Annotated in this window: 438 protein-coding genes, 3 tRNA genes, 2 pseudogenes and 2 riboswitches (2 of these 445 only partly in view); of the genes and pseudogenes, 208 read left to right on the top strand and 235 right to left on the bottom strand. The window is 71.2% G+C overall.

Annotated features, from left to right (window positions below; all coding sequences use genetic code 11):
• Positions 1–330 carry the 3' portion of a glycoside hydrolase family 25 protein gene (locus ACLJQM_RS09395; protein ID WP_410630773.1) on the top strand. 285 nt of this gene lie to the left of the window's left edge, so 330 of the gene's 615 nt are visible here — the last part of the coding sequence; its start codon lies beyond the left edge, outside the window; its stop codon occupies positions 328–330.
• Between the two features lie 19 nt (positions 331–349).
• The gene (locus ACLJQM_RS09390) at positions 350–1,594 is read left to right on the top strand and encodes an aminodeoxychorismate synthase component I (RefSeq protein WP_410630772.1); all 1,245 of its coding nucleotides are present in this window, start codon (positions 350–352) and stop codon (positions 1,592–1,594) included.
• Between the two features lie 38 nt (positions 1,595–1,632).
• Here ACLJQM_RS09390 and ACLJQM_RS09385 read toward each other — a convergent pair whose 3' ends face one another.
• Positions 1,633–2,589, bottom strand: a complete 957-nt coding sequence (locus ACLJQM_RS09385; protein WP_247018269.1) for a zinc-binding alcohol dehydrogenase family protein — start codon at positions 2,587–2,589, stop codon at positions 1,633–1,635.
• 42 nt (positions 2,590–2,631) lie between these two features.
• Here ACLJQM_RS09385 and ACLJQM_RS09380 point away from each other — a divergent pair, with 42 nt between their 5' ends.
• A complete protein-coding gene (locus tag ACLJQM_RS09380; protein WP_410630771.1) occupies positions 2,632–3,165 on the top strand; it encodes a QsdR family transcriptional regulator in 534 nt (177 codons plus the stop codon).
• Here the strand turns inward: ACLJQM_RS09380 and ACLJQM_RS09375 are convergent.
• Positions 3,158–3,322: a hypothetical protein gene (locus ACLJQM_RS09375; RefSeq protein WP_410630770.1), complete on the bottom strand. Its 165-nt coding sequence runs from the start codon at positions 3,320–3,322 to the stop codon at positions 3,158–3,160. The two genes, ACLJQM_RS09380 and ACLJQM_RS09375, sit on opposite strands and share 8 nt — an antisense overlap.
• 38 nt (positions 3,323–3,360) lie before the next feature.
• Entirely contained in the window at positions 3,361–4,200 is an 840-nt protein-coding gene (gene rsmI, locus ACLJQM_RS09370) for a 16S rRNA (cytidine(1402)-2'-O)-methyltransferase (protein WP_410630822.1), read from the bottom strand.
• An 80-nt stretch (positions 4,201–4,280) separates the two neighbouring features.
• On the opposite strand from rsmI, the gene ACLJQM_RS09365 reads away from it, so the two are divergent.
• Entirely contained in the window at positions 4,281–5,849 is a 1,569-nt protein-coding gene (locus tag ACLJQM_RS09365) for a dolichyl-phosphate-mannose--protein mannosyltransferase (RefSeq protein ID WP_247018264.1), read from the top strand.
• On the opposite strand, the gene ACLJQM_RS09360 is transcribed toward ACLJQM_RS09365, so the two are convergent.
• Positions 5,850–6,563, bottom strand: a complete 714-nt coding sequence (locus tag ACLJQM_RS09360) for an AraC family transcriptional regulator (protein ID WP_410630821.1) — start codon at positions 6,561–6,563, stop codon at positions 5,850–5,852.
• A gap of 76 nt (positions 6,564–6,639) precedes the next feature.
• On the opposite strand from ACLJQM_RS09360, the gene ACLJQM_RS09355 reads away from it, so the two are divergent.
• Complete coding sequence (locus ACLJQM_RS09355; RefSeq protein ID WP_410630768.1) at positions 6,640–7,209, top strand: class I SAM-dependent methyltransferase; 570 nt, start codon at positions 6,640–6,642, stop codon at positions 7,207–7,209.
• On the opposite strand, the gene ACLJQM_RS09350 is transcribed toward ACLJQM_RS09355, so the two are convergent.
• Positions 7,206–8,969: a serine/threonine-protein kinase gene (locus ACLJQM_RS09350; protein ID WP_410630767.1), complete on the bottom strand. Its 1,764-nt coding sequence runs from the start codon at positions 8,967–8,969 to the stop codon at positions 7,206–7,208. The two genes, ACLJQM_RS09355 and ACLJQM_RS09350, sit on opposite strands and share 4 nt — an antisense overlap.
• A gap of 183 nt (positions 8,970–9,152) precedes the next feature.
• Here ACLJQM_RS09350 and ACLJQM_RS09345 point away from each other — a divergent pair, with 183 nt between their 5' ends.
• Together ACLJQM_RS09345 and ACLJQM_RS09340 are read left to right on the top strand one after the other, a co-directional pair.
• Complete coding sequence (locus ACLJQM_RS09345) at positions 9,153–11,024, top strand: propionyl-CoA synthetase (protein ID WP_410630765.1); 1,872 nt, start codon at positions 9,153–9,155, stop codon at positions 11,022–11,024.
• 65 nt (positions 11,025–11,089) lie between these two features.
• Positions 11,090–12,658 (top strand): beta-N-acetylhexosaminidase, encoded by a 1,569-nt coding sequence (locus tag ACLJQM_RS09340; protein WP_410630764.1) that lies wholly within the window; start codon positions 11,090–11,092, stop codon positions 12,656–12,658.
• Here the strand turns inward: ACLJQM_RS09340 and ACLJQM_RS09335 are convergent, their stop codons facing one another.
• Positions 12,659–13,255, bottom strand: a complete 597-nt coding sequence (locus ACLJQM_RS09335) for a TetR/AcrR family transcriptional regulator (protein ID WP_410630763.1) — start codon at positions 13,253–13,255, stop codon at positions 12,659–12,661.
• On the bottom strand, positions 13,245–13,928 hold the full coding sequence (locus ACLJQM_RS09330; RefSeq protein WP_360777201.1) for an MOSC domain-containing protein: 684 nt from the start codon (positions 13,926–13,928) through the stop codon (positions 13,245–13,247). The genes ACLJQM_RS09335 and ACLJQM_RS09330 overlap by 11 nt, the downstream gene beginning before the upstream one ends.
• Before the next feature lie 55 nt (positions 13,929–13,983).
• On the opposite strand from ACLJQM_RS09330, the gene ACLJQM_RS09325 reads away from it, so the two are divergent.
• Positions 13,984–15,342, top strand: a complete 1,359-nt coding sequence (locus ACLJQM_RS09325; protein ID WP_410630762.1) for a M20 family metallopeptidase — start codon at positions 13,984–13,986, stop codon at positions 15,340–15,342.
• Here the strand turns inward: ACLJQM_RS09325 and ACLJQM_RS09320 are convergent.
• Entirely contained in the window at positions 15,311–15,679 is a 369-nt protein-coding gene (locus ACLJQM_RS09320) for a DUF779 domain-containing protein (protein ID WP_410630760.1), read from the bottom strand. The two genes, ACLJQM_RS09325 and ACLJQM_RS09320, sit on opposite strands and share 32 nt — an antisense overlap.
• On the bottom strand, positions 15,679–17,202 hold the full coding sequence (locus ACLJQM_RS09315) for an aldehyde dehydrogenase family protein (protein ID WP_360777207.1): 1,524 nt from the start codon (positions 17,200–17,202) through the stop codon (positions 15,679–15,681). The genes ACLJQM_RS09320 and ACLJQM_RS09315 overlap by 1 nt, the downstream gene beginning before the upstream one ends.
• Before the next feature lie 113 nt (positions 17,203–17,315).
• On the opposite strand from ACLJQM_RS09315, the gene ACLJQM_RS09310 reads away from it, so the two are divergent.
• Positions 17,316–18,794 (top strand): GAF domain-containing protein, encoded by a 1,479-nt coding sequence (locus ACLJQM_RS09310; protein WP_410630759.1) that lies wholly within the window; start codon positions 17,316–17,318, stop codon positions 18,792–18,794.
• A 4-nt stretch (positions 18,795–18,798) separates the two neighbouring features.
• Here ACLJQM_RS09310 and ACLJQM_RS09305 read toward each other — a convergent pair whose 3' ends face one another.
• Positions 18,799–19,776: an NAD(P)H-dependent oxidoreductase gene (locus ACLJQM_RS09305; RefSeq protein WP_410630758.1), complete on the bottom strand. Its 978-nt coding sequence runs from the start codon at positions 19,774–19,776 to the stop codon at positions 18,799–18,801.
• 97 nt (positions 19,777–19,873) lie between these two features.
• On the opposite strand from ACLJQM_RS09305, the gene sigJ reads away from it, so the two are divergent.
• From sigJ to ACLJQM_RS09275, 6 genes are all read left to right on the top strand, one after another.
• Positions 19,874–20,728 (top strand): RNA polymerase sigma factor SigJ, encoded by an 855-nt coding sequence (sigJ, locus tag ACLJQM_RS09300; protein WP_410630757.1) that lies wholly within the window; start codon positions 19,874–19,876, stop codon positions 20,726–20,728.
• Positions 20,729–20,838: 110 nt separating this feature from the next.
• Positions 20,839–21,636 carry an SGNH/GDSL hydrolase family protein gene (locus ACLJQM_RS09295; protein ID WP_410630756.1) on the top strand — a complete coding sequence of 266 codons (798 nt, stop codon included), beginning with the start codon at positions 20,839–20,841 and terminating at the stop codon, positions 21,634–21,636.
• Complete coding sequence (locus ACLJQM_RS09290) at positions 21,615–22,172, top strand: TetR/AcrR family transcriptional regulator (RefSeq protein ID WP_247018236.1); 558 nt, start codon at positions 21,615–21,617, stop codon at positions 22,170–22,172. The genes ACLJQM_RS09295 and ACLJQM_RS09290 overlap by 22 nt, the downstream gene beginning before the upstream one ends.
• Before the next feature lie 182 nt (positions 22,173–22,354).
• Positions 22,355–23,074 carry a DUF2786 domain-containing protein gene (locus tag ACLJQM_RS09285; RefSeq protein ID WP_247018234.1) on the top strand — a complete coding sequence of 240 codons (720 nt, stop codon included), beginning with the start codon at positions 22,355–22,357 and terminating at the stop codon, positions 23,072–23,074.
• Positions 23,075–23,127: 53 nt separating this feature from the next.
• Complete coding sequence (locus ACLJQM_RS09280) at positions 23,128–23,865, top strand: Long-chain-fatty-acid--CoA ligase (RefSeq protein ID WP_410630755.1); 738 nt, start codon at positions 23,128–23,130, stop codon at positions 23,863–23,865.
• 80 nt (positions 23,866–23,945) lie between these two features.
• A complete protein-coding gene (locus tag ACLJQM_RS09275) occupies positions 23,946–24,842 on the top strand; it encodes a DMT family transporter (protein WP_410630820.1) in 897 nt (298 codons plus the stop codon).
• Here ACLJQM_RS09275 and ACLJQM_RS09270 read toward each other — a convergent pair.
• Together ACLJQM_RS09270 and ACLJQM_RS09265 are read right to left on the bottom strand one after the other, a co-directional pair.
• Entirely contained in the window at positions 24,785–26,908 is a 2,124-nt protein-coding gene (locus ACLJQM_RS09270) for a putative bifunctional diguanylate cyclase/phosphodiesterase (RefSeq protein WP_360777223.1), read from the bottom strand. The genes ACLJQM_RS09275 and ACLJQM_RS09270 overlap by 58 nt on opposite strands.
• Positions 26,909–26,921: 13 nt before the next feature.
• Positions 26,922–27,740 carry an SAM-dependent methyltransferase gene (locus ACLJQM_RS09265; RefSeq protein WP_410630819.1) on the bottom strand — a complete coding sequence of 273 codons (819 nt, stop codon included), beginning with the start codon at positions 27,738–27,740 and terminating at the stop codon, positions 26,922–26,924.
• Positions 27,741–27,918: 178 nt separating this feature from the next.
• Between ACLJQM_RS09265 and ACLJQM_RS09260 the strand changes: the two genes are divergently transcribed.
• A complete protein-coding gene (locus ACLJQM_RS09260; protein ID WP_410630754.1) occupies positions 27,919–29,220 on the top strand; it encodes a cytochrome P450 in 1,302 nt (433 codons plus the stop codon).
• A gap of 54 nt (positions 29,221–29,274) precedes the next feature.
• Entirely contained in the window at positions 29,275–30,216 is a 942-nt protein-coding gene (locus tag ACLJQM_RS09255) for an alpha/beta hydrolase (protein WP_410630753.1), read from the top strand.
• A gap of 56 nt (positions 30,217–30,272) precedes the next feature.
• Here ACLJQM_RS09255 and ACLJQM_RS09250 read toward each other — a convergent pair whose 3' ends face one another.
• Positions 30,273–30,602, bottom strand: coding sequence for a hypothetical protein (locus ACLJQM_RS09250; protein WP_410630752.1), 330 nt, complete (start codon positions 30,600–30,602; stop codon positions 30,273–30,275).
• 123 nt (positions 30,603–30,725) lie between these two features.
• On the opposite strand from ACLJQM_RS09250, the gene ACLJQM_RS09245 reads away from it, so the two are divergent.
• From ACLJQM_RS09245 to ACLJQM_RS09230, 4 genes are all read left to right on the top strand, one after another.
• Positions 30,726–31,697 carry a LuxR C-terminal-related transcriptional regulator gene (locus ACLJQM_RS09245; protein WP_410630750.1) on the top strand — a complete coding sequence of 324 codons (972 nt, stop codon included), beginning with the start codon at positions 30,726–30,728 and terminating at the stop codon, positions 31,695–31,697.
• A gap of 108 nt (positions 31,698–31,805) precedes the next feature.
• Positions 31,806–32,750, top strand: coding sequence for a ParA family protein (locus ACLJQM_RS09240; protein ID WP_410630749.1), 945 nt, complete (start codon positions 31,806–31,808; stop codon positions 32,748–32,750).
• Positions 32,747–33,301: a hypothetical protein gene (locus ACLJQM_RS09235; protein WP_410630748.1), complete on the top strand. Its 555-nt coding sequence runs from the start codon at positions 32,747–32,749 to the stop codon at positions 33,299–33,301. The genes ACLJQM_RS09240 and ACLJQM_RS09235 overlap by 4 nt, the downstream gene beginning before the upstream one ends.
• On the top strand, positions 33,295–34,632 hold the full coding sequence (locus ACLJQM_RS09230) for a hypothetical protein (RefSeq protein ID WP_410630747.1): 1,338 nt from the start codon (positions 33,295–33,297) through the stop codon (positions 34,630–34,632). The genes ACLJQM_RS09235 and ACLJQM_RS09230 overlap by 7 nt, the downstream gene beginning before the upstream one ends.
• 50 nt (positions 34,633–34,682) lie before the next feature.
• On the opposite strand, the gene ACLJQM_RS09225 is transcribed toward ACLJQM_RS09230, so the two are convergent.
• The 5 genes from ACLJQM_RS09225 to ACLJQM_RS09205 all read right to left on the bottom strand — a co-directional run bounded on the left by ACLJQM_RS09225 (position 34,683) and on the right by ACLJQM_RS09205 (position 38,662).
• Positions 34,683–34,755, bottom strand: a tRNA-Ala gene (locus ACLJQM_RS09225).
• 54 nt (positions 34,756–34,809) lie between these two features.
• A complete protein-coding gene (gene glpR / locus ACLJQM_RS09220) occupies positions 34,810–35,652 on the bottom strand; it encodes a gephyrin-like molybdotransferase receptor GlpR (RefSeq protein WP_410630746.1) in 843 nt (280 codons plus the stop codon).
• 162 nt (positions 35,653–35,814) lie between these two features.
• Positions 35,815–36,483, bottom strand: coding sequence for a GNAT family N-acetyltransferase (locus ACLJQM_RS09215; RefSeq protein WP_360777231.1), 669 nt, complete (start codon positions 36,481–36,483; stop codon positions 35,815–35,817).
• Positions 36,483–37,760, bottom strand: a complete 1,278-nt coding sequence (gene glp, locus ACLJQM_RS09210) for a gephyrin-like molybdotransferase Glp (protein WP_247018206.1) — start codon at positions 37,758–37,760, stop codon at positions 36,483–36,485. The genes ACLJQM_RS09215 and glp (ACLJQM_RS09210) overlap by 1 nt, the downstream gene beginning before the upstream one ends.
• Complete coding sequence (locus ACLJQM_RS09205) at positions 37,757–38,662, bottom strand: UTP--glucose-1-phosphate uridylyltransferase (RefSeq protein ID WP_247018204.1); 906 nt, start codon at positions 38,660–38,662, stop codon at positions 37,757–37,759. The genes glp (ACLJQM_RS09210) and ACLJQM_RS09205 overlap by 4 nt, the downstream gene beginning before the upstream one ends.
• Before the next feature lie 24 nt (positions 38,663–38,686).
• On the opposite strand from ACLJQM_RS09205, the gene ACLJQM_RS09200 reads away from it, so the two are divergent.
• From ACLJQM_RS09200 to mscL, 4 genes are all read left to right on the top strand, one after another.
• Positions 38,687–39,277, top strand: coding sequence for a 5-formyltetrahydrofolate cyclo-ligase (locus ACLJQM_RS09200; RefSeq protein WP_410630745.1), 591 nt, complete (start codon positions 38,687–38,689; stop codon positions 39,275–39,277).
• Between the two features lie 86 nt (positions 39,278–39,363).
• On the top strand, positions 39,364–39,675 hold the full coding sequence (locus tag ACLJQM_RS09195; RefSeq protein ID WP_247018200.1) for an FmdB family zinc ribbon protein: 312 nt from the start codon (positions 39,364–39,366) through the stop codon (positions 39,673–39,675).
• Positions 39,676–39,806: 131 nt separating this feature from the next.
• Positions 39,807–40,433 carry an SAF domain-containing protein gene (locus ACLJQM_RS09190; RefSeq protein ID WP_410630744.1) on the top strand — a complete coding sequence of 209 codons (627 nt, stop codon included), beginning with the start codon at positions 39,807–39,809 and terminating at the stop codon, positions 40,431–40,433.
• Positions 40,434–40,464: 31 nt separating this feature from the next.
• Entirely contained in the window at positions 40,465–40,878 is a 414-nt protein-coding gene (mscL, locus tag ACLJQM_RS09185; protein ID WP_086678717.1) for a large-conductance mechanosensitive channel protein MscL, read from the top strand.
• A 6-nt stretch (positions 40,879–40,884) separates the two neighbouring features.
• Here the strand turns inward: mscL and ACLJQM_RS09180 are convergent, their stop codons facing one another.
• On the bottom strand, positions 40,885–41,058 hold the full coding sequence (locus tag ACLJQM_RS09180; RefSeq protein WP_247018196.1) for a hypothetical protein: 174 nt from the start codon (positions 41,056–41,058) through the stop codon (positions 40,885–40,887).
• 75 nt (positions 41,059–41,133) lie between these two features.
• Entirely contained in the window at positions 41,134–41,634 is a 501-nt protein-coding gene (locus ACLJQM_RS09175; RefSeq protein ID WP_086861534.1) for a molybdenum cofactor biosynthesis protein B, read from the bottom strand.
• A gap of 123 nt (positions 41,635–41,757) precedes the next feature.
• On the opposite strand from ACLJQM_RS09175, the gene ACLJQM_RS09170 reads away from it, so the two are divergent.
• The 3 genes from ACLJQM_RS09170 to ACLJQM_RS09160 all read left to right on the top strand — a co-directional run bounded on the left by ACLJQM_RS09170 (position 41,758) and on the right by ACLJQM_RS09160 (position 43,432).
• The gene (locus ACLJQM_RS09170; RefSeq protein ID WP_360777238.1) at positions 41,758–42,819 is read left to right on the top strand and encodes an NAD-dependent epimerase/dehydratase family protein; all 1,062 of its coding nucleotides are present in this window, start codon (positions 41,758–41,760) and stop codon (positions 42,817–42,819) included.
• A 113-nt stretch (positions 42,820–42,932) separates the two neighbouring features.
• A complete protein-coding gene (locus ACLJQM_RS09165; protein ID WP_229907886.1) occupies positions 42,933–43,175 on the top strand; it encodes a type II toxin-antitoxin system Phd/YefM family antitoxin in 243 nt (80 codons plus the stop codon).
• Positions 43,172–43,432, top strand: a complete 261-nt coding sequence (locus tag ACLJQM_RS09160; RefSeq protein ID WP_247018192.1) for a Txe/YoeB family addiction module toxin — start codon at positions 43,172–43,174, stop codon at positions 43,430–43,432. Before ACLJQM_RS09165 ends, ACLJQM_RS09160 begins: the two co-directional genes overlap by 4 nt.
• Before the next feature lies 1 nt (position 43,433).
• Here ACLJQM_RS09160 and ACLJQM_RS09155 read toward each other — a convergent pair whose 3' ends face one another.
• The 3 genes from ACLJQM_RS09155 to ACLJQM_RS09145 are packed head-to-tail and all read right to left on the bottom strand — an operon-like array spanning position 43,434 to position 46,592.
• Positions 43,434–44,483, bottom strand: a complete 1,050-nt coding sequence (locus tag ACLJQM_RS09155; RefSeq protein ID WP_247018190.1) for a sensor histidine kinase — start codon at positions 44,481–44,483, stop codon at positions 43,434–43,436.
• Entirely contained in the window at positions 44,480–45,181 is a 702-nt protein-coding gene (locus ACLJQM_RS09150) for a response regulator transcription factor (RefSeq protein WP_360777243.1), read from the bottom strand. The genes ACLJQM_RS09155 and ACLJQM_RS09150 overlap by 4 nt, the downstream gene beginning before the upstream one ends.
• A 10-nt stretch (positions 45,182–45,191) precedes the next feature.
• Positions 45,192–46,592 carry a hypothetical protein gene (locus ACLJQM_RS09145; protein WP_410630743.1) on the bottom strand — a complete coding sequence of 467 codons (1,401 nt, stop codon included), beginning with the start codon at positions 46,590–46,592 and terminating at the stop codon, positions 45,192–45,194.
• A gap of 159 nt (positions 46,593–46,751) precedes the next feature.
• Here ACLJQM_RS09145 and ACLJQM_RS09140 point away from each other — a divergent pair, with 159 nt between their 5' ends.
• The 5 genes from ACLJQM_RS09140 to ACLJQM_RS09120 are packed head-to-tail and all read left to right on the top strand — an operon-like array spanning position 46,752 to position 50,488.
• A complete protein-coding gene (locus ACLJQM_RS09140; protein WP_247025501.1) occupies positions 46,752–47,396 on the top strand; it encodes a glycosyltransferase family 2 protein in 645 nt (214 codons plus the stop codon).
• Positions 47,393–48,073: a DUF2064 domain-containing protein gene (locus tag ACLJQM_RS09135; RefSeq protein ID WP_360777247.1), complete on the top strand. Its 681-nt coding sequence runs from the start codon at positions 47,393–47,395 to the stop codon at positions 48,071–48,073. The genes ACLJQM_RS09140 and ACLJQM_RS09135 overlap by 4 nt, the downstream gene beginning before the upstream one ends.
• The gene (locus tag ACLJQM_RS09130; protein WP_410630741.1) at positions 48,073–48,699 is read left to right on the top strand and encodes a methyltransferase domain-containing protein; all 627 of its coding nucleotides are present in this window, start codon (positions 48,073–48,075) and stop codon (positions 48,697–48,699) included. Before ACLJQM_RS09135 ends, ACLJQM_RS09130 begins: the two co-directional genes overlap by 1 nt.
• Positions 48,696–49,817: a molybdopterin-dependent oxidoreductase gene (locus ACLJQM_RS09125; RefSeq protein ID WP_410630740.1), complete on the top strand. Its 1,122-nt coding sequence runs from the start codon at positions 48,696–48,698 to the stop codon at positions 49,815–49,817. Before ACLJQM_RS09130 ends, ACLJQM_RS09125 begins: the two co-directional genes overlap by 4 nt.
• Complete coding sequence (locus tag ACLJQM_RS09120; protein ID WP_410630739.1) at positions 49,814–50,488, top strand: hypothetical protein; 675 nt, start codon at positions 49,814–49,816, stop codon at positions 50,486–50,488. The genes ACLJQM_RS09125 and ACLJQM_RS09120 overlap by 4 nt, the downstream gene beginning before the upstream one ends.
• A 489-nt stretch (positions 50,489–50,977) precedes the next feature.
• Here ACLJQM_RS09120 and ACLJQM_RS09115 read toward each other — a convergent pair whose 3' ends face one another.
• From ACLJQM_RS09115 to ACLJQM_RS09085, 7 genes are all read right to left on the bottom strand, one after another.
• The gene (locus ACLJQM_RS09115) at positions 50,978–52,396 is read right to left on the bottom strand and encodes a S1C family serine protease (protein ID WP_247018177.1); all 1,419 of its coding nucleotides are present in this window, start codon (positions 52,394–52,396) and stop codon (positions 50,978–50,980) included.
• Positions 52,397–52,469: 73 nt separating this feature from the next.
• Positions 52,470–53,552: a galactose-1-phosphate uridylyltransferase gene (galT, locus tag ACLJQM_RS09110; protein ID WP_410630738.1), complete on the bottom strand. Its 1,083-nt coding sequence runs from the start codon at positions 53,550–53,552 to the stop codon at positions 52,470–52,472.
• On the bottom strand, positions 53,549–54,349 hold the full coding sequence (locus tag ACLJQM_RS09105; RefSeq protein WP_247018173.1) for a DeoR/GlpR family DNA-binding transcription regulator: 801 nt from the start codon (positions 54,347–54,349) through the stop codon (positions 53,549–53,551). Before ACLJQM_RS09105 ends, galT begins: the two co-directional genes overlap by 4 nt.
• A 107-nt stretch (positions 54,350–54,456) precedes the next feature.
• Positions 54,457–55,866: a sensor histidine kinase gene (locus ACLJQM_RS09100; RefSeq protein WP_247018171.1), complete on the bottom strand. Its 1,410-nt coding sequence runs from the start codon at positions 55,864–55,866 to the stop codon at positions 54,457–54,459.
• Entirely contained in the window at positions 55,863–56,555 is a 693-nt protein-coding gene (locus ACLJQM_RS09095) for a response regulator transcription factor (RefSeq protein WP_247018169.1), read from the bottom strand. The genes ACLJQM_RS09100 and ACLJQM_RS09095 overlap by 4 nt, the downstream gene beginning before the upstream one ends.
• A 67-nt stretch (positions 56,556–56,622) precedes the next feature.
• Entirely contained in the window at positions 56,623–57,231 is a 609-nt protein-coding gene (locus ACLJQM_RS09090) for a trimeric intracellular cation channel family protein (RefSeq protein ID WP_247018167.1), read from the bottom strand.
• Positions 57,232–57,234: 3 nt separating this feature from the next.
• Positions 57,235–57,888, bottom strand: a complete 654-nt coding sequence (locus ACLJQM_RS09085) for a response regulator (protein ID WP_003087851.1) — start codon at positions 57,886–57,888, stop codon at positions 57,235–57,237.
• 274 nt (positions 57,889–58,162) lie between these two features.
• Here ACLJQM_RS09085 and ACLJQM_RS09080 point away from each other — a divergent pair.
• A tRNA-Arg gene (locus ACLJQM_RS09080) sits at positions 58,163–58,235 on the top strand.
• Between the two features lie 115 nt (positions 58,236–58,350).
• Here ACLJQM_RS09080 and ACLJQM_RS09075 read toward each other — a convergent pair.
• Entirely contained in the window at positions 58,351–58,734 is a 384-nt protein-coding gene (locus ACLJQM_RS09075) for a hypothetical protein (RefSeq protein WP_410630735.1), read from the bottom strand.
• Complete coding sequence (locus ACLJQM_RS09070) at positions 58,731–61,157, bottom strand: AAA family ATPase (RefSeq protein WP_410630734.1); 2,427 nt, start codon at positions 61,155–61,157, stop codon at positions 58,731–58,733. The genes ACLJQM_RS09075 and ACLJQM_RS09070 overlap by 4 nt, the downstream gene beginning before the upstream one ends.
• 162 nt (positions 61,158–61,319) lie before the next feature.
• Between ACLJQM_RS09070 and ACLJQM_RS09065 the strand changes: the two genes are divergently transcribed.
• The 7 genes from ACLJQM_RS09065 (at position 61,320) to ACLJQM_RS09035 (ending at position 71,921) form a co-directional block, all read left to right on the top strand.
• Positions 61,320–63,353, top strand: a complete 2,034-nt coding sequence (locus tag ACLJQM_RS09065) for a hypothetical protein (protein WP_410630733.1) — start codon at positions 61,320–61,322, stop codon at positions 63,351–63,353.
• A complete protein-coding gene (locus ACLJQM_RS09060) occupies positions 63,350–64,960 on the top strand; it encodes a type I restriction-modification system subunit M (RefSeq protein ID WP_410630732.1) in 1,611 nt (536 codons plus the stop codon). The genes ACLJQM_RS09065 and ACLJQM_RS09060 overlap by 4 nt, the downstream gene beginning before the upstream one ends.
• Positions 64,953–66,056: a restriction endonuclease subunit S gene (locus ACLJQM_RS09055; RefSeq protein ID WP_410630731.1), complete on the top strand. Its 1,104-nt coding sequence runs from the start codon at positions 64,953–64,955 to the stop codon at positions 66,054–66,056. Before ACLJQM_RS09060 ends, ACLJQM_RS09055 begins: the two co-directional genes overlap by 8 nt.
• Positions 66,053–69,232, top strand: a complete 3,180-nt coding sequence (locus tag ACLJQM_RS09050) for a type I restriction endonuclease subunit R (protein ID WP_410630730.1) — start codon at positions 66,053–66,055, stop codon at positions 69,230–69,232. The genes ACLJQM_RS09055 and ACLJQM_RS09050 overlap by 4 nt, the downstream gene beginning before the upstream one ends.
• 101 nt (positions 69,233–69,333) lie before the next feature.
• Complete coding sequence (locus ACLJQM_RS09045) at positions 69,334–69,750, top strand: hypothetical protein (RefSeq protein ID WP_410630729.1); 417 nt, start codon at positions 69,334–69,336, stop codon at positions 69,748–69,750.
• A gap of 343 nt (positions 69,751–70,093) precedes the next feature.
• Positions 70,094–71,167, top strand: a complete 1,074-nt coding sequence (locus tag ACLJQM_RS09040) for a hypothetical protein (RefSeq protein ID WP_410630728.1) — start codon at positions 70,094–70,096, stop codon at positions 71,165–71,167.
• Positions 71,168–71,180: 13 nt separating this feature from the next.
• On the top strand, positions 71,181–71,921 hold the full coding sequence (locus tag ACLJQM_RS09035; protein WP_410630727.1) for a hypothetical protein: 741 nt from the start codon (positions 71,181–71,183) through the stop codon (positions 71,919–71,921).
• Here ACLJQM_RS09035 and ACLJQM_RS09030 read toward each other — a convergent pair.
• Positions 71,836–72,354 carry a DUF6907 domain-containing protein gene (locus ACLJQM_RS09030; RefSeq protein WP_410630818.1) on the bottom strand — a complete coding sequence of 173 codons (519 nt, stop codon included), beginning with the start codon at positions 72,352–72,354 and terminating at the stop codon, positions 71,836–71,838. The two genes, ACLJQM_RS09035 and ACLJQM_RS09030, sit on opposite strands and share 86 nt — an antisense overlap.
• A gap of 315 nt (positions 72,355–72,669) precedes the next feature.
• On the opposite strand from ACLJQM_RS09030, the gene ACLJQM_RS09025 reads away from it, so the two are divergent.
• Together ACLJQM_RS09025 and ACLJQM_RS09020 are read left to right on the top strand one after the other, a co-directional pair.
• Positions 72,670–73,440, top strand: a complete 771-nt coding sequence (locus tag ACLJQM_RS09025; RefSeq protein WP_410630726.1) for a hypothetical protein — start codon at positions 72,670–72,672, stop codon at positions 73,438–73,440.
• Positions 73,437–73,790 carry a helix-turn-helix domain-containing protein gene (locus ACLJQM_RS09020; protein WP_410630725.1) on the top strand — a complete coding sequence of 118 codons (354 nt, stop codon included), beginning with the start codon at positions 73,437–73,439 and terminating at the stop codon, positions 73,788–73,790. Before ACLJQM_RS09025 ends, ACLJQM_RS09020 begins: the two co-directional genes overlap by 4 nt.
• A gap of 259 nt (positions 73,791–74,049) precedes the next feature.
• Here the strand turns inward: ACLJQM_RS09020 and ACLJQM_RS09015 are convergent, their stop codons facing one another.
• The 4 genes from ACLJQM_RS09015 to ACLJQM_RS09000 form a co-directional block, all read right to left on the bottom strand.
• Entirely contained in the window at positions 74,050–76,308 is a 2,259-nt protein-coding gene (locus ACLJQM_RS09015; RefSeq protein WP_410630817.1) for a DUF1524 domain-containing protein, read from the bottom strand.
• 143 nt (positions 76,309–76,451) lie between these two features.
• A complete protein-coding gene (locus ACLJQM_RS09010; RefSeq protein WP_410630724.1) occupies positions 76,452–78,701 on the bottom strand; it encodes a DEAD/DEAH box helicase in 2,250 nt (749 codons plus the stop codon).
• 13 nt (positions 78,702–78,714) lie between these two features.
• A complete protein-coding gene (locus ACLJQM_RS09005) occupies positions 78,715–79,341 on the bottom strand; it encodes a hypothetical protein (RefSeq protein WP_410630723.1) in 627 nt (208 codons plus the stop codon).
• Between the two features lie 357 nt (positions 79,342–79,698).
• On the bottom strand, positions 79,699–80,292 hold the full coding sequence (locus ACLJQM_RS09000) for a vWA domain-containing protein (protein ID WP_247018160.1): 594 nt from the start codon (positions 80,290–80,292) through the stop codon (positions 79,699–79,701).
• Between the two features lie 148 nt (positions 80,293–80,440).
• On the opposite strand from ACLJQM_RS09000, the gene ACLJQM_RS08995 reads away from it, so the two are divergent.
• Positions 80,441–83,332 carry a tetratricopeptide repeat protein gene (locus ACLJQM_RS08995; protein ID WP_410630722.1) on the top strand — a complete coding sequence of 964 codons (2,892 nt, stop codon included), beginning with the start codon at positions 80,441–80,443 and terminating at the stop codon, positions 83,330–83,332.
• 46 nt (positions 83,333–83,378) lie between these two features.
• Here ACLJQM_RS08995 and ACLJQM_RS08990 read toward each other — a convergent pair whose 3' ends face one another.
• Together ACLJQM_RS08990 and ACLJQM_RS08985 are read right to left on the bottom strand one after the other, a co-directional pair.
• On the bottom strand, positions 83,379–83,561 hold the full coding sequence (locus ACLJQM_RS08990; RefSeq protein ID WP_360777273.1) for a hypothetical protein: 183 nt from the start codon (positions 83,559–83,561) through the stop codon (positions 83,379–83,381).
• Positions 83,562–83,651: 90 nt separating this feature from the next.
• Positions 83,652–84,902: an MFS transporter gene (locus ACLJQM_RS08985; RefSeq protein WP_410630721.1), complete on the bottom strand. Its 1,251-nt coding sequence runs from the start codon at positions 84,900–84,902 to the stop codon at positions 83,652–83,654.
• A gap of 83 nt (positions 84,903–84,985) precedes the next feature.
• On the opposite strand from ACLJQM_RS08985, the gene ACLJQM_RS08980 reads away from it, so the two are divergent.
• A complete protein-coding gene (locus tag ACLJQM_RS08980) occupies positions 84,986–85,834 on the top strand; it encodes a LysR family transcriptional regulator (protein ID WP_410630720.1) in 849 nt (282 codons plus the stop codon).
• Here the strand turns inward: ACLJQM_RS08980 and ACLJQM_RS08975 are convergent.
• On the bottom strand, positions 85,824–87,029 hold the full coding sequence (locus tag ACLJQM_RS08975; RefSeq protein ID WP_410630719.1) for an amidohydrolase family protein: 1,206 nt from the start codon (positions 87,027–87,029) through the stop codon (positions 85,824–85,826). The two genes, ACLJQM_RS08980 and ACLJQM_RS08975, sit on opposite strands and share 11 nt — an antisense overlap.
• Before the next feature lie 14 nt (positions 87,030–87,043).
• Complete coding sequence (locus ACLJQM_RS08970) at positions 87,044–87,565, bottom strand: GlcG/HbpS family heme-binding protein (RefSeq protein WP_410630718.1); 522 nt, start codon at positions 87,563–87,565, stop codon at positions 87,044–87,046.
• A 155-nt stretch (positions 87,566–87,720) separates the two neighbouring features.
• Between ACLJQM_RS08970 and ACLJQM_RS08965 the strand changes: the two genes are divergently transcribed.
• Entirely contained in the window at positions 87,721–88,821 is a 1,101-nt protein-coding gene (locus ACLJQM_RS08965; protein ID WP_410630717.1) for a sensor histidine kinase, read from the top strand.
• Positions 88,818–89,441 carry a response regulator gene (locus tag ACLJQM_RS08960; protein ID WP_410630716.1) on the top strand — a complete coding sequence of 208 codons (624 nt, stop codon included), beginning with the start codon at positions 88,818–88,820 and terminating at the stop codon, positions 89,439–89,441. Before ACLJQM_RS08965 ends, ACLJQM_RS08960 begins: the two co-directional genes overlap by 4 nt.
• Here ACLJQM_RS08960 and ACLJQM_RS08955 read toward each other — a convergent pair whose 3' ends face one another.
• The gene (locus tag ACLJQM_RS08955; RefSeq protein WP_410630715.1) at positions 89,442–90,437 is read right to left on the bottom strand and encodes an aldo/keto reductase; all 996 of its coding nucleotides are present in this window, start codon (positions 90,435–90,437) and stop codon (positions 89,442–89,444) included. It lies immediately after the preceding gene.
• A 47-nt stretch (positions 90,438–90,484) separates the two neighbouring features.
• Between ACLJQM_RS08955 and ACLJQM_RS08950 the strand changes: the two genes are divergently transcribed.
• The gene (locus ACLJQM_RS08950) at positions 90,485–91,801 is read left to right on the top strand and encodes a PLP-dependent aminotransferase family protein (RefSeq protein ID WP_410630714.1); all 1,317 of its coding nucleotides are present in this window, start codon (positions 90,485–90,487) and stop codon (positions 91,799–91,801) included.
• A gap of 103 nt (positions 91,802–91,904) precedes the next feature.
• On the top strand, positions 91,905–95,150 hold the full coding sequence (locus ACLJQM_RS08945; protein WP_410630713.1) for a GH92 family glycosyl hydrolase: 3,246 nt from the start codon (positions 91,905–91,907) through the stop codon (positions 95,148–95,150).
• On the opposite strand, the gene ACLJQM_RS08940 is transcribed toward ACLJQM_RS08945, so the two are convergent.
• The 5 genes from ACLJQM_RS08940 to ACLJQM_RS08920 all read right to left on the bottom strand — a co-directional run bounded on the left by ACLJQM_RS08940 (position 95,137) and on the right by ACLJQM_RS08920 (position 100,087).
• Complete coding sequence (locus tag ACLJQM_RS08940) at positions 95,137–96,066, bottom strand: RNA polymerase subunit sigma-70 (RefSeq protein WP_410630712.1); 930 nt, start codon at positions 96,064–96,066, stop codon at positions 95,137–95,139. The genes ACLJQM_RS08945 and ACLJQM_RS08940 overlap by 14 nt on opposite strands.
• 2 nt (positions 96,067–96,068) lie before the next feature.
• A complete protein-coding gene (locus tag ACLJQM_RS08935; RefSeq protein WP_410630711.1) occupies positions 96,069–96,314 on the bottom strand; it encodes a hypothetical protein in 246 nt (81 codons plus the stop codon).
• A 207-nt stretch (positions 96,315–96,521) separates the two neighbouring features.
• Positions 96,522–97,580 carry a glycosyltransferase gene (locus ACLJQM_RS08930; RefSeq protein WP_410630816.1) on the bottom strand — a complete coding sequence of 353 codons (1,059 nt, stop codon included), beginning with the start codon at positions 97,578–97,580 and terminating at the stop codon, positions 96,522–96,524.
• Positions 97,581–97,667: 87 nt separating this feature from the next.
• Complete coding sequence (locus tag ACLJQM_RS08925) at positions 97,668–99,149, bottom strand: serine/threonine-protein kinase (protein ID WP_360777297.1); 1,482 nt, start codon at positions 99,147–99,149, stop codon at positions 97,668–97,670.
• Between the two features lie 137 nt (positions 99,150–99,286).
• The gene (locus tag ACLJQM_RS08920) at positions 99,287–100,087 is read right to left on the bottom strand and encodes an inositol monophosphatase family protein (protein ID WP_410630709.1); all 801 of its coding nucleotides are present in this window, start codon (positions 100,085–100,087) and stop codon (positions 99,287–99,289) included.
• 29 nt (positions 100,088–100,116) lie between these two features.
• Between ACLJQM_RS08920 and ACLJQM_RS08915 the strand changes: the two genes are divergently transcribed.
• Entirely contained in the window at positions 100,117–100,815 is a 699-nt protein-coding gene (locus ACLJQM_RS08915; RefSeq protein WP_410630708.1) for a creatininase family protein, read from the top strand.
• Here ACLJQM_RS08915 and ribA read toward each other — a convergent pair.
• From ribA to ACLJQM_RS08885, 6 genes are read right to left on the bottom strand one after another with little or no spacing between them, the layout of a single operon-like run.
• Positions 100,804–101,454, bottom strand: a complete 651-nt coding sequence (gene ribA / locus ACLJQM_RS08910; RefSeq protein WP_360777303.1) for a GTP cyclohydrolase II — start codon at positions 101,452–101,454, stop codon at positions 100,804–100,806. The two genes, ACLJQM_RS08915 and ribA, sit on opposite strands and share 12 nt — an antisense overlap.
• Positions 101,451–102,470, bottom strand: a complete 1,020-nt coding sequence (locus ACLJQM_RS08905) for a lysylphosphatidylglycerol synthase transmembrane domain-containing protein (protein WP_410630707.1) — start codon at positions 102,468–102,470, stop codon at positions 101,451–101,453. Before ACLJQM_RS08905 ends, ribA begins: the two co-directional genes overlap by 4 nt.
• Entirely contained in the window at positions 102,467–103,294 is an 828-nt protein-coding gene (locus tag ACLJQM_RS08900) for a class I SAM-dependent methyltransferase (protein WP_360777307.1), read from the bottom strand. The genes ACLJQM_RS08905 and ACLJQM_RS08900 overlap by 4 nt, the downstream gene beginning before the upstream one ends.
• Positions 103,291–104,358: a glycosyltransferase family 4 protein gene (locus ACLJQM_RS08895; protein ID WP_247018126.1), complete on the bottom strand. Its 1,068-nt coding sequence runs from the start codon at positions 104,356–104,358 to the stop codon at positions 103,291–103,293. Before ACLJQM_RS08895 ends, ACLJQM_RS08900 begins: the two co-directional genes overlap by 4 nt.
• Positions 104,355–104,753, bottom strand: coding sequence for a 6-pyruvoyl trahydropterin synthase family protein (locus ACLJQM_RS08890; protein ID WP_086857063.1), 399 nt, complete (start codon positions 104,751–104,753; stop codon positions 104,355–104,357). Before ACLJQM_RS08890 ends, ACLJQM_RS08895 begins: the two co-directional genes overlap by 4 nt.
• Positions 104,754–104,784: 31 nt before the next feature.
• The gene (locus ACLJQM_RS08885; protein WP_410630705.1) at positions 104,785–105,747 is read right to left on the bottom strand and encodes a zinc-dependent alcohol dehydrogenase; all 963 of its coding nucleotides are present in this window, start codon (positions 105,745–105,747) and stop codon (positions 104,785–104,787) included.
• A 67-nt stretch (positions 105,748–105,814) separates the two neighbouring features.
• Between ACLJQM_RS08885 and ACLJQM_RS08880 the strand changes: the two genes are divergently transcribed.
• Positions 105,815–106,558 (top strand): CDP-alcohol phosphatidyltransferase family protein, encoded by a 744-nt coding sequence (locus ACLJQM_RS08880; RefSeq protein WP_410630704.1) that lies wholly within the window; start codon positions 105,815–105,817, stop codon positions 106,556–106,558.
• On the opposite strand, the gene ACLJQM_RS08875 is transcribed toward ACLJQM_RS08880, so the two are convergent.
• The 4 genes and pseudogenes from ACLJQM_RS08875 to ACLJQM_RS08860 all read right to left on the bottom strand — a co-directional run bounded on the left by ACLJQM_RS08875 (position 106,555) and on the right by ACLJQM_RS08860 (position 110,907).
• Positions 106,555–107,511 carry a DNA polymerase domain-containing protein gene (locus ACLJQM_RS08875; RefSeq protein WP_410630702.1) on the bottom strand — a complete coding sequence of 319 codons (957 nt, stop codon included), beginning with the start codon at positions 107,509–107,511 and terminating at the stop codon, positions 106,555–106,557. The genes ACLJQM_RS08880 and ACLJQM_RS08875 overlap by 4 nt on opposite strands.
• Positions 107,512–107,549: 38 nt before the next feature.
• The gene (locus ACLJQM_RS08870; RefSeq protein ID WP_410630701.1) at positions 107,550–109,127 is read right to left on the bottom strand and encodes a hypothetical protein; all 1,578 of its coding nucleotides are present in this window, start codon (positions 109,125–109,127) and stop codon (positions 107,550–107,552) included.
• Positions 109,128–109,176: 49 nt separating this feature from the next.
• Positions 109,177–109,973, bottom strand: a pseudogene (locus ACLJQM_RS08865) (oxygenase MpaB family protein).
• Positions 109,974–110,025: 52 nt separating this feature from the next.
• Positions 110,026–110,907 carry a LysR family transcriptional regulator gene (locus ACLJQM_RS08860; protein ID WP_360777318.1) on the bottom strand — a complete coding sequence of 294 codons (882 nt, stop codon included), beginning with the start codon at positions 110,905–110,907 and terminating at the stop codon, positions 110,026–110,028.
• Between the two features lie 90 nt (positions 110,908–110,997).
• Here ACLJQM_RS08860 and ACLJQM_RS08855 point away from each other — a divergent pair, with 90 nt between their 5' ends.
• Positions 110,998–112,302 carry an FAD-binding oxidoreductase gene (locus ACLJQM_RS08855; protein WP_410630700.1) on the top strand — a complete coding sequence of 435 codons (1,305 nt, stop codon included), beginning with the start codon at positions 110,998–111,000 and terminating at the stop codon, positions 112,300–112,302.
• Positions 112,303–112,360: 58 nt separating this feature from the next.
• On the top strand, positions 112,361–113,539 hold the full coding sequence (locus tag ACLJQM_RS08850; RefSeq protein WP_410630815.1) for an acyltransferase family protein: 1,179 nt from the start codon (positions 112,361–112,363) through the stop codon (positions 113,537–113,539).
• 442 nt (positions 113,540–113,981) lie between these two features.
• Here ACLJQM_RS08850 and ACLJQM_RS08845 read toward each other — a convergent pair whose 3' ends face one another.
• On the bottom strand, positions 113,982–114,404 hold the full coding sequence (locus ACLJQM_RS08845; protein ID WP_247018113.1) for a nitroreductase family deazaflavin-dependent oxidoreductase: 423 nt from the start codon (positions 114,402–114,404) through the stop codon (positions 113,982–113,984).
• 101 nt (positions 114,405–114,505) lie between these two features.
• On the opposite strand from ACLJQM_RS08845, the gene ACLJQM_RS08840 reads away from it, so the two are divergent.
• The gene (locus ACLJQM_RS08840; protein WP_247018112.1) at positions 114,506–114,970 is read left to right on the top strand and encodes a MarR family winged helix-turn-helix transcriptional regulator; all 465 of its coding nucleotides are present in this window, start codon (positions 114,506–114,508) and stop codon (positions 114,968–114,970) included.
• A gap of 6 nt (positions 114,971–114,976) precedes the next feature.
• Here the strand turns inward: ACLJQM_RS08840 and ACLJQM_RS08835 are convergent, their stop codons facing one another.
• The 3 genes from ACLJQM_RS08835 to ACLJQM_RS08825 all read right to left on the bottom strand — a co-directional run bounded on the left by ACLJQM_RS08835 (position 114,977) and on the right by ACLJQM_RS08825 (position 116,907).
• Entirely contained in the window at positions 114,977–115,336 is a 360-nt protein-coding gene (locus ACLJQM_RS08835; RefSeq protein WP_410630699.1) for a PLDc N-terminal domain-containing protein, read from the bottom strand.
• 39 nt (positions 115,337–115,375) lie between these two features.
• Positions 115,376–116,128 (bottom strand): hypothetical protein, encoded by a 753-nt coding sequence (locus ACLJQM_RS08830; RefSeq protein ID WP_410630698.1) that lies wholly within the window; start codon positions 116,126–116,128, stop codon positions 115,376–115,378.
• Between the two features lie 104 nt (positions 116,129–116,232).
• Entirely contained in the window at positions 116,233–116,907 is a 675-nt protein-coding gene (locus ACLJQM_RS08825; protein WP_360777326.1) for a GNAT family N-acetyltransferase, read from the bottom strand.
• A gap of 51 nt (positions 116,908–116,958) precedes the next feature.
• Between ACLJQM_RS08825 and ACLJQM_RS08820 the strand changes: the two genes are divergently transcribed.
• Positions 116,959–117,813: a PaaX family transcriptional regulator C-terminal domain-containing protein gene (locus ACLJQM_RS08820; RefSeq protein WP_360777328.1), complete on the top strand. Its 855-nt coding sequence runs from the start codon at positions 116,959–116,961 to the stop codon at positions 117,811–117,813.
• Here ACLJQM_RS08820 and ACLJQM_RS08815 read toward each other — a convergent pair.
• Positions 117,800–118,195, bottom strand: a complete 396-nt coding sequence (locus ACLJQM_RS08815; RefSeq protein WP_360777330.1) for a RidA family protein — start codon at positions 118,193–118,195, stop codon at positions 117,800–117,802. The genes ACLJQM_RS08820 and ACLJQM_RS08815 overlap by 14 nt on opposite strands.
• Positions 118,196–118,261: 66 nt before the next feature.
• On the opposite strand from ACLJQM_RS08815, the gene ACLJQM_RS08810 reads away from it, so the two are divergent.
• Both ACLJQM_RS08810 and ACLJQM_RS08805 read left to right on the top strand, forming a co-directional pair.
• Positions 118,262–120,604, top strand: coding sequence for a bifunctional salicylyl-CoA 5-hydroxylase/oxidoreductase (locus ACLJQM_RS08810; RefSeq protein ID WP_410630697.1), 2,343 nt, complete (start codon positions 118,262–118,264; stop codon positions 120,602–120,604).
• Entirely contained in the window at positions 120,601–121,764 is a 1,164-nt protein-coding gene (locus ACLJQM_RS08805; protein WP_360777334.1) for an acyl-CoA dehydrogenase family protein, read from the top strand. The genes ACLJQM_RS08810 and ACLJQM_RS08805 overlap by 4 nt, the downstream gene beginning before the upstream one ends.
• Here ACLJQM_RS08805 and ACLJQM_RS08800 read toward each other — a convergent pair.
• From ACLJQM_RS08800 to ACLJQM_RS08765, 8 genes are all read right to left on the bottom strand, one after another.
• Complete coding sequence (locus ACLJQM_RS08800) at positions 121,715–122,335, bottom strand: DUF2306 domain-containing protein (RefSeq protein ID WP_410630813.1); 621 nt, start codon at positions 122,333–122,335, stop codon at positions 121,715–121,717. The two genes, ACLJQM_RS08805 and ACLJQM_RS08800, sit on opposite strands and share 50 nt — an antisense overlap.
• A gap of 172 nt (positions 122,336–122,507) precedes the next feature.
• Positions 122,508–123,911 (bottom strand): GH1 family beta-glucosidase, encoded by a 1,404-nt coding sequence (locus ACLJQM_RS08795; protein ID WP_360777336.1) that lies wholly within the window; start codon positions 123,909–123,911, stop codon positions 122,508–122,510.
• Positions 123,912–123,952: 41 nt separating this feature from the next.
• Positions 123,953–124,945, bottom strand: coding sequence for an ABC transporter ATP-binding protein (locus ACLJQM_RS08790; protein WP_360777338.1), 993 nt, complete (start codon positions 124,943–124,945; stop codon positions 123,953–123,955).
• The gene (locus tag ACLJQM_RS08785; protein ID WP_360777340.1) at positions 124,942–125,925 is read right to left on the bottom strand and encodes an ABC transporter permease; all 984 of its coding nucleotides are present in this window, start codon (positions 125,923–125,925) and stop codon (positions 124,942–124,944) included. Before ACLJQM_RS08785 ends, ACLJQM_RS08790 begins: the two co-directional genes overlap by 4 nt.
• A gap of 1 nt (position 125,926) precedes the next feature.
• Entirely contained in the window at positions 125,927–126,907 is a 981-nt protein-coding gene (locus tag ACLJQM_RS08780; RefSeq protein WP_247018096.1) for an ABC transporter permease, read from the bottom strand.
• Entirely contained in the window at positions 126,904–128,010 is a 1,107-nt protein-coding gene (locus ACLJQM_RS08775) for an ABC transporter ATP-binding protein (protein ID WP_410630696.1), read from the bottom strand. The genes ACLJQM_RS08780 and ACLJQM_RS08775 overlap by 4 nt, the downstream gene beginning before the upstream one ends.
• Positions 128,011–128,028: 18 nt before the next feature.
• Positions 128,029–129,699, bottom strand: coding sequence for an ABC transporter substrate-binding protein (locus tag ACLJQM_RS08770; protein WP_410630695.1), 1,671 nt, complete (start codon positions 129,697–129,699; stop codon positions 128,029–128,031).
• 204 nt (positions 129,700–129,903) lie between these two features.
• A complete protein-coding gene (locus ACLJQM_RS08765) occupies positions 129,904–131,091 on the bottom strand; it encodes an ROK family protein (RefSeq protein WP_410630694.1) in 1,188 nt (395 codons plus the stop codon).
• A 131-nt stretch (positions 131,092–131,222) separates the two neighbouring features.
• Between ACLJQM_RS08765 and ACLJQM_RS08760 the strand changes: the two genes are divergently transcribed.
• The 6 genes from ACLJQM_RS08760 to ACLJQM_RS08735 all read left to right on the top strand — a co-directional run bounded on the left by ACLJQM_RS08760 (position 131,223) and on the right by ACLJQM_RS08735 (position 139,688).
• Positions 131,223–132,467, top strand: coding sequence for an ROK family transcriptional regulator (locus tag ACLJQM_RS08760; RefSeq protein WP_360777348.1), 1,245 nt, complete (start codon positions 131,223–131,225; stop codon positions 132,465–132,467).
• 848 nt (positions 132,468–133,315) lie between these two features.
• Complete coding sequence (locus ACLJQM_RS08755) at positions 133,316–134,539, top strand: family 16 glycosylhydrolase (protein ID WP_410630693.1); 1,224 nt, start codon at positions 133,316–133,318, stop codon at positions 134,537–134,539.
• Positions 134,540–134,565: 26 nt separating this feature from the next.
• On the top strand, positions 134,566–135,633 hold the full coding sequence (locus ACLJQM_RS08750) for a ricin-type beta-trefoil lectin domain protein (protein WP_410630692.1): 1,068 nt from the start codon (positions 134,566–134,568) through the stop codon (positions 135,631–135,633).
• Complete coding sequence (locus tag ACLJQM_RS08745; protein WP_410630691.1) at positions 135,630–137,483, top strand: ricin-type beta-trefoil lectin domain protein; 1,854 nt, start codon at positions 135,630–135,632, stop codon at positions 137,481–137,483. The genes ACLJQM_RS08750 and ACLJQM_RS08745 overlap by 4 nt, the downstream gene beginning before the upstream one ends.
• On the top strand, positions 137,480–138,841 hold the full coding sequence (locus ACLJQM_RS08740; RefSeq protein WP_410630690.1) for a ricin-type beta-trefoil lectin domain protein: 1,362 nt from the start codon (positions 137,480–137,482) through the stop codon (positions 138,839–138,841). The genes ACLJQM_RS08745 and ACLJQM_RS08740 overlap by 4 nt, the downstream gene beginning before the upstream one ends.
• A gap of 190 nt (positions 138,842–139,031) precedes the next feature.
• Positions 139,032–139,688, top strand: a complete 657-nt coding sequence (locus tag ACLJQM_RS08735) for a DNA alkylation repair protein (RefSeq protein WP_410630689.1) — start codon at positions 139,032–139,034, stop codon at positions 139,686–139,688.
• On the opposite strand, the gene ACLJQM_RS08730 is transcribed toward ACLJQM_RS08735, so the two are convergent.
• On the bottom strand, positions 139,689–140,411 hold the full coding sequence (locus tag ACLJQM_RS08730; protein ID WP_360784598.1) for a GntR family transcriptional regulator: 723 nt from the start codon (positions 140,409–140,411) through the stop codon (positions 139,689–139,691).
• 115 nt (positions 140,412–140,526) lie between these two features.
• Here ACLJQM_RS08730 and ACLJQM_RS08725 point away from each other — a divergent pair, with 115 nt between their 5' ends.
• From ACLJQM_RS08725 to ACLJQM_RS08705, 5 genes are read left to right on the top strand one after another with little or no spacing between them, the layout of a single operon-like run.
• Complete coding sequence (locus ACLJQM_RS08725; protein ID WP_360784595.1) at positions 140,527–141,771, top strand: MFS transporter; 1,245 nt, start codon at positions 140,527–140,529, stop codon at positions 141,769–141,771.
• Between the two features lie 10 nt (positions 141,772–141,781).
• Positions 141,782–142,576 carry a putative hydro-lyase gene (locus ACLJQM_RS08720; protein WP_410630688.1) on the top strand — a complete coding sequence of 265 codons (795 nt, stop codon included), beginning with the start codon at positions 141,782–141,784 and terminating at the stop codon, positions 142,574–142,576.
• A 1-nt stretch (position 142,577) separates the two neighbouring features.
• Positions 142,578–143,327 carry a LamB/YcsF family protein gene (locus tag ACLJQM_RS08715; protein WP_410630687.1) on the top strand — a complete coding sequence of 250 codons (750 nt, stop codon included), beginning with the start codon at positions 142,578–142,580 and terminating at the stop codon, positions 143,325–143,327.
• Entirely contained in the window at positions 143,324–143,935 is a 612-nt protein-coding gene (locus tag ACLJQM_RS08710; RefSeq protein ID WP_410630686.1) for a 5-oxoprolinase subunit B family protein, read from the top strand. The genes ACLJQM_RS08715 and ACLJQM_RS08710 overlap by 4 nt, the downstream gene beginning before the upstream one ends.
• Positions 143,932–144,768: a biotin-dependent carboxyltransferase family protein gene (locus tag ACLJQM_RS08705; RefSeq protein ID WP_410630685.1), complete on the top strand. Its 837-nt coding sequence runs from the start codon at positions 143,932–143,934 to the stop codon at positions 144,766–144,768. Before ACLJQM_RS08710 ends, ACLJQM_RS08705 begins: the two co-directional genes overlap by 4 nt.
• Before the next feature lie 24 nt (positions 144,769–144,792).
• Here the strand turns inward: ACLJQM_RS08705 and ACLJQM_RS08700 are convergent, their stop codons facing one another.
• Complete coding sequence (locus ACLJQM_RS08700; protein WP_410630684.1) at positions 144,793–144,963, bottom strand: hypothetical protein; 171 nt, start codon at positions 144,961–144,963, stop codon at positions 144,793–144,795.
• 234 nt (positions 144,964–145,197) lie between these two features.
• On the opposite strand from ACLJQM_RS08700, the gene ACLJQM_RS08695 reads away from it, so the two are divergent.
• Positions 145,198–145,779, top strand: a complete 582-nt coding sequence (locus tag ACLJQM_RS08695) for an ArsR/SmtB family transcription factor (protein ID WP_410630682.1) — start codon at positions 145,198–145,200, stop codon at positions 145,777–145,779.
• Between the two features lie 26 nt (positions 145,780–145,805).
• Here ACLJQM_RS08695 and ACLJQM_RS08690 read toward each other — a convergent pair whose 3' ends face one another.
• From ACLJQM_RS08690 to ACLJQM_RS08660, 7 genes are all read right to left on the bottom strand, one after another.
• Positions 145,806–146,786: a hypothetical protein gene (locus ACLJQM_RS08690; RefSeq protein ID WP_410630680.1), complete on the bottom strand. Its 981-nt coding sequence runs from the start codon at positions 146,784–146,786 to the stop codon at positions 145,806–145,808.
• Positions 146,787–147,582: 796 nt separating this feature from the next.
• Positions 147,583–148,203, bottom strand: coding sequence for an alpha-ketoglutarate-dependent dioxygenase AlkB family protein (locus tag ACLJQM_RS08685; RefSeq protein ID WP_360779772.1), 621 nt, complete (start codon positions 148,201–148,203; stop codon positions 147,583–147,585).
• Positions 148,204–148,452: 249 nt separating this feature from the next.
• The gene (locus tag ACLJQM_RS08680; RefSeq protein ID WP_410630679.1) at positions 148,453–149,511 is read right to left on the bottom strand and encodes an alcohol dehydrogenase catalytic domain-containing protein; all 1,059 of its coding nucleotides are present in this window, start codon (positions 149,509–149,511) and stop codon (positions 148,453–148,455) included.
• 33 nt (positions 149,512–149,544) lie between these two features.
• Complete coding sequence (locus ACLJQM_RS08675) at positions 149,545–149,889, bottom strand: transcriptional regulator (RefSeq protein WP_247018059.1); 345 nt, start codon at positions 149,887–149,889, stop codon at positions 149,545–149,547.
• A gap of 72 nt (positions 149,890–149,961) precedes the next feature.
• On the bottom strand, positions 149,962–150,780 hold the full coding sequence (locus tag ACLJQM_RS08670) for an LLM class flavin-dependent oxidoreductase (RefSeq protein ID WP_360779778.1): 819 nt from the start codon (positions 150,778–150,780) through the stop codon (positions 149,962–149,964).
• Positions 150,781–151,105: 325 nt separating this feature from the next.
• Positions 151,106–151,789: a metal-dependent transcriptional regulator gene (locus tag ACLJQM_RS08665; protein ID WP_247018054.1), complete on the bottom strand. Its 684-nt coding sequence runs from the start codon at positions 151,787–151,789 to the stop codon at positions 151,106–151,108.
• A gap of 40 nt (positions 151,790–151,829) precedes the next feature.
• On the bottom strand, positions 151,830–152,270 hold the full coding sequence (locus tag ACLJQM_RS08660; protein ID WP_247018052.1) for a GNAT family N-acetyltransferase: 441 nt from the start codon (positions 152,268–152,270) through the stop codon (positions 151,830–151,832).
• A 55-nt stretch (positions 152,271–152,325) separates the two neighbouring features.
• Between ACLJQM_RS08660 and ACLJQM_RS08655 the strand changes: the two genes are divergently transcribed.
• The gene (locus ACLJQM_RS08655; protein WP_360779783.1) at positions 152,326–152,646 is read left to right on the top strand and encodes a hypothetical protein; all 321 of its coding nucleotides are present in this window, start codon (positions 152,326–152,328) and stop codon (positions 152,644–152,646) included.
• Positions 152,647–152,650: 4 nt separating this feature from the next.
• On the opposite strand, the gene ACLJQM_RS08650 is transcribed toward ACLJQM_RS08655, so the two are convergent.
• Positions 152,651–154,234, bottom strand: a complete 1,584-nt coding sequence (locus ACLJQM_RS08650) for an amidohydrolase (RefSeq protein WP_410630678.1) — start codon at positions 154,232–154,234, stop codon at positions 152,651–152,653.
• Between the two features lie 101 nt (positions 154,235–154,335).
• Here ACLJQM_RS08650 and ACLJQM_RS08645 point away from each other — a divergent pair, with 101 nt between their 5' ends.
• Genes ACLJQM_RS08645 through ACLJQM_RS08630 form a run of 4 tightly spaced genes read left to right on the top strand, consistent with a single transcriptional unit; the run spans position 154,336 to position 157,631 of the window.
• On the top strand, positions 154,336–155,073 hold the full coding sequence (locus ACLJQM_RS08645) for an enoyl-CoA hydratase/isomerase family protein (protein WP_360779789.1): 738 nt from the start codon (positions 154,336–154,338) through the stop codon (positions 155,071–155,073).
• Positions 155,070–156,620, top strand: a complete 1,551-nt coding sequence (locus ACLJQM_RS08640; RefSeq protein WP_360779792.1) for an ATP-dependent acyl-CoA ligase — start codon at positions 155,070–155,072, stop codon at positions 156,618–156,620. Before ACLJQM_RS08645 ends, ACLJQM_RS08640 begins: the two co-directional genes overlap by 4 nt.
• On the top strand, positions 156,617–157,252 hold the full coding sequence (locus ACLJQM_RS08635) for a TetR/AcrR family transcriptional regulator (protein WP_410630812.1): 636 nt from the start codon (positions 156,617–156,619) through the stop codon (positions 157,250–157,252). Before ACLJQM_RS08640 ends, ACLJQM_RS08635 begins: the two co-directional genes overlap by 4 nt.
• Before the next feature lie 58 nt (positions 157,253–157,310).
• Positions 157,311–157,631 (top strand): hypothetical protein, encoded by a 321-nt coding sequence (locus tag ACLJQM_RS08630; RefSeq protein ID WP_247018046.1) that lies wholly within the window; start codon positions 157,311–157,313, stop codon positions 157,629–157,631.
• A gap of 73 nt (positions 157,632–157,704) precedes the next feature.
• Here ACLJQM_RS08630 and ACLJQM_RS08625 read toward each other — a convergent pair whose 3' ends face one another.
• Entirely contained in the window at positions 157,705–158,874 is a 1,170-nt protein-coding gene (locus ACLJQM_RS08625; RefSeq protein ID WP_247018045.1) for an acyl-CoA dehydrogenase family protein, read from the bottom strand.
• A 130-nt stretch (positions 158,875–159,004) separates the two neighbouring features.
• Here ACLJQM_RS08625 and ACLJQM_RS08620 point away from each other — a divergent pair, with 130 nt between their 5' ends.
• The gene (locus ACLJQM_RS08620; protein WP_360779796.1) at positions 159,005–159,691 is read left to right on the top strand and encodes a 4'-phosphopantetheinyl transferase family protein; all 687 of its coding nucleotides are present in this window, start codon (positions 159,005–159,007) and stop codon (positions 159,689–159,691) included.
• A 191-nt stretch (positions 159,692–159,882) separates the two neighbouring features.
• On the opposite strand, the gene ACLJQM_RS08615 is transcribed toward ACLJQM_RS08620, so the two are convergent.
• Positions 159,883–161,037 carry an isochorismate synthase MenF gene (locus tag ACLJQM_RS08615; RefSeq protein ID WP_410630677.1) on the bottom strand — a complete coding sequence of 385 codons (1,155 nt, stop codon included), beginning with the start codon at positions 161,035–161,037 and terminating at the stop codon, positions 159,883–159,885.
• 79 nt (positions 161,038–161,116) lie between these two features.
• Positions 161,117–161,428: an integration host factor, actinobacterial type gene (gene mihF, locus ACLJQM_RS08610; RefSeq protein ID WP_026468624.1), complete on the bottom strand. Its 312-nt coding sequence runs from the start codon at positions 161,426–161,428 to the stop codon at positions 161,117–161,119.
• Positions 161,429–161,862: 434 nt separating this feature from the next.
• Between mihF and ACLJQM_RS08605 the strand changes: the two genes are divergently transcribed.
• The 7 genes from ACLJQM_RS08605 (at position 161,863) to ACLJQM_RS08575 (ending at position 170,398) form a co-directional block, all read left to right on the top strand.
• On the top strand, positions 161,863–163,491 hold the full coding sequence (locus ACLJQM_RS08605) for a long-chain fatty acid--CoA ligase (RefSeq protein ID WP_410630676.1): 1,629 nt from the start codon (positions 161,863–161,865) through the stop codon (positions 163,489–163,491).
• 122 nt (positions 163,492–163,613) lie between these two features.
• On the top strand, positions 163,614–164,879 hold the full coding sequence (locus ACLJQM_RS08600; RefSeq protein ID WP_410630675.1) for an ABC transporter substrate-binding protein: 1,266 nt from the start codon (positions 163,614–163,616) through the stop codon (positions 164,877–164,879).
• The gene (locus ACLJQM_RS08595) at positions 164,876–165,772 is read left to right on the top strand and encodes a carbohydrate ABC transporter permease (protein ID WP_410630674.1); all 897 of its coding nucleotides are present in this window, start codon (positions 164,876–164,878) and stop codon (positions 165,770–165,772) included. The genes ACLJQM_RS08600 and ACLJQM_RS08595 overlap by 4 nt, the downstream gene beginning before the upstream one ends.
• Complete coding sequence (locus ACLJQM_RS08590; RefSeq protein ID WP_410630673.1) at positions 165,769–166,584, top strand: carbohydrate ABC transporter permease; 816 nt, start codon at positions 165,769–165,771, stop codon at positions 166,582–166,584. Before ACLJQM_RS08595 ends, ACLJQM_RS08590 begins: the two co-directional genes overlap by 4 nt.
• Before the next feature lie 79 nt (positions 166,585–166,663).
• On the top strand, positions 166,664–166,807 hold the full coding sequence (locus tag ACLJQM_RS08585) for a hypothetical protein (protein WP_410630672.1): 144 nt from the start codon (positions 166,664–166,666) through the stop codon (positions 166,805–166,807).
• Positions 166,808–166,939: 132 nt separating this feature from the next.
• Positions 166,940–168,664, top strand: coding sequence for a TIGR03767 family metallophosphoesterase (locus tag ACLJQM_RS08580; RefSeq protein ID WP_410630671.1), 1,725 nt, complete (start codon positions 166,940–166,942; stop codon positions 168,662–168,664).
• A 174-nt stretch (positions 168,665–168,838) separates the two neighbouring features.
• A complete protein-coding gene (locus ACLJQM_RS08575; protein WP_410630669.1) occupies positions 168,839–170,398 on the top strand; it encodes an SIR2 family protein in 1,560 nt (519 codons plus the stop codon).
• Here ACLJQM_RS08575 and ACLJQM_RS08570 read toward each other — a convergent pair.
• Positions 170,385–170,576: a hypothetical protein gene (locus tag ACLJQM_RS08570; RefSeq protein ID WP_410630668.1), complete on the bottom strand. Its 192-nt coding sequence runs from the start codon at positions 170,574–170,576 to the stop codon at positions 170,385–170,387. The two genes, ACLJQM_RS08575 and ACLJQM_RS08570, sit on opposite strands and share 14 nt — an antisense overlap.
• 176 nt (positions 170,577–170,752) lie before the next feature.
• On the opposite strand from ACLJQM_RS08570, the gene ACLJQM_RS08565 reads away from it, so the two are divergent.
• Entirely contained in the window at positions 170,753–171,154 is a 402-nt protein-coding gene (locus tag ACLJQM_RS08565) for a PaaI family thioesterase (protein ID WP_360779814.1), read from the top strand.
• A 71-nt stretch (positions 171,155–171,225) separates the two neighbouring features.
• A complete protein-coding gene (locus tag ACLJQM_RS08560) occupies positions 171,226–172,479 on the top strand; it encodes a peptidase C39 family protein (protein ID WP_360779817.1) in 1,254 nt (417 codons plus the stop codon).
• 41 nt (positions 172,480–172,520) lie between these two features.
• Here ACLJQM_RS08560 and ACLJQM_RS08555 read toward each other — a convergent pair whose 3' ends face one another.
• Positions 172,521–172,970 carry a carboxymuconolactone decarboxylase family protein gene (locus ACLJQM_RS08555; protein ID WP_410630667.1) on the bottom strand — a complete coding sequence of 150 codons (450 nt, stop codon included), beginning with the start codon at positions 172,968–172,970 and terminating at the stop codon, positions 172,521–172,523.
• A 9-nt stretch (positions 172,971–172,979) separates the two neighbouring features.
• Between ACLJQM_RS08555 and ACLJQM_RS08550 the strand changes: the two genes are divergently transcribed.
• The 3 genes from ACLJQM_RS08550 (at position 172,980) to ACLJQM_RS08540 (ending at position 175,985) form a co-directional block, all read left to right on the top strand.
• Positions 172,980–173,819 (top strand): sigma-70 family RNA polymerase sigma factor, encoded by an 840-nt coding sequence (locus tag ACLJQM_RS08550; RefSeq protein WP_410630666.1) that lies wholly within the window; start codon positions 172,980–172,982, stop codon positions 173,817–173,819.
• 439 nt (positions 173,820–174,258) lie between these two features.
• Positions 174,259–175,356 (top strand): S-(hydroxymethyl)mycothiol dehydrogenase, encoded by a 1,098-nt coding sequence (locus ACLJQM_RS08545; RefSeq protein ID WP_247018020.1) that lies wholly within the window; start codon positions 174,259–174,261, stop codon positions 175,354–175,356.
• Between the two features lie 92 nt (positions 175,357–175,448).
• On the top strand, positions 175,449–175,985 hold the full coding sequence (locus tag ACLJQM_RS08540) for a gamma-glutamylcyclotransferase family protein (protein WP_247025497.1): 537 nt from the start codon (positions 175,449–175,451) through the stop codon (positions 175,983–175,985).
• Here ACLJQM_RS08540 and ACLJQM_RS08535 read toward each other — a convergent pair.
• Complete coding sequence (locus tag ACLJQM_RS08535; RefSeq protein WP_410630665.1) at positions 175,982–177,601, bottom strand: FAD-binding oxidoreductase; 1,620 nt, start codon at positions 177,599–177,601, stop codon at positions 175,982–175,984. The two genes, ACLJQM_RS08540 and ACLJQM_RS08535, sit on opposite strands and share 4 nt — an antisense overlap.
• Positions 177,602–177,698: 97 nt before the next feature.
• Here ACLJQM_RS08535 and ACLJQM_RS08530 point away from each other — a divergent pair, with 97 nt between their 5' ends.
• The 5 genes from ACLJQM_RS08530 to ACLJQM_RS08510 are packed head-to-tail and all read left to right on the top strand — an operon-like array spanning position 177,699 to position 182,211.
• A complete protein-coding gene (locus ACLJQM_RS08530; RefSeq protein WP_247025495.1) occupies positions 177,699–178,262 on the top strand; it encodes a TetR/AcrR family transcriptional regulator in 564 nt (187 codons plus the stop codon).
• On the top strand, positions 178,259–179,800 hold the full coding sequence (locus ACLJQM_RS08525; protein WP_410630664.1) for a glycerol-3-phosphate dehydrogenase/oxidase: 1,542 nt from the start codon (positions 178,259–178,261) through the stop codon (positions 179,798–179,800). The genes ACLJQM_RS08530 and ACLJQM_RS08525 overlap by 4 nt, the downstream gene beginning before the upstream one ends.
• 46 nt (positions 179,801–179,846) lie before the next feature.
• Positions 179,847–180,116: a helix-turn-helix transcriptional regulator gene (locus ACLJQM_RS08520; protein WP_247018016.1), complete on the top strand. Its 270-nt coding sequence runs from the start codon at positions 179,847–179,849 to the stop codon at positions 180,114–180,116.
• Positions 180,113–181,024, top strand: coding sequence for an ABC transporter ATP-binding protein (locus ACLJQM_RS08515; RefSeq protein ID WP_360779836.1), 912 nt, complete (start codon positions 180,113–180,115; stop codon positions 181,022–181,024). The genes ACLJQM_RS08520 and ACLJQM_RS08515 overlap by 4 nt, the downstream gene beginning before the upstream one ends.
• Positions 181,021–182,211, top strand: coding sequence for an ABC transporter permease (locus ACLJQM_RS08510; protein ID WP_410630662.1), 1,191 nt, complete (start codon positions 181,021–181,023; stop codon positions 182,209–182,211). Before ACLJQM_RS08515 ends, ACLJQM_RS08510 begins: the two co-directional genes overlap by 4 nt.
• 3 nt (positions 182,212–182,214) lie before the next feature.
• Here the strand turns inward: ACLJQM_RS08510 and ACLJQM_RS08505 are convergent, their stop codons facing one another.
• The 4 genes from ACLJQM_RS08505 to ACLJQM_RS08490 form a co-directional block, all read right to left on the bottom strand.
• Positions 182,215–183,561, bottom strand: coding sequence for a cryptochrome/photolyase family protein (locus ACLJQM_RS08505; RefSeq protein WP_410630661.1), 1,347 nt, complete (start codon positions 183,559–183,561; stop codon positions 182,215–182,217).
• Positions 183,562–183,627: 66 nt separating this feature from the next.
• On the bottom strand, positions 183,628–184,944 hold the full coding sequence (locus tag ACLJQM_RS08500; protein WP_360779845.1) for a citrate synthase: 1,317 nt from the start codon (positions 184,942–184,944) through the stop codon (positions 183,628–183,630).
• Positions 184,945–185,141: 197 nt separating this feature from the next.
• Entirely contained in the window at positions 185,142–186,083 is a 942-nt protein-coding gene (locus ACLJQM_RS08495) for a carbohydrate kinase family protein (RefSeq protein WP_360779849.1), read from the bottom strand.
• 41 nt (positions 186,084–186,124) lie between these two features.
• The gene (locus ACLJQM_RS08490; RefSeq protein ID WP_247018010.1) at positions 186,125–186,706 is read right to left on the bottom strand and encodes a TetR/AcrR family transcriptional regulator; all 582 of its coding nucleotides are present in this window, start codon (positions 186,704–186,706) and stop codon (positions 186,125–186,127) included.
• 164 nt (positions 186,707–186,870) lie between these two features.
• On the opposite strand from ACLJQM_RS08490, the gene ACLJQM_RS08485 reads away from it, so the two are divergent.
• The 3 genes and pseudogenes from ACLJQM_RS08485 (at position 186,871) to ACLJQM_RS08475 (ending at position 189,106) form a co-directional block, all read left to right on the top strand.
• The gene (locus ACLJQM_RS08485) at positions 186,871–188,007 is read left to right on the top strand and encodes an acyl-CoA dehydrogenase family protein (protein WP_410630658.1); all 1,137 of its coding nucleotides are present in this window, start codon (positions 186,871–186,873) and stop codon (positions 188,005–188,007) included.
• A gap of 44 nt (positions 188,008–188,051) precedes the next feature.
• Positions 188,052–188,503, top strand: a pseudogene (locus ACLJQM_RS08480) (Uma2 family endonuclease).
• Positions 188,504–188,557: 54 nt separating this feature from the next.
• Complete coding sequence (locus ACLJQM_RS08475; RefSeq protein ID WP_360779857.1) at positions 188,558–189,106, top strand: Uma2 family endonuclease; 549 nt, start codon at positions 188,558–188,560, stop codon at positions 189,104–189,106.
• Positions 189,107–189,125: 19 nt separating this feature from the next.
• Here ACLJQM_RS08475 and ACLJQM_RS08470 read toward each other — a convergent pair whose 3' ends face one another.
• The 3 genes from ACLJQM_RS08470 to ACLJQM_RS08460 are packed head-to-tail and all read right to left on the bottom strand — an operon-like array spanning position 189,126 to position 191,724.
• Positions 189,126–190,343, bottom strand: a complete 1,218-nt coding sequence (locus ACLJQM_RS08470; RefSeq protein ID WP_360779860.1) for an amidohydrolase — start codon at positions 190,341–190,343, stop codon at positions 189,126–189,128.
• Positions 190,344–190,354: 11 nt separating this feature from the next.
• Positions 190,355–190,852 carry a GNAT family N-acetyltransferase gene (locus tag ACLJQM_RS08465; protein WP_247018005.1) on the bottom strand — a complete coding sequence of 166 codons (498 nt, stop codon included), beginning with the start codon at positions 190,850–190,852 and terminating at the stop codon, positions 190,355–190,357.
• Positions 190,819–191,724 (bottom strand): aldose 1-epimerase family protein, encoded by a 906-nt coding sequence (locus ACLJQM_RS08460; protein WP_410630655.1) that lies wholly within the window; start codon positions 191,722–191,724, stop codon positions 190,819–190,821. The genes ACLJQM_RS08465 and ACLJQM_RS08460 overlap by 34 nt, the downstream gene beginning before the upstream one ends.
• Before the next feature lie 65 nt (positions 191,725–191,789).
• On the opposite strand from ACLJQM_RS08460, the gene ACLJQM_RS08455 reads away from it, so the two are divergent.
• Genes ACLJQM_RS08455 through ACLJQM_RS08445 form a run of 3 tightly spaced genes read left to right on the top strand, consistent with a single transcriptional unit; the run spans position 191,790 to position 194,025 of the window.
• Positions 191,790–192,368 (top strand): TetR/AcrR family transcriptional regulator, encoded by a 579-nt coding sequence (locus tag ACLJQM_RS08455; protein WP_410630654.1) that lies wholly within the window; start codon positions 191,790–191,792, stop codon positions 192,366–192,368.
• Positions 192,368–193,204: an MBL fold metallo-hydrolase gene (locus tag ACLJQM_RS08450; protein ID WP_410630652.1), complete on the top strand. Its 837-nt coding sequence runs from the start codon at positions 192,368–192,370 to the stop codon at positions 193,202–193,204. Before ACLJQM_RS08455 ends, ACLJQM_RS08450 begins: the two co-directional genes overlap by 1 nt.
• Positions 193,201–194,025, top strand: a complete 825-nt coding sequence (locus ACLJQM_RS08445; RefSeq protein ID WP_410630651.1) for an MBL fold metallo-hydrolase — start codon at positions 193,201–193,203, stop codon at positions 194,023–194,025. Before ACLJQM_RS08450 ends, ACLJQM_RS08445 begins: the two co-directional genes overlap by 4 nt.
• Positions 194,026–194,028: 3 nt before the next feature.
• Here the strand turns inward: ACLJQM_RS08445 and ACLJQM_RS08440 are convergent, their stop codons facing one another.
• From ACLJQM_RS08440 to pdxH, 3 genes are all read right to left on the bottom strand, one after another.
• Complete coding sequence (locus ACLJQM_RS08440) at positions 194,029–194,580, bottom strand: DUF3558 family protein (protein ID WP_247017998.1); 552 nt, start codon at positions 194,578–194,580, stop codon at positions 194,029–194,031.
• Between the two features lie 23 nt (positions 194,581–194,603).
• Positions 194,604–195,869: an MFS transporter gene (locus ACLJQM_RS08435; protein ID WP_410630811.1), complete on the bottom strand. Its 1,266-nt coding sequence runs from the start codon at positions 195,867–195,869 to the stop codon at positions 194,604–194,606.
• A 106-nt stretch (positions 195,870–195,975) separates the two neighbouring features.
• Complete coding sequence (pdxH, locus tag ACLJQM_RS08430; protein WP_247017995.1) at positions 195,976–196,653, bottom strand: pyridoxamine 5'-phosphate oxidase; 678 nt, start codon at positions 196,651–196,653, stop codon at positions 195,976–195,978.
• 229 nt (positions 196,654–196,882) lie between these two features.
• On the opposite strand from pdxH, the gene ACLJQM_RS08425 reads away from it, so the two are divergent.
• Complete coding sequence (locus tag ACLJQM_RS08425; RefSeq protein ID WP_410630650.1) at positions 196,883–198,550, top strand: purine-cytosine permease family protein; 1,668 nt, start codon at positions 196,883–196,885, stop codon at positions 198,548–198,550.
• 46 nt (positions 198,551–198,596) lie between these two features.
• Here the strand turns inward: ACLJQM_RS08425 and ACLJQM_RS08420 are convergent, their stop codons facing one another.
• The 7 genes from ACLJQM_RS08420 to ACLJQM_RS08390 form a co-directional block, all read right to left on the bottom strand.
• Complete coding sequence (locus ACLJQM_RS08420; protein ID WP_410630649.1) at positions 198,597–199,307, bottom strand: TetR/AcrR family transcriptional regulator; 711 nt, start codon at positions 199,305–199,307, stop codon at positions 198,597–198,599.
• A 111-nt stretch (positions 199,308–199,418) separates the two neighbouring features.
• Positions 199,419–200,120: an urease accessory protein UreD gene (locus tag ACLJQM_RS08415; protein ID WP_410630648.1), complete on the bottom strand. Its 702-nt coding sequence runs from the start codon at positions 200,118–200,120 to the stop codon at positions 199,419–199,421.
• Positions 200,117–200,806, bottom strand: a complete 690-nt coding sequence (gene ureG, locus ACLJQM_RS08410; RefSeq protein ID WP_360779892.1) for an urease accessory protein UreG — start codon at positions 200,804–200,806, stop codon at positions 200,117–200,119. The genes ACLJQM_RS08415 and ureG overlap by 4 nt, the downstream gene beginning before the upstream one ends.
• A complete protein-coding gene (locus tag ACLJQM_RS08405) occupies positions 200,796–201,467 on the bottom strand; it encodes an urease accessory protein UreF (RefSeq protein WP_410630646.1) in 672 nt (223 codons plus the stop codon). The genes ureG and ACLJQM_RS08405 overlap by 11 nt, the downstream gene beginning before the upstream one ends.
• On the bottom strand, positions 201,467–203,182 hold the full coding sequence (locus tag ACLJQM_RS08400; protein ID WP_410630644.1) for an urease subunit alpha: 1,716 nt from the start codon (positions 203,180–203,182) through the stop codon (positions 201,467–201,469). The genes ACLJQM_RS08405 and ACLJQM_RS08400 overlap by 1 nt, the downstream gene beginning before the upstream one ends.
• A gap of 1 nt (position 203,183) precedes the next feature.
• Positions 203,184–203,489, bottom strand: coding sequence for an urease subunit beta (locus ACLJQM_RS08395; protein ID WP_247017986.1), 306 nt, complete (start codon positions 203,487–203,489; stop codon positions 203,184–203,186).
• A 12-nt stretch (positions 203,490–203,501) separates the two neighbouring features.
• Positions 203,502–203,804, bottom strand: a complete 303-nt coding sequence (locus ACLJQM_RS08390) for an urease subunit gamma (RefSeq protein WP_155540714.1) — start codon at positions 203,802–203,804, stop codon at positions 203,502–203,504.
• Between the two features lie 289 nt (positions 203,805–204,093).
• Between ACLJQM_RS08390 and ACLJQM_RS08385 the strand changes: the two genes are divergently transcribed.
• Positions 204,094–205,242 (top strand): citrate synthase 2, encoded by a 1,149-nt coding sequence (locus ACLJQM_RS08385; protein ID WP_247017984.1) that lies wholly within the window; start codon positions 204,094–204,096, stop codon positions 205,240–205,242.
• Positions 205,243–205,300: 58 nt separating this feature from the next.
• Here ACLJQM_RS08385 and ACLJQM_RS08380 read toward each other — a convergent pair whose 3' ends face one another.
• On the bottom strand, positions 205,301–205,888 hold the full coding sequence (locus ACLJQM_RS08380) for a TetR/AcrR family transcriptional regulator (protein ID WP_410630809.1): 588 nt from the start codon (positions 205,886–205,888) through the stop codon (positions 205,301–205,303).
• 14 nt (positions 205,889–205,902) lie between these two features.
• Positions 205,903–207,597, bottom strand: a complete 1,695-nt coding sequence (locus tag ACLJQM_RS08375; protein ID WP_410630808.1) for an SDR family oxidoreductase — start codon at positions 207,595–207,597, stop codon at positions 205,903–205,905.
• Positions 207,598–207,825: 228 nt separating this feature from the next.
• Here ACLJQM_RS08375 and ACLJQM_RS08370 point away from each other — a divergent pair, with 228 nt between their 5' ends.
• The 5 genes from ACLJQM_RS08370 (at position 207,826) to ACLJQM_RS08350 (ending at position 212,889) form a co-directional block, all read left to right on the top strand.
• On the top strand, positions 207,826–208,665 hold the full coding sequence (locus ACLJQM_RS08370) for an ABC transporter ATP-binding protein (RefSeq protein ID WP_360779903.1): 840 nt from the start codon (positions 207,826–207,828) through the stop codon (positions 208,663–208,665).
• Positions 208,662–209,471, top strand: a complete 810-nt coding sequence (locus tag ACLJQM_RS08365) for an ABC transporter permease (RefSeq protein WP_410630642.1) — start codon at positions 208,662–208,664, stop codon at positions 209,469–209,471. Before ACLJQM_RS08370 ends, ACLJQM_RS08365 begins: the two co-directional genes overlap by 4 nt.
• Positions 209,468–210,625: a sensor histidine kinase gene (locus tag ACLJQM_RS08360; protein WP_410630807.1), complete on the top strand. Its 1,158-nt coding sequence runs from the start codon at positions 209,468–209,470 to the stop codon at positions 210,623–210,625. Before ACLJQM_RS08365 ends, ACLJQM_RS08360 begins: the two co-directional genes overlap by 4 nt.
• On the top strand, positions 210,622–211,242 hold the full coding sequence (locus ACLJQM_RS08355; RefSeq protein ID WP_247017979.1) for a response regulator transcription factor: 621 nt from the start codon (positions 210,622–210,624) through the stop codon (positions 211,240–211,242). Before ACLJQM_RS08360 ends, ACLJQM_RS08355 begins: the two co-directional genes overlap by 4 nt.
• A gap of 306 nt (positions 211,243–211,548) precedes the next feature.
• Entirely contained in the window at positions 211,549–212,889 is a 1,341-nt protein-coding gene (locus tag ACLJQM_RS08350) for a serine hydrolase domain-containing protein (protein ID WP_410630639.1), read from the top strand.
• A 47-nt stretch (positions 212,890–212,936) separates the two neighbouring features.
• Here the strand turns inward: ACLJQM_RS08350 and ACLJQM_RS08345 are convergent, their stop codons facing one another.
• Complete coding sequence (locus ACLJQM_RS08345; protein ID WP_247017975.1) at positions 212,937–213,254, bottom strand: hypothetical protein; 318 nt, start codon at positions 213,252–213,254, stop codon at positions 212,937–212,939.
• 11 nt (positions 213,255–213,265) lie between these two features.
• Positions 213,266–213,952 (bottom strand): hypothetical protein, encoded by a 687-nt coding sequence (locus ACLJQM_RS08340; RefSeq protein WP_410630637.1) that lies wholly within the window; start codon positions 213,950–213,952, stop codon positions 213,266–213,268.
• 68 nt (positions 213,953–214,020) lie between these two features.
• Here ACLJQM_RS08340 and serC point away from each other — a divergent pair, with 68 nt between their 5' ends.
• Positions 214,021–215,145 carry a phosphoserine transaminase gene (gene serC / locus ACLJQM_RS08335; RefSeq protein WP_410630635.1) on the top strand — a complete coding sequence of 375 codons (1,125 nt, stop codon included), beginning with the start codon at positions 214,021–214,023 and terminating at the stop codon, positions 215,143–215,145.
• Here serC and ACLJQM_RS08330 read toward each other — a convergent pair.
• From ACLJQM_RS08330 to ACLJQM_RS08305, 6 genes are all read right to left on the bottom strand, one after another.
• Positions 215,138–216,358 carry a glycosyltransferase 87 family protein gene (locus tag ACLJQM_RS08330; RefSeq protein ID WP_410630634.1) on the bottom strand — a complete coding sequence of 407 codons (1,221 nt, stop codon included), beginning with the start codon at positions 216,356–216,358 and terminating at the stop codon, positions 215,138–215,140. The genes serC and ACLJQM_RS08330 overlap by 8 nt on opposite strands.
• A gap of 48 nt (positions 216,359–216,406) precedes the next feature.
• Positions 216,407–217,936 carry an amidohydrolase family protein gene (locus ACLJQM_RS08325; protein WP_410630633.1) on the bottom strand — a complete coding sequence of 510 codons (1,530 nt, stop codon included), beginning with the start codon at positions 217,934–217,936 and terminating at the stop codon, positions 216,407–216,409.
• A 213-nt stretch (positions 217,937–218,149) separates the two neighbouring features.
• Positions 218,150–219,355, bottom strand: a complete 1,206-nt coding sequence (locus tag ACLJQM_RS08320) for an ABC transporter permease (RefSeq protein WP_410630631.1) — start codon at positions 219,353–219,355, stop codon at positions 218,150–218,152.
• Positions 219,352–220,038, bottom strand: coding sequence for an ABC transporter ATP-binding protein (locus tag ACLJQM_RS08315; RefSeq protein ID WP_247017966.1), 687 nt, complete (start codon positions 220,036–220,038; stop codon positions 219,352–219,354). The genes ACLJQM_RS08320 and ACLJQM_RS08315 overlap by 4 nt, the downstream gene beginning before the upstream one ends.
• Positions 220,035–221,129: a peptidoglycan-binding protein gene (locus tag ACLJQM_RS08310; RefSeq protein ID WP_410630630.1), complete on the bottom strand. Its 1,095-nt coding sequence runs from the start codon at positions 221,127–221,129 to the stop codon at positions 220,035–220,037. Before ACLJQM_RS08310 ends, ACLJQM_RS08315 begins: the two co-directional genes overlap by 4 nt.
• On the bottom strand, positions 221,126–221,665 hold the full coding sequence (locus ACLJQM_RS08305) for a hypothetical protein (protein ID WP_410630629.1): 540 nt from the start codon (positions 221,663–221,665) through the stop codon (positions 221,126–221,128). The genes ACLJQM_RS08310 and ACLJQM_RS08305 overlap by 4 nt, the downstream gene beginning before the upstream one ends.
• Positions 221,666–221,778: 113 nt before the next feature.
• On the opposite strand from ACLJQM_RS08305, the gene ACLJQM_RS08300 reads away from it, so the two are divergent.
• From ACLJQM_RS08300 to sepH, 3 genes are all read left to right on the top strand, one after another.
• Positions 221,779–222,441: a response regulator transcription factor gene (locus ACLJQM_RS08300; protein ID WP_247017961.1), complete on the top strand. Its 663-nt coding sequence runs from the start codon at positions 221,779–221,781 to the stop codon at positions 222,439–222,441.
• Positions 222,438–223,586 (top strand): sensor histidine kinase, encoded by a 1,149-nt coding sequence (locus ACLJQM_RS08295; RefSeq protein ID WP_410630627.1) that lies wholly within the window; start codon positions 222,438–222,440, stop codon positions 223,584–223,586. Before ACLJQM_RS08300 ends, ACLJQM_RS08295 begins: the two co-directional genes overlap by 4 nt.
• 477 nt (positions 223,587–224,063) lie before the next feature.
• Entirely contained in the window at positions 224,064–224,906 is an 843-nt protein-coding gene (gene sepH, locus ACLJQM_RS08290; protein WP_247017958.1) for a septation protein SepH, read from the top strand.
• Here the strand turns inward: sepH and ACLJQM_RS08285 are convergent.
• Genes ACLJQM_RS08285 through ACLJQM_RS08275 form a run of 3 tightly spaced genes read right to left on the bottom strand, consistent with a single transcriptional unit; the run spans position 224,903 to position 226,716 of the window.
• Complete coding sequence (locus ACLJQM_RS08285) at positions 224,903–225,259, bottom strand: MmcQ/YjbR family DNA-binding protein (RefSeq protein ID WP_410630626.1); 357 nt, start codon at positions 225,257–225,259, stop codon at positions 224,903–224,905. The two genes, sepH and ACLJQM_RS08285, sit on opposite strands and share 4 nt — an antisense overlap.
• The gene (locus tag ACLJQM_RS08280; protein ID WP_360779938.1) at positions 225,259–225,879 is read right to left on the bottom strand and encodes a DUF2537 domain-containing protein; all 621 of its coding nucleotides are present in this window, start codon (positions 225,877–225,879) and stop codon (positions 225,259–225,261) included. Before ACLJQM_RS08280 ends, ACLJQM_RS08285 begins: the two co-directional genes overlap by 1 nt.
• A gap of 30 nt (positions 225,880–225,909) precedes the next feature.
• Positions 225,910–226,716: a TrmH family RNA methyltransferase gene (locus ACLJQM_RS08275; protein ID WP_247017955.1), complete on the bottom strand. Its 807-nt coding sequence runs from the start codon at positions 226,714–226,716 to the stop codon at positions 225,910–225,912.
• Between the two features lie 211 nt (positions 226,717–226,927).
• On the opposite strand from ACLJQM_RS08275, the gene ACLJQM_RS08270 reads away from it, so the two are divergent.
• The 6 genes from ACLJQM_RS08270 to ACLJQM_RS08245 all read left to right on the top strand — a co-directional run bounded on the left by ACLJQM_RS08270 (position 226,928) and on the right by ACLJQM_RS08245 (position 232,811).
• Positions 226,928–228,427, top strand: a complete 1,500-nt coding sequence (locus ACLJQM_RS08270; protein ID WP_247017954.1) for a glutamate-cysteine ligase family protein — start codon at positions 226,928–226,930, stop codon at positions 228,425–228,427.
• A 16-nt stretch (positions 228,428–228,443) separates the two neighbouring features.
• Complete coding sequence (locus tag ACLJQM_RS08265) at positions 228,444–229,040, top strand: TetR/AcrR family transcriptional regulator (protein ID WP_410630625.1); 597 nt, start codon at positions 228,444–228,446, stop codon at positions 229,038–229,040.
• A 73-nt stretch (positions 229,041–229,113) separates the two neighbouring features.
• On the top strand, positions 229,114–229,776 hold the full coding sequence (locus ACLJQM_RS08260; RefSeq protein ID WP_410630623.1) for a heme oxygenase (biliverdin-producing): 663 nt from the start codon (positions 229,114–229,116) through the stop codon (positions 229,774–229,776).
• A gap of 238 nt (positions 229,777–230,014) precedes the next feature.
• A complete protein-coding gene (locus tag ACLJQM_RS08255; RefSeq protein WP_247017949.1) occupies positions 230,015–230,638 on the top strand; it encodes a superoxide dismutase in 624 nt (207 codons plus the stop codon).
• Positions 230,639–230,741: 103 nt separating this feature from the next.
• On the top strand, positions 230,742–231,545 hold the full coding sequence (locus tag ACLJQM_RS08250; protein WP_410630622.1) for an arylamine N-acetyltransferase family protein: 804 nt from the start codon (positions 230,742–230,744) through the stop codon (positions 231,543–231,545).
• Positions 231,546–231,761: 216 nt separating this feature from the next.
• Positions 231,762–232,811, top strand: a complete 1,050-nt coding sequence (locus ACLJQM_RS08245) for a hypothetical protein (RefSeq protein ID WP_410630620.1) — start codon at positions 231,762–231,764, stop codon at positions 232,809–232,811.
• Here ACLJQM_RS08245 and ACLJQM_RS08240 read toward each other — a convergent pair.
• Both ACLJQM_RS08240 and ACLJQM_RS08235 read right to left on the bottom strand, forming a co-directional pair.
• Positions 232,808–234,064, bottom strand: coding sequence for an MFS transporter (locus tag ACLJQM_RS08240; protein ID WP_247017946.1), 1,257 nt, complete (start codon positions 234,062–234,064; stop codon positions 232,808–232,810). The two genes, ACLJQM_RS08245 and ACLJQM_RS08240, sit on opposite strands and share 4 nt — an antisense overlap.
• A 113-nt stretch (positions 234,065–234,177) precedes the next feature.
• Positions 234,178–234,609 carry a MarR family winged helix-turn-helix transcriptional regulator gene (locus ACLJQM_RS08235; protein WP_247017945.1) on the bottom strand — a complete coding sequence of 144 codons (432 nt, stop codon included), beginning with the start codon at positions 234,607–234,609 and terminating at the stop codon, positions 234,178–234,180.
• 105 nt (positions 234,610–234,714) lie between these two features.
• On the opposite strand from ACLJQM_RS08235, the gene ACLJQM_RS08230 reads away from it, so the two are divergent.
• Complete coding sequence (locus ACLJQM_RS08230) at positions 234,715–235,257, top strand: hypothetical protein (RefSeq protein ID WP_360779961.1); 543 nt, start codon at positions 234,715–234,717, stop codon at positions 235,255–235,257.
• On the opposite strand, the gene ACLJQM_RS08225 is transcribed toward ACLJQM_RS08230, so the two are convergent.
• Positions 235,247–236,719: an NCS2 family permease gene (locus tag ACLJQM_RS08225; protein ID WP_247025489.1), complete on the bottom strand. Its 1,473-nt coding sequence runs from the start codon at positions 236,717–236,719 to the stop codon at positions 235,247–235,249. The two genes, ACLJQM_RS08230 and ACLJQM_RS08225, sit on opposite strands and share 11 nt — an antisense overlap.
• A gap of 82 nt (positions 236,720–236,801) precedes the next feature.
• On the opposite strand from ACLJQM_RS08225, the gene ACLJQM_RS08220 reads away from it, so the two are divergent.
• Positions 236,802–237,029 carry a DUF2530 domain-containing protein gene (locus ACLJQM_RS08220; RefSeq protein ID WP_247025488.1) on the top strand — a complete coding sequence of 76 codons (228 nt, stop codon included), beginning with the start codon at positions 236,802–236,804 and terminating at the stop codon, positions 237,027–237,029.
• Between the two features lie 2 nt (positions 237,030–237,031).
• Here the strand turns inward: ACLJQM_RS08220 and ACLJQM_RS08215 are convergent, their stop codons facing one another.
• Together ACLJQM_RS08215 and ACLJQM_RS08210 are read right to left on the bottom strand one after the other, a co-directional pair.
• Complete coding sequence (locus ACLJQM_RS08215; RefSeq protein WP_410630618.1) at positions 237,032–239,863, bottom strand: sacsin N-terminal ATP-binding-like domain-containing protein; 2,832 nt, start codon at positions 239,861–239,863, stop codon at positions 237,032–237,034.
• Positions 239,835–241,424 (bottom strand): DUF3027 domain-containing protein, encoded by a 1,590-nt coding sequence (locus tag ACLJQM_RS08210; protein ID WP_410630617.1) that lies wholly within the window; start codon positions 241,422–241,424, stop codon positions 239,835–239,837. The genes ACLJQM_RS08215 and ACLJQM_RS08210 overlap by 29 nt, the downstream gene beginning before the upstream one ends.
• 51 nt (positions 241,425–241,475) lie before the next feature.
• Between ACLJQM_RS08210 and ACLJQM_RS08205 the strand changes: the two genes are divergently transcribed.
• From ACLJQM_RS08205 to ACLJQM_RS08195, 3 genes are read left to right on the top strand one after another with little or no spacing between them, the layout of a single operon-like run.
• Complete coding sequence (locus ACLJQM_RS08205; RefSeq protein ID WP_410630616.1) at positions 241,476–242,243, top strand: glutaminyl-peptide cyclotransferase; 768 nt, start codon at positions 241,476–241,478, stop codon at positions 242,241–242,243.
• 50 nt (positions 242,244–242,293) lie between these two features.
• Positions 242,294–244,237, top strand: a complete 1,944-nt coding sequence (locus ACLJQM_RS08200) for an MFS transporter (RefSeq protein ID WP_410630615.1) — start codon at positions 242,294–242,296, stop codon at positions 244,235–244,237.
• A gap of 11 nt (positions 244,238–244,248) precedes the next feature.
• A complete protein-coding gene (locus ACLJQM_RS08195) occupies positions 244,249–244,725 on the top strand; it encodes a DUF2771 family protein (protein WP_247017934.1) in 477 nt (158 codons plus the stop codon).
• Here ACLJQM_RS08195 and ACLJQM_RS08190 read toward each other — a convergent pair.
• Complete coding sequence (locus ACLJQM_RS08190) at positions 244,722–245,108, bottom strand: cold-shock protein (protein ID WP_247025487.1); 387 nt, start codon at positions 245,106–245,108, stop codon at positions 244,722–244,724. The two genes, ACLJQM_RS08195 and ACLJQM_RS08190, sit on opposite strands and share 4 nt — an antisense overlap.
• Before the next feature lie 132 nt (positions 245,109–245,240).
• Between ACLJQM_RS08190 and ACLJQM_RS08185 the strand changes: the two genes are divergently transcribed.
• A complete protein-coding gene (locus ACLJQM_RS08185) occupies positions 245,241–245,477 on the top strand; it encodes a hypothetical protein (protein WP_360779972.1) in 237 nt (78 codons plus the stop codon).
• Here ACLJQM_RS08185 and ACLJQM_RS08180 read toward each other — a convergent pair.
• Positions 245,474–246,091 carry an HAD family hydrolase gene (locus tag ACLJQM_RS08180; RefSeq protein ID WP_360779975.1) on the bottom strand — a complete coding sequence of 206 codons (618 nt, stop codon included), beginning with the start codon at positions 246,089–246,091 and terminating at the stop codon, positions 245,474–245,476. The two genes, ACLJQM_RS08185 and ACLJQM_RS08180, sit on opposite strands and share 4 nt — an antisense overlap.
• 94 nt (positions 246,092–246,185) lie before the next feature.
• Here ACLJQM_RS08180 and ACLJQM_RS08175 point away from each other — a divergent pair, with 94 nt between their 5' ends.
• Both ACLJQM_RS08175 and ACLJQM_RS08170 read left to right on the top strand, forming a co-directional pair.
• A complete protein-coding gene (locus ACLJQM_RS08175; RefSeq protein ID WP_360779978.1) occupies positions 246,186–246,785 on the top strand; it encodes a TetR family transcriptional regulator in 600 nt (199 codons plus the stop codon).
• Positions 246,782–247,750 carry a R2-like ligand-binding oxidase gene (locus tag ACLJQM_RS08170; protein WP_410630614.1) on the top strand — a complete coding sequence of 323 codons (969 nt, stop codon included), beginning with the start codon at positions 246,782–246,784 and terminating at the stop codon, positions 247,748–247,750. Before ACLJQM_RS08175 ends, ACLJQM_RS08170 begins: the two co-directional genes overlap by 4 nt.
• A gap of 60 nt (positions 247,751–247,810) precedes the next feature.
• Here ACLJQM_RS08170 and ACLJQM_RS08165 read toward each other — a convergent pair whose 3' ends face one another.
• Together ACLJQM_RS08165 and ACLJQM_RS08160 are read right to left on the bottom strand one after the other, a co-directional pair.
• Complete coding sequence (locus tag ACLJQM_RS08165) at positions 247,811–248,950, bottom strand: hypothetical protein (protein WP_410630613.1); 1,140 nt, start codon at positions 248,948–248,950, stop codon at positions 247,811–247,813.
• An 89-nt stretch (positions 248,951–249,039) separates the two neighbouring features.
• Entirely contained in the window at positions 249,040–250,698 is a 1,659-nt protein-coding gene (locus ACLJQM_RS08160; RefSeq protein ID WP_410630612.1) for an AMP-binding protein, read from the bottom strand.
• Positions 250,699–250,831: 133 nt separating this feature from the next.
• On the opposite strand from ACLJQM_RS08160, the gene ACLJQM_RS08155 reads away from it, so the two are divergent.
• The 12 genes from ACLJQM_RS08155 to ACLJQM_RS08100 all read left to right on the top strand — a co-directional run bounded on the left by ACLJQM_RS08155 (position 250,832) and on the right by ACLJQM_RS08100 (position 260,284).
• Positions 250,832–251,731, top strand: coding sequence for a hypothetical protein (locus ACLJQM_RS08155; RefSeq protein ID WP_410630611.1), 900 nt, complete (start codon positions 250,832–250,834; stop codon positions 251,729–251,731).
• 36 nt (positions 251,732–251,767) lie between these two features.
• Positions 251,768–253,390, top strand: a complete 1,623-nt coding sequence (locus ACLJQM_RS08150) for an AAA family ATPase (RefSeq protein ID WP_360779994.1) — start codon at positions 251,768–251,770, stop codon at positions 253,388–253,390.
• On the top strand, positions 253,387–253,596 hold the full coding sequence (locus tag ACLJQM_RS08145; RefSeq protein WP_125308001.1) for a DUF2997 domain-containing protein: 210 nt from the start codon (positions 253,387–253,389) through the stop codon (positions 253,594–253,596). Before ACLJQM_RS08150 ends, ACLJQM_RS08145 begins: the two co-directional genes overlap by 4 nt.
• On the top strand, positions 253,584–254,159 hold the full coding sequence (locus ACLJQM_RS08140; RefSeq protein WP_410630610.1) for a 4Fe-4S single cluster domain-containing protein: 576 nt from the start codon (positions 253,584–253,586) through the stop codon (positions 254,157–254,159). The genes ACLJQM_RS08145 and ACLJQM_RS08140 overlap by 13 nt, the downstream gene beginning before the upstream one ends.
• A complete protein-coding gene (locus ACLJQM_RS08135) occupies positions 254,156–254,599 on the top strand; it encodes a hypothetical protein (protein WP_247017913.1) in 444 nt (147 codons plus the stop codon). Before ACLJQM_RS08140 ends, ACLJQM_RS08135 begins: the two co-directional genes overlap by 4 nt.
• Positions 254,596–255,828, top strand: coding sequence for a ComEA family DNA-binding protein (locus tag ACLJQM_RS08130; protein ID WP_410630609.1), 1,233 nt, complete (start codon positions 254,596–254,598; stop codon positions 255,826–255,828). The genes ACLJQM_RS08135 and ACLJQM_RS08130 overlap by 4 nt, the downstream gene beginning before the upstream one ends.
• A gap of 34 nt (positions 255,829–255,862) precedes the next feature.
• Positions 255,863–256,552 (top strand): ESX secretion-associated protein EspG, encoded by a 690-nt coding sequence (locus ACLJQM_RS08125; RefSeq protein ID WP_410630608.1) that lies wholly within the window; start codon positions 255,863–255,865, stop codon positions 256,550–256,552.
• Positions 256,553–256,623: 71 nt separating this feature from the next.
• Complete coding sequence (locus tag ACLJQM_RS08120) at positions 256,624–257,121, top strand: hypothetical protein (protein WP_247017906.1); 498 nt, start codon at positions 256,624–256,626, stop codon at positions 257,119–257,121.
• Entirely contained in the window at positions 257,121–257,672 is a 552-nt protein-coding gene (locus ACLJQM_RS08115) for a hypothetical protein (protein WP_410630607.1), read from the top strand. Before ACLJQM_RS08120 ends, ACLJQM_RS08115 begins: the two co-directional genes overlap by 1 nt.
• Positions 257,673–257,686: 14 nt before the next feature.
• Positions 257,687–259,096, top strand: coding sequence for a hypothetical protein (locus tag ACLJQM_RS08110; RefSeq protein WP_410630606.1), 1,410 nt, complete (start codon positions 257,687–257,689; stop codon positions 259,094–259,096).
• A 61-nt stretch (positions 259,097–259,157) separates the two neighbouring features.
• Positions 259,158–259,910, top strand: a complete 753-nt coding sequence (locus ACLJQM_RS08105) for a PhzF family phenazine biosynthesis protein (RefSeq protein WP_410630605.1) — start codon at positions 259,158–259,160, stop codon at positions 259,908–259,910.
• Positions 259,910–260,284 carry a YccF domain-containing protein gene (locus ACLJQM_RS08100; RefSeq protein ID WP_360780014.1) on the top strand — a complete coding sequence of 125 codons (375 nt, stop codon included), beginning with the start codon at positions 259,910–259,912 and terminating at the stop codon, positions 260,282–260,284. The genes ACLJQM_RS08105 and ACLJQM_RS08100 overlap by 1 nt, the downstream gene beginning before the upstream one ends.
• Here the strand turns inward: ACLJQM_RS08100 and ACLJQM_RS08095 are convergent, their stop codons facing one another.
• Positions 260,285–261,085: a metallophosphoesterase gene (locus tag ACLJQM_RS08095; RefSeq protein WP_247017897.1), complete on the bottom strand. Its 801-nt coding sequence runs from the start codon at positions 261,083–261,085 to the stop codon at positions 260,285–260,287.
• A 37-nt stretch (positions 261,086–261,122) separates the two neighbouring features.
• Positions 261,123–261,917 (bottom strand): HAD-IIA family hydrolase, encoded by a 795-nt coding sequence (locus tag ACLJQM_RS08090; protein WP_410630604.1) that lies wholly within the window; start codon positions 261,915–261,917, stop codon positions 261,123–261,125.
• 194 nt (positions 261,918–262,111) lie between these two features.
• On the opposite strand from ACLJQM_RS08090, the gene ACLJQM_RS08085 reads away from it, so the two are divergent.
• Complete coding sequence (locus ACLJQM_RS08085; protein ID WP_410630603.1) at positions 262,112–263,896, top strand: multicopper oxidase family protein; 1,785 nt, start codon at positions 262,112–262,114, stop codon at positions 263,894–263,896.
• 47 nt (positions 263,897–263,943) lie between these two features.
• Here ACLJQM_RS08085 and ACLJQM_RS08080 read toward each other — a convergent pair whose 3' ends face one another.
• Genes ACLJQM_RS08080 through ACLJQM_RS08060 form a run of 5 tightly spaced genes read right to left on the bottom strand, consistent with a single transcriptional unit; the run spans position 263,944 to position 267,575 of the window.
• Positions 263,944–265,029 carry a sulfate/molybdate ABC transporter ATP-binding protein gene (locus ACLJQM_RS08080; protein ID WP_410630602.1) on the bottom strand — a complete coding sequence of 362 codons (1,086 nt, stop codon included), beginning with the start codon at positions 265,027–265,029 and terminating at the stop codon, positions 263,944–263,946.
• On the bottom strand, positions 265,026–265,793 hold the full coding sequence (locus ACLJQM_RS08075) for an ABC transporter permease (RefSeq protein WP_360780027.1): 768 nt from the start codon (positions 265,791–265,793) through the stop codon (positions 265,026–265,028). The genes ACLJQM_RS08080 and ACLJQM_RS08075 overlap by 4 nt, the downstream gene beginning before the upstream one ends.
• A 58-nt stretch (positions 265,794–265,851) precedes the next feature.
• Positions 265,852–266,661 (bottom strand): molybdate ABC transporter substrate-binding protein, encoded by an 810-nt coding sequence (gene modA / locus ACLJQM_RS08070; protein ID WP_360780030.1) that lies wholly within the window; start codon positions 266,659–266,661, stop codon positions 265,852–265,854.
• Positions 266,658–267,062, bottom strand: coding sequence for a molybdopterin-binding protein (locus tag ACLJQM_RS08065; protein ID WP_285476866.1), 405 nt, complete (start codon positions 267,060–267,062; stop codon positions 266,658–266,660). Before ACLJQM_RS08065 ends, modA begins: the two co-directional genes overlap by 4 nt.
• Before the next feature lie 33 nt (positions 267,063–267,095).
• Complete coding sequence (locus tag ACLJQM_RS08060; RefSeq protein ID WP_247025486.1) at positions 267,096–267,575, bottom strand: MarR family winged helix-turn-helix transcriptional regulator; 480 nt, start codon at positions 267,573–267,575, stop codon at positions 267,096–267,098.
• A 149-nt stretch (positions 267,576–267,724) separates the two neighbouring features.
• On the opposite strand from ACLJQM_RS08060, the gene moaA reads away from it, so the two are divergent.
• From moaA to ACLJQM_RS08045, 3 genes are all read left to right on the top strand, one after another.
• On the top strand, positions 267,725–268,732 hold the full coding sequence (gene moaA / locus ACLJQM_RS08055; protein WP_360780034.1) for a GTP 3',8-cyclase MoaA: 1,008 nt from the start codon (positions 267,725–267,727) through the stop codon (positions 268,730–268,732).
• A gap of 1 nt (position 268,733) precedes the next feature.
• Positions 268,734–268,994, top strand: coding sequence for a MoaD/ThiS family protein (locus ACLJQM_RS08050; RefSeq protein ID WP_360780037.1), 261 nt, complete (start codon positions 268,734–268,736; stop codon positions 268,992–268,994).
• Between the two features lie 1,408 nt (positions 268,995–270,402).
• The gene (locus ACLJQM_RS08045; RefSeq protein ID WP_281506219.1) at positions 270,403–271,041 is read left to right on the top strand and encodes a transglycosylase family protein; all 639 of its coding nucleotides are present in this window, start codon (positions 270,403–270,405) and stop codon (positions 271,039–271,041) included.
• Between the two features lie 375 nt (positions 271,042–271,416).
• Here the strand turns inward: ACLJQM_RS08045 and ACLJQM_RS08040 are convergent, their stop codons facing one another.
• Both ACLJQM_RS08040 and moaC read right to left on the bottom strand, forming a co-directional pair.
• Entirely contained in the window at positions 271,417–272,337 is a 921-nt protein-coding gene (locus ACLJQM_RS08040) for a molybdenum cofactor biosynthesis protein MoaE (protein ID WP_410630600.1), read from the bottom strand.
• On the bottom strand, positions 272,334–272,804 hold the full coding sequence (moaC, locus tag ACLJQM_RS08035; protein WP_247017887.1) for a cyclic pyranopterin monophosphate synthase MoaC: 471 nt from the start codon (positions 272,802–272,804) through the stop codon (positions 272,334–272,336). Before moaC ends, ACLJQM_RS08040 begins: the two co-directional genes overlap by 4 nt.
• Positions 272,805–272,878: 74 nt before the next feature.
• On the opposite strand from moaC, the gene ACLJQM_RS08030 reads away from it, so the two are divergent.
• Together ACLJQM_RS08030 and ACLJQM_RS08025 are read left to right on the top strand one after the other, a co-directional pair.
• Positions 272,879–273,031, top strand: coding sequence for a hypothetical protein (locus ACLJQM_RS08030; RefSeq protein WP_410630599.1), 153 nt, complete (start codon positions 272,879–272,881; stop codon positions 273,029–273,031).
• A complete protein-coding gene (locus ACLJQM_RS08025) occupies positions 273,019–273,528 on the top strand; it encodes a PIN domain-containing protein (RefSeq protein WP_410630598.1) in 510 nt (169 codons plus the stop codon). Before ACLJQM_RS08030 ends, ACLJQM_RS08025 begins: the two co-directional genes overlap by 13 nt.
• Positions 273,529–273,669: 141 nt before the next feature.
• On the opposite strand, the gene ACLJQM_RS08020 is transcribed toward ACLJQM_RS08025, so the two are convergent.
• Together ACLJQM_RS08020 and ACLJQM_RS08015 are read right to left on the bottom strand one after the other, a co-directional pair.
• Entirely contained in the window at positions 273,670–275,058 is a 1,389-nt protein-coding gene (locus tag ACLJQM_RS08020) for an NAD-dependent malic enzyme (RefSeq protein ID WP_410630597.1), read from the bottom strand.
• A 98-nt stretch (positions 275,059–275,156) separates the two neighbouring features.
• Entirely contained in the window at positions 275,157–275,342 is a 186-nt protein-coding gene (locus ACLJQM_RS08015; protein WP_247017882.1) for a hypothetical protein, read from the bottom strand.
• 89 nt (positions 275,343–275,431) lie between these two features.
• On the opposite strand from ACLJQM_RS08015, the gene ACLJQM_RS08010 reads away from it, so the two are divergent.
• On the top strand, positions 275,432–277,669 hold the full coding sequence (locus tag ACLJQM_RS08010; RefSeq protein ID WP_410630596.1) for a helicase-associated domain-containing protein: 2,238 nt from the start codon (positions 275,432–275,434) through the stop codon (positions 277,667–277,669).
• Positions 277,670–277,718: 49 nt separating this feature from the next.
• Complete coding sequence (locus ACLJQM_RS08005) at positions 277,719–278,306, top strand: hypothetical protein (RefSeq protein WP_410630595.1); 588 nt, start codon at positions 277,719–277,721, stop codon at positions 278,304–278,306.
• Here ACLJQM_RS08005 and ACLJQM_RS08000 read toward each other — a convergent pair.
• From ACLJQM_RS08000 to ACLJQM_RS07975, 6 genes are all read right to left on the bottom strand, one after another.
• The gene (locus tag ACLJQM_RS08000) at positions 278,303–279,526 is read right to left on the bottom strand and encodes a DUF742 domain-containing protein (RefSeq protein ID WP_410630594.1); all 1,224 of its coding nucleotides are present in this window, start codon (positions 279,524–279,526) and stop codon (positions 278,303–278,305) included. The genes ACLJQM_RS08005 and ACLJQM_RS08000 overlap by 4 nt on opposite strands.
• Positions 279,527–279,532: 6 nt before the next feature.
• Entirely contained in the window at positions 279,533–279,949 is a 417-nt protein-coding gene (locus ACLJQM_RS07995) for a roadblock/LC7 domain-containing protein (protein WP_247017874.1), read from the bottom strand.
• A gap of 402 nt (positions 279,950–280,351) precedes the next feature.
• Complete coding sequence (locus ACLJQM_RS07990) at positions 280,352–280,960, bottom strand: GTP-binding protein (protein ID WP_247017872.1); 609 nt, start codon at positions 280,958–280,960, stop codon at positions 280,352–280,354.
• Positions 280,941–281,720 carry a DUF742 domain-containing protein gene (locus ACLJQM_RS07985; RefSeq protein ID WP_247017869.1) on the bottom strand — a complete coding sequence of 260 codons (780 nt, stop codon included), beginning with the start codon at positions 281,718–281,720 and terminating at the stop codon, positions 280,941–280,943. The genes ACLJQM_RS07990 and ACLJQM_RS07985 overlap by 20 nt, the downstream gene beginning before the upstream one ends.
• A 25-nt stretch (positions 281,721–281,745) precedes the next feature.
• Complete coding sequence (locus ACLJQM_RS07980) at positions 281,746–282,207, bottom strand: roadblock/LC7 domain-containing protein (protein ID WP_103355284.1); 462 nt, start codon at positions 282,205–282,207, stop codon at positions 281,746–281,748.
• Between the two features lie 20 nt (positions 282,208–282,227).
• On the bottom strand, positions 282,228–285,395 hold the full coding sequence (locus ACLJQM_RS07975) for a nitrate- and nitrite sensing domain-containing protein (protein ID WP_360780242.1): 3,168 nt from the start codon (positions 285,393–285,395) through the stop codon (positions 282,228–282,230).
• A 717-nt stretch (positions 285,396–286,112) separates the two neighbouring features.
• On the opposite strand from ACLJQM_RS07975, the gene ACLJQM_RS07970 reads away from it, so the two are divergent.
• Genes ACLJQM_RS07970 through ACLJQM_RS07955 form a run of 4 tightly spaced genes read left to right on the top strand, consistent with a single transcriptional unit; the run spans position 286,113 to position 289,603 of the window.
• Entirely contained in the window at positions 286,113–287,120 is a 1,008-nt protein-coding gene (locus ACLJQM_RS07970; protein ID WP_360780064.1) for an ABC transporter substrate-binding protein, read from the top strand.
• Between the two features lies 1 nt (position 287,121).
• Entirely contained in the window at positions 287,122–287,892 is a 771-nt protein-coding gene (locus tag ACLJQM_RS07965) for an ABC transporter permease (RefSeq protein WP_247017866.1), read from the top strand.
• Positions 287,889–288,722, top strand: coding sequence for an ABC transporter permease (locus ACLJQM_RS07960; RefSeq protein ID WP_247017864.1), 834 nt, complete (start codon positions 287,889–287,891; stop codon positions 288,720–288,722). Before ACLJQM_RS07965 ends, ACLJQM_RS07960 begins: the two co-directional genes overlap by 4 nt.
• 20 nt (positions 288,723–288,742) lie before the next feature.
• The gene (locus ACLJQM_RS07955) at positions 288,743–289,603 is read left to right on the top strand and encodes an ABC transporter ATP-binding protein (protein WP_410630593.1); all 861 of its coding nucleotides are present in this window, start codon (positions 288,743–288,745) and stop codon (positions 289,601–289,603) included.
• A 78-nt stretch (positions 289,604–289,681) separates the two neighbouring features.
• Here the strand turns inward: ACLJQM_RS07955 and mdlC are convergent, their stop codons facing one another.
• The 6 genes from mdlC to ACLJQM_RS07925 form a co-directional block, all read right to left on the bottom strand.
• Positions 289,682–291,268 carry a benzoylformate decarboxylase gene (gene mdlC, locus ACLJQM_RS07950; protein ID WP_410630592.1) on the bottom strand — a complete coding sequence of 529 codons (1,587 nt, stop codon included), beginning with the start codon at positions 291,266–291,268 and terminating at the stop codon, positions 289,682–289,684.
• 71 nt (positions 291,269–291,339) lie between these two features.
• A complete protein-coding gene (locus ACLJQM_RS07945; protein WP_410630591.1) occupies positions 291,340–292,986 on the bottom strand; it encodes a protease pro-enzyme activation domain-containing protein in 1,647 nt (548 codons plus the stop codon).
• Between the two features lie 166 nt (positions 292,987–293,152).
• Entirely contained in the window at positions 293,153–294,115 is a 963-nt protein-coding gene (locus tag ACLJQM_RS07940) for a hypothetical protein (RefSeq protein ID WP_410630590.1), read from the bottom strand.
• Positions 294,116–294,162: 47 nt separating this feature from the next.
• Positions 294,163–294,708 carry a hypothetical protein gene (locus ACLJQM_RS07935; RefSeq protein ID WP_410630589.1) on the bottom strand — a complete coding sequence of 182 codons (546 nt, stop codon included), beginning with the start codon at positions 294,706–294,708 and terminating at the stop codon, positions 294,163–294,165.
• 88 nt (positions 294,709–294,796) lie between these two features.
• Positions 294,797–295,474, bottom strand: coding sequence for a copper homeostasis protein CutC (locus ACLJQM_RS07930; RefSeq protein WP_410630588.1), 678 nt, complete (start codon positions 295,472–295,474; stop codon positions 294,797–294,799).
• Between the two features lie 13 nt (positions 295,475–295,487).
• Positions 295,488–298,226 (bottom strand): nitrate- and nitrite sensing domain-containing protein, encoded by a 2,739-nt coding sequence (locus ACLJQM_RS07925; RefSeq protein WP_410630587.1) that lies wholly within the window; start codon positions 298,224–298,226, stop codon positions 295,488–295,490.
• 185 nt (positions 298,227–298,411) lie between these two features.
• Here ACLJQM_RS07925 and ACLJQM_RS07920 point away from each other — a divergent pair, with 185 nt between their 5' ends.
• Complete coding sequence (locus tag ACLJQM_RS07920) at positions 298,412–299,377, top strand: ABC transporter substrate-binding protein (protein ID WP_247017849.1); 966 nt, start codon at positions 298,412–298,414, stop codon at positions 299,375–299,377.
• Between the two features lie 3 nt (positions 299,378–299,380).
• Here the strand turns inward: ACLJQM_RS07920 and ACLJQM_RS07915 are convergent, their stop codons facing one another.
• Entirely contained in the window at positions 299,381–299,998 is a 618-nt protein-coding gene (locus ACLJQM_RS07915) for a hypothetical protein (RefSeq protein ID WP_247017847.1), read from the bottom strand.
• A gap of 75 nt (positions 299,999–300,073) precedes the next feature.
• On the opposite strand from ACLJQM_RS07915, the gene ACLJQM_RS07910 reads away from it, so the two are divergent.
• The 3 genes from ACLJQM_RS07910 (at position 300,074) to ACLJQM_RS07900 (ending at position 303,972) form a co-directional block, all read left to right on the top strand.
• A complete protein-coding gene (locus ACLJQM_RS07910; protein ID WP_247017845.1) occupies positions 300,074–301,720 on the top strand; it encodes a DNA repair helicase XPB in 1,647 nt (548 codons plus the stop codon).
• 353 nt (positions 301,721–302,073) lie between these two features.
• Positions 302,074–302,835 carry a DUF4253 domain-containing protein gene (locus ACLJQM_RS07905; RefSeq protein ID WP_247017837.1) on the top strand — a complete coding sequence of 254 codons (762 nt, stop codon included), beginning with the start codon at positions 302,074–302,076 and terminating at the stop codon, positions 302,833–302,835.
• A 300-nt stretch (positions 302,836–303,135) separates the two neighbouring features.
• Positions 303,136–303,972 carry a DUF72 domain-containing protein gene (locus tag ACLJQM_RS07900; protein ID WP_410630585.1) on the top strand — a complete coding sequence of 279 codons (837 nt, stop codon included), beginning with the start codon at positions 303,136–303,138 and terminating at the stop codon, positions 303,970–303,972.
• A gap of 98 nt (positions 303,973–304,070) precedes the next feature.
• On the opposite strand, the gene ACLJQM_RS07895 is transcribed toward ACLJQM_RS07900, so the two are convergent.
• Positions 304,071–306,860 carry a BTAD domain-containing putative transcriptional regulator gene (locus ACLJQM_RS07895; protein ID WP_410630584.1) on the bottom strand — a complete coding sequence of 930 codons (2,790 nt, stop codon included), beginning with the start codon at positions 306,858–306,860 and terminating at the stop codon, positions 304,071–304,073.
• Between the two features lie 75 nt (positions 306,861–306,935).
• On the opposite strand from ACLJQM_RS07895, the gene ACLJQM_RS07890 reads away from it, so the two are divergent.
• Positions 306,936–307,865 (top strand): o-succinylbenzoate synthase, encoded by a 930-nt coding sequence (locus tag ACLJQM_RS07890; protein WP_410630583.1) that lies wholly within the window; start codon positions 306,936–306,938, stop codon positions 307,863–307,865.
• On the opposite strand, the gene ACLJQM_RS07885 is transcribed toward ACLJQM_RS07890, so the two are convergent.
• Positions 307,796–308,539, bottom strand: a complete 744-nt coding sequence (locus ACLJQM_RS07885; protein WP_410630582.1) for a DNA polymerase beta superfamily protein — start codon at positions 308,537–308,539, stop codon at positions 307,796–307,798. The two genes, ACLJQM_RS07890 and ACLJQM_RS07885, sit on opposite strands and share 70 nt — an antisense overlap.
• Positions 308,540–308,651: 112 nt before the next feature.
• On the opposite strand from ACLJQM_RS07885, the gene ACLJQM_RS07880 reads away from it, so the two are divergent.
• Both ACLJQM_RS07880 and ACLJQM_RS07875 read left to right on the top strand, forming a co-directional pair.
• Positions 308,652–308,864, top strand: a complete 213-nt coding sequence (locus ACLJQM_RS07880; protein ID WP_247017827.1) for a PspC domain-containing protein — start codon at positions 308,652–308,654, stop codon at positions 308,862–308,864.
• A gap of 128 nt (positions 308,865–308,992) precedes the next feature.
• On the top strand, positions 308,993–309,316 hold the full coding sequence (locus ACLJQM_RS07875) for a hypothetical protein (RefSeq protein WP_247017825.1): 324 nt from the start codon (positions 308,993–308,995) through the stop codon (positions 309,314–309,316).
• Positions 309,317–309,369: 53 nt separating this feature from the next.
• Here the strand turns inward: ACLJQM_RS07875 and groL are convergent, their stop codons facing one another.
• From groL to ACLJQM_RS07850, 5 genes are all read right to left on the bottom strand, one after another.
• Positions 309,370–310,998, bottom strand: coding sequence for a chaperonin GroEL (gene groL, locus ACLJQM_RS07870; protein ID WP_043776303.1), 1,629 nt, complete (start codon positions 310,996–310,998; stop codon positions 309,370–309,372).
• Positions 310,999–311,279: 281 nt separating this feature from the next.
• Positions 311,280–312,785 (bottom strand): serine/threonine-protein kinase, encoded by a 1,506-nt coding sequence (locus ACLJQM_RS07865; protein ID WP_247017823.1) that lies wholly within the window; start codon positions 312,783–312,785, stop codon positions 311,280–311,282.
• A gap of 64 nt (positions 312,786–312,849) precedes the next feature.
• Positions 312,850–313,056 (bottom strand): cold-shock protein, encoded by a 207-nt coding sequence (locus ACLJQM_RS07860; RefSeq protein ID WP_003085446.1) that lies wholly within the window; start codon positions 313,054–313,056, stop codon positions 312,850–312,852.
• Between the two features lie 112 nt (positions 313,057–313,168).
• Positions 313,169–313,792, bottom strand: coding sequence for an AIM24 family protein (locus ACLJQM_RS07855; RefSeq protein WP_247017821.1), 624 nt, complete (start codon positions 313,790–313,792; stop codon positions 313,169–313,171).
• Positions 313,792–314,469: a TIGR00266 family protein gene (locus ACLJQM_RS07850; protein WP_160700589.1), complete on the bottom strand. Its 678-nt coding sequence runs from the start codon at positions 314,467–314,469 to the stop codon at positions 313,792–313,794. Before ACLJQM_RS07850 ends, ACLJQM_RS07855 begins: the two co-directional genes overlap by 1 nt.
• A 73-nt stretch (positions 314,470–314,542) precedes the next feature.
• On the opposite strand from ACLJQM_RS07850, the gene glp (ACLJQM_RS07845) reads away from it, so the two are divergent.
• A complete protein-coding gene (glp, locus tag ACLJQM_RS07845; protein WP_247017819.1) occupies positions 314,543–315,736 on the top strand; it encodes a gephyrin-like molybdotransferase Glp in 1,194 nt (397 codons plus the stop codon).
• Here glp (ACLJQM_RS07845) and ACLJQM_RS07840 read toward each other — a convergent pair.
• Positions 315,690–316,943: an MFS transporter gene (locus ACLJQM_RS07840; RefSeq protein WP_410630581.1), complete on the bottom strand. Its 1,254-nt coding sequence runs from the start codon at positions 316,941–316,943 to the stop codon at positions 315,690–315,692. The genes glp (ACLJQM_RS07845) and ACLJQM_RS07840 overlap by 47 nt on opposite strands.
• Complete coding sequence (locus ACLJQM_RS07835) at positions 316,940–317,500, bottom strand: helix-turn-helix domain-containing protein (protein WP_247017817.1); 561 nt, start codon at positions 317,498–317,500, stop codon at positions 316,940–316,942. The genes ACLJQM_RS07840 and ACLJQM_RS07835 overlap by 4 nt, the downstream gene beginning before the upstream one ends.
• Before the next feature lie 72 nt (positions 317,501–317,572).
• Here ACLJQM_RS07835 and ACLJQM_RS07830 point away from each other — a divergent pair, with 72 nt between their 5' ends.
• Positions 317,573–317,857: a GlsB/YeaQ/YmgE family stress response membrane protein gene (locus tag ACLJQM_RS07830; protein ID WP_360780115.1), complete on the top strand. Its 285-nt coding sequence runs from the start codon at positions 317,573–317,575 to the stop codon at positions 317,855–317,857.
• A gap of 39 nt (positions 317,858–317,896) precedes the next feature.
• On the opposite strand, the gene ACLJQM_RS07825 is transcribed toward ACLJQM_RS07830, so the two are convergent.
• A complete protein-coding gene (locus ACLJQM_RS07825; RefSeq protein ID WP_410630580.1) occupies positions 317,897–318,112 on the bottom strand; it encodes a hypothetical protein in 216 nt (71 codons plus the stop codon).
• A 260-nt stretch (positions 318,113–318,372) separates the two neighbouring features.
• On the opposite strand from ACLJQM_RS07825, the gene ACLJQM_RS07820 reads away from it, so the two are divergent.
• Both ACLJQM_RS07820 and pssA read left to right on the top strand, forming a co-directional pair.
• Complete coding sequence (locus tag ACLJQM_RS07820; protein WP_360780121.1) at positions 318,373–319,098, top strand: phosphatidylserine decarboxylase; 726 nt, start codon at positions 318,373–318,375, stop codon at positions 319,096–319,098.
• A 3-nt stretch (positions 319,099–319,101) separates the two neighbouring features.
• Positions 319,102–320,058, top strand: coding sequence for a CDP-diacylglycerol--serine O-phosphatidyltransferase (pssA, locus tag ACLJQM_RS07815; RefSeq protein ID WP_360780124.1), 957 nt, complete (start codon positions 319,102–319,104; stop codon positions 320,056–320,058).
• 9 nt (positions 320,059–320,067) lie between these two features.
• Here pssA and ACLJQM_RS07810 read toward each other — a convergent pair whose 3' ends face one another.
• On the bottom strand, positions 320,068–320,541 hold the full coding sequence (locus ACLJQM_RS07810; protein ID WP_410630579.1) for a hypothetical protein: 474 nt from the start codon (positions 320,539–320,541) through the stop codon (positions 320,068–320,070).
• On the opposite strand from ACLJQM_RS07810, the gene ACLJQM_RS07805 reads away from it, so the two are divergent.
• The gene (locus ACLJQM_RS07805) at positions 320,540–320,941 is read left to right on the top strand and encodes a nitroreductase family protein (protein ID WP_410630578.1); all 402 of its coding nucleotides are present in this window, start codon (positions 320,540–320,542) and stop codon (positions 320,939–320,941) included. The genes ACLJQM_RS07810 and ACLJQM_RS07805 overlap by 2 nt on opposite strands.
• A 5-nt stretch (positions 320,942–320,946) precedes the next feature.
• Positions 320,947–323,214, top strand: coding sequence for an AAA family ATPase (locus ACLJQM_RS07800; RefSeq protein ID WP_410630577.1), 2,268 nt, complete (start codon positions 320,947–320,949; stop codon positions 323,212–323,214).
• A 70-nt stretch (positions 323,215–323,284) separates the two neighbouring features.
• On the opposite strand, the gene ACLJQM_RS07795 is transcribed toward ACLJQM_RS07800, so the two are convergent.
• A complete protein-coding gene (locus tag ACLJQM_RS07795; RefSeq protein WP_247017802.1) occupies positions 323,285–323,926 on the bottom strand; it encodes a LytR C-terminal domain-containing protein in 642 nt (213 codons plus the stop codon).
• Positions 323,923–324,231 carry a DUF3263 domain-containing protein gene (locus tag ACLJQM_RS07790; protein WP_003101701.1) on the bottom strand — a complete coding sequence of 103 codons (309 nt, stop codon included), beginning with the start codon at positions 324,229–324,231 and terminating at the stop codon, positions 323,923–323,925. Before ACLJQM_RS07790 ends, ACLJQM_RS07795 begins: the two co-directional genes overlap by 4 nt.
• Positions 324,232–324,385: 154 nt before the next feature.
• Between ACLJQM_RS07790 and ACLJQM_RS07785 the strand changes: the two genes are divergently transcribed.
• On the top strand, positions 324,386–324,964 hold the full coding sequence (locus ACLJQM_RS07785) for a peptide deformylase (RefSeq protein ID WP_247017800.1): 579 nt from the start codon (positions 324,386–324,388) through the stop codon (positions 324,962–324,964).
• Positions 324,965–325,006: 42 nt separating this feature from the next.
• Here ACLJQM_RS07785 and ACLJQM_RS07780 read toward each other — a convergent pair whose 3' ends face one another.
• Positions 325,007–327,172: a glycoside hydrolase family 15 protein gene (locus tag ACLJQM_RS07780; protein WP_410630576.1), complete on the bottom strand. Its 2,166-nt coding sequence runs from the start codon at positions 327,170–327,172 to the stop codon at positions 325,007–325,009.
• A gap of 203 nt (positions 327,173–327,375) precedes the next feature.
• Here ACLJQM_RS07780 and ACLJQM_RS07775 point away from each other — a divergent pair, with 203 nt between their 5' ends.
• From ACLJQM_RS07775 to thiD (ACLJQM_RS07765), 3 genes are all read left to right on the top strand, one after another.
• On the top strand, positions 327,376–328,287 hold the full coding sequence (locus tag ACLJQM_RS07775) for a S1C family serine protease (RefSeq protein ID WP_360780142.1): 912 nt from the start codon (positions 327,376–327,378) through the stop codon (positions 328,285–328,287).
• Positions 328,288–328,325: 38 nt separating this feature from the next.
• A riboswitch (TPP riboswitch) is annotated at positions 328,326–328,447 on the top strand.
• Positions 328,441–330,075: a phosphomethylpyrimidine synthase ThiC gene (thiC, locus tag ACLJQM_RS07770; protein ID WP_410630575.1), complete on the top strand. Its 1,635-nt coding sequence runs from the start codon at positions 328,441–328,443 to the stop codon at positions 330,073–330,075. (Overlaps the previous riboswitch by 7 nt.)
• Positions 330,072–330,872: a bifunctional hydroxymethylpyrimidine kinase/phosphomethylpyrimidine kinase gene (thiD, locus tag ACLJQM_RS07765; protein WP_410630573.1), complete on the top strand. Its 801-nt coding sequence runs from the start codon at positions 330,072–330,074 to the stop codon at positions 330,870–330,872. Before thiC ends, thiD (ACLJQM_RS07765) begins: the two co-directional genes overlap by 4 nt.
• On the opposite strand, the gene ACLJQM_RS07760 is transcribed toward thiD (ACLJQM_RS07765), so the two are convergent.
• From ACLJQM_RS07760 to ACLJQM_RS07750, 3 genes are all read right to left on the bottom strand, one after another.
• Complete coding sequence (locus ACLJQM_RS07760) at positions 330,815–331,546, bottom strand: DUF6338 family protein (RefSeq protein ID WP_410630572.1); 732 nt, start codon at positions 331,544–331,546, stop codon at positions 330,815–330,817. The two genes, thiD (ACLJQM_RS07765) and ACLJQM_RS07760, sit on opposite strands and share 58 nt — an antisense overlap.
• Entirely contained in the window at positions 331,543–331,707 is a 165-nt protein-coding gene (locus tag ACLJQM_RS07755) for a hypothetical protein (protein ID WP_410630571.1), read from the bottom strand. The genes ACLJQM_RS07760 and ACLJQM_RS07755 overlap by 4 nt, the downstream gene beginning before the upstream one ends.
• Before the next feature lie 91 nt (positions 331,708–331,798).
• Positions 331,799–332,194 carry a winged helix-turn-helix transcriptional regulator gene (locus tag ACLJQM_RS07750; protein ID WP_360780153.1) on the bottom strand — a complete coding sequence of 132 codons (396 nt, stop codon included), beginning with the start codon at positions 332,192–332,194 and terminating at the stop codon, positions 331,799–331,801.
• A 91-nt stretch (positions 332,195–332,285) separates the two neighbouring features.
• On the opposite strand from ACLJQM_RS07750, the gene ACLJQM_RS07745 reads away from it, so the two are divergent.
• Positions 332,286–333,209, top strand: a complete 924-nt coding sequence (locus ACLJQM_RS07745) for an NADP-dependent oxidoreductase (protein ID WP_410630570.1) — start codon at positions 332,286–332,288, stop codon at positions 333,207–333,209.
• On the opposite strand, the gene ACLJQM_RS07740 is transcribed toward ACLJQM_RS07745, so the two are convergent.
• Positions 333,206–334,216 carry a phosphatidylinositol-specific phospholipase C domain-containing protein gene (locus ACLJQM_RS07740; RefSeq protein ID WP_360780156.1) on the bottom strand — a complete coding sequence of 337 codons (1,011 nt, stop codon included), beginning with the start codon at positions 334,214–334,216 and terminating at the stop codon, positions 333,206–333,208. The genes ACLJQM_RS07745 and ACLJQM_RS07740 overlap by 4 nt on opposite strands.
• A gap of 114 nt (positions 334,217–334,330) precedes the next feature.
• Here ACLJQM_RS07740 and thiD (ACLJQM_RS07735) point away from each other — a divergent pair, with 114 nt between their 5' ends.
• Both thiD (ACLJQM_RS07735) and ACLJQM_RS07730 read left to right on the top strand, forming a co-directional pair.
• Positions 334,331–335,158: a bifunctional hydroxymethylpyrimidine kinase/phosphomethylpyrimidine kinase gene (gene thiD / locus ACLJQM_RS07735; protein WP_247017784.1), complete on the top strand. Its 828-nt coding sequence runs from the start codon at positions 334,331–334,333 to the stop codon at positions 335,156–335,158.
• A gap of 86 nt (positions 335,159–335,244) precedes the next feature.
• Positions 335,245–336,048: an ion transporter gene (locus tag ACLJQM_RS07730; protein WP_247017782.1), complete on the top strand. Its 804-nt coding sequence runs from the start codon at positions 335,245–335,247 to the stop codon at positions 336,046–336,048.
• Here ACLJQM_RS07730 and ACLJQM_RS07725 read toward each other — a convergent pair.
• Positions 336,045–336,884 (bottom strand): SDR family oxidoreductase, encoded by an 840-nt coding sequence (locus ACLJQM_RS07725; protein WP_410630569.1) that lies wholly within the window; start codon positions 336,882–336,884, stop codon positions 336,045–336,047. The genes ACLJQM_RS07730 and ACLJQM_RS07725 overlap by 4 nt on opposite strands.
• Before the next feature lie 94 nt (positions 336,885–336,978).
• Here ACLJQM_RS07725 and ACLJQM_RS07720 point away from each other — a divergent pair, with 94 nt between their 5' ends.
• Complete coding sequence (locus ACLJQM_RS07720) at positions 336,979–337,338, top strand: winged helix-turn-helix transcriptional regulator (RefSeq protein WP_360780166.1); 360 nt, start codon at positions 336,979–336,981, stop codon at positions 337,336–337,338.
• A 1-nt stretch (position 337,339) separates the two neighbouring features.
• On the opposite strand, the gene ACLJQM_RS07715 is transcribed toward ACLJQM_RS07720, so the two are convergent.
• From ACLJQM_RS07715 to thiO, 4 genes are all read right to left on the bottom strand, one after another.
• Positions 337,340–337,768: a MarR family winged helix-turn-helix transcriptional regulator gene (locus tag ACLJQM_RS07715; protein WP_247017776.1), complete on the bottom strand. Its 429-nt coding sequence runs from the start codon at positions 337,766–337,768 to the stop codon at positions 337,340–337,342.
• 161 nt (positions 337,769–337,929) lie between these two features.
• Positions 337,930–338,688 (bottom strand): thiazole synthase, encoded by a 759-nt coding sequence (locus ACLJQM_RS07710; RefSeq protein WP_247017774.1) that lies wholly within the window; start codon positions 338,686–338,688, stop codon positions 337,930–337,932.
• A 1-nt stretch (position 338,689) separates the two neighbouring features.
• Positions 338,690–338,890 carry a sulfur carrier protein ThiS gene (gene thiS / locus ACLJQM_RS07705; RefSeq protein WP_247017772.1) on the bottom strand — a complete coding sequence of 67 codons (201 nt, stop codon included), beginning with the start codon at positions 338,888–338,890 and terminating at the stop codon, positions 338,690–338,692.
• The gene (gene thiO, locus ACLJQM_RS07700) at positions 338,890–339,963 is read right to left on the bottom strand and encodes a glycine oxidase ThiO (RefSeq protein ID WP_360780171.1); all 1,074 of its coding nucleotides are present in this window, start codon (positions 339,961–339,963) and stop codon (positions 338,890–338,892) included. The genes thiS and thiO overlap by 1 nt, the downstream gene beginning before the upstream one ends.
• Positions 339,957–340,062, bottom strand: a riboswitch (TPP riboswitch). It overlaps the preceding gene by 7 nt.
• 31 nt (positions 340,063–340,093) lie before the next feature.
• Between thiO and thiE the strand changes: the two genes are divergently transcribed.
• The gene (gene thiE / locus ACLJQM_RS07695) at positions 340,094–340,759 is read left to right on the top strand and encodes a thiamine phosphate synthase (protein WP_360780175.1); all 666 of its coding nucleotides are present in this window, start codon (positions 340,094–340,096) and stop codon (positions 340,757–340,759) included.
• A 386-nt stretch (positions 340,760–341,145) separates the two neighbouring features.
• Here the strand turns inward: thiE and ACLJQM_RS07690 are convergent, their stop codons facing one another.
• Positions 341,146–341,892, bottom strand: coding sequence for a hypothetical protein (locus tag ACLJQM_RS07690; protein ID WP_247017765.1), 747 nt, complete (start codon positions 341,890–341,892; stop codon positions 341,146–341,148).
• A gap of 148 nt (positions 341,893–342,040) precedes the next feature.
• Between ACLJQM_RS07690 and ACLJQM_RS07685 the strand changes: the two genes are divergently transcribed.
• A complete protein-coding gene (locus ACLJQM_RS07685) occupies positions 342,041–342,991 on the top strand; it encodes a threonine/serine dehydratase (protein ID WP_410630568.1) in 951 nt (316 codons plus the stop codon).
• Here the strand turns inward: ACLJQM_RS07685 and ACLJQM_RS07680 are convergent.
• Both ACLJQM_RS07680 and ACLJQM_RS07675 read right to left on the bottom strand, forming a co-directional pair.
• Positions 342,988–344,520, bottom strand: a complete 1,533-nt coding sequence (locus ACLJQM_RS07680; RefSeq protein WP_410630567.1) for an MFS transporter — start codon at positions 344,518–344,520, stop codon at positions 342,988–342,990. The genes ACLJQM_RS07685 and ACLJQM_RS07680 overlap by 4 nt on opposite strands.
• Positions 344,521–344,562: 42 nt before the next feature.
• Complete coding sequence (locus tag ACLJQM_RS07675) at positions 344,563–345,318, bottom strand: GntR family transcriptional regulator (RefSeq protein WP_247017758.1); 756 nt, start codon at positions 345,316–345,318, stop codon at positions 344,563–344,565.
• Between the two features lie 148 nt (positions 345,319–345,466).
• Here ACLJQM_RS07675 and ACLJQM_RS07670 point away from each other — a divergent pair, with 148 nt between their 5' ends.
• Positions 345,467–346,513 (top strand): SIS domain-containing protein, encoded by a 1,047-nt coding sequence (locus tag ACLJQM_RS07670; protein ID WP_247017756.1) that lies wholly within the window; start codon positions 345,467–345,469, stop codon positions 346,511–346,513.
• Positions 346,510–347,475: an N-acetylglucosamine kinase gene (locus tag ACLJQM_RS07665; protein ID WP_410630566.1), complete on the top strand. Its 966-nt coding sequence runs from the start codon at positions 346,510–346,512 to the stop codon at positions 347,473–347,475. Before ACLJQM_RS07670 ends, ACLJQM_RS07665 begins: the two co-directional genes overlap by 4 nt.
• Positions 347,476–347,576: 101 nt before the next feature.
• Here the strand turns inward: ACLJQM_RS07665 and ACLJQM_RS07660 are convergent, their stop codons facing one another.
• A complete protein-coding gene (locus tag ACLJQM_RS07660; RefSeq protein WP_247017751.1) occupies positions 347,577–348,236 on the bottom strand; it encodes a DUF3159 domain-containing protein in 660 nt (219 codons plus the stop codon).
• Positions 348,237–348,506: 270 nt separating this feature from the next.
• Between ACLJQM_RS07660 and ACLJQM_RS07655 the strand changes: the two genes are divergently transcribed.
• The 6 genes from ACLJQM_RS07655 to ACLJQM_RS07630 all read left to right on the top strand — a co-directional run bounded on the left by ACLJQM_RS07655 (position 348,507) and on the right by ACLJQM_RS07630 (position 353,269).
• Positions 348,507–349,334, top strand: coding sequence for an SGNH/GDSL hydrolase family protein (locus tag ACLJQM_RS07655; protein ID WP_410630565.1), 828 nt, complete (start codon positions 348,507–348,509; stop codon positions 349,332–349,334).
• Positions 349,335–349,792: 458 nt separating this feature from the next.
• The gene (locus ACLJQM_RS07650; protein ID WP_360780197.1) at positions 349,793–350,533 is read left to right on the top strand and encodes an OmpA family protein; all 741 of its coding nucleotides are present in this window, start codon (positions 349,793–349,795) and stop codon (positions 350,531–350,533) included.
• 13 nt (positions 350,534–350,546) lie between these two features.
• Positions 350,547–350,942, top strand: coding sequence for a hypothetical protein (locus tag ACLJQM_RS07645; RefSeq protein ID WP_360780199.1), 396 nt, complete (start codon positions 350,547–350,549; stop codon positions 350,940–350,942).
• Positions 350,943–350,998: 56 nt separating this feature from the next.
• A complete protein-coding gene (locus ACLJQM_RS07640; RefSeq protein ID WP_247017743.1) occupies positions 350,999–351,475 on the top strand; it encodes a DUF6932 family protein in 477 nt (158 codons plus the stop codon).
• Positions 351,472–352,353, top strand: coding sequence for a hypothetical protein (locus ACLJQM_RS07635; RefSeq protein WP_247017741.1), 882 nt, complete (start codon positions 351,472–351,474; stop codon positions 352,351–352,353). The genes ACLJQM_RS07640 and ACLJQM_RS07635 overlap by 4 nt, the downstream gene beginning before the upstream one ends.
• 250 nt (positions 352,354–352,603) lie before the next feature.
• Positions 352,604–353,269: a DUF4190 domain-containing protein gene (locus ACLJQM_RS07630; protein ID WP_410630564.1), complete on the top strand. Its 666-nt coding sequence runs from the start codon at positions 352,604–352,606 to the stop codon at positions 353,267–353,269.
• 304 nt (positions 353,270–353,573) lie between these two features.
• Here the strand turns inward: ACLJQM_RS07630 and ACLJQM_RS07625 are convergent, their stop codons facing one another.
• The 8 genes from ACLJQM_RS07625 to ACLJQM_RS07590 form a co-directional block, all read right to left on the bottom strand.
• Positions 353,574–356,342, bottom strand: coding sequence for a BTAD domain-containing putative transcriptional regulator (locus ACLJQM_RS07625; protein ID WP_410630563.1), 2,769 nt, complete (start codon positions 356,340–356,342; stop codon positions 353,574–353,576).
• Positions 356,343–356,730: 388 nt separating this feature from the next.
• The gene (thpD, locus tag ACLJQM_RS07620; protein WP_410630562.1) at positions 356,731–357,633 is read right to left on the bottom strand and encodes an ectoine hydroxylase; all 903 of its coding nucleotides are present in this window, start codon (positions 357,631–357,633) and stop codon (positions 356,731–356,733) included.
• Between the two features lie 31 nt (positions 357,634–357,664).
• Entirely contained in the window at positions 357,665–358,057 is a 393-nt protein-coding gene (locus tag ACLJQM_RS07615) for an ectoine synthase (protein ID WP_003071625.1), read from the bottom strand.
• A 13-nt stretch (positions 358,058–358,070) separates the two neighbouring features.
• Positions 358,071–359,324, bottom strand: a complete 1,254-nt coding sequence (gene ectB / locus ACLJQM_RS07610) for a diaminobutyrate--2-oxoglutarate transaminase (protein ID WP_360780210.1) — start codon at positions 359,322–359,324, stop codon at positions 358,071–358,073.
• Between the two features lie 15 nt (positions 359,325–359,339).
• The gene (gene ectA / locus ACLJQM_RS07605) at positions 359,340–359,849 is read right to left on the bottom strand and encodes a diaminobutyrate acetyltransferase (RefSeq protein WP_410630561.1); all 510 of its coding nucleotides are present in this window, start codon (positions 359,847–359,849) and stop codon (positions 359,340–359,342) included.
• A 255-nt stretch (positions 359,850–360,104) separates the two neighbouring features.
• Complete coding sequence (locus ACLJQM_RS07600) at positions 360,105–363,077, bottom strand: patatin-like protein (protein ID WP_410630560.1); 2,973 nt, start codon at positions 363,075–363,077, stop codon at positions 360,105–360,107.
• 91 nt (positions 363,078–363,168) lie between these two features.
• The gene (locus ACLJQM_RS07595) at positions 363,169–364,404 is read right to left on the bottom strand and encodes a DUF445 domain-containing protein (RefSeq protein ID WP_247017727.1); all 1,236 of its coding nucleotides are present in this window, start codon (positions 364,402–364,404) and stop codon (positions 363,169–363,171) included.
• 3 nt (positions 364,405–364,407) lie between these two features.
• Entirely contained in the window at positions 364,408–365,199 is a 792-nt protein-coding gene (locus ACLJQM_RS07590; RefSeq protein WP_410630559.1) for an Abi-alpha family protein, read from the bottom strand.
• A gap of 81 nt (positions 365,200–365,280) precedes the next feature.
• Here ACLJQM_RS07590 and ACLJQM_RS07585 point away from each other — a divergent pair, with 81 nt between their 5' ends.
• The gene (locus ACLJQM_RS07585; protein ID WP_410630558.1) at positions 365,281–366,102 is read left to right on the top strand and encodes a maleylpyruvate isomerase family mycothiol-dependent enzyme; all 822 of its coding nucleotides are present in this window, start codon (positions 365,281–365,283) and stop codon (positions 366,100–366,102) included.
• 60 nt (positions 366,103–366,162) lie between these two features.
• Here the strand turns inward: ACLJQM_RS07585 and ACLJQM_RS07580 are convergent, their stop codons facing one another.
• Genes ACLJQM_RS07580 through ACLJQM_RS07565 form a run of 4 tightly spaced genes read right to left on the bottom strand, consistent with a single transcriptional unit; the run spans position 366,163 to position 369,382 of the window.
• Positions 366,163–366,588: a lipopolysaccharide assembly LapA domain-containing protein gene (locus ACLJQM_RS07580; protein ID WP_410630557.1), complete on the bottom strand. Its 426-nt coding sequence runs from the start codon at positions 366,586–366,588 to the stop codon at positions 366,163–366,165.
• 46 nt (positions 366,589–366,634) lie between these two features.
• Complete coding sequence (locus ACLJQM_RS07575; protein WP_360783538.1) at positions 366,635–367,774, bottom strand: dipeptidase; 1,140 nt, start codon at positions 367,772–367,774, stop codon at positions 366,635–366,637.
• A 43-nt stretch (positions 367,775–367,817) separates the two neighbouring features.
• Positions 367,818–368,420, bottom strand: coding sequence for an alpha/beta hydrolase (locus tag ACLJQM_RS07570; protein WP_410630556.1), 603 nt, complete (start codon positions 368,418–368,420; stop codon positions 367,818–367,820).
• Positions 368,420–369,382 carry a ring-cleaving dioxygenase gene (locus ACLJQM_RS07565; protein ID WP_410630555.1) on the bottom strand — a complete coding sequence of 321 codons (963 nt, stop codon included), beginning with the start codon at positions 369,380–369,382 and terminating at the stop codon, positions 368,420–368,422. Before ACLJQM_RS07565 ends, ACLJQM_RS07570 begins: the two co-directional genes overlap by 1 nt.
• 76 nt (positions 369,383–369,458) lie before the next feature.
• Between ACLJQM_RS07565 and ACLJQM_RS07560 the strand changes: the two genes are divergently transcribed.
• Positions 369,459–369,908 carry a MarR family winged helix-turn-helix transcriptional regulator gene (locus ACLJQM_RS07560; protein WP_370969072.1) on the top strand — a complete coding sequence of 150 codons (450 nt, stop codon included), beginning with the start codon at positions 369,459–369,461 and terminating at the stop codon, positions 369,906–369,908.
• A gap of 240 nt (positions 369,909–370,148) precedes the next feature.
• On the opposite strand, the gene ACLJQM_RS07555 is transcribed toward ACLJQM_RS07560, so the two are convergent.
• The 7 genes from ACLJQM_RS07555 to ACLJQM_RS07525 all read right to left on the bottom strand — a co-directional run bounded on the left by ACLJQM_RS07555 (position 370,149) and on the right by ACLJQM_RS07525 (position 379,669).
• Positions 370,149–371,015: an amidohydrolase family protein gene (locus ACLJQM_RS07555; protein ID WP_410630554.1), complete on the bottom strand. Its 867-nt coding sequence runs from the start codon at positions 371,013–371,015 to the stop codon at positions 370,149–370,151.
• Positions 371,012–372,556 carry a benzoate-CoA ligase family protein gene (locus ACLJQM_RS07550; protein ID WP_410630553.1) on the bottom strand — a complete coding sequence of 515 codons (1,545 nt, stop codon included), beginning with the start codon at positions 372,554–372,556 and terminating at the stop codon, positions 371,012–371,014. The genes ACLJQM_RS07555 and ACLJQM_RS07550 overlap by 4 nt, the downstream gene beginning before the upstream one ends.
• Before the next feature lie 8 nt (positions 372,557–372,564).
• Positions 372,565–373,986 carry a benzoyl-CoA 2,3-epoxidase subunit BoxB gene (boxB, locus tag ACLJQM_RS07545; protein WP_410630552.1) on the bottom strand — a complete coding sequence of 474 codons (1,422 nt, stop codon included), beginning with the start codon at positions 373,984–373,986 and terminating at the stop codon, positions 372,565–372,567.
• Positions 373,987–373,991: 5 nt separating this feature from the next.
• Positions 373,992–375,611 (bottom strand): 2,3-epoxybenzoyl-CoA dihydrolase, encoded by a 1,620-nt coding sequence (gene boxC, locus ACLJQM_RS07540; RefSeq protein ID WP_410630551.1) that lies wholly within the window; start codon positions 375,609–375,611, stop codon positions 373,992–373,994.
• A 32-nt stretch (positions 375,612–375,643) separates the two neighbouring features.
• Positions 375,644–376,081, bottom strand: coding sequence for a hypothetical protein (locus tag ACLJQM_RS07535; protein ID WP_410630550.1), 438 nt, complete (start codon positions 376,079–376,081; stop codon positions 375,644–375,646).
• Between the two features lie 105 nt (positions 376,082–376,186).
• Positions 376,187–377,089, bottom strand: a complete 903-nt coding sequence (locus ACLJQM_RS07530) for a GNAT family N-acetyltransferase (RefSeq protein WP_360783512.1) — start codon at positions 377,087–377,089, stop codon at positions 376,187–376,189.
• Between the two features lie 153 nt (positions 377,090–377,242).
• Entirely contained in the window at positions 377,243–379,669 is a 2,427-nt protein-coding gene (locus ACLJQM_RS07525) for a glycoside hydrolase family 3 C-terminal domain-containing protein (protein WP_410630549.1), read from the bottom strand.
• 72 nt (positions 379,670–379,741) lie between these two features.
• On the opposite strand from ACLJQM_RS07525, the gene ACLJQM_RS07520 reads away from it, so the two are divergent.
• On the top strand, positions 379,742–380,323 hold the full coding sequence (locus ACLJQM_RS07520) for a TetR/AcrR family transcriptional regulator (protein ID WP_247017696.1): 582 nt from the start codon (positions 379,742–379,744) through the stop codon (positions 380,321–380,323).
• A 65-nt stretch (positions 380,324–380,388) separates the two neighbouring features.
• Here ACLJQM_RS07520 and ACLJQM_RS07515 read toward each other — a convergent pair whose 3' ends face one another.
• A complete protein-coding gene (locus tag ACLJQM_RS07515; protein ID WP_410630548.1) occupies positions 380,389–380,835 on the bottom strand; it encodes a MarR family winged helix-turn-helix transcriptional regulator in 447 nt (148 codons plus the stop codon).
• Between the two features lie 49 nt (positions 380,836–380,884).
• On the opposite strand from ACLJQM_RS07515, the gene ACLJQM_RS07510 reads away from it, so the two are divergent.
• From ACLJQM_RS07510 to ACLJQM_RS07495, 4 genes are all read left to right on the top strand, one after another.
• Positions 380,885–381,352: a DUF1579 family protein gene (locus ACLJQM_RS07510; RefSeq protein ID WP_410630547.1), complete on the top strand. Its 468-nt coding sequence runs from the start codon at positions 380,885–380,887 to the stop codon at positions 381,350–381,352.
• Between the two features lie 369 nt (positions 381,353–381,721).
• Positions 381,722–383,599 (top strand): ABC transporter ATP-binding protein, encoded by a 1,878-nt coding sequence (locus tag ACLJQM_RS07505; RefSeq protein WP_315863303.1) that lies wholly within the window; start codon positions 381,722–381,724, stop codon positions 383,597–383,599.
• Positions 383,596–384,465, top strand: coding sequence for an alpha/beta fold hydrolase (locus ACLJQM_RS07500; protein WP_410630546.1), 870 nt, complete (start codon positions 383,596–383,598; stop codon positions 384,463–384,465). Before ACLJQM_RS07505 ends, ACLJQM_RS07500 begins: the two co-directional genes overlap by 4 nt.
• 110 nt (positions 384,466–384,575) lie before the next feature.
• Complete coding sequence (locus ACLJQM_RS07495) at positions 384,576–385,361, top strand: hypothetical protein (protein WP_410630545.1); 786 nt, start codon at positions 384,576–384,578, stop codon at positions 385,359–385,361.
• A 2-nt stretch (positions 385,362–385,363) separates the two neighbouring features.
• Here ACLJQM_RS07495 and ACLJQM_RS07490 read toward each other — a convergent pair whose 3' ends face one another.
• On the bottom strand, positions 385,364–386,119 hold the full coding sequence (locus ACLJQM_RS07490) for a 2-keto-4-pentenoate hydratase (protein ID WP_247017684.1): 756 nt from the start codon (positions 386,117–386,119) through the stop codon (positions 385,364–385,366).
• Positions 386,116–386,907: a 2-keto-4-pentenoate hydratase gene (locus ACLJQM_RS07485; RefSeq protein WP_360783493.1), complete on the bottom strand. Its 792-nt coding sequence runs from the start codon at positions 386,905–386,907 to the stop codon at positions 386,116–386,118. The genes ACLJQM_RS07490 and ACLJQM_RS07485 overlap by 4 nt, the downstream gene beginning before the upstream one ends.
• Before the next feature lie 139 nt (positions 386,908–387,046).
• Between ACLJQM_RS07485 and ACLJQM_RS07480 the strand changes: the two genes are divergently transcribed.
• Genes ACLJQM_RS07480 through ACLJQM_RS07470 form a run of 3 tightly spaced genes read left to right on the top strand, consistent with a single transcriptional unit; the run spans position 387,047 to position 388,604 of the window.
• Positions 387,047–387,550, top strand: coding sequence for a VOC family protein (locus ACLJQM_RS07480; RefSeq protein WP_410630544.1), 504 nt, complete (start codon positions 387,047–387,049; stop codon positions 387,548–387,550).
• 56 nt (positions 387,551–387,606) lie between these two features.
• Positions 387,607–388,179: a hypothetical protein gene (locus ACLJQM_RS07475; RefSeq protein WP_247017678.1), complete on the top strand. Its 573-nt coding sequence runs from the start codon at positions 387,607–387,609 to the stop codon at positions 388,177–388,179.
• 23 nt (positions 388,180–388,202) lie between these two features.
• Positions 388,203–388,604 carry a CoA-binding protein gene (locus tag ACLJQM_RS07470; RefSeq protein ID WP_410630543.1) on the top strand — a complete coding sequence of 134 codons (402 nt, stop codon included), beginning with the start codon at positions 388,203–388,205 and terminating at the stop codon, positions 388,602–388,604.
• On the opposite strand, the gene ACLJQM_RS07465 is transcribed toward ACLJQM_RS07470, so the two are convergent.
• The 13 genes from ACLJQM_RS07465 to ACLJQM_RS07405 form a co-directional block, all read right to left on the bottom strand.
• Positions 388,601–389,116 (bottom strand): NHL repeat-containing protein, encoded by a 516-nt coding sequence (locus tag ACLJQM_RS07465; RefSeq protein WP_247017674.1) that lies wholly within the window; start codon positions 389,114–389,116, stop codon positions 388,601–388,603. The genes ACLJQM_RS07470 and ACLJQM_RS07465 overlap by 4 nt on opposite strands.
• A gap of 74 nt (positions 389,117–389,190) precedes the next feature.
• Positions 389,191–389,751, bottom strand: coding sequence for a GvpL/GvpF family gas vesicle protein (locus tag ACLJQM_RS07460; RefSeq protein ID WP_410630541.1), 561 nt, complete (start codon positions 389,749–389,751; stop codon positions 389,191–389,193).
• On the bottom strand, positions 389,748–390,065 hold the full coding sequence (gvpJ, locus tag ACLJQM_RS07455; protein ID WP_410630540.1) for a gas vesicle protein GvpJ: 318 nt from the start codon (positions 390,063–390,065) through the stop codon (positions 389,748–389,750). The genes ACLJQM_RS07460 and gvpJ (ACLJQM_RS07455) overlap by 4 nt, the downstream gene beginning before the upstream one ends.
• 56 nt (positions 390,066–390,121) lie before the next feature.
• The gene (gvpK, locus tag ACLJQM_RS07450) at positions 390,122–390,280 is read right to left on the bottom strand and encodes a gas vesicle protein GvpK (RefSeq protein WP_410630539.1); all 159 of its coding nucleotides are present in this window, start codon (positions 390,278–390,280) and stop codon (positions 390,122–390,124) included.
• Positions 390,277–390,465, bottom strand: coding sequence for a gas vesicle protein GvpJ (gene gvpJ, locus ACLJQM_RS07445; RefSeq protein ID WP_410630538.1), 189 nt, complete (start codon positions 390,463–390,465; stop codon positions 390,277–390,279). Before gvpJ (ACLJQM_RS07445) ends, gvpK begins: the two co-directional genes overlap by 4 nt.
• Positions 390,458–391,186 carry a GvpL/GvpF family gas vesicle protein gene (locus ACLJQM_RS07440; protein ID WP_410630537.1) on the bottom strand — a complete coding sequence of 243 codons (729 nt, stop codon included), beginning with the start codon at positions 391,184–391,186 and terminating at the stop codon, positions 390,458–390,460. The genes gvpJ (ACLJQM_RS07445) and ACLJQM_RS07440 overlap by 8 nt, the downstream gene beginning before the upstream one ends.
• The gene (locus tag ACLJQM_RS07435) at positions 391,183–391,401 is read right to left on the bottom strand and encodes a gas vesicle protein (RefSeq protein ID WP_410630536.1); all 219 of its coding nucleotides are present in this window, start codon (positions 391,399–391,401) and stop codon (positions 391,183–391,185) included. Before ACLJQM_RS07435 ends, ACLJQM_RS07440 begins: the two co-directional genes overlap by 4 nt.
• Before the next feature lie 62 nt (positions 391,402–391,463).
• A complete protein-coding gene (gene gvpO / locus ACLJQM_RS07430; RefSeq protein WP_410630535.1) occupies positions 391,464–391,553 on the bottom strand; it encodes a gas vesicle protein GvpO in 90 nt (29 codons plus the stop codon).
• A 295-nt stretch (positions 391,554–391,848) separates the two neighbouring features.
• Positions 391,849–392,529, bottom strand: a complete 681-nt coding sequence (locus tag ACLJQM_RS07425) for a response regulator transcription factor (RefSeq protein WP_410630534.1) — start codon at positions 392,527–392,529, stop codon at positions 391,849–391,851.
• Positions 392,529–393,917 (bottom strand): sensor histidine kinase, encoded by a 1,389-nt coding sequence (locus ACLJQM_RS07420; protein WP_410630533.1) that lies wholly within the window; start codon positions 393,915–393,917, stop codon positions 392,529–392,531. Before ACLJQM_RS07420 ends, ACLJQM_RS07425 begins: the two co-directional genes overlap by 1 nt.
• 101 nt (positions 393,918–394,018) lie before the next feature.
• Positions 394,019–394,723 (bottom strand): type 1 glutamine amidotransferase, encoded by a 705-nt coding sequence (locus ACLJQM_RS07415; protein ID WP_247017654.1) that lies wholly within the window; start codon positions 394,721–394,723, stop codon positions 394,019–394,021.
• Positions 394,716–395,945: a MurT ligase domain-containing protein gene (locus ACLJQM_RS07410; protein ID WP_247017652.1), complete on the bottom strand. Its 1,230-nt coding sequence runs from the start codon at positions 395,943–395,945 to the stop codon at positions 394,716–394,718. Before ACLJQM_RS07410 ends, ACLJQM_RS07415 begins: the two co-directional genes overlap by 8 nt.
• Before the next feature lie 61 nt (positions 395,946–396,006).
• Positions 396,007–396,915, bottom strand: coding sequence for an NADP-dependent oxidoreductase (locus ACLJQM_RS07405; RefSeq protein WP_410630532.1), 909 nt, complete (start codon positions 396,913–396,915; stop codon positions 396,007–396,009).
• Between the two features lie 80 nt (positions 396,916–396,995).
• Between ACLJQM_RS07405 and ACLJQM_RS07400 the strand changes: the two genes are divergently transcribed.
• The 4 genes from ACLJQM_RS07400 to ACLJQM_RS07385 all read left to right on the top strand — a co-directional run bounded on the left by ACLJQM_RS07400 (position 396,996) and on the right by ACLJQM_RS07385 (position 401,411).
• Positions 396,996–397,565 carry a TetR/AcrR family transcriptional regulator gene (locus ACLJQM_RS07400; RefSeq protein WP_360783455.1) on the top strand — a complete coding sequence of 190 codons (570 nt, stop codon included), beginning with the start codon at positions 396,996–396,998 and terminating at the stop codon, positions 397,563–397,565.
• A 288-nt stretch (positions 397,566–397,853) separates the two neighbouring features.
• Positions 397,854–398,636: an IclR family transcriptional regulator gene (locus ACLJQM_RS07395; protein WP_086860412.1), complete on the top strand. Its 783-nt coding sequence runs from the start codon at positions 397,854–397,856 to the stop codon at positions 398,634–398,636.
• A 530-nt stretch (positions 398,637–399,166) separates the two neighbouring features.
• Positions 399,167–400,846 carry an L-lactate permease gene (locus tag ACLJQM_RS07390; protein WP_360783451.1) on the top strand — a complete coding sequence of 560 codons (1,680 nt, stop codon included), beginning with the start codon at positions 399,167–399,169 and terminating at the stop codon, positions 400,844–400,846.
• Positions 400,847–400,856: 10 nt separating this feature from the next.
• A complete protein-coding gene (locus ACLJQM_RS07385; protein ID WP_247017644.1) occupies positions 400,857–401,411 on the top strand; it encodes an HD domain-containing protein in 555 nt (184 codons plus the stop codon).
• Positions 401,412–401,517: 106 nt separating this feature from the next.
• Here the strand turns inward: ACLJQM_RS07385 and ACLJQM_RS07380 are convergent, their stop codons facing one another.
• From ACLJQM_RS07380 to ACLJQM_RS07365, 4 genes are all read right to left on the bottom strand, one after another.
• The gene (locus ACLJQM_RS07380) at positions 401,518–401,796 is read right to left on the bottom strand and encodes a hypothetical protein (RefSeq protein ID WP_247017642.1); all 279 of its coding nucleotides are present in this window, start codon (positions 401,794–401,796) and stop codon (positions 401,518–401,520) included.
• Positions 401,797–402,075: 279 nt separating this feature from the next.
• A complete protein-coding gene (locus tag ACLJQM_RS07375) occupies positions 402,076–403,341 on the bottom strand; it encodes an RNA polymerase sigma factor (RefSeq protein ID WP_360783447.1) in 1,266 nt (421 codons plus the stop codon).
• Positions 403,342–403,380: 39 nt separating this feature from the next.
• A complete protein-coding gene (locus ACLJQM_RS07370) occupies positions 403,381–403,737 on the bottom strand; it encodes a YciI family protein (protein ID WP_360783444.1) in 357 nt (118 codons plus the stop codon).
• Positions 403,737–404,162 carry a YciI family protein gene (locus ACLJQM_RS07365; protein WP_360783441.1) on the bottom strand — a complete coding sequence of 142 codons (426 nt, stop codon included), beginning with the start codon at positions 404,160–404,162 and terminating at the stop codon, positions 403,737–403,739. The genes ACLJQM_RS07370 and ACLJQM_RS07365 overlap by 1 nt, the downstream gene beginning before the upstream one ends.
• A 158-nt stretch (positions 404,163–404,320) precedes the next feature.
• Here ACLJQM_RS07365 and ACLJQM_RS07360 point away from each other — a divergent pair, with 158 nt between their 5' ends.
• Together ACLJQM_RS07360 and ACLJQM_RS07355 are read left to right on the top strand one after the other, a co-directional pair.
• Positions 404,321–404,578 carry a hypothetical protein gene (locus ACLJQM_RS07360; RefSeq protein WP_410630531.1) on the top strand — a complete coding sequence of 86 codons (258 nt, stop codon included), beginning with the start codon at positions 404,321–404,323 and terminating at the stop codon, positions 404,576–404,578.
• Positions 404,579–404,599: 21 nt separating this feature from the next.
• Positions 404,600–405,580, top strand: a complete 981-nt coding sequence (locus tag ACLJQM_RS07355) for a small ribosomal subunit Rsm22 family protein (RefSeq protein WP_360783436.1) — start codon at positions 404,600–404,602, stop codon at positions 405,578–405,580.
• 270 nt (positions 405,581–405,850) lie between these two features.
• Here ACLJQM_RS07355 and ACLJQM_RS07350 read toward each other — a convergent pair whose 3' ends face one another.
• From ACLJQM_RS07350 to ACLJQM_RS07320, 7 genes are all read right to left on the bottom strand, one after another.
• Positions 405,851–406,687, bottom strand: a complete 837-nt coding sequence (locus ACLJQM_RS07350) for a maleylpyruvate isomerase N-terminal domain-containing protein (protein ID WP_360783434.1) — start codon at positions 406,685–406,687, stop codon at positions 405,851–405,853.
• Positions 406,688–406,885: 198 nt separating this feature from the next.
• Positions 406,886–407,497, bottom strand: coding sequence for a DUF4232 domain-containing protein (locus tag ACLJQM_RS07345; RefSeq protein WP_410630530.1), 612 nt, complete (start codon positions 407,495–407,497; stop codon positions 406,886–406,888).
• 20 nt (positions 407,498–407,517) lie between these two features.
• Positions 407,518–408,006, bottom strand: coding sequence for a DUF4232 domain-containing protein (locus tag ACLJQM_RS07340; RefSeq protein ID WP_410630529.1), 489 nt, complete (start codon positions 408,004–408,006; stop codon positions 407,518–407,520).
• A gap of 131 nt (positions 408,007–408,137) precedes the next feature.
• The gene (locus ACLJQM_RS07335; RefSeq protein ID WP_410630528.1) at positions 408,138–410,684 is read right to left on the bottom strand and encodes a CHAT domain-containing protein; all 2,547 of its coding nucleotides are present in this window, start codon (positions 410,682–410,684) and stop codon (positions 408,138–408,140) included.
• 370 nt (positions 410,685–411,054) lie between these two features.
• The gene (locus ACLJQM_RS07330; RefSeq protein WP_247017621.1) at positions 411,055–411,540 is read right to left on the bottom strand and encodes a hypothetical protein; all 486 of its coding nucleotides are present in this window, start codon (positions 411,538–411,540) and stop codon (positions 411,055–411,057) included.
• Positions 411,537–412,112, bottom strand: coding sequence for an RNA polymerase sigma factor (locus tag ACLJQM_RS07325; RefSeq protein WP_410630527.1), 576 nt, complete (start codon positions 412,110–412,112; stop codon positions 411,537–411,539). Before ACLJQM_RS07325 ends, ACLJQM_RS07330 begins: the two co-directional genes overlap by 4 nt.
• Positions 412,109–413,743 carry a S8/S53 family peptidase gene (locus tag ACLJQM_RS07320; protein ID WP_360783425.1) on the bottom strand — a complete coding sequence of 545 codons (1,635 nt, stop codon included), beginning with the start codon at positions 413,741–413,743 and terminating at the stop codon, positions 412,109–412,111. Before ACLJQM_RS07320 ends, ACLJQM_RS07325 begins: the two co-directional genes overlap by 4 nt.
• 183 nt (positions 413,744–413,926) lie before the next feature.
• Here ACLJQM_RS07320 and ACLJQM_RS07315 point away from each other — a divergent pair, with 183 nt between their 5' ends.
• Positions 413,927–417,058 (top strand): SpvB/TcaC N-terminal domain-containing protein, encoded by a 3,132-nt coding sequence (locus ACLJQM_RS07315; RefSeq protein ID WP_410630526.1) that lies wholly within the window; start codon positions 413,927–413,929, stop codon positions 417,056–417,058.
• Here the strand turns inward: ACLJQM_RS07315 and ACLJQM_RS07310 are convergent.
• The 3 genes from ACLJQM_RS07310 to ACLJQM_RS07300 form a co-directional block, all read right to left on the bottom strand.
• Positions 416,983–417,651 carry a hypothetical protein gene (locus ACLJQM_RS07310; RefSeq protein WP_410630524.1) on the bottom strand — a complete coding sequence of 223 codons (669 nt, stop codon included), beginning with the start codon at positions 417,649–417,651 and terminating at the stop codon, positions 416,983–416,985. The two genes, ACLJQM_RS07315 and ACLJQM_RS07310, sit on opposite strands and share 76 nt — an antisense overlap.
• A 273-nt stretch (positions 417,652–417,924) precedes the next feature.
• Entirely contained in the window at positions 417,925–418,791 is an 867-nt protein-coding gene (locus tag ACLJQM_RS07305) for a sigma-70 family RNA polymerase sigma factor (protein ID WP_410630806.1), read from the bottom strand.
• A gap of 270 nt (positions 418,792–419,061) precedes the next feature.
• The gene (locus tag ACLJQM_RS07300) at positions 419,062–419,685 is read right to left on the bottom strand and encodes a hypothetical protein (protein ID WP_410630523.1); all 624 of its coding nucleotides are present in this window, start codon (positions 419,683–419,685) and stop codon (positions 419,062–419,064) included.
• 67 nt (positions 419,686–419,752) lie between these two features.
• On the opposite strand from ACLJQM_RS07300, the gene ACLJQM_RS07295 reads away from it, so the two are divergent.
• A complete protein-coding gene (locus ACLJQM_RS07295) occupies positions 419,753–420,925 on the top strand; it encodes a DUF2716 domain-containing protein (RefSeq protein WP_410630522.1) in 1,173 nt (390 codons plus the stop codon).
• Here the strand turns inward: ACLJQM_RS07295 and ACLJQM_RS07290 are convergent.
• A complete protein-coding gene (locus tag ACLJQM_RS07290; RefSeq protein WP_410630521.1) occupies positions 420,914–422,143 on the bottom strand; it encodes a peptidase S8 in 1,230 nt (409 codons plus the stop codon). The two genes, ACLJQM_RS07295 and ACLJQM_RS07290, sit on opposite strands and share 12 nt — an antisense overlap.
• A 268-nt stretch (positions 422,144–422,411) precedes the next feature.
• Here ACLJQM_RS07290 and ACLJQM_RS07285 point away from each other — a divergent pair, with 268 nt between their 5' ends.
• Positions 422,412–424,736, top strand: coding sequence for a chitobiase/beta-hexosaminidase C-terminal domain-containing protein (locus ACLJQM_RS07285; RefSeq protein WP_410630519.1), 2,325 nt, complete (start codon positions 422,412–422,414; stop codon positions 424,734–424,736).
• A gap of 54 nt (positions 424,737–424,790) precedes the next feature.
• Here ACLJQM_RS07285 and ACLJQM_RS07280 read toward each other — a convergent pair whose 3' ends face one another.
• Positions 424,791–425,756, bottom strand: coding sequence for an erythromycin esterase family protein (locus tag ACLJQM_RS07280; protein WP_410630518.1), 966 nt, complete (start codon positions 425,754–425,756; stop codon positions 424,791–424,793).
• A gap of 17 nt (positions 425,757–425,773) precedes the next feature.
• On the opposite strand from ACLJQM_RS07280, the gene ACLJQM_RS07275 reads away from it, so the two are divergent.
• A complete protein-coding gene (locus ACLJQM_RS07275; RefSeq protein WP_410630517.1) occupies positions 425,774–426,481 on the top strand; it encodes a TioE family transcriptional regulator in 708 nt (235 codons plus the stop codon).
• Here ACLJQM_RS07275 and ACLJQM_RS07270 read toward each other — a convergent pair.
• Positions 426,470–427,324 carry an ion transporter gene (locus tag ACLJQM_RS07270; RefSeq protein WP_360783405.1) on the bottom strand — a complete coding sequence of 285 codons (855 nt, stop codon included), beginning with the start codon at positions 427,322–427,324 and terminating at the stop codon, positions 426,470–426,472. The two genes, ACLJQM_RS07275 and ACLJQM_RS07270, sit on opposite strands and share 12 nt — an antisense overlap.
• Positions 427,325–427,449: 125 nt before the next feature.
• Between ACLJQM_RS07270 and ACLJQM_RS07265 the strand changes: the two genes are divergently transcribed.
• A complete protein-coding gene (locus tag ACLJQM_RS07265) occupies positions 427,450–428,826 on the top strand; it encodes an MFS transporter (protein WP_410630516.1) in 1,377 nt (458 codons plus the stop codon).
• 8 nt (positions 428,827–428,834) lie between these two features.
• A complete protein-coding gene (locus ACLJQM_RS07260) occupies positions 428,835–429,458 on the top strand; it encodes a TetR/AcrR family transcriptional regulator (protein WP_410630515.1) in 624 nt (207 codons plus the stop codon).
• On the opposite strand, the gene ACLJQM_RS07255 is transcribed toward ACLJQM_RS07260, so the two are convergent.
• The 6 genes from ACLJQM_RS07255 to ACLJQM_RS07230 form a co-directional block, all read right to left on the bottom strand.
• Positions 429,455–430,306 (bottom strand): alpha/beta fold hydrolase, encoded by an 852-nt coding sequence (locus tag ACLJQM_RS07255; RefSeq protein WP_410630514.1) that lies wholly within the window; start codon positions 430,304–430,306, stop codon positions 429,455–429,457. The genes ACLJQM_RS07260 and ACLJQM_RS07255 overlap by 4 nt on opposite strands.
• A gap of 4 nt (positions 430,307–430,310) precedes the next feature.
• The gene (locus ACLJQM_RS07250) at positions 430,311–432,581 is read right to left on the bottom strand and encodes an RCC1 domain-containing protein (protein ID WP_410630513.1); all 2,271 of its coding nucleotides are present in this window, start codon (positions 432,579–432,581) and stop codon (positions 430,311–430,313) included.
• A 95-nt stretch (positions 432,582–432,676) separates the two neighbouring features.
• On the bottom strand, positions 432,677–437,542 hold the full coding sequence (locus ACLJQM_RS07245; RefSeq protein WP_410630512.1) for a DNA repair ATPase: 4,866 nt from the start codon (positions 437,540–437,542) through the stop codon (positions 432,677–432,679).
• The gene (locus ACLJQM_RS07240) at positions 437,539–439,548 is read right to left on the bottom strand and encodes a flotillin family protein (RefSeq protein ID WP_410630510.1); all 2,010 of its coding nucleotides are present in this window, start codon (positions 439,546–439,548) and stop codon (positions 437,539–437,541) included. Before ACLJQM_RS07240 ends, ACLJQM_RS07245 begins: the two co-directional genes overlap by 4 nt.
• A 6-nt stretch (positions 439,549–439,554) precedes the next feature.
• Positions 439,555–440,130: a hypothetical protein gene (locus ACLJQM_RS07235; RefSeq protein WP_410630509.1), complete on the bottom strand. Its 576-nt coding sequence runs from the start codon at positions 440,128–440,130 to the stop codon at positions 439,555–439,557.
• 159 nt (positions 440,131–440,289) lie between these two features.
• Positions 440,290–440,362, bottom strand: a tRNA-Thr gene (locus ACLJQM_RS07230).
• 169 nt (positions 440,363–440,531) lie between these two features.
• Between ACLJQM_RS07230 and ACLJQM_RS07225 the strand changes: the two genes are divergently transcribed.
• From ACLJQM_RS07225 to ACLJQM_RS07200, 6 genes are all read left to right on the top strand, one after another.
• On the top strand, positions 440,532–442,043 hold the full coding sequence (locus tag ACLJQM_RS07225; protein WP_247017585.1) for a threonine/serine exporter ThrE family protein: 1,512 nt from the start codon (positions 440,532–440,534) through the stop codon (positions 442,041–442,043).
• 82 nt (positions 442,044–442,125) lie between these two features.
• Complete coding sequence (locus tag ACLJQM_RS07220; RefSeq protein ID WP_410630508.1) at positions 442,126–443,568, top strand: trehalose-6-phosphate synthase; 1,443 nt, start codon at positions 442,126–442,128, stop codon at positions 443,566–443,568.
• 36 nt (positions 443,569–443,604) lie between these two features.
• The gene (gene otsB, locus ACLJQM_RS07215) at positions 443,605–446,136 is read left to right on the top strand and encodes a trehalose-phosphatase (protein WP_247017581.1); all 2,532 of its coding nucleotides are present in this window, start codon (positions 443,605–443,607) and stop codon (positions 446,134–446,136) included.
• A gap of 87 nt (positions 446,137–446,223) precedes the next feature.
• Positions 446,224–446,751 carry a hypothetical protein gene (locus ACLJQM_RS07210; RefSeq protein ID WP_247017579.1) on the top strand — a complete coding sequence of 176 codons (528 nt, stop codon included), beginning with the start codon at positions 446,224–446,226 and terminating at the stop codon, positions 446,749–446,751.
• Between the two features lie 90 nt (positions 446,752–446,841).
• Positions 446,842–447,408, top strand: a complete 567-nt coding sequence (locus ACLJQM_RS07205; protein WP_410630506.1) for an ArsR/SmtB family transcription factor — start codon at positions 446,842–446,844, stop codon at positions 447,406–447,408.
• 49 nt (positions 447,409–447,457) lie between these two features.
• Positions 447,458–448,726: an alpha/beta hydrolase family protein gene (locus tag ACLJQM_RS07200; RefSeq protein ID WP_410630805.1), complete on the top strand. Its 1,269-nt coding sequence runs from the start codon at positions 447,458–447,460 to the stop codon at positions 448,724–448,726.
• On the opposite strand, the gene ACLJQM_RS07195 is transcribed toward ACLJQM_RS07200, so the two are convergent.
• Entirely contained in the window at positions 448,723–449,316 is a 594-nt protein-coding gene (locus ACLJQM_RS07195; protein ID WP_410630505.1) for a C39 family peptidase, read from the bottom strand. The two genes, ACLJQM_RS07200 and ACLJQM_RS07195, sit on opposite strands and share 4 nt — an antisense overlap.
• Positions 449,317–449,471: 155 nt before the next feature.
• On the opposite strand from ACLJQM_RS07195, the gene ACLJQM_RS07190 reads away from it, so the two are divergent.
• Together ACLJQM_RS07190 and ACLJQM_RS07185 are read left to right on the top strand one after the other, a co-directional pair.
• Complete coding sequence (locus ACLJQM_RS07190; protein ID WP_410630504.1) at positions 449,472–450,065, top strand: RNA polymerase sigma factor; 594 nt, start codon at positions 449,472–449,474, stop codon at positions 450,063–450,065.
• A protein-coding gene (locus tag ACLJQM_RS07185) for a hypothetical protein (RefSeq protein ID WP_410630503.1) crosses the window boundary here: on the top strand, positions 450,058–451,057 show its 5' portion. The gene runs 155 nt beyond the window's last position; the window shows 1,000 of its 1,155 coding nt (coding positions 1–1,000); it begins with the start codon at positions 450,058–450,060; its stop codon lies beyond the right edge, outside the window. The genes ACLJQM_RS07190 and ACLJQM_RS07185 overlap by 8 nt, the downstream gene beginning before the upstream one ends.

Genomic DNA, 451,057 nt, shown 5'->3' with positions numbered 1-451,057 from the left:
CCGGCACTGGAGGTGGCGGCGCCGAGCGTCGACGACCGGTTCATCAAGGCGTGGATCAAGCACGTCCGGCACGCGGCGCGCATCGAGCGGGTGCTGGTCTACGCCGACCACGACTGCTGGGCGCACCGGCTGCACCCGGACCGCTGGGCCGACAGCGAGGTCATCCTCTGGCTGACCCGCCACAACGGCATCCCCGGCCGGCCGGGCTGGTTCCACTCGCGGCTCGGCCTGCACCAGCACGCGTGCGCGCCGGACGTCCCCGGCATCGCCGGGCCGGTCGAGCAGAACGCCGTCGTGTACCCGTTCACATTGGGCGACTTGCTGCTCTGACCTGTGGTGGTATGGCGCCATGCGCGTGACGAGCACCCCACTCCGGACGGACGTCACGCCCGCGCGCGCGTTCGCGGTCCTCGCCCACCACGCCGCGGCCCGCGGGCTGCCGCCGCCCGCGATGCTGTCCGGCGAGTGGTTCGGCGCGCAGGCGGTGATCGCGCCTTCGCCCGCGGTGTCCCCCGGTCCGCTGCCGACCGTTTCACCGGTGCCCGCGCCGCCGGGGGTGATCGGCGGCGGCTGGTTCGGCTACCTGGGGTACGACCTCGCGGATCCGTCGGGCCGCACCGGTTTCCTGCCGCCGTCGGCGTGGGGCTGGGCGGACCACGTGCTGCGCTGGTCCGCCGCCGGCACCTGCCACCTGGAGTCGCTGGACGGCGGCGGCCCGCCGGTGTCCACGATGGAATCCCGGCTGGCTTCCGACGTCCCCGGACTCACCTGGACGGCCGGGCCGCTGCGGCGTCCGCTGCCGTCGGAGCACCGGGACGCGGTGAAGGCGTGCGTGCACGCGATCGAAGCCGGGGAACTGTTCCAGGCCAACATCTGCTCGCGGTTCACGGGCACGTTCTCGGGCTCGCCCGAGGCGTTGTTCGCGGCCGGGGTTTCGTCGTTGTCCCCGCGCCGCGCGGCTTTCCTGGCCGGCCCGTGGGGGTCGGTGGTCTCGTTTTCGCCGGAGCTGTTCCTCGCGCGCCACGGGCGGGCGGTGCGCTCGACGCCGATCAAGGGGACGCTCCCCCGGCGCGGCCCCGCCGACGACGGGAACGCCGCGCTGCTGCGCCGGTCCGCGAAGGACGTCGCGGAGAACGTGATGATCACGGACCTGGTGCGCAACGACCTCGGCCGGGTGTGCGAGGTCGGCTCGGTGACCGTGCCGTCGCTGCTGCGCGTCCGCCCGGCGCCGGGCGTGTGGCACCTGGACTCGACGGTGACGGGCACGCTCCGCCCGCCGGTTTCGGACGCCGAGCTGCTGGCCGCGACGTTCCCGCCGGGCTCGGTGACGGGTGCGCCGAAGATCCGCGCGCTGGACCTGATCGCCGCGTTGGAGCCGGTCGGACGCGGCGTCTACACGGGCGCGATCGGCCTGCTGTCCCCGGCGGCCGGGCTGGAGCTGAACGTCGCGATCCGCACGTTCGAGATCACCGGCGGCGCCATCGCGCTCGGCGTCGGCGGCGGCATCACGGCGGACTCGGACCCGGAGGCGGAGTGGCAGGAGTGCCTCCACAAGTCAGCACCCCTGGAACGCCTGCTCGCCACCGGCTCGTGAGTGTTCAGGGCGGTGGGAACCGCCCTGAACACTCACGACTACTTGCCGGGGTCGAGCAGGAGCTTGCCGACGGTCTTGCGGGAGCGCAGGGCCTCGTGCGCGGCGCGGGCGTCCGCCAGCGCGTACTCGCCGCCCGGGATGGCCTTGAGCCGGCCCGCAAGCACCAGGTCGAAGAGGTCGTTCAGCGCGGTGCCGAAGACGTTGCCGGGCAGCCGGAAGACGTGCGGCAGCCACATGCCGCTGATGGTCGTGCTGTGGCCGAGGACGTTGCGCAGCTCGACCGGCTTCGGGCTTTCGCGCCCGGCCATGCCGTAGAACGCGAGCCTGCCGAACGGCGCCAGCGCGGCGATGCTCTGGTCGGTGGTGGTCCCGCCGACCATGTCGAGCACGACGTCGACGCGGCGGCCGCCGTTCGCCTCGATCAGCGCGGCGGTCATGTCCCCGGCGCGCGAGTCGATCGCGACGTCGGCGCCCAGCTCCAGCGCGAGCGCGCGCTTCTCCTCGCTGCTGGCGGTGGCGATCACGCGGCCCGCGCCCCACGCCTTGGCGAGCTGCACGGCGATGGTCCCGACCCCGCCGGCGGCGGCGTGCACGACGACCGACTCGCCCTTCTCGAGGTGGGCGTTGCGGCGCAGCAGGACCCACGCGGTGGTGCCCTGGACCAGCATGGACAGCGCGGTGAGGTCGTCGACGCCGTCGGGCACCGGGAAGGTCGTGCCCTCGGGCGCGACGGCCCGTTCGGCGTACCCGCCCCCGCCGTTCAGCAGGGCGACGACGCGCTTGCCGTCGTGGGTCCCGACCACTTCACCGCCGGGGACGAGGGGCAGCTTCGACGGCGCGAGGTAGCTGTTTTCGGCCTGGTGGGTGTCGGCGTAGTTGACGCCGACGCGATCGACGGCGATCAGCACCTCGCCGGGCCCGGCGACCGGGTCGGGCAGCTCGACCGGCGTGAGCACCTCGGGTCCGCCGAACTCGGTCACCTGCACTGCGCGCATGTCGTGTTCCCTCTCCGTCGTGGCTGTGAGACATTCTGGCATATGTCTCAGGAGTTCGAGCGGGCACGCGAGTGGTTCCTGGCCGGCCGCCGGGTCGACATGGGCGAGCTGGCCGAGGACCGGTCCATCAGCCGCGCCACCCTGCACCGCCGGGTGGGCTCCCGCGACCGGCTGCTCGGCGAGATCCTGTGGTCGCTGTCGGCGGCCTCGATCGCCCGGCTGTGGCCGTCCTGCGTGGGCCGCGGCGCGGCGGGGGTGGCGGACTTCGTGAGCGGCTACGTCGGGTTCGCGAACGACTCCCCGCCGTTCCGCGACTTCCTGCGCCGCGAGCCGGAACGCGCACTGCGGCTGCTGACCACCCGCGCGAGCGTCTGCCAGCAGCGGACGACGGCGAAACTGGTGGAGCTGCTGTCGGGCGAGGTCTCGGCGGGGCGGCTCCTCCCGCCGCTGCCGGTCCCGGACCTGGCCTACCTGCTGGTGCGGATCGGCGAGTCGTTCGTGTACACGGACGTGATCACCGGCGACGCCCCCGACGCGGCGAAGGCGCACGCCGCGGTGACGGCGCTCCTCACCTGAGCCCGGCCGCCTCGGCCCGCGAAGCGCGCGCTTCCGCCGCGGCCCGCTCCCGGTCTTCGGCGAAGAGCAGGAGAGGGGCCAGCGCTTCGAGCGCTTCCGCGATCGCCACCCGCCAGGCCGCGGTGCCGAGTTCTTCACCGGGCTTCGCGGCCCGCACCCGCCGAAGCTCCCTCAGCGCGGCGCGCAACTCCGGCGTCACTCGGCCTTCCGCGCCGCCAGCACGGCGTCGTAAAGCTCCTTTTTGGACACGCCTGTCGCTTCGGCGACCTCGGCCGCCGCGGTCTTCAAGCGCTCGCCCGCCGCGACGCGGGACTGGACCTCTGACACCAGGTCCGCCACCGAAAACTCCCGCGGCGCGGCACCCGCGAGCACCACCGTGATCTCCCCGCGCACCCCATCGGCCGCCCAGGCGGCCAGCTCGGGGAGCGTCCCCCGCTTCACCTCTTCGTACGTCTTCGTCAGCTCCCGGCACACCGCGGCCCGCCGCGTGCCGCCCAGCACCGAAGCCGCGTCCGCCAGCAAGGACGCCAGCCGGTGCGGGGACTCGAAGAACACGGCCGTCCGCGGCTCGTCGCGCAACGACGTCAGCCACCGGGTCCGCTCGCCGGGCTTGCGCGGCGCGAACCCCTCGAAGCAGAACCGGTCGCACGGCAAACCGGACAAAGCGAGCGCCGTGGTCACCGCGGACGGCCCGGGCAGGCACGTCACCGGCAGGTCCTCCGCGACGCACGCCGCCACCAGCCGGAAGCCCGGATCGGACACACTGGGCATACCGGCGTCGGTCACGAGCACGACCGTCTCGCCCGCGCGTAACGATTCGATCAGCTTCGGCAGCCGCGCCGTCTCGACGTCTTCGTAGAAGCTCACCACCCGGCCGCGCGGGGAGACCTCCAGCGCGGACGCCAGCGACTTCAGCCGCCGGGTGTCCTCCGCCGCGATGACGTCGGCTTCCGCCAGTGCTTCCGCCAGTCGGGGCGACGCGTCGCCGACGTCGCCGAGCGGGGTCGCGGCGAGCACGAGACGACCGGGAAGCAGCGAAGGACTCACCCGGCCAGCCTAGGCTGATCAGCGGATCCGGACGACGGACGCCCTGTCCCGCCCGTAGGATCGCCCCCGTGACCGCCGTGCTGACCCGTCCCGACGACGAAAGCGTCCGGCCGGACCCGGTCGAGGCGCTCCGGCCGCCGACCGACCGCGAAGTGACCCTGCTCGGCCGCGGCATGCCGACCGACCGGCTGCGCGGCTGGATCGTCACCCTCGTGCTGACCGTGATCGGCGGCATCGTCCGGCTGCAGAACCTCGGCGTGCCGACCGACAAGGGCAGCCCGGTCTTCGACGAGAAGCACTACGTGCCGCAGGCGTGGCAGGTGCTGCGCAACGGCGGTTACGAGGACAACTACGGCTACGAGCTGGTCGTCCACCCGCCGCTGGCGAAGCAGCTGATCGCGATCGGCGAATGGCTGTTCGGCTACAACGGGTGGGGCTGGCGGATCATGCCCGCGCTGGCCGGGACGCTGATCATCCTGCTCACCATCCGCATCGCGCGCCGGCTCACGCGCTCGACGCTGCTCGGCGCCATCGCCGGCATCCTCGTGATCAGCGACGGCGTGCTCCACCTGCAGTCGCGCATGGGCATGCTGGACATCTTCATCGCGCTGTTCGTGCTCGCCGCGTTCGCCTGTGTGCTCGCCGACCGCGACCAGGTGCGCGAGCGGCTCGCGACGGCCGTGCGCGAAGGCTGGGTCAACGAGTCCGTGTGGGGGCCGAAGCTCGGCTTCCGCTGGTGGCGGTTCGCGGCCGGCCTGATGATCGGGCTCACCTTCGGCGTCAAGTGGTCGGCGCTGTACTACATCGTCGCGTTCGGGCTGCTCACCGTGTTCTTCGACGTCGCGGCGCGACGGGCGGCCGGCGTCGAACGGCCGTGGCTGGGCACGATCCGCCGGGACGTGCTGCCCGCGCTGTGGGCGATCCTGGTCATCCCGTTCCTCATGTACTTCGCCGCGTTCTGGGCGTGGTTCGCCAGCGAGACCGCCACCGACCGGCACTACACGGAGATCAAGGACATCGCGCCGGGCGCCTTCGCGTGGGTGCCGCCGGCGCTGCGCTCGCTCGGCGACTACACGGCGAACGTCCTGCACTTCCACGAAACGCTGGTCACGCCCAAGGACAACCCGCACCCGTGGGAGTCGAAGCCGTGGACGTGGCCGATGGGCCTGCGCCCGATGCTCTACAGCTACAACGGCGAAGCCACCGGCTGCGGCGAGTCCCGCTGCATCAGCGCGACGATGCTGATCGGCACGCCCGCCATGTGGTGGGCGGCGATCCCGATGCTCGGCTGGGCGGCCTGGCGCTCGATCTTCCGCGCGGACTGGCGCTACGCGGCCGTGCTCGTCGGCTACCTCGGCGGCTACGTCTTCTGGTACACCAACATCGACCGCCAGATGTACTTCTTCTACGCGACGCCGCTGGCCGCGTTCCTGGTGCTGGGCCTGACGTTGTGCCTCGGCCAGATCCTGGGCAGCGCCCGGCGCGGCTTCGAGAGACGCGGGACCGGTCTGCTCGTGGTGTCGCTGTACGTCGGTCTGGTGGTGGCGAACTTCGCCTGGCTGTGGCCGATCCTGAACGGCATCGCGATCACGAACGGCCAGTGGGAAGCCGAACGCTGGCTGCCCTCCTGGCGGTAGCTAGCCCGCGAAGTAGGCCACCGGCGTGACCCCGACGGCGCGCCGGAACGCCGCCACGAACGCGCTCGCCGAGCTGTAGCCCACGCGGTGGGCCACCGCCGCCAGCGGCGTGCCCGCGGCCAGCAGCGGCAGCGACGCCCGCAGCCGCACCTGCGTGCGCCACGTCCCGAACGGCATCCGGCCTTCGCGGGCGAACGCCCGCGCCAGCGTCCGCTCCGACGCGCCGACCGCCCGGCCGAACTCGGCGAGCGTGCGGGGATCGGCCGGGTTCGCGAGCAGGACCCGCTCGACGTCTCGGGCGCGCGGGTCGGTCAGCGGCGGTACCGCGATCGGCACCACGTCGAGCGGCTCCAGCAGGTCGAACGCCACCGCTTCGGCACGCACCCGGGCGGCCGGCGCGACACCGGCGCCGGTCAGGTACTCCAGGAGCTCGCGCAGCAGGGGCCGGACGACGACCACCCGCGGCTCCGGCCACGACACCGGCGACAGCGCGGGGTCGGCGTAGATGCCCCGCAGCGCCGCCCGGCCGAGCGCGCCGGTGCGGTGCCGGACGCCCGCAGGCATCCACAGCGCGCGCGTCGGCGGCAGCACCCAGCCCGCGTCCCCGGACTTGACCGCGACGACCCCGCGCGCCGACCAGACCAGCTGGTGCGCGGGGTGTTCGTGCCAGGGGAACCAGGTGCCGGCGGGTAGGTCGAACTCGCCGAGCAGCATCGCTTGACCGGTTGACGACATCACCTGGCACGCTATCGGCTTCCGGCCACGCCCGCGCCGAAATAGCGTCGGACGCATGCCGATGAACCTGATCCACCGGAAGATCTGCAGCTCGGAGAAGTGGGCCGCGACCGTCGAGGAGCGCCTGACGCCCTGGCTGGCGGACCGCGATCTCGGCGACGACGTGCTCGAGATCGGTCCCGGCTTCGGCGCCACGACAAGGGTGCTGCTCGAGGCCGTCCCGAAGCTGACCGTGCTGGAGATCGACCCCGCGTCGACCGAGCTGCTGCGCGCGAAGTTCGGCGACCGCGCCGAGGTCGTCGAGGGCAGCGGCGCCGAAATGCCGTTCGAGGACGGCCGCTTTTCGGCGGTGGTGTGCTTCACGATGCTGCACCACGTGCCGACCGCCGAGCTGCAGGACGCGATCTTCGCCGAAGCGGCCCGGGTCCTGCGCCCGGGCGGCACCTACTGCGGCAGCGACGGCCAGCTCAACCTCAGGTTCCGCCTGCTGCACGTCGGCGACACGATGAACGTCGTCGACGCGGCGACGTTCCCGGCCCGCCTCGAGAAGGCGGGCTTCGAACAGGTCGACGTCCGGCTGGAGCCGAAGCAGCTCGTGATCTTCGAAGCGGTGAAGCCTGGCTAGCGGCGGGGCACCTGGCCACCCGGCTGCCGCGGCACCACGCGGGTCACCGGGCCGTCCGCGGACTTGCCCGCGCGGGACAGCCAGCCCTCGACCTCGCGGCGCACCGAGTTCAACGTCGGACGACGGCGCGGCTCGGGGTCCAGCGAAGCCGCCAGCAGACGCGCGTGCGCGCTCCGCTGAGGCAGCCGCGACACCGGCTCCGCACGGGCCGCCGCCATCAACGCCGCCATCGGGGTCTCGCGCGTGCCGCGCGGAGGCTGGCCGGAGAGCGCGTAGCTGATCGTCGCCGCCAGCTGCCACGCGTCGGACGCCGGGGACGCCGCCGAGCCCATGGCCTGCTCCGGGGCGACGAAGTCGGGCGTGCCGATCATCATCCCAGTGGCCGTCATCTTCGAATCGCCCTGGCTGCGCGCGATGCCGAAGTCGATCAGGTGGGCCAGGCCGCTCGGGTCCAGCACGATGTTCGACGGCTTGATGTCGCGGTGCAGGACGCCCTTCTCGTGCGCCGCGGCGAGCGCGCCCGCCATCGTCGCCCACAGGCGGCCGGCGGCGACGTCGTCCAGCGGGCCTTGGCCGTCGACCAGCTCGGCCAGCGGACGGCCTTCGAGGTACTCCATGACCAGCGCGAGGCCGTCCGGCTCCTCGGCCAGGTCGTACACCTTGACGCAGTTCGGGTGGCTGACCACGGCCAGCGCGCGGGCCTCGCGCTGCATGCGCTCGGCGGTGTCGCGGTCCGGCGCGTGCGCGATCTTCAGCGCGACCGTGCGGTTCAGCTGCGTGTCGACGGCCTGCCAGACCGTGCCGAAGCCACCCGCGCCGAGCTGCTTGACGCGCCGGTAGCGGCTGCCGCCGGCGTTGCGGGAGCCGGGCGGCGGCGGGATCGGCCCGGGGGCCGCGGCCAGCGCGCCCGCCATCGGCGGCGGTTCCGGTGCCGACGCCAGCGCCGTCTTCGGGTACGGCTTGTTGACCGGCGGCGGCGGTGGCGGCGGCGGGGTCGGCCGGGGCTGCATCTGGGACGGCGACGGGGGCGGCGGCCGGTACGGCTCGGGTTCACGGCGCGGCGGCGCGTCCGAGCGGTTGATCACCGACCACGGCGGTGGCCCGACCATCGCGACCGGGATCAGGCCCAGCACGCTGAACGGCAGGAAGCCGAGCCAGAAGTGCAGCGCGGTGTTCGCCTCCATGCCGACGCTGAACGCGAGCATCGCGGCGAACGGGATCCAGAAGAACCGGGACGGCCACTTCGGGCCGCGGCGGAAAGCGGTGCGGCCCTGCAGCATCACGAACAGCAGCGAGCCGGCGGGCAGCAGGATGAACGCGGCCACGTACACGAAGGTCGGCAAGGCCGCGTTGTTCTTGTAGAACAGCACCTCGTAGACGTTCGGGCCGCCGCCCAGGTACTCCTTCTGCGTGTCCACCCAGCAGGAGCCGCTCGCCAGCGTCGCGGCCTCCGCGCGCGGCAGCCCGGACTTCGTGCCCGCCCGCTCGGCGCGGAAGACACCCGAGATGCCGTTGGACAGCAGCCACGGCAGGATCAGCGCGCTGACCAGGCCGATCGCCCCGAACACCGACAACGTCGTGGCGTCGTAGCGGTTGCCGGTGCCCTTGCGGATGATCGACACCGCCAGCGCGCCGATCGGCGGGAGCAGCGCGACGAGCGCGCCGGCCGCACTCGTGGCCCAGACCCAGTCGCCGGGGCAGAAGCCCGGGCCGAACAAGGAATGGGCTAGCGAGAGCAACGCGCTCGCGAGTCCGTTCACCGCCGGATCCCCTCACTGTCCGTGTTCACTTCTTACCGTCTCGCGGCATTTCCCCGCGGTCCAGCTTAGGACGCAGCCGGCGGCCGTGGGGTTGCCGGGTCTTCAGCGTGCCTGGAATCCGGCGGGCTCGCCGCTCGCGCGCCATGATGGGGTCCGGCGGACGTTCGACGCGAAGGAGCGGCAATGGGCGCGTACTCCGAGGCCTACCGGCACAGCCTGCGGGACCCGGAAGCGTTCTGGCTGGCCGCGGCCGGTGCGATCAGCTGGACGAAGCCCCCGGCCCGGGCCCTCGACGAGTCGGACCCGCCCTTCTTCCGGTGGTTCCCGGACGCCGAGCTGAACACCTCGTACAACGCGCTGGACCGGCACGTCGAGGCCGGGCGCGGGGGCCAGGCCGCACTGATCTGGGACTCTCCCGTGACCGGACGGCAACGCACCTACACCTACGAAGAGCTCCGCGACACGGTCGCGCGGTTCGCCGGCGCGCTCAGCTCCCTGGGGGTCACCAAGGGTGACCGCGTCATCGTCTACCTGCCGATGGTGCCGGAGGCGGCGATCGCGATGCTGGCCTGCGCGCGGATCGGCGCGGTGCACTCGGTGGTCTTCGGCGGGTTCGCGCCCAAGGAGCTGGCCGCGCGGATCGAGGACGCGAAGCCGAAGGTGATCCTGGCGGCGTCCTGCGGCATCGAGCCGACGCGGGTGGTCGAGTACCAGCCGATCATCCGGGCCGCGCTCGAGCTGACCGAGCACCAGCCGGACCATGTCGTCGTGCTGCAGCGCGAGCAGGCCCCGGCGACGCTCGAAGGGCGCGAGCGGGACTGGCGCGAGCTGGCCGCGGGCGCGGACCCGGTCGATCCGGTGCCGGTCGCGGCCACCGATCCGCTGTACATCCTCTACACGTCCGGCACGACCGGGAAGCCGAAGGGCGTCGTGCGCGACACCGGCGGCCACGCGGTCGCGCTCGCCTACTCGATGGACGCGGTCTACGACGTCCACGCCGGCGACGTCTGGTGGACGGCGTCCGACGTCGGCTGGGTCGTCGGGCACTCCTACATCGTCTACGCGCCGCTGCTCGTCGGCGCCACGACGGTGATGTACGAGGGCAAGCCGGTCGGCACGCCGGACGCGGGGGCGTTCTGGCGGGTCATCGCCGAACACGGCGTCCAGGCGCTGTTCACCGCGCCGACCGCGTTGCGGGCCGTCAAGAAGGTCGACCCGGACGCGCGCGAGCTGGAGAAGTACGACCTGAAGGCGTTCAAGACGCTGTTCATGGCCGGCGAGCGGCTCGACCCGGAGACCCTCCACTGGGCGCACGAGAAGCTCGGCGTGCCGGTGATCGACCACTGGTGGCAGACCGAGACCGGCTGGCCGATCGCCGCGAACCCGCGCGGCCTCGAGCCGATGGCCGTCAAGCCGGGGTCGGCGACCAAGCCGGTGCCCGGCTGGAACGTCCGGATCCTCGACCAGGCGGGCGAGGAGCTGCCGCCCGGCCGCGAAGGCGCCATCACGGTGCGGCTGCCGCTGCCGCCCGGCTCGCTGCCGACGCTGTGGGGCGACGACGAGCGCTACCGCGAGGCCTACCTCTCCCGCTACGAGGGCCACTACCTGACCGGCGACTCCGGCTACGTCGACGAAGACGGCTACCTGTTCGTCATGGGCCGCACCGACGACGTCATCAACGTCGCCGGCCACCGGCTGTCGACCGGGTCGATGGAGGCGGTGCTCGCCGCGCACCCCGCGGTCGCCGAGTGCGCCGTGATCGGCGTCGCCGACCAGCTCAAGGGCCAGCTGCCCCGCGGGTTCGTCGTGTTGAAGGCGGGCGCGGACATCCCCGAGGAGCAGCTGCGCGACGAGCTCGTGGCCATGGTCCGCCGGGACATCGGGCCGGTCGCCGCGTTCCGCGATGTGTCCATTGTGGACGCGTTGCCGAAGACGCGGTCGGGCAAGATCCTGCGCAAGACCATGCGCGCGATCGCCGACGGCCGCGACGAAGCCGTGCCGTCGACGATCGAGGACCCGAGCGTGCTGGACGCCATCCGGCAGGCCCTTCGTTAAGGATAGTTCCAAATGCTCCGGCTGGTCTGTACCTTTGGGAGCAGTCCCCGACCGGAGGTGCACTGATGCGCTTGTCCAGAGCCGTCTTGACCGCGGCGATCGTGAGTCTCACGGCGGCCGGCCTGCCCGCCTCCGCGGCGGCGGCTTCCCCCGCCGCACCGGAACGCAGCGTGACCGACGTCGTCCCGGCGCCCGTGTCCGCGAAAGCCGACCCGCGCGGCGACTTCCGGCTCACACCGTTCACCGTGATCACGGCCGACCGCGGCGCCGGCCAGGTCGCGGACTACCTGCGCGGCCTGCTCCGCCCGGCCACCGGCTACCCGCTGCCGGTCGTACCGCACAGCGTGGGCCTGCCCGCGATCTCGCTGAAGCTGGGCCGCGACGCGCGCATCGGCACCGAGGGTTACGAACTGAAGGTCGCGCGCGACGGCGTCACCCTGAAGGCGAACACCGCCGACGGGCTCTTCGACGGCGTCCAGTCGCTGCGGCAGCTGCTGCCCTCGGCGATCGACGCGAAACGCGTGCAGCACCGGACGTGGACCGTCGCCGGCGGCACGATCCTCGACTACCCGCGCTTCGCCGAGCGCGGCGCGATGCTCGACGTCGCCCGGCACTTCTTCAAACCGGACCAGGTCAAGCGGTACGTCGACCAGATCGCCCAGTACAAGGTCAACACCCTGCACCTGCACCTCGCGGACGACCAGGGCTGGCGCATCGAGATCAAGAGCTGGCCGAAGCTGGCGACGGTCGGCGGCAAGACGGCCGTCGACGGCGACCCGGGCGGCTACTACACCCAGGCGCAGTACCAGGACATCGTCGCGTACGCGGCTTCGCGGCACATCACGGTGATCCCGGAGATCGACATGCCGGGCCACACCAACGCGGCGCAGTCGACGTACGCCGAGCTGAACTGCGACGGCAAGGCCGTGCCGGTGCGCACGGACACCGAGGTCGGCTACAGCTCGCTGTGCATCTCCTCGCCGATCACGTACAAGTTCGTCGAAGACGTCGTGCGCGAGCTGGCGGCCATCACCCCTGGGCCGTACCTGCACATCGGCGGCGACGAGGCGCACTCCACGCCGCCCGCGGACTACATCGCGTTCGAGAAGAAGGTGCAGCCGATCGTCGCCAAGTACGGCAAGAAGGTCACCGGCTGGCACGAGATCGCGAAGTCGGACCCGCCCGCGTCGGCCGTCCCGCAGTACTGGGACTTCGGCGGCGACAACCCGAGCGTCGCGGCGGCCGCGGCGCGCGGCAGCAAGATCCTGATGTCGCCGGCGAACTACGCGTACCTGGACATGAAGTACGACGCTTCGACACCGCTCGGCCAGGACTGGGCCGCGCTGATCGAGGTTCGCGATGGGTACAACTGGGACCCGGCGTCGCTGGTGACCGGCGTCGGCGAGCACCAGATCGCGGGTGTCGAGGCGCCGCTGTGGACCGAGACGCTCCGCACCAGCGCCGACATCGAGTACATGGCGTTCCCGCGCCTGCCGGGCATCGCGGAGATCGGCTGGTCCCCGAAGTCGACGCACGACTGGGACGCCTACCGCGCGCGGCTGGCGAAGCAGTCCCCGCGCTGGGTCGCCCAGGGCATCAACTTCTACCGCTCCCCGCAGGTCGACTGGAAGTAGTTACGCGCCGGCCAGGCGGGCGCGGATCGCTCGCCTGGCCAGCTCGTACGCCTGCGTTCCACCGTTCAGCACCGCGTCGGCGTTGGCCGCCCGGCCGAGTGCGTGCAGCTCGAACGCCAGGACTTCCGCGTCCGCGTCCAAGTGACCGAGGGCGACTGCTTCGCGAGCTGACTCGCGGATGAACGCGGCGAACGAGCCGCTCGCCGCGGCCACCGCGTCGTGGACCCGGCCGGGCCGCGCGTCGAACTCCGCGCCGACGTTGAAGAAGAAGCACCCGCCCGGGAACACGCGCTTTTCCGAGTACTCCAGCCAGTTCTCGCAGATCGCCCGCAGCCGCGGCAACCCCGGCGAGACCGCCGAAGCCGGCGTCACGACGTGAGAACGGAAGATCTCCAGCGCCGCTTCGATCGTCGCGAGCTGCAGGTCCTCCTTCGAGCCGAACAGCGCGAACACGCCGCTCTTGCTCAGCTCCAGCTCGGTGGCGAGCCGGCCGAGGGAAAGCCCCTCGAGGCCGTCGACCGACGCGACGTCCACCGCCCGGCGCAGCACCAGGCGGCGGGTCGCGTCGCCGCGGGCGATCCGGCCGTCAACCGGCACGCCGCGCCCGCCAGCGGTCCACAGTGGACTGGATGCCCGCGCTCCACGACACGGCCAGCTCGGGCGTCGCCAGCACGCGGTCGGCGAAGTCCAGCGCCGCCTCGACGCGCTCCGGCGGCAGCTGCCCGTAGTTCGCGAAGGAGATGACGTAGACCTCGGCGATCGTCGGCCCGGCCGCGCGCTCGACCAGCTCGACCGCCCCCGACGTCGGCACCGTGCCCGGCCGCAGCACGCGCAGGTACCAGCCGCTGCGCCCGGAGTCGATCATCGCCGGCGTGATGTCCTTGCGGCCGGTCTTCATGGCGAGCTTGTAGCACGGCGACCGCGGCTGCGAGACCTGCACGAGCGCGTCGCCCCAGGCCCAGACGTCCCCGATCCGCACGTCGTCCTCGGTGATCCCGGACAACGAAATGTTCTCGCCGAAGTCGGCCGTCTCGACCTCGAAGCCGTCTTCTCGCCAGGCCGCGTAGTGCTCGGCCGGGTAGACGTAGACGGCTTTGTCGGGGCCACCGTGCACGGTGAGGTCGGCCTGCCGGTCACCGTCGAGGTTCAGCTCGGTCAAGGTCAGCTCCGGCGCCGCGACCCGCGCCTTCGTGATCCCGCTCAGCACCGGCTGCTCCCGCCGGTGGCCCAGGACGCTCGGTTCCCCCACATACACGCCGTCGACGTTCATGCCCCCGAATATAGCACGACCGTTCGTATAGTTTACCCCCTTTAGGCTGGCGGGCATGGATCTGCCCGGCAAGGCCCGCGCCCACGTCGACTCCGGTGCGCTCTTCACCGAACTGGCCCGGCTGGTCGCCTACCCCACGGTGAGCGACGCCCCCGAGGGCCGCGCCGCCGTCCAGGCGTACCTCGACGAGGTCCTGACCCCGGCGCTGACCGGCCTCGGCTGCGACGTCACCCAGCACGCCAACCCGGACCCGGCGGGCGGCCCGTTCCTCGTCGGGGTCCGCACGGAAGGAGAAGACCTGCCGACGCTGCTGTGCTATGGCCACGCCGACGTCGTCGGGGAAGCCGGGCAGTGGCGCGACGGGCTCGACCCGTGGACGCTCACCGCGGACGGCGACCGCTGGTACGGCCGCGGCACCGCGGACAACAAGGGCCAGCACCTGATCACCCTGACGGCGTTGCGGCTGGTGCTGGCCGAACGCGGGAAGCTCGGCTTCAACCTGAAGTTCCTCTTCGAGACCGGCGAAGAGATCGGCTCGCCCGGCCTCACGGAGTTCGCGGCCCAGGAGAAGGACCTGCTGAGCGCCGACGTCCTGATCGCCTCCGACGGCCCGCGTCTCGACGCGGCCACACCGACGCTGTTCCTCGGCGCCCGCGGCGGCATCCGGCTCACCCTCGACGCCGACCTGCGCCCGGACGCCCGCCACTCCGGCAACTGGGGCGGGATCCTGCGCAACCCGGCGACGACGCTCGCCGCCGCGATCGCGACCCTCGTCGACGGCCACGGCCGCATCCGGGTGCCCGGACTGCTGCCGCCGGAACTGCCGGACACCGTGCGCGCCGCACTGGCCGACGTGGTCGTCGACGCACCGGACGAGGACTGGGGCGACCAACGGCTCACGCCCGCCGAGCGGCTCTACGGCTGGAACACCCTGGAGGTGCTGGCGCTCGACGCCGGGAACGCCGACCGCCCGGTCAACGCCATCCCCGGCAGCGCCCGCGCGGTGCTGCAGCTGCGGTACGTCGCGGGCACCGACGTCGACGGCGTCGCACCCGCCATCCGGAAACACTTCGCCGCGCACGGCTTTCCGATGCTCGACGTCCGAGCCGACGCGAGCTTCCTGGCCAGCCGCACGCCGGTGGACGACCCGTGGGTGGGCTGGGCCAAGTCCACTTTGGACGCGGTCGCGGAGAAGCCCGTCGCGCTCCTGCCCAACTTCGGCGGCGGCCTGCCCAACCACGTCTTCACCGACGTGCTCGGGCTGGCCACGCTGTGGCTGCCGCACTCCTACCCGGGCTGCCTGCAGCACGCGCCGGACGAGCACCTGCTCGCCCCGGTCGCCCGGGAAGGGCTGGTGCTCGCCACGGCGTTGTTCGACGCCTTCAGTTCAGCGCCGCGGACTCCTCGTCGGTGAGCAGCCGGGAGCGGATCAGGAAGCGCACGCCTTCGGGCGCCTCCAAGGAAAACCCGCTCCCGCGCCCGGGCACGACGTCGATCGTCAGGTGCGTGTGCTTCCAGTACTCGAACTGCGGCCCGGACATCCAGACCGGCACGTCCTCGATGCCTTCCACTTCCAGTGCACCGAGGTTGACGTCGGACTGCCCGGTCTTGAACTCACCCGCCGGGTAGCACATCGGGGCGCTGCCGTCGCAGCACCCGCCGGACTGGTGGAACATCACCGGCCCGTGAGTAGACACCAGCTGCCGCAGGAGGTCCGCGGCAGCCGGTGTCAGGTCGACGCGCTCGGTCATCAGAAGAACCCGAGCGCCTGGTCGGAGTAGGAGACGAGCATGTTCTTCGTCTGCTGGTAGTGGTCGAGCATCATCTTGTGGTTCTCGCGGCCGATGCCGGACGCCTTGTAGCCGCCGAAGGCCGCGTGCGCCGGGTAGGCGTGGTAGTTGTTCACCCAGACGCGGCCCGCCTGGATGTCGCGGCCGGCGCGGTAGGCGGTGTTGCCGTCGCGCGACCAGACACCGGCGCCGAGGCCGTACAGCGTGTCGTTGGCGATCTTGATGGCGTCGGCGTAGTCGTCGAACTTCGCCACGGACACGACCGGGCCGAAGATCTCCTCCTGGAAGATCCGCATCTTGTTGTCGCCGGCGAACACGGTCGGCTCGACGTAGAAGCCGCCGGAGAGCTCGCCGCCGAGGTCGCTGCGGGTGCCGCCGGTGAGGATCTCGGCGCCCTCCTGCTTGCCGATGTCGATGTAGGACAGGATCTTCTCGAGCTGGTCGTTGGACGCTTGGGCGCCGATCATCGTCTCGGTGTCGAGCGGGTGGCCCTGCTTGATCTTGCGGACGCGCTCGACGCCGTCCCCGAGGAACCGGTCGTAGATGCCCGACTGGATCAGCGCCCGCGACGGGCAGGTGCAGACCTCGCCCTGGTTCAGCGCGAAGAGCGCGAAGCCCTCCTGCGCCTTGTTGTAGAAGTCGTCGTTCCGCGAAGCGACGTCGTCGAAGAAGATGTTCGGGCTCTTGCCGCCGAGCTCGACGGTCACCGGGATGATGTTTTCGCTGGCGTACTGCAGGATCAGCCGTCCGGTGGTGGTCTCGCCGGTGAAGGCGACCTTGCGCACGCGGTTGCTGGAGGCCAGCGGCTTGCCCGCCTCGACGCCGAAGCCGTTGACGATGTTGACCACGCCCGGCGGGATCAGGTCGCCGATGATCGAGAACAGCAGGTGGATCGACGCCGGGGTCTGCTCGGCCGGCTTGAGCACGATCGCGTTGCCCGCGGCCAGCGCCGGGGCGAGCTTCCAGACCGCCATCAGGATCGGGAAGTTCCACGGGATGATCTGCGCGACCACGCCCAGGGGCTCGTGGAAGTGGTAGGCGACGGTGTTCTCGTCGACCTGCGAGATGCCGCCCTCCTGGGCGCGCAGCGCGCCGGCGAAGTAGCGGAAGTGGTCGATGGCCAGCGGGATGTCGGCGGCGAGGGTCTCGCGGACCGCCTTGCCGTTCTCCCACGCCTCGGCGACGGCGATCGCCTCGAGGTTGCGCTCCATCCGGTCGGCGATCCTGAGCAGGACGTTCGCGCGTTCCTCCGGCGAGGTCCGGCCCCACGCCGGTGCGGCGCCGTGGGCGGCGTCGAGCGCCTTCTCGACGTCCTCGGCGTTACCGCGGGCGATCTCGCAGAACACCTTGCCGGTGACGGGCGTCGGGTTCTCGAAGTACTGGCCGCTCGCGGGCGGGACGTACTCGCCGCCGATGTAGTGGTCGTAGCGCGATTCGTAGCTGACGACGCTGCCTTCGGTGTTCGGTGCGGCGTACTGGACCATCTTCCCTGCCTCGTTGCTCGGAGTGACGGGTGACCTGGTGGCCGCCGAAGGTAGGTGCGGCAACGTTGCACGCGCGTTGCACCGCTGTGAGCTGGCTCTCTACGCTGGAGGACGTGGCAGAGGCGCCCGAACCGGAGCTGCTGCGCGACCCCGAGTCCTACGCGCGGCTACTGGAGCACGTCCGCGAGGCGGTGCTCCAGGGCGTTCCCGGGCCCCGGCCGCCGCGGTCGGTCGTCTCCGACTCCTGGAACCGCTCGCTCGCCGCCCGCGTCGACCCGGACGAGGGCGAGGCGCCGTTCGTCTACGACACCGGCGACCTCGCGGCCCTGCGGGAAGCCCACCCGCTGGCGCCGGTGCTGCCGGTGCTGCGGCAGATGCTGGTGAGCATCGCCGACGACGCCGAGCACGTGATGATCGTGACCGACGCCGACGGCCTGATCCTGTGGCGCGAGGGCGCGGCGGGCCAGCTGCTGCGCGGTGACCGCGTCGGCCTCACCGAGGGCACGCGGTGGAGCGAAGCCGCGATCGGCACGAACGCGATGGGCACCGCGCTGGCGACCGGCGACCCGGTGCAGATCTACTCCGCCGAGCACCTGGTCCGCCGCTACCACGCGTGGACGTGCGCGGCGGCGCCGGTGCGCGACCCCGAAACCGGCGTGCTGCTCGGCTCGATCGACGTCAGCGGGCCGTTGCGCACGGTGCACCCGGCCATGCTTTCGCTGGTCACGGCGACGGCGCAGCTCGCGGAAGGCCAGCTGCGCGCCCAGCTCGCGATCCGTGACGAGCAGCTGCGGCGGGTCAACATGCCGCACCTGGACGCGTTGCGCGGCCGCCCCGGCGCACTGCTTTCGGCCGGCGGCCGGGTGCTCGCCGCGCAGGCGTGCCTGCTGCCGTCCACTGTGGACGTCCGGCGCGGCGGCGGCACGGTGACCCTGCCCGACGGCCGCATCGCGACGGTGGAACCCTTGGCCGAGGGCTACCTGCTGCGGCTGTCGTCGCCGTCCACCGGTGGCGGGCCGCGGTCCCGGCTGTCGCTGGAGTACCTCGCGGACGGCGCGTTCTCGACCACTGTGGACGGTCGCGAGGTGCCACTGACGTTGCGGCACGCGGAAATCCTGACCCTGTTGAGCCTGCACCCGAACGGCCTCTCGGCGGAACGGCTGGCGCTGCAGCTCTACGGCGAGTCGGGCAACCCGGTCACGGTCCGCGCGGAGATCCACCGGCTGCGCTCCCAGCTGGGCGCGTCGGTGGTGCAGACGCGCCCGTACCGGCTGGCGGCGGACGTCGACGCCGACTTCACCCGCGCCCGCACGGCGTTGCGCACCGGCTCGCCCGCCGACGTCCTGCGTGCCTTCCGCGGCCCGCTGCTGCCGGACTCGGAAGCGCCGGCGATCCGCGAGGAGCGCGAATCCCTTACTGCGCAGGTGCGTCAGGTGGCGCTCAACAGCGGCGACGCGAGCGTGCTGTGGTCGTTCTGGGAAACCGCCTGCGGCGCCGACGACTTCGCGGTGCTCGACGCGCTGCTCAAGACGCTCCCCGCGGCCGATCCGCGGCGGGCCGCCGTGACGGCCCACCGCGCCCGGCTCGCTTGAGCCGTCAGGGTTCCAGGTCGGTCAGGCCGCGCCCGGTCGCCACGTCAAACGGCACGGACGCCTGGTCGTGGCCGATCACCCAGCCGTCGCCGGTGTCCCGGAAGACGAACGTGGCCCGGACCCACATGCCCTCGGTGGTGACGCCGTTCTTCAGCGTCCCGCTGACCCGGCCGAAGCCGTGCCCGACGGCGAGGTCTCCGCTCACCGCGACGGTCAGGTCGCGCAGTTCGTAGTCCACCTCCTCGAAGATCGTGAACACCTTCGCCCAGTTCTTCAGCTTCGCGTCGACGCCCACGTGCTGCAGCGGCGGCTCGACGTCGAACGACACGACGTCCGCGGCGTAGCTCCGCCGCAGCGCTTCGAGGTCCTTGCTCCGGAGGCCGTCGATCATCGCGTCGATGCGGCCACGGATCGCGGCCTCGGCGTCCCCGCGCCGCAGCGGGGCGAGCGCGGTGCTCCAGGCGACGACGTGGTCGAGCACCGTGTCCAGCGCGGTGAGCTGGTGCTCGCCCGGCGCGAAGGTGGCGCGGTCCGCGAACTCGGTCGCCAGCGGCAGCGTGACCTGCGGGGCCACGTCCGCCAGCTGCAGGGCCCCGCAGACCAGCCGCAGCTGCTCGACCGACCGGGCCCCGCCGACGCCGCCGTAGGAGACGAACCCGGCGGCCTTGGTGTTCCACTCGAGGTGCACGACGTCCATGGCGTTCTTGAGCACGCCGGGAACGGAGTGGTTGTACTCCGGCGTGACCAGCACGAACCCGTCGCACGCGGCGACGGTCGCGGCCCAGGCCCGGGTGCGTTCGTCGGAGTACTGCCCCGAGAATCCGGGCGGCTGCTCGAGGTGGGGCAGCGGGTGGTCGCGCAGGTCGATCAGCGTGAACCGGGCGTCGGTGCGCCGGCTCGCCCGCTCGTGGACCCACCGGGCCACCTGGTCCCCCACGCGGCCGGGCCGGGTGCTGCCCAGCACGATTCCGATCTCGATCATCGTTTTCCCCTGTTCGGTTCGGCTTCGAGGGGTACGACGAAGCAGGGCGGCGGGATGTCAGGCTGACGTTCGAAGGAGCTGCGTCGTCGGAGGGGACATGACGACACCCGTCGACGGCGAACGCCGTCACCTGCTCAACCTCGCCTACCGGCTGCTCGGCTCCCTGGCCGAAGCCGAGGACGCGGTGCAGGAGACCTACGTCCGCTGGTACGCGCTCTCGCCGGCCCGGCGCGACGCGATCTCCTCGCCCGGCGCGTGGCTGACGACGGTCGCCGGCCGGATCTGCCTGGACGTGCTGGGTTCCGCGCGTGCCCGGCGCGAACGGTACGTGGGCGAGTGGCTGCCTGAGCCCGTGCCGGACCAGGCCGACTCGGTCGCCGACCGGATCACCCTCGACGAGTCGGTCACCATGGCCTTCCTCGTGACGCTCGAAGCGATGACCCCGGCCCAGCGGGTCGCGCTCGTCCTCCACGACGTCTTCGGGTACGCGTTCACCGAGGTCGCGGCGATCACCGGCCGCACACCGGCGGCGTGCCGCGAACTGGCCTCGTCGGCCCGCCGCCGCGTCCGCGCGGCTCGCCCCGCGACCACCGCCACCGGGCACGCCGAGGTGATCAGGGACTTCAAGCAGGCGTGGGAAGCGGGCGACATCGACGCCTTGGTCGCCCTCCTCGACCCGGCCGCGACCTTGACGGCGGACGGCGGCGGCGTGGTCCGCGCCGCGCTGACCCCGATCGAAGGCGGCGAGCCGGTCGCGCGGTACGTGGCGGCGCTCGCCGCGGGCGGCCTGACGCTCGTGGAGCGCGCGGTCAACGGCCTCCCGGGCCTGCTCCTCCAGCGCGGCGACGACCTCGCGGCCGTGTACGCGTTCGACGTCGCCGACGGCCGGATCACGCGCATCTGGGCGATGCGCAACCCGGAGAAGCTCCGGCCCTGGACCACGTCTCGCTGACACGCTCCCCGCGCCGGTGTTGCGGGCGCGTCCGGACCCGAAGTAGACACCGTCTACAGAAGTTTGATAGACAGTGTCCACAAGGTGAACCACGGGTTACGGAGATCGGGATGAGCCACCACCGTTTCGTCGTCCTCGGCGACAGCTGCGCCGAAGGTCTCGACGACCCGTACCCCGGGCGGGACCACTACCGCGGCTGGGCCGACTTCGTCGCCGCCCGGCTGGCGGCGGGCGAGCCGGACTTCCGCTACGCCAACCTCGCCGTGCGCGGACGGCGGCTCGACCAGATCGTGCCCGAGCAGGTCCCGGCCGCGACGCGGCTCGAGCCGGACCTGATCGCGCTCTTCGGCGGCGGCAACGACGTGATGAGCCGGGGCTGGGACGCGCGCACGGTCGCCCGCCGCGTCGACGCCGCGATCCGCGCGTGCACCGAAATCTCGCCCACCGTCGTCACGTTCACCCTCAGCGACATCTCCACCCGGATGCCGCTCGGGCAGCGGATGCGGCCGCGGATCGTCGCGCTCAACGAGGCCATCCGCGAAGCCGCCGTCAGTTACGGCGCGCTGCTCATCGACCTGTGGCCGGACCAGGCCGTCACCGACTCCCGCTACTTCGGCGCCGACCGGCTGCACCTGTCCGAGCTCGGGCACCGCCGGCTCGCCGCGTACGTCCTCGGCCGGCTCGGGCTCGAGTACGACCCCGGCTGGCTGGCGCCGCTGCCGGGCACCGCGGCCGCGGGAAACTGGCGTGCCGACCTGCATTGGCTGTTACGCGAGGTGCTGCCGGTCGCCGTGACGCGCACGCGCAACCGGCTGATCGGCCGCCAGCCGGGCGACGGCTTCCTGCCGAAGCGCCCGGACCTGCTCCCCATGACGAGGGACGAAGCGTGGGCACCCGGCAACGCCTGATCGACACCGCGTCCGAGCTGCTGGCCGGCGAAGGCGTCGACGCGGTGACGCTGCGCGGGATCGCGAAGGCCGCCGGCGTTTCGCACGGCGCGCCGCTGCGGCACTTCTCCGGCCGCGCCGAGCTGCTGTCCGCCGTCGCGACCCGCGGGTACGCCGACCTGCTCGCCCGCCGGGCGACGCTGCCGGAGAACTCCCCGCGCGAGCGGCTCACCGCGGCCTGCCACAGCTACCTCGACTTCGCGCTGACCAACCCGGCGATGTTCGAGCTGATGTTCCGCCGCGACCTGGTCGACGCGGACGACCCGGCGCTCTCGGCGGCGGCGAGCGCGGTGTTCGACACGTTCGCCGTGCTGGTGGCGGCGGTCCCGACACCGGTCGCGCGCTCGGGCGCCGACCTGCGGCTGGTGGCGGCGTCGCTGTGGGCGGCACTGCACGGCCTCGCCCAGCTGTGGCTGTGGGGCGGCCTGGCGGGGGCGAGTTTCGCACCCTCCCCGGAGGCGGCGCTGGCCGTCACGCTCGACGCCTACCTGGGCTGAGGAGCGCGCCGAGGTCCTGCCGAACGGCGAGCACGGCCGGCAGCGAGCGGAGGCCGAGTTCGCGGTCGACCCGGCGCCCCTCGACCGTGCGCGGTGCTGCGCCGCCTCCCCATCCCGGGCGGTCCGCGACACGCTGTGACCCGGTGCACGCGCCCGAACACCTGATCGAATACCCTCCCACCATGACCGAGTCAGACCCGCAGCTCGAGCGCATCCGCAAGCTGCTGGCGAAGGCCGAGGACCCGGCGGTCACCGAGGCGGAAGCCGAGGCGTACAACCGGAAGGCCGCCGAGCTGGTCGCGCGGTACGGGATCGACCAGGCGATGCTCGCCGCGTCCGGTGCCACCGCCGACGAGATCGGCACGCTCAAGATCCCGATGAACGACCCGTACAGCCGGGACAAGGCGAGCCTGCTCACCTCGGTCGCGTACCCGCTGCGCTGCCGGACGCTGCTGCACCGCTACGGCCAGAAGGTCGAGAGCGTCACGGTGTTCGGCTACCACTCCGACCTCGGCCGCGTGGAGCTGCTGTTCACCAGCCTCCTGCTGCAGGCGAGCACCCAGCTCACCCGCGTCCGGCCGGACGGCTTCTTCCCCGGCGAGTCGCTGGCCGCCTACCGCCGCACGTGGCTGCACGGCTTCGCGCGCGCGGTCCACGAGCGGCTCACCCACGCCGAATCGGAAGCCGTCCGCACGGCGGTCCCCGGCGAGCGGTCGGCGGAGCTGGTCGTCCGCGACCGCGCGCAGATGGTGCAGCACGCGTTCGACTCCCAGTACGGCGACCTGCGCTCGGCCGCGCCCCGGCGGCTGTCCGGCAGCGGCTACCTCGACGGCCACGACGCCGGCACGAAGGCGAACCTCGACCCGTCGGCGTTGACCCGGCGGCAGAAGGCGTTGCGCTGACCGTCGCCCGGATGCCGCTATCCCGGCGGTGATCTTTCCGTTTCACTGGGCCCATGCGCGTTGTCGATCTTGCCGAGCACCCCGACCTGCTCGACGCCGCCCTGAACCTCGGCGACGTCGGCGGCCAGTTCATCTACCAGGGCGCGAGCGGCCGGATGATCACCGGCGAGCGGTTCCTGCGCCTGTGGCCGCGGTACTTCCTGATCGCGTTGGACGACGACGGCACGCCGATGGCCCGCGCCCTTTCGGTCCCCTTGGCCTACCCGGCCCCGGACCGCACGGAGCTGCCGGACCACGGCTGGGACCAGGCGATCGAGTGGGCCGCCCAGGACGTGCTGGACGGCCGCGAGCCGAACGCGTTGTGCGCGCTGGAAGTCGTGATCGCCCCGCACCTGCGCGGCACCGGCCTGTCGGCGCCGATGCTCAAGGCGTTGAAGGTGAGGGCCGCGGAAACGGGGCTGCGCAAGCTGATCGTGTCGGTGCGCCCGATCGGCAAGGAGGCCGAACCCGGCGTCCCGATGCCGGAGTACGCGGCGCGGCGCCGTCCCGACGGCCTGCTCGCCGACCGCTGGCTGCGCACCCACGAACGCCTCGGCGCGCGCGTGGTGAAGGTCTGCCCGTTCGCGGTCACCCTGGCCGGCTCGCTGGCCGACTGGCGCGCCTGGACGGGCGTGAAACTCCAGGAGGGCGAGAACTTCATCCCGGGCGGCATCGCCCCGGTGTTCGCATCGATCGCCCACGACACGGCGACGTACGTCGAGCCGAACGTGTGGCTGGAACACCCGATGTAGCATTGCTTAACGGTTGGTCCAGGACTTTTCACTTGTCCTGACGGTTCCGCTTCGGCACCGTGGAGCACGTGACTGGTTGGATGCGCATCGCGGTACTGGCTCTGCTGTGGGGCTCGGGGTTCCTCTGGATCAAGCTGGCGTTGACCGGGTTGAGCCCCGTCCACCTCACGTTGATCCGCTGCGCGCTCGGCGCGCTGACGCTGCTGGTGCTGGCTTTCGCGGCCCGCCAGCGGCTTCCGCGCGACCGCGGCACGTGGGGACGGCTGATCGTCGCCGCCTTCTTCTGCAACGCGCTGCCGTTCGCGCTGTTCGGCATCGGGGAACGCACGGTGGACTCCGGCGTCGCCGGGGTCATGAACGCCACGACCCCGTTGTGGTCGCTCCTGATCGGCGTCGCGCTGGGCACGGAACGACGGCTCGGCCCGGCGCGCCTGCTCGGGCTGGCCCTGGGTTTCGCCGGCGTCGTGGTGATCTTCGCGCCGTGGGACCAGGAGGGCCTGCTGAGCACGGGCGCCCTCGCCCTGCTCGCGGCCGGCCTCAGCTACGCGATCGCGTTCGCTTACATGGCACGGAAACTCCCGCCGAACGGCGCCCCGCTCGCGCTCTCGGCCGCCCAGCTGACGACGGCCACCGCGTTGACGGCGCTCGCCCTGCCGGTCGCCGGGACCGCGCCGGAGGTGAACCTCACGGCGCTCGCCGCGGTCACGATCCTCGGCGTCTTCGGCACCGGGATCACGTTCTACCTCAACTACCGCGTGATCGCGGACGAAGGCCCGACCGCCGCCGCCACGGTCGGCTACCTGCTCCCGGTCGTGTCGATCGGCCTCGGCACGCTCTTCCTCGGCGAACCGCTGACCCCACGGGTGGTCGGTGGCATGGTGATCGTCCTCTTCGCCGTCGGCCTCACCCGGTGGCGGGCTCAGGTGCCGGCGAACTGCCCGGCGAGCTCGGCGGCCGGTTCGGCGACCCCGAAGTAGTCGCCCGTCGCCAGCTCGGCGCCGGCCGAGTGCCACCAGCTCGCCTGGTCCTCGGTGTGGATGCCGTCGACGACGAGCGTCGCGCCGACCTGGCGGACCAGCGGCACCAGCGCGCCGAGGAACGTCGAGTCCGACCACGCCTGCCATTCGGCGAGCCGCCGGTCGACGCGCACGATGTCGACCGGCAGGTCCTGCACGGCCCGCAGGTCGTCGGGCCCGAGCCCGAAGTCGTCGAGCATCACGTGCACGCCGAGGTCGGCGAGCGCGGTGACGTTCTCGATCACCCCCGACACCGGCAGCGCGCCCACCGGCACGCCGAGCATCAGCTGCTCCGGCGGCAGGCCGGTGTCGGCCAGCAGCCGCGTCACGCGCGTGCCGAGCGCGTCGTCCGACACCTGGTGCCCGGTCAGGCCGGCGACCATCGGCAGCCCGAACCCCGCGCGCTGCCGCCACCACTCGCCCTGGCGGCCCGCCGCGTGCAGCATCCAGTCGCCGAGCGGCAGCACCAGCCCGGTCGACTCGGCGAGCTCCGCGCACTGTTCGTGCGCCGGCACCGGTTCCGCCGGCCGGTCCCAGTGCAGGCGGGCCTCGACGCCGGCCACCCCGCCGTCGGCCAGCCGCGCCATCGGCCGGTACCGGACGCTGATCTCGCCGTGCTCCCAGGCCCCGGCCATGCCGACGGCCAGCTTCTGCGTCCGCCGGTCTTCGGCGTCGGCCTCCCGGTCGAACATCTTCCACTGGCCGCGCCGCCGCGCCTTGGCCCGCCGGAGCGTCTGGTCCGCCGCTCGCAGCAGCTCCACCGGGTCGATGCCCTTCGACGGCCGGTGCACCACGCCCGCGCTGGCCGACAGCGCGAGCCCGTGCCCGTCGACGAAGAACGGCTCGGCGAGCTCGTCGTTGATGGCGCGCACGATCGTGCCGATGTCCGGTGTCGTCGCCGTGTTCTCGACCAGGATGCCGAACTCGTCGCTGTGGAACCGCGCGATCATCGCGTTCTCCCCGGCCATCACCGCCTTCAGCCGCTGCGCGAAGTGCATCAGCAGCTGCTCGCCGATCCGGCGGCCGAGGCTGTTGCAGACCATCCCGAACGCGTCGAGGTCGACGTGGAACAGCGTCACGCCGTACACCGGGTCGGCGCGCCGAAGCGCCGTCTCCAGGTGGGTGCCGAAGTACTGCCGGTTCGGCAGCCCGGTGAGGACGTCGTGGAGGGCCTGGCGGCTCAGTTCCCCTTGCAGCAGCATCAGTTCGGTGCCGTCCTCGACCACGACGACGAAGTGCCCCGGCCGGTCCTCGGCGTCGCGCAGCAGGGACGCGGTGAGCGAGATGCGGGCGACGTCGCCGTCCTTGCGCAGCAGCCGTTGCGACTGCCGGACCCGCTCCTTGCCGCTCTCGAGCAGCGCCACCATCGCCTCGCGCAGGACGCCGACGGTTTCGGGGTGGACGACGTCGTACAGCACGGACCCGGTCAGCTCGCCGGGCTGGTGCCCGAGCATCTCGGCCAGCGCCGCGTTCGCACGCACGATCCGGCCGTCCAGGGCGACCAGCGCGATGCCGCTCGCCGACGACGTCACCACCTCTTCGAAGCGCCTTTCGCTTTCCTTGAGGTGCCACTGGGCGTCCCGCACCGCCTTGAGCAGCGAGAGGTGCATGATCTCCTGCTGGTCGAGGACGCTGCGCTCGTGCGCGAGCAGGAACCCGCACGAGAGCGCGCCCAGCGTCAGCGCGATCCGTTCGGCCAAGCGGTCCACCGCCTGGAGTTCGGGCAGGCCGGGCAGGCCCTTCGCGAGGACGTCGAGCGTGCACCGCAGCCCGGGCTCGCCGACGTAGCCGAGGCCGACCAGCCGCCCGCCGATCCGCTCGGCGGGCGCGGTGTCCGCGGTCGTGGCGCGCAGGCAGTCGCACAACGTGCCGAGCACGCCGCGCAGCTCGGCGTCGAGTTCTTCGCGGCTCAGCGAAACGACGGTGACGCCGCTGAGCAGGTACGCCCATTTCCGGGCGAGCAGGGACCGCCCGCGGTCCGGGTCGGGAACCGCGGGCCGGTCCGGCTGGGAGTCGAGCATCGGCATGGAACGCGTCCGATCAGTTCTTCCGGCCGATTCCGGCGTAGACCAGCATGTTCATCTCGGCGGCGGCGGAGATGTCCGCCGGCCCGGCCGGCCGCCATTCCCCGCAGCCGACCAATCCGGGTTCGACGATTTCGAAACCCGCGAAGAGCTCGGAGACTTCGGCGTGCGTCCGCAGGTTCACTTGATCGGGACTCTGGCTTTCCTTGATCGCCTCCGTCGCCTCTCCGAGGTTTTCGCCCTGGTGATCACCGGTGACGTGGGTGATGGCGAGAAAACTGCCGGGCGCGAGCACCGCGCCGTAGCGCGCGAGGAGTTCGAGCGGGCCGGATTCGTCGGGAACCCAGTGCAGCATCAAGAGCATCAGCAGCCCGATCGGTTTTTCGAAATCGAGCAGAGCACGCACCTGTGGCGCATCGAAAATTTTCTCCAGATCTCGCATGTCTGCGTGTACTATCGCTGCACGATCGTTGCCGACGAGCATCAATTCGCTGTGCGCGACCGCCACCGGGTCGCGGTCGACGTACACCACGCGGCAGTCCGGGTCCTGCGCCTGCGCGACTTCGTGCACGTTCGCCACGGTCGGGATCCCCGAGCCGATGTCGAGGAACTGCCGGATCCCTTGCGCCGTCATGAACCGCACCGCGCGCCCGAGGAACGCGCGGTTCACGCGCGCGGCGTCCCGCAGGCCGGGCATCGCGCGTTCGATCTGCTCGCCCACCGCGCGATCGACGGCGAAGTGGTGCCCGCCGCCCAACATGAAGTCGTACGTGCGCGCCATGCTCGGCACGGAGATATCGACACCCGGCGGTACCCATTCCGGTGATCGGGTCACGAAGAACACCTTCTCAGTCTGTCGGCCGGAAAGAGCTTAGCGATTTCTGCGGATTCGTCCACTGCGCCATATGCGTGAGCCCGCGCCACCCGATCGGGCACTGTACCGTTCGACCGGACGCGCCTACCGTAGGCCGTCTCCTTGGGAAATCCACACAATGGCGCAACGAGGAGTCCACATGACCGTCCCGGTCGCCCCGGGCCGGTGGCCTTTTCTCGGGCACACCCCGGCACTGCTGAGGCAACGCTTCGCATTCACCAGTTCATTGCACGAGCACGGCGAGATCGTGAAACTCTACCTCGGTCCGGCCCCCACCTACTTCGTCACAAGCCCGCGGCTGGCACACGAAGTGCTGGTCACGGCCGGTCCGAAGTTCCGCAAGGGCGCCATGTTCGACAAGTTCCGGCCGTTCGTCGGAAATGGCTTGGTGCTTTCGAACGGTGACTTCCACCGGCACCAGCGACGGCTGATGCAGCCGGCGTTCCACCGCAACCGCTTGATCGCCTACACGGAGATCATGCGGCGCGCGGCGGCCGATCTCGCCGATTCCTGGCGGGCCGGCGAAGTCCGGAAGATCGACGAGGACATGCAGCGCGTCGCGGTGACGATCGTCGGCGAGGCGCTGTTCTCCACGGAACTGGGAAAAGAGGCGATCGCCGAGGCGCGGAGATCCATTTACCTGATCATCCAGCAGGGAATGATTCGCGCGTTGTCGCCGAAGTTCGTCGAAAAGCTGCCGGTTCCCGGGAACCGCCGGTTCGACGAAGCGATCACGCGGATGCAGGCGATCGTGCTGGCGGTGATCCGCGAGTGGCGGACCGAGGGCACCGACCACGGCGACCTGCTGTCGACGTTGCTGCTGGCCGGCATGACCGACGAGCAGGCGCGGGACGAGGTGCTCACGCTGCTCACCGCGGGCATCGAGACGAGTGCGCTGGCGCTGGCCTGGACGTTCCACGAGCTCGGCAGGCACCCCGAAGTGGAGGCGCGGGTGCACGCGGAGCTCGACGAGGTGCTGGGCGGCCGACCGGTGACCGCCGAGAACCTCGGGCAGCTGACCTACCTCCGCCAGGTGGTCGACGAGGTGCTGCGCCTGTACCCGCTGTGGATGCTGATGCGCCGCACCCTCGAGGAGGTCGACCTCGGCGACGTCCGGCTCCCGGAAGGCGCCGAGGTGATCGTCAGCCCCCACGCCCTGCACCACGACCCGGCGTCGTTCCCCGACCCGGCCCGCTTCGACCCCGGCCGCTGGGCCCCGGAACGCACCGCCGAACTGCCGAAGGGCGCGTTCATCCCGTTCGGCGCGGGCAATCGCCAGTGCATCGGAAACCGCTTCGCCCAGAACGAAATCGTCATCACGGTGGCCACGGTGGCCGCGCACTGGCGGCTGGTCCCGCTCCCGAACCACCCCGTGCGCGTCAAGTTCACCTCGGCCGCCTACCCGGACAGCCTGCCGATGACGGCTGTCCCCCGTCACTAGCTGGAGGTCGTACCCCCCGTGCTCCGCTTACGTGTTTGTGCTGCGGTTTTCCTGATGATGACTCTTCTCCCGGCCCCCGCCCGAGCGGCCACGACGACGTGCGAGGACCTGAACGTCCCGGTGACGGTGGCCCTCCTCCCCCAGACGATGCACGGCCGCCTGTGCACCCCACCGGGCGCGACGACGGTGGTGGTCCTGATCCCGGGCGGTACGTACAACGCGTCCTATTGGGACATCGGCTACACCCCGCAGACCCGTTCGTTCCGCCTGGCGATGAACAACGCGAGCGTCGCGACCCTGGCTCTGGACCGCCTGGGCACGGGAGCGAGTTCGAAGCCCCTGAGCGCCCTCCTGAGCGCGACGGTCCAGGCAACGGCGGCCCACCAGGTGATCCAGTCGGTGCGCCCCCGCTTCCCGAAGGTGATCATCGGCGGCCACTCGATCGGCTCGGCGATGGCCATGATCGAGGCCGGCCGCTACCACGACGTGGACGGCGTCCTGGTGACGGGAATGACCCACCGGATGAACCTGATCACGGTGGTCCCGGTGCTGGCCAACATGATCCCGGCCCCATTGGACCCGGCGGTCCCGGGCCGCGACGCGGCCTACCTGACGACGAGCCCCGGCACCCGCTACACGGCCTTCCACACCCCAGGCCCCCTCGACCCGGCGGCGATCGCGTACGACGAGTCCACAAAGGACGTGTTCGCGACGACGGAGGCGGTGGACAGCCTGACGCTGACGACGGTGGTGACACCGGCTTCACAGCAGATCACGGTCCCGGTGCTGCTGGTGGTGGGCAACGACCCCCACTTCTGCGGAACCCTGGGCAGCGACTGCACATCCCCGGAAGCGCTGAGAGCATCGGAAGCCCCCTACTTCGGCGGCCCCCTGCAGACGTACATCCTGAACGGCTACGGCCACGCGATCAACTACGCCCCCAACGCCCCGACGTACTTCGGTGTGGTGACGAGCTGGCTGAAGACGCTGTCATGACGACGTCGGCGGGCGGGTTGGGCGACTCCGAAGTCGCCCAACCCGCCCGCGGCCGCTCAGCGGTTGCACCGCCACGAGTACGGATCGGCGGCGTTCAGCACCGTCGCGTAGGCACCGCCGCCGTACTGGTCGGTGCAAGCGGCGTTGACGTTGATGCCGACCTGGTAGCCCCAGGGCGCCCGGCAGCGCCAGCTGTAGGCGTTGTGCGCGTCGGCGACCACCGCGGCCAGGCCCATCCCCGGGTTCTGGACGGTGCAGGCCCGCTGCATGTCGACACCGCCGATGACCGCCGCGTCGGCCGGCCCCGCGGTCACCACGGCCATAGCCGCCAGACCGATCGTCGCGACGACCACCCGCGACAGCAAGCTGGGCCAATGGGTTTCCATCGGAACTCCTCTCTCTTCGCGGCTCCCCGCCGCAAACCGAGCGTCCCAAGACGGCGACCCCCGGCTCCATCGCTCGCGGAGTGACGAATCGCGCCCACCACCTCATCGCGGGAGGACACCCGAATGCCGGCGAGACTGAGGGTCGACGCCGAGACGACCCTCATCCTGCGGGAGGCGTTCCACAAGATCGACGCCAACTACCGCACCGACCACTACGGCCTCTACGACTACGCGCGCGCGGTGATGAGCAAGATCGTGCCCTTGGACCACTTCTACATCGGCTTCTTCCACGGCGCGAACCGCGTCCGCTACCCGTACGGCTACGACGGCGGCATGTACACCGACCCGCAGTCCCACATCTACGGCCCGCACGGGCAAGCCGCGTGGCTCCTGCGGCACCGCCAGACGTACCGCATGCAGTACGACAACGGCGCCGCCCTCAACGCCGGCGTGGCTTCGGGCGACACCAGCCGCGCGTCGGCCGACGCGGTCACCACCCCGCTGTTCCGTCGCGGCCGCGACGGCGAGCCGACGGTGTTCGGCATCATGTCCATGCAGAGCTACCAGCCGGACACCTTCGACGACAACTCCGTGCGCGCCTTCGAATGGCTCGCCGACCTGGTCGCCCGCGTGCTGACCAAGGAAGCCGAAGACCTCGACGCGCTCCGCCGCCTCCCCGCTGACGCCGGCGACGCACCCCAGCTGGTCACGGCCGACCACATCGTCGAGTTCCTGTCCTCCCGCGTGGCGGACGTGCGCCAGCGGGCCCAGGACGCGTTGCCGGCCCAGGACATCGGCTCGCTGCGCGAAGCCCTGCAGCGCATCGTCACGGATTGCCAGCAGCTCCAGTCCGACCTGGTCGAGCTGACGCTCGACATCGACAACGGCCCCGAAGAACGTTTCAGATCGCTGACCGCGGCCGAGCAAGGTGTGGCGGTGCTGCTGAGCAGCAACATGCCGAACGACGAAATCGCCCGCGAACTGGGCATCAGCCTCCACACGGCGAAGACCCACGTCCGCAACATCCTGGCCAAGTACGCGATGCCGGGCCGCGCGGCGGTGGCGGACGACGTCCGCAAGCACCTGGCCCGCTGACTGTTGCCACATCCTGGACAGTTCAGGGACAGTTCGTCGCCTTCCCCGTCGGTACGGCCGTGCCTGTACTACAAACGGCCCTCAGGACGAGACCACCGGGGAGTGCGCATGCGGGTCGTGGCGGTCATGAACTACAAAGGCGGAGTCGGGAAGACGACGCTGACCGCGAACCTCGGCGCGGTGGCCGCCAGTCGCGGGCTGCGTGTCCTCCTCCTCGACCTCGACCCGCAGACCAACCTCACGTTCTCGTTCTACTCGATCGACGACTGGCACCACCAGCTCAAGGACAACAACCGCACGATCAAGCAGTGGTACGAGGACGAGTTGCCGGGCCGGGACACACCGCTCGCCGGTCTCGTCGTCACCCCGGAGCGGGTCAACAAGGTCCTCGACGGCACCGGCGGGCGCCTCGACCTGATCTCGTCGCACCTCGGCCTCATCGACATCGACCTGGAACTCGCGGCCCGGCTGGGCGGGGCGACCACCATCGAGACGTCGAAGCGCAAGTTCCTCGACCTGCACGGCTGCCTGCGGCGCGCGTTGCGCGACGAGCACTTCGCCGACTACGACCTGGTCCTGATCGACTGCGCCCCGAACTTCGGCATCGTCACCAAGACCGCGATCGTCGCCAGCGAACAGGTTCTCGTGCCCGCCAAGGCGGACTACCTGTCCACGCTGGGCCTGGACTACCTGGTGGGCAACTGCGCCGAACTGGTGACGCAGTTCAACGACTTCGTCAACCACCGCGGCGGCACGCAGGGCCACCGCCCGATCGACCCCGGCATCCTGGGCGTGGTGTTCACCATGGTGCAGATCTACTCGCAGCAGGTGACGCTGGCCCAGCACGCGTACATCGAGGAAGTGCGCTTGAACTCCCGGGTTCCGGTGCTGAACAGCAGGATCCGCAACAGCCCCCGCCACTTCGGCGACGCCGGCGAGAGCGGCGTACCGGCGATGCTGCGCACGGCAGGCCGGGACGAAGTCGTACGCGAATTCGACCAGCTGGCCGACGAAGTCCTCGGCGCGCTCTCCCTGCCCGGCGGCCGCCAGTGAACGACCTGAAGCAGCTGGCCGCCTTGCAGGCACGGGTGTTCGAGTTTCTGGCCCAGCAGGACGAATCGACGTTGGCGGCGATCGCCGACGGCGAAGTGCAGCTGGCCATCGCCGGCTCACAGCCGCCGCCGGAACAGGCCCAGCGGCCCCCACTGGAAAGCCTGACGGTGGCGGAACTCAAGGCGATGGCCAAGAAACGCCGCTTGCGCGGGTACAGCAAGCTCACGCGCGACGGACTCGTGGCGCTCCTCGGCGGCCCCGTCGCGAACGAACCGGCGGAAGAAGTCCGTTCCGAGGCACCACCTGTCGTCACGACGAGCCCGGACCCAGCGGCGGCAGCCATCGCGTCGCACCTGCGGGACACCGAGACCGAGGAAGAAGGCGCCGCCTACCTGCAGGCGCAGCGCCTCGACCGCGAGGGTCTGCTGGCCGTCGCGGCCGAGCTGCAGCTGACGCGCGTAGACCGCCTGAACCCGAAGGAGCTCGAGAAGAGAGTGCTCAAGCAGGCCATCGGCGCCCGGCGCAAGTTCGCCGGCCTGCGGAAGTGGTGACGGCCGACGGCCGCTCGATGCACTTGATCGGCGGCCGGCGCGTGATGGTCTCGGACCTGCTGGACGCGGGCCTGGTCCAAGCCGGCGCGAAGCTCAGGTTCAGCCGCAAGCGCATCGGCGCCACGTTCGAGGCCACGGTGACGGACCAGGGCCGCATCCGCCTGGAGCCCTCCGGCGAGGAGTTCCGATCACCCTCCCGAGCCGCCATGGTGGCGGCCGGCATGCGCGCGGTCGACGGCTGGCGCGCGTGGGTCCTGGTCGACCAGGACCGCCTGCTGGACTCGGTACGCCAGGAGTTCCTCGACAGGGCGATCTCCGCGGCCCACCGCCAACCCGAAGACACGCCCCGCCAGCGCGTCCACGAACGCCTCCGCCAGGCGCGCGCCCGCGCCGACGAACAGGACCCCGAACGCATCTCCGTCCGCGACCTCCTGGCCCTCTGGGGCGCGACGGACCGCGGCGACCAGGTCAGCCGGATCGAAGCGGACCTGGCCAACCACGGCTTGGTGACATCCCCGAGCTTCCGCGCGGTCACGCTCGACACGGTGGTCTCGCTGACCACCCCACCCGACGAGGTCGAGGACGTCCCGATCACCGAGGACGACGAAGGCGGCGACGACCTCAACGTCCGTCTGACGGTCGGAAACCTGACCCCGCTCGACGGCGTCGCCTCGGTCGGCCCGAACAGCGGGCTGGACGAAGCGATCACGAAGATGCTCCTCAACGACTATTCCCAACTGGCGGTCCTCAGCGGCCCCCGCAACGCCCGCGGCGCGGTCACCTGGCGTTCGATCACCCAAGCCCTGCACCAGAAACCGGCCGCCACGGTCGCCGACGCGATCGTCTCCGCCGAACAGGTCGCCTACGACCGCGACCTGTTCGAAGTCCTCCCGACGTTGCAGCAGCACGAGTTCGTGTTCGTCCTGAACGAGACCAAAGAGGTCAAGGGCATCGTCACGACCGCGGACGTGGCCCACCGCTACGGCGAAATGGCCACGCCGTACTTCCTGCTGGGCGAACTGGACCAGACACTGCGCTGGATCCTGAGCCGCGGCCTCGACCTCCCAGCGGTCCAACCCCACTGCAGCAGACCGGTGAAGAGCTTCGACGACCTGGCGTTCGGCGACTACCAGCGAATCCTGGAGAACAAGGAGATCTGGCAGAAACTGGGCTGGCCCTTGGACCGCCAGACCTTCACGTCCCGTTTGGAGAAGATCCGCCTGATCCGCAACAAGGTGATGCACTTCCACCCGGACCCGGTCTCCGAAGACGCGATCAAGAAGCTCAGAAACTTCGCGAAGCTGCTGCACCAGTACCGCGACCCGACCTGAAGTCGCACACAAAAAGGCCCGCACCTATGAGGTGCGGGCCTTTCAGATTGTGGAGCTGAGGGGAATCGAACCCCTGACCTTCTCGATGCGAACGAGACGCGCTACCAACTGCGCTACAGCCCCTTGGTTGTGCTCGTAGAGCTTAGCAGTGCCCCACGAGCACCCCACGCAGGGGGGTCACTCTCCCACCGCACGCCGATAAGGCCCGGTCCCAGGCTCATCGAGCTCCTCGAACGCCGGGTCCTCATCATCGAGATCGACCACCACGGCACTGCGCCGGATCCGCGACGTAGTAGGCGAAGGACGACGCTCGACGACCTCCCGGCGAACCGGCTCGACCACCTCGACGTCCTCGGCGTGGTCCTCCTCCTCGACCGGAGCGGACTCCTCCACCGAAGCACGCCGAGGTGCACGAGTGCTGTTGAAGCGAGCGAGCCGACGCTGCCGGATCTCCTCCTCGATGCGCACCTGCCGGCGCAGGTACACGAGGTACCCGACGAGCACGACGTCGACGATCGCGTGGCCCCACCAGACCAGCGGCACGAGGAAGCCGGCGACCGCGGCCGTCGCGACCGCGATCACGAGCAGGATGACGACGACCCGCTGCCGGAAGCCGTACTTCGCCCGCGCCGCGATCTCGGCCGCTTCGGGGTCGAAGCCGCCCCGGCCCGGGCGGTAGCCCGGCCGGTCGCGTTCAGCGCGAGAGGCGCGCGACTCGCGCTTCGGCTGCGGAAGCGGCTCGGGGTCGGGCTCCGGATCCTCGAAGTCGTCCTCGAGTTCGAGGTCCGCTTCCAGCTCCGCGAGGTCGTCCTCGACCGACGGCCGGGTCTTCTCGGGACTGTCGGACATGGCGAATTCCTCCCGGTCTTCGTTGCGTCCACCACCACCACTGCGCACGACCCTGGCCGCCATCGCGGAGTCGGTCGTCCTCGCGACCTGCTGCCGCTTGCGCGCGACCATGGGCACGAGAACGACGAGCCATGCCGCGGCGAGCGCGACGATGATCACCGAGCTGGGCATCTCCCGTCACCTCCCCCGATCCTTCACCTGAAATCACGCTAGTCACAGGAGTAACAGATCGGACGGAGGCTCGCCGGGTTGGATCACGGAAATGCCTCACCGGATTAGGTGAATCTCACAGCATGTGGTAACGCGGCTACCGACCCAGGTGGGTAATCACGGTCAGGCGTAGTCGGCTCGACCCGCCGCGACCAGCCGGGACACCAGCCCGGGCCCGGTCTCTTCCCGCGTCACGGCGAAGCAGTAGTGGTCCCGCCAGGCCCCGGCGACGTCGAGGTAGCGCTCGAACAGCCCCTCCTGCCGGTACCCGGCTTTGGTAAGAACTCGCAGGCTGGCGGCGTTTTCCGGCCGCACGGTGGCCTCCAGCCGGTGCAGGCCGGCCGGGCCGAAGGCGTGGTCGGTGACGAGGGCGACGGCGGCCGTCGCGACCCCGCCGCGGACCACGTCGGACGACACCCAGTAGCCGATCCAGGCGGACCGCAGCGACGCCCGGATGACGTTACCCACAGTGATCTGTCCCGCGAGTCGCCCGTCCAGGGTGATCGTGAACGGCAGGCACTGACCACGCCGAGCGAGCGAACGCAGCGCCGCCCACTGCGATGGCCATGACCAGAAGGCGTTGCGTTCCGGCCACGGGCCGACGCCGGTCGGCTCCCACATCTCGAGGTGTGCCCGGTCCCGGAGCCGGATCCGGCTCCACTCGCCCGCGTCGCGCAGCCGGACCGGCCGGATCGCGACCACGCCGGCGGGCACCCGCAGCGGGCCGAGCCGCGCCGGCCAGCCCGGGTGCCTGCTCTCGACCGGGTAGGACACGCCGGACACGGAGTTCATCAGGCCCGTTGCGCCAGGAAGGTGACCTGGACCTGCTCGCCGGCGGCGACTTCCGTCAGCTCTTCCGGCACGTTGATCAGGCAGTTCGCCTCGGCCAGCGACGCGAGCAGGTGCGCCCCGGACTGTCCGAGCGGCTGGACCAGGTACTCGCCGTTGGCCTCGTCGCGCAGCAGCTGGCCGCGCAGGAAGCCGCGCCGGTCCTCGGTCGACGTGATCGGCGACAGCAGCCGCGCGCCGACGATCCGCCGGTGCGGGTTGCGGGTCCCGCGCGCCGCCCGGATCAGCGGTCGCACCAGCACCTCGAACACCACCAGCGCGCTCATCGGGTTGCCCGGCAGCAGGAACGTCGGCACCGAATCGGGGCCGAGCCTGCCGAACCCCTGCACCGAGCCGGGGTGCATCGCGACGCGGGTCAGGTCGATCCGGCCGAGGTCGGACAGCGCGGCGTGGACCTCGTCACCCGTCGTGCCCCCGGCGCCGCCGGCGACCACCACGATCTCCGACATCAGGAGCCGTCCCTCGACGATCTCCCGCAGCCGCTTCGGCTCGCTGGGCACGATGCCGACCCGGCTGACCTCGGCGCCCGCGTCCCGGGCGGCCGCGGCCAGCGCGTAGGAGTTGACGTCGTAGACCTGCCCGACCGACGGCGTCCGGTCGATGTCGACCAGCTCGTCGCCGACCGACACGATCGAGACTCGCGGCCGTGGGTAGACCAGCACCTTCGCGCGGCCGACCGCGGCGAGCAGGCCGACCTGCGCCGAGCCGATGGTGTCGCCGTTGCGCACCGCGACGTCGCCGATCTGGACGTCCTCACCGGCCCGCCGCACGTACCCGGCCGAGGGCACCGAGCGGTGCACGGTGACCTTGGCCTGGTGCCCGTCGGTGTAGGCGAGCGGGACGACGGCGTCGGCGAGCGTCGGCAGCGGCGCGCCGGTGTCGACGCGCACGGCCTGGCCGGGCTGCAGGCGCCGCGGCTGGCGCGAGCCCGCCGCGATCTCCCCGACCACCGGCAGTTGCACCGGCTCCTGCCCGGCCGTGCGCACGTCGACGCTGCGCACCGCGTACCCGTCGATCGCGGCCTGGTCGAACCCGGGCAGCGCGTGCTCGGCGACGACCTCCTCGGCGCAGAGCAGGCCCTGGGCCTCGGAGATCGCCACCCGCACCGGCCGGGGCCGGACGGCGGCGTCCAGCGTCATGGAGATCTGCGCGTCGACCGAGCGGAACTCGGCCTCCTCCTCGGCCACTTCGGGCCGTGCCGCGTCGAGGGATTCCGTCATGGGCGATCTGTCCCGATCCGTTCCGTCAGCCACGCCCGTAAAGATGGACCGTACTCGGGCGTTTCAAGCGCGAAATCGACCGCGGCGCGCAGGAAACCACCCGGATTCCCCAGGTCGTGGCGTCCGCCGCGGTGGACGACGACGTGCACCGGGTGTCCTTCGGCGATCAGCAGCGCCACGGCGTCGGTCAGCTGCAGCTCGCCGCCGCTGCCCGGCGTGATCCGCTTCAGCGCGTCGAAGATCGCCCGGTCGAGCAGGTAGCGACCGGCCGCGGCGTACGTCGACGGCGCGTCCTCCGGCTTCGGCTTCTCGACCATCCCGTGCACGCGCTTGACGTCTTCGTCGTCGGTGTCGCTGACGTCGAACACGCCGTACGGGGAGATCTCGGCCTTCGGGATGTCGAACGCGCAGAGCACGCTGCCGCCGTGTTCGGCGCGGACCGCGCTCATCCGCTCGAGCACGCCGGTCGGCAGCACGAGGTCGTCCGGGAGCAGCACGGCGACGGCCTCGTCGTCGGGCGTCAGGTTCGGCTCGGCCTGCGCGACGGCGTGGCCGAGGCCGAGGGCCTGCTCCTGGATGGCGGTCTCGACGGCGAGCAGCGCGGGCCCGCGGCGGACCTTCTCGAGCAGCTCGTCCTTGCCCTTGGCTTTGAGGTTCTCCTCCAGTTCGGGCTGCGTCTCGAAGTACTTGACGACGGCTTCCTTGCCCGGCGAAGTGACGATGACCAGGCGTTCCGCTCCGGCGGCGGCGGCCTCGGCCGCGACCAGCTCGATGCCCGGTGTGTCGACCACGGGCAGCAGTTCCTTGGGCACGGCCTTCGTCGCCGGGAGGAACCGTGTCCCGAGCCCGGCGGCAGGCACGATGGCGGTTCTGAACGTCTGGGTGGTTGCGGCGCCCGTCATGGGCGCAAAGCCTAACGTGAGGTCATGCACGCGCTGGGCAATGAGCACCTGAGCAAAGCGGAGTGGCGCGACCGGCTGAAGCGCGCACGGGCGGACCAGACCGCCGAATCGCACGCCACCGAGGCGTCGGCCCTGGTCAACGCGGTGTCGAAGGTCACATCCGGCACGGTGTGCGCGTACCTCCCGTTCGGGACCGAACCGGGCACGGCGGCGCTCGCCGACGCGCTGGCCGCCGGGGGCGCGCGCGTGCTGCTGCCGGTCATCCAGCCGGAACCCGGCCCGCTCGAGTGGGCCGAGTACACCGGCGAAGCCGATCTCGTGCCCAGCCGGTTCCGCGGGATCCGCGAACCGGGCGGAAAATGCCTGGGTGTCGAGGCCGTGCGGGCGGCGGAGCTGATCTTGGTGCCCGCGCTGGCCGTGGATCGCCGGGGCGTCCGGCTCGGCCGCGGCGCCGGTCACTACGATCGTTCGCTGGTGTTCGCCGAGGCCGGCGCGACGCTGCTGGCGGTCGTCCGGGACGCGGAACTGGTCGACCGGCTGCCCGGGGAGCCCCACGACGTGCGGATGACCGGGGCCTTGACCCCGGGTCGAGGCGTGGTCGAGCTGCCGATGTGAGCAACCTGGAATTGCTTTAGGGGAATGTCTTCAAGCACAATCGGGTTGGCACTCTGGTCGGATGAGTGCCAGCAAAGGAGCCGTCAGTGCCTACGTACCAGTACGCCTGCAAAGAATGCGACCATCGGTTCGAAGCCGTGCAGTCGTTCTCGGACCCGAGCCTGACCGTCTGCCCGCAGTGCTCCGGCACGCTGCGCAAGGTCTTCAGCTCGGTCGGCGTCGTCTTCAAGGGGAGCGGGTTCTACCGCACGGACTCGCGCGACTCGGCGAAGTCGAGCACCGCCGCGACGCCGGCGAAGTCCGAGACCAAGACGGAGTCGAAGTCCGAGTCGAAGTCGGACACGAGCTCGACATCCTCCTCCTCGGGTACGACGAAAACCGCTGCCGCGGCTTCCTGAGCCACGGAGTTGTCCACAGCACCCCGGTTGTCCACAGGTGCCGGACGAGGCCCTTCCGGCGGCCCGTCCGGCTTCCCTAACGTCGATCCGGTGCGGCAAGCCGTCGCACCCGATCCGACCGAGGGGGCACCGTGGACGCACTGGCGAGGTTCCACCCACCCGACTTGTCCCGGCTGCGAGGCCGGCGGACGCGGCTGATCCGCCGCTGGCTCGCCGCCTGCCTGCTGCTGGCCGGTGCGCTGCTCTTCCTCCACCCCGGTTCCGCGCGGGGTGCGCCGACGAACCCGACCGTCGTCGCGGCGCACGACCTGCCCGCCGGCGCGGCCCTGCGTGCCGCCGACGTCCGGCTGGCCTTCCTCCCCGACGACGCCCGTCCCTCGGGCGCGCTGAGCTCCCTCGACCTCGTCGACGGGCGCTCGTCGGCCGGTGCCGTCCGCGCCGGCGAGCCGCTGACCGACGTCCGGCTGGCCCCCATCCCCGCACCGGGTGATCCGGGCACCGCGACCGTGCCGGTCCGGCTGGCCGATGCCGCCGTCGCCGAGCTGCTGACACCGGGAAGCCGCGTGGACGTCGTCGCGGCGCCGGAGCCCGGCGTACCTGCTTCCGTGCTGGCCGAGGGGGCCACGATCGTGACGATCGGGCACCAGGACCCGTCCGCGGCGAAGGGGCCCTTGGTCTTGCTGAGGCTGCCGGAGGCGAGCGCGACGAGGGTGGCGGCGATTTCACTGGAGCGTCCGGTAACGGTTACTCTCCGCTAGCCCCCCACCAGCCCGTTCTCGAGGAGAGCAAGTGTTCAAGGGTTTCAAAGACTTCCTGATGCGCGGCAACGTCGTCGACCTCGCCGTCGCGGTGGTCATCGGCTCGGCGTTCACGGCGATCGTCACGGCGTTCACCAACGGCCTCATCAAGCCGCTGATCAGCACGATCGGCGGCACGGACGCCGCGAAGGGCCTCGGCTACCAGATCTTCGACAACAACGAGGCCACGTTCCTGGACTTCGGCGGCGTGATCAACGCGGCGATCAACTTCGTGCTGGTCGCGGCGGTGGTTTACTTCGTGATCGTGCTGCCGGTGAAGCACGTCCAGGAGCGGCGCAAGCGCGGCCAGGAGCCGGGCCCGTCCGAGCCCACCGACGTCGAGCTGCTCATCGAGATCCGCGACCTGCTGCGTGCCCAGGCCCAGCGCGACAACGGCCGCGACTGAGCCCGCTCAGCGATCGTGGTGCGGTGGCCGGTTCTCCCGGTACCAGTCGTCCGGGAGACCGGTGCGCCGCTCGGGATCGCGCTCGTCGGAAGTCGTCTCGGGCAGGACGTCCCCGAAGATCTCGTCGACCCGGCGGCGCCGCTCGCTGCTGGTCTGGGGTTCCCGCTGTTCTCCCGGCATGGCCCCAGTGTCCCACGAAGCGTTGATTGACAACTCCAGAGCGAACCCCGAGCGGCAGGCCCGCTCACCTGTGGATCAGACCTCTTCGAGGCCCGAAAGCTCGTCGATCACGTGCGGAACGAGCGAGGTCAGCGTCGCCATCCCGTCGCGCACCGCGGACCGCGACCCGGCCAGGTTGACCACGAGGGTGCTCCCCGAAACTCCGGCGAGCCCCCGCGAGATCCCGGCGTCGACCGCGCCGGCGGCGAGGCCGGACGCGCGGATCGCCTCGCTGATCCCCGGGATCGGGCGGTCGAGCACACCGGCGGTGGCGTCGGGCGTCCGGTCGCGCGGCAGCACCCCGGTGCCGCCGACGGTGATCACCAGGTCGGCGCCGCCGATCACGGCCGTGTTGAGCGCGTTGCGGATACCAGTGGTCTCGGCGTCGACGACCACCACACCGTCGACGATGAAGCCCGCTTCTTCGAGCAGCTCCGTGACGAGCGGGCCGCTGGTGTCCTCGTGCTCGCCGTGCGCCACGCGATCGTCCACGATGACCACGAGGGCCCGGCCCAGCCGTTGTGCACTCCGTTCCATGGCGCCCACCGTAGTCGGTTTCGGCCGTCCGGCGGCGGGAGGTGCCGGGTGAGTTCTGACGATCCGGTGACGTGGCCGCGCAGCCCTCGGCAAGGCCCCGTGCGGCCGCCTAGCGTGACCGGTGTGCGCGTACTGGTCACCGGCGGAGCCGGGTTCATCGGGTCACACATCGCCGACTTGCTCGCCGACGGCGGTGACGACGTCGTGGTGCTCGACAACCTGCTCCCGACGGCGCACGGCTCCCGCACGCCACCGGCGTACACCGGCAGGCACCGGTTCCTGCGCGGCGACGTCACCGACATCGAGATCGTCGCGGAACTGCTCGACGGCGCCGACGCGGTGTGCCACCAGGCGGCGGTGGTCGGGCACGGCATCGACCCGTCGGACGCGCCTTCGTACGCCCTGCACAACGACTACGGCACGGCGGTGCTGCTGGCCGCGATGCACGCGGCGGACGTGCGGAAGCTGGTGCTGGCGTCGTCGATGGTCGTCTACGGCGAAGGCCGCTACGCCTGCCCGGACCACGGCGTGGTGCCGCCGTCGCCGCGCCGCGCGTCCGATGTGGACGCCGGCCGCTTCGAGCCGCGGTGCCCGTCCTGCGACACCGAGCTGGCGTGGCAGCTGGTGCCCGAGGACGCCCCGCTGAACCCCCGCAGCACGTACGCGGCGACGAAGCTCGCACAGGAGCACCTGGCCGGCGCCTGGGCCCGGCAAACGGGCGGCAGCGTCTGGGCGATGCGCTACCACAACGTCTACGGCCCACGGATGCCGCAGAACACCCCGTACGCGGGGGTGGCGTCACTGTTCCGGTCGTCACTGGTGCGCGGCGAGGCCCCGCGGGTCCTCGAGGACGGCGGTCAGCAGCGCGACTTCGTCCACGTCCACGACGTCGCCAGGGCGAACGTCCTGGCACTCAGGACACCCGGCCCGGAAGCCGACCTCACCCCGCTGAACATCTGCTCCGGCACCCCGCACACGGTCGGCGAACTGGCGGTGGAACTGGCCCGCGCATGCGACGGCCCGGCCCCCCAGGTGGTCGGCGGCGCCCGCGCGGCCGACGTCCGCCACGTGGTGGCCGACCCCGCCCGCGCCCGCGAACTGCTGGGCTTCACCGCGGAAATCGGCTTCGAGAAGGGCATGACGGACTTCGCCACGGCGGAGCTGCGCGACCCGGTGTCTCCCTAGAGCCGGGCCAGGCGGGCCTTCGCGCCCCGCATGGCCCAGATCACCCTTGCCAGCCCTCCCCCCTTCGACGTACAGTATTCTGTACGTCGAAGGGAGGAGTGTCTGTGAAGACCATGAGCTACTCCGAGTCTCGCGCGAAGTACGCCGAGACGCTCGACTCCGTGGTCAACGACCGCGAAGAGGTCGTGATCACTCGCGCCGGGCACGAACCGGTCGTGATTGTTTCCCTTGACGACTACCAGTCGCTCAAGGAAACCGCCTATCTGCTTCGCAGCCCTGAGAACGCGCGACGTTTGATCACGGCAATCGAGCGGCTGGAGTCCGGCGGCGGGACACAGCACGAACTTGTGGAATGAAGCTGGTTTGGGACGAGCTCGCTTGGCATGACTACCTCTGGTGGCAGACCGAAGACCGGAAGGTTCTCAAGCGCATCAACGCACTGCTCGAGGATGTCCGGCGGAACGGCAACGAGGGTCTCGGCAAACCTGAACCCCTGAAGCACGGCTTCCAGGGTTACTGGTCACGCCGGATCACAGACGAGCACCGGCTCGTCTACAAGATCGCCGAAGACGAGATTCGCATCGCGGCCTGTCGCTACCACTACGGGAAGTAGTTCAGGACATCGCCAGCGGCAGCCGCACCTCGAACCGGCACCCCGGGCCGTGGTTGTGGACGCCGATCTTCCCGCGGTGCGCCTCGACCAGGCCCTTGGTGATGGCCAGCCCGAGCCCGCCGCCGCTGGTCGTCCCGCCGCGTTCCGGTGTCCGCGCCTGCGTCCCGCGGAAAGCGACGTCGAAGACGCGGGTGATCTCGTCGTCCGGGATGCCACCGCACGAGTCGTCGACGGCGAGCAGGGCTTCGTCGCCGTCGACGCCGATCTGCACCGCGACCGTGCCGTCGGGCGGGGTGTGCCGGATCGCGTTGGAGACCAGGTTCCGCACGATCCGGGCCAGTTCCGGGTCGCTGCCGGTCACGACCGGCCAGGTCGAGGCGTTGGCGAGCACCCGCACGCGCTTCTGCTCGGCGACCGGGGACTGGGCGGCGACGGCGTCGCTGACGACGTCCCGCAGCGGCACCGCGGACATGGTGAGTTCGAGCGCGCCCGCCGTGATCCGGGAGAGTTCGAACAGGTCGCCGACCATCGCGGACAGCCGGGTGGTCTCGCCGGTGATCCGCTGGGCGTAGTCGGCGACCTCGTCGCGTTCGGACACCACACCGTCGGCCAGCGCCTCGGCCATCGCCTGGATGCCGGCCAGCGGGCTGCGCAGGTCGTGGCTGATCCAGGCGACGAGCTCGCGGCGGGACGCCTCGGCCGCGCGTTCGCGATCGCGCGCTTCCCGCTCCCACACGCTGCGGCGTGCGACGGCCCGGCCGAAGGCGATCGCCGCGGGCACCGTGACCAGCGCGACGAGCAGGCAGACCAGCAGCATCGTGGTCAGCGCCGGGGTGAACATGAACCCGCTGATGCCGAGCACGCCGACCAGCGTGGCGACCACCGGGATCAGCACCAGCACGGTGAGCGTGGTGGCGAGCGAGCCGCGGCGCAGCACGTAGAGCACCACTCCGCCCAGCACGGCCACCGGGAGCGCGAAGAGCAACGCGACCGGCAGGATGTGCCAGATGTGAGCGACGATCTCGTCGAAGGACTCACCGGGTTCGATCACGGTTGCTCCCGGTCGTAGCGGTAGCCGACACCCCACACGGTCGCCACCCGGGCCGGCTTGGCCGGGTCGCGCTCGATCTTTTCGCGCAACCGTCGCACGTGGACGGTCACCGTGGACTGGTCGCCGAAGTCCCAGCCCCACACCTTCTCGAGCAGGTCCGCGCGCGAGTAGGCGACGCCGGGGTGGGCGAGGAAGAACGCCAGCAGGTCGAACTCCCGGGTGGTGAGCGGCAGTTCGCGGCCGGCGAGCGTCGCGGTGCGCGCGCTCATCTGCAGGCGCAGATCGCCGTCCGCCAGTTCCGCGGCGGCCGGTTGCGGGCGCGGCATCCGCGCGCGGCGCAGCACGGAGGCGACGCGGAGGGCGAGTTCCTTGGGGCTGAACGGTTTCGTCACGTAGTCGTCGGCGCCGAGCTGGAGCCCGGCGATCCGGTTCTCCTCCTCGCCGAGCGCGGTGAGCATGACGATCGGCACCTGGCTGACCTGGCGCAGCCGCTTGCACACCTCGAGGCCGTTGATCCCCGGCATCATGACGTCGAGGACGACGAGGTCGGGCTCGTGGGCGGCGAACTTGGCCAGCCCTTCGGCGCCGTCGCCGGCCTGGTCGACGGTGAACCCGGCCACCTCCAGGTAGCGGCGGACGACGTCGCGGACCGTCTCGTCGTCGTCGACCACGAGCACCCGCCCGGCCTGATCGTTCATCACGTCTCCCTCACCAGCCGGTCAGCAGCAGGTGGTTGACCGCCAGGGCCGTCGCCGCCTGCGCGGCCAGCCACCACCGGCGTCCGGGCCGCGGCAGCAACGCCGTCAAGGGCAGCAACCACACCCCGAACGGTAGCCAGATCCGTTCCGTCTCCGCTTTCGACAGGCCCGAAACGTCGGCGAAGACGATGGTGAGCAGGGCGGCGAGCCCGAGGAGCAGCACCGGATCGGTGAGCAGGGCGCGACTGGGCCGCGCCCCCGCCAAGCCCCGCCGCAGCGCGGCGATCACCGCGGGGCCGAGGGCGACGGACACCGCGGCCAGGTCCGCCCACACCCAGTACGAATAGGGCCGGACCAGCGCGACGCCCTGGTAGTAGCGCTCGACGACCAGGTGGTAGCCGTCGAGCCACCAGAAGCCCGCCCAGGCGAAGACGCCGACGACCGCCAGCGCGCCCGCGATCGCCAGGGCCGCCGCCCGCCACTGCCTGCCGAGGATGGCAACGGCCACCGCGAGCACGCCGAGCAGCACCAGGCCGTAGGAAAGGAAGATGCCGAAGCCGAGCAGGAGTCCCGCGGCCACGCCGACCGGAGCGGCGTACCGGCGGCCGCCGGTGAACCCGCGTGCGGACAACGCGAGCAGCGCCAGCCCGGTGGCGGTCACCCCGGCGAACATGCCGTCCGCGGACACGCCGATCCACACCGCGCCGGGCGTGAGGACGGCGAACGGCAGCATCGCGCGGGCGGCGTCGGCCCGGCCGAGCAGGGCGACCGTCGCGGGCACGGCGACCGCGACGAGGCTGCCGACGAGCACGACGGCCGTGGCCGCCCACGCGCCGCCGTGCAAGCCGATCCGGTCCAGCCAGACGAACACGAGCGTCGCGCCCGGCGGGTGGCCGGAGACGTGCGTCGTCCACGAATTCGGCTGGAAGTCGAGGATGCGGGAGGAGAACTCGCGCAGCATCCGGGGGATGTCGGTGATCCCGGGGACCTCGTGGAGGTACTCCTGCGGGATGGTGAGGTGTCCCGCGAACCCGCGTTGCCAGCCGTCGACCATGGTCAGCGAGAAGATCCAGGCGAGCGAAGCCAGGTAGCCCGCGGCCAGCGCGCGGCGCCACGGCAGGCGGTCCGCCAGTGCCGGGCCCTGGAGCACCACGACCACGGCGATCAGCACGGCGAACACCGAGCCCGGGCCGACGTGCGGCAGCCAGTCGGCGAACAGCGGCGGCGACGAGACGAAGATGATCACGCCGGAGTTCGGCCGGTTGTAGTACAAGCCGACCGTGGTCGCTGCGGCGACGAGCGCCACCGCCGCCGCGACGGCGAGGAGGTCTGCGCGGCGCCCGGAGGCCGGGGCTTCGGGTTCACGGGCAGGAGGCTCGGCGAGCCGGGCTGCCGAATTCGGCTCACTCATCGCCGCCCAGCCTAAGTCAGCCGGCGGCCGTCCGCGTTCTCGCGACGGCATCCGTAACGACGCGGTAAGAAGTCGTCACACGTCATGATTCAGTAAGGGGCGCAAGGCTTTTGCGCGGTCCATCCTGGACTTACGGTCGGCGCCGTGACTGACTCAGGAGTGGACGTCGTCCTCCCTTGCCTCGACGAAGCCGGCGCGCTGCCCGGCGTACTGGCCGGCCTGCCCACGGGCTACCGCGCGATCGTGGTCGACAACGGTTCCGCCGACGGCTCGCCCGAAGTGGCGGCCTCGCTCGGCGCGAAGGTCGTCCACGAACCGCGCCGCGGCTACGGCGCGGCCGTGCACGCGGGCCTGGAAGCCGCCACCGCGGACATCGTGTGCTTCGCCGACGCCGACGGATCCCTCGACCTCGGCGACCTGCCGCGGCTGGTGACCGCGGTCCGCGACGGCGCCGACCTCGCTGTCGGCCGCCGGGTGCCGACCGGCCCCGGGGTGTGGCCGTGGCACGCGAGGGCGGGCAACGTCGTGCTGGCGCTGTTGCTGCGCACCCGCGGGCTGCCGGTGCGGGACATCGCGCCCCTGCGCGCCGCGGACCGGCGAGCGCTGCTCGGGCTCGACGTCACGGACCGGGCGTTCGGCTATCCCCTGGAGCTGCTGATCAAGGCGCAGCGCGCCGACTGGCGGGTGCGCGAGTTCGACGTCCGCTACGGCGAACGCGCCAAGGGCACCAAGTCGAAGGTCTCCGGTTCGGTGCGGGGCACGCTGCGCGCGGTCCGCGACTTCGGGCGGGTGCTGGCCCGATGACACCGTTCGTCCTGCTGGTCGTGGCCAAGGCGCCCGTGCCGGGCCTCGCCAAGACCCGGCTCTGCCCGCCGGCGACACCGGCCCAGTCGGCGGAGATCGCCGCGGCGGCGCTGCTCGATACCCTCGACGCCGTCTGCGCGGTGCCCGGCGCCGCTCCCGTCGTCGCGATGACCGGCGACCTCGGCGCCGCCGCCCGGGCCGCCGAAATCGGCCTGGCGCTGCGGCGCGCCACCGTCATCCCGCAGCGGGGCTGGGACTTCGGCGCCCGGCTGGCCAACGCGCACGCCGACGTCGCCGCGGTGCACGCCGGCCTGCCCGTCCTGCAGATCGGCATGGACACGCCGCAGGTCACGCCGGAGTCCCTCGCCGCCGCCATCGCCCCGATCCGGCACGGCGGCCGCGACTCGGTGCTCGGCCCGGCCGCGGACGGCGGCTGGTGGGCGCTGGGCCTGGCCGACCCCCGGCACGCGCAAGTCCTCGCGGGCGTCCCGATGTCCCGTGACGACACCGGTGAACGCACGTTGCGCGCGCTCGGCGAATGCGGCCTGCGGCCGGCGAAGGCCGCCCTGCTGTCCGATGTGGACACCATGGCGGACGCCCGTGCGGTCGCGGCGGCGTGCCCGGCCGGCCGGTTCGCCCGCGCCGTCGCGGCCGTCGGCGGACGGGCGGTCGCGTGATGCCGGCCCTCGCCGGGCACGAGTTCGACCTCGGCCTGCTGGGCCACCGCTGCTGGCTGGAGCTGACGACCGGCGAGCGGATCGAGCTGCCGGTCGAACGCTGGACAGAGCCATCCGAAGGCGACGACGTCCTGCTCGCCGCCTGCGCCGGCCCGACCATCGACCTCGGCTGCGGTCCGGGCCGGCTCACCGCGGCGCTGGCGAGCCGCGGGGTCGTCGCGCTGGGCGTGGACAGCTCGCGCACGGCGGTCGGCCTCACCCGTCGTCGCGGCGGGATGGCGTTGCACCGCAACGTGTTCGACCGACTGCCCGGCGAAGGCCGGTGGCGCCACGCCCTGCTCGCCGACGGCAACATCGGCATCGGCGGCGACCCGGCGACCCTGCTGCGGCGCACGGCACGGCTGCTCGCTCCCGGCGGCGACGTCCTCGTCGAATTGGAGCCGCCGGGCCACGGCCTGCGCCACGAGCGCGTCCGGCTGCGCCCGGGTCACGCCGACGTCGCCTGGTTCACCTGGGCCTGGGTCGGCGTCGACGCGATCGCCGCAGTCGCCGTCCGTGCCGGGCTGCGCGTCGACTGGACCACCCGCCACGGACACCGCTGGTTCGCGCGATTGGAGCGATCGTGAAACTGCCGATCCCGAAGGAAGAACAGTTCCGGGCGCCGGCGCACGACGAGCGCGTGACGTCGAAGATCGGCCTGGCGCTCGCGATCACGTTCACGACGTGCTTCGTGACCGGGCTGATCAGCCACCTGATCCAGCACCCGCCGGGCTGGTTCTGGTGGCCCAGCCGCCCGGTCGGGCTCTACCGCGTCACGCAGGGGTTGCACGTGATCTCCGGCGTGGCGTCGATCCCGTTGCTGCTGGCGAAGTTGTGGAGCGTCTACCCGAAGCTGTTCGGCAGGCCGCTCGTCCGCTCGCTGCCGCACGCACTGGAGCGGCTGTCGATCCTGGTGCTCTCGGGGGCGGCGTTCTTCGAGCTGACGACCGGGTTGCTGAACGTGGCGCAGAACTACCCGTGGGGCTTCTACTTCCCGCAGGTGCACTACGCGGTGGCGTGGCTGGCGATCGGGTCGATCCTGGTGCACGTCGCGGTGAAGCTGACGATCATCCGCCGTGCCCTGACCCGGACCACCACCGAGGAACCGCCGTCACCGCCCGGTGGCCTCTCCCGGCGCGGTTTCCTCCTCACCACCGGCATGGCGACGGGCACTGCGGTCGTCGCCACCGCGGGCGCGACGGTCCCGTTCCTGCGCGGCGTTTCCGGCCTGGCCTGGAAGACGAGCAAAGGAACGCAGAACCTCCCGGTGAACCGCACCGCGGCGGCCGCGGGCATCAGGTGGTCCCCGACCTGGCGCCTCTCGGTGGTGACCCCACGCGGCACGACGACGTTCTCCCTCGACGAGCTGCGCGCCCTGCCGCAAGCGACGGCGGAACTCCCGATCGCGTGCGTGGAGGGCTGGAGCCAATCGGCCACCTGGCGCGGCATTTCCCTGCCCACGCTCCTGAAAGCCACCGGCGCCGCGCCCGGCACCGCGGTCCGAGTGTCCTCGATGGAGCGTTCCGGGCTGTACAACGTCAGCACCCTCCCCGGCGAACACACAGCCGACGACCTGACGCTGCTGGCCTTGGAACTGAACGGCGAGGTCCTCGACATCGACCACGGCTTCCCGTGCCGGATCATCGCCCCGAACCGCCCGGGCGTGCTGCAGACGAAGTGGGTCACGAAGCTGGAGGCACTGTGAAGACCGCCCGAGCCCTCCTCGCGCTACCAGGTCTCGCGGCCTTGGCGTGGGGCGTGGTGCTGTTCGCCGAGTACGCGCTCCCGGTCCGCCCGGACGTAATCGCAACGGCCGGCTGGATAGTCGGCGGCCCCCTCCTCAACGACGGCGTGGTCGCGCCGTTGACGGCGGTGCTCGGCTTCGTGCTGAGCCGGATCGTGCCGCACCCGTGGAAAGCCCCGGTGGTAGCGGGCACGGTGATCACCGGAGTCCTGGCGATCGTGGCGTTCCCGCTGCTCTGGCGCCCCTACGGAACCCCACCCATGCCCGGCCTCCACGACGGCGACCCAGCCCTGGGCCTGGCCCTCACGGTGGCAGCAGTCTGGCTCGTAGTGGTCGCGACCGCCCTCGCCATCCGCGCTCGCCGCCCGGCAAGGCCCGCCACCTCGACGGCCACCCCAGCCACCCATGGCGACCCACCGCCGGCCAGCCCCGCCGCCTCTCCTGGCAGGCCGCCCGAAGTGCCCCGCGCGGCCGAGCACCCCACCACGCCCGGCACGCCGCCCGCACCGCCGGCCAGCCCTGCCGTCCCACCCGAGAAGGCGATCAACCCGCCCGGCACGCCAGCCGGGCCGAGCGAACACCCCGGCGCATCGGCCAGCCCGTCCGCCGCACCGGCCGATCCTCCCGGCTGATCGGCCACTTCGCCGGCACCCCGGCCAAGCCCCCCCCAGCGGCCCGGCCACCCCTCGGGAGGGCACCAGCCCCGCCTGGCACGCCAGCCGCGCCAGGCGAACAACCTCGGCCCGTCCGAGAAGGCGACCAACCGGCCAGCACGCCGGCCGTGCAAGCGAACACACCGGCACGCCGGACACCCCGCCCGACCGCCCCGGCCCGCCAGCTACGTCCTCCGGCACCCCGGCCAGGCCCCTCAACGGCCCGGCCACCCGCCCGGAACGACGCTCAGGCCGTCTGGCACGCCAGCCGCGCCAAGCGAACACCCCAGCGCGCCGGGCACCCCGCCCGACCACCCCCGCACCTGACCCCGGCACAAATGCGGCCACGCGCGACCGGCATTGAGATGCCTGGGTCGCGCGTGGCCTTGGGGGTCCGGCCCCGGGGTTCGGGGGTCGAGCCGAAGTTGGTCTCGGCCGCGCCAGGGCGGCCGAGCGTCTGGAAGGGGATCAGTTGGCCGGGACCGGCTGGCCGCCGAGGGTCACCTCGACCGTGCGGCCGCCCGCGAGGGTGAAGGTCGCCTTCTCGTCCGGGGCGCGGGTGCGGACCGCCGCGACCAGCGTGTCGGCCGAGTCGATGGTGCGGTCGTCGATCTTCGTGACGACGTCACCTTCCTTGAGGCCGGCCTTCTCCGCCGGGCTGCCCGCGGTGATCGCGCCGAGCTGGGCGCCGCCCTGCGGGGCGTCCTTGACCTGGGCGCCGATGTAGGTCTGCACCGCCTGGCCGGTCTTGATGATCGTGTCCGCCGTGCGGCGGGCCTGGTCGATCGGGATGGCGAAGCCGATGCCGACGTTGCCGCCCTCGGACGCGCCCTGGCCCTGGCCGCCCTGTCCGGACTGCGGGCTGTAGATCGCCGAGTTGATCCCGATGACCTGCCCGGCCATGTTCGCCAGCGGGCCACCCGAGTTGCCCGGGTTGATCGCCGCGTCGGTCTGGACGGCGTCCATCACCGTCGTCTGGTCGCCGCTGCTGCCGCCCGCGCGCACGGGGCGGTGCAGCGAGCTGACGATGCCCGAGGTGACCGTGCCGGCCAGCTCGAACGGCGAGCCGATGGCGACGACCGACTGGCCGACCCGCAGGTCGTCGGAGCGGCCGAGCTCCACCGGGGTCAGGTTGTTCACGCCGGTGACCTTGACGACCGCGATGTCGGTCGTCGGGTCGCGGCCGATGACCTTGGCCGGGGCCTTGCGGCCGTCCTGGAACACGGCCTGGATCTGCCCGCCGTTCGCGGCGACCTCGACGACGTGGTTGTTGGTCAGGATGTAGCCGTCGGTGCTGATGACGAACCCGGAGCCCTCGCCGGCCCCCTGCTGTCCGCTCACCTGCAGCTCGACGACGCTCGGCGACAGCTTCTGCGCCACGGACTCGACCGAGCCGGCCGGCGCGTTGCCCGTCTGCTGGGCCGGCTTCGGCGCGTCGAGCGCGTTGCTGGACGGGCCGGACGTGCCGCCGGTCAGGTAGCCGACCGCACCGCCGGCGATGCCGCCGACCAGCAGCGCGACCAGCGCGACGCCGGCGAGCAGCTTCCCGCCGGACCGCTTCGGCTGCGCCGGGGCGGGCGTGGGGTAGGCGGACGTACCGGGCTGCGCGTACGGGTTCGCCGGCGGGTAGACGCTCTGCTGGGTCTGGCCGGGCGGCACCTGCGCACCCGGGGCGGACCAGGGGTTCGTGTTCTGCGCGCCGTACGACGGATCGGCCCCGGTCACCGCGTGGTAGGACGGCTCCGAGTACTGCGGCGCACCGCCGGACTCGGGCTTGGCCTGCTCACCGTACGGGCTCCCCGCCCAACCGCCCTGAGCGACCTGCTGGCCGGTCTCGGGCTGCCGCGGCGTCGCGGGGTCGTGCGTGCTGGGGTCGTTCTCGGTCATGTCATCACCTTGCGGGACGGTCCTGAGAGGTTCCTGAGCCGAACCTGTGCATCGGAGATGAGTATGGCCGGGATCAGCCCGCCGCGCGGAGCCGTTCCGCGATCTGCTCGGGCGTTGCGTCGTTGATCCAGACCGCCATGCCCGATTCGGACCCCGCCAGGTACTTCAGTTTGTCCTTCGCGCGCAGCACGGAGAACAGTTCCAGGTGGAGCCAGCCGAGTTCGCGGTCCTGGCGCACCGGCGCCTGGTGCCACGCCGCGATGTACGGCAGCGGCCGGTCGTACAGCGCGTCGCAGCGGCGCAGCACGTCCAGGTAGACGTCGGCGAAGTCGTCGCGCTCGGCGTCGGTCAGCGCGGGGATGTCCGCGACCTGCCGGTGCGGCACCACGTGCACCTCGACCGGCCAGCGTGCCGCCGGCGGCACGTACGCCGTCCAGTGCTCGCCGGACGCCACCACGCGCGCGCCGGACTTCTGTTCGGCGGCCAGCACGTCACCGAGTACCGGGCGCCCGTGCTCGGCCTGGTAGGCGCGGGCCACGTCGATCATCCGCGCGGTCTTCGGCGTGACGAACGGGTAGCCGTAGATCTGCCCGTGCGGGTGCGACAGCGTGACGCCGATTTCCTCACCGCGGTTCTCGAATGGGAAAACCTGTTCGACACCGGGCACTTCGGACAGCGCGGTCGTGCGGTCGGCCCAGGCGTCCACCACGGCCCGCACCTGCTTCGCGCTCAGCCTCGCGAACGAACCGTCGTGGTCGCTGGTGAAGCAGACGACCTCGCAGCGCCCGCGGCCGGGCGCCACCGGCACCAGCCCGAGACCATCCACAGTGGACGGTTCACCGATGACGTCTTCGGCGAAGGACGGGAAGCGGTTCTCGAAGACGACGACGTCGTAGTCGCTTTCGGGGATCTCGCTCGGCTTGCCGGGCTTGCTCGGGCACAGCGGGCACAGGTCCGCCGGCGGCTTGTAGGTCCGCGTCTGCCGGTGCGCGGCCATCGCGACCCATTCGCCGGTCAGCGGGTCCCGCCGGATCTCCGACGCGGCCGAAACCGGCGGCAGGTCACGGGTGTCCTCGGCGACGCGGTCGGGCGCGCCGGGCTGGTCGAAGTAGATGATCTCCCGGCCGTCGGCCAGGTGTCGTACCGTGCGCTTCACGCTTCTTGGGCCTCGTCCGTCTCCGCCGTCTCGGCGATCATGAGTTCTCCCGCCCGTTCGGCGAGCGTTTCCTTGGCCTCGTCCGGGATCCCGTCATCGGTGACGACGACGTCGGCCTCGTCCAGGTCGGCGATCGTGGAGATCCCGACGGTGCCCCACTTGGTGTGGTCGGCGAGCACGACCAGCTTGCGCCCGGCTTCGACCAGCGCCCGGTCGGTCTCGCTCTCGGTGAGGTTCGGCGTCGTGAACCCCGCCCCCTCGGCCATCCCGTGCACGCCGAGGAAGACGACGTCGAGGTGCAGCGACCGCAGGCTGTGCACGGCGACCGGCCCGACCAGCGCGTCCGACGGCGTCCGGACCCCGCCGGTGAGCACGACGGTGCGATCGGGCTGCGTCGAGCCGCGGAGCACGTCGGCGACCTGGATCGAGTTGGTCACGATGGTGAGCCCGGGAATGGCGTCGAGCGCCCGCGCCAGCGTCCACGTCGTGGTGCCGGCGGAGATGCCGATCGCGGTGCCGGGCCGCACGAGCGTCGCGGCGAGCTCGGCGATGGCTTCCTTCTGCGCGCGCTGGCGCACGGACTTCGCTTCGAACCCGGGTTCGTCGGTGCTCTTGCCGACGATCGAGGTGGCGCCGCCGTAGACCTTCTCGACCAGCCCGCGCCCGGCGAGCACGTCGAGGTCGCGGCGCACCGTCATGTCGGACACGCCCAGCCTGGTCACGAGGTCGCTGACCCGGACCGCGCCGGTCCGGCGTGCCTCTTCCAGGATCACCGCCTGTCGCTGACGCGCCAGCACCGTTCAACTCCGTCCCCGCCGAACACCAAGGCTTCAACCACACAAAATCCTACACGATTCAACACAGGATCTGGTGGTGAGCCACGGGTGAACTTTGGAGTCGCTGGTCAGCCGGGCGCCCCCGGCAGCCGGATCGTCATCAGCGCACCGCCTTCCGGCGCCTGCGAGGCGTACACCGCGCCGCCGTGGCGCTCCGCCGCGTGCTTCACGATCGCCAGGCCGAGCCCCGAGCCGGGCAGCGTCCGCGCCTCCGACGAGCGGTAGAAGCGGTCGAACACCTTGGGCAGGTCCTCCTCGGCGATGCCCGGCCCGGCGTCGGCCACCTCGACGACCGCCGTGCCGTCGCCGAGCGGGTACAGCCGCACCCAGACCGTCGACCCCGGCGGCGAGAACTTCACCGCGTTGTCGAGCAGGTTCAGCACCGCGCGCTCGATCGAGCTGTTGTCGCCGGTGAGCACCCACGGCTGCAGCGAGACGTCGAAGTCGATCTCGCCCGCGCGCCGCCGCGCCCGGTCGAGCGCCCGCTCGACGACGTCCAGCAGCTCGACGCGTTCGAAGCGCTCGCGCGGCTCGTCCTGGCGGGCGAGCTCGACGAGGTCGCCGATGAGCTGCGTCAGCTCGTCGAGCTGGCCGCTGATGTCCGCGACGATGTCGATCCGGTCCGCGTCCGGCAGCGGCGGCGCGCCCGGCTTGCTCGCGGCGAGCAGCAGCTCGAGGTTGGTGCGCAGCGACGTCAGCGGCGTCCGCAGCTCGTGGCCGGCGTCCGCGACGAGCTGGCGCTGGCGCTCCTGGGAGTCCGCGACCGTGCCGAGCATCGTGTTGAAGCTCGTGGTGAGGCGCGCGAGCTCGTCGTCCCCGCTGACCGGGATCGGCCGCAAGTCGCCGGTCTTGGCGACGCGCTCGGCCGCCAGGGTCAGCCGGTCGACCGGGCGCAGGCCGGTGCGCGCGACCGCGGTGCCCGCCGCGGCGGCGACCAGGATGCCGGCACCGCCGATGAGGAACAGCACCAGCGCGAGCTCGTTCAGCGTGCGCTTGGTCGGCCCCATCGACTGCGCGAGCACGATCGCCTCGCCGTGCCCGGTCGGCAGCGCGACCACGCGGCTGTCGGTGCGGAAGTCGGTCCGCATCGACTCGGGCGAGTCGCCGTTCGCGACGGCCAGCTCCTCCTGGCCGAACGGCGGCGCCGAGCTCGACAGCGGGTAGGTCATCACGGCGTGCTGGACGTCCGGAGCCGCGTTGAGCTGCCCGATCTGCAGGTCGGCGCTGGCGAGGAACGCGCCGGGGACCTGCCGCAGCTCGGTCTGCACCTGCGGCGAGTCGGCGGCGGCCTGCGCGCGCGCCATCAAGCTGTCGTCGAGCTGCTGGTAGAGGTTGCTGCGGACGACCATGTACGCGCCGATCGACACCAGCGCGACGGCACCGGCGACACAGGCGGCGGCCAGCAGCGTCACCCGGCCGCGCAGGGAGAACCGGCGCGTCCCCCAGCGCGTGCCCCGGGGGTCGCCGGGCTCGGTCACGGCGGGGTTTCCCTCAGGACGTACCCCACCCCCCGCACCGTGTGGATCAGCCTCGGCTCCCCCTCGGCCTCCGTCTTGCGGCGCAAGTAGCCGACGTAGACCTCCAGCGCGTTGCCCGACGTCGGGAAGTCGTAACCCCATACTTCCTCCAGGATCCGGCCACGCGTGAGGACGTGCTTCGGGTAGGAAAGGAACAGTTCCAGCAGGGCGAACTCGGTCCGGGTCAGGCTGATCTCCCGCCCGCCGCGGCGGACCTCCCGCGTACCCGGGTCGAGGGTCAGATCCGCGAAGGACAGCATCTCCGAGGCCTGCCCGTTCCGCTCCTCCGGCGAAGCGCGGCGCAGCAGCGCCCGCAGCCGGGCGAGCAGCTCTTCGAGCGCGAACGGCTTCGGCAGGTAGTCGTCGGCGCCGGCGTCCAGGCCGGACACGCGGTCGGAGACGGTGTCGCGCGCGGTCAGCACGAGGATCGGCAGGTCGTCACCGGTGCTGCGCAGGCGGCGGGCCACTTCGAGGCCGTCCAGCCGCGGCATCATGACGTCGAGGACCATGGCGTCCGGCCGGTCGGCGATGATCGCCTCCAGCGCCTGCGCACCGTCGCTGGCCAGCTGGACCTGGTAACCGTTGAACTCCAGGGACCGCCGAAGCGACTCACGGACGGCGCGGTCGTCGTCCACCACAAGGATGCGCATGGCGACAGTTTTACTCAGCGTGCTGAGACTCGCCTAAGAACACACACAGAACTGACAAAGAGAATGCTCACTCCGGTGCCCGCGCGACGGGGGCGTTCCAGTGCCGCCAGAGCGCGATCATCCGCACAGCGACCACAGCGGCGGCCGAAACGACGGTCACCGGCCCGGCCGGCAGTCGCAGAGCGTGACCGGCAGCGACGAGCACCGACCCGGCCAGCGCGGCCACGGCGTAGATCTCTTTCCGCAGGACGAGCGGTATTTCCCGGAGCAGGAGGTCCCGGACGGCCCCGCCCCCGATCCCGGTTGTCATCCCGATCAGGCACGCGGCGTACACGGTCGCGCCGGCGTCGATGGCGATGGTCGTCCCGGCGGTGGCGAAGACGCCGAGCCCGAGCGCGTCCGCGAGCAGAACGCCCCGCCGCAGCCGCGCGACCTGCGGGTGGAAGGCGAAGACGACGAGCGCGGTCCCGGCACAGACGGCGAGGTAGGGCCAGTTCCGCAACGTCGTCGGCGGGTGGATGCCGAGGAGGACGTCCCGGATGACCCCACCCCCGAGCGCGGTGGTGAGCCCGACCACGACGACCCCGAAGACGTCGAGCCGCGCCCGCACGGCGGCGAGCGCCCCGGACGCGGCGAAGGCGACGAGCCCGACGAACTCCAGCGCCGTGAGCAGCATGGTCTACTGGTCGAGCAGCCCACCGCGGTAGGCCAGCAGCGCGGCCTGCACCCGGTTCGCGGCCCCGATCTTGGAGAGCACGGCGGAGACGTACCCCTTGACGGTGGCTTCGGACAGGTGGAGCCGCCCCCCGATCTCGGCGTTGCTCAGCCCTTGGCCGATCAGCGCGACGACTTCACGCTCCCGTTCGGACAGCGAGGCGAGGAGCTTCCGCGCGGGCTGAGCGGCACGTTGTTCGTCCCGATGCGACTGGACCATCCGAGCGGCGACGCCGGGATCGAGGACGGCACCCCCTCGCGCGAGGTCCCGGACCGCCCGCAGCAGAGCGGCGGGATCGATGTCCTTGAGCAGGAAGCCGTTGGCCCCGAGCCGCAGCGCGAGGCTGACGTACTCGTCGATGTCGAAGGTGGTCAGCATGGCCACGGTGGGCGGATCGGGGAGCGCGAGGATGGCCCTGAGCGCGCGAATGCCGTCGTCAGGGGCCCGCATCTTGATGTCGAGCAGGGCAACGTCCGGGTGGTACCGACGGGCGACCTCGACCGCGGATCTGCCGTCGGAGGCTTCGCCCACGATCTCGATGTCCTGGGCCCCGGACATCATCGCGCGCAGCCCCGAGCGCACCAGTTCCTCGTCGTCGGCGAACATGAGCTTGATCAACGAAGCCCTCCGCAACAGCCAGTAGGAGGCGGCTCCCCGCGTCCCGTTAACGAAGGTTACCTACTGTTGTTCAGCAGTTCGAAACCAGACACGACCAGGTGACCGACTGGTCCGTCCAGGTCAGGTGGGGTGGGCTGTCCGGCGGGGTGTAAGCGAGCTGTCGGCTGCGGGTAAGAACCACTCACCTGGGTGACGACGTAGGTCGTGTTGCTCCATCCGTGCCCCTGCTCTCGCAGGCCGCCCGGGCAAGCTAAGCTTGCGACGGCAGCAGCAGGCCCTCGTAGCTCAGGGGATAGAGCACCGCTCTCCTAAAGCGGGTGTCGCAGGTTCGAATCCTGCCGGGGGCACTTAGTACCAAGATTCCTTCGGCGGCGTCTTCGGTCTCGGAGTAAATCAGCGTGCCCACGCCGCCCCCTCGTCGTCGGCCGACCACCTCAACAGTGTGAGCGCGCGACTGCGTACCTACGAGCCGTAACCAGCAATCGGAAAGTCCGCTACTTCGAGAAGCAGAGCCTCGATCTGGCCAATCCAGAGAGCAATCTCATCCGCAGGTGGTATCAGCTCGTATGCGTGATGATGGCAGGCCTGGCAAAGAGCAGCCCAAGCCAGATCTACACGCGCTCCCATCTCGTTTCCGCGGAGAGCGCTGATCACGATGACCTTGGAGCGCATGTTGGCACGGTCGATCGATACTCCAAGCGCTTCGCACGATGTCGTCACCATGCCTTCGATCGCTTGCCGCGCAAGGAACGCAGCCGATCGAACTGCCAGTCCTGCCGGAACGTGAACCGTGCCTTCGAGGACCTCCCGGGCGTGGCGGAGCAACGCTTGCGGTGGCGTGGTCACGGCCGTTCCTCCAAGAGGTCTTCAACGGTCCTGCGGAGATCCTTGACAACACCGCGCGGGTCGGCGCTCACGCCTGTGTGAACACCCGGCCCACAGACCTTGAGAGTCGCCTGTCGCCACGATCGACGCTCACACCACTGGCTGTCTCGGCCGTCCAGTGCAAGACCGAGGCGCTTGCGAGTGCGAGTTGCTGCCGACCACTGCGCCTCAACCACCGCCCTGTTCGCGCCCGCCGCGTAGCTACGGGCGTAGAAGACGTCCCGTGCCGCAGCCTCCACAGCCATTCGGCACAGCCCCGGAAGCACTCTCGCCTGCACATCGGGAGGCACTGCCCGATCATTGGCGAGAGCTGTGGCGTCGCCGACGTATCGGCGTGCGGGGTCAAGGCAGGGACGGACCTCGACCGCCGAACCGAAGCCTCGGGCGATCTCCAGGATCCGTGCACCAGGGATGGCCATCCGCCGGAGTACCTCGGGCAAGCGACCGTCGTGGGAGAACACCACGACCTGCCGATCCCGTGCTATGTCAGTCAGGAGCCGGGCAAAACCGTCGATCTTCGCCGGGTCCATCGCCTGAATCGGATCGTCGAGAACGACAAAGCGGAACGGGCTGGAGTCCGCAGTCGCCCTCGGCAAGAACAGGGCCAGTGCGAGTGCGTGCAACTCCCCCTGGCTCATCACCCCGAGGGCACCGGCGTGCTCACCGTCGAGCTCCGCGCGCAGCTCGACGTGACGGCGCGTTCCCTGCCCCTCCAGCGTGATCGCGCCCAGGTCGACGTTGCTCTCCTGGCGGAGGGCCGCCCAAATCTCCTTCGAACGGTCGGCCAGCGGTTCAAGCCGCTGGTTGCGCAGCACGGCCGCGTTGTCCTTGACCCACTCACCGGCAGCCTTGAGTGTTCGTACCATTCTGGCTTGCGCGTCAGCTCGCGATCGAAGCTCGAGCCAGCCCGCAAGCTGCTGCGCCAATGGCGCCCAAGCGTCTTCGAGCCGGGTGATCGCCTCGGCGGCTTCGATCCTGAGAGCGGCGAACGCTTCGATGAGTTCGAGATGCCGCTGTGTGAGGTGCTCGGCGAGCGCAAGGTCGTCTGCGGGGACACCGAGCCAGCGGCGCAAGGCCTCCTCAGCGCGGGCAATCGTCGCCAGAGCAACTCCGGTGGGAGCGGCGATTTCCGGATGCCGGCCGATCAGATCGCGAGCCTGCTGTCGAGCTGCGACAAGCTGCGCCCGGGCGGCACGTAGCTGAGCGATTTCGGCGCTCTCGCGCGCCAGCTCGGCCGCGGCTCGGTCACGCCAGGCCAGGTCGAGAGTTCCTTTCGCGCACACGGGGCACGGCTGGTCGCCGTGCGAGGAGTGGAGTTCGAGAGCTTGCGACAGCAAGGCCGTCCGCCGTTCTTCCCTCTCCGCCGACCTTGCTCCGTGGTCGGCGACTGCCTGGACTCCCGCACGCAGAGCAGCTACGACCCGCGAGACGCTGTCCTGCAGCGGCACCGCCGCACGGCTCAGGTTTCGCAGCCGAGACAAAGGTCCCTGGTCCTGTGTGGTCCCGGTTGCCAACGCACTGAGCACATCAAGGTCCGGGATCCGCTTGGCCAACTCGGCGAGCGCGGACTTTGCCCGATCGTCGTGGACACCGGCCAAGGCAGCCTTCAACTGCTGGCCACGTTCCTTGGCCTCACGAGCCGGCTCCTCGGCCTTCTTCAAGGCGGCGACGAGCCGCGCGGCCGCGTCGGTGATCTGCTCCAGCCCGAGGATTCGGGCGAGAGCGTCGTACAGCTGACTCGGGCCGGCCTGCAACAGGCCGCCCATCTCCTCATAGGACAAGATCGGACGGTATATGTCGATCGCCGAGTTCCAGCCGAGCGCCGTCAAGCCGCGTTCCCGTCGCTCGCCGGCCCGTTGGAGCCAGGTCGACCGGTCGGAAAGAGTGGCTCCGTCGGCCCAGTCGACGCCGACGGTCGCCGCGCCGAAGTCGTCGACGGCGAGACCGACCCGAATGGCGCATGGGGTGGGCTGATGCAGGTTGCGCCAGTCCGACGACCAGTGCGCGTGCCTCTTCTGCCAGCGGTAACTGTCACCGGTGAGCGCCAGTTCCAGCCCCTCGGCGAAGCTCGACTTCCCCGACCCGTTACGACCGGTCACCACGGTGAGCCCGGGGCCCGGGTGCAACGACAACGTCGCCTCGGCTCCGATACCGCGGAAACCGGCGACCTTGATGCCGGTCAGATACGCCCCGACCGGCGGCGGCTCGGGCTCCGGCAACGGGCTTCCAGGCCTGCCGGTGTCGCCCGGCGGCGTGAGCAGGACGGAGCCCAAGGCGTCGTCACCGAGCAGTGCGGCAAGGATCAGTTCCTTGGCGTCCTCGGCAAGCCCGGGATCGGCGTCTGCCCTGTCGAGGACCAGATCAGTCAGGGTCTTGTCGGTCACAATCGGCCACCTTTCACTTCGGACCAGCTCGACGGTAGGCGTCCGATGCCGTCAAGGTCGGCCGATAGCTGATAAGGCGGGTTATCGGTGTCCGACGTTATGCCCTTACGCTTCGCTCGTTAGTGTGATCGCTGTACACACGACCGGACAGAAGGGGCCCTGATGGCGCACGCGACACCACAGCAGGCCCGCCTTCTGATGTCCCTGCCAGAGATCGCCGAGCTGGCGGGAGTGCAACGCCCGGTGGTCACGACCTGGCGCCGCCGCCACCTGGACTTCCCGGTCGCGGCGACCACCGTTGAGGGGCGACCGCTGTTCGACGGCCACCAAGTGTGCTCGTGGCTGGTCGGCACCGGTCGCGCCCAGCGCGCGGAAATCGAGCCGGACCTGCAGGTATATGCGCTCGCCGCGGTCGCACAGCAGACGGGTACCGAGCGCCTGCTCACCACCGCCACAGCACTGCTCTGCCTGCAGCACCTTGACGGTGAGCCAATGCGAGGTGCCACTTCGGTTGAGCTGATCGAGCGAGCGCAGGCCGCGGACATCGACGACTGCATGCTCAACTCGGAGATCGCTGACGACCCGGACGGTGCTGCAGCACTCGTGAACGCTGTGGACGACCTCATCGAAGCCGCTTGGGGGGCGCGGCCGGCATTCGAGCGCCTTCTCACCGTCGTGGGGCGACTCTCCGGTTCGGGCACCGACCGATTTCATCCCCACCTGCCGCACCTCATGGCAGGGTTGTCGGGCGCCTCGCGGCATACCGACCAGCCCGGATCTGTCCGCATCGCCGATCCGTGGGCAGGCCGGGGCGACCTGCTTCTGGCCACCGCGGCGCTCCTCGGTGAGGCGCACAATCCCGTGTTCGTAGCCGCCGAGCGAGACAAGTGCACCTCCCGGCTCCTGCGACGGCGGCTGCGCGTGCACGATTTCCCGGCCGAAGACATCGTCGTGACCAACAACTTCGACGACGAGGTCGCTCCCCCGGACGCCCTTGTTACCGCGTTGCCCTATCTCCCAGGTGAGGAACGATCGGTGAACGCGGCTCTCGACACCATCGACAGCCTGTCGCTCTGGCTAGCTCGTGGACGTACGGCGGTCGTACTCGGCCCCGCACAAGCACTGACGGCCGGTCTCAAGCCGTACACCGCCGAAGAGCGGCTGCGCGCGAAGCTGCTGGCCAGCGGAATGGTCGAGGCGGTCTTGCGGCTGCCCGGCGGCATGGTGCCTGCCCGGCCCGGTTACGACACGGCGCTATGGGTCCTCACCGCGAACCCGGACTCGCGCGCCCAAGGCTGGATACTCCTGGGTGACATCTCGGACCGGGAACTGTCCGCGGAAGTGGTCGACGCGTGCATTACCGATGTGGTCACATGGCATCGCGACGGATACCGGCCGACCGCACATTCCCGCCGGCACTTCGTCCAGGTGGCGGTGCGCGATCTCGTCGAACCGCCCCGGCCGCTCACCCCACTGCCAATGCCCAGCGTGCGCGAACGCGTTGTCGTCGTGCCGCAGACTGTCGCTCGGCTGAGGGAGCTCGAAGCGGCACTCGCTCGCCCCAGGAGCGCGCCGGAGCCGATCGAGAGCGGCCTGGTCATCGCCGAAGATCCGGACGGTCAACGCGCTACGATCGGTGCCCTCATGCGACGCGGCTGGTTGCGGTTGGGCCAAGGCAGCAGAATCGCCACCGAGCACCTTTCCTTCGACGGCCATCACCCGGTCCTTGGTCCGGTCGACTTGCATACCCCGGGTTCGCCCGGCCTGATCGACCGAGCCGTGCTGGCCACCGAGTACCCTCGCGCCGGCCTCACCGAACGGGGCGACGTGCTGGTCACTCTCACTCCCGAACCAGCCGTCTACCTCGACGAGCGCGGGTTTTCCGTCGTCCGGTTCCCGGTACGCCGACTACGTGTCACACCGGACGGCCAAGCCCGATGTCCGCCCGCCGTGCTCGCCGCGCTCTTGGAGACCGTCCTCCGAGCGCGGACCGCGGGCGCCGTCCGGCCGGCGCGCAAGCTCGTCGACTGGGAGCTGCCAGTCCTGTCCGCCGCAACCGCAGCGCAGCTGGATGCGCTGCTCAAACGCATCGCCGCCCGACGACGACAAGTCCAAAGCGAATTGGATTCACTCGACGAGCTGTGGCGGATCGCCACCGCGGGCATCACGAACGCTACGTTGACCTTCTCACGATGAACAGGAGCGCAATGCCACCCCGGAAGAAGAAGCCCGAGCAACCGCAGACGATGCGGGAGTTGCACGACATCCTTTGGAAGTCGGCCGACAAGCTGCGCGGCTCGATGGACGCGGCACAGTACAAGGATTTCGTGCTCGGGCTGGTATTCCTCAAGTACGTGTCGGACGCGTTCACCGAGCGCCGCGACCAAATCCGCGCCGAACTCGTCGAGCAGGGTGTCCCGGAGGCTAGGATCGAAAGCTTCCTGGGCGACCAGGACGAGTACACGGGTCACGGGGTGTTCTGGGTGCCTGATTCCGCGCGCTGGGACAACCTCGTGCACGAAGCCGGTGACAATCCCGGCGAGAAGATCGATCAGGCCATGGACGAGATCATGAAGTCCAACGATTCGCTTACCGGTGTCCTGCCGAAGATTTTCAACCGCGACAACGTCGACCAGATTCGCCTGGGTGAGCTCCTTGCGCTTATCAGTGACGCTCGCTTCACCGGCCATGGCGATCGGCCTGCCCGAGACGTGTTGGGCGAGGTCTACGAGTATTTCTTGGAGAAGTTCGCCCGCGCTGAAGGAAAGCGTGGTGGGGAGTTCTACACGCCGAGTTCGGTCGTCAAGCTGCTCGTCGAGGTGCTAGAGCCATACTCAGGACGCGTCTACGACCCGTGCTGCGGCTCCGGCGGCATGTTCGTGCAGGCCGAGAAATTCGTGACCGCCCACCGCGGTCGCCGCGAGGACTTGTCCGTGTACGGCCAAGAAGCCAACGAACGTACCTGGCGGCTGGCGAAGATGAACCTGGCCATTCACGGTATCAGCGGCAACCTCGGCCCCCGCTGGGCCGATACCTTCCGCGAAGACAAACACCCCGACGTCAAGGCTGACTTCATCCTGGCGAATCCGCCGTTCAACATGTCCGACTGGGCTCGTCGCTCCGACGACGCCCGCTGGCGCTACGGCACTCCGCCGGCTGGGAACGCAAACTTTGCATGGCTGCAACACATCGTGTCTAAGCTCCGCGAGACCGGTAGCGCGGGTGTTGTACTCGCGAACGGATCCATGTCGTCGCAGCAGTCCGGCGAAGGTGACATCCGAGCCGCCATGGTTGAATCGGACCTCGTGTCATGCCTGATCGCGTTGCCTCCACAGCTGTTCCGTACGACACCGATCCCGGCGTGCCTGTGGTTCTTCACCGCAAACAAGGGACCACAGGGCTCGAAGCGACTGTCCGAGCGACGAGGCGAGACCCTGTTCATCGACGCTCGCAATATGGGCGTCCTGGTCAACCGCACCGAACGCGAACTAGCCGCGGACGAGTTGACCAAGATCGCCGACACCTATCACGCCTGGCGTGGCACCAAATCTGCCCGGGAAACCGGTATGAAGTACGAGGACGTCCCCGGCTTCTGCTACTCAGCCACCACCGATGAAATCCGCACTCATGACCACGTTCTCTCACCTGGTCGCTATGTAGGTTCGGGAGAAGAAGACAACATCGACACTGAGCCTATCACGGAAAAAATCGAACGGTTGACCAAGGAACTCTACACCCACTTCGACGAGTCAGCTCAACTGGAAAAGGTCGTGCGCGAACAACTGGAGCTCATCAGTGACTGAGTGGACCACAACAACTATAGGTAGTGTTATTACCTTGCAGCGAGGTTTCGACATTACTCGCGAGCAACAACGCCCCGGCAAGGTTCCAGTAATTTCCTCCGGAGGGATTTCCAGCTTTCATGACACGCCTGCCACCCAAGGACCCGGTGTAGTAATAGGACGAAAGGGAACCCTGGGAAAAGTCTTCTACACAGATGAGAACTATTGGCCACATGATACGACACTCTGGGTGAAAGACTTCAAAGGAAACTCACCCAGGTTCGTTTATTACTTCCTAAGTCAACTAAATACTCTGAAATTGAACGTCGGTTCCGCAAACCCTACATTAAACAGAAATCATGTGCATCCGATACAGATAGAATGGCCGAGCGTGTCCGAACAGCACGCAATTGTAAGGGTTCTAGACGCACTTGACAACAAGATAAACATTAACGCCCGTATCGCCGCCAAGGGCAACGAACTGTCAACCTCCCTACCAATCAGGAACAGCAACCACTTCACAACCCTTTCAAGACTAGTGACACATAGTCGAATGCAAATTGACCCAGCCAGCCTCGAAGGTCGACTGGTAGATCATTACAGTCTTCCAGCGTTCGACACAAGCCAAATGCCGGAGACGTGCGCATCCACGAAGATTAAGAGCAGCAAGTTTTTAATTCAAGGCGAGGCCCTGCTAGTTTCAAAGTTGAATCCGCGGATTCCGCGAATTTGGCAAGCATTCCCTCGAAACGACAGGGTCGCCCTAGCGTCAACGGAGTTTCTCGTCTTGACCAGCGCAGGAGAAGCGACTATTGCCGAGATTTGGGCAGTCTGTTCTCAGCCACATTTTACGGCCGAGCTGTCAGAGAAGGTTACCGGCACATCAAACAGCCATCAGCGAGTAAACCCGAAGGAGGTCCTCGCCGCAAAGGTTTTGGATCCCAGGAGTTTGCCCGACTCCGCGCGGAACCAGATTAAAATTCTGACCGAGCGCGTGCAATCCGCGAGGTTGGAATCAGTTCTTCTCGCTGAAATCCGCGACACGCTTCTACCAAAGCTCGTGTCCGGAGAACTACGGGTCAAAGACGCCGAGAGACTAGTGGAGAGCGCAATATGAATGGTGACTACTCGGAAACCGCGTGGGAGGAGCTCGCACTCGAAGCACTGGGCGAGCTCACTTGGCACCCGACCGAAGGCAAGAAGATCGCCCCAGGCTCAGGCGAGCGGGAGTCCTGGCAGGACTTGGTCCTTCACGACCGACTCAGGCAAGCGGTCGCACACCTAAACCCTGAACTGCCCGCCCCAGCCGTCGACGAAGCCATCAAGGTCCTGGTCACCGCCACCTCCAGGGATGCGAAGGCGGAGAACCGGCAGGTGCACGAGTACATCACCAAGGGCATCCGCAAGGTCGTCTACACCGACTCGTTCGGCGCAGAACAGAACCCGACCATCCGCGTCATCGGCGCCGAACGAGCTGATAACGACTGGTTGGTCGCCAACCAGGTCACGGTCGTGGACGGCGAGCACAAGCGTCGCTTCGACGTAGTCCTCTACCTCAACGGACTGCCCGTCGCCGTAATAGAGCTCAAGAAAGCCAGTGACGCCCACGCGGACCTGGCCGGAGCGCACGCGCAGATCCTGACCTACGTGGAGGAACTCCCGCTGGCGTTCCGCTACAACATGGTCTGCGTCGTTTCCGACGGGATCACCGCGCGATACGGCACCGCGTTCAGTCCGTTCGAGCAGTACTTGCCATGGAACGTCAACGAAGAGGGCAAGCCGGTTAAGCAACCGCCGACGGACGACTCCGAGCTGGCACTGAACCTGCTGCTGTACGGCCTGTTCGACCAAGACCGCATGCTCGACCTTCTCCACAACTACGTGGCCTTCGCCGACGACGAGCACGGTGTCGTGAAGCGGGTCGCACGACCGCACCAGTACTTCGCGGTGACCAAGGCGGTCGACAAGACCGTCGAAGCCGTGCGTGGACACGGGTTGGCCGGGGTCGTCTGGCACACCCAGGGGTCGGGCAAGTCCATCGAGATGGAGCTCTACGCCAACCAGGTGCTCAAGCACCCGGCCCTCGGCAACCCGACCATCGTGGTCATCACCGACCGGTCCGACCTCGATGACCAACTTTTCACCACGTTCGAAACCAGCGGGCTGCTGCCGACCAAGCCCCTCCAGCTGAACTCACGCAGCCAGTTGCGTGAGGAACTCGCCAACCGCACCATCGGCGGCATCCTGTTCACCACCTTGCAGAAGTTCGGCCGTACCAAGGAAGAGAAGGAGTCCGGACGCAGTCATCCGCTTCTGTCGGAGCGGCACAACATCATCGTCATCGTCGATGAGGCCCACCGCAGCCACTACGACGACCTCGACGGCTATGCCCGGCACCTGCACGACGCTGTGCCCAACGCCACGATGATCGCGTTCACCGGCACGCCGATCTCCGGCGTGAAGGACACTCGCAAGGTCTTCGGCGACTACATCGACATCTACGACCTCACCCGCGCAGTGACCGACGGCGCGACCGTGCCGGTGTTCTATCAGAGCAACCACATTCCGGTGAACCTTCCCGAGGACATCGACCCCGAGATCATCGACGAACGGGCCGACGACGCCACCTCTGGTCTGGACGACGCCGAACGGATTCGTATCCAGCGGGCCGTCGCCGCGATGAACGAACTTTACGGTGCTCCTGACCGCCTGCGCGAACTCGCTGGTCACATCGTGAACCACTGGGAAGAGCGCTCCGGCCAGATGCGTAAGTTCATCGGGGCCAACGGTAAGGGCATGATCGTCGGCGCAACCCGTGAAATCTGCGCGCGGCTGTACGACGAGATCATCGAGCTGCGACCGGGCTGGCACCACGTCGACGTCGACAAGGGCCTCATCAAGGTCGTCTACACGGGCGACGCTACCGAGAAGAACGCGGTTATCAAGAAGCACATTCGCAGGCCGTCACTGAACAAGGCCATCCAGCAGAGGATGCGCGAGATCGACGATCCGCTCGAGCTGGTGATCGTGCAGTCCATGTGGCTGACCGGGTTCGACGCGCCACCGATGCACACACTCTACCTCGACAAGCCGATGCGTGGTGCGGCACTGATGCAGGCGTTGGCACGGGTCAACAGGACGTTCCGGGCCAAGGAGGACGGGCTGCTCGTCGGCTATGCCCCGCTCACCGAAAACTTGTACGCAGCGCTCGCCGAATACAGCGCCACCGACCAGGAGACCAAGCCGCTCGGCCGAGACATCGACGACGCATTGGCCCAGGTCCGCGAGCTCTACGAAACGATCTCCTCCGTCATCCTCGCCCGCTTCGACTGGCGTGCGGGGCTGGCCTCCGGACACCCGAAGGCGTTTATCAACACCGTGCTCGGCGCGGTGGACTACCTGCGCAGCCCGGACAACCCCGACAACAAAATCGAAGGCGAAGAGCTGTCGGCGGCGGAGCGGTTCCGGCAGGCGTCGGCAAAGCTGGCGCGGTTCTACGCGCTGTGCTCGTCGACTGGTGAGATGAACCCCTACCGCGACGGCATCGCGTTCTTCGAGGCGGTCCGGGTGTGGATGGCGAAATTCGACGCGGAGGAGCGCGCCGCCAGCGGCAAGCCGATCCCCGCCGACGTCGCGTTGTACCTGCGGCAGCTCACCGCCGGCGCGATCGAAGCCGCTGGGGTGACCGACCTGTACGAGGCCGCGGGGTTGCCCAGGCCGAACCTGTCACATCTGGACGACGAGTTCATCGCGCGGATGCAGGCGGCCCGTAATCCGCACCTGGCGATTGAAGCCTTGCGACGGCTGATCGAGCAGGAGATGCGCAAGGTCACCAAGCACAACATCGTGCGCCAGCAGAGCTTCTCCGACCGACTCATCGAGCTGATGAACAAGTACACCAATCAGAACCTGACCGCAGCCCAGGTGATTGCCGAGATGGTCGCCATGGCCAAGGAGGTATCCGCCGACGGCCGTCGTGGTGAGCAGTTCAGCCCGAATCTGACACCTGATGAACTGGCGTTCTACGACGCGGTCGCACAGAACGAGTCGGCGGTCGGCGAGATGGGAGTGGGCAAACTGGCCGACATCGCGCGTGACCTTGTGCGGTCGCTTCGTCGTGACGTGACCACTGACTGGGTGTCCCGTGACGATGTCCGCGCAAAACTGCGCAGCACCATCAAGCGTCTCCTTGCCATCCACGGTTACCCGCCCGACGCAGAGCCTACAGCCACGCAGCTGGTGCTGACCCAGATGGAGACCTTCGCCGAGGAGTGGTCGCCGAACAAGGACTGACCTCCATCCAACGTACACGGTCACGCAATCGGACGACTTGCGCAAACTTGGAAAACTTTGTAATCTCCAAGTGTTCGAAGTAGTCGACGAGTGGAGCCGTGATGAAGACCCACCCCGTCAAGCTGGAAACCGACGTGTTTGAGTACCTGCAAGACCAGGCCCGTCCGCTGGAGAGCGTGAGCGATGTCCTGCGGCGCCTGCTGAAGCCGAGTAAGCCTCGCCCCAGGAAGGTCAATGAGCCGCCGAGTCACATCGTGCGACGACCCGGCGCTTTGAAGCCACTGCTGGAAGCCGGCGTACTCGAAGCCGACGACGACCTGGTTCACGAACAGCCCCGCAAGGGCTTGGTTCACCGGGGAACCGTCACTGCCGACGGCTGGGTCCGGGTCGGTGAACAGGACTTCCCCCAGCCGTCCCCGGCGCTAAAAGCCTGCGTCGGGCATGAGATCAACGGCTGGGCCAGGTGGACACACCAGCGCTCCGGTCATTCACTCGAAGCACTCCAAGCAGCACTCTGACCCAAATACAGCCGGGCGCGCTCGACGGCCCTGAACTGCCTTCAACAACTCTGAATGAAGCCTCGCCGTCTGCGGAAGTTTGTTTCCGTAGATCGGCGCGCTATGGTCCCTGGTGCACACCTATGGGGTCAAGTCCAACGGAGCCCTCGGCGCACGCGCTGACCACTTGACCGCTCACTCAGACTACGGGCCTCATCAGACGAGCCGCTCCACCCGGGTATTGGCGTGCGGCGCCTTCAAGCACGCAATCGGTCGACAGCCTCACGCCGCACCTATGGTCACGCAGAGTACTTAGTTGCATGCTTCTGGTTCGAGCATGTCCACCACTGTTCGGTGTTCTTGCTTGACCGAACACCGAACAGCTGAGACGATCGACACCATGCCCATCGATAGGCGCCGGGCCATCGATGCCGCGACGGCCGCGCTCACCGCCGTTGGCATTGCGGCTGCGCCTTCACCGGAGGACCTCACCGCCGGCCTCACGGCCGAGGTCAATGGCGTGCGTTTGAACATCTACGTCGAAGTTGCCGCGACCGTGACGCCGGAGTCACTGACGAACCAGCTTCATCGACGTTCTGACACGAGTCTTCAAGCTGCCCCGGCTCACTTGCTCGTCGCTGATCGGATCGTGGCAGCCGCCCGCGAAGTGCTCCGGGAGCAGGGCTGGAGTTGGCTTGATCTCCGAGGTCATCTGCATCTTTCCGGCCCAGGCGTACTCGTCGACACCGCAGTCCCTGCAGCACCCGACGTCCCCCGCCCGGTCGATCTCTTCGCCGGCAAAGTCGCTCTCGAGGTCGCCTGTGCCCTGCTCCTCACCCCCGAACGTCCAGGTTCCGTACGCCAGCTCGCGCGGGAACTTCAACGGTCACCCAGCTCGGTCTCCGCTGTGATGAACTCACTGCGAAAAGCTCAGCTCGTCGACGCTCAGGGGCTGCCGGTGACTCCGGAACTGTTCTGGGAAACGGCGAGCGCCTGGCGACCAGCACGAACAACGGTGGCGCGTGTGGCGCTCCTGGACGACCCCACTATCGCAGGTGCATTGCGGACCGGCTGGGGCGAGCCACCGACCGGAGTCGGCTGGGCTTTGACAGACACGATGGCGGCTGCCGCCTACGGCGCTCCCGCCGGTGTCCGGGCCGGCTATCCACCGGACTTCTACGTCCCCGACAAGACGACGGCCCACCGGGCCGAAGCCCTCCTGGGCGTGCCGGCATCAGAAGCCGCCCGTGGGGCGACCATCCGGATCGCGCCAGTGCCCCAAGTGTGTTCCCTGAGATTCCCGGCGCCACCGGATGGGCCGCCGTGGCCGCTGGCACATCCGCTGTTCGTGGCTCTCGATCTGGCCGCCGACCCCGGCCGCGGCCGGGAGATCCTCGAAGGCTGGAACCCACCGCAAGAGGTAACACGTGTCTGGTGATCAACCCCGGGTAGTGGAGCTCTTCGGTCCGGTCACGTCGTCCCTGGTCCAGGCCCTCCCGGAAATTGAGCGGCGACTCGATCGGAGGATCACCGTGGTCGGCGGCCTCGCCGTCCTGTCACGTCTCGGTTCCACCGCGCACCGGGTGACCAGTGACGTCGACACAGTCAACCGACGGCTCGGCGGCGAGCCAGGCCAACTCGATGTCTTACTCGCCACCGGGGCCACCGCGATCGACGGGGCAGGCGCGATGGTCACCACGCCGACCGGCGATGTCCGGGTGGACGTGCTCGAAGTCAGCGAGGAGCAACTCGACGATCTCCCCGAAGATCCGACCGACCGGCTCTACCTGCTCAGTCACGACTGGGCACTGCGTTCGGCGACACCACTGCATATCCGTGCCGCCGGCGGGGGCACCACAAACGAACACACCGTCCAGGTCGCCGAGCCGGGACCGCTCGTCGCGACAAAGTTGCAGGCGCTGCCGAACCGAGCCCGAGTCAAGGAAGCAACCGACCTGCTCGACATCGTCCGGCTCGCCCTCGACGACGAAACCGGCCCGGTCGTCCGCGCTCAGCTCGCCGCCGCCGACGTCGTGCTGAAACAGGACGCAGCGCTGCACGTCGACCGGTGGTTCCGGACGGCCGCCGAGCGGAGCCTGCGCCTCATCAGGACAACGCCCAGCGGCTCCGACACCACGCCGGACACGGTTGCCCTGGTCGGCGAACTTCTCCTCGCTTCGCTCGCGCGCTGAGGATATTCAGACAGCGCCGGCATGAGCTGACTCGAGATGCCGGGCGACATGGCGAGCCGGCTGGTCGTCCTACGCCGCGATGATGCCGAACGGCAGTTGCAGCTGACCAGCCGGCCGGCTCACCCGCAGCCAAGTTCGCCGCGGCCGTCAACGTCACGGCGAGGCGACCGGCCACGTCCTCGGTCAAGTGCCAGCCCTGATTGGTCACTCCCTTTCCGCACCAGATCCGCGGCACGTCCTCGCGAACGCCCTGGTCAAGGCTCACGATCGCGTACTCGGGCTGCCACCCCAACCCCGGCCCCATCTCCTGGGCATCCTCCAAGGTCAAGAGCACCTCCTCCCAACTGGAGAAGTGACGACGGTCCGGGCCGGCATCGCGATCGTCGTGTAGACCGTTGCACCACCGCGGACAGGGCTTCGCCAGCCAGAACACCGGCCGCGAGCAGATTGCCGCATCCTCACCGGAACAGCCGATCAGATCTGGCGCGCCGACCTGCCTCAAGTCAACTCGATGAAGCGGAACGCGTCCGCAACGGACGCAGGTATGCCCTCCACGCTGCACCGCGTCGAGCGCGCTCAGTCAACCCCTGGCGCGTTGCCCAGCAGGGCCTTGTTCTCCATACCGTCTCCCTTCAACGCAGAGCACGTAGACAGATGATCGAGTAATGCGACGGAGCGACACGCTGTGCAGGTGTCGCACAATCGAGTGGTTCCTTTCATGATCACGCCCCAGATTCCGTATTAGGGGGTGTCGACCTCCCCCGACAAGGAAGGCAACGCAGTGCCTGACCATCAGCGATCGCTCACCTCACTGGAGATCATCGAACGACGCTTCAACGAGCTGACCGCGCAGCCAACCTCGCTGTCACTCGACGGACGCGTCATCGGATTCGGCCTCCCCGACCGGCCGATCCCCCTGGACGAACTCCGGGTCACCCTCCTCAAGCGCCAGACCAGCAACCAGGTGAAGAACGCCGTCTGGAGCGAGGTCGTGCGACGCGCACAGGAACAGGGCGACCCCTGGACCACCGCAGCACTCGGGTTGATGATGCCGGGCCTGAAGAAGGTCGCCGGCAGCATCGCCCGCAACTTCCGCGGCGACATCGCCAACTTCGACGCCGAGATCGTCGAAGGATTTCTCCAGGCACTGAACTCGCTGGACCCCGACAAGCCGATGCTCTACTCGTCCCTGCGGTTCATGGCCCACCGCTACGGACTGGAAGCTCGCGGCAAGGAAGACCGAATCAACGGAACGCGTTCCACCTACGACGAGAGCACGTTCGTCAGGTACCGGGCTCGGACCACCGGCCATCCGGACATCGTCCTGGCACAAGCCGTGAAAGACGACACCCTGACCGAAGACGAAGCCAGCCTCATCGGACGAGTACGGCTCGACGGCGAGGGAGCCGCACCCGTCGCCCACGAACGCGGCGTCTCCTCCTACCAATTCCGGCAACAACTGTCACGAGCCGAGCGACGACTGACAGAGGCCCTCACTCGCCATTCCGCCGCAGCATGAACCCGCTGGTGGTGTCGGCGGCCAAGTCCGGCCGCCGACACCACCAGCGACGAAGGCTCCTCAGTCTCTCACCCCAGAAAGCTAGCGCCGTGAATCAACGAATAGTCCGCGAACTCGACCGACCACGGTTCTACCGCGTCGGCGAGGCCGCAGCGATACTAAACCTGTCACCCATGACCCTCTACCGGGCAATTCAGGCCGGCGAGTTCCCCGCCATCAGAGTCCGGAACCGCATCATCGTCCCGGCGCGCGCAATCGACGACATCGAGCAGGCCGCTGTGACCAGCAACCGCGTCGTCGACACGGCCGACTTCACCACGACGACTCTACCTGCGAGACCTCAGGCGTGATCCACGCCGCCACTGGGAGTGAGCGACCAGGGCGCACGGCGCCCACCGGCGTGGACCCCTCGGAGCCGCGACACGCCCGGGGCAGCAGGCCGGGATCTCATGACCCATTTCGTGACCCGAAACGCTGCTGCCTGGTGATGTTCAGGAGGGCACCGCAGAGAACGGTGAGGACAAAGTTGCAGGTAGAGGCCATAGTCAACGCCGTTGCCTGCTCTCCTAAAGCGGGTGTCGCAGGTTCGAATCCTGCCGGGGGCACCGCTCATGACTTCCGCAGCGCGTCGTTGCGGGCGAGCTCGTGAAACCACGCAAGGACCTCGACGACCGCCTGCCGGGCGGCTGGGTCCGCCAGCAGCTGAAGCCCAAATCCGGGGCGGTGCTCCAATTTTGCCTCCGGTAGGTCGACGCCCTCGATCTTGTTCAGCCGTTGCCGGAGTTCTTCGCGGCGGCTGCGTTCGTTGAAGGGTGGGCGGATGCTGAGGTGCTCGAACACCACCTCGAACTTGCCACTTGGGTAGAGAGCCACGGGCCAGATGTTGCCTCCCGGTTCCGACTTGTCCCGGGACATGAGGAAGCAGGAGGTTTCCTGTCCGGTCCCGTACTCCAGCTGACCACCCATCTCCGTCCACGCGTTGATCACCTCGACCACGGCGCGGGCGAGGTCCGGGCCCTGCTGCTCGACGAGCTGCGAGCGGAACCGGTCGCGCAGCCGGGCGTCCTGGCCCGGTGCGATTTCCGGTACCCAGTCCGGGATCTCCGCTCCGCGCAGGATCGCGAGCCGCTCCGTGGTGAAGCGCCGTTCCGGGTCCGCCTGGCCCTGTGGGTTGAAGGACAGGCCTTCCGTTTCGAGCAACGCGCGTGGGTCGTCGGTTCGTGACGGGTCCGGCCAGGCGAAGTTCGGCGATACCTTGCCGTCCGACTGCAGCACGCGGTGCGCGTTCGGGGCGGCCGTCGTCGCCAGCCGCTGTCCGACGGGGACCGGGTGGCTGCCGATCAAAGCCGCGAGATCGCCGTAGGTCGTCCACGAGCCGGCCGGGAGTGCCGCGAGGGTCTGGTCGATCACATCCCACGCCGGACCCGACGGTTCGGCCACGCGCTCGGCCGGAGCCGGCCAAGTGGCGATCACTCGCTCGGCCAGTGCGTCGGCGCGGGCGTGGATCTGAGGACGGCTCCACCGTTCCTGCTTTGCGATCTCCTGGTTCATGCGCACCCCGCTGGCCGCCAACAGCGGACGCTTGACGGCAAAGGAACTGTTGCTCAGCTTGGCGTTGTACCCGGTGAGGGTGAGGTTTCCCAGCGTGTGCACCAAAGCCTCGTGCACCTGCCCGAACTCTTCGCCGGCCTCCAGGTCTTCGCCCAGCGCTTGCTGCCAGTCACTGGTGGGCGTCTGCGGAAGCACATGCTCGATGGTGAGTTCGGAGAGGTCGACCGGCTCCTTGCTGGCATAGGTTTCCTCCAGCCAACGCAACACGAGCGAGCGCTGACGGGGACGGCCGTTCAGGTAATAGGGAACCGACTGGATCGCCTTCCGGAGTTCCTGGTCGGGCGCGTAGTACTTGCGGCCGGTCGAGAGGTACCGGTGCAACGCTTGGTCGACCGGCAGTTCACCGTCCATTTCGGTGACGATCGACAGCAGGACGCGGTTGATGCTGGCTGTCGCGCGGCCGATCAGGAGACGGCGGACGAAGTAGCTCTCCAGGTAGAGCATCGCCATCGCGATCTGTTCGGAGTCGGCCGAGCCGCTTTCTCGCCGGTCGAGCAGGTGGAGCAGTACCGGATAGACGGTCGTCGTGCCCCACGCGTGTAGCCGGGCCAGCCGGTGCCGGACCGCGGCGTCGGGCTCGAGGGCCGGATCGAGGATCCTGCGCAGCAGCTGCCCGAGCCGGCAGAACCGCGCCACCTCCTTTTCGATCTCCTCCTCTGTGCGCATCGGGTCGAGACGACGCTGCTGGCAGGCGTAGGTGTCGGTCTGCTTGATCCGCGGATCGCCCTGCACGAGATCGAGCCAGAACAGCAGCTCGAGCTGGTCACGGTCAAGGTGCTGCTGGAGCGGCAGCCACAGCGCCTGGTACACGGCCTCGCCCTTGGTCGGCAACCGCATGAACAGGTAGTTCCGCAGGAGGTCGGCTTGACTCAAGCTCAATCCCCTGTTGTTCAGCGACTCGAAGATCCGGTGTGGGTTGTCGCCTCGCTGAGCGGTCACCGAGACCAGCGCCAGCCCCGATATGACGGCGTCCTCGATCCGCTCGATGTCTTCGGGATCTTCCGGGTCGTCCGCCGCGGCGAGCTTGGAGGCGAAGTACCGGTACGCGGAGCCGATCGGGTCGGTTCCGCCCGCCTGCGGTGCCGAGGCTAGACACGCCTGGTAGGCGGGCCGGTCCGCCTGCGTGGGAACCAGTTTGAGCCGCTGCTGCTCGCGCTTCCACCTGTTGATGAGGTACTGCTGGTTAATGCGCTCCCGGTGCTCCGCGCCTTCTTCCTTGGCACGGTGGTCACGAATCGCGCAGAGCAGGATCGACAGCGTGGTCAGCCGCTACTGGCCGTCGATCACCAGGAACTCCTGTACCCCTGTGGGACCGTTGGCCGGGCTCGGCGCGGTACCAGCTCCTGCAGCGTCGTCTCGCGGGCCGCGACCAAGTTCCTGTCCCCTCTCGATCGTCTTCGTCAGGTGATGCCGAGCCGGTGCTGCTCGGCCAGGACGATGCGCTGCTTCAGAGGTACCGCATCGTCATCGAGGACGGCAGGCCGGTGCTCACTCGCGTCGACGGACCGGCTGTCAGCGTCCTTGGCGTCACTCTTGCGGGCGAATTCTGCGAACAGCAGGCTCTTCTGCTCCTGGATCTCCCGCATCCGCTCGTCGACGCTGCCCTTGGCCAGCAACCGGTGCACCTGCACCTTGCGGATCTGCCCCATCCGGAAGGCACGGGCGATCGCTTGTTCTTCCGTGCTCGGCTTCCACTGGGGCTCCGCGATGATCACCACCGAAGCGGCCTGGATGTTCAGCCCGACGCCACCGGCCTCGATCTGGCTGAGCAGCACGGCGTGTCCCTCGTGGCGGGTGAAGTCGTCGACGAGGTGCTGCCGCGCCGGCGGGGACACCGATCCGGTCAGCCGCCCGATCACCGAATCACCGAGCTTCTCCTCGATCGTGGTCAGGACGTCGAGGAAGTTGGAGAACACCACTACCTTGTAGCCGTCCTCACGAGCCTCGTCGACGATCTCGGCGAGCCGCTCGAGCTTGGCGGCTCCGGGAGCGCGGAAGGCCGCTTGGCGCATCTGCATCAGGTTGCGCGATCGGACGCTCGCCGCGTAGACGGCTTCATCGTCGGCGGTCAGCCGCACCCAATCCTCGACTTCGATCTTGTCGGGCAGCTCGGTGAGGACGTCCTCTTGGTTCCGGCGCAGGTACACCGGTGCGACAGCGCGGCGGAACCGCCGAGCGCCGGCGACAGCGTCGGTCGCGTCGATCCGGCGAGCGATCCCCGGGTGCAGGTAGCCGACGAGGTTCCGGAACTCCTCGACCCGGTTTTCCATGGGGGTACCGGTGAGGAACAGCGCCCGCTGGGCACGGCCGACCGCGGCGGCCACCCTCTGGGATCGCTGCGAACTGGGGTTCTTGACGTAATGCGCCTCGTCCACCACGAGCAAGGCGACACGGGCATCGGCCAAGCCGTTCAACCGGCCGAGCGTGGTGAACGTCGTGACGGCGATGCCACCGGTTCGCAACCAGCGCCGGACCGCCGAGTCCCGGTCGGCACCGTGCAGGCTGTGCGCCGCGAGACTGGTGTGCTTGGCGATCTCGTTGATCCAGTTGACCTGCACGCTCGCGGGGCACACGACGAGGAAGCGAGTCTGTCCCTTCGCCGCCATGTGGCCGATCATGGCCAGCGCCTGGACGGTCTTGCCGAGCCCCATTTCGTCACCCAGGATCGAGCGTTCCTGGTGGATCGCGTACTGCGCGCCGAAAACCTGGTAGCCGCGCAACGTGGTCTTGAGCAGGCTGGTGTCCAGCGGGACCGCAGTGATCTTCTGCCGCAGCTCCTCGGGGATGAAACCCTGCGCGGCCTCGGTTTCCTGCTCTTCACCGTGGCCACCGACGGTGGACAGCAACGCGTTGAGCGAGGCTGCGTCGTTCGCATACTCTTGCCAGAGCTGCGCGGGCGAATACGCATCAGGAGCGAGGGCACGCTGTTCTCGCTGCACCGCTGTCTGCAACGAAACGACTCGAGGGTCGGCGAGGATCGCGTCGAGCTGGGCCAAAGCGGCCAGCGCTGTTTGCCTCTTGGCGCGGCGGCGGAGAAACAGCGCGACGCGGCTGGTGGTGGGCTCGGCCTGCTCGACCAGCGGCGTCGTCTGCGTGGTGAACTGCTGAAGCGGCTTCTGCAACACCGCTCGCGCGCGGTCAGCGCGCCGGGTGGCCGCCAGAGTTCCGAGGAGCTCGGTCTGGCCGGGATCCTGGCGATCCGGGTCGAAGCGGACCCGGGCTTCGCCGTGCACTTGCCGTGCGAGCCGGACCGCGGCCGATGAGACCTGCTGGGCCGTCTGCGGGCCGATTCCCGGGACGGCCTGCAGCTCGAACGGGCTCGCGGCCACGATGTCGGCGACCGTGCGGTAGCCCGCCTCGGCCAGCGCGTTGAGCCGGACCCCTTTGCCGGCGAGGTTCCGGAGGTCGCTGACCGGCCGGTCAGCCAGTGCGTCCCTCGCTTGCCGCTCGGCGAGGGCCCTCGTCTGCCGGCGAGCGGTCTCGCGGAGCGCCTCCGGGGCGGACAGCAGGGCGGCAACCCGATCGGCGAAGGCGCGGACGTTGGCGAGTGTCGCCTTCGCCGGCGCGCCGATCTTGGCCTTGGCAGCGTCGACCGCGTTCGGGGCAGTCATGCAGAGATTGCTCTCGCGAGGCGGCGCACGACCACGCACCTTACGACAACCGTCACCCTCGATCTCCCGTTCCCTGTACTTGGTCGGTCACCCACCGAGCCCCGTACGCCAGGCCTGGGGTCAGACGCTGGAAGCGCAGGTGGATCTCCCCCGAGGGGTCGACCGCGTGCGGGCGACCGCGGTAAGCCGGGTCCGAGACGTCCCGCTGGAATGCTCCCTCCAGTACCCGGACCTCCGGCTGGCCGTCGAACCGCACCCGCAGGTCGAAGGACTCGCATGGCTGGCGAGGGACGCACACCATGTGCGGGTGCAACGCCGAAGGCGACGACAGCCGGAACAGCACCGACGACTCCCAGGACTCCCCTCGGGTCAACGGGCGCGGCAAGGCAAGGGCGAAGCCCCAGCGGTCCGACGCCTCCATCCCGCGGTCCACCAGACGTCCGCCGTAAAGCACCGTCGCCGAGACGTCGCGGCGGCCGGCCGGGAGGGAAACCGCCAGGTCCAGGGAGGTGAGACCGTCCCGATCGGCCACGATTCGACGTTGCTCGAGGACCAACGGCGCCCCCTGGTCCAGCACCAGGGACACCGAAAGGGACGCCGTGTGCCAGCTGTCCGGTGACAGCGCGGGAGAGGGCGAAGAAGAAGCCAGCTCCGCCAGGACCTCGATTGCCTCGTCCACGCGACGGCGGACCGTCCGCGGGTCTCGGTCCAGGAGGGAAGCCGCCCATCTGACCCGGTCCTGGTACAGGGGGTGGCGGGCCTCCGTCGAGATCGCGAAGGCCGCCAATGCCGCTACCCGGAGATCCTCCGGAAGGTGTGAAGCCAGCGACGACAGCCGGCCTGAGACCTTCTCGCGGATTGCCACCATTCCGTCGCCCTCGGACACTGAGCACGCCGTCCTCAAAAAAGGCCCCACTCGGTCGTCCACGCGGCCCGCCAGGCCTCGGCCCTTGCGCAGCGTCTTCAGCTCCTGGATCAGCTCCGCGCGCTCCACCATCGTTCTCCTTCAGTGCGTCTCCATGGCGGGTCACCCCCTTCAGGACAGCGTGCGATCGCCCGGTGGACGAGAAGTGGACAGAACGTGCATCACCGCGGCGATCAGGGCCTTTCCCAGGCGGATGCCGTCGCGGCCCAGGTAGCAACGGAACGTGCCGATGCGGCTCAACGCCGCTTCGTCCGCGTCGCCCACGCCGTACGCCACCATTCGGGGGCGGTCGGCCCACGAAGGATCGGCGAGCGACGAGAAGGCCGCGGGCCAGGTCACCGGGTCCGTCGGCTGGCCGTCGGACAGGAAGAACACCAGGGGGCGGTGGACGTGGACGCGGTGGGCCGCCAGCGCCCGCGCGTCGGACTCGATCGCCGTGCGCAGGAACGTGAACACCGGGCCGAAGTCGGTGCCGGCAGACGGGCCCGGTGGGGGGAGCTCGGCCAGCTCGTCCATCGGCAACAGGCTCTGGACCAGGGAAGGCGCGGCGCCGAAGCCGATCACGCTGCAGAGCACCCGGTCCAGCAACGACGCGTGGACCGCGCCGCGGAACTCGCGCAAGCCCGCGTTCAGCTCGTCGATGTGGTCGGCCATCGAAAGCGAGACGTCGCACGCTATGTAACACGGCAACACGTCGGACCCCATATCCGTTTCTCCTTCACCCCTGATTCGACCGGGCGAAGCCTGGCAAGCGCGCGTGTACCGAACGTGCAAGAAATGCGGATTTTCGAAACCCTGACGGCCGATTGCGCGATGTCAAAAGAGGACAGCAAGCTGACAGCGGGGAGGCCGCGTGGAGTACCGGATGCTCGGCCCGTTGGAGGCGTGGCACGACGGCGCGCCGGTGCCGCTGGGTGACCAGCAGCAGCGGTTCGTCCTCGTCGTGCTGCTCCTGAACGCGAACAAGCCGGTGTCGAGCGCCCGCCTCGCCGAGATCGTCTGGACCGGCCGGGAAACCAAACCCACCCTGGTGCGCAGCTACGTCAAGCGGTTGCGCGACGTCGGCGTGGGCATCGAGACCACCCCGACCGGCTACCTCCTGCGCGTCGGCGACGAGGAGCTCGACACCGTCCGGTTCGACCGGCTGCGCGCCGAGACCGGGCGGGCCGACGACCCGCGGCGGAAGATCGAGCTGCTGCGGGAGGCCGTCGGGCTGTGGCGGGGGCGGTTCCTCGAGGACATCGACATCGACCGCGTCGGCGGGCCTGGGGTGGGGTTTCCCGAGGAGAGCCTTTCCGACGTCGTGGGCGACCTCGCCGAGCTGGAGCTGGACACCGGTGACCACCGCTCGGCGCGCGACCGGCTGCGGCCGCTCGTGCGGTCCGACCCGGCCAGCCAGAAGCACGCCGGGCTCCTCATGCGTGCCCTGCTCGCCGGTGGTGACCAGGTCGGCGCGCTGCGCGTCTTCCGCGGCACCCAGGCCGCGCTCGCCGAGCTGCGCATGGAACCCGGGCCCGTGCTGCGCAACCTCGCCGCGCGCGCCGAACACGGCGATCCGCCCAGCTCGCTGCCGTCGCGGCCCGGCGCGTTCACCGGGCGGGCCGGCGAGCTCGCCAAGATCGAGACGGCCGCCGTGACCGGCCGGAGCGCCGTCTGGGTCAGCGGGGCACCCGGCGTCGGCAAGACCGGACTCGCCATCGAAGCCGCGCACCGGCTGCGCGACCGGTTCCCGGACGGCCAGCTCCTCGCCCGGCTCAACGGGTTCACCCCCGGCGTGCCCGAGACCAGCGTCGGCGACGCGCTCACCGAGCTGCTCGTCGAACTCGGTGTGCCGGCCGAGCAGATCCCGGCCACCGTCGGCCGGAAGGTCACGCTCTACCAAACGACACTGTGGGGCACGCGCACGCTGGTCGTGCTGGACAACGCCGCGTCGGCCGAGCAGATCCGGCCGCTGCTGCCCGAAGCCGACGGCTGCCTCGCCATCGTCACCAGCCGGCGGATGGGCGATACCGGCGAGCCCGTCCGGCTGTCACCGCTGCCGGCGGACGAGGCCGCCGAGCTGTTCACCGCGCTGACCGACGCGGCGCGCGCACGCGGGCGAGCGGCGGAGGTCGCGCTGGTCGTCAAGCGCTGCGGGTACCTGCCGATGCCGATCCGCGTCGCCGCCGCGCTGTTCCGGCGCCACGACCGGTGGCCGCTGGAGCACCTGCTCCACCTGCTCGAAGAAGGTGGCCCGTGGGGCGAGGACGACGGCATCGCCGCCGTCCGGGTGTCCTACCAGCAGCTCGGCGAGCCGCAGCGCGCCATGTTCCGGCTGCTCGGCGGCCTGCCGGGCCCGGACGTCGACGTCGCCGGCGGCGCCGCGCTCGCGGGGTGCGACGTCACCGCGGCCCGGCTGCTGCTCGACGACCTGCACGAGGTCAGCCTGCTGGAGGAGGCGGCGCCGGAGCGGTACCAGATGCTGGACCCGCTCAAGGAGTTCGCCGCCGTCGAACCGGCGCCGCGGCAGGCGCTGGTGCGGCTGCTCGACTTCTACCTGGTCACGCTCGCGGCCGCGGTCGGTGCCGCATACCCGTTCGACCGGGCGCAGCTGCCGGCTTCGGACCGGTCCTGCCCGGTCACGCCAGCATTCGCCGACGAAGCCGCCGGACTGCGCTGGATCGCCGCCGAACAGGTCAACCTCGTGGCCGCGATCCACTACGCCGCCCGGCACGACCTGCCCGAGCACACCTGGCGCCTCGCCGTGCTGCTGTGGCGCTACTTCAACACGACCAACCAGTTCGAGGACTGGATCGGCACGCTCGAACTCGCCTGGGAGACCGTGTCGGCCGACCCCGGCAACGACTACGGCCAGGCGCACGTGCTGCTCCGGCTGGCGACCGCGAACGACCGGCGCGGCAAGCTCGCGGAAGCACTCGAACTCGCCGCCCAGGCGCTGCCGAAGTGGCATCGCCTCGGTGACGCGCGGGGCGAAGCGGCAACGCTGTGCGCGCTCGCGATCCCCACGATGGAGCTGGGCAAGCACGAGCAGGCGATCGCCCACCTCGAGGCCGCGCTGGCGAAGTACGAGCTGAGTGAGGACCGGCGGGGCGAAGCCCACGCGCTGAGCATGCTCGGCTACCTCAACGAACTGCACGGCAACCTCGAAGTCGCACTGGGCCAGCACGAAGCCGCGGCGCGGATGCTGCGGGAAATCGGGCACGTCCAAGGCATCGCGCACGCGCTCAACAACCTCGGTTCGGTGCAGGAGAACCTCGGGCTGCTCACCGAGGCGCTCGGCAGCTACACCGAAGCGCACGCGCACGCCGCCGAAGTCGGCGACCACTGCGTCGAGGCGTACGCGCTGAACAACATCGGCAACGTGCACCGCCAGCGCGGCAAGTTCACCGAAGCGGTGCGCTACCACGACAAGGCCAAGGAGGTCGCGGCCAACGTGCCGGACGCCGACCTGCGCACACAGCTCTACCTCGACCGCGGCGCGACGGCGCTCGCGCGGGGTGCGCACCGGGACGCGCTCTCCGCCGGCCGCGCGGCCTTGGACCTGGCCGTCGGCGACGGGAACCGCACCTATCAGGCCCGCGCTCACCGCGGGGTCGCGGAAACGCTGCACGCGATGGGCGCGCACGACGACGCCGTCACGCATTGGGACGCCGCCGTCGAAGCGTTCGCCGAACTCGGTTTGCCGGAAGCCGGTGAATTGCGATCCGATCGCGTGGATTGGGAATGCGCCTGCGCTTCGCGGTGAATGCGGCCCGGGCCGGCCGCCCCCGGCCCGGCCGGCCCGGCCTGCGTCAGCCGTGCCAGGGGTTGCCGTCGGTGCCCGCCGGCGGCGGGGTGGTGGTCGTGACCGGCGGCGGCGTGCTGCCGCCGCCGTCCGCGAACGCCGTGGTGGAGCCGATCAGCGGCGCCGCCGCGATGATGCAGAGGGCCAGCACGGGGCCACCGATTCTGGCCAGCTTTCTGGGCAAGGACATGACGAATCCCTCCTCGGGAATGGTTTTTTCAGGGGATTCCGGAGTGATTTCCGGCCCTGCAACCAGGATTCGTCAAGCAGTGTTAATCGACTAGGGGTTTCCCGTTTCACGCAAGAACAGGAAACAGGAAACACCACCGGCGAACAGCAGCGCCGCGGCGGCGGTCAGCGCGAACGCCGTCGAGGTTCCGGAGGCCAGCACACCGAGGACGGCGACCCCCAGGACGGCGCCGGTCTGGCGGGACGCGTTCAGGGCGCCGCCCGCGATCCCCGCCAGTTCCGCCGGCGCCGAACCGACCACCGCGGTCAGCAGGGACGGGATCGCCAGCGAGACGCCGAAGCCCAGTGCTGCCAAGGCGAGCACCGAGAGCGCTTCCGGGGGCGAGAACGCCTGGAGCAGCGTTCCCGATGCCATCAGGGAAAAGCCGGAAACCGCGGGGATGCGCGGGCCGATCCGGGCGACCAGGCGGCCGGTGAAGATCGGGTTGAACGCCGTCGGGACGGTCAGCGGGAGGAACGCCAAGCCGGTGGCCGACGGGGTGTAGCCGCGGGTTTGCTGGAAGTACAGCGACAGGACGAACAGGACGCCCGACAGGCCGAAGTTCACGATCGCGCCCGCCAGGAGGCCCCAGGAAACGAGCCGGCGCGGGAGCATCGCGTCCGGCCGGCGTTGCACCCGGAGGAACACCAGTGCCGCCACGACGGCGGGCGCCAGGGCCCAGAAAACGCCTTCCACCAGGGCATACGTCAATGTCGACAAAGAGACTATCGCGGCCAGCTGACTGGGCACGTCCATCCGCCCCGGCTTCGGCGGCGTCGACGGCGCGGAGCGGGAAAGCGCCAGCGCGATCAGCGCCACCGGGACGTTGACGACGAAGATCGCGCGCCAGCCGAACGCCTCCGTCAGCACGCCGCCCAGCAGCGGGCCCGCCACCAGCCCTGTTCCGCTCACCGCCGCCCACACCCCCATCGCCTTGGCGCGCGCGGCCGGCACCGGGTACGCCGTCGCGATCAAGGACAGCGACGACGGCACCAGCAAAGCCCCCGCCACACCCAGCAGCGCGCGGAGGGCGATCAACAACGAGGGGGATGCCAACGCGGACAACCCCGACAGCACCGCGAAGGCGACCAAGCCGGTGAAGAACACCCGGCGGGCGCCGAAGCGGTCCGACCACGCGCCCGCCGTCAGCAGGAACGCCGCGAACGTCAGCGTGTAGCCGTTCGAAATCCATTGCTGGTCCGCCAGTGAAGGCGACAGCGCCGGGAGCGCCACCGTCACGATCGTCGTGTCCAGCATGACCAGGAAGTAGCCCAGCGAAAGGCCGGTGAGGAGTCTTGCCACACCTCGAAGCCTGGACGCTCGGTGACACCGGTGGAAGCAGGGAGTTACGATGGGGGGTATCGGGAACTCCGATGGGGGATGCCATGGAACTGCGCCACCTGCGCACCTTCCGCGTGGTCGCGCGGACGCTCAACTTCACCCGCGCCGCCGCGGAACTGCACTACGCGCAGTCCAGCGTCACCGAGCAAATCCAGGCGCTGGAAGCGGAACTCGGGTCGAAGCTGTTCGACCGCGGGCGGCAGCTGCGGCTCACGTCCGCCGGCGAACGTCTGATCGGCTACGCCGACCGGATGCTTTCCCTCGCCGAGGAAGCCAAGGCCGCGGTCGAGGAAAACCGCGGCGAGCCCGAAGGCGAACTGACCGTCGGCGCACTGGAAACCCTGTGCGCGCACTGGATCCCGGAGATTTTCACCGAGTACCGGGCCAAGTGGCCGCGCGTGCGGCTGACGCTGACCGAAGGCGGACGCGGCGAGCTGTACCAGGCCGTGCGGCAGTCCGAAGTGGACGTCTGCTTCACCTTCGGCAGCCCGCCGGCCGACCCCGCGTTCGCGAGCGAAAGCCTCGGGGAAGAGCCGCTCGTCGTCATCGTCCCACCCGGACACCCGTTGGCGGACAGGGAAAAGATCGAGCCCGGCGACCTCCGCGGGGTCGGTTTCCTCGCCACGCCGAAGGGGTGCGGCTTCCGGGAAATGCTGGACCGGATCGACGGGCCGGTCATCGAGACCGAAGTCGCCAGCATCGCCGCGCTCGGGCGGTGCGTGGCCGCCGGGATGGGGTGCGCACTGGTGCCCGCGCTCGCCGGCCGCGGTGACGCGGTCGCCGTACCCCTCGCCGGGGAGACGACCGCCGTCACCATGACCTGGCGCAAGCGCGACGAGCACAAGCCGAACGTCGCCGCGCTGCTCGCCACGGCCGGGCGCGTCAGGGCTTGAGCACCGCCAAGCCGTCGGCCACCACGACGCCGTCGTGCAGCACGGTCCGGTCGCGGCCGCGGTCCATCACCGCGCTGGTCGGCGTTTCGCCGTCGACCAGCACGAGGTCCGCGCGGTCGCCGACGGCCAGGCCCGGCCGGTCGTCGACGCCGGCCAGGCGCGGGACGTCGTGGCTCATGATCGACGCGCCGCCCAGCGTGGCGACCGCCAGCGCCAGCTCGATGTCCGCGTCGCGGCGGAAGCCGCGGGTGAACGCCAGCTGCCACGTGCGGTCCAGCAGGTCGCAGTTGCCGTACGGGCTCCAGTAGTCCCGCTGGCCGTCCTCGCCGAGCCCGATCCGCACGCCCGCGGAAACGAGGTCCACGAGCGACAGCTGCCCGGCGGACGACGGGGCCACCGTGGTCATCGCGATGTCGAGTTCGGCGAAGTCGTCGATCACCCGGCGGCTGACCGACTCGGAGATCGAGCCGAGGTCGTAGGCGTGGGACATCGTGACCTTGCCCCGCATGTCCAGCGCCCGCACGCGCTCGAGCACCAGGTCCGTCGAGAACAGGCCGAGGTGGCCCGGCTCGTGCAGGTGGATGTCGATCTCCGCCTGGTGCTTCTCGGCCAGGCCGAACACGGCGTCCAGGTGGCCCTTGGGGTCACGGTCCACAGTGCACGGATCGATGCCGCCGATCACCGTCGCGCCGGAGCGCATCGCCGCGTCGAGGACGTCCAGGGTGCCCGGTTCGCGCAGGATGCCCGCCTGCGCGAACGCCATGACGTGCACCTCCGCCTGGTTCGCGAACTTCTCCCGCGCGGCCAGCACGGCGTCGAGCTTCTCCAGCCCGCAGTCGACGTCGACCTGCGCGTAGCTGCGCACCCGCGTGGTGCCGTTGGCGATCATCCGCTCCAGCGTGCCCGCCGCCCGCTCGGGCAGCGGGACCTCCGCCGTCCGCCAGTTCTCCCGGTCGTTCGTCATCATCGCCCAGACGCCCGGCGCGCCGGTGTGCGGCCGGAACGGCAGTCCGATCCGCGTCGAATCGAGGTGCACGTGGACGTCGCTGAACGCCGGGAACAGCAGGCGGCCGCGGCCTTCGACCGCACCGGGGACCGGCGCCGGGTCGTGCGGGCGGACCGCAGCGATCCGGTCGCCGTTCAGCTCGACGTCACTGCGTTCGCCGCCCCAGGGCCGGACATCTCGGATCCACATGGGAGCCACGCTAGTCACTTGCCGATGGCGTCCACGCCGGCCTGCGCGAACGACTCGTCCTGCGCGCCGGAGGGCGCACCCGCGACCCCGATCGCGGCGATCGGGGTGCTACCCGCGGTCACCGGGACGGCGCCGGCCAGGAACAGGGTGCCGTCGATGTCCTTCAGCGTCGGGGCCTGCTGGAGGCGGCCGACCAGCTCGGACGTCTTCGCGTTCCACGAGACCGCCGTGAACGCCTTCTGCTGCGCCGAGCTGTAGGACTGCGGGCCCGCGCCGTCGCCGCGCAGGGTGAGGACGGTGGTGCCGTCGCGGTCCACCACGGCGACCGACACGCGCTGGCCCGCCTTCGTGGCGGCGTCCAGCGCGGCTTGGGCGCCCTTCGTGGCGGCGGCGATCGACAGGTGCGAGGTCTGGATGACACCCTTCGGCGTGGCCGGGGCCGGGGCCGCGGTGGCCGAGACGGCACCGACGGTGGTGGCGCCGACGGCGGCCAGCCCGGCGACGGCGGCGGCGATGCGGGTGCGGGTCGAGATCACGGTCTGCTCCTCGGGTCGGGGTTCGATGGCTCCAGCTTCCGCCCGCCACCAGGTCCTTTTCGTCATCAAACCGATCGACACCGAGGTCATCCGTTCGGCTGATGCGCGGACATCGGGGCCGGTCGAGGCTGGTTCCGGAGCCGAAAGGAGCGAGCATGGACGGCATGAGCGGAGCCGACGCCGACACGCGGTGGCTCGCCGCGGTCATGCACTCGGCGTTCCTCCTGCTGGTGCTGGCTTCGGCGGTGCGGTTCCTGACCCGCCACGAAGGCACGCCCCTGCAGCCGTGGGTGATCGGGTTCACCGCGGCCCTGGTCGTCGCGTACGGCGCCGGCCTGTTCGTCGAGCGGCACCTCGTCTGGCTGACCGTCGTGCTGGCGCTCTGGATCGTCCTGGTGGTGCTCGCACCCAGCTTCGCCTGGTCGGCGATCCCGTTGCTGGTCACCGGCCTGCGGACGCTGCCGGCCGGGCAGGCCCTCGCGCTCGTCGGCGTGATCACGGCGCTGGTCGTCGTGTCGCAGAACCGGCTGGCCGACGGCTTCGACCCGAACCTGACCACCGTGCCGATCGCCATCGCCGCGGTCACCGCCGCGGTGATCACCTTCATGCGGCGGCAGGCCGAGCGGCTGCGTGAATCCGAGCGCCGCGCCGGCGTGCTGGCCGAGCGGCACCGCGTGTCCCGGGAGCTGCACGACGCCCTCGCGCAGGGCCTGTCCAGCCAGTCGATGCTGCTGCAGGCCGCCGACCAGGCCTGGGAGCGGCCCGAGCTGGCCCGTGAGCACCTGCGTGCCGCGCAGCGCATCGGCGCGGGCAACCTGTCCGAAGCCCGGCGGCTCGTGCAGGACCTCGCGCCCGCCGACCTCGCCGACGCCACGCTCGAGGCGGCGTTGCGCGCGGTGGCCGGCCGGGCCGGGCTGCCGGTCGACGTTCGCATCGACGGCGACGAGCGGCCGCTGCCGGAGCGCGTCCAGTCCACTGTGGTCCGGATCGCCCAGGGCGCGCTGGCCAACGCGCGCGAGCACGCCGAGGCCGGCCGCGTCGTGCTCACCCTCACCTACCTCGACGACCAGGTCGTGCTGGACGTCGCCGACGACGGGCGCGGGTTCGCCGAGTCCTCGCCCCGAGGCGACCGGGGACACGGGCTGCCCGCCATGCGCGTCCGGGCCCGGCAGCTCGGTGGCAGGCTGACCGTGGAGTCCGCGCCCGGCCAGGGCACGGTGGTTTCGGCCGCGATCCCGGTGGAGGCAGCGCCATGACGATCAGGGTGCTCGTCTGCGACGACCACGCCGTCGTGCGCGCCGGGCTGCGCGCCCTGCTCGCCGGCGCCGACGGCATCGAGGTCGTCGCCGAAACCGCGAGCGGGGAGGAAGCCGTCGCGACCGCCGCCGCCGTGCACCCCGACGTCGTCCTGATGGACATCCAGCTCGGCGCCGGCATCGACGGGATCGAGGCCACGCGCCGGATCCGGGGCACCCCCAGTGCGCCCCGGATCCTCGTGCTGACGACGTACGACACCGACGCCGACATCAGCCGCGCGATCGCCGCCGGCGCGACCGGCTACCTGCTGAAAGCCGGGTCCGCCAACGAGCTGTACGCGGCGATCGAGGCGGCCGCGGCCGGGCGCACCGCGGTGTCCCCCGTGGTCGCCGACCGGATGATGGCGCAGCTGCGCACGCCGCGGCCCACGTTGACCGCCCGTGAACGGGACATCCTCCGGCAGCTCGCCGACGGACTCGGCAACCGGGAGATCGCCCGCGCGCTGTTCATCAGCGAGGCGACGGTGAAGACGCACCTGAGCCGGATCTACGCGAAGCTCGAAGTGGACACCCGGTCCGGTGCCGTCGCCGTCGCCAAGGAACAGCGCCTGCTGGACTGATCAGGCGTTGTCCAAAAGGGACAGGTGCTCTTCAGCGAGCTCCAAAGTGAACGCCGGGGCGATCGACTCGTAGTGCTCCCAGGTTCGCGGGCCGATCAGCGGGATCACTCCCTTGTGGAGCAACCACGCCAGCGCCACCTGGTTGCCGGACGCGCCGAGCGCGGAGGCCACCTTCGCCACCGCGGCCAGCCGCGCTTCGGAGTCCGGACCGGCGTACGCGCGCCAGATCGGAGTGGACTCCCGGTAGGCCGCGTCGTCGTAGATCCCGCGCAGCAGGGCGGAATACGCGGCCAGGGAGACGTCCGGGTGCAGCGCAAGCCAGTCCAGGAGCTCGCCGCCCGCGATCGACGGGACGTCGGCACCCGCCGGCCGCAGGTACGAGTGCTGGACCTGGACCGCGACCGGGGACGCCCAGCCGTTCGCCGCGGCCAAGGCGCGGATGCGTTCGAGCCGCCACGCGCGGACGTTGCTCCAGCCCGTGTACCGGACCTTGCCCGCGCGGACCAGATCGTCCAAAGCGGACAGGGTCTCCTCCAGCGGTTCGCGGCGGAGGTCGACGTGGACGTAGTACAGGTCGATGTGGTCCGTTCCCAAGCGCCGCAGGCTTTCCTCCACCGAACGCCGGATCACCGCGGCGCTCGCGCCTTCGTACGTCCGCTCCCGGGCTTCCCAGTCCGTCGTGCCGTCGGGGCGGGCGGCGGCGCGGGCCGCGGGCAGGTCCAGGGGTTGCGCGGAGACCTTCGTCGCCAGGAAGACCCGGTCCCGGCGGCCCTTCAGGAGCCGGCCGAGCAGGGCTTCGCTTTCGCCGCCGGTGTGAGACGGCCCGGCCCACCAGGCGTAGCAGTTCGCCGTGTCGAGGAAGTCGCCTCCGGCGTCGAGGTACGCGTCCAGGATGCGCGCCGACGCCGGTTCGCCGGTCGACGTGCCCATCGTCATGCAGCCCAGCGACACCTGGCTGACGTGCTGACCGGTCCGGCCCAGTTCCACCTTCTTCATGGAGACGAACCTAAAGGGGAATCGGTCCGGTACTACAGTCCAATGTCGTGGCCGGATCACAGACCAATTGGGGTGTCCTGCTGGAACTGACCGGACCGGGGCCGAAGCACGAGCAGCTCGCGCGTGCCCTGCGCAAGGCGATCCGCGGGCTCGAAGACGGCGTCGCGGTACCGCCGAGCCGTCAGCTCGCCGCCGACCTCGGCTGCTCGCGGTGGGTCGTGACGCAGGCGTACGCGCAGCTCGTCGCCGAGGGGTACCTCGACGGGCGCACCGGCTCCGCCACCCGGGTCCGGCGGGTCGGGGACGCCGTCGCCGCCCAGCCGCCCGCCCGGCCGGCGCCGCCGCGGTACGACCTCGCTCCCGGGCTGCCCGACCTGCGGCACTTCCCGCGGCAGCGGTGGGCGGACGCCGTGCGCGAAGTGCTCACCACCGTGCCGCACACCGACTTCGGGCTGCCCGAGCCGGGCGGCCACCCCCGGTTGCGCAAAGTCCTGGGTGACTACCTGCGGCGGGTGCGCGGCACCGAGACGGACGACGTCGTGATCTGCGGCGGTGTCACCGACGGCGTCACCCGCGTTTGCCTTGCCCTGCAAGAGAAGGGCGTCACGCGGCTGGCCGTCGAAGATCCCGGGTGGACGCGGTTGCACCGCGCCGCCGCGGCGACCGGGATGGCGATCGATCCGGTTCCGGTCGACGAGGAAGGCATCGAGGTCGGGCGGATCCCGGGCGGGACGCAGGCCGTGCTCGTCACGCCCGCGCACCAGTTCCCCACCGGTGTCGTGCTTTCACCCCGGCGGCGCGCCGAACTCCTCGCCTGGGCGCGGGAAGTCGACGGGCTCGTCCTCGAAGACGACTACGACGCCGAGTTCCGGTACGACCGGCGGCCGGTCGGCACGGTCCAGGGCACCGATCCGGGCCGGGTCGCGCTCTTCGGGTCCGTCAGCAAGACGCTCAGCCCGGCGCTCGGGCTCGGCTGGACGGTCGTTCCTCCACAGTGGACTATCGCGGGACACGCGCCGCCCGTCGTCGACCAGCTGGCGCTCGCCGGGTTCGTCGGGAGCGGCGGCTACGACCGGCACCTGCGGGCCGCGCGGCTGCGGTACCGCGCGCGGCGCGACCGGCTCGTCGAGGCGCTCGGGCCCGCCCGGCTCTCCGGTGCCGCGGCCGGCCTCCACCTCGTCCTGCACCTCGACCGGGACGCGGAAGCCGTCGCGCGGGCGGCGCGCGAGAACGGCGTGAAGGTGGCCGATCTCGACGACTACCGCGCCGCGCCCGGCGAGCCCGCGCTCGTCCTCGGTTACGGCAACCTCGCCGACAACGCTGTCGGCGAGGCCGCCCGGTTGCTGCGGCAAGCGGCCGGGTGAGGTCTTCCAAAAGCCGCATCCAGGTGGCAAGGTGGCTCACCGACCGCGGGCCTGACCGCCGGTCGACGTTTGACAACGTTGTCATCTCCTGGGAGGTGCGCCCATGTGGTCGCAGAGCAGACGGATCGCCGCCGCGGTGGCCGCGGGGGTGGTGGTCGTCGGCCTGGCCCCCGCCGCGGCGCAGGCGGCGCCCGCCCCGGCGGATCCGGTGAGCCTGGTCAACCCGTTCGTCGGCACGCAGAACTTCGGCAACACGTTCCCCGGCGCGAGCGCGCCCTTCGGTATGGTGCAGGTCAGCCCGGACACCGGCGGTCAGGGCGGCTACGACTACCTGCAGAACGCGATCTACGGCTTCAGCCAGACGCACCTGTCCGGCGTCGGCTGCGGCGTGATGGGCGAGCTGCCGATCATGCCGACCACCGGCGCAGTCGACAGCGTCGACAAGAACGCCTACAAGTCCGAGTACAGCCACGACGACGAGCACGCCGAGCCCGGCTACTACCGCGTCGGGCTGAAGAAGTACGGCGTGAACGCCGAGCTGACCGCGACCGCGCGCACCGGCTGGCAGCGCTACACGTTCCCCTCGACCGGGCAGGCGAACGTCCTGTTCAACACCGGCCAGGCCAACCAGTCCGTGAAGGACTCCGAAATCCACGTCGTCGGTGACCGGACGCTCGAAGGGCGGGTCAAAGCCGGCGGCTTCTGCGCCGGGCACGACGAGCACACCGTCTACTTCACCGCGACCTTCGACCGGCCGTTCAGCTCGTACGGCACCTGGCGCGATGCGACGCGCACCCCGGGCAGCCGCGACGCCGCGGGTACCGGCGGCAACGGCGCCTGGGCCAGCTTCGACGCGAGCACCGACCACGACGTCGTGCTCAAGGTCGGCCTGTCCTACACCGGTCTCGACGGCGCGCGGAAGAACCTCGCCGCGGAGACGTCGGACTACGACTTCGACGCCACCCGCGCCGCGCTGCACCAGCAGTGGGCCGACAAGCTCGGCGCGATCAAGATCGGCGGCGGCACGACCGACCGGCAGACGGCGTTCTACACCGCGCTCTACCACGCGCAGCTGCACCCGAACCTGGCCGGCGACACCGATGGCGCGTACACCGGCTTCGACGGCAAGGTGCACACCGCGAGCGGCTACACGCCGTACCAGAACTTCTCGCTGTGGGACACCTACCGGCCGCAGAACCAGCTGCTGGAGATGCTCGAGCCGCAGGTCGCGCGGGACGTCGCCCTGTCGGTCGTCGCGATCGGACGGGACGGCGGGTGGCTGCCGCGCTGGGCGCTGGCCGAGAGCGAAACCAACATCATGACCGGCGACCCGGTGACGCCGTTCCTGGTCGAAGCGTGGTCGAAGGGCCTGCTCGCCGGGCACGAAGAAGAGGCGTACGCGCTGCTCAAGAAGAACGCGACGACCACGCCGCCCGCCGATTCGCCGTACAACGGCCGTTCCGGCGTGAACTACTACAACGACCGCGGGTACATCCCGAGCGGCTTGGAGCTCGGCAAGGACTGCGCGGCCAAGGGCGGCGACAACGACTGCGAGCACCCGGCGTCGGCGACCATGGAGTACTCGGCGGCCGACGCGGCGCTGGCGTTGATGGCCCGCGGGCTCGGGCACAACGCCGACGCGAAGCTGTTCGCCGACCGCGGCCAGTGGTACCGCAACCTGTGGGACTCCTCGATCCAGCAGTTCCGCCCGCGCACCACCGAAGGCACGTTCCTCACGCCGTACAACCCGGTCGACGCCGACCACCAGTTCCACGAAGGCGGCGCCTACCAGTACCAGTGGCTCGTGCCGCAGGACCCGGCCGGGCTGGTCTCGCTGATGGGCGGGCGCACGACGACCGAGAAGCGCCTCGACTCGTTCTTCGCGTACGGCAACCTGCTTTCCGACCCGGCGGGGACGGCGCGGAAGGACTGGATCGCCAGCCCGTACGACTACTACGGCAAGGCGACCTACAACCCGAACAACGAACCCGACCTGCTCGCGCCCTACATGTACAACTGGGTCGGCGCGCCGGCGAAGACGGCCACCGTCGTCCGCGCCGCGATGACGCTGTTCACCACCGGCCCGGACGGCATGACCGGCAACGACGACCTCGGCACGATGTCCGCCTGGTACGTCTTCTCCTCGCTCGGGCTGTACCCGACGATGAGCGGCGCGAACTTCCTCGCGGTGTCGAGCCCGCAGTTCGAGTCGGCGACCGTCCGGATCGGACAGTACGGGCGCTCGCAGGGCGGCACGCTGACCGTGACCGCGCCGGGGGCTTCCGACGCGAACCGGTACATCCAGAGCGTGTCGCTGAACGGCCGCGACGTCCGGCAGACGTCGCTGGACTGGTCCGCGCTGGCGCACGGCGGGACGCTTTCGCACAAGCTCGGGTCCAAGCCGTCGTCGTGGGGCACGTCGCCGGGCGCGACGCCGCCTTCGGTGAACAACGCGGCCGGTGACCCGCGGCGGCACGTCGACGCGTCGCTGCGGCAGACGTCCGTGGTGATCCCGGCGGGGGCGGCGCAGCAGGTGCACCTCGACCTGGACGTGCTGGCCCAGAACCCGGCGCTGCAGCCGGTGACGGTTTCGGTGTCCGCGCCTCCGAAGTGGAAGGCCCAGGTCCAGCCGCTGCAGCTGATCTGGTCGGCGCGGCTGCCGGTGCAGAAGACCGCGCCGATCACGCTGACGGTCCCGGCCGGGACCGCGCCGGGGACGTACCCGGTGCAGGTCAAGGTGAACGGGCTGGGCGCGAACAGCGTCTCCCGCTCGGCGACGGTCGAGGTCCGGACGCCGTCGGTGTGCGCGTCTTCTGGCGCACAGTGCGCGGTGGACCTTTCCCGCGACCTCAACCACGACGGCACGGCGACGGTGGCGGCGTCGACGGAAGGCAACTTCGACGGCGGCGGCTGGAGCTACGACGCTTCCCTGCTCCCGCCGGCGGGCCCGGTCGTCTGGGACGGCGTGACCTACGCGGCTCCGGACGCTTCGGGGACTTCGCCCAACTTCGTGGAGGCCCGCGGGCAGTCGCTGTTGCTGCCGGCCGGTCAGCACGGCGCGTTGCGGCTCGTCGGGGCGTCGCACAACGGCCCGGTGTCGACGACGCTGACCGCGCACTACACGGACGGGACCAGCGCTGACCTGACGGCGACGTTCGGCGACTGGGCCGGGTCGGGGTCGCCGGTGGTGCTGGAGATGCCGCACCGGATCAAGGCCGGGAGCGGGGTGGACGGCCCGCCGGTGCGGCTGTTCGGGATTTCGGCCGCGCTGGACGGCGGGAAGACGGTGCAGTCGGTGAGCCTGCCGAACGACCCGAGGGTGGAGATCTACGCGCTCACCCTGGCGTGACGGTTCGGTTCGCCGGTGCGCCGGCGAACCGTTCCACCAGGTCAGGGAAGCCGAACACGGTGATCCGCGCGATGCCGCCCGTCCCCGGCGTCAGCACCGCCAAGCCGAACGGTTCGCCGCGGTGCCAGGTGGCCGCCGCGGGGTGGCCGTTCGCTCGGGTCGGGGTCATCCGCCAGTCGCCCGGGGCGCCGATCACGTGGCGCAGGAAGGCCACGCACGTGCGTTTCCCCGCGAACCACGAGCGGGACGGGACCGGCTCGATCACCGCGTCCTCACGCAGGAGCTGCTCCAGCGCGGCCAGGTCCGAAGTCGTGAACGCGCTCATGTAGCGCTCCAGCAGGGCGACCTGCGCCGGCTCGGCCAGCGCGCCGCCCGGGGCGCCGGTGTCCAGCCGGGCGCGGGCTCGCTGGAGGGTGCTCTTCACCGCCGGGACGGTCGTGCCGAGCATCTCCGCGACCTCCGCCGCCGGGAAGGCCAGCACCTCGCGCAGGATCAGGACCGCGCGCTGCCGCGGCGGGAGGAGCTGGAGGCCGGCGATCAGAGCGAGGCGGACGCCGTCGCGGGCCACGGCGATGGCCGCCGGGTCCGCGGACTCCGGCGTGATCAGCGCGTCCGGGATCGGGCGGGGCCAGGCGTCACCCGGTTCGGCCGGGGTGGGTGGGGCGTCCGGGTCGGTGGCGGACGCACCGAGGCCGGACGGGAGCGGACGGCGGGCGCGTTGCTCCAGAGCCGTCAGGCAGGCGTTCGTCGCGATCCGGAACAGCCATGTCCGGACCGAGGCGCGGCCCTCGAAGCGGTCGTACGCCTTGAGCGCGCGGAGGTAGGTCTCCTGCACGACGTCCTCGGCCTCGTCGGGGGTGCCGAGCATGCGGTAGCAGTGGGCCAGCAGCTCCCGCCGGTAGGGCTCGAAATCCACGGTCACCTTTGTACCGACCGGCGGCGGGCGCGAAAGGAATCGGTCAGGACCGGATGTCGGGCGACTGCGGCGGCCGGTCCAGGCGGCGGAACTCGACCCACTGGCGGCTCGCGTCGGCCCACGTCACCCCCGCGGCGGTCGAAGAACTCCTGCACCCGCCCGCGGCTCAGCTCGGCCGTCGGGGTGCCGACGAGGTAGTAGTCCAGCTCGTCGCGGATCCGGTTGAGGTTGTAGCGGGTCTCCTCCATCAGCACCCACCGCGAACGCCAGTTGAAGAACGCCTCGAGCCCGTCGAGGCCGCGGTGAGCAGGAGAGCGGCCAGTCCATGTCGGCCGACACCAGGTCGCGGAAGCCCAGGAGCTGGTCGCGCAGCGGGCGGTCGGGGTCGCGGCCGACGACTTCGAGGAAGCCGCGTTCGGAATCGAGCATCGCGTCAGGTTGCAGCCGGGCGGGCCTCAGGCGACGATGCGAGGCTCCGAAGCCAGCCGCGAAAGCACGTGCGTCAACCGCCGTGCCGCCACGTCCCACTCCTCCAGCGCGCTCCCCCTGCCCAGTGCCGCCGTCCGGAGAGAGCGGCGGAGCTCCGGGTCCGCGTACCACCGGTGCAAAGCGTCTGCCAGCGAGAACGGGTCGTCCGGGTCCACCAGCAGGCCCGGGACCTCGCCGTCCGCGTCGACGCCCAGCGCGTCGTACACCCCGCCGACCTCCGTGGCCAGGACCGGGATGCCGCGGGCCAGTGCCTGGGCGACGAACATGCCGGACGTCGCCGCGCGGGCCGGGATGACCAGGAGGTCCGCTGCGTTGTACGCCGCCGCCAGGTCCACCGCGTCGCCGGCCAGGGTGATGCGGCCGCCCAAGCCGAGGCGCTCGATCGACCAGTGCAGCTCGTCCACGTACGCCGGGTCCGTGGCCAGTGAGCCCGCGAAGACGCACGACAGGGCCAGGTGGTCGACCTCGCCGAGGGCCTGGACCAGCAGGTCCTGGCCGTTCCGCCGGGTCACGTCGCCGACGCACAGCAGCCTGGACACGCCGTCGGCGCCCGCCGCCAGCGGGGCCGCGTCGGTGCCCGGCTTGGCGACGTACACGCGGCTCGGGTCCAGGTCGTGCCGGTCGATCAGCAGGCGGGCGAGCCACGGGCTGGTCGCGACGACCATCCCGGCCATCCGCAGCGTCTCGCGCTCGCACGCGTCCAGCTCCGCGGCGTGCGCCGGGTCGAGGCCGGGCTCGTCGGCCAGGGCCTGGTGGACCAGCACGGCCAGGCGCAGGCGGTGGGCGTGCGGGACGACGATCTCCGGTACGCCCGACGCGATCATGCCGTCGAGCAGCACCACCGTCCGGTCGGGCAGCGCCGCCAGCGAGCGCGCGAGCCGGCGTCTCGACGTCGCGTCGGGCTCCGGCCAGTTGCCCGCGATCGGCAGTTCGAGCACCGGCTGCCCGACGGCGGGCAGGTTCTGGCACATGCGCTTGTCGTACGTGTCGCTCCCCGGTGGGGCGGCCGGGAGGATGAACACCATCGGGTCGGCAGGCCTCATCGCTCAACCTCCAGCGTGGATCGACGGCGGGACGCCTCATCCGTCACACGCGGCCGGAGCCGGGAAGGTTCAGCTCTGGGCGTCGATCTTCCAGATGCCGCCTTCCTGGACCAACGTGAAGGTGTCGTTCTCGCCCTTGCCCCCGTCGTAGAGGACGTGCGCGGTGACCCGCCCGGGACTGATCTCCCGCACGCTGTCGGCCTTCACCGACTTGTACTGGCGCCAGAAGTTCTGGTACGTCGCCAGCGTCTGCCTGCGCGACGCCTTGAAGCGGTCCGTGAGCAGGTTCCACGCCTCCGCTGTGTTGTTCGGCAGCAACGCGTAGTACGCGCTGAGCGCGTCGGCCGCGGTCTTCGTCGACGCCACGCTCGAAACCGGCGTCGAGGTGGGCGGTGCCGACGTCGTGGGCGCCGTCGAAGGGGACGTCGGCGCCGGGGACGTCGGTGGCGGCGGCGTGACCGAAGCCGAGGCGGAAACGGACGGCGACGCCGGGGGCGCGGCGTTGTCCGTCGGCGGCTTCTGCCGCACGACCAGCAGGATCGCCACCACGACCGCGACGCACAGCAGCGCCGCGCCCGCCCCGACGGCGATCAGGCCCTTGCGCGCGCCCGGTGACACCGAGGCGACCTCGCCCGCGGGCACGGCGACCGCGGCGGGCGCGGGCGGTACCGGGGGGACCGCCGCCGGCTCGGCCTCGGGCAGCGTCGCCGCCAGCACCGACTCGCCGGGCTCGGCGTCCGGCAGCAGCGCGACGAGCTCCCGCTCGACCTCGTCCATCGACGGCCGCTCGGCCGGGTCGGAGGCGAGCATCCGCAGCAGCAGCGGCGTCAGCCTGCCCGCCTGCTCCGGCGGCTCGATCTCGCCGCTGGACGCCTTGTAGAGCAAGGCGATCGGGTTGTCGGCGGTGCCGTACGGCGGCTTCCCCTCGACCGCGGCGTAGAGCGTGGCGCCGAGGGAGAAGACGTCGGCGGCGAAGTCGGCGTCCTCGCCGCGGGCCACCTCGGGCGCGAGGTAGGCGGGCGTGCCGGCGATCTCGCCGGTCGCCGTCAGCTTGACGTCACCGATCGCGCGGGAGATCCCGAAGTCGGTGATCTTCGCCGTGCCGTCCTCGGAGACCAGGATGTTGGCCGGCTTCACGTCGCGGTGCACGACCCCGGCGCGGTGCGCGCCGGCCAGCGCGGAACTGATCTGCGCGCCGACGCGGATGGCGTCGTCGACCGACGTCGGCTCCTCGCGGATCAAGACCGCGAAACTCTTCGACGGCAGGTATTCCATGATCAACCACGGCCGGTCCTCCTCCTCGAGGACCGCGAACACGGTGATCGCGTGGGAATGCTGCAACCGGGCGGCGATCCGCGCCTCGCGCATCGCGCGGTTCTTCGCTTCTTGCGTGCGGTGCTCGTCGTGGTCGTGCGGCAGCAGGAGTTCCTTGATCGCCACGGTGCGGTCGAGCTTTTCGTCCTGGGCCCGCCACACCGTGCCCATCGCGCCGCCGCCGATCGGCTCGAGCAGCCGGTACCGATCGCGGATCCGGCGACTTTCCACGAGCATCCACCATTCTCCGAAGTGGCCGAGAGATCCGGTCAGCATGCCAGCCGTGGCGGCCCACCGGTACCAACCTAACCGAAAACCTTGGGCGGGCAGTGCAATCGCGCGCTGTGGCGCCGCCCACCCGGATACCCGCGATCCTAACGAACAACCCCGAACGCGCGATCAAGTGCGTCCACGATCTCCTTGCGCAGCCCGGCGCCGACGGCGATCGTCGCCACGGAACCGACCGTGTGCTCGCTGCCGTCGCGGTCGACGACGGCCCCGCCGGCCTCGCGCACGAGCAGCACGCCGGCCATGGTGTCCCACGGGTTGTTGGACAGGATCAGTGCGGCGTCGAGCTTTCCGTCCGCCGTCCACGAGAGGTCGACCGCCGCGGTGCCCAGCATCCGGATCTTCTGCGCCCGCGCGCCGAGGTCGGTCAGCAGCGCCAGCCGCGCGCGGTTCTTCTCTTCGGCGAGTTCCCCGATCGCGAAGTCACCGACGGCGATCATCGCGTCGGACAGCTCCGTCGCCCGCGACGCGCCGATCCGCTCCCCGTTCGCGAAAGCACCTTCGCCGCGCGCGGCCGTGTACGTGACGCCGAGGTACGGCAGGGCGATCGCGGCGACCGTGCTGTGTTCGCCGTCCACGAGCGCCAGGGAAATGCCGCAGAGCGGAATCCCGCGGGCGAAGTTCGCGGTGCCGTCGATCGGGTCGAGGGCCCACCAGCGGCCGCCCTCGGCCCCGCTGCGGCCGCGCTCCTCGCCGAGGAAGCCGATTTCGGGGGTTTCGGCGGCGAGGAACTCCCTCAGCGCGTCCTCGACGGCGGTGTCGACGTCGGTCACCAGGTCGCGATCGCCTTTCGCGGAAACGGAAAAGGTCGGGCGCGACCGGACGATCCCGGTCGCCTTCGCCACGGCTTCGCGCGCGACGGCCAGCAGTGCGGCATGCTCGGTCATGCCACCCAACATAGAGAAGGGCCGCGCCCATGACCGAGCTGTTCCCGCTCGCGACCACCACCGACGAGCAGGCGCGGCGGGCGTCGGTCGCAGTGCTGCCGATCGGCAGCTTCGAGCAGCACGGCGCACACCTCCCCCTGTCCACCGACGCGGTGATCGCGGCGACCCTCGCGAAGGCCGTCGCCGCCGCGTACCCGGTGTTCCACCTGCCGCCGATCACGATCTCCTGCTCGCACGAACACGCGGGGTGGGCCGGCACGGTGAGCATCTCGGCGCGCACGTTGCACGCCGTGGTCACCGACGTCGCCGAGTCGCTGAAGGCGTCCGGCGTGGACCGGCTCGTGCTGGTCAACGGGCACGGCGGCAACTACGTACTGTCCAATGTGGTCCAAGAGGCGGCGGGCGCGATGGCGTTGTTCCCCGGCGTCGCCGACTGGCAGGCCGCGCACACCGCGGCCGGCCTGCGGACGTCGCTGGACGACGACATGCACGCGGGCGAGCTGGAGACGTCGATCCTGCTGCACGCGCACCCGCACCTGGTCCGGCCGGGGTACGAGGAGGCCGACCACGTCACCGACCGGGAGCACCTGCTGACGCGCGGCCTGCGGGCGTACACGGAATCAGGAGTGGTCGGCCGTCCCTCGCTGGCGACGGCGGCGAAAGGGCACGTTTTGCTGGACACGCTGGTCCGGCGCTTCGCCGGGGCGCTCGACGCGTTAGGCGCCTGAGAAGGCCTGGTCCAGGTGCGGGAGCAGGTGGGCCATCCGCTCGGCCTTCGTGCGGAGGTAGCGCAGGCTTTCCGGGTTCGGCGGAACCAGCAGCGGAACCTGCTCGCTGATCCGGATTCCGTAGCGCGTCAGCTGCTCGACCTTCTCCGGGTTGTTCGACAGCAGCCGCACCGACCGGACCCCCAGGTCCTGCAGGATGGCCGCCGCCGCGTGGTAGTCGCGGGCGTCGATCGGCAGGCCGAGCGCCACGTTCGCGTCGACCGTGTCGAGGCCTTCGTCCTGCAGCCGCATCGCCTTCAGCTTCGCGAGCAGGCCGATCCCGCGGCCCTCGTGGCCCTGGACGTAGACCAGCACGCCCGAGCCCTCCTCGACGATCCGGTCCAGCGCCGCCGCCAGCTGGTCGCCGCACTCGCAGTGCGTCGAGCCGAAGACGTCGCCGGTCAGGCACTCGCTGTGCACGCGGGTCAGCGTGCCGAGCTCGGTGATCTCGCCGTACACCAGCGCGACCTGTTCGGTGCCGGCCCGGTCGAGGTAGCCGACCGCGCGGAACGTCCCGTGCCGGGTCGGCAGCCGGGTCTCGACGACCCGTTCGACCACGGCCCGGTGCGGCACGTCCCCGACGACGTCGCTTGCGGTCATGATTTCAACCCCACTTCCGATTCGATCCCGGTGTCGGCCGCGGAGCGCGGCGCGGGCACGGCACCGGTGTGCGGAGCGCGGGTCACGCGGAACCCGGCGACGCTCCGGACGAGCAGGACACCGGCGCCGGGCAGGCTCGCGACCAGCGTGAGCACGCCGTAGACGACGGCGACGGTGACACCTTGGGCGGCGCCCAGACCGGCCGCGCCGAAGAGCAGGGCGCAGACGCCCTCGCGCGGGCCGAAGCCGCCGATGTTGAGCGGGAGACCCATCGCGAGCAGCGCGAGGATCATCAGCGGCACGAGCTGCCCCACCGGCGCGTCGACCCCGGCGACGCGGGCGGCGACGACGAACAGCGCCAGGTGCCCGGCCAGCGTCGCGGCCGACAGGAAGCCGACGCTGGGCCAGGTCTCGCGGGTGAACAGGCCGAGCCGCAGGTCGGCGAGGGTGACGGCGAAGCCGCGCCGGACCTTCGACTCGCTGTGGATCCAGCGCCCGCCGAACACCCGGCCGGCGACGATCCCGGCGACCGCGGCGAGCACGACGACCACGCCGGTGACCGTCACGACCTCGCGGAAGGCGCCGGGCACGGCATCCGGGACGAGGAGCACGACACCCACCGCGGACGCGATCAGCACGAGCTGGCCGGCGGTGCGCTCCAGGACGACGGCACGCACGCCGCGCGGCACGTCGCCCGAGTCGCGGCCGTGCTGCACCGCGCGGTGGACGTCGCCGAGGACGCCCGCGGGCAGCACACCGTTGAGGAACAGCGCGCGGTAGTAGTCGGCGACCGCCGTGCGCAGCGAAAGCCGCAGGCCGAGCCGGGTGGCGACGATCTGCCAGCGGCCCGCGCTGAACACCGTCGTCGCGAAGCCGATGGCCAGGGCGGCCAGCACGCCGGGCGCGCTGATCCGGCCGAGACCGTCGAGGAAGGCGGCGCTGCCGAGCTGCCAGACGAGGACCGCGAGGATCCCTATCGCGCCGAGGATCCGGAGCCACGCCAGTGCGCGCTTCACGCCGCCACCCCCGGGCTCGGCGGCAGGACCAGCAGGTCGCCGTGGTGGACCACCGCGTGCAGCTCGCCGGCCGCTGCCATCTCCAGCCGTCGCTGCAGGTAGACGTCGGAGACCGGGCGCAGTTCCGGCAGCTGCTCGACGGCGGCGCCGACCCAGCCCTCGAGCCACTGCCGCTGCAGTTCCGCCTGGTCCGGCCCGAGCCGCCACGCGCTCTCCGCGCGCACGACGGTGGCGCCGAGCCGGCCGAACGCCGTCGCGGCGACGTCCACCGCGGTCGGGCCGAGCAGCCGGCGGCCGCCGGTGAGCCGCCGCTGGTGGGCGTTGAACGCGGCGGAGAGAGCGGGGTCGAGCGGGTCGCCGGGCGAGAGCTCGACCTTGCCGGTGACCGACAGCATCAGCAGCGCCGCGCAGCCCGCTTCGGCGATGGCCGTGGCCAGCGCCGTGACCTCGTCCCTGGTCAGCAGGTCGAGCAGCGCGGACGCGGTGACCAGCGACGTCCCGGCGAGGTCGGCGGCGCGCAGCGCGGTGACGTCCCGCCGCTCGGCGACGGCGTCGACGGGGCTGCCGTCCAGCGCGGTGGCCGGCAGCTCGGTGCGGGCGCGCTCGAGCAGCCCGGGGTCGTTGTCGTGCAGGATCCAGTGCTGGGCGCCGGGCAGGCGGGCGGCGAGCCAGCGGCCGAGCGAGCCGGTGCCGCAGCCGAGGTCGCGGATGACCAGGTCGCCCTCGGGCAGGTGCTCGCGCAGCGTCTCGACGAGTTCGGGGGCGCGGGCCGCGGCGTCGGCGGGTTCCCGCAGGTAGAGCCAGTCCGGCGCGAACGCGGTCATGCCGCCGCCTCCTGCCGCTGGACGATGTCGGCGATCCGGCGGGCGGTGTCGTCCCAGCCGGTGAGGGTCTCGCGGCGCAGCTTCGCCGCGGCCCGCAGCCGCGTCCGCAGCTCGGGTTCGGTGAGCCAGCGGCGCAGGGCCGCGCCGAGCGCCGCGACGTCGTCGCCGGGGACGAGCATCCCGGGCACCGAGCCGTCGGGGGCGACGCCGAGGGTGTCGGGCAGCGCGTCGACGGCCGTGGTCAGCACCGGCACGCCGCGCGCGAGGGCTTCGGTGACGACCATGCCGTACGTCTCGGCGCGCGAGGGCAGGACGAGCAGGTCGGCGGAGTGGTAGGTCGCGTCCAGCGCCGCGCCGGTCCGGGGGCCGGTGAGGGTGAAGCGGGCGCCGAGCCGGTGCTCGCGCAGCCGCTCGACGTACTTCGTCTCGCGCCGGATGCCGCCGACGCATTCGCAGGTCCAGCGCAGGTCGGCGACGGTTTCGAGGGCCTGGGCGAGCACGCCCTGCCCCTTTCGCGGGGTCACGTTCGCGACGCAGACCAGCCGGGACACGCCGTCGGTGCCGACGGCGGGCGGCGCCGGGTCGACCCCCGGTGGCACGGCGTGCACGCGGTGCGGGGCCAGGCCGTGGTGGCCGATCAGCCGGCGCGCGGCCCACTCGCTGGTCGCGACGACCGAGCTCGCGGCCCGCAGCGTCTCGCGCTCCAGCGCGTCGAGCTCGGCGGCGAGCGCGGGCGGCAGGCCCGTCTCGTCGGCCAGCGGCAGGTGCACCAGCACCGAGAGCGACAGGCGCCGGGCCTGCGGGACGACGACCTCGGGCACGCCGCACGCGACCAGGCCGTCGAGCAGCACGGCCGACCCGGTGGGCAGCGCGGCGAGGAGGTGGCCGAGGACCGCGCGGGCCTCGGTGTCCGGCCGCGGCCAGGAACCGGCCACGGCGATCTCGTGCACGTCGAGCCCGGCGGCGGTGAGCCGGTCGCACATCCGGCGGTCGTAGGTGTTGCCCCCGCTGGGAACGGACGCGTCGTCGACGTCCCCGGGCAGGACCACGTACAGCGCGGTCACAGCGCACGCTCGTAACTCGCCCAGGCGACGTGCGACTCCTTCAGCGAGACGGCGATGCCTTCGAGTCCTCGCGCGCCTTCGCCGAGGCGGCCGGCGTGGACGGCGTCGGCGAGGCGGTCGGCCACGACCTTCGCGAGGAACTCGGTCGAGGTGTTGACGCCCTTGAACTCCGGCTCGTCGTCGAGGTTGCGGTAGTTCAGGTCGCTCAGCACCGCCTTGAGCTCTTCCGTGGCCTTGCCGATGTCGACGACGATGTTGTCCTCGTCGAGTTCGGCGCGGCGGAAGGTCGCGTCCACCACGAAGGTCGCGCCGTGCAGGCGTTGCGCGGGTCCGAAGACTTCTCCGCGGAAGCTGTGGGCGACCATCATGTGGTCACGGACGGTGATGCTGAACACCAAGACCTCCGATGCGTTCGGGTGGACGTGGTCACTGCGGCTGATACATGACACGGAGGCAAAGCGCGGAAAGTTCATTCCCGGCCAGCCGGGGTAGCACGGACGGCAGATCTTCAAACGCGCACTCGCCGCTGACCAGTGCTTCGAACGCCGGATCGGCCAGCAGCTCGAGCGCGACGGCCAGCCGCTGGGCGTAGCTGCGGTCCGGGCGGCCGACCGTCCCGACCTGGCTGCTGCGGATGACCAGGCGCCGCGAATGGAAGTGCTCCCCGAGCGGTACGGCGACCCGGCGGTCGCCGTACCAGGACATCTCGACGACCTCGCCTTCCGGCGCGAGCAGCTCCAGCGCGCGGGTGAGCCCGGCCTCGCTCGCGCTCGCGTGCACGACGAGGTCGCAGTCACCGTGGGCGCGTTCCGGGGTCGAGAAGTCGACTCCGAGTGCTTCGGCGATGTCGGCGCGCGAGGGGTCGACGTCGACGAGCTGCACGCGCGTGGCCGGGAAGCCGCTGAGCAGCTTCGCGACGCTGGCGCCGACCATCCCGGCGCCGATGACGGCGATCCGGTCCCCGAGCCGCGGCCGCGCGTCCCAGACGGCGTTCACCGCGGTCTCGACGGTGCCTGCCAGGATCGCGCGGCCGGGCGGGACGCCGTCCGGCACCGGCGTCACCGCGCTCGCCGGGACGACGTACGCGGTCTGGTGCGGGTAGAGGCAGAAGACGGTCCGGCCGGTCAGCTCGGCCGGCCCGCGTTCGACGACGCCGACGTTGAGGTAGCCGTACTTGACCGGGCCGGGGAAGTCGCCGTCCTGGAAGGGCGCGCGCATGACGTCGTGCTGGCTCGCCGGGACGCCACCGCGGAAGACGAGCGTTTCGGTGCCGCGGCTGACGCCGGAGCAGAGCGTGCGGACGAGCACATCGCCGGGTCCCGGCTCGGGCAGCCGCTCCTCCCGCAACTCCCCGACACCGGGCTTTTGAACCCAGAAAGCCTGTTCCACGTGTTTCTCCTCAGCGGGCGACCGGAGGCTGGTGTCGCCACCCTATGAGCAATTCGCGGAGTCGACGATGATCAAACAGGACCTTCTCCTGCGCGCGGTGGTGCCGGCGTGGGTGCTCGCCGCGGGGGTCGTCGCGGGCCTGTCCCCCCTGGCCTGGGCCACCGGGCTCACCTTCGGGATCGCCCTCGTGCTGCTGACCGAGTGGGGCCTGCGCCGCGCCGGCCGCGCCGCGTTCGGCCCGGCGGACTGGATCACGTTCGCCCGCGCGACGCTCGTCGGGTGCGCCGCGGAGCTCGTCGCCGACGGCGGGCTGTCCGTCGCGTGGCTGGTCGGGCTGGCCGGCGTGGCCCTGCTCCTGGACGGCCTCGACGGCCAGGTCGCCCGCCGCACCGGCACGACGTCGGAGTTCGGCGCACGGTTCGACATGGAGGTCGACGCGTTCCTGATCCTGCTGCTCTGCATCCAGGTGTCCCGGACGCTCGGGCTGTGGGTGCTGGCGATCGGCCTGATGCGGTACGTGTTCGTGGCGGCGTCCTGGTCGATGCCGTGGCTGACGGCGCCGCTGTACCCGAGCATGGCCCGCAAGACGGTGGCCGCGGTCCAGGGCGTGGTGCTGGTGGTCGCGGTGTCGGGGCTGCTGCCGCTGGCGGTGGTCTTCGCGCTGGTCGCGGTCGCGCTGGGGTCGCTGACGTGGTCGTTCGGCCGCGACGTCGTGTGGCTGGCCCGCCACCGGGTGGCCGAGCCGAGCCGGATCGTCCAGCTCCCCCGCCCCTTCCACGGCCAGGCCTGGCGCGGCAACCAGGCGGCTTAGCCTGACTCGCGAGCCGCCCGGGCTCGGCGCTTGCCCTCGTGCATCGCCACCACCCGGGCGATCGGGATCGTGTGCCCCTCCGCCACCAGGTCTTCCGGCAGCACGAACGGCTCCGGCATCTCCGCCGTCCACGGGTCGCCGTTCGCCAGCAGCGCCGGTGCCGTGTGCACCGTGAAGTCGCCGGGCTTGACGCCGTCCAGCTCGGCCCACGCGACCGGGAACGACACCGGCACGCCCGGGCGGTGGCGGGGGCTGTACACCGAGATGACCGTCGCGCCGCCCGCGCGCGTCGAGTCCAGGAAGACCTTGCCTTCCCGGCGCTCCCGCACGAACTCCGTGGTGCCGAGCGCCGGGTCGAGCCGCTCGGCGCGGGCCGCGACCGCCCGGGTCGCCGCCGCGATGTCCTCGGTCGGCTGGCCCGGGGCGAGCGGCACGAAGACGTGCACGCCCTTGGACCCGCTCGTCTTCACCGCGCCGTCGAGACCGTCGTTGCGCAGCGCTTCCCGGACCAGCTTCGCGGCGCCCACGGCCAGCGAAAACGGGCCGTCCTCGGGCGGGTCGAGGTCGAGGATCAGGTGCGTCGGGCCGTGCTCGGGGCCGCCGCGGTAGAGCGACGTGTGGTATTCGATCGCCCGCTGGTTGCCGAACCAGATCAGCGTGCGGAGGTCGTTGCAGAGCGCGTACGAGACGTCCCGCTTGGACGTCTCGGCCCACACCGACACCCGCTCGACCCAGTCCGGCGTGTACTTCGGCAGGTTCTTCTGCATGAACGGGCCCTGCCCGCGCAGCACCCGCAGCACGGTCAGCAGCCGGTCGCGCAGCTCCGGCAGCATCCGCTCGGACGCGGCTTCGAGGTAGTCGAGCAGCTCCCGCTTGGTCACCCCCGCGTCGGGGAAGACCTCCTGGTCGAGACTGCTCAGCTTGACCCCGTGCCGAACCTCTTCGCCGCTCATCGGCCCACCCTCGCGCCTCGGGCGCGAAGCGGTCAACCTCAGAACGGCAGCTGCGAACGGAGCCGGTCGAGCCAGCGGTCGACGGTGTCCTCGGCGCGGTCGTGGTCGTTGGTCTGGCGGGCCGCGTCGGCGCGCGCCTGGACGTGCTGCCCGATCGTCGCCGCGTACTGCGGGAGCGCGTAGACGTTCTGCCAGTACCCGGCGCGCATCTCGACCGTGGACACCTTCTCGTAGCCCGCGGTCGCCTTCGCGAAGTCGAAGCCGTAGCGCGTGCCCGACGGGTCCGGGCCGTTCGCCGTCACGACGATGACCGTCGGCCGCGCCTTCATGACGACCTCGGTCGGGTCGGCGCCGCGGGCGATCGCCGCGTCGTTGAGCCCGATGTAGTCGATCGAGTTCCAGCCGCTGTAGTACGGGATCGCGCCCGCGTCGGTGACGGCGAGGCTGCGGGCGGCCGGCGGGACGTCGGCCTCGGCCAGGCCCTTGCCGATCGCGATGTGCGCGCGCTGCAGGTCCGGGCCGTAGTTCGCGATCACGCCGAGGTCGGGCGCGCTCGCGCCGCCGACGGCCGACCAGCCGACCGCGACCAGCCCGAGCAGCGCGCCCACCAGACGCGGTTTCAGCGTCCCGGCGGCGATCCCGGCGCCCAGGCAGAGGACGGGGATCGCGTGGTCGGCGAAGCGGTCGAGGTAGTCCATGGTCGGGCCGGACACCGCGTACGTCACGTAGGTGACGGCCACGGTGACCACCAGCAGCACGCCCATCGCCCGCGTCGCCGCGCGGAGCAGCAGCGACAGTGTCAGCAGCAGGAGCGGGAGCAGCAGCACCGTCGTGTGCTTGGTCCACAGCCAGCCGGAGTCGAGGTGGCCGAACTTGACGTAGAAGGTGTTCGGCAGCAGCTGGCCGTAGAACCGCCAGCGCCAGACGAAGTAGCCCGCGCCGACGACAGCCGCCGCGAGCGTCCACCAGCGCGCCGACGCGCGGCCGCGTTCGCGCCAGAACCACAGCGCGACGACCGGCAGCGCGGCCAGCACGCCCTCGGGCCGCAGCATGCCGAGCAGGAGCAGCAGCACCGGCGGCTCCCACGTCCGGACCCGCTCGTTCGCCGGCACGCGCAGGCCGAGCACGACGATCCGCAGCAGCACGGCGGCGAACGCGGCCGTCTCGAGGCCGGCCGTGAGGTGGAAGTAGGTCGGCAGGAACACGACGTACGCGCCCGCGCCGACCAGCACGCCGGTGAGGCCCGCGCGGCGGTGGCCTTCGCGGATCAGCAGGTACAGCGTGCCCAAGCCGAGCAGCAGCGACGTCACCTTGGTGAACAGCGGCAACGCGAGCCCCAGCCACGCGCCGAGCCCCGACCAGACCACCCACGCGAAGTTCGTGAAGCCCTCGACGCGCGGGCCGTCGACGTTCCACACCGGCCCGTGCCCGTCGGCGAGGTTCGCCGAGTAGCGGAAGCTGATGAAGGCGTCGTCGATGGTGAAGAACCAGGCCGCCCACGCGCCGACGAGGAACGCGGCGAGCAGGACCAGCGAGACCACGATCAGCGGCGCGCGGCGGGTGGTCCGGGCGGGTGCGGTTTCTTCGGGCCGGGCGTCAGCCTCGATCGCCGTCATGGGTTCCCCTCGGGTGGCTTTGCCGACCCGACACTGTAGCCGGGGCGGCTCAGACCAGCGGACGCCCGGTGCGCAGCCGGCGGCGCAGGTCCACAGGCAGAGGTTGTACGGGAACCGCCGCACCGGCGTGGGCAGCACCCGCACGACCCGGCCGATCGCGCCGAGCAGCGCGTCGAACCGCCGCTGGTCGGCGGCGGTCCACGGCAGCCGCATCTCGTCGCGGAAGCGCTGCGGAAGGAAGCCGGTGGTGACGAAGCGGTGGAACCGGCGGCCGGGCGCGGCCAGCACCGGGTGCACGAACCGCAGGTCGACGATGGCGGTGAGGTAGCGGCGGACGGTGTCGTCGATGCCGACTTCGGTCAGCTCGGCCGCCCAGTACGCCTCGAAAGCCTCGCGGTCGGCGGGCCACATCTCCGCACGCACCTGCAGCGTCGTGCCGAGCGAAGCGGCTTCGCGGTAGAAGTGCCCGGGCTCGCCGCCGACGAACGCGAGGTAGATGTCTTCGAAGCCCTTGTACAGGCAGGCCGCGACCCACAGCTGGAGGCCGGGGTCGAAGGCGTTGTAGGCGACCGGGCTCCCGTCGGTCGAGTGGACCTGCGCGTGCGCCGCGTTGACGCCGCGGCGGTAGGCCGCGCGCTCGGCGTCGGTCCCCATCGTCGCGACGGCGAGGTAGGTGAGCGTCGTCCGGGTCCGCTTCACCGGGTGGCGGAAGAGGTTGCCCCTCTCGACCCGGCTCTCCAGCACGCCGTACCCGACGGGCGCGCGGGCGAGCTGCATGATCACGTTCGCGCTGCCGGCCAGCAGCCCGGCGCCGATGACGGCGTCGTGGAGGGCGGTCTCGGCCACGGGCTCGCCTCCTGGGGTCGCCTCCCAGGGAACCGCGCCTGTTGACGGTATGTCAAGAGCGGTAGGCGGCCCGGGCGAACGCGATCAGGGCGCGCGCCGCCGGGCTGAGCGGGCCCTCCGTCCGCCACGCCAGCGCGAGCACACCGCGCAGGCCGGGTCCCGCGATCCCGACGATCCGCAGCTCGGTCCGGTGGTAGCGGCCGAGGGACTCCGGCACGATCGCGACGCCGAGGCCGCGCACCGCGAGCTGCACCAGGACGTTCGGGTCGGCCGCCTCGAACGCGATCCGCGGCGTCAGTCCCTCTCGCGCGAAGGCGGCGTCCAGCGCGGTGCGCAGGCCCGTCCCCTTCGGCAGCGCCATCAGCGGCAGGCCGTCGAGGTCCCGGATGTCGACCTCGGCCCGGTCGAGCGGCCCGTCCGGCGCGGTGACGGCCAGGAACGGCTCGTCCAGCAGGACCTGCGTCGCGATGCCCGGCGGCGGGTCCGTCGAGAGGCCGACGACGGCGAGGTCCAGGCGGCCTTCGCGCAGCGCCGCGAGCATCGTGTCGGAGTTGGCCTCCGACAGCGTGATCTCGACGGCCGGGTAGCGCTCGTGGAAGCCGGCCAGCAGGTCCGGCAGCCGGACCGGGCCCGCCGAGGTCACGGCGCCGATCGCGACCTGGCCGCGGACCAGCCCGGCCAGCTCGTCGACGGCTTCGCGCACGCCCTGCACCGCCGCGAGCGCGGCCCGGGCGTGCGGAAGGGCCGCGGCGCCGACGTCGGTGAGCCGGACGGTCCGGCCGGAGCGGTCCAGCAGTTCCTGCCCCAGCTCCCGCTCCAGCCGCCGGACCTGCGCGCTCACGCCGGGCTGGGCGACGTGCAGCCGCTCGGCCGCGCGCGTGAAGTTGCCTTCCTCGGCGACCGCGACGAAGTAGGCGAGCTGGTGCAGTTCCATAAGCACTGATTCTAACTGGCAGACAAATCAGATCTTGGACTTCTGATCGGTTCGGCCCGAAGCTGGAAGCAGCGAACGAAAGGAGCCGAGATGAACACCCTCCGCCCAGGTCAGGACGGTTACGCCGAAGAAGTCGCCGGGTTCCAGACGGCGGTGCCCAGTGCACCCGCGGTCGTCGTGACCGCCGAGAGCGCCCAGGACGTCGTCGACGCCGTGCGCTACGCCGCCGAGCACGACCTGCGGGTCGCGGTCCAGGCCACCGGGCACGGCCTCACCGCGGGCACCGACGGCCTCCTGATCAGCACCCGCCGGCTGACCGGCGTGGAAATCGACGCTTCGGCCCGGACGGCCCGGGTGGCAGCGGGCGTGCGCTGGGGCGAGGTCATCGAAGCGGCCGGAGCCCACGGCCTGGCGCCGCTCAGCGGCTCGTCGCCGGACGTCGGCGTCGTCGGCTACACGCTCGCGGGCGGCTTCGGGCTGATGGCCCGCCGGTACGGCCGCGCCGCCGACCACGTCCGCGCCCTCGACGTCGTCACCGCGGACGGCGAGCTCCAGCGCGTCGAGCCCGGCTCGGACCTGTTCTGGGCGCTGCGCGGCGGCCGCGACAGCTTCGGCGTCGTCACGGCGATGGAGTTCGACCTCTTCCCGGTGGACCGGCTCTACGGCGGCAGCCTCTACTTCGGTCCCGACGACGTGCCGGCGGTGCTGCGGGCCTGGCGCACGTGGTCGGCGGCCGCGCCGGACGCGCTGACGACGTCGCTGGCCATGGTCGAGTACCCCGACCTCCCGGTGCTGCCGGAACCGCTGCGCGGCCGGCACATCGCGCAGGTTCGCATCGCCTACTTGGGCGAGGACGGCGACGAGCTGGTCGCGCCGCTGCGGTCCGCGGCGCCGGTCCTGATGGACACGCTCAAGGTCATGCCGTTCACCGAGTCCGGGTCGATCGCGGCCGAGCCGCGGCAGCCGCACGGCTACCACGGCACCAACGCGACCGTCTCGCAGCTGAACGACGCCATGCTCGACGCCGTCGTCGAGCACGCGGGCCCGGGTGCGGCCACGCCGCCGGTGCTCATCATCGACCGGCTGGGCGGCGCGCTTTCCCGGCCGGCCGGGATCGCGGGCGTGGGCTGGGACAGCTCGGCGGAGTTCGTCGTCCGGGCGCTGTCGGTGGTCGGCGACGGCGGGGTCGCGGCCGTCCGGAGCACGCACGCGAAGCTGTTCGACGCGCTGGCGCCGTGGACCACCGGGCGGCTGCTGCCCTTCGTGTACGGCGAGCACGCCACGATCGAGGGCGTCCACCCGGCCGCGGACCTGCGCCGGCTCGGGGAGCTCAAGCGCCGTTACGACGTTCGGAGCACCCTCCGGACGGCCGGACCGGAGGCAAAGGCGGAGTAAGCGGTCGTCCTATACTCGCCCGGACGATCACACCGACGGGGGAACCGACTTGCGCACGATGAGCCACGAGGACTACCTCGGCACGCGGCGGTTCCCCGGTCTGGACGGCCTCCGCGCGATCGCCGCGACGATGGTGATCTTCTTCCACTTCGGCGGCCAGAACTGGACGTGGCTGTCGGGCTGGGTCGGCGTCTACCTGTTCTTCGTGCTGTCCGGCTTCCTCATCACGACGCTGCTGCTGCGCGAGCAGGACCGCACCGGCCGGATCTCGCTGTCGAACTTCTACATCCGGCGCGTGTTCCGGATCCTGCCGCCGTACCTGGTGATCCTCGGCGGGATCGTGGCGTTCGTGGCGCTGCGCGGCGAATTCCACGCCCGCGACTTCCCGAACGCGCTGCGGTTCTACCTGACGTTCCTCAACGAGTTCCTGCCGTCGTTCACCAACGGCACGGACAACTTCTTCAGCGGCTCGTGGACGCTGGGGATCGAGGAGAAGTTCTACCTGGTCTGGCCGTTCCTGCTGGTGTTCCTCGGGATCGGCGCGGCGAAGCGCAAGTTCCTGCTGGTCGGCGCGGCGATGGTGATCCTGCTGGCCCTGGTCCCCCTGACCACGGGCGGCTGGCTCCTGCACGGCGCGAACGTCCCGATCTACCGCTCGACGGTGCACTACTTCATCCTGGCGGCCGGCTGCCTGCTGGCAATCCTGCTGCACTACCGCCGCGGTTACGCGCTGCTGAAGCCGCTGACCCACCCGCTGGCGGCGATCCCGATCGTGGTCGGGTTCGTGGTCTTCCACACGAACCTGGACACGCTGTGGAACAGCTCGGGCCAGAACCTGTGGCTCCTGGTGGCGTACGCGTTCGCGGCGATGCTGCTGCTGATCGTCCTGGTCAGCCCGGGCCCGACCCGCTGGCTGATGGGCACGGCCCCGCTGCGCTTCGTGGGCGAGCGGTCGTACTCGCTGTACCTGCTGCAGGGACCGGTGCACTTCGCGGTCATCCAGGCGGTCCCGGGCCTGGCGCGCATCCACACGACGAGCGCGGTGGTGGTGTTCCTGGTGGGACTGGCGATCGCGGACCTCATCCACCGCTGGGTCGAGAAGCCGCTGATCGACGTGGGCAAGCGGCTGATCGCGAGGAAGGAAGAGCGGCGCGCGGAGCGGGAGGCGGCTCGACAGCCCGCCGAGCCGCGCGTCGAGTCCGAGCCCCGGCCCGCGCCCGCGACCTCGGCGTCCTGAGCCGCCGGCCACTCCCGCCGCGGCCCGCAAGTTCTCCCGCGGCACCGGCCCGCTCCCCTGCGCGCCCCGGTCGCTCGGCCAATGCGACCCACCCCCGGCCGGCCGAGCGGAAGGCGCCCGGCAACCTGCCGAGCCGCCCGCAACCTCGGCGTCCTGAGCCGCCGACCACCCCCGCCACGGCCCGCAAGTTCTCCCGCGGCACCGGCCCGCTCCCCTGCGCGCCCCGGTCGCTCGGCCAATGCGACCCACCCCCGGCCAGCCGAGCGGAAGGCGCCCGGCAACCTGCCGAGCCGCCCGCAACCTCGGCGCCTGAGCCGCCGGCCACCCCCGCGGCCCAGAAGTTCCCCTGAACCACCGGCCCGCACCCGCGCTCGCCCGACACCCCCGCGCCGGTCGAGCGGGAAGCGGCTCGGCAACCCGCCGAGCCCGCGACCTCGGTCTCTCAGCGCTCCAAGACCACGATCGGGATCACCCGGTCGGTCTTCGTCTCGTACTCCGCGAAGCCCTCCGCGTGCGCGACCATGCCCGCATACAGGCGGTCCCGCTCCGCGCGGTCGGCGATCACCGTGGCCGTCGCCTCGAACTTCTCCGTGCCGACCTCCAGCGTGACCTTCGGGTTCGCCACCAGGTTGTGGTACCAAGCCGGGTTCTTCGGGGCCCCGCCCATCGACGCGGCGACCACGTAACGGTCACCGTCGGTCGTGTACACCAGCGGCGAGAGACGGGGCTCGCCGCTCTTGGCGCCGGTTGTCGTGAGGAGCAGCACGTTCTTGCCCTCGAAGTAGTTGCCGACCTTGCCTCCGTTGGCCCGGAACTCCTCGACGACCTGCTTGTTGAAGTCGTTCATGTCGGCTGGTGCGGTCATGGGGATCCCCTGTTCTGGCCGGTAGGCTCGCTCCGCGAGGTACGCTCGGAACGAGCCGAAGCGTTTGCTTTGCAAACAAAACTACCGACCGGAGGTGAGCGGTGTCAACGCAGCCCGGCCCGAGTGTCGAGGACGGCGTCCGGCAGCTCCTGCTGCTCATGCCGCGCCTGGTCGGCCGCGCCAAGCGGACGCCGGTGCCCGCGGAGCTCGACGGCTGCGCGCTCGCGCCGCGGCACCTCTCGCTGCTGTCGTACCTGCTCTTCGACGGCCCCATGACGGTCACCGAGCTGGCCACCCGCCTCCAGGTCGCCCCGACGACGGCGAGCCTGATGGTCGGCGACCTCAGCCGCCAGGGCGTGCTGAACCGCGACGAGGACCCGGCCGACCGCCGCCGCACGATCGTCAGCATCACCCCGGACAAGCGCCCGGCCGTCGACGCGTGGCTGGCCCGCGGCGCGAAGGCGTGGAGCGACGCGCTGACGCCGTTGAGCCCGGCCGAGCGGCAGCTGGTGATCGCGACCCTCGAGGCCTACGAACGCGGCACGTGCGAAGGCCCCGCCTGCTAGCGGACTTCAGTCCTCGCCACGCTTTTCGCGGGCCAGCTTCCGCTGCGCCTCCGCGCGTTCCCGGCACTTGCGCAGGAACTCGTCGTCGTCGTCCGCGCTCGTCGCCGCGAACCGCCCGGGACGGTCGTACTCCGGGTACGCCGGCGCGTTGCGCTCGTACGGCCCGCGCACCCGCGCCACCTGCTGCGGCCGGCCCGCGACCAGCCAGATGATCGACCCGACCAGCGGCACCACCAGCACGAGCAGCAGCCACAGCCCCTTCGGCAGGTTGCGGCAGGACGACTCGTCGGTCGTGATCACGTCGACCAGGCAGAAGATCCACAGCCCGAGCGTGAAGATGCCCAGCAGTCCGTCCATGTACAGCAATTTCGCGCCTTTCCCCCAAGGAAATGAACGCGGTAAGTCTTAGCAGAGCCCACCGGCTGCCCGGCCGCGGGTCACCCACAGCTGCGCGGGCATCCGGAGATTCGGCGCCGGCACCCACGACGTCTCCGTTTCTGTCAGGCGAAACCCCTGCAGCGCCTGGAGAACGCCGGTCGCGAGGGCGCTCGCGTGCCGCGCACCCGGGCAGGCGCGGGGTCCGGCGCCGAACGGCGTCCCCGCGAGCGACACCGAGACGTCGTCACCGTCGACCCGGCGACGCGTGGACAACACTGGCTGCCCGACCGGTTTTCCGGACAGCGACGCGGAAAGCTCGTTGCCGATCAGCCCGGCGGTGGCGTCGCAGGCCTGGACGAGCAGGCCGATCCGGGCGGCCGCGTGTTCGTCCGCCCGACCGCACGCGGCGATCAGCCGTCCCACCGCGGCTTCGGCGGCGGCAGCCGGCGTCACGTGGGGGTGGTACGCGGCCGCGACCAGCGCCACGTCAGCCGAGACGTCCGGGAGGCCCAGCGCCGACGCGAGCACCCCGACCGGCACCGGCCGCGCGACCACGGCCATCACGTCGAACTCCCCGAGCGCGGCCACGATCCCTTGCGTGCGCGCGAAAGCCTCGTCCCGCAGCTCACCCACGGACGCCAGCAACGACACGGCCAGCGCGCGCCGCCGGACGTGGTCGGGACCATTGCTGAACCGGGCCACCGAAGCGCGCAGCCACGCGACGCTGCCGAGTGGGACATCGACGGGAACGGGTGGCACCGGAGCGGAAAGCGAAGTCATACGGCGAAGTTAGCCGCGGAAAACTTCGTCCACGGCCGAAGTCAGTGTCCCTCCGGGGCTTCGCCCCGGGCCGGGGGCTCCGCCACCCGGAACCCCCTCAAGCATCAGAGCAGCGACACCGGGAACCACGCCGCCTGCGGCCCACCGCAGTGAACGGGCCGCGGGACGGCGTGCTGGAACCACCACGCCTCCGTGACGCGGCCGTCCGGGAGCCGGTACGTCGGCGGCCCGGCCACCCGGGCGAGCCCGGCGGCCTGCAGCGAGCGCGCGCTGGCGACGTTGCCCACCTCGGCGCCGGCCCGCACCCGCGGCAGGCCCAGGTGGTCGTGCGCCAGCACCAGCCCGGCCGCGAACAGCACCCGGCCGTGACCGCGGCCGCGGTAGTCCGGGGCGAGGTAGCCGCCGGTTTCCGGGCCGCCGTCCTCGCCGGTGTGCACGCTCACCAGGCCGACGCAGCGGTTGGCCTCGACGTCGATCATCACCAGGTCGACCGACTGCGGATCGGGCGACGCCCAGTCCGGGCCGGTGCCGGGCACGACCCGCAGCGCGTCGGCGCGCGCCGGCTGGTCGACGATCGAATCGGCCTGCCAGCCCAGCCACCGCTGGGCGGCCGGATCGCTGCCGCACGCGACCGCGGCGGCATACTCCCACGCGGTCGGGGTGCGGAAGAGAAACCGTCCCGCGCGCACGACGTGGCCCTGCCGGTCGCAGGCCCGCTTGGTCATCAGGCGCCCGCGGCGGGTGAGCCGGTCGAAGATCCCCTTGGTGGCTGGCAGCATCGCGGCGAAATCGTAGCGGAGCGGCCGGGACCCGAGTTGTATTGTGGCCCGATGACGGCCGTACCCGACGCAACCGAACTGGACGGCTCCGGCCGATCGGCCCAGCCGCGTCAGCTCATCGTGACGGTGTACGGCCTCTATTCGCGCACCGAAGGCGGCTGGTTGTCGGTCGCCTCGCTGATCGACCTGCTCGCCGCCGTCGGCGTCGACGAGCCGGCCGTGCGCTCGTCGATCTCCCGGCTGAAGCGGCGCGGCATCCTCGAAGCGGTCCGCCGGGACGCGACGGCGGGCTACGAGCTGTCCGACGAAGCCCGCGAGATCCTGCGCGAGGGCGACGAGCGGATCTTCCGCCGCGACCGCGCCACTCCGGCCGACGGCTGGCTGCTCGCGGTGTTCTCAGTGCCGGAGACCGAGCGCCACAAGCGTCACCTGCTGCGCACCCAGCTGGCCCGGATGGGCTTCGGCACGGCGGCGTCGGGCGTCTGGATCGCGCCGGCCCACCTGCACGGGGTGGCCGCCGAGGCGCTGACCCGGCTCGGCCTGGCCGGGTACGCCGACCTGTTCCGCGCCGACCACCTGGCGTTCGGCGACGTCGCCGCGAAGGTCCGCGACTGGTGGGACCTCGACCGGCTGGACGAGCTGTACACGACGTTCCTCGACGAGCACGGCCCGGCGCTGCGCCGCTGGGAGCGCCGCAAGCCGGTGCCCGACGGCGAGGCGTTCGCCGACTACGTCCGGGTGCTGACCGGCTGGCGGCGGATGCCCTACCTCGACCCGGGCCTGCCTGCGGAGTTCTTGCCGCCCGGCTGGTCGGGCATCCGCGCGGCCGAGCTGTTCTTCGAGCTGCACCGGCGGCTGGAAACCCCGGCACGCACCTACGTCGCGAAGTCGATCAACCTCGGCTGAGCACCGCGAACCCCTGGACCTCGACCAACGCTTCCTCGTCCCAAAGCCGGGAAACGCCGATGCCCGCCATCGCCGGGTACTCCGTGCCCGCGAGCCGCTTCCAGACCCGGCCGATCTCGCGCGCGTGGGCACGGTAGTCCGGCATGTCGACGATGTAGATGGTCACGCTGCACAGGTCCTCCGGCGCACCCCCGGCCGCGCGCAGCGACGCCAGCAGGTTGCCCAGCGCGCGCTCGAACTGCTCGACCACGCCGTCGCCGACGATCTTGTTCGACGCGTCGAGCGCGGTCTGGCCGGCGAGGAAGACGACCCGGCCCTCGGCCACCACCGCGTGCGAGAACCCGGACGGCTTCCCCAGCTCCGGCGGGTTGATGCGTTCCATGCGCCCACCGTACGCCATCTTTCGCGTTATTGACGGTCGTAGAGGTGACGACATACCCTGGACGGCGTGCGTATCGCGGTCATCGGCGGCGGCCCGGCGGGTCTGTACTTCGCCGCGCTGGCGAAACAGCTCGGTCCCGGTCACGAAATCACGGTCTGGGAGCGCAACGCCCCGGACGACACGTTCGGCTTCGGCGTCGTGTTCTCCGACGAGACGCTCGGCGGCATCGAGCACGCCGACGCAGCCGTCCACGACGCCATGAAGGCCGAGTTCGCGCGCTGGGACGACATCGACGTCCACTACCGCGGCACCGTCACCACCTCGGGCGGCCACGGCTTCGCCGCGATGAGCCGCAAGCGCTTGCTCGGCATCCTGCAGAGCCGCTGCGGCGAGCTCGGCGTCGGGCTGCACTTCCGGGAAGAGGCGCCGGCCGACCTCTCGGGGTACGACCTGGTCGCCGCCGCCGACGGCCTCAACTCCGCGGTCCGCAACCGGTTCGCCGAGACCTTCCGGCCGAGCGTCGAGACCCGCCGGTGCCGCTACATCTGGCTGGGCACGGACCTGGTGTTCGACGCCTTCAAGTTCTACGTCCTCGAAACGCCGGCCGGGATCATGCAGATCCACGGCTACCCGTACGGCCGCGACGGCAGCACGTTCATCCTCGAGGTCCAGGAAGACGTCTGGCAGCGGACGTTCGCGCCGGTCGCGGCGGCTTCGCTGAAGCCGGGCGAGAGCGACGAGAAGTCCATCGCGCTGATCCGCGAGCTGTGCGCCGACGTCCTCGACGGCCACCAGGTCATGGCGAACAACTCGAAGTGGGTCTCGTTCGGCACCGTCCGCTGCGAGACGTGGGTGCACGAGAACGTCGTCCTCCTCGGCGACGCGGCGCACACCGCGCACTTCTCGATCGGCTCCGGCACGAAGCTCGCGATGGAGGACGCGCTCGCGCTCGCCGCCTGCCTGCACGAAAACGACGGCGTCGCCGAGGCGCTCAAGGCCTACGAGCGGGAACGGCGGCCGGTCGTCACGTCGACCCAGCGCGCCGCGCAGGCCAGCCTCGAGTGGTTCGAGAACATCGCGCAGTACGCGCACCAGGAGCCGCCGCAGTTCGCGTTCAACATCCTCACGCGCAGCCGCTGCGTCACCTACGACAACCTCCGCCTGCGCGACCCGGAGTTCGCCACCGAGCTGGACGACTGGTTCGCCCGGTCGCTCGGGACGACGTCGCGGCCGCCGATGTTCCAGCCCTATCGGCTCGGTTCGCTGGAACTGCCGAACCGGATCATCGTTTCCCCGATGGACATGTACTCGGCGGAAGACGGCGTGCCCGGCGACTTCCACCTGGTGCACCTGGGCAGCAAGGCGCTCGGCGGTGCCGGGCTGGTGATGACCGAGATGGTCTGCGTCTCCCCCGAAGGCCGGATCACCCCCGGCTGCGGCGGGCTGTACACGCCCGAGCAGGAAGCCGCCTGGAAGCGGGTGGTGGACTTCGTGCACACGCAGTCGCCCGCGCGCATCGGTGTCCAATTGGGACACTCCGGCCGCAAGGGCTCGACGAAACTCATGTGGGACGGCATCGACGAACCGCTGCCCACGGGCAACTGGGAAGTCTGCGCGCCTTCGGCAGTGCCGTACTCCTCGCGCAACCAGGTCCCGCGCGAACTGTCCACATCGGACCTCGTGGAGATCCGCGACCAGTTCGTCGCGTGCGCCCAAGCGGCCGCCCGCGCCGGGTTCGACGTCCTCGAACTGCACTGCGCGCACGGTTACCTGCTGTCGTCGTTCCTCTCCCCGCTGACCAACCGGCGGACCGATTCCTACGGCGGCTCGCTGGAGAACCGGCTGCGCTTCCCGCTCGAAGTCCTCGACGCGGTCCGCGCCGTCTGGCCCGCCGAGCGGCCGATGACCGTCCGGATCTCGGCGACCGACTGGTGCGAGGGCGGTATCGACGCCGACGACGCCGTCGAGATCGCGCGCGCGTTCGCTTCCCACGGCGCCGCGGGCATCGACGTCTCCACCGGCCAGGTCGTCAGCGAGGAACGCCCGCAGTACGGGCGCAGCTACCAAACGCCGTACGCGGACCGGATCCGCAACGAAATCGGCGAGGAGTACGGGATCGCGGTGATCGCGGTCGGCGCGATCTCGTCGTACGACGACGTGAACTCGCTCATCCTGGCCGGCCGCGCGGACCTCTGCGCGCTGGGCCGCACGCACCTCTACGATCCACAGTGGACGCTGCACGCGGCGGCCGAACAGGACTACCCGCTGGCGTGGCCGAAGCCGTTCGCCGCGGGCAGCCGCAAACCCCAGACCGGCCGCAGCGACGGGCCGGAGCCACGCCTCGACCTCGTCCGTTCGGGCCCTACGGGGACCGCCCATGCCCGCTGGCGACCGGGAGCACCACGATGACCGCTTTCGCTTTGACCGCCGAGCAGCAGGCCTTCGCCGCGGAAGTCCGGCGGCTGGGCGAGGACCAGCTGCGCCCGCTGGCCGAGTCCGGTGTGGAGGGTGCGGTGAACCGCCCGCTCCTCAAGGCCATGGGCGCGCTCGGCTTGCTCGCCCGGCTCTTCCCCGGCGTCGCTTCGGGAGCGCCGTCGAGGCAGGCCGCCGCGACGGACCTGTGCATCCTGCGCGAGAACCTGGCCACGGTGAGCACCGAGGCCGAGACCGCGCTCGCGTTGCAGGGCTTGGGAAGTTACCCGGTTCTGCAGTCCGGACAGGACGAACAGGTGGCGAAGTGGCTGCCCGCGGTGGCGGCCGGCGACGCGGTGGCGGCGTTCGCGCTGACCGAGCCGGACGCCGGTTCGGACGCGGCCGCACTGTCGTTGAAAGCGGAACCCGACGGCGACGGCTGGCGCCTGACCGGCGAAAAGATGTGGATTTCCAACGCACCGGAAGCGGACTTCTACACGGTGTTCGCGCGCACCACCCCGGACGCGGGATCGCGCGGGGTGAGCGCGTTCGTCGTCCCGGCGGACCGCCCGGGCTTGGGCGGCGAGCACCTCGACCTGGTCAGCCCGCACCCGATCGGCACGGTCACGTTCGACGGCGTCGAGGTCCGGCGTGAGGAACTGCTGGGCGAGGAGAACCGCGGCTTCGCCGTCGCGATGCGGACGCTGGACCTGTTCCGCCCGAGCGTCGGCGCGTTCGCCGTCGGCATGGCCCAGGCGGCACTGGACGCCACGGTTTCCCATACCGGCGAACGAGAAGCGTTCGGCGGCCCGCTGATCAAGCAGCAGGCGGTGGCGCACGCACTGGCGGAGATGGCGACCCGCACGGAAGCCGCCCGCCTGCTGGTCTACGCGGCGGCGGGCGCCTACGACGCGGGCGAGCAGAACCTCGGCGGCCGTGCGGCGATGGCGAAGCTGTTCGCGACCGAGGCGGCCCAGTTCGTCGTCGACTCGGCGGTCCAGCTGCACGGTGCCCGCGCCTTGCGCCGCGGGCACCTGCTGGAGCACCTCTACCGGGAGGTCCGCGCACCCCGCATCTACGAAGGCGCGTCGGAGATCCAGCGCACGATCATCGCCCGCTGGCTCGCTTCGGCGTCCGGTCGAGCCACCACTGGCTGAGCAGCAACAGGGTCAGCAAGCTCAGCGCGGCCGAAACCGTGGCGGCGCTGAGGATCAGCGTCTCCTTGTCCCCGCCCCGCGGCAAGACCAGCAGGAACCCGAGCGGCGACAGGGCCCGGGTCATCAGCGTGTTCATGCACATGGCGAAGCTGCGGACCATCCACTTCCGGTGGTCGGCGAACCGGCGCTCCCGGACCGCCCGCCACCCGGCGACGGTGAAGCCGAGCCACAGCACGGCAGCCACGACGTCGAGCGCGGCGACAACGGGACCGAAGGGGCTCACCGCACCGATGGTCGCGGCCATGACGGCGGAGGGAATCGCCCCACCGAAGACGTAGACGCGCCCGACCCGCCGGTGCACGACGGGGTGCGTCCGCCGCAGCCACGGCCAGACCTGCAGGACGACGCCGACGATGGCGATGCTGCCGAAGGCGATGTGGGCAACGAGGAACCAGTAGTGCTGCGCGAACCCGGCGGGCGCGGGCACCCGCGACTGCGCGGGATCGAGCGTGAGGTACGGCGGTATCGAGTAGGCGAGGAACGCGGCGACGACCAGCGCGAGCGGCGCCACCCACGGCCGCCGCCACCAGCTCGGTCTCTCCGGCGCGGGCGCGGGCCTGATCTCCGTGCGAACGGTCATGACTACCCCCAGGATCGACTACCGATCCGAAGGTAGGGACGTACCGGCGGGGGAACCATGGGGTGAGCCACCACAACCGTGGTGGGGCTCACCCCACCGCCGTTCAGCTGCCCCGCACCCGCCGGACGGTGTCGCGGTAGAAGTAGCCGCTCTGCTTGATCGTGCGCTCCTGCGTCTCGTAGTCCACCCGGATCAGCCCGAACCGCTTCGCGTACCCATACGCCCACTCGAAGTTGTCCAAAAGGGACCAAGCGAAGTACCCGCGCACGTCCGCCCCCGCCTCACGCGCCGCCGCCACGGCCGCGATGTGTGAGGCCAGGTAAGCCGTCCGCTGCTCGTCGCGGACGAAGCCCGACGAGTCCGGGTCGTCGTCGAACGCCGAGCCGTTCTCCGTGATGTACATCGGCAGACCCGGGTAGTCGCGACCCAGGCGCGTCAGCAGCTCGGTGAACTTGCCCGGCAGGATCTCCCACCCCATCGCCGTCGTCGGCTCGCCGAACGGGACCGTGCGTGAGGCCGGGACGCCCTCGTCGTCGACCGTGCGGCCGGCCTCGTCCACGCCCGAAAACTGCTGGCCGAAGTAGTAGTTCACGCCCAGGAAGTCCAGCGGGGTCGAAATGATCGCCAGGTCGCCGTCCTGGATCGGGAGCTTCACCCCGCGGGACGCCAGATCCTCCACGACGTCGTCCGGGTACTGCCCGTGAACCAGCGGGTCGAGGTAGACGCGGACGCCGAGGCCGTCCGCCTGGCGAGCCGCGCGGACGTCTTCCTCGGACTCCGTCGCCGGGTCGGCCGTGCACATGTTGAGCGTGATGCCGAACTGCGTGTCCGCCGGCGCCGCCTCGCGCATCCGCTGCGTCGCCAGGCCGTGGCCGAGCAGCAGGTGGTGCACCGCGTGCAGGCCGGCTGCGTAGTCACGCCGCCCGGGCGCCATCACGCCGTGCACGTACCCGTGCATCGCCGAGCACCACGGCTCGTTCAACGTCGTCCAGTGGCGGACCCGGTCGGAGAGCCGGTCGAACACCAGCATCGCGTAGTCCGCGAACCGGTACGCCGTGTCGCGCGCCGGCCAGCCGCCCGCGTCCTCCAGCTCCTGCGGCAGGTCCCAGTGGTACAGCGTCAGCCACGGCGTGATCCCGCGGCTCAGCGTCTCGTCGACGAGCCGGTCGTAGAAGCCGAGGCCGGCCTCGTTGACGCCGCCGCGGCCGCGCGGCTGGACCCGGGGCCACGCCACGGAAAAGCGGTACGTGTCCGCGCCCAGTTCGCGCACCAGCTCGATGTCCGACGGCATCCGGTGGTAGTGGTCGCACGCCACGTCACCGTTGTCGTTGTTGTCGATCGCCCACGGGACCTGGCAGAAAGTGTCCCAGATGGACGGTGTGCGTCCGTCTTCCGCGACCGCGCCTTCGATCTGGTACGCGGCGGTGGCGACACCCCAGCGGAAGTCCGGCGGCAGGGTGTCGATCAGCGCCTGCTGGTCGGCGGTCGCGGCGGTGGTCTCGGTCAAGGCAGCACTCCTCCAGTGGTACCGGACAGGGCAGACGGCGTTCAGGGGGCGACAGCGGGGTGCAGCCAGCACGCGACTTCGCGCGCCGGGTCGCCCGGGGTGCCCAGCAGCGGCACGCGGTCGGGGCACGGTTCGAAAGCCTTGGGGCAGCGCGGGTGGAACGCGCAGCCGGACGGCATCCCCCGCGTGTCCGGCGGCGAGCCGGGGATCCCGGCCAGCTCGCGCCGCGGCCCGCGCAGCGCGGGGAACGAGTTCAGCAGGCCGTGGCTGTAGGGGTGCAGCGCGTCCCGGTAGAGGTCCGCGGCCGGCGCCTGCTCGACGATCCGGCCGCCGTACATGATCGCGATCCGGTCCGAGAACTCCACCAGCAGCGAAAGGTCGTGCGTGATGAACAGGACCGAAAAGCCCAGCCGTTCCCGCAGTTCGACCAGCTGGCCGAGGATCTGCCGCTGCATCACGACGTCGAGCGCCGTGGTCGGCTCGTCCATGATGACGACCCGCGGCTCGAGCGCGAGCGCCATCGCGATCATCACGCGCTGCCGCATGCCGCCGGAGAGCTGGTGCGGGTACGCCTCCAGGCGGTCGGCCGAAATCCCGACCAGCCGGAGCAGGTCACGCGCCCGCGCCACCCGGCCCGGGCGGGACGTGCCCGGCTCGTGCGCCTTGATGACGTCGACCAGCTGCGTGACGACCTTGTGCACCGGGTTCAGCGAGTTCATCGCGCCCTGGAACACGATGGACGTCTCCGCCCACCGGAAGCCGCGCAGCTGCTTGTCCGTCAGCTTCAGCACGTCGTAGGGCTCGCCGTCGGCGGGGTGGTAGATCACCTCGCCGCCGCGGATGACACCCGGCGGGGCGAGCAGCCGCGTCAGCCCGTAGGCCAACGTGGACTTCCCGCTGCCGCTTTCCCCGGCCAGGCCGAGGACTTCGCCGCGGTGCAGCGTCAGGTGCACGTCCCGGACCGCGCGCACGGCCTCGTCGCCGACGCCGTAGTCGACGTCGAGTCCCTTGATCTCCAGGACCGGGTCCATCATGGCTTTTCCTCTCGCCCGAGCACGGGCGTGAAGCCCACCCGCATGCGGTGCGTCCGCCCGTCGGCGCCGCGCACGCGCGCCTTGCCGCTGCCGCGCAGGCGCGGGCTGACGAACTCGTCGATGCCGAAGTTGAGCAGGGACAACGCGGTGCCGAGGATCGCGATCGCCAGCCCGGCCGGCACGAACCACCACCACGCGCCCTGCGCGAGGGCCTGCTGGCTCTGCGCCCAGAACAGGATCGTGCCCCAGTTCCAGTTGGACAGTCCCGAGACACCGACGAACGCCAGCGTGATCTCGGACATCACCGCGAAGATCACCGTGCCGACGAAGCTGGACGCGATCACCGCGGTCAGGTTCGGCAGGATCTCGAAGAAGATGATCCGCCACGTCGACTCGCCGGTCGCCCGGGCCGCCTCGACGTATTCCCGGCCGCGCAACGAAAGCGTCTGCGCTCTGAGGACACGCGCTCCCCACGCCCACGACGTGAACCCGATGATCACCGCCACCAGGATGTCGCCGCCGGTGGGCACCGCGCTGCCGATGATGATGATCAGCGGCAGCGCCGGGATCACCAGGAACACGTTGGACAGTGCGGAAAGGCCCTCGCCGGTGTTGCCGCCGAGGTAGCCGGAGGCCACGCCGACGACGACGGCGAGGATCGTCGCCACCACCCCGGCGGCCAGCCCGACCAGCATGACGCTGCGCGTGCCCACCACGACCTGGCTGAAGATGTCCTGGCCGAGGTGGGTGGTGCCGAACCAGTGCCGTCCGGACGGTCCCTCGAGCAGGTCGCTGCTGCGCGCGGACGGGTCGTACGGCGCGATCCACTCGCCGATGACCGCGATCACCAGGAAGAAGACGATGACGACCAGGCCGGTGCCGGTCTTGCCCCCGGCCAGGAACCGGAACCGGCGCCGCCGCACGACCGCGTCGAGGGGGAGGGTTTGGGCGGCTTTGACGTCCGCCGCGGGTACGGCCACGTCAGCCCTCCTTCCGGGTGCGCGGGTCGAGTGCGAGGTAGGCGACATCGGCGAAGAGGTTCGCCACCAGCACGGACAGCGTGATGATCAGGAAGATGCCCTGCATCAGCGGGTAGTCCTGCGAGCCGACCGCCTGGAACAGCTGGAACCCGACGCCCGGGTAGGAGAAGACGATCTCCACCAGCAGCGTCCCGCCGACGATGAAGCCCAGCGCCAGCGCGAAGCCGGACACGCTCGGCAGCAGCGCGTTGCGCGCCGCGTAGCCGACCATCACCCGGCGCTCGGGCAGGCCCTTGGCGTGGGCGACCGTCACGTAGTCCTCCGAAGCGACGGTGACCATCATGTTGCGCATGCCCAGGATCCAGCTGCCCATCGAGCTGATCAGGATGGTCAGCGCGGGCAGCAGGCTGTGCTGGATCGCGCTGCCGATGAACGTGCCGTCCCAGCCCGGGATCGTGCCCGGGTCGTAGCCGCCCGACGACGGGAAGAAGCTCCCCGGGCCGGCCAGCAGGGTCAGCGCGATCAGGCCGAGCCAGAAGTACGGGATCGACGACAGGAACGTCGTCACCGGCAGCAGGCCGTCGACCCACGAGCCGCGCTTCCAGCCGGCGACCACGCCGAGCCCGGTACCGATGGCGAAGCCGACGATCGTGGTGATGCCGACCAGGATGATCGTCCACGGCAGACTGTCGCCGAGCAGTTCGGACACCGGGGTGGGGAAGAACGTGAACGAGATCCCGAGGTCGCCCCGGAAGAGCTGGCCCCAGTAGTCGAAGTACTGGGAGATCAGGCTTTCGTTCTTGTCGAGTCCGAACAGGACGTACAGCGACTGGATCGCGTCCGCGCTCAGCATGCCCTGGTTCTTCGCGATCAGCGACTGCACCGGGTCGCCCGGGATCAGCCGCGGGATGAAGAAGTTGATGGTGACGGCGGCCCACGCGGTGAAGACGTAGAAGAGCAGCCGTTGCAGCAGGTACCTCATCGGGCGGCCCCGTCGTACAGCCAGCACGCGGCCCAGTGCCCGGGTGCGTCGTCGACGTCGAAGCGCGGCGGCAGGTCGGTCTTGCACCGCTCCATCGCCACCGGGCAGCGCGGGTGGAACCGGCAGCCGGACGGCGGGTCGATCAGGCTCGGCGGTTCACCGGCCCCGCGCTCGGCGGGCACCTCGCCCGGGTCGAGCTCGGCGTTCCCGCCGGCCAGCCGGTCGGGATCGGGCGCGGAGTCGATGAGCAGCCGGGTGTAGGGGTGCGCCGGGTTCTGCGTGATGGTCTCGCTGTCGCCGCCCTCGACCATCCGGCCCGCGTACATCACCATCGTCTCGTCGGCGAAGTAGCGCGCCGACGCGATGTCGTGCGTGATGTAGAGGATCGCCAGGTGCAGGCGTTCCTTGAGGTCCCGCAACAGGTTCAGCACGCCGAGCCGGATGGAGACGTCCAACATGGACACCGGCTCGTCGGCCAGCAGCGCTTCGGGATCGGCGCCGAGCGCCCGCGCGATCGCCACCCGCTGGCGCTGGCCACCGGACAGCTCGTGCGGGAACTTGTCGATGTAGCGCTCCGGCGGCGTCATCTGCACGCGGGAAAGCAGGTCGTGCAACGACTTCTCGAGGTCGTCGCCGGCCCGGCCGTGGATCTTCAGCGCCCGCGTCAGGTGGTAGCGCACGGTGTGCACGGGGTTCAGCGACGCGAACGGGTCCTGGAAGATCATCTGGACCCGGCGGGCGTAGGCGCGGAACGCTTTGCCGTGCTTGACGTTCACTTCCTCACCGTGCAGCCGGATGTCGCCACCGGTGCGCGGGTAGAGCCCCGCGAGCAGGCGCGCGACCGTCGACTTGCCCGAACCGGACTCGCCGACCAGCGCGGTGACCCGGCCGCGGCGCAGCGTCAGGGTCACGTCGTCGACGGCCTGGATGGCCCGCTTCGGGCCGGTCAGCGCCGCGCGGCCCTTGCGGCGGACCGGGAAGTGCTTCGTGAGACCCGTCGCTTCGAGGACGACGGGGAGGTCCCCCTCCGACCCGACGGCGCCGGGGTCGGAGGGGGCGGGGGCGGCCGCGTCGCCGCGGCCGTCCCCGTGTTCGGTCGTCACTGCCGAATCCGCCATCGGTCAGGCCGACGGCTTCAGGTGCAGGACGATGTCGAGCGCGTTGCGCAGCGTCGGCTGGGCCGGCGCGTACGGGTTGGCCTCGTCCGGCCAGCCCGTCCAGTTCTTCGTGCTGTACTCGCCGCCGGAGTTGGCCGCCGAGGTCGGGACCATCGGCTGCTGGTCGATCATGATCTTCTGCAGCGTCGCCATCGCGGCGGTGCGGGCGGCGTCGTCCTCGGCGTTGGCGTAGGTCGCGAGCGCGTTCGTCGCCTCGTCGTTCTTGAAGCGGCCGTAGTTGCCGTTGATGCCGCCCTGGCCGGTCGGCTTGTAGCGGCTGCCGTCCATCACGTCGCGGTACAGGTCGTACGGCGTCGCACCGTCGTTGGTCCAGTGCATCAGGCCTTCGAAGTCACCGGTGTCGACCGACTTGATCCACGCGTCCTGGTTCATCTTCTCGACCGTGGCGGCGATGCCGAGCTGGGACAGGTTGTCCTTGATGATCTCGAGGTCGGTGATGTAGTCCGACCAGCCCGACGGGACCGTGAGCTTGAGGGTGACCGGCTTGCCGCTCGGGTCGGCCAGCTTGTCGCCGTTGTACTTGTAGCCCGCGCCGGTCAGCAGCGCCTTGGCGCCCGGGACGTCGACCTTGACCGTCTGGCCCTTGTACTGCGGCGCGATGAACGGGTCGCCCGCCGGCGTGGGGATGCCGGTGACCTGGTCGTTCTTCGGGTAGAAGTAGCCGGCTTCACCCTGGTTGAAGATGTCGTCGCGGTTGATCACCTTGCTGACCGCCTGACGCAGCTTCGCGTCGTTCCACGGCGCCTTCTCGGTGTTGAACCAGAGGCCGTGGACGGCCAGCTGCGCGGGGAACCAGAGCTTGTAGTGCTGCGGGTCCTTGCTGGTGTAGACGGCCTTGTAGTTCGGGATGAAGACGAAGCTCCACTCCGACGCGCCGCTGACCAGCGCGCTCACCTGCGCGTTGTTGTCGGTGTAGGAGGTGTAGCGGATCTCCTTGACCTTCGGCGCTTCCTGCCAGTAGCCGTCGCGGCGGGTGACGATCATCGTCTGCGGCGTGGCCGACTTGAGCGTGTAGGGCCCGGTGCCGATCGGGTTCTTCACGGTGTCGAGCGCCGGGTCCTTGATGCCCTGCCAGGCGTGCTTGGGCACGACGAGGGTCTGCAGGATCTTGAGCTGGTTGACGAACTGGGAGGTCTCGAAGCCCAGCGTCACCTGGTTGCCGGCCGCGGCGATGTCCTTGTACGGCACGGCGTCGACGTTCAGCGCCTTGTTGTCGCGCAGCAGCTGGAACGTGTAGGCGACGTCTTCGCCGGTCATCGGCTGGCCGTCGGAGAACTTCACGCCGTCACGGACGGTCAGGACGAGCTTCTTGTAGTTGTCCGCCCAGTCCCACTTCGTCGCCAGCCAGGGCTTGCCGGGCTCCTGCGGTTTGACGCGGTTGTGCATGACGAGGGGCTCGTAGATCATCCAGCGGTAGCCCATGTTGGACAGCGCGGACGTCTCGAGGAACGGGTTGTTGTTCTCCGACTGCGGGCCGTCGGGCTTGCCGACGTTGAGCACGGCGTCCGGGTTGCCCTGGGCGGCGTTCGAGCTGCCGCTGCCCCCGCACGCGGTCAGGCCGCCCACGGCCATGACGGCTACCAGCGCTGCGACGATGGAGCGCTTGACTCGCATCGGTCCTCCTAGCTATCGACGACTTACCTGTGTCGACTGGTAGCGAGCCCCGACCGCCGGCGACCGAACGACGTCGAGAAGTCAACCCGGGTGACTCGGGTCACGTCAATAACACGGCGGTAACGTTTTGTACCTAAGTTTAAGTACTGAAAGAACTGGCGGTCTGGACCAGCGGGTCGGACTACTCCTTGCGACGCAAGGAAATCAGCCGGTCCGGCCCCCGCTGGCGAGCAACTGCGCGATCGGCAGCGTCGCCGCGCCGAGCGCGACGGCCTCCGGCCCGAGCCGGCCGAGGACGACCTCGGTGCGCCCGGCGAGGTAGTCGAGCGCGTGCCGGCCGACGGCGTCGCGGACGGCGGGGAGGATCGCCTGCCCCATGATCGCCCCCGCCGAACCGGAGAGCACCACGCGGTCCGGGCTGAGCAGGTTGATCAGGTTCGCGATGCCGATCCCCAGGTATTCGCCGGTTTCGGCGAGGACGTCGGCGGCGGGGCCGGGCTCGCCGGCTTCGGCCACGATGTGAGCCAGTTCGATGTCGCTTTCGTCCCCGATGACCGGTTGCTTGCCGACGCGGGCGGCGTAGTGCCGGACGACCGCCTCGGTGCCGACGTAGGCCTCCAGGCAGCCGTGCGAGCCGCACCGGCAGGGCGCGCCGCCGGCCTTGACGACGGTGTGGCCCCACTCGCTGGTCGTGATGCCCGGGTGCGACCGCCCGGCCGTGGCGACGGCGGCCCCGACCCCGACGCCGAGCAGGGCGACGATGGCGCGTTCGGCGCCCCGGCCGGCTCCGCGCCAGGTCTCGGCCTGCCCCAAGGTGCGGGCGCGGTTGTCCAGGTGGAGGGGCGATTGGATGTGCGGGTGGATCAGGTCGCCGAAGGCCACGCCGCGCCAGCCGAGGGTGGGCGCGTGCACGATCCCGCCGTCGCGGACCGCGCCGGGCACGCCGATGCCGACGCCGAACACCGCGTCCGGCTGGCCGCCTTCGAGCACTTCGGCGATGCCCGTGCGCACCAGGCCGGCCACTTCGTCCGGGTCGAGCCGGGTGCCGACGAGCGGGTGGCGCACCGTGCCGAGGGTGCCGAGCGCGCAGTCGAAGAGGCCGACCTCGACGTGCGTTTCGCCGACGTCGACGCCCACGACGTGGCCGAAGTCGGGCCGCACGGCCAGCAGCGTCCGCGGCCGCCCGCCGTCCGATTCGACCGATCCGGCCTCGGCGACGACGCCGTCGGCGATCAGTTCGGAGACGACGTTGGTAACGGTGGCGGCCGAAAGTCCCGATTCAGCTACCAGTTCCAGCCTGCTGACCGGGCCGCGGAGGTAGAGGGAGGAGACCAGCGCCGCGCGGTTGTGCCGTCGGAGGTCTCTGGTCGTTTGGCGCACCACCTGGGTCACCTGGGGGATTGTGCCAGACACTCACCGTGCGACCATCAGTTCGGGACTTAGTTCACCACTTAATACATAGCCACAACTTACGGTGATCAGGCATCCTGGTCGAAGCCGGTAAGAGTTCAGATGGGTTGTCCATGGCGAGCAAGCGCACCACCGTCCGTGATCTGCGGCGGCACAACCGTTCCCTGCTGCTGTCGAAACTGTACTTCGACGGCCCGCTGTCGCGGCACGAACTCAGCCAGCTCACCGGATTGAGCGCCGCCACGGTCAGCAACGTGACCGCGGAACTGGGCGAAGAACGCCTCATCACGGAGGCCGGGCAGGTGGAGTCCGACGGCGGCCGCCCGCGCGTGCTGCTGCGCGTCGACCCGGCGTACGGGCACGTGGCGGGCGTCGACATCGGCGAAACCGGCGTCAAGGTGGAGCTGTTCGACCTGGCGATGAACCGGCTGGCGACGGTCGAGCACCCGCTCCCGACGGCCCCGGACGCGGCGACGGCGGTCGAGCAGGTGACGTCCGGCCTGCGCGAGGTGTTCGCGACGGCGGGCATCGACGAGTCGGCCGTGCTGGGCGTGGGCATCGGCGTCCCGGGCACGGTCGAGCAGGGCGCCCGGGTGCTGGTGCACGCCCCGACGGTCGGCTGGGACGCGGTGCCGCTGGTGTCCCTGCTGCGCGACGCGGGGGTCGGGCTGCCGCTGTTCGTGGACAACGGCGCGAAGACGCAGGGCCAGGCGGAGATGTGGTTCGGCGCGGGCCGCGGCGCCCGCCACGCGGTGATCGCCCTGATCGGCTCGGGCGTGGGCGCGGCGGTGGTGACGGACGGAACGACGTACCGCGGCTCGACGAGCAGTGCGGGCGAGTGGGGCCACACGACGATCGCGTACGGCGGCCAGGAGTGCCGCTGCGGCGCGCGGGGGTGCCTGGAGGCGTACATCGGCGCGGGCGCGGTGCTGGCCCGGTACCGGCGGGCGCGCGGCAAGGACGTTTCGGGCGAGGACGAGCAGGCCCAGTTCACGGCGTTGCTGGAGGCGGCACCGCGCTCGAAGACGGCGGCCAGGGTCCTCGACGAGACGGCGGGGTACCTGGGCGCGGGGATCGCGAACTTGATCAACTTGTTCAACCCGGAGCGGATAGTGATCGGGGGCTGGGCGGGGCTGGCACTGGGCGAGCAGCTGCTGCCGCGGATCCGCGCGGTGGCCGGCGAGCACGCGCTGCGGCACCCGTTCAGCCAGACGTCGATCCAGCTGGGATCGCTGGGGTTGGACGCGGTGGCGACGGGGGCGGCGACGTTGCCGGTGGCGGATTTGCTGGAGCAGGGGGCGACGTCCCGCCTGTCGAAGCCGACCACCTCGGGAGCCCCGGACTCCGACGCGGCGTGATCCTCAGCGGCGAGCTCTGAGCAGCATCACCACCGCAACGGCGAGCGAACCGCGGAGCGTGGGCGGCTTCTCTATCGCTCGTGTCTCCGCCTTGGTCTTCGGAGGTTCGTGGCTGTTGACGTCATGAACGACTCGTTCATGACGTCGGGCGAGGTGAACGGGTCGTTCATGACGCTTCGGACCGGTATTCTCGGTGCGGTCGGGAGGTGCCTGGCGCGGCTGCGACCCTGGGTCACGGCCGCCGGTCGCGCCCACCAGCGCGGCCCGCCAGCGCGGCCCACCCTCCCTGGGGGACCGCCCGCCAGCGCGGCCCGCCCGCCAGCGCGGCCCGCCCGCCAGCGCGGCCCACCGCCAACACGGCCCGCCCACCCTGGGGGACCGCCCCGCTCCAGCGTATCGAGGCACCCCGACGAAACCCGCCCAATCCGCCACTCGGTGCCCGGCTGTCCACAGCCCGGCCAAGTTGTGGACAACCGGCCCCAGCGAGCGCCGTACGGCCGAGCCACCCCAGCGGCCGAACCATCCGCACAACCCACCCACAACACCCGCGAGCACGAGCCGAACCACCCGTGCCCCACTCACCGGGACTGCCAACGCGCCAGCTCACCGTCACTCACCCACCCTTAATTCGGGTTGAAAAAAAATGACGGTCCGACGGTTGCCCGGCTTGTCTGGACCATGCATACTTTGTTGCCAGACACAACAAAGCCCGTCCCCGAGCCACCCCGCCCCGGCTCGAGGGCTGAACCGCGCCTGCCGCCGCCCCGGCATGCGCAGCACCTCCCCCTCCCCGCGTTCCGTGCTGCGCGCGGAACGCCGTCCCCCCAACGGTGAGAGAGGCGACAACGATGTCCACCTCAAAACTCCGCAAGAGATGGGCGGCGCTCTTCGCCGCCTGTTCGCTGCTCGTCCTCGGGCAGCAAGCGCTGACCGCGCCGGCCGCCGAAGCCGCGGCCACCTTCACCGATGACTTCAACGGGCCCGCCGGGTCCGCCGTCGACGGGTCGAAGTGGCAGCTCGAGACCGGTGACAACGTCAACAACCACGAGCGGCAGTACTACACCTCCGGCACCAGCAACGCCCAGCTCGACGGGCAGGGCCACCTCGTCATCACGGCCAAGAAGGAAAACCCCGGCAACTACAACTGCTGGTACGGCCGCTGCGAGTACACCTCCGCGCGGATGAACACCGCCGGCAAGTTCAGCCAGGCCTACGGCCACTTCGAGACGCGCATGAAACTCCCGCGCGGACAGGGCATGTGGCCCGCGTTCTGGATGCTCGGCGGCGGGAACTGGCCCACCGACGGCGAAATCGACGTCATGGAGAACGTCGGGTTCGAGCCGAACACCGTGCACGGCACCATCCACGGGCCCGGCTACTCCGGCTCCGGCGGCATCGGCGCGGCCTACAACGGCCCGAACTTCTCCGACGACTTCCACACCTACGCCGTCGACTGGGCACCCAACCAGATCAAGTGGTACGTCGACGGGAACCTCTACCAGACGCGCACGCCGTCGGACCTCAACGGCAACCGCTGGGTCTACGACCACAGCTTCTTCCTGATCCTGAACCTCGCCGTCGGCGGGTACTGGCCCGGCGATCCCAACAGCAGCACGCAGTTCCCGCAGCAGCTGGTCGTCGACTACGTGCACGTCACCACCGACACCGGCGGCGGCACCCCGCCCACCGGCCGCACCGGCCGGATCACCGGGATCGGCGGCAAGTGCGTCGACGTCGCCGGCGCGAACAGCGCCAACGGGACACCGATCCAGATCACCGACTGCAACGGCAACGCCGCGCAGAACTGGACGATCGGCACCGACGGCACCATCCGCGCCCTCGGCAAGTGCATGGACGTCAACGCGGCGGGCACCGCCGACGGGACACCGGTGCAGCTCTACGACTGCAACGGCACCGGCGCCCAGAAGTGGGCGATCTCCGGGGCGAAGGACATCGTGAACCCCAACGCGAACAAGTGCCTCGACGCCACCGGCAACTCGAGTGCGAACGGCACCCGCCTGCAGATCTGGACCTGCGGCGGCGGCGCCAACCAGAAGTGGACCACTCCCTAAGCTCTCTACCCCATAAGGAGAAACCAGTGCGGCGAATCCTCGTCGCGCTAATGGGGTGTGCCCTGTTAGCGCTTTCCTTCCTCACGTCCGGCCCCGCCCAAGCGGCGGTCGAAGCGGGTCCGTCGGCGAGCCAGCTGCTCGCCAAAACCCAGAACTGCCAGCAGATCTCCAACGGCAAGTATTCCTTCGACGAAGGCGGCGCGGCCACCGTTCCCGTCTGCCAGACCGCCGGCGCCGTGTTCTTCACCGCCGACATGGACGTCGACTGCGACGGCGTCCGCACCACGCAGTGCAATGAGAACACCGACTGCTGCTTCTACCCCGACACCGCGTTCCACACCTCGACCGACCAGCCGCTCAACGCGGCGCAACTGCCCTACATCGTCCTCCCGCAGCCGACGTCCACATGGGACTACCGCAACTACGGGATCGACGGCGGTTCGGTCGTGGCGGTGATCTACAACAACCAAGTCACCTACGCGGTCGTCGGCGACACCGGCCCGACGAGCATCATCGGTGAGGCGTCCTACGCCACCGCCGTCAGCCTCGGCATCAACCCCGACCCGAAGAACGGCGGCACCGAAGGCCCGGTGACCTACGTCGTGTTCCCGAACACGCACGTCGACCCGATCGAGAACCACGCGAACGCGGTCAGCCTCGGCGAGCAGGTCGCCACGCAGTTCGTCGGCGGCACCACGCCCCCGCCCGCCGGGACGGCCGGGCCGATCAAGGGCATCGGCGGCAAGTGCGCCGACGTCGCGGGTGCGAACAACGCCAACGGAACCGCCGTCCAGCTCTACGACTGCAACGGCTCGGGCGCTCAACAGTGGACGGTCGGCACCGACGGAACCGTGAAAGCACTCGGCAAGTGCCTCGACGTCACCAGCGCGGGCACCGCGAACGGCACCCCGACCCAGCTGTGGGACTGCAACGGAAGCAACGCGCAAAAGTGGTCGGCCAACGCGGCGAAGAACCTCGTCAACACCGGCTCCGGCAAGTGCCTCGACGCCACCGGGAACTCGAGCGCCAACGGGACCCGGCTCCAGATCTGGACCTGCGGGTCCGGCGCGAACCAGAAGTGGACGCTCCCATGAGGAAACTGCTCACCCTGCTCGGCGTGACCGCGCTCGCCGCGGCCACCTTCGCCGCGCCCGCGCAAGCCGCGGGCGAAACCGTCAACATCTGGCTCACCACGACCAGCGACTCCGGTGGCCGGACGGTCACCCGCGGCCTCCAGCAGCAGACGCCGATCTCGTTCGCCGCGGGCACCGGCACCGGTGGCGTGACCATCAACGTCAACGAAGGCACCACCTACCAACAGTTCGAGGGCGGCGGAGCGTCCTTCACGGACACCGCGGCCTGGCTGATGAACTCCAGCGGCGCGCTTTCCCCAGCCACCCGCGACGACACGATGCGCAAGCTGTTCGACCCGAACAACGGCATCGGGCTGAGCTTCATCCGCAACCCGCTCGGCGCGTCCGACCTGGCCCGCTACAGCTACACCTTCGACGACGTGCCGGCCGGGCAGACCGACCCGAACCTGACGCACTTCTCGATCGCCCACGACCAGGCCGACGTGCTGCCGCTGACCAAGCAGGCCAAGCAGCTCAACCCGCAGGCCAAGGTGATGGCGTCGCCGTGGAGCGCGCCGCCGTGGATGAAGGACAACGACAGCTACCTGCTCGGCTGGGTCGAATCGCAGTACTACCCGGCCTACGCGCAGTACTTCGTCAAGTACCTCCAGGCCTACCAGGCCGCGGGCGTGCCGATCGACTACGTCTCGATGCAAAACGAGCCGACGTGCTGCGCGAGCTACCCGTCGACCAACTGGAACGGCGCCGGGCTCGCGTACTTCGCGAAGAACAACCTGCTGCCGGCCCTGCAGGGTGCCGGACTGTCCACAAAGGTCCTCGCGCTCGACTGGAACTGGGACACCTACGCCTCCTACGGCGCCCCGACCCTGGACGACGCGGCGATCCGCACCCACCCGAACTTCGGGGGCGTGGCCTGGCACGGCTACGGCGGGAACATCGCGCAGCAGACGACCACGCACAACCAGTACCCGAACGTCAACGCCTACTCGACCGAGCACTCCGGTGGCACCTGGATCTCGAACCAGCAGGCCGAAGACATGAACAACATCGTGGACTACACCCGGAACTGGTCGAAGAGCGTGACCAAGTGGAGCCTCGCCGTCGACCAGAACATGGGGCCGCACAACGGCGGCTGCGGCACCTGCACCGGCCTGATCACCGTCCACAACGGAGACTCGCGCAGCGGGCAGGTCGACTACACCGTCGAGTACTACACGATGGGTCACCTGACGAAGTTCGTGAAGCCGGGCGCGTACCGGATCGACTCGAACGACAACTCGACCGTCCGCAACGTCGCCTGGAAGAACCCGGACGGCTCGAAGGCGCTGATCGCGTACAACTCGGGCACCGGCGCCCAGAGCGTGCGGGTGAACTGGGGCAACTCGTCGTTCACCTACTCCCTGCCCGGTCACACCTCGGCGACGTTCACGTGGAACGGCAACCAGGGCAACGGCGGCGGCACCGGCGGGACCGGCCCGATCACTGGCATCGGCGGGAAGTGCGTCGACGTCGCCGGGGCGAGCAGCGCCAACGGCACCGCGGTCCAGCTCTACGACTGCAACGGCTCGACGGCCCAGCAGTGGACCGCCGGCACCGACGGCACGATCCGCGCGCTCGGCAAGTGCCTCGACGTCACCGGACAGTCCACAGCGGACGGTGCCCAGCTGCAGCTCTGGGACTGCGGTGGGACGGCCAACCAGAGATGGGCGGCCACCGCGGCCAAGGACCTCGTCGGCTCCGCGTCGAACAAGTGCGTCGACGCCACCGGCAACTCCAGCGCCAACGGCACCCGGCTGCAGATCTGGACCTGCACCGGTGCCGCCAACCAGAAGTGGAACGTGCCCGCATGAAGAAAACAGCAGTACTCGGCGCCCTGATCGCCGCGTCGGCGCTGGTGCTCGCCCCCGGTGTCGCGCAGGCGGCGACCGGGCCGATCACCGGCATCGCCGGCAAGTGCGTCGACGTCAACGCGGCGAGCACCGCCGACGGCACGGCGATCCAGCTCTACGACTGCAACGGCTCCGGCGCCCAACAGTGGACGGTCGGCTCCGACGGATCCCTGCAGGCGCTGGGCAAGTGCCTCGACGTGACGAGCGCCGGCACCGCGAACGGCACGACCATCCAGCTCTGGGACTGCAACGGCTCGAGTGCCCAGAAGTGGACGGCCAACGCGGCGAAGAACCTCGTCAACACCGGCTCGGGCAAGTGCCTCGACGCCACCGGGAACAGTTCCGCCAACGGCACCCGGCTGCAGATCTGGACGTGCGCGAGCACGGCCAACCAGCAGTGGACGCTCCCGTCCGGCGGCACCACCCCGCCGCCGACCGGGCCGGGCGCGATGGCCGTCGCGCCGTACCTCTACAACGGCTGGGGCGACCCGCCCAACCCCTCCACGATCATGAACGCCACCGGCGTCAAGTGGTTCACGATGGCGTTCATCCTGTCCAACGGCTACTGCAACCCGCAGTGGGACGGCGGCCGCGCGCTCGCCGGCGGCGTCGACCAGAGCACGATCAACACCATCCGCGCGGGCGGCGGCGACATCATCCCGTCGTTCGGCGGCTACTCCGGCAACAAGCTGGAGTCGTCGTGCGGCAGCGCCGGTGAACTGGCGGCCGGCTACCAGAAGGTGATCAACGCCTACGGCCTCAAGGCGATCGACATCGACATCGAGGCCGACGCGTACAGCAACCCGGCGGTGCAGCAGCGCACGGTCGACGCGCTGAAGACGGTCCGGGCGAACAACCCGGGCATCAAGCTGTACGTCACCTTCGGCACCGGCCAGTCCGGCCCGGACAACAGCCTGGTGAACCGGGCCGCACAGGCCGGGCTCACCGTCGACGGCTGGGTCATCATGCCGTTCGACTTCGGCGGCGCCGGCCAGAACATGGGCACGCTGACCCAGCGGGCGGCCGAGGGCCTCAAGAACGTCGTCAAGGGTGCGTACGGCTACGACGACGACACCGCCTACCGGCACATGGGCATCTCGTCGATGAACGGCATCACCGACAACAGCGAGACGGTCACCCTGAACGATTTCACCACCATCTTGGGCTACGCGAACGCGCACCACCTGGCCCGGTTGACGTTCTGGTCGGCCAACCGCGACCGCCCCTGCCCGGGCGCCTACCCGAACAACGACACCTGTTCGGGTGTTTCCCAGCAGGCGTGGGACTTCACGAGGATCTTCGCCCGCTACGCCGGCTGACGCCGGGGAAGGTGAGGGCTGCCGGGCCGCGGCACTGGGGAGGCGGCGACCCGGCAGCGTGGTCCGCCTGCCGCTGGGGGTCTCCGGCGGCGGAACCGCACCGAGGTTATCCAGCCGGAATCGCACGCGGCCGGTGCTCGGCCCGTCCGGACGCCAAGCGTGCCCGAACGCGCACCGTAAACTGGCGGCCGTGGCGGAGACGACTGTGGACGAAGTGCTGGCCGAGCTGGCTGCTCTCGACGAGCCCAAGGCCCGTGCGGTCAACGAAAAGCACGGCGACGACCACGGCGTCAACCTGAGCAAGCTGCGCGCCGTCGCCAAACGGCTGAAGACGCAGCAAGACCTCGCGCGTGAACTGTGGGCGACGGATGACACCGCGGCCAAGCTGCTCGCGATGCTGATCTGCCGCCCGAAGGCCTTCGAGCGCGCCGAGCTCGACGCCATGCTCCGGACCGCGCGCACGCCGAAGGTGCACGACTGGCTCGTCAACTACGTCGTCAAGAAGAGCCCGCACGCCGAAGAACTGCGCGAGGCCTGGTTCGCCGACCCGGATCCGGTGGTCGCGAGCGCCGGCTGGGCGTTGACGACCGCTCGCGTACCCGCGATGACCGAGGGCCTCGCCGAACTCCTCGACGTCATCGAGAAAGACATGAAGGACGCTCCGGACCGCCTGCAGTGGGCGATGAACCACTGCCTGGCCCAGATCGGCATCGAACACGCGGACCTGCGCGCGCGGGCGATCGACATCGGCGAGCGCCTGGAAGTCCTCAAGGACTACCCGACGCCGCCGAACTGCACGTCCCCGTTCGCGCCCGTCTGGATCGCCGAGATCGTGCGACGGCGCTAGCTACTCCGCCGCGCTCGCCGCGCGGGCGGCGTCCGCGCGATCGGCGTACGCCTCGACCAGCTGCTCCTCCGCGTCCGCGAGGTACTTCATCAGCAGCTGCTCCGCGCCCGGCCCGTCGCCCGCCTCGATGCGGTCGAGGATCTCGTGGTTGCGCGGCAGGTAGCGCTCGTGGAAGCGGCGCGGCTCGGCCATGATGTGGAAGACCAGCCGCAGCTCGGCGGTCAGCCTGCCGACCAGCTCGTTGACGCGCTCGCTGCCGGACAGCGCGGCCAGCTCCTGGTGGAACCACACGTTCGCGGTGCCGAGGTCCTTCCAGTTGCCGGAGCGGGCGGCCTCGTCGCCGATGTCGACCTTCTCCTTGATCCGCGCGAAGGACGCCGGCTTGGCCGTCACCCCGCGGACCGCCGCGCACTCGATGATCTTGCGGACGCGGTAGATGTCGACGACGTCCTCGATGCTCGGGATGCGGACGAAGACCCCGCGGTTGAGCTCGTGGGCCAGCAGCCGCTCGTGCGTGAGCAGCCGGAACGCCTCGCGCAGCGTGTTGCGCGAGACGCCGAGCGCGTTGCCGATGTCCTGCTCCGAGAGCCGCCCGCCGGGCAGGAAGAAGCCCTCCGCGATGCGCTTGCGGAGGACGCCGGCGACCCGTTCGGCCGTGCTCTTGCGGCTGACCAGGCCGCGGTCGGCCGCCAGGCCCGGCAACCCGCTGTCTTCGATGACCACGCTCCGAGGGTACCCGTCACACAGGGGACGATCCAATTGCAGTCTTGTGGAATTGTTGAACAATCCCTACCGTGTGAGGCACGCCACGATGAGAGACACTGGCCAGGAGGTGCCCATGACCGCGACCACTGCAACCGAGGCCCGGCCGTTCGACTGGTTCCGCACGCTCGGCAAACGCGGACGGCGCGCCTTCGTCGGCGCGTTCGGCGGCTACGGCCTGGACTCGTTCGACTACCAGACGCTGCCGCTCGGCCTGGCCGCCATCACGGTCTACTTCGGCATTTCGAGCGGCGAAGCCGGCCTGCTGGGCACGACGACGCTGGTCGTGTCGGCCGTCGGCGGCGTCGGCGCGGGCATGCTCGCCGACCGCATCGGCCGCGTCCGCACGCTCCAGATCACCATCGCGATGTACACGATCTTCACGGTGCTCTGCGGGTTCGCGCCGAACTTCGAGACGCTGCTGATCTTCCGCGCCCTGCAGGGCCTGGGCTTCGGCGGCGAGTGGGCGGCCGGCGCCGCGCTGGTCGCGGAGTACTCGCAGGCCAAGTACCGCGGCCGGACCGTGGCGTTCGTGCAGAGCGCGTGGGCGGTCGGCTGGGGCCTGTCGGTGGTCGTCTACACCGTGGTGTTCACCGTCGCGAGCGACGACGTGGCCTGGCGGATCATGTTCTGGACCGGCGTCATCCCGGCGCTGCTCGTGCTGTGGGTCCGCAAGAGCGTCAAGGACGCCCCGCGCGCGGAGGAACGCCTCAAGGCCGAACGCCCGAAGGGCACACTGCTCCGGATCTTCAAGGGCGACCTCCTGCGCACGACGTTCTTCGCCGCGCTGCTGGCCACCGGCGTCCAGGGCGGCTACTACACGATCTCGACGTGGCTGCCGTCGTACCTGAAGAAGACGCGCGAACTGACCGTGATCGGCACCGGCGGCTACCTCGCGTTCCTCATCACCGGCGCGTTCGTCGGGTACGTCTGCGGCGGCTATCTCACGGACCTGCTGGGGCGCAAGAAAACCTTCCTGACCTTCGCGCTGCTCTCGGCCGCGCTGATCGTCGCGTACACGCAGATCCCCAGGGGCGCCAACGGACTCGTGCTCGTCCTCGGCTTCCCGCTCGGCTTCTCGATGTCCGCGATCTTCAGCGGCTTCGGCGCCTACCTCGCCGAGCTCTACCCGACGGCGCTGCGCGGGACAGGCCAGGGCTTCACCTACAACTTCGGCCGCGCGGTCGGGGCGATCTTCCCGACCGTCGTGGGCTTCCTCGGCGCCGGCGGAGCGATCGTCTTCGGCGCGTTCGGCTACGGCATCGCGGTGCTCGCGCTGCTCGGCCTCCCGGAAACCCGGGGCATCGAACTCGTCGATTGAGGGGGAACTCATGACGACCTTCGACCAGCCGGCCACGTTCACGCCGGCGCAGGCGCGCGCGGTCTTCCGCCGCGGCACCGCCCGCCCCACCACGGGCTGGGCCAACGGCTTCACCCAGACGAACCTGATCGCCGTCCCCGAAGACTGGGCGTACGACGTCCTGCTCTTCTGCACCCGCAACCCGCAGCCGTGCCCGCTGCTCGACGTCACCGACGCCGGCGACCCGGGCACCCGGCTCGCCGAGGGCGCGGACCTGCGCACCGACCTGCCGCGCTACCGGATCTGGCAGAACGGCGTGCTGGCCGGCGAGGTGGCGGACGCGACCGGGCTGTGGCGCAGCGACATGGTCGCCTTCTCGATCGGCTGCAGCTTCACGTTCGAGACGGCGCTGGCCGCCGGGGGCGTCCCGCTGCGGCACGTCGAGCAGGGCCGCAACGTCGCGATGTACGTGACGAACCGGCAGTGCGAGCCCGCCGGGCGGCTGTTCGGGCCGATGGTCGTGTCGATGCGGCAGATCCCGGAGGACCGGGTCGACGACGCCATCCGGATCACCCGGGCGATGCCCGCCGTGCACGGCGCCCCCGTGCACATCGGCGACCCGCTGGCGCTGGGGATCGAGGACCTCTCGCGGCCGGACTTCGGCGATCCGGTGGACGCGCACGCGAGCGACGTCCCGGTGTTCTGGGCCTGCGGCGTCACCCCGCAGGCGGCGCTGATGGCGTCGCGGCCTCCCTTTGCGATCACCCACGCGCCGGGGTACATGTTCATCACCGACCGCCACGACAGCGAATACCGGGTGGGCTGAAATGGACCTGAACAGCGACCTCGGCGAGGGCTTCGGCGCCTGGAAGATGGGCGACGACGAAGCCATGCTCGACATCGTGACCAGCGCGAACATCGCGTGCGGCTTCCACGCGGGCGACCCGTCGGTGATGCGGCGGGTGTGCGACCTGGCGGCCGAGCGCGGCGTCGCGATCGGCGCGCACGTCGGGTACCGCGACCTGGCGGGGTTCGGCAGGCGCGCGCTCGACATCGCGCCGGACGACTTGGCCGACGAGGTGCTCTACCAGATCGGCGCGCTCGACGCGTTCGCGCGCGCGGCCGGCAGCGCCGTGACGTACGTGAAGCCGCACGGCGCGCTGTACAACACCGCGGCGGTGGACGCCGAGCAGGCCGCGGCGATCGTCGACGGCCTGCGCCGGTACGACCCCGCGCTCGCGCTGCTCTGCCTGCCGAACTCGGAAATGCAGCGGCAGGCGGAGATCGCGGGCGTGGTGGCGTACGCGGAGGCGTTCGCGGACCGGGCGTACACCGCCGACGGCAAGCTGGTCTCGCGCAAGCGGCCGGGCGCGGTCCTGCACGACCCCGGCGTCGTCGCCGAGCGCGCGGTCGGCATGGCGACCGGCGGCGTCGTGACCGAGGACGGCACCAAGCTCGACGTGCGCCCGGATTCCCTGTGCGTGCACGGGGACACGCCGGGCGCGGTGGAGCTGGCCCGCCGGATCGAGGCGGCGCTGACCGACGCCGGCGTCCAGCTCGGCGCGTTCACCGGATGACCGTCCGGTTGCTGCCGTGCGGGCGGCGCGCGGTGCTGGTCGAGACCGGCGACGTGCTCGGTTACCAGGCGGCGTTGGCCGAACTGGCCCCGGACGGCGTCGAGGAGCTGGTCCCGGCGGCGCGGACGCTGCTGGTCCGCTTCGACCCGGCGGTGACCGACGCCGGCCGGCTGGGCGCGGTGCTGCGCGAAGTGTCCCCTGTGGACAGTGCGACGGCCGACGCGGGCGAGGTGGTGATCCCGGTGGTGTACGACGGCGAAGACCTGGCCGAGGTCGCCGCGGAAACGGGGCTGGGCGTCGGTGCGCTGATCGCCCGCCACAGCGGCGGCTCGTACGTTTCGGCGTTCTGCGGGTTCGCGCCGGGTTTCGCGTACCTGTCCGGCTCGGACCCGGTGCTGCACGTGTCCCGCCGGTCCTCGCCGCGCACCCGGATCCCCCCGGGTTCGGTGGCGATCGCGGGCGAGTACAGCGCGATCTACCCGAGCGCGTCCCCCGGCGGCTGGCGGCTGCTGGGCCGCACGGACGTGCCGGTCTGGGACGTCGAGCGCGACCAGCCGAACCTGCTGCCGCCGGGCACCCGCGTCCGGTTCACGGCGGTGCCGTCGTGAAGCTGGAAGTCGTGCGGCCGGGCTTCTCGACGACGGTGCAGGACCTCGGCCGCCCCGGGCACGCGGCACTGGGCGTCGGCCGGTCCGGCGCGGCCGACCGCGCGTCGTTCCGGCTGGCCAACCGGCTCGTCGGGAACCCCGGTGGAGCGGCCGCGCTGGAGGTGACGCTGGGCGGGCTGGTGCTGCGCGCTTCGGCCGTCACGACGGTCGCGGTGACCGGAGCCGCTTGCCCGCTGTCGAAGGGCGGCTTGAACTCGCCGATCACGTTGTGGCCGGGCGGAGAACTCGCGCTGGGCACGGCTTCTTCGGGCCTGCGCTGCTACGTCGCGGTGCGCGGCGGCATCGACGTGCCGCCGGTGCTGGGCTCGCGGGCGACGGACACGCTGGGAAAGCTGGGCCCGCCGCCGCTCGCCGCGGGCATGCTGCTGCCGATCGGCCCGGCGCCGCGGGAGTTCCCCGTCGTGGACCTCGCGCCCCGGGCGTCGTTGCCGGAAACGCCGGTGTTGCGGGTGACGCCGGGACCGCGTCGCGACTGGTTCGCCGCCCCGGACGACCTGCTGTCCACTGTGTACACGGTCTCGCCCGATTCGGACCGCGTCGGCATCCGGTTCACCGGCGCACCGCTCGCCCGGGCGCGCCACGACGAGCTGCCGTCCGAGGCGTGCGTCCCGGGCTCGCTACAGGTCCCGCCGTCCGGCCGCCCGATCCTGTTCCACGCCGACCACCCGACGACCGGCGGCTACCCGGTGATCGCCGTCGTCGAGGAGGCCGACCTCGACCTCGCGGCCCAGCTGCGGCCGGGCCAGACCGTGCGCTTCCGTCCCGCGTCGTGAGTGTTTAGGGCGGTTCTAACCGCCCTAGACACTCACGACCACCAGCCAGGTGATGTTGGTGAGGGCGATCGCGAGCCACAGCGGCCACACGCGGCGGGCCCGGTGGACGTCGCCCCGCTCGGCAAGGTAAGCGTCGAGGGCTTCCGCGACCTGGTCGTCGATCTCGTCGCGCAGCCGCGGGCTCAGCTCAGACATGGGCGGGCACCGCCGGCCGTGACGACGTCGAACCAGGCGTCGGTGAGCAGCAGCGTCGCCGTACCGATCGCGGCGAACGGTCCGCGGATCGCCGCGGCCGAGCAGCCAGGCCGTAGCCAGCAGGCACAACCCCGCCGCCCAGAACAGCTTCTTCATCGTGACCCCCGATCTCCCGATCCAAGGTAGCCGATTGCAGAGATTTTTTGCAAACAGTCTCTGTAGTACGCTCCGGCCATGGTCCAACGTCCCGAGAAGCGCGTGCTCACCGGCGCGGATCTCAAGGCCTTCTACAAGGCTCTCGCGAACCCGGTGCGCCGCGACATCCTGTCCTACCTGGGCAAACACGGCGAAGCGAACTCGACGAGCGTCGCCAAAGCCCTCGGCGAAAGCACCGGGACGACGAGCTACCACCTGCGCAAACTCGCCGACCTCGACCTGATCGCGGAGATCGAGGACCGCGGCGACGGCCGCGAGCGCTGGTGGAAGTCGCTGGCGAAGGACATCTACACCCCGCCGGGCCTCGAGATGACGCCGGACGAGCGCGAGGCCGCGATGAAGCTGGGCACGCTGAAGCTGAGCCACGACCTGGGCCTGGTCACGCGCGCGTACGCCGGCTACGACAGCGCGGACGGCTGGAACCAGATCCACCGCTCAGGGCTGACCCTGACGAAGGAGCAGGCCGCCTCGTTCGTCGAGGAGTACCAGAACCTGGTCTGGAAGTACGTCAGCGAGCCGGGGCAGCACCCGGAGGGTTCGCGCGCCCTCGCCGTCCGGCTCATCGTCGTGCCGGAGGAAGAAGAGTTCACGGAGGACTAGAACTGTCGTTCGAGACCCGAATCAGCTCAATGCGAGTGAACCCCCGCAGCTTCACTCGAGTCCCACCTGACCCCATAGGCGAATCCGGGCGCAAGGTGTCGAAACTGAACGTGCACTTCGCCGGCGTCGTCGGCAGTCAGCTCTGTGCCGCGCGGGAACCGGTCGCGCGCGTCGTTTTGAAACGCCTTCTGCAGCATCACGATCCGCTCGGGCACCTGATCCCCGAACCGGACGTGCAAGTCGAACAACTCGCAGGGATGCCGCGGGACGCACACATAGTGCGGCTCCCGCAAACGCGCTCGGAACCGCAGTGCTATATCGTGCCGCTGCCCGCGCCGCAAGGGCGCCGGCAACCGCAATGCGAGGCCAACGCGGTCGCTCGACTCCATCTCGCGCCTGGTGAGTACACCGCCGTGGAACACGTCGACCTCAAGATCTGCAACACTCACCGATGATCCGGAATCGGCAGCCGTGGTGAGCGTCAGCGCGAGATCGAGTTCGCTGATTCCGTCGGCATCCGCGACCACCCGGCGAATTTCGAACACCTCCGCCACGGGCTGATCCAGCGCCAGTGATACTCGTAGTTCTTCGGTGTGCCAACTGCGGCTCGGGTAGGGCGATGACGACTGCGGCCGGCCCGCTGCCACCGCCATCGCCGCGATCTGCTCGATGCCGTCGTCGATGCGCCGCCGGACGGTGCGCTCGTCGCGGTCCAACGTGATCGCCGCCCAGCGCACCCGCTCCTGGTAGAATGGCTTCCGCGCGGCTTCGTCCAGCGCGAACGCGCCCAGCAGCGCGACCTTCAGATCTTCCGGCAACGTCTCGACAAGCGGGCGCAAGCGATTCGCGAGCTTACGCCGGATCTCCACGGTGTCGTCATCTTCCAAAATCCCGCACACGCTACGCAACGCCGACCCGACCCGATCGCCGAGCGGTGTGGTGAAGATCGCCCTCCCCTTGCGGAGAACCTTCAGCTCACCGACCACGTCCGCCGCACTCAGGTCCACTGTTCCTCCTCGGCACACTTACGAGAGCCTGAACAGTGAACTGGCCGCACGGAAGCTGGCCTCACCGAGACCCTCCGCCAGACTGACGCAAGATCGCTTCCGCGCGGCCATGGTCAAACAATCCGGCGAAGCCGGACCTCGGCAAGCCGAGGTCCGATCCGGCTCGCGAGCGCACAGATGGCACCAGACGCGGCCAGCGCCGCACCGAGCGTGTAGCCACGAGTGATCAAGAACCCGATGAAGGTCTGGATTGCGATAACGATGACGATCGTTCGCAACGACAGACCGCCCAACCCCGAAGGGGAGGGATCCGGGACACAAGGCTCTCGCCTGTGAAGTGCTGACATTGGACGCGATCCTTTCTGTTCTGCGGTCCAGGCGTCGTCCGGGAGGTGCGGCTGGAGTTGCAGCTCCAACCACGCGGACATGACGATTCTCACTCACCGCGAACACAAAGGGAAGCGTCGCTACAGAGGGTAGCGAGTCTGTGACAGATTCGAGGGGGTCGCCGGCTGCAACCGGAGACCCCCTCCGCGAGGCCGCCTGGACCATCAGACAGATCGCATGGTTAAGAGTCAGACACGAAGGACGCTGTTCGCAGCTGTCGGCTGGTTATTGACCAGCTCTTGTCTATGTTTTGTCCAGTTTCTGCACCTTCGACTTCAGGGCAGTCTACCCGCGCTGAAGGCAGCGCTCATAGAACCGAGACCATCGGAAAAGCCTACGCCTACAACATGTTGCGATCGAGTGCCTCAGCACTCCCAACTTTCCGAAGGAGACTTGAGTCCATAGAGGACTAGAGCCCGGACACCCGCAGCGTGATGTTCAGCCGCCCGGTCAGGCCGAGCGCCGGGTCGGCCGTGCCGGGCAGCGTCTTCGGGACGCCGTGGTACGCGAGCCGGGACGGGCCGCCGAACACGAAGACGTCGCCCGAGCGGAGTTCGACGTCGGTGTACGGCTTGCCGCGCGTCTCGGTGTTGCCGAAGCGGAACACGCACGCGTCGCCGAGGCTGAACGAGACCACCGGCGCCAGGCTGCGCTCGTCCTTGTCCTGGTGCAGCCCCATCTTCGCGGCGGCGTCGTAGAAGTTGACCAGCGCGACGTCCGGCTCGTACGCCTGCTCACCGGTCGCGGCCGCCAGCGCGCGGCGGCCGAGGTCGCCCAGCCAGTCCGGGAACGGCAGCACCGGCTCGCCCTCGCCGGTGGTGCGCGAGTAGCCGTACGGGTACCAGTGCCAGCCGAGGCAGACGGACTTCACCGACATCAGGCCGCCGTTCGGCAGGCGGGTGTGGCGGTAGCCGGACCAGCCGCGGCAGGCCGCGACGAACTCGCGCTGCTCGTCGAAACCGAGCCAGTCGGGCAGGTGCACCGCGCCGGGCGCGATCTCGGCGCGCGGGCGCGGCAGGAGGGCGTCCATCACCTCGATTGTGCCGGAAGCTCCCGTCGCGCACGTTCGGTGATCATCGAGGGCACGAGGTGGTGACCGCGGAACGTGACGTCCGCGGTGGTGAGCTGCCGCAGGAGCCGTCCCAACGGACCAACGGGACGCTCCTGCGGCCGAATCCCCTCGCCCTGGGCCACCATGGAAAAGACGTTCCCACACCTGAATGTCACAACGCCAGCGTGGATCAGCTACGAACGGGTCACTTGACCAGGGCGCCGCGGATCAGTCACCGAACGTCACGACCGTGACGCCCGCTCGCGCCGGCACGGGGTCGTTCATCCCGGCCAGCGCGGCCGGGACGTCGTCGAGCCCGATCCGGCGCCCGATCAGCGCGGTGAGGTCGATCCCGGCCGTCTCGACGACCCGCAGCAGCTCCGGGTACTCGTGGGCCTGGAGCCCGTGGATGCCGACCAGCTCCAGCTCGCCGCCGATGACCCGGTGCATCGGGATCGGCGCGACGCCCTGCGACGGCGGCATCAGGCCGGCCTGGACGTGGCGCCCGCGCTTGCGGAGGCTGCCGACGGACGCGGCGCAGGTCGAGGGCGACCCGAGGCAGTCGAGCGAGACGTGCGTGCCGCCGCCGGTCAGCTCGCGCACGTGCGCCGCGACGGCTTCCGGGCCGTCGAACGCCGACGCGTCGACGGTCAGCACCGCACCCGACTTCGCGGCGAGCTCAAGCGCCGCCGGCGAGACGTCGACGGCGACCACCTCGGCGCCCGCGGCGACCGCCAGCAGGACGGCGGAGATCCCGACGCCGCCGCAGCCGTACACCGAAACCCACTGCCCGGCGGTGACCCGGCCCTGCCGCAGCACCGCGCGGAACGCCGTGCCGAACCGGCAGCCGAGGGCGGCGGCTTCGGCGGCGCCCATCGAGTCCGGCAGCGCCACCAGGTTCGTCTCGGCGTGCTCGATGGCGACGCGCTCGGCGAAGGAACCCCAGTGCGTCGCGCCGGGCTGGAACTCGCGGTCGCAGATCTGCTGGTCGCCGCGCGCGCACTGGGCGCAGGTCCCGCACGCGCAGACGAACGGTACGGTGACGCGCGCGCCGAGGGCCCACCCGCGCACGCCTTCGCCGAGCGCGACGACCCGGCCGGCGAGCTCGTGCCCGGCCACGTGCGGCAGCGTCACGGCGGTGTCGTGACCCTGCCAGGTGTGCCAGTCGCTGCGGCACACGCCGGTCGCGTCGACCTCGATCACGGCACCACCCGGCGGCGCCACCGGCTCCGGCACGTCCCGCACGACGGGCGGAGCGCAGAACTCTTCGATCACGACAGCTCGCATGGCCGCGAGCCTACGTGTTTCCCTTGCGGTCGCTCAGTTGAGCGGCGGCGGCTGCGCGTGGAACCGCGTTCTCCCCCGCGGTGGCCCGAGGAGCCTGCTGAGCGAGCCGTCCGGCACGTTCAGGATGTCCTCGAGATTCCGCAAGGCCTCCAAGGATTCCGCGCGTTCCGGGCGGCACCGCCCGGACTGCCAGTGGCTGAGGGTGGCCAGGCTGACCACGGTTCCCCTGCCACGCAAGCGATAGCGGATCCGATCGAGCCCGAGCCCACGGGCCCGGATCGCCGCTCGCAAGGCCACATCGAACGGGCCCGCGGCGAGCAGCTGGCTCAGCTCTGCCTGTTCCCCCCGGTCGATCGTGCGTGTTCGCTGACCGGTCATCACAACGCTCCGAAGCACTCCCGAATACGAACATTGGAGCGTAGGCTCAGGTCCGCAAGATCGGAAGACCACTCACCCACCTGCCGTGCGCGCCTCCGCGGCGATGGGGGCGAACGGTTCCGCGTAGCCGGAGTTGATCGTGACGTAGGAAATCCCCCACCGCTCCCGCCACCGGAGAAGCTTTTCCGTTGCCAGGCGAGGGTCTTCGGGCAGTACGGTGACGGCATCGGCCGCGACGAGTTCGGGCACGTCCACCCCGGCCCACCGCGCGATCCCCGGCGACGGCTCGTCACCGACGGCCATCAGGTTCAGCCCCAGCTCGATGTCCGGCAGCCGGGACCCGGCGAGCGCACGGAATCGATCCACAATGGACCCGGCTTCGGCTTCGGTCGTTTTCGGCGCCCAGGTGAAGGTGACGGTGTCGGCTTCTTGCGCGGCGAGCGCGAGCATTTTCGGCCCCCCGCCGGCAAGTACCAACGGCGGCCGGTCGGCGGTCCGCTTGAGGTACGCGATGGTTTCCGCCATCCGTGTGACGCGCTCACCCGCTGAGGGGAATTCCCGCCCGAGGCTCTGGGTTTGCTCTTCGGCGCCGGGCCGCCCGACACCGAGCCCGAGTTCGAAGCGACCGCCGGTCTGCCGGTGGAGCGTCTGCGCCTGCCAGCCGAGAGCCCGCGCGTCCCGGAAGGGATCGGCGAGGACGAAGGTGCCGAGCCTCAGCCGCGTGGTGACCGCGGCGGCGGCACCGAGGAGGACGAAGGGATCGGAGGTCCCGACGGGATCGGTGGCGAGGAGGGTGTCGTACCCGAGCTCTTCGACCCGCCGCGCCTGGGCGGTCCAGGCGGTGAGGTCGGGCGCGAAGCCGGCGACGATACCGAAGCGGAAGGGTTTCATGCGGCCCATGGTCGTGGGTGGGGGTGGGTCACCACATCCGCTTCAGGACGTCACCCGCGCGTACGCGCTTCGACGTCATAACGCATTGGTCACGAACCGGCGCCTTGCTCGCCGCCGCGCCCGCCACCGGTCTGACTGTTGTCTTCACACCGCTGGCACCTCGGTCAACGGCTCAGCGCCGGCTCCCAGGTCACCCTCGTGAAACGTTCGCCGACGTGCCGAGCGCGGACCGCTACGGCGTGCACGTCGGGAACAGCAACCGCGGCACCCTGTGGAAGGACGCCGACGAAGCCGAGCGCGCGGGATTCCAGCTCTCGATCGGGAGCTAGCGCAGCGTGACCGACAACGCCTGCGCGATCTCCTTGCCGATCGCGTGCGTAGCCGCATCCGGAGGCGAACCCACCTTCACCACCATCGGGCCGCCGAACGGCTGCCGCTCCACCACCTCGATGCGTTCGCCCAGGTTGATCGCGTGTTCCGTCAGGTACCTCAGCAGTTCCGGGTCCGTGTCCCACACCCGGACGATCTCGCCGACCGCGCCCGGCTCGAGGTCGTCCAGGATCCGGACCGACAGCTCCTCCACGCTCCCGTCGGGCGCCGGGATCGGGTCGCCGTGGGGGTCGCGCACCGGGTTGCCGAGCTTCGCCGCGATGCGCTCCACCAGCCGGTCGGACACCGCGTGCTCCAGCGCGTCCGCCTCCGCGTGGACCTCGTCCCACGTGTAGCCGAGCTCCGAGACCAGGTACGTCTCGATCAGCCGGTGCCGGCGCAGCACCGAGCGCGCCAGGAGCCTGCCGTCGGCGGTCAGCTCGATGCCGCGGTACGGCACGTGCGTGACCAGGCCGAGCTGGGACAGCTTCGTGACCATCCCCGACGCCGAGGACGGGCTGACCTCCAGCCGGCCGGCGAGTGACGTGTTGGTGACCGCCTCACCCCGCTCGACCAGGCCGTAGATCACCCGGACGTAGTCCTCGACCGACGAGGACCTCCGGACCGAACCATCTCCCATGCCGCATACTTTACGGTGCGGCGTTCTTTCTCGTGAAAGTTCACGGCCGCCAGCGGTAGCGGATCCAGCCGGGGACCGGCTCGGCGCCCAGCTGGGCGTAGAACGCCTGCCCCTTTTCGTTGCCCTCCTGCATGTCCCACTCGACGCGGCCGGTCGTGCGGTTGCGCAGTTCGTCCAGCAGCTCGCCGCCGAGGCCGTGGCGGCGGTGGGCCGGGCGGACGAACAGGTCGTCCAGCCAAATGCCCGGCCGGGCCTCCCACGTCGAGAAGTTCCAGCTGCAGAAGGCGAAGCCGGCGACGGTCCCGGGCTCGCCGGGCGGGGTCGCGAGCAGCACCCACGCCTTCGGGTCCGGCCCGAACAGGTGCCCGCTCATCTCGGCGCGGTCGAGCTTCAGGTCGTGGTTGTCCTCGTAGACGGCGTGCTCCTCGATGAGCGCGCAGATTTCCTCGATGTCTTCGAAGACGGCGTCGCGGACGGGCATCTCGCCTCCCGTTTCTGTCGGTGGTGGTCGTTACTGTCGGGCTCGGAGGTGGTCGATGTCACCAGAAGGCAGGTTCGAGGATCTGGTCGACGAGTTCACCGGACGCCCGGGCATCACGCCACCGGGCGCGACCGGCGGGTTCGGGCGCACGGCGCTGCGCACCCACGGGCGGATCTTCGCGATGTTCGTCCGCGGGCAGCTGGTGCTGAAGCTGCCCGAGGCCAGGGTGGACGAGCTGGTCGAGGGCGGCCACGGCGTGCGGTTCGACGCGAACAAGGGCACGCCGATGAAGGAGTGGCTGGCGCTGGGCGCGGCGTCACCACAGCCGTGGTCCGCGCTGGCGGAAGAAGCACTCGAGTTCGTGGGAAGGAAGTGAGTCATCACGCTTGATAACGCAGTTCGCCGCCGACGGCGGTGCCCCGCACGCTGAGCCCGTCCAAAGCGGACTCCGCCAGCGGCGATCCGGACAGCACGGCGAAGTCGGCGAGCTTCCCGGGCTCGAGCGTGCCCAGGTCACGCTCGGCGAAGGTCGCGTAGGCCGAGCCGTACGTGTACGCGCGCAACGCCTGCTCCGGCGTCAACGCCTCTTCGGGCGCGAAGGGGACGCCTGACGCCGTGCGCCGCCGAACCATGTCGGCGAGCGCGAGCAACGGCGCGCCGTTCACGACCGGCCGGTCCGAGGACGCGGGGAGCACGCAGCCGGCGTCGAGCACGCTGCGCAGCCGGTAGCACCACGGCACGCGGGACTCGCCGAGCGCGGCGCGCATGCCGTCGCCGAGCTCGTTGACGAACCGTCCCTGTGGGGAGGCGAGCAGCCCGAGCGAGGCGAGCCGGGTCAGCTCCGCGGGCTGAAGCACCGCGCAGTGCTCGATGCGGTGCCGGTGGTCCGTGCGCGGCGAAGCGGCCAACGCGGCTTCGTAGGCGTCGAGGACGACGGTGATCGCGCGGTCGCCGATCGCGTGCGTCGCGATCTGCCAGCCCGCCTCGTGGGCGCGGCGGATCGTGCGGGCGAGCTCGTCCTCGGGCACCTGGAAGTAGCCGACGTTGTCCGGCTCGCCGTCGAACGGGTCGTGCATCGCGCAGGTGCGCCCGACCAGGGAGCCGTCGGCGAACAACTTCATCGGGCCGACGCGCAGCCACTCGTCGCCGAGGCCGGTGCGCAGGCCGAGGTCGAGGCCGAAGCCGGCGTCGTCGGGCAGGTCGTGCAGCACGCTCGCGGCGACCATCACCGTGCTGCGCACGCGCAGCACGCCGGAGTCGCGCGCCTGCTGGTAGGCGGCCAGCTCGGCGGGTGTCTCGCCGACCAGGCCGCCGCCGATCCCGGCTTCCTGGACGCTGGTGATGCCCTCGGCCAGGTACTGCTCGGACGCCCGGGCGAGCCCGCGCACGACCTGCGCGACCGGCGTCGGGTACGTCAGCGGCCGCAGGAGCAGCTGGGCCTGCTCGCGCAGCAGGCCGGTCGGCGAGCCGTCGGCGTGCACGACGTCGCCGCCGACCGGGACGTGCGCGAGGTCGAGCTGGTCGAGCACGGCCGAGTTGACCACGGTCATGTGCCCGGACGTGTGCTTGAGCCGCACGAGCATCCCGGGCGCGGCGCGGTCGAGGCCGTGCCGGTCGGGGTGCCCGCCGGCGAGCTTGTTCTGGTCGTACCCGCTGCCGACCACCCAGCTCCCGGCCGGCAGCGTCGCGGCGCGCGCGGCGACGGCGTCGTAGACCTCGTCGACGCTGCGGCAGCCGCCGAGCGGGACGTCGTCGAGGCCCATCCCGAACCACGCCATGTGGTTGTGGGCATCGTGGAAGCCGGGCACGACGAACCCGCCGCCGAGGTCGACCCGCGAACGCGCCGACAGCGAAACGGCGTCGTCGCCGAGGGCGACAACCCGGCCGTGCAGCACGGCGAGTGCGCTGGTGACGCCCGCGCCCGTCCACACCGTGGCGTTTTCGAAGACCGTGTCGACCCGCATACTCCGCCTTCCTCCCCACCGCCGCCCTCAACCGAGGCGCTTCGCGCCGCCGTGCCATTCAAAGCTATCGATCGATCGATCGAACGTCTAGCATCGCCCTCATGCCCACCGTGGACTTCGCCGTCGAGGACGGCATCGCGCAGATCCGGCTGAACCGGCCCGAGCGGCTCAACGCGGTCGCCGCCGTCCTGGTCGACGACTTCCTCGCCGCCCTCGACGCGGCCGCCCGCAGCGACGCCCGCGTCGTCGTGCTGTCCGGGAACGGGCGCGCGTTCTGTGCGGGCCACGACCTCAAGGAACCCACCCCCGCGGGTGACTCACGGACGCGGCTGGACCGGCTCCAGGACGTCACGCGGCGGCTGCGAGGGCTGCGCCAGCCGGTGATCGCGGCGGTGCACGGCTACGCGATCGGCGCCGGCGCGGAGTTCGCGCTGGGCTGCGACCTGATCCTGGCCGCCGAGGACGCCGTGTTCGCGTTTCCCGAGGTCTCGCTGGGCCTGAGCGTCACCGGCGCGGCGTCGCGGCTGCTGCCGCTGCTCGTCGGCCCGCTCAAGGCGAAGGAGCTCCTGCTGCTCGGCGAGCGCTTCGACGGCCGCAAGGCCGCGGAGCTGGGCATGGTCAACGCCGCCGTGCCCGCCGAGCAGCTCCAGGCCGAGGCGCTGAGCTGGGCGAAGCGGATCGCCGAGCACCCGCCGGCGGCCGCGGCCATGGCGAAGCGCGTCCTCGACGCGAGCACGGACATCGAGCCGGCGCTCGAACTCGAGGTCAGCCACGCGCTCATCACCGAAACCTCGGCCGCGGTCGCCGCGTCCACGGAGGCCTTCCGGAGCCGGACGTGACGCCGCTCGCCGAGCTCGGCACGCTGGCCCAGCTCGTCACGCGCGCCGCCGCGCTGTGGCCGGAGCGCACGGCGTGGGTGTTCGACGAGCACGACCGGCGCTTCACCTTCGCCGACGTCGACCGCGAAAGCTCGCGGATCGCCGCGGCACTGGCCGAACGCGGGATCGGCCCGGGCGACCGGGTCGCCGTGATGCTGCGCAACCAGCCGGAGTTCCCGCTGCTCTGGCTGGCGCTGGCGAAGATCGGCGCGCTGCTGGTGCCGGTCAACACGAACTACCAGGAGTTCGACGGCGCCCACGTCCTCCGCCATTCCGGCGCGAAGCTGGCCATCGCCGCGCCGGAGTTCACCGGCCTCCTCAACCGGATCGGCCTCACCGAGGTCATCACCCCAGCCGCACTTTCACGTGAAAGTGCGCACCTGGGGCCCGCACTTTCACGTGAAAGTGCGGCCTTCACCCCCGTGCCCGAACTGCCGGTGAACATCCAGTACACCTCGGGCACCACCGGTGCGCCCAAGGGCTGCGTCCTGCCGAACCGCTACTGGACGACGCTCGCCGTCGGCCTGGCCACCGACTTCCCCGCCGTCGGCGAAGACGACGTGCTCCTGACCGCGCAGCCGTTCCACTACATCGATCCACAGTGGAACGTCGCCCTCGGGCTGGCCGGCGGCGCCACGCTCGTCGTGCTGGACCGGTTCCACCCCAGCACGTTCTGGGCGAAGGTCCGCGAGCACGGCGTCACCTGGTTCTACTGCCTCGGCCTGATGCCGACGCTGCTGCTGCGCCAGGAACCGTCGGCCGCCGATCGCGACCACCGCGTCCGCGCGATCTGCGCGTCGGCGATCCCGCGGGAGCTGCACGCCGAACTGGAGGCGCGCTGGGGCGTGCCGTGGTACGAGGCGTTCGGGATGACCGAAACCGGCGGCGACATCCGGATGACCGCCGCCGACCACGACGAGACCGTCGGCACCGGCTGCATCGGGCGGCCGAGCCGCGACCGCGAGGTGATGGTCGCCGGGGACGACGGGAAGCCGTTGCCGCGCGGCGAAACCGGACAGCTGCTGATCCGCGGCATCGGGCTGATGCACGGCTACCACGACGATCCCGCAGCGACGGCGAAAGCGTTCGAGAACGGCTGGTTCCACACCGGCGACCTCGCGCGGCTGGACGACGCCGGCCGCGTCTACTACGTCGGCCGCACCAAGGACATGATCCGCCGCAGCGGCGAAAACGTCTCCGCGGACGAGGTCGAGCGCGCGCTGCTGCTGCACCCCTCGATCAAGCTGGCGGCCGTCGTCGCGGTGCCCGATGAACTGCGCGGCGAGGAGATCAAGGCGTACGTCGTGTGCGACGGCGAACGGCCCGAACCGGCCGCGCTGGCCGAGTTCTGCGCGGGAAAGCTCGCCTACTTCAAGGTTCCGCGGTTCTGGGCGTTCGCCGACGCGCTGCCGATGACGCCGTCCGAGCGGGTCGCCAAGGGCGAGCTGCGGAAGGTGGCCGACCCGCGCGCCGGGTCGTGGGACGCGAAGGCGGGAACATGGCTGTGAGCAGCCGGGAGCGCGTCCGCGCGGCGGCGGTGAAGCTGTTCGCCACCAAGGGCTTCCACGGCACCGGCATCCGGGATCTGGCGCAGGAGGCGGAACTCTCGTCGGCGAGCCTGTACCACTACATGGGCACCAAAGAGGATCTCCTCGCCGAGATCATGCACACCGCGCTGAACCGCTTGCTGGACGCGGCCCGCGAAGCTACGGCGGGCGGCGGCGATCCCGTGCACCGGCTGCGCACGCTGGTCGCGCTGCACGTGCTCGCGCACGCGGTCGGCCCGGCGGAAACCCGCGTGGTGGACAACGAAGTCGACGTCCTGTCCCCGGCCGCGCGCGAGCCGGTGGTGGCGTTGCGGGACGCGTACGAACGCCTGTGGGCGGCGGCGATCGACGAAGGCGTCGCGGCGGGGGTGTTCCACACCGAACACCCGGCAGTGACGCGGCTCGCACTGCTGGAGATGTGCAGTGGCGTGGCCCGCTGGTACTCCCCGCGCGGCCCGCTGGCGCTGGACCAGCTCGCGGAGCACTACGCGGAGCTGGTGTCGAGGGCGCTGGGCTGCCCGTCCGCGCCGGGCCGGACCGACTTCCGGCGGTGCCGGGAAATCGTCGCGAAAGAGTGGGGGGTGTCCGTTTAGCGGCGCTTTTACCTGTGTACGCCTTGCCCAGACGGCGTGCGTGGGGGACGCTCGAAGGGTGACTGAGGAAACGATCCAACTGGAACTGGACGACTCGGGTCTCGCGCCGGGCCTCCCGGCGCCGGCACACCCCCGCGATCAGGTGCAGGATGTGCCCTATCGCCCCGTCGAGTTCCGCGATGACGATCTCCCCACCGCCCTCGAGCGGTGCTCCACCTGGCTACGGCAGGCGCAGGAGTGGCTGGGCGAACCCCTCGACGTCCTGGCCATCCACCTCGACTACGACGACCGCCAGGGCTCGCCGTACTACGACGTCAAGCTCCTGTGCAACGAAGAGGACCTCGCCGGCGTCCCGATCGCCATTCGCAACAAGCAGTAAGCAGTACGCAGCCGAACAGCCGTCAAGGCCGCCGGGAATCGGCGGCCTTGACGGCTTCACGCGCTTGGGCGGCTCAGCCCAGGACGCCGCCGACCTTCACGTGCCCCTTGAGGAGGTTGCGCGCGATGGTGCGGCGCTGGATCTCGTCGGTGCCTTCGTAGATGCGCAGCAGCCGCAGCTCGCGGTACCACCGCTCGATCGGCAGCTCCCGCGTGTAGCCCATGCCACCGTGGATCTGCAGGACGCGGTCGACGATTTCGTTGGCCTTCTGGCCGCCGTACAGCTTCGCCATCGACTGCGCGTGCCGCGAATCGATGCCCTGGTCGACCTGCCAGGCAGCGTTCAACACCAGCCACCGCAGCGCTTCGAGCTCGACACCGGAGTCGGCGATCATCCACTGGATGGCCTGGCGTTCGGCGATCTTCTGCCCGAACGTCTCGCGCGTGTTGGCGTGCTCGATGGCCATGGAGATCAGCCGCTCGCACGAACCGATCGCGCGGGCCGGCAGGAGGTAGCGGCCCTGCCCGATCCACTGCATCGCGAGTTCGAAGCCGCGGCCCTCTTCGCCGAGGATCTGCGTCTCGGGCACGCGGACGTCCTGGAAGATCAGCGACGCCGGGCCCCACTCGCCCATGGTGTCGATGTATTCGGACTTCCAGCCGGCCTCGCGGTCGACGAGGAAGCAGGTGACGCCGCCGTTGGCGCCCTTCTCCGGGTCAGTGATCGCGAAGACCATGGTGAAGTCGGCTTCGTTGCCGCCGGTGATGAAGGTCTTCTCGCCGTTGATGATCCAGTCGGTGCCGTCCTTGCGGGCGGTGGTGCGGATGGCCTTCGCGTCCGACCCCGCACCCGGCTCGGTGATCGCGAAGCAGGACTTGCGCTCGCCCGAGATGGTCGGCAGCAGGTAGGTCTGCTTCTGCTCGTCGTTGGCGTGGAACAGGATGTTGTCCGCGGCGCCGCCGAAGCGGAACGGCACGAAGGTGCGGCCGAGCTCGGCCTCCAGCAGCGCGGCCATCACGGCGGAGAGCCCCATGCCGCCGTACTCCTCGGGCGTGAAGACGCCCCAGAAGCCGGACTCCTTCGCCTTCAGCTGGAGGTCCTTCAGCTCCTCGCCGGTGAGGCCGGGCTGGTGCGCGCGCTCGCGGCGGAGGACTTCCTGCTCGAGCGGGATCAGCTCCCGCTGGACGAACGTGCGGACCCAGTCGCGCACTTCACGTTCTTCGGTGCTGAGAGAGAAATCCATGGGTGAGCTGCTCCTCCGACACTGGCTAAGCGCTTGCTTACCTCAGGGTACCCCGTGAGAGGTGGATTACCCCAGACCTGCGCCCGAATTCGTGACAAGCGCCCGGGCGCCCGGAAGGATCGGAGGGGTGATGGAGATCGTGGTCCGCTGGTCGTCGCCGCTGCCCGCCGAAGAGCGCTTCCTGCGCCTGCTGGACGAAGTCGAGCAGGACCGCTTCGGGGCGTACCGCCAGGACGCCGACAAGCGCCGCTTCCTGACCGGCCGCGTGCTGGCGAAGACGGTGGCGGCGGAGCGCCTCGGCCTGACCCCCGAGACGGTGAAGTTCGACGCGACCTGCGAAGACTGCGGCAAGCCCCACGGCAGGCCCCGGGTCCCGGGCGCGGACCTGACGCTGTCGATCTCCCACTCGGGCGACCTGATCGGCCTCGCGGCAACCCCGTCGGTCCCGGTCGGCCTGGACGTCGAGACGGCGAACCGCCGCGCGGACGACGGCCTGATCGAGTACGCGCTGAGCCCGGCCGAGGCAGCCCACCTGGCGGGCCTCGCGCCGGACGAGAAGGCGGCGGCGTTCTTCGTCTACTGGACGCGCAAGGAAGCGGTGATGAAGGCCACGGGCAAGGGCCTGCGCATCCCGCTGCAGAGCATCACGTTCTCCCGCTACGACGAACCGGCCCAGCTGGTGTCTTCCGGGGACGCGGCGCTTGACCCGGCACGTACGCGACTGGTGGACCTGAAGGCGGCGGACGGCTACCGGGCGGCCATCGCGGTGCTGACGACCGAGGAGCTCTCGGTGACCGAGGAGCACTGGGTTCCCTAGGCGCCACCCGCCAGGGCCATCGTCGGCGGCGGTCCGGCGCGCGCTCGACGTCGCACGAGAGGCACGCTCAGCGAACCGGTGAGCCGCCCACCGGCACCCGATCGTGGAACTCACTCAAGACGGAGCTCGGCCGGTAGCAGTGGCTACGCCAGCGACCGCCCAGCGGCGACCCCCTGGATCCCGCCGGCCGGCTAGCCGAGCGAGTCCTCCAGGCCCATCGCCGCCAGCAGCGTCCGGAACTTCGCCGTCGTCTCGTCCAGTTCCGACTGCGGGTCCGAGGCCGCCACGATGCCGCCGCCCGCGTACAGCCGCATCGATGTCGACGCGATCTCCGCGCAGCGGATCGCCACCGCCCACTCGCCGTCGCCCGTTGCGTCGACCCAGCCGACCGCTCCCGCGTAGTAGTCGCGGTCGAACGGCTCCAGTTCCTGGACCAGCTCGCGGGCCCCCTCCGTCGGGGTGCCGCAGATCGCCGGGGTCGGGTGGAGGGCGGCCGCCAGGTCGAGGGCCGTCACCTCCGGGTCGATCAGCTCGCCCGTGATCGGGGTGCGCAGGTGCCAGATCGCCGGCGTCGTGACCAGCTCCGGGCCCGCCGGGACGTCCAGCGTGCGGCAGAACGGCCGCAGGGCCTCGACGACGTAGTCGATGACCACCGCGTGCTCGAGCTGGTCCTTGCGGGACGTCCGCAGCGCCTCGCCGTTGGCGCGGTCGGTCGCCGGGTCGGGCGAACGCGGCATGGAGCCCGCGTGCGGGGACGAGAACACCGTGCGGCCGGTGCGGCGCAGCAGCAGCTCGGGGGTGGCGCCGACCAGGGACCGGCCGCCGGGCAGCTCGGCCGCGTACGTGAAGTGGCGCGGGTTGCCGACCGCCAGGTTGCGCACGATGCGCTCGGCGGGCACCGGCACCGAAAACTCGAGGTCCAGCGCGCGGGCCAGGACGACTTTGCGCAGGTCCCGCGAAGCCAACGCGTCCACCGCCGCCTGCACGCCGGCCATGTGCTGCTCGGGTGACGGCACGGCGCGCACCCGGACGGGCGCCGGCAGGACCTCACGCGGCAGCGAAGGTGCCCCTTCGGCACGGTGGACGGTCCGGGGCACGACGAGGTGGCCCGGCACCTTCGTGTCGGGCCCGGTGTCGAACGGCAGGACGCCGACGGCCAGCGGGGCTCCGGTCTCGGCCAGGACGCCGGGGATCGCCGAAGCGAGCCGCCGGGGGTCCGTTTCGGTGACCGTCCGGATTGTGCCCTGCGCGAGGAGTGCGCGCTGGGCCGTCGTGAAGAGGAAGTCGCCACGCTGGTAGCGGGCGGCGAGGTCAACCGGGGTGGCCGGGTCAGGAGAACTCACCACTCCAGCGTCCCAGGCTTCGGGAGATCCGCGAGGGAAGTGTCGCGAGCGACACTCCCCTCGCGGGAGCTCCTGGTGACGGCTACTTGAGCGCGTCGATGAGCGCCTCGCGCTGGCGCTCGCCCAGGCCGGCGGCCCGCCGGTCCGGGTCGATGCCGGCCTGCTCGAGCAGGGCGGCGACCTTCACCGCGCCGAGGCCGGGGACGGCCTTCAGCAGCTGGGTGACCTTCGTCTTCCCGATGGTCTTGTTCTCCTTGGCCTGCTTGAGCACCTTTTCGATGCTCTCCTTGCCGGACTTGATCGACGCGAGCAGTTCCGAACGCGCCTTGCGAGCCTCGGCGGCCTTGGCCAAGGCGTCAGCGCGCTGCTCCGGAGTCAACGTAGGCAGAGCCAACGTAGTGTCCTTTCCTCTCAGGTCTCCGCTTTCGCGGCCGACAGCTTTTCTGAGTGCTTGCTCCTGCAAGCGCTGCTCAGCCGTCTCTTGCCACGGCCCCAGTAAACGCCACCGGCTTCGCGGCCGTGCAACCGACACGCACTTATTACCCCCGGAGGTGATACCGGGCAACCCGCTCCGGCCTGCGGAAACGCTCCCAATCAGCGGTCCGCGTGGCACAACTCACCCGGAAGTGGAGCCTCCGTTACCCGGCGCATTTCCTTGTCCGCAAGGAAAAGGCGGGAAATTGATGATCTTGATCATCGTCCGGTCGTCCCCCGATCGCGCGACGACCGTGACCGAACGGAGCCGTTGTTGACCATGCCCGCTTCACCCGATCCGCACTAGAGTCGGCCCAACCCCAGTTCACCGGCGAACAACCCCCGGGAGCGACCATGTTGAGCACCATGCAGGACGGCCAGCTGTCGCTGGCGAACCTGCTCCGCCACGGCACGTCGGTGCACTCGGCGAGCGAAGTCATCACCTGGACCGGTTCAGAAGCCCGTCGCGAGAGCTACGGCGAGCTCGGCCGCCACGCCGCCCGCCTCGCGAACGCGCTCCGGAGCCTCGGCGTCACCGGCGACCAGCGCGTCGGCACGTTCATGTGGAACAACGCCGAGCACCTGGCCGCCTACCTGGCCGTCCCGGCGATGGGTGCCGTGCTGCACACCCTGAACATCCGGCTCTTCCCCGAGCAGCTGACGTTCGTCGCCAACCACGCCGAGGACCAGGTCGTCATCGTCGACGGCACGCTCGTCCCGCTGCTGGCCAAGCAGCTGCCCGAGTTCAAGACCGTCCGGCACGTCATCGTGGCCAACGGCGACGCGGCGGCCCTGCAGGCCCCGGACGGCGTCCAGGTGCACGCCTACGCCGAGCTGCTGGCCGCCCAGCCGGACACCTTCGACTGGCCGGAGGTGGACGAGCGCTCCGCGGCCGCGATGTGTTACACGTCGGGCACGACGGGTGACCCCAAGGGCGTCGCCTATTCACACCGCTCGATCTGGCTGCACTCGATGCAGGTCTGCATGAGCGACAGCATGAACCTCGCGCAGAGCGACAAGGCGCTGGCCATCGTGCCGCAGTTCCACGCCATGGCGTGGGGCCTGCCGTACGCGGCGCTGATGGTCGGCGCGTCCCTGGTCATGCCGGACCGCTTCCTCCAGCCGGCCCCGCTCGCCGCGCTGCTCGCCGCCGAGAAGCCGACGTTCGCCGGCGCGGTCCCGACCGTCTGGCAGGGCCTGCTCGCCCACCTCGAAGCCAACCCGCAGGACATCTCCCACCTGCGCGAAGTCGTGGTCGGCGGGTCGGCGGTGCCGCCGTCGCTGATGCACGCGTTCCAGGAGAAGCACAAGGTCTCGATCCTGCACGCCTGGGGCATGACGGAGACGTCGCCGCTGGGCAGCGTCGCGCGCCCGCCCGCGGCCGCGACCGGCGACGAGGCCTGGCGCTACCGCTACACGCAGGGCCGCTTCCCGGCGTCCGTGCGGGCGCGGCTGCTCGACGACGACGGCACGGTGCTCCCCTGGGACAACGAGGCCGTCGGCGAGCTCGAGGTCCAGGGGCCGTGGATCGCCGGCTCGTACTTCGGCGGCTCGCAGGTCGACCCGGACAAGTTCCACGACGGCTGGCTGCGCACCGGCGACGTCGGCAAGATCAGCGCCGACGGCTACCTGACGCTGACCGACCGCGCCAAGGACGTCATCAAGTCCGGCGGCGAGTGGATCTCCTCGGTCGACCTGGAGAACCAGGTCATGGGCCACCCGGCCGTCGCCGAAGCCGCGGTCGTCGGCATCCCCGACGAGAAGTGGGACGAGCGGCCGCTGGTCGCCGTCGTGCTCAAGGAGGGACAGACCGCCACGCCCGAGGAGCTGCGCGAGTTCCTGAGCGACAAGGTCGCGAAGTGGCAGCTGCCGGAGAACTGGACGTTCGTGGACGAAGTCCCCAAGACGAGCGTCGGCAAGTTCGACAAGAAGCGCATCCGCGCGTCCTACTCCGAGGGAAAGCTCGACATCGCCCAGCTCTAACGGGTAAATCTCCGGCGAGTCTTCATGTTCGCGAAGGCCACCTTGAGGAACTCTGTCTTCCTCAAGGTGGCCTTCACGGACTTCACGAAGGGGTTCTGGGGATGCATAACAGGCGCAGGTTCATGGCACTGGCGGGCGTCGGCGCGCTGACGGCGGCGTGCGGGTCGAACACCGGGCGGCAGGGCGACCCGCCGCCCTCGACGGCCTACTCGGCCGGGCCGCCGCCGTCGGACGCACCCAAGGTCGCGCTCCAGCAGTGGTACCACGCGTACGGCGAGGACGGCGTCCAGGAAGCCGTGAAGCGCTACGCGGCGAGCTACCCCGGCGCGAGCGTGAACGTGCAGTGGAACCCCGGCGACTACGACTCCAAGATCGTCACCGCGCTGCAGAACAGCAAGGTGCCGGACGTCTTCGAGGCGCAGGTCAAGATCGACTGGGTGCGGCAGAACCAGGTCGTCTCGCTCGACGACGTCATCGCGCCGGTGAAGGCCGACTTCAGCCCGGCCGTGCTCGCCGCGCAGACCGTCGAAGGCAAGGTCTACGGCATCCCGCAGGCCACCGACACGCAGGTGCTCTTCTACCGCAAGAGCCTGCTGCAGGCGGCCGGCGTGCAGCCGCCGCAGACGGTCGACGAGCTGATCGACGCGGCCGCGAAGCTCACGAAGGACGGCGTCAAGGGCTTCTTCGCGGGCAACGACGGCGGCGTCGGCGTGCTCACCGGCCCGCTGCTGTGGTCGGCGGGCCTCGACTACCTGAAGAGCGGCAACCGCGAGGTCGGCTTCGACGACCCCCGCGCCGCGACCGCCTTGGGCAAGCTGCACACGCTCAACACCAACGGATCCCTGCTGCTCGGCGCGCCGGCCGACTGGTCGGACCCCGGTGCGTTCGTCGACGGACTCGCCGCGATGCAGTGGACCGGGCTGTGGAACGTCCCGAAGATCCGCTCGGCGTTCGACGACGACTTCGGCGTGCTCCCGTTCCCCAAGCTCGACGGCAGTGGGGCGCCGTCGGTGCCGGTCGGCGCGTACGGCGCGATGGTCAACGCCAAGAGCGCGCACGTCGCCGAGGCCAAGGCGTTCGTGAAGTGGCTGTGGGTCGACAAGACCGACGACCAGCTGGAGTTCGCGACGAAGTTCGGCTTCCACGTGCCGGCCCGCCAGAGCCTGATCGACCGCGCGGACAACCTCAAGAACGGCCCGGCCGCCGACGCGGCCCGGTTCGTCAAGGAGAACAGCCACCTCGTCGGCGGTCCCGTGTGGACCCAGCAGGCGAACACGGCGCTGTCCGACGCGGCCGCGAAGATCGCGAAGGAGGGCGCGGACCCGGCGGCGCAGGTCAAGACGGCCGTCGGGGTGGCCCAGTCCGAGCTGAAGCGCCTGTTCGGATGAAGCGGCGCGACGCGCGCGCCTTCTGGCTCTTCGTCGGTCCGTTCCTGCTCGGGCTCGCGGTCTTCGCGTACCTCCCGATCGGCTGGAGCGCGTACCTGTCGTTCTTCGACGCGCGGAACACCGTGACCCCGACGGACTTCGTCGGGCTGGACAACTACGGGCACATGCTCACCGACGAGCCGTTCCTGTCGAGCCTGGGCACGTTCAGCGTGTTCGCGGTGTTCATCGTGCCGCTGACGTTCGTGCTGTCGCTGGCGCTGGCGCTCGGCGTCAACCGGCTGCGGTTCGCGCGGGCGTTCTTCCGGTCGGTGTTCTTCCTGCCGTTCGCGTGCTCGTACGTCGCGGCGTCGCTGATCTGGAAGACGTCGTTGTTCTCCGGTGTCCGATACGGACTGGCGAACTCGGTGCTGGCGGTCTTCGGCGTGGACCCGGTGGCGTGGACCGGGACGGTGCACCCGCCGCTGTACTGGATCGTGCTGGTGACCGCCCGGCTGTGGCTGCAGCTGGGCTTCTACATGATCTTGTTCATCGCGGCACTGCAACGGATCCCGCAGCACCTCTACGAGGCGGCCTGGCTCGACGGCGCGAAGCCGGGCTGGCAGGTGTTCCGGTACGTGACGCTCCCGCAGCTGCGGTCGACGGCGGTGGCGGTGCTGCTGCTGAACCTGATCAACGCGTACCAGGCGTTCGACGAGTTCTACAACATCATGGGCGACAGCCGCGGTTATCCGCCCTTCGCCCGGCCACCCCTGGTCTACCTCTACTACACGTCGCTGGGTTCGGGCGGCCAGGACCTCGGCCGCGGCAGCGCGGGCGCGGTGATCCTGGCGCTGATCATCGCGCTCGTGACCTTGCTGCAGGGCCGCGTCCTGCGCTTCGGGAGGCCGGCATGAGGGCGGTACTCCGGTGGGTTTCCCTGATCATCGCGGCGATCCTGTTCCTGCTGCCGTTCTACCTGCTGCTGCGCAACGGTCTGGCGTCGCGGGCGGAGATCACCGCTCCCGGGTGGACGTTCTTCCCGTCCACAGTGCACTGGGAGAACTTCTCGAAGCTGTTCTCCTCGGAGGACGTCCCGTTCGCGCGCAGCCTGCTCAATTCGGCGATCGTGGCGGCACTGCAGACGGTCGGCCTGCTGGTGCTCTGCTCCCTGGCCGGCTACGGCCTGGCCCGGATCCCGTACCGGCACACCAAGATCGTGTTCTACGCGGTTTTGGCGACGCTGATGATCCCGACGTCGGTGACGTTCGTGCCGAGCTTCGTGGTGGTCTCGTCGCTGGGCTGGCTGTCGGACTTCCGCGGCCTGGTGATCCCCGGGCTGTTCAGCGCGTTCAGCGTGTTCCTGTTCCGCCAGTACTTCCTGGACTTCCCGCGCGAGCTGGAGGAGGCCGGGCGGATGGACGGGCTGAGCCGCTGGGGCGTGTTCTGGCGGGTCGTCGTGCCGAATTCGAAGGGGTTCTTCGCGGCGATCGCGGTCATCACGGTGATCGGCAGCTGGAACGCGTTCCTGTGGCCGCTGATCATCGCTCAGTCCCCGGACTCGTGGACGGTCCAGGTGGCGCTGTCGGGCTTGCTGACGGCGCAGAACCCGCAGCTGAACCTGCTGTTCCTGGCGGCGGCGGTGTCGATCCTGCCGATCGTGCTGCTGTTCGCGTTCCTGCAGCGGTACCTGGTGCGCGGCGTGACCGAGTCCGGGTTGACGGGCTGAACCCACCAGCCTGAGCCCGGTCAAGAAGCCGTCGGGCAGCGGCGCGCCGGCCAGGAAAGCCGCGCGCGCCGCCAGGTCGTTGTTTTGGCACGTCAAGGACAAGGCGCAGCTCCTCGACCTGCTCGCCGAAGCCGTCTGCGAGGACGCGTTCGAGATCGACGGGACGGCTTCCCCGCCGTCAAGGACGCCGAAGTCGTCCTCGACGGTCTCGCCGCGCGGCTGAAATGACCACGACCTTCGGCGGTACACCCACCCCGACGCCCGTGACAGGGTAGCTCGAAATGTCACGTTCACCGTCCGGTCATCGACGTCCGGCACGGTGCTGGCAACCGAGAAGACTGGGGAGCGAACAACCATGGCCGAACTCACCCGGCGCACCGTCGCCACCGCGGGCGCCGCCGGTCTCGGGCTCCTGCTCTGCACGCCCACCGCGAACGCCCTCGACCGCGCGCTGCGGCTGACCGGCACGCGGTCGGTCAGCACCACCGGCACCACGCTCGAGCAGGTCGCGACCGCGTCGGGCACCGGCTACTCGCGGCTGTCCGCGGGCCCCGGCTGGCCGCTGGTCGTCCGGAGCGACCTCGCCGCGCCGCAGACCGGGCGCGACGACCGCCGCCGCGCGCTCAGCGCGTTCGTGCAGTTCACCGACCTGCACATCACCGACACCGAGAGCCCCGCGCGGTTCGAGTACCTGCACCCGTTCATCGGCTCCGCGCACCGGCCGCAGGAGGCGCTCGGCAACGTCGCCACCAGCGCGCTGGTCGAGCGCGTCAACAGCGTGCGGCAGGGCCCGTTCACCGGGCGGCCGTTCGACCTCATGGTCACCACCGGCGACAACACCGACAACCACGAGCTGATCGAGCTCGACTGGTTCCTCAAGGTCCTCAACGGCGGCAGCGTCACGCCGAACTCCGGCGACGCGAACGCGTACGAAGGCGTCCAGAGCTCGGGCAACAAGGAGTACTGGAACCCGTCGATCCCGGGCGTCGGTGACGACTACTCGGCCAAGGGCTTCCCGCAGCTGCCGGGCCTGCTCGAAGCGGCGCTGAAGACGTTCACCGCGCCAGGCCTGGACGTGCCGTGGTTCTGCACCTTCGGCAACCACGACGACAGCATCGTCGGCTCGCTGCCGGCCCAGATCCCCGGCATCGATGCCTGGTACACCGGCAGGTACAAGGTGATCGGCAAGGACGAGACGACCGCGAAGAAGCTCGCGGCGGCCATCCAGAAGCCCGGTTCGAGCATTCCGGTCGCGGAGCTGTTCGGCGGCTCCGGCACGATCCGCGAGATCACGCCGGACGCGCGGCGCCGCCCGTTCACCACCGGCGAGTTCGTCCGCGCGCACCTCGACGCGGCCAACACCGGCCCCGGCCCGGTCGGTCACGGCTTCAGCAGCGCCAACGCCGACGGCAAGAACGTCTACTACACGTTCCGGATCGCCCCGGGCATCACCGGGATCAGCCTCGACACGACCACGGACGCCGGGTTCGCGGACGGCTCGATCGGCCTCGCGCAGTACAACTGGGTGGAGTCGACGCTCAAGCGCAACAGCTCGGCGTACTACGACTTCTTCGGCCGCAAGGTCACCCATTCGGTCACCGACGAGCTGTTCATCCTGTTCAGCCACCACACGAGCGGCTCGATGGGCAACCTCCTGCCGGACTCGCGCCACCTGCTCGACCCGCGCCTGGACGGCAACGCGTTCGTGGCGCTGCTCAAGCGGTTCCCGAACGTGCTGGCCTGGGTCAACGGTCACACGCACCGCAACCAGATCACGGCGCACGCCGGCGGCACCCCGAAGCAGGGCTTCTGGGAGATCAACACCGCGTCGCACGTCGACTTCCCGCAGCACGCGCGGATCGTCGAGGTCGCGGACAACGCGGACGGCACGTTGTCGCTGTTCACGACGTTGATCGAGGCGGAGGCGCCGTACGCCGTCGACTACGGGGACCGGACGCCGCAAGCGCTTGCGTCGCTGTACCGCGAACTGTCCTACAACGACATCCACACCGACCCGGGCCGCGTGGGCGCGGCCGCGGACCACAACACCGAGCTGCTCCTGGTCAACCCGCTCGCCTGATCACCAGGCGGGGTGGTGGGCCCCGCTCGATCGGCCCACCACCCCGATCTCCGCCGAAAATAACTGGGCAGAAGGTTGACTTAAAGGGGACACAAAGCCGCCCGTTCCGTTTCTCCTGCCCACTCTGTGTGCCCGCTTCGCTAGACTGATTGGCCCGAGTCGGCGAGGTGAGCTTTGGTTAACCATGATCGACCCCCGCATCGCGATCCCGGAATAGGCTTCTTCGACGAAGCCGACACGAAGGCCGCCATCCGGAAGATCGCCGATGCGCAGCGGCTCACGATCTTCACCGGCGCCGGTATCGCGGCGGATCTCCGGGTTCCGAACTGGTCAAAGCTCGTATCCCGGCTCCTCGAGAACCTCGAGTCGAGGACTTACCGAGATGATCAGGAGTGTCGTGCCACCGTCCACCAAGCCGTCGACTTCTTCCACCAGATGCCGGCCGCGTCGATAGTCGACGCACTCTACGAGGAACTGTTCCCCGGCCGCGCCACCGAGCAGCGGAACGAGGACATCGCTCGGATCCTGTACGCCGACCGGCAATTGGAGCACGAAGCGATCCCAGAAGACTCTCTTGCGGTATACGTACTCCGACTGGCAGTCGCCAAGCGCCTGGCCGGCTGCGACGTGCACATCCTCACCACAAATTACGACGACGTGCTCGAACAGATCGCGAACCACGACGTCACGTTCAGTGGTTTGCGACTGAACGGCGTCGAGGTTTACACAAGCTGGGATCCGGACGACGACGGACTGGCTAATGGTGTGCCGATCTCCCACCTTCACGGGTTCATACCCCGCGGAGGAACCGCCACGTCCGTGGTTTTCTCCGAGAGCGAGTACATCAAGTGGGACCAGGCCAGCCCGTGGCGGGATTACCTTCCCAAGCGAGTGGCCGGAGGCGGCCTGACCCTCTTCGTCGGAGCGTCGTTGCGGGATTACAACATCGCGGCGATGATCCGGCGCTTCAGCAAGGGTGAGGTCTACGCCCTGCTGCCAGTGGAAGACGAGGTCGCGCACGCCCAGCTGCGGGAGAAGCCCTGGTCACCACCCAGCGGGCGGTACGCGGCACTTCGCGGTCTGCACCTCGGCGTCCAGGTCCTGCGTCCCGACTTCTACGGGCAGGTCTGCCAATTCTTGAACGAGGCGGCGATCCCGGGGGATCTCCGGGTACCGGAATACTCGACCCGGCTGAGGAAGTGGTGGGATTCCTGGTCGAGGCAGGACCACAACCCGCTGGGGCTCGCGCACCTGACCGCCTGTTCCCAGGCACTCCGGCAGTTCGCGACCGACGAAGAACAACAACTCGACCGAGCGTCCTACGTGAAGGCGGAGGTGTGGGTCCGCGACTACCCGGACAAACGCCAGCTGAGCCTCTACGCATCGTCACAGAGCGTTGTCCTGCCCGGCCGGGGGTACTGGCCGCACAGCGCGAAGATCGAGCATCTTTCACGTTACGCAGCCGTCTCCGCCTTCGCGGCACGCCAAGCCACCGAAGGCACGGTCGCGTACCGCAATGACGGTCGGTGGACACATTTCCTGGCGGTGCCCGTAATCCTGCCGGAGGCGCCCTATTACGAACTCCCGGTCGGAGTGGTGATCTTGCTTCTGCACGCACCAGACGTTCACGACGACGTCTACTTCGGAGAAGCCGACAGCGGTCGAATGCGCGACCTCGCAGTGCGGATGAAAACGCTGGGCCAGAACTTCTTGAGACCGGCTACTTCTTCTTGAGTCCGTATCGTTCCTTCAGCACCTCGCGAAGCCCGTCGGTACCCACTCGAGGTGTCGCGACCTTGACGACCCGCACTCCGGCTCGCTCTTGACTCCGCATGCGCACCCGGCTGCCGGTCTCCACCGACAGCACCGGGCGGTACTCGTACTCCTCTGCAGGTGCAGCGGCGTCGTCCATTCCACTCACGCTCCATCCCGCAACCGGCCAGAGAAACAGAAAAATTCAAGTCTACAGTACGTCGGCGCGCGACGGAACCGTCGACGTAACGGCTGCGCCACGCCGGTGAATTGCTGCCCCGAAGTTACGCCGGAGGTAATCGACCGGCGGCGGGGGGTTCCGGCAGGCTGGGCCGCATGACCGATCCCGAGGGCACGCAGCTCTTCCACCGCTCCATGCCGTTCTCCGAACGCCTCGGCGTCGAGGTGCTGGAGCACGGGCCCGCGCTCGTCCGCAGCCGGCTGAAGTGGGACGAGAGCCTCTGCACGCTCGGCGGTGCGCTGCACGGGGGCGCGCTCATGGCGCTGGCCGACTCGACCGGCGCCGTGTGCGCGTTCCTCAACCTGCCCGAGGGCGGACAGGGCACGACCACCGTCGAGTCGAAGACGAACTTCCTGCGCGCGGTGCGTTCGGGCTACGCCGTTGCGTCGTCCAGACCACTGCACGCCGGGCGCAAGTTCGTCGTGGTGGAGACGGAAATCCACGGTGACGACGGCAAGTTGGTCGCGAAAGTGACACAGACCCAGGCCGTCCTGTAGGTACCTGTTTACATACCTCGCCGGACCGGCGAAAATCCTCGCCTACTGGGTGGGTCGAGCGAGGAGCCGCGATGCGGGTACGCAGTCTGTTCACATTACTGTCGGTTGTCGTGCTGACAGCCGTAACCGTTCAGGTCGCCGAAGCGGGGCCGCGCGACGACGAAGCCGTCGACTACCACGAGTGGACCGGCGGCCGCTTCCACGAAGGCGACTTCGCCGGGCTCGCGCTGACCCGCGACGGCCTGCGCATCACGCGCCCGATCGGCTCGGTGCAGCACACCGAGCCGGAGCTCGGCACTACGCGGACGTACGAGTACAGCCAGTGGACGTCGCCCTCGTACCGGCAGGGCTTCGGCGCGACGCAGCTGGTCGCGTCCTGGAACGCGAAGACGCCGGCCAAGACGTGGCTGCAGGTCGAAGCGCAGGGCCGGACGTCGGCGGGCGCCCAGACCGGCTGGTATGTGATGGGCCGCTGGGCCGGCGGGGACGCCGACATCCTGCGCACCAGCGTCGACGGCCAGGACGACGCGAACGCGCTGGTCGACGTCGACACGCTGGTCACGAAGGCCGGGGTGACGCTGAAGTCGTACAAGCTGCGGATCAGCCTCTACCGCGAAGCCGGCTCGGGCGCGACGCCGTCGGTGTCGCTGCTGGGCGCGATGACGTCCGCCGTGCCGGACCGCTTCGAGGTGCAGCCGACCAAGCCGGGGCGCGCCACCGGCATCGAGCTGAAGGTGCCCGCGTACGCGCAGAACCTCCACAAGGGACAGTTCCCGCAGTACGGCGGGGGCGGCGAAGCCTGGTGCAGCCCGACGTCGACCGAGATGGTGGCCGAGTACTGGGGCAAGAAGCCGTCCGCCGAAGAGATGTCGTGGATCCCGGCCGACTACGTCGACCCGCAGGTGGCGTTCGCGGCGCGCTACACCTACGACCACGCCTACGACGGCACCGGGAACTGGCCGTTCAACACCGCCTACGCGGCGTCGCGCGGCCTCAAGGGGCACATCACGCGGCTGCACTCGCTGAACGAGCTGGAGAACTACATCGCCCGCGGCATCCCGGTGATCACGTCGCAGTCGTTCCTGGCTTCGGAGCTGGACGGCGCCGGCTACGGGACGGCGGGGCACATCATGGTCGTCGTCGGGTTCACGAAGGACGGCGACGTGATCGCCAACGACCCGGCGGCCAGCAGCAACGACCGCGTCCGGAACGTCTACAAGCGCGACCAGTTCGAGAAGATCTGGCAGCGGACGAAGCGCTACCGCGCGGACGGCACGGTGGCGGGCGGCCCCGGCGGCGTCGCGTACATCATCACCCCGGCGTAGTCCGTGAAGGCCACATCCCCGGGGATGTGGCCTTCACGGCTTTACCAGGCCTTGCCCGCCTGCTCGCGGATCGCGCGGTTGATCCGGTTGAAGAAGCCGGTGAGCGCGATGTTCAGGACGATCGCCGACAGCTGCGGCTCGTCGAAGTGCGCGGCGGCGGCCGCCCAGATGTCGTCGGTGACGCCGGGCCGGCCGTCCTGGATCCGGGTCGCGGCCTCGGTCAGGGCGAGCGCCGCCCGCTCCGGCTCGGTGAAGAACGGCGTCTCGCGCCAGGTGACGACGTTGTGCAGCCGGTCGTCGGTCTCCCCCTGCCGCTTCGCCGACGCGACGCCCGCGTGAACGCACGGGCTGCAGCCGTTGATCTGGCTGGCCCGCAGGTGGACCAGCTCGAGCAGCAGCGGATCGACGCCGGCGCCGTGCACCGCCTTGAACAGCTGCTGGATCGCCCCGACGACCTCGGGGCTGCTCTCGCTCTTCAGCCGTGCTTCCACGGTAACGACATGCCCGACACGCTGGCCGAAGCGTTCGAAGCCCGGCGCGAGCGCCTGCTCGCGGTGGCGCACCGCCTGCTCGGCTCGCACGCCGATGCCGAAGACGCGGTCCAGGAGGCGTGGCTGCGCCTGTCCCGCCAGGACGCGGCGGCCATCGGCAACCTCGACGGCTGGCTGACCACGGTGGTCGGCCGGATCAGCCTGGACGTCCTGCGCTCGCGCAAGTCACGCCCCGAGTCGCCGTACGACGAGATCGTGGTGGCGATCGACGACGGCACCGAGGACGTCGCCCGCGTGGACTCGGTGGGCCTGGCGCTGCTGGTGGTCCTCGAGTCACTGGGCCCGGCCGAGCGGCTGGCGTTCGTGCTGCACGACCTGTTCGCGGTCCCGTTCGAGGAGCTCGGCCGCATCCTGGGCAAGTCGTCGGGAGCGACGAAGATGCTGGCCAGCCGCGCCCGCCGCAAGGTCCGGGCCGCGGACCGGACTCCGGCGGCGGGAGGTTCCTCGCAGCGCGAAGTGGTCCAGGCGTTCTTGCGCGCGGCCCACGACGGCGACTTCGAGGGCTTGCTACGGGTCCTCGACCCGGACGTCCAGCTGACGGTGGACACCCCGGGCGGCGTGGTGGTGGTACTGGGAGCGACGAAGGTGGCGGCGGGAGCCCAGTTCGGCGCGGCTTCCGGCGGCCGCACGGTCTTGGTCGGCGGCTTGCCGGGCGTGGTGGCGTGGCGCGGCGACGGCTCACCGCTGTCGGTGGTGGCGTTCGTGGTGGCGGACGGCCGGGTCGCGCGCATCGCCGCGGTGGCCGACCCGGCACGGCTGGCGTCGATGGACCTGCCGAAGCCGGAGTGAACTGTCGGTCCCTCCCGGTAGCGTGGAAACCGGGGGCCGGAGGCACACCCCGGGCCACACTGCCGTCACGATGGCCCGGCCGCTGCTGCCGAGTCGGGTCGATCTGGCCCGCGGCTGCTCGCCCTCGGGTGCGACCTCGTCTGGGCCACCACCTGGTTCGAGGACGTCAACGAGTGCGTCGCCCCGCTGCTGGGCCTGCCGCCGCTCCCGGTGCTCGACTTCCCCGACGAGCCCGCGGCCGGCGGGCGGCACTGGAAAACCGAGCGGATCGTCGAGTGGGCGGCGGGGTCTCCGTTCGTCTGGATCGCCTGGTTGGTCAGTTGCGGATGACGCAACCCGTTGCGCTTTCGCCACCGAAGCTCACTCATGCGGATGTCGCCATCTCCGCGTGATCCGTGATTAGCTGCGGGCAGGACCAGAAGCCGGAAGGTGGATTGACATGCCGTACGAGGTGCAGGGGGTCGTTTCGCGGGCGAAGGGCGAGCCCGTGTCGCTCGAGACCGTGCTCGTGCCCGATCCCGGGCCCGGCGAGGCCGTCGTGAACGTGCAGGCCTGCGGGGTCTGCCACACCGATCTGCACTACCGCGAAGGCGGGATCAACGACGACTTCCCGTTCCTGCTCGGCCACGAAGCCGCCGGCGTCGTGGAGGCCGTCGGGGCCGGGGTCACCGACATCGCACCCGGTGACTACGTCATCCTCAACTGGCGCGCGGTCTGCGGCACCTGCCGGGCCTGCAAGCGCGGCAAGCCGTGGTACTGCTTCTCCACCTTCAACGCCACGCAGCCGATGACGCTCCAAGACGGCACCAAGCTCTCGCCCGCGCTCGGCGTCGGCGCCTTCCTCGAGAAGACGCTCGTCCACAGCGGACAGTGCACCAAGGTGAACCGCGAGGCCGAACCCGCCGTCGCCGGGCTGCTCGGGTGCGGGGTCATGGCCGGGCTCGGGGCCGCCATCAACACCGGGGCCGTCACCCGGGGCGACTCGGTCGCCGTCATCGGGTGCGGCGGGGTCGGGGACGCCGCCATCGCGGGTGCGAAGCTCGCCGGCGCCACCACGATCGTCGCGATCGACATGGACGACCGGAAACTGGCGTGGGCCAAGGACTTCGGCGCCACCCACACCGTCAACAGCCGGGGCCTCTCCGAGGAGCAGGTCGTCGAGGCCATGCAGGACGCGACGAACTCCTTCGGCCCGGACGTCGTCATCGACGCGGTCGGCCGCCCCGAGACCTGGCGGCAGGCGTTCTACGGGCGCGACCTCGCCGGCACCGTCGTGCTCGTCGGCGTGCCGACGCCGGAAATGCGGCTGAACGACCTGCCGCTGATCGACTTCTTCTCGCGCGGCGGCTCGCTCAAGTCGTCCTGGTACGGCGACTGCCTGCCCAGCCGGGACTTCCCGATGCTCGTCGACCTCTACCTGCAGGGCCGCCTGCCGCTGGACAAGTTCGTCACCGAGCGGATCGGCGTGGACGGCGTCGAGCAGGCCTTCGAGCGGATGCACCGCGGCGAGGTCCTGCGCAGCGTGGTGACGTTCTGACCCTCTTCGCCGACGAGGACTACCCGGCCGACCCCTACCCGGGGACCCGGCCGGGCTTCTCCTTCGTCCACACCGAGGGCGCCGGCCACCCGCTGGCCACGGCGCCGGCCGGCTGGCGGGACAGGCAGGCCGTGCTCGCGTACGGCTCCAACGCGAACCCGTCGAAGATCAGCTGGATGCGGGCCGAGCTCGGGCTGGCGGGCCCGGTCGTCGTGGCGCACGCGCGCTGCGACGGCCTCGCCGCGGTCTGGGCGGCCGGCCTGCGGTTCCGCGACGGCCAGCGCCCGGCCACGCTCACCGCGCTGCCGGGCGTCGAGGAGCACGCCGTCTGGTTCGTGACGCCGGACCAGCTCGCGGTGCTGGACGTCTGCGAGGGCCGCGGCAACCGCTACCACCTGGTGCGGCTGACGGACCCGGACATCACGCTCGAAGACGGCAGCCGGGTGACCGACGTGCTCGCCTACATCGGCGCGGTACCGATCCGGTACCCGCTGCTGGTCGACGGCAAGCCGGTGCGCGTGGCCGACGTCCCGCAGGCGCGGGCCGCCGAGCTCGAAGGCGAGCCGGCCGACGGTCCCGGCGTCGCCTGCGAGGTCGTCGAACCGCCGGACGGGCGCACCTTCCCCTAGATCAGCTTCCCGGGGTTGAGGATCCCGCTCGGGTCGACCGCGGACTTCGCCGCCCGCAGCACTTCCACGCCCAGCGAACCGATCTCGGCGCTCAGGTAGGGCGCGTGGTCGACGCCGACCGCGTGGTGGTGGGAGATCGTGCCGAGCCCGGTGATCGCCTCGCACGCCGCCGCTTTCGCGCGCTGCCACTGCCCGACCGGGTCGGCTTCGTCGCGGGCCGTCAGCACCGTGAAGTACAGCGACGCGCCGGTTTCGTACGCGTGGGAAATGTGGCACATCACGATCGCCCGGCCCAGCGACGCCGTCAGCGCCGCGCGGACGTCGTCCCGCAGTTCGTCCACATTGGACCAGTACGCCGCGGTCTCCAGCGTCTCGACGCAGATCCCCCGGTCCAGCAACGCGTCGCGCTGCCGGGGTCCGGTGAACCGGCCGTGCCGCCAGGATTCGCCGAGCGTCTTGCCGACGCGCACCGCGCCCAGCGCCTTCAGCCGGCGCGTGGTCTCGCGGCGGCGCACCGAGACTTCGTGCGCGGTGCCTTCCCAGCCGACGATGAGGAAGCACGGCCGCCGCGCCCCGCGTGCGGCGAGGTAGCGGCGCAGCGCCGCCGTCTTGAGGCCCGCGTTGAGCGCCAGTGAAACCTCGGTCTCGTCCACATCGGACAGCCGGGTGACGTCGGCGAGCGCGTGGTGCTGCGCCAGGTCGCGGACCGCCTCGCGGCCGGCTTCCCAGCCGGGCAGGGCGTACCCCTCGTAGCGGCGGACCGCCGGCGCCGGCCGCACCCGCAGCGCGACCTCGGTGATCACGCCGAGCGCACCCTCGCTGCCGATCGCGAGCTGGCGCAGGTCCGGCCCGGCGGCCGACGCCGGCGCCACGCCGAGCTTCCACTCGCCGCGCGGGGTCGCCAGCCGCACGCCGGTGACCATGTCCTCGAAGCGCCCGTAGCCGGACGACGCCTGCCCGGCCGAGCGCGTCGCCGCGAAGCCGCCGATCGTCGCGCGCTCCCACGACTGCGGGACGTGCCCGAGCGTCAGGCCGTGCTCGCCGAGGAGGCGCTCGGCCTCGGGCCCGCGGACACCGGCCTGCAGCACGGCGATGCGCGACTCGGCGTCGACCGACACCAGCGCGTCGAGCCGGACGAGGTCGAGCGCGATCACCGACGTCTTGTCGCCGCGCAGCGCCGCGACGCCGCCGACCACCGACGTGCCGCCGCCGAAGGGGACGACGCCGATGTCGTGCCGCACGCACGCGTCGAGCACCGCCTGGACCTCGTCGGCGTCGGCCGGGAGCACGACCGCGTCGGGCACCGGGAACTCCACCGACGGCGACCGGCGCCGCAGCAGGTCGAGGTAGGACAGCCCGGTCGCCCGCGCGAGCCGCGCCGCGTCGTCGACCAGCACGTTCTCCGCGCCGACCACTTCCGACAACGCGGCAGCATCAGACTCGTCCAGTTTCCGTGACGGTATTTCCACCGGCAATTCGCCCGCCGAGGCAGCACCGGGGGCCGTTCGGCCGATACGCTGTTCAAGCCACTTGGCCGCTCGCGCGGGCAGCTGGGCGGCGTCGGCGGCGTCCGCGGTCCAGGACCGGCGGAGGCGGTGGTCAATGAGCGCGTTCACGACTACAGTGTGACATATGGACGTGAAACGTCACACCACGCAGCCGGCCGGACCCTCCGCGCTCGCGGACACCCGCAGCCGTCAGACGGCGACCCGAGTGGCCGATGACGTGCTGCTCGACGCCGCGCGCTCGTGCGTGCTGGCCGTCGGTGTGCGCCGCACCACACTCGCCGAAATCGCCCGAACCGCCCGCGTCAGCCGGATGACGGTCTACCGCCGCTTCCCCGACGTGCGCAGCGTGCTCGCGGCGCTGATGACCCGCGAATTCAGCGGGCTGCTGCGCACGGCGAGCGAACGCGGTGCCGACGCCGCGGACAGCCGCGAGCGGCTCGTGCTCATCGCCTCGGCCGGCGTCCGCGCGCTGGCGGCCGACCCGCTGTTCCGCACGCTGCTCGACGTCGACCCCGAACTCGTGCTGCCCTACATCGTGGAGCGGCTCGGCGCGACGCAGAAGTTCGCCGAGCAGGCCATGCACCAGCTCCTGGCGGCCGGCCACCAGGACGGCTCGATCCGGCGCGCGCCGGTCGCGGCGCAGTCGCGGGCGGTGCTGCTGGTGGTTCAGTCGTTCGCGTTCTCGCTGCGCCCGGCCACCGCGGACGTCGACGAAGCGGCGCTGCTGGCGGAGTTCACGCACGTGCTCGACGCGGCGCTGAAACCGTGACGTCCGGCTCCCTCAACGCGCGGCGCCGCGAACGCGAACTCGCCGAGCTGGCCGCGGGCGAGCGCGTCGACGTCGTCGTGGTCGGTGGCGGCGTCACCGGCACGGGCATCGCGCTGGACGCCGCTTCACGCGGGCTTTCGGTGGCGCTGGTGGAGGCGCACGACCTCGCGTTCGGGACGTCACGCTGGTCTTCGAAGCTCGTCCACGGCGGACTCCGCTACCTGGCCCACGGGGAACTGGGCCTGGCCCATGAAAGCGCTGTCGAGCGCGGCATCATGATGACGCGGACCGCGCCGCACCTGACGCGCGCGATGCCGCAGCTGTTCCCGTTGTACCCCAGCACTTCCCGGGCCCAGCAGGCCCTCGTGGCGGCCGGTCTCCGGGCGGGCGACGCGCTTCGCCGGGCGGCGCGGACGCCGTCGTCGGTGCTGCCGCGGCCGCGGTCGATCCCCGCGGCGGAGGCGCTGGCACTGGCGCCCGGCCTTTCCCCGCACCGGTTGCGCGGCGCCCTGCTGGCCTACGACGGCGCCTTGGTCGACGACGCGAGGCTGGTCGTTTCCCTGGCCCGCACGGCGGCTTCGTTCGGCGCGCGGATCCTGACGCGGCTCTCGGCTTCGGCGGTTTCGGCGGACCGGGTCTCGGTCGTCGACGGCGTTTCGGGCGACTCGTTCGACATCCGCGCGCGCCAGGTGATCAACGCGACGGGCGTGTGGGCGGGCACGCTGACGGGCTCGGTCCGGCTGCGGCCGTCGCTCGGCTCGCACCTGGTGCTCGCGCCGGGAACGGTGCCGATGGGCACGACGTCGGTCAACATCGGGGTGCCCGGCGAGACCAACCGGTTCGTCTTCCTGCTCCCCCAGCCGGACGGCCGCGTCTACCTGGGACTCACGGACGAGCCGGTGCCGGGCTCGATCCCCGACGTGCCGGCGGTTCCCGAGTCCGATGTGGACTTCCTGCTGTCGCTGGCTTCTTCGGTCCTTTCGCGACCGCTGACCCGCGCGGACGTCGCCGGGTCGTACGCGGGCCTGCGCCCGCTCGTCGAAGGCAGCGGCGGCCGGTCGGCCGACCTGTCCCGGAAGCACGCGGTGCTGGCCGGTTCCGACGGGCTGCTGACCGTCGTCGGCGGGAAGCTCACGACGTACCGCCGGATGGCCGAGGACGCCGTCGACGCGGCGATCCGGCTGGCCGGCCTGCCCGTTTCCCCGTGCCGGACGGCACGGTTGCCGCTGCTGGGCGCGGCTCCGCGCGCGGAGCTGTCCCTTGTGGACGCTCCGGCCCGGCTGGTGGCGCGGTACGGGACCGAAGCCCCGCGCGTGGCGGCGCTGGGCGAGCTGGACACCGAGTTCGCCGCCCCGCTGACCCCGGACACCGGGATCACGGCGGCGGAAGTCGTGTGGGCGGTCCGGAACGAAGGCGCGCTGGACGTCGACGACGTGCTGGAGCGCCGCACGCGGCTGGCGTTGATCCCGGCGGACGCGGAAGCCGCGCGCGCCCGGGTCGCGGAGCTGGTCGGCAAGTCGCTGGCCGGGCTCGCGTGACGTTCGATTGACTTGACGGGTCATTGGGTTTTTGCAACAGTACGCCATGAGCCCGGTCAGACGCGGCAAAGAACTGCCGATCCACAACCGGCTTTCCGTGCTCCGGGCCGAGCGCGGGATGACCCGGGCCACGCTCGCGAGTGCCGTCGAAGTCAACCCGCAGACCATCGGTGCGCTCGAGCGCGGCGACCACTACCCGAGCCTGGACCTGGCGTTCCGGATCTGTGCGGTGTTCGACCTGCCCGTCGAGGCGGTCTTCAGCCGTGAGCCGTTCACGCCGCTGTCCACCCGGGTGTACCGCGAGGGGGGAGCATGACCGACGGGATGCTGGAGATCGACGGGATCTCCAAGCGCTACGGCGCGAAGACGGCGCTGGACGGCGTCACCTTCGACGTCCGCGCCGGGGAGCTGTTCGGCTTCGTGGGCAGCAACGGGGCCGGGAAGACCACGACGATGCGGATCGCGCTGGGGGTGCTCGCCGCCGACGGCGGTGAGGTGCGCTTCGACGGCAGGCCGGTCACGCACGAGACGCGCACGCACATCGGGTACATGCCGGAGGAACGCGGCCTGTACCCGAAGATGAAGGTGCTGGACCAGCTCGTCTACCTCGCCGAGCTGCACGGGCTCAGCACCAACGAAGCCCACCGCAACGCCGAAGCGTGGATCACCCGGCTCGGGCTGGCCGAGCGCCGCAAGGACGAGGTGCAGAAGCTGAGCCTCGGCAACCAGCAACGCGTCCAGCTGGCCGCCGCCCTGGTGCACGACCCGGCCGTGCTGGTGCTCGACGAGCCGTTCTCCGGCCTCGACCCGCTCGCCGTCGACGTGATGAGCGGGGTGCTGCGGGAAAAGGCCGCGGCCGGCGTGCCCGTGGTGTTCTCCAGCCACCAGCTCGACCTCGTCGAACGGCTCTGCGACCGGGTCGGGATCATCCGCGCGGGCCGGATGGTCGCCGTCGGCACGGTCGGCGAGCTGACCGCGGGCGCGAGCAGCAAGCTCGTGGTCACCGCGCCGGACGCACGGCCCGGCTGGGCCGCGGGCCTGCCCGGCGTGCGCGTGGTCGAGACCACCGGCACCACCACCGTGCTCGACCTCGACCCGGGCGCCGACGACCAGGCCGTGCTCGCCGCGGCACTGGGGACCGGGCCGGTCACCGAGTTCAGCCGCCGTCGCCGCTCGCTGACCGAGCTGTTCCGCGACGCGGTGGCCGAAGAGGGGGAACGATGAAGACGTTGAGCGGACGGCGGGCCGTCTGGCTGGTGCTGAAGCGCGAGCTGAACACGCGGCTGCGCACGCGCTCGTTCGTGATCGGCACCGCGGTGCTGCTGGTGCTGCTGCTCGGCTACGTCGGGTTCCAGACCGCGCTGGCCGGCTCGGCGGACAAGAGCGTGGTGGGGCTGACCGGGCAGGCGACCGGGATCGCCAAGCAGCTGCAGGTCGCCGCCGCGCAGGCCGGGCGCCAGGTCGAGACGGTCACCGTGACGGATCCGGCCGAGGGCCGGGAGAAGGTCGAGGACGGCGACCTCGACGCGCTCGTCTCCGGTAGCGCGGCGAAGCTGACCGCTACCTACAAGTCCGCTTTGGACAACCAGCTGCGCCGGGTGCTCGACCAAGTCGCCCAGCAGCAGGTGCTCGACGGCGTCCTGTCGTCCGCGCAGCTCGAACCGGCCGCCGTGATGGCGCAGGTGAGCAGCACCCACGTGCAGAACGACGCCCTCTCGCCCGAGCCCGCCGACCACACGCAGCGGCTGGTCCTCGGCCTGATCGTCGCGTTCCTGCTGTACATGAGCATCATCACCTACGGGATGATGGTCGCCCAGGGCGTGGTCGAGGAGAAGTCGAGCCGGGTCGTGGAGCTGCTGCTCGCCAGCGTCCGGCCGTGGCAGCTGTTGCTGGGCAAGGTGATCGGGATCGGCCTGGTCGGCCTGACCCAGCTGGTGATCCTCGGCGCGGTGGGCCTGCTGGCGGCTACGGTGACGGGCGTGTTCACCCTGTCCGGCTTCGCGACCGGCGCGGTGCTGTGGGGTCTGCTCTGGTACCTGCTCGGTTTCCTGTTGTACGCCACGATCTACGGCGCGCTCGGTTCGCTCGTGTCGCGGCAGGAGGACACGCAGTCGGTGGTCGGGCCGCTGAACATCATCCTGATCGTCGGCTTCGTCGCGGGCTTCAACCTGCTGCTGCAGGACCCTTCGGGCACGGCGGCGAAGGTCGTTTCGCTGATCCCGCTGCTGTCCCCGATCCTGATGCCGGCCCGCATTTCGACCGGCGCGGCATCGGCGTGGGAGATCGGGCTGTCGCTGGTGCTGACGCTCGGCACGGTCGCGCTGCTGACCTGGCTCGGCGGCAGGATCTACGGCAACAGCGTCCTGCGCATCGGCAGCCGCATCAAGCTGTCGGAGGCCTTGCGCGGCTGACACTCACGAGGTGATCTTGCCGTACCGCTCCAAGGAAACCTGGCGCTCCTGGGCGTGGTCGACCATGGGCTCCGGGTACTCCGCCGGCCGCTCCTTCAGCTTGTGCACCGCCTTGCCCGAAACCGAGCGCAGCTCCGGCACGTACTTCCGGACGTAGTCGCCGTTCGGGTCGAACTTCTCGCCCTGCGTCGTCGGGTTGAAGATCCGGAAGTACGGCGCCGCGTCCGTGCCGCAGCCCGCGACCCACTGCCAGTTCAGCTGGTTGGACGCCAGGTCGCCGTCCACGAGGTGCTTCATAAAGTGGCGGGCGCCCAGCCACCACGGCAGGTGCAGGTCCTTCACCAGGAAGCTCGCGACGACCATCCGGACCCGGTTGTGCATCCAGCCCTCGGCCAGCAGCTGCCGCATCCCCGCGTCGACGATCGGGTAGCCGGTCTTGCCCGCGCACCACCGTTCGAACGCTTCGGGATCGTCGTCGTGCTTCATCCCGTCGAACCGCTTGTCGTAGTTCTTCCGCGCGGTTTCCGGCCGGTTCCACAGGACGTCGGCGTGGAATTCGCGCCAGCAGATCTCGCTGCGCAACGACTTCGCGCCGACGCGGTCGTCGCCCGCCAGGTCCGCCAGCAGCGTCCGCGGGTGGACGCAGCCCCAGCGCAGGTACGGCGAAAGCCGGGTCGTGCCCTCGCGGTCCGGGCGGTCGCGATCGGAGTCGTAGGTCTCGATGCCGTCGTCGAGGAACTCGTGCCAGACGTCGAGCGCGGCCTGCTCGCCCGGTTCGGGCAGCGTCGCGGAAACCTTGGGTGGCTTGGGAATCTTCAGCGAGCGCGGCGGTTCCACCCAGTCCACAAGGGACGGTCCGGTGTCCGCGGGCGAGTGCCAGCCGTGCGCGGTCCACGCGCGGTAGAACGGCGTGAAGACGCGGTAGGGATCGCCGTCCGGCTTCGTGACGCGGCCGGGTGTCACCGCATACGGCGAACCGGTCTCGACCCACTCGATGTCGTTCTCCGCCAACGCTTTCGCGACCTCGGCGTCCCGGCGGCGGCCGTAGGGACCGGTGTCGGCGCTGACGTGCACCGCGGCCGCGCCGATCTTCTTCGCCGCCTTCACGACCTCGGTCGCCGGCTCGCCGCGCACGAGCATCAGCCGGCCGCCGAGCTGCTCGTCCAGCTTCTCCAGGCAGCCGTACATGAAGGCCTCGCGGGCGGCGCCGGACGGCTTGATGAGCGCCTCGTCGAGGACGTACAGCGCGAGCACGTGCTTGCTGTGCTTCGACGCTTCGAGCAGGGCGGCGTGGTCGCCCAGCCGCAGGTCGCGGCGGAACCACAGTACGACGGGTGCTTCTTTGGTCACGACGGGAAACGATAAGCGCCCCGCCGTGCCGGTGCACGACGGGGCGCTCGGTTCGAGCCGGTCGGGTCAGCGCTCCGACATCGGGGTGTAGTCCCGCGAAGCGTGGCCGGTGTAGATCTGCCGCGGGCGGCCGATCTTGGTGGCCGGGTCGTTGATCATCTCGCGCCAGTGCGCGATCCAGCCCGGCAGGCGGCCGAGCGCGAACAGCACCGTGAAGAACTTCGTCGGGAAGCCCAGCGCCCGGTAGATCAGGCCGGTGTAGAAGTCCACGTTCGGGTACAGCTTGCGCTCGATGAAGTAATCGTCGGAAAGCGCGGTTTCCTCGAGCTTCTTGGCGATGTCGAGCAGCTGGTCGCCGCCCTTCAGCTTGCCGAGGATCTCGTCGGCGGTGTTCTTGATGATCTTCGCGCGCGGGTCGTAGTTCTTGTAGACCCGGTGCCCGAAGCCCATCAGCTTCACGCCCTTTTCCTTGTTCTTCACCCGCTCGACGAACTTGGCGACGTCGCCGCCGTCGTTCTTGATGCCCTCGAGCATGTCGAGCACCGCGGCGTTCGCACCGCCGTGCAGCGGGCCGAACAGCGCGTTGATGCCGGCCGAAATCGAGGCGAACAGGTTCGCCTCGGACGAGCCGACCAGGCGCACGGTCGAGGTCGAGCAGTTCTGCTCGTGGTCGGCGTGCAGGATGAACAGCAGGTCGAGCGCCTTCGCGACGTCCGGGTCGACCTCGTACGGCTCGGCCGGGAAGCCGAACGTCATCCGCAGGAAGTTCTCGACCAGGCCGAGCGAGTTGTCCGGGTACAGCAGCGGCTGGCCGACGGACTTCTTGTACGCGTACGCGGCCAGGGTCGGGACCTTGGCCAGCAGCCGGATGGTCGACAGCTCCACGTTCGGCTCGTCGAACGGGTCGAGCGAGTCCTGGTAGAAGGTCGACAGCGCCGACACCGCGCTGGACAGGACCGGCATCGGGTGCGCGTCGCGCGGGAAGCCGCTGAAGAACGCCTTGAGGTCTTCGTGCAGCAGGGTGTGGCGCTGGATCTTCTCGGTGAAGTCGGCCAGCTGGGTCTGGGTCGGCAGCTCGCCGTAGATCAGCAGGTACGAGACCTCGACGAAGGTCGACTTCTCGGCCAGCTGCTCGATCGGGTAGCCGCGGTAGCGGAGGATCCCGGCGTCACCGTCGATGTAGGCGATGGCGGACGACGCGGCGCCGGTGTTGACGAAGCCGGGGTCGTAGGTGATGTACCCCGTCTGCGCCAGCAGCTTCCCCAGTTCGATCCCGGGCGCGCCCTCGACCGGGTGGACGATCTTGAACTCGTGCTCGCCACTCGGCAGGGTCAGCTTCGCGGTTTCGCCGCCGGACTGCCCCGCAGTCGTCGCGTCGGACATGCAAGTCCCTCTCACGTTCGGCACGGAGCGGCGGCGCCTGTACGTTTCACAGGTAGCCACGTGTTCACGCGAGGAAACACTGGCGCCTCGCTGCACACCGCCCCGCTGGGGTATGAAGAATGCCTCTCTACGCTAGTCGAGGAACTGGTGTTCGCGCAGCGGTGGCGTTGCTCCTGGGGGCCCCTTTGGGACCAGGTTCACACGCCGGACGCCATATCGGCCGAAGTCGGCGGCTCGGCCCCGCTCCGCGAAACGGTGATGGACGCCGCTTTCGCCGCGAACCCCAGCGCCTCGCGCCACGCCTCGGCGTCGAGAGAAGCCAGGTCGGTGACCTCCCGGGTGTGCAGCCAGGCCAGCAGCGCGCCCTGGACGGTGTCGCCCGCGCCGATGGTGTCGACCACGGTGACTTTCCGTGCGGGCACGTGGGCCAGCTCACCTGCGGCGGTGATCACCGCGACGCCGTCGGCGCCCCGGGTGAGCACCACGGCGTCCACACCGGACTCGACCCACGTCTTCGCGGCGGCGAGCGGGTCGGCGCCGCCGGTGAGCCACGCGGCGTCGTCGTCGGAGATCTTGAGCAGCCGGACGTCCGGCAGCCAGGACGTGAACCGGGCGCGGTAGGCGGCCGGATCGGTGATGAGCGCTTCGCGGATGTTCGGGTCGAGGACGGTCAGCACGCCCCGCGCGGCCTCGCGCCGCAACATCGCTTCGTACGCCGACGCGCCGGGTTCGAGAACCATCCCGAGGGTGCCCAGCGAGAGCGCGGTCACCCGCTCCGGAAGCGGTCCCGGGTCGGCGACGAGCCGGTCGGCGGTGCCCTCGACGTAGAAGGTGTAGCGCGCGGCTCCCTTCGCGTCGAGCGCCACGACGGCGAGCGTCGTCGGCTCGTCGCCGCGCTGCAGCAGCGAGGTGTCGACGCCGGAAGCGTGCAGGCGCTCGACCATCGCGTCGCCGAAGCGGTCGGTCGACACGCGCGAGAGGAACGAGGCCGGCACGCCGAGCCGTCCGGCCGCCAGTGCGACGTTGTACGGACCACCGCCCAGCCGGGGCAGCAGCGCGCGCAGCCCACCGTCCACAGTGGAATCCAAGGGGTCGCCGGGAACCAGGTCGACCAGAGCTTCTCCGCCTACGACGATCACGCCGGGAGTTTAGTGGAGTTCAGGCTGACAATTCCTGTCCGCTATTTGTTCAGCCCGCCGAGCAGCAGTTCACCCAGAGCGGTGAACGCTTCGGCGTCGGAAACGTCCGTGCGCCGGCCGAGTTCCCCGGTCTGGATGCCTTCGATGATCAGCCCGGTCATCTCGGCGACGAGCCGGGCGTGGACGTCCCGGAACACCCCTTCGGCGACGCCCTTGTCGATGAACCGCCGGAGCCGCTGGGCCGCGAACCGGCTGTTGACCTGGTAGGCCTCGCGCGCCGGGCCGAACTCGGCGAGGTCGCGCATGAACGCGGGCGACGCCCGGTTCAGGTGCTCGGCGACGCCGGCCAGGTACTCCCCGATGAGCTTGCGCGCGTCGTCGATCCCGGCGATCCGCTCCTCGATCCGCTCCGCGGCGCCCCGGAAGAAGTGGGTGACGACCCTGACCGCGAGCTGCTCCTTGCTCGGCGCGAGCGCGTAGAGCGTCGACTTCGAGCAGCGCAGGCGCCCGGCGAGGTCGTCGAGGGTGAAGGCCACGAAGCCCTCGGCCAGGAAGAGCGCCTCCAGATCGGCGAGCAGGGCGCGCTGGCGCGCGGTCGGCCGTCGGCGGGTTTCGGGGCGCATCGGCTCACTATCTCCTACGTCATCCGGCCACCCCAGGCCCCTCGTACTGTACTCTGAGCGGGCCCACAGTACTGTTTTCAGTACCGTGACATCCCGGAGCTCCGCCCCGGGCCGGGGGCTCCGCCACCCGGAGCCCCCGAAAGACACTGGTTTGGAGGACAACGATGCCCGCCGAACGCCTGCTGCCCGACTCGGACGCCGAGGACCTGGTCACCCTGGCCACGGAGATCGCGCGCGACGAGCTCGCCCCGCGCGCGGCAGCGGCCGAGGAAGCGGAGGAGTTCCCGCGCGAACAGTTCCGCCTGCTGGGCAAGTCCGGCCTGCTGGGCCTGCCGTACCCGGAGCGCTGGGGCGGCGGCGACGTCCGGTACGAGGTCTACCTGCAGGTCCTGGAGGAGCTGGCGACCGCGTGGATGACGGTCGGCGTCGGGCTGTCGGTGCACACGATGTCCTGCTACGCGCTGGCGGAGTACGGGTCCGATGCGCAGCGCGACGAGTGGTTCCCGGACATGCTCGAAGGCTCGCTGCTGGGCGCGTACGCGCTCTCGGAGACCCAGGCCGGCTCGGACGCGGCGGCCCTGACGACCCGCGCACGACTGGACGGCGCGGACTACGTCGTCAACGGCACGAAGGCGTGGATCACGCACGCGGGCGTGGCGGACTTCTACACGACGATGGTCCGCACCGGCTCCGACGAGATCTCGTGCCTGCTGGTCGACGGGGCCACCGAAGGCCTGTCGGCGGCACCGCGCGAGCGGAAGATGGGCCTGACCGGCTCCCCGACCGCCCAGATGATCTTCGACGGCGCCCGCGTACCGGCGTCGCGGCTGCTGGGTTCGGCGGGAGACGGGCTCCGCATCGCACTGTCGTCGCTCAGCTCGGGGCGGCTCGGGATCGCGGCGTGCGCGGTCGGGCTGGCCCAAGCGGCGCTCGACGAGGCCGTGGCGTACGCGAAGGGTCGTTCGCAGTTCGGCCGCGCGATCATCGACTTCCAGGGCGTGGAGTTCCTGTTGGCCGACATGGCGGCGACGGTGGAGTCTTCGCGGGCTTGCTACCTGGAGGCGGCGCGGCGGCGCGACCGCGGGCTGCCGTTCCAGCGCCAGGCGTCGATCGCGAAGCTGGTGGCCACGGACGGCGCGATGAAGGTGACGACGGACGCGGTCCAGGTCCTCGGCGGGGCGGGGTACACGCGGGACTTCCCGGTGGAGCGGTACATGCGGGAGGCGAAGGTGCCGCAGATCTTCGAGGGCACGAACCAGATCCAGCGGATGGTGATCGCGCGGGAGCTGAAGAAGGCCTGATCGAGCGAGTTCTGTCACGCGACTGAGACACCTACGGTTGCGGAATGCCAGGTCATCTGCTGACCGTCGAGGAGTACCGAGCCCTCGGAGAGACCGACCGCGGCTTCACCGAACTGGTCGAAGGCCGAGTCGTGCCGTCCCCCAGCCCCGAGCCCGGGCACCGCCCGGCAGGCCCGGCTTCTCCCGGCGGCCTGACTTGATGATCGTCGAAAAGGCCGCGATCGTCCGCGTTCGCGCGGACGAAGACATGCTTCGGGCCGACGAGGTGGCCGTGGTCGTGGAGATCGTGTCGCCGGGCTCGAAGCGCACCGACTACCACGTCAAGCACGACGAATACGCCGACGCGGGCATCCCGCACCACTGGATCGTCGACCTCGAGGAGCCGGTCTCCCTGGTCGCTTGCCAGGGCTACCTGGACGCCTCCGCGGTCACCGGCACCTTCACCACCGACGTGCCGTTCCCGGTCAAGATCGACCTAGACACCCTCCTCGACTGACCCGACCCGGTCGAGCGAACGCTGTCTCACCCCCGGGACGGATACCGTTTCCGCATGCCCGACCAGCTGCTGAGCATCGAGGAGTACCGAGCGCTCGGGGAGTCCGACCGCGGCTTCACCGAGCTGGTCGAAGGCCGCGTAGTCCCCTCGCCCGGTGCCGGCCGCGCGCACAACCTCGCCGCCTGCCGGCTCGCCGCGCAGCTGGAACGCCAGCTGCCGCGCGGCCTCGCGTTCGTCCTCGGCACCGACCTGGACCTCGGCCTGGCGTCACCCGGCGAGCCCGGCTTCGCCCGCCGTCCGGACCTGCTGGTCTTCGAACGGACTGCCCACGACCCGATCCGCGCCCAGGACGTGGCGGTGGTCGTCGAGATCGCGACAACGGGTTCCCGGCGCACGGACTACCGCGTGAAGCACGACGAGTACGCCGACGCCGGCATCCCGCACTACTGGATCGTCGACATCACCGAGCCGGTCACCCTCGTCGCCTGCCAGGGCTACCGAGACGCGCCGGCCGTCACCGGCACCTTCGCGACCGGTGAACCCTTCGCCGTCGAGCTCGACCTGGACGCGTTGATCGGGCAGCACGCCGGAACCGCCCGGTAACCGGCGTGCCGCCCGAAACTCAGCGGGTCTCGCGGTACCTGCGGTCCTTCGAGACGCCTTCGCCCAGTTCCTCGTCGAAGTGGTACACCTCATCGCCGCGCACGAACACGCGAAGCGCGCGGTTCATCACATCGAGTGGGTCGCCGGACCACAGCACGACGTCGGCGTCCAGGCCCGGCTTCAGCGAGCCGATCTGCCCGTCCAGGCCCAGCATGGCCGCCGGGTTGACGGTCAGCGACTTGAGCGCCGTCGCCGGGTCGAGGCCGTCCTTGACCGCCAGGGCGGCCTGGTAGACCAGGAAGTTGATCGGGATCACCGGGTGGTCGGTCGTGATCGCGATCCGCACACCGGCGCGGGCCAGGATGCCGGCCGAACGCAGCGTGCGGTTGCGCAGCTCCACCTTGGACTTCGTGGTGAACAGCGGGCCGAGGATCACCGGCACGTCGCGCTCGGCCAGCAGGTCCGCGATCAGGTGGCCTTCGGTGCCGTGGTTGATGACCAGCTTGTAGCCGAACTCGTCGGCCAGCCGCAGCGCCGTCACGATGTCGTCGGCGCGGTGGACGTGCTGGTCCCAGTACAGCTCGCCGTCGAGGACCTTCGACAGCGTCTCCAGCGTCAGGTCGACCTCGTGCGGCTTGCCCTCGGCCTCGGCGTGCGCGCGCTTGGCCTGGTAGTTGCGGGCCTTGGTGAAGGCCTCGCGCAGGATCGCGGCGACGCCCAGCCGGGTCGACGGCGTCTGCTTCTTCTCGCCGTACACGCGCTTCGGGTTCTCGCCGAGCGCGCTCTTCACGCTGACGTGCTCCGCGAAGACCATGTCGAGGATGCTGCGGCCCCAGGTCTTGACGCCGATCGTCTGCCCGCCGATCGGGTTGCCCGACCCGGGCTTGATGACGACGCTCGTGACGCCACCGGCCAGCGCGTCGTCGAAGCCCGGCTCGTACGGGTCGATGCCGTCGATCGCGCGGAAGCGGGCGCCGTTCGGGTCGGTCATCTCGTTGGTGTCGTTGCCGGACCAGCCCTCGCCGTCCTCGTGCACGCCGAGGTGCGCGTGGGCGTCGATGAAGCCGGGCAGCACCCAGGTGCCGGCCGCGTCGACGAGCTCGGCGTCCTCCGGGATGTCGACGTCGGCCTCGGCACCGATCGCGACGATCTTGCCGCCGTCGATGAGGACCGTGCCGCCGTCGATGGGTTCACCGTCGATGGGGACGACGTAGCCCCCGACAATTGCCTTCGCCATAGTTCGCCACGCTAACGAACTCGTCCGGGCACGCGCACGCGGGCCTTCTCCAAGTGCACCAGTTCGTGGTTGTTCTCCGGCGTCCGGTGCGTCTCGCGGTACCCGTGCTTGGCGTACAGCCGCAGCGGCCCCACGCTGTTCGAGCCCGTGAAGAGCCGGAAAACCGTCACCTCCGCCGGCGCCGAAGACTCCGCGAACCGCAGCAGCCCGCTGCCCAGCCCGAACCCCTGCCGGTCCGGCGCGACGACCAGCCGGCCGATCACCCCGACCGGCCCGGTCACCGTCAGCCGGACCGACGCGACCAGGCGCCCGTTCTCCCTGATGCCCCAGGAGAGGCCCGTCAACGCCGCCCGCGTCTCGTCGAGCGTCTCCAGCAGCGGCGGCAGGTCGAGGTCGCCGTGCGCGCGGGCCTCGGTCACGTACGCCGCGCGCTGGAGCGTCAGCACCTCGCCCGCGTCGGCGGGGCCCAGGCGGTTCACCGGACCCGGATGCCCCAGCTGCCCGACCACGAAGCCGACGGTTCGAGCTCGATCAGGTCGGTGCCCGTGTTGAGCGCGTCGGCCGGGCAGGTCATCGGCTCGATCGCGACGGCCCGGCCGCGGCCGACCAGGTCGTCCGGGGTGAAGACCTGTGCCCAGTGGAAGTCGGGGCCGGTCCAGACCACCAATTCCTGGTCGCCGTGGGCCAGCACCACGTGGTGCGTGCCGTCCGCGGCCGCCGCGAAGCCGCCGAACGCCGTGTCCAGGTTGACGCCTTCGAGCACGCGCCCGGCGCGGAAGTCGTACTCCGTGCCCTCGACGTCCTGCTCCGGCGCGTACGGCATCTGCTCGTCACCGAGGTACGGGCGCACGCGGCTCGCCGGCAGGGTCAGGGTCAGCTCGTCGGTCGGGACGTCGCCGATCCGGAAGTACGGGTGCGTGCCGACGCCGACGCCGATCGGCTGCTCGCCCTCGTTGCGGATCTCGTGCGTAATGGTCAGTTCGCGCGGCGCCAGCTCGTACGTCACCGTCGCGCGCAGCGGCACCGGCCAGCCCGGCTGCACCTCGACGTCGACGGCCAGGGTGATCGACGACTCGGCGTGCTCCAGCAGCTCCCACTCGAGGTGGCGGGTCAGGCCGTGGATGGCGTTGCCGCGCGCCTCCTCGGTGATCTCGAGCTGCTGCTCCTCGCCCTGGAACGTCCACTTCCCGGCCTTGGTCCGGTTCGGCCACGGCAGCAGCACCTGGCCGGCGCCCTTCGGCGGCTTCTCGTCTTCGCCGAACTCCTCGACGTACGGCACTCCGCCGACCTCGAAAGCGCGCAGCCCGGCGCCGATTTCGGTGACGACGGCGCGCGCGTTGCCGCGGGTGATCTCGAACTGCTGACCGGTCGGGTTGCCCATGGCACGACCTTACCGATCCGCGAACTCACTAGACCGGTCGTCATAGTTTGCGCTACGGTCACACCATGGTCCGTCGCACCGACACGCGGCAGCGGATGCTCGACACCGCCGCCGACCTGTTCCAGACCCAGGGCTACCACGCCACCGGCCTCACTCAGCTGACGACGGCGGGCGGCGCGCCCAAGGGGTCGCTCTACTTCCACTTCCCCGGCGGTAAGGAACAACTCGCCGCCGAAGCCGTCCGCCTTTCCGGCGAACGCACCGGCGCGCTGCTCGAAGCGATCCTCCGCGACGCACCCGACGCGCCGACCGCAATCAGCCGGGCCATCGATGCGCTGGCGGCTTTCCTGACCCAGTCGGACTTCCAGCGCGGCTGTCCACTCGCGACGGTCGCATTGGACGCCGCCGCGACGAGCGATCCGATCCGCGAAGCCTGTGCCGACGGCTACTCGGCCTGGCACGCGATCTTCACGGATTACCTCGCCGGGCAAGGTCTTTCCGCCGGACGCGCGGACGAGCTGGCCACCGTCGTGCTCGCCGCGGTCGAAGGCGGGCTGCTGCTTGCCCGCACCCGCCGCGACCTCGCGCCGCTGCGCGCCGTCGCCACCCACCTGCACACCACCCTCGAGCGGGAGTTCTCCTGATGCGCGTCCACCACCTCGACTGCGGCACCATGCGCCCGCTCGGCGGAAAGCTGATCGACGGCCGACCGGGCCTGTTCCGGCGCGCCACCATGGTCTGCCACTGCCTGCTCCTCGAAACGGACACCGGACTCGTGCTCGTCGAAACCGGCATGGGCACGCCGGCCGCGGTCGACCGCACCGCCTGGCTCGGCGCCGGCTTCGTCCGCCAGTCCAACCCCGTCCCGGATCCGGCGCGGACCGCGATCGCGCAGATCCGCGCGCTCGGGTTCGACCCCGCGGACGTCCGCGACATCGTGCTGACCCACCTCGACCTCGACCACGCGGGCGGGCTGATCGACTTCCCGTGGGCGCGCGTGCACGTCTACGCCGAAGAGCTGCGGGCGTTCACCGATCCGCGCGATGCCGCCGAACGCGGGCGCTACCGCCGGATCCAGTTCGCGCACGGTCCACAGTGGACGTCCTATGCGGACACCGGCGAGCCGTGGTTCGGCTTCGACGCCGTCCGGCAGCTCGACGGCGTGGGCTCGGAGATCCTGCTGGTCCCGCTCTCCGGGCACACGCGCGGGCACGCCGGGGTCGCCGTCGACACCGGGAGCGGCTGGCTGCTCAACGCCGGCGACTCGTACTTCTTCCACGGCCAGGTCGACCCGGCCGGGCCGAGCTGCCCGCCCGGGCTCAAGTGGTTCGAGGGCCGCATGGAGACGGCGAAGGGCGCCCGGCTGGACAATCACCGCCGCCTGCGCCAGCTTGTTCAGGAGCACGGCGACGAGGTCACCGTCTTCGCCGCGCACGACGAGACCGAGTTCCTCCGGCTGAGCACCAGGAGCAGCGTATGAAGGTGCACCACCTGAACTGCGGATCGATGCGCCCGGCGGGCGGCAAGCTGCTCGACGGCGAGCCGGGCCTGCTGCGGCGGGCCGAGCTGGTCGCGCACTGCCTGCTGATCGAGACCGGCGACGGCCTGGTGCTGGTCGACACCGGCTTCGGCGCGCACGCCGTGGCCCGCCCCGACGAGTGGCTCGGCCGTCCGTTCATGGCGATGGTCGGCGCGCGCGTCGAGGCCGCGGAGACGGCGATCGCCCAGATCCGCGCGCTCGGCCTGGACCCGGCCGACGTCCGCCACATCGTGATGACCCACCTCGACGTCGACCACGCGGGCGGCCTGGCCGACTTCCCGAACGCCGTCGTGCACGTCCGCGCCGAGGAGCACCGCGCGGCGACGTCCCCGGCGAACGCGGCGGAGAAGAACCGCTACCGGGCGGCCCAGTTCGCGCACCGCCCCCTGTGGAGCACCTACGGCGAGACGGGCGAGCCGTGGTTCGGCTTCGAAGCGGTCCGCTCGCTGAAGGGCCTGCCGCCGGAGATCCTGCTGGTCCCGCTCACCGGCCACACGCGCGGCCACACCGGCGTCGCGGTCGACACCGGCGACGGCTGGCTCCTGCACGCGGGCGACGCGTACTTCTTCCACAGCCAGCTGGATCCGGTCGCCCCGCACTGCCCACCGGGGCTGACGGCGTTCCAGAACATCGTCCAGACCCTGCGCAAGCCGCGGCTGGAGAACCTGGCGCGGCTGCACGAACTCGCGCGGGACCACCACGACGAGGTCAAGGTGTTCTCCGCGCACAGCCCGGTCGAGCTGGCCGCGCTGAGGCGGTGAGCGTCAGCTGGCGTCGACGGCCTGCTTGACCAGCGGCGCGATCTGCTCGGCCGTCATCTTCGCCGGGCCGGTGTAGTTGACCAGCACCGGCGTGCCCGCGACCAGCTCCGCCGTGGCGAGGGTGGCCGTCTTCTGCTCGTCGACGTAGTAGACGGCGCCGTCCGGGAAGCCGGCGACGTCCTTCGCGCCCGCCTTCGCCTTCTTGATCGACGCCACCATCTCGGCGGGCTTGCCCTGCTTGCCCTCGTAGCGGGTGACCGCGAGCGCGCCCGCGGCCTTGCCGTCCAGCTGGTACTCGCAACTGCGCGCCTTGCCGCCGTTGGCCGCGTTGTCCTGCACCGGGCCCGGGACCGCCGTCAGGTTGTCCAGGAACAGCGCCTTCGACACGGCCGCCGCGGGCAGCAGCTTGCACGGGTCGAGCGACGCGGCCGCGGCGTTCGAGCTCGGCGCCGGCTTCGGGGCCGCGGACGACGACGTCGCCGTGGTGGGTTTGTCCCCCGAGGAGCAGGCGGTCAAAGCGGCGAAAGCGACAAAAACGACGGCGAGGGTACGCATGTTCGCACCCTAGCTCGGGCGGGCTAGGCCGTGGGAGTCCGGTATCGCCAGAACGCCGGGAGCACGAACATCGCGGCGCAGACCAGCACGATGACCAGCAGGCCTCCGCCGGTCGCGGCCGCCGACGTGCCGAACGCGGCGGCGCCCCAGCCGTGCGTGAGGTCGGCGATCCGCGGGCCGCCCGCGACCACGACGGTGAAAACGCCCTGAAGCCGTCCGCGCATTTCGTCGGTGGTCGCGACCTGCAGGATCGCCATCCGGTAGACCGCGCTGACCATGTCCGCGGCGCCGGCGAGCGCCATGAAGACGACGGCGAGCCACAGCGAGTGCGCGAGCCCGAACCCGGCGACCGCCGCACCCCACGCGCAGATCGACACGACGACCGCGACGCCCTGGCGGTGGATGCGCGTCAGCCAGCCGCTGAACAGCCCGATCAGCATCGCGCCCAGCGGCAGAGCGGCGTAGAGCCAGCCGAGCGCGGGGCCGCCGCCGGGCGGGTCGCCGAACGTGCGCTCGGCCATCTCCGGGATCAGCGCGCGCGGCATGCCGAAGACCATCGCGATGATGTCGGCGACGAACGAGGCCAGCAGGATCTTCTGCCCGGCGAGGTACCTGAAGCCGTCGACGACGTCGCTGAGCCCGGCCCGGCGCGACGGCCCGTTGAGCGGCGGGATCGACGGCAGCCGCCAGACCGCGATGAGCGTGATCGCGAGGGCGACGACGTCGATCAGGTAGAGCGTCGAGAGGCCGAGGACGGGGATCAGCGCGCCGGCGAGCAGCGGCCCGAAGACCGCTCCGAAGGTGGACATGGTGGTGTTCAGCGCGTTCGCCGACGGCAGCAGCTCGGCGGGCACGAGCCGGGCGACGACGGCGCCGCGCGTCGGCATGTTGATCGCGAAGAACGCCTGGTTGAGGGCGAGGAGGCCGAGCACCAGCCAGACGGACCCGAAGTTCGCGAACGCCTGCAGCCAGAGCAGCGCGGAGGTGATCGCGACCCCGACGTTGGTGACGAAGAGCAGCTTCCGCCGGTCGACGGCATCGGCGACGGCCCCGCCCCAGAGCCCGAAGACCAGCAGCGGCACGAGCGCGACGAGGCCGGTGAGCCCGACGTAGGCGGACGACCCGGTGAGGTCGAAAACCTGCTTCGGCACGGCGACGGCGGTCAGCTGGGTGCCCACGGCGGTGACCACAGTGGACAGCCAGAGCCGCCGGAAAGCCGGGATCTTCAGCGGCCGGGTGTCGACGATGATGCGCCCGAGCACCTTGCGCACACCCGAGCGGGGCGGCAGGGTCCCCCGTTCACCAGTCACAACCGACGAGCTTAGCTCGGCTAACTATCTCGGGGCGCGTGATTTACGTCGCCCGCGATCGAGTGACCCCGCCGACCGGCGCGACTCAGGGAGCGACGCGCTCCACGTGCCACCCGTCGTGCGTCCGCATGTACCGCAGCCGGTCGTGCATGCGGTCCTCGCGGCCCTGCCAGAACTCCACCAGGTCGGGCCGGATCCGCCAGCCGCCCCAGTGGGGCGGGGCCGGGATGTGCTCGACGTCGGCGAAGCGGCGCTCGATCCCGCTCAACGCGTTGTCCAGCGCGCGCCGGCCGTCGACCACCCGGGACTGCGGGGACGCCCACGCCCCCAGCTGCGAGCCGCGCGGGCGCTTCGCCCAGTACTCCGCCGTCTCCTTGGTGCCGACCTTCTCCACCTCGCCGCGGACGTGGACCTGGCGCTGCAGCGGGTACCAGGGGAAGGTGACCGACGCGTACCGGGTCGCGGTCAGGTCGTGGCTCTTGGTCGACGTGTAGTTCGTGTAGAACACGACACCGCGGTCGTCGAGGCCCTTGCACAACACGGTCCGCGACGAGGGGCGGCCTTCGGCGTCCGCCGTCGCGAGGACCATCGCGTTCGGCTCGGCGATGCCGGCGGCGACGGCCTGGTTCAGCCAGCCCTGCAACTGGTCGGTCCAAGTGGCGGCGAGCGCGGATTCGTCGAACGCGGCGCCGTCGTAGGCCACCCGCATTCCCGGTAGCCGTACTACGGCGTCTTCCACCTGGTCCTCGATTCCCGGCATCATGGCCAAACCTCCACGCCCGGTCGGGGCATCAGTCGACTTCGGCCCTAGGCACGTTAAGGCCTCGCGAGCTGCAGCGGAACCCACTGAACGGTGACACCCGACACGACGTCCGCGCCATCGGCCCGTAACCGCAGGACAGCAAGCCGTAACCCCCGCGTTACCCGCTGGACCAGGATCGATACAGGACGCACCTACCTTCGGCCCGTTCCCCACCACCCCGGAGGCAGGCATGACCGAGACCCTGTCCAGCGCCGAAGAAAGCGCCCCGCCGAAACGCCGCTACGCGCCGCTCGCCGCCAACGAAAACCGCGAAGACTACTCACTGCGCTTCGCCGCGCATTCGTTCCGGAAATGGTCACCGTTCGTGGTCGCGACGACCGCGCTCGGCGGCATCGCCTATCTCGCCGACTTCGCGATCGGCGCCAGCATCGTCCTTTCCTACGGCTTCACGTCCGGGGTCCTCGCGATCCTCGCCGCGGCCGTCGTGATCTTCGTGACCGGCGTGCCCATCGCGGCCGCCTGCGCGAAGTCCGGAGTGGACATGGACCTGCTGACCCGCGGGGCCGGCTTCGGCTACTTCGGGTCGACGCTGACGTCGCTCGTCTACGCGAGCTTCACCGTCATCTTCTTCTCCCTCGAAGGCTCGATCATGGGCCAGGCCTTCGAGCTGGCCCTCGGCATCCCGCTGCCGGTCGGCTACCTGCTCGCCACGCTGATCGTGCTGCCGTTCGCGCTCTACGGCATGGGCGCGGTCGCGAAGATGCAGACGTGGACGCAGCCGCTGTGGATCGCCGGCCTGGTGCTGCCGTTCGTCGTCGTGCTGGTCCGCGAGCCGGGCAAGTTCGCCGAGTTCGCGCACTTCGGCGGCACCGAGGGCGCCGGCTCCGGGTTCTCCGCGATCGGGTTCGGCCTCGGCATGGGCGTCGCGCTGTCGCTGATCGGGCAGATCGGCGAGCAGGCCGACTACCTGCGGTTCATGCCCGAAAAGACGGCGGAGAACAAGCGGTCGTGGTGGGCCGCGGTGCTCGCGGCCGGCCCCGGCTGGGTGATCCTCGGCGCCGCGAAGCAGATCGGCGGGGCGCTCCTGGCGTTCCTCGCGCTCGGCGTCGTCGGGAAGACGCACGCGCTCGAGCCGATCGCGCCGTACCTGGAGGCGGTGAAGCCGGCGCTGGGCCCGGTCGCGCTGACGTTCGCCGCGCTGTTCGTCGTCGTCTCGCAGATCAAGATCAACACGACGAACGCGTACTCGGGCTCGCTGTCGTTCGCCAACTTCTTCTCCCGCGTGCTGCACAAGCACCCCGGCCGCGTCTGGTACGTGCTGGTCAACTGCGGGATCGCGCTCACGCTGATGGAGTTCGGCGCGTTCGGCTTCCTGAACAAGATCCTGGGCTTCTACTCGAACGTCGCGATCGCGTGGATCGGCGCGGTGTGCGCGGACCTGGTGATCGCGAAGCCGCTCGGGCTCTCGCCGCGCTACATCGAGTTCAAGCGGGCCTACCTGCACAAGATCAACCCGGTCGGGTTCGGCTCGATGCTGGTCGCGTCGGCGGTGTCGATCGTGGCGTACTTCGGCGCGTTCGGGCCGTTCCTGGCCGCGTTCAGCCCCCTGCTCGCGCTGGTCATCGCCATCGTTCTCGTGCCGACGCTGGCCGTCGCGACGAAGGGGAAGTACTACCTGGCCAGGGAGAACACGGTCATGACCGCGGGGGCCGACCTGCGCGCGACGCACACCTGCTCGGTCTGCGGCGACCCGTACGAGCTGCCGGACGTCGCGGACTGCGCGAAGCAGGACGGCCCGATCTGCTCGCTGTGCTGCACGCTCGACAGCACCTGCCACGACGTGTGCCAGACGGCCGGCCCGGTTTTGCTGGGTCTGCCGACGGCCCGGACCCCGTAGAGTCCGTGAAGGCCCTTCACCAGCGTCCGCTGCCGGTGAAGGGCCTTCACGTTGGCCGGGTTCCCCCCGGGTCCCCCTCCCGGCTCGACTCCTTCACGTCCGAGGCGGCGCCGGGGTTGCCCGGGATTTCCAAGATCTTTTCCGGCCGCATGATGGCCGCCAGCATCAGGGCGCGCAGCTCCGCGCCGACGTCCTCGACCGGCAGCGGCGGCTCGTGCGCCTGCCACTCGCGCAGCAGCCCGGTGGCCGCGCCGACCAGCGCGATCGCCGTCAGCCGGTAGTCGCGATCGGGCGCGACACCGTGTTCGGCCGCGCGGCGGGCCTCGGTCGCGATGAAGGTCGCCCACCGGTCGACCCAGATCTGGTGCTGCGCTTCGAGCTCCGGGCTGACACCGACCGCTTCGACGTAGTTGAGCCGCGGCAGCCGGGGATCGACGGTGACGGTGTCGATGAAGACGTCGAGCAGCGTGGCGATCCGGGTCATGGCATCGGCGCCGGCGACCTTGTCGAGCGCGTCGGTGACGTGCTCGAGCGCGAGGGTGTTGATCTGGTCGTGGAGGATGCGGAGCACGTCCTCCTTGCCGGTGAACTCCTCGTAGAAGTTCCGCGTCGAGACCCCCGCGCGCCCGCACACTTCGGTGATCTTGGTGTGCCGGAACCCGGCGGAGGTGAACAGCTCGAGCCCGGCCGCGAGCAACCGCTCACGGCGGTCGGCACGGCGTTGTTCGGGTGCGACGCCGCCGTAGGTGCGAGCCACCGGTTGTCTCCTCCTTCTGAGGGATTGCCAGATCCTACCGGGTCGGCTACTTTGTGAAAATTTCTATTACCACTTTTGCGGAAACGGCGGCACCGACCTGCTCCTGAGCTCTTACGAACTCGCGAAGGGACGAAGAGCGGTAACGGCGTCGGGGGCCAGGGACGTCGTGAGGGTGCCGCCCGCGGCCAGCGGGGTGCGGGACCACCACTCGCCCGATGCCGCTGGGAGGTCCGGGCCGCCGATCTCCAGATCTGTTGCCAGGACCCGGCGGCCCGCCAGCACCGCCAGGCTGCCGTCCAAGGCCGATCCGATCGGCAACGTCTGCCGCAGCACCGGCACCGAACCCCGCACGACCGACGACGAAGTCGTCAACGAACCCGGGGACTCCCCCGCCCGGCCGAGCACCAGCACCTCCCGCGTGTGCAGGTAGGCGTCCGAAGCCACCTCGGCGCGGAAAACCGCCGTGTGCCGGGCCCGGGCCGTGATCACCGTCGGCTCCGGGAGGTACTCCAGCGAACCGCCCGGCTCCACAACGACGTCCACAGTGGACAACGACGGCTCGCCGTGGAGGCCGGGCAGGGCGAGGGTCGCCGCCACGCCGGACAAGCGCAGGGACGCTCCCGGCCCCACCCGGATGGTGAGCAGCAGATCGTCGCCACCGAGCGGGGACGTCGCCGAATTCACCAGGTGGACCACCGCCGCCGGACCGCGGCCGCGGCGAGGGAACAACGTCAGCGGCGCCATCGAACGCAGCTCTCGCAGCACCGTTCGCGAGCCGTCGAAGCACGCCGTCAGCCGGGCGTGGGCCTTCACAGCAGGGAACGGACCCAGCCGGCCACCGCCGGGGCGTCCGGGGTGTCCACCAGGGACTGCGTGATGACCGGCAGCTCGCCGCGCATCCGGTGCGCGTCCGACGTCATCACGTTCATGTCCGCGCCCACCAGGTGCGCGATGTCGGTCTTGTTGATCACCAGCAGGTCCGCCGTCGTCACGCCGGGGCCGCCCTTGCGCGGGACCTTGTCGCCGCCCGCCACGTCGACCACGAAGATCTGGCTGTCGGCCAGGCCGCGGCTGAACACCGCCGTCAGGTTGTCGCCGCCGCTTTCGATGATCACCAGGTCCAGGCCCGGGAATTTCTCCTCCAGGCGCTCGACCGCGTCCAGGTTCGCCGTGATGTCGTCGCGGATCGCCGTGTGCGGGCACGCGCCCGTCTGCACCGCCTCGATGCGCGCCGGGTCCAGAACGCCCGCGCGGCGCAGGAAGTCCGCGTCCTCGGTCGTGTAGATGTCGTTCGTCACCACCGCGAGGTTGATCTCGTCACCCAAAGCGCGGCACAGGGCCGCGGTGAGCGCCGTCTTGCCCGAACCCACCGGGCCGCCGATGCCGATCCGGTACGCGCGGCCGGCCGTCGGCGCCGGGTCGTAGTGGTCGGGATCGGCGGCCGTCGGGTCGAAGCTGACCTCGTGGACGTGACCGTGACCGTGACCTTCAGCTGGCAAAGAGACGCACCTCTTCCTGGTGGTGCCGGGCGTGCGCCTCGGCGAACAGATCCAACGCCGGCGATCCCGGCGAAGGCAGCGACGCCGGATCGTCCCCGGCCACGGCCGCCGCTTCCGCACAAACCGGGGCGAGGTCCAACCGAGCCACGACGGCGTTGACGGCGAAGGGATCCAGACCCAGCAGCCGCACGACCGCGCTCGCCGGACCGCTCACCGCCAGGTACGCGGCCGCCATCGCGGCGTCGTACGGCGAGCCGCCCGCGACGCCGACCAACGCGCCCAGCACGATGGGGTGGTGGGGACGCGGGGTTTCGGTCAGCAACGCGTCCAGAACGGGAGACGGCCAAGCGATCCGGCCGGCCCGAGCGGTACCGCGGCCCTGCGCCCGCGATGCCTCACGCTGCGCGAGCGACGGGGTGCGCGCGTCCAGCTCACTGTCCAAAAGCGACCAGTTCCCGCCCGCGGCGGTCGCATGTGCCGAGGCAGCGGCGAAAACGGCCGCCAGGAACCCCGCCGTCCGCAACCGTCCGGAAAGGAATCCCGGCAGATCACGCACGGACGTCACCAGCCGGCGGGAGACGACTTCCTCCATCCCGCCACTGTGAACGTGCCCGCCGCCGGGGAAACGGGAGTCCGCGAGGATCAGCGCCGAAAGGTCCATCAGAAGAGGAAGTACCGTTGGGCCATCGGCAGTTCCGTCACCGGCTGCGGCTCGATCAGCTCGCCGTCGACGTGCACGGCGAAGCTGTCCGGCTCGACGCGGACGTTCGGGGTGGCGTCGTTGAGCACCATGTCCGCCTTCGTCCGCGCCCGCATGTTCGAGACGGCGACGAGCGGACGCGTGATGCCGAACTTCTCGCGCAACCCGCTGTCCAAAGCGGACGGTGCGACGAAGTGCAGGCTCAAGGCGGCACCGATGTTCGCCCCGAACATGGGGCGCGCCATGACCGGCTGCGGCGTCGGGATGGACGCGTTCGCGTCGCCCATCGCCGCCCACGCCGGGAAGCCGCCCTTCAGCACCACGTGCGGGCGGACGCCGAAGAACTTCGGCTCCCACAACACGAGGTCCGCGAGCTTGCCGACCTCGACCGAGCCGATTTCGGTCTCCATGCCGTGCGCGATGGCCGGGTTGATCGTGTACTTGGCGACATAACGACGTGCGCGCAGGTTGTCGGCCGCGCCGTCGCCGGGCAGGGCGCCGCGACGGCGTTTCATCACGTGCGCCGTCTGCCAGGTCCGGATGATCACCTCGCCGATCCGGCCCATCGCCTGCGAATCCGAGCTCATCATCGAAATGGCGCCCAGGTCGTGCAGCACGTCTTCGGCGGCGATGGTCGACGGCCGGATGCGGCTCTCGGCGAACGCGAGGTCCTCCGGCACCGACGGGTTGAGGTGGTGGCAGACCACCAGCATGTCGAGGTGCTCGTCGAGGGTGTTGGCCGTGTGCGGCCGGGTCGGGTTGGTCGACGACGGCAGCACGTTCGGCAGCGAGACGACCTCGATGATGTCCGGCGCGTGGCCGCCACCGGCACCTTCGGTGTGGTACGCGTTGATCGAGCGCCCGCCGATGGCGTCCACAGTGGACTCCAGGAAGCCGGCCTCGTTGAGCGTGTCGGTGTGGATCGCCACCTGGACGCCGGCTTCGTCGGCCACGGTCAGGCAGGCGTCGATGGCGGCCGGGGTGGTGCCCCAGTCCTCGTGCAGCTTGAAGCCGCCCGCGCCGGCCGCGAGCTGCTCGCGCAATGCGTCGTGCCGGACCGTGTTCCCCTTGCCCAGCAACAGGACGTTGACCGGGTAACCGTCCATGGCGGACAGCATCCGGCCGAGGTTCCACGCGCCGGGCGTGACGGTCGTGGCCTTCGTGCCCTCGTTGGGACCGGTGCCGCCACCGACCAACGTGGTCAGCCCGGCGGCCAGCGCGGTGTCGACGAGCTGCGGGCAGATGAAGTGGACGTGGCAGTCGATGCCGCCCGCGGTGAGGATCTTCCCGTTGCCGGCCAGGACTTCCGTCGACGGCCCGATCACCAGCGCCGGATCGACGCCGTCCATCGTGTCCGGGTTGCCCGCCTTGCCGATGCCGACGATCCGGCCGTCGCGCACGCCGACGTCGGCCTTGACGACACCCCAGTGGTCGAGGATGACCGCGCCGGTGATGATCAGGTCGGGGGCGCCCTCGGCCCGGGTCGCCGTCCCCTGGCCCATGGACTCGCGGATGACCTTGCCGCCGCCGAACAGCACCTCGTCGCCGGAGCCGCCGGGGCCCATCGAGCGGTCCTCGGTGACCTCGATCAGCAGGTCGGTGTCGGCGAGCCGGATCCGGTCGCCGGTGGTCGGGCCGAACAGCTCGGCGTAGCGCTCGCGGTCGATCTGCGGCATTTCAGAACTCCCCGGCGAATTCGGACCGCAGGCCCGGAACACGGCGCGCGCCGGCGAGCGGCACGAGGTCGACTTCGCGCTCGACGCCGGGCTCGAACCGCACCGACGTCCCGGCCGGGACGTCGAGCCGGTGGCCGCGGGCGGCGTCCCGGTCGAATTCGAGGCCCGGGTTGACCGCGGCGAAGTGGTAGTGCGAACCGACCTGCACCGGCCGGTCGCCGAGGTTGCGGACCAGGAGCCGGACCCGCGGACGGCCGGGGTTCAGCTCGACCGGCTCGTCGCCGGGAATGATTTCACCTGGGCGCATGGATCCCCTCATTCACACGATCGGGTCATGCACGGTGACGAGCTTGGTGCCGTCCGGGAACGTGGCCTCGACCTGCACGGAGTCGACCATCTCGGGCACGCCGTCGAGCACCTGCGCCCGCGAGAGCACGCTCCGGCCGCTCGCGACCAGCTCGCTGACCGTGCGCCCGTCGCGGGCCCCTTCGAGGACGTGGTCGGTGATCAGCGCGACCGCCTCGGGGTAGTTCAGCCGGACGCCGCGGTCCAGCCGCTTCCGCGCGACGTCCGCCGCCACGTGGACGAGCAGCTTGTCGCGCTCCTGCGGACTGAGGTGCATCCGCTAGGTCTATCACCCGGACCACGACGTCGCCTGGTTCGGAAACATACCTTTAACCTGGACTTCGTCACAGTCCGTGGCGAAAATTCTCCGGTCGCACGGCTTCGGTGACTGAATCGTTCTCGTAATCGTGACCGAAACCACCGCTTCTTTCGATTGCCCCCCGGCGATCGAGGGAGCAAGGTCTATCCATCCGTGCGATGGCGCGCGCGTTCCGTGCGCATTTCCGTCCGCGCGTGCACCACCACCAAGACGGGGAAAAAAGCGCACCGAAAGGTTCCGCGAAACAGTGACTACCTCCACGATCAGCAAGCCACAGCCGTCCGGCCAACCCGACGACGGCTTCCGACCGGGTCTGGAGGGCGTCGTCGCCTTCCACACCGAAATCGCCGAACCCGACCGGGACGGCGGTGCGCTGCGCTACCGCGGCGTCGACATCGAGGACCTCGCCGGAAAGGTGACCTTCGGGGACGTGTGGGGCCTCCTCGTCGACGGCCGGTTCGGGCACGGCCTCCCGCCCGCCGAGCCCTTCCCGCTGCCGGTGCACACCGGCGACGTCCGGGTGGACGTCCAGGCCGCGCTGGCCATGCTCGCGCCGATCTGGGGCTACCGCCCGCTGCTCGACATCACCGACGAAGAGGCCCGTGAGCAGCTGGCCCGCGCCTCGGTGATGGCCCTGTCCTACGTCGCGCAGTCGGCGCGCGGCATCGGCCAGCCTGCCGTGCCGCAGGCCCGGGTCGACGAGGCCCACTCGATCACCGAGCGGTTCCTGATCCGCTGGCGCGGCGAGCCGGACCCGGCGCACGTCCGGGCGCTCGACGCCTACTGGGTGTCGGCCGCCGAGCACGGCCTCAACGCCTCGACCTTCACCGCGCGCGTCATCGCCTCCACCGGGGCGGACGTCGCGGCGGCCATGTCCGGCGCGATCGGCGCGATGTCGGGCCCGCTGCACGGCGGCGCCCCGGCGCGCGTGCTGCCGATGATCGAAGAAGTCGAACGCTCCGGCGACCCGGCGGGCCTGGTCAAGGGCATCCTCGACCGCAAGGAACGCCTGATGGGCTTCGGCCACCGCGTCTACCGCGCCGAGGACCCGCGGGCGCGGGTGCTGCGCCGGACGTGCAAGGAGCTCGGCGCGACCCGCTACGAGGCGGCCGCCGCGCTGGAGCAGGCGGCGCTGAAGGAGCTGCGCGAGCGGCGCCCGGATCACCCGATCGAGACGAACGTCGAGTTCTGGGCCGCGGTCATCCTGGACTTCGCCCAGGTCCCGCCGCACATGATGCCCGCGATGTTCAGCTCGGCCCGCACCGCCGGCTGGGCCGCGCACATCCTGGAGCAGAAGCGCACCGGACGTCTGGTGCGCCCGTCGGCCAAGTACGTCGGCCCGGCGCCCCGCACCCCCGAGGACGTCGAGGGCTGGGAACTGGTCACCAAACACTGACCCCCCAATGCGCACTTTCACGTGAAAGTGATCCGGAGGCGCGCCCTCCACATCACTTTCACGTGAAAGTGCCGGCCTCTTCGTGGGTGGCGGTGGCGGCGAGCATCGCCGTGAGCTGGGCGACCAGCCACGTGTCGAGGTCTTCACGGGCGATCGTGCGTTCCTGGAGCCAGCTCAGCAGGGCGCCCTCGACGACCGCGGTCCAGCAGCGGAGCGTCAGGGAGAGCAGCGGCGAGGGGTCCGTGACGGACAGCGCGTCCAGGATCAGGGCCACCGCGCGGTTGCGGACCTCGTCGATCGCCGCGTCCGTGTCCGACGTCGCGATCACCGAACCGCTGCGCAGCAACGCGATGTACCCGGCCCGGTAGTGGTCGGCGACGTCGATCAGGCCGCGGACGGCCGCCCGGAGCCGGGTTTCGGGCGGCCCCTCCTCGAGCCCGGCGAGTCCGTCGATGAGCCCGTCGGTGACCGTGCGCAACGCCTGCACCTGCAGTTCGCGCAGGCTGGAGAAGTACCGGTAGAACAGCGGCCGCGACACCTCGGCGCGCGCGACGATGTCGTCCACGGTGACCAGTTCCGGTGCCCGTGACCCGAACAGGTCGAGCGCCGCGCCGATCAGGTCGTCGCGGCGGGCCTGCGGTGACATCCGCCGCGGGCGGCTCACGGCGTCATGTCCAGCTTCGCCGCCGCGCGCAGCAGTCCGGGCGTCAGCCGCGAAAGGACCAAGGCCACCTTCGCCTCCGGTGTGGACGGTGCGATCGCGGTGTCCTTCTCGACGGCCCGCAGGATGTCCTTGGCGACCCCCTCGGGCCCGAAACCCCTTCGCGCGTAAAGCTTCGAGCTGGCCTGCTGACGCCGTCGTTGCTCCTCGTCGGACACCCCGACGAACGTCGTCGTGTTCGTGATGTTCGTCTTCACGATGCCGGGGCACACCGCCGTGACGCCGATGTGGTGCGCGGCCAGCTCGGCGCGCAGGCCGACGCTCAACGCCAGCACGGCGGACTTCGTCGTGGCGTACGCGGTCAGGATCTTCGACGGCAGGTAGGCGGCCGCGGAGGCGAGGTTGACGATCTGACCGCCTTCCGCGCGCTCGGCGAGCATCGGCGCGAACGCGCGGCAGCCGTGGATCACGCCCCACAGGTTCACGTCGATGACGCGCTCCCAGTCCTCGACGGTCGTGTCGAGGAACGGGCCGGACATCCCGATGCCGGCGTTGTTGACCACGATGTCCGGCACACCGTGGTTCTCCCGGACGTCCTGCGCGAAGCGGTGCACGGCGGGACCGTCCGAAGAGTCCACTGTGTACTCGGCGACGCCGTGGTCTTCCAGCAGCTTAAGGGTTTCCGCGGCTGCGGCGGGATCGATGTCGGTGATGACGACGTCGGCGCCCTCGGCGGCGAAGGCGAGCGCGGTGGCCCGGCCGATGCCGCTGCCGGCGCCGGTGACGACGACCAGCTTGTGCTCGAACCGGCCGGCCCCCACGCGCGCCTGGCGCAGCGCGCGGCTTTCGGCGCCGGTCTCGGCGTACTCGATCAGCTCGGCGGCGGCCCGGGCGACCACCTCGGGCTTGGCGCGGGTGACCCAGTGCGTCCCGACGACCCGGCGGATCCGCAGGTCCGGCACCCAGCGGACGACCTCGGTCTGCAGCGGCGCCGTGACGTAGGCGTCGCCGGTCGGGGCGAGCACCTGCACGGGGACGTCGGCGGGCTTCGGGGCCGGTCGCGAAAGGCGGGTGAACATGTTGGCGCGGTAGAGCTCGAGCCCGTGCAGGCCGTCGGACTTCTCCGGCGGCGCCGCGTCCGGTTCCATCCGCTGGATCTGCTTACCCAGCAGGCCGGTCCGCCACAGCAGGTCCGGGACCAGCGGGAACTGGAAGGCGAGGATGTACCACGAGTGCAGGAACTGGCTCAGCGCGTTCTTCAGTCGCTTCGGCGTCGGCCGCGAGAGCTGCGCGCGGAACCAGGCGCCCGCGTGGTCGAGGCTCGGCCCGGAGATCGACGTGTAGGACGCGATCCGGCCGCGCAGCCCGTCACCGGTGACGGCGTGCCACGTCTGGATCGAGCCCCAGTCGTGGGCGACCAGGTGCACCTTGCCGGCCGGCTGCACCGCTTCGACGACCGCGCGCAGGTCGTCGGCCAGCTGGTCCAGCCGGTAGGACGAGCGTCCGGACGGCTTGTCCGACTGTCCGGCCCCGCGCACGTCGTAGGTGACGACGCGGTGCTTCACCCCGAGCGAGGCGGCCACCCCGCCCCACATCGAGCTGTTGTCCGGGTAGCCGTGCACGAGCACGACCGTGGGCCCGTCTTCGCGGCCGTCGACGTGGACCGAGAGGCGGACACCGTCGCTGGCGGTCACCCACTTGTGAGACATTCTGTCATGTTAGACAACCTGTCAACAGCGGTGTTCACCCGCGCGGCGGTTACGCGTGACCGGAAGTTCGGTTTTTTGCTTGCATGACAGCGTTTTCGTGGTTTCCCGTGGAACCAAGCGGTCCGGTGGACACTCTTGTCCACCGAACGGTGGACAGCCGGATTCAGCTGAGCGTTGCTCACGATCAAGCCCCCGGGCAGCCAAGCTGGAGCCATGACCACAGCAGTGAGCGTGCGCGGCCTGCGCAAGCAGTACCCCGGTCACCTGGCCGTGGCCGGGCTGGACCTGGACATCGCCCAGGGCGAGGTGTTCTCCCTGCTCGGCCCGAACGGCGCCGGGAAGACCACCACCGTCGAGATCCTCGAAGGCCACCGCCGGCGCACCGACGGCGAGGTCACCGTGCTCGGGGAGGACCCCGGCAAGGCCGGCCGCGCCTGGCGGGCCCGCATCGGCGTCGTCCTGCAGACCGCGACCGACGCCGCCGAGCTGACCGTCGCCGAGACCGTCCGGCACTTCGCGAAGTACTACCCGGACCCGCGCGACCCCGACGAGGTCATCGACAAGGTCGGGCTCACCGCGAAGGCGGGCGCCCGGGTCAAGTCGCTCTCCGGCGGCCAGCGGCGTCGTGTCGACGTCGCGCTCGGCATCGTCGGGCGCCCCGAACTGCTCTTCCTCGACGAGCCGACCACCGGCTTCGACCCCGAGGCGCGGCGCCAGTTCTGGGCGCTGATCAGCGACCTCGCCGTCGAAGGCACCACGATCCTGCTCACCACCCACTACCTCGACGAGGCCGAGGCGCTCGCCGACCGCGTCGCCGTGATCGCGCGCGGCGAGATCGTCGCGCAGGACACGCCGCGCGACCTCGGGGGCCGGGCCGCCGCCGAGGCGACCGTGCGGTGGGTGGACGAACGCGGTGAGCACGTCGAGCGCACCGCGTACCCGACGAAACTCGTGACCGAGCTCTCTGCTGGGGGTAGGGAGCTCGCCGGCCTCACCGTGACCAGGCCCAGCCTGGAGGACGTCTACCTGGACCTGATCGGAGAAAAGGCATGACCACGCTCGTACTCCCCGGCCCGCTCACGCTCGGGCTGGCCCGAGGCGGCACCGAGCTGCGGCAGTTCTTCCGGCACAAGGAGCAGGTGGTCTTCACCTTCTCCCTGCCCGCGGTGCTGATGATCCTGCTCGGGTCCATCCTGGACGGTCCGACCGCGCTCGAAGGCGTCACGTCCGGGCAGCTGCTCGCGGCCGGGATGATCGGCTCCGGCATCGTCTCGACGTCGTTCAACAGCATCGCGACCGGCGTCTCCGGCGACCGCGAATCCGGCGCGCTCAAGCGCCTGCGCGGCACGCCGATGCCGCCCGCGTCCTACTTCATCGGCAAGATGGTGCTGGTCGCGGTGTCCAGCCTGGCCCAGACCGTGCTGATGGCCGGCGTCGCGGTGCTGCTCTTCGGGCTCGAACTGCCGTCCGACCCGGCGAAGTGGCTGACGCTGCTGTGGGTGTTCGCGCTCGGCATCGTCTCCTGCACGCTGCTCGGGATCGCGATCAGCGCGCTCGCCAAGTCCACCAACGGCGCGGTCGCCATCGTGCAGATGCTGTACCTGGTGCTGCAGTTCATCTCGGGGGTGTTCGTCTCGCCGATCACCAACCTGCCGAAAGTTATGGTGGACATCGCTTCGTTCTTCCCCCTCAAGTGGATTTGCCAGGGCTTCCGGTCGGTGTTCCTGCCGGACGCCGCGGTGCGGATGGAGATGGCCGGGTCATGGGAGCTGCCGCGGGTGGCGCTGGTGCTGGGGATCTGGTGCGTGGTGGGCGCGGTGCTGGCACGGCTGACGTTCCGGTGGACCGACGCGAAGTGAAGGACGCCTGGGACCGGTTCAACTGGCTCTGGGAAATCCTCTTCGCGGTGGCGTACCTGGCCACGACGGTGCTGGTGGTGCTGGACGAAGCCGATCCGGTGCGCACCGCCGTCGCGGTCGGGGCGCTCACCGCGCTCGCGCTGACCTACCTGCTGTGGGGCCGCGGGGTCGTCCGCGACGAAGGGCACGTCCGGCAGCGGTGGGCGCTGGCGCTCGTGGTCCTGGTGCTGGTCGCGGTCGCGATGTTCGCCAACACGACGACCAGCTTCATCCTGTTCATGGTGTGCCCGCTGCTGTTCTCGACGCTCGAGTTCCGGCCGGCCGCGGTGCTGACGACGTTCGCGATCCTGCTGAGCCCGGCGTCGGCGGTGCTCAACGACGGGCTGGCCGGGCCGACGTTGCACATCCTGCTGCCGATGACCGCGATCCTGATCGTGTTCGGGATCCTGTCCGGCAAGTTCATCCTGCACGTCATCGAGGAAAGCCGGGCGCGGGCGGACCTGATCGCGCAGCTGGAAGCGAGCCAGGCCGAGGTCGCCCGCCTCTCCCGGGAGGCGGGCACGGCGGCCGAACGCGAGCGCCTCGCACGGGAAATCCACGACACCCTCGCCCAGGGGTTCACCAGCATCGTCACCCTCGCCCAGGCCATCGAGTCCGAAGTGGACACCGACCCGGTCGCGGCGCGGCGGCACGCCGAGCTGGCCACCCGGACAGCGCGCGACAACCTCACCGAGGCCCGCGCGATGGTCGCCGCGCTGGCCCCGGCCGACCTCACGTCGGGCTCGCTCGTCGACGCCGTCCGGCGGCAGGCCGACCGGCTGGCGGACGAGGCGGGGCTGTCCGTCCGGTACGAAGTGGACAGTGCGCTTCCCGCGCTGCCCATGGCCGGCGAGGTCGTCCTGCTGCGGGGCGCGCAGGAAGCGCTCAACAACGTCCGGCGGCACGCGGCGGCGTCCGCGGTGTCGGTCACGCTGTCCGTTGTGGACGATGCCGTCCGGCTGTCCGTCCGCGACGACGGCGCCGGCTTCGACCCGGACCGCGCCGAAGGGTTCGGCCTGCGGGGCATGCGCTCCCGGGCGGAGCAGGTCGGTGGCAGACTGAGCGTCCGGAGCGGCCCCAGCGGCACCGAACTCACCTTGGAGGTGCCCGCTTGATCCGCGTCATGCTGGTCGACGACCACCCGGTCGTCCGCGAAGGCCTCCGCGGCATGCTCGAAGCCGAGCCCGACCTGACGGTGGTCGGCGAAGCGGGCTCCGGCGACGAAGCCGTCGCGCTCGACCGCGTCACCGAACCCGACGTCGTGCTGATGGACCTGCGCATGCCGGGCCTCGACGGCGTCGGCGCGACCCGGCGGATCCTGCGCGAACAGCCGGCCAGGCGGATCGTGGTGCTCACGACGTACGAAACGGACGCCGACATCCTGCGCGCGGTCGAGGCGGGCGCGTCCGGCTACCTGCTGAAGGACGCGTCCCGCACGGAACTGGCGAACGCGATCCGCGCGGCCGCCCGCGGCGAGACGGTGCTGGCGCCTTCGGTGGCGGGCAAGCTCGTCAACCGGGTGCGCAACCCGGAGCCGCAACCGCTTTCGGCGCGCGAAGTGGAGGTGCTGCACCTGGTCGCGAAGGGCGGCACGAACGCCGACATCGGCCGCGCGCTGCACATCAGCGAGGCGACGGTGAAGACGCACCTGCTGCGGGTGTTCGGCAAGCTCGGCGTGTCGGACCGCACGGCCGCGGTGACGACGGCGATGTCGAGGAACCTGCTCGGCTGAACCCCGGGCCCGCGATGCGGGGGAACCCACCGGCCCGGGCCACCGCGACCCCGCTCGGCTGAACCCCGGAACCTGCTTCCCCAGCCTCGCCCCAGCGCCGCAACCCCAACCCGCCATGCGTGGGAACCCACCGGACCGGCCCCGCGCCACCACAGCCCGCGACCCGCTGGGCTGACCTCGGCACGCCGCCACCCCGCCGCACCTCGCCCAGCGCCGCGACCCGCCCAGCCGGCCCGGGCCACCGCGACCCCGCTCGGCTGAACCCCGGAACCTGCTTCCCCCGCCGCCGCGCGGCAGAATGCCCTCATGCTTGAGTCGACCGAACACGCCCTGCTCCGCCGGATCGCCCACGAGCAGGCGGCCTGCCGGGCGCCGTCGCTGGTTGCCGCTGTTGTGCGGGACGGCGAAATCGTCTGGTCCGGTGGCCGCGGGCGGGTCGGGGGCTCGCGGCCCGGGACCGACACCCAGTACCGGCTGGGCTCGATCACCAAGACCCTCGTCGCCACCGCCGTCATGCGCCTGCGCGACGAAGGGCTGCTCGACCTCAACGACCCGCTCGAAAAGCACGTCCCCGGCACGCCGTTCGGCGCCGCCACCGTCGCGCAGCTGCTGTCGCACACCTCCGGGCTGACGTCCGAGTCGCCGGGACTCTGGTGGGAGCGGACGCCGGGCGCCGACTGGGACGCGCTCGTCGGCAGTCTCGCCGAGGGCGCCACCAAGCACCGGCCGGGCGCGAAGTTCCACTACTCCAACGTCGGCTACGGCGTGCTCGGCGAGCTCGTCTCGCGCCACCGCGGCAAGGGCTGGCTCTCCGTGCTCGACGAGGAGGTGCTCGGCCCGCTCGGGATGACCCGCACCACGCCGCACCCGACCGGCGCGCACGCCGAAGGCTTCGCCGTGCACCCCTTCGCCGACATCCTGCTGCCCGAGCCGAGCCCGGACGCCGGCGCGATGGCCCCCGCCGGGCAGCTGTGGTCCACCGCGACCGACCTCGGGCGCTGGACGGCGTTCCTCGGCGGGCACGGCGGCGGCGTGCTGGCGCCGGAGACCATCGAGGAAATGCGGACCATGGTCACCGTCGACGACACCGACGTCTGGACGACCGGGTTCGGGCTCGGCCTGATGCTCGTGCGCTACGGCGGCCGGCGGCTGGCCGGGCACACCGGCTCGATGCCCGGCTTCCTCGCCGTCACGCTGGTCGACCCGGTCGCGCAGACCGGCGCGCTGGTGCTCACCAACTCGACGTCCGGCGTCGGCATCACCCAGCTCTGCCTGGACCTCATCACGATGACCGACGAGCGGGAGCCGCGCCTGCCCGTCGAGTGGGAGCCCACCGCCGTCGACCCGGAGCTGCTCGCGCTGACCGGGCTCTGGCACTGGGGCCCGACGCCGTACCACCTGCGCGTGCAGCCCGAGGGCGTGCTCCTGCTGGCGCCGGTCGAGGGCGCCGGGCGCAGCTCGCGCTTCCGCGCGACCGGGAAGGACACCTACGTCGGTCTCGACGGCTACTACTCCGGCGAGACGCTCGAAGTGGGCCGCGGCGCCGACGGCGTGGCCACCCACCTCGACCTGGCGACCTTCATCTTCACGCGCACGCCTTACGACCCCGCCGCACCGGTCCCGGGCGGCGTCGAGGACTGGCGCTGACCGGCCGGGCCCCGCTCACACCCCCAGCGCGGTGGTGAGCGGGGCCCTCAGGTCAGTGCGGCCGTGCCCGCCGCGTAGGCGACGGACACGGCGAACCGGGTGGCGATGCGCTTGCCTTCGCCCCAGTCGAACACCCCGAACTTCAGCTGGGTCTGCACGGTGATCGTCGAACCCTGCGCCGCCGGCGAAACCATCGCGGTGACGACCTGACCCCAGCTGAGGAAGGTCATCCCGGTGCGGCAGGTGACATAGCCGCGCTGGGCGTCGTAGAACGGGCCCTGCCCGCCGATCGCCGTGACCCCGGCGGGGAGCGCGTTCCACAGCACCTGCGGCGGCACCGGGAAACTCTGCTGCACTGTCGTCATGGCGGGCCAACCTACCGGGCCGAGCGCCCCGCGGGCACCGTGTTTTTCCGGTCACGGCGGTGGACGCCGAGCTCGCCGACGGCGTAACCGTCCCCGTCCGGAAGGCCGATGACGAGGTGCTCCGAAGGCCACCCGGCCAGCCACATCCGGCGCCGGCCCGCCAGCTCGGCGGCGACGTCGGCCGGTGCCGAGTCCAGGTGGAACTTGATCCGGTGGTCGCCGGGCAGCACGGCCCAGCCGTCGACCGGCTCGCCCGGACGCACGTCGAACGCCGCGGCGGCGACCTCCGTCCAGCGGCCGTTCAGGCACCGCGCGATCTCGGCGAGTTCGGACCGCCACCCCGCCAGGCCCAGCACGACCAGCAGGCCCGGGACCGGCACCAGCAACGGCAGCCAGCCGCCGTCGAAGACGATGGCCGCCGCTTCGGCGCCGACGGCGAAGACGGCGGCCGTCCAGACCGCCGCGGTCCGGGCAGCGAGCCGCCACCGGACCCGGGAGCGACGGCGCAAGCGGACCCGACGGCTCGGGCGTTCCTCGCCGGTCACCCACCACGGCAGCCGCCGGACGAAGACCAGCGCCAGCGTCGCCGCGAACCCGACGGGCAGGCCGATGGCGGTGGTGCCGGTCCACCCCTCGACGAGGAGGTGCACCGCGGCCACCACCGCGAACCAGGCGAAAAAGTACCAACGAGGCTTCATCGATTCCACATGTCGGACACCTGCCCACCTGTGTTAGCTGCTGCATCCCGACCTGAGAGACTGGCCACATGACCGACGCTGAGTTGACCATCCCCGCAGACCTCAAGCCGGCCGACGGCCGCTTCGGCTGCGGACCGTCGAAGGTCCGCGCCGAGCAGCTGAGCGCACTGGCGGAGTCCGGCTCCACCTACCTCGGCACGTCGCACCGGCAGAAGCCGGTCAAGTCCCTCGTCGGGCGCGTCCGGGCCGGCCTGTCCGAGCTCTTCTCGCTGCCCGAGGGCTACGAAGTGATCCTCGGCAACGGCGGCACCACGGCGTTCTGGGACGCGGCCGCGTTCGGCCTGGTCCGCGAGCGCTCGCAGCACTTCACCTACGGCGAGTTCTCCTCGAAGTTCGCCTCCGTGACCAAGGGCGCGCCGTTCCTGGCCGACCCGATCGTCGTCAAGGCCGACGCCGGCAGCGCGCCGGACATCGCCTACGAAGCCGGCGCGGACCTGGTCGGCTGGGCGCACAACGAGACGTCGACCGGTGTCGCCGTTCCCGTTCGCCGTCCGGAAGGCTCCGAAGGCGCGCTGGTCGCGATCGACGCCACCTCCGGTGCCGGCGGCCTCCCGGTCAAGGCCGAGGACTTCGACGTCTACTACTTCGCGCCGCAGAAGTCGTTCGCCGCGGACGGCGGGCTGTGGATCGCGCTGGCCTCCCCGGCCGCGGTCGAGCGCATCGGCGAGATCGGCGGCGGCGACCGCTGGATCCCCGAGTTCCTGTCGCTGACCACCGCGCTGGACAACTCCCGCAAGGACCAGACGTACAACACCCCGGCCGTGGCCACGCTGTTCCTGCTCGCCGAGCAGATCGAGTGGATGAACGGCCAGGGCGGCCTCGAGTGGACGACCGCGCGCACGAAGGACTCGTCGTCGCGGCTGTACGAGTGGGCCGAGAAGACCAGCTACACCACGCCGTTCGTCAAGGACGCGGACCTGCGCTCGCAGGTCGTCGGCACGGTCGACTTCAGCGACGACGTCGACGCCGCCGCGGTGGCGAAGGTGCTGCGCGCCAACGGGATCGTCGACACCGAGCCGTACCGCAAGCTGGGCCGCAACCAGCTGCGCGTCGGCCTGTTCCCGGCCATCGACCCGGACGACGTCACGAAGCTCACGCAGAGCATCGAGTACGTGGTCGAGCGGCTCAGCTGACCCGGGGTTCCGCGGAGGGGACCTTCGCCACTTCGGCGGCGGAGGTCCCCTTCTGCGTGCTCAGGCGGCGGGCGCCGAACGCGGCCAGGGCCAGCAGAAGCAGGCCGAACAGTTCGTAGGACTCGGTGGCGAGCCACCAGGTCGCGGACGGCGCCGGCCGTGGGGCGAACCACATCGGGCCGGCGATGAACAACGCCACTCCCGCGACGACGACCGCGGCCGCAACCCACCGGACCGCCCGGTCGAAGCGCCACGCGTACCACCCGGCGAGGACGAGGATCGGCACGCACCACGTCCAGTGGTGGGTCCACGAGATCGGCGAGACGAGCAGCCCGCCGAGCGCACAGGCGGTGAGCCCGAGCACCGGCTCGGCGGCCCGCACGATGATCACCGCGACCAGGGCCATCACGGCCACCGCGGCCAGCACCCACACGGACTCCGGCAGGCCGGCGCGCACGGTCAGGCCGTGCAGCGACTGGTTGCCGACGTAGTCGACGCCGCCGATGCGGCCCGCGTCGAAGACGAGCTTCGTCCAGTACGTGACCGACGCCGACGGCCGGACCAGCCACAGCAGCGCCCCGGCCGCGAGGAAGCCGCCGACCACCCGCGCGGCCGACTTGAAGTCGCGGCGGAACAGGAAGTAGACGACGAAGACGGCCGGCGTCAGCTTGATCGCCGCGGCCACGCCGATCAGCAGGCCCTTCGTCCGCTTCCGCTCGCCGGGCAGCAGCACGTCGAGCACCACCAGCACCATGAGCAGCGCGTTGATCTGCCCGAAGCCGAGCGTCGAGCGCACCGGCTCCAGCAGGGCGCCGGCGAGCTGCGCGCCGATCGCGACCAACGCGGCCACCGCGCGGCCGTTGACCTTCGACGCGTCGGTGAGCGAGCCGTTGAGCGTCGCGACGTAGAGGTAGGCGACGACGCCGGTCGCGAGGATCGACGCGATGCTGACCAGCTTCATCGTCACCGCGAACGGCAGCAGCGTGCCGGGCAGGAACACCGCCGCGGCGAACGGCGTGTACGTGAACGGCAGCAGGATCTGGTGCGTGGTCGGCACCCAGGCGTCGTACGGCGTGCCCTGCTGGGCCAGCGCCTGGGCGCCGCCCAGGTAAACCTCCAGGTCGAGGCCGTCGAACCGCTTCAGGACGAGGACCAGGACGACCGCGGCGACCTCGAGCACCGCGAGGGACCACAGCAGTTTCCGCCCAGTCAACGCGTCCCCCTCGAACCCGGTCTCCGACCGGCCGAGATTACCGGGCGCTCAGCAGCAGCCGTGCACCGGCAACCGCACTGACCTGGCCTTCGCCGAGGGCGGCCGGTTCGCCGCGGCTTCGGCGTCGGCGAGCAGCCGGGCGCGCGCGGCCCGGTCGAGCACGCGGCCGGCGGTGACGACGGTGTCGATCCGCCGGACCGCGCGGATGTCGGCGAGCGGGTCGGCGTCCAGCAGCACCAGGTCGGCGGCCTTGCCGGGGCCGATCGTCCCGACGCTCGCCGAGCGGCCGAGGAACGCGGCCGCGTCGCGGGTGACGGTCTGCAGCGCCCGTTTCGGCGTCAGCCCGGCCTCGACGAGGTGGTCGAGCTCGTCGTGCAGGCTGAAGCCCGGGAAGACGTACGGGTTCTGGCAGTCGGTCCCGCCGAGGAGCCCGACGCCGTTGCGGTACGCCTCGCCGGTCAGCCGCAGCTGCGCCTGGAAGTAGTCCTCCTGCTGGGCGACCTGATCCGGCGTGACCGGCGTGAAGAGCGTGAGCCGGTCGGCCCAGTAGTCGCGGATGTCCTGGGAGACGTACTTGAGCCGCGGGTCGTGCGCGAAGGTGTCGGCGGGCTTCGAAATGACGCGGTTGACCGCGAACGTGGGCGTCAGCCAGCTGCCGAGCGCGTTGAGCCCGGCGAAGTGGCGTTCGGCCGTTTGCGGGTCGTAGGCCTGGGCGGCCTGCCGGTCGAGTTCGCGGGCGAGGTTGAAGAAGTCGCGCGGGGCCTTCGGGTCGAACGGCTTCGCGTCGAGGCGGGCGAGGAACTCGTCGCGCCGGCTCGAGGTCGCGATCGGCAGCCCGAAGGAGTGCTCGAAGCTGCGCTGCCCGTAGCGGGCGGCCTCCAGCTGCCCCATCCGGTACGGCCAGTGCCCGGCGAAGGTCAGGCCGAGCCGGTCGCACTCGTCGGCGATCGCGGTGAAGCACTCGCGCGGCAGGTAGAAGTAGACCTTGACGAAGTCCGCGCCCTGCGCCGCGGCGGTCCGGACCGCCGCCCGCGCTTCCTGGGCGTTCGCGACCTGGGTGATCGGCGGGCCGAGCAGGGACACCGGCCCGTCGATGATCGCGCTGGCCAGCACGACCCGCGGGCCGAGCAGCTCACCGCGGACGATCTTGTCGCGGGTGGCGCGGTTCTCGGCGTAACCCTGCATCTCGCGGATGCCGGTGACGCCGTTGGCCAGGAACAGCGGCGGCCACAGCTCTTCCATCTCGATGCCGTGGGCGTGCATGTCCCAGAGCCCCGGCACGAGCCAGCGGCCGCGGCCGTCGATCACCCGGGCGGGGCCCCAGCGCGGCACTTCGGCGGCCGGGCCGACCCAGGCGATCCGGTCCCCGACCAGCACGACCGCGGAGTTCGGGCGGGCCGGGCCGTCGGTGCCGTCGACGACGGTCGCCCCGGTCACCACGACGACGTCGGTGCCGGCCGCGGCGGCCTCCCGCGCGAACACCGCGGGTGCGATCCCGGCGGCGGCCAGACCCGCGCCCGCCGTGGCCAGCCACCGCAGGAAGTCCCGCCGGTTCGCCTCGACTCGCACCAAGCCCACCCACCCCTTCGCTCACGACCCCGGTGCCCATTCAACGCGGGCGCGATCGAGCGCGAAATCTTCCAACGTGCTGAATCCCGGCCGGCGAGTAACCCGTTACCCGGCGTCCGTGTCATCGCCCGGCCCCCGCCCCAGCCGCCCCCACCCGACGCCGTGAACGACTCGTTCATGTCGTCCGGCGACATGAACGAGTCGTTCACCGCACCCGCCGGGTCAGGCCAGCGCCTGCGTGGGCGGGAGCCTGGCCGCCCGCATCGCCGGGTAGGCGCCCGCGACCGCCCCCACCAGAGCCGCGACCCCCACCCCGCCGGCCAGCGCCCCGGCCGGCAGCACCGCCGGCCACCCCTGGCTCAGCGCGTACCCCGCGGTCACCAGCACCCCGGCCAGCACCCCCGCGAGCCCGCCCAGCCCGGACAGCAGCACCGACTCGGCCAGGAACTGGCCGCGGACCTGCCGCTTCGTCGCGCCGAGCGCGCGGCGGAGGCCGATCTCGCGCCGTCGTTCCAGCACCGAGATCACCATCGTGTTCGCCACCCCGACCCCGCCGACGAGCAGCGCGACCCCGCCGAGCCCGAGGAACAGCGCGCTGTACGTCGTGTCCGTCAGCTTCTGCGCGGCGAGCGCATCCGACGGGCGGCGCACCTCGACCTCGTTGGGCGCCTGCGGGTTCAGCGTCGCGGCCAGCACCGACCGCACACTGTCCACTTGGGACTCCTCGGCGCGGGCGTACACCGTGGACGGGTGGCCGTCGAAGCCGAGCAGCCGCTTCGCGACGTCCCAGCCGACCAGCGCCGACCGCTCGATCTCCGGCGCCAGGGGCATCGGCGCGAGGATCCCGGCCACGGTGAACCACTGCGTCCCGATCAGCACCTGCGGCGGGCGGGCCGGGTCGGCGTGGTCGATGCCGAGCCGGGCCGCGGCCTGCGAACCCAGCACCACCACCGGGTAGTCCTGGTCGCCCGCCGCCAGGAACCTGCCGGTCCGGACCTTGCCGCCGAGCACGCCCAGCAGGTCCGGCCGCGCCGCGTACACAGCCAGCCCGGAGGAGTCGTTCGGCGCGATCTTGTCGCTGCGCCGCACGTTCGCCGACGTCGTCCCGGTGCCGCTGACCGCCTGCACCGGCCCGATCCGCTTCGCCATCGGGACGGCGTCGTCCGGCAGGGTCGCGTCGGCCCCGAACAACGTCTGCCCCGGCCCGGCCGTCAGCAGGTTGGTGCCTAGCGCGGCCAGCCGGTCGTGCAGCGCCTGCGCGCCGGACGCCGGGATCGCCAGCACCGCGACCATCGCCGCGACGCCGATCGCGATGCCCAGCGCGGAGAGCACCGCGCGCACCGGCCGCGTGCGCATGCCGTGCGCGCCCAGCGCGACGACGTCCGGCGGCTTGAGCCGGGCCGGTTCCGGCAGCGTCACGAGGGTCATCGCGCACCCACCAGACCGGTGTCCAGCCGCAGCCGCCCGTCGAGCAGCTCGATCCGGCGCGGCATGCCGGCCGCGATCTCGCGGTCGTGGGTGATCACGACGATCGTGGTGCCCTCGGCCGAAAGCTCGCCGAGCAGCCCGAGCACGGACGCGCCGGTGCCGGTGTCGAGGTTGCCGGTCGGCTCGTCGGCCAGCAGGATCGACGGCTCGTTGACCACCGCCCGCGCGATCGCGACGCGCTGGCGCTCCCCGCCGGACAGCTCGCCGGGGCGGTGCCACGCCCGGTGCCCCAGCTTGACGCGGTCGAGCGCGGCGAGCGCCCGGTCGCGCCGCCGCCGTCGCGGCACCCCGGCGTAGAGCAGGCCGGTGCACACGTTGTCCACCGCACTCATCCCTTCGTCGAGGAAGAACTGCTGGAACACGAACCCGATCCAGCGCGACCGCAGCGCGGAGACCTTGCGGTCCGGCAGCGCGGCGACGTCGTGGCCGTGCAGCTCGATCCGCCCGGACGAGGGCCGGTCGAGCGTGCCCATCAGGTGCAGCAGCGTCGACTTGCCGGACCCGGACGGCCCGACGATCGCGACCATTTCGCCGTCCTCCAGGGAAAGCGAGACGCCGTCGAGCGCGGCGACGCCGCCGGGGTAGGTGCGCGTGACCTCGTGCACGCGCAGCACGGGCGTCACGACGTCGTCACCACCCGCATGCCCGCGGTCAGGCCGTCGCCGGTGACCTCGACCTTGCCGCCGCTGAACAGTCCGGTTCGGACAGCCACCAGCCGGCGCTTGCCGTTTTCGTCGACCTCGACCGCGTACCCGCCTTCGGCGAGCGCGAGCAGGGCGCCGACCGGGACCGCCAGCACGCCCTGGTGGACGTCCTTGGTGAACCGGACGCTCGCCGGCGAGGAGTCGAGGGGGCCGCCCGCAGCCGGGTCGTCGAGCCGGACGGTGACGGTGATCGTCGGCTTGCCGTCGTTGTTGCCCGCCGCGTCCTTGCCCTCGACCGCCGAGCGCCCGACGTCGGTGATCGTGCCCGTCGTCGGCTTCCCGTTGATCGTCACGGTCGCCTTCGCGCCCTGCTGCGCGAGGTCCTGCTTGGCCGCCTCGAGCTTCACCTGCACCGACCGGACGGTCCCGGTCGTCTTGAGCACCTCGCCCTGTGCCGGCGAACCGGGCTTGGCGGCGAGCGACGACACCCGGACCTCACCCGCCGCGAGCACGACGTCGCCCTGGCCGAACGCGCCGGTCTGCTCCAAGCCGAGCGACTTCTGCCACTTCTTCAGCGCGGCCGCCGTCGCCGACGTGAACTTCTTGTCCGGTGTGCCGAACCCGCCGAAGCCGCACGCCTTGAGGTTCTCCTCCAGCTGCTTGACGTCGGCGCCGTCGGCCGCGCCGGCGGCGAGGTCGCGGTAGAACGGGAGCGTGCCGTAGAACAGCGGCACCGGCTTCGCGTCCACTCCGTACACCGCCTGGCAGCGGGTGATCTCGGCGCCGGCCGCGGGCAGCGACGTGATCGTGCCGGGCTTGCGGCCCTGGACGGTGTCCTCGTCGCCGTAGCCGAGCGTGCCGTCGGCTTCCTCTTCCTCGCTGAGGTCGGTTTTGACGACCTCGGCGGTCTCCACCGGCGGCGGCGCGGCTTCCTTCACCGGCGTCGCGCTCGACACCCGCGTCAGGATCACGACGGAGCCGGTGCCCAGCACCACGACGAGGACCGCGGCGGCGACGAACCACCGGGTCCGGCCGCGCCGGCGGGGCTTGAGTTCGGTCACGTGACTCATCGCGCCGGCGCCGCCTTCACGCTCATGCCCATGCCGCACGCCTTCGCGGCCTCTTCGAACTTCTTCGGGTCGTCGCCCGGGCCGCCGACGCGCATCGTCCCCTTGCCGCTCGGGTCGGGGTCGGGCATGTCGACGCCGTGGTCGCGCATGCACTTGGCGTCCTTGCGCATCTTGTCGAGCTCCTCGGCGCTCGGCGGCTTCATCTCGCCGCCGTTGGGCATGAGGTGCTTGCACGCCTTCTGCGCGGCTTCGATCTTCGAGGCGTCGGCGCCGTCCCCGCCCAGGGTGATCGCCATGCCCCCGCCGTCACCGGCCGGTTTGGGGTCGGGCATGTCGACGCCGTGCTCGCGCATGCACTTGGCGAACTCGCGCATCTTGTCTTCGTCGCTCTTTCCGCTGGTGTCGGCGGCGGTGGGCCCGCCCGGCTTCGGCGGCGTCGAAATCGAGGCGACCTTGCCGCCGTCGTCTCCCTTGGCGCCGCAGCCCCCGAGCAGCAGTGCCGCCCCGAGCGCCGCGACGACGATCCATGTCCGCATGGCTCGTTCCTTCCTTCTCCGGTCGGGTGCCAGGTCTACGGATCCGGGGATTCGGGCGCGCTAAGCGACGTCGCTTATGCGGTCCTTATGGCCTGCCTGCGCAGACTGGGCGGGTGCGGGTGCTGGTGGTGGAGGACGAGCGGCTCTTGGCCGACTCGGTCGCGGAGGGGCTGCGGCGGTTTTCGATGGCCGTCGACGTCTGCTACGACGGCGCGCAGGCCCTGGAACGGGTCGGCGTGCACGGCTACGACGTCGTGGTGCTCGACCGCGACCTGCCACTGGTGCACGGTGACGACGTCTGCGCCGCGGTGGTCCGTGCGGGCGGCGAGGCGCGGGTGCTGATGCTGACCGCGGCCGCCGACGTCACCGACCGGGTGGCCGGGCTGGGCCTCGGCGCCGACGACTACCTGACGAAGCCGTTCGCGTTCGCCGAGCTGGTCGCCCGGGTCCAGGCGCTGTCGCGGCGCGCGCGGCCCGCGTTGCCGCCGGTGCTGGAACGCGGCGGCGTCGTCCTCGACCTGCCGCGCCACCAGGCCGCCCGCGACGGCCGGTTCCTGCTGCTCTCGCCGAAGGAGTTCGCCGTGCTCGAGGTCCTGATGCGCGCGGAAGGCACGGTGGTCAGCGCCGAGGACCTGCTGGACAAGGCGTGGGACGAGCACGCGGACCCGTTCACGAACGCGGTGCGCGTCGCGGTGATGACGTTGCGGCGCAAGCTCGGCGACCCGCCGGTGATCGAGACCGTGCCCGGTGCCGGCTACCGGTTCGGCACGCCGTGAACGGCTTTTCGGTCCGCGCGAAGCTCACCGCCTGGTACGGCGCGCTGTTCCTGCTCGCCGGGCTGGTGCTCGTGGTGATCAACTACCTGCTGGTGCAGAGCACGCTGCCGGACCCGACCCGGGTCGCGTCGACGACGCTCGGCTCGGCCGACGCCACCTACGGCATCACGGCCGGCACGCCCCTGCCGTCCGAAGGCGTCGCCGTGCGGCTGCTCAGCGGCTCACTCGACGAGTACCGCTCCTCGACGCTCTCGACGTTGCTCGTCGGCTCGGCGATCGCGCTGGTGGCGACGGCCGGGCTGGCGGTGCTGTTCGGCTGGCTGATGGCCGGGCGCGCGCTGCGGCCCCTGCACGACATCACCTCGACCGCGCGCCGGCTCGAGGCGGGCAAGCTCGACCGCCGCATCAACCTGGAGGGCCCGCCCGACGAGCTGAAGGAGCTGGCGGACACGTTCGACGGCATGCTCGACCGGCTCGCGGAGTCGTTCGACAGCCAGAAGCGGTTCGTCGCGAACGCGTCGCACGAGCTGCGGACGCCGCTGGCCGTGCAACGGACGCTGATCGAAGTGGCGATGGCCGACCCGGAGGTGACGCCGGAGCTGCGGAAGCTCGGCACGCACCTGCTCCACACGAACGAGCGCAGCGAACGGATGATCGAGGGCCTGCTGGTCCTCGCCCGCAGCGACCGCGGCCTGCACGCGCGCGCACCGGTCCGGCTGGACGCCGTAGTGGCTTCGGTGGTCCGGGCGACGGCCGCCCAGGCGTCGACGGCGGGGGTGACGGTGGAGACGCGCCTGCGCCCCCGGGTGGTGGCGGGCGACCCGGTCCTGCTGGAGCGGCTGGTGACGAACCTGGTGGTCAACGCGATCACGTACAACGCCTCGGGCGGCTGGGTGTACGTCGAGGTCCGCGGCGACCCGGCCCTGGAGGTGCGCAACTCGGGTCCGGTGGTGCCGCCCGACGCCGTGCCGGCGTTGTTCGAGCCGTTCCGCCGGGTGGGGTCGGAGCGAACGGGCGACACGCGCAACGCGGGACTGGGGTTGTCGATCGTCCGCTCGGTGGCCCAGGCCCACGCGGGCTTCGCGGAGGCCCAGCCCGGCCGGCGCGGCGGCCTCACGGTGACGGTCCGGTTGCCGCCCTCGTGAGTGGTGGAGGCTGAGCGGCCGGCCGGCTCGGACGTCATGAACGAGTCGTTCATGACGTCCGACGCGCTGAACGACCCGTTCATGACATCCAGCGAGCCGCCACCGCCCCCGGCGGGTCCAGCCAGCGGCGGGGCCCAGTCGACCGACCAGACCCCCGCGGCGGCGCGCCTGCTGTCATGAACGACCCGTTCATGACGTCCGGCGCGCTGAACGACCCGTTCATGACATCCCGCGAGCCGCCCCAGCCCCCGCATCCGGCTGCCGCCGATCCACGCCGGCTTGATCCACTCGATCGTGACTGACCGTGTCCGGCGTGTCACACAGCAACCCCTGACCTGGGTGACCCATGATGCGAGCGTCGCGAAATGAACAGTGGGCAGTTCGGCACGGACTCGGCGCGCCTCGCACGTCAAGTCGACGCGCCGTTCTAACGTGGGCACCCACAACGGTGAAGAAGAGATCGGGGAGGCGAGAACAATGCGGGCGCTGCGAGTGGTCGGGCTGCACGAGGACGGCAAGTCCATCGTGCTCGAAGACCCGGCGAGCCGCACTCGCTTCCTGCTCCCGGCTGATGAGCGACTGCGTGCGGCGGCGCGGGGGGACATCACCCGCCTCGGCCAGATCGAAATCGAGTTGGAGAGCCAGATGCGGCCACGCGAGATCCAGCAGCGCATCCGCGCCGGCGAGTCCGTCGAGCAAGTCGCCGCGAGCGCCGGTGTCAGCACACAGCGCGTCGAGCGCTACGCCTACCCCGTCCTGCTCGAGCGGTCGCGCACCGCCGAGCTCGCGCAGAGCGCGCACCCCGTCCGTGAAGACGGCCCCGACGTGCAGACGCTCGGCGAGGTCGTCGCGTACGGCTTCGGCGTGCGCGGGCACGACTACTCGCAGGCCACCTGGGACTCGTGGAAGGGCGACGACGGCCGCTGGGTCGTCGTGCTCCAGTGGAAGGCCGGCCGGTCGGACAACCGCGCGCACTGGGCGTTCTCCCCCGGCGCGCACGGCGGCACGGTCACGGCGCTCGACGAGAACGCCGAGGTCCTGCTGGACCCGAACGCCTACCGCCCGCCCCGGACGGTCCGTGCCTTGGCCCCGGCCCGCGAAACGGAGTTCCAGCCGACGCTGGACTCGGTGGCGCCGGAGCGCGCCGAACTGCCGTCGGCCGAGCCGGACCCGGACGACGACACCCGCGAGATCCCGCGCGTGCCGGCGGACCCGGAAGAAGACACCGCCGAGCAGCCGCGGCCGAAGGCCAAGAAGAATCACCCGATCGTGCCGTCCTGGGAGGACGTGCTCCTCGGGGTCCGCTCGCAGCGCGGCTAGTCCACCCGCGCCGCGAGCGTCTTCGGCGCCACCTGCCGGTACGCCTCGCGCACGATCCGGCCGACCTCGGCCCAGTCGACGTCGACGTCCAGCCGCACGCCCAGCCACCCGCGGTGCCCGACGTAAGCCGGCCGGAAGAAGCGCTCGGGCTCTCCGCGCACCAGCTCCTCCTGCACCCCGGGCGGCGCCGGGCACCAGAACGCGAGCCTGCCGTCGCCGTGGTGGTCGTCGGCGAACATCACGAAGGTCTTCTTGCCGCGCACGAACCAGGCGGGCGCCCCGTGGCTGAGCCGCTCGGTCGCCTCCGGCAGGGCCAGGCACACCTTCCGCAGCTCGTCCAGCGGCTCGCCCATCAGGCACCGCCGAAGGCGATCACCAGCACGCCGATCCACGCGATCACCACACCGCCCGCGGCGCCGTACGCGGCCCACCGCAGGATCGGCGTGCGCCGCACCAGCCACAGCGACGGCGTGATCCCGCCCGTCACGACGACCGACGCCACCAGCGCCAGCCACCCGCTGGTCTCCCGCGCCAGCGTCGAAGCCAGCGCCAGCATCGCCACGACGACCACGGCCGCGATGAACGCCGACACCGTCAGGCCGGTCGGCCACGGGGTCGGTTCGCCGGGCGGTCCCGGCGGGCCCAGCACGGCGCGGACGAACCGGTGGCCGGGTTCGGGTTCGCGCGGCGGCGGCTCGACGACCGTGTCCGCACCCGTCACCGGGTCCACGAACCGGACGGTCGTGCCCATCACCGACGCGAGCCGGCCCGCCAGCTGGCGGCCGCGCTGCGAAACGACCGCGCTCGCTTCGGCACCGGAATCGGCCGAGACGGCGGCCGCGACGCGGGCCCACTCGTGCAGGGCCTGCGCCAGGTCGGCGCCGATCGCGAGCTTGTGCGGGTCCACCTCGCGCGCGTGCTCCCCGCCGGGGCCGGCCAGCACGGCGCGCTCGCCGCGGATCCGCAGCTCCATGGTGTCCTTTCGCCAGACTGGGGGATCACTTTAGCCACCCGGAGCCAGTTCGTAGAAGGCAACGGCGGCAGCGGTCGCGATGTTCAGTGAATCGACTCCGGCCGGCATGGGTATCCGGACCGCGTGATCAGCCGCAGCCAGCGCCGCTTCGGTCAGCCCGGGACCCTCGGCACCGAAGAGCAACGCCACCCGACCGGGCGCGTGCGCGCGCAGTTCACGCAGGGAAACCGACCCCGGCCGCGGGGTGAACGCCGCGACGGCGAACCCGCGCGCCCGCAGGTCGTCGAGCCCGCCCGGCCAGTCCTCGAGGTGCCCGAACGGCACGCGCAGCACGTGTCCCATCGAGACGCGCACGCTGCGCCGGTACAGCGGGTCGGAACAACCGGGCCCGAGCAGCACCCCGCCGACGCCGAGCGCGGCCGCGTTCCGGAAGAGCGAGCCGAGGTTTTCGTGGTCGCCGACGCCTTCCAGCACGGCGATCGTGGCGGCACCGTCGACGACTTCGGAAACCGTGAGCGGCGCCGGCCGGTCGGCGACGGCGAGGATCCCGCGGTTGAGGTGGAACCCGACCACGTCGGCCATCGTCTCCGCGGACGCGACGTACTGCGGCGCCTCGATTCCTTCGAGTTCGGCCGCCAGTTCGGCGAACCGCCGTTCGACCCCGAGCAGCGCCCGCACCGGGTAGCGGGACGCCAGCAGCCGGGACACCACGACGGTGCCTTCAGCGATGACGAACCCCCGTCCACCAGGCCGGTCCGGGCGCCGGTCCGCTGTGGACAGCTCGCGGAAATCGTCGACCCGCGGGTCGTCCCGATCGTGGATGTGGATCACGCCCATCCGCCCAGTGTGTCACCCGCTTGCCGGGCACCCGACTGGTCCGAACGTCGACACCCCGGTGCTGCGAACGGGTCCATTTTGCTTTCGGTTAACCCCTCGTGACGGAGAGCACCAGTTTGGCCGCTAGCACGGGTGCATCGCCTGTGTAACGGTTGTCCGCCAGGACCTGAAACACGTCCTAGTTCCACGCCGACGCAAAGCAGGGATGGTCATGGGGATGGACCTCGCGGCTCGATCGTTCACCACGCTGGACCGCGGGAGGTACCGCCGCAAGGTGCAGCGCTGCCTGGACACGTTGGCCCGCATGCTCACCGACGGCAGCTTTTCGTTCCCCCGCAAGAACATCGGTCTCGAGGTCGAGCTGAACCTGGTCGACCGCGAGCTGCGCCCGTCGATGACGAACACCGCCGTGCTGGAGGCGCTGGACGACCCGTCGTTCACCACCGAGCTGGGCCAGCACAACATCGAGCTGAACGTGCCGCCGCGGCCGCTGGCCGGCGATTCGGCCCTGCAGCTCGAAGACGACCTCCGCGCGTACCTCGCCACCGCGGCCTCCAAGGCGCGCGACACCGGGTCGGCGCTGGCCATGATCGGCATCCTGCCGACGTTGAAGCACGAGCACTTCGACCAGAAGTGGCTCACCAACAAGACCCGGTACTCCACGCTGAACGACCAGATCTTCGCCGCGCGCGGCGAACGCACGGTGCTCGCGATGGAGGGCGCGCCGCTGCCCGGCCAGCAGCCGGAGCGGTTGCGCAGCTACGCCGAATCGATCCTGCCCGAGGCCGCGTGCACCAGCGTGCAGCTGCACCTCCAGGTCGCGCCCGAGGAGTTCGCGGCGCACTGGAACGCGGCGCAGTGCCTGGCCGGGCTGCAGATCGCGCTGGCGTCCAACTCGCCGTTCCTGCTGGGCAAGGCGCTGTGGCACGAAACGCGCATCCCGCTGTTCCTGCAGGCGACCGACACCCGGCCGGAAGAGCTGAAGAACCAGGGCGTCCGGCCGCGCGTGTGGTTCGGCGAGCGCTGGATCACGTCGATCTTCGACCTGTTCGAGGAGAACGTCCGCTACTTCCCCGGCCTGCTTCCGGAAACCGACGCCGAGGACCCGATCGAGGCACTCGACGCGGGCCAGGCGCCGAAGCTGACCGAGCTGCGCATGCACAACGGCACCATCTGGCGCTGGAACCGCCCGGTGTACGACGTCGTCGACGGCCTGCCGCACCTGCGCATCGAAAACCGCGTCCTGCCCGCCGGGCCGACGGTCGTCGACACCGTGGCGAACGCGGCCTTCTTCTACGGCGCCCAGCGCGCGCTCGCCGAGGCGGAACGCCCGGTGTGGAGCCAGATGTCCTTCCAGGCCGCGGAGGAAAACCTGTACGCGGGCGCGCGCCGCGGGTTCGACGCGCAGCTGTACTGGCCGGGCATCGGCTGGATCCCGCCGGACGAGCTGGCGCTGCGCGTGCTGCTGCCGCTCGCCCACGAGGGCCTGCGCCGCTCCGACGTCTCCGACGAAGCCCGCGAGCGCTACCTCGGGATCATCGAACGCCGCTGCCTCGCGCGGCGGACCGGGGCGACCTGGCAGCGCGACTACGTCCTGCGCGCGCAGGAACGCGGGCTGGACCGGGAGGCGGCGCTGAGCCTGATGCTGGGCCGCTACCTGGAGCTGTCGGAGTCGGGCGAGCCGGTGCACACCTGGACGTTGAGTGATTGACCGCTAACCTGAGCCGATGCCGAAGATTCTCGGTGCGTCGCTCGAGGCCCACCGGCGCGAGGTCCGGACGCGGGTCTTCGACGTCCTGCGCGCGCAGCTCTACGAACGCGGCTTCGACGCGATCACGCTCGCCGGGGTGGCCGCCGCGGCCGGCGTGGGCCGGACGGCGCTGTACAACCACTTCCCCGACAAGGAGAGCCTGCTGGTCGCCTTCGTCGAGGACGAGGCCGCCCAGTACGTCACGAAGCTGACCGAAGCCGTCGAGGCCCAGGCCGATCCGGCCGACCAGCTGGCCACGTTCGTCCGGCTGCAGCTGCGGGTGCTGGCGGAGTACCACATGCCGCCGGGCACGGCGCTCGCGTCGGCGCTGGCGCCGGCGGCGTACCGGCGGATCAGCGCGCACGCGGACCCGATCACCGACCGGCTGCGCGCCATCCTCCTCGGCGGCGTCGACCTGGGGCGCTGGCCGGCCGAGGACCCGGACGTGCTGATCCCGATGATCACCGCGGCCCTGGGCAACCGCACCCTGGTCGACGGCCCGCCCGAGCAGCTGGGAGACGTCATTGAAGCCTCGGTGCGGTTCGTGCTCCGGGCGGTCGGCGCGTCGATTTAGGGTCGCCTAAGCCGGGATTGTGCCCTACGATCTTTCTGACAGCGTGTCAGATCGATCGCCGGGAGGCCTGCCCATGTCGGTGACCACGGACGCCCGCCCGTTCTCGGCGACGCTGCGCGCGTCGACGCTCGAGGTGCACGAGAAGGCGAACTACTCGACGTACATGCGCGCCCTGCTCGGCGGCGAGCTGTCCCAGGAGGGCTACACCCAGCTGGCGATCCAGTACTACTTCATCTACGGCGCCATCGAAGCGGCGAGCGACGCGATGGCGGATCACCCGGTCGGGGGCGAGTTCGTCTTCGACGAGCTGCGCCGGCTCCCCAGCCTGGAGCGCGACCTGGCCCACCTGGTCGGCCCGGACTGGCGCACGACGATCACGCCGCTGGCTTCGACGCGGGAGTACGTGGCACGGGTGCGCGAAGCGTCTTCGTGGGCCGGCGGCTACGTGGCCCACCACTACACGCGCTACCTGGGCGACATCGCGGGCGGCCAGGCGATCCGCCGGCTGCTGGAGCGTCAGTACGACGTCGCCGAGGCGGGCACGCTCTTCTACCACTTCGACGGCATCGGCAGCGCTCCCCGCTTCCGCGACCAGTACCGCGCGAAGCTGGACAGCGCACCGTGGGACGAAGCCGAGCGGGCGCGGGTGATCGGCGAGACGCTGGTGGCGTTCGAGTGCAACGTCGCGGTGTTCGACGAACTGGCCACCCGGCTCGACGAATACCGCACCGCCTGAGCCCGGACCGCGGCCGTCGATGCTGCCGCACCCGGGGCCGCATGATCGTCGTCACAGCTCGTTGACCTCCAGTTAAGTCCAGGTAGCAGGCTCGGTTTCGGGTGGCGGCCCCTCGGGTACGCCATTCACGAGCCGGTCATCCCACGCGGTGACCACGACGCGCCCCCGCTCGCCGCGGAGAGGCGTGTGCTACTAGGTTCGATACCGGAAACTTGTGTCGAAGACAGAAGGAGGGCCAATGGCCCGCTACGAGCTCCCCGATCTCGACTACGACTACAGCGCCCTCGCGCCGCACATCTCCGGCGAGATCAACGAGCTGCACCACAGCAAGCACCACGCGACCTACGTCAAGGGCGCGAACGACACGCTCGACAAGATCGCGGAAGCCCGTGACGCCGGCAACTTCGGCGACATCGTCGGCCTGCAGACGACGCTCGCGTTCCACCTCGCCGGGCACGCGAACCACGTCGTGTGGTGGAAGATCCTGTCGCCGGAAGGCGGCGACAAGCCGACCGGTGAGCTCGCCGCCGCGATCGACGAGGCGTTCGGCTCCTTCGACAAGTTCAAGGCGCAGTTCACCGCCGTCGCGACGACGATCCAGGGCAACGGCTGGGCCGCGCTCTCCTGGGACCCGATCGGCAAGACGCTGATCACCCAGCAGCTGCGCGACCACCACAACAACCTGGTGCTGCCGACCGTCCCGATCCTGCTGGTCGACGTCTGGGAGCACGCGTTCTACCTGGACTACAAGAACGTGAAGCCGAAGTACGTCGAGGCCCTGTGGAACATCTACAACTGGGCGGAGATCTCCAAGCGCTTCGACAACGCCGTCGCCGGCGGCAACGGCCTGCTGCTCGGCTGAGCTCGTCCGGGAACGGGGTCCTCCTGCACGGGAGGGCCCCGTTTTTTCGTCGGCGGGTGAAATCGCTTGACCTCGAGTGCGGTCCAGGTGTTTGGCTTGGTGCATGGACGTCGACGCGTATCTGGACCGGCTGGGGGTGCGGCGGCCCGCCGCGGCCGACCTCGCGACCCTGCGCCACCTGCAGGAGCGCCACCTGAGCACGGTCCCGTTCGAAAACCTGAGCATCCACCTCGGCGAGCCCGTCGAGCTGACCGAAGCGGCCCTGTTCGCGAAGATCGTGCGACGCCGGCGGGGCGGGTTCTGCTACGAACTGAACGGCCTCTTCGCGGCGTTGCTGCGTGAACTCGGCTTCTCCGCGACCCTGCACGCGGCGCAGGTCTTCCACGCCGACGGCACCCTCGGCCCGCCGCTGGACCACGCGGCGATCGTCGTCGAACTCGACGAACCCTGGCTGGTGGACGTCGGTTTCGGCCGCTTCGCGCGGCACCCGCTGCGCCTGTCCGGTGTGGACGCCCAGCGCGACCCGGACGGCGAGTTCCTGCTGCTGGACACCCCGGACGGCGACGTCGACGTGCTGCTGGACGGAAAGCCGCAGTACCGGCTGGAGCGCCGCCCGCGCCCGCTGGCCGACTTCGTCCCGATGGCGTGGTGGCAGTCGACGTCCCCCGAGTCGCACTTCACGCGCTCGCTGACCTGTTCCCGCCCGACGTCCCAGGGCCGCGTGACGCTGTCGGGCGACAAGCTGATCGAGACCGTCGACGGGGTCCGGAACGAGGTCCTGCTGCCGACCGAAGCCGCGATCCGGGCGGCCTACCGCGTCTACTTCGGGCTCCCGCTGAAGCGCCTGCCCACTCCGCCGGGTGGGAGCCCCTTGACGAGCGGGACGCTCAGCCCGACACTGCCGTGACGTGAACGAAGCCCCGGCCTGGGGTTCCCAGGGCCGGGGCTCCGTCCGTTCCCGAACTGACTGCCGCTCCCACCACGAAGCGGACATGCATGAGGTTAGCCTAACCTCACCTCCCGAACAAGAGGCCGGTCGAGGAGACTCGGATCTCACTCGTTCGAGTGACCCTTCCCGCGGAAACCCCCGGTTTTTGTCGGTGCGTGTCGATACGGTCACAGCGTGAACACAAGGGGGAACTCCAACCGCACCGCGGCGCTGATCGTCGTCGCCGTGCTGGCCTTCTTGGCCGTGCACGGCGGCGCGGCCTGGCTGGTCATACACACCTTCGCCAAGCCCGTCGCGCTGCCCGAACCACCGAAGGAACTGCCGAGCCCGTGGCCGGAACCGGGCGCGCACCCGGTCCGGGAGGCGCCGATGCCCACCGGCGAGCTGGCCGCGGCACTGCCGGACTACACGTCGGGCCACGTGCTCTGTTCGGCGCAGCCCGAACCCACCTGGGCGAGGCTGCTGGGCGGCCCGGTCCGGCACGAGGTGTCGGTGGTCTTCGGCTGCACCGTCGTCACCACCACCCTCCGGCTCAAGGCCGAGCTCAGCGACGGCAAGCTGATCGTCCCGCCCGGCCCGGTGGTGCAGACGTCGATCGACGGCCGCGAAGCCACGCTCTCCTCGTCGACCTACGGCAAGCACTCGACGGTGGTCGTCCGGCTCCTCGGGCAGCGTGCGCCGAACTGGGCCAAGCCCGTGCTGGAGGTTTCGCTGGAGCAGGACGTCCGGGACCGGACACCCCGGGACCTGGCGAACCTCGTCCGCGACATCGGGGAGCGCATCGTCGGCGCCATCACCACACCGGGGCCGGCACTGCCGACGGACGGCACCGGTGACGCGATCCCGGTCCGCGAGGCGGGCCCGGCCCCGGGCACCGGCATCGTCGACGCGCCGACGCCGCTGATCGCCTGGCAGCTGTGCTCCGCGCTCGCGCAATCCACCGGGCGCCCGCTCGAGGAGTTCGTCCCGAAGCACGACGGCCGCTGCGAACACCGGGCGGACGAGGAATTCCAGGTCCAGGCATCGAGCAAGGAGAGGCTCACGGAGTCGCTCCCGGACACGATCGGCGGCCGGCCCGCCGAGGTGGAGAACCCATCGGTGACGATCCAGCTCACCGACGACTCACCACAACAGGTGCGGCTCGCGTGGCCGTCCCCGAGGAAGTCCGACGAAGAACTGCGAGCCTGGGCCGAGTCCCTGCTACCGCGCTTGCGCGGCAGCTAGACCTTCGACCGCTTCAAAACTCGAAGCCCGAACCCCCGCTGCACCGGCCACGAAACGCCACCCCGCCGGATCAGCACCACCGCGCACACGACCGCGGCCAGCGCCGAAACCGCGCCGCCGATGTAGAAGGGAGACCGCCCGCCGAAGGCGTCCGCCATCCAGCCGACCATCGGTCCGCCGATCGGGTTGCCGCCGATCAGGACCAGCACGTACAGACCCATCACCCGGCCCCGCATCTCCGGGCTGACCGATGTCTGCACCAGCGCGTTCGCCGTGTTGAGGAACGTCATCGTCGCGAAGCCGAGCGGGATCAGGCCGAGGCCGAACGTCAGGTACGTCGGCATGAACGCCGTGAGCAGTTCGAACACGCCCAGGAAGAAGGCCGACACCAGCATCAGCCGCACCCGCGGCCGTCCCTTGGTGCCGCGCCGGGCGGACATCACCGCGCCGGTGAACGTGCCGACCGCGACCAGCGTGGAAAGGAGGCCGTAGCCGTCGGCGGCCGTGTGGAACACGTTCGCGGCGACGATCGGCAGCGAGCTGAAGTACGTGATGCCGAACGTGCTGACGAACAGCACCAGCACCATCACGGTCATCAGGTCGGAGCGCCGCCGGACGTACCGGAGGCCTTCGACGAGCTGTCCCTTCTCGCGCGGCACCGCCGCGACGCGGAACAGCTTGTCCGGGTTCATCAGGACCAGGCCGATGATCACCGCGACCGTGCTGACCGCGTTCGCGATGAACAGCCAGCCGGTGCCGATCCAGGTGATCGCGAAGCCGGCGATGGCCGGGCCGACGATCCGCGCCATGTTGAAGATCGACGAGTTGAGCGCGACGGCGTTCGCGATCTGGTCGCGGCCCACCATCTCGGCGACGAACGACTGCCGCGTCGGCACTTCGAGCGACGCCGTGATGCCGAGCGTGAAGCACAGGACGTAGACCTGCCACAGCGCGACGATCCCGCTGATGTCGAGCACCCCGAGGACGACGGCCTGCGCGCACGCGGCGACTTGGATCCAGGTGAGCAGCCGCCGCTTGTCGACGCGGTCGGCGAGGACGCCGGCCCACAGCGAGAGAAACAGCGTCGGCGCGAACTGCAGCGCGACGGCCATGCCGAGGGCGATCGGGTTGTTGCCGCTGAGGGTGAACACCAGCCAGTCCTGGGCGATGCGCTGCATCCAGGTGCCGATGTTCGAGATGACCTGGCCGGTGAAGAACAGCCGGTAGTTGCGGACCCGCAGCGAGGCGAACATGCTGCCGCGCTTGGACGGGGACGGTGGCGAAGCGGACGGCGGTGGCGCCGTGTCCCGGGTAGCAGTGGTCTCGGTGGAACGCTTCGTTTCGCTACCCGTGGCCGTCACCGTGGTTAGTTCCCCGCCATCCTGTCGATGATTTCGGCGGCTTTGGAGAGCACTTCGCGCTCTTCGTCGCCGAGTTCCGCCAATTGCCGGTCCAGCCACGCTTCTCGCACCGAGATGGCCCGCCGCACGTAGGCGAGTCCGCTCTCGGACAGCTCGACGATGGCTTGCCTGCCATCGGTCGGGTGCGGGCGCCGCTCGACGAACTTCATCTCTTCGAGCGCGGCGATCACCCTCGTCATCGAGGGCGGCTGGACGCCTTCCTTCGCGGCGAGCTGCCCCGGGGTCAGCGCGCCACACTTGTGCAAGGTGGACAGCGCGGCGACCTGCGTGAGCGTGAGGTCGTCCCCGACGCGCTGTGCCCGCAGCCGGCGGTTGAGCCGGACCACCGCGAGACGCAGACGGCTCGCCAAAGAGCGTTCGTGCGTGTCGCCGGACATATAGTTAGCATACCTTACGAAACTTCGGCCGCACGGGTGATCTCCGTCAAGCGGCAACCTGGAACACGGTCACGCGTCCTCACGAGGGAAACCCCGGGGGGTCGGATGAACAAGAAGCTGGTGGGCTCGGCCGTGGTCGGCGCGGCGGTACTGGCGATCGTGGCGGCGCAGTTCCTGAGCAGCGGCCCGGACGCAGCCCCGGCGGCCGCCCCGCCGCCATCGCCCGCACCCTCGATCGTCTCCGGCGGGCTGGAGGTCTACCGGCTCGCGGACGGTCCCGGCCAGGCGATCGAGATCCCGGTGCCGGCGGACTGGGCCGTGAACCGCGACGGAGAGCGGGCGAGCTACCGCCGGGGTGAGCTCCTGCTCGAGACCGACCGGGTGCCGATCACGCAGGAAGACGCGCTGAGCGGGCTCAAGGCGGTCGCCGGACGGCAGGGTGGCACGGTCGCCGGGCACGCCCCGATCGCCGACTTCGACGCCGCGGAATGGAACTTCACCTACGACCGCGACGGCACGCCGCGGCGGGTGACGGTGGTCGGCCTCGGCGCCGGCGAAGCCTTGGTGACCGTCCGGTTCGACGCCCCGGCCGCCGACTTCGAGCGCGACCGGGGCGTCTTCGACGAAGCGCTGAAGATCAGGAACTGAACGCGGCCTGGATCGGCCCGACCGCGAAGTACGCCACGAAGGCCAGCGCGATCACCCACATGAGGGGGTGCACCTGGCGGGCCTTGCCGGTGGCCGCGCGGATCACGACGTAGCTGACGAAGCCGGCGCCGATGCCGTTCGCGATCGAGTACGTGAACGGCATGACGACGATGGTCAGGAACGCGGGCAGCGCGATCGAGTAGTCGGTGAAGTCGATGTCGCGCACCTGCGCCATCAGCATCGCGCCGACCACGACCAGCGCCGGCGCGGCCGCTTCGACCGGCACGACCTGGTAGAGCGGGGTCAGGAACATGGCGGCGATGAACAGCACGCCGGTGACGACGTTGGCCAGGCCGGTCCGCGCGCCCTCCGCGATGCCGGACGCCGACTCGACGAACACCGTGTTCGAGCTGGCCGAGCCGAACCCGCCCGCCGCGCCCGCGAGGCCCTCGACGAACAGCGCCTTGCCGACGTTGGGCAGCTGGCCGTCCTTCGGCAGCAGGTCGGCTTCCTTCGCGAGGCCGGTCATGGTGCCCATGGCGTCGAAGAAGTCGGCGAGCACCAGGGTGAACACCAGCAGGCAGACGGTGATGATCGGCAGCCGCGTCCAGGCGCCGAAGGAGACGTCGCCGACCAGCGAGAGGTTGGGCAGGCCGAGCACCTGGTCCGGCAGCGCCGGGTAGCCGAGGTTCCAGCCCTTCGGGTTCGTGCCCTGCGACGGCCCGGCCTTGACGATCGCCTCGACGACGATGGCCAGCACCGTCGACGCCAGCACGCCGATGAGGATCGCGCCCTTGACCTTCCGCACCACGAGGATGCCGGTGAGCAGCAGGCCGACGACGAACACCGCGGTCGGCCAGGAGGCGATCGAGCCGTTGATGCCAAGGCCGACCGGGACGGTGGTGTGCGCGGCGTCCGGCAGCCGGCGCACGAACCCGGCGTCGACCAGGCCGATCAGGCAGATGAACACGCCGATGCCGACGGCGATCGCGGACTTCAGCGCGGCCGGCACGGCCTTGAACACCGCGGTGCGGAACCCGGTGAGCACGAGCAGGACGATGATCACGCCCTCGATGACCACCAGGCCCATCGCCTCGGGCCAGGTCATCTGCGGGGCGATGGTGACCGCGACCAGGCTGTTGATGCCGAGTCCGGTCGCGATGGCGAACGGGTAGTTCGCGACCAGGCCCATCAGGATCGTCATCACGCCGGCGACGAGCGCGGTCACCGCGGCCACCTGCGAGACGGGCAGGATGCCGCCGAGGAGGTCCTTGTGCGCGCCCGCGTCGTCGGCCGAGAAGCTGCCGATGATGAGCGGGTTCAGCACCACGATGTAGGCCATCGTGACGAAGGTGACCAAGCCGCCGCGCAGCTCGCGCGGCACCGTCGAACCCCGCTCGGTGATCTTGAAGAACCGGTCCAGTGTGGACGTCCCCTCGCGGGTCGTCTCCTGCTCCGCCATTCGCCTGCCCATTCTCTCGCTGCTGCGGAGTACCCTGCACCTCGTGAGTGAACCGATCAATCCACCGGAGGTTACGGGCTCGTTGCGGCACACGCCGGAGCTGCCCAAGAAGCTGACCGACCTGACGCCGGTGGTGATCGTAGGCACCTCGATCTGGGCTGTCGCGCTGGTGGTGCTCTTCTTCACGAGTCCGGGGCTGTGGGTGCAGACGGCGCTGTCCGGCTTCGCGCTCGGCTTCGTCGGCATGGCGATCATCGGCTGGCAGCGCGCCGCCGCCCGCCGCGGCTCGAAGTCGGCCCAGCGGCTCTGAGGCTAAGCGAGCAGCGTCCGCGGTGACGGGTCGTCGAGCAGCGCGGTGATCAGGTGCCGGTCGGGCCAGCGCCCGGCCGCCCAGGCGAACGCGCGGGCCAGGCCCTCGGACGTGTCGGCCGCGTGCAGCCGGCCGTCGGACCACCACTGGACGTCGTGCTCCGCGCCCTGGATCGACACGGTCAGCGGGTCGTGCACCAGGACACCGCCGTCGGGCAGCCGCACGCCGAGCTGGTCGGCGACGAGCTTCAACGCGGGCAGCTCGGCCCAGGGCGCGTACTCACCTCGGCTGGTGACCTCGGCGGCCGCGGTGCTCGCGAGCGGCAGGTCGAGCAGGTCGGCGAGCCGCTCCGGGTCTTCCGGGGCAACCACGTACTGATCGGGTTCGAGCGCCCCGGCCACCCACGGCACGTCCAGCACGAGCGCGTCGGCCACGACGGTCCCGTCCGCGGCCCGCACACCCCGCGGCGCCCGCGGTTCGAGCCCCGACTCGACGACGGCGTCGTAAGCGCGAGCGATCAGCCCGGCCGAGACCACGCGATCCGGGTCGGCGAGCCGGCCAAGGAGGTCGTCCGCTTCCTCCACTGTGGACAGCGCGAGGTCCGCCCGCACCCCGGCGGCCGCGAGGAGCTGCTCGCCGAGGCCGAGGTCGGGCACCACGTCGTAGAGCCCGGCCAGGTCGGCGTCCGGCAGGCGCCACTCGTTCGGCGCGAACCCGTCGAGCACGGCGTACTGCGCGATCCACCAGGCAGCGTGGCCCCGCGGCGCACGCAGGGCGTGCCAGGTTTCGGGCCGCGCGGCGAGCAGCCGCAGCGCGGCGGGCCAGGAGTCGTCGGCGACGAGGTCGAGGTCCCGGATCGCGACGAGCGTCGACGGCGGCTCCGGCAGCGAGTCCCACCAGGCTTCTTCGTCGGGCAGGTCGTGGTCGGGTTCGTGCGGCTCGTCGTCGACGACCAGCGCGAACGAGTCGAGCACTCCTGCGGCTTTCAGCGTGTCGGCCGGCCAGTCCTCGGCGAAGTCCTCATCGAGGACGTCGAGCGCACCGTCCTCCTCGAAGACCTCTTCGTCGAAGACGTCGATCAGCGGCGACGCCGGCAGCACGAGTTCGTCGGCGCGGCGCCAGGAATCGGTGGCGGGCAAGGCAAGCGCCCCGACCCACCGCGGCGCGTCGTCCCCGCAGTCGGCAATCAGCCGGAGCACGGCACCGGCGAGCGTCGTACCGTCCAATCCGGACCGCACGTCCTCGACACTGCGCTCGACGGCGTCCCGCAGCTGATCGGCGTTGAGCAGCTCCCGCGCGTCGGCGTGCTTGGCCCCCAACCGTTCCAGCAACGGGTGCGACGCGGCGGGGTGCACCAGCCGGAGTCCCGGGATGTCCACATCGGACAGCAGTTCGAGCAGCTCCGCCGAACCCTCGACGAGCAAGCAGCCCCGAGCGCCCGGCAAGGTCCGGCCGTCCGACAGCGGAACGGGCAACCCGTCCAGCTTCTCCGCGGCGACGGCGTGCGAGTCGACGGCGATCGCGAGCGCGGCGTAGACCTCGCGCCACCAGCCGGGATCCCGGCTGACGCCGGTAAGCGTTTCCAGCACCTCTTCGATGCCGACAACCTGCCCGGAAACGGCTTTCAGCGCTTGCGCCGGCACGTCCCCCTTGACCAGTCCCGGCACGAAGTCGGCGAGCAGTTCCGGCAGCCCGGGCACATCGACGTCGAGAACCCTCGCCTGCCGCCCGGAAATCTCCTTCTTGTCCTGAGTGGACACCCAAGTTTCTTTGCCGAGCACGGAAAGCACTTCGTCGCGCAACTTGGCGTCCACAGTGGACTTCGGAAACCCGGGCGTCGGAACGAGCGCGAACCGGTGCTCAACCGGAAGCAACCGCACAAGCCCGACGTACTCGGTAGCAGCCTTTTCCAGCGCCTCGGTCAATTCAGGCCCGGGCAACACCCGGCGGCGCGAAGGTTCGACCGGAACGGAAGCGAGCAGCCGCGCGGGCAACGACAACGCGTCATCGGTGGGCGTGGGAGCACGCAGAACGTCTTCCTTCAGCGGCTCGGGCGCACCGTCCCGACCGACCGGAACCGCCCAGACGACGTCACCGCGATGGGTCAGCCAGCGAGTTTCCCCCGCGGGTCCCCGAATTTCGACGACGTCCTGTTCGGCAGACCGAGTCCAAACGCGACCCCCGACCTCGAACTCGGCCAGCCACGGCAAGGCGAGCAACAGGTCGGCGACGTCACGCGCGAGCTCTTCGAGGAGAGCGCCACCATCGACGTCGTCGCGCAACGGAAGCCGGACTTCGGTGTCGAAGCCGTCCGGAACTTCTTCGTCCACCGGCCACGGCAGCCGCAGAACGGGAACATCCCCCTCGATCCCGGCGGCTTCCCGGGTCAGCTGAGCGGAAAAGGCAACCCCACCGGTGCGGGAAACGACCCGAGGTTCGTCAGAAACGGTCCGCACGGCGGCAAAGCCGACCCCGAACCGCCCGACGGTCTCCCCGGTCTTCCCGGAAGCCCGCAGCGAGGCAAGCGAAGCAACGCCCCGAGCGTCAAGCGGCGCCCCGGTGTTGGCGAACCGGAGTTCCCGTCCGTCCACAAGGGACGCCCGAACCCGCCCAGGCCTCTGAGCGGCCATGGCGGCATCGGCGGCGTTCTGGGCGAGCTCGACGAAGAGCCGATCCCGATAGGCCCCGACCCGCAGGTCGCGCTCGACGTTGGTGTCTTCGATCAGCCGAGTCGGCGAGTCCCGCCAAGCGCGCAGAGTCGCCTCACGAAGCCGCCCGGTGCCGAAGGCATCGTCCCCGCCCGGCTCAGTGCTCAGACTGCTCACCAGCACCATCGATCCGAGCCCGGCTCACGGGCTCCTCGGTGACCACATCGTCGGCGAGCACGGCTTCCGGCAGGTCAACTTCCTCGACGGCCTCGGCCTGCTCCGCTTCAGCCGCAGCAGCAGCCTCGGCAACCTCCGGCGCGGCAACCGCACCGGTCACGTCAGCCTCAACCACCGGCTCGGCAGCAGCGCCAGTCACCTCGGCCTGGGTCGGCTCGGCAACCGCAGGCTCGGCCTCCGCCGCCACCGGCTCGGCAACCGCATCCGTCACCTCGGCCTGGGTCGGCTCCGCCTCCGCGGGAGCGGCAACCTCGGCAACCACGGGCTCGCCCTCAGCCACCTCGGCCTGAGCCGGCTCCGCGACTGCCGGTTCGGCAACCGCATCGGTCACCTCAGCCTGGGTGGGCTCGGCGACCGCGTCAGCCGCTTCCGGCTCCACAACCGCATCCGTCACCTCAGCCTGAGTCGGCTCCGCCTCCGCCGGGGCAGCAACCTCGGCAACCACCGGCTCGCCCTCAGCCACCTCCTCCGGCTCGGCAACCGCCTCGGTCACCTCGGCCTGGGTCGGCTCCGCGACCGCACCGGCCGCCTCAGCCTCGACCACCGTCGCGGCCTCGGCCGCCTCCGGCTCGACCTCCGCCGGTGACACGTCCGATTCCGCGACCGCCGTCTCCGGCTCCGCCGCCGACGTCTCGACCACCGGGGTCTCCGCCTCCGGATCCACCGCCGACGTCTCCGCCACCGGCTCAACCGGCTCAGCCACCGGCTCCGGGGTCTCCGCCACCGACTCAACCGTCTCCACCACCGGCTCCGGGGCCGGCGTGAAGTCCAACAGCGAATCGTCGTACACCAGCTCTGCCACCGGGACCGAGGACGTCACCTCGACCTCGATCTCCGAGTGCGCTCCGCACCCGTACTCCACGTCGACCACGTGGCCGTCCGCCGGGGCGATGTCGTTGCTGCACACCCCGAACACGCCGCTCAGCGAACCCGCCAGCTGGACGAAGAAGCCGCACGTTCCGCACACGTCCGGGGCGCTGCGCGCCATGTCGGACCTGGGGCCGAACTCGCCGCTGTGCCAGCGGGTCGCCGCCTCCGTGCGGCCGTAGCGGGACAGCACGTGGACCCGGCCGAGGCCCGCGTCGCGGGAGACCTCCTCCACCGCCGGGTCGTCGGACTGGAGGTAGGCCGGGGCCAGGCGGGGGTCGTTCTCGTCCGTCGGGAAGATGTCGCCGACGCCCAGGTCGCCCGCGCGCACCCGGCGCTCCCACGGGACCCACGGCGGGGCGATCAGCGCGTCCGGACCGGGCACCAGGACGACCTCGCTGACCGTCACCGGCTCTTCGTCGCCCGCCAAGGCGACCGTCACCGACCAGCGCCAGCCGCCGTAGCCCGGTACCTGGGCCTCGAACAGGTGACTCGCCGTGACCGCGTCTTCGCGGGTGACCCCCACGTGGGCGCCGAGCTGGTCCTCGGGCGCTTCGTCCAGCACCGCAGCTCGCGCGAACTCCACCGCGTCGGCGAGTTTGCGCTGCACGGAACCGTCGTCCAGGGTCAGCAGCAGAGTCATGCGGCCAATTGTGCCGCACGCATCCGCGGCGCCCGTGCCAGGCTGTTCAACGTGCGCACGCCGATCCTCACCACCCTGCTGCTGGCCGCCGCGCTCGGCGGCTGCGCCGGTGCTCCCGAACAGCCGGCCGGCCCGTCACAGCTCACCGTCGAAGTGGTCTCGACCTCGGCGCACGACCCCGCCGCGTTCACCGAAGGCCTCGAGTTCGCCGGCGACACGCTCTACGAAAGCACCGGGCTCGCCGGCCAGTCGACGCTCACCGCCGGGCCCCTCGGGGGGCCGCCGGCCGTGAAGGCCACGCTGCCGTCGCCGTTGTTCGGCGAAGGCGTCACCGTGCTCGGGCCGACGCTCTGGCAGCTCACCTGGCAGGACGGCGTCGCCATCGAACGCGACGCCAAGACCCTCGCCGAGCTGCGCCGGGTGCCCTACCAGGGCGAAGGCTGGGGGCTGTGCCACCAGGCCGACGGGCGGCTCGTCATGAGCGACGGCTCCGCGCGCCTGACCTTCCGCGATCCGAAAACCTTCGCCGTGACCGGGAGCGTCGACGTCGGGCGCGACCAGCTCAACGAACTCGAATGCGTCGGCGGGGACGTCTACGCAAACGTTTGGCACACCGACACGATCCTGCGCGTCGACGCCGCCACCGGACACGTCACCGCGACCATCAACGCAGGTCAGCTGCGTGCCAAGGTGAACCCGGCCGGCGCCGAAGACGTGCTCAACGGTATCGCCGCCGTCCCCGGGACCGGTGATTTCCTCCTCACCGGGAAGCAGTGGCCGGTCACGTTCCGGGTGAGGTTCGTCCCGGTCCGGGCGTGAAAGCACGGATGAGCAGGCGGAACCGGCCCCCGGTAAGGCAGGATTGAGGCGTGGCACTCTTCGGCTCCCGCTCCGACGGCTCCGGCTCGCAGCCGCGCGGCCGCAAGTCGAAGCGACGCTGGACGCCGGAGCCGGGCGCCACCGAAGCGCGGTCCTGGCGCGAGGCCGCCCGCAACCCGCCGCCGCCCACCCGCGTCGAGCACCCTCCCCCGAGCCCGCCGCCGGCCGGACGCGCGGAGCACACCCGCGTCGAGCACCGCAGCGCGCCGCCGCCCCTCCGCGCCGAACGGCCCGCGGCCCCGCGCGGCGGGTACTACGGCGCGCCGGACGCGAACGAGGCACCGACTGCCGCCGCACCGGCGGGCCACCGGCCGCCGCCTCCTCCTCCACGCGGGGCGCGGCCGTACCCGCCGCACGACCCGCACCGCACCGAGCCCGTCCGCCGCGAGCCCGGCGGCTTCTACCAGGGCGAGCGGTACCCCGGCAGCGGCGAGTACGAGCACTACGACACCGGTGGCTACGCCGGCGAGCCGCGGCCGCCGGAGGCCGAACCGCTGCCGCCGCGCGAAGAACCGCGGACGCCGGGCGGCACGCCGAAGCTGCCGAAGAAGATCACCGTCACGCGGGTGGCGGCGATGCGCAGCCGCCAGCTGACCGGCCAGGCCGTCGGCGCCTTCCAGCGCGCGACGAAGGCCGACGGCGCCGAGAAGTCCGGCCTCACCTCGCTGACCTACGCCGTGATGCTGAACTACGCCAGCGACGCGGCGATGGCGATCGCGCTGGCCAACACGCTCTTCTTCGCCGCCACCAGCGGCGAGAGCAAGGGCAAGGTCGCGCTCTACCTGCTCATCACGATCGCGCCGTTCGCGCTGGTCGCGCCGGTGATCGGCCCCGCGCTCGACAAGGTGCAGCGCGGCCGCCGGCTCGCGATGTGCGCGTCTTCGGTCGGCCAGGGCCTGATGGCCGTGGTGATGGCACTGCACTTCGACGACTGGCTGCTCTACCCGGCCGCGCTCGGGATGATGGTGCTCTCCAAGTCGTTCACCGTGCTCAAGGCCGCCGTGACGCCCCGGGTGCTGCCGTCCGAGATCACGCTGTCCAAGACCAACGCCCGGCTGACGACGTTCGGCCTGGTCGCCGCGGGCGCGTTCGGCGCGCTGGCCAGCGGCATCAACGCGATCTCCGGCTCCGCGGGCGCGCTGTGGTTCACGGCGCTGATCTGCGTCGCCGCCGCCGTGCAGTCGATGCGGATCCCGGCCTGGGTCGAGGCGACCGAGGGCGAGGTCCCGACGTCGCTTTCCGCCCACCCGACCGAGAAGAAGCGCCGCCAGCCGATGGGGCGCCACATCGTCGTCGCGCTGTGGGGCAACGGGTCGGTCCGCGTGCTCACCGGCTTCCTCATGATGTTCGCCGCGTTCGCGGTCAAGGCGCAGACCGAAGGCACCGGGCAGACGCCGTTCATGCAGCTGCTCCTGCTCGGCGTGATCGGCGCCGCGGCGGGGGCCGGCGGCTTCCTCGGCAACGCGCTGGGTTCGCGCCTGCACTTCGGCAGCCCGGACCAGGTGATCGTCGGGTGCGTGGCGAGCTGCGTGCTGGCCGCGCTGGTCGCGACGGTGCTGCCCGGCCTGGCCACGGCCGCGATCGTCGGCCTGGTCGGCGCGACGGCCAGCGCGCTCGCGAAGATCAGCCTCGACGCCGTCATCCAGGAAGACCTGCCGGAAGAGTCGCGCGCGTCGGCGTTCGGCCGCTCGGAGACCGTGCTGCAGCTGGCGTGGTGCCTCGGTGGCGGCGCGGGCCTGCTGCTGCCGCCGACGTACTGGATCGGCTTCCTGGTCATCACGGTCGTGCTCGCGGTCGGCCTGACGCAGACGTACCTGGTGCGCCGCGGCGGTTCGCTCGTGCCGGGCCTCGGCGGCGACCGGCCGCTGCGCCCCGAACCGACCGGCAGCTTCCCGGCCCAGGGCCTGCCCAGGGACGCGGCACCCCGCCGGTAGGGTCTGAGCCCATGCGACGTTCCCGGGTGGTGGCCCTGCTTGCGGCCGGTGGGTTCGCGGTGGCCGGCTGCTCGGCGCCCGGCCCGGCCGAGGTCACGTTCTACGCCGACGGCCACACGGTCAACACCGCGCCGGTGCTCTCCTGCGACTACTCGCAGCAGCTCGCGCAGCCGTGCAGCGCCAAGGGCGACACGAAGACGCTGAAGGTCCGCCCGGGCAAGCCCGTGCAGATCTCCGTGCCCGGCGAGGTCGCCGACGCGCCGTGGCAGATCGTCTACGAGTACGTCACCCCGCAGGGCGAGTACAAGCAGAGCGACCCGATCCCGTTCACGTCGCTGGACCGCTACGCGTACACGGTCACGCCGCCGACGCCCGCCGACCGCATCTCGGCGGTCGACGTGCAGAAGTACACGGCCGTGCTGAACTCCAGCACCGGTGAGTCCGGGCTGCTGCCCAGCGACGTGTGGGGCCTGCGGCTCGAGGCTTAGGGGTCCAGGTCCCGCGCCACCGCGCGCATGATCTCGCCGATCTGCTTGGTGTGCTTGCGGTCCGGGTAGCGGTTGCGCCGCAGGTCCGGCTGCACCTTCAGCTCGAGGAGCTTGATCATGTCCTCGATCAGGCCGTGCAGTTCCTCGGCGGGACGGCGGCGCGCCTCGACGACGGACGGCGGCGGGTCGAGCAGCCGGACGGAAAGCGCTTGCGGACCACGGCGGCCGTCGGCGACGCCGAACTCCAGCCGCTGACCGGCCTTGAGCCCCTCGACGCCCTGCGGCAGCGCGGCCTTGCGGATGTAGACGTCGGCGCCACCGTCCTGCGTGACGAACCCGAACCCCTTCTCCGCGTCGTACCACTTGACCTTGCCGGTCGGCACTTCCCTCACCAATCCTTCTGCTGTCCCGCTCACGACGAACGCGCCCGGGGGCGTACCCAGGGCGCGCTGGGTAAAGGGTATCTCGCCACATGCCCTGGGGAGAAGTCGATACCGGCGGATACCCTCTCAGTCATGAGTGAGGCGACGAAGGAGGCCGCCGTGGCCGCCACCGGCAAACCGTTCCTGATGCGCGTCGGCATCGGCTTGTTCGGCATCGGCATGCTCGCCGTGCTGACGGTGTTCATCATGTTCGCCGCCGGCCTGGAGAACCTGCCGGTCTGGCTTTCCGCCGCCGCCGGGGTCATCACCTCGCTCGGGCTGGCGCTGTCCCTGATCGCGCTGGTCCGCGAGGCGCGCGCCAAGAACTAGGACACGGCCGCGAACGTCTTCTCGAACCAGTCCGGGAACTCCGTCAGCGACTCGAACACCACCTCCGCTCCTTCGCTCAGCAGGAGCGCGCGGTCACACGGCCCCGTCGTGACGCCGACGGCGATCGCCCCGGCGGCCAGCGCGCCGCGGATGTCGCCGGCGTGATCTCCGACATACACGCGCGCGTCGTGCGCTAAGAGCGCTTCGGCCTTCTGCGTCGACCACAGCTCGCCGACGACCTCGTCGACGTCCAGGCCGAGCGCGTCCACGTGCAGTTGTGCGTTGGGCCCGTACTTGCCGGTGACGACCAGCGTGCGCCCACCGGCTTCCCGCACCGCGCGCAGCGACTCGACCGCGCCCGGCAGCGCGACCGTGCTGGGCACCACCATGTCCGGGTACAGCGCGCGGAACCGGTCGACGAGCCCCGGGATGCGTTCCTCCGGCGCCTCGAAGCCGCGCAGGATGTCGTCGAGCGGCGGGCCGAGGTTGGCCGCGAACGCGGCACCGTCCAGCGGCAGGCCGGATTCGGCGCCGAGCGCGTTCATCGCCGCGGCCATGCCCGGCCGCGCGTCGATCAGTGTCATGTCGAGGTCGAACCCCACCGTGATGCCCACGACCGACACGTTAGCCGGGACCACCGACAGTTTTACACGTCAGCTGATCATGTACAGCGTCTTGACAGCGAGGCGATCTGTGTCAAGGTGAGGTGTGACCAGCTTCACTGACCGGACGAAGGCGTCCCTCCGGGAAGCCCTGCTCGACGCCGCCGCGGACCTGCTGCCGGAGGCCGGCTACGCGGGGCTGCGGATGGCCGACGTGGCGGCCAAGGCCGGGGTGAGCAGGCAAACCGTCTACAACGAGTTCGGCAACAAGGCGGCGCTGACCCAGGCGGTGGCGCTGCGCACCGCGTCGGAGTTCCTCGACGGGATCCGGCGGCGGTTCGAAACGGCGGACGGGCTCCTCGCGGGCATCCACCACGCCGTCGTCTACACGATCGAGCACGCGCGGGAGAACCGCCTGGTCGCGGCGGCGCTCGGCACCGAAGCGGGCGAGGACCTGCTGCCGCTGCTCACGACCAGGGGCGAGCCCATCCTCACCGCGGCCGCCGACCTCGCCGCCGAGCAGTACCGGGAGTTCGAGCCCGGCCTCTCGGCGGAGTCCGCGGCCCTGCTCGCGGAGACCGTCGTGCGGCTTTCGCTGTCGCACCTGGTGCTCTCGACGCACTCGGCGACGGAGGCGGCCGACGCCGTCACCGCCGTGCTGGAACCCGCCATCCGCCAATTCGTCCACAATGGAGTGACACGATGACCGAAACGCTGCCCGAGCTGCGGACCGGCTTTTCCTCGCTGCGCAAGGGCGGGCTCAACTGGGACTCGTTCCCGCTGCGGCTGTTCGTCAAGGGCAACAAGAAGTTCTGGAACCCCGCCGACATCGACTTCAGCCGCGAGCGCGAAGGCTGGGACACGCTCAACCCCGAGCAGCAGCGAAGCACGACGTACCTGGTCGCGCAGTTCATCGCCGGCGAAGAGGCCGTCACCGAGGACATCCAGCCGTTCATGCGCGCGATGTCGGCGACCGGCCGCTTCGGCGACGAGATGTACCTGACGCAGTTCTGCTTCGAGGAAGCCAAACACACGGAAGTGTTCCGGCGGTGGATGGACGCCGTCGGGCTGACGCAGGACCTCCACCCGTACGTCGCGGAGAACCCGCACTACCGCAAGCTGTTCTACGAGGAGCTCCCGCAGTCGCTGCGCGCGCTGGAGGACGATCCCAGCCCGCTCAACCAGATCCGCGCGAGCGTGACGTACAACCACGTGATCGAAGGCAGTCTCGCACTGACGGGCTACTACTCGTGGCAGCTGATCTGCACCCAGCACGACATCCTGCCGGGCATGCAGGAACTCGTCCGCCGCATCGGCGACGACGAGCGCCGCCACATGGCGTGGGGCACGTTCACCTGCCGCCGCCACGTCGCCGCGGACGACTCGCTGTGGGACGCGGTGCAGCAGCGGATGGGCGAGCTGCTCCCGCGCGCGCTCAGCATGATCCAGTGGGTGCAGGACCAGTTCGAGGAACTGCCGTTCGACAACGACCCGCAGGAGATCATCCAGTACGCGGCGGACCGGGCCCAACGCCGGCTGGGCGCGATCGAGTCGGCGCGGGGGATGCCGGTGGAGCAGATCGACCTCGACTACTCGCCGGAGCACCTCGAGGAGACGTTCGGCGAAGAAGACGCGAAGGCGATCGCCGAGGCCGCGGCCGCCGTCGGCTGACCCGAGTCCGTGACGGCCACCTCGACGAACTTCGAGGTGGCCGTCACGAACTCGCCGCGGTCAGCTCGCCGGCCAGTAGACCGCGTGCTGGCCCGCGCCGCCGGACGTCGTGGCCTGGCCGATGATCGTGCCACCGGGTGCGATCGCGGTGGCCTGGCTGTAGTAGCCGTCCGGCAGGGTGCCGAGGTTCGTCAGCGTGCCGTCGGGGGCCCAGCGGGCCGCCACCGAGTCGACGGTGCCGACCGCCGTGCCGGCGGCGTTCAGCGCCACGGCCTCCGAGCGCCGCGCGTCTTCCAGCACGGTCGCGCCGCGGGCGGTCCAGCGCACCGCCCGGTCCTGGGCGAACTCGACGTACCCGCTGCCCACGACCACCCCGGCGCGGTTGATCGCCCGCGGCCGCGCCGAAGCCGGCGGGGCGGCCCAGCCGAGCCGCACCAGGCGGCCGTCGCGCTGCCAGGCGACCGGGACTTCCTGGCCGGCCTCGGTGATGGTCCCGGCGATCACGCCGAAGTCGTTGATCGCGACCGCCGAAGCACCCGCGTTGCCCGGCGAAAGATCCGTGACCACGCCGGTGGCGCCGTTCCAGCGGACCGCGTGCCGGGTGCCCGCGGAGTCCTCGGCGGTGCCGCTGACCAGCGTGCCGTCCGCGGTGATCCCGGTGACGGTGACCTGCCCGCCGCCCGGCAGCGACGCGAGTTCGGTGACCGTCCCGTCCGGGGCCCAGCGCACCGCGACGCGGGTGCCCTGCGGGCCGAGGGCGCCGCCGGCGACCACGCCGGTCCCGCTGATCGCGACCGCGTCGGACGGCCCGGCCCACTGCAGCGCGGTGACCGAGCCGTCCGGCGCCCACCGGACCGCGTGCCGGTCGCCGGCCGCGTCCTCCGCCCAGCCGACGGCGACACCGGCGTCGTTGACGGCGATCGCGTCACCCAGCTCGCCGCCGAGCGTCGGCAGGGCGCTAATCCGGCCCTGGGCGTCCCACTTCGCCGCGTGGTAGCGCAGGCGCACGTCACGCGGGTACGAGTCGCCGACCATCGTGCCGCCGGCGTTGATCGCGGCCACGAAGCTGTACTCGTCTCCCGGCAGGGTGCCCAGGTCGACGGGCCCGCCGGTGGCCGCGGTGGCGACCCCGGGCAGGCCGAGCGCGGCCGACGCGAGCAGCGTCCCCGCGGTGAGCGTTTTCTTCCAGCCGGACGGCATGGCTCCCCCTCGGCGGCGGTGTCCCGTCGCTCCCGTCCGGAAGCGTCCCCTCCGCCGCGCCGGGACCACGCCCGGCCGCCCGGCCCGGTTTAGGCGTGCTTCGCCGCGGCCGCGTTTTCCAAGCCCAGCAAGGTGATCGACTTCTCCCGCATCTCGACCTTGCGGACCTTCCCGGTCACGGTCATCGGGAACTCCTCGACGACGTGGACGTACCGCGGGATCTTGTACCGGGCCAGCTTGCCCTCGCAGAACTCCCGCACCTTCTCGGTCGTCAGCGGCTCGGCGCCGTCCCGCATCCGGACCCACGCCATCAGCTCTTCGCCGTACTTCTCGTCCGGGACGCCGATCACCTGCGCGTCCAGGACGTCCGGGTGGGTGTAGAGGAACTCCTCGATCTCCCGCGGGTACAGGTTTTCGCCGCCGCGGATCACCATGTCCTTGATCCGGCCGGTGATGTTGACGTACCCGTCGCCGTCCATGACCGCCAGGTCGCCGGTGTGCATCCACCGCGCGGCGTCGATCGCCTCCGCCGTCTTGTCGGCCTGCTCCCAGTAGCCGAGCATCACCGAATACCCCCGGGTGCACAGCTCCCCCGGCTCCCCGCGCGGCACCGTCAACCCCGTCTCCGGGTCGACGACCTTCACCTCCAGGTGCGGCCCCACCCGCCCCACCGTCGAGACCCGGCGCTCGATCGAATCGTCGGCACGGGTCTGCGTCGACACCGGCGACGTTTCGGTCATGCCGTAACAGATCGACACCTCGGCCATGCCCATCCGGTCGATGACCTGCTTCATCACCTCGACCGGACACGGCGACCCGGCCATGATCCCGGTCCGCAGCAACGACAGGTCGAACTCGCCGAAGTCCGGGTGGTTCAGCTCCGCGATGAACATCGTCGGCACGCCGTAGAGGGAGGTGCACCGCTCGGCCGCGACCGCCTCCAGCGTCGCCTTCGGGTCGAACGCCGGGGCGGGGATGACCATGCAGGCGCCGTGGCTGGTGCACGCCAGATTGCCCATCACCATCCCGAAGCAGTGGTAGAAGGGCACCGGGATGCACACCCGGTCCGCTTCGGTGTAATTGCAGAGCTCGCCGACGAAGTAGCCGTTGTTGAGGATGTTGTGGTGCGACAGCGTCGCGCCCTTCGGGAAGCCCGTGGTCCCGGAGGTGTACTGGATGTTGATCGGATCATCCGCCGACAACCCCGCCTGCAGGTGCGCCAGCCGCTCCCGATCGCCGCCGCGGCCCGCCTCCAGCAACGCCCGCCAGGTGTCGCTGCCGAGGATCACCACGTGCTCCAGCGCCGCGCACTTCGCGCGGACTTCCTCGACCATCGCGGGGTAGTCGGACGTCTTGAACGCGTCCGAAGCCACCAGCAGCCGGATCCCGGCCTGGTTCAGCACGTACTCCAGCTCGTGAGACCGGTAGGCGGGGTTGATGTTGACCAGGATCGCGCCGATCTTCGCCGTCGCGTACTGCAGGAACGTCCACTCCGCCCGGTTCGGCGACCAGATCCCCACCCGGTCACCCTTGCCGATACCCCGCGCGACCAGCCCCAGCGCCAGCGCGTCGACCTCGGCGGCGAGTTCGCGGTAGGTCCACCGGCGCCCGGCGGCCCGGTCGACCAGGGCGTCGCGGTCCCCGAACGCGGCCACCGTCCGGTCGAAGTTGTCCCCGATCGTGTCCCCGAGCAGCGGGACCTCGGACGTCCCCGAGGCATAGCTCGGCAGAGCGGGCGCGTCAGGCATGGTGCCTCCTGAAGTCGGCGGTGACTGGCGCCGAGTCTAAGAACCGCCGTACCCGGTAGCCAGTCGCCGGGAAATTCCGTTACGGCGGCCCCGATCGGTGGCAGGATTTCCCTCGGAAGAGGGAGGGAACCCGATGCGAAGAATCCTGGCTCTGACCGCGGCGATCCTGCTGCTCGTGCCGGCCGTGCCGGCGTCGGCCGCGACCCGCGTGATCGTGCTGCCCGGCGCCAGGTCCGCCGAAGGGATCACCCCGGCCGGCGGCGGCACCTACTACACCGGCGACCTCGTCGCCGGCACGATCTTCCGCGAGGACGTCAAGCGCGGCACCGCCGAGCGCTTCATCGAGGCGCCACTCGGGGCGATGGCGGCCGGGGTGGACCTCGACCGGCGCCACGACCTGCTGTTCGTCGCCGGCGGGATGGGCGGCAAAGCCTACGTCTACAACGTGCGCACGAAGGCGAAGGTCGCGGACTTCACCTTCGGCGACCCGCAGACGTCCTACGTCAACGACGTGGCCGTGACCCCGCAGGGCGCCTGGTTCACCGACTCCTACCACCCGCAACTGTTCTTCGTGCCGGTCGTGGCCGGCGTCCTCGGCGCGCCGCGCACCCTGCCGCTGAGCGGGCCGGGCGCGGGCGGCTCACCCGACACCTTCTTCATGAACGACATCATCGCCACGCCGGCCGGCGACACCCTGCTCGTGGCCGCCACGACGCCCGGCAAGGTGTACCGGATCGACCCGGTCACCGGGGTCAGCGCGGAGGTCGCGGGGGTGAACGCGCCCAGCGTCGTCAGTCTCGTGCTGGAAGGCCGCCGGCTCTGGGCGGTGCAGCTCGACGACACGATCAGCCGGTGGTGCCTCGACGGCGACCTGAGCCATGGCACCGCGGCCGGCACGATCACCGATCCGCTGTTCGACCAGCCGGTTTCGGCGGTGAAGATCGGCGACCGGCTCGCCGTCGTCAACTCCCACATCTTCAGCGGCTACCCGCCCACCAGCCCGACCTACGAGGTCCTTCTCGTCGGCGCCTGACTGGTAGGGTCCGGACGGACTTCGAGGGGGCGATCGATGGCCGGCCAGGGGTTTCGCGACGAGCTGACCCAGTTGCTGCAGGCGCGCTACCCGCTGCTGGTCGTCGAGACGCACGAAGAGCAGCGGGTGCTGCGGGAGATCCGCGCGGTCGCGGAAGACCAGCAGCGGCTGCGGACGCCGCGGCGGGTGTACGTCTGGTCGTCGACCACCGGGCTCGCGCCCGCGGGCGGGCCGCCGATCAGCGACACCCGCACCGCGGCCGCCGCGCTCGAGCGGATCTACGGCTGGAGCGAGCCCGCCGTCTTCGTCTTCGCCGACCTGCACCCGTCGCTGGTCTCCGAGGGCGGGCACCGGCCCGACCCGGACGTCGTGCGGCGGCTGCGGGAGCTCGCAGCCACGTTCAAGACCCGGCCCGTGCCGCTGAGCCTGATCCTCGTGTCGCCGTCCCTGCCGGTGCCGCCGGAGCTGGAGCACGACGCGACCGTCGTCGACTTCCCGCTGCCCGACCAGCGCCAGATCGGCGAGCTGCTGGACGGCATGGTCGCCGCGCACCGGCAGAACGTGCGGATCAGCATCGACCGCGACGACCGGGACATGATCGTCGCCGCCGCGCGGGGCCTCACGCTGCCCGAGGCCGAGAACGCGTTCGCCAGGGCGCTCGTCGAAGGCGGCGGGCTCGACCCCAGCGACCTCGAGCTGATCCTCGCCGAGAAGCGCCAGGCCGTCCGGCGGTCCGGGATGCTCGACATCGTGCCCGCCGAGACGAGCTTCGACGCCGTCGGCGGGCTGGACCGGCTCAAGCGCTGGCTGACCAAGCGCACCGGCACGTGGACGCCCGCCGCGTCGGCGTACAACCTCGCGGCGCCGAAGGGCCTGCTGCTGACCGGCGTCCCCGGCTGCGGCAAGAGCCTGTCCGCGGTCTGCGTCGCGAACATGTGGCGGCTGCCGCTGCTGCGGCTGGACCTCGGGCGCGTCTTCGCCGGGCTCGTCGGCTCCAGTGAGAAGAACATCCGCACGGTCATCCGCACCGCGGAAGGCATCGCGCCCTGCGTGCTGTGGGTCGACGAGATCGAGAAGGGCCTCGCGGGCGCGGGCGGCGGGGGTGACGGCGGCACCGCGCGGCGCGTGTTCGGCACGTTCCTGTCGTGGATGCAGGAGAAGTCGGCGCCGGTGTTCGTGATGGCGACCGCGAACCAGGTCGGCTCGCTGCCGCCGGAGTTCCTGCGCAAGGGCCGCTTCGACGAGATCTTCTTCGTCGACCTGCCTTCGGCGCCCGAGCGCGCCGCGATCTGGCGGATCCACCTGGCCAAGCGCGTCACCGACGCGTTCGTCGCCAGTGAGCTGCGGCTTGAGGACGCGTTGTTCGCCGAGCTCGCCGAGGTCAGCGCCGGCTACAGCGGCGCCGAGATCGAGCAGGCCGTGCTGTCCGGGCTGGTCGACGCGTTCGCCGAGAAGCGGCCGCTGCGCCGCGACGACCTCGTGCGCGCGGTGAAGTCGACCGTGCCGCTGTCGGTCACCCAGGCCGACGAGATCCTGGCCATCCGGAACTGGGCCGAGACCCGGGCCGTCGCGGCGACGGACACCACGGCCGAAGCCGGCACCGCGGCCCGTGTTCCGGCGCCGCCGGAGTCCCCGAGGGGAAGGACGATCGACGTATGACGCACCGGGTGACCGTCACCATCGCGAAGGACGGCTCGATCAGCGCCGAGACGCACGGCGTGACCGGGTCCAAGTGCCTCGACTACATCCCGCTGCTCGAGGACCTGCTCGGCGCGGAAACGGTGTCGTCGGAGTTCACCGAGGACTACCGCCGGACGTCCGCCGAGGTCGAGAACACGGCGTCGCAGCAGCAATGGAACTCCTGAACCTGCACCGGATCGTCGACGTCACCGCGGCCGAAGGTCCCGGTGTGCGGTGCGCGGTGTGGACGCAGGGGTGCTCGGTGCGCTGCCCGGGCTGCTTCAACCCGCAGACGTGGACGACCCGCGGCGGGACGCTCATGCCGTGGCCGGACCTGGTTTCGCACGTGCTCGCGATTCCCGGCATCGAGGGCGTCACGCTGCTCGGCGGCGAGCCGTTCGACCAGCCCGGGCCGCTGGGTCACTTCGCTTCCGCCGTGCGCGAAGCCGGGCTTTCGGTGATGACGTTCACCGGGCACGTCCTGGAGGACCTGCCGCCCTCGAAGCTGCTCGACTCGACGGACCTGCTGGTGGACGGGCCTTTCCTGGCGGACCGGCCGGAGACCGCGCGGCCGTGGGTGGGGTCGGTCAACCAGCGGTTCCACTTCCTGACCGACCGCTACGACGAATCGATCTTCACGACGCCGAACCGCTTGGAACTGACGATCGGGGTGGACGGCGGGATCGAAGTGAACGGGTTCGCCACCACCGAAGTACTGGAAGCGCTGCTCGAAGGGGACTACCGATGAGCGTCACGCTCAAACTGCGCAGCGAGGCACTGGCCCAGCTCAACGCCGCGACGATCGCCGCGCACACGCAGGCGCAGCCGGGCGTGGTCACCGTGCGGACCCGGATGCGGCACCGCGACCTGCTCGCCCGCGCGCTCACCGGGCTGCGGGCGCAGGTCACCGACGACGGCAACTCCGTCGTCGCCGCGTGGGAGGGACGGCGGATCACGTTCGGCTACGGCCCCGAAGGCGTCCAGGTGGCGCACGTCGACGGCCCGGGGCTGGCCGAGGCCGAAGCGCAGCGGCTGGTGCTGTCGGTCGACGAGGCGTACGCCGCACAGGTGCAGCAGGCGGTGCTCGCGCGGCTGAAGGCCCGCGCGGCGTCGACCGGGATGGTCGTCGAGTCCGAGCGGGTGAACGCCGACCAGTCGATCAGCGTCACGCTGGCCGCCACGTCGTGACCGAGGTCAGGGTCGGGCTGATCGAGTTCGGCAAGGCGCTCAACGACTCCGTCACCCTCCCCGGCCTCGGCGAGCTCCCGGGCGGCCAGGTCAGCGCCGGCCGGGCGGTCCGCGGCGCCCGCGCGCGGCTGCGGCGCGGCGACCACGTCCTCGCGGACAACCTGCGCCTCGGGATCATGGTGCGGAAGAAGTTCTTCTCCAGCGACGTCGAGGCGGTCACGGACGCCGGGTTCCTCAAGGACGTCTTCGTCGCCGTCGGGCGGCGCGACCTCGCGAAGGGCGACTCGCTGGAGCTGTACACCGACGACACCGTCGGCCCGGACACCAGCCGCCAGGACGGCGTCGGTGCGGTGCTGGCGCCGGGTTTCGACCAGCTGACCGGCTTCCACGCTTCGGTGGGCGTTCGCGAAGGGGTGCTGCGCTTCGGGGCGCTGGTCTCGCTCGTGCGGGGCGGGCGCCCGGCCGGCGAGCCGATGCGGGTGCTCGGGCTGTTCGGCCCGGCGGGCCCGCTCGAGGAGCTGCCGCCCGGGCCGCCGGGGACCGTGTTGCTGGGCTTCCAGTGCGAGGTGCCGCCGCTGGCCGGCGACGCACTGGTGGCGTTCCAGGAGCCCGCGCACGACTTCCTGGAGCGGCGCGAGGGGTCCGTGGTGGTGCACGGCGTCACCGACCTGGGCAACGGCTCGGTGGTGGCGGCGGTCGAGGTGCCGGAGGGGCGCGGCGCGGCGTTCACGACCGGGTCGCCGGCGCGGGTGCTGCGGCCGATCGGGACGACGTTCAACGAGCGGAGCACGGTCGTTTCCCCGAACCTGCGGATCCTGTCGCTGGCGCGGGACGGCGTGGCGGTGCGGACCAGCGCGGGGACGCGGGTGTTCACGATCGGGCTGGCGACGCGGGACCTGCGGGAGAACGACCTGATCGAGGCTTACGTACCGGCTGCGGTGGCTCCGTTGACCCCGTTGGCCCCTTTGGCCCCGCCGCCTGCGCCCGCTCCGGCGGCGGTGGACGTGAACACGGCGTCCGGCCCGGAGCTGGCGTCATTGCCGGGGCTGTCACCGTCGCGGGTGACGACGGCGTTGGAGCTGCGTCAGCGGCAGGGCGGCTTCCCCGACGTGGAGGCGTTCGGCGTCGCGATCGGCTTGCAGCCGCACGAGATCGTCCGCCTGCGCGGACGGGCGACGGCCGGCCGGGTGGCGTTGCGCGAGACGGGCGTGCGCCAGCTCGACATCTGAAGCGGCGGGTGGCGATTCCGCTACGCTCGGGGACGTGCCGGAGGAATTCTCACTGGGCCTGACGGAGGTCGACACCGCGGTCCGGCGCACCGGTCTCCCGGCGAGCTGGCACCCGTTCGAAATCCGCAGCCCGGGCCGCACGCTGGCGGAGAACGAGCGCATCGCGGCGGCGGCCTGGGAGTCGATGCGGGCGCGCGGCCTGGCCGGCCCGGACAAGCTGGACATCGAGGTCGAGCAGACCCTCCGCGCGTGGACCCAGCCGGACGTGCTGATCGTCGTGAGAGCGGCGGAGGACACCCGCCAGGTCTTCTACCGAGCGGCGATCGGCCACGGCCTCGGGGTGTTTTCGGAACTGGCCGGCGAGGAGGTCCTGTTCGCGCAGACGCGGCCGGACCGCCTGGTCGACCTGGTGGTCGGCATGCTGCCGGCGTACGGCCCGGTCCCGCTGGCGGAGCTGACGTTCGTCACCCCCGGATCGCCCGCCGACGCCGAGCTGGCGGCGGAGTTCTCCGCGTGGCCCCTGCACCGCTACGGCACGGTGGAGCTGTCGATCCGCCACGACTCCCTGCGCCCGGCGGGAACGGTGACGTTCATCGACAACGACGGCGGCCGCTTCTTGATGTCGACGGAGCCGCTGCCGGACGGTTCGTCCCGGGTCACGTTCACCCCATCGGATGGTTCTCACCTGCGCGCATGGCTCAACGACCGTGTCAGGAACCACTGACGCGGCCGGTTCGTCACTAGTACAGTGCGAAGGGACCACGCAGGGTGGTGCCGGACGACGGGGAGGGCGTCATGAGCGGTTCGCAGTTCGGCGCACCGGGCTCGTTCACACCCCCACCGGACGCGGCGGGGGACGCGGGTTCGAACTTCCTGTCGGGGCTGCTCACCGGACAGGTGGACGACCAGGCCGCCAAGCAGGTCGGCGAAGGCGGTCGTCACCTGAAGTCCCTCGCGCAGAGCGGCCAGTTCGCCGTGAACGAGGAGGGGTTCCAGGCGTACATCAAAGCCTGTGATTTCTTCATCGACGGCTTCACCGACATGATCACCAACGTCTACAAGCTGGCCAATCCGGCGCAGATGGGTGGCAGCAACTACGCCAAGGCTGTCGCCGACTTCAACGTACAGGTGGCCAACGGCGATCCGGAGTCGCTGATCCCCAACCTCGAAAAGATGCGAGACGGTGTCGAGCAGGCTCGCGAGGCCATGGTGATCGCGCGCAAGAACTACCGCGAAACCGAAGATGCCCACAGCACGACGTTTGCCAAGTTGAACGAGGGGCTGCACGAGTAGTGATCGCACGACGCGTTCCGGTCGCGTTCGCCACCCTGGCTCTCGGGCTCGGCCTCGCCGCCTGCACGAGCGAGGTCGGCGGACAGGCGAACCCGAGCTCGCAGGTTTCCGCCACGAACAGCACGCCGGCTGATTCGGGCGATCCCTTCGCGGGCCTGAGCTCTTGCACGATTCTCGACCAGGCTCTTGCTGGGCAAGGTTTTCCCCAAGCCGAGAAGACGGTCGCGGACCCGGCTCACGGCTGCCACGCCAAGAAACCCAGGGCCGGCGACACACCGGCGGTGGATGTCGGTCTGTTCCTGCAGGCCGGTGGGAACTACAAGGACAACGTCAACAACCCGGGCAAGGCCAGCGAAGGCAAGGTCAACGAGCGCCCGGCGATCGAGGAACAGGAACCCTTGAACGTCAAGGGACAATGCGCCGTCCGGTTCCAGGTGCGGGACTCGCGTGCCCTGCTGTCGCTCGCCTTCGGCTCGGACACCGCCGGCGCCTGTCACCAGATCGAAGACCTCGCTCCGAAGGTCGAGCCTCTGCTGCCGAAGAACAACTGATACGGAGTCCTGCCATGAGTCAGCCGCACCGGGCGCAACACCGCCAGTCCGAGGGTGACTACTACGCGGCCACCGAACAGAAGCTCCGAGGCCACGGCGCCGACGCGCAAGGGACAACCAGGAAAGCGGCGTCCGACTACTCGGTCGCCCAGGGAAAGCTGCTGCAGGAAGGGCAAACCCTCCGTTCCGGGGCTCCGGCCCCCGACGAGAACTACGCGAACCAGCCGCACGAAGTGCTGTACAACATGGTCCACGAGAACCTGGACCTCGAGGACTTGAACGACCGCAGCCGCGTGGCCAACGTCTACGGGAACTGGCTCGCCGATGCCTCGAACCAGTTCCGCGACGCCGCCACCGCGGCGGGCGGCTCGTGGCAGGGACCGGCGGCCGACCAGGCGAACGGGTTCTTCCAAAGCACGGCCGGGCACACCGAACAAACCGGCAACGCGATGCAGCTGGCGTCGAACCACTACTCCCAGCAGTCCGCGGCCGCCCATTACGCCAAGACCACCATGCCCGAGCCCACCGGCTTCAACCAGCAAGCCGAGCTCGACAAGGCGAAGCAGCAGTACAACTCCGGTGATCTCGTCGGCATGAGCGGCACCATGGCCGGGATCCAGGCCAAGCAGCAACAAGCCGACGCCGCGCACCAGCAAGCCGTGCAGGTGCTGCAAAACCTCGACGGCACCTACCACGAGACCGCCAGCTCGCAGCCCACCTACGCGCCGCCGCCGCCGCTCGGGCAAGGGGACTCCACCTCGGTCAGCGGGTTCCACGGGACGAGCGGGACCGGCGGGACCGGTGGCACTGGCGGGATCGGCGGCACCGGCGGAACGGGCTTCACCGGAACAGGCACCGGACCCGGCGGGACCAGCGGCACCTTCGCCCCCGGTGGCACCACACCACCGGGCGCCTCCTACGTCCCACCCGGCACCACCAGCGGAACCGGCGGCCCGGGGAACTTCGCCGGCAACACCAGCTTCCGCGCCACCCCAGCCGCCGGCTCCTTCACGCGCATGACTCCCGACGGGCTCGCCATGCCCGGCACCACCTCAGGCGGCACCACCGGCGGAGGCGGAGACATCACCCGCGGCAGCAAACCGGGCCGCGCCGGGAGCGGCTTCGCCGGGGCGCGAGTGTCCGGCAGTGCCGGGAGCGCGCCCAAGGAGATGCCCGGGGAAGGCAAGGGCAGCGGCGCCGGCAAGACCGGTGAACGGCTCGAACGCGGGGCCACCGCCGCCGCGGCCGCCAAGGGCAAGGGGGGCGCCGGGGCCGCCGGCGCGGCGGGCGCCGGCAAGAAGAAGGAAGACGACAAGGAGCACAAGAACAAGTACGCCGCCGACGAGGACGTCTTCGACCTCAAGCCCGAGACCGGGCCCGACGGCGAGAAGATCGTGCGGCCGACCATCGGGGAAACCCCTTAGATTTCCCCCATTCGCCGCGCGGGACCGGAAGCGGCGGACGCGGTCTGGCTACATTGGGGGCATGCGCTTCTTCATCGTCGACGCCTTCACCGACCGGGCCTTCGCCGGGAACCCCGCCGGGGTCGTCCTGCTGGACGAGCCCGCCGACCCCGGCTGGATGCAGGCCGTCGCCGCCGAGATGAAGCACGCCGAGACCGCCTTCGTCGTCACCACCGAAGGCCCCAAGTCGCTCCGGTGGTTCACCCCCGAGGTCGAGGTCGCCCTCTGCGGGCACGCCACCCTCGCCACCACGCACGTCCTCGGCGGCGAACAGGTCTACACCACCCTCAGCGGCGAACTGCGCGCCACCGGACAGGACGGCTGGGTCGAGCTCGATTTCCCCTCCGACCCGCCGACGCCCACCGACGACGACCTGTCCGGCATCCTCCCCGGGGTCGGGATCGAGTACGTCGGACGCGGCGTCGACAACCTCTTCGCCGTCCTGGCCGACGCCGAAACGGTCAAGAACCTCGAACCCGACCTGGCCAAGCTCAAGAACATCTGGACCGGACGGCTGCTCGTCACCGCGAAGGGCGACGAGACGGACTACGTCAGCCGCTTCTTCGGGCCGGGCGTCGGCATCGACGAAGACCCCGTCACGGGCTCGGCGCACTGCATCCTGTCGCCGTACTGGTCCGAGCGGCTCCAGCGCACCGAACTCGTCGGCGAACAGGTGTCACCACGCGGCGGGATCGTCCGGACGCGCCAGGACGGCGACCGCGTGCACCTCTCCGGCCAGGCCGTGACCGTCCTCAGCGGGGAGCTGCACGTCTGATGCGCACGCTGCTGAACATCATCTGGCTCGTCCTGTGCGGCTTCTGGATGGCGCTGGGCTACCTGCTCGCCGGCGTGATCTGCTGCATCCTCGTCGTCACCATCCCGTTCGGGCTGGCGTCGTTCCGGATCGCCAGCTACGCGCTCTGGCCGTTCGGCCGCACGGTCGTCGACCGGCGGGACGCGGGCGCCGCGTCCTGCCTGGGCAACGTCGTCTGGTTCGTCTTCGCCGGGTGGTGGCTGGCGCTCGGGCACATCTTCACGGGTGTCGCGCTGTGCATCACGATCGTCGGCATCCCGCTCGGCGTCGCGAACTTCAAGATGATCCCGGTGTCGCTGGTGCCGCTCGGCAAGGAGATCGTCGAGCTCCCCTGATCACGACTCCGGTTCGTACGGCAGCTGCACCACCAGGCACGGCCCGCCGACGAACAGACCGCCGTCCACGCCGAGCGCCTTGCCGCCCGCGTACAGGAACGGGCCCTCGATCTGCGTCGGGTGGATGCCCAGCTGGTCGGCGATGACGCTGTGGCCGTGCACGATCCGGGACCCGCCGAGCGCGTCCATCAGCTTCTGGGCGTTCTCCTCGCCGTCCGGGCCGCGGAAGGCGTAGCGCGTCGTCATCCGGCGCCAGACGTCCCACCAGGCTTCGAGGTCCGAACCCGTGAGGATCTCGCTCGCGGACTCGTTGATCTCCTCGATCGACGAGCCCCAGTCGAGGTACTCCAGCGTGTCCGAGTGCAGCAGGAGGTGGTCGGCGGCGAGCGCGGCCAGCGGGCGCGCGGCGAGCCACTCGATGTGCTCCGGGGTCAGCCGGTCCTGGTCCGACAGCAGGCCGCCGTTGATCTCCCAGCTGCGGGCGAAGCTGCGCGGGCCGAAGTCGGACGGCACCGGCTCGTCGCCGAAGTGGTACATGCCCAGCGCGAGGATTTCGTGGTTGCCCAGCAGCGTCTGCACCTGGCCGCCGGCCTCGGCCGCCTGCGCCTCCAGGCGCATGACCAGGTCGATCGCGCCGACTCCGTCCGGGCCGCGGTCGACGAAGTCGCCGAGGAACCACAGCTGGTCTTCTTCCCCCGACCAGTTGTCCTCGTCGTCGACCAGGCCCTCGGCTCTCAGCGCGTCGGCCAGCTCGTCCCTGTGCCCGTGGACGTCGCCGACCACGTACGTCGACTTGCTCATCCGGTGACGATAAGCCCTTCTCCCGCCTGCCCGGTGGTCAGCCTTCGCCGAACGGGTCCTGGGTACGCCCGATCAGGTCAGCGACCGAGTCGATCACCAGTGTGGGCCGGTACGGATAGCGCTCGGCCGACTCCTGCGTGGAGATGCCGGTGAGCACCAGGATGGTCTGCAGGCCGGCCTCGATGCCCGAGTGCACGTCGGTGTCCATCCGGTCGCCGATCATCAGCGTCGACTCCGAGTGTGCGCCGAGCCGGCGCAGCGCCGAGCGCATCATCAGCGGGTTCGGCTTGCCGACGTAGTACGGCGAGCGCCCGGTGGCCTTCTCGATCAGCGCCGCGACGGACCTGGTGGCCGGCATCGAGCCCTCGACGCTCGGGCCGGTCGCGTCGGGGTTCGTCGCGATGAACTTCGCGCCGCCCTCGATCAGCCGGATCGCGCGCGTGATGGCGCTGAAGCTGTACGTGCGGGTCTCGCCCAGCACGACGTAGTCGGGGTCGCGCTCGGTCAGCACGTAGCCGACCTCGTGCAGCGCCGTCGTGAGCCCGGCCTCGCCGATGACGTACGCCGAGCCGTTCGGCCGCTGCGACGAGAGGAACTTCGCGGTCGCCAGCGCCGAGGTCCAGATCGACTCCTCCGGGATGTCGAGCCCGGTGCGCTCGAGCCGGGCCCGCAGGTCGCGCGGGGTGTAGATCGAGTTGTTCGTCAGCACCAGGAAGTCGATGCCGTTCGCCTTCAACTCGGCGAGGAACTCGTCGGCCCCGGGGACGAGGTGCTCCTCCTTCACCAGGACGCCGTCCATGTCGGAGAGGTACGTCCACCGGCGTTCGCTCATGCGCGGAACCTATCACGCGCGCGAGGCGCCTGCGGTGCGTGCCGAAAAAGGCTACAGTTGAAATTGCCGGTATTGCGAGGGGAGTTCGCGAGCCGGTCACCGAGGGGGTTCGGGGGAATACCATTCGACGTCGCCGGCGCGATCCGTGTCGGCGCGATTCTTCCTGCCCCCTGCACGCGAAAAGGGGAGATCGCATGACCGAAATCATCGAGCGCCCGGTCGCCACCGCGCCGATCGCCGCGCCGAACTGGGGGCTCACCAAATTCCTGGACCCGCTCCGGGTCCCGCCGGTGTACCGGCCGCATTCGTGGGGCGGCCACGACACCATCACCATTCCGATGATCACGAAGCGCCAGCGGCTGCACTCGCAATTGCCGCCGAGTGTGTTGTGGACGTACGCCGGGCATTTCCCGGGTCCGACGATCGAAGTGCGCAGCGGCAAACAACTGCGGATTTCGTGGTCGAACGAAATCGACGGCGAGTTTCCGCTCGTCGCCGTTCAGGGCCCGATCGCCGACGCGCCGACCAGCCGTCCGGGCCGGGAACTCGACCGGCCCGGCTACTCGGTCATCGACGGCGTCGCGGACCTGCCGGCCTGGACGGTCGTGCACCTCCACGGCGCCCGCACGAACGCCGGCAACGACGGCTGGGCGCACAACGCCGGGCTCAACGGCACTTCGCAGCTGACCGAGTACCAGAACCGCCAGCCGGCGATGCCGCTCTGGTACCACGACCACGCCATGGCGATCACGCGCTTCACCGTCCACACCGGCCTGGCGGGGATGTACCTGGTCCGCGACGACGAGGAGGACGCGCTCGACCTGCCGCACGGCGACCACGAAATCCCGCTGGTCATCACCGACCGCAACCTCGACACCGACCCGGCGACCGGCGCGCTCACCGGGCAGCTGCTGTTCAAGGTCCCGGTGGTGCCGAACGGCCCGATGATCCCGTTCACCGGGCCGTTCACCCTGGTCAACGGCGTGATCTGGCCGCACCTCGACGTGGACGCGCGGTGGTACCGCTTCCGGCTGCTCAACGCGGCCAACTCGCGGTTCTTCACGCTCAACCTGGTCGACGAGAACAACGTGCCGGTCAACGACGCCGTCCGCCTGATCGGCACCGACGGCGGCCTGCTGCCCGCGCCGGCGCCGTTGCCGGGCGGCGGGCTGACCGTCGCCCCGGCCGAGCGGTTCGACGTCCTGATCGACTTCAGCCGCTTCAAGGGGCGCAAGCTCAAGCTGCGCAACGCCGACCCGCGGCTGGGCACGGTCGAGCCGGACCTGATGGAGTTCCGGGTCGACGCCGGAGCCAAGCACGACCCGTTCCGGCTGCCGGAGAAGATCTCGACGTCCTACGTCCGGCTGCAGCACGGCTCGACGCTGCCGGAGGACCACGACCACGTCTGGATCGCGCTGCTGCTCAACAAGGCGGGGCACCCGGAGATGTGGGACCTCGAACAGGTCGAGGCGGACCCGGGCGGCGAGGGGATCATCCAGGTCCAGGACCCGAACGGCGGGCTGAAGACGTTCCGGATGGTCGGCCGGCTCTTCGACGACACGACCGGCATCTTCATCGACCACGACCGGTGGGCGGTGTGGAACATCGTGCACGTCGCCGGCGGGCCGCCGGCACACCCGGTCCACATCCACCTGACCGAGTTCCAGGCGCTCTTCCGGCGGAAGTTCACCACGACGTTCGACCAGGCCACCGAACGGACGACGACGCCGATCGACGGCTTCACCGACGTCCCGCTGGAGAAGTACGAGGAGGGCTGGAAGGACACGATCATCGTGAACCCCGGCCAGTGGGTGAGCGTGGCCGGCCAGTTCGGCGGCGGCACCGGCCAGTTCATGTACCACTGCCACATCCTCGACCACGAGGACGAAGGCATGATGCGGCCGTTCGTGGTGCACCCGCCGGAGGTGGCGAAGTTCCACGTCCACCCGGGCGGCGGCGGCCACCACCACGACGGCTGACCCCCCGGCTCGTGAGTGTTCAGGGCGGTTAGAACCGCCCTGAACACTCACGACCAGTCTTGGACTCGGGAAGCCGCGGCCGGGTGCACCACCACGGTCGCGGCCTTAACCGAGAGCGTCACCGCCGAGCCGGGCTCCAGCGCGAGCTCGGCCACGGCGGCCGGCGTGAGGTCGGCGGTCAGGCCGTGCGCCCAGCCGTCGCCTTCAGCGCGGACCCGGATCACCGGCCCGTGCGGTTCCAGCGCCGCGACGACGGCGTCGGCGGTGTTGCGCGGGCTCCCGCGGTGCTCGCCGTCGTGCGGGTAGACGGCGACGGCGTTCGGCGGGAACACCGCCACGGCGGGCTCGCCCGGCACCACGTCGGCCGCCGGGATCCCGCTGACGACTTCGCCGGACGCCGTCCGCAGCCCTTCGGGAACGGCGGTCCCGGCGACGAGGTTGAGCCCGGCGATCCGCGCGGTGAACGCCGTCCGCGGGGCTGAAAGCACTTCACGGGTCGGGCCGCGTTCGACGACGCGACCGCCGTTCATCACCGCGACGTGGTCGGCGAGCGCGAGCGCGTCCAGGGGGTCGTGGGTGACGAGCACCGTCGTCGGCCCGGTCTTCAGCACCCGCCGCAGCAGGCCGCGGATCGCGGGCGCGGCGTCGACGTCGAGGGCGGCGAACGGCTCGTCGAGCAGCAGCAGGTCCGGTTCCGCGGCCAGCGCCCTGGCGATCGCGACGCGCTGGGCCTGGCCGCCGGACAGCTGCCCGGGCCGCCGGTCGGCGAGCCCGACGGCGTCCACCTCGGCCAGCCAGTAGTAGGCGCGCTCGCGGGCGGCGTGGCGGCCGGCGCCGGTCGAGCGCGGGGCGAACGCGACGTTGTCCACCGCGGACAGGTGCGGGAAGAGCAGCGCGTCCTGGGACAGCAGCCCGATCCCGCGGCGGTGCGGCGCCACCCCGGACAGCTCCCGCCCGGCCACCGCGATCTCCGCCGACGCCGGGGTGATCAAGCCCGCGAGGCAGCCCAGCACCGTCGACTTGCCCGAGCCGTTCGGGCCGAGCAGCGCCAGCACCGACCCGGTGGGCACGTCGAGGTCGACGTCCAACGTGAACGAGCCGCGCACGGCCTCGATCCGGGCGGTCAGGCTCACCGCAGGCCGCCTTCCCACGACCGCGGCCGCGCGACGGCGATGACCAGGATCGCCACCACGATGAGCAGCAGGGACAGCGCCACGGCGCTGTCGATGTCCACTTCGGCCTGCGTGTAGACCTCCAGCGGCAGCGTGCGGGTGACGTCTTCGAGGCTGCCGGCGAACGTGATCGTGGCGCCGAACTCACCGAGCGCGCGGGCGAAGCTGAGGACGACGCCGGAGCCGAGCGCGGGCAGCAGCAGCGGCAGCGTGACCCGGCGGAAGACCGTCCACGGGCGCGCGCCCAGCGTCGCGGCCACCTGCTCGTAGCGGTCGCCGGAGCTCCGCAGCGCGCCTTCGAGGCTGACGACGAGGAACGGCATCGCGACGAACGTCTGCGCGATCACCACCGCGGTCGTCGTGAACGGCACCGGCTCCCCGGTCAGCGTGGTGATCAGCATGCCGAGGAAACCCTTGCGGCCGAGCAGGTAGAGCAGCGCGAGACCGCCGACCACCGGGGGCAGCACCAGCGGCAGCAGCACGATCGAGCGCAGCAGCCGGACCCCGCGGAACCGGGCGCGCGCGAGCACGACGGCCAGCGGCACGCCGAGCAGCACGCAGGCCACGGTGGACAGCGCGGCGGTGATCAGCGACAGCCGCAGCGCGTGCCACGACGACGGCGTGGCGACCAGCGACGGCAGCCGCGTCAGGTCCGAGCGGACCAGCAGGCCGACGACCGGCAGCACGACCAGGGCCAGCGCGAGCGTGGCCGGGATCGCGAGCACCCACGGGACGCGCGAACGGCCGGCCGGGACGGATCCCGGCCGGCCGTTCGCGGACCGTCTACTGCGCAGGGCCGAACCCGACCTTGCTCAGCTCGGTCTTGCCCTCGGTGCCGAGGACGAAGTCGTCGAACTCCTTGGCCAGCGCGGCCTGCCCACCCTTGACCGCGGCGATCGGGTAGTTGTTGACCGCGCCGCCCGCCTCGGGGAAGTCGACCTTCTCGACCTTGCCCGCGGCCGAGGTGGCGTCGGTGACGTAGACCAGGCCCGCGTCGGCGTCGCCGGAAGCGACCTTGTTCAGCACCTGCTTGACGTCCTGCTCTTCGCTCTTCGGCTTGAGCGTGACGCCGGTGGCGGTCTCGACCTTCTTGGTGGCCGAGCCGCACGGCACCTGCGGGGCGCACGTGACGACGGTCAGGCCGGCCTTGTTCAGGTCGGCGAAGGACTTGATGCCCTTGGGGTTGCCCGGCGCGACGGCGATGGCGAGCTTGTTGGTCGCGAAGACCGTCGGCTGGCCGTCGATCACGCCGCCCTGGACGGCCTTGTCCATGTTGGCCTGGTCGGCCGAGGCGAAGACGTCGGCCTTCGCGCCGTTGGTCAGCTGCTGGACCAGGCCGGACGAGCCCGCGAAGCTGAACTTCACGGTGACGCCGGGGTGCTGGGCCTCGAACTCCTTGCCGAGCGCGGTGAACGACTCGGTGAGGGACGCGGCGGCGAACACGGTGAGCGTGCCGGTGCCGGCATCGCCGCTGCCCTTCGGCGCGGGGGCGCTCGCCGACGACCCGCCGGTCTGCGTGCTGGGCTGGTCCGAACTGCTGCACGCGCCCGCGAACAGAGCGACGGCCGCGACGGCGAGAGCGAGCTTCTTCATCGACTTCCTTCCGGTGTCTCCACCACGACAGTGGTCGCTTTGACCACGGCAACCGCGAGCACCCCCGGGCGCAGGCCCAGCTCGCGGACGGCTTCCGTACTCATCAGGGACACCACCCGGTGTGCCCCGCACTGCAGCTCCACCTGGGCCATCACCTTGTCGGCGACGACCTCGGTCACCAGCCCGACGAACCTGTTGCGGGCGGAGCGGCCGACGGTGGAGGGGTCTTCGGGGCCGGAGGCCTGGGCCCGGGCGAACCCGGCCAGCTGGGCGCCGTCGACGACCTTGCGCCCGGCGGCGTCGTCGGTCGCGGTCAGCTGCCCCGCGCGCACCCACCTCCGGACGGTGTCGTCACTGACGCCGAGCAGACGCGCGGCCTCGGACAACCGAAATTGCGGCATGCCGCAGACATTATCTCCGCAGTTGAGGAAAAGCTACGCGGGGCGGCCATTGTCGAGGATTTCCGCGCGGAGCTGTTCGAGCATGACGTTCTGATAACGCTCGATGGCTTTTCGCTCGACCGGGGAGAACTGCGCCAAGGTCTCGCGAAGGGCGTCGAAGGCCGACTCGAAGAGCGGCGCGAAGCGCTCCTCAGCCCCCGGCACGACCGCCACGAGGACCTTGCGGCGGTCCTCGGGATCGCGGACGCGACTCACCAGCCCGACCTTCTCGAGCCGGTCGATGACGCCGGTCACAGCGCCGGTCGACAGGCCCGTCAGCTCCGCGATCCGCCCCGCGGTCAACGGTCCGCCCGATTGGATGACCAGGTCGAACGTCTTGTGGTCGGTGCCGGACAGGCCCATCCGCTCGGCGATCCTGGCGTGCCGGAGGACCGTCAGGGTGCTGCCCTGGCGACCCAATTCCGCGAAGCGGAAGAGCTCATCGTCGGTGACCGGGTAAGTCTTTTCCGTCACGGGCCCTCTTAGTTCGGCAACTGAACCACTCACTCGTCAAAGTATCGTAGCGAGCCGCTCACTTCGCGCGTTCCGGAGCTACTCTGGGCGTAATGACGGCAGTGGATCTCGGGTTTCCTCGCGTCCCCGGTACACGAGGGTCTTCTCGCGTGCCCAGGCCCGAGAACCCGCAACTCATCGACACCTTCGGCCGGGTGGCCACCGATCTCCGGGTTTCCCTGACGGATCGGTGCAACCTGCGCTGCACCTACTGCATGCCCGCGGAAGGCCTCGACTGGATGCCGGGCGATCAGGTGCTGACCGACGACGAACTGGTCCGCCTGATGCGGATCGCCGTCGAGCGGCTCGGCATCACCGACATCCGGCTCACCGGCGGCGAACCCCTGCTGCGGCCGGGCCTCGAAGACCTCGTCGCGCGGGTAACGGCCCTTTCGCCGCGGCCGAAGCTGTCCATGACGACCAACGGGATCGGCCTGGCCCGGCGCGCCAAGGCGCTCGCCGAGGCCGGCCTGAACCGGATCAACGTCTCGCTCGACACGATCGACCCGGAGCTGTTCGAGAAGATCACCCGCCGCGACCGGCTCTCGCACGTGCTGGCCGGCATGGCGGCCGCGCGGGACGCCGGGATGTCGCCGGTGAAGGTCAACTCGGTGCTGATGCGCGGCGTCAACGAGGCCGAAGCCGTGCCGCTGCTGAAGTTCTGCCTGGCCGAGGGCTACCACCTGCGCTTCATCGAGCAGATGCCGCTGGACGCCCAGCACGGCTGGAACCGCGGCGAGATGATCACCGCGGCGGAGATCCTGGAGAAGCTGGGCACCGCGTTCGAGCTGACCCCGTTCCCGGTCGCCCGCGGCGGCGCACCGGCCGAGCGCTGGCTGGTCGACGGCGGCCCCGGCGACGTCGGCGTGATCGCGTCGGTGACCAGGCCGTTCTGCGCGGCGTGCGAGCGCACCCGCCTGACGGCCGACGGCGCGGTCCGCTCCTGCCTCTTCAGCAACGACGAGACGGACCTCCGCTCCCTCGTGCGCGCGGGCGCGCGCGATGAGGAGGTGGCGGACGCCTGGCGGGCCACGATGTGGGGCAAGCTCGCCGGCCACGAGATCAACGACGCCGGATTCGCCCAGCCGATCCGGCCGATGAGCGCGATCGGCGGTTGAGATGACGACCCTGACCATCGTGGTCCGGTACTTCGCGGCAGCACGAGCCGCGGCGGGCGTCGACGAGGAGAAGGTGCAGCTGACAACGGGAGCCTCGGTCGCCGACGCGGTGACCGAGCTCCGCCGGCTGCACCCGGAGGGCCTGCCGCGGGTGCTGGACGCGGTCAGTTACCTGCTGGACGGGATCGCGGTCCGCGACGTCGGCCGGCTGCTGACCGACGGGGCCGAGCTGGACGTCCTGCCGCCCTTCGCCGGCGGCTGAGGCTTCTCTACTAGTACTGACATGCGCGGGGTTGCCTGCGCGTGTGGCGGCTTTCCCTCCGGCGCCCTGCGGCCTGGCGTGCGTCGGTTCGGCGAGCCCTTCCCACCCGGCAAGACCCTCCCGGCGAGCCCTACTCGCCCGGCCGGCTCAGCCCGGGCCTCCCGGCAAGCCCCCTCCCAGCCCAGCTGGAACCTCCGGCAAGCCTGTCCGCCTGGGCAATCCGGCCGGGCAATTCCGGCGAACCGCTCCCCACCCGGCCCAGCCAGCCCAACTGGAGCCCCGGCATGGCCCGCCTGCCCAACCCAGCCAGCCATGCCAGGCGAGCCCCTCTCCGCCCGGCCCGCCTGCCCAACCCAGCCAGGCCATCCCCGGCGAGCCCCTCCCGCCCGGCCAACCCAGCCGGGCCACCCCGGCAAGCCCTCCCTGCCCCACCGACCCAGCCGGACCTCTCCCAACGAGCCCTCCCAGCCGAGTCGAAGCCCCCGGCGAGCCTGCCCGCCTGCCCAACCCAGCCAAGCCATCCCCAGCGAGCCCCTCCCGCGCCCAGCCGCCCCAGCCCGGGCCTCCCGGCGCCCCTCTCCCCGCCGTCTAGACCGGTTGCCCGCCCCCGACACGCCGTCCACCCGCCGGTGCGAGTTCGCCCCTCCCGTTCTTTTCGCCGCCGCTCGGGTACGGCAGCCGACCGCTCGCCGACCGCTCTTGCGCGCCCTCGGCGTGGCGCGTCATCAAATCCGGGTGTTCGCGAGAAGCTGATCCCAGCCCGCCGCAACGCCATCCGGTGACCCGTTTCGCCTGGTCGGTCGCGGTGCGTGGCCCTCAGCCAGCGTCACCGGCGACGAAAGTGGCTTCGGCCGTGGTTCGAAACCCCACCAACAGGTGGGACTGGTGTGACTCATGGGGCAAGTGGGGCTGGATTGTCAAGTCTGGCGCGCTCCCCGCACCAGCCATAAGATGCGCGCTTCTTTCGCTCGGCAGGGGGCGCGAATGGTCCATTCGCCGCGCGAATCACGTGATGCAAGCCTCACGATCCGTGTTTTATCTCGGCTAGGAAACGGCCAGATAACGGCCCGCTGACCTGCACAAACATGTGCATCGGTCAGGGTTGCGTGCTGTTACTGTGACGTAGGTCACGCCCCGAATAATTTCCGATCACGGCCATCGTTACGTACCGTCGCTTTTCGGTTGGCCCCGACCAGCCAGCACGACCGGGAATCCGTAGCGCCTAGCCCTGTCCAGCGGATCCCCGGACCCATACCCCGAGCGAAAGCATTTCCGGACAGGGACGAGGGGACGACGAAGACGCGACGTGCGTCGGACTCGTCTGCCGGTCTGAGACGGCCGGCGCCAGGACCCCGATCCTGACCCTCAGCACAGGCTCGTAGGCGCAGGGAAACCGAGAAGCATTCAGATGTCTTACCGAGGCAAGCACCGCAAGATGTCCGCTGCCACCCGCACCGTCGCTCGCGTCGCCATCGCGGGCATTGCGGTCGGCGCTCCCCTCGCGATCGCCGCGACCCCCGCGTCGGCGACCAACTGGGACGCGATCGCGCAGTGCGAAAGCGGCGGCAACTGGAGCATCAACACCGGCAACGGCTACTACGGCGGCCTGCAGTTCACGCAGAGCACCTGGAAGGCCTACGGCGGCACCGGCAACGCGCAGAACGCGTCCCGCGACCAGCAGATCGCCGTGGCCGAGCGCGTCCTGCAGGGCCAGGGCATCGGCGCCTGGCCGGTCTGCGGCAAGAAGGGCGGCGGCTCGTCGGCCCCCAAGGCCAGCGCGAAGACCAACACCACCAAGAAGGTGACCCCGAAGAAGAGCACGACCGCCCCGAAGGCGGCGGCGGCTCCGAAGGCGGCCCCCGCGGTGTCCGGTGTCAGCAGCTCGAACCCGGCCGGTGACTACACCGTCGTGGCGGGCGACACGCTGTCCAAGATCGCCAAGCAGTTCAACGTCCAGGGCGGCTACGCCAAGCTGCAGGACCTGAACGCGAAGTACATCCCGAACGCGGACATGATCCTCGTCGGGCAGAAGATCGCCACCAAGTGACGATCGCGCAGTGATGCGTAACGGCCTCGAGCCGTGACTCCGCCCAGCCCTCCACCGCCGATCCCCCGGGCGGTGGAGGGCTGAGTGGTTACCCGGGTTCACCGAGCCCGGATTCAGGCGGCTTCCGCCCGCTGCACGTTGCTGCAGGGCTCAAGTTCGCCTCCGCGGCCAGCCGGCCCGCCGTCAGCGCGCCCGCCGCGGCTTCGTCCACCACTTCGTTCGCCGCGCCGAAGTCCGACGCCGCGTGCGGACCCGCTCTGCCTTGCCTCACCGGCACCATCCATGTCCTGACCGACCCCGGTGTCCGCGAGCAGGTCATGCGGGCGTTCCCGCGCAAGGTGCCGATGTTCGTGAAGCTGAGCCTCGTCTTCCGGATCAGGGCGAGTTGACCCACTCGTCGGTGCCGTCGGTGAAGTGCTGGTGCTTCCAGATCGGCAGCCGCGCCTTGACCTCGTCCACGAGCTCCGCACAGGCCGAGAACGCCTGGCCGCGGTGCTCGGCCGCCACGGCGCACGCCAGCGCGACGTCGCCGATCGTCAGCGCCCCGACTCGGTGGCTCACCGCCACCGCGCGGACGCCGGTCCAGCGCACCGCCAGGTCCGCGACGACGTCCTCGATCACCTGGTTCGCGCTCGGGTGGCCTTCGTAGGTCAGGTCGCGCACGCCCTTGCCGCCGTCGTGGTCGCGGACGACCCCCGAGAAGGTCACGACCGCGCCCGCCGCGTCGTCCTCGACCAGGCGGGCGTGCTCGTCGACGGACAACACGTCTTCGGTCACGAGCGCCCGCGCCACACGCACCGCCGGGCCGGCCGCCGCGGGCCGTGGGTGGTCGCCGCCGGCCAGCTGGTCGACCGCGTGGTCCAGGATGCCGTCCAGGACGCCCAGGCCGTCCTTCACGCCGCCGCTGGAGCCCGGGAGGTTGACGACCAGGGTCCGCCCGGCCACGCCCGCGACACCGCGCGACAGCACCGCCGTCGGCACCTTCGGCAGGCCGGCCGCGCGGATCGCGTCCGCGACACCCGGCAGCTCGTGGTCCAGGACCCCGCGGGTGACGTCCGGGGTGCGGTCGGTCGGCGAGATGCCGGTGCCGCCGGTGGTGAGCACGACGGCGACGCCGTCCGCGAGCGCGGCCCGCAGCGCGATCCCGACCGGCTCGCCGTCCTCGACGACGACCGGCGCCGGCACGTCGTACCCGCGTCCGGCCAGCCAGGCGACGATCACCGGCCCGGTCTTGTCCTCGTAGACGCCCTTCGCGGCGCGGTTGGACGCCACGATCACGCGCGCGCTGCGCTTCACGGCCGCTCCCAGGTTCCGGTCTTGCCGCCGTCCTTGCGGAGCAGGCGGACCTCGTCCAGCGTCGCCGCCGGGTCGACGGCCTTGATCATGTCGTGCACGGTCAGCCCGGCGACCGCCACGGCGGTCAGCGCCTCCATCTCGACGCCGGTGACGTCGGTGGTCTTCGCGGTCGCGAGGATCCGGACCTCGGCCTCGCCCAGCTCGAACTCGACCTTGACCCCGGACAGCGCGATCTGGTGGCACAGCGGGATCAGCTCGGGCACCCGCTTGGCCCCCATGATCCCGGCGATGCGCGCGGTGGCGAGCGCGTCGCCCTTGGGGAGGCCGTCGGTCGCGAGCAGCCGGAGCACCTCGGCGGTGGTCCGCACGGTCCCGCCGGCGAGCGCGGTGCGCGCGGTGGCGGTCTTGCCGGAGACGTCGACCATCCGGGCGGCGCCGGTTTCGTCGACGTGGCTGAGTTCACTCACAAGCCGAGGCTACTTCCGGCGCGGCCGGGCGGGTCGGCGCGACCCCTTGATCCGGCAAGCGGGTGGCGCTGATCGTGCCCGCCCCCCACGCGAACGGCGTCGCGGTGTGCGCGGTGTTCCACCGCTGGGCCGGCAAGCTCGACGTCGACGACCGGTTCGCGGAGAACGCGACGAAGGTCCGCGAGACGGCGTCGGCCGAGCTGGACAGTGATCCGTGGCGCGACTGATCCTCGACACGGGAGTCCTGGTCGACGCGGCCCGGGAGCGGCTGCCGGCGAGGGCTATCGGCGATGACGATGACGTCGCGGTGCCGGCGTTGGTCGTCGCGGAGTATCGGGTGGGGCTGCTGCTGGACCCGAACCCGGCTCGGCGGGCGGCTCATGACGCGTTTCTGGCTGAGCTGCTGGCTGTTACTCCGGTCGTCGATTACTCGATGGGCGTGGTCGAGCACCATGCCGAGCTGGTGGCTCATCTGCAGCGGAGCGGGCAGGTGCGCCGGGCCCACGACCTGATCATCGCCGCGACTGCCCGGGCCACAGGGCGGGTTTTGGTGACCACGGATGGGCGCGCCCGGTTCAGGGGCCCTCGGCGGATTGAGCGACCTGGACGCCCGGAACGCGACGAACCGGCGGCTGATGCGCCGGGGTCGGTGCGCGCCAGCCCAGCTACCCCGGGCGGCAGTGGGCGAGAGCTGGAAGGCCAGCCCCCGGCAGAAGACGGTTGACTACAGCCGGAGCGCCCCACGGCGACCAGCGAACTCCTCAGCATGCGATCTCCCCCTGGTGAGTTGCGTCTCAGCCTAGAGAAGGGGAAGACCCCGGTCGTCCCTCCGAAGAACGATCCCGGGGCCCTCCGAAGTGAGGACTCAGCGCTCGGCGCGCACAGCCTTGCGGACGGCGTCGGCGACTGCCGGGGCCACCGCGCTGTCGAACACGCTCGGGACGATGAACGACGCGTTGAGCTTGCCGTTGTCCACGACGTCGGCGATCGCGTCGGCCGCGGCCAGCAGCATGTTGTCGTCGATGTTGTTCGCGTGCGCGTCGAGGAGACCGCGGAAGACGCCCGGGAAGGCCAGCACGTTGTTGATCTGGTTCGGGAAGTCGCTGCGGCCGGTCGCCACGACGGCGGCGTGCTTCTGCGCCTCCAGCGGGTCGATCTCCGGGTCCGGGTTGGCCAGCGCGAAGACCACCGCGTCGGACTTCATCGTCGCCACCTGCTCGGCGCCGAACAGGTTGGGCGCCGAGACGCCGATGAACACGTCGGCACCGGAAAGCGCCTCGTGCAGGGTGCCGCTGACCTGCTGCTTGTTCGTGTGCGACGCGATCCAGGTGAGGTTGTCGTCGAGGTTGCCGCGCGCGGAGTGGACGATGCCGTCGATGTCCGCCGCGACGATGTCGCCCGGGTTCTTGCGCAGCAGCAGCCGGATGATCGCCGAGCCGGCCGCGCCGACGCCGATGACCACGATCTTGCAGTCCTCGATGTTCTTCCCGACCACGCGCAGGGCGTTGCGCAGCGCGGCGACGACCACGATCGCGGTGCCGTGCTGGTCGTCGTGGAACACCGGGATGTCGAGCTGCTCGCGCAGGCGCTTCTCGATCTCGAAGCAGCGCGGGGCGGCGATGTCCTCGAGGTTGATGCCCGCGTACACCGGGGCCAGCGCCTTCGCGATCATGATGATCTCTTCGGTGTCCTGGGTGTCCAGGCAGACCGGCCACGCGTCGACGTCGGCGAACTTCTTGAACAGCGCCGCCTTGCCCTCCATCACCGGCAGCGCGGCGGCCGGGCCGATGTTGCCCAGGCCGAGCACCGCGGAGCCGTCGGTGAGCACGGCGACGGTGTTGCGCTTGATGGTCAGCCGGCGCGCGTCTTCGGGGTTGTTCGCGATCGCCTGGCACACGCGGGCGACACCCGGGGTGTACGCGCGGGAGAGGTCGTCACGGTTGCGGAGCGCGACCTTGGGCGTGACCTCGATCTTGCCGCCGAGGTGGATCAGGAACGTCCGGTCGGAGACCTTGCGGACCTTGACGCCGGGCAGCGAGTCCAGCGCCGAGGTGATGTCGTTCGCGTGGTTCTCCGACAGCGCGTTGGCGCTGATGTCGACCACGATCGAGTCCGAGTGCGACTCGACGACGTCGAACGCGGTCAGCACGCCGCCGACCCGCCCGACGGCGGTGGTGAGGTCACCGGCCGCGCTGGACGAAGCCGGGGCCTCGACCCGGACGGTGATCGAATATCCGGGACCGGGAACCGGCATGGCACTTACCCCCGCATGGGAATGGTGGCTGGGACGGGAGCGAACCTACTCCCGTGACCGCCCTCACGAGGGGCCGATACCGGTACTGACCAGTAACGTTACGGCCGGGTGTTGATCTCGGTCTCGGGGTGCACGTAGGGCACCGAGTCGAGCGGGAACGTGATGTCGCCGAACGGCGACAGCGAGCCCTGGCGGTCGGACGCGAGCTCGGTCACGGGGTGTTCGCCGGCCTCGCCCGGCCAGGTCGGGTCGACGCCCTTGTGCTTCTTCTCGCCCTTGGCCACAACGTCCTCCACAGCCGTGTTCAGTGTTCCGGGGACAGTCTGCCTGAGCCCGGGCGAGCTGTCGCACCCGCCCGGTACCCTGGTCTTCTATGCCCGCGACCTCCTTGGCGGACTGGCTGCGCGCGGAGTCCGACGGCGCACTCACCGAACTGCTCCGCACGCGGCGCGACCTGTCCACGCCCCCGCCCTCCGACAGCACGGTGCTGGCCACCCGGGCCGGCACGCCGGGCTCGGTCGCGCGCGCCTGCGAAGACCTCGACAGCTTCACCCTCGCCGTGCTCGAAGCCTGCTTGCTGGCCGGCGCGGACCGTGACCCGGTGCCGGTCGAAGACATCGCGAAGCTGGTCGGCACCGACGTCACCGAGCCGCTGACCCGGCTGCGCAAGCGGGCGCTGGCCTGGGGCTCCGACGACGCCGTGCGCGTGCCGCCCGCGGTCCGGGAGGCCCTCGGGCCGTTCCCCGCCGGACTGGGCGCTCCCTCGCCGCCGCTCGAGGGCGAGGACCTCGAGGCCCGGCTCGCCGAGCTGCCCGACGACGAACGCGGGGTGCTCAACGCCCTCGCCGCCGGCCCGCCGATCGGCCGGACCCGCGACGCCGGGATCGACCTCTCGCTCGAGAAGGCCGAGACGCCGGTGCAGAAGCTGCTGGCCCGCGGGCTGCTGCTGCGCCGCGACGACCAGACCGTAGAGCTGCCGCGCGAGCTCGGCATGGCGGTGCGCGGCGGGGCCTTCGCGCCCGGGACGCTCACCGAGCCCGGCCTGCCGGTCCACCCGCACCAGCCGTCCACTGTGGACCAGGCCGCGGCCGGTGAGGCGATGGAGTTCCTGCGCCACACCGAATCGCTGCTGCGCGCGTGGTCGGCCGCGCCGCCGCCGGTGCTGAAGTCCGGTGGCCTCGGCGTGCGCGAGCTCAAGAAGCTCGCCAAGGACCTGGAGATCGACGAGACGCAGGCGACCCTGCTGGCCGAGCTGGCCGTGGGCGCCGGGCTCGTCGCCGACAGCGAGGCGACCGCGCCCGAGTGGGTGCCGACGACGCTGACCGACTCGTGGCTCGCGTCGCCGACCGCGCAGCGCTGGATGACGCTGGCCCAGGCGTGGCTGGAGCTGCCGCGGCTGCCCGGCATGGCCGGCGGGCGCGACGCCAAGGACAAGCCGGTCGCGCCGCTGTCGGAGGAGCTGCGCCGCCCGCTCGCCCCGGTCGCGCGGCGGCGGGTCCTCGCGGCGCTGGCCGACCTCCCCGAGGGCGCCGGGGTGAAGAGCGTCGACGAGCTCGTCGCCGTGCTGGCCTGGCGGGCGCCCCGGCGCGGCGGGCGGCTGCGGGACGAGACCGTCCGCTGGACGATGGCCGAGGCGAGCGCGCTGGGCCTGGTCGGGCTCGGCGGCGTCACGACGGCGACGCGCGCGCTGCTCGCCGACGACCGGCCGGGTGCGGTCGAGGCGATCCTGGACGCGCTGCCCGCGCCGGTCGGTCACGTGCTGCTGCAGGCCGACCTGACGGTGGTCGCGCCGGGCCCGCTGGAGCCGGAGCTGGCCGCGGAGATGACCGCGGTCGCCGACGTCGAATCGGCCGGGCACGCGACCGTCTACCGGATCACCGAGACGTCCGTGCGGCGCGCGCTGGACACCGGCCGCACCGCCGACGAGCTGCACGCGCTCTTCAAGGCCAAGTCGGCGACGCCGGTGCCGCAGGGGCTGAGCTACCTGGTCGACGACGTCGCCCGGCGGCACGGCAGGCTGCGCGGCGGGGTCGCGGCGTCGTTCCTGCGCTGCGACGACGAGGCGCTGCTGGCCGAGGTGCTGGCCCACCCCGTCGCGGCCGAACACGACCTGCGGCTGATCGCGCCGACCGTCGTGATCAGCCCCGACCCGCTGCACGAGGTGCTCGCCGGGCTGCGCGCGGCCGGGTTCGCCCCGGCGGCGGAGGGGCCCGACGGCCGGGTCGTCGACATCCGCCCGGGCGGCAGGCGGCTGCCCGCGAAGGCGCGCGCGGCCCGCCGGAACCCCGGCGAGCAGGCGGTCCTCACCGAAGACCAGGCCACCCGGATCGTGTCCAACCTGCGCGCTGGCGACGCGGCTTCGGCCCGGCGCCGCGGCTCGGCGGTGCGCGCGCCGGTCGGCGGCGGCGCGGACACCTCGGCCACCCTCGAGCTGCTGTCCCGGGCGACGCTGGAGCGTCGTGAGGTCTGGATCGGCTTCGTGGACTCCCGCGGCACCGCCAGCCAGCGCGTGATCCGGCCGGTGCGAGTCGGCGGCGGGGTCCTCGAAGGCGAGAACAACGAGCGGTACTCCCTGCACCGGATCACCTCGGCGGCCATCGTCGAGGACTGATTCCGGTGAATCTCCACCGAAGCGCCCTCGCAGGTGGTAAGCCTGGTCCATGAAGCGGGGAACGCGGGTGACGGCGCTGGTGGCGGCGACGATCGTGAGCGGGGTGGGGTTCGCCGGCACGGCGAGCGCGGCCGGGCCACCGGTCTACTCGAAGTACACCGTCACCGGGACGACGCACATCGCGAAACCGGGCGCCGACCTGCCGCTGGGGCCGGGGCAGTTCGACATGTACACGCTCATCGGGTCCTACACCTTCTACGGCACGATCACGCTGCCCCCGGTGAAGGTGACCAAGTCGGTGCCGGGGATCGGCAAGGTCAGCGGCACCGTCACGCTCGGGCCGGGCAGCGCCGAGGGCTCGGTGTTCGGCAGCTTCACCGGCTCGGCGACCTGGCCGGTCAAGGTGTCGGACGTGCGCGTCAACGGCGTCCCGTACGACGTCGGCGCGTCCTGCGGCACCGCGCAGCCGGTGACGACGGAGCTCGTGCCGGACGGCTTCGTCACCGGCAAGGGCGGCCGGCTGAACTCGACGTACACGATCGGCGAGTTCGCGAACTGCGGCTCGGCGACGCCGGTCGTCAACGCGGCGGTGCCGGGGCCGGGCAACACCCTGGCCCTCGACCTCACCTGGGGCTAGAGGGCGCGCAGGCCCGCCAGCACGCGTTCCATGAACTCGCGGGACGAGCGGTCCCCGAGGATCAGCTCGGTCTGGTGGATCAGCACGAGCCCGATGTCGGCCATGTCGCCGACCAGGATCTTCACCACGCCCAGCGGCAGCCGCAGGTGCGCGGCGATCTCCGCGACCGACCGGGTGTCCAGGCACAGGTCGCAGATCCGCCGGTGCTCGACCGAGCGGACCCCGCGGTAGCGGCGGCCGTCGTCGGACGTCGAGACCAGCGCCTCCAGCGCCAGGTTGTGGTCGGACCGCGTGCGCCCGCCGGTGCGGGTGTACGGGCGGACCCGCGAGTTCGCCGAAGCGACGGGCACCGGGCTCGCGACCCGGGCCGGCTCGTTCCAGGCCGGGTCCTCCCACGGTTCCGGCTGCGGGATCCAGCGGGTCTCCGGGTCCGGCGGGGGCGTCCACGACGGCGGGGGCGCCACCGGGGGCCGGGGGGCCGGCGGACGCGGGGCGAGCGGCCGGTGCTGGGCCGGGGCCGGGGGCCGCGGCGGTGCGGGCGGACGCGCGCCGCGCGGCGGGGTCCACGCCGGTTCCAGCGGCGGGGGCTCCGGCCGGTAGGTCCGCCCGTCCTGCCACTCGGGCTCGGCGGGGTCGTAGCCGTCTTCGGGGTACTGGGGCGAGTGCGGGCCCGCGTAGCCCTGCGGGGCGAACTCGCGCGACGCGGGCGGGTAGCCGTTGTCCGCGAACTCGCGCGGTGGCGCGGGCGGGTAGCCGTTGTCAGCGAACTCGCGTGGCGACGCGGGCGGATAACCGTTGTCCGCGAACTCGCGTGGCGACGCGGGCGGATAACCGTTGTCGACGAACTCACGCGGCGCCGCGGGCGGATAACCGTTGTCGGCGTAGCGCGGGCGCTCGGCCGAGGGGTCGTGCCGCGGGTGGTCGTGGTGCGGGTAGCCGTCCTCGGCGAGACGCCGGTGCCCACCCGTGTACTCGGCCTCCTCGTACTCCTGGCGGTCGTCGTACTCCTCGTCGTCCGCCGACGAGCCCCACTCCCGGGTGTCCTCGTCGGTGTACCCCTGCGGGTCAGCCTTCGGCCGCGCCGGCTTGCGCTTGGGCATGATCGTCGACAGCGTCGACATGTCGAACTTGCTGGGCGAATCGAAACCCTCGCGCTCGGTGCCGCGGTGCAGTGCGTCCCAGCCGCTGGAGTCCGGATCGTCGAATCCCGAAATCCTCATCTCGCCCTACCCACGCACGCCGCCCTGCAGCTGCGCGCGCAGCTCGGGGGTGATCTGCTGGCCGACCCGCTCGACGAGCAGGGTCATCTCGTAGGCGACCGTGCCGATGTCGCACGTCGGCGCGGCCAGCACCGCCAGCGACGAGCCGTCCGAAACGGACATCAAGAACAAGTAGCCGCGCTCCATCTCCACCACGGTCTGGTTGACGCCACCGGCCTCGAAGCAGCGCGCGGCCCCGAACGTCAGGCTGATCAGCCCGGACGCCACCGCGGACAGCTGTTCGGCGCGCTCCTGCGGCAGTCCTTCCGACGGCGCCAGGAGCAGGCCGTCCGCGGACACCAGGACGGCGTGCGCCGCACCCGGTACCCGGCGCACGAAGTCCGTGATGAGCCAGCCGAATGTGCCCTGGCCGGAAGCCGTCACTACTGCCCCTCCTTGCTCGTGCGGCATCGCGCGCCGCACCCCGGAGCACCCGGCACGACGGTTCGACGACGCCACCGTAAAGCGTATTCGCACCGCCGGTGGTGTCGAGTCCACCACGGGCCGGCCGGTGCGCACCCTACGTGTGCGCGTGGCCGCACTCCGCGCCGGCCCGGACGGGGTCACGCTTCCGGGCGACACCCGGCGACGCCGGCCCCGTGTCGCCACCGCGAGGTGTCGGCGCAGGTCAGCCGGGGTTCCGGTGGCCGGAAGACGCGGCCCCGCCACCGGTCGCGGCGGACCGGCGTGGCCGGTCGCTGCGCCGGACGGCAGCACCACTCCCCGAAGTGGGTGAAGCACGCGGAGTTCACTCCAACGGCCGCATCCGGTTCGGGGCGTCATCGGTTATCCCGCGCGCAACGCCGAATCGTGCGCGATCGCGTGCTGGACGACGGAGATCAGCACCTGCTTGGCGGAGTCGCGCTCACGCGCGTCGCACGCCATGATCGGGACCGACGGCGCGATGGTCAGCGCGTGCCGGACGTCCTCGATCTGGTGGTGCAGCAGCCGGTCGAAGCAGTTGATCGCCACGACGTAGGGCAGCTTCCGGTTCTCGAAGAAGTCGATCGAGGGGAACGCGTCGGCCAGCCGCCGCGTGTCCACCAGCACGACCGCGCCGATCGCACCGACCGCGAGGTCGTCCCACATGAACCAGAACCGGTGCTGACCGGGGGTGCCGAAGACGTACAGCACCAGGTCCGAGTCCAGCGAGATGCGCCCGAAGTCCATCGCCACGGTGGTGGTGGTCTTGTTCGGCGTGGCCGAGGTGTCGTCGTGCCCGACGCTCGCCTCGGTCATCATGGCCTCGGTGGTCAACGGGTCGATCTCCGAGATCGCCCCGACCATGGTCGTCTTCCCCGAACCGAACCCGCCGGCGACCACGATCTTGGCCGACGAGGTCGGACCCGTCACCTGCGGCGCGTTCGCGTCGGAGTCAAATTCTCCGAAGCCCACTGAGCACCCTTTCCATGAACTCGATACTCGGGCGGTCACCCACGGTCGTGCTGCTGGAGTGCACCAGCACCAGCCCGAGGCCCGCCACGTCACCAATCAACACCCGCACCACACCGAGCGGCAGCCGCAGCAGCGCCGCCACCTCGGCCACCGACCTCGTGTCGATGCACAGGTCACAGATCGACCGGTGCTCGGGGACCCGGACCCGGTCGAGCATCCGGCCCTGCTCACTGGTCGAGATCAGCGCCTCGATGGCCAGGTCCAGCGTCGCCTTCGTCCGCCCGCGGGTCCGGAAGTACGGCCGGACCAGCCCGGACGTCTCCATCTCCGTCGGCGCCGGCTCGTCCACGTACTCCTGGTGGGCCTGGCGCGGCAGCGCCGCGGCCAGTTCACCGGAATCCGGTCCCGACCCGAAGTCCCGCTCGGTGCTGTACGCCGCGAACTCGTGCGCGTCGTACAGCGGTCCGCTCGAACCGCCGAACAGTTCCGCGCCCGGCCCGCCGAGCAGCCGGTCGCGGTATTCGGTGCCACCCGCGATCGGCCGGATCGGTTCCTGCCCGGCATTGCTGTCGGTCAGCCAGTTCGGCGGCTCCCGCACGGGGTCGCTGTCGGATGCCTGCACCCGCCTCGCCCGCCATTCGCGGTCGACGCGGTCCCGGAACGACTGCCAGTCCTCCCGGCCGTCGTCCGGTTGCTCGGACCAACCACCGGAGAAGTCGTCACCGAGCCGGCCATCACCCCTCAAGCGCCCGTCGTCCACGGCTCTCTCCTCGGTTCCCAGGTCCTCAGCGGCGGACGGTCGCGCCCTGCAGTTGCGCCCGCATCTCCGGAGTCAGCTGCTGGCCGACCCGCTCCACCAGCAAGGTCATCTCGTAGACGACCAAGCCGATGTCACTCTCCGGCGATCCCAGCACCGCCAGACACGAACCGTCGGAAACCGACATGAGGAAGAGGAAGCCGTTGGCCATCTCGACCACCGTCTGCGCCACCGTGCCGCCCTCGAACACCTTGGCCGCGCCGCGCGCGAGGCTGGTGAGCCCCGACGCCACCGCCGCCAGCTGGTCCGCCCGGTCCTTCGGCAGCCCGCGCGAGGCCGCCAGGAGCAGGCCGTCCGCCGACACCACGACCGCGTGGGCCGCGCCGGGCACCCGGTGCACGAAATCCGTGATCAGCCAAGCGAAGCTGCCGGCATTGTTCGCCTTGGCATGCGCTTGGCCGTTCGGCTGCGCGGAGCCACCCGGCTGCATTGCACCCGCCCGTGTCACTTTCACTCCTCACTGCTGTCTGTGGTGTTGCCACTCACCGGAACCTCGTCGCCCGGTCGCTCCTTCAGCGCATGGCGCCCCGAGGTGTACCCACGTTGGAAGCTTGCCATCCGGTTCCGCGCCGCGGACGCCGAGCGGGTGATCGCACCCGTTCCGGGCATGCCCGCGGTGGCGTCGGCGAAGTTGTTCTGGGCCGGCGCATCGGGCGCCGCGCTGCTGATCGACCCCGGCACCAGGTAGGCGTTCGGGATGCGCTTGGGCAGCCCGGCCGTGGTGATCTCCTCGTTCTTGGACTCGAGCAGCGACTGCGCCGCCTGCCAGCCGTCGTCGGAGGCGCTGTGCCAGCCGTCGTCGGGCGGGAGGAGCGGGTGCCGGGTGGCCGCCGTCGGCAGCAGCTCGTCCACGGGTTCCGGGGCGGGCTCGTCGCGACCGGTGAGCGGCGGCAGGTTCTGGTCCTCGACCTCGACCTCGACCTCTTCCGGCGCACTCGGCTGGTGGCTGCGGTGGTGGCCCCCGTCGCTCTGCTGCGGCGGGACCGGGTCGGCAGCCGCGTCGTCGCCCTCACTGAACCAGCGTGACAGCACCGACTGGTAGATGGGCAGCCGCCGGGTGGGTACATCGTCTTCGAGCGCCGACGAGCCGAGCTCCGCCGCGGGCGGCGGTGCCGGTGGCGGTTCCTCCGGCGGCACGAACTTCGGCTCGCGCTTGGGCAGCACCAGCGGCGCGAACTGCGTGTCACCGGCCCGCGAGCTGGCCCCGTCGCCGTTCGAGGACGGCGCCAGCGGCGCCAGGTCCTCGGCGGTCGGCCAGGCCGGCACGTCGGGCTTGGGCAGCTCGGGCGACAGGAACGGGCCCGCCGCGCGGCCGCCGCTGACCAGGTCGTCCAGGCTGATCGGCTGGTCGAGCGGGACCAGCCCGCCCTGGTTCGCCACCGGCTCGTGCTTCGGCGGGGCCGGCGGTGGCGGCGGCGGGGGTGCCGAGTGCTGCGGCGGGTTCGGCGAGAACGCCTGCGTCTGGTCGAAGTCCGAGCGCGCGGCCGGGATCGGGATGCTCGGCATCGACATGGACGTCTCGGACCGGTTCGGCGGCAGCGGGGTCTGCCGCTGCATGCCGGGGCGCAGGTGGGTGAGCAGCTCCGCCGGGACGACGACGCGGGCGATCACGCCACCCTCGATGTCCTCGTTCTCGCGCAGCCGGACCTCGATGCCGTGGCGCTTGGCCAGGCGCGAGACCACGTACAGACCCATCCGCCGGGTCACCGACACGTCCAGGTCCGGCGGCTCGGCGAGCCGCGCGTTGACCTCGGCCAGCCGCTCGTCGCTCATCCCGACACCGTGGTCGGTGACCTGGATGGCGAGGGCCTTCCGGCGGGTCACCACGGCCCGGACGATGACCTTCGTCTCCGGCTCGGAGAAGTAGGTCGCGTTGTCGAGCAGCTCCGCGAGGACGTGCACGAGGTCGTGGATCGCGAGGCCCTGGACCGCGACGTCGGGCACGATGCCGACCTCGATCCGGGCGTACTGCTCGATCTCGGAGACCGCGGCGCCGATGACGTCGGCGGCGGGCACCGGCTTGGGCACGGACTTGGCCAGGCCGGCGCCGGAGAGCACCAGCAGGGACTCACCGTTGCGCCGGAGCCGGGTGGCCAGGTGGTCGAGCTCGAACAGGCTCGCCAAGTGGTCCGGGTCCTGCTCGTCGGCCTCGAGGCGGTCGATGACGCCGAGCTGGCGTTCCACCAGCCGCTGCGACCGCCGGGAGAGGTTCACGAAGATGCCGTTGACGTTCTCGCGCAGGAGGGCCTGCTCGGCGGCCATCTTGACGGCCTGTTCGTGGACGATGTCGAACGACCGCGCGACTTCGCCGATCTCGTCGCGGGTGTTGACGGGCACCGGCTGGACGGCCCGCTTCGAGGCGCCGACCGGGTCCGGGTCGTCGAGGATCGCCTGCACGGTTTCCGGCAGCCGGGTGTAGGCGACGTCCAGCGCGCTCCGGCGCAGCACCCGCAGCGGGCGCAGCATCAGGCGGGCGACGATGAGCATCAGCGCGATCGCGGCGGCCAGCGCGGCGAGCACGACGGCACCGCCGATCCAGGCCGAGTTGACCGCCTGGGTGGCGAGGCTGTCGGCGCGGGTCTTGAGCTGGGCCAGCAGGTTCGACTCGACCGCGTGCAGCTTGTCCGCCGACACGGTGCTGTCCTTGCCGAGCGCCGTCGTGTCGATGCTCGGCGCGTCACCCTGCTGGGCGAAGGCGAAGGCCGCCGTCTGGATCCGGCGGCGGTCGTCGACCTCCGGCCCGGAGTAGGTGTCGTTGTAGAGCTGGCGCTGGTCGTCGTCGGCGTTCGCGAGGAAGGCCTGCACCGAGGCGTCGGCACTGGACGCCGACGCGCGCGTCTGGTCCAGGAGGTCGCCGGGGAAGCTGCCGCGGAACGCGGCGATCTGCAGCTCGGCGTCGGAGCGGGTGGTGAACTCCTTGGCCTCGCTGACCGCCTGCGTGCTCGTGCCCAGCCGGAGCACGTCCCGGTCGGTGACCGCGGTGGTCACCTCGCGGCCGAGCTCGATGAGCGAGTCGAGGATGCCCGAGTAGGCGGTCATCACCGTGATGTCGGGCAGGCCGTTCGCGGTGTTGAACGCCGCCCGCAGCGGGCGCAGGGCGTCGAGGCGCTGGAGACCGCGGGTGTAGCGGTCCTTGGTCGCCGGGTCGTCGTAGTTGAGCGTCGACGCCGCCGAGCGCAGGTCCGCGACCTCGCGGTCGACCTTCGCGATCTGGGAGTCGAGGCCGGTCTGCAGCAGCGGGTTGTTCGAGGAGATCCGTGCGACGGCCAGGCCGCGTTCGTTCTGCAGCTCGTGGACCACGGTCGTGACCTTGACGGCGAACGCCACCTGGTCGGCCGTGCGCTGGAACTCCGCCGCTTCGCCGGCGTCGTCGACCACGCGCAGTGCCCCCAGCACCGCGGCGGTCAGGGTGGGGATGATCAGGACCGCGGCCAGCTTGGAGCGCAGCCGCCAGTCGCGCATGCCGGAAAAGAACCCGGCCTTCCGGCCCGGACTGTCTCCGGGCGACTGCGCGGGGGCCCCTCCTACCCCCGCGGCGTCTTCGTTCGGCACCGCCGCACCACCATCATCGTTCGTGCTCGTGAAACCTTGGTCGGTCCAGCGCCCGCCTGGGCGCATCGCGTTCTCGTCAGCCACTCGTCTGCACGCTCCCGGCGCTCAAGCGCAGCGGCAGGTCGGAACGAGCCCAGCGCGAGACGCTACCCGTACGGGTGAAAAGATCGTCTTCGGTGGGTGTTCCTGAACCCCGTCCGGCCGGACGGAATCGGTTCAGCTCGAGCATCACGGTCGGGTCCCTGCGCTGGTCTCGCATCGGTCTGTTGGTTCGGCCTAGCCCACCGGCGCGGCGGCTGTGCCCGGCCAGGCAGTGGCCTCTACGGGGACGAATCTCTCAGGAAAAGCACAGCGTGCCCTGGTAAACCGGGGATCGACTTGATCGGCCATCCAGGCACTCTCTCTCACTACATCGGAGGTTGATACCTCCCCGCAGGTGCAGAGGGTAGCGAACGCCCGGAGAAGATGTAACCCTCCCGACAGGACGCGCTCGATGTTGCACAGCGTTCGCTCAGTCGGCACACAGCTGGACATCCCTTATTCAGGAACTGGGCCCTACGCTGGGTGAACGCTTACGGCGAGTGGAGCAGTGGGTCTAGACCAGAGGCCGAAAGAGTGACGTGCGCCACCCTCTCGGGTATTGATCCCACCCGTTGTGAGCAACCTGTCACGTTCTCTACAGTGGCCCGCGTACTCCCGAGAATGAGTTACCTACTTCCCCGGGATTCGGTCCATCAACCGTCACTTTCTTCACCCAAGGAGCAGGCCTTGCTTGGAAACGCCATGAGCAGTGGCCGGGTTCGCACTCGCCGCGCCGCGCTCGGGCTCGCCCTCACCGTCGCGGCGGCGACAGCCCTCACGGGCTGCAGCGCCCTCGGCTCGGACGACTCGAACGCCTCGTCGAACGGGGGCGGCCTGGAGAAGTCGAAGATCAAGGTCTCGATCATGCCGACGACGGACCTCGCGCCGTTCTGGCTGGCCTTGGACGGCGGCTACTTCAAGTCCGAAGGCCTCGACGTCGAGCAGATCGTCGCCAAGAGCGGCCAGGAGTCGATGACGAAGGCGCTCAACGGAGAAGCCGACATCGCGCTCTCGACCTACACGCCGTTCTTCGTCGCCAAGAGCAAGGGCGCCGCGGACGTGCAGCTCGTCGCCGACGGAACGTCGGTCAACGCGAAGAGCAACGCGATCGTGACCGTGCCGACCTCGAACGTGAAGACGGTCAACGACCTGGCCGGCAAGCGAATCGCCATCACGGCGATGAACACCGCGTCGGACATCCTCACCAAGTCCGTCATGAAGGACCACGGCGTCGACTTCAGCACGGTCAAGTGGACCCTGGTCCCGCTGCCGAACATGGCGGCGGCGCTGAAGGACAACCAGGTGGACGCGGCCTACATGCCGGAGCCGATGCTCTCGCAGTCGGCGAAGACCGTCGGCGCGACGCCGGTCATCGACATCAACACCGGCGCCAGCCAGGACTTCCCCCTGACCGGCTACGGCTCGACGACGAAGTGGGTCCAGGGCAACCCGAAGACCCTCGCGGCCTTCCAGCGCGCCATGAAGAAGGCCACCAGCGACGCGATCAACGACCGCTCGAAGGTCGAGCCGCTGCTGGTCAAGTACGCGAAGATCGACGAAGACACGGCCAAGCTGCTCACCCTGCCCGGCTACGGCTCCACCCTGGACGCCCGGCGCCTGCAGCGGGTGCCCGACCTGCTGCTGCAGATGGGCGTCATCACCAGCAAGGTCGAGGCCGCGCCGATGATCGCGCCGCAGGCGACCAGCTGACGTGAAGAAACTGCTCCGCGGCCTGGCCGGTCTGGTCGGCTTCCTCCTGCTCTGGGAGGTCGTCGTCCAGGTCGGCCTGGTCAGTAAGACGTTCACCCCGCCACCGAGCGTCGTCCTGGTCACCGTCGGCGACCTGCTGGGCGACCCCGAATTCATCCGCGACATCATCGCGACGATGCTGGCCTGGCTGATCGCCATCGCGATCGCCATCGTCATCGGCGTACCCGCCGGCCTGCTGCTCGGCAGCATCCCGGTGCTGCGCACCGCCACCGCCGCGATCGTCGAATTCCTCCGCCCGATCCCGGTCACCGCGCTCGTGCCGCTGGTGCTGCTGGTGATCGGCTCCGGCCCCGACGCGAAGATCACCCTCGCGGTGTACGCGTCGCTGTGGCCGATCATGTTCAACACCATCTACGGCATGGGCGAGATCGACCCGGTGCTGATGGAGACCGCGCGGGCGTGCGGGACCAGCCGGTTCCGCATCCTGACTTCGGTCGCGCTGCCGCAGACCGCGCCGTTCGTCTTCACCGGCGTCCGGCTGTCGGCGACCATCTCGCTGATCGCCGTCGTGAGCGTGGAGTTCCTGGCCGGCTCCCAGGTCGGGCTCGGCAGCTTCATCCTGATCGCCAGCACCGGTTCGGTCCGGTTCGACCTGGTGCTGGCCGGTACCGTGGTCGCCGGGGTGCTCGGCTACCTCATCAACGAGGGCCTCGAACAACTGGGCAAGCGGCTGTTCCGCTGGAGCAGCGTCGACCGGGAGGCGATCGCGTGACCGCGGCAACTCTTTCGGGCCGGGTGGGCCGCCGGGCCGCCCGGGGCGCCGCCGCCGTCGTCCGCAACTGGCTGCTCTTCGCGATCCTGGTCGTCGGCTGGGAGTTCGCCGCCCGCGCGGGCGGCAGCAAGTTCTTCCCGCCACCGACGGAGATCGCGGTCGCCGCCGCGAAGCTGTGGTTCACCGGTCCCGCGTCGCACCTCTTCCTCACCGACGCCGTCTTCGACAACGTCTTCCCCAGCCTCGGCCGGATGCTCGGCGGCTGGGTGCTGGCGGCCGTCGTGGGCGTGGCGCTCGGGGTGCTGGTCGGCCGGTCCGCCAAGGGGATGGACTACCTCGGCCCGCTGTTCGCGTTCTTCCGCTCGATCCCGCCGCCCACGCTGATCCCGGTGTTCGCGGTGCTGTTCGGGCTGAGCTCGGGCATGCAGATCGGGTCGATCATCTTCGGCGCGATCTGGCCGGTGCTGCTCAACGCGGTCGACGGCGTCCGCTCGGTCGACCAGGTGAAGGTGGAGACGGCACGGTCGTTCCGCACGCCCCGCCGGTACTGGCTGGGCCTGGTCGTCCTGCCCGCCGCGGCGCCGAAGATCTTCGCCGGCCTGCGGGTGAGCCTGTCGATTTCGCTGCTGCTGATGGTGGTCTCGGAACTGATCGGCGCGTACAACGGGATCGGCCGGTCGCTGCTGAACGCCCAGCAGGACTTCGACTTCCCCATCATGTGGTCCTGGCTGGTGCTGCTGGGCATCCTCGGCTACGTCTTCAACACGATCTTCCTGGTCGCGGAACGGCGGGTGCTGGCCTGGCAGCCGACCCGCCTCGGCCGCGACTGACGCTGGAAAGGCCTCTCCCCATGTCCACCATGCTCGAAGTTTCCGGCCTCAGTCACCGGTACGGCTCCGGTGCCAAGGCGCACACCGCGGTGAACGAGCTGTCGTTCACCGTCGAAGCCGGGCAGCTGGCCAGCATCGTCGGCCCGTCGGGCTGCGGGAAGTCGACGTTGCTGCGCTGCATCGCCGGGCTGACCCCGCCGACCGACGGCACGGTCAGCCTGCACGGCGACCGCGTCGACGGCGTCCCGGACGACCTCGCCGTCGTGTTCCAGGACTACAGCCGTTCGCTGTTCCCGTGGCTTTCGGTGCAGAAGAACGTCGAATTCCCCCTGCGCTGGCGGCCGATCTCGCGGGCCGAGCGGCGGAAGCTGGCGGCCGAGGCGCTGGAGCAGGTCGGCCTGTCCGCGGTCGGCGGGAAGTACCCGTGGCAGCTCTCCGGCGGCATGCAGCAGCGGGTGTCGATCGCCCGCGCCCTGGCCAGCCGCCCGGCGCTGCTGCTGATGGACGAGCCGTTCGCGTCGGTCGACGCGCAGACCCGGTTCGAGCTCGAGGACCTGACCCGGCGCGTGCAGCGCGAGCAGGGCAGCACGATCCTCGTCGTCACGCACGACATCGACGAGAGCGTCTACCTGTCCGACCGGGTGCTGGTGCTGTCGAAGTCGCCGGCCTCGATCGTGGCGGACCTGCCGGTCGGCCTGCCGGCCGAGCGCAACCAGATCACCACCCGCGAGTCGGCGGAGTTCGTGACGCTGCGCGGTGAAGTGGCCCGGCTGCTGCACGGCGGTACCCCGGCCGAGGCCGCCACGGCCGCGTCGGACGCCGCGGAATGGGAACTGGCCGAGCACGCTTCGGACGTGACGGAGACCAAGACCCGGAGCTGAAGTCCACTTTGGACGCCTGCAGCCGGCGGTCGTGAGTGAGAAACAGGGTTAGCACCCTGTTTCTCACTCACGACGACGTCAGTACAGCGTGCGCTCCGACGGTGCCACCTTGACGTGCACCAGGGTCGGGCGCGGGTCGGCCAGTGCCGCCGTCAGGCCGGGGGCCAGGCCGGCCGGCTCGGTGATCGTCACGCCCTGGCAGCCCATGCTCGCCGCCAGTGCCGCGAAGTCGATGCCGCCCAGTTCCGTGCCCGGGAGCTTCGCGCCGCCGATCGTTTCGCCGAGGATGCGGACCGCCGCGTACTCCGTGTTGTCCATGATCAGGATCGTCACCGGGAGTTCCTGGCGCGCGGCCGTCCAGAGGGCCTGGATGCCGTACATGCTGGAGCCGTCGCCGACGACGCCGACCACCGGGCGGTCCGGGCGGGCCAGTGCCGCGCCGACCGCGCCCGGGACGCCGTAGCCGAGCGTGCCGCTGGCCATCGTCAGGAAACCCGTGTCCGTGGCCGTGATCGGCAGGTGGTCGTGCAGGATGCCGCGGTGGCTCGGCGTCTCCTCGACGACGATCGCGTTGTCCGGCAACAACTCCGCGAGCGTCGAGTAGACGAGCTCGCCGGTGAGCTGCTCGCCGCCCGGCTTCGCGGGGCGCTCCAGCGGTGCCGGCGCGGACCGCGTGCTCCGCTCGACGACGTTGAGCAGCGCGCGGATGCCGAGCTTCGGCGTGGCGCGGATCCCGGTGCCTTCGAAGGCGCGCGCGAGGATCTGCTCGTCGTCGCTGACGATGAACAACGGCGGCAGCGGAGCTTCCCCGCGCCCGCGTTCGACGTGGTAGGTGAAAGCGGGCGCGCCGAGCACGACGACGAGGTCGTGCGCCGCGAGCTTGTCCGAGACCGCGCCACGTTCGGGATCCAGGAACCCCTGGAACAGCGGGTGGTCCTCGGGGAACGAGCAGCGGTAGGACATCGGCGCGACCCACACGCCGGCGTTGAGCCGCTCGGCGAGCGCGACGGTTTCCACGACCGCGCCGTCCTGGTCGACGGCTCCCCCGACGACGAGCGCGGGCCGTTCGGCGGCCTCGAGCGCGGCGACGAGCTCGTCGACGGCTTCGGGGTCCGGCGCGAACCCGCGGATGCGCGGCCGGGAGACGATGGGCCGCTCGGTGGTGGCGGTCCAGTCGTCGGCCGGGACGGACACGAACACCGGACCGGACGGCGCCTGCGTCGCGACGTGGTAGGCGCGGGCCAGCGCGGCCGGGACGTCCTCGGCGCACGCGGGCTCGATCGACCACTTCACGTACGGCTTCGGGAAGTCCGGGGCGTCCATCGCGCCGAGGAACGGGTCGTGCGGCAGGAGCGACCGGTTCTGCTGGCCGGCGACGATGATCAGCGGCGTCCGGTTGCGGTAGGCGTTGAAGAGGCTGCCGAGCCCGTGCCCGACGCCGCCCGCGGAGTGCAGGTTCACCAGCACGGCCTGGCGGGTGGCCTGCGAGTACGCGTCGGCCATCGCCACGACGGCGGACTCCTGCAGCCCTAGGACGTAGTCGAAGTCGTCCGGCCAGTCGGTGAGGAAGGGGACCTCGGTGGTGCCGGGGTTGCCGAACACCGTTGTGAGGCCCAGTTCGCGGAGCAGTTCCCTGGTGGCGTCCAGCACCGTGCGCTTGATCATGCCACCAGGCTAACGCTTAGCGTTGCGAAGAAAAGCCCCCGAGCGCCCCAATGTGGGGCGCTCGGGGGTGCTCAGCCGATCAGGCCCGAGAGCCCGGTGCCCTTGAAGGAGCCCCAGCCCGTCACCTGGTCGTACTTCGTGCCGGCGGTGAAGCCGGTCGTGCCGTGCAGGGTGTTGTTGCCCGTCGTCACGTCGTGGAAGCCCGTGGCGTAGGAAGACCCGTTGCCGATCGAGTAGAACTTCGGGTTCAGGTTGCCGAGGCCGCCGCCGTGGATCTGGTTCTGCAGCGTCGCGAAGGCCGCCCACAGCGGGGCCGCGCCCGACGTGCCCCAGACCGTTTCCCACGAGCCCGCCGTGTAGATGTAGTAGCCCGAACCGCTCGCCGCGTCCGCGGAGACGTCCGGCACCTTGCGGTAGGTCGTGCTCTGCGAGGACTGCCACGACGGCGCCGTGAAGACCGTCGAGATGCCGCCGCCGGTCGAGCCGTTCGCCCCGTCGTTCCAGGCCTTCTCGCTGCTGTAGGCGTTCGACGACGTGACCGTCAGCTGCGTGCCGCCGACGCCGGTGACGTTCGGGCTCGACGCCGGGAAGTCCACCGCCTTCGCCGTCGAACCGGTCTGGCGGTAGCAGTCGGTCGTGCCGTCGTCGCCCGCGGCCGCGAAGTAGGAGATGCCCTCCGCCGTGCCGGTCGCGATCGCGTTGCTGACGCTCTTCGCCGCGCTCGAACCCTCGGCGGATTCGCAGGCGCCCCAAGAGATCGAGACGACGTTCACCGTGTGGTCCGACGCGATCTTCTGGTACATCGCGAGCTCGCCCGCGCTGGTGTTCGGCGCTTCGTAGACGTAGTCGCTCGCCGCGGCGGCCAGCGCGTGCACGACCTCGATGTCGAGCTCGACCTCGATCTGGCCTTCACCCGGTGCGGAGTCGTAGTTCGCGCCGCTGACCGGCACCGTGGTGACCGGGCCCGCCGAGAGACCGTACGTGCTGTCGTACTTGCTGATGTTGGCCTTCTGGTAGCCGTCGAACTCGACGAAGCCGACCTTGACGCCGCTGCCGGTCGCCGGCAGGCCGCTGGTGCCGTAGGCGGTCTTGAGCACCGGCGGCGTCACGGCCTTGACGACGTTGGGCTTGGCGGCGGCCTGCGACGAATGCCTGCGCACCGCGTGGTTGTCGAGGCCCACGACGCCGCTCACGACGTCCGAGACGCCGGCGGGGACGGCGGGTGCGGCGTCGTTGGCGAAGAAGTCGCGGCCGGAGGTGGTGTCGCGGTAGGTCCCGATCCGGGTGCGGAACGCCGATTCGAGCTGCGCCGCCGAGCCGGTGAACGTGATCGCCTGCCGGTTACCGGAAACCTCGATCCCGGTGGCACCCGCTTTCCCGAGGAATGAGACGGCCTTGTCGACGTCGGCCTGCGTCGGACCGAACCGGGCCGCGAACTGAGCCGGCGTCAAAAACCGGTGGTATTGCGGCGAATCGGGGTTCTGCACGTCGGCGAGGAACTTTTCCAGCCCCGCCCGGTCGTGCAGTTTCAGCGAGAGCGCCGCGGTGATCGGCTGGTCGGCCGCGACGTCGCCGGCGCGGACGCTGCCGGCCAGCGGAGCGGCGTTGTCGGCCAGGGTGACCAGGGGTTCCGGCGCCGCGGCGGCCGGGACGGCCACGGCGAGGCCGAGCAACGCAGGCAACGGCACAGCGGCCGCGACGAGCTTGCGCAAGCGCATGGGGGAATTCCTCTCGGCGGTGGGGACCGGGCCTGCGCGGAATGCTCGCTGCAGGTTGCCGAGAAGCATAAGAAATCGCTATCGCGCCGAGGAACCTACTTTTGTCTGCCGTTCCACGGCTGCCCTTTTCCCTTTCCGAACGGTTTACCATTCCATGATCACCCGATTAGCGTCCGGATTGCCGGAGAACGTCGACGCGGTCGGCGATATCCCGCGCGTCCACATTGCCGGAAAACCGCCGGGCCGCCGAGGACAGCGAGTGCAGCCGCTGCCGGGTCCGCGGGGACCGCAAGGCGGCCGCCAGCTCGATCGCCTCCTCGCCGACGGCCGAGGCGACGTCGAGGTCGCCGTCCAGCGCGTGCACCGTGGCCAGCCAGATCAGGGTCAGCGACCGGCTGCGGGTCATCCCGCGGCCGTACCCGGCGATCGCGTCGGTGAGCGCGGGGATCCCGTCCCGGCCGTGCCGGATGTCGACCACCTGCGCCAGTTCCGCGTGCACCGTGCCGATCATCGCCGCCAGGTCGGTGGAGCCGAAGAACTCCGCCCACGGCGAAGGCTCGCGGTCCGCGGCGTCCGCGAACTCCTCGCGGGCGCGGCGCAGATAGGTCAGCGCGCCGGCGACGTCGGCCTTCTTGGCGTAGGCCCAGGCCTGGTTGGCCGAGAGGATCGACTGCGCGAGCTTGGAGTGCGCCAGCCGCGCCGCGTCCCGGCCCCGCTCGAACTCCGCCAGCGCCGCGTCGACGGCGCCGTAGTGCAGGTGCAGCCGCCCGGTGCGGTAGTGGATGTTGGCCTGGAGGTCGTCGTTGCCCGCCTGCCCGGCGAGCTCCAGCGCCCGCTTGAACGCCGCCAGCGCGGCGGCCGGGCGGTCCTGGTCGAAGTTCGTCCAGCCGGCCAGGTTGTAGAGGTCGGCGACGGCGGTGCACAGCCGCGCCAGCACCACGGTCTTGGTCACGCCGTCCAGCAGCGCGACGGCGGCCGGGAGCCGCGCTTCGACGGCCGCTCTGCAGGCGCCGCCGCCGTAGCGGTAGTCCAGCGCCCGGAGCTCCGCGACCGCGTCTTCCAACCGCCGCACGTCGGCGATCCCCACACGCGTACCGCGGAGGTCCTCCTGCCCGTCGCTGCCGGTCATGGTGGCCCTCCGTCCGAAGAGAGCCGCCGCCGCGGGCAGCCCCCGGGTCATTCCCCGCCGGGCCAGGCCGGTGCCTTCTCCTTCGGGGTGTTGGCACCGGGGAGCACCCCGGTGGCGGTCAGCACCACGCCGGTGGCGGTTTCCGCGATCTTGACGGCGGCCAAGAGGCCGGTGAGGGCAAGCGAGCCGCCGAGCCCCAGTCGGGCGAACTCGTCTTCGGAGGTTTCGGTTCCGCGTTGCCGCGGCAGCGCGCCGGTCACGATTCGGCCTTCCGGCCCGTACCGGAAGCGCTCGCGCGATCCCCGCGGGTAATCAGCCGCGCCCGGGCGGCGGAAATCCACCGGATGGTCGACATCCTGGTTTCTTGATGGCTTCTCATTGAATTGACCGCGAACCGAATACGCGCGCTCACAGCGCCGCCTCCTGTACTGGCCGAACAATTCTTGGCACCATCCGGACGGACCGGCTTCCCGTTCACGATAGCCAGCGCCCGCCCCGGCATCAGCCCCCAAGCAGGCGAACTGGCGGAATTGCACGTGCAGCTGCACGACCGACCACCGACCGGCATTCACAAGAACCGAATGCAATTTCACCGTACCGATTCAAAGAAATCGAATACCGGTAGGACCGGCTGCGGATTTCCGGTCCGGGCGGCGGCGCCCGTGCGGGTTTCGCAGTGGATCAGGATTTGACGAGATCCACCCAGTAGCGCACGGTTTCCGCGGCCGCCGGCGCCTGCCACCCGCCCGGTCGTACCGCACTCCCGACATGGAACCCGCGCACCCCGCCCGCGCGCAACAGGTGCACCTGCTGCGCCCGCAGACCCCCGCCGACGAGCAGCTCCGGCCCGCTCTCCCGCTGCGCCAGCCGCTGCAGCACCGAAAGCCCGCTCCCGACGCCGTTGGGGTGGCCGGCGGCGAGCACGGTGTCGCAGCCGAGCGCGGCCAGCTGGTCGTACGCGCGCAGCGGGTCGCGCGTCCGGTCGATGGCGCGGTGGAACGTCCACGGCAGGCCGTCGATCTCCTTGATCAGCGCTTCGCAGGCGTCCACGTCGATCTCGCTGTCGACGGTGAGGAAGCCGAAGACGAACTCGCGCGCGCCCGCGTCGATCAGCCGTCCGGTGTCCGCGCGCAGCCCTTCGAGGTCGCCGACGGCGAAGGACCCGTTGTCCCGCAGCATGACCCGGATCGGGAGGTCGGTCGCCGACCGCACGTCCCGGAACGTCTCGATCGACGGCGTCAGGCCGTCCTGAGCCATGTCAGCGACCAGTTCGAGGCGGTCCGCCCCGCCCGCCTGCGCGCCTTCGGCGTCCGCCACGTCCAGCGCGATCACTTCCAGCAGGGGCGTCTTCGAGCTCATGCCTCAATCCGTTTCACTGGTTCCGGGTGTCGTCTCCCCTCGCGTGCCGCCCTCGCCGGAAGCCGCCTTGAAGGCTCGTCATCCGCTCGCGCACCGCTTCCGGGGAAAGTGAGAGTATCGGCCGCTGTTCCGGCACCGCTCCCGGGCTGGCCGCCGAATCCGCGGGCTGGAGGAACGGCCAGGTGTCTTCCGCGCCGTCTTCTTGTTCCAGCTCGGCCGAAGTCGGCCACTCGTACGTCGGCTCGATCGCGGCCGGCGGGGCCACCGGGCGCAGCTGCGGTTCGGTGTCCTCGTCGTCCGGGTTCGGCAGAGCCGCACTTTCACGTGAAAGTGCGGCTTTGCCGCCCCCGCCGCCACTTTCACGGGAAAGTGGCGGCGGGGGTGGGGGGCCTGCGGCGAGTGCGTGCCGCGGCTCCGGCTCGACCGGGCGCGGCTCTTCGGCGACCGGGCGCGGTTCCACCGGGCGGCGCGGCTGTTCGGGCGCCGCGGCCGCGTCGAACCACCGGGACAGGACGTCGCGGTAGGCGGGCATCCGCTCGGTCGGCGCGTCGAAGTCGAGGTGCGTGTCGTCGTCCGTGACCGGCCACTCGGGCGCGTGCTCGCGGGCCACCACGGGGGCCCGGCGCGGCGGGCCGGCCTCGATCGACGGCGGCGTCAGCTCTTCCGGTTCCGGCTCCGGCTCGGGTTCCGGCGGCGTGAGCGGGGCGAGCGGCGCCAGCAGTTCGGGTTCCGGGGCGGCGGCCGGCTCCGCGGGCGGGGGCGGCGCCGGCATCGGCGGCAGCTCGACGATCAGGGCCGAGGGCACCAGCACGGTCGCCACCAGCCCGGAGGGCGCACCGGCGCTCAGGCTGACGTCGATGTGGTGGCGGGTGGCCAGCGTCGCCACCACGAACAGCCCCATCCGGCGCGACACCTCGACGTCGACGTCCGGCGGGTGCGCGAGCCGCGCGTTGGTGCGGTCGATCTCCGCCTGCGGCATGCCGGCGCCGTGGTCGATGATCTCGATCTGCCAGTCGCCGTCGTGGGTTTCGGCGCTCGCCACGGTGACCGTCTCGCCGCCGGAGTAGCGGGTCGCGTTCTCCAGCAGCTCCGAAACGACGTGCACGAGGTCGTTGACGGCCTCGCCGCGCACCGCGACCTGCGGCGCCGGGCCGAGCTCGATCCGCTGGTAGTGCTCGACCTCCGAGAGCGCGGCACCGACGATCTCGTCGGCCGACACCGCACCGGCGTCTTCGCGCGCGGAGTCCTGGCCGGAGAGCACCAGCAGGTTCTCGCTGTTGCGCCGCATCCGCGTGGCGAGGTGGTCGAGTTCGAACAGCCCGGCGAGGGTGTCCGGGTCCTGCTCGTCGGCCTCCATCCGGTCGAGCACCGTCAGCTGCCGCTCGACGAGATCCTGGCTGCGCTGCGAGAGGTTGACGAACATCGCGTTGACGTTCTCGCGCAGCATCGCCTGCTCGCCGGCGAGCCGGACGGCCTCGCCGTGCACCGCGTCGAACGCGCGCGCCACCTGGCCGACCTCTTCGCGGGTGAACACCGGCACGGGCGCGACGGCGAGCCGCTTCCGCAGGTTCTCCGGGGCGGGCTCGGGGTCGGTGAGCAGGTTCTGCACGGCCGCGGGCAGCCGGTGCTCGGCCACCTCGAGGGCCGTCCGGCGCAGGATCCGCAAGGGGCGCAACAGGGAGCGCGCGATGACCACCGAAAGCACGCCCGCGACGAGGAGGACGCCGAGCACCACGCCGCCGTCCCACAACGCCGCCGTGCGGGCCTGCGCCGCCAGCGCGTCGGTGCGTTCCTGCAACTGGACCAGCAGCGCCTGCTGCACCTGGTGGGCGAGGTTCACCGTGTGGGTCGCCGAGGTGTCCCACTGGTTCGGGTCGAGGCCCGAGAGGTTCTGGCCGTTCTCGGTGCGGGTCAGCGCGGACTCGACCATGTCGTTGCCGATGTCGACGACCAGGCCGATCACCGTGTCGTCGTACATCCGCTGTTGGTCGGGCGTCGCGAAGGTGCGGTAGTCGTTGCGCGCGGCGGCGAGCTCGGCTTCGGCGCCGAGCAGCGCGCGCGTGCGGTCGCGGTCCAGCGTGCCCGCGGCGAGCGCCTCGGCCATCACCGCCCGCTTGACCGACATCTGGTCCTTGATCCGCGCCAGCGCGTTCCCGGCCAGCCGCAGCCGCGCGAGCTCGGGGTCGGAGACGTCGGCGGCGGCCGCGTCGCTGATGTCGAGCATGCCGGAAACGAGCTCGCTGTAGGAGCGCAGGACGGCGTCGGCGGGGAACGCCGAGTGCTCCGCGGAAAAGCGGAGGCCGCCGAGCACGCGCAGCCGGTCGTCGGTCTGCTGGAGGCTGTCCGCGGCCTTCGCGTCGAGCCGCGGCTTGCTGTCGGCGAGGGTCCGTTCGAACGTGCCGATGGCCTGGTCGACGCGGTTGCGCTGGGCGGTGAGGTCGGCGGTGTCGCCCTGGCGGTTCTGCGCGACGAACCGGACCGTGAGGTCGCGCTCGCGCTGCAGCTCGTGGACGGCCTCGGCCACCGTGCTGTCGACGCGGCCGCGCGTGGCGAACTCGGCGAGCTGCCGCGCGTCGCGCAGGTCTGAGCTGATCCGCAGGCCGACGAGGGCGATCACGGCGAGCGCCGGGATCAGCAGGACGGCGAAGAGCTTCGTGCCGAGGCGCCAGTTGCGCAATCGCCAGCGGCCGCCGGCCGGACGCGGATCCGCCGCGTCGCCGCCCTTGCGGGGACGCTTGTCGCGACGGGTCACCTGGTTTCCTTTTCCGCCGCGGGCGGAACCCGCGGATCTGACTGCAGTCGAACCTACTGAACGGTAGCCCCCACCGTGGAGATCCGAAAGCCGCGCTGGCGCGATCCGGCCCTGCCCGCGATCGTATGGGGCGCGGACCATACGATCCAGCACGAGAACCAGATTCTCGCGGTAGGTGAAGGTTCATGATCAGACGCGGACGGACGATTCCGCTGGTGGCGGCGCTTCTGGCGACCGCCGGGTGCAGCGTGTTCTCTTCGGGCACCCCGGCGCCCCCACCAGCGCTGGAACGGACCACCCTGCGCGTCGGTGTGGGCAACGCCATCGACACGGCCCCGTTGCGGATCGCCGTGGCGAGCGGGAAGTTCGGGTCCGGCGGGCTGAACGTCCAACTGGTGGAACTCGGCGGCGAGGACGGACTGGCCAAGGTGGCCGCCGGCGACCTCGACGTCACCTTCGCCTCCGACATTGCGATGTTCCGCGCGGCGGCGGGCGGGTCGGCCCTGCAGTTGCAGGGCGAGGCGTACACCTCCGGGCCCAACACGATGGCGCTGGTCACCCTGCCCGGCTCCGACTACACGGTGCCGACGGCGAAGAAGTCACCCGAGATCGCGGTCAACATGCTCGACGACATCGGCGCGCTCGTCGCGCGGTCGGTGCTGGTCACGGCGGGCGTGGACGCGGCCAAGATCAAGTTCCGGCAGGTCGGGTTCGACGGGATGCCGCAGGCGCTCCAGGCCGGTGACGCGGACGCGGCGCTGATGATCGAGCCGTACATCACCCGCGCCGAGAAGGACCTGGGCGCGCACATCCTGGCCGACGGCGCCCGCGGTTCGACGCTCGGCTTCCCGCTGTCCGGCTACGCGTCGGCCAAGCCGTTCGCGCAGGCCAACCCCCGGACCCTGGCGGCGTTCCGGACGGCGCTGGGCGCGGCCCAGCAGAGCGCGACGGACCCGGCGGTGGTCCGCGACGCGCTCCCGAAGTTCTCCGACATCGACTCGACGACGGCCGCGCTCATCTCGCTCGGCTCGTACCCGGCGTCGCTCAACGGCATCCGGTTGCAGCGGGTGGCCGACCTGATGCACAACTCCGGCCTGCTCGCGAACCGCCTCGACGTCCAGGCGCTGCTGCCCGGCCAGAACGGCTCCTAGCGGCTAGATGTTCTCGCCGGTCTTCACCAGGCAGACCGTGCGCCGCGGCGGGCCCTGGTACATCAGGACCTTGTCCGCGTTCTCGCCGCACGCGTCTTCGTCACCGAAGCCGGAGACGACCTGGACGCGGTCCTGCGCCGCCGGGTCGGTGCAGCTCACCTTGGTGATCGTCGTCTCGTCCTCGACGCCGCGCACGCAGTCGCCGGACTTGACGTTCAGCGCCAGGCAGAGCGTCTGGCTCGAGCCGGAGCCGACCCGGAACCGCACGTAGTCGCCGGACGCGCACGAGATGGCCCCGCGGTAGACGTTCTCGACCTTGTAGGTCGCGCTGTCCGCGCCGCACCCCACGCGGTGGTAGGCGGTCCGGTCGCCGCTCTCCCGCGTCAGGTACAGGCAGTCACCGTACGACGGCGTGCCGCTGCCGCCGAGCGAGTTGATGCCCAGCGCGGCCAGCGAGCCCAGGCCCAGCGCCAGCACCACGCAGGCGGCGAGCGTGATCCGCACCTTCACGGTGAACCAGTGCGGGATGGCCGGCTGCCCCTGCACGGGCGGCATCGGCGCGTACGGCGTCGCGTAGTCGGGCGTCCGGAACGGGTTGTCGTCGGACGGTGGTGTGGTCAACGTGCCCTCCAGTGATCCCCTCGGCACCTCGTCCCGTCGCAGCCGGCCGCGAGCGAGGCACGTATAACAGTAGTTGTGACTGATGGCCCGCTGATCGTCCAGTCCGACAAGACCGTGCTCCTGGAGGTCGACCACCCCCAGGCCGACGACGCGCGGATCTCCATCGCGCCGTTCGCCGAGCTCGAACGGGCGCCGGAGCACGTGCACACCTACCGGATCACGCCGCTGGCGTTGTGGAACGCGCGTGCCGCCGGCCACGACGCCGAGCAGGTCGTCGACGCGCTGACGACGTACTCGCGCTTCCCGGTGCCGCAGCCGCTGCTGATCGACGTCGTCGACGTGATGGGCCGGTTCGGGCGGCTGCAGATCGCCAACCACCCGGCGCACGGGCTGGTCATGTCGACCACCGACCGCGCGGTGCTGACCGAGGTGAGCCGGAACAAGAAGATCAGCCCGATGCTCGGCGCCCGGATCGACGAGGACACGGTCATCGTGCACCCGTCCGAGCGCGGGCGGCTCAAGCAGGCGCTGCTGAAGGTCGGCTGGCCGGCCGAGGACCTCGCCGGGTACGTCGACGGCGAGGCGCACCCGATCGCCCTCGACGAGACGGACTGGCAGCTGCGCGACTACCAGCGCCAGGCCGCGGAGGCGTTCTGGGCGGGCGGCTCCGGCGTCGTCGTGCTGCCCTGCGGCGCGGGCAAGACGATGGTCGGCGCGGCGGCCATGGCGAAGGCGGCGGCGACCACGCTGATCCTGGTGACGAACACGGTCGCCGGGCGGCAGTGGAAGCGCGAGCTGATCGCACGGACGTCGCTGACCGAGGAGGAGATCGGCGAGTACTCCGGCGAGAAGAAGGAGATCCGGCCGGTCACCATCGCGACGTACCAGGTCGTCACCCGCAAGACCAAGGGCGAGTACCGGCACCTGGAGCTGTTCGACTCGCGCGACTGGGGCCTGGTCGTCTACGACGAGGTCCACCTGCTGCCGGCGCCGGTGTTCCGGATGACGGCGGACCTGCAGTCCCGGCGGCGGCTGGGCCTGACGGCGACGCTGGTGCGCGAGGACGGCCGCGAGGGCGACGTCTTCTCGCTGATCGGGCCGAAGCGCTACGACGTCCCGTGGCGCGACATCGAGGCGCAGGGCTGGATCGCGCCGGCGGAGTGCACCGAGGTCCGCGTGACGCTGACCGACGCCGAGCGCCTCGGCTACGCCACGGCCGAGGCCGACGAGCGCTACAAGCTGGCCGCGACGGCGATGACGAAGACCCCGGTGATCAAGTCGATCGTGCAGAAGCACGCCGGCGAGCCGACCCTGGTCATCGGCGCCTACCTCGACCAGCTGGAGATGCTCGGCGACGAGCTCGACGCGCCGGTCATCCAGGGCGCGACCCGCAACAAGGAGCGCGAGGAGCTGTTCGACAAGTTCCGCCGCGGCGAGATCCGGACGCTGGTGGTGTCGAAGGTCGCGAACTTCTCGATCGACCTGCCCGAAGCGTCGGTGGCGATCCAGATCTCGGGCACGTTCGGCTCGCGGCAGGAGGAAGCCCAGCGCCTGGGCCGGCTGCTGCGGCCGAAGGGCGACGGGCGCCAGGCGCACTTCTACTCGATCGTCTCGCGCGACACGGTCGACACGGAGTACGCGGCGCACCGGCAGCGTTTCCTCGCGGAGCAGGGGTACGCGTACCACATCGTGGACGCCGACGACCTGCTCCGGCCGCTCTGACCCTCTAGCAGCTCCCCAGCCGCCACCGGCCGCCCCTCGGGGCCGCCGGTGGCTTTCGGCTGCGCGAGGACCCGTGGCCCGCCCGCCGACCGGCCGGACGAACGACCCGCGGTCCCGCCCCCGGCGCTGACCACCCCCCAGGAGTTCTTCCCCGGGGCGCCGCGCGAGACCACCCCTTCGGCCCAGCGAATCGTCACAGGAGCAACTTCCACCTCACGCGTCTCGTTCGAGGTCCTGACCTGCGGATTTGTGGATTCACTCGAACGGATGAGCGGGGGAATCGCTGGAAATTGTCGGACCCTCGAACTACTGTTCGAGATGCAGTAGCCGAACACAAGTTCGAGGGGACGTCCATGACGATCGCACCGCTCCGCCCCGGTACGCCCGCGCCGCCGGTCCAGACCCTGCCACCGGGGTCGTGGCACGGCCGGCTGTGGGTGTCCGACCTGCCCTTGACCCGGCCCGAGCGGTTCCTCGGCTGCGTGGCCGAGTTCGAGCGGTCGGGGTTGTGGCCGGTGCTGATCCCCCACGACCAGCGCTTCGCGGCGAACGGCGAAGACTGGATCGACGACCGCGGCCGCCTCGCCCCCGCCGGCCACCGGGTGTCCTCCGCCGACCCGGCGGCGGCGCTGGCCCGCTGGTGGGACACGTCCTGCTGCGACGGCGCCTGCCTCCGCCCCTTCGGCGCCCGCTTCCCGGGGTTGGCGAAGCGCAGCCCACGCAAGTCGGACCCGCTGGCGGAAGCGGGCAACACGGGTTCGATCCTGGCCACCCGAGCCCCGCACCGGCTGGGGTTGGTCCAGACCGAGCGCCCCGCCGACATCCCGGCCCTGCTGGGCTGGACGGGGATGATCAAGTGCACGGACCAGGTGGCCGAACTGTCGGCGGTGCTACGCAGCTGGGAGGACCGCTTCGGGGCGACGCTGGTGGTGCTGGGCTTCGACGCGATCGAGCTGTCGGTGTCGGCCCCACCCCGAAACCAGGCGAGGGCGCTCACGGTGGCGGCGGAGCACCGGGCGTTCAGCTTGCCGACGTTCGCCGGGCAGCCGGGGAACCTGCGGGAGTACGCGTCGGGGCTGGTGCAGTCGCGGCACTGGAGGTTCTCCTGGGCCTAGCACGAACGTAGAGCCACGGGATCGGTGCGGCACGGCCGGCGGTCGATGCCGGGGCTGCGGCCGGGCAGTCGAACCGCGTATTCGCACTGCCTGGCCGGCGCTGCCGAACTCCTCGCCGCGCACCACAACCACGTCCGACTCCACCCCGGCGGTGCTGTGAGCAAACGCTTCAAAGGCCCACTGAGACGGCCGTCCCCGAACTCAGGTCACTTGTCCCGACCCGCGGTCCAACCGTCCGGTCGTCGCCGCGTTTCACCACGACGGACGCCGGGAATCACCTTTCGCGGGAACGGAAAGGGGGTGAGGGCGATCGCCGAAATCCGGATCGGGACGTCCGGCTGGCGTTATCCGCCCTGGCGCGGTGTCTTCTACCCGTCCGGGCTCGCTCAGCGGCGGGAACTCGAACACCTCTCGCGGCGGATGAACTCCGTCGAGATCAACGGCTCCTTCTACTCGCTCCAGCGCCCCGAGCGGTACCGCGCCTGGTTCGACGAGACGCCGGCGGGCTTCCTCTTCGCCGTCAAAGGCGGGCGCTTCATCACGCACATGAAGCAGCTCCGCGACGTCGAGACCGCCCTCGCGAACTTCTACGCCTCCGGGGTCCTCGCGCTCGGCGCGAAACTGGGCCCGTTCCTCTGGCAGCTCCCGCCCCGGCTCGCGTTCGACCCGGACCGGCTCGCGAACTTCTTCGCGCTCCTGCCCCGCACCACCACCGAAGCCGCCGCGCTGGCCAAGAAGCACGACGACAAGCTCAAAGGCGATCCCTACCTGAAACCCGGCCCGAAAAAACCGCTGAAGCACGCGCTCGAAGTCCGGCACCCCAGTTTCGCCCAGCCCGCCGCCACGCACCTGCTGCGCGAACACGACATCGCCCTCGTGGTCGCCGACACCGCGGGAAAGTGGCCGTTCCTCGAAGAGCAGACCTCGGACTTCGCCTACGTCCGGCTGCACGGCGACGAGGAGCTCTACGTCAGCGGCTACTCCGACCAAGCCCTGCGCACCTGGGCCGACAAGATCCGCACCTGGCACGACGGCGGGCGGCGAGACGTCTACGTCTACTTCGACAACGACGTCAAAGTCGAAGCGCCGCGCAACGCCGAATGCCTCGCCGACCTGCTCGGGATCGGGCCGCAGTGAGTGGACAGTGAGCGGGGTCCGCTTGACTCGTCGGGCAGGCGGACCCGCTTGCGTGCTGTCGCTGGGGGTCGGCACGCGGGCGGTCCGCCGCACGTCTTTCAGCCGCCCGCGCTGACCAGCGCCGCCAGTTTGGCGCGGACGTCGTCGGCGTCGGGGTGGCCCAGCTCCGTCAGCAGGCGGACCGAGCGGAGCCAGCACTCGCGGGCCAGAGCCTCGTCGCCGTACCTCGAATAGATGGTGCCCAGCTGGGCGAGCACGTCCGCGGCCTCGTACAGCTCGCCCATCTCGAAGAACATCGAGACGGACTCGCGGATGCACGCGATGCCCTCGTCGAGCCGGCCGAGGCCGATCAGGGCCAAGCCCCGCGTGTGCTGGGTGAAACGCGTGTCCACCGGCTGGCCGTCCGGGCCGACGACGGCCAGTGCCGCGTCCGCCAGGCGCAACGCTTGCTCGTGGTCGCCCATCGACGTGCACACGTCGCCGAGCGCGCGCAGCACGCTCGCTTCGAACTGGCCCATCCCCAGCTCGCGCACGATCTCCAGCGCCTGCTTGCCGTGCTCGTACGCCGAGGCGTACTCGTCGAGGTTGTGCGAAGCCAGCGCCAGGTTGTACTGCGCCCGTGCCTCGCCCTCCCGCGCGCCGAGCTCGCGCTGGATCGCCAGCACCTGCTCCAGGTAGCGCCGCGAGTCCGCGTACTGCCGGGCGACGCCGTTGACGACGCCGAGGCCGCTGAGGATGCCCGCCTCGCCGGGGCGGTGGCCGCTCGCGCGGGCCGCTTCGAGCGCCACCGTGAACACCGAACGCCAATCGTCCAGCCGCGAGCGCGTCACGAAGTAGCTCTGCAGCAGCCAAGCCAGCTTCCAGCAGGCGTCGTCGCGGCCGAGGCGCCGCGCCAGGTGCACCGCGGCGATGAGGTTGGCGGACTCTTCGACGAACCAGTCCAGCGCGTCGTGGTGGGAGTCGAAGGTGAGACCGCCTTCGAGGTCGTCCGGTTCCAGCAGCCGGTAGTAGCGCTCCGGGCGCATCCGGCGGGACGCGTCCAGTGCCGACGCCAGGTACCAGCCCAGCAGCCGGTCCAACGCCGCGGAGCGCTGCGAAGCAGTATCGACCTGCGAAGCGACTTCGCCGGCGTACGCCCGGATCAAGTCGTGGAACTGGTAGCGGCCCGGCCGCGGCTGGGCCAGCAAGTGCGCGGACGCCAGGGTTTCCAGGCCCGCCCGGGCCGTCGCGAGGTCCAGGCCGGCGACCGCGGCCGCCACCGGGGCGGTGAAGTCGGCGCCGGTGGCCAGGCCGAGCAGCCGCAGCAGCCGCGCCGCCGAGGGGTCCAGTGCCTGGTAGGAGTACGACAGCACCGAGCGGATGTTCGTCCCTTCGCCGTCGGCGAGGTCGAACGAACCGAGCAGGTCGTCTTCGATCGAGCCGGCGAACTCGTCGAGCGCCAGGTCGGGGAACTGCGCCGCCCGCACCGCGAGGATCCGGATGGCCAGCGGCAACCCGCCGCAGTGGCGCACGAACCGCTCGGCCGCCGCCGGGTCGCGGGCCACCCGCTCGACGCCGATGGTGGCCGCGAGCAGCTCGACCGCGTCCTCGTCGCCGAGTTCCTCCAGCGCGATCCGCCGCGCGCCGTGCGTCGCGACCAGCGCGCGCAGCTGCCAGCGGCTGGTGACCACGACCAGGCAGCCCGGCCCGGGCAGCAGCGGCCGCACCTGCTCGGTGCGGTTGGCGTTGTCGAGCAGGACGAGCAGCCGCCGTCCCGCGGTGTGCGTCCGCCAGCTCGCCGCGCGGCCGTCGAGGTCGGCCGGGATCGCCTCGCACGGCACGCCGAGCGCGGTGAGCATCGCCTCCAGCGCCGTCGACGGCTCGACCGGTTCGCCGGGGCCGTAGCCGCGCAGGTTGAGGTAGACCTGCCCGCCGGGGAACCGGTCGGCGATCTCGTGCGCGAAGTGCACGGCCAGCGTCGTCTTCCCCAGACCGCCCATGCCTTCGACGGACGCGATCGGCGTGGACGCACCGGCGTCGACCGCTTCCGGCAGCAGCGCGTGCAACGCCTTGAGGTCGCACTCGCGCCCGGAGAAGGTCCGGAGGTCGGCGGGCAGCTGGTGCGGCACCTGCGGTTCGGCGCCGAGCCGGTAGCGCGCCAGCCCGGCGGGCTCGTCGGCGCCGGTCAGGATCGCCTGCCGGGTGCGCTGCAGCGACGGGCCGGGATCGAGCCCGAGCTCGTCGGCGAGCACCCCGCTGATCCGGCCGTACACCTCGAGCGCGTCGGCTTGCCGTCCCGAGCGGTACAGCGCGGCCATCAACTGCTCGTGCAGCCGCTCCCGCAACGGGTTTTCCCTGGTCAGCCGGGTGAGTTCGGGGACGACGGTGCCGTACTCGCCGACGTCGAGCAGCGCGTCCGCCCACTGTTCGCGGACCCGCAGCCGTTCCTCGGCCAGCTGGCCGGCTTCGTCGCGGTGGAGCGCGTCCGACTCGACGTTGAGCAGCGCGGGCCCGCGCCACTGTTCGAGCGCCTCGGCGAAGTGGGCGGCCGCCTGGCGGCTCTCGCCCCGGTCGAGCGCGGCCTTGCCGCGGGCGGCGAGCGCGCGGAACCGGGACAGGTCGAGCAGGCCGTCGTCGAGTTCGATCCGGTAGCCGCCGCTTTCGGTGCGGATCGCGACCTGGTCGCCGAGCGCCCGGCGCAGCCGCAGCACGTACGTCTGGAGCGCGCCCTTGGAACGGCGGCGGTCGTCGTCCCACAGCCAGCGGCCCAGCTCCTCGACCGGCACCACCCGGTTCGCGCGCAGCAGCAGGCCGGCCAGCACGATCAACGGCCGGCTGCCCCCGAGCGGTACCGGGCGGCCGTCGGCCGTGACCTCGGCCGGACCCAGCACGCGGAAGTCGAGGACCACCGGATCATTCTCTCCTCCGGATGCGCGGTTCTGCACCCGTTCGCCGAACCTGGGACGGTGGCATGATCGGCCCTGATGAAGGTCTACGCGATTCCCCTGCGCACCCGGTTCCGCGGCATCACCGTCCGTGAAGGCGTGCTGCTGCGCGGCCCGGCGGGCTGGGGCGAGTTCTGCCCGTTCGCCGACTACTCGGACGCCGAGAGCGCGCCGTGGCTGCGGGCGGCCCTCGAAGCGAGCGAAACCGGCTGGCCGGCCCCGGTCCGCGACCGGGTCGAGGTGAACACGACCGTGCCGGTGGTCGCGCCCGAAAAGGCGTACGAACTCGTGCGTGCGTCCGGCTGCCGCACGGCCAAGGTGAAGGTCGCGGACCCGCGCGTCTCCCTGGCCGACGACTGCGCCCGGGTCGAGGCGGTCCGCGACGCGCTGGGCCCGGACGGCGCGATCCGCGTCGACGCCAACACGGCGTGGGACGTCGCCACGGCGGTCCGCGCGATCACCGACCTCGACAAGGCGGCGGGCGGGCTGGAGTACGCGGAGCAGCCGTGCCCGACGATCGACGACCTGGCCGCGGTGCGCCGCAAGGTGGGCGTCCGAATCGCCGCCGACGAGTCGATCCGCCGCGCGGAAGACCCGCTGAAGGTCGCGGTCGCCGGGGCGGCGGACATCGCGGTGCTGAAGGTCGCTCCCCTCGGGGGCGTCCGCCGGGCGCTCGAGGTCGCGGAGGCGTGCGGGCTGCCGTGCGTGGTGTCGTCGGCGGTGGAGACGAGCGTCGGCCTGGCGGCGGGACTCGCACTGGCGGGCGCGCTCCCGGAACTCGAATTCGCTTGTGGACTCGGCACGATTTCCTTGCTGACGGGGGACGTCTCCGCCGAACCACTGTCCCCTGTGGACGGTTTCCTGCCGGTGCTGCGCCAGGCACCGGAGCCCACGGACGCCTACCCGGCCCCTGCCGACGTCCAGGCCGCGTGGGAAGCCCGCCTGGCCCGGGTGCGCGCGCTGTCGTAGGCCCGCACGAGCCACCGATCGGCCCACTCACGATCGGGCTGCTCCGGCAGCGGCGACGCACCCCGCGCCAGCCGGTCGAGCCGATCCTCCAGCTCGGCGGCGGCCGCCATGGCCTCTTCCGGGGTGTGCTTGCCGCGCCGCAGGTCTCGCAGCCAGGTCAGCCAGGGTTCGGCGATCGGGAGCGTCATCCGGCCGGTCTCGAGCAGCTCGACGCCCCGGACGCCGAGACGCACCATGTGCATGGCGTACTTCGTGTCGAAGCCGTACTTCTCGATCCGCTCCGGCCGGTCGACCTTGATGGCGCCGTCGAGCATGCGCTGCCGCTGGATCCGTAGGTAGCCCGCGAACCTCGGCCCCGCCAGGCGGGACACGATCCTCGCGGCGTTCGCACGCAGTTCGTGGCCCAGTTCGGTGATCCGCACGATTTCGTCGTCCGGTACGAAGAGCGGCAGCAGGATCGTGGGATTCCCGGTGAGGGCCAGGCGCATCCACTTGCGCAGCGAGTAGACGATCAGGTCCAGATCACCGGGTCCGGACCGGACGCCTTCCGGCTGGGTGCGGAAGACGTACTGCTCGAACCGCCGGAGCCCGCTGACGTACTCGGCCGGTTCCACGCACGGGCACATCTCGTCGCGGTCGTCCTGACCGGCGAACTCCGGGGTGTCGTGCTTCATGGCCGGAAACGCACCCCGGTGAGCACCTGGTCTTCCCCGAGGGCGAAGTTCAGGGTCGGGGTCCGGGCCGTTCCGGATGTGGTCGGGGTGGCCCGGGAGCCAGTATTGAGCCATGACGAACAGCGTGTACACCCCCGCCAAGAAGCTCCGCCGCAGCCGCTCCGACAAGATGCTCACGGGCGTCTGCGGTGGCTGGTCCACCTACCTCGGCATCGACGCCAACGTCCTGCGCATCGGTCTGGTCGCCGCCGTGTTCCTGTCGGTCGGCATCGCGATCCCGATCTACGTCGCCGCCGCCATCCTGACGCCGGAAGAGGACTCCTGATCGTGGCGGGCGCCGGTTCGCAGGGGGAACCGGGGCCCGCCGGGGGTGCGCTGTTCGGCCGAGCACCGTAAGCCGAGCAGCGCAAAAGGCCCGCGCGAATCCCGTTCGAGGGGTTAGGGTTCGCGCTCGTGGATCAAGGGAGCAGAACGGCCGCGAAGGTCGTCGTCGGGATCCTCGGTGGGCTGTACCTGCTCGCCGGGCTGGGACTGACCGCCTTCGCCGCGTTCTTCGCACTCGCGTTCAACGACACCGGCAGCACGACGGTCACCAAGACCGTGCTCTACACCGCCGCCGGGCTGGCGATCTGGATCCTGCTCACCGGGATCGGCGCGATCGTCGTCGCGCTGGAAGCGGAAGAAGCGAGCACCGCCTGGCTCGGGGGCCTCGGCGTGCTCGCGCTCGGCGTCGTCATCCTGGGTGCCTACGCCATCTGGTTCTTCACCAAGCCATGAGAAAAGCCCGGCCCGCCGAAGCGGACCGGGCTTTCCCAGTCAAGCGACCGGACTCAGAAGTCCATGCCACCCATGCCACCGGACGGGTCGGCGGGAGCGGCCGAAGCCTTCTCCGGCTTGTCCGCCACGACGGCCTCGGTGGTCAGGAACAGCGCCGCGATGGAAGCGGCGTTCTGCAGCGCGGAGCGGGTGACCTTCGTCGGGTCCGGCACGCCGGCGGCGAGCAGGTCCTCGTAGACACCCGTGGCGGCGTTGAGGCCGTGACCCTGCGGCAGGCCCTTGACCTTCTCCACCACGACGCCGCCTTCGAGGCCGGCGTTGATCGCGATCTGCTTGAGCGGGGCCTCGACGGCCACCTTGACGATGTTGGCACCAGTGGCCTCGTCGCCCTCGAGCTTCAGGCCCGCGAACGCGGCTTCGGCGGCCTGGATCAGGGCCACGCCACCACCGGCGACGATGCCCTCTTCCACGGCGGCCTTCGCGTTGCGCACCGCGTCCTCGATGCGGTGCTTGCGCTCCTTGAGCTCGACCTCGGTCGCGGCGCCGGCCTTGATGACGGCCACGCCGCCGGCCAGCTTCGCGAGCCGCTCCTGCAGCTTCTCGCGGTCGTAGTCCGAGTCCGAGTTCTCGATCTCGGCGCGGATCTGGTTGACGCGACCCTGGATCTGGTCGGCGTCGCCCGCACCCTCGACGATGGTCGTCTCGTCCTTGGTGATGACGGCCTTGCGGGCCTTGCCCAGCAGGGACAGGTCCGCGTTCTCCAGCTTGAGGCCGACGTCCTCGGAGATGACCTGGCCACCGGTCAGGATCGCGATGTCCTGCAGGATCGCCTTGCGGCGGTCACCGAAGCCCGGGGCCTTGACGGCCACGGACTTGAAGGTGCCGCGCATCTTGTTGACGATGAGGGTGGCCAGGGCCTCGCCCTCGACGTCCTCGGCGATGATCAGCAGCGGCTTGCCGGACTGGATGACCTTCTCCAGCAGCGGCAGGACGTCCTTGACGGTGGAGATCTTGGAGCCGAAGAGGAGGATGTACGGGTCCTCGAGCTCGGCTTCCTGACGCTCCGGGTCGGTCACGAAGTAACCGGAGATGTAGCCCTTGTCGAAGCGCATGCCCTCGGTGAGCTCGAGCTCGAGACCGAAGGTGTTGCTCTCCTCGACGGTGACGACGCCTTCCTTGCCGACCTTGTCCAGCGCCTCGGCGATCAGCTCGCCGATGGTGCGGTCAGCGGCCGAGATCGAGGCGGTAGCAGCGATCTGCTCCTTGGTCTCGATCTGGACGGCGGCCTTGTGCAGCTGCTCGGTGATGGCCTCGACGGCCGCCTCGATGCCGCGCTTCAGGCTGATGGGGTCGGCGCCGGCGGCGACGTTGCGGAGGCCTTCCTTGACGAGGGCCTGCGCGAGCACGGTGGCGGTGGTGGTGCCGTCACCCGCGACGTCGTCCGTCTTCTTGGCGACCTCCTTGACGAGCTCGGCCCCGATCTTCTCCCACGGGTCTTCGAGCTCGATCTCCTTGGCGATGGAGACACCGTCGTTGGTGATGGTCGGCGCGCCCCACTTCTTCTCGAGCACGACGTTCCGGCCCCGCGGGCCGAGGGTCACCTTGACGGCTTCGGCGAGGGTGTTCAAGCCGCGCTCAAGACCGCGGCGGGCGTCCTCGTCGAACGCGATCAGTTTGGCCATTGCGGTGTGGTCCTCCGGTATTGGGCGCCACCGCCGCGCTGTGGTTCTTGCAGCGGCGGCAGCAGGACTCTTTCCTCGGCCAGGCTCGGTGCCCGCGACGGACGACTGGACCCGGGTGGGGGTCAGCCTCACCGTCCCGACCTTTGGCACTCGACGGCGTCGAGTGCCAACACCGTGTTTAGCACTCTCGGGGGGAGAGTGCAAGAAGACCTGCTCAGCGCCGCACGATCTCGCGAGCCACCGAAGCCGTGAACGACCCGTTCACGGCGTCCGGGCCGCGCTCAGTTGCTCGGCTTGATGCTGATCGACGTCGGGGGCGCGTTCAGCGAGGACGTCGGGTTGCTCTGCGAGTCCCCGCCCGGGCCGACCGGGATGTTCGGGGCCGTCGTCTGGCCGCCACCGCCGCCGTTGTCGTCGCCGCCGAACAGGAAGATCGCGCCCACCACCAGGCCGGCCACCACGACCAGCCCGAGGACGATGAAGATCCACTTCTTGCCACCGCTGCTCTTCGGCTGGTGGAACGCACCCGCGCCGCCCGCGGGCATCGGCGGGCGCAGGCGCATCGGGTCCTGGCCGTAGCCGGGCGGCGGGCCCTGCGGGGGCATCCCCGGCTGCTGCGGGTAGCCGTAACCCTGCGGGGGCATGCCCTGCGGCGGCATCCCCGGCGGGCCCTGCTGGGGGTAGCCGTACCCGGGCGGCGGGCCCTGCGGCGGCATGCCCGGCTGCTGCGGGCCCTGCGGCGGCATGCCCTGGGGCGGCCCCTGCGGCCCGGGCTGCTGGCCGTAGCCGGGCTGCTGCTGTCCTCCGTACGGGTGCACGGGGGCCCCCTCTCCCTGCGGTGCGCTGTTCTGGTGCGGCCCCTGTTGTACCTGACCAGCACGGTGCGGCGCGGGGATTCCGCCCGAATGGGACCCGGGCGGGCCCGGCGGGGTGTCGGAGGTGGCCAGCGGGCCGAGCGCGCGGCGGGCGGCCGCGACCATCTCGACGCAGCTCGGGTAGCGGTCGGCCGGGCTCTTCGCCATCCCCTTGCGGATGACCTCGTCGATCGACGGCGGCAGCGCGACGGCGCGCGAGATCGCGGGCGGTTCGCCGTTGAGGTGCCCCTTGATCACCGTCGGCACGTCGCCCTTGAACGGCGGGCTGCCGGTGAGGCACGCGTAGAGGACGCACGTCAGCGCGTACTGGTCGGTGCGCCCGTCCAGCGGCTCGCCGCGCAGGTGCTCCGGCGCCGCGTACGTCGGCGAGCCGAGGAAGTCGCCGCCGCGCGTGCGGTGGCCGGTCGCGCCGCGGCGCGTCAGGCCGAAGTCGGCGACGTACACGTGCTCGCGCGACGTCTCCTTCTTCGTCACGAGCACGTTCGCCGGCTTGACGTCCAGGTGGACCAGACCACGGTTGTGCAGGGTGTCGAGGGCGTCGGCGACCTGGTCGAGCATCGTCAGGGTGCGCGCGGGCGCGATCGGGCCGCCGGCGATCAGGCCGGCGAGGTCACCGCCGTCGACCATCCGCATGGCGATGTACAACATGCCTTCGAGCTCGCCGAAGTCGTACAGCGGCACGACATTGGCGTGGTCGATCGCGGAGGTGTTGCGCGCCTCGTCGACGAACCGCTCGCGGAACTCGGCGTCGGCCCCGAGGTGGTCACCGATGACCTTCAGCGCCACCTTGCGGCCGAGACGCACGTCCGTGGCCTTGTAGGTGACGCTCATGCCGCCCTTGCCGAGCACACCGTCGATGCGGTAGTTGCCCAGCCGGCGACCGGTGAGGTCCCCCGACACATCGCCTGTCACGCCCGCAGCCTAACGCCCCAGGTTCAGCGCTTCCCGGGGGTTCGCCGATCAGGTGAGCGAGTCGCTACGAAACCTTCCGCACATCAGCTGCCTGGCTACGACCGTCGCGGCCCGACTGCACTTCGAACTCGACGCGATCGCCTTCGTCCAAAGTGCGGAATCCTTCGGACTGGATGGCCGAATAGTGGACGAAGACGTCCGGGCCCTCCGTCGATTCGATGAAGCCGTAGCCCTTTTCCGAGTTGAACCATTTGACGGTGCCGACAGCCACGGCGCCCTCCCTCAGCACAAAGGATCCGCTGGCCCGAGCGGGGGCCAGCGGCGGAAGTGCCAATCACGCTACCGGAATTATTCCCCTCGGCAATGGGCAATTCGTCCGAAGATCACGTGCCCGAAAGGCGTCTGTTCCGCGCGTGCACGAGCACGGTCCCCGGACCCGCGAAGTCGACGGCGAGCCCTTCGCCCGTGCGCAGCGACTGCGGGCCGCCCGGGTCGAGCGCGCGCAACCGGCACTGGACGCTGTCCGGGTAGGCCAGCAGGTAGTCCGGCCGGACCGTGACCAGCTCGCCCTTGCCGAGTTCGAACGCGTCGACCGGGCCGGGCGCGGCGAGCACGAGCGGCCCGGTTCCGCTGTAGTGCTCGAGGAACCCCGAGTCGGCGCCGAAGAGCTGCTGCAACGGCGTCCAGTTCGGGTCGTGCCGGACCGTCGAGGGCCGCACCAGCACCGCGTCGCGGTGCACCGACCAGCCCGTGCCACCGCCGACTTCCAGCGGGTAGACGTCGCCGGGGCGCAACGGCGCGAAGTCGATCCAGCCGCCGTCGGACGGCGCGGTGTAGACCACCGTCGTCGCCTTGCTCGCGCGGACACCGCCCCGGCCCACCGGCGTCTCGGTGACCCCGAACCGGCTGGCGAGCAACGTTTCGGGCGACGCCTGCACGGCCTCGCCCGGGTCCAGCAGGACGCGGGCGACGCCGAAACCGGGCGTGTGCCGGGTCTGGACGCGCATCAGCGGGACGGGACGTGCGAGATGATCCAGCTGACCAGTGCGGACGGGTTGCGCGTCTGCGTCATGATCTGGCCGGGGCCGACGAAGTCGAACACCAGGCCTTCGCCGCTCTTCATGGACTGGATGATGCCCGTCGCGACCTTCCGGATCTGGTACTGCACGGTGTCGGCGTACGCGACGACGTGCCCGGTGTCGATGGTCACCATCTCGCCCTGCTGCAGCGTGATGGTCTCGACCGCGCCGTAGCAGGAGACGAGCAGCTGGCCCTGGCCGGTGGCGTGGGTCAGGAAGCCGCCCTCGCCGCCCATCAGGTTCTTCATCCCGCCCCACTTGGTCTCGGTCTGCACGCCGTGCGACGACGCGAGCCAGCAGCCGCGGGTGACGGCCCAGCCGGTGCGGCCGTCGAGGGGGACCACCTGGATGTCGCCGGGCAGGTTGGCCGCGACGTCGACCCAGCCGCCGTTCTGCGGCGCGGTGAAGGTGGAGATGAAAAAGGACTCGCCGCCGAGGAACGCGCGCCCCAGGCCCTTCATGATCCCGCCCTGCGCCTGCGACTGGACCTGCACGCCGTAGCTGGTGGCCATCATCGCGCCGGATTCCACCTGGCACGGCTCCCCGGGCGCCAGCATCAGCCGGGCGACGGCGAACGAAGGCTGTTGACGGACCTGAACCTGCATGCTTGCTCCCCATCGGCGTGCTCGTGACGGGGCAGAGTCTTGCACGACCCCCGAAGGCGGGGAGGATGGTCCGGTGATCTCCGTCGACGACTACCGCGACCGCGTCGCCGAGCTCCTCGGCACCGCCCCCGCGGCCACGCTGCCCCTCGCCGCCGCGGCCGGCCTCGTGCTGGCCGAGGACGTGCGGGCCGGCGTCTCCCTGCCGCCCTTCGACAACTCCGCCATGGACGGCTACGCGGTCCGCGCCGCCGACGTCGCCACGGCGCCGGTGACCCTGCCGGTGGCCGACGACATCCCGGCGGGCCGGGTCGACGTCGGAACCCTCGAACCGGGCACCGCGCACCGGATCATGACCGGCGCCCCGCTGCCGCCCGGCGCGGACGCCGTCGTGATGGTCGAGGACACCGACGGCGGCACGGAAACCGTGACGATCTCGGCGCCCGCCCGCGAAGGCGCGCACATCCGGCGGACCGGTGAAGACGTCGTCGCCGGCAGCGTCGCGCTGCACGCCGGGACCGTGCTCGGCCACTCGCAGCTCGGCCTCGCGGCCGCCGTCGGGCTGGCCGAGCTCCGGGTGCACCGGCCGCTGCGGGTGCTGATCGCCTCGACCGGCACCGAGCTGATCGACGCGCCCGCCCCGCTGCGCCACGGCCAGATCTACGAGTCCAACAGCGTGATGCTCGCCGCGGCGATCCGCGAACTCGGCTGCGAGGCCGACGTCGTCCGCAGCGTCGTCGACGACGTCGAGGAGTTCCGCAAGGTCATCGAGCCGAAGCTGGCCGACGCCGACCTGCTGGTGACGTCCGGCGGGGTCAGCGCGGGCGCCTACGAAGTGGTGAAGGACGCGCTGACCGGCCAGGGCGTCGAATTCGCGAAGATCGCGATGCAGCCGGGCGGGCCGCAGGGCTGCGGGCGCTGGCAGGGCGTGCCGGTGGTGACGCTGCCCGGCAACCCGGTCAGCGTGCTGGTGTCGTTCGAGGCGTTCCTGCGCCCGGCGCTGCTGACGGCCATGGGCCACACCGACGTTTCGCGGCGGCGCGTGCGGGCCCGGCTGACCGAGGAGATGTCCTCGCCCGCCGGCCGCCGCCAGTACCGCCGGGGCGTGTTCACGCCGTCCGACCGCGAGGTCACCGGCGTCGTCGGGCCGCGCGGCGGGCCGGGCTCGCACCTGCTGGCCGCGTTCACGCAGGCCAACTGCCTGATCGTGCTGCCGGAAGACGTCACGTCGGCAGCGGAAGGTCAAGAGGTGGACGTGCTGCTGCTCTGACCGGGAAGTCGCGCAGCTTCCCGTAGGGCGCCAGCAACGGCAACGCGACGATCGACATGGCCGCGGCGCACCAGAGCGTCTCGCGGATGCCGATCGTCTCGCCCAGCACGCCGCCGAGCACCCCGGCCAGCGGGATCGTCCCGTAGTTGACGATCGACGTGCTGGAGTTGACCCGGCTGAACAGCTCGGGCGGGGTGTACTGCTGGCGGAACGTCGTGGTCAGCACGTTCCCGGCGACGACCCCGGCGCAGACGCCGAACTCGGCGAGCACGAACAGCGCCAGGCCCCAGCCGGGGCCGCTCAACGGCCCGAACAGCAGCATCGGTGCCGCGACGACCTCACACAGCAGCCACGCGCGCGCGGCGCCGAAGCGGGCGGCGAGCCGTCCGGCCAGTACCGCGCCGAGCACCCCGCCGGAGGCGGCCACCGCCAGCACCAGCCCGACCAGGCCGGGTGCGGCGCCGAGCGTGCGGGACAGGTACACGATCTGGATGGCCTGGTAGCCGGTGAGGGCGAGGTTCGAGACGGCGCCGAAGGTCATCAGCGACCGCAGGTACCGGTCGTGGACGACGAACCGCAGCCCTTCGGCGATCTGGCTGCGCAGTGGCGTCCGGACGGGCGGGACGACGGTCTCGCGCACCTTGATCGCCCGCACGCACAGCACGGAGACACCGAAGCTGACCGCGTCCGCGAGGATCCCGCTGACCGGGCCGAACGCCTGCGCCAGCAGCCCGGCCACGCCCGGGCCGGCGACCTGCGTCGCGGATTCGCTGCCCTGCAGCTTGGCGTTGGCGCCGAGGAGCTCGCCGGGCCCGACCAGCGCCGGGAGGTAGGCCCGGTAGGCGAGGGTGAAGAAGACCTTCGCGATGCCGCCGAGCAGCGCGGCCGCGAGCAGGTACGGCATGGTCAGCGCGCCGAAGGCGGCCGCGAGCGGGACGCTGCCGAACACCGCCATCGACACCGTGTTGCAGAGCAGCATGACCGGGCGCTTCGGCAGCCGGTCGACCCAGGCACCGGCGGGCAGGCCCACCACGAGCCACGGCAGCCAGGCGACCGCGGTCAGGAGCGCGACCTGAAACGTGCTCGCCTGCAGCGTGACCACCGCGACCAGCGGCAACGCCGTGCTCGCGACCATGCTGCCGAGCATGCTGGTCGTTTCGCCGGTCCAGAGCAGCCGGAAGTCCCTGTTCCCCCAGAGCCCCTTCACGGCTTGCCCAGCGACGCCCGCGCGGCGAAGAAGACCGGACGGCGCTCGACGCCGTCGCCGGGTTCGGTGCGGTTCTCGAACTCGCCGATCAGCAGGAAGATCCGCTCGTTGAGCTCGTCGAGCTCCTCCTTCGACAGCCGCACCCAGGTGTCGATGCTGAACGGCGCCCCGCGCCACTGTTCGGGGTAGGACTCGCGGCTCGCGATCCACTCGCGGGCGACCGCGGTCTGGTGGTCGAGCACGAGGACCTCGGCGGCTTCGGCGACCGGGTCGCCGGGGAAGTCGGCCGCGGCCCACCGCAGCGTCTTCGCGCTGCGCTTCCACCACCGTTCCCGCTGGTCTCGGGCCAGTTCCGGGGCCACCTCGACGAGCTTCGCCGCGGCCAGGACCTTCATGTGGTGACTCACGTTGCCGACCGCCTGGCCGGTCTTCGCGGCCAGCATCGACGCGGTCGCCGGGCCGTCGAGGTGGAGCAGTTCCAGGAGCCGGCGGCGCAGCTGGTGCGACATGGCCGCCAGCACCTTCGAATCCCGGATTTCCCGGATGTCTTCGGTCATGACGCACAAGAGTAGTTGTACAAGAGTTCTTGTGCAATGGCTCTTGTGCGTGTGCTCGCGTAAGCTCGCGCCATGGGTTTCGTCGCATGGGTCATCTTCGGCGCGATCGTCGGCTGGGCCGCGAACCTGGTCGTCGGCGGCCGGGAGCGGCGCCGGCAGGGTTGCCTGGTCAGCGTGCTCGTCGGGGTGGTCGGCGCGGCGCTCGGCGGGCTGGTCTACCGGCTCGCGACGGGCCAGTCGAAGACGTTCGACTTCGACTTCCCCAGCTTCGGCGTGGCCGTCCTCGGCGCCGTCGTCCTGCTGGCGATCCTGCGGCTCGTGAGCGGGCTCGGCCGTCGTCCGAGTGACCGTTGGTAACTTTTGCCGGACGAATCGTGATCGTCCGGCCCTCAGCCGCTAAACTGCTTCGTCACGCGCATTGCCCGGTGGCCGGGTGCATGCGCCGTCGGGGGGCGGATGCACCCGGCCCCCATTTCTCTTCGCTTCGATGACGACGTCGACGGCGCGCATGGGGTCCACCAAGGACGGCAGCGGCACTTCGTCGATCTCCGCGCGCCACGCGCCGAACAGCTCGGCGAGGCGGACGTCGGCCGGATCGCGGTGGTCGGTCATCATCCCCTCCTCACTGGGTCCACGGGGCCGCGCGGCAGCGCCCCGAACGGCACCAACTACCCAGAGTCATCGGTGAAATCGACCTTCCGTTACCGGGATGTGGTCGCTCCCACCCTTCGCGGTGACCCCCTCACGGAGGAGCCACCGAGGGGGACTCGGACACGCTCACCTGGGGCAGCGGTAGCGTGGGGGCGCCCGTACGCGGCGGCCGGACCCCGGCGCCGACCCGATCTTCCGACACGAAACCAGGGGACCCGACCATGAGCGGCACCCGGCCGGAATCCGCCGGCAATCCCGTCGCCCACGCCCTCCAGCTGGCCCGCGAGACGCTGCCGCCGATGCACCCGGCCGGTCGCCCGTTCGTGGCGGGCGGCGCGGTCGCGACGCTGGTCGCCCGCCGGTTCTCCAAGCGCCTCGGCGTCCTCGGCGCGCTCACGACCGTGGCGATGGCCGCGTTCTTCCGCGAGCCGAAGCGGGTCCCGCCGCCGCGTGACGGCGTCGCGCTGGCCTCGGCCGACGGTCTCGTGTCGCTGATCGAGGAAGCCGTCCCGCCCGCCGAGCTGGGCTTGCCCGCCGAGCCGCGGATGCGCGTGTCGGTGTTCCTCTCGGTGTTCGACGTGCACGTCCAGCGCGTGCCGGCGAACGGCGTGATCGAGCGCGTCGCCTACCGGCCGGGCAAGTTCCTGTCCGCCGACCTGGACAAGGCGAGCGACGACAACGAACGCAACTCCGTGCTGATGCGCACCGAAGACGGCCACGAGCTCGTCGTCGTGCAGATCGCCGGGCTGGTCGCGCGCCGCATCCTCTGCGAGATCCGCGAGGGCGACAAGGTCGGCGCCGCCGCGACGTACGGCATCATCCGCTTCGGCTCGCGGGTCGACCTCTACCTCCCGCCGGGCTCGACCGTGCTGGTCAGCAAGGGCCAGCGCACGGTCGGCGGCGAGACCGTGATCGCCGAACTCCCTGCCGCGCCTGCGAAAGGCTGATCGATGGTCCGCGTGACCACCCCCGGTGTCCGGCTGCTGCCGAACGCCATCACGGTGCTGGCGCTGTGCGCGGGCCTCTCGGCCGTGCAGTTCGCGCTGACGAAGAACTACGCGATGGCGATCGCCTCGATCGGCATCGCCGCGGTGCTCGACAGCCTGGACGGCCGGATCGCCCGCCTCCTCGACGCGACGTCGAAGATGGGCGCGGAGCTGGACTCGCTGTCCGACGGCATCTCGTTCGGCGTGGCCCCGGCGCTGGTGATCTACGTCTGGCAGACCGGCGCGGACCGGATCGGCTGGGTGGCGTCGCTGATCTTCGCCGTCTGCATGATCCTGCGGCTGGCCCGGTTCAACACGCTGCTGGACGACACCGAGCAGCCGGCGTACGCGAGCGAGTTCTTCGTCGGCGTCCCGGCCCCGGCGGGCGGCCTGCTGGCGATGCTGCCGCTGGTGGCGTACCTGCAGTGGGGCGGGGGGTGGTGGTCTTCGCAGTACGTCGTGTGGGCGTGGACGATCGCCATCGCGGCCCTGCTGATCAGCCGCATCCCGACGCTGTCGCTGAAGACGGTCAAGGCCCCGGCCAAGGCGATCGCCCCCCTGCTGCTCGGGGTGGCGCTGCTGGCCGCGGCGATCATCCAGTTCCCGCTGGTCGCGCTGCTCGTGGCGATGATCCTGTACCTGGCGCACATCCCGTACTCGGTCTACCGGCACCGCTGGCTGGCGGCGCACCCGGAGGCGTGGACGGTCCCGCCGCGCGAGCGCCGCGCGATCCGCCGCGCCCGCTCCCCACGCCGGCTGGGGCTGCGTCCCCCGCTGCGCCGCCGGGTCGCGGGAGCGGCGATGCGCGCGGTCCGGCTCCCCCGCACGGGCGAGACGGTCCGCGTACCGCGCAGCACGTCGGAGAACGGCAACGGCCAGCGGCGCCGGTCCTGGCGCCAGATCGGCCTGCGCCGCAAGTAGCCGTGGCCTTCACGGCGTCGGCCGCAGCCCGCCGATCAGCAGGTCGAGCTGGTAGCCGAAGTCCGGCACGCAGTCACCCGATTCCAGCGCGGGCAGGACGCGGTGCAGGCTCGGCAGCTCCGCGGCCGTCACCACCCGCCGGAACCACGCGCCCACCGGCTCGGCCCGCCCCGCCTTCGCGGCGCCGGTCCCCGCCGTCCCCGGGAGCACCGAACCGAACAGCATCCCCGGCAGCGACCGGTAGCTGCGGGCCGCGGCTTCCTCGGCCAATCCCGCGTCGAGCACCCGCGACGCCCCGGCCGAGCGGCGGTTCGCGGCCTGCGCCGCCAAGGCCCGCACCACCACGGCGGTGCCGGGTGAAGCTCGTGTGCAGCCCCGCGGCGAGCGCTCGAAGACCCGCGCGGTGAGCCCGTCCAGCAGGTCGCCCTTGTTCTCGACGTGGTTGTAGAGCGACATCGCCTCGACGCCGGCCGCGGGCGGCATGGCCGCGCGGTTCCGCTGGCTGCTCGTCCGGGATCCGGCGGCGAGGGCCGAGATCGCCGCGTACAACCACGAGACGGCCGAAGCGGCCTGGGCGGAGTACGACCACCTCGTCGAGGAACGGGCCCTGAAGACCGCCGACTTCGGCTCCCCCCACCCCGCCGTCTGGAGCTTCCAACTCGCCCTGCGCGCCCGCGGTCTCGGCAGTTCCAGCTGCGGCTACCACCTGCAAGACCACGAATCCGACGTCGCCGCGCTGCTCGGCATCCCCGACGACGTCACGCAGATCAGCCTGCTCGCCGTCGCGTACACGACCCAGCGCGACTTCCGGCCCTCCGCTCGCCCGGCCGTGCGGGACATCACCTACTTCGACGCCTGGGAGCGCACCGGCTCGCTAGGGTGAACGGCGTGAGCCACCCCCAGATCACGCTGACCGTCCGGCACACCCCGTCCGCGCTGGACACCCGCCGCGGCGTCGTGCGGTTGCACCCCGAAGTCCTCGATGCGCTGGGCCTGCGGGCCTGGGACGCCGTGCACCTCACCGGGGCGCGGGTCAGTGCCGCGCTCGCCGCGCCCGCCGATGCGGCCGGGGTGCCCGGGGTGCTGCTCACCGATGACGTCACCATGTCGAACCTCGGGGTCACCGAGGGCTCGGAGGTCGTCGTCGCGCCGGCCGAGGTCGCCGCGGCGCGGACCGTGACCGTGGCCGGGTCGCGGCTCGCCAGCGTCTCGGTCAGCCCGCACATGCTGCGGCTCGCGCTCATCGGCAAGGTGCTCACCGTCGGCGACGCCGTTTCGCTGCTGCCGCAGGACCTCGCGCCGACGCCGGGGTCCGACCCCGCCGGGCTGCGCGGCCAGCTGTCACGGGCGATCGGCGCGACCTGGACCAACGAGCTGCTCACCGTCACCGCGACCGAGCCGGCCGGCACCGTCGCGGTCGGACCGTCCACAGTGGTCGTCTGGCGCGACGGCGCGCGGCCGGCCGCCGAGCCCGCCGCCCCCCGGACGGCGACCGCGCTGGTGCGCACCTCCGCCGTCACCGCGGCCGAGGAGTGGATCGACGCCGAGATCGTCGAAGACGAGATCAGCGTCGAGGAGGTCGTCGAGCCGGCCGTCCCGCTCGCGGACCTGATCGGCGCCGAAGCCGCCGCGCGCAAGCTCGGCGAGTGGTTCGACCTGGCCTTCCACCGGCCCGAGCTGCTCGCGCGGCTCGGCGCGCCCGCCCACCTCGGCGTCCTGCTGTCCGGGCCCGAAGGCGTCGGCAAGGCGACGCTCGTGCGGTCGGTCGCGAGCGAGGCGGACATCCGCGTGGTGCCGCTGGCCGCGCCGAACCTCGCCGTGCTGGACCCCAACGTCGCCGTCGCGCGCCTGCGCGAGGCGGTCCGCTCCGCCGACGGACCCGCGGTGCTGCTGCTCACCGACGTCGACGCGCTGCTGCCCGCCGCTTCCCCGCCGCCGGTCGCCACGGTCGTGCTCGAAGAGCTGCGGACGGCGCTGCGGCGCGGGCGGTTCGCCGTCGTCGCGACCACCGCCCGCGCGGAGTCCGCCGATCCGCGGCTGCGCGCCGCCGACCTGCTCGACCGCGAGCTCGGCCTGGCCCTGCCGGACGCGAAGACCCGGCGCGAGCTGCTGAACGTGCTGCTGCGCGACGTCCCGCTCGACACCGGCATCGACTGCGGCGTCCTCGCCGAGCGGACGCCGGGGTTCGTCGCCGCGGACCTGATCGCCCTGCGCCGGGACGCGGCGCTGCGGGCCGCGCTGCGCCAGCGCGACACCGACGAGCCGCGGATCTCGCAGCAGGACCTGCTGGACGCGCTGGCCACCGTCCGCCCGGTGTCGATGTCCACTTCGGACAACCTGGCCACCGGCGGGCTGACGCTGGACGACGTCGGGAACATGGTCGACGTCAAGCAGTCCCTCACCGAAGCCGTGCTGTGGCCGCTGCGGTACCCGGACTCGTTCGCGCGCCTCGGCGTCGAACCGCCGCGTGGCGTGCTGCTCTACGGGCCGCCCGGCGGCGGCAAGACGTTCCTCGTGCGGGCGCTCGCGGGCACCGGCGCGCTGAACGTCTTCGCGGTCAAGGGCGCCGAGCTGATGGACAAGTGGGTCGGCGAGTCCGAACGCGCGGTGCGGGAGCTGTTCCGCCGGGCCGCCGAGGCCGCGCCGTCGCTGATCTTCCTGGACGAGATCGACGCGCTGGCCCCGCGCCGCGGCCAGTCGTCGGACTCCGGCGTCGCCGACCGCGTGGTCGCGGCCCTGCTCACCGAGCTCGACGGCGTCGAGCCGATGCGCGAAGTCGTCGTGCTGGGCGCGACGAACCGGCCCGAGCTGGTCGACCCGGCGCTGCTGCGGCCGGGCCGGCTGGAGCGCCGCGTCTACGTCCCGCCGCCGGACAGCGAATCCCGCGCCGCGATCCTCGCCGCCAGCTCGAAGAACACGCCGCTGGCCTCCGATGTGGACCTCGCCGAGGTGGCGTCCACTCTGGACGGTTACTCGGCGGCCGACTGCGCCGCACTGATCCGCGAAGCGGCCCTGACCGCGATGCGCGAGTCGCTGGAGGCCCGCGAAGTGACGGCGGCGCACCTGGACGCGGCCCGCAGGACGGTCCGGCCCAGCCTCGACCCGGCCCAGCTCGCGGCGCTCGAGGCCTACGCGAAAACCCAAATCGCGGACTGACCGCTCACTTTGCGCCACAAAGCGGCACTTTCGTCATGAAAGTGCCGCTTTGCGTGGCAAAGTGAGCGGGTCAGCTCCCCTTGTGGCCCGACTCGTAGTTGTTCGTCACGATGACGATCACGCCCGGCGTCGCATCCTGTATCCCGGCGAAGCGGGGCTCGGCCTTGAAGCCGAACTCCTGGGCGAGCTGCTTGGCCGCCGCTTCCTCGTCGGTGCCCGGGCGGAAGTACGCCGTGGTCGCCGGGATGACGCCCTGCGAATAGTTGCTGACCTCGGTGACGTTCCAGCCCGCGCCGGCGAAGTCGTCCTTCGCGCGGGCGGCGAGGCCCTTGATCGTCGAGTTGTTGAACACCCGGACGGTGACCCACTTGTTGGACGCCTGCTGGTCACCACCCGGCTGCCCCGGCTGGCCCTGCCCCGGCTGGCCCTGCGTGGGCTGGCCGCCGGGCGGCGGGGTGGTCGGCGGCGCCGGGGACGTGGGGTTCGCCGACGTCGACGGCGGGGTGGCCGTCGACGACGTGGCCGGCGGCGCCGACGTCCCGCCCGAGGTACCCGGCGGGTTCGCCGACGACGTGCCGCTCGGCCCGGCTTCATTGGAACCGTCACCACTCAGCGCGGAGATCCCGCCGACGACGGCGGCCACGATGGCCACGCCGATCAACGCGACGCCCGCGGCCTTCATCGGCCGGGACATACCCGAAAACACACTCATTTCAGCTCGATCCCCAGTCGCCGGGCGCCTCGCTTGCGCTGCCGGGCGGCGCGCGTCTTGCGCAGCCGCTTCACCAGCATCGGGTCCGCCTCGATCGCCTCCGGCTTCTCCAGCAGCTTGTTGAGCAGCTGGTAGTAGCGCGTGGCGGACAAATCGAAGCGTTCGCGGATGGCGTTCTCCTTCGCCCCGGCGTGTCGCCACCACTGACGTTCGAAGGCGAGGATCTCGACCTCGCGTTCGGTCAGGCCGGGCACGGGCTTCGGCGGCGACGGCTGCGGCTCAGCCATCGACTCCGCGGCGTCCATCCGAGTCCCTCTCAATCGGGCGTATGGCGAATCAGACCTAGCTCTTCCGCGGGCGCCATTCAACCACGGAAGCGGCCGCCGACGTGGGCATCGACCCCGGCGCGTCACGGTCTGATGCAGGTCTACCAGAGGGGTCCGACTAAACTGCGTCGTCGTGACCATCCACCCCATCGTTATCGCCGGCGAACCCGTGCTGCACCAGCCGACTCGGGAGATCACCGAGTTCGACGGCAAGCTGAGCACGCTCGTCGACGACATGTTCGAGACGATGTACGCCGCCGAAGGCGTCGGTCTCGCGGCCAACCAGATCGGCCTCGACCTGCGGGTGTTCGTCTACGACTGCCCGGACGACGAGGGCGTGCGGCACAAGGGCGTCGTCGTCAACCCGAAGCTCGAAACGTCGGAGATCCCGGAGACCATGCCGGACCCGGACGACGACTGGGAGGGCTGCCTCTCGGCGCCCGGCGAGTCGTACCCGACGGGCCGCGCGAAGTGGGCGAAGGTGACCGGCTCCGACATCGAGGGCAACCCGATCGAGGTCGAGGGCACCGGCTACTTCGCGCGCTGCCTGCAGCACGAGACCGACCACCTCGACGGCTACATCTACCTCGACCGCCTGGTCGGGCGGCACGCCCGCGCGGCGAAGAAGATGCTCAAGCACAACAAGTGGGGCGTCCCGGGCAACAAGTGGCTGCCGCCGAAGACCCCCGAGGACGACGGCGCCGTCATCTGAGACCGCGAAGGGCCCCTCGGTTCCGAGGGGCCCTTCGCCGGTTCAGCAGCCGAGGAAGTGGCAGCGCACCACCTTCGGCGTCTCCAGCACCGAGCCCGCCTTGACGTCCTGCGCGAGCCGGACGTACTGGGCGTGCGTCCAGGCCAGCGGGGTCGCCGACGCGTTGGGCGTGCCGACCGGGAACCCGGTCTGTCCCGACGGCGGGTTCTCGTCCCACACCTGCTCCGGCATGGTCTCCGCCGAGCTGCTCACCCGGCCGAGGTCACGCAGCCGCCGCGCGGCCGACGCCGGGTCGCCGAGCGTCAGCTCGTACTCGCCGCGCTCGCCGGCGAGCAGCGGCCACAGCCGCCCGAACGTGGTGCGGCTCCCGGCCGGGAACGTGTAGTCCCACGGCGAACCGTCGGCCTGCTCGCCGTAGCCGTCCTTCGTGTACCGGTGCCAGAACTGCCCGGTGGGCGTCGTGAACGCGATGTCCTTGTCCGTGACGCGAATGCTGTTCTCGATCACCGGGTCGTCGGCCCGGTAGACGCCGAGCCGGACGAGGTCGAGGAAGCCCGCGTCGGTGACCGCGCGCTGGTCCATCGTGACGCTCGAGTTGCCGAGGTTGTACGTCGTCCCCGCGTTGGCGTCGGCGTCCTTGGTCAGCCGGACGAAGTACGGGTCCTTCGACAGCGGCCCGTTCGTGGTGATCGTCTGCTTCGGCAGGTCGGCCTTGAACTTGTCGGCCGCGGCGAGGTAGCGGGCGGCGTCCGCCGAAGCTCCGTTGTGCGAAGCCAGATCCGCGGCGCAGACCAGCCCGGCGATCACCGACGCGATGGTCGACGGGGACCAGCCGTCCTGCTCCTCCCAGCGCTCCTGCTGGGTGTACGGCGCCGGCTGCCCGTTCGGGCCGACGTAGCCGATGATGAAGTCGGCGGCCTTCCGGACGCCGGGCCACAGGTCGTCGCGGCCGAGCTGCTGGGCCAGCACGATCGGGAAAGCGGTTTCGTCGAGCTGAATCGACGTCCAGTACGGCACGCCGTCGACCCGGCTGTTCTGCGGCATGTGCCCGTCGGCCTGCTGCTGCGTGCCGAACATGTAGCTCACCGCGCGGTTCGCGGCACCCTGGTCGCCGCCGGCGGCCAGCCCGGTCGCGATCTGGTAGAGGTCACGCGGCCAGACCAGGTGGTAGGTCCCGGACGGCGACCACTCCGGGTCGTTGTTCCCGAACCGCCAGGGCATGCTCGGCGACGCGATGAAGGCGCCCGGGTGGTGCTTGTCCTCGCTCGCGGCCAGCGTCAGCATCGACGCCTTGTAGAGGTCGCGCTCGGCGTCGGTCTTCAGCGACGACGGCGGCTTGCTCACCCCGCGCAGGTACTGCTCCCAGCCGCGGTCGTACGCGCGCGTGATGTCGCGGACACCGCGGCGCTGCGACGCCTGCGCGCTGCCGAGCGCGTCCGGCGCCTTCGCGCCCATGCCGAGCGCGAGGGTGACGTGCCGGTTCCGGAGGCCGTCGGCGCTCGTCTGCCCGGTCAGCACGACGTTGCCCTTCGCGGCGGTGTCGTAGCTCTTCAGCTTGAAGGTCTTCGTGAGCTGCGTGGTGCCGTCGGAGTTGCCCGCGTAGCCGACGCTGGTCTTCGTGAACGCGGGCTTCGCGGTGAGCGCGGCGGCGTTCGCGGCGTCCTGCGCGGTGAGCACGTCGCCCTTGCGCGCGGCCGAGTCGTCGGAGCCGTCGTTGGTGAGGTCCGGGTCGGCGATCGCGTAGAGCTGGTACGGCCGCCCGGTAAGCGACTGGAAGTCGACGTCCACCAGCACGGTCGTGGCGGCCGGGTCGGTGACGTAGGTCTTGCGGAGGCGCCAGCGGTGCTGGTCGTCGGTGATGGTCTGCTCGTAGGTCAGGCTGTCGTCGTCGGTCCGCCGGACCTGCTGCGACTTCGCCGCGTGGTCGAGGTCGGCGAAGCTGCGGCCGTCGGTGACGACGAAGTTCAGCGAGCGGACGCTGGGCGTCGACAGGTCCGGGTAGTAGACCTCGGACAGCTGCCCGCCCTGGAGGGTGAACCAGACGTTGCTCGAGCGGTCATGAGCGGTGCCGAAGCCGGTCTTGTTCGCGGGCAGCCAGCTGGGATGGGCGCCCGGGGCGCCCGGAGCATCCCCCTGGGCCGCCGCGATCCCCGGGATCAGCCCGGTGACCAGCAGCCCGGCGAGGGCGCCGAACATGAGTTTGCGCATATCAACCCCACAGAAGATCGCTTCTGCACCGTTACAGAAGCGCTTGGGGAGTCTGCCCGCCGGATCTTCACCGGCGCGTGGTCCGATCCGGTGAACCACTGACCGTCACTGGTCCGGTCGGCGGTTCACGACCAGCGAACGGACTTCACGGCCGCGAAAGCGCACACTTGTTGTAGGTGCAACGGTGTAATCGAGGTGGAGACGTGGACGACGCGATGGACGCCTACTCGCGCGCGGTGAGCACGGTCGCCGAGACCGTGACCCCGCACGTCGCCGGGGTGCAGCTCGAGCGCGGGAGCGGGTCCGCGGTCGTCTTCGCCGAGGACGGCCACCTGCTCACCAACGCCCACGTCGTCAGCGACCACCGGCGCGGGGTCGCCACCTTCGCCGACGGCAGCGAGGTGCCCTTCGACGTCGTGGGCGCCGATCCGCTGTCCGATCTCGCCGTCCTGCGGGCGCGCGGGGAAACGCCGCCGGCCGCCACGCTCGGGGACGCCGACCGGCTGGTCGTCGGGCAGCTCGTCGTCGCCGTCGGGAACCCGCTCGGGTTCGCCGGGACGGTCACCGCCGGGGTGGTCAGCGCGCTCGGCCGGGCGCTGCCGGTGCGGCAGGGGCGCACCACCCGCGTGATCGAAGACGTCATCCAGACCGACGCGGCGCTCAACCCCGGCAACTCCGGCGGCGCGCTCGCCGATTCGGCCGGCCGGGTCGTCGGCGTCAACACCGCCGTCGCCGGCGTCGGGCTCGGGCTCGCGGTGCCGATCAACGCGACGACGCGGCGGATCATCGACACGCTCGTCGTCGAAGGCCGGGTGCGGCGCGCGTACCTCGGCATCGTCGGCGTGCCCGCGCCGCTGCCGGACGACGTCGCCGGGCGCACCGGGCAGAGCGCCGGGCTGCGGGTGCGCGAAGTCGTCTCCGGCGGCCCCGCGGACCAGGCCGGCCTCAAGGCGGGCGACCTCGTGCTGACCGTCGGGCGCACCCGGGTGTCGGACGCCCAGGGCATCCAGCGCCGGCTCTTCGCGGAAGTGATCGGCACCGCACTGCCGATCACCGTGCTGCGCAACGGAGCCATGGTCGACGTCTACGCCACTCCGGCCGAGTTGGCCGGGTGACTTGAGTATCGCGCCCCGGCGTGGCATGGTCGGTGGCACAACACCAACGCGGGAGCTCGCGCCATGGCGGGCTGAGAGGGTGACTTGCGTTTCGCAGGCGTCACCGACCGCATGAACCTGACCGGGTAATGCCGGCGTAGGGAGTGAAAGTCGTTGACGACGCTGGAAAACAAAGACGTCTCCGTCACCACGGGTCCGATCACCGGCTCGCACAAAGTCTTCCACCAGACGGAATCCGGACTGCGCGTTCCCGCGCGCCGGATCGACCTCTCGAACGGCGAACACTTCGACGTCTACGACACTTCCGGCCCGTACACGGACCCGGAAGCCTCGATCGACGTCCACAGTGGACTGCACCGGCTGCGTGCCGGCTGGGCCGACGGGCGTGAGCACAACACCCAGCTCGGCTGGGCCAAGCAGGGCGTGATCACCCGCGAGATGGAGTACATCGCCGCGCGAGAAAGGGTTTCCCCCGAGTTCGTGCGCGCCGAGGTCGCGAGCGGCCGCGCGGTGATCCCGGCCAACCGGAAGCACCCCGAGTCCGAGCCGATGATCATCGGCAAGAACTTCCTGGTGAAGATCAACGCCAACATGGGCAACTCGGCCGTCTGGTCGTCGGTCGAGGAAGAGGTCGACAAGATGGTGTGGGCGACCCGCTGGGGCGCCGACACGATCATGGACCTCTCCACCGGCAAGCGGATCCACGAGACGCGGGAGTGGATCATCCGCAACTCGCCGGTCCCGGTCGGCACCGTGCCGATCTACCAGGCGCTCGAAAAGGTCAACGGGGAGCCCGAAAAGCTGTCGTGGGAGGTGTACCGCGACACGATCGTCGAGCAGTGCGAACAGGGCGTCGACTACGTCACCGTGCACGCCGGCGTGCTGCTGCGCTACATCCCGCTGACCGCGCGGCGCGTCACCGGCATCGTCAGCCGCGGCGGCTCGATCATGGCCGCGTGGTGCCTCGCGCACCACCAGGAGTCCTTTTTGTACACGCACTTCGAGGAGCTCTGCGAACTCCTGCGCCAGTACGACGTCACGTTCTCCCTGGGCGACGGCCTGCGCCCGGGCTCGATCGCCGACGCCAACGACCGCGCGCAGTTCGCCGAGCTGGAAACCCTCGGCGAGCTGACGCACATCGCGCGCTCGCACGACGTCCAGGTGATGATCGAAGGCCCCGGCCACGTGCCGATGCACAAGATCAAGGAGAACGTGGAGCTCGAAGAGAAGCTCTGCGGCGAGGCGCCGTTCTACACCCTCGGTCCACTCGCGACGGACATCGCGCCGGGGTACGACCACATCACCTCGGCCATCGGCGCGGCCCAGATCGGCTGGTACGGCACGGCGATGCTGTGCTACGTCACGCCGAAGGAGCACCTCGGCCTGCCGAACCGCGACGACGTCAAGACCGGCGTGATCACGTACAAGATCGCCGCGCACGCCGCGGACCTCGCCAAGGGGCACCCGTACGCGCAGGAGTGGGACGACGAGCTGTCGAAGGCGCGCTTCGAGTTCCGCTGGCACGACCAGTTCAACCTCTCGCTCGACCCCGACACCGCACGCTCGTTCCACGACGAGACGCTGCCCGCCGAGCCGGCCAAGACCGCGCACTTCTGTTCGATGTGCGGCCCGAAGTTCTGCTCGATGCGGATCACGCAGGACGTCCGCAAGTACGCCGAAGAGCACGGCCTGTCCACTGTGGAGGCCATCGAGGCCGGCATGGCGGAGAAGTCGGCGGAGTTCGGCGAGCAGGCCAACAAGGTCTACCTGCCCGTGGTGCAGCAGTGACACCGAGGACCGCCCTCACCATCGCCGGATCGGACTCCGGCGGTGGTGCGGGCATCCAGGCCGACCTGCGGACGTTCTTCGCCAACGGCGTCCACGGGCTCGTGGCGCTGACCGCGGTCACCGTGCAGAACTCGCTGGGCGTGCAGGGTTTCACCGAGATCCCGGCCGACGTGGTGACGGCGCAGATCAAGGCGGTGGCGTCCGACATGGGCGTCGACGCGGCGAAGACGGGCATGCTCGCCACCGCGGAGATCATCCGCTCGGTGGCGAAGACCCTGGACGAACTCGGGATGGACTTCCCCCTGGTCGTCGACCCGGTGGCGGCGTCGATGACGGGACACGCCCTCCTGCGCGAAGACGCGCTGGAGGCGATCCGCACCGAGTTGTTCCCCCGCGCCACGCTGATCACGCCGAACCTGGACGAAGTCCGCCTCCTGACCGGGGTTTCGGTCGTCGACGCGGCCACCCAGCGCGCGGCGGCGGAGGCGTTGCTGGAGTTCGGTTCCCGCTGGGTCCTGGTCAAGGGCGGCCACATGCAGGGCACGGAGGACTGCGTGGACCTGCTGTCGGACGGCCGCGAGTTCCGGGAACTGAGCGGCCCGAGGTACCTCACGGAGAACACCCACGGCGGCGGCGACACCCTGGCGTCGGCGATCACGGCGTCCCTGGCGAAGGGCTCCTCGGTCCCCGACGCGGTGGCGGAGGGGAAGAAGTTCATCGAACGCTGCGTGGCGGAGTCCTACCCGCTGGGCGCGGGCGTGGGCCCGGTGTCGCCGTTCTGGGTGCTGGACCGCTGAAGCCGCTTCTTCGCGGTGACGGCGCCCGGCGGCACCGGCCGGTACTCCACGCTGATCACCTCGATCCGGTCCCCGGGGATGATGACCCGGCGGTAGGAGTCCGGCAGCGGCCGGAGCGGGCTGTCGGCGTCCGGCTTGGCGGCCAGGGGTTTGGTGAGCAGCAGCTCGCGATCACCCATCGGCAGATCGGCCGTGAAGTTCTCGACCTGCCCGGTGTACACCAGCCCGCCGGCCAGCCGGACCCGGGCGAACACCGCGTGCCCGGCCGGCACGCCGTGCCGGAAGGCCTTGCCCCAGAGGCTGATGACGCGGATCGTTTCCCCGTGGCGCCGGGCCAGCCACTTGTGCAGCCCGAACGCCAGCGCGTGGGAGGTCGCGGCCGCCACGACGAGCGTCAGCACCACCGCGCCGTAGTGGTCCGCCAGGTAGGCGTTCCCGCCGAGGATCAGGGCCCGGGGGTCGAAGAACAGCCGGGGGAAGAGCCACTGCGCCGCCTGCAGGAGCACGACGGTGACCAGGGTGAACCCCAAGCTGCCCAGCGCGACCCGGCCGATCTCGCGGAACGCCGATTCGGCCACCGCCACCCGGCGGCGCGCGCCCAGCAGGTCGAAGAACAAGCCGGGCGCGACGACGAGCAGGAACAGCACGGCCGCGAGCCACGTGCCGGGGATCATCCGGAGTAGTCGGCCGGATGCCGGTCACCGTCGCCGTCGCCCGGGACACCTTCGTCCACCGCGCCGTCCGTCGGAGGCTCGCTGCTCATGATCAGCTGGGGTGGCTCGTCCATCGCCCGCGCGACCTCGTCCACGCGCCACCGGGAGAACCAATCGGTCACGTCCGGCCACCTTTCACGACGGGGTTCGCCACCTCGGCCTCCCTGGAGTCGCGGCACCGGCGACGGCCGTTACCGAGCGGCCGCCGGCTCGTCAGCGGACCGGCTGCAGCTCCCGGCCGTCGTACTCCTCGCGGGACGACCGGATCCGATCGAAGTTCGCCTGGGACCACGTGCTCAGCGCCACCAGGTGCGCCCCCACCTCCGCGCCCATCTCCGTCAGCGCGTACTCCACCGTCGGCGGCGTGGTCGGGTACACCGTGCGGGTCAGGAAGCCGTCGCGCTCCAGCTGCCGGAGGTTCTGGGTCAGCATCTTCTGGCTGATGCCGTCCACGGCCCGGCGCAGCTCGCCGAAGCGGTGCGGGCCGCGGGACAGCGCGCCCAGCACCAGGGCCGTCCACTTGTTGGCCAGCAGGTCCAGCACGTCCCGGCAGGGACAGCTCCGGAGGTAGACGTCCCAGGGTCCGTCCTGGTCACAGGTGGTTTCCATCAGGTACCTACTTTACGGATAAGTGCCTTCTAGCGAAAAGTGCCTACCCGTCCGAGTATAGGAGGCGACCTCGAACAGAAGGAGTGGAGCAATGCGCATCGTGACCCAGGAGACCCTCGGCGGGCCGGAGGTGCTCCGCGTCACCGAAGCACCGCGCCCGGAACCCGGGCCGACGGAGGTCCTGGTGCGGGTGCGGGCCGCCGGGATCAACCCCGTCGACTGGAAGGTGCGGGCCGGCGGCGGGTTCCTCGGCGAGCCGCCGTTCACCGTCGGGTGGGACGTCGCCGGCGTCGTCGAAGCGGCCGGTTTCGGCGCCACCGGCGTCCGGGAAGGCGACGAAGTCCTCGGCATGCCGTGGTTCCCGCGCCCGGGCAACGCGTACGCGGAGTACGTCACCGCGCCGTCGCGGCACTTCGTGCGCAAGCCCGCCGGGCTGTCGTTCGCCGAGGCCGCCGCGCTGCCGCTGGCCGGGCTGACCGCCTGGCAGGGCCTGGTCGACGTCGCGGACGTCCGGAAAGGACAGCGGGTGTTCGTCGACGCCGCCGCCGGCGGGGTCGGGCACCTCGCCGTGCAGATCGCCAAGGCGCGCGGGGCGCACGTCATCGGCACGGCCAGCGCCGGCAAGCACGACCTGCTGCGCGAACTCGGCGTCGACGAACCGATCGACTACCACGACGAGAACGCCACGGCGTCCGATGTGGACGTCTACTTCGGACTCGTCGGCGAAGACAGCGACCTGCGCTGGCTCCCCGCGATCAAGGCGGGCGGCCTGCTGATCGGCGTCCCCAGCGGCGTCGCGGACCGCGTCGAAAAGGCCGCCGCCGCACGGGAAGTCCACACGAGCCGGATCCTCGTCGAGCCGGACCGCGGCGGGCTGACCGGCCTCGTCGAGCTCATCGAGGCCGGTCAGCTGAAGGTCCGCGTCGAACGGACCTTCCCGCTGGAAGACGTCGCCAAGGCGCACGAGCTCGGCGAATCCGGGCGGGTGTCCGGGAAGCTCGTGCTGACCCTCTAACCCCGGGCGACCACCTGCGGCAGCACCGTCGTGAGCCCGGTCCAGTCCGCGGTGACGACCGACGCGTGCTGCTTCGCCAGGTCGGCGACGCGCTGGTTGGCCTGCTCGACCGTCGGGTTGTGGGCGTCGATGGCCGGCGCGACGTTCTGCGCGTCGGTCATCACGACGTAGTAGTGGTTCGCGTCGTACCACCACGGCCCGGTCTGCGTGACCCACGCGTTCGCGTCGCCGTCGAACACCACGAACCACGGCTTGAGGTCGGCGGTGTACTTGTCCCGCGGGTCACCGCCGGCCGCGCCGTGCACGGTCGGGAAGATGTTCGCGTCGCCGAGCTTGCCGGCGTTCTTGAGCCCGACCAGGTACCGCGCGTACTCGACGTCGGTCTTCAGCGTGTCGGTCGGGTTCCCCTCTTCGACCGTGCCCGGGATGATCTCGGTGATCACCCGGCCCCGCAACGCGTCCACCGACGGCCAGTTGTCCGCCTTGGCCGCGTCGTCGAGCGTGGCGTAACCGCCCAGCAGCTCGGCCGGGCGGAAGGCGACGCTGCCGAGGTGCGAGCGGAACGTCGCGTCCAGCTCGTCCGGGCCCATGCCGGTGTTGTCCGAGAAGCCGGTCTTCATTTCGAGCTTGAGCGTGAGCGGCGCGTGCCCGGGGTGGGCCGCGAGCCAGATCCGGATGTCGTCGAGGCAGTACTCGAGGTTCTTGTTCTTGCCGCCACTGTAGAGCTGCGACGCCGAGGTGGCCGCGACGCAGTTGTTGTTGTTCCCCAGCGGGTTCGAGTGGCTGACCTTCCACTCGTGGGTGAAGAAGTCCGGCCAGACGTCGAGCTCGATCAGCGACGAGCCTGCGTCGAGCGCCTGGGCGAGGTAGCCGTAGGCCGCCGGGTCGTAGGTGTTGTGCACGCCGACGGTCGTGACGTGGGAAAGCTTCGGGCTGTCCGCGTGGGCCGCGGTCGCTCCGGAGAGCACGAGCGCAGCCGTGAGGAGTACCACCGAGGAGAGCTTCATCCAGGCTCCTTCGCCCCGTGAACTGGTGAGTAGCCCACACAATGTGCCACCGTGGTTGACTCTTGATGAAGGAAAAGCGGCCGATTGGCCTAGACCAGAAGTCGGGAAAACACCATGCCAACGAGCCTTCCGACCGCGTTGACCATCGCCGGGTCGGACTCCGGCGGCGCCGCCGGGCTGCAGGCGGACCTGCGCACGTTCCTGACCTGCGGCGTGCACGGCCTGGTCGCGGTCACCGCCGTCACCGTCCAGAACACCCTCGGCGTGCACGACCGCGCCGACCTGCCGCCGCACATCGTGGCCGGGCAGATCGAGGCCGTGGCGGCGGACATGGGCGTCGGCGCGGCCAAGACGGGCATGCTGGCGTCGGCCGGGATCATCGAGGCGGTCGCGGTCGCGTGCGACAACGCGGAGATCGGCCGGGACGCCCGGATCCCGTTCGTGGTCGACCCGGTGGCGGCGTCGATGCACGGCCAGCCACTGTTCGACGAGGCCGGCCTGCACGCGCTGCGCGACGAGCTGCTGCCGCGCGCGACGGTGCTGACCCCGAACCTCGACGAAGTCCGGCTCCTGACCGGCATGACGGTGACCGACCGCGAAGGCATGCACACCGCGGCGGTCGTGCTGCACCGGATGGGCCCGCGGTACGTCCTGGTGAAGAGCGGCCACCTGCAGTCGGACCCGGAGTGCGTGGACCTGCTGTTCGACGGCTCGACGTTCGTGGAGCTGCCGGGCAAGCGCTACTCGACCCCGCACACGCACGGCGCGGGCGACACGATGGCGTCGGCGCTGACGGCCGGGCTCGCGAAGGGCATGTCGGTGGTCGAGGCCGCGCGGTACGGCAAGTGGTTCGTTTCGCAGGCGGTCGAGCACGCGTACCCGATGGGTGCCAAGGTCGGACCGGTGTCGGCCTTCTGGAGGCTGGCTCCCGAGGAGCGCTGAAGTCCGGCGACTGGCCGGCGAGGTGCGTCACCGCGACCGTTACCATCCCTGCGTTTACTGATCCTTGACCCAAGCAGGGGGCGGCCTTGACCGGACGCGAGCGGGTGGCGAAGGTCCTCGAAGACCGCCGCTTCCAGAACTTCATCATCGCCGTCATCGTGTTCAACGCGGTCACGCTCGGGATGGAGACGTCGACGTCGATCATGGCCGGGTACGCCGGGCTGCTGCACGTGCTCGACCACATCGCGCTCGGCATCTTCGTCACCGAGCTGCTGGCGAAGTTCTACGCCTACCGCGGCGGCTTCTTCCGCGACAACTGGAACGTCTTCGACCTGCTGGTGGTCGGCATCGCGGTGATCCCGGCGACCGGGCCGTTCGCGGTGCTGCGGTCCTTGCGTGTGCTCCGGGTGCTGCGGCTGATCTCCGTCGTGCCGTCGATGCGGAAGGTCGTCTCCGGGCTGCTCGCCGCCATCCCCGGCATGGCCTCGATCGCCGCGTTGCTCGCGCTGATCATCTTCGTGGCCGGGGTGATGGCGACGAAGCTGTTCGGCGCCATCGACCCCGGCGACTTCGGCGACCTCGGCACGTCGCTGTTCACCCTGTTCCAGGTGATGACCGGCGAGGCCTGGCCCGACATCGCCAAGACGATCATGGAACAGGCGCCGATGGCCTGGATCTTCTTCGTCGTCTACATCCTGGTGTCCAGCTTCGCGGTGCTGAACCTCTTCATCGCCGTCGTGGTCAGCGGCATGGAGGACGAGCTGCGCCAGGACATCCGCGAGGAGGAGGCGAAGCAGGCCGAAACCCAGGCGGCGGCGAACCAGGAGATCCTCGACGAGCTCCGCGCCCTGCGTGCGGAGCTCGCCGAGCTGCGGCAGAAGGCCGCTTAGCGGAACGCGGCGACGGTGCGCGCGGCCCAGTCGGCGAAGGAGCGGGGACCCCGGCCGAGGACCCGCTCGACGTCGGGGCTGACGCGCACTTCGGCCGGGCTCGGCGAGCCGAGGATGTCCAGGGTGTCGTCGGCGAGCTCGGCCGGCATGCTCCGCGTCATGCCCGCCTTGGCCTCCTCGCGGGTCTGCTCGTGGAACCGCACCGGCGAGCCCAGCGCGGCGGCGATGGCCGCCGTCTGCTGCCGCGGCGTGATCGCTTCCGGCCCGGTCAGCTCGTACACGCCGCCGGTGTGCACCTCGTCCAGCAGGCAGGCCGCGGCGACGTCGGCGATGTCCGCCGGGTCGATGACGGGCACCCCCGTGTCGCCGAAGGGTGCGGCGACTGTCCGCTGGGTGCGGACGCTTTCGGCCCACCACAGGGCATTCGACGCGAAGCCGCCCGGCCGCAGGACGGCCCAGTCCGGCCCGGCCGCCCGCACCGCGTCCTCCAGCTCGCGCATCGCGACCCGCGTCGTGCCGAAGGGCCTGGTCACCACCCCCAGGGTGGACAGCAGGACGATCCGGCCGACCCCGGCGCGCGCGGCCCGCTCGACGACGTCGGCAGGATTCGCCCCGATGGCGTGCAGGTCGCCGGACAGCAGCAGGAACAACGCCTTCGCCCCGGCCAGCACGGGCTCGAGACCGGCGGGCTCCGCCAGGTCGGCCACCACGTGCCGGACGCCGTCCGGCACGGCCGCGGCGTGCCGCGACACCGCCGTCACCTGCTGTCCCGCTCCGGCCAGCGCCCGCACCAACGGCCGGCCCACGTTCCCGGTAGCCCCGGTCACCACGATCATGAACAGCTCCTTCGTCCGATTCCCGCTGTGTTCGGGGGACGCTAGGAGCCGAGCTAACTTCTGGTAAGTACATACCTCTGGGTAAGCTCATGACATGACCGGAGGCCCACAGCTCACCCCGGCCGGCGCCGAGGCTCGGTATGAGGTGTTTCACACCGACTGCGTCGCGCGCGACGTCGTCGACCACGTCACCAGCCGGTGGGGCATCTGGGTGCTGATCTCCCTGCGGCGCACCGACCTCAGGTTCTTCGAGCTGCGCGAGAGCATCCAGGGCATCAGCGAAAAGATGCTGGCCCAGTCGCTGCGCGCGCTGGTCCAGGACGGCCTGGTCTGGCGGCGGGTCGAGCCGACCACGCCGCCGCAGGTCACCTACGGGCTGACCGAGTTCGGCCGGGACGTCGGCGAGCCGCTGACGGAGCTGTTCGACCGGATCACGCGCCGGCTCGCGGACTAGCTCAGTCGTCCGCGATCAGGGCCTCGAGCGCCGGGATCGCCGTCGTCAAGGCTTCGCGGTGCTCGGGCGAGAGCCGGTCGAGGCGCCGGTTCAGCTCCTGGACGCGGGTCGACCGGACGCCGGAGACGAGCCGCTCGCCCTCCTCGGTCGCCTTCGCCAGCCACGCCCGGCGGTCGACCGGGTCGGACTCGCGGCTGACGTAGCCGGCCTCGACCAGGGACGCGATGATCCGCGACATCGTCGCCGCGGCGACGCCCTCCTTGGCCGCGAGGTCGCCGAGGCGGAGCTGGCCGGAGTTCACGAGCGTCGCCAGCGCCGAGATGGCACCGTGGCCCGGTCCCGGCACACCCGCCTGCCGCAGGGACCGCGACAGCCTGCCGACGGCCAGGTACAACCTGCCCGAGACGTCCTGGACCGATGTGCTCGTCACGGCTGGCTCCTTCTGCCCTGCCCCGCCGCGGGTGCGCCGGAAAGTGCCGTCCACCTTACGGGCTCGCGGTGCGCGTTCGGCGTGAAGCCACTCTGGTGTTGTACCGGGGCTTCGCCCCGGGCCCGGGGGCGCCGCCACCCGGAGCCCCCGAAAGCAGCAGTTCACCGGGGTGGACTCGACGCTTTCGCCCAGAAGCGCTGCGGCACCCGCCCCGCCGCGCGGGCCAGGTGACCGGCGACGACGGCCGCACGCATCGCCGAAGCCATCCGCTCCGGATCGGCCGCCCGGGTGACGGCGGTGGACAGCAGGACGGCGTCGCAGCCGAGCTCCATCGCCAGCGTCGCGTCCGACGCCGTGCCGATTCCGGCGTCCAGGATCACCGGCACGCCCGCCCGCGAAACGATCAGCTCGATGTTGTGCGGATTCCGGATGCCGAGGCCGGTGCCGATCGGCGCGCCCAGCGGCATCACCGCGGCGCAGCCCGCCTCTTCCAGGCGCAGCGCGAGCACCGGGTCGTCGTTCGTGTAGGCGAACACGGTGAACCCGTCGGCGGCCAGCCGTTCGGCCGCGTCGAGGGTCTCGAACGGGTCCGGGAGCAGCGTCCGGTCGTCGGCGTGCACTTCGAGCTTGATGAGATCGGTCTCCAGCGCTTCCCGCGCGAGCTGCGCGGTGAGCACGGCTTCGGCGGCCGTCCGGCAGCCCGCGGTGTTCGGCAGCAGCTCGATGCCGAGCTTCTTCAGCAGTTCGAGGACACCGGAGCCGCCCTCGGCGTCGGCGCGGCGCATCGCGACGGTGGTCAGCTCGGTGCCGGAGGCGACCAGCGCGCGTTCGAGCACGGCCAGGTTGGCCGCGCCGCCGGTGCCGATGATCAGCCGGGACGACAGCTTGGCGGTGCCGATGACCAGCGGTTCTTCGTCCACTTCAGCCTCCCTGGACGGCGGTGAGCACGTCGACGCCCGCACCCTTGGGCACGACGGTGGCCGCCCAGTCGCCCCGGCGGACGACGACGCCGTCGACCGCGACGGCGATCCCGGGCCGCGGGCCACCGGACGCGTCGAGGACGTCGGCGACGGTCGCGCCGTCCGGGAACTCCGTCCACTGGCCGTTGAGCTTGATCTCCATCACACGTGCTCCTTCTTCTGCAGCCGGGCGGGCGAAGCCGCTTCGACGCCTTCGGGCGGCTCCTCCCCCTCGAGCCAGGCGACCACGGCGGCCGCGGTCACGGGGGCCATCAGCAGGCCGTTGCGGTGGTGCCCGGTGGCGGCGAAGACGCCGTCGTCCAGGACACCGATGTAGGGCAGCACGTCCCGGCTGGCGGCGCGCAGGCCGGCGGCGGTCTCGACCAGCTCGTACTCGGTGATCGCGGGGAAGACGCGTTCGGCGCCTTCGAGCAGCTCGCGCACGCCCCGCGCGGTGACGGCCCGGTCGAAGCCCGCTTCGTACTGCGTGGCGCCGAGGACGAGCTCCTGGTCGCCGCGCGGGACGAGGTAGATCGGCCGGCCCTCGACGACCGCCCGCACGGTGTGCGCGGGCGGCGGCAGGCAGCCGCGGCGGGGCTTCAGCCGCAGGATCTCGCCCTTGAGCGGCCGGACGGCGCCGGCCAGCCGCGGGTGCAGCCGCCCGGTCCACGCGCCCGCGGCGAGCACGACGGCTTCGGCGTCCGGCAGGCTCTCGACGCGCTCGCGCACGAACCGGACGTCGTGGTTGACGCACGCCGCGTAGAGCGCGTTGAGCAGTTTCCGGTTGTCCACGGCCAGGTCGCCGGGCACGTGGAGTCCACTTCGGACGGACCCGACGCCGGGTTCGAGCCGCTTCGTCTCCCGCCCGGTGAGGCGCTCGGCCGCGCGGCCGATCGAGTGCAGGTAGCCGGCGAGGATGTCGAGGTGCCCGGCGTCGGCGCTGTCGAACGCGACGACGAGCGTCCCGTGCCCGGTGAGACCGGGGTCGACGCCCTCTTGTCCGAGGTCGCTCGCGAAGCCCGGCCAGCGTTTCAGCGACGCTTCGCCGAGGCTGAGCACGTCTTCTTCGCCGGGCCAGGCCTCGGTGACCGGGGCGAGCATGCCACCGGCCAGCCAGGACGCGCCGCCGCGAGCGGGCTCGGGATCGTGCACGGTGACGTCGTGGCCCGCCTTCGCGGCCCGCCACGCCGCGGACAGGCCGATCACGCCGCCGCCCACCACTGCCAGGTTCGTCATGGGATCACGCTCCCTGCGCCGGCATGACCCGGATCAGGTTCCACGGTCGGAGCGGCAGCTCCCTCTCAGCCCGTGCCTCGGGCTCCCGTGCGGACCCGTCCACCCTAACTCCCGGGGTACGGTCGCCGCTATGCCCGCCCTCTCCGGTGACAAGATCCGCGCCCGCCTCGACGCCGCGCGCCTGTACCTGTGCACGGACGCCCGCACCTCCCGCGGCGACTTGGCCGCGTTCGCCGACGCGGCCCTCGCCGGCGGCGTCGACGTCATCCAGCTGCGCGACAAGACCGGCGGTGCGCCACTGGAGGCCGCGGCCGAAATCGCGGCGCTGGAGGTGCTGGCGGAGGCGTGCGAGCGCCACGGCGCGCTGCTGTCGGTGAACGACCGCGCGGACGTGGCGCTGGCGGTCGGCGCGGACGTGCTCCACCTGGGCCAGGACGACATCCCGGTCCCGCTGGCCCGCCGCATCCTCGGCGACGACGTCGTGATCGGCCGCTCGACCCACTCCCTCGACCAGGCGCTGTCGGCGTCGGCGGAGCCCGGCGTGGATTACTTCTGCACGGGCCCCTGCTGGCCGACGCCGACCAAGCCGGGCCGCGACGCACCGGGCCTGGACCTGGTGCGCGCGGTGGCCGGCTGGGCCCCGGAACGCCCGTGGTTCGCAATCGGCGGCATCGACGGCGACCGGCTGCCTTCGGTGCTGGACGCGGGGGCGTCCCGCATCGTCGTCGTCCGCGCGATCACCGAGGCCGAGGACCCCGCCGAGGCCGCCCGCGCGCTCCGCTCCCACCTGGTCTGACCGCAGTCACGCGGTGCTCGACGCGAGGGCGTCCCGCATCGTCGTCAGCCACTCGCGCCCTTCGCTCCCAGCTGGCCTGACCACAGTCACGACGTCGGCGTGGCCGCGCCCCCTGACTGGTGGGCGGGGTCGTCGTGGCCGGGTCAACGACGATCGGCTGCCTTCGGTGCTCGACGCGAGGGCGTCCCGCATCGTCGGCCGCGCGACCACCGAAGCCACCCGAGCCCTCCGCACCCACGCGGTCCGACCGCAGTCACGGCGTCGGCGTGGCCGAGGTCAACGACGACCGACTGCCTTCGGTACTCGACGCGAGGGCCTCCCGCAACGTCGGCCGCGCGACCACCGAAGCCACCCGAGCCCTCCGCTCCCACCTGGCCTGACCACAGTCACGGCGTCGGCGTGGTCGCCGCCCCCTGGCTGGTGGGCGGGGCCGTCGTCGCCGGGGCCGAGGTCGACGGCTGCTGCGTCGACGTGCTCGGCGTGGTCGTCGGCGTCTCCGACGAGGTCGTCGGGGCCGTCGACGTTTCCGGCGGGGTCGTGGTCGTCTCCGTCGGGGACACCTGGGTGTCGCTGGTCCCGGTGGTCGGCGTCGTCGACGGTGTGGTGTCGGTGTGGCCGCCACCGCCGCCGAAGATCTTGCCGATGCTCGTGCCCGTGCCGCCGCCGATCCGGGCGCCCGTCGCCGACTCGAGGCCGACGATCGCCAGGATCGCCACCGCGAACGCCGCCACGCTGGTGCCGATGATCAAGGGCCAGCGCAGTTTCCGCAGCCGCGAGGGCCCGTCCTCGGCGGGCTTCTCCAGCTGCACCGTCGGCTGGTCGGTAATCGGAATTTCCACCTCGGCCGGCACGTCCGGCGCGGGTCCCCGCCGCCGGATCCCCGACGTCGCCAGCACGCGGGCCTTCGCCGCCGCCTCGCGCGTGCGTTGCAGCGAGCGCAAGTACAGCTCGCCGCCGACCGTCGACACCACGCTCGCCACGCCCGCGCCGACCACCGTGCCCGCCACGCCGAGCGTCGAGCCCAGCAGCGCGGCGGTCACCGCCGCGAGCGCCGCCGCCAGCACCTGCACGATCCGCAGGCCCGGCTTTTCCTCCGTCTTTCCTTCGGAAGCCGCTTCGTTCTCCTTCGTCATGATCCCGATCCGAGTAGTCCGTGTTCTCCCCTTGTCCAACGGTTAAGGCGCGCGAGGAACTCCCCGCGTTGCCGCGGCGTGAGGAGTACCACTCCGTCTGTCCACAGTAGACACTCCCATCCGAACGATTTCTTGACATACTCGGCACATGGAACTGGTGACGATCTGCGACATCGAGGCCGCCGCGAAGCGCGTCGAAGGTGTCGCCGTGCGCACGCCCCTGTTGGTCCAGACGTGGGATCCCCGCGGCACCCTGTGGCTCAAACCCGAAAGCCTGCAGCCGATCGGCGCGTTCAAGGTGCGCGGTGCGTTCAACGCGATCGGGGCCCTCGACGACGAAGCGCGCGAACGCGGTGTCGTCGCGTACTCGAGCGGCAACCACGCGCAGGCGGTCGCGTACGCCGCGCAACGCTACGGCGTACCCGCGGTGATCGTCGTGCCGGACGTCGCGCCGCGGATCAAGGTCGAGGCCACCCTCGCGTACGGCGCCGAGGTGATCGAGGTGCCGATCGGCGAGCACGAGGGGAAAGCGCGTGAACTGGCCGCCGAACGCGGGCTGACCCTCGTCCCGCCCTTCGACGACGCGGCCATCATCGCCGGGCAGGGCACCGCGGGCCTGGAGATCGCCGAAGACCTGCCGGACGTCGACGTCGTGCTCGTCCCGGTCAGCGGCGGCGGGCTGGCGGCCGGCGTCGGCACCGCGCTGAAGGCCCGCTGCCCGCGGGCGCGCGTGATCGGCGTCGAGCCGGCACTGGCAGCGGATGCCGCCGACAGCCTCCGGCGTGGTGAGCTGGTCCGCTGGCCGCAGGCCGACCGCGCCCGCACGATCGCCGACGGCCTGCGCTCGCAGCCGTCCGAGCTGACCTTCGCCCACCTGCGCGAGGTCGTGGACCAGATGGTCACGGTCTCCGAGGACGAGATCCGCGAGGCCGTGCGCGTCCTGGCCCGCCAGGCCCGCCTGGTCGCCGAGCCCAGCGGCGCGGTGACGACGGCCGCGTACCTCTTCCACGCCGGCGAGCTGCCGGCCGGCAAGACGGTCGTCCTGGTCTCCGGCGGCAACGCCGACCCGGCGATGTTCGCGGAGATCCTCGCGGGCTAGGAACCGGCGACCGGGGTCCCGCCGCCGCGGACGTGCGTCGGCGGGCCCTCGACGCCGCAGTGGTAGCACTCACCCAGGTGGGGGCACTCGTCGTCGGGCTTGAGCGGCGACGGCGGAGCCGGTGGCTCCAGGACGCCGTTGTGGATGCCCAGCGCGATCAGCCCGCCCGCGATGGCCAGCGCCGCGCAGATGACCAGCGCCGTCCGCCAGCCCGCCGTGAGCGCCACCGGGTCGGCGTACGCCTCGCCGGTCAGCCCGGCCGCCGCGGGCAGCACCGCCACAGCCAAGAGCCCGCCGGAGCGGGCGATCGCGTTGTTGACGCCGGAGGCGACGCCGGCGAAGCGGTCCGGGGCCGCGGCGAGCACCGTCGCGGTCACCGGGGCCACCACCGTCGCCAGGCCGAGCCCGAACACCACGACCGCGGGCAGCACCGTGCCGAAGTAGGACGCCCCGGGCGCGATGCGCAGCATCAGCAGCATGCCGACGCCTACGACGATCGGGCCGACGACCAGCTGCGTGCGCGGGCCGATGCGCTGCGCGAGCGCGCCGGAGCGCCCCGACAGCAGCAGCATGACGACCGTGAGCGGCAGCCCCGCCAGCCCGGCGGCGGTCGGCGAATAGCCGAGCGACACCTGCAGTTGCATGACCAGCAGCATCATCACCCCGCCGAGCGCCGCGTAGACGACGAACGTCAGCGCGTTCGAGAGCGTGAACGTCCGGTCGCGGAACAGCGACGGCGGCACGAGCGGTTCCGCCGAGCGGTGCTGGAGGAGGACGAACGCGGCCAGCCCCGCGATCCCGAGCAGGCCCGCGATCAGCACGATCGGGTCGCCGATCCCGCGTCCCGGCGCCTCCACCAGCGCGCCGGTCACCCCGGCGAGGCCGACGGCGCCGAGCGCGGCCGCCCCGAAGTCGGGGTGGCCGGTGGCCTCCGGGTCACGCGATTCGGGGACGAACTTCCGCGCCATCAGGACCACGGCGATGGCGATGGGCACGTTGATGAGGAACGCCAGCCGCCACGACCAGACCTGCACGAGGAACCCGCCGAGCAGCGGGCCGGCGGCGGCCGCGATGCCGCCGAGCCCCGACCAGGCGCCGATCGCGCGGGCGCGGGCGTCGTGCGCGAAGGACGACTGGAGGATCGCGAGCGAACCCGGCGTCAGCAGCGCGCCGCCGATGCCCTGCAGGATCCGGGTCGCGACGAGCATCTCGGTGGACTGCGCGGCGGCGCACAGCCCCGAGGCGACGCCGAACCAGACGACGCCGACGAGGTACGTGCGGCGCCGCCCGTACCGGTCGCCGAGCGAGCCGGCGACGAGGATGAGCGCGGCGAGCGCCAGCAGGTACCCGTCGAGGATCCATTGGAGCCCGGCGACCGAGGCGTTGAGCTCGGTGCCGATGCGGGGCAGGGCGACGTTGACGATGGTGCCGTCGAGCATCGCCATGCCCGACCCGAGGATGGTGGTGGCGAGGACGCCGCGCGCGGCGTGCGTCCCCCACCGGATCCCGGTGTCTTCGGTGGCAGTCACGTGCTCACTCCACCGCGCCGGTGATCCCCCGTCAACCGGGCCCTACGGCAGCAGCGTCGTGACGAACTTGTACCGGTCGCCGCGGTAGACCGAGCGGGCGAACTCGACCGGCTTGCCGTCCGTGGCGAACGAGTGCCGGGTCAGCATCAGCACCGGCATGCCGACGTCCGCGCCGAGCATTTCCGCTTCCTGCGGCCCGGCGAGCGAGGTCTCGATCGTCTCTTCGGCACGTTCGAGTTCGACCCCGTAGTGCTCGCGCAGAACGGCGTACAACGAACCGCCCGCGGAGACGTGCTTGCGCAGTCCGCGGAAACGGCCGAGCGGGAGGTGGGTCGTCTCCAGCGCCATCGGCTGGGAGTCCGCGAGTCGAAGGCGTCGAAGGCGAAGGATTTTCGCGCCGGTGCGGATTCCGAGGAGCTTCGCGAGGTCACCCTCCACCGGCAGCTCTTCGACTTCGAGGAGCTTCGAAGAAGGCTTCAGGCCCTGCTTGCGCATGTCCTCGGTGTAGGACGACAACTGCAGCCGCTGCGCGAGCTTCGGCTCGGCCGCGAAGGTGCCTTTTCCCTGCACACGGTGCAGGCGGCCCTCGGCGGTCAGGTCCGCCAGCGCCTGGCGCACGGTGGTGCGGGAGACCGTGAACTCCCCCGCGAGCGCGCGTTCGGTCGGGATCGGCGACCCCGGCGGGAGGACGTCCAAAAGGTCGAGGAGGTGCTGTTTCAATGCCCAATACTTGGGCTCGCGCTGCCCGCGCATCCCGGCGACGGTACCCGCCTCGCCCGTGGTGGTGGTCTCCAACATGCCCGACTCCCTATGCCTTCCCTCATCACACGCCACGTCCCCGTATGAAACGTACCCTTTTCCACCGACGGCCCGCCCCACTAACATTGGTCTAGACCTGACCGACGCCGCCTGAGTCCGGTACATAATGCCGGAGGTGGAGAGGAAAATGATGACCCAACAACGGCCCGGCGAGCACATGGCCGCGGAGATCGCCCAGCAGCCGGACGTCCTGGCCGGTCTGGTGCAGCGTCAGTCGGAAATCGCCGAAGTGGCGGAAAAGATCTCACAACGGCCCCCGCGGTTCGCTTTGCTCGCCGCGCGTGGATCGAGTGACCACGCAGCGTTGTACGCGAAGTACCTGATCGAGGTACTCCTCGGCCTTCCGGCCGGTCTGGTTTCCCCGTCCACGGCGACGCTGTACGGCGCGCGACCCGATTTGCGGGACGTGCTGTTCGTCACCGTCAGCCAAAGCGGCGGGTCGCCTGACCTGATCGAGGTCACCGAAACGGCGCGGCGCCAGGGCGCGCTGACCGTTTCCGTGACCAACACCCCGGACTCGCCGTTGCGGGCGGCGTCCGAACTCGGCATCGACATCGGCGCGGGTGTCGAGCAGGCCGTCGCGGCGACCAAGACGTACTCCGCGACGCTGATGGCGCTCTACCTGCTCGTCGACGCGGTGCGCGGCGGCAAGGCGGCCGACGCCGAGAAGATCGGCGAACTCGCGCAGCAGACCCTCGAGGGCGCCACCGAGGGCGTGCAGCGGGCGGTCGACCGGTACCGGTTCGTGAACCGGGTCCTCACCGCCGCCCGCGGCTACTCCTACGCGACCGCGCTGGAGGGGTCGCTCAAGCTCGCCGAGACGAGCTACCTCGCGGCGCGCGCGTACAGCGGGGCCGACCTGCTGCACGGCCCGGTGGCGGCGGTCGACGACCAGACCGCGGTGCTGGCGGTGACCAGCGCCGGGCACGGCGCCGAAGCCATGCGCGACGTCGTCGACGCGGTCGGCAAGCGCGGCGCGGACGTCGTCGCGGTCGGTTCGGCGTCCGCGGACACCCCCGCGGCGCTGCGGATCGACGTCCCGCAGACCGTCGAAGAGCTGGCGCCGATCCTGGAGATCCTGCCGATCCAGCAGATCGCGTTGGGCCTCTCGCTGGCGCGCGGCGGCGACCCGGACAACCCGCGCGGCCTGCTCAAGGTGACCAAGACCCGGTGACCTCCGCGATCGGCGTCGACGCCGGCGGCACGTCGACCAGGGCCGCACTGGTCGACGCCGCCGGCGTCGTGCTCGGCACCGGGCGCGGCGAAGGCGCCAACCCCAACGCGCACGCGCCGGAGGTCGCCGCGGGCCGGATCGCCGGCGCGATCACCGCGGCGCTCGGCGACCGCGACCCCGGCACCGTGCGGGCGTGCGTCGTCGGCATGGCCGGGGTCAGCAAGCTGAGCGACCCGGCGGTGGCGTCGGTGTTCGAAGCGGCGTGGGCGCGGATCGGGCTCACCGGCGTGGTGCGGACCGTCGCCGACGCCGAAGTGGCGTACGCGTCGGCGACGTCGGCCCCCGACGGGACGGTCTTGGTCGCCGGTACCGGTTCGATCGCGGGCCGGATCCGCAAGCGGCGCCTCGCCGGCACCGCGGGCGGCTACGGCTGGCTGCTCGGCGACGAGGGTTCGGCGTTCTGGCTCGGCCGCGAAGCCGTCCGTTCCACTTTGGAGGCTCTCGGCCGCGGCCGTCCCCTCGAAGGACTGCCGTCGGCGGTGCTCGCCACCGCGCTCGGACCGTCCGGTTTGGACGTCCGGACCGACGCCGGGCGGCTCGCCGCGTCGCGCGCGCTCATCACGGCCGCCAACGCCGAGGCGCCGGTGCGGCTCGCCCGCTTCGCGCCGTTGGTGAGCGCGGCGCACGACGCCGGCGAGCCCGCGGCCCGGGAGATCGTCGGCCGCGCGGCCGAGTTGCTCGTCGCGAACGCCCTGGCCGCGCGCGAGCCCGGCGAGTCGACTCCGGTCGTGCTCGTCGGCTCGGTGCTCACCGGGGACAGCCCGGTCGGCGCGCTCGTCCGCCGCGGGTTGGCCGGCCTCGAGGTGCTGACCAGCTCCGATGGCGTGCTCGGTGCGGCGTGGCTGGCCGCCGTGGACGCCTTCGGCGAAGGCGCGCCGAGACCCGCTCCACCAGCGGATTGAGCGAAACGCGGGCCGAAACCGCGAAAACGTCGACTGAACCCGGGTCGGCCGGGTACCGTAGGCAGTGGCCCCCGGACCCTCCCCCCTCGCCGGGGGCCGCCTTATGCCCTGGGTACGTCGTCCGAGCTGGTCTCCGGCGTCAGGCGCAGGCCGGGGTGCTCCGGTGGCAACGCCCGGTAGAGCACCCACCCGCTCACCGCGACGGTCAGCGCGACCAGCGGCCACGACAGCACCGTGCGGGCCACGCCGAGCGCGACGACCTGACCGGCCCACCACAGCAGGCCGTAGACGACCACGCGCAGCACGTACTGGAGCACCCACACCCAGCTGGCCCGTGAATACGCCTTGAGCAGCACCGCGTCCCGGCGCCAGCGCGCCTTCTGCCCGAGCAGCAGCCCGACGACGACGCCGAGCAGCGGCCAGCGCACCACGATGCTGGCCGCCCACAGCAGGGCGCTGGCCACATTGGACATCAGCTGCAGCAGGAAGAAGTCCTGCGCGCGTCCGGTGTGCAGGGCGATCAGCGCGGCCGCGACGACGGCGGCCAGGCTGACCACGAGCGCGCGGATCTTGCCGCCCCGGACGACCCGGTAGACCCCGAGCGCGAGGGCGACCGCGATGGCGGCCCCGGCACCCCAGGCGACGGACTGCCCGGCCACGAGCCAGCCGACGACGAAACCGGCGGGCGGGACGCTGGCGTCGAGCGCACCCCGGCGGCCGCCGAGGATCTGCGCGAGCGACTCACGGGGTTCTCCGGACACCTCTCCAGCCTGCCGGAAAGCCCCCGGGACGCCGCAAGCAGGGAGATCTTCGCCACATCGGGTGCCGGGTTTGCCTCTTGGTGTGCTGTTTCACGGCATGCCGAAGGTGAAGACTGCGTAATAAGGGAGCGGAGAAGGCCGACAAGATAAGACACTGTTACCCCGGGCTGAACAGCCGGGGGTGGCGCGGGGGTTGGACCCCGATGGTTAGTTGTGGTGTACAACTACATGTCGGGGAGTCGGTCGCAGGGATGGGGAAGGGGACCCAACGTGTACGGAATCGACAGCTATGTAGCCCTAGGAGACAGCTTCACCGAGGGCCTCAACGACGCCTTGCCGGACGGCTCGTTCCGCGGCTGGGCCGACCGGCTCGCGGAGATCCTGGCGGCGGGCCGGGCGGACTTCCGGTACGCGAACCTGTCGCTGCGGGGCAAGATGCTCGACGAGATCATGGACGAGCAACTCCCGATCGCCCTGGAACTGAAGCCCGACCTGGTCACCCTCTGCGCGGGCGGCAACGACATCATCGTGCCGGGCGCGGACGTCGATGCGGTGGCGGAGCGCCTGGAGGAAGGCGTCGCCAAGCTGCGCGAGGCGGGCATCCCGGTGCTGATGTTCAACGGCCCGGACACGAAGGTCCTGTCGGTGATGTCGGTCCTGCGCGGCAAGGTGGCGATCTACAACACCCACCTGTGGGCCATCGCCGAGCGCCACGGCGCCCGCATGGTCGACCTGTGGGCGATGGCCCCGCTGCACGACCGCCGGGCCTGGAGCGACGACCGCCTCCACTTCTCCTCGGACGCCCACCGCCGCATCGCGTGGAAGTCCGCGGAGGTCCTGGGCATCCCCGTGGAGGGTGATTGGCGAGAGCCGTGGCCGGCGGAGGCGGTCCCGAGCCGCTGGATCGACTCGCGGCGCTCGGACCTGACGTGGACGAAGGTGCACCTGCTCCCGTGGATCCGCCGCCAGCTGCGCGGCGAGTCGATGGGGGACGGGCTGTCACCGAAGCGGCCGCAGCTCGCGCCGTTGGCTCCGCTGACGCCGCTGCCCCAGATGGACGTGCTCGAGGTGCCGGACAACGCTCAGCAGGCCAGCTGAGGGGTTCTCGGTTTGCCCGTGGGGGCGGGCCAGGCTTCCTGGGCGGGTTTTCGGGGTGGCCCGGAAGTCGCGAATGACTCATTGGGGGCGCCTGGGGTCCCGAATGAGTCGTTCGGGACCTCTCTAGCGTCGCGCGGGACTCGCCCGGGTCTCGGCCAGCACAGCCCGCCCCAGCACAGCCCGCCCCAGCACAGCCCGCCCCAGCACAGCCCGCCCCAGCACAGCCCGCCCCAGCACAGCCCGCCCCAGCACAGCCCGCCCCAGCACAGCCCGCCCCAGCAGAACCCGCCCTCCCTGGGGGCCACCCCGTCGTCAGCCTATCCGCCGCCACCGACGGAAAGTGCTCGCTCGATCACGAACCCCGAAGTTGTCCACATGTCGACTTGCCTGGGGACAACTTGTGGACGGACCGCCCCGGCCGACTCGCCAACCCGCCGCACCGGGCCTACCCTCCCCTTATGTCCGGTCGGCGTCGCTGGATCCTGCTGGTCCCGATCGCGGTGCTGGTCACGGCGCTGCTCGCGGGGATCGTGACCTGGGCTCAGGCCGGGAGCGTCCAGCGTGATCTCACCTCCCGCTCGCAAGCCGCGCTCGCCGCCGCCGGGTTGCCCGCCGGGAGCGTCACCTTCGACGGCCGGGACGCCACCCTCACCGGCTTCGCGCCCGGCCAGGCCCTCCGCGCGCTCGAAGTCGTCCAAGGGGTCGACGGGGTCCGCGCCGCCAAGTTCGAGGGCGACGTCGTGCCGGTCGCCCCGAGCACGAGCCCAGCACCGCCGCCGAGCGCGGCCCCCAGCAGCAGCACCCCGCCGCCGCCCACCACGACGACCACCGCGCCGCCGCCGACCGACAAGGCCGGGGTGCAGGCCGAGATCGACCGGATGCTCGCCGAGGCGCCCGTGACCTTCGTGCCGGACACCGCCCGGCTCACACCCGAAGGGGAACAGGCCGCCCGCGGCATCGCCGTCGCGCTCGCCAAGTCGCCGGAGACCTTCCGCTACCGCGTCACCGGGCACGTCGGGCGCGGGCCCGGCGGCGAGAGCGCCGCGCTGAAGCTGTCCCGCGACCGGGCCCGGGCCGTCGCCCGGATCCTCACCACCAACGGCCTCACGACCAAGCGCGTGACCTACCGGGGCCTCGGCGACACCCGGCCGGCCGACGGCGGCGAAGAGGACCGGCGGGTCGAAATCACGGTCATCTGAAGGGGTGGTGCCGATGTTGTGGCTGTTCGGGCAGATCTGGCTGTGGCTGATCGTCGCCTTCGCGCTCGGCGCGCTCACCTCGTGGCTCGTCCTGCGGATCCCGAAGCGCGCCGAAGCACGGGAAGCCGTCGAAGCGCCGTACGAGCCGGAACCCGAGCCGCGGTACGACGAACCGCTCGCGGCCGAGCAGACGCAGTTCATCCCGGCCGCCTGGACGCAGGGGCCGCCCCAGGAGCACCACGAGGCCGACGACGAGCCCGAGCCCGTCGGCCACCGCGAAGGGCACCTGCCGCTGCCGCCGCAGCGCGGGGCCGAGGCCGAGGACTGGCCGACCGAGGAAGAACCGGCCTGGCCCGAGAGCGAGGAGGCCGCCCCGCGGTGGCCGCAGCAGCCTGGGCGCGGTGGCTGACACCCATCCTGGTAAATTCGGCTACGCACTGTGAGCGAGGCTGAGGAGGGAGTGGCGTGGCGCTCCCCCATTGGACTGCGCAACAGGTCCTGCCGCCGGGCCGCCACGCGGGCGACCTCGCCGACGTCTACGAGCGCCTGGTCTTCGACGCGCCGCACCAGAACGAGCGCGAGATCCTCTTCAGCGCGCTCAACAGCTACCTCGGCGTGGCCCGCCGGATCATGCCGTCCGGCCGCGCCTGGATCGGCGGCGAGCTGATCATCCGCACCGCGCACCCGCCGCGCAGCCTCGACGTCGTCCTCATCCCGGACGAGTGGGGCGCGCTGAAGCGGCTCGACGACGCCGGCCGCTCGGCGCTGTACGGCCTGCTCACGCTGCGCGGCGTCATCGTCGGGCAGCCCGCCATGTACCTCGACCAGGTGCAGCCGGTCGGCGGCATGCTGGACGGCTTCCTGTGCCGCCCCGGCGACGAGGACACCTGGGCCGAGGTCTGGGCCGAAGGCGGCAGGGGCTACCCGGAGATGATCTGGTGAGGAACGAGTTCCGGCGCATCGCCGACGAGATCCCCGGCGGCACGTGGCTCGACGACCTCGCGCGCGCCTCGGCGATGGCGGCCAACGCCAAGTTCGAGCGGACGTCCCGCTCGCCGCTGCTGCACGTCTCGGTCATCGGCGAGCAGAGCATCGACGCCTACACCTTCTCCGACATCAGCCGGGCACTGCAGGACGCGACCGCGAAGATCGGGCACATCATCCGGAACCCGTCCGGCGAGGTCACCCAGGTCCAGCAGGCCGACCGCGACAAGGCGCCGCTGATCCAGCGCGGCCAGGCGGGCAACGCGATCTTCTTCGGCTTCCCCGAGCCCGCGCCGGACGACGCGCTCATCGTCGACGGCATCGAGACGCTTTCCGAGCGCGCCGTCAAGGAACTGTGTGACTTCCTGCCGGCCAACGGCTCGGACGACGGCGCGCTCGACGCCGTGCTGCTGCAGCGCGACACCGTCCGCAACGCGGTGAGCGACATCGTCAACGCCGTCGCGAAGAACGCCGGCATCGGGATGGCCCTGACGCCGACCGCGGGCGAGCAGGTCACCCGCAGCATGACCACCGAGCAGGCCCGGATCCTCCAGGGCAGCCTCCGCGAATCCCGCGAGGCGGTCGGCTACGAGACGGTGCGCGGGCGGCTCGACGGCGTCCGCACCCGGCGGCGCATCTTCTACCTCGACCGCGAGTCCGGCGGGACGATCCAGGGCGCCGTGGCGCCGGATCTGCTCGACGAGATCAAGGAGAACCTCGACCGCCCGGTGACCGCCCGGTTGCGCGTCGTGCGCACGACGACGATCGACGGCCGCCGCGGGCGTCCCGTGTTCGAGCTCCTCGAAATCACCCCCGAAGTGAGCCTTTTCGACTGAAAAGTCCAGCTCGCGACTTTCGTCTTGAACACCGGAACCGACGGTCGTCGTAGGCCGTACGGCCACGAAAACAGTGGGAACACCGATATTCTTCGCATTGATCACATCGCCACACCCTGCGCGTGATGTCAGGAAATACCGATACTCACGGCAAAATGGTGGGACAATGACTTTTTCCAGAATGTAACAATTTCGTTCGCGGGCACTCTTATGGGTTAACGTCGTCGCACTCCCACCCGAAGGGGCCCGCATGATGACCGACCCGCAGTACCCGCCGACCACCGCGCGCCACGGCAGACCCGCGCCGCCGGTGACGGCCACGGAGCGTCGTCAAGCGAACGCCAAACCAGGGCGCAACATCCTGGCGATCGTCGGCCTGGTGCTCGGCCTGGCGGCACTCGGTGTCGCGTTCGTCCCCGACATCGGGTTCGTGGCGTGGCCACTGGCCGGGCTCGGGCTGATCCTCGCGATCGCCGGGCTGGTCCAGGTCAAGAAGGGCACCACGGGCGACCGCGGGGTCGCGATCACCGCCACCGTCGTTTCGGTCGCGGCGCTGCTGTCGACGGCGGGCGTGCTGCTCTACTCGACCTTCCTCGGCGGCGGCGAGACCGGGCTGCACCTGCCCGCGGTCGCGGGCGACAAGCACGCGGTGGTCTTCGAGGTCACCTCGGCGGGCGGCGCGACCGTCCGCTACGGCAGCCTCAGCGACCAGCGCACCGAAAACGCGCCGGCGAGCACCGACGCGTGGCAGGGCGAGGCTTCCTACAACAATGGCTCGTACTTGTTGACGCTCACCGCGGACACCAGCAATTCGAGCGCGAGCAACGACATCAAGTGCGCCATTCTGGTCGACGGCAAGAAGGTCGCGGAAAACAGCGGGACGACCATCGCGCTGTGCACCGCCAACGTGGGCTGACCCCTGCCTGGCGACCGGCCGGCCTACCCCCACCTCGGCCGGCCGGGTCGCCACGAGCCGCTCCTGGCGGCTCCCGGCCCCGCCGCGGTTTCCCGCGCGGGGCCCGGCGCCGGCGTCTCAGCCTGCCCCTCCCCTAGGGCTCAGCCGGCACCGCCGAACCTACGCGGACGCCGCCCGCGCCCACTAAGAATCCACTAAGGATTCACGGTGCGAACCCGGCCGTGACCCGTTCGCAACCGAATCATCGCCATGAATGCGCCGAGCCGACACCGAGTTGTCGCAGTTCGAAAGCGCGGGCGAATCTTCACTGCAGTTCGGCGAGTTCGGTGCGCACCTCGCCGACGAGCTTCGGGTGCACCCGCTCGTAAATGCGCACCGACAGCGCGAGTTGTTCGCGCGCGCCGTCGAGGTCGCCACCGGCGCGCAGCACGCGGCCCAGCGTCAGCCGCAGCGAACCCTCGCGCGCGACGAACTCGCGGCTGATCGCGAGGTCGATCGCCTCCCAGACGTACCGCTCGGCCGCCTCGAGGTCGCCCGCCCGCAGGCTGAGGTCGGCCAGCTTGTCGAGCGAGACGACGACCCGGTCGTCGTCGCCGAGTTCGCGGTCGATGCGCAGCCCGGCGAGCTGGTGGGCGATGGCCTCGGCGAGCAGGCCCGCCCGCTTCTCCGCCTGCGCGCAGCTGCTGAGCGCCTGCCCGCGCAGCGTGACGTCGCCGGCCTCCGCGACGGCCTTGCCGAGCCGCTCGATGGCCCGCTCGTGCTCGCCGAGCCGGCTGAGCGCGCGGCCGAGGTGCAGGTCGGCCGACGTCGTCAGCCGCTCATCGGCGAGGCCGGTGGCCAGCTCCGCCGCCCGCTCGGCGTCCGCGAGGCCGAACCCGGGCAGCTCGAAGACCAGCGCGATTTCGGACCGCGCGAGCCGCAGCCAGCACTGCCCGGCGACGTCGCCCGCGGCTTCGGCGGCGGCGACGCCGAGGTCGGCCATCCGCGTCCACTCGTCCAGCAGCGGGCAGGCGACGCGGTAGCTGTGCCCGAGCCGCGCCAGCCGCCAGACGTCGTCGTGGCGGCCCGCGGCGGCCGCGGCGTCGAGGACCGCGAGGAGGTTCGGCCACTCCGCCACGAACCAGTCGTGCGCCTCGGCGAAGCCGGTCAGCGGGGGCATCGCGTCGTCGGCGAGCACCCCGGTGAAGTCGAGCGGGTCCGCGACCGGCCCCAGCCGGCGCCGCGCCCGGTCGGCGGCGGCCTGGTAGTAGCGGACCGTCCAGCCGAGCGCTTCTTCGCGCTCCTTCTCGCCCAGCTCCTGCTCGACGAGCTCCCGCAGGTAGAGCCAGACCAGGTCGTGCGGGACGAAGACGTCCCGCGCGGTCTCGGCGATGAGGTTGTGCGCGGCCAGCGCGCGCAGCCGTCGCCGGGCTTCGGGCACCGGGATCTGCGCGACCGCGGCCATCACGTGCGGCCCGACCAGCACCCCGGGCACCGTGCCCAGCTGCAGGAACGTCTCGGCGATCTCGCCGGGCAGGCCGCGGAAGGAGACGTCGAACGCGGCGCGCACGCCGTCGTCGGCGCCCTCGACCTGCAGGGCCGCCAGCCGCGTCCGCTCGTTGCCGAGCTCGTCGACCAGCTCCTCGGCGGTCCGCTGCGCGCTCGCCGAAAGCCGCGCGCCCGCGATCCGCAGCGCGAGCGGCAGGTAGCCGCAGAGCCGCGCGAGAGCGTGGTTGAGGCTCGCCGGCCCGGCGAGCTCCTCGATCAGCTGCACGGCGTCCTCGGGCGCGAGCGTGCCGAGCACGCGCTGCCGGGCCGCGTTCGACACGGCGAGCCCGTCGAGGCGCGAACGGCTGGTCACCACCGTCATCGTCCGGGCGCTCGGCGGCAGCAGCGGGCGCACCTGCTCGGCCGTGCGGGCGTCGTCGAGCAGCACCAGCATCCGCCGCCCGGCGATCAGCGACCGGTACAGCGCGACGCGTTCGTGGAGCAGCTCGGGGATCTTCGCGGTTTCGACGCCGAGGCCGAGCAGGAACTGGGTGAGCAGCTCGGCCGGTTCCAGCGGCGGGTGGTGCGGGTCGAAGCCGCGCAGCGACGCGAACAGGACCCCGTCCGGGAACTTCCGCGCGGCGCGGTGCGCCCACCACACGACGAGCGTGCTCTTGCCGACGCCGGCGGTGCCGGTGACCACGGCGATCGTGGTCTCGCCCGCCTCGGCGCGGGGGACCAGGCCGTCGAGCCAGGCCAGCTCTTCCCCGCGCCCGGCCAGGCTCGGAACGGCGGCGGGCAGCTGCGAAATCGGCTTCGCGACGTCCGCACTTTCACGTGAAAGTGCCCACCTGGAGTCCGCACTTTCACGTGAAAGTGCGGGGAGGTCGTCGTTGAGCACCCGCGTGTGCAGCCAGCGCAGCTCGGTGCCGGGCTCGACGCCCATGGTGCCGAGGGTGGCGCGCGAGACGGTCCGGTACAGCTCGAGCGCGTCCCCGCGGCGGCCGGCGTGGTAGAGCGCCCGCATCAGCTGCCCCGCCGTCCGCTCGGCCAGCGGGTGGGCCCGCACGATGGGGCTGAGCTCGACGATCAGCTCGGCGTGGCGGCCGAGTTCGAGGTCGGCGTCGACGCGGGCGCCGTGCACGGCGCGGCGGAGGTCCTCCAGCTCGGGGGCCCGCAGCGAGTCGGGCACGCCGCCGAGCGCGGGCCCCTGCCACAGCGCGAGCGCCTCGGCCAGCAGCCCGGCCGCGACCTCGGGGGTGGCCACCGAAGCCCGGTCCAGCAGCGCGTGCGCGCGGTGCACGTCGATCCGGTCGGGGTCGACGTCGAGCCGGTAGCCCGGCGGGGTGGTGAGGATGCTGGGGCCGTCGAGCTCCCGCAGGATCCGCCGCAGGTGCGAGACGTTGCCGTGGATGATCGTGCGCACGGTCGCGGGCGGGTCGTGGCCCCAGAGCGCGTCGATGATGTCGTCGAGCCCGACGACCTTCCCGGGCTTGAGGGCCAGCAGCGCGAGCAGGCCGCGGACACCGGGGCCGCCGATCGGGACGGGCTGGTCGCCGTGGAGGAGCTGCACGGGCCCGAGCAGCCGGAACCGGATCGGGGCCATGCTCGCGCCCACCTCCCCGGGTTCCGCCTTGCCGCGGAAATCAACTTACCGTGGTGACAGGGTGCCGAGCAGGTCCGGTACCAGGAGTTTTGGCGGTTCTGCGGATTCCGCAGCGCGGGTGTCCACGTCCTGCGACATCCCCCGGACGTGGAACGACCCCGTACCAACGGTCCCGATCCGTTGGTACGGGGTCGTGTGAAACCTCCGGCCGGGCCGCCAGGGGGCGCGGTCCGCCCGTCGTCTTCGCCGGCGATCGGGCGGGTGTGCTCACCCCGAGCGAAGCACCCGCCGCCGTTCGCCGTCGAAGACGTCTGTTGCGCGGACCACACGCCCGCGCGGTGGCGACACGGTAACAAAGCGCACCGGGCCGGTCACCGGCGGGCTGTGCCTACCGCGAGATCGGCGTCGAGTCGCGGCCGGCGATGAAGGCCGGCCTCGGGGCGCTCGCCGCGAACGGCTCCTGCAACGCGTTCTCCACGCTGTTGAACACCAGGAAGATGTTCGAGCGCGGGTACGGGGTGATGTTGTTCCCGGAGCCGTGCATGATGTTCGAGTCGAACCACAGGGCCGAGCCCGCCTGGCCGGTGAACTGGTCGATGCCGTGCTCGGCCGCCATCCGGGTGATGTCGTTCTCGTTCGGCACGCCCACCCGCTGGTCCTTGAGCGAGGCCTTGTAGTTCGCCTCCGGCGTCTCGCCGGCGCACTGGACGAACGTCCGGTGCGAGCCCGGCATGATCATCAGGCCGCCGTTGAACGGGTAGTTGTCGGTCAGCGCGATGGAGCAGCTGACCGCGCGCGGGGACGGCATGCCGTCCTCCGCGTGCCAGGTTTCGAAGTCCGAGTGCCAGTAGAAGCCCGTGCCCTTGAACCCCGGCATGTAGTTGACGCGGCTCTGGTGGATGTACACCTCGGAGCCGAGCAGCTGCCGGGCCCGGTCCAGCACGCGCGGGTCGCGCACCAGTTCGGCGATCAGGGCGGAGATCTCGTGGACGTCGAAGATCGACCGGACTTCACCGGTCTTCGCCTCGGTGATCACCCGCTCGTCCCTGGCGAGCTCCGCGTCGGAAGACAGCCTGACCAGCTCCTGCCAGTACGTCTGCACTTCGCCGACGGAGAGCATGTCGTCGACCACGGTGTAACCCTTGGTCTCGTGGTTCGCCAGCGTGGCGGCGTCGATCGGACCGTCGGCTTCGGTACCCCACACCGTGGGGTGCGCGCGCGGCAGGTGCGCCGGAGTACCGGTGATCCGGGTCGGGTAGGTGTCGTCGACCCGGGTGTCCATCAGCGTCACGGGCTTCGCCTCCAGTTTCCTCTCCGGTGTTTTACGCGTCCTCGGTGATCAGCGGGTATACGCCGTTTTCGTCGTGCACCTCGCGGCCGGTCACCGGGGGGTTGAACACGCAGACGCACTTGATCTCGGTCTTCGGCCGGACCTGGTGCTTGTCGTGGTCGTTGAGCAGGTACAGCGTTCCTGGCTTGAGCTCGTACACCTTGCCGGTGGCCAGGTCTTCGATCTCGCCTTCACCGGAGGTGATGAACACCGCCTCGATGTGGTTGGCGTACCAGAAGTCGTTCACCGTTCCCGCGTACAGCGTGGTCTCGTGCACCGAGAAGCCGACGCCCTCCTTGGCCAGGATGATCCGCTTGCTGCGCCAGTTCTCGGTCTTGATGTCGGCGTCGGTGTCGGTGATTTCGTCGAGCGTGCGAACGAGCACGGGCGTGGCTCCTCTACTTCTTCAGGACGGCCTTGATGGACTCGTCGATGATCGACAGGCCCTGGGTCAGTTCGTCGTCGGTCAGGGTCAGCGGCGGCAGGAGCTTCATGACTTCGCCGCCGGGACCGGAGGTTTCCATCAGCAGGCCGCGCGCAAACGCTTCCGCGCAGACGCGGCCGGCGAGGTCTCCGTTCTCGAACTCCAGGCCGCGCGCGAGGCCGCGGCCCTTGGCGACCAGGTTCGCGTCCGGGTACGCCTCGACGATGCCCGAGAACGCGGCGGCGATGCGCTCGCCCTTCGCCTTGGTGGACTTCTCGAGCTCGTCGTCGCTCCAGTAGGCGTTGATCGCCTCGGTCGCGGTGACGAACGCGGGGCTGATGCCGCGGAAGGTGCCGTTGTGCTCGCCCGGCTCCCAGACGTCGAGCTCCGGCTTGATCAGCGTCAACGCCATCGGGATGCCGTAGCCGCCGATGGACTTCGACAGGCAGACGATGTCCGGCTTGATCCCGGCGTCCTCGAAGCTGAAGAACGGTCCGGTGCGGCCGCAGCCCATCTGGACGTCGTCGAGGATCAGCAGGATGTTGTGGCGCTTGCAGAGGTCGTCGAGACCCTTCAGCCACTCCAGGCGCGCGGCGTTGATGCCGCCTTCGCCCTGCACGCCCTCGACGATCACCGCGGCCGGCTCGTTGAGCCCGCTGCCGGAGTCTTCGAGGAGCTTCTCGAAGTACAGGAAGTCCGGCATCGCGCCGTCGAAGTAGGCGTCGTACGGCATCGGGGTGGCGTGCACCAGCGGAACGCCGGCGCCGCCGCGCTTCATCGAGTTGCCGGTGACCGACAACGCGCCCAGCGTCATGCCGTGGAAGGCGTTCGTGAAGTTGATGACCGATTCCTTGCCGGTCACCTTGCGCGCCAGCTTCAGCGCGGCTTCGACGGCGTTCGCGCCACCCGGACCGGGGAACACGACCTTGTAGTTCAGGTCGCGCGGGTCGAGGATCTTGTCGCGGAAGGTCTGCAGGAAGTCCCGCTTGGCCACGGTGAACATGTCCAGCGCGTGGGTGACGCCGTCGCGCTGGATGTAGTCGATCAGCGCCTGCTTGAGCCGCGGGTTGTTGTGCCCGTAGTTCAGCGCGCCAGCCCCGGCGAAGAAGTCCAGGTAGGCCTTGCCGTTCTCGTCGTAGAGGTGGCTGCCCTGCGCGCGGTCGAACACGACCGGCCAGCCGCGGCTGTAGCTGCGTACTTCGGATTCGAGCTCTTCGAAGATGCTCATGACGTTTCTTTTCTCCTACTCGCCCGGATCTTTGCGTGGCGTCAGCGGACCGATGCGGTAAAGCTCTTCGGCCAGGTGCCCGGTTTCGGGGAAATCTTCCCCGGCGAACAGCACACTGGTTTCCATCGCGGCGTTCCACCGCTTCGCGAACGACGCGAAGAGCCGGATGGACGCCTCGTTGTCCGGGGTGATGGTGGTCTCGAGGTAACGCACGCCGTCGGCGACGAGTCTCGTGTAGAGCGCGTCGAGCAGGGCCCCGGCCAGGCCCTTTCCGCGCTGCGACGCGTCGACCGCGACCTGCCAGACGAGCGCGGCGTCGGGCTCGTCCGGCCTGCGGTAGGCGATGACGAATCCGACCGCCCTGCCGTCTTCACGCGCGACCACCGAGGACTCGGCGAAATCGCGGCACCACAGCATGTATGCGTACGGCGAGTTGAGATCGAGCTTGGCGGAATCGCGCGCGATTCGCCACAGCTGCGCGCCGTCCGCCTTGGTCGGGGATTCGATCAAGTGCGTTACGGACATACTCAGGAAACGTAACAGAGAATTTTCGCCTCGCCAGCGACGCAGCTCACGACCCCCGTATGACCTGCGACGACGCGGGGTACCCGGTGAGGAGTCCCACAAACATGTTTGAAGTGGACGGTCCCAGGGCACACGCGCGCCTGGGCCGCCAGCGTGTCACCGGCGACCTATTCGCACCATGAACCCAAACGGGGATGATCGCAAGGCGACGGGCCGCAGCCGGCCCCGGTCCAAGGCGTAGCTTTCACGTGAAAGCTACGCCTTGGGATCCTCGCCGGGCAGCTTCCGCGCCGCCCGCCGGTGCGGCAGCCGTCGCACGATCCCGCTCAGCGGCATCACCACCGCGGGCAGGATCAGCAGACCCGACACCACCAGCCACCACACCGCGCCCTCCCCGCGCCGCCAGCCCGCGACGACGCTGCCGAGCCAGCCGAAGAACGGCTGGGCCAGCGGGGGCAGGAACGCGGCCAGCAGCAATGCCGCCACCACCAGCACCCCGAGCACGGCGAACAGCTTCCGCGCGAGGTGGCCCATCGTGAGCAGCGCCGTCGCCAGGTAGACGACTGCGCCGGCCAGCACCGGGAGGCCGATCCACTGCAGCACCGCGCCGCCGTCGTTGCCGAGCACCAGGCCGGCCAGCAGCGCGAGGACGCCGGCGGCGAGCGAGCCCGCGGTGCCGAGCCGGGACGCGCCCTGCGAGACCTTCGCCGTGCTCCTGGCCACCGTGCGCAGGATGCCCGCGACCGTGCGCGGCCAGCCACCGGGCAGGCGGAACGCGACCGTCCCCGCGTTCACCGTCGCCGCGCCGAGCGCGACCAGCGTGCGGGTGAGCCGCGCGGTGCCCTGTTCGCCGGCGAGCCGCTCCGCCGAGACGCGGCAGGCCTGGAACTGCGCCTGCGCGCCGCCGACGTCGAGCGGGGCCCGCTCCTTCGCCAGCGCGTCGCCGATGTCCCGGCGGTCGTCGGCGTCGCAGCGCGAGGTGAGCGTGACGACCGGCAGCTCCTCCGCCGCAATCTCGGCCTGCCGCGGCCGGGCCAGCACCATCGCCGTGACCGGCAGGCTGACCGGCCGTTCGGCGCCGAACTCGGCCGGCTTCAGGTCGGCGTCGAGGCCGAGGAACGCCAGCTCGGCGGTCAGCTGGTCGCGCAGCTGCGCCGCTTCGGCCGGCGTGCAGCGGTCCTGCTCGCCGGGCGGGCGCCAGTCCGGGCCGAACGCGGCGACGAGCTCGTCGCGGAACCGCTCCCGCCCGAGGACGTCCCGCAGCGTCTCGAGGCGGCCCGGGTCGAGCAGGCACTGGACGAGCCAGCCGGCGCCGTCGACGCGGCCCCACATCCAGTCGCTGGCCCGCCACGACGCCTTGTAGAACGCGCCGAAGTAGCTCGCCTGCATCCCGGTCAGCTTGTCCCCGGACCGGCTGCGCGTCATGTCCAGCAACGTCCGAGAATCGGCGCTGACCTGCACCAGGTCGACCCGCTGGTCGACCGACGGCGCCTGCGCGAGCAGTCCGCGCGTGGCCACGTGCAGTGCCACCAGCCGGGCCTGGACCACGTCGTCGGCCACGTCGGGCCGCAGCTCGAGCCAGTCCAGCAGGGTGGTCACCGTGCCGGCGTCGTCCCCGGCGGCGGTCAGCTCCCGCAGCGTCGGCGCGGCCGCGCGCAAGCCCGCGACCACCTTCGGCCAGGCCTCGGCGACGGCGGCCGAGCGGCCCAGCCCGGCCCACTCCTCGGCCAGCTCGCGGATCCACACCTCGAGGGTGCTGCTCGCGCCGGGCCCGGTGTGCGCGGCCACCCACTGCCCGAGCCGCACCCCGCGCCCGGCGGTCGCGCGAGCGGCGTGCAGCTGGGCGCGAGCGTCGTTGAGCTCCTGCGCGCGGGCGGCGTCCGGCTGGAGCCGGAACCCGGCGTTGACCAGCTGCAACCCGGTCGCGACGGCGTCGTCGAGCGCGGTCGTCCGGTACCCGACCAGATCGGCGACCGCGAGGCTCTCGGCCGGCGGCCCGGCCGGAACGCCGCTGCTCAGCCCGCCGACGGCGATCGCGCGCAGCTGCCGCGACATCCCGGACGCCCAGTCGCGGTCGGGGGTGTCCGCTTCGGACAGCGCGTACCGCCGCGCGGCGACCCGGACCAGCTCGGCGGCGTCTTCGGCGGTCCGCCGCTCGAGGTAGGCGGTGGCGATCCGCGCGTCGACCAGGCAGCCGGGCCCGCCGCGCAACCCCAGTGCGGCCAGCGAAACCCGGGTGTCCCTGGCGCGCAGCACGGCGTCGTTGTGCCGGGTCAGGTCGTCCAGCTCGGCGCTGATCGACTGGCTCATCACGGTGTTGACGACCTTGGCCAGCGCGTTCGACAGCAGCGGCGGGTTCGCCGGGTCGCACGCGACGGCGTCGGCGTCCCGTTCGCCGGTCGGCACGACGTAGAGCAGCAGCCGCCGGACGTCCGTCTGCGACGGGCGTTCGAAGATCTCGCGCAGCGCCGGCCGCAACGGCTTGTTCAGCAGCACCCCGCCGTCGGTCAGCCAGTGCGAGCGGGTCAGCTCGGTGTAGGGCGTCATGTCGGGGTGCAGCCGGTCGGTGCCCGCGGTGCCGATCGGCAGCCGCGAGAGTTCGAACGCGCCGGGGAAGGACGCGGTGGAGCGCGCCGCCAGCGCGAGCGGCGCCTCCACCCCGTTCGTCCACAGTGGACCGCAGAACCGGAAGAGCATCCGGTGTTCGGTGTCCCGCACCAGGTTCCCGAGCGCGTCGTCGAACCGGGTGGTCTCCCCGTCGATCATCGTGCCGGTGAGCAGCACGGTGACGTCCGGTTCCTCGGCGGGCGGCACGCCGTTCGCGGTGATCTCGCGCAGCACCGCTTCGAGGTCACCGAGCAGCACGCGGTCCCCGTCGAGCACCGACCGCGGCGCGGGCTCACGCGCGTCCCGGATCAGGTTCTCCAGCGAGGCGGTGGTGATCCAGGTGTCGCGCAGAACCCCGGGCGTGGAACGGAAAGCTTCCGCGAGGCCCAGGCAGGCGGCGTTGACCCCGCCGGCGCTGGTCCCGGTCAGGACGTCGAGCGAAACGGTCGCGCGCAGGACGTCGAGCAGCTTGCGGTACCGCCCGGGTTCGGCGTCCCCGCGCGATTCCCGGAGCAGCTGCGAGGTCTCGGTGGCGACCCCGCCCATCCAGATCGCGAGGCTGGAGCCCCCGACCATGGTCACCGCCAGCCGGATCTCCTGCGGCCAAGGTTCGGCAGTCATGGGCTCCCCCGCCCGGTCGTGGTCCTGACGCAGAGTAGAGGCTCGAGGTGAGCACCGGGATACGTCCGGGTGTACGGCCGTTCGGGTGGAATCAGGCGGCCAGGTGCTCCAGCACCAGCACCTGCGCCTCACCGACCGCGAAGCCCAGCACCGCGCCGGTCGCGATCAGGATCCACTCGTCCTGCTCGAAGGCCGGGCGCAGGAGGCGCTCGAACTCCTTCGGGGACAGCTGCTTCATCTTCGACACCAGCACGTTGCGGATGTCCATCGCGTCCGTCGCGTAGTCCTCGATGTAGCGCATCGTCTCCGGCAGCCGGGACATGATCTGCGAAGCGATCGCCAGCTTCACGTCCTGGTACTTGCGGCTCCCCACCGCGAACACCAGCAGCGGCTTCGCGACGCTCCCGAGTTCGCGGTCGAGCTGGCGCTGGATCAGGGCCAGCACCCGGTCCGACAGCGGGCCGTGCAGGATGGCCTCGATGACGTTGTGCGGGGTGATGATCTCCTTCGCGATCAGCGACCCGTACGCCTCCGCGACTTCCGCCCGCCGCTTCAGGAACAGGCCCTGCCACTGGACTCCGAAATACCGGCGCGGCTCGATCGGGTAGAAGATCATCCGCAGGGCCAGCCAGTCCGTGAACCAGCCGGTGAACAAGCCGAAGATCGGCATGATCGGCGGGAACTTGAACAGCACCCACGCCACCATCTGGATCACGCCGATCGCGCCGCCGAACACCAGGCCCGAGCGCGCGATGAACTTGAACTCCTTCGCGCCCGCCTCCTGGAAGATGCGGTTGAGCAGGCGCTTGTCCTTGACCAGGCTGGTGACCACCATGCCCTTGAGGTCGAACACACTGTCCACATCGGACTTGATCAGGTCGAGCACCGCCGCGACCATCCGCGGCGACTCGTGCTGGACGCGCTCGATCACCAGGCGCTGCACGCGCACCGGCAGGGACTCCCACAGGCCCGGCTGGTAGTGCCCCGCCACCTCGCGGACGATGTCCTCGACGCCCGCGAGCAGCGGTTTCTCGATCTCCTGGGCGATGCGGGACGCGTCCAGCCGCGCGACGACCTCGGCCGGTTTGATCAGCTGCTCGGTCATCGTGTCGCAGGCGATGCTCGCCATCCGCGCGGCGCGCTTGGGCACGATGCCCTGCCAGCCGAGGAACGGCTTGACGCCGATGAACTCCACCGGCTGGAACATCATCCGGATCGCGACGAGCTTGGTGCCGTAGCCGATCAGCGCGGCGACGACCGGGATCGAGACGTAGAGGGGCCAGTGCTGCGCGAAGTCGGCGACGATGCCGCTGAGGAAGGCCCCCATGCGCTACCCGAGACTCGGGTCGCAGGCTTGCCAGAACTGCGCGCCGAGGCGCGAGATGTGGATCGTCCGCCGGACGAACTTCGCGCGCTTGACGTGCTTCTCGGCGTCGCGCACGGTCTCGTCGGTCAGCAGGATCTCGTACTGCGTCTCCAGCGACGGCACCTCTTCGTCGAGGTCGACCAGGCCCAGCCCGATCAGCCGCGTCACGTAGCCGGGGACCTGGTCGGGCAGCGACACCCCGGCCGCCTTGCCGACCGTCGACGCGTTGCGCAGCGCGACCCGGCCGGTGCCGCCGATGCCGGTGCGCTCGACGACGTCGACCGCGGGGAACGGCGAGCCGTCCGACAACGCGGAAAGGATGCGGGCCTCGTCCGGGGTCAGCTGGCGCAGGATGATCGCGTAGAAGTACTCGCGGGCGCGCTCGCGGCCGAAGCCGATGGAGTGGTTGAGCAGCTCGGCCATCGCGGCGCGCAGCGGCTCGGCGGCGTTGTCGCGCGCGGGCACGATCGTCACGGTGGCCTCGACCGTCCCGGGCACCGAGGTGCGGTTCATCGCCGACGCCGCCGTCAGCGCCGCGTGGTACGGGTCGTCGACCTCGTCGAGCCGGCGGCGCAGCTCGGTGAGCAGCTGCCGCTCCACCTGCCGGACCCCGCGTTCGGCGGTCTCGACGCCGGGGAGCTTGCGGCCGAGCGCGAACCCGGTGCGCGCGGCCCAGCCGGCCAGCTGACCGGCGCGGCGGGCCAGGTCGGCCACCTCGTCGCCGGTGCCCCGGCCGTTCGGTCGCTCTGCGTTCACGAGCCCACTCCCCTCTGCTTACGCGGTGATGCTACCTGCGGGTAGGCCGATGGTGGTGTGACCACCGGCATGATGTGCGCCATGAGTCCGACGCGCTGGGGCCCGCCGATCGACGTCCTCCCGTACTTCTCGAAGGAAGAGCAAGCGCTGATGACGCTGCTCGGCGCGCTGACCGAGGAAGACTGGGAGCGCCCGACCCCGTGCGCCGGCTGGACGGTCAAGGACATCGCCGCCCACCTGCTGGGAGACAAGGTCGGCCGGCTCTCCCGGAGCCGCGACGGGCACACCGCGGAAAGCCCCCGCGCGGGTGAGTCCTTCTCCCGCTTCATCGACCGGATCAACGAAGAATGGGTCGTCGCCTGCCGCCGGCTCTCGACGGACGTCCTGCTCACGATGATGTACGAGTTCATGGGCCAGACCACCGAGCACTGGGCGAAGCTCGACCTCGACGTCCTCGGTGAGCCGGTGAGCTGGGCGGGTGCCGAGCCGGCGCCGCGCTGGCTGGACGCGGCCCGCGACTACTCGGAGTTCTGGGTCCACCACGTGCAGATCCGCGAGGCGCTGGAACACACGCCGCTGGAGGCCGAGTACGCCGAGCCGATCGCCGACACGTTCGTCCGCGCGCTGCCGCACACGCTGCGGGACGTCGAGGCCCGCGTCGGCAAGCAGGTCGGCTACACGGTCACCGGCGCCGACAAGTGGCACGCCCGCCGCGAGCGCGACGGCTGGGTCCTCGACCGCGGCGCACCGCCGTCCCGCACCCCGCTGGCCACGGTGACGACGGACCTGGACACGTTCTGGCGGCTCTGCACCCGCACCCCCGCCGACACCGGCCGCGTCCGCACAACCGGCGACGAAAACGTTTGCGCCCAGATGCTGACGATGACATCGATCATCGCCTGACCGCGCACTTTCACGTGAAAGTGCGCACCTGGGGGCCGCACTTTCACGTGAAAGTGCGCGTCAGCGGCGGCGGGCCTGCTTTCGCAGCTGCATGATCCGGGCGCCCCCGATCAGCGCGACCAGCGCCGCGCCGCCGATGGCCGAGAACAGCATCGCGATGGCCAGCGGCAGGCTGCCCTCGGCGCCGAAGAAGTGCACGGTCACCGAGTCCAGGTTCTGCAGGATGAACACCAGCAGGACGACCAGCACGACCAGGCCGGCGATCACCGCGACCCAGGTGCCGCTGACCCGGGTGCGCTTGATCTTCGGGCTCGCGGGCCTCGACGGCGCCGGGCGCACCGGCGCGACCTCCTCGGCGCCGGGCCGGACGTCACCGGCGCGCAGTTCGGCGGGCTCGAGGGCCCCTTCGGGCACCTCGCTCCCGGGCAGGTCGTGGTGTGCGGGACCGGTGGGGCGGTCGGCCGCGTCCCCGCGCGCGTGCGTCATGTGACCAGTGTCCGCCCGGCACGCGGGGAGCGCCGTGTCAAACCCCCTAACGGGCGAAGCCGTCAACCTCCCGGAGGACGCGGAGGGTGTTCTTGCCGGCCAGCTTCACGCAGTCTTCCTCACTCCACCCACGCTCGAGCAGCGCGGCGAACAACACCGGGTACTTGGAGGTGTCCTCCAGCCCCTCGGGCAGCGTGCCGACGCCGTCGTAGTCGCCGCCGAGGCCGATGTGGTCGACGCCGGCCACCTCGCGGGCGTGCTCGACGTGCGCGACGACGTCGTCGACGGTGGCCTTCGGCTTGACCGGGCCGTCCCACTCCTTCACGAACTCGCCGCGCTGGGTCAGGTTCCGGTACTCCCGGCCCGCGGCTTCCATCGCGGCCTTCAGCTCCTGGTCCCACGCGGCGACCTTCGGCGAGATGAACGCCGGCACGAAGGTGACCATCGCGACGCCGCCGTTGCCGGGCAGCTTCGCCAGGACGTCGTCGGGGATGTTGCGCGGGTGGTCGTTGACCGCGGTGCACGAGGAGTGGCTGAAGATCACCGGGACCGAGCTGACCTCCATCGCCGCCCGCATCGTCGACGGCGCGACGTGGGAGAGGTCGACCATCATCCCGATCTTGTTCATCTCGCGCACGACGTCGCGGCCGAACTCGGTGAGGCCGCCGTGAGCCGGTTCGTCGGTGCCCGAGTCGGCCCAGGTGGTGTTGAAGTTGTGCGTCAGCGTCATGTAGCGGACGCCGAGCCGGCGCAGGATCCGCAGCACGCCGAGCGACTCGGCGATGCTGTGCCCGCCCTCGGCGCCGAGCAGCGACGCGATCCGGCCGTCGGCGAACGCGGCTTCGGCTTCGTCCGCGGTGTCGACCAGCCGGAGCCGGTCGGGGTAGCGCTCGGCGAGCTGGTGCACGACCTCGATCTGCTCGAGGACGGCGGTCACGGCACTGTGGCCTTCGAACTCGCACGGCACGTAGACCGACCAGAACTGCATGCCGAGCTTCCCGTCGGCGAGCTTCGGGAAGTCGGTGTGCAGGGCCGGCTGCCGGACGGTCAGGTCGAGCGACGCGGCCGCCTCGACCGGGTTCGGGCCGCCGTGCTGCCGCAGCTCCCACGGCAGGTCGTTGTGCCCGTCGGCGAGGATGGCCGCGTCCAGCAGTTTGCCGGCACGCTGTAGTGCCTCGTTAGTCATCGCCCGATCGTAGGGCGGACCGGTACACACTCCGTACAAAGCGCTAGAGCTCGAGCCACCCGGCCGCCGCGCGGACACCGTCCACAGTGATCTGGTGGCCGCCGGCGTGGCGGTGGGTGACGACGTCGGCACCGCGCTCGCGCAGCAGCCGGATCAGCTCCTCGGTCGACGCCAGCGGCGCCATCGGGTCGCGTTCGCCGTTGGCCAGGAAGACGCGCGAGCCGCTGAGGTCGAGGTCCGGCGGTTCCGGGACCGGCGACATCGACGCGAACAACGCGGCCTCCCGCACGACTTCCGGCCGCAGCAGGACGACCGCGGCCGCGATGTTGGCCCCGTTCGAAAAGCCGACCGCGACCATGCGCCGGTCGCCGAAGCCGTACTCCGCCCCGGCTTCGAGCACGAAGTCGGCGAGTTCGTTCGCCCGCTTGACGACGTCTTCGTGGTCGAACACGCCCTCGGCCAGCCGCCGGAACCAGCGCGCGGCGCCGTGCTCCGACACCGGGCCGGCCGGGGCCAGCACGGCGGAGCGCGGGCTGAGCTCGCGCGCCAGGCCGAGCAGGTCGTCCGGGTCGCCGCCGGTCCCGTGCAGCAGGAGCAGCACCGGCGCGTCCGGGGCGCCTTCGACGTACTTGTGCCGCAGCGTCATCACAGCTCCGGGTTGTTTTCGGCGGGGAGGTTCAGCTTGGGCAGCATGTGCTGGATCTCTTCGCGGCGCGGCTCCAGCCACGGCGGCAGCTTGAGCGCGCGGCCGAGCTCCAGCAACGGCTCGTCGATCGCGAAGCCCGGCTCGTCGGTGGCGACCTCCAGCAGCGTCCCGCCCGGTTCGCGGAAGTAGATCGAGCGGAAGTACTGGCGGTCCAAAATGGACGTCACGTGCACGCCCTGTTCCACCAGCTCTTCGCGCCAGGTCTTCTGGGTTTCTTCGTCGGGGGCGCGCCAGGCCACGTGGTGGACGGTGCCGGCGGCGACCAGCCCGCGCGGCGTGTCCGGCGTCACGAGGACGTCGACCAGCGCGCCCGGCCCGCCTTCACCGGCGGCGAAGCGCAGGCGATTGCTTTCCTGGCTGGCGAAGCTGAGCCCGAGGCCGTCGGTGAGCATGCCCGCGGTGGCGTCCTCCTGGTTCACCGAGAGCGTCACCGAGTGCAGGCCGCGGACGGCGTGCTCGGCGGGGACGAGCTCGGTGTCCCACGGGTCGCGCGGGTCGCCCTGCGGGTGCGCGACCAGGGCGAGCTTCAGGCCGTCGGGGTCGCGGAAGGTCAGCGTCTCCTCGCCGTCGGCGTTGCGAACCTCGCCGGTCTCGACGTTCTGGGCGCCCAGGTGCTGCTTCCACCAGCCGATCGAGGCTTCGGGCACGGAGAACGACGTGGTCGTCGCCTGGCCGGTGCCGTGGCGGCCGCTCGGCGCGTCGGGCCACGGGAAGAACGTCATCAGCGAGCCGGGCTTGCCCGAGCTGTCGCCGTAGTAGAGGTGGTAGGTGCCCGGGTCGTCGAAGTTGACCGTCGTCTTGACCAGCCGCAGGCCCAGGGTGCGCAGGTAGAAGTCGGCGTTGCGCTGCGGGTCGCCGCCGATGGCGGTCACGTGGTGCAGGCCGGACGTCCTGATAGACATGGTTGCCTCCTCGGCTCAAGGTATCCCGACAACCTCTCGCGCGCAAGATATATTCCGGCGAGGTAAGGTGGCGACCGTGGAAGCGACCGACGACGACGAGATCGTCACCTGGTGGGGCCTGGTCATCGAGGGTTACCTCGCCACGCAAGACAAGCTGATGGGCGAAATCGCCGACCGGTTCGGGCTCGCGCCGGCGTCGTTCGACATCCTGCTGCGGCTGGTCCGCTCGCCCGAGCACCGGATGCCGATGACGAAGCTGGCGACCGAAGCCGCGCTGTCCAGCGGCGGGTTCACGAAGGTGGCCGACCGCCTGGTGGCGGCGGACCTGATCTGCCGGATCCCGAGCCCGGACGACCGCCGCGTCACCTTCGCGTCCCTGACCGAGCACGGCCTCGAAGTGGCGAACAAGGCCCGCGAGGCCGCGGCGGACATCCTGCGGCGCATCGTGCTGACCCCACTCGGTGACGACGCCCCGGCACTCGCGGAAGCGATGCGGACACTGCGCGCGTTCAACACCGATCGTTGAAAAGGACAGCGAACGCGCCGGCCACTTCTACGCGGACTCCCTCGGCCTGAAGCAGCTGGGGAAGGGCGAAGACGGAACGCTGTACTTCGAGGCGGGCGCGGGCTCGATCGGCCTCCGCGCCATGCCGGCGGGTGCGCAAAGCGAGAACACGGCGCTGAGCTTCGAAGTCGCCGACCTCGAAGGCAACGTGCTCTGCCTGCACCAGCTCGTGAGTGGGAAACAGGGTTGGAACACTGTTTCTCACTCACGACCCTGGGCGAGCGAAGGCATCAACTTGACCGCGTTGCCCGACAGGACCCCGGTCAGCACGTCCTCCGGAAGACCGAGCCCGATCAGCGTGCGCACGTTCTTCGCCACCGACGGCACGCCGGGCCAGTCCGTCCCGAAGACGAACTTCCCGGCCAGCCGGGTGAAGTCGAAGCGCTGGTAGTACTCCGTCAGCTTCTTCGGCGGCAGCCCGGCGAGGTCGAGCCAGACGTTGTCGCGGGCCAGCGCCAGGAACGCGGCCACGTCGTACCACCACCCGCGGCCGCCGTGGGCGAAGACGAACTGCAGCGAAGGGAAGTCCTCGACCACATCGGACAGCAGCTCCGGGTTCCCGAAACTGGCCCGGGAACCCGGGAAGCTCGACGTCCCGGAGTGGAAGATCACCGGCACCCCGCGCTCGGCACACCGCTGGTAGACCGGGTACAGCTCCTTGTCCGCCGGCGAAAACGCGCCGTGCACCGGGTGGATCTTCAGCGCCACCGCGCCCAGGTCCAGCTGCCGCTCGACCTCGGCCACCGCGGGGTGGTGCAGGTACGGGTTGACGTTGGCCACCAGCCGGAACCGGGCCGGGTTGTGCTCGACCAGCGGCAGGTTGTCCTCGATCGGCTGGATCCCGGTCGCGCGCGGGCTGTACTCGCAGAACAGCAGCACCCGGTCGACGCCTTCGGAGTCCATCAATTCGTCCATCGCCGCCGGGATCACCGTCCCTTCGGCGTCGTACACCGACCGCCACGGGTACGAGCCCGCGAAGTCGTGCGCCCACTGCAGCCAGGCAGGTTTCAGCGTCGGCAGCCGCGGCGTGTGGACGTGCGCGTCCACCACGAAGTACCCGTCGATCACGGACTGGGCACCACCCGCAGCACGTCGCGGACCTGCTCGCGGATCACGTTGCGGCGGATCTTGCCGGTCGCCGTCTTCGGCAGCTCGGCCAGCTCGACCACCCCGCGCGGCCGCTTGAACGCCGCGAGCCCCTCGCGGCAGAAGTCGATCAGCTCCGCCTGGTCCACCGCGAAGCCGGGCGCGGCCACCACGCACGCGACCGGCTTGTCGAGCCCGTCGGCGTCCGGCGCGGCGACGACGGCGACCTCCGCCACCGCCGGGTGCTGCCGCAGCCGTTCCTCCACTTCGGACGGTGACACCCAGATCCCGCCCGCCTTCAGCATGTCCCCGAACCGGCCGAGGCAGGTGTACGTGCCGTCCTCGTTGCGGACGTAGCTGTCGCCGGTCCTCAGCCATTCGCCCTGGAAGACGAGCTTCGTCGCGTCGTAGCGGGCCCAGTACCCGGTCGCCGTCGACGGCCCGGCGACGAACAGTTCGCCCGGCTGCCCGTGCCCGTCGACCACCGCGCCCGCTTCGTCGCGGATCTGCACGGAGTACCCGGGTACGGCGACGCCGGTGCTGCCCGGCCGCACCGAGCCGGGCCGGTTCGACAGGAAGATGTGCAGGGCCTCGGTCGACCCGATGCCGTCGAGGATCTCCAGCCCGAAGCGCGCGCGGAAGCGTTCGAACAACGACGCGGGCAGCGGTTCCCCGGCCGAAACCGCGTGCCGCACCGAAGCGAACGAGTCGTCCGGGACGTCGCTGGCGAGCAGGGCCGCGTAGAACGTCGGCACGGCGAAGAAGAGCGACGGCTGCTCCTCGCGAGCGCGCCGGGCGAACAACGCGGGCGTCGGCCGTGAAGGCTCGAGCAACACCGCGCCGCCCGCGCCGAGCGGGAAGAAGCAGGAATTCCCCAGCCCGTAGGCGAAGAAGAGCTTCGGCACGGACAGGAACCGGTCCGCCGGCGTGGTCGCCAGCACCGAACGCGCGTAGGTCTCGCAGACCGCGCGGATGCTCGCGTGCCGGTGCATCGCGCCCTTCGGCTGCCCCGTCGTCCCCGACGTGTACAGCCACAACGCGGGCGAGTCTTCCCACGTCCGTCCACTTCGGAACGTCCCGCCCAGCGACGACCACTCGTGCGTCCGGACGCCGAACCCGTCCGCGTCGGACCGGTCGAGCAGCACGTCGGTGACCTCGGGGGCGAAGCCGAGCGCGGTGGCGGCCTGCTCGGCGAACTCGCCGGACACGCCGAGCACGCGCGCCCGTGAGTCGGCCAGCACCTTGCCCAGCTCGAGCCCGGTGACCATCGTCGACACCGGCACGGCGACCGCGCCGGCCAGCATCGCGCCGAGGATGCCGGTGAGCAGCTCGACGTCGTCGACCATGCAGAACATGACCCGCTCTTCGGGCCGCACGCCGAGCCCGGCGAGCCCGGCGGCGACCCGGCGGGACTCCGCCGCCAGCTCGGCGTAGGTCAGCGAACGGCGGGGGGACACCACCGCGGTCGCGTCCGGGTGCCCGGCGTGGAGCAGGTACTCCGCGGCGTTGAACGCTGTCGCCACCAGGCCTCCTACGTGAGGTGGACGTATTCGTAGTCGAAGGGCTTCCCGTTGATGCCCTGCCGCGGCGGCGCGACCCAGCTCGCGATCTTCCCCCGCTCGTACACCGGGTGCATCAGCGAGCGGACGAACGTCAGGTCCTCGGTGGTGGGCAGCCACTTCCGTTTGCCGGCTTCCCAGGTCGCCTCGTCGACGATGGTGCCGTCGGGAGTGACGTGGTGGCCGGAGTTTATGCCGACTTCGCGGTTGAAGCCAGGGTGCGGCAGGCGGAACGCGAAGTCGATTCCGGCGTCCGCGAGGATCTTGTTCCAGCGCTTGACGCCGGTCTGGCAGTCGGCGACGTACTCGCTGCGCAGGTCGAGGTTGAGCAGCAGGATCGCCTGCAGCTCCTCCGACGTCCAGGTGCCGTCGCTTGCCGGTTTCTCCAGCCTGCGGGCGTCGTCGGTGAGCTTGTGGTCGTCCTTGCGGCGGGTCTCCTGCCAGCGGCCCTTGAGCCCGGCGGTGTAGTAGTTCGCCGCGTTCGTCGAGGTCTCGCTGCCGAAGAGGTCGAGCGAAACGGTGTAGTGGAAGTTGATGTACTTCTGGATCAGGTCCAGCGGGATGCCGCCGTGCGGGCCGATGTCGAGCGTGTCGTGCTCGCGGATCAGCTCGGCGCTGCGGATCACCACGCGGTCGACGCCGGTGGTGCCGACCATCATGTGGTGCGCCTCTTCCTTCAGCATGAACTCGCAGGTGCGCGAGAGCGGGTCGAAGGAGGACTCCTTGAGCGTGCCGAGCTGGTACTTCCCGTCGCGGTCGGTGAAGTACGTGAACATGTAGAACGCCAGCCAGTCGGCGGTTTCCTCGTTGAACGCACCGAGGATGCGGGGCGCGTCCGGGCTGCCGGAGTTGCGCAGCAGCAGCCCTTCGGCCTCGTCCCGGCCTTCGCGGCCGAAGTAGGCGTGCAGCAGGTAGACCATCGCCCACAGGTGCCTGCCCTCTTCGACGTTGACCTGGAAGAGGTTGCGCAGGTCGTAGAGGCTCGGCGCGGTGAGCCCGAGGAGCTTCTGCTGTTCGACCGACGCCGGTTCGGTGTCGCCCTGGATGACGATCAGCCGCTGCAGGTCGGCGCGGTACTCGCCGGGCACCTGCTGCCAGACCGGCTCGCCCTGGTGCTCCCCGAACGCGATCCGCCGGTCCGGGTCGCGCTCGGCGAGGAAGATGCCCCAGCGGTAGTCAGGCACGTTGACGTGGTCGAAGTGCGCCCAGCCCTCGCGGCCGACGCTGACGGCGGTGCGCAGGTAGACGCCCTGGGTCTCCAGCGTCGGGCCCATCTCGCCCCACCAGTGCATGAACTTCGGCTGCCAGCCCTCCAGCGCGCGCTGCAGCCGCCGGTCCTCGGAGAGGTTGACGTTGTTGGGGATCTTGGCGTCGTAGTCGATCTTCTCGGGCATCTGCGCTAGACCCGCTTCCTGTCGAAGACGGCCTTCTGCCCCGTACCGTATCGGCGCAGCGCGCCTTCGGGCCCGGATGCGTTCGGCCGGGTGAAAATCCAGTTCTGCCAAGCCGCCAGCCGGCCGAAGATCTTGGTCTCGATGGTCTCGGGACCGACGAACCGGTGGTTGGCCTCCATCCCGGTGAGGGCGTCCGGGGACAGCGACGCCCGGCCTTCGAGCGCGATCCGGATCTCGTCCTCCCAGTCGAGGTCGTCCGGGGCGTCAGTGACCAGGCCGAGTTCGACGGCTTCGGCCGCGCTCAGCACGTGGTCCTTCTCGCGCGCGAGCCAGGCGAGGTGGTCTTCGTCGCCGTAGAAGCGCGTCTGCAGGCGGGTCAGGCCGTTGCCCATCGGGAACGGGCCGAAGTTGGCTTCGCTGAGCCTGATCGTGGCGCGTTCGTCGGAGTCTTCGTCGTCGATCGGCGGGCCGTCGAGGAGGTACTGGCGGTCGGCGGCGAGCGCGAGTTCCAGCAGGGAGCCGGCGAAGCAGCTGCCGGGCTCGATCAGCGCGATCAGCGTGCGGCTGGTGACGTCGAGGCGTTTGAGGGTGCGCTTGAAGTAGTGCGTGATCTCGTTGCCCAGCCAGTCCTTCGCGCCGAGGACGGCCCGTTCGTGCGCGAGCACCTTCTCCGGGTCGCCGACGGTCTTGAGGATCCACGTGCCGGCTTCGACCTCGTTGGTGCGCAGCCGCAGGATGGCGTCGTCCAGCTCGCGGGTCATGGCGAGGAACCAGCCGTTCGCGCCCTCTTCGTGCAGGTCGCCGGGGTCGTTTTCGGGGCCCTTGACGGTGATCGTGACCTGGTCTTCGGCCACCTCTACATCGACATAGCGATGTTCCAGCGGGGTCAGCTCGATGCCGCCTTCGCCGGTCCGGTCGGATTCACGCGCGATTTCCCGGGCCCGCTTCTCCACGGCTTCGCGGAACCCTTGGCGCGGCACGAGTTCGTCGACCAGCCGCCAGTCGACCGCGGTCTTGCCCTTGACGCCGTCCGGGCGCGTGGCGAAGACGTCGGCGAGGTCCTTGCGCACCCGTCGCTTGTCGACGACGCGGGTCAGCCCGCCGGTGCCGGGCAGCACGCCGAGCAGCGGCACCTCCGGCAGCGCGACGGTCGAGGAGTTGTCGTCGATCAGGAGGATCTTTTCGCAGGCCAGCGCGATTTCGTAGCCACCGCCGGCACAGGTGCCGTTGACCGCGGCCACGTAGGTCTGGCCGGAGTGCGCGGTGGCGTCCTCCATGCCGTTGCGGGTCTCGTTGGTGAACTTGCAGAAGTTCACCTTCCAGTGGTGCTCGGACGCGGCGAGCATCCGGATGTTCGCGCCGGCGCAGAAGACCTTGTCCTTCGCGCTCGTCACCACCACCACGCGAACCTCGGGGTGCTCGAACCGGAGCCGCTGGGTGGCGTCGTACAGCTCGATGTCGACGCCGAGGTCGTAGGAGTTGAGCTTGAGCTCGTACCCCGGGACGAGCCCGCCCTGTTCGTCGACGTCCAGCTCCAGCCAGGCCACCTCCCCGTCGAGGTGGAGGCGCCAGTGGCGGTACTCGTCCGGACGGCGGTCGAAAGCAACCGGTGTGGTGGTGGTCACTCGTCCGAGTGTCTACATAGTTCCGACGAACGTCAATGTTGTGTAGAAACTTGATCTCGCGAGATCACCCGGTTGAGCGTCGCCCAGGCCCACGTCAAGAAGACCCACAACGCGAGCCCCGCTGCGGCATCCGTGAAGATCGTCGCGAAGTAGAACGCGGGGATCTGCGGTACGCCCGTCAGGAAGTGGCCCAGCGTGATCATCCCGGCCAGCGAATAGACCAGCAGGAACGCCAGCGCCCGCGGGTACCGCCCCTCCCGGTACGCGCGGTAGCCGAGCCAGCCGAACACCGTGAACAACACCCAAGCGAAGGCGACGACGATCCCCGCGACCATCGTCGGAACACCCGGCAGTTGCGGGTAGTCCGCGACGCGGATGGCGTTGTGCGCGTAGTGGATTGTCGTGCTGACCAGCGAAAAGCCGAGGATCACGCGAAGCGGCGTCAGTCCCTTTTCCTGCAGAACGTCCATCCCGGGCCCCCTGTAGCCGATTTGATAGATCGCTCTAGCGAGCGTACCGCCGCCACTTTCACAGGGAAAGTGCCGAGACGGCACTTTCCCTATGAAAGCTCCGCCTCAGGCCAGGTCGATGCGGTGCTGCGTCACCGGGTAGCCGGCCTTCGCGAAGGCCTTGGCCATCGGGACGTTGCCGACGTCGGTGCCCGCGACGATCCGGTCGGCACCGTGCCCGACGAGCTCGTGCGTGGCCTCGACCAGCAGGTCGTACGCGTAGCCGTTTCCGCGGTGCTCGGGCACGACGGCGATGTAGCCGATCACCGGGTCGTAGACGTTGCGGGTCGGCAGGCTGAGCCCGACGAGCTCGCCTTCGGGCGTGTACGCCACGCGCCACCAGTCCCGCGGGGCCGGCATCCACTTCATGATGTCGAGGTCTTCCTGGGCCGCGGCGTCGAGCCCGTGCTCCTCGACCGTCTTCCGGACGTGCGCGTCGAGGCTGCCGACGTGCACGCGCTTGAAGACCTCGAGGATGACGTCGTCGTCCGGCTCGGGCCGGAACTCGAGCCGGCCGGTTTTTTCGGGGAGGCCGTTTTCCGGCGTCCAGCAGAACCGGTAGCGCTCGACGAGCTTGCGGTAGCCCGCCCGCTCGGCCGCCTCGACGCGCACGGTCACCTCGTGGGCGACGTCCGGGTCGTCCTGCCACGAAGGCGGCGTGGTCAGCGCGTACTCCGCGCGCAGCGGCGCCGTCTTGAGCAGGTGGACGCCCGCGTCGAAGTCGGTGAAGTCGAACCAGTCCAGCGCGATCGGTTCCTCGTCGCCGGGCTTGGCCCACCAGGCGGCCCGCGCCACGACGACGTCGTCGCGCAGCGCGACCCAGGTCCATTCGGGCCGGTATTCGCCCTGCTTCGCCATCTCGACGAAGTCGTTGCCGAGCAGCGTGCGGCCGACGAGGCCGCGGTCGGGCAGGGAGGTGAAGAGTGTTTCTTCGCCCGCTTCGAGCGGGCGCACGACCAGTTCGGTCATGAGGGTCCTTCCAGGAGGTTGCGCTCCCGGTCTACCGACCCGGCACCCTCGTTCCGGGGTGGGAGCGCATGATCGTCTGCGTGATCACCGGACCCACCTCCTTTCGCTGCTCAAGGGTGCTGTGCGCAGCATAGGGGTTCCCCTCGGAAGTGATCAACGGATTTTCTGGAGGACGATCCGGGTGCTCAGCCGCGGTTCGGCGTAGGAGTGCGACGCCTCCAGGACGTACTCGCCCGCGATGTGCTGCCAGCCGTCCCGCCAGACCTCGGCGGACCTCGGCGGGATGACCACGTCGGTCTCGACGGATTCGCCGGGCCCCGCCTCGACGCTCGCGAACCCCGCGAGCCAGCGGTGCGGCCGGTCGCCGCGCTCGGTCGGGGCCAGGTAGAGCTGGACGACCTCGCGGCCCCGCCGCTTCCCCGTGTTGCGCACGCGGACCCGGACGCGGGCCCCGCCTTCTTCGTCCGGGTAGCCGTCGAGCTCCTCGTACGCCCAGGTCGTGTAGCCCTGGCCGTGGCCGAACCAGTAGGCGGGCTGTTCGTCGCCGCGGGCCCAGGCGCTGTAGCCGATGTGGACGCCTTCGCCGTATTCGAGGACGCCTTCCCGCGGGGTCACGTCGGTGACCGGCGCGTCTTCGAGCTTCGCCGGCCACGTCGTCGGCAAGCGGCCGCCGGGTTCCTCGATGCCGAAGAGGACGTCGGCGAGCGCGTCGCCGCCGGCCTGGCCGGGGAACCAGGTGAGCAGCACCGCGGCGACGTCGGCACGCCACGGCAGCTCGACGGGGGCGCCGGCGTTGACGACGACCACGGTGTTCGGGTTGACCTCGGCGACCCGGGCGACCAGCTCGTCCTGGCGGCCCGGCAGGGACAGGGAAGCCCGGTCGAAGCCCTCGCTCTCGACCTCGGCGGTGGTGCCGACCACGACGACCGCGACGTCCGACTTCCCCGCCAGCGCAACGGCTTCCTCGAGCGCGGCGTCCGGGTCGGGCACCGGGCCGCGGTGGCCGAGCGCGAAGGTCACCCAGGCGAAGCTGCCCCGGGCGAACTCCGCCATCTCGGACGGGATCCAGTACGTCAGGCTGACGTCGACGAGTTCGCCCGCGGTCAGGTCGATCTCGCGGCGCTGCTCGTTGACCTGCATGATCGAGGTGAAGACGTCCCCGCCGGGCGGCAGGTTCACGCCGTCGAAGAGCGTCTGGCCGGCGACGGCGAGGCGGAGGTCCCCGGGCCCGGTGACGGCGAAGGTGTGCGTGCCGCTGCGCTCCGGCAGGTAGGTGCCGGTGATCTCGACCGACGCGAGGGTGTTCAGGTCGAGCCCATCCGGCAGTTCACCGATCCACGCGATTTTGGCTTCCCTGAGCGGGAATTCAGCCAATCGGGTGCCATCCGCGGCTTGGGCGAGGGCGCGGAGCCGGAAATTGTCGGTGGCCGGCGGTAGCGTCGTTCGCGGATCGGCACCGGTGGCGAACGCCAGGTCGGTGCCCGGGGGAACGGCCTTGCGGATGCCGTCCAGAGGGGAGACGACGTGATCGGGGAACACGGTGGCGCTGCCGCCGCCGAGGATCTTGGGGTCCGCGGCCAGCGCGCCGATGAGCGCGACGCTGCGCGGCTCACGCAGGGGGAGCACGCCGGTTTCGTTGCTGAGCAACACGAAAGACCGGTGCGCGACCTCGCGCGCGATCGCTTCACCGTCCACAGGGGAACGGAGCGGCTCGGGGGTCCCGCCGAGGGCGCCGGTCCGGTGGGCGAGCAGGAGCACGCGGCGGACCATGTCGTCGACGACGCTCTCGTCGACTTCGCCGCCGCGCACGGCTTCCGCGAGCCGCGCGCCGAAAACCGTCCGGGGGCCGGGCATCGCGACGTCGAGGCCGCCGTTGGCGGAGGCGACGGTGTCGCGCGCGGCCAGCCAGTCGGAAACGACGAAGCCGTCGAAACCCCATTCGCCGCGCAGCACGCCGTCGAGCAGTTCGGCGTGCTGGGTCATCGTGGTGCCGTTGACGCTGTTGTAGGCGGCCATGATCCCCCACGGCTTCGCGCGCTTCACGATGAGTTCGAAGGGTGCGAGGTAGAGCTCGCGCAGCGCGCGTTCGGCGACGTGGACGTCGGCGGTGAAGCGCTCGGTCTCGAAGTCGTTGGCGACGAAGTGCTTGACCGTCACGCCGACTCCGCCGTCCTGCACGCCGGTGACGTAGCCGGCGCCGATCATCCCGGTGAGGAGGGGATCTTCCGAGTAGCACTCGAAGTGGCGGCCGCCCAGCGGTGAGCGCTGGAGGTTGACCGTCGGGGCGAGCAGCACGTGCACGCCCTTGCGGCGGGCTTCCTGCGCGAGCAGGCGGCCGGCGCGCACGGCGAGCCGCGGGTCCCAGCTCGCGGCGAGCGCGGTCGGGCTGGGGAGCGTCACGGAGGGGTCGTCCTGGCTCCAGCGGACCCCGCGGACGCCGACCGGACCGTCGGAGAGGACGAGGGAGTCCAGGCCGATGTCCGGCAGGGCGGGCAGGCTCCAGACATCCTGCCCGGAGAGCAGGCTCGCCTTGGCGTCCAGGTCGAGCTCGGCCAGCAGCGCGTCGACGTCGAAGCTCATGAGCACACTCTACCTGGCGGTGAGTAGTGAAAGTTATGGTTCCGTGACAGCCCGTCCCGTAGGCTCGGGATCATGACCCGGGCCAGGGGAGCCGACCGCCGCGCGAGCATCGTCCGAGCGGCCTTCGAGGTGATCGCCGAACGCGGCTACCGCGGCACCTCACTGGCCGCGGTCGCCGAGCGCGTCGGCCTGACCCAACAGGGGCTGATGCACTACTTCCCGACGAAGGAAGACCTGCTCACGGCCGTGCTGGAGACCCGCGACGAGTGGGATCTGCTCCACTTCGGCCACGCCCCGCCGGGCGACGAGTCGGCGATGACGGTCAACCAGCTGGCCGACCTGGTCGACTACAACGCCACGCGCCCGGGCATCGTCCAGACGTACACGGTGCTGTCGGCGGACAGCGTCACCGAGGACCACCCGGCGCGCGAGTACTTCCACGACCGCTACACACGCGTCCGGGCAGGCATGACGCAGATGCTGGAACGCCACCGCGACGAGCTCCCGCCGGGCACGACGCCGGAACAGCTGGCCCCGATCGCCATCGCCGTCCTCGACGGCCTGCAGTTGCAGTGGCTGCTGGACCCGGCGGAGGTCGACATGTCCACCGGCTTCCGCACGTTCCTGACGATGCTGGGCATCAAGCCGGACTGACCTGCTCCCCCTCGGCGGCCGTCCGGTCCAACTCACCCCCCAGCCGCGGCCCGCCATCCCTCCGGTCACAGCAACCGCGGCTGGGCCGCCAGCTCCCGCAGGCGCCGCAACGTGCGCAGCGTCGTCTCCAGGTCCTCCTGCGACACCTCCGCCGCCAGGCCCTCCGCCCACTCGACCTGCGCGCGCCCCAGCTCCCGCATCGCGTCCTTCGCCCGGCGCGTCAACGACAACAGCGGCGCCCGCGCGTCCGCCGGGTTCGGCAGCCGGTCGAGCATTCCGTTGCGCAGCAGGCGGTTCACCGTCTCCTGCACGCTCTGCCGGCGCAGCCCCCGCCGCCGGGCGACGTCCGCGGCCGTCGCCGGGCCGTCCTCCAGGAAGCCGAGCACCTGCCACTGCGCCGCCGTCAGGCCGACCGGCTCGGTGAGCGCGTCGCCCGCCGCGAGGAAGCCGCCGTTGCACGCGAAAACCGCGTCGATCACGCGCGTGAACGTCTCAGCTCTGGGAGACCGCATGCGTGCTAGTCTCGCACAACGACAGGCACCTGTCGAAATGGAGACGACCATGGACATGCCCACCCTCGGCCCCGCCCACGACGCGCTGAAAGCCTTCGTCGGCGACTGGACCGGCACCGAAGAGCTCGCCGCGGCACCGTGGGCACTCGCCTCGACCGCGCACGCCGAGTGCGGATACCGCCTGGCCCTCAACGGGTTCGCGCTGATCCAGCACTACCGCCAGCGCCGCGACGACGGATCCGAATTCCTCGGGCACAACGTCTTCACCGCCGACCCGGGCACCGGTGAGACGCTTTGGTACGGCTTCGACAGCTACGGCTTCCCACCCGACTCGCCCGCCCGCGGCAGCTGGTCCGGCGCCACGCTGACCCTGGAGAAGAAGACCGCCCGCGGGGTGGCCCGCCACCGGCTCACCCCGGCCGGGGACACCTTGACACACGAAATCGACGTCAAGATGGGCGAAGACCGCGATTTCAGCCCATTCCTGCGTGCGCACTACAGCCGCGTCGAAGAGTAGGCGGAAACGGGTGACGCCCCTCCCCCCTGGCACGAGGACGTCACCCGTTTCCGGTCTGTGCCAGCGCATCCGCGGACCTGTCGACCCTGGACGGTCCCGCGGCGCGCTATTTCACAACAACGATTAGTTATTCGGTGTTGCGCACTTTCGAGCTGTGCAGCGAGTGTGTCCCCCAATGGCGCCAAAGGCCCAGGGAAAACGATTACTTTCACCCGAACGGCCCAGCCCCGGTCACCGACCGCACCCGGGCTCGCACGCAGCGGACTCCCGGAATTGTCGGACCCCCGGAGTACAGATGAACACGTGCCCGGAAACACCGAACCGCAGCCGACGGACTCGCCCCCGCTGATCGGGGTCGAGAACGTCAAGATGCCCGAGTGGGCCCGCGTCGACGAGCGCGTGGCCAACGCGGGTTTCGGCCAAGCCGTGCGCGCGCTGCCGGCCGCGATCTCCGTCGTGCTGCGGCTGGCGTGGCGGACTTCGCCGAGGCTGACGCTGCTGGCCGCGTTCGTGCACGTCGTTTCGGGCTGCGTCACGGCGTTCGGGCTGCTCGCCACCGCGAACGTCTTCACCGCGCTGCTCGAACAGGGCCCGACACCGGACCGGGTGCTGCAGTCGCTGCCCGCGCTCGCGGTCGTCACGGGGTCGTACGCGGCGCGCGCGGCGCTGGACGCGGCGGTCGCCGCCGTCGAGGGTGCGCTGCGGCCGCGCGTCACCGCGGCGGCGGACGACGCGGTGACGGCGTCGGTGGTGCGCGTCGGGCTGATCGCGTTCGAGGACGCGGACTTCCGCGAGCTGGCGCGCCAAGGCGCGCGGTTCGGCGTCCGGGCCATCGAGACGAGCCTGCGCCGGCTGGCCGACCTGACGTCGTCGGTGATCTCGCTCGCGGCGGCGATGCTCACGGCCGGGCTGCTGAACCCGTGGCTCGCGCCGGTGCTCCTGCTCGCCGCGGCGGCCGACGGCTGGGCCGCCGCGCGCGTGGCGAAGCTGAACTACCGGCACTTCCTCGACACGGTCGGGCGCAACATCCGCAAGTCGGTCGTCGAGGAGGTCGCCACCTGGCGGACGATGGCCCTCGAACGGCACGCGCTGACGCTGCAGGAGCCGCTGCTCGGCGAGTACCGGCGCATCTCGCGCAGCCTCGCGCGCGAAGAGATCCGGCTGGCGCACCGCAGCAACCTGGTGCGCACCACCGGCCGGGCGGCGGCCGGGCTGGGCACGGCGGCGGCGTACCTGGTCCTCGGCTGGCTGCTCTACACCGGCGGAATGGAGCTGGCGCTGGCCGGCACGGCGGTGCTGGCGATGCGCACGGCGTCGACGGCGCTGTCCAACACCATGCGCGCGGTCAATTCGCTGTACGAGGACTCGTTCTACATCGGGTTCTACAACCAGCTGCTCGTCGAATCGGTGAAACGGCGGCCACCGGAGACGTCGCTGACCGCGCCGGCCGACCCGGGCGAGATCCGGCTGGCGGGCGTCACGTTCACCTACCCGGGCCGCGAAACCCCGGCCCTGCGGGACATCTCGCTGACCATCCGGCGCGGCGAGGTGGTCGCGCTGGTCGGCGAGAACGGCTCGGGCAAGACCACGCTGGGCAAGCTCCTCACCGGGCTGTACCCGCCGGACGAGGGCACCGTCCACTGGGACGACGTCGACCTGGCCGGGGCCGACCCGGCGTCGGTGCACGCGAACATCGCGGTGATCGCCCAGGAACCGGCGGAGTGGCCGATGACGGCGGCGAACAACATCACGGTCGGCCGCCTCGGCCGCGCGGACCCCGATCGCCGCGCGTGGCGCGAAGCAGTGGACTACTCGGGCGCGGACGAGGTGATCGCCTCCCTGCCCGCGGGCGAGAACACGATGCTGTCCAAGAAGTTCGACGAAGGCCACGACCTGTCCGGCGGCCAGTGGCAGCGCATGGGCATCGCCCGCGGCATCTACCGCGACGCCTCGGTCCTGGTCGCCGACGAACCGACGGCGGCGCTCGACGCCCGCGCCGAAGCCCGGGTGTTCGCCGGGCTCCAGCACGCGAGCACGTCGCACCGGGGCCGCCGCACCACGGTCCTGGTCACCCACCGCCTGGCCAACATCCGCTCGGCGGACCGCATCCTGGTCCTGGAGAAGGGCAGACTGATCGAGGAGGGCACGCACGCCGACCTGATCCGCGCGGGCGGCGTCTACCACGAGCTGTACGAGATCCAGGCCCGCGCGTACCGCAACGGCACCGAAACGGCGGAGGCCCGATGACCGAGCAGCTGGCCCGCGTCAACGGCATCGAGCTCTGCCACGAATCCTTCGGCGACCGGGCAGGCCGGCCCCTCCTGCTCATCATGGGCTTGGCCGCCCCGATGATCTGGTGGGACGAGGAGTTCTGCGAAACCCTGGCCGCCCGGGGCTTCCACGTGATCCGCTTCGACAACCGCGACGCCGGACGCTCGACCCGCCTCCACGGCCGGGCCGACCTCGCGCAGGCGTACCTGCTTCGCCGGTCCCCGTACACGCTGGCCGACATGGCCGACGACGCCGCGGGCCTGCTCACGGAGCTGGGCATCCCGGCCGCCCACGTCGTCGGCGCCTCGATGGGCGGGATGATCGCCCAGACCCTGGCCATCCGCCACCCTTCGCGGGTGCTGTCGCTGACGTCGATCATGTCCAGCACCGGCGGCCGGTTCGTCGGCCGGCCGAGCGCCCGCGCCCTGCCGATGCTGCTCACCGCACCCCCGAAGGACCGTGAAAGCTACGTCGAGACGCTGATGCGCACGTTCCGCCTGATCGGCTCACCGGCCTACCCGTTCGACGAAGCCCGAATGCGCAACCGAGCCGAGCGCACGTACGACCGCGGTCTCCCCCCAGGCGGCGCCCTCCGCCAGCTGGCGGCGATCATGGCCGACCGCGACCGCGCCCCCGGGCTGCGCCGAACGAAGCTCCCGGCCCTGGTGGTGCACGGCGCCCGCGACCCGTTGGTCCACGTCTCGGGCGGCCGAGCCACGGCCCGCGCCATCCCCGGCGCCGCCCTCGACATCGTCCCGGGCATGGGCCACGACCTCCCGCGAGCCGTCTGGCCCCGCCTCATCCGCGGCATCGAGCGAATCGCGCTCGACCGGCCGGCGTGACCGAGCCCAGGTCAGTCACGGTTTCGTTCCAGCCCGGTGCCCGCCGTAACCACCATGCGTGAGGTCCCGACTCTGGCGCTCGGAACACGGTCCTCGTCGAAGGGAACATCATGCGTGCTCGCCTGGCGGTGGTCGCCGCGCTTTCGGCCGTGCTGAGCTTGCCGGCATGTGGGGAGACGCCGCGGAATTCCCCCGAGAACCCGCCCACCACCAGCAGCGTCGTCGCCGCACCGCCCACCGCACCGCCGGCCAAGACCGAGTACGGCGCCGCGGCGACGTACAAGTTCAAGGCGCGCGACGGCAAAGGGGACGGCTTCACCGAGGACGTCGAACTCACCTTGGGCGCGCCGATCCCGGCCGGTCAGGCACCCGGGCCGCTCCCGACCGGCTGCGAGGTCCACCCCCAGCGGGACCTCTACGTCCCGTTGACGATCAAGGTCGCCAACTCCACGCCGAACTTCGCCTACAAGGTCAGCTACCGCTTCCAGCCGGTTCAGCTCGACGACGATCGGGTGGCGGGCTACCTCGACGCCGGCGACGGGAAGTGTGTCGAAAACTTCGGGCTCGTGACCTACGAAGGTCCCACCTTGGGCGTCAGCTCGAAGGCGGAACTGCGGACCGGCCAGCAGGTGTCGACCTCCGGCTTCCTCGCCTACCGCGACTTCTTCGGCCCCACCGGCACCCAAGCGGCCAAGCTGGCCAACGTCTTCCTGGACCTGGGAATCCGCTACGACGGACGGCACGGAGTCATCGTCGACCCGGAGGCCGCTCCCGGGCTGATCGGGTACACCGGCCTCGACGGGATCGGCGTGTCGGATCACTACGTCATCCCGGCGGACGGCATCACCTCACCGTGCACCAAGGGTCTCTTCGAACGCGAAGCCCACTGCCCGTGACCTCAAGCCGACAGCGTGACCGAACCCAGGTGCGAGAAGTGCGCCGCCACGCGAGATCCCCGCCGAAGCGGGACCGCGTCCGTCATCCCGCCGGTCAGCACCAGCCACCCCGGCTCCAACGCCAATCCCCGGGCCGCCAGCGAGTTCGCGGCCAGCGCGAGGGCCTCCGCCGGGTGGCCCTGGACCGCCGCGCCCGTGGCCGTGTCGACGATCTGGCCGTCGACCTCCAGCAGGGTCGCCTCCAACGACAGATCCAGCGAAGCAGGCGGAACCCCCACCGGGCCCACGCTGAAGTACGCCGAAGAACCGTTGTCCGCCACCGCGTCCGGGAGCGTGAAGCGGTAGTCCGCATACCGGCTGTCGATCACCTCGACACCGCCGTACACGCGGTCGACCGCGGCCAACGCCGTCGCCGCCGTCACGCCGGGACCGGCCAGCCGGCGACCCAGCACGAAGACCAGCTCCGGCTCGGCACGCGGGTGGATCAGCGAAGGCACCGGCACCCCCGCGGGCAACACCATCGCATCGGTGAGCCAAGCCAGCAGCGGCGAATCGATGCCCATCCGCTCCTGCTTCGCCCGCGACGTCAGGCCCAGCTTCACGCCGATCAGCGTTTCGCCGCGGGCGCGGCGCTGGCGCAGGGCCTCGTCCTGGATCGCGTACGCCGTGTCGACGTCGAGGCCCGGCCACTCCTCCGAGAGCGGCGAGCGCTCCGCGACCGTCCCCAGTAGCGCCGCGGCCGCTTCGCGCACGTTCATGATTCCTCCGAGAAGACCGCAGTGACGCTGCCGAGGCCGGCGATGGTCGCGACGATCGTGTCGCCCGGGGACACCGGGATGGCCCGGGTCATCGAGCCCGGCAGCACGACGTGCCCCGGCTCCAGCGTGACGCCGAGCGGGCCGACCGTGTTCGCCAGCCACACCAGCGAGTTCAAGGGCGACCCGAGCACCGCGCCGCCCGCGCCCGTCGCCGCCACCGAACCGTTCTGGTACAGGACGCAGCCGGCCAGCCGCAGGTCCGCGGCACCCAGCGCCGTCGGGCTGCTGCCCAGCACCACGCCGCCGGAGGAGGCGTTGTCGGCGATCGTGTCGAAGAGCGAGATCTTCCAGTCGCGGATGCGGGAGTCGACGATCTCCAGCGACGGCAGCACGAAGTCCACCGCGCGCACCGCGTCCGCCACCGTCACGCCGGGGCCGCGCAGCGCGGAGCCGAGCACGAACGCGATCTCCGGCTCGATGCGCGGCTGCAGGAACGCCGACGTCGGGATCGGCTGGTGCTCCAGGTGGAACATGCTCCCGGTGAGGTGCCCGTAGTCGGGCTGGTCGACGCCCATCTGCCGCTGCATCGCCGCCGAGGCGAGGCCGACCTTGTGCCCGCGGACCGCGTCGCCGCCCGACGTCCAGTGCCGCACCTGCTCCTGCTGGATCCGGTACGCGTCCTCGACGGTCGCCTCCGGGAACAGCTTGATCAGCGGCTCGACCGGTTCGCGCGTCGCGTAGGCCCGCGCCAATACGGCGGCGGCCTCCTGCACCTTGCTGACGTCCACGCCCCGGACTCTGCCCGTCGCGCACCTCCGGCACAAGCCGCGGTGTTCCACCCAGCGGAACTCTCGCCAGACAACCTCTTGCGCGCGAGATAAATCAGGCGTAGCTTCGGGGACACCACCAGGAAGGGACGTGAGGGACATGGCACCGACCCAGGCCGAGGTCACCAAGCTCGCCGAGGTCCGCGACGAGCTGCGCGAGCGCCACCTGCGCCCGGCCGCCGACCGCCCGGCGACGAACGGGCGCGGCATCCACCACACCGCGCTGATCTCCAGCGACGTCGAGCGGACCATCGAGTTCTACCAGGACGTCCTCGGCTTCCCGCTCACCGAGCTGATCGAGAACCGCGACTACCCCGGCTCGAGCCACTTCTTCTTCGACGTCGGCAACGGCAACGCGGTCGCCTTCTTCGACCTGCCCGGCCTGGACCTCGGCCCGTACGCGGAAGTCCTCGGTGGACTGCACCACCTGGCCCTGTCCGTCACGCCCGATCGGTGGAGCGCGATCAAGGACAAGCTCGACGAGGCCGGCGTGCAGTACCTGCTGGAGAGCGAAACCTCCATCTACCTGTCCGATCCGGACGGTGTGCGCGTCGAGCTGATCTCCGACCCGCTCGGCGAGATGTACGGCGAGAAGATCGGCTGAAAGCGTGTTCCCGGCGTCGCGCGCCGTTTAGCCTGTGCGCGACGGCTGGAGGTCCGATGTCCGACTGGTCCCTGTCCCGCGCGAAGGCGCGGCTCGACCGCCGTGAGCAGCTCGACGAGCTCACCGCGCGCACCCGGTTCGAGGTGCGGCTGCACCTGAACGAGCCGGCCACGAACGGCAGCTACGACGAGCTGACCAGCATCTTCGCCATCGGGCACGGCGAGTGCGCCGCGCTGCTGGCGCACCACCGCCTGCTGCCGTGGTGGGAGCGCTCGCTGGTGTACCGGTACGCGCGGCGGCTGCACGGCAAGGCGATCACGCGCAGCGTCGGCGCCGTACCCGCGGAGGTGGCGCCGCAGGCGGCCCGCGCCTTCGGGGCCGAGATCGCCGAACTCGCGCCGGACTCCGGGGACACCGGCGCGAAGTACGACCTGCAGGGCCGCGGCCTGCTGACGGTGTTCCGAATCGCCGTCGGCGCCAAGGGCGAGTCCTGGCCGGACCGCCACGAGGTGGCGACGACGTCCGCCCGCAACATCCTGACGTGCGCCGCGACCTTCGCCCACCGGAAGCCGTGGCACGTGCTCTGGCCGGTCTACCGCGTGCGCGGCCTGCGGCTCTGGAAGCTTTGACGCCCGTCGCGCGTTCTCCCGGTATGAAAGCAGAGGAAATCCTCGCCGGCGCGAAGACCATCGCCGTCGTCGGCCTGAGCCGCGACCCGGCCAAGGCCGCCCACGGCGTCCCGGCGGTCCTGCAGGCCCACGGCTTCCGGATCATCCCGGTGCACCCGAGCGCGACCGAGCTGCTCGGGGAAAAGGTCTACCGGTCGCTGAAGGACATCCCGGAGCCGGTCGACCTGGTCGACGTCTTCCGCCCGTCGCCCGAAGCACCGGGCATCGCGCGGGAGGCCGTCGAGATCGGCGCGAAGGCGCTGTGGCTGCAGCAGGGCATCGTCTCGGCCGAAGCGCGCCGCATCGCCGAGGAAGGCGGGCTCGCCTACGTCGAGAACCGCTGCACCGCCGTGGTCCGCGCGACGGCCGCGATCTCGAAGAGCTAGGCCGGCGCTCCGAAGTGGACGATCCGGTGGTTGCCGGTGTCGACGACCCAGACGCCGCCCGCGCCGTCGCCGGCGCTGTCGCGCGGTGAGCTGACCCAGTCCGCGGCGTCGGGCAGCGCCGCGCCGGTCCGGGTGTCGAACCGCGCGACGCGCCCGCCGTCGTCGACCAGCAGCCGCCCGGCCGGGTCCACCGCGACCGCGCGGGGCCGGGCGAAGTCGCCGAACCCGCGCACGAACCCGCCCCACCACGTGTACTGCACGACCCGGCGGTTGCCGGTGTCGGCGACGTAGACGTTGCCCGCGGCGTCGACCGCGATCCCCTCCGGCGCCTTGAGCCGCCCGGCGATGACGCGCACGAGAGCACCGGTGCGGGTGAAGGCCTGCACGCGGTCGTTGCCGGTGTCGGCCACCCACAGCCGGCCGCGCGCGTCGACCGCGATGCCCGACGGCGCGCTGAACCGGCCCGGCCCGGAGCCGGGCCCGCCGATGGCGGCGAGCTCACTGGTGGTCACGGCGTCAGGATCGCCGATGGCGGGCGGTCACGACCAGTACCGAAAAGAGTGTTCAACAGCTGTTCCGCCCTCGATCACCAGCTCCAGCGGGAGCACGTCCGCCGATCGAGGAAGCTGTACGCGGGCAGCGGCCCGAGCCAGTCGGCCTGGACACCGCCGCCCGGCCCGAGCCCGGCGACGGTGTCCCGCACGACCAGCAGGTCGCCCAGCCCGACGAGGAACGCCCACCGCTCGTCGGCGGACTCCCCCGCCGGCAGCGCCACCGAGTCGCGCGCCCGCTCGGCGACCTCCGACAGCAGCCCGTCCGAGCGCGCCGAACGCCACGGCGACCCGGGTTCGGTGAACCGCAGGCAGACGTGCACCTCGGCCAGGCCGTCGAGCCGGTCGAGGTCGGCGCGGTATTCGTCGGCGGCCGGGGCGAGCACCTCGGCGCGGACGGCCTCTTCGTCCTCGGCCATGGTGCCGAACCGGACCGGCAGCACCGGGCCGCCCTCGACGAGCGCGGACACCACCGCGAGGTGCGCCGCCGGGTCGGGTTCGGGTTCGCCGACGACCATGGCGAGGTCGTCCCAGCGCACCGTGCGCGGCGCCCGCGGGTGCCCGGCGCGCACGACGCCGTAGAGCTGCAGCGTCACGGCTGGTCGACGGGGACGGCCGGGTCGACGGGCACCGCGACGGCCGGCGTCGGCGGCGGGGGCGGGATCAGCCCGGTCGTCTGGCCGAGTCCTCGCGAGACCTGCCCGGGCACGGGTGTGCCCTGCAGGCGCTGCATCGCTTCGAGGTAGCGGATGCAGGTGTCGACGCCGGCGATCACGATCCGGGCCTCGATGGCCGGCAGCTCGATCCCGATCACCGACACCCGCACCGACGCGTCGATCACGAGTCCCCTGTCCAGCAGGATGTCCAGCGTGTCGGCGAGGCCGCCGCCGATCTGCCCCGGTCTGGTCACTCAAGTCCTTTCGTCGAAGAGGGCCCGGATCTCCGCGAACCGGAGCTCCAGGTCGATCAGGGCCTGCCCGAGGTCTTGACCTGGGCGGGGGTGAGGCTGTCCAGGCGCCGGAGCGCTTGGCGTTCGAGCACTTCGCGGAGGATGTCGAGCACGGTGACGACCAGGTGCCCCAGCCCGCGCCCGGCGTCGGCGGGCAGCCGGGCGGGTTCGCTCATCCCGGCGCCTCCTCGAGCCCGAGCAGCAGCAGCCGCAGGTCGAGGCGGATCAGGTCGATACCGGCGAGCGAGATGATCACGTCCCCGGTGACGACCGCGCCGCGGTGGACGACCCGGTCGAGCAGGTCGGCGACGGCTTCGGCGGGCGATTCCGCGCTCAGGCGCACGACTTCCGCGTCAGCCACCCGCGGCCCCCAGCTCGACGTCGGTGAACGAGTACGGCGGCCACGGCCCGGACGTCTCGACCGTCGCGCCCACCGCGCGCAGCTCGCGGGCGAACCACTCGAACTCCGCGTGGAACGCCGCTTCCCGGCCCGTTTCCACGAGGTAGGCCGTGTTGGCCAGCACCCCGTGCGGCCGCGCGCGCCCGATGCTGTCGGAGGCGTGCCGGCGCAGCGCCTCCCCGAGCCGGCCGGTGGCCGCCAGCACCTCCTCGCGGCCCCGCTGGATCGCCTTGAGCCGTTCGCGGCGCCGGACCAGGTACTGCGTCCCGGTCAGGCCCGTGGCGTCCGGGCGGCTGGACGCGGCGGGCTCGGTGTGCCGGACGCGGACACCCCACTCGCGGTGCCCGTCGACCTCGTCGAGGCAGGTGCGTGCCTGCTCGTAGCCGGCTTCGAGGAGCCGGACCGCGGCCGCCTCGCCGTCCAGGACGGTGCCGAACCGCAGCGGCAGCACGGGTTCGTGGCGGAACACCGCGCGCACCACGGCGTCGTGCTCGCGGGCCAGTTCGGCGAGCGCGCCGTCGACCGGGTCGAGCGTGTCGATGCGGTCGAAGCGCGCCGGGGCCGCCTCGGCGACGACGACCCCGAGGTCGCGGTAGCCGATCAGCCGTGGCGATCCCCCGATGTCCAGCGCGGGGCGGTTGCGCGTGATCGCGTACGCGCACAGCCAGTTCGAGGTGCTCACCGCGGTTCTTCCCTTTCGGGCGGCAACGGCTCGGTGCCGGTTTTCCCGAGTTCGGCGCGGGCGGCGTTGGGCGCGAAGAAGAGCCGGATCCGCAGGGTCGGCAATTCGACGTCGACGACACTGACCCCGATGTCGCCGGCTATCACCACCCCCTTGTCGAGTACGCGTTCCAGAACGTCCGCCAGCGAATCGGACGAAGCGGCCAATCGTGTCACCTCTCCTTTCACAAATCGGTGGCGCCGCGGGTGAAGCGCCGCAACCGCTCGCACGCGCCGAGCTAGCCCGTCCCGTCGATGTCCACCCGGTAGGCGGCCATCACGCTGGTGGAATCCGGGATCCGGGCCAGTTCGACGACGTCCACGAGCACGGACCAGCCGCCGTCGGCGCATCAGCGGCGCGCAACCGGGAAACGGATTTCCCGGCACACTCCGAAATATTGTTGTTTGGCGCAAGGAACGGCTATGGCGATTCACTCATCGCTTTCCTGGGTCGCGGTCGGGTGCCCACCGTAGCAACGGGCACAACTCCCCCGAGAAGCGTTGCGGGACGGTATTTTTCACCGGTTCGCGCGAACGAATGGGCGGGATGCGGCAACTCGCAAGGACAAATGGCGCAGCGCCGGGACGCCCAGCGGAACCAATGCGCGGAATCGGCCCGCGAGGTTACGATCGAGTAACGTCCACGAGCCGGTACCCGACGCCCCGGACCGTCTCGATGGTGCGGGTGCCGAACGGCGTGTCGATCTTGCGCCGCAGGTAGCCGATGTAGACCTCGACGACGTTCTCGTCGCCGTCGTAGTGGGCGTCCCAGACGTGGTTGAGGATCTCGTTCTTCGTCAGCGCGGTTCCCGGGCGCCGCAACAGGAACTCCAGCAGCCCGAACTCCCGCGCGGTCAGCTCGATCCGCTGCTGTCCCCTGTGGACGGTGCGCGCGGACGGGTCGAGCCGCAGGTCGCCCGCCTCCAGCACGGCCGGGCGGGCCGGCGCGCCGCGGCGCAGCAACGCCCGCAGCCGCGCGATGAGCACGACGAAGGAAAACGGCTTCGACAGGTAGTCGTCGGCGCCGAGGTCGAACGCGTCGGCTTCGTCGTACTCGCCGTCCTTGGCCGTGAGCATCAGCACCGGCGTCCAGTTTTCCGCCGCCCGCAAGCGTTTGAGCACCTCGTAGCCGGACAGCTCGGGCAGCATGATGTCCAGCACGACGACGTCGTACACCTGCTCGGTCGCCCGCCAGAGCCCCTCCCGGCCGGTGTGGGCGACGTCGGTGGTGAAGCCTTCGGCGACCAGCCCGCGCCGCAGCGTCTCCGCGAACTCGCGCTCGTCCTCCACGATCAGCAGGCGCACTACTCCTCCTTCGGCACGGCGATCACCGGCAGCTCGATGACGAACCGCGCACCCGGTTCGCCGGGGTCGGCGTAGCGCGCCCGGCCGCCGTGGCGGGCCGCGATGCCGGCCACGATCGGCAGGCCCAGCCCGGTGCCGCCGTGCCCGCGCTGCCGCGACGCGTCGAGGCGGACGAACCGCTCGAAGATCCGTTCCCGGTCGGCTTCCCCGACGCCGGGCCCGTCGTCGCTCACCTCGACGACGGCGAGGTCGCCGCGCACCGCGCTGCTGACGCGGATGCGCGACCGCGCGTGCCCACGGGCGTTGTCGACCAGGTTCCGCACCGCGCGGCGCAGCTGGGCCTCGCTGCCGTGCACCTTCGCCGGCCCGGCGCGGACCTCGACGTCGAGCGCGCCTTCGCCGCGGACCCGCTCGGCTTCGGCGCGGACGATGTCGTCGAGGTCGACCTCGGTGCGCTGCGGCCGGTCGGTGGCGTCGTCGGTGCGGGCGAGCATGAGCAGGTCGTCGACGAGCTCGCGCAGCCGCGCGGTTTCGCGGGCGATCACCGGCACCAGGTCGCCGGTGCTCTCCGGGTGCCGCCCGGAGACGTCGAGCGCGGTGCTGATCGTCGACAGCGGCGACCGCAGCTCGTGACTGGCGTCGGCGACGAACCGGCGTTGCGCGGCCTGGGCGGACGCCAGCCGCCCGAGCATTTCGTTGAGCGTGACGGCCAGCCGGTGCACCTCGTCCCCGCCGGGCGGCAGCGGCACGCGCGCGGCGAGGTCGCGCGTCGAGATCTCCGCGACGGTCCGGCGCATCCGCTCGACCGGCCGCAGCGCCGAGCCGACCGCGCGGTAGACGGCGAGGCCGGAGATCGCGAGCAGCGGCACGGCGATCAGGCCGAGCAGCAGCGTGAGGCGCGTGGACGCCTCGGTCACCGGCTCCAGCGACCGCGCGGAGATGACGGTGAACGGCCCGCCCGGCCCGTTCACCTCCTGCGAGACGACGCGGTAGTCGTCGCTGTCGCCGTTGAGCCCGAGCGGCAGCGTCTCGATGGTCTCGCGCCCGACGACCGGCCGGGCGGCGGTCAGCGGCGGGTGCCCGACGATGGCGGGGTCGCTCGCGATCGGCACGCCCCGCGCGTCGAGGACCTGGGTGACGGCTTCGGTGTCCCCGGTGCTGGCGACGTCGCTCGCGCTGAGGTCGCGCGCGCCTTCGCGGACGAGCTGGATGGCGACCTGGCGGCCGGTGCTGCGCGCACTCTCGGTGACGCTGCGGTCGAGCGACTCCTCCAGCAGCAGCACGACGACCACCCCGGCGGCCGCGATGGCCAGCGCGAGCGCGAGCACCGCCACCGCGGTGGTCCGCATCCGAACCCCGGTCGCGGCGATCACCCTGCCCAGCTTCACCAACGCAGCGTAACCGCGAAGGGCGGCCACCCGCGGTTCCCCCGCGGTCACGTCCACCGCGGGCCGGCAACGGTCGTGAGCGGGACTGGGGGGCACCGCGGTCATCGGCGTCGGCGGGTGGCTGTCAGGCGTTCCGTGCGCAGGCGGTCGACCTCCGGGAGCTCCAGCGGGGGCATCGGGTGCCCCGCCACCCAGCTCAGCAGCAGGTCCGCCAGCGCCGGGTTGCGGGCCAGGGCCGGGCCGTGCAGGTACGTCCCCACCACCCGGTCCGTCACCGCGCCCTCGGTCCCGTCGCCGTTGCCCGTGCCGCGCAGCACCGTGCCGAGCGGCTCGCTGTCCGCGCCGAGCTTGCTCACGCCCAGGTGGTTCTCGAAGCCCGTGAGCGGCTCGGGCAGCAGCCCCGACGACGACGCCACCAGCTCCGCCACCGCGCGCCGCTCTCCCGGTTCCGTGGTGACGTCGAGGAGGCCGAGGCCGTCGTGCTCGACGCCGTCGAGGCCGCGGAAGCGAGTGCCGAGCACCTGCAGGCCCGCGCAGACGCCGAAGACCACCGCGCCGCTCGAGCGCGTCCGCCAGTGCCTGCGCAGGTGCGCGGCGGCCAGCGCCTGGGCGCCGTCCTCGCCGCCGCCGAGCAGATACAGGTCCAAAGTGGACGGTACCGGCTCGCCCAGCCCGACCGGGACGACCTCGGCGTCGAACCCGCGCCACCGCAGCCGGCGGCAGAGCACCTGCGCGTTGCCGGTGTCGCCGTAGGTGCCGAGCACCTCCGGCAGCAACAGTCCGATGTGGACGACCGACTCAGCCACCGGGCAGCCGCCCGACCAGGTCGCGGAACGCCGTGTAGTTGGCGACCAGCTCGACGGCGCCGGGCGGGAGGCCGTCGATCGCGGCCACCGGGTCCGGCTCGATCCAGTGCGCGACTTCGGCGTAGCAGAGCCGGACGGCGAGGTCGGCGCCGCGCTCGCCGGTGACCACCACCTGGCGCCCGCGCAGCCGCTCGAAGTGCACGTCCCACAGCCAGGACAGGTCGCGCCCGTCCGCTTCCTGCGCGTTCACCGCGACGATCACCGGGGTGTCCTCGTCCAGCACGCGCAGCGTTTCGACCCAGCCGGCCGGGTTCTTCGCCAGCATCAGCCGCACGGAGTGCCGCGAACGGCGGATCGTGCGGTAGCGGCCGCCGATGTCGGTGATCGTCCGCAGCCGGGCGGCCGCGGTGTGCGGCGGCACGCCGAGCCGGTGCGCCGCGGCCAGCGCGAGCGCCGCGTTCGCCCGGTTCGCGTCCCCCGGCAGCCGCAGGTCGAGGTCGACCTCGCGGCCGCCGGGCGTGCGGACGAGGTCGCCGTCGAGGGTCCAGCCGGGTTCCGGACGAGCGAGCCCGCAGCCGCAGCTCCAGTCCTTGCCGCGGAACCCGACCAGGCCGTCGCAGCGCGGGCACGCCGTCGAGTCGCCGGTCCAGCGCCGCCCGGTGCTCACCCACACCGGCCGCGCGGCCGCCGTCGCGGCGGACGTCACGAGGACGTCGTCGCAGTTCGCGACGACCACCGTGCCCGGCAGCTCCGCCAGCGCCGCCCGCAGGTCGCGTTCGGTGGCGCGGACCTCGCCGACGCGGTCGAGCTGGTCGCGGCTGAGGTTCAGCAGCACGAGCACGGCGGGCTGGAGCTGCTCCGCCACCCACGGCACGTGGGCCTCGTCGACTTCGAGGACCGCGTACGGCGCGTCCGGGCGGGCGGCCAGCGCGGCGAGGACGCCGTCGGGCATGTTCGAGCCGTCCGTGTTGGCGGCGACCTCGGCCAGCGCTTCGAGCGCGCGGGTGAGCATGAGCGACGTCGTCGTCTTGCCGTTCGTGCCGGTGACCACCACGACGGTCCGCTCCCGCCCGAGCCGGCCCAGTGCCCGCGGGTCGAGGGCGAGCGTGACGCGGCCGCCGATCATGCCGCCGCGGCCGAGCCCCGAACTGCGGGACAGCCAGGCGGTCAGCCGGCCGGCGGCCACGGACGCACGGGTGCGGAAGGGGTTTCGGACGGTCATCGGTGCGGATGGTGCCCCGCGGGCGCTGTGAGTTTCCTGAGTCCGTGGCCCGCGTCTCGCGTCAGAGCGTGACGACGACCTTGCCGTGCACGTGCCGGCCGGCCTGCAGGGCGACGGCGTCGCGGATCTTCTCGACCGGGAAGACCGCGGCGATCGGCACGGTGAGCTGCCCGTCGACGATCGCCGTGGTGATCCGCGCGAGCTCGCCCGGTTCCGCGTCGGCGCCTCCGGTCGCCCGCACGCCGCCGGGCGGGGTGGGGCCGGCGGCGATCGTGGAGATCCGCCCGGGCGGCACGCCGATGGCCAGCGCGGCCTCGGCCGTCTCGGTGCCGAACAGGTCCGTCGCCGCCGTCACGCCGAGCGCCCGGACGCGGTCCGCCAGCCCGGGGCCGTAGGTGACCGGCTCGGCGCCGAGTTCGCGCAGGAAGCCGAACGTGCTCTCCGACGCCGTCCCGATCACCCGGGCACCGGCGAGCTTCGCGAGCTGGACGGCGAAGATGCCGACGCCGCCGGCGGCTCCGCCGATCAGGACGGTGTCGCCGGACCGCAGCCCGATCGCCGCCAGCGCCGCGGCCGCCGAGGAGCCGGCCACCGGGAGCGTGCTCGCCACTTCGTCGCCGATCCCGTCCGGCGTCGGGAAGAGCGAACCGGGCACCTCGATGACGACGAAGTCGGCGACGGCCCGCCCGAGCGCGCCGCCGTGGACGCGGTCGCCGAGGGCGAACCCGGTGGCGCCGGGCCCGACCTCGTCGACCACGCCGGCGAAGTCGTACCCGAAGCCCGCCGGCAGCGTGATGCCGAACTGCGCCGCGGCTTCGGGCCGGGCGGCGAGGCCCCAGTCCATCGGGTTCAGCCCGGCCGCGGTGACGCGGACGCGCACTTCGCCCGGGCCGGCGTGCGGTTCCGGCACCTCGCGCAGCTCCAGGACTTCGGGGCCACCGAACTCTTCGTAGACGACGGCTCGGCTCACGGGGACCTCCAGCGGTAGTGATGAGACTTGGTCCCATCACCGTACACCGATGACGGGACCAAGTGCCGTAAAGTGGTCCCATGGCCCGCTGGCAACCGAACGCCCCGGAGCGGCTGAGCAAAGCCGCGCTGGAACTGTTCGCCGAGCGCGGCTACGAGGACACGACGGTGATCGACATCGCCGAGCGCGCCGGATTGACGAAGAGCACCTTCTTCCGGCACTTCCAGGACAAGCGCGAAGTGCTCTTCGGCGGCGGCACGCTGGCCGGCCTGCTGGCCGGGGCGGTCGCCGCGGCGCCGGAAACCGCCAGCCCGCTCGACGTGGTGACGGACGCCGTGGCTGCGGTCGGCCGTGAGGTCTTCACGCCGGAGCGCCGCGAGTTCGGCGCGCTCCGGCGGGCGGTGATCGACGCCAACCCGGAACTGCGGGAGCGCGAAGCCCTGAAGGGCCTGACCCTCACGGCGACGCTGGCCGACGCGCTGAAACGGCGTGGCGTCCCGGAGCTGACAGCGTGCGTCGCCGCGGAACTGGGCGCGCTCGCGATGAAGCTCGCCCACGAACGCTGGAGCGCCGGCGGCGACTTCGGCGAATCCGCACGGCAGGCCATGGCCGACGTCCGGGCGGCCGTCGACCTTTCCGGGCGTTCGTGACTTTTCCCCGCTGACCGGCGCGCGGTTCAGGTTCGTGAATGCGCATTCACGGACCTGAACGACAACGTTGTCGAAGTTGTCGATCCGGCCTGTTCAGACGCCCGCAACCGCCATAGGTAGGAAACTTAACCATCGGAGGTTGTACCAATTAGCGTGTACAAGTAACCGCGTTTCTCCTGAAGCGTTTCAAGATCTTCCGTACATACATCGGAGGTGTTACCGTCCAAACCCACCCAGCGGAAAGCCTTGCCGCTGAGCGGAAACCGGGAACGTCCAACGGAGGGCAACGTGGGACCGGAGCGCGGGCTGGAGAACAGCGGAACTCTCGAACGCGGACTCGCGGTGCTGGAGCACGTGGGCCGGCACCAGGAGATTTCCACCAATGCGATCGCGCGGCAACTGGGGCTTTCCCGCAGTGCCGCGTACCGGATCGTCGGCACCTTGAAGAACCTCGAATACCTCGAAGCCGACCAGATCACCGGCCGCGTGCGGCTGGGCACGCGGCTGGTCGAGCTCGGCGCCCGCGCGATGGCGGCGACCGACCTGCACCGGTGCGCGCCGCGCTACCTCGCGTCGCTCGCGGAACGCTCGGGTGAAACGACGTACCTCGCCGTGCCGGACAACGACACGATGGTCTACGTCGCCACCGAACGCAGCGCCAGCGCGGTGACGCTCGCCTGCCGCCTCGGCACGCGCCGCCCGCAGCACGCGACGTCGCTCGGGAAGGCGTGGCTCGCCGCGCTGCCGGAGGTCGACCGCGCCGAGCGCGTCCGCCGGATGAAGCTGGATTCGCTGACGCTGAAGACGATCATCGACCCCCACCGGCTCCTGGACGAGCTCGCCCGCACGAGCCGGCGCGGCTGGGCGATCGACGAGGTGGAGAACGAGCCGGACGTCGGGTGCGTGGCGGCGGCGGTCCGCGACCACTCCGGCAGGCCGATCGCGGCGATCAGCATCGCGGGACCGGCACCGCGGGTGCTGCGGCGCTTGGACGAGCTGGGCGCATCGGTGGCCGGCACGGCTGCGGCACTGTCGCTGCGGTTGGGTTTCGTCCGGAGCCGGCCCGCCTGACCCGCTCGCGGTCGCGGCGCGTGGGCGACGTCTCGCGGCCCACCCCCGACCCGCGCGGCCCGCCACGGCTCGGCCAACCCGCAACCGCCCGGCCCACGACACCGCCTCACCCGCAGCCACCCGACCCCAATCCCGCGACTCGGCCAACCCGCAACTCCACGGTCCGCAACTCCACGGCCGCAGCCACCTGACCCCGACTCCTCGGCCAACCCGCAGCCACCCGGCCCACGACACCGCCTCACCCCCAGCCGACCCCAACCCCGCGACTCGGCCAACCCACAGCCGCCCGGCCCGCACCTCCACGGCCGCAGCCACCTGACCCCGACTCCTCGGCTCGGCCAACCACAGCCGCATGGCCCGCACCACCACGGCCGCGGCCCCAACCCCACCAGCCCACGGCCGGCCCCACCCGCGGCCGCCCGCCCCAACGCAACCCGGCTCGGCCGCACCGCAGCCGCCCGCCCCAACCCCCGGGCGCTCGGCCACCGATCCCCACCCCGCTGTCCCCGCACCCGGCGAAGGAGCCGACCGTGACCTGGATCCAGGACTACCAGCCGGCGGGTGGGCTGTGGGTGTCCGCGCTGCTCGCCGCGCTGCCGATCGTCGTGCTGCTCGTCGCGCTCGGCGTCGTCCGCTTCTCCGCGCACCTCTCGGCCGCGCTCGCGCTGGTCACCGCGCTCGGCGTCGCGCTTCTGCTGTACCGGATGCCGGCCGCGCTGGCGTTCGACTCCGCCGCGATGGGTGTGCTGTTCGGGGTCTGGTCGGTGGCCTGGATCGCGTTCCACGCCGTGTACTTCCACAACGTCACGGTGGCGACCGGCCGGTTCGACTCGATCAAGCGCGTGCTCGCCGGGTTCAGCGAAGACCGGCGGCTCCAGGCCCTTTTGATCGCGTTCGCCTTCGGCGCGCTCCTCGAAGGCGTCGCGGGCGGTGGGTCGCCGATCGCGATCACCGCGGCGATGATGGCCGCGCTCGGGTTTCCGCCGGTGAAGGCCGTCGTGCTGGCGTTGCTCGCGAACACCGCGCCGGTCGCGTTCGGCGGGCTCGGCAACCCGCTGATCGTGCTCGGCAGGCTGACCGCGCCGATCATGCACCTCAAGCAGGACCAGGCCACCGAGCTGTTCTCGGCCATGGTCGGGCGGCAGGTTCCGGTGCTGGCGCTGATCATCCCGGCGTTCCTCGTCGTCGTCCTGGCCGGCTGGAAGCGCATGCTCGAGGTGTGGCCGGCCGTGCTGACCGCCGGGTTCGCGTTCGCCGCCATGCAGTTCGTCGCTTCCAACTACATCAGCGCCAGCCTCGTCGACGTCCTCGCCGCGCTCACCGCGATGGCCGCCCTCTGGGTGCTGACGCGGTTCTGGCAGCCCGCGGCGGTGTGGCGGTTCGAGGGTGAAGAAAGCGCTGTCCCGGCCACCGCGAAAGCCGACCGGCGCGCGCTCCACGCGTGGATGCCCTACATCATCCTGATCCTCGCGATCTTCCTCTCGCGGATCGGCACGATCTTCAAGAACCTGCCCACCTGGCTGGACCTGACGAAGCTGCTGCACAAGGCGGACTGGATCTTCGCCTGGCCGGGCCTGCACAACCACGTCATCCAGCACCCGCCGATCACGGCGAAGAACGCGCCCTACGCGGCGACGTTCACGGTGGACTTCCTGTTCTCACCCGGCACGGTGGCGCTGATCGCGGCGGTCATCGCCGGCTTCGCGATGGGCGCGCGGCCGAAGCTGCTGCTCGAGACGTACCGGCGGACGCTGGTCCAGATGCGCTGGGCGCTCGCGACGATCTTCATGATCCTGGCCATCGCGTTCGTGATGAACTACTCGGGCGCGACGCAGACGCTGGGCCTGGCCCTGGCGACGACCGGCGCGGTCTTCCCGCTGTTCTCCGCCTACATCGGCTGGCTGGGCGTGTTCCTGACCGGCTCGGACGCGTCGACGAACAGCCTGTTCGGCCCGATGCAGGTGATCTCGGCGCAGCAGCTGAACCTGAACCCGATCCTGGCCGGCGCGACCAACACGTCCGGCGGCGTGATGGGCAAGATGATCTCCCCGCAGAACCTGTCGATCGGCGCGACGGCGATCGGCCAGAGCGGCAAGGAGGGCTCGCTGCTGCGGCAGACGTTCCTCTGGTCCCTGCTGCTGACGGCCGTGGTCGGCGTGATCTCCCTCCTGCAGGCGACGATCCTGACGGCGATGATCCCGTCGCCCTAGGCTGGGCGGCATGACCTCTGAAGCGCTGGCCTCGTTCGGGTACGAGCTCGGCCTCCTGAAACGGATCCGGCGGTCGGGCTGGTGGCACGCGGGGGTGCGCGACCCCGAGTCGGTCGGCGAGCACAGCCTCCGCGCGGCCCAGCTGGCGGCGCTGCTCGCGGCGGAAGAAGGCGCGTCCCCGGAGCGGGCGGCGTTCCTCGCGCTGTGGCACGACACGCAGGAAACGCGCACGGGCGACCTCCCGCTGACGGCGGTGGAGTACCTGCGCAAGCCGGAACCGCGCGAGATCACCGCCGACCAGACGGCCGCGCTGCCGAAGAAGTCACGCGAGCTGGTGCGCGAGGCGGTGGACGAGTACGAGAGCCGTGCGACGGCGGAAGCGTTGTGCGCGAAGGACGCGGACAAGCTGGAGATGCTGCTGCAGGCCCTGGAGTACCGCGATATCGGCGTGCGCCCGGTGGACGAGTGGATCGCGTCGGCGACGAAGGGGCTGAAGACGGCAACGGCGAAGAAGATCGCGGAAGCGGCGTTGACGTTGTCGCCGCTGTCGTGGCGGGGTCGCTAGCCGTTCACCCATCGCCGCGGAGCTGATCGTGCCGTCCGCGACGCTGTGCCCGATCATGCTGTGCGCCTCCCGGAACAAAGCGCGCGCCTGGCCGAAAAGGTAGATGTCAGCGACGCCGACCACTCCCGATACGACTGCTTCGATGCAATTCGGGCTTCGCGGTGATCAACCGTGGCGACATATGCAGCACTTCGCGCAGCGCATCGATGGTGAGACGATCGACTTCGTGGCGGTCTTCACCGCGCGGCGTGTTATCGGAAGTGGTCTTCTCCTGGAGCTGCCGGTAGTCCGACCGGATCCGGCTGCGCACCCGCGCTACCACGCGACTGGTCACCGGCCGGAAGACCGATAGCGGACCGCGCGGCCGCTCGTCGAGGTCGTCCACCGTCAGCCCGCCGGAGGTAGGTGAGGCTCAGCCTGAAGAATCCCGATTGAACGAGCGTGCCGGTGATCTCCCCGATCAGCAGGCACAGCACGCTGATCGCGGCGAGCCTGCCGCCGGTACCGAACAGTTCCAGCAGGTCCAGCGCAGGCTTGGCCAGCAATCCGGCGGCCGGCGGGTGGTAGCGCCCCACCAGCAACCACCCGGCACAGAACCACATGTAGCCCGCGACCAACGCACTGCGTACGTCCCGGAAGCCCGGCAGCAGCGAGGCGAGCGCCGCTAAGCGCCGACGGCCTTCGCGCGGTTGAGGAGCAGCTCGCGCTCGCGGGCGTTCTCGGTCATCTCCGCCGCCCGGCGGAACTCGCCCTCCGCCTCTTCCAGCCGGCCGAGCTTCTCCAGCAGGTCGCCGCGGACGCTCGGCAGCAGGTGGTAGTCCTTCAGCGCCTCGTCCGCCGCGACCGCGTCCACCACCGCCAGTCCCGCTTCCGGCCCGTGCGCCATCGCCACCGCGACCCCGCGGTTCAGCTCGATCACCGGCGACGGCTGGAGCTTGCCGAGGCCTTCGTACAACGCCGCGATCCGCGCCCAGTCCGTCGCCTCCGGGGTCCGGGCGCGGGCGTGGCAGGCCGCGATCGCCGCCTGCGCGGAGTACGGCCCGTACGCCCCTTCGGCGATCTGCTCCGACAGGGCCAGCGCCGCCAGGCCGTGCTGGATCAGGAACCGGTCCCAGCGGGAGCGGTCCTGGTCGAGCAGCAGCACCGGCTCGCCGTCGGGCTTGGTGCGAGCCTTCGCGCGGGACGCCTGCAACTCCATCAGCGCGACCAGGCCGTGGACCTCGGACTCGCCCGGCATGAGCGCGGCGAGCACGCGGCCGAGGCGCATCGCCTCCTCGCACAGCGCCGGGCGCATCCAGTCGTCGCCGCGGGTGGCCGAGTAGCCCTCGTTGAACACCAGGTAGAGGACCTCGAGCACGGATGACAGGCGGGCGACCCGCTCGTCGCCCTCCGGGACCTCGAACGGGACCTTCGCCGCCGCCAGCGCCTTCTTCGCGCGGACGATCCGCTGGGCGATCGTCGATTCGCGGACCAGGAACGCGCGCGCGATCTCGTCGGTCGTCAGGCCGCCGAGCATGCGCAACGTCAGCGCGACCCTGGCCTGCGTGTTCAGCACCGGGTGGCAGGCGACGAACAGCAGCCGGAGAACGTCGTCCTCGATGTGGTCGTCGAGGGCCGCGTCGAAGTCCGGCAGCACGCCCTCGCCGAGCTGCTGGCCGCGGCCGACCTCTTCGAGCTTCTCCGCATACCGCTCGTTGCGGCGGAACTGGTCGACCGCGCGGCGCTTGGCGATGGTCATCAGCCACGCGCCGGGGTTGCGCGGCACGCCGGACTCCGGCCACTGCTCCAGCGCCGCGACCAGCGCGTCCTGCGCCAGCTCTTCGGCGAGACCGACGTCGCCACGGGCCATCCGGGCCAGCCCCGCGATGAGCCGCGGCGACTCGATGCGCCAGACCGCTTCGACCGTGCTCCGGGTGTCCGCAACCGTCACCCGGCCATCAGACAGGGTGATCGGCCGCGGTGCAACCCACTACTCGGCGATCGGGCGGATCTCCATCACGCCGCTCTTCACCTCGGGGTTCGGGTTCGGCGCCTGCTTCATCAGCGCGACGACGTCCTCGAGCGACTCGCCGTTCAGCACCCAGAACCCGGCGATCAGCTCCTTCGTCTCCGCGAACGGCCCGTCGATGACCTTCGGCTCGGCGTCCCCCGCGAAGAGGACGCGGACGCCCTCGGCGCTGGAGGTGAGCCCCTCGGCCAGCTCGATCCGGCCTTCGTCCAGCAGCCGGGCGTTGAACTTCGTCATTTCGGTCAGTTCCTCGGCCGTGGGCTGGTACCCGGCCGCCTCGGACTCGGCGGTGGCCTTGACCATCACGAGGAACCGCATCACGCCTCCTGGGCGCTCTGCGCGCGCAGCCGCCCTTCCAGCTCCTCGACCTCGGGCGTCATGTTCTCGAAGTCGGACGCCTCGGCGACGCGCCGGATCTCGACCTCGCCAGCCTGGCCGTCGGGGTTCGGCATCCGCTTGATCCACTCGATGCATTCTTCGCGGTCGCGGCACTGCAGGATCCAGAAACCGCCGACGAGCTCCTTGGTCTCGGCGAACGGGCCGTCGACGACCTTGGGGTCCTCGCTGCCGGAGAACACCACGCGCGCCCCCTGCGAGCTCGGCGTGAGCCCCTCACCGGCGAGCAGGATGCCGGCCTTGACCATCTCCTCGTTGAACTTGCCCATTTCGGCGAGCAGTTCCGCACTCGGGCCCTTGCCCGCCTCGGACTCTTCGTTCTGCTTGACGATCACCATGAACCGCATCGCGGTCTCCTCTCGGTCGGTCTTGCCCACGCGTCGAACGGCGCGGCCCCGGATCGACAGCTCCGGCAAAAAAGTTTTGGCGCCGGAAAACTAGCAGCTCAGGGTCGCCTCGGGGGATGATTCGGACGCGGGGACGGTTCCCGCCGAGGGGCGGGGACATGGATCGGAAAGAACCGCGGCGCTACATCGTCCGGCTCCCGGCCGGGGGCGACCGGCCGCCCAAGCCCGGCTTCCCGGTGTGGGACACGTCCCTGGGCAACGTCCGGCGGCGGTACCCGCGCGCGGCGAAGATCTGGCGGGCCACCGAAGACGAGCCGCGGCGCCCGCGCCCGCTGCGGCGAGCCGGGCAGCTGCTCCGGCGGGGCCCGGCGCTCGCCTGGCGCTGGGCGCGCGACCGCGACGCCAAACCCTGGTGAGAGCCCGGCTAACCTGCCGTCGTGGCGGTACTCCCCGACGACCTCTCCTCCGCGCTCGACGAAGAGCTGGCCAGGCACCCCGTGGGCCGGCTGAGCCAGTCCGTCGACCGGCTCAGCGCGCGCTACCGCCAAGGTGACGCGGCGACCTCGCCGATCCTGGCCTCCGAAGTCGACGTCGCCGCGTACGCCGGCTACCGGATGCCGGCCACCTACGCCGCCGTACACGCTGTGCTCGCCGAAGCCGCTTCGCGCGCTCCGGGCTTCGAGCCGCGTACGCAGGTCGACGTCGGCGGGGGCACCGGGGCGGCGGTGTGGGCGGCCGCCGCGGTGTGGCCGTCGCTGGCGAAGTGCGCCGTCGTGGAGCAGGTCGCCGGCGCGATCGGGCTCGGGAAGCGGCTGGCCGCGAACGCGCTCCAGGCGCCGGTCCGGAACGCGGAGTGGCGACGCGGCTTCGTGGACCCGGCCGCCTCGGCGCCGGAAGCGGACCTCGTCACGCTCTCCTACGTGCTGGGCGAACTCCCGGAAGCCACCCGCCCGGACGTCGTGCGCTGGCTGGCGGCGAAGGCGGAAGCGGTCGCACTGATCGAGCCGGGCACCCCGGCGGGCTACGAGCGGATCCGCGCCGCCCGCGCCGAGCTGATCGACCTCGGGCTGCACGTCGTCGCGCCCTGCCCGCACGACGCCGCCTGCCCGATCGAGCCCGGCAAGGACTGGTGCCACTTCGCCGCGCGCCTCCCGCGGTCGGGCCTCCACCGGCGGTTGAAGGCGGCGACGCTCGGCTTCGAGGACGAGAAGTTCGCGTACGTCGTCGCGGCGCGGTTCACGCCGGAGCGCCCGGACGCGCGGATCATCCGGCACCCGAAGAAGCACAAGGGCTGGGTCGCCCTCGACCTGTGCACCGGCGACGGCTTGAAGCCGGGTGTCGCGGTCTCGAAGAAGCAGGGCCCCAGGTACCGCGCGGCCCGCGACGCCGAGTGGGGCGACGGCTGGTCTTCCGCCTGATCCGCTGGCAGGGTGGCCCGCGCCTGCCCGGCCCGCACTCCTCGGAACACCCGCTGCCCGGCGCTGGTGTCGCCGCGCGGCCGGCAGGAACGCCGGCCGCCGGTGGCGAGTCGCGGGGAGACCGTCCGAGGGCATCGGTGGGTTCGTGCTCGGCCGGAAGACGTGCGAATCGGCACGACGCATGGGCCCACCCGGCGACCACGTCCGGCTGAAGCGCACCGCGGTGGCCGAGACGCCGAACGCCACCCACCTGACCTTCGACGTGCTCCGCTAAGGCATCCGCACCGTCCGCAGGAACGCCGGGAGCAGCCACGGCCGCCGCCCGCCGATCCGGACGCCGCCCGTCAAGACCGCTCTGGGCCGGGAAATCCGGCCGAACATCATCGGGACCAGCACCGCCGGGTCGAAGCGCAGGCGGACGTCCGCTGTTCCGTCCGGTTCCTCGAAGCGCAGCTTCCCGTGCTGCAGCGCCAGTACGCCCGGCTCCGTGTACGCCGACCGGAATTCGACCGCGATGCGGCGCGCGGACGGCGTCGCGTCGTCGAGCAGGCTGCCCATGTCGTTGCGGACCATGCCGAACAGGAACAGTTCCAGGAACATCGCCTCGTACCGCGCCGGGATCGGCCACGGCCGCCGGAGGGCGCGGGCGATGTCGAGGCCGTGCAGGAGCATCTCGTTGACCAGGTGCGCGAGGACGCCCGCCACCGGGACGCGCGAACCACCCAGCCACCAGACCGGCTTCTCCGGGTCGAGGTCCGCGCTGACCAGCAGGACCTCGGCGATGTCCGCGCGCAGCCGCTCGGCCAGGCGGGCCGGGTCGCGTTCCGGGTAGAGCTCCAGGGCGAGCTCGTTCATCCGGCCGATCGTGTCGATGCTCGCCGAATCGATCGGGTCTTCGAGGCCCGGCAACGGGAGCGGGCCGCCGTCGCCGCGGATCATCGCCGTGTACATCAGGGCGATCATGCCGACGTGCGACGCCGTTTCGGCGATCGACCACTCGCCGAGCGAGTTCGCGTGCGCGTCCGGCACGCTCGCCACCAGATCCGCGAACCGGCCGCCGACGTCCGGCAGGGCTGCGCGCACCGACTCCCACTGTTCGACCGTCACAGCTTCCGAAGGTAAGCCGCCGCGCGGTCGTCCCGGGTCTCCGAGGGTGCGGTTCCACTGTGAGTAGGAGACTCGCAGCGGTAACCGGCCAGTCGGGGGGCGTGCCGGCCGGTTACCGCCGCAGTGAGGAAGAGGGAGCCGCACGCCAGGAATGACGCGCGGCTCCAGGCATCACCCGATCGAGTGACGAGACGGCCGTCAGGCCGGGTCGGCCAGGATGCCGTTCACGTACGAACCCGGGTGGGTCGCCGCGTCCTGGCGGAGGACCGGAAGGTCGGCCGGCCAGTCCGCGGTCAGCGCCTTCGTCGACCCGGGCGGAATCGTGTTCAGCCTCGACGGCGTCCACGTCGGCTCGCCGTCCGCCGGCTTCACCACCGTGATCGTCGCCGACGCCGTCGTCCCCGGGGTGACCTCGTTGTACTTCACGCCGTTGTCGACGCGCGTCAGGTGGTACACCGGGCCGAACGCCGGGTCGTCCGGGCCGGCCAGGTCGACGCCCGGGACGCCGTACAGGCCGCACGTGTGGTTCGTCGTGTTCCGGTAGGTCAGCGGGATGTCGTACTGGCCCGGCGCGTCGTTCTTCTCGGCCGGCTTGCCCAGCAGGACCTCCAGGTCGGCCGTGGTGCACCGGGGCGTCGCGGTCGACGCCGCGGCCACCCCGCCGCCCGCCGGAGCCGCCGCCGCGCCGTTCGCGGAGCCGGACCCGGAACCGGAGCCTGCCGCGGGCGCCGGGGCCGCCGTGGACGTCCCGCACGCCGCCAGCACGAAGGCCCCCGCCGCCGCGCCGATCCCCAGCAAGATGCGCTTCATCGGAAATCCCCTCCCGGACGTCAGTTGCCGACCGGCGTGACCTGGACGGTCTCGCCCTTCACCGGCGCCCCCGCCGGCCACGCGACGCTCACCGGCTGGCCGTACGGCCCGGTCGGCAGGTCGAACGTGACGAACTCGGCGGCCGCAGGCGCCGCGGCCGAGCGCTGGACGATCCGGGACACCGCCGGGTGCCCGTCGCGCAGGTTCACCGGGACCGCCTCGGAGGCGTCCGTCGTCACCGCGATCGGCAGCCGCTGCCCGCCGGCGAGGAAGCCCACCGCGGTCGGCGCGCCCTCGAGCTTGCAGTTCGTGGTCGGCGACGCCGCCGTATAGGTGAGCACGTAAGCCTCGTGCCCGGCCGCGTTCGACGGGTCCGGGGCCACGGTCACGTGGACGTCCGAGGCGCCGCAGGGGTGGTCGCTCGGCATGGCGTTCGCCGCCCCGCCGGCCAGGAGCAGCCCACCGGCCGCCAGACCCCCGACGATCAGCGCGGTACCAGCTCGCTTCATGGTCATCCTCCCTTGTTCCGTGCTCGACTGGACTCACTGGGAAAGATGCCCACCGGCCCCTCGGGGATGCGCCGCGATGCGATCGATCACCCGAAAGCAACCTTCAAGATCACCAGACGTCGGAAAGGGAGTCAGCTGCGACCGAAGCAGACGAACGGCATCAGCGGTTCGGCCGTGGCCGCGTCCGCCAGCGCCCGCGCCGGCGGTGTCCCGGCCGCCAGTGCGCGGTGGAACGCCAGCATCACCCCACCCGCGGTCCGGTCGTCGACCCGCGCCACGCTCGAGACCACCGTGCGGCTGCCGCCGTAGAGCAGCGCCGCCGTGAAGCCGAGGACCTCGTCACCCGCGCGGACCACGGTCTGGCCGACGTCACACGACGACAGCACCACCTGCTCCGGCGCCGTCGCGAGCTGCTGGACGTCGTAGGCCATCAGCGGCCCGTCGGCGAGGTTGAGCCGGGAGAACAGCACGTTCTCCTGCTCGTGGTGGCCGTGCGCGGCGAAGTGGGCGAGCCGGCAGCCGTCGAACGCCTTGAGCGTCGCCGCGACCGTCGCGTCCGGGCCGGTCAGCACCTCCGCCTCCGGGTACAGCGGCGCCAGCGACGAGATCTCGGTGTCCGCGTGGGTCAGGTCCGAGCCCGCGACCAGCAGCGGCGCCCCACCCGCACGGCGCGGACGGCGGCCCGCGTCGAGCCAGGCCGACGACGACGGCGTCACCGTCACCGGCCGGCCGCGCACCGTCGGCAGCAGCCCCCACGGGATCGCCGACAGCGCGCCGGTCGGCACGACTACGACGTCGAGGTCGCCGAGCCGGGCGGCCAGCGGCGCCAGCAGGATCGCGTCCAGCGCGGTGACCTGCGTCCGCACCGACCGGCGGATGACCCGGTCCAGCTGCGGCGGGAGCTGGCGCCCGCACAACGCGTCGAGGTCGCTGTGCAGCCGCGCGACCGGCTCCGCGACGGCCGAGGCCGGGCCGAGCTCGACCAGCGCGACCCGGTGGTCGGCGATCACCTGCGCGCACAGCGAACCGTGGTCGGCGAGGAAGCAGACCATCGCGCTGCCGGTGGCGGCCAGCTCGTCGCCGATCTCGCGCAGCTTCGCCTCGGGGTGGTCCACGTCGGTGCCCTCGGCCTGCCAGCCCTTGGCGCGGATTTCGCGTTCCAGCGCGGCGCAGCGCTTCACGGCCTGCGCGTCCGGCTTCCCGGACAGCTCGCCCGCGCGGATCTGCATCGAGAGGTACCGCAGCTCGGCGACGGCGTCGACGGTCTCGGGGTGCGCGGGCGGGCGCACCGGCCGGAACCGGAACGCCTGCGCGCGCGAACGGTCGAGCCACCGGAACACCACCCCCGGCGACCGCTGGGCGAGCGCGGCGGCGAGACCGGCGTCGGCGAGTTCCTTGCCCAGCGACGTCGTCGCGGTCTGCAGGTCGACGCTGCCGAACCGGCTGCGGTGCCGCTGCAGCTGGGCAAGCCCGGCCCGCGCGTTCGCGAACGTCACGCGCCGGTGGCCGGTCGCGGCGCCGAGCTCGGCCAGCGCGAGCCGCCGGACGAGGCGGTTCTCCAGCGGCGCGGTCCGGCGGTCGCGGGGTGCGATGCCGGCGCGGGCGCCGTCGAGGTCGCCGAGCGCGATCCGCGCCCGCGCGGCCAGCAGCGCCGCGATTTCGGCGTCGTTGCGCAGGCCCAGCCCGGTGAGCCGGCCGGCCAGCGCGGTCGCTTCCGCGGCGACGCGGGCGATCCGCCGTCCGGCCGCGAAGTCCGCGCGCAGCACGGTCAGCTGCGCGACCGCGGCCCAGGTTTCGTTGCCCCGGCGGCGAAACCGCCGTTCCGCGCGCCCGGCCCAGCTGCGCGCGGTCGCCGGGTCGCCGCTCGCGAGCGCGGCCAACGCGCGCGTGAGCTCGGCTTCGGCGTGCTCCTGGTTCATCCGCAGCCGCGGGAACTGCTCGAGCGCGGCGTCCAGTTCGGCGGCGGCCTCCTGCGGCAGCCCGGCGGCGAGCAGCGCCCGCGCCTTGTCGACGGCCAGCACGGGCAGCATCCCGACGCTCTGCTCGGCGTAGAACCCGCTCGCCGCGTCGAAGTCGCGCAGCGCGCCCGGGATGTCGCCGGTCAGCACCCGCGCCTGCCCGCGGCCGTGCGCGGCCTTCGCGAAGATCCTGGCCAGGCCTTCTTCTTCGGGCTGGCCGGCGCCGATCTGCTCGCACTGGTCGAGGTCGGCGAGCGCGAGCCGCACGCGGCCGGCGTACTGGTGCAGCATCGCGCGGTTGAGGAGGGTCCGCGCGAGCACGACGAACTCGCCGGCCTGCCGCAGCAGCGGGATCGCCTCGTCGAAGCAGGTGAGGGCCTCGTCCATCCGTCCGATGAGGATGAACACCAGACCGCGTTGCTGCCGCAGGATCCCGCGCCCGGCGTCGGAGACGAGGACGTCGGCCTCGTCGAGCAGGGCGAGGCCGCGCGCGCTGTTGCCCAGCGCGGTTTCGACGGCCGCGTACGTGCCGAGCACGCGCGTGGCGAGGTCGGGCCAGGCCGGCCACCCGGGCGGCGGCGCGGTCGCGGGCAGCCCCAGAAGCCGTGCGGCGGAACGGATCAGGCGCCCACCGACCACGGGCTGGCCGTTGTTGGTCGCCGCGACCGCACGCCGATGCAGGTCGCGCACCCGGTCTTCCGCCTTCGGCGACGCGACCACGGGCTGCCCTTCCGGCCGGGGCGGTCCCCCTCGGCCGAGAAGGACGCCCCGGATCGTACCTCCGGCCCCGGGCGATCCGGGAGTTCTCGCCGGGAGGGCAGATTTTCACGTCACAGCGCGGTATCCGGGCCGCGGATGACATGAACGAGTCGTTCATGACGTCCGGCGCGGTGAACGACCCGTTCATGACCTCCGGCGGGCGGGGCGCGGGACGGGGCAGGTCGGACCGAGCGACGCCAGGCTCCTCGACGACACCGGCCGACCCCCCGCCCTGACGTCATGAACGAGTCGTTCATGACGCCAGACGCGGTGAACGACCCGTTCATGACGTCCGGCGGGCGGGCGGACGGGCGGGCGGGGCGGGCGGGGCTCAGAGTTCGATGGCCGGCGTGCTCACCGTCCTCGACCTGCCGAGCGTGCGCACCAGCACCTGCACCATCCCGTGCGGCACCCCGTTGACCGCGAAGCGCCCCTCGGCGTCCGACGTGGTCGTCAAGGGGCCGTTCGCCGTGCGGACCTCGATCGGGTGCTCGGCGGGCGGGGTCAGCCACCCGTCCAAGCGGATCGTGCCCGCCGCTTCGGGACTCACGTTCACCATGATCGTCAGGCTCTCGCTGTCGAAAGTGATGAGCCGCCCCTGCTCGGCGGCGCTTCGCGTGACGGCGAAGCCCTCCTGCTCGCGGATGCGCATCACTTCCAGGTCGACGTCCTCCAGCGCGATGGCGAAGCGGATCTGCTCCACCAGCGTGGCGGGCATCGGGTCGGCGTCTTCCCACAGCTCGCGCACGCCGGCGAGGAGCCGGAAGTCGAGCTCGTCCAACGGCTCGTTCGCGCCTGGTGGTTCGACGGTGGTCACAGCCAATCTCCTTCGCCGTTGGCGAGTAGCTGCTCGCGCAGGCGCGCGAGGCAACGTCCCCTGGTCGGGCCGATACTCCCCCTCGGCATTCCCAGCCGGGCGCCGACTTCGGCGTAGTCCGGCCGGTGCACGAACGCCACGATCCGCAGCAGGCTGCGGCAGCGTTCGGGCAGGTTGTCGACCGCGCGCCAAAGCCGCACGCGCTGGTCTTCACGCAGCACCCCCTCCTCGGGTGCCGGTGCCGCTTCGGTCAGCCGCTCCGGCAGCTCCGGAAGCGGCCGTTCGACCTGGCGCTTTTCCCCAGTCCGCCAGGCCTCCCGTTTGGTCACGGTGATCAGCCAGCCGGTCAGCGCGACCGGCGAGCGGATCTCCGTGAACGAGCCGAGCAGGCGCAGCCACGTCGTCTGCACGACGTCACCCGCCTGGTCGGCGTCCAACCCCTGATCGCGCGCCACCTGCCAGAGCAGGGGCGTGAGCAGGGAAACCAGTTCGTCCAGCGCCGCGCGGTCGCCCTCCCGCGCGGCGTCGAACAGTGCCGCCACCCGGCTGTGGTCCGTTTTGGCCACGTTCACAGCGAACCCAGCGCGGACCAGGCCCGCTTGACGACCGTTTCGCGGTCGACCGTGGCCAGGTCCCCGGCGTGGTGCAGCAGGGCCTTGCCGATCTCGGCGGCGGCGAGCGGCGCGGCGAACGACGTGCCGTCCCAGACCGCGAAGCCGGCGCTGTAGTCGTCGGGGTCGAAGGAGTTGCGGCCGAGCTCGGGCACCTGGTGGTCGGCAGCCGCGGTGCCGCGGACGTCGGTCGGGTAGGTGCTGACGACGCCGGCGCCGGTCGCCCAGCAGCGCACCCACGGGCCTTCGTTCGAGAACAGCGCCTTGCTGGTGGTGACGTCGGGGTTGAGCGCGCCGACGCTGATCACCTGCGGGCCGCAGCCGGGCCCGAGCGGCTGGTCGGCGAAGGCGGCCGGGTAGAAGCGGCGGGTCGTGGCGTCGTTGCCCGCGGCCGCGACGACCAGCACGCCGAGCCCGAGCAGCTCGGCGATGACCGAGCCGAACTGGCCGGTGAACGCGACGTCCGCCGGGTCCTCGACGTAGTAGCCCATCGAGATCGAGACGATGTCGACCAGGTCCTCGGGCCGGTTGTCCGCCTGCGCGTTCCGGACGCGGTCGGCGAGCAGGTGCAGCGCGAGCAGCACGTCGCCCTCGTACGCGACGCCGTCGCTGTGCACGACGCGGATCGCGAGCGTGTCGGCTTCGGGGCAGGCCTGCCGGATGATGCCGGCGATGAACAGGCCGTGCCCGGTGTCGGTGTCGATGTCGCCGATCAGCGGCTGGCCGGTCGTCGGCGCGTCCCAGTGGTCGGCGAGCAGCTGGGTCGGCAGGGTGCTCCCGGAGTCGACCTCGGCCTGCAGGATCGCGGCCTGGATGTCGGGTGCGACGGCGAGCCCGGAGCCGGGGGACGGCGGGCCGGAGCGGTCGGCCAGCCCGAACCACGGGTGCGGGCCGATGCCGGTGTCGAGCACGGCGATCACCGGCCGCCGGTGCGCGGGCTTGCGGCTGCGGTACGGCGGTTCGGCGGCCAGCGTCACCGGGATCCGGTTCGCGCCGTGGGTGCGCCCGTACGAGCTGCCCGCGCCGAACCCGCTGGTCTCCCAGGGCGTGCCGCCGAGGCCACTGGTCTCCCACGGCACCCCGCCGAACACCGGCGACGTGAAGAGCAGGTGCTCGACGGACATCTCCTTGACGATTTCGGGGTCGATTTCGGGCTTCTCGCCCGAAGCCGCGGCCCGCAGCAGCTGCAGCGCCTTCCAGCAGTCGACGACGACCGGGTCGGAGTCCTCGCGGACCCGCAGCAGCGCGCGGACGGGCACGTCGGCGAGCTCCCGGACGCGGCCGTACCCCTGGTCGTCACCGCCGCCGTCGGCCGGGGTCGCGTAGATGCCGATGCGCGCGAGCACGCGGTTGATCGCGGCCAGCGCCTCCGGGTCGCGCAGGTACCGGTTGGGCAGGAGGAACGTGCCGGGCCGGTACACCGTCGTGCGCGGCACCGGCTGCCCGGCGGCGACGACCGCGGTCGCCGGGTCCAGCACGCGTGCGCCGTGCCGGTCGAGCAACTGCCTCGGCGGGGTCGGGAGCTCGTTCAGCGTGCTCGCGTCCTCCGCCGCAACTTCCGCGCCCTCGTCCCGGACGAACTTGACGACCATCGGGTCCACCCTCCGCCATTGATCACTGATGGCACCCGGGAAAGACCCGTGGGCCGCCACTGGGATACGACACGGAGATCTCGAATGGGTAACGACGATGGCAAACGGGTGACGACGTATCTGGCGCGCCCGGCTCACCCACTTGGCCCTCCGGAAGTCACGGATCCATGCGGGGAGATCACCATGGTTGTGCTCCGGTCGAGCACGCGGGAGGCGACCGCGCCGGCACCGGTCCGGGGTGGGGGCGGGACGTTCACCCCGGACCCGGCCACCGGCGGCGGGCGGTTCGCGGTGCCGCTCGACCTGCCGCCCGGTCCCGGCGGCAGCGCCCCGGCGCTGGCGCTGCGCTACACGACCGGCGCGCCCAACGGCCCGTTCGGCGGCGGGTTCGCGCTGCCGCTGCCGCACGTGCGCAAGACCGACGGCCACGCGCGGTCCGGGACGGCGGGCCGGCTCACCCGCCAGGGCGACGGCTTCGTGCTGACCACCCGGTCGGGCACCCGGCACTTCCTCGGCCCGGCCGGCGGCGACGGCTGGTACCTCGACCGGACCGAGGACGCGCTGGGCACGACGGCGACGTTCGGCTGGGCCCACCACAGCGGCCAGGCCTACCTCGCCCGCGTCGGCTACGGACCGTACGAAGTGGACTTCGCCTACGAGCCGCGGCCGGACGTGCTGCGCTGGGGCCGCGGCGGCACCCTCGTCACGACGGCGCTGCGCTGCGCGCGGATCGACCTGCGGGTGCCCACCGACCCGCGGCCGCTCGTCCGGCGGTGGACCCTCGGCTACGACCCCGACGACGTCACCGGCGCTTCGCTGCTGACGTCGGTGGCGCTGACCGGGTTCGACGCGCGGGGCGCCGAAGCCGCCGCCCCGGTGCTGCGGCTGGCCTACGCCCAGGTGGAAACCCCGGTGCCGCACCGGGTCCAGCTCGCCGCGAAGGCCCGCTCCGGCGGCGGCGTTTCGCTGCTCGACGCCGACGACACCGTGCCGTACTTCTCGTTCGAGGACCTTCCCCGCACCGGCCGGCTCAGCGAGATCGACAACGGCATCGGGCTGCGCACCGAAATCGAGTACACGACGGTGGAAACGATCCCGGTGGTCCGGCGCGTTTCCCGCCGCGAAACGGCCACCGGTCACGTGGGCGTGACCGAGTTCGACTACCACGACAGCCGGCTGCCGGTGTTCGGCCGGGTCGTCCAGGACGAGCTCGGCGACGAGCACGCGCCCACGCTGCGGACCGTGCGCTGGTTCGGCGACGACGGCCGGCTGGCCAAGGAAGAGACCTACGGCCTCGACGGCTCCCCCGAGCAGGACCGGCCGTACCGCCGGGTGGTGCACCTGCGCCGTCCACAGTGGACGCGTTCGGTCGTGAGCGAGTTCGAGCGGCGGCCGGACCCGGTTTCGGTCACCACGACCGAGACCGACCTCGACGCCGCCGGGAACCCGGCCCGGGTGGTCGAAACGGTCGAACGGGCCGGCCGGGGGCCCGTCGTGCGCGACACCCGCACGACGTACGCGACCGACCCCGACGGCCGCTTCGCGGCGCTGCCCGCGCGGGTCCGCACCGTGGACGCTAGCGGGAAGGTGCTGTCCGACCGGCTGTTCCGCTACGACGAGAACCCCGACGGCCGGGCCGGCGCGCACGGGCTGTGCACCGCGCGGGAGGAGCTGGTGCTCACCGACGCGCTCGTCGCCGACGTCTACGGCCCGGTGCCGCCGGACCTGCGCCACCACGGCTACCACCGCCGTCCGGGCGAGGACGGCTGGTGGATCACGACGTTCCACGGGCGGCTCGACACCGTCACCGGGCTGCGCACCGCCACGACCGACCCGCTCGGGCACACCGGCGAAGTGCGGTATTCGGCTGACCGCTGCTTCCCCGAGGTGGCCACGGATCCGCTCGGGAACGTGACGATCACGCGCCACGACGTCCGGACCGCGCGGGTGCGCGAGCTCGTCGACCCGGCGGGCGCGGTGACCACGGTGACCCACGACCCGTTGGGGCGCCCCGAAACCGTCGTCCGGCCGGGTGATTCGGCGGAGCTGCCGACCATCCGGTACCGCTACGACCTCCGCGGCCCGGCGCGGGTCACGACCGAGCAGCGCGCGGTGTCCGGCGAGGCGGAGGTGCTGCTGACGACCGAGGTGCGCGACGGCGCCGGCCGGCTGCTGGAGCGGCGGCACGCCGAACTGCTCGGCGACGTCGTCGACGAGCGCCACGAGTACTGCGCGCGCGGGTTCCTGCGCCGGACGAGCCGGTCCTTCCGCGACGGCGACCGCCCGCCCCCGCCGGAGCAGTTCCGCTACGACGCGCTCGGCCGCCCGCTCGCCGGTCGTGAAGGCCCCCGCGAGGAACTTGAAGGTGGCCTTCGCGACCTGCTCGGGCGGGAACTGCGGAGCGACGACGGCGTCGTGCTGGTACGGGACGCGGCGGGCAACCCGGTGGAAACGCGGACACCGGACGGCCACACGGTGTTCCGCGTCCACGACGCCGCCGGCCGGCCGGCGGCGGTGCTGGTCGACGACCCGCACGGCACCCCGCTCATCACGTTCACCCACCACGACGGCGGGCTCCCGGTCCCGCTCGGCGCCGGCCCGCACAGCTGCGGGCGGCTGGTGCGCGTGGCCGACGAGTCGGGCGTGACGCTGTTCGGCTACGACGCACTCGGCAACCCGGCCGAGAAGCGCTGGCGGCCCGCGCACGTCGCCGTCGAGTACCGCCTCGACGTGACGCGCCGCGCCGACGGCCGCCCGGCGAAGGTGGTCTACCCGGACGCCGGCGACGGCCGGCTGACGGTCCACCACCAGTACGACGAGGTCGGCAGGCTGGTGAGCGTGCCCGGCTTCGTCGACGCGGTGCACTACGACCTGCGCGGCCACCGCACGGCGGTCCACTACGCGAACGGCGTGAGCGAGGTGTGGACCGGCACCAGCCACGCGGTGAGCGGCCCGGGCGCCGCCTGGACCCGCGAACTCGGCCCGGCCCCGGACCCGCAACCGTTGTGCGGCACGGAAATCCGCGACGCGTTCGACCACCTCCGAGGCGTCCACGGCGACGACGGCGTCAACGCCCTGTACGGCTACGACCACACGGGCCGCCGCGTCCGAACCCTGGTCACGGACGGCACACGCATCCACGAAGTCCTGACCCCGGACGAGCTGTACGCCATCGAGGACGGCGAGCTGGTGGCGGTGGTGGCGGGCGCGGTCCGCCGCCACGCGAACGGCAGGCACCGCTACCTCCACTTCGACGGCGCAGCCGGGGTGGCGCTGGTGACCGACGAGAACGGCGCGGTGGTCACGGACCTGTGACCGGGGCGCGGGCAGAGCGCGGCGGCGGTGGCGCAGCAGCAGCGCGCGGCGGCGCGGCAGCGCGCGGCGGCGCAGCAGCGCGGCAGCGGCGCGCGGGCAGCGGCGCGGCAGCGGCGCGCGGGCAGCGGCGCGGCAGCGGCGCGCGGGCAGCGGCGCGGCAGCGGCGCGCGGGCAGCGGCGCGGCAGCGGCGGTGGCGCGGCAGCGGTGCGGCCGCAGCGGCAGCGCGCGGCGGCAGCGCGGATGTGGCGGTGGCGGCGCGGCGCCGCCGCGGCAGCAGCGCGAGCGCAGCGGTGCGGCTGCGCAGCAGCGGCGCGGGCAGCGCAGCGGCACGCCGGCGGCGCAGCGGCAGCGCAGCTGCAGCGGCGGCGGCCCAGCGGCGGCGCGGCTGCGCGGCAGCGGTGCGGCTGCGCGGCAGCGGTGCGGGCAGCGGTGGCGGCAGCAGCAGCTGCGCGGGCGGCAGCGGCGCGGGCGGCAGCGGCGCGGGCGGCAGCGGCGGCGGCGGCTGCGCGCGGGCAGCCGCCGCTGCGCGGCAGCTGCGCAACGGTGCGGCAGCGGCGGCGCGGGCGGCGCGGCAGCAGCGGCGGCGCGACACCAGCGCGGGCAGCGGTGGCGGCGCCGCGCGGCGCCGCAGCAGCGCGGGCGGCGGCAGTGGTGCAGCGGCTGCGCGACAGACAGCAGCAGTGCGGGCGGCGCAGCGGCAGCGCGGGCGGCGGCGGTGCCCCAGCGGCCCTGTGCCCCGGCGGCCATCGGCATCTCAGCAAGAGGCGGCCCCCATCGGCACCCGACCGCACCCGCTCGCCCAAGGGTCTCGAATGAGTCGTTCAGGACCTCCGAAGACCTGAACGACTCATTCAACACACCACCGTCAGTCCAGCACCGCCAGATCCAAGCGCTCCAGCCGCTCGGGGTCCGCCAGGATGTCGATCTCCACGATCCGCCCGCCGGCCACCGTGAAGCCGAGCACCGAGAACGGCCGTCCGTCGCGGGTTGCCACCACGCCCGCCGCGCCGTTGACCAAAGCCCGGCGGACCACGCCGCCGCCTGTGCCGAGGCGGGAGAACGTCAGGGCCTGGTTGGCCACCGCCGCCGCGCCGCGGACCTCGTCCGAACCGCCGTGGGCCGCGCCGCGGTCGGCGCGCAGGACGACCTCCGGGTCCAGGACCGAGACCAGCGCGTCGAAGTCGCCGCCGCGGGCCGCGGTCAGGAAGGCGTCGACCACTTCGCGCTGGCGGGCCAGGTCCGGGTCCGGCGCCACCGGCGCGCCCTGCACCCGGCGGCGGGCGCGGCTGGCGAGCTGCCGGGTCGCCGCTTCGGACCGGCCGACGATCGGGGCGATCTCCTCGAACGGCATCGCGAACATGTCCCGCAGCACGAACGCCAGCCGCTCGCCCGGGGTGAGCGTGTCCAGCACGACCAGCAGCGCCAGCCCGACCGAGTCCGCCATCAGCACCTCGTGCTCGGGGCCGGCGTCGTCGCGGCTGACGATCGGGTCCGGCACCAGCGCGTCCCACGGCTCCTCGCGCCGCGCCTTGCGCGAACGCAGCATGTCGAGGCAGACGCGGCCGACGACCGTGGTCAGCCAGCCGCCCAGGTTCTCGACGGCGGCGCTGTCGCTCCGGCTCAACCGCAGCCACGACTCCTGGACGGCGTCATCGGCTTCGCTCAGCGAGCCCAGCATCCGGTAGGCGACGGCCCGCAGGTGGTCGCGGTGGGTCTCGAAGCTCCGAGCCAAATCCGTCTTCGCGGGGGTCCGGGTGGCGAAGCCCCCGGCTCGGGGCGAAGCCCCGGATGGCACTGCATCGTCGTTCACGGGGCGGTCCTTTCGCGTGCGTCACCACCTTGACGTACCGCGCCCCGAAGATGTGACACGTCCGGTGATCCGCTCAGCGACGCGGGGAACAGCACCCCGTACACCACTTCGGCCCCGGTGACGCCGACCGCGGGCGCCACCGCGATCCGGATCGGCAACGACCGGGCCGGGGCACCGGATCCGGACCGGGTGTCACCGGGTCAGCTCGCGCAGCACCCGGGCCGGATCGATCTCGACGGCGCGGCCCGGGTCCCCGTCCGCATCGCTCCAGGCGACGGACGCCCACAGCTCGGCGTAGTCCCCGCGCTCGACACCGGGCAGCTGCCAGGTGAGCCGCGCCCCGTCGAGCTCGACGGCGTCGGCGGCCAGCCGCCCCGACCAGTACGGCGGCACGTGCCGCCCCTCGAGGGAACAACGGCGCAGCGCCTCGACGTCGGGGCCGCCGACGCTCACCACGGCGTCGGCGGTCCCGACGGTGAAAGCGCCTTCAGCACCGGCAGCGTCCGGTGGCGGATCGGCGAGCTCGGCCTGGACGACGAACTCGCTGAGCGCTTCCCGGGCCAGCACGCGGAAGATGACGGCTTCGCGGGTGACGCCGGGCTGCTCGGGCCGGGTGGTCCCGGAAAGCACGTCGAGCCGCACGGACCGGTGCCGCCACCGGCACAGCCGCGCACCGGACCCGAGGCCCCAGGTCAGCTCCGGTCTGGCCGGCACGTCCCAGCCACCCACGCGGACGGCGAACCGCACGTCCCCGAGCGGGGTGAGAACGTCGAGCGCCCTCGACGGCGCTCGCGACAGCAGCTCGGTGTCCAGCATGCAGTCATCCTTACCCCGCACCGGGACCCCGCACGCAAAGGTCACCCGTCCGTGGACAATGGACAGTGTGCTGACCTCGTTCGACGCCCAGCTGCGCGGCCGCGTGCCCACGCTCCCACCGGTCGGTGCGGTGATCGAGCGCGACGGCGCGGTCGTGCGCACCCACTACGGCACCCACGGCGAGGTGGACCACGGCCCGCTCCCGGACGACGGCCTCGGCGCGCTGGTCGCCCGCCAGGTCGAGGCCTTCGCCCGCCGGAACGAGCCGGTGGTGTGGCCGGTGTACCGCCACGACGGCGACGCGCTGCCCGAGTTGCTGCGCGCGGCGGGGTTCACCGCGGAGCCGGAACGCGCGGTCCTCGTCCGTCCGATCGGGACGGACACCGCCCCGATCCCCGGTGTCAAGGCCGACTGGCTCTCACTTCAGCTCGTCGCCGAGCTGGCCGGTGGCACCGGCCCGCACCGCCGTCCGTTCGCGGAGTTCCTCGCCGACTCGGCCCACCTGGACCGGGCGGCCGAAGTCCTGCTCGACGGCGACCGGGCCGCCTGGCTCGAAGCGGCCGGCGAGTTCGTGGTCGTGGGCGGCGTGACCGACCCCGGGTTCGCCGGCACGCTCGCCGGGCACGCCTGGAACCGCCCGGACGCGCGGTTCCTGCTCGCCGAAGCCACGGGTGCGCTGCGCGAAGCCTTCGAGGCGGCCGGGTTGCGCGAGATCACCACCGTCACCCGCTACCACCGGCCCTCGCCCGGCGAGCCGGCGCGGACCCGGCCGGTCCGTCGCCTGTTTTCCGAACCCGAGCACGACGACATCTGGGCCCGCTTCCGGGAGCGGTTCGCGTTCCGGCCCGACACCAGGGAGTTCCCCGGGATCACCGAACCGGCGAACTCGGCGACCTGGTACGTCGGCGACGCCGGGGACACCGCCGTCGACCGCTTCCTCGACACCATCTACAAGGGACTCCGCGAGTCCGTTGTGGACGGCGAAGAGCTGTACTGGCTCGACTGGCACCACGCCGGTTACCGCTTCGACCCCGCCCGGGTCGGCGGAGCCGGACCACGCCGGCCCGGCTCCGCCTTCCCGGGTGGCGACTACCACAGCTACCTCACCCGCGATCTCCGCCTGGGCACCTTCGGGCACCCGTGGGAGGAGACGATCTGCGTGTTCGGCGACCTCCGCACGCGGATCGACGCCGAACTGACCGCGGCGCTCGGAAAGCCGCTCCGGCGCTCAGAACCCTGACGTCCCGTGCGGCGTGCCCAACCCCGTCGGCCCGTCGTAGCCGGTGCCCGCCGTGCACAGGTACGTCCCGCCGCAACTGCCGTTGGAGCCCGACGTCACGTCGTACAGCCCGTCGGTGTGCGCGTACGGGTACGACCCCGACGTCACGGAGTTCCCAGCCAGCGCGTACACGCTCGCGATCACCGGGGACGACAAGCTCGTGCCGCCGACCTGGATCCAGCCGTCGGCGCCCTGGGCGAGGCCCAGTGACAGCAGCAGGTCGCAGAACGACGAGCTGCCGCAGCTGTTGTACGTGTCGTAGACGCCGAGCCCGGTGGCCGGGTCCGCCACCGCCGAGACGTCCGCGACCGTCCTCTTCGCACACCCGGTGTCGTGCTGCCACGCCGGTTTCGCCTCCAGCGCGGAACACCCCGAGCCGCTGCCCTTCCACGTCGTCTCGGTCCAGCCGCGGGCGGTCGTCGTGGACTTCTTCAGGGTCGTGCCGCCCACCGCCGTGACGTACGGGGACGAAGCCGGCCAGCTGACGCCGTAGCCGGAGTCGCCCGAGGACGCCGTGACCGCGATGCCCGGGTGGTTCAGGTGGGCGTCCGCGGCGAGGATCGTCGAGTCCTCGGTGCCGCCGTAGCTGTTGGAGATCGCCACCACGCCCGGCGTCGCCGCCGCGGTGTCGACCGCCGTCATCAGTGGGTCGGTGTCCGGGGAATTCGCTTCCACCAGAAGGATGTCGCAGTCCGGGCAGGTCGCCGACACCGCGTCGAGGTCGAGGCTGATCTCCATCGCCCAGCCGTAGTCGGGCGCGGGCAGCGGACTCGCCGCGCCGTTCTGGTTGACCTTCTTGAAGCAGCCGTTGGCCGTCGTGCACGGCGAAAGCCCGCGCGCGGACCGGAACTTGGCCAAGTCGGCTTCGGCCGTCGGCGCGTCCTGAGCGTCCACAATGGCCACTGTCCTGCCGTTCGCGTGCAGCCCGCCGAGGTTGTACGCGGCCTGGATTTCGGCCGGCCCGTAGCCGACCGGGGTCGAATTCAGCAGCGGGCCGGAGCCCTTCGGTGACCGGATCGACTTGCCGAGGCAGCGGAACTTGCCCGAGGTGGCGCAGCCGAAGTCGACGACGCCACCGCTTTGCAGCGGGGCGGCTTCGGCGGTCGAGGTGGCCACCACCAGCGGGGCCGCGACGAGGGAGAGGACGACGAGGGATCGGAGCAACCGTGGAGGCGCCATTGCCTACTCCTCGGTAGGGGACGAGGTGTGGCACGGGATCGTCGCATGTCACTCGACCGAGGTCACCCGGCAGAAGGATGTTTCTCGGTTCAGCCATTCGCCCACCGCGCGGTCAATCGGGCAAAGGGCTACGAACCGCTTCACCCGTTCGCGTATTGGTCCAGACAAGTGTTACCTAAACGTGACCAAAGTGCCGGTAGCCGGGAGCTACTTTGTTGTGACTCGCAACAAATGCCTCGTGGATCCCCAACGGCGGAGGTGTCACGGCGTGAACCGGACCTTGGACAAGCTTCGACGACGCGGCCCGAGGCTCGCGCTCGTCGCCTCGGCACTGCTGGTGGCGGCCGGGCTCAGCGCCCCCGCCGCCCTCGCGGCCGACGACTACACCCAGAGCGTCACCCAGCTGAGTTCGACGCAGCTGCAGCTCAACTTCACCCCGACGACCCCCGCGGTGTACGTGGACGTGCACTACACCGGCGTCCCGGGCGTCGGCCAGCAGAACGTGCGGATGGTCAACGGCTCCGGCACCTGGCGGACCACCGTCAGCGGCCTGAGCACCGGGAACACGCTCGACTACTGGTTCACCTACGAGAAGAGCGGGCCGCAGTACGACACCCCGCACTTCTCCTACACCGTCGGCGGCAGCTCGACGACGGTCGCGGCGCCGACGTTCAGCCCGCCCGGCGGCACGTACTCGGCCGCCCAGACGGTGACGATCAGCAGCGCCACCTCCGGCGCGACCATCCGGTACACGGTGGACGGTTCGACGCCGACCGCGTCCTCGACGCTCTACAGCGGACCGATCAGCGTCCCGAACTCGCGCACGGTCAACGCGATCGCGCTCAAGTCCGGCTCGACGACGTCCCCGGTGTCGAGCGCGACCTACACGATCGGCACCCAGGCCGGCTGCCCCACGCAGTCCGACACCCCGAACTTCGGGCCGAACGTGCGGATCTTCGACCCGGGCATGTCCGCGGCGACGATCCAGGCGCAGCTCGACACGGACTTCAACAACCAGAAGGATACGCTGACCGCGCAGATGGCGGACCGGCGCGTCGCCCACCTCTTCAAGCCGGGCACGTACTCGGGCGTGCACGACAACGTCGGGTTCTACACCTCGGTGGCCGGCCTCGGCCAGAACCCCGGTGACGTCCTGATCAACGGCGACGTCACCGTCGACGCCTTCAACGCCTCCGACAACGGCGTCGCGCTGCAGAACTTCTGGCGCTCGGCGGAGAACATGGCGGTCAACCCGTCCGGTGGCCAGGAACGCTGGGCCGTCGCGCAGGCCGCGCCGTTCCGCCGGATGGACGTCCGCGGCGGGCTGCAGCTGTACCCGGCGAGCTACGGTTTCGCCAGCGGCGGCTACATCGCCGACACCAAGGTGGCCGGCCAGGCCGCGTCGGTTTCGCAGCAGCAGTGGTACACCCGCGACTCGCAGCTCGGCAGCTGGGCCGGCGGCGTCTGGAACATGGTCTTCTCCGGCACCAGCGGCGCGCCGGCGAACACGTTCCCGAACCCGCCGGAGACCACGCTGGCCACGACCCCGGTCTCGCGGGACGTGCCCTACCTCTACGTCGACGGCAGCGGCAAGTACCGCGTGTTCCTGCCTTCCCTGCGCACCAACGCTTCCGGCCCGAGCTGGGCGAACGGCAGCACGCCCGGCACTTCGGCGCCGATGAGCCAGTTCTACGTCGTCAAGTCCGGTGACACGGCCTCGTCGATCAACAACGCGCTCGCCGCGGGCTGCAACCTGTTCTTCACGCCGGGCGTCTACCACCTCAACCAGACGCTCAACGTGACCAAGGCGAACACGACCATCCTCGGCATCGGCTACCCGACGCTGGTGCCCGACAACGGCGTCAACGCGATGCAGGTGTCCGATGTGGACGGCGTGCGGCTCAAGGGCCTGCTCTTCGACGCGGGCACCACGAACTCGCAGGCGCTGCTCACGGTCGGGCAGTCCGGCTCGTCGGCGTCGCACGCTTCGAACCCGACGACGGTCCAGGACGTGTTCTTCCGGATCGGCGGCGCGATCGCCGGCAAGGCGACGAACAGCCTGATCGTCAACAGCGCCAACACGATCATCGACCACATCTGGGCGTGGCGCGCCGACCACGGCAACGCGGGCACGTACGGCTGGAACACGAACACGGCCGACACGGGGCTCGTGGTGAACGGCGCGAACGTGCTGGCCACCGGCCTGTTCGTCGAGCACTACCAGAAGTACCAGGTGATCTGGAACGGCCAGGGCGGGAAGACGATCTTCTTCCAGAACGAGATGCCCTACGACGTCCCGAACCAGGCGTCGTGGAACGCGCCTTCGGGGGTCGCCGGGTACGCCGCGTACAAGGTCGGGGCGAACGTGACTTCCCACGAGGCCTGGGGTCTCGGGAGTTACTGCTTCTTCGACACGAACCCGGCGGTGTCCAGCTACCACGCGTTCGAGGTGCCGAACACCAGCGGCGTGCGGTTCCACGACCTGCTGACGGTTTCGCTCAACTACCGCGGCACGATCACGCACGTGATCAACGACGCGGGCGGCGTCACGCCTTCGGGCACGGTGCCGGTCAACGTGGTGAACTACCCGTAGGCACGGGTGATCGGCGGCCCCGCATCCCGGCCCGGGTGCGGGGCCGCCGTGCGTTCAGGCGACGTGCAGCACGGCGTCGGCCCGCTCGAGCAGTTCCCGGGTGAGCGGCGCGTAGCGGCGGTCGGCGTCGTCGCGGGTGCGCCCGGCCGGGATCTCGGCGGTCAGCCGCCAGGTGTCGGTGCCGCGTTGCAGCACGCCTTCGTAGGTGTCCGCGGCCGGCTCGCCGAGGCCGAGGGCTTCGCTGTGGCCGAGGCTGCCGGCGACGAAGGCGTACCGGCCGCCGAGCCGCGACGCGACGATCTCGCCCGCCCCGGACCCCAGGTGGCTGTTGTGCGCGAACACCAGGGTCCGGCCGGGCTCCGAAGCGTGGATGTCCAGGAGGTTCCGGGCCATGATCACCGCGCGGGCGCCCGCGAGCCGCGCGATCCTCGTCTCCTGATCGCCCGGTCGAGCCGACGCCGCGTGGTAGCGCAGCAGGTCGAGCCCGGCGGCGGCGTGGATCCTCGCGCGGCGCGAAGCCGTTTCGACGCGGGCGTCGAGGGCCGTCAGGAGGTCGTCCGCGATGACGCGCAGCTCGCGGGCCTCGGGCGACGCGCCCGGTGACGCGGCCGGGTCGAGGATCGCTTCGGCGCGGCTCCACCGTTCGTCGTCGCCGGTCAGCGTCGCGATGTCGACGTCCAGGCCGAGGTAGTCGCGTGCGTGCTCCAGGTAGGTGCGCGGGCTGGGCGCGCTGAACATCTCCGTCGGGGCGTCGAAGCCGTGGCAGGTCAGCCGCTCGTCGGCGGTCTCGTTGTACTCGCGCAGCCAGGCGAGCAGCTGCTGGTTGGCGTCCAGCTCACCGAAGCCGTGGGAGAACCCGCCGTCGAGTGCGGCGACGCGGTCGGTCTCCAGCGCGATGGACCGGAACCCGTGCTCGGCGAGCCGCGCGAACAGCTCGTTGCGGATCCGCGCGAAGGCCGGTTCGAAGTGGGTCGGCTCGCCGATCGCGAGCAAGCCGGCCGTGCAGTCGGTGATGTCCATGTGGTTGAATCGTATCCTTGAACACCCGGTTGAGACCTGCTGACCTGGCCCGCGAGCACGGCCTCTCCACGCAGGCGGTCCGCAACTACGAGCGGGACGGTTTCCTCCCGCCCGCGTCGCGCACCGAGAGCGGCTACCGGGTTTACACGGAGGCGCACGCGGCCGCGCTGCGGGCGTTCCTGGCGCTGGTCCGGGCCTACGGGCACGTGACGGCGGGCGGGATCATGCACGCCGTCCACGACGACGACCTCGACCGGGCCCTGACGCTCGTCGATCGCGGCCACGCGCTGCTGTCGCGCGACCGCGAAACCCTCGCCGCGGTCCGGCAGGCGGTCGGCCACCTGGTGCCGGAGGGGCACCCCCATGACCTGCCGGCCGGAACCGGGTGGTCCATCGGCGAGCTGGCCCACCGGCTTGGCGTGACCGCGGCGACCGTGCGGGCGTGGGAGCGCGCGGGCATCCTCGTCCCGGTCCGGAACCGCGCCACCGGCTACCGCGTCTTCGGGGCGGCCGACGTCCGCGACGCCGAACTGGCCCACCTCCTGCGCCGCGGCGGCTACCCGCTGGCGCACATCGCGACGGTGGTCGAGCAGGTCCGCACGGCCGGCGGCACCGACTCGCTGGCCCGCGCTTTGGCCGGCTGGCGGGAAAAGCTCACGCAGCGGGGCCTGGCCATGCTCGACGCGGCCGCCCGGCTCGGGGAGTACGTGCGGCTACGGCCGTGACTTCGGGTGCAGGCGGTCGTATTCGAGCGCGGCCGTGTGCTGGGTGCGCACGGGCAGGGACTGCTCCTTCTCGGCGTCGTCCAGGTCGTTGAGCCCGAGCTGCACGGCTTGGCGGATCTGCTCGCGGTTGTCGCGCACGACGGCGGAGAAGAAGTCGTCGATCCGCGGGTCGAGCAGGACTTCGAGCAGCACGCGGAACGAGGTGTCGACGCACGCGCGCACGATCTCGTCGTGGAACGGCAGCCGCTTGAGCTTCCCGAGCTGCGGGTCGGCGGCGATCTTCTCGGTGATGATCGCGCGCAGCTCTTCCTTGTTGGCGCCGAGCGACTTGGCGAGGTTTTCCGGGTAGTTCCCGGTTTCCAGCACCTTGACGACCTCATCGAGCACCGCGATGGTCACGGGTTTCTTGATGGCCTTCACGATCGGCTCGGACAGCTTGTCGACGAGCCGGTAGGTGAACTGCTCCCCGACGGCCCGGTCCGCGGCCCGTCCGATCCGGACCAGCAGCAGCACGACGGTGACGAATTTGTGCGCGACCATCGCGGGGTGCGCGACCGGGATCATGGCGAACAGCTCGTACCAGTTGCGCACCAGGAACTTCTTGGCCCACCGGCGTTTCCGCCACCGCCACAGGAATTCGAGGAGGAACACCCCGCAGATCCCGCAGTCGACGTAGAAGATCACCAGCCCGGCGTCCCGCGCCGGGGGGCTCAGCACCATGAACCCCAGCAACCCGACCGACCCGGCGGCGAGGATGAGCATGATCCAGTCGTCGGCGCGCACGTTCCCGGGCAGGATCCCGCTGTTGAGCTCCGGCTCGCGGGCGTCGCGAAGGGTGGCCATGCCCGATCATGGCACGCACCCGCCCGATCAGCCGCTTCACCACTCGCGTCGCTAATCAAACAGACGGTTGACACAGTAGTCCGTCTACCTGATTATCGGTACCACCGAGACGGACGGGGGACGACGTGGACAAGCACGCACTCAGGTGGTGGGCACTGGCGGTCGCCGTGCTCGCCGTCCTGGTGGACATGATCGACAACCAGATCGTGGCGGTCGCCCTGCCGACGATCCGGCGCGAGCTCGGCACCGGCGAGGCCGCGCTGCAGTGGATTTCGGCCGGTTACGCGCTCGGGTTCGCGCTCACGCTGATCACCGGCGGGCGGCTCGGCGACCGGCACGGGACGAAGAAGGTGTTCGTGGGCGGCATGCTCGTGTTCACCGCCGCCTCGCTGGTCGCGGGCCTCGCCGGGCACGCCGGTGTGCTGATCGCCGCGCGGGTGGTGCAGGGCGTCGGCTCCGGGCTGATGGTGCCGCAGGTCCTGTCGTTCGTCCACGCGGAATTCGACGAGCGGGAGCGGCCGAAGGCGATGACCTGGTACGCGGCGGCGTTCCCGCTCGGCGGGCTCGCCGGGCCGCTGCTGGGCGGCGCGCTGACCGAAGCGGACCTGTTCGGCACCGGCTGGCGGGCGATCTTCCTGGTCAACGTGCCCATCGGCGTCCTCGCGCTGCTCGGCGCGCTGGGCACGATGGCGGACCGGCCGGGCTTCCGGCGGCACCGCATGGACCCGGTGGGCCTCGCGCTGCTGACCGCGGCCTTGTGCGCCCTGTTCTACCCGCTGGTGCAGGGCCGCGAGCTGGGCTGGCCGATGTGGACGGTCGCGCTGCTCGTGGCGGCCGTCCCGCTGTTCGGGGTTTTCGCGCTGCACCAGCGGTTCCAGTTCCACCGCGGCGGCGAACCGCTGGTCCCGCCCGACCTGCTGCGGCACCTCGCCGGCGGCCAAGCGGTGCTGTTCTGCGTCACCACGGCGACCGGCGTGTTCTTCGTCCTGACCCTGCACCTGCAGCTGGGACTCGGGTTTTCGCCGTGGGAAGCGGCGTTGACGTTCGCGCCGTCGACGCTCGGCATCGTCGCGGGCAACGTCCTCGCGATGCGCCTGGCGCCCCGCCTCGGCCGGGCCTTCACCGCGGGTGCCGTGGGCGTACTGCTGGCCGGACTCGTCGCGATCGCCTTCCTGGTAACGGATCCCGCGTTGCCCGGCTGGGCCCTGCTGCTGCCGGTGATCGCCGTCGGGCTCGGGATGGGCGCGGTGCTCAACGCGCTGTTCGCCGCGTCGATGGCGGAAATCCCGCCCGGACGAGCGGGCGCGGCGTCCGGCGTCGTCAACACCACCGTCCAGCTCGGCACGGCGACCGGGATCGCGTTGTCCGGCACCGTGTTCTTCGCCCGGCTCGACGGCGGATCGGCGTCGGCGACGGCGGGCGCGCTCGCGGTCAGCGCCGGCGTGCTGGTCCTCGCCCTCATCCTTTCGGCGAACAGAGTCAAGCAGCCGGTTGACGTATAGTCGCGGGCGTGACCGCCTCGAAGCCGCGCCGTTCGCCGAAGCCCCAGGAGCGGCAACGGGATCCGGAACGCACCCGCCGCCTGATCCTCCAGGCGGCGGGCGCGGAGTTCGCGGCGAAGGGCTACGCGGGCGCGCGGATCGCGGCGATCGCGACGCGCGCCGGGGTGAACCAGCAGCTGATCTCGTACTACTTCGACGGTAAGGAAGGCCTGTACCGCGCGCTGTCCGAGCAGTGGACCGAGCGGCAGGGCGAGCTGGTCTCGCCGGACATGCCCTTGGCGGAGCAGGTCCGGCGCCACGCGCTCGAGGGCACGACGGGCCGCGACGGCATGCGGCTGGTGGCGTGGTCCGGGCTGGAGTACGAAGGCGCCGAGTCGGATCCCGACCACGAACCCCGCACCCGGCGCCTGCTCGGGACGGTCGAACGGATCTCCGCGCTGAAGGAGGCGGGCAGCCTGCCGGAGTGGATCGACCCCGAGTGCCTCACCATCCTGCTGATGTCGGCCGCGATGGCCCCGGTGACCCTGCCGCACGTGGCCGAGGGGCTGACCGGGACGGACCCGGCGTCCCCCGAATTCGTGCGGCGGTACGCCGACCAGCTCGCGAAGCTGGTCGAGCACCTCGGGGCCTAGCCCGCCAGCACCTCGCGCAGCTTCGCCGCGAACGCCTCGGGCTTCCCCGCATAACCGTGTTCCCCGCCCAGGAAACCGCCGTGGTGACTGGGAAAGACGATCGCTTGCCGGCCCAGCGCCGCGGCCGTCGCGAGCGCGGCGCGCCCGGTCATCTCCTCGATGGACTCTTCCCCGACGCCGATGACGATCCGGGTCGGCGCCGCCGTCAGCGCGTCGACGTCCGGCCGGTAAGCCGTGACCGCCAGGGAACGGTCGGACAGCAGCGGGTCGTCGCGGCGGCCGTCGTCCTCGGCGGGCATGCCGAACTGGGCGGGGTCCGCCGGCGGGAGCGCGAAGTAGTCGTCGGTGAACTCGCCCTTCCACGACGCCAGCACCATGAACGCCGCCATCCCCGCGCCGAAACCGCCGTCCCGGTACGCGTCCCGCATCAGCTGCCCGGCCCGCTCGGCCGCGGCCGCGTCGGGCAGCATCCCGGTCAGCGGCGGCTCGTGGGCGACGAGCGTGCCGACGTCGTCCGGGTGCGCCGTCACCAGCGCGAGCGCGGCGACCGCACCCCCGCTGCTGCCGAACACGTCGACCGGCCCGGCGCCGAGCGCCTGGATCACGGCGTGGAGGTCACCGGCCTGGACGTCGGGCACGTGCTCGACGCGGCCGTCCTTGCGGACGCTGCGGCCGATCCCGCGCGGGTCGTAGGTGACCACCGTGCGGTCGGGGAAGTGCGAGGCCAGCGAGCCGAAGCCGTCGGCGGCCATCGGCTGCCCGACCATGAGCAGCGGCCGTCCGCCCGAGCCGTGGACGTCGTAGACGATGTCGGCCCCGGGCGTTTCCAGCGTGTGCGTCGACGTCATGGGGTCACTCTCCCAGAGCCAGGCCGCCGGCGACGGCCTTGACGTGGCTGAGCCCGGGCACCTGCACCGGGACCGTGGCCCACCACGGGTACGCGGTGACGCCCTGCCCCAGTTCGAGATCGTGGTTGTCGCCCCAGCCCCAGACGGTCCCGTCGGTCTTGACGGCGTACCCGCCGCCGCCGAAGATCCCGATCGCCCCGACGCCGCTGAAGTCGCGCACCGGGACCGGCACCGCCGACGTGCAGTTCGGGCTGGTGTCGGTGAATTCGCAGCTGACGCCGTTGCCGAGCCGGCCGCGGTCGTTGGCGCCCCAGGCGACGACGGTGCCGTCGCTGCGCAGCGCGTACGCACCCGACCAGTTGCCGGTCACGTCGGTGACCCCGGTCAGGCCGGACACCGGCACCGGGGTGCGGGACAGGCAGCTCGACGTCGTGCACGCGACGCCGTTGCCGAGCTCGTTGTGGGTGTTGTCGCCCCACGCCCAGACAGTGCCGTCGGTCTTGACGGCGTAGGCGCTGTAGCCGTCGCCGCTGCTGATGGTCCGGACGCCGCTCAGGCCGGAAACGCGCACCGGCGTGGCGGAACTCGCCGCCGTGGAGCCGTTGCCCAGCTCGCCGCGGGTGTTGCTGCCCCAGGCCCAGACCGTGCCGTCGGACTTCAGCGCGTACGCGGTGTCGCGGGCCGCGGCGATGGCCGTGACGCCGGTGAGGCCGGCGACCTGCACGGGCGCGTCGACGGTCTGCCCCCACTGCCAGACGGTGCCGTCGGAGCGCCGGGCGAACCCTTCGGCGTCGCCGGCGGCGATGGCCGTGACCGAGGTGAGCCCGACGACCGGGACCGGCGCGCGGGAGGCCCCGCCGAACCAGCCGTTGCCCAGTTCACCGGTCCAGTTGTGGCCCCAGCTCCGGACCGTCCCGTCGATGCGCAGCGCGTACCCGTGGGAGATCGAGCCGGCGATGGCGACGACGTCGCTCAGCCCGGCCATCGTCTTCGGCGTGCCGATGTACCCGGTGCCCTGGTGCCACGAGTAGCTGCCCCACGTCGAGACGCACTGGTTGAAGCAGTCGGCGAGCGGCAGGGTGAAGTAGCCGGACAGGTCGGCCGTGACGTCGACCGTGCCGGCGCGGTTGTGGACGTAGACGGAGCGGTCGACGTCGTAGGAGGCGTTGACCGCCGGGCCGACTCCGGACACGACGGGCGCCGCCGCCACCGAGACGGTCTGCCCGGGCGCGAGGGACAGGCCCGGGTCGGGCTGGCTGCTCTTCCCGCTGTCCCACGCCGTGATGGCGGTGGTCGCGGTGGCGGAGTAGCCGGTCACGTTCAGGGCGACGGCGAGCGCGTTCGAGGGGATCGACGGCTGCAGCCGGTACGCGATGTCGCTGTTCGCACCGATCTTCCTGGGCTTGCCGTCCCCCGTCCCGAGCCCGCTGCGGGTGTCCAGCACCCGCTCCGGGGCGACCGGGGTGAAGTAGGCGCCGTAGTCGGTGGCGTAGAAGCCGACGAGGTCGGCGTAGGACTCCACCTGGCCGGCCAGGTTGTAGAAGTCGATCGACCGGTCCGCGCCGATCTTGACGGTGACCAGGTTCGTGCCCTGCCCACCGGGGTAGGCGGCGACGTTGGCCATGGTCGGCCGCGGCGTGCTGTGCGGGAAGACCGTGGCGTAGGTGGCGGCGGACGGGTTGGTCAGCGTCAAGGCGAACGTCACCGCGGTGGCGGTCGCGGGCACCTCGTCGGCCAAGCTCAGCTTCGTCGTGGTGCCGTTGCCGAGCCAGTCGATCAGCAGCCGCGAGGGACTGACCGGCGTGTACCGCGAGCCGGCGTCGGTCGTGTAGTAGCCGACGATGCTGGCGATGAGGTGGGCGGACCCGGCCTCGTTGTAGAAGTCGACGGTCCGATCGGCCCCGACCTGCACGGTGACCTGGTTGGACCGCCGCTTGCCGGCCTGCACCTGGAGGCTCGGCAGCACCGGCCGTGCCTGCCCGTGCGTGAAGGCGGTGACAGCGGTGTCGGCGGTCGGGCCCTCGACCCAGAGGTTGACGACGACGGCGGTGGTGTTGACGGGCGCGAGCGAGGCGGCACTGCCGGTCACGGTGGTCTTCGCGCCGACGGGCCCGACGGGGATCCCGACCCCGCGAACGGTGTCGAGGAACCGAGTCGGCTGCACGGCGGTGAAGGAGGAGGCGGGCGAGGTGACCGCCGCTTGAGCGGCTGGTGCGGCCACTCCCGGGAGGAGTGCGGCCACCAGGGCCGCGACGAGCGCAAGTGGACGTGACACAGCCATGGTTCCCCCCAAGGACACCCGGATCGGGCTTGGCCGGACTCTATGCCGGTTTTCGGCGGAGGGGTAGCGGCTGTTAGGCGGAGTGCCGGTCATCGGGTTCTCCCTCCATCCGCGAGGCGGCCGATGGCCGACTCGATCGCGCCCACCCGGTCGGCCAGCAGGCCCACCGCGCCGACCGCGCGGCTCATCGGGTCTTCGTCGTCCCCGCCGAGCGCCTGGGCCCGCAGGTAGGCGGCCTTGACGTCGGCCCAGCGCCGGGCCTGTTCGCCGGACAGCTTGCCGCGCAGCTCGGCCAGCTTGAGCAGGTTCGCTTCCGCGCCCGAAGTCAGCGTTTGCGCCTCGCCGGCGTAGTGGTCGTCGATCAGTGCCTCGAGTTCCGCGTCGTTCATCGCGGGCACGATCCGCTCGGCCAGCTTGTTCATGTTCCGGTACGAGCCCTGCAGCTGGAACGGCGGTTCGGTGCGGGACGAGTCCGCCTGCGCCGCCGACGCGATGTACGCCTCGTTGTTGGCCAGCACCGTCCGCTGCACGCGCGCCAGTTTCCGGAGCACGGACAGGATCTGCTCCAGCTCCGTCGCCGAATACGCGTGCGCCAGCTGGTCGGCGCGGACGGTCCCGTCGCCGCGGGCCAGCCGGACCAGGACGTCCACATCGGACCGTTCGCGCGAGACGAGCGGGGCCAGGACGGCGTTCGACGTGAGCGCGTTCTCGATGTAGCTGAGCGCGAAGAGCTCTTCCTTGCCGGACAGCACGTCGCCGAGGTTCCACACGTCGGCGCGGTTGGCGAGCATGTCGGGGATGCGGAACCGCTTGCCCTGCTCGGTGTACGGGTTCCCGGCCATGCAGACCGCGAACCGCTTGCCGCGCAGGTCGTAGGTCCGCGTGCGGCCGTTCCACACGCCTTCCATCCGCCGCTGCGCGTCGCACAGCGAGATGAACTTCTGCAGCAGCTCCGGCGACGTGTGCTGGATGTCGTCGAGGTACAGCAGCACGTTGTTGCCCTGCTCCAGCGCGAACGAGATCTTTTCGACCTCCTGCCGCGCGGTCGCGTCGGGCGCGTCCGCCGGGTCGACCGAAGTGACGCCGTGGCCGAGCGCCGGCCCGTTGACCTTCACGAAGACCAGGCCCAGCCGGCTGGCGACGTACTCCATGAGCGTCGTCTTGCCGTACCCCGGCGGCGAGATCAGCAGGAGCAGGCCGGACTGGTCGGTGCGTTTGGCGTCCCCGGTCGCGCCGAGCTGCTTGGCCAGGTTGTCGCCGATCAGGGGCAGGTAGACCTCGTCGAGCAGCCGGTTCCGGACGAACGCGCTCAGCACCTTCGGCCGGAACTCGGCCAGCCGCAGCCGTTCGCGTTCGGCCGCCACCAGCTCGTTGCGCCGCCGCTGGTAGGTGCGGAAGGCCGGCACGCGGTCGCGCCGGAAGCGGCGGGTCCGGGCGAGCGTCTCGTCGAGCCGCAGCGTCATCGACCGCCCGGCGATCCGCGGGTGCGTGCCGAGCAGGCCGTCCACAGTGGTCTCGAGCGTCGCCGAAGAGTCGTACCGCGGGAGGTCGCACAGCTCGATCGCGACGGTCTCCGGCAGCTCGTCGGCCGGGAGGCCGACGGAGTCCGAAAAGGACTTGAGCCAGGCTTCGGCGAGCTGGTACCGGTCCGCCAGGTCCTCGAGGGACCGCAGGTCGGCGGTGAAGCTGCGCCGGTCGAGCCGGAACTTGTCCAGCAGTGCGCGTGCGCCGCCGCTGGTGACGAACCCGGGCGGGGTGACGGCGAGTTCCTCGACCAGGTACTCTCCGGCGAACTCGGTGTCCAGCGACAGCCCCGCGCCGTCGAGGAACGTCGTGAGCGCGCCGGTCAGTTCCCGCGCCAGCTCGTCGATCGCCGGGGTGTGGCCGAACGCCTCCCGCACCCGCGCGAGCGACGCGGCCCGTGTCGTCCACGCGGACTTCGCGCGCTCTTCGGCGCCGAACGCCCAGAACAGCTGCGCCGCCGCGCGGGCCGCGGGCGGGTACCGCAACAGGCCCGCGGCGGACCGCAGGCGCAGCAGGGCGGCCAGGATCGCGGCCGCGTCGTGGTCGTGCACGCCCCGCGCGTAGCCCTCGTCGTAGCGCTCCCCGGCCACGCTCCGCACGACTTCGAGCAGGTCGGCTTCGACCAGCTCGGCCTGCGGCCGCTCGGCGAGGATCGACGTCGCCAGGTACTCGGCCCGGTACACCTCCGGCGACTCCGAAACCAGCAGCTGCTCCCAGTACGGCCGCGTCGCCTCGAAGGCCTCGTCGCGCACCGGCGACCGGTAGTCGGTGCCGGTGATCGCGAACTTCATCGTGCCGTCGTGCGGCACCAGCGTCAGGTCGATGTCCTGGGTGTTGACCGCGAAGGTGTGGCGGCCGAGGCGGAGCGTCTCGCCGCCGTCGCCGTAAAGGTCCAGCCGGTCCCGCAGCGCCCGGCCGGCCTCCTGCCGGGCGGCCTTCACGCGGCCTTCGAGTTCCTCCGCGCGGACCTGGTCGCCGAGCTCACGCAGTTCCCCGACGACGCCGCGCAGCTTGGCGACCATCGGATCGGCCGCGAAGTAGGTGTTGATCTCGTCGACCGAGCCGAGCGAACCCACCCGGCGGCCCACGCTGCCCAGGATCCGTTCCGCCGAGTCGACCAGCCGGTCCGCCCGCCGCGCCCGCTCGTCGAGCAGCGCCTGCTTGCGCGAGGAGAACGCTTCGTAGACGTCGGTGCGCTTCTCCCCGAGCGAGGCCAGGAAGTCGTCGAACTCGCCGAACCGCGACTCGAGGTTTTCCAGCTGCAGCAGCAGCCGGCCCAGCTGCTCGTCGCAGCGCGCCGGGGTGTCCGCGACCGCGAGGCCGCCGGTGATGGCCTGCGCGAGCAGCGCGAACTCGGCGGCGAACTCCGCGCGCCCCTCGGTCTCGAGCAGTTCCTTGCGCCGCGCGCCGAGGGTCGCCCGTGCGCGGTTGACGGCGCCGATGACCTCGCCGACGCGCTCCAGGATCTTCGTGCGCACGACGGCGTCGGCGATGTCGAGGCTGCCCACGACGTCGGTGAGGACCTCGAGGCCGCCGGACTGCTCGTTGAGCCGTTCCGCGACCGGGGCGGCTTCGGCCACCGTCGTGATCGCGCCGGCCGAGGTGATCAGCCCCGCCACTTCGGCGTGGTAGCCGGTGAAGGCGTCCTCGCCCTGCAGGAACCGCACGGCTCGCTGCGCGGCTTCGGCGAAGTCGGTGTCCAGGCCGGCGATCAGCGCGTCGACCCGGGCGGTGTCGGCGTAGCGCAGCTCCCGCACGGTGACCAGGCGCCCGCGGGCCCGGTGCAGCTCGGCGAGGCGCCGCACCCACGCGTCCGCCGTGTTCAGCGCCTCGCCGCGCACCCGCCGGACGAGGGACGCGGTGTCCGCCTCGGCCGTGTCGACCGCTTCCGCCGCCTGCGCGGTCAGCGAAGTGACCGTTTCGAACTCGTCGAGCACCTGCTCGGCCGTGACGCGGACGTCGGACAGCGGCGCGCGCAAGTCGCCCAGCTCGGCCTCGCCGAGCCAGTGGTAGTGGTCGAACACCCGCGCGCAGGCCGCGATCAGCGCCTCGAACACCGCCGCCGACGGCGCCATGTCGTGGACCATCGTGGTGATCGAGAGGCAGTCCGAGATCCCGCGCACGAGGTCGGCGTTCCCGACCCGCTCCAGCGGCCCGGTGCCGGCCGGCTGCGACGCGGCGTAGGTGTCCGACTGGAACGGCGTCCGCCAGACCTGCATCGGGTGGACCCGGCTCGGCTCGTCGGACAGCGCCCGGAACAGGATCATCGTGCCGTCGTCGAACAGCGAGTAGCCGTGGCACGGGATCGGGCTGGCGACCTCTTTCCGGATCACGTTGTACGGCAGCAGGAGCGAGCGCCCCTCGACCCGCGCGTGGAAGACGTACAGCACGTCCTCGCCGTTGGGCGAACGGATCACGCGTTCGAACTCGAGACCGTCCACTGTGGTGTCGAACGTCTTGCTGACGCCGGTGTCGAGGTAGTAGCCGCCGGGGAAGATGATGCCGTGGTCCTCGGGGAGCCGCTGGCACGCCTGCCCGATGCCGTCGAGGCGCGCGACGTCCTGGGTGCGCGTGTTGAACACCAGGTAGCGGTACGTGGTTTCCTTGTACGGCAGCATGCGCAGCAGGATCAGCGGCCCGATCCGGGCGTAGGAGACCTCCGCGTCGGCGAGGCTCTGCAGCGGCTCGTCGACCGGTTCGGTGTAGACGCCGGCCCCGGTTTCGGTGTTGTTCTCGACCTTGACCGTCAAGTTGCCGCCGACGGTCTCGACGAACACGTCGTCCTCGATCGAGATGTGCGGGTGCCGGCCGAGGACGTGGTCCTCGCGCGTGGTCTCGATCCACTCGAAGTCGTGCGACGGCGGGAAGACGTGGTCGCGCTCGCCGCGGCTGTCCACGTAGGACACCGCGCCGTCGGCCGCGACCGCCCACCGCAGCACCCGGATGTCCTCGGTCCGCGGGCCGATCTGGAACACCGCGAGCAGTTTCCCGTCCAGCCGGCGAAGCTGCAGCAGCTTCGCCTGGCGGTAGTACCGGTACAGCTCGCCGAAGTCCCGCCCGAACTGCTCGTCGCGCAGCAGTTCGGGCAGCTCGTCGGCGCTGACGTCGTCGAACCGGAACGCGCCTTCGTCGTGGCTGAAGCGCTGCAGCGAGAAGACGTCGTCGATCGCCGTCTCCGGCTTGAGCCCGATGAAGACGTTGTAGCCGAACAGCAGCCGCCCGTCGACGGCGACGATGTCCCGCGGTACGCAGTTGTTCGCCGTGCGGATGCGTTCGGTCCCGATCAGCGCGAGCTGCGCGCTGCCGAAGACCGCCAGCCGCCGCGCGTTGAGTTCGTCCGCGCGCTTCGCCAGCTCGGCCGCCTGCGCGGCGAGCCGGACGCGGAGCACGTCGTACGTGCCCGCGTCCAGCTCCGTCTCGGTCGTGGTCACTGCTTCGCGGCGACGACCGTCGCGACCGACGTCTCGGCGAGACCGAGCCGCTGCGCCATGCTCAGCAGCTCACGCAGCTTGTCGCCGTCGGGACCGCCCGCCTGCAGCTGCTTGGCCAGGAAGGCCGACAGCGTCAGGTTCTTCACGTCTTCGGTGCTGACCGCGCCGAGCAGCTTGGTGAGGTCTTCGGTGAAGCTGCCCGCCCCGTCGAGCCAGGGCCCGGCGAGCGACTGGACGACGTCGGAGTTCTGCACGAAACCGTCCACGCTCTTGCCGAGGCCGATCGAGCCGACGATCCGGTCGAAGAACATGGTCTCGCCGCCGACGATGTCGATGTCGGCCTTCTCCAGCCCGACGCTGAGCACGGTGGCCTGCGCCTCGGCGACGTCCCGCTGCACGTCGAGCGCGGCCAGCCGGATCTCCTTCTCCGCTTCCAGCCGCAGCCGGTACTCCTCGTGCTCCCGGCTCGCGGCGTCGAGCGCGGCCATCGCCGCGGCCTTTTCGGTGAGGCCCTCGGCCTCGCCCTTCAGCCGGTCGCGCACCGCACCGGCGGCCACGATCGCCTTCTCGCGTTCGACGATCGCCTCGGCGCGGCCGACCTTCTCCAGCGCGTCGGCGCCGCGCTCCTTGACCAGCGCGGCGGCGAGCCCGGCGGCGGCCTCCTCGGCCTGGATCCCTTCGGCCAGCCTGATCTTGGCCCGCGTCTCCAGCTCGGCGGCCTGCTGGCGCGCCTCGGCGAGGGTCAGTTCCTCGCGGGCCTTGTACTTCGCGGCCTGTTCCGCGGCCTCCGCAGCCTTGATGCCCTTGACCAGGTGCTCCTGCGCTTCGGCCTCGGCCCGGATGACGGTCGCCTCTCGCGAGCGCTGGGCCTCCTCGACCACGCGCAGCTTCTTGATGTTCTCTTCCTGTTCGGCCACGGTCTTCTCGACGGCGATCCGCTCGCGGACCACCTCGGCGATCGACCGCTTCTCGGTTTCGAGCTCCTTGTCCTTCGCGATCCGGGAAAGCTCGGTCTCGCGCTCGCGGCCGATCACCTCGAGCAGGCGGTCCTTTTCGATCCGCTCGGACTCGATGGCGATGACGCGCTCGCGGTTCTTGCCGGCCACCTCGATCTCGCGCTGCTGGTTCTGCTGCTGGATGCCCAGCTGTTCGTCCGTGCGCAGCTGCGCCGCCTGCGCCTTGAGCCGTTCCTCCGCCTGCACCTTGGCGATCTCGGCTTCTTCGCGGGCCCGCATGGTCTCGACCTCGCGGCGCTGCTTGATCTCCGCGTCGGTCTGGCGGCGCTCCAGTTCGAGGATCGCTTCCCGGGCGTCGACGTTCTGGCGGGTGATCTCTTTTTCTTCGTGGCGCCGGAACTCGTTGGTGCGCACGTGCTCGATCGCGGTCAGCTCGGTGATCTTGCGGATGCCTTGCGCGTCCAGGATGTTCGCCGCGTCGAGCGAGGCCATCGGCGTCTGCTCGAGGTAGTCGATGGCCGCGTCTTCCAGGCTGTAGCCGTTGAGGTCGGTGCCGATGACGCGGATGATCTGGTCGCGGAACTCGTTGCGCTTGGTGTAGAGGTCGACGAAGTCCAGCTGCTTGCCGACGGTCTTGAGCGCCTCGGAGAACTTCGCGTTGAACAGTTCCTGCAGGGTGGTCTGGTCGCTGGCGCGTTCGGTGCCGATCGCCTGCGCGACCTTCACGACGTCCTCGACGGTCTTGTTCACCCGCACGAAGAAGGAAATCCGGATGTCGGCACGGATGTTGTCCCGGCAGATCAGGCCTTCCTGCCCGGTGCGCTCGATGTCGATCGTCTTCACCGAGATGTCCATGACTTCGGACTTGTGCAGCACGGGCAACACGATCGCGCCGGTGAAGGTGACGTCCACGTTCCGCACCTTCGAGATGATCAGCGCCTTGCCCTGCGGCACCTTGCGGAACAGCCGGCTGACGACGAACAACAGCACGAGGAGGATCAGGACCACGACGGCGATCAACACGCCGGCCCCCAGGCCGATGGCATCCATTCCAGCTCAGTCCTTTTCTGCTTCGAGTTCCAACGAACTGACCCAGAAGAATTCACCCTCGGAGTCGTACTCGTAGAGGACAACGCCGCTGCCGACCCCGAGGTTGCCTCCCCCCGCCTGCCGGATCTGGACGATCGCCGAGGAGCCGTCCGCGGCCCCGACTTCGGCCTGCCCGAAGTCCTCGGTGACGACCGAGGTCCGGACCACCCCGGCCCGCCCCACGAAGTCCGCCCGCGTCGGCCCGGCCCCGGCGAAGAGCCGGCGCAGGGGCATGACGACCACCCGCGTCGCCAGCGCCCCGCCCACGAGGGCGACCACCAGGACGACGACCCCGAGCCCGATCCGCAGCGGAGTGCTCACGCCGTCGAGCAGAACGGTGCCGACGAGACTGAGGAACCAGCTGAAGGCGGCGAGCAGCGAGAGCGAGAGGGACAGCGGAACGCCGCCGAAGAAGCCGAACTCCCCGTCTTCGACGTCGAGGACGCCGACCAGGGCCAGCGCCCAGTAGCCGACCAAGACGACCAGCAGGAAGCTGAAGAGAACGGCCGGAAAAGCCAAAGCCGCGGAGACGAACCCGCTCATCGTTTCCTTCCCCCACGGAAGGGGCCCGGCAACCGAGGCCCTGGCCAGCGACTATAGCCAGCGAGCGAGGGCGTTGGCGCACATTTCGGACACGAAGCGATCACACGGGCGAGTCCGCCCCGGCACGGTTCGGCAGACGCCTGGAACCGGACATTTCGGAGCCGCCAAGGGGGCTCGAACCCCTGACCTTCTGTTTACAAGACAGATGCTCTACCAGCTGAGCTATAGCGGCCTGGCGCCGCGGCGCCGCACCCAGTGTATCGGCCCGTCCGCAAGATCCGTCCGAGAGGCACGATCCCCTGCTCCAGGCCACTATGGAGGAACGTGGTCAACGCCACTGCAACGATCACCACACCGGGGTCGATGGTCCGGGAGGAGCAGAGCGAGGAGGTGGATGGATCATGAAGATCAACGAGCGCACCAACGGGGGCAGGGCGGCCAGATGGCCCCTGCTCGAACCGCCGGAACAACGGGCGGAACAGCGGGCGAAGGTCCACCGGCCGAACCTGCTCAAGCACCGGCCGTGGCACGTGCTCGAGGCGCCCACCGGGGAGCTGCCCGCCGTCGAGGCCGAAGAGGCCATGGGGCCGCAGCTGCCCGACGAGACCACCGTCAACTTCGTGCTCGACCTCTCCCTGCGGATCGGGGAGGTGCAGATGGCGAGCGGGGCCGGCGCGTCCGACGTCACCGCGACCATCCTCGCCATCGCCGGGGCGCTCGGGCTGCCGCACTGCGAGGTCGACGTGATCTTCACGTCGATCACCGTCACCTGCCACCGCGGGACCGACCTCTCGCCCGTCACCGCGCTGCGCGTCGTGCGGAGCCGGAGCCTCGACTACACGCGGCTGACCGAGACCGAGAAGCTCGTGCGGAAGATCGTGCGCGGGCACATCGGGGCCGAGCAGGCGCAGACCGAGCTCGAGCGGATCACCTCGGCGCCGCACCCCTACCCGCGCTGGACCGCGACGCTGGCCTGGGGTGGCGTCGCCGCGTTCGTGACGCTGCTGCTCGGCGGCGGGCCCGACATCGCGCTCGTCGCGTTCGTCATCAGCGGGGTCATCGACCGGATCGGGCGGTTCGTGAACCGCTACGGGCTGCCGTTCTTCTTCCAGCAGGTGATCGGCGGCCTGTTCGCGACGCTGTCGGCGATGATCATCCTCAGCACCGGGGTCCTGACCACCGACAAACCGACGCTCGTCGTCGCGGCCGCGGTCACCGTGCTGCTGTCCGGGCTGTCCACCGTCTCGGCGGTGCAGGACGCCATCACCGGCTACAACGTCACCGCCGCCGGCCGCACGATGGAAACCGTGCTGATGTCGGCCGGCCTGATCACCGGGGTCGTGCTGGCCCTGCGCATCGCCGTCATGCTCGGCCTGCCGCGCACGCCGCTGCCCGAGCTGCCGACGTCGACGGCGCTGCAGCTGCCGATGGTCGTCCTCGGCGGCGCCGGCGCGGCCGCCTGCTTCGCGCTCGCGAGCTACTCCAAGATGCGCGCGATGCTGGTCGCGGCGGCCGCCGGGGCAATCGGCGCCGCCGTCTACGGCTCGCTCATGGTGGCGCGGCTGGACGGCGTGAGCTCGTCCGCGATCGCCGCCACGCTGGTCGGGTTCTGCGGTGGCGTGCTCGCGCGGCGACTCGGCGTTACTCCACTGGTGGTCGCCGTGTCCGGGATCACTCCGCTGCTTCCCGGCCTCTCGACCTACCGTGGTCTGTACCAGATCGGGGTCGAGCCGGGCGGCAACATCTCGATGCTCATGACGGCCGTCGCAATCGGGCTTGCGCTGGCAGCGGGCGTGGTACTCGGGGAATGGCTCGCCCAGCCGGTGCGCACCGGCCTGGGCAGGCTCGAGCGGCGGTTCGCCGGACCACGCATGGCTGGTCCGCTCGAACCGACCGAACGAAGCTTGGAGTAACGCCGCGGTCACCGGCTGTTCATCGCTCACGCGATAGGGTTTCACTCTGGGGCCGCGACCCAGAACGCGAGGAGCAGTCGACGTGGGTGAACCGAAGGAGCACGGGAACCAGGCCGATTTCGTCGTGGTGGCGAACCGGCTACCGGTGGACCTGGAACGGACGACGGGCGGCGAACGCCGCTGGACGGCCAGCCCGGGCGGGCTCGTCTCCGCGCTGGAGCCGTTCCTGCGTTCGCGCAAGGGCGCCTGGGTGGGCTGGCCGGGCGTACCGGACGTCGACGTCGACGAGTTCGACGACGACGGGCTCGTGCTGCACCCGGTGTCGTTGAGCGCCGACGAAGTCCGCGACTACTACGAAGGTTTCTCCAACGCGACCCTCTGGCCGCTCTACCACGACGTCGTGGAGCGCCCGGTGTTCGACCGCGTGTGGTGGAACAGCTACGTCAAGGTGAACCAGCGGTTCGCGAAGGCCAGCGCCGAGGTCGCCGCGCCGGGCGCGACCGTGTGGATCCAGGACTACCAGCTGCAGCTGGTGCCGGCGATGCTGCGCGAGTTGAGACCGGACCTGCGCATCGGCTTCTTCCTGCACATCCCGTTCCCGCCGGTCGAGCTGTTCATGCAGATGCCGTGGCGCGCGGCGATCATCCGCGGCCTGACCGGCGCGGACCTCGTCGGCTTCCACCGCCCCGGCGGCGCGCAGAACTTCCTGTGGCTGTGCCGCCAGCTGATCGGCCTCGAGTCGACGCGCGGCGCGGTCGGTGTCCGGTCGCGGCCGGGCACCATGCAGGTCGGCGACCGGACCGTCCGGGTGGGCGCGTTCCCGATCTCCATCGACGCCGCCGGGCTCGACACCCTCGCCCGCACGAAGGGCGTCCAGGAGCGGGCCGCGCAGCTGCGGCGCGACCTCGGCAACCCCAAGACGGTCATCCTCGGCGTCGACCGGCTCGACTACACCAAGGGCATCGACCTGCGGCTGCAGGCGCTGCACGAGCTGCTGCACGAAGGCAGGCTGCAGCCGGACGACGTCACGTTCGTCCAGCTCGCCACCCCGAGCCGCGAGCGCGTCGAGCACTACCAGCGGATGCGCGGCGAGATCGAGCAGATGGTCGGCCGGATCAACGGCGAGTTCGCCCGCGTGGGCCACCCGGTCGTGCACTACTTGCACCAGTCCGTGGACCGGACGGAGCTGGCGGCGTTCTTCTCCGCCGCGGACGTCATGGTCGTGACTCCGTTGCGTGACGGCATGAACCTGGTGTGCAAGGAGTACGTCGCCGCTCGGCACGACCTGGGCGGCGCGCTGGTGCTGTCCGAGTTCGCCGGCGCGGCCGCCGAGCTCTCTAGCGCATTCCTCGTGAACCCCCACGACCTGGACGGGGTGAAGGACGCGCTAGTGGCTGCCATTACGCTCGACCCGGCTGAGGGCCGTCGCCGGATGCGCGCCATGCGTCGCCAGGTCCTCACGCACGATGTCGATCGTTGGGCGCGCTCTTTCCTACAGGCTCTGGGTGCCGAAGCGGTCGACTGACCCGAACGACCATGCACGAGCTCCTGAGGAGGAGTGTTGACTGCCGAGGCCCTGCCCGCCGAGTTGCGGCGCGCGATCGTCCAGATCGCGCGTACCCCGCGACTGCTGGTCGCGTGCGACTACGACGGCACGCTGGCACCCATCACCCTCAACCCGGACGAGGCACGCCCGCTGCCCGAGTCCGTCGGTGCCCTCAGATCGCTCGCCGGTCTGCACGAGACCACCACCGCGGTCATCTCCGGCCGCGCGCTGCGCGACCTCGCCACGCTGTCGCGGCTGCCGTCCGAGGTGAACCTCGTCGGCAGCCACGGCTCGGAGTTCGACATCGGCTTCATCCACGCCCTCGACGACAAGGCGCGTGAGCTGCACCGGCGGCTCGAAGCCGAGCTCGAACAGCTGGTGCTGGACGTGCCGGGGGTGTCGCTGGAGGTCAAGCCGGCGAGCATCGCGGTGCACGTGCGCCGCGCCGAGCACGAGGCCGGGCGCCGCGTGCTGGCCGCCGTCCACTCCGGACCGTCGAAGTGGGAAGGCGTGTCGACCACCGACGGCAAGGAGGTCGTCGAGCTCGCGGTGGTCCAGACGGACAAGGGCCGCGCGCTGGACATCCTGCGCCATCAGGTCGGGGCGACCGCGGCGATCTTCCTCGGCGACGACGTCACCGACGAGAAGGCCTTCGCCCGCCTCTCCGGCCCGGACCTGGGCATCAAGGTCGGCGACGGGGAGACCCTGGCCGGCTACCGCGTGCCGGACACCGTGGACGTCGCCCTGGTGCTGGCGTTCATGCTGGAAGAGCGCCGCAACTGGCTGTACGGCGAGTCCGCGCCGCCGATCGAGCGGCTGTCGATGCTGGCCAACGAGCGGTCGGTCGCGCTGCTCACGCCGGACGCGAAGCTGACCTGGCTGTGCCACCCGGGGCCGGACGCGCCCGCCGTGTTCGCCGACCTGCTCGGCGGCGAGGGGGCCGGCCACTTCTCGATCAAGCCGCACCGCAACGGCCTCCCGCTCGGCCAGCGCTACCTGCCGAACACGATGACGGTCGAGACGCGCTGGTCGCGCCTGCTCGTCACCGACTACCTCGAGCCGGAGAGCCCGCAGCACCGCACGGACCTGGTCCGGGTGATCTCGGGCGAGGCGGTGGCGAGCGTCAAGTTCGCGCCGCGCCCCGAGTTCGGCGGCGTGCCGGTGAAGCTGGAGATCACCGACGGCGGCGTGCGCGTGCTCGGCACGTCGGAGCCGTTCGTGCTCTATTCGCCGGGCGTCGAGTGGACCATCACCTCCGACGGCCTGCACGACACCGCGACCGCGCTGGTGCAGCCGACGCCGACCCAGCCGGTCGTGCTGGAGCTGCGCTGCGGCACCACGGACCTCGGCCCGCACGAACTGTCCGAAGTGGAGCGACGCGACCGCGCCGGCCGCTACTGGAGCGAGTGGACGTCGAAGCTGCAGCTGCCGAAGGTGCAGACCGACCTGGTGCTGCGCTCGGCGCTGACGCTGCGCGGCCTGGTCAACACCGACACCGGCGGCGTGCTGGCGGCGGCGACGTCGTCGCTGCCGGAGGAGATCGGCGGCGTCCGCAACTGGGACTACCGCTACTGCTGGATCCGCGACGCCGCGATGACCGTGCGGGAGCTCGTGCACCTGGGCTCGATCGACGAGGCCGAGGGCTACCTGCGCTGGCTGCACGGCGTGCTCGCGACGCTGGCCGGCCCGGAGCGGCTGCACCCGCTCTACACCTTGGCGGGCAGCGTGATCGGCGCCGAAGCGGTGATCGAGTCGCTGCCCGGGTACGCCGGTTCGCGCCCGGTCCGCGTCGGCAACCTGGCGAACCACCAGGTCCAGCTGGACGTCTTCGGCCCGGTCGTCGAGCTGGTCGGCACCCTGGCCGCGGCGCGCGGTGACCTGCGCGACGAGGACTGGCAGATGGTCCGCGCGATGGCGGAAGCCGTCACGCGGCGCTGGAACGAGCCGGACCACGGGATCTGGGAGGAGCGGCACGTGCCGCGCCACCGGGTCTACTCGCGGGTCATGTGCTGGGTGACGATCGACCGCGCGGTCAAGCTGGGCGAGCAGTACGGCCGCGGCGTGCCGGGCGCGTGGCCCACGCTGCGCGACGAGATCAAGAACGACGTCCTCGAGCACGGCTGGAACGACGAGGTCCAGGCCTTCACCACGGCCTACGACGGCACGGACCTGGACGCGGCGTCGCTGTTCGTCGGCCTGACCGGGCTGATCGACCCGGCCGACGAGCGCTTCCAGCACACGGTGACCGCGATCGAGGCGGAGCTGCGCAGTGGGTCCACTGTGTACCGTTACCGCCGCGACGACGGCCTGCCGGGCGGCGAGGGCGGCTTCCACATCTGCGCGGCGTGGCTGATCGAGGCGTACCTGCTCACCGGGCGGCGCACCGAGGCGCAGGAGCTGTTCGACCAGATCGTGGCGGCGGCCGGCCCGACGGGCCTGCTGCCGGAGCAGTACGACCCGATCGCGGAACGGTCCCTCGGCAACCACCCGCAGGCCTATTCCCACATCGGGCTCATCCGGTGCGCCAACTTGCTGGCGGCGAGTTAGCCCTTTCGGTCCGAATCTCCGTGAAGGCCACCTTGAGGAAGCACAAGTTCCTTATGGTGGCCTTCACGGCATTCGGAGGTGAGCTGGGTGCAGGGGACGTTCGGGCAGGTCGACTTCGTGCCGCTGCCGCCCCGGTTCGCCGACCGGGTGCGCTGGGGGTCGGTGGTCGTCGGGTCCTCGATGATCGGCGGGATGGTCCTGCTGTTCGGGCTCACGACGTTCCTGCAGGGCATCGTCCACGGCCACGCGTTCCCGGCCACGCTGCTCGGCAAGGCCGCGGCCGTGCTGCCCCCGCTGGGCGTGCTGGCGATCGCGGTGCTGGTGCTCTCGTCCCGGCGCTGCCTGCGGGGTGACTACCTGGTCGTCGCGAGCGCGGCGTCCGCCCGCCACGCGCTGCTGTTCACCTACGCGCTGACGCTGGTGCTGATCCTCGGGTCCTTCGCGGTGCCGATCGTGTTCCGGGTGTGGCCGGACTCCCCGGAGTTCCAGGCGCCGGACCTGCTCACGACGTTCTCGACGCTGGCCTTCGCGACCGTGGGTTTCCTGGCGGGCATGTTCTACGTGCGGCCGAGCGTGCAGACGCTCAGGAAGTTCAGCGACCACCCCATCTGGTGAGTCCACAGTAGACACTCGGCCGGGCACCCGTCTGCGCCGAGTTGCAGAGATTTCTTTGCACAATTTCCTTTGCACGGCTACCGTGGAGCCATGACCAGCGCTCCACCACCGGAAGAGCTCGACCCGTACGCCCTCAAGGCCGTCACGCACCCGCTGCGCCGCCGCATCCTCGGCGTGTTGTCGGCGGGCCCGGCGACCGCCACGAAACTCGCCAAAGCCTTGGGCGAGAACACCGGCGCGACCAGCTACCACCTGCGGGAACTGGCCCGGTTCGGGTTCGTCGAGGACGCCCCGGAGCTCGCGCGGGGCAAGGAACGGTGGTGGCGGACACGGCCGCGGGACATCCGCTGGCCGCGCCGCAGCGAGCAGAGCGCCGAATCCCGGGTGCTGTTCGACGACATGCAGCGCCAGGGGTTCGAGGAAGACCTCGCGAAGCTCAACCGGTTCGCGGAAACGCGTGAGGAACTGCCCGGCGACTGGCCGGACTCGCTGTTCTACGCGCGTGGCGGCACCTGGCTCACCGCCGAGGAGCTGAAGCAGTTCTGGGACGACTACATGGAGCTGTTCCGCCGGTACTGGCGAAGCGAGGACGACCGGTCACCGGAAGCGCGGCGCGTGCTCGTGCGCCTGCTCGCGTTCCCGGAACCAGGGGAATGACCATGACAGGGGATCTCGCATGCGAAGAGGGGCTCTACTACTGGCCGGGGTGATCCTGGCCGTCACGGCCGCGGCACCACCGGCTTCGGCCGCGGACGGCGCGGACGTGACTTTCGAAAACGGCGGGGTGACCTTGCACGGCACCGTCGTCGCACCACCCGGCGGGTCGAAGCTGCCGGGACTGGTGATGGTCCACGGCTCGGGGGCGCACAGCCGGGAGGACTACCGCGAGCAGGCGGAAGCCTTTGCGCGACAGGGGATCGCGACGCTCATCTACGACAAGCGCACCGAAGGCTATTCCCAGTTCGAACGCTCGTACTCGACGCTGGCGGACGACGCGCTCGCCGCCGTCGAGGCGTTGCGCAAGCGGCCGGACGTCGATCCGGCGCGGGTCGGCGTCTGGGGCCTGAGCGAAGGGGGCTGGGTGGCACCGCTCGCCGCCTCGCGGTCGGCGGACGTCGCGTTCGTCGTGACACTGGGGGCGAACGGCGTCGAGCCGTCGAGGCAGCAGGCGTGGGCGATCGAGAACCAGTTGCGGCGCCTGGGAATGGACGGCTCGATCGTGCGGATGGCGGCTTCGACGATGATGCGCCAGCTCGTCGGCGGCGGCGTGTTCCCGGAAGCGCACCACGACCCGGTGGCGGTGCTGAAGAGCCTGCGCCAGCCGGTGCTCGGGCTGTGGGGCGCGAAGGACGTCCTGACGCCGCCGGGTGAAGCCGTCCGGATCTTCCAGGCGTCCCTGGAGAACTACACGCTGCGGGTGTTCCCCGACGCCCAGCACCAGCTGCGGCGCACGACCGACGGCTTCGACAAGCTGCCCGGTTACGCACCGGGCTACCTGGAGCTGGTGGGCACGTGGGTCAACCACCCGCCGTCGACGTCGAGCGCCGACGCGCCGCCCGCGCAGGACCGGCCGAGCGTCCGGGTGACGCCGTTGAACTGGTACGAGCCGACCTGGCTCCAGCTCGCGGTGCTGGTGCTCCTGCTCGTCGCGTTCGCCTGGTACCCGCTCGTCCGGCGGGGTCCGGCGGCGAAACCGGCGCGGTGGCTGTCGGCGACCGGGTTGCTCGCCGTGCTCGGCTTCCTGGTCGTGGACGTCCTGATCCAGGCCACCATGGGCAAGGGACTGGGCCCGGTCGTCGCCGGCCGCCCACTGGCGTGGCTGGCGTTGCAGCTGCTTTCACTGGGCGCGGTGGCCGCCGCCATCGGCACGGCGGTGGCGTGGCGGCGGCACCGGACCCCACGGCTCGGCGTACCCCTCGCCGGCGGCGTCTTGTTCGTCCCTTGGGCCGTCTACTGGGGTCTGCTGGGGATCTAGGCGGCGTAGCCCTTCGGCGGGATCAGCGTCGCGAGCTGGTCGAAGCTCAGCCAGTAGATCTGGTTCCCGCCGAAGCTCGCCGGGTCGGCGATCTTGACCGTCATGTCGGAGCTGTCGTAGCCGATCACGGTGAAGTAGTGGTAGATCGTGTAGTTCGGGTAGCCCGGCGGGTGGTTGTTCGCGGGCGCGACGATGTTCGCGACGATCGGGTAGCCGTTGTTGATGTCGAGCACGATGTCCCGCCACAGCAGGTCGCGCTGGGCCTGCGTCGGCGGGTCGTTCGGCATCTCCTTCGTCTCGTACCAGCTCGTGCCGAGGTCGGCGTTGAGCACGCCGGTGACCTGGCCGACCCAGTCCGTGCCGTTGGTGGTCGTGCCGAGCTGGGCGGCGAGCGTCGCCTGGCTCGGGAGGTTACCGGTGCGCGCGGACAGCGCGATCCGGGTGGCGGCCGGGCCGCACCAGTAGCCGGTCTCCTGGACCTGGTACTGGATGTTCAGCACGGCTTCGATGCTGGCGTCGGCGACCGCGGGCAGCGAGACGAGCCCCATGGCGGCGACGAGCGTGACGAACCCCAGGCGGAATCTGCGCATGACGATCCTTCCCCAGTTAGGGCGTCAGTGGGTCAACGCCTCACGAAGGGATGATCCCGACCACTCGGGCGCTTGTCCCTCACCCACCCCGAACGGATCACGACGAAGGTAGGTTCGCCCGTGAACGCTCGTGCGCGCTGCGGGCAACTGGGGGCATGCAGGTGATCCACGAGGGATCGGAGCTCTGGGGGCACGACCGCCCGGACCTGGGCGGACCCGAGCCCGGGCCGGCGTTCGGGCGGCTCTTCGACGCCCACGCCCCGCAGCTGCGCCGCTACCTCGCCCGCCGGGTCGGGCCCGAACCGGCCAACGACCTCGTCGCCGAGACCTTCCTGGTGGCGTTGCGCCGCCGCGAGACCTACCGGCCGGAGCTGGGCACGGCCCGGTCGTGGCTCTACGGCATCGCGACCAACCTGCTCCGCCACCACGTGCGGTCCGAGCTGCGCGGGCTGCAGGCCACGGCGCGGCTGGCCCGCACCGGCGAAACGAGCCACGCGGGCCACGACGGCCGCGTCGCCGAGCGCGTCGACGCCCAGGTCCGGGCGGCGCAGCTGGCCGCGGCGCTGGCCCGGCTGAGCCCGGCCGACCGCGACACGCTGCTGCTCGTGTCGTGGGCCGGGCTGGAACCGGCGGAGGTGGCCGAGGCCCTCGGCATCCCGCCGGGTACGGTCCGCTCCCGGTTGCACCGGATCAGACGCTGGCTCAGGACGAACGCCCCGATCGAAGAGGAGGTGCAGGACCTTGCGTGAAGACAACGTCCGGAAGATCTGGTCCGAAGCCGAACTCGACGCGGCCCTGTCCGACCTGCACGCCGACGCCGACGCCGACGACGGGCTGGCCTTCGCGCGCGCGTCCCTGATGGCGGCGGCCGGCACGCCCGAGGCCCCGGCGCCGCGGCGCACCGGCACCTGGCGCTGGCTCGCCGTGGCCGCGGCGGTCGTCACGCTGGTGGGCGGCCTGGCGGTGGTGACGTCGCTGCGGCCGTCGGACCCGGAGCCGGCCCGCCCGGCGGCGACCCTCACCGACCTGGACCGCCCGCTGGAGCCGGGCGAATTCCGCTACGCGCAGAGACTCAGCTGGATACCGGAAACGGCGAACGGGCGGCAGTTCCACGCCCAGCGCAAGGTGGAGCTGTGGATCCCGGCGGACCCGAAGGGGATCTGGCACCGGCGCACGATGTGGACGGGCGCGGTGAAGGACCTGCGCGACGGCGAAGCGGCGCGGATCGACCAGGCTCCCACCGACGAGTACGGCCCGGGCGGCCGGTTCCCGGGCGAGCCGCGCCCGGACGGGACGACCAGCCCGAACTGGAAAACGCCGTTCCGGAACTGGTTGAGCCCCGACGCCGCACTGGTCGCTTCGCTCGTCCCCGACCGGACGACGCTGGCCAAGCGCCTGAAGTCCGACACGATCGACTCCACCGACGACGGCCGGGCCCACACCCCGACGGAGTCGCTCACGATGGTGCGGATGGTGCTGGAACTGGGCCTGGCCGGCAAGGACGTCCGCTTCGCCCTGCGCGACGCGCTCACCGACGTCAGCGGGGTCTTCGCGAAGCCGGGCCACACCCCGGACGGCCGCCCGGCCACGGTGTTCGAAACGAAGGACACGAGCCAGCACCTGTACCTCGACCCGGCGACGGCGCAGCTGCTGGCCTGGGACTTCCCCCCGGGCACCCCGCAGACGACGACCACCCGGCCGAGCGGGATCCCGCTGAGCACGTCCGAGCTGCCGCCGAACC

Origin of the sequence: Amycolatopsis sp. cmx-4-83 (assembly GCF_046548815.1) — a bacterium.
Classification (GTDB): domain Bacteria; phylum Actinomycetota; class Actinomycetes; order Mycobacteriales; family Pseudonocardiaceae; genus Amycolatopsis; species Amycolatopsis pretoriensis_A.
This window is presented reverse-complemented; position numbering and strand designations above follow the sequence as displayed.

Bases quoted from the DNA above. Each gene is read 5' to 3' on its own strand.
- ACLJQM_RS09390 (WP_410630772.1), top strand. From the start codon at position 350: ATGCGCGTGACGAGCACCCCACTCCGGACGGACGTCACGCCCGCGCGC.
- ACLJQM_RS09385 (WP_247018269.1), bottom strand. From the start codon at position 2,589: ATGCGCGCAGTGCAGGTGACCGAGTTCGGCGGACCCGAGGTGCTCACG.
- ACLJQM_RS09380 (WP_410630771.1), top strand. From the start codon at position 2,632: ATGTCTCAGGAGTTCGAGCGGGCACGCGAGTGGTTCCTGGCCGGCCGC.
- ACLJQM_RS09360 (WP_410630821.1), bottom strand. From the start codon at position 6,563: ATGCTGCTCGGCGAGTTCGACCTACCCGCCGGCACCTGGTTCCCCTGG.
- ACLJQM_RS09355 (WP_410630768.1), top strand. From the start codon at position 6,640: ATGCCGATGAACCTGATCCACCGGAAGATCTGCAGCTCGGAGAAGTGG.
- ACLJQM_RS09345 (WP_410630765.1), top strand. From the start codon at position 9,153: ATGGGCGCGTACTCCGAGGCCTACCGGCACAGCCTGCGGGACCCGGAA.
- ACLJQM_RS09340 (WP_410630764.1), top strand. From the start codon at position 11,090: ATGCGCTTGTCCAGAGCCGTCTTGACCGCGGCGATCGTGAGTCTCACG.
- ACLJQM_RS09330 (WP_360777201.1), bottom strand. From the start codon at position 13,928: ATGAACGTCGACGGCGTGTATGTGGGGGAACCGAGCGTCCTGGGCCAC.
- ACLJQM_RS09325 (WP_410630762.1), top strand. From the start codon at position 13,984: ATGGATCTGCCCGGCAAGGCCCGCGCCCACGTCGACTCCGGTGCGCTC.
- ACLJQM_RS09320 (WP_410630760.1), bottom strand. From the start codon at position 15,679: ATGACCGAGCGCGTCGACCTGACACCGGCTGCCGCGGACCTCCTGCGG.
- ACLJQM_RS09315 (WP_360777207.1), bottom strand. From the start codon at position 17,202: ATGGTCCAGTACGCCGCACCGAACACCGAAGGCAGCGTCGTCAGCTAC.
- ACLJQM_RS09305 (WP_410630758.1), bottom strand. From the start codon at position 19,776: ATGATCGAGATCGGAATCGTGCTGGGCAGCACCCGGCCCGGCCGCGTG.
- sigJ (WP_410630757.1), top strand. From the start codon at position 19,874: ATGACGACACCCGTCGACGGCGAACGCCGTCACCTGCTCAACCTCGCC.
- ACLJQM_RS09295 (WP_410630756.1), top strand. From the start codon at position 20,839: ATGAGCCACCACCGTTTCGTCGTCCTCGGCGACAGCTGCGCCGAAGGT.
- ACLJQM_RS09285 (WP_247018234.1), top strand. From the start codon at position 22,355: ATGACCGAGTCAGACCCGCAGCTCGAGCGCATCCGCAAGCTGCTGGCG.
- ACLJQM_RS09280 (WP_410630755.1), top strand. From the start codon at position 23,128: ATGCGCGTTGTCGATCTTGCCGAGCACCCCGACCTGCTCGACGCCGCC.
- ACLJQM_RS09275 (WP_410630820.1), top strand. From the start codon at position 23,946: ATGCGCATCGCGGTACTGGCTCTGCTGTGGGGCTCGGGGTTCCTCTGG.
- ACLJQM_RS09270 (WP_360777223.1), bottom strand. From the start codon at position 26,908: ATGCCGATGCTCGACTCCCAGCCGGACCGGCCCGCGGTTCCCGACCCG.
- ACLJQM_RS09260 (WP_410630754.1), top strand. From the start codon at position 27,919: ATGACCGTCCCGGTCGCCCCGGGCCGGTGGCCTTTTCTCGGGCACACC.
- ACLJQM_RS09255 (WP_410630753.1), top strand. From the start codon at position 29,275: ATGATGACTCTTCTCCCGGCCCCCGCCCGAGCGGCCACGACGACGTGC.
- ACLJQM_RS09250 (WP_410630752.1), bottom strand. From the start codon at position 30,602: ATGGAAACCCATTGGCCCAGCTTGCTGTCGCGGGTGGTCGTCGCGACG.
- ACLJQM_RS09245 (WP_410630750.1), top strand. From the start codon at position 30,726: ATGCCGGCGAGACTGAGGGTCGACGCCGAGACGACCCTCATCCTGCGG.
- ACLJQM_RS09240 (WP_410630749.1), top strand. From the start codon at position 31,806: ATGCGGGTCGTGGCGGTCATGAACTACAAAGGCGGAGTCGGGAAGACG.
- glpR (WP_410630746.1), bottom strand. From the start codon at position 35,652: ATGCCCAGCTCGGTGATCATCGTCGCGCTCGCCGCGGCATGGCTCGTC.
- ACLJQM_RS09215 (WP_360777231.1), bottom strand. From the start codon at position 36,483: ATGAACTCCGTGTCCGGCGTGTCCTACCCGGTCGAGAGCAGGCACCCG.
- glp (WP_247018206.1), bottom strand. From the start codon at position 37,760: ATGACGGAATCCCTCGACGCGGCACGGCCCGAAGTGGCCGAGGAGGAG.
- ACLJQM_RS09205 (WP_247018204.1), bottom strand. From the start codon at position 38,662: ATGACGGGCGCCGCAACCACCCAGACGTTCAGAACCGCCATCGTGCCT.
- ACLJQM_RS09200 (WP_410630745.1), top strand. From the start codon at position 38,687: ATGCACGCGCTGGGCAATGAGCACCTGAGCAAAGCGGAGTGGCGCGAC.
- ACLJQM_RS09180 (WP_247018196.1), bottom strand. From the start codon at position 41,058: ATGCCGGGAGAACAGCGGGAACCCCAGACCAGCAGCGAGCGGCGCCGC.
- ACLJQM_RS09175 (WP_086861534.1), bottom strand. From the start codon at position 41,634: ATGGAACGGAGTGCACAACGGCTGGGCCGGGCCCTCGTGGTCATCGTG.
- ACLJQM_RS09165 (WP_229907886.1), top strand. From the start codon at position 42,933: ATGAGCTACTCCGAGTCTCGCGCGAAGTACGCCGAGACGCTCGACTCC.
- ACLJQM_RS09160 (WP_247018192.1), top strand. From the start codon at position 43,172: ATGAAGCTGGTTTGGGACGAGCTCGCTTGGCATGACTACCTCTGGTGG.
- ACLJQM_RS09150 (WP_360777243.1), bottom strand. From the start codon at position 45,181: ATGAACGATCAGGCCGGGCGGGTGCTCGTGGTCGACGACGACGAGACG.
- ACLJQM_RS09145 (WP_410630743.1), bottom strand. From the start codon at position 46,592: ATGAGTGAGCCGAATTCGGCAGCCCGGCTCGCCGAGCCTCCTGCCCGT.
- ACLJQM_RS09135 (WP_360777247.1), top strand. From the start codon at position 47,393: ATGACACCGTTCGTCCTGCTGGTCGTGGCCAAGGCGCCCGTGCCGGGC.
- ACLJQM_RS09130 (WP_410630741.1), top strand. From the start codon at position 48,073: ATGCCGGCCCTCGCCGGGCACGAGTTCGACCTCGGCCTGCTGGGCCAC.
- ACLJQM_RS09115 (WP_247018177.1), bottom strand. From the start codon at position 52,396: ATGACCGAGAACGACCCCAGCACGCACGACCCCGCGACGCCGCGGCAG.
- ACLJQM_RS09095 (WP_247018169.1), bottom strand. From the start codon at position 56,555: ATGCGCATCCTTGTGGTGGACGACGACCGCGCCGTCCGTGAGTCGCTT.
- ACLJQM_RS09090 (WP_247018167.1), bottom strand. From the start codon at position 57,231: ATGCTGCTCACGGCGCTGGAGTTCGTCGGGCTCGTCGCCTTCGCCGCG.
- ACLJQM_RS09065 (WP_410630733.1), top strand. From the start codon at position 61,320: ATGGCGCACGCGACACCACAGCAGGCCCGCCTTCTGATGTCCCTGCCA.
- ACLJQM_RS09060 (WP_410630732.1), top strand. From the start codon at position 63,350: ATGAACAGGAGCGCAATGCCACCCCGGAAGAAGAAGCCCGAGCAACCG.
- ACLJQM_RS09050 (WP_410630730.1), top strand. From the start codon at position 66,053: ATGAATGGTGACTACTCGGAAACCGCGTGGGAGGAGCTCGCACTCGAA.
- ACLJQM_RS09045 (WP_410630729.1), top strand. From the start codon at position 69,334: ATGAAGACCCACCCCGTCAAGCTGGAAACCGACGTGTTTGAGTACCTG.
- ACLJQM_RS09020 (WP_410630725.1), top strand. From the start codon at position 73,437: ATGAACCCGCTGGTGGTGTCGGCGGCCAAGTCCGGCCGCCGACACCAC.
- ACLJQM_RS09000 (WP_247018160.1), bottom strand. From the start codon at position 80,292: ATGGGGTCCGACGTGTTGCCGTGTTACATAGCGTGCGACGTCTCGCTT.
- ACLJQM_RS08990 (WP_360777273.1), bottom strand. From the start codon at position 83,561: ATGTCCTTGCCCAGAAAGCTGGCCAGAATCGGTGGCCCCGTGCTGGCC.
- ACLJQM_RS08980 (WP_410630720.1), top strand. From the start codon at position 84,986: ATGGAACTGCGCCACCTGCGCACCTTCCGCGTGGTCGCGCGGACGCTC.
- ACLJQM_RS08975 (WP_410630719.1), bottom strand. From the start codon at position 87,029: ATGTGGATCCGAGATGTCCGGCCCTGGGGCGGCGAACGCAGTGACGTC.
- ACLJQM_RS08965 (WP_410630717.1), top strand. From the start codon at position 87,721: ATGGACGGCATGAGCGGAGCCGACGCCGACACGCGGTGGCTCGCCGCG.
- ACLJQM_RS08960 (WP_410630716.1), top strand. From the start codon at position 88,818: ATGACGATCAGGGTGCTCGTCTGCGACGACCACGCCGTCGTGCGCGCC.
- ACLJQM_RS08955 (WP_410630715.1), bottom strand. From the start codon at position 90,437: ATGAAGAAGGTGGAACTGGGCCGGACCGGTCAGCACGTCAGCCAGGTG.
- ACLJQM_RS08945 (WP_410630713.1), top strand. From the start codon at position 91,905: ATGTGGTCGCAGAGCAGACGGATCGCCGCCGCGGTGGCCGCGGGGGTG.
- ACLJQM_RS08935 (WP_410630711.1), bottom strand. From the start codon at position 96,314: ATGGAGGAGACCCGCTACAACCTCAACCGGATCCGCGACGAGCTGGAC.
- ACLJQM_RS08930 (WP_410630816.1), bottom strand. From the start codon at position 97,580: ATGGTGTTCATCCTCCCGGCCGCCCCACCGGGGAGCGACACGTACGAC.
- ACLJQM_RS08925 (WP_360777297.1), bottom strand. From the start codon at position 99,149: ATGCTCGTGGAAAGTCGCCGGATCCGCGATCGGTACCGGCTGCTCGAG.
- ACLJQM_RS08920 (WP_410630709.1), bottom strand. From the start codon at position 100,087: ATGACCGAGCATGCCGCACTGCTGGCCGTCGCGCGCGAAGCCGTGGCG.
- ACLJQM_RS08915 (WP_410630708.1), top strand. From the start codon at position 100,117: ATGACCGAGCTGTTCCCGCTCGCGACCACCACCGACGAGCAGGCGCGG.
- ribA (WP_360777303.1), bottom strand. From the start codon at position 101,454: ATGACCGCAAGCGACGTCGTCGGGGACGTGCCGCACCGGGCCGTGGTC.
- ACLJQM_RS08900 (WP_360777307.1), bottom strand. From the start codon at position 103,294: ATGACCGCGTTCGCGCCGGACTGGCTCTACCTGCGGGAACCCGCCGAC.
- ACLJQM_RS08880 (WP_410630704.1), top strand. From the start codon at position 105,815: ATGATCAAACAGGACCTTCTCCTGCGCGCGGTGGTGCCGGCGTGGGTG.
- ACLJQM_RS08875 (WP_410630702.1), bottom strand. From the start codon at position 107,511: ATGAGCGGCGAAGAGGTTCGGCACGGGGTCAAGCTGAGCAGTCTCGAC.
- ACLJQM_RS08870 (WP_410630701.1), bottom strand. From the start codon at position 109,127: ATGACGGCGATCGAGGCTGACGCCCGGCCCGAAGAAACCGCACCCGCC.
- ACLJQM_RS08860 (WP_360777318.1), bottom strand. From the start codon at position 110,907: ATGGAACTGCACCAGCTCGCCTACTTCGTCGCGGTCGCCGAGGAAGGC.
- ACLJQM_RS08855 (WP_410630700.1), top strand. From the start codon at position 110,998: ATGAACACCCTCCGCCCAGGTCAGGACGGTTACGCCGAAGAAGTCGCC.
- ACLJQM_RS08850 (WP_410630815.1), top strand. From the start codon at position 112,361: ATGAGCCACGAGGACTACCTCGGCACGCGGCGGTTCCCCGGTCTGGAC.
- ACLJQM_RS08845 (WP_247018113.1), bottom strand. From the start codon at position 114,404: ATGACCGCACCAGCCGACATGAACGACTTCAACAAGCAGGTCGTCGAG.
- ACLJQM_RS08830 (WP_410630698.1), bottom strand. From the start codon at position 116,128: ATGACTTCGCTTTCCGCTCCGGTGCCACCCGTTCCCGTCGATGTCCCA.
- ACLJQM_RS08825 (WP_360777326.1), bottom strand. From the start codon at position 116,907: ATGCTGCCAGCCACCAAGGGGATCTTCGACCGGCTCACCCGCCGCGGG.
- ACLJQM_RS08820 (WP_360777328.1), top strand. From the start codon at position 116,959: ATGACGGCCGTACCCGACGCAACCGAACTGGACGGCTCCGGCCGATCG.
- ACLJQM_RS08815 (WP_360777330.1), bottom strand. From the start codon at position 118,195: ATGGAACGCATCAACCCGCCGGAGCTGGGGAAGCCGTCCGGGTTCTCG.
- ACLJQM_RS08805 (WP_360777334.1), top strand. From the start codon at position 120,601: ATGACCGCTTTCGCTTTGACCGCCGAGCAGCAGGCCTTCGCCGCGGAA.
- ACLJQM_RS08790 (WP_360777338.1), bottom strand. From the start codon at position 124,945: ATGATGGACCCGGTCCTGGAGATCAAGGGACTCGACGTCGACTACGGC.
- ACLJQM_RS08780 (WP_247018096.1), bottom strand. From the start codon at position 126,907: ATGAGGTACCTGCTGCAACGGCTGCTCTTCTACGTCTTCACCGCGTGG.
- ACLJQM_RS08770 (WP_410630695.1), bottom strand. From the start codon at position 129,699: ATGCGAGTCAAGCGCTCCATCGTCGCAGCGCTGGTAGCCGTCATGGCC.
- ACLJQM_RS08760 (WP_360777348.1), top strand. From the start codon at position 131,223: ATGGCGAGCAAGCGCACCACCGTCCGTGATCTGCGGCGGCACAACCGT.
- ACLJQM_RS08755 (WP_410630693.1), top strand. From the start codon at position 133,316: ATGTCCACCTCAAAACTCCGCAAGAGATGGGCGGCGCTCTTCGCCGCC.
- ACLJQM_RS08745 (WP_410630691.1), top strand. From the start codon at position 135,630: ATGAGGAAACTGCTCACCCTGCTCGGCGTGACCGCGCTCGCCGCGGCC.
- ACLJQM_RS08740 (WP_410630690.1), top strand. From the start codon at position 137,480: ATGAAGAAAACAGCAGTACTCGGCGCCCTGATCGCCGCGTCGGCGCTG.
- ACLJQM_RS08725 (WP_360784595.1), top strand. From the start codon at position 140,527: ATGACCGCGACCACTGCAACCGAGGCCCGGCCGTTCGACTGGTTCCGC.
- ACLJQM_RS08720 (WP_410630688.1), top strand. From the start codon at position 141,782: ATGACGACCTTCGACCAGCCGGCCACGTTCACGCCGGCGCAGGCGCGC.
- ACLJQM_RS08715 (WP_410630687.1), top strand. From the start codon at position 142,578: ATGGACCTGAACAGCGACCTCGGCGAGGGCTTCGGCGCCTGGAAGATG.
- ACLJQM_RS08710 (WP_410630686.1), top strand. From the start codon at position 143,324: ATGACCGTCCGGTTGCTGCCGTGCGGGCGGCGCGCGGTGCTGGTCGAG.
- ACLJQM_RS08700 (WP_410630684.1), bottom strand. From the start codon at position 144,963: ATGTCTGAGCTGAGCCCGCGGCTGCGCGACGAGATCGACGACCAGGTC.
- ACLJQM_RS08695 (WP_410630682.1), top strand. From the start codon at position 145,198: ATGGTCCAACGTCCCGAGAAGCGCGTGCTCACCGGCGCGGATCTCAAG.
- ACLJQM_RS08685 (WP_360779772.1), bottom strand. From the start codon at position 148,203: ATGGACGCCCTCCTGCCGCGCCCGCGCGCCGAGATCGCGCCCGGCGCG.
- ACLJQM_RS08680 (WP_410630679.1), bottom strand. From the start codon at position 149,511: ATGCGAGCTGTCGTGATCGAAGAGTTCTGCGCTCCGCCCGTCGTGCGG.
- ACLJQM_RS08675 (WP_247018059.1), bottom strand. From the start codon at position 149,889: ATGACCGGTCAGCGAACACGCACGATCGACCGGGGGGAACAGGCAGAG.
- ACLJQM_RS08670 (WP_360779778.1), bottom strand. From the start codon at position 150,780: ATGAAACCCTTCCGCTTCGGTATCGTCGCCGGCTTCGCGCCCGACCTC.
- ACLJQM_RS08665 (WP_247018054.1), bottom strand. From the start codon at position 151,789: ATGGGAGATGGTTCGGTCCGGAGGTCCTCGTCGGTCGAGGACTACGTC.
- ACLJQM_RS08660 (WP_247018052.1), bottom strand. From the start codon at position 152,270: ATGCCCGTCCGCGACGCCGTCTTCGAAGACATCGAGGAAATCTGCGCG.
- ACLJQM_RS08655 (WP_360779783.1), top strand. From the start codon at position 152,326: ATGTCACCAGAAGGCAGGTTCGAGGATCTGGTCGACGAGTTCACCGGA.
- ACLJQM_RS08650 (WP_410630678.1), bottom strand. From the start codon at position 154,234: ATGCGGGTCGACACGGTCTTCGAAAACGCCACGGTGTGGACGGGCGCG.
- ACLJQM_RS08645 (WP_360779789.1), top strand. From the start codon at position 154,336: ATGCCCACCGTGGACTTCGCCGTCGAGGACGGCATCGCGCAGATCCGG.
- ACLJQM_RS08625 (WP_247018045.1), bottom strand. From the start codon at position 158,874: ATGGATTTCTCTCTCAGCACCGAAGAACGTGAAGTGCGCGACTGGGTC.
- ACLJQM_RS08620 (WP_360779796.1), top strand. From the start codon at position 159,005: ATGGAGATCGTGGTCCGCTGGTCGTCGCCGCTGCCCGCCGAAGAGCGC.
- ACLJQM_RS08605 (WP_410630676.1), top strand. From the start codon at position 161,863: ATGTTGAGCACCATGCAGGACGGCCAGCTGTCGCTGGCGAACCTGCTC.
- ACLJQM_RS08600 (WP_410630675.1), top strand. From the start codon at position 163,614: ATGGCACTGGCGGGCGTCGGCGCGCTGACGGCGGCGTGCGGGTCGAAC.
- ACLJQM_RS08595 (WP_410630674.1), top strand. From the start codon at position 164,876: ATGAAGCGGCGCGACGCGCGCGCCTTCTGGCTCTTCGTCGGTCCGTTC.
- ACLJQM_RS08590 (WP_410630673.1), top strand. From the start codon at position 165,769: ATGAGGGCGGTACTCCGGTGGGTTTCCCTGATCATCGCGGCGATCCTG.
- ACLJQM_RS08580 (WP_410630671.1), top strand. From the start codon at position 166,940: ATGGCCGAACTCACCCGGCGCACCGTCGCCACCGCGGGCGCCGCCGGT.
- ACLJQM_RS08570 (WP_410630668.1), bottom strand. From the start codon at position 170,576: ATGGACGACGCCGCTGCACCTGCAGAGGAGTACGAGTACCGCCCGGTG.
- ACLJQM_RS08565 (WP_360779814.1), top strand. From the start codon at position 170,753: ATGACCGATCCCGAGGGCACGCAGCTCTTCCACCGCTCCATGCCGTTC.
- ACLJQM_RS08560 (WP_360779817.1), top strand. From the start codon at position 171,226: ATGCGGGTACGCAGTCTGTTCACATTACTGTCGGTTGTCGTGCTGACA.
- ACLJQM_RS08550 (WP_410630666.1), top strand. From the start codon at position 172,980: ATGCCCGACACGCTGGCCGAAGCGTTCGAAGCCCGGCGCGAGCGCCTG.
- ACLJQM_RS08545 (WP_247018020.1), top strand. From the start codon at position 174,259: ATGCCGTACGAGGTGCAGGGGGTCGTTTCGCGGGCGAAGGGCGAGCCC.
- ACLJQM_RS08520 (WP_247018016.1), top strand. From the start codon at position 179,847: ATGAGCCCGGTCAGACGCGGCAAAGAACTGCCGATCCACAACCGGCTT.
- ACLJQM_RS08515 (WP_360779836.1), top strand. From the start codon at position 180,113: ATGACCGACGGGATGCTGGAGATCGACGGGATCTCCAAGCGCTACGGC.
- ACLJQM_RS08510 (WP_410630662.1), top strand. From the start codon at position 181,021: ATGAAGACGTTGAGCGGACGGCGGGCCGTCTGGCTGGTGCTGAAGCGC.
- ACLJQM_RS08500 (WP_360779845.1), bottom strand. From the start codon at position 184,944: ATGTCCGACGCGACGACTGCGGGGCAGTCCGGCGGCGAAACCGCGAAG.
- ACLJQM_RS08490 (WP_247018010.1), bottom strand. From the start codon at position 186,706: ATGCGCCCCGAAACCCGCCGACGGCCGACCGCGCGCCAGCGCGCCCTG.
- ACLJQM_RS08485 (WP_410630658.1), top strand. From the start codon at position 186,871: ATGCCCGCCGAACGCCTGCTGCCCGACTCGGACGCCGAGGACCTGGTC.
- ACLJQM_RS08475 (WP_360779857.1), top strand. From the start codon at position 188,558: ATGCCCGACCAGCTGCTGAGCATCGAGGAGTACCGAGCGCTCGGGGAG.
- ACLJQM_RS08470 (WP_360779860.1), bottom strand. From the start codon at position 190,343: ATGGCGAAGGCAATTGTCGGGGGCTACGTCGTCCCCATCGACGGTGAA.
- ACLJQM_RS08460 (WP_410630655.1), bottom strand. From the start codon at position 191,724: ATGGGCAACCCGACCGGTCAGCAGTTCGAGATCACCCGCGGCAACGCG.
- ACLJQM_RS08455 (WP_410630654.1), top strand. From the start codon at position 191,790: ATGGTCCGTCGCACCGACACGCGGCAGCGGATGCTCGACACCGCCGCC.
- ACLJQM_RS08450 (WP_410630652.1), top strand. From the start codon at position 192,368: ATGCGCGTCCACCACCTCGACTGCGGCACCATGCGCCCGCTCGGCGGA.
- ACLJQM_RS08445 (WP_410630651.1), top strand. From the start codon at position 193,201: ATGAAGGTGCACCACCTGAACTGCGGATCGATGCGCCCGGCGGGCGGC.
- ACLJQM_RS08440 (WP_247017998.1), bottom strand. From the start codon at position 194,580: ATGCGTACCCTCGCCGTCGTTTTTGTCGCTTTCGCCGCTTTGACCGCC.
- pdxH (WP_247017995.1), bottom strand. From the start codon at position 196,653: ATGATGCCGGGAATCGAGGACCAGGTGGAAGACGCCGTAGTACGGCTA.
- ACLJQM_RS08425 (WP_410630650.1), top strand. From the start codon at position 196,883: ATGACCGAGACCCTGTCCAGCGCCGAAGAAAGCGCCCCGCCGAAACGC.
- ACLJQM_RS08405 (WP_410630646.1), bottom strand. From the start codon at position 201,467: ATGGACCTTTCGGCGCTGATCCTCGCGGACTCCCGTTTCCCCGGCGGC.
- ACLJQM_RS08400 (WP_410630644.1), bottom strand. From the start codon at position 203,182: ATGCCGCAGATCGACCGCGAGCGCTACGCCGAGCTGTTCGGCCCGACC.
- ACLJQM_RS08395 (WP_247017986.1), bottom strand. From the start codon at position 203,489: ATGCGCCCAGGTGAAATCATTCCCGGCGACGAGCCGGTCGAGCTGAAC.
- ACLJQM_RS08390 (WP_155540714.1), bottom strand. From the start codon at position 203,804: ATGCACCTCAGTCCGCAGGAGCGCGACAAGCTGCTCGTCCACGTGGCG.
- ACLJQM_RS08380 (WP_410630809.1), bottom strand. From the start codon at position 205,888: ATGTCACCGCAGGCCCGCCGCGACGACCTGATCGGCGCGGCGCTCGAC.
- ACLJQM_RS08370 (WP_360779903.1), top strand. From the start codon at position 207,826: ATGACCACAGCAGTGAGCGTGCGCGGCCTGCGCAAGCAGTACCCCGGT.
- ACLJQM_RS08365 (WP_410630642.1), top strand. From the start codon at position 208,662: ATGACCACGCTCGTACTCCCCGGCCCGCTCACGCTCGGGCTGGCCCGA.
- ACLJQM_RS08350 (WP_410630639.1), top strand. From the start codon at position 211,549: ATGCTTGAGTCGACCGAACACGCCCTGCTCCGCCGGATCGCCCACGAG.
- ACLJQM_RS08345 (WP_247017975.1), bottom strand. From the start codon at position 213,254: ATGACGACAGTGCAGCAGAGTTTCCCGGTGCCGCCGCAGGTGCTGTGG.
- ACLJQM_RS08340 (WP_410630637.1), bottom strand. From the start codon at position 213,952: ATGAAGCCTCGTTGGTACTTTTTCGCCTGGTTCGCGGTGGTGGCCGCG.
- serC (WP_410630635.1), top strand. From the start codon at position 214,021: ATGACCGACGCTGAGTTGACCATCCCCGCAGACCTCAAGCCGGCCGAC.
- ACLJQM_RS08320 (WP_410630631.1), bottom strand. From the start codon at position 219,355: ATGACCCTCGTGACGCTGCCGGAACCGGCCCGGCTCAAGCCGCCGGAC.
- ACLJQM_RS08310 (WP_410630630.1), bottom strand. From the start codon at position 221,129: ATGAGTCACGTGACCGAACTCAAGCCCCGCCGGCGCGGCCGGACCCGG.
- ACLJQM_RS08305 (WP_410630629.1), bottom strand. From the start codon at position 221,665: ATGCGGACATGGATCGTCGTCGCGGCGCTCGGGGCGGCACTGCTGCTC.
- sepH (WP_247017958.1), top strand. From the start codon at position 224,064: ATGCGGGCGCTGCGAGTGGTCGGGCTGCACGAGGACGGCAAGTCCATC.
- ACLJQM_RS08285 (WP_410630626.1), bottom strand. From the start codon at position 225,259: ATGGGCGAGCCGCTGGACGAGCTGCGGAAGGTGTGCCTGGCCCTGCCG.
- ACLJQM_RS08280 (WP_360779938.1), bottom strand. From the start codon at position 225,879: ATGGAGCTGCGGATCCGCGGCGAGCGCGCCGTGCTGGCCGGCCCCGGC.
- ACLJQM_RS08275 (WP_247017955.1), bottom strand. From the start codon at position 226,716: ATGGGCGTGATCCACATCCACGATCGGGACGACCCGCGGGTCGACGAT.
- ACLJQM_RS08270 (WP_247017954.1), top strand. From the start codon at position 226,928: ATGGGGATGGACCTCGCGGCTCGATCGTTCACCACGCTGGACCGCGGG.
- ACLJQM_RS08265 (WP_410630625.1), top strand. From the start codon at position 228,444: ATGCCGAAGATTCTCGGTGCGTCGCTCGAGGCCCACCGGCGCGAGGTC.
- ACLJQM_RS08260 (WP_410630623.1), top strand. From the start codon at position 229,114: ATGTCGGTGACCACGGACGCCCGCCCGTTCTCGGCGACGCTGCGCGCG.
- ACLJQM_RS08255 (WP_247017949.1), top strand. From the start codon at position 230,015: ATGGCCCGCTACGAGCTCCCCGATCTCGACTACGACTACAGCGCCCTC.
- ACLJQM_RS08250 (WP_410630622.1), top strand. From the start codon at position 230,742: ATGGACGTCGACGCGTATCTGGACCGGCTGGGGGTGCGGCGGCCCGCC.
- ACLJQM_RS08240 (WP_247017946.1), bottom strand. From the start codon at position 234,064: ATGTTCGCCTCGCTGCGGGTCCGCAACTACCGGCTGTTCTTCACCGGC.
- ACLJQM_RS08235 (WP_247017945.1), bottom strand. From the start codon at position 234,609: ATGTCCGGCGACACGCACGAACGCTCTTTGGCGAGCCGTCTGCGTCTC.
- ACLJQM_RS08230 (WP_360779961.1), top strand. From the start codon at position 234,715: ATGAACAAGAAGCTGGTGGGCTCGGCCGTGGTCGGCGCGGCGGTACTG.
- ACLJQM_RS08225 (WP_247025489.1), bottom strand. From the start codon at position 236,719: ATGGCGGAGCAGGAGACGACCCGCGAGGGGACGTCCACACTGGACCGG.
- ACLJQM_RS08215 (WP_410630618.1), bottom strand. From the start codon at position 239,863: ATGGTGCTGGTGAGCAGTCTGAGCACTGAGCCGGGCGGGGACGATGCC.
- ACLJQM_RS08210 (WP_410630617.1), bottom strand. From the start codon at position 241,424: ATGACTCTGCTGCTGACCCTGGACGACGGTTCCGTGCAGCGCAAACTC.
- ACLJQM_RS08195 (WP_247017934.1), top strand. From the start codon at position 244,249: ATGCGACGTTCCCGGGTGGTGGCCCTGCTTGCGGCCGGTGGGTTCGCG.
- ACLJQM_RS08185 (WP_360779972.1), top strand. From the start codon at position 245,241: ATGAGTGAGGCGACGAAGGAGGCCGCCGTGGCCGCCACCGGCAAACCG.
- ACLJQM_RS08170 (WP_410630614.1), top strand. From the start codon at position 246,782: ATGACCGAAACGCTGCCCGAGCTGCGGACCGGCTTTTCCTCGCTGCGC.
- ACLJQM_RS08165 (WP_410630613.1), bottom strand. From the start codon at position 248,950: ATGCCGTCCGGCTGGAAGAAAACGCTCACCGCGGGGACGCTGCTCGCG.
- ACLJQM_RS08160 (WP_410630612.1), bottom strand. From the start codon at position 250,698: ATGCCTGACGCGCCCGCTCTGCCGAGCTATGCCTCGGGGACGTCCGAG.
- ACLJQM_RS08155 (WP_410630611.1), top strand. From the start codon at position 250,832: ATGCGAAGAATCCTGGCTCTGACCGCGGCGATCCTGCTGCTCGTGCCG.
- ACLJQM_RS08150 (WP_360779994.1), top strand. From the start codon at position 251,768: ATGGCCGGCCAGGGGTTTCGCGACGAGCTGACCCAGTTGCTGCAGGCG.
- ACLJQM_RS08145 (WP_125308001.1), top strand. From the start codon at position 253,387: ATGACGCACCGGGTGACCGTCACCATCGCGAAGGACGGCTCGATCAGC.
- ACLJQM_RS08140 (WP_410630610.1), top strand. From the start codon at position 253,584: ATGGAACTCCTGAACCTGCACCGGATCGTCGACGTCACCGCGGCCGAA.
- ACLJQM_RS08135 (WP_247017913.1), top strand. From the start codon at position 254,156: ATGAGCGTCACGCTCAAACTGCGCAGCGAGGCACTGGCCCAGCTCAAC.
- ACLJQM_RS08120 (WP_247017906.1), top strand. From the start codon at position 256,624: ATGAGCGGTTCGCAGTTCGGCGCACCGGGCTCGTTCACACCCCCACCG.
- ACLJQM_RS08110 (WP_410630606.1), top strand. From the start codon at position 257,687: ATGAGTCAGCCGCACCGGGCGCAACACCGCCAGTCCGAGGGTGACTAC.
- ACLJQM_RS08105 (WP_410630605.1), top strand. From the start codon at position 259,158: ATGCGCTTCTTCATCGTCGACGCCTTCACCGACCGGGCCTTCGCCGGG.
- ACLJQM_RS08100 (WP_360780014.1), top strand. From the start codon at position 259,910: ATGCGCACGCTGCTGAACATCATCTGGCTCGTCCTGTGCGGCTTCTGG.
- ACLJQM_RS08095 (WP_247017897.1), bottom strand. From the start codon at position 261,085: ATGAGCAAGTCGACGTACGTGGTCGGCGACGTCCACGGGCACAGGGAC.
- ACLJQM_RS08090 (WP_410630604.1), bottom strand. From the start codon at position 261,917: ATGAGCGAACGCCGGTGGACGTACCTCTCCGACATGGACGGCGTCCTG.
- ACLJQM_RS08085 (WP_410630603.1), top strand. From the start codon at position 262,112: ATGACCGAAATCATCGAGCGCCCGGTCGCCACCGCGCCGATCGCCGCG.
- modA (WP_360780030.1), bottom strand. From the start codon at position 266,661: ATGAAGAAGCTCGCTCTCGCCGTCGCGGCCGTCGCTCTGTTCGCGGGC.
- ACLJQM_RS08065 (WP_285476866.1), bottom strand. From the start codon at position 267,062: ATGCCGCAATTTCGGTTGTCCGAGGCCGCGCGTCTGCTCGGCGTCAGT.
- ACLJQM_RS08050 (WP_360780037.1), top strand. From the start codon at position 268,734: ATGACGACCCTGACCATCGTGGTCCGGTACTTCGCGGCAGCACGAGCC.
- ACLJQM_RS08045 (WP_281506219.1), top strand. From the start codon at position 270,403: ATGTCTTACCGAGGCAAGCACCGCAAGATGTCCGCTGCCACCCGCACC.
- ACLJQM_RS08020 (WP_410630597.1), bottom strand. From the start codon at position 275,058: ATGCCGGTTCCCGGTCCCGGATATTCGATCACCGTCCGGGTCGAGGCC.
- ACLJQM_RS08010 (WP_410630596.1), top strand. From the start codon at position 275,432: ATGCCCGCGACCTCCTTGGCGGACTGGCTGCGCGCGGAGTCCGACGGC.
- ACLJQM_RS08005 (WP_410630595.1), top strand. From the start codon at position 277,719: ATGAAGCGGGGAACGCGGGTGACGGCGCTGGTGGCGGCGACGATCGTG.
- ACLJQM_RS08000 (WP_410630594.1), bottom strand. From the start codon at position 279,526: ATGAGGATTTCGGGATTCGACGATCCGGACTCCAGCGGCTGGGACGCA.
- ACLJQM_RS07980 (WP_103355284.1), bottom strand. From the start codon at position 282,207: ATGCAGCCGGGTGGCTCCGCGCAGCCGAACGGCCAAGCGCATGCCAAG.
- ACLJQM_RS07975 (WP_360780242.1), bottom strand. From the start codon at position 285,395: ATGCGCCCAGGCGGGCGCTGGACCGACCAAGGTTTCACGAGCACGAAC.
- ACLJQM_RS07970 (WP_360780064.1), top strand. From the start codon at position 286,113: ATGAGCAGTGGCCGGGTTCGCACTCGCCGCGCCGCGCTCGGGCTCGCC.
- ACLJQM_RS07955 (WP_410630593.1), top strand. From the start codon at position 288,743: ATGTCCACCATGCTCGAAGTTTCCGGCCTCAGTCACCGGTACGGCTCC.
- mdlC (WP_410630592.1), bottom strand. From the start codon at position 291,268: ATGATCAAGCGCACGGTGCTGGACGCCACCAGGGAACTGCTCCGCGAA.
- ACLJQM_RS07945 (WP_410630591.1), bottom strand. From the start codon at position 292,986: ATGCGCTTGCGCAAGCTCGTCGCGGCCGCTGTGCCGTTGCCTGCGTTG.
- ACLJQM_RS07940 (WP_410630590.1), bottom strand. From the start codon at position 294,115: ATGACCGGCAGCGACGGGCAGGAGGACCTCCGCGGTACGCGTGTGGGG.
- ACLJQM_RS07930 (WP_410630588.1), bottom strand. From the start codon at position 295,474: ATGAGCTCGAAGACGCCCCTGCTGGAAGTGATCGCGCTGGACGTGGCG.
- ACLJQM_RS07920 (WP_247017849.1), top strand. From the start codon at position 298,412: ATGATCAGACGCGGACGGACGATTCCGCTGGTGGCGGCGCTTCTGGCG.
- ACLJQM_RS07905 (WP_247017837.1), top strand. From the start codon at position 302,074: ATGACGATCGCACCGCTCCGCCCCGGTACGCCCGCGCCGCCGGTCCAG.
- ACLJQM_RS07890 (WP_410630583.1), top strand. From the start codon at position 306,936: ATGAAGGTCTACGCGATTCCCCTGCGCACCCGGTTCCGCGGCATCACC.
- ACLJQM_RS07885 (WP_410630582.1), bottom strand. From the start codon at position 308,539: ATGAAGCACGACACCCCGGAGTTCGCCGGTCAGGACGACCGCGACGAG.
- ACLJQM_RS07880 (WP_247017827.1), top strand. From the start codon at position 308,652: ATGACGAACAGCGTGTACACCCCCGCCAAGAAGCTCCGCCGCAGCCGC.
- groL (WP_043776303.1), bottom strand. From the start codon at position 310,998: ATGGCCAAACTGATCGCGTTCGACGAGGACGCCCGCCGCGGTCTTGAG.
- ACLJQM_RS07855 (WP_247017821.1), bottom strand. From the start codon at position 313,792: ATGCGCGTCCAGACCCGGCACACGCCCGGTTTCGGCGTCGCCCGCGTC.
- ACLJQM_RS07850 (WP_160700589.1), bottom strand. From the start codon at position 314,469: ATGCAGGTTCAGGTCCGTCAACAGCCTTCGTTCGCCGTCGCCCGGCTG.
- ACLJQM_RS07835 (WP_247017817.1), bottom strand. From the start codon at position 317,500: ATGACCGAAGACATCCGGGAAATCCGGGATTCGAAGGTGCTGGCGGCC.
- ACLJQM_RS07830 (WP_360780115.1), top strand. From the start codon at position 317,573: ATGGGTTTCGTCGCATGGGTCATCTTCGGCGCGATCGTCGGCTGGGCC.
- ACLJQM_RS07825 (WP_410630580.1), bottom strand. From the start codon at position 318,112: ATGACCGACCACCGCGATCCGGCCGACGTCCGCCTCGCCGAGCTGTTC.
- ACLJQM_RS07820 (WP_360780121.1), top strand. From the start codon at position 318,373: ATGAGCGGCACCCGGCCGGAATCCGCCGGCAATCCCGTCGCCCACGCC.
- pssA (WP_360780124.1), top strand. From the start codon at position 319,102: ATGGTCCGCGTGACCACCCCCGGTGTCCGGCTGCTGCCGAACGCCATC.
- ACLJQM_RS07805 (WP_410630578.1), top strand. From the start codon at position 320,540: ATGGCCGCGCGGTTCCGCTGGCTGCTCGTCCGGGATCCGGCGGCGAGG.
- ACLJQM_RS07810 (WP_410630579.1), bottom strand. From the start codon at position 320,541: ATGCCGCCCGCGGCCGGCGTCGAGGCGATGTCGCTCTACAACCACGTC.
- ACLJQM_RS07795 (WP_247017802.1), bottom strand. From the start codon at position 323,926: ATGAGTGTGTTTTCGGGTATGTCCCGGCCGATGAAGGCCGCGGGCGTC.
- ACLJQM_RS07790 (WP_003101701.1), bottom strand. From the start codon at position 324,231: ATGGACGCCGCGGAGTCGATGGCTGAGCCGCAGCCGTCGCCGCCGAAG.
- ACLJQM_RS07780 (WP_410630576.1), bottom strand. From the start codon at position 327,172: ATGCGCAAACTCATGTTCGGCGCCCTCGCCGGGCTGCTGGTCACCGGG.
- ACLJQM_RS07760 (WP_410630572.1), bottom strand. From the start codon at position 331,546: ATGATCCCCGGCACGTGGCTCGCGGCCGTGCTGTTCCTGCTCGTCGTC.
- ACLJQM_RS07750 (WP_360780153.1), bottom strand. From the start codon at position 332,194: ATGGAAACCACCTGTGACCAGGACGGACCCTGGGACGTCTACCTCCGG.
- ACLJQM_RS07745 (WP_410630570.1), top strand. From the start codon at position 332,286: ATGCGCATCGTGACCCAGGAGACCCTCGGCGGGCCGGAGGTGCTCCGC.
- ACLJQM_RS07740 (WP_360780156.1), bottom strand. From the start codon at position 334,216: ATGAAGCTCTCCTCGGTGGTACTCCTCACGGCTGCGCTCGTGCTCTCC.
- thiD (WP_247017784.1), top strand. From the start codon at position 334,331: ATGCCAACGAGCCTTCCGACCGCGTTGACCATCGCCGGGTCGGACTCC.
- ACLJQM_RS07725 (WP_410630569.1), bottom strand. From the start codon at position 336,884: ATGATCGTGGTGACCGGGGCTACCGGGAACGTGGGCCGGCCGTTGGTG.
- ACLJQM_RS07720 (WP_360780166.1), top strand. From the start codon at position 336,979: ATGACCGGAGGCCCACAGCTCACCCCGGCCGGCGCCGAGGCTCGGTAT.
- thiS (WP_247017772.1), bottom strand. From the start codon at position 338,890: ATGGAGATCAAGCTCAACGGCCAGTGGACGGAGTTCCCGGACGGCGCG.
- thiO (WP_360780171.1), bottom strand. From the start codon at position 339,963: ATGACGAACCTGGCAGTGGTGGGCGGCGGCGTGATCGGCCTGTCCGCG.
- thiE (WP_360780175.1), top strand. From the start codon at position 340,094: ATGCCCGCCCTCTCCGGTGACAAGATCCGCGCCCGCCTCGACGCCGCG.
- ACLJQM_RS07690 (WP_247017765.1), bottom strand. From the start codon at position 341,892: ATGACGAAGGAGAACGAAGCGGCTTCCGAAGGAAAGACGGAGGAAAAG.
- ACLJQM_RS07685 (WP_410630568.1), top strand. From the start codon at position 342,041: ATGGAACTGGTGACGATCTGCGACATCGAGGCCGCCGCGAAGCGCGTC.
- ACLJQM_RS07675 (WP_247017758.1), bottom strand. From the start codon at position 345,318: ATGTTGGAGACCACCACCACGGGCGAGGCGGGTACCGTCGCCGGGATG.
- ACLJQM_RS07670 (WP_247017756.1), top strand. From the start codon at position 345,467: ATGATGACCCAACAACGGCCCGGCGAGCACATGGCCGCGGAGATCGCC.
- ACLJQM_RS07650 (WP_360780197.1), top strand. From the start codon at position 349,793: ATGTCCGGTCGGCGTCGCTGGATCCTGCTGGTCCCGATCGCGGTGCTG.
- ACLJQM_RS07645 (WP_360780199.1), top strand. From the start codon at position 350,547: ATGTTGTGGCTGTTCGGGCAGATCTGGCTGTGGCTGATCGTCGCCTTC.
- ACLJQM_RS07630 (WP_410630564.1), top strand. From the start codon at position 352,604: ATGATGACCGACCCGCAGTACCCGCCGACCACCGCGCGCCACGGCAGA.
- ACLJQM_RS07625 (WP_410630563.1), bottom strand. From the start codon at position 356,342: ATGGCCCCGATCCGGTTCCGGCTGCTCGGGCCCGTGCAGCTCCTCCAC.
- ectB (WP_360780210.1), bottom strand. From the start codon at position 359,324: ATGAGCATCTTCGAAGAGCTCGAATCCGAAGTACGCAGCTACAGCCGC.
- ectA (WP_410630561.1), bottom strand. From the start codon at position 359,849: ATGTCCGTAACGCACTTGATCGAATCCCCGACCAAGGCGGACGGCGCG.
- ACLJQM_RS07600 (WP_410630560.1), bottom strand. From the start codon at position 363,077: ATGACTGCCGAACCTTGGCCGCAGGAGATCCGGCTGGCGGTGACCATG.
- ACLJQM_RS07595 (WP_247017727.1), bottom strand. From the start codon at position 364,404: ATGGGGGCCTTCCTCAGCGGCATCGTCGCCGACTTCGCGCAGCACTGG.
- ACLJQM_RS07585 (WP_410630558.1), top strand. From the start codon at position 365,281: ATGAGTCCGACGCGCTGGGGCCCGCCGATCGACGTCCTCCCGTACTTC.
- ACLJQM_RS07580 (WP_410630557.1), bottom strand. From the start codon at position 366,588: ATGACGCACGCGCGCGGGGACGCGGCCGACCGCCCCACCGGTCCCGCA.
- ACLJQM_RS07575 (WP_360783538.1), bottom strand. From the start codon at position 367,774: ATGACTAACGAGGCACTACAGCGTGCCGGCAAACTGCTGGACGCGGCC.
- ACLJQM_RS07570 (WP_410630556.1), bottom strand. From the start codon at position 368,420: ATGACGCTGCGGCACAAGTACGTCGAAGGCGCCCCGGACGCGCCGGTG.
- ACLJQM_RS07565 (WP_410630555.1), bottom strand. From the start codon at position 369,382: ATGTCTATCAGGACGTCCGGCCTGCACCACGTGACCGCCATCGGCGGC.
- boxB (WP_410630552.1), bottom strand. From the start codon at position 373,986: ATGCCCGAGAAGATCGACTACGACGCCAAGATCCCCAACAACGTCAAC.
- ACLJQM_RS07535 (WP_410630550.1), bottom strand. From the start codon at position 376,081: ATGGACGTTCTGCAGGAAAAGGGACTGACGCCGCTTCGCGTGATCCTC.
- ACLJQM_RS07530 (WP_360783512.1), bottom strand. From the start codon at position 377,089: ATGACCGAACTGGTCGTGCGCCCGCTCGAAGCGGGCGAAGAAACACTC.
- ACLJQM_RS07525 (WP_410630549.1), bottom strand. From the start codon at position 379,669: ATGAGCTTCGACGTCGACGCGCTGCTGGCCGAGCTCGACCTGGACGCC.
- ACLJQM_RS07520 (WP_247017696.1), top strand. From the start codon at position 379,742: ATGACCCGGGCCAGGGGAGCCGACCGCCGCGCGAGCATCGTCCGAGCG.
- ACLJQM_RS07515 (WP_410630548.1), bottom strand. From the start codon at position 380,835: ATGCGGTCTCCCAGAGCTGAGACGTTCACGCGCGTGATCGACGCGGTT.
- ACLJQM_RS07510 (WP_410630547.1), top strand. From the start codon at position 380,885: ATGGACATGCCCACCCTCGGCCCCGCCCACGACGCGCTGAAAGCCTTC.
- ACLJQM_RS07505 (WP_315863303.1), top strand. From the start codon at position 381,722: ATGCCCGAGTGGGCCCGCGTCGACGAGCGCGTGGCCAACGCGGGTTTC.
- ACLJQM_RS07500 (WP_410630546.1), top strand. From the start codon at position 383,596: ATGACCGAGCAGCTGGCCCGCGTCAACGGCATCGAGCTCTGCCACGAA.
- ACLJQM_RS07495 (WP_410630545.1), top strand. From the start codon at position 384,576: ATGCGTGCTCGCCTGGCGGTGGTCGCCGCGCTTTCGGCCGTGCTGAGC.
- ACLJQM_RS07490 (WP_247017684.1), bottom strand. From the start codon at position 386,119: ATGAACGTGCGCGAAGCGGCCGCGGCGCTACTGGGGACGGTCGCGGAG.
- ACLJQM_RS07480 (WP_410630544.1), top strand. From the start codon at position 387,047: ATGGCACCGACCCAGGCCGAGGTCACCAAGCTCGCCGAGGTCCGCGAC.
- ACLJQM_RS07475 (WP_247017678.1), top strand. From the start codon at position 387,607: ATGTCCGACTGGTCCCTGTCCCGCGCGAAGGCGCGGCTCGACCGCCGT.
- ACLJQM_RS07470 (WP_410630543.1), top strand. From the start codon at position 388,203: ATGAAAGCAGAGGAAATCCTCGCCGGCGCGAAGACCATCGCCGTCGTC.
- gvpK (WP_410630539.1), bottom strand. From the start codon at position 390,280: ATGAGCGAACCCGCCCGGCTGCCCGCCGACGCCGGGCGCGGGCTGGGG.
- ACLJQM_RS07410 (WP_247017652.1), bottom strand. From the start codon at position 395,945: ATGACCGTCCGAAACCCCTTCCGCACCCGTGCGTCCGTGGCCGCCGGC.
- ACLJQM_RS07400 (WP_360783455.1), top strand. From the start codon at position 396,996: ATGGCCCGCTGGCAACCGAACGCCCCGGAGCGGCTGAGCAAAGCCGCG.
- ACLJQM_RS07385 (WP_247017644.1), top strand. From the start codon at position 400,857: ATGACCTCTGAAGCGCTGGCCTCGTTCGGGTACGAGCTCGGCCTCCTG.
- ACLJQM_RS07370 (WP_360783444.1), bottom strand. From the start codon at position 403,737: ATGCGGTTCCTCGTGATGGTCAAGGCCACCGCCGAGTCCGAGGCGGCC.
- ACLJQM_RS07365 (WP_360783441.1), bottom strand. From the start codon at position 404,162: ATGCGGTTCATGGTGATCGTCAAGCAGAACGAAGAGTCCGAGGCGGGC.
- ACLJQM_RS07360 (WP_410630531.1), top strand. From the start codon at position 404,321: ATGGATCGGAAAGAACCGCGGCGCTACATCGTCCGGCTCCCGGCCGGG.
- ACLJQM_RS07345 (WP_410630530.1), bottom strand. From the start codon at position 407,497: ATGAAGCGCATCTTGCTGGGGATCGGCGCGGCGGCGGGGGCCTTCGTG.
- ACLJQM_RS07340 (WP_410630529.1), bottom strand. From the start codon at position 408,006: ATGAAGCGAGCTGGTACCGCGCTGATCGTCGGGGGTCTGGCGGCCGGT.
- ACLJQM_RS07320 (WP_360783425.1), bottom strand. From the start codon at position 413,743: ATGGTCGTCAAGTTCGTCCGGGACGAGGGCGCGGAAGTTGCGGCGGAG.
- ACLJQM_RS07315 (WP_410630526.1), top strand. From the start codon at position 413,927: ATGGTTGTGCTCCGGTCGAGCACGCGGGAGGCGACCGCGCCGGCACCG.
- ACLJQM_RS07300 (WP_410630523.1), bottom strand. From the start codon at position 419,685: ATGCTGGACACCGAGCTGCTGTCGCGAGCGCCGTCGAGGGCGCTCGAC.
- ACLJQM_RS07290 (WP_410630521.1), bottom strand. From the start codon at position 422,143: ATGGCGCCTCCACGGTTGCTCCGATCCCTCGTCGTCCTCTCCCTCGTC.
- ACLJQM_RS07280 (WP_410630518.1), bottom strand. From the start codon at position 425,756: ATGGACATCACCGACTGCACGGCCGGCTTGCTCGCGATCGGCGAGCCG.
- ACLJQM_RS07270 (WP_360783405.1), bottom strand. From the start codon at position 427,324: ATGGCCACCCTTCGCGACGCCCGCGAGCCGGAGCTCAACAGCGGGATC.
- ACLJQM_RS07255 (WP_410630514.1), bottom strand. From the start codon at position 430,306: ATGACGTCGACGCACACGCTGGAAACGCCCGGGGCCGACATCGTCTAC.
- ACLJQM_RS07240 (WP_410630510.1), bottom strand. From the start codon at position 439,548: ATGGATGCCATCGGCCTGGGGGCCGGCGTGTTGATCGCCGTCGTGGTC.
- ACLJQM_RS07235 (WP_410630509.1), bottom strand. From the start codon at position 440,130: ATGAGCGGGTTCGTCTCCGCGGCTTTGGCTTTTCCGGCCGTTCTCTTC.
- ACLJQM_RS07225 (WP_247017585.1), top strand. From the start codon at position 440,532: ATGAAGATCAACGAGCGCACCAACGGGGGCAGGGCGGCCAGATGGCCC.
- ACLJQM_RS07205 (WP_410630506.1), top strand. From the start codon at position 446,842: ATGACCAGCGCTCCACCACCGGAAGAGCTCGACCCGTACGCCCTCAAG.
- ACLJQM_RS07195 (WP_410630505.1), bottom strand. From the start codon at position 449,316: ATGCGCAGATTCCGCCTGGGGTTCGTCACGCTCGTCGCCGCCATGGGG.
- ACLJQM_RS07190 (WP_410630504.1), top strand. From the start codon at position 449,472: ATGCAGGTGATCCACGAGGGATCGGAGCTCTGGGGGCACGACCGCCCG.